The organism is cyanobacterium endosymbiont of Rhopalodia gibberula (assembly GCF_003574135.1).
GTDB lineage: Bacteria > Cyanobacteriota > Cyanobacteriia > Cyanobacteriales > Microcystaceae > Rippkaea.
Map to the genome: position 1 here is coordinate 1 of NZ_AP018341.1, position 461373 is coordinate 461373.

A 461373-nucleotide genomic window follows, 5' to 3' on the forward strand; every position below is an offset into this window, starting at 1 on the left:
AAGTTTGTCTGTACCGTGGTTTTAGCTTGATACACGAGCCATCGCGTTTTGCTTAAGTATAGATTTAAAACATTTAAGAGATAATTTATCATACACTCTAATCTATAAAATTGGTTAACTGAACAATAATTAGCTGATAACATAGAGGTATTTAGGGTAATGTACGCCAAAACTCATTGGGATAGTAAAGTCGCACTTTGTGTTCATCATTAGTGAAAATCCTAGCTGAAGATTATTCAATGTATTATTGAACCTCAAAGAATATTTACTCAATAAATAGTTTAACAACACTGAAAGTAAGTCGTCCAAGGTGTTCTATTAAGTATTCATTAAGTAATAGAATAAAAAAAGTAGCCAAAATACTTGTTCATAAATTGGGTTTAATACTTTATTTATAGTTAATGAAGTTTTATTGACTGACCTAGTTTCATAGCAGTTAGTTTTGCGGTTGAGTATTTTTCGTCCTAGAGGAATTATTAATTTTTTGGTAAATTTTGCTACTTTAATAATTAATAAATTAATATTTATTTACTTTGTAAGATAGTGGTAATAGCACAACAAAAAATACCGTGACAGGGTTTTAAAACAAGGAAATAAATAGTGAAATGGTTGAGTAGTACTGTTAATTATTTTAACAACTCATAGTTTTTAATTGTTATTAAAAAGAAAATAATAAATTAGCAATAAATCAACCCACTATCGGGAATGAAGGGCGATAGTAAAATATCATAAAATTAACAGAGATATGTTTAAAGAGAAAATAGCAGCAGAACAGATTATTCTTTAAAAGGTTTATCGTAAAAAAATAAATTTAATTGACATAAAATTAACTTCAATCACTTATGTATAAATACGTATAAAATACTTGACAGACTTAAAGGTGATTTTACAATCTTGCAAATCTATGGTTACAATCTTGTTGATTTTATCTAATCAATTTAGAGCTTGATAATTGATATATTAAAACTCATTTAATTATCAATTTAGTTATTTATATTCTCATGAATAAACTTTTACTGATTTTGTTTTATGTTTGATTATCTTTGCAATAGATATACGAATTAAATAATTTATTTAGATAAAATTAAAAATATATTTTGGATTATAAACACCTTTATTGAGTAATTTATAGGCTAAATTGTAGCAATTAATTTAAATGGTTTTTGAGAAAAATTTATTAATAAAAAAAGTAATTGATCAAAGAGTAAATTCTATCTCAGCTAAATTTATACTTAAATCAATTTGTCGTCTTATAAGATGTAAAGTTGATTGTTTTTAAAGATAAATTAGGGTGTTTTGGATAACTTATAACTTGGTCTATAAGTCTATACATGAGAACATCATCAGATAGAGGGAAGTTTTAAAGGCTGGAAATCAATTAGGATATTAGAATATTTAAGAGTTGTTTCTTAACTTCAATCTAGAATGATGACTAATAATCTTTATATTTTGGGATTTTTAACTAATGTTATCATGGTTAGTTCTTTAGTGTCCGCTCATCCATTGCTACTGTCTCAACAACCAAGCGATACCCTAACAGCATTAACTCCAAACAGTCCCTCTTCAAGGTCATCTCAAGAGTCAGATGCTATTGAATGGTATAACCAAGGGGTAGATAAAATTAATGAAGGAGACTATCAAGGAGCTATCGTTGATTTCACAGAAGCTATCGAGTTGAATCCCCAAGATCCTGACGCTTATTACAATCGTGGCTATGCACAACACATCTTGGGCAAGCTCGATGATGCTCTCGATGACTATAATCAAGCTATAGAGCTTAATCGTGAATTTGCCTATGCCTATGGTAATCGTTGTTATGCCTTTTTTCAATTAAAGGAATATCAAAAAGCTTTAGCTGATTGTTCCAAAGCGATTAATCTTAATTCTGAATACGCTGATTTTTATATATATAGGGGGAATGCTAAAGATTACCTCGGTAATTATCAAGAAGCTATTGCTGACTATACTGAAGCGATCAACCTTAATGCTAACTATGCTAAAGCTTATTACAATCGTGGTTTAGCTCACAATCGCGCTGGAGAATTAGAAGCAGCGATCACTGATTACACTAAATGTCTAGAATTAAACCCTAATTTAGCTGATGCCTATTACAATCGGGGAGTAACTAAGTTTATGATAGGAAATCAGACAGAGGCTTTCACTGATATACATAAAGCCGCAGAATTATTCAATGTTCAAGGTAATTCGGATTATGCTAAGCAAGCTCGCGATACTATTGAAAAATTGCAAGCCCAAAATGACACTTAAATTTTGAGCTCCAGATCAAGTCAACACTCAAAAGAGTATCGTTCTGTAGTACTTTAAATAAAAATAAACGACAATCATCTTTTCAGTTAAGGATCACGAGTAAAAATTGACCCTTTTTTTGACTCTCAATCACTATTATGTTAACTACTATAAAATTTGATCTTCAAAATTATTTGAGCTTTATTAACTGTCCTTCTTCTTTATCTGAGTCAATATTTAATTCTATAAACTCAGTCCTCTTGTTTTACTATTAGAGGTTAATTCCTTAGTTACTTTTGCTGAAACAGACGATGCTAATAAAAAATTATATTGTTACATGAATTTCGCTGAAGTTGGTTGAGGACACGAAGCTATGTTTTGTGAGTTCTTTCCAAACAAAATATTGAATTTTAAAAGTGATTTTTGTAGCTACTAACTGTATAGAGATATTGAGACAGGAAACTAAAACAGTCGTTGACAAAACAGAACAGTTAGCCACCCTCAAAGGGGACGATGACTATTAAGTTTAGTCTGCAATCCTAATAGTTTTTCGTTAACTTGGCGGTTATAGTATTACATATAACATTGTACCTGAATTAAGGCTATTATTAACCAGTGTAAGCTATAATTGCACTTTTAATATTAAAGCTGCACTATTACTGAGTTTACACGATAGATAAACTCTAATTATTTTATTTCTCATGGTTTGGCTTCGCGGCTTGGGTGTTTTGTTAATAGAGCTAAACAACTAGTTTCTTATGTCTGTTTAGTGACTTTGCTATGATATTCAACGGACTTAAGACGTGTTAGAAATATTTTCTTGAAAAATATATAAGCTTATTGACTTGACAAATTATCTTTTTCGACATTAATTATGTCGTTGATGAACTAGAAACAAGAAATCTGCAAGGATTTTGCATTTGATTTTTTTTAAAATGTAGGATTCATGAGATACGTTTGAAACGCTTATTTGGTATTCATATCGCTTCGGCTAAAAAAATTAATTCCTTGATATTGAAACCTTAGACGAGAATTATAGTCGTGAAAATTGACGGATAAATATCTCTTTATTTTCGAAAATCGGGCATTTAAATAATAAAATTAGGGTTTTTATTTCCAAAATAGATAAGTAAATTAGAAATTATAGCTATGACTGTGATGAAACGTCATAATCAGTACACACTAACAACAGCAAAAAAACTGAAGATATTTTTGTAGATTAATACTAGGGGTGAATATTGAGTCTTAATTGAGAAACAAGCTTAATATTAACTTTTCTAAGTTATATAAAATTGCTAAGACTTCATTTGATTATTTACCTAGCTTGAAACATCTTAAACAAAAACTTGTCAATGATTATATTTCTCAAAGTAACTTTTATCAAAATTTATATGTCTTAATATTTAAACTTTTCATACTTTATTTTTTGAGTGGATTATTTTAATCGCTAAAAGCTACTACTTTTTTGTTAATTTGTTCTTTATTAAAAATTAATAAAAAATATAGTAAGAATTTAAGAATTATTGTACGTAATGCTTTACCAAAAGGGATGGAATCCAAAATTGATAATAAGACTAAGATAAGGAATTTTTAGTTAAAATTAATTGAACAATTAATTTTAACTAAAAAATAGACCTGTATATTTGATATTACCAACCATACAAGTCTCTCTTGAAGAAATAAGTTAAGTAATAACAGTAGGTTTATCTCGTCCCGTAAATTCCTTAATGTTAGCTATTTCATCAGCTAATTGAATTAAAGGTTTCAAAGCTTGTTGAGTTTCAATATTGTGCTGATTAATATCTGGTTCATAACTTTCGATATAAATTCGTAAAGTTGCCCCTTTTGTTCCTGTCCCTGATAAACGGAAAACAATGCGAGAACCATCGGTAAACCCGATGCGAACACCTTGTTTTTGACTGACACTACTATCAACAGGATCAGCATAAGAAAAGTCATCAGCATAGGCAACTTCATAGTCACCATATTTCTTTCCTTTCATATTTTCTACCATTGATCGGAGTTTATCCATCAATTTATTAGCAGATTTTGATTGAACTTCTTCATAGTCATGGCGGGAATAATAATTTCGTCCGTATTCCTTCCAGTGTTCTTGTACAATTGTCTGAACAGATTTATTTTGAACTGCTAGAATGTTGAGCCAGAAAAGTACCGCCCATAGACCATCTTTTTCCCGAATATGATTTGAACCGGTTCCGAAACTTTCTTCTCCACAAAGGGTTGCTTTCCCCGCATCCAATAAGTTACCAAAGAATTTCCAACCGGTTGGGGTTTCATAACAATCAATGCCTAGTCTTTCAGCGACTCGATCTACGGCTGTACTAGTAGGCATAGAACGAGCAACCCCAGCTAAACCATCTTTATATCCAGGAACTAATTTCGCATTAGCAGTTAATATTGCTAAACTATCACTGGGAGTAACAAAAAAGTTACGTCCTAAAATCATGTTTCGATCACCATCTCCATCAGAAGCTGCTCCGAAGTCAGGAGCATTTTCTCCGAAAAGAATTTCTACTAAGTCATGAGCATAGACTAAATTAGGATCAGGATGACAACCCCCGAAGTCCTCTAAAGGAGTTCCATTTTTTACAGTTCCTTCCGGAGCCCCTAAGCACTTCTCAAATAAAGCACGAGCATAAGGTCCAGTTACAGCGTGGAGGGAGTCCATGCACATCCTAAAGCTTCCTGAACTCAACAAAGTTTTTATTTCGTCAAAATCAAATAATGTCTGCATTAATTCGACGTAGGGGACAATAGAGTCTATGACTTCTACTTCCATTGTTCCCAATATAAAAGATCCAGGGCAATCAAGGTTTATATCCGCTGTATCAAGTATCTTATATTCGCTGATGGTTTTAGTATGCTCAAAAATAGTACTGGTAACTTTTTCAGGGGCTGGTCCACCATTGGTTACATTATATTTAACCCCAAAGTCTCCGTTAGGTCCTCCAGGGTTGTGACTAGCTGAAAGGATAATACCTCCTAAAGCCTTAGATTTGCGAATAACAGCCGAAGCCGCTGGGGTAGAAAAAATACCATTACAGCCTACCAGAGTGCGCCTAATACCATTCGCAGCAGCCATTTTAAGGATAACTTGGATAGACTGACGGTTGTAATAACGACCATCTCCTCCTAAAACAAGAGTTTGTCCTTTGATCTCATTAAGAGAGTTAAAAATAGACTGGATAAAGTTTTCAAGATAATTAGGTTGTTGGAAAACAGTAACAGCTTTCCGTAGTCCAGAGGTTCCTGGTTTTTGATCAATAAAGGGAGTAGTCGAAACAGTACGAATGGTCATGTTAACCTAGCTCTAATCTTGATAGTGTAAGCGTTTGAACGATGTAGATGACTTCAGTATAGTAAATCGACCTGACCTTATTTTATAGTCAATAGGCAATGCAACAGTCTTGGAGTTATTTAGATACTTACTTTTTAGATAATCCTATAAGATTTGTTTTACTTGTCTATGCCCAAATAAGAATGGTATTTTCAATGTCTAAATCTTTCTTATCTTCTCTAATTATTCCCAGACTGATTATCGGGCTGGGAAATTGCGAAGCTAAATACGATGAAACTCGCCATAATATCGGGTTTGAAGCTCTTGATGCTTTAGCCAAGACTTGGCAATTGTCTTTTACAGAAAATCGCCGTTTTCAAGGTTTATTCACTGAGGGAATGGTTAAAGAAAACCAGAAAGTTTACTTACTTAAGCCCCTCACTTATATGAACCGTTCAGGTCAATCAGTTCGCGCCGTTAGCGATTGGTATAAACTATCATTGGCTTCCATATTAGTAGTTTATGACGATATGAATTTACCTGTCGGACGAATACGAATCAGATTAGGAGGATCAGCCGGAGGACACAATGGAATGAAGTCGATTATTTCTTACTTAGGTAGCCAGGACTTTCCTCGGTTACGTATTGGAATTGGTGAATCTCATCTTTCTAAAGGAACAATTTCCCATGTTTTAGGAAAGTTTACCCCTGATGAAAAGAAAGTTATGGAGAAGGTCTTACCCTTAGTAGTAAATGCTTTGGATATGAGTCTCAAAGAAGGAGTTGAAAAAGTGATGAGTCTTTATAATAACCGCACAGCTATCAAATGAGGTATAATACAGTGCCGTAGTGTAACTAAAATAGATGAGGTTTATCTGTTGCAGGAGTCATTAGAGTTAGAGTCAAGATTTCTTTTAAAGGTACTTTGGTTAGATGCTAATGTAGCGATTACTGTGGATCAAATAGTAGGAAAAGGAACAAGCCCCTTAACTGACTATTTCTTTTGGCCAAGACACGATGCTTGGCAACAGTTAAAAGATGAATTAGAAGCCAAACATTGGATTTCAGAAACCGAACGGATTGAAATTCTCAATCAAGCCACAGAAGTCATTAATTATTGGCAGGATCTTCGTAACCAAGGTAAACGCATCTCCATGGCTGACGCTCAAGTCAAGTTCCCGCAAGTTGTCTTCGGTGGCAGTAATTAATCTGATGGCGTCGACATATGAGGGCCGAGTCTTTGACCCTTTGCCCTCACCAAATTTTCTCTTTAGAATTGAATCCTTAGACTAGTCCACCAGACGCTTGAAGACGTGCTCTAGCTCGTTTGAAAGCTTGGGACGCTTTAATTTGTTCTGGGCGGTCATTTCCTTTGTTTGCTTGCTCTAAACGGGTTTGAGCTCTACTGAATTCCGTTTGTGCTTTCTCTTTGCTGATATCATCGTCAACCTCGGCTGAACTAACCAAGACTTTGAGAACATCATGGTCAACTTCAGCAAAGCCTCCCATAACTACTAAATTTTTCCAATTCTTACCAGGGCGAATTCGCATAACCCCAATATCGAGAGCAGTTAAGAGAGGAGCATGACCAGATAAGATTCCCAACTGTCCAGACATGCTTGGTAAGATGACTTCTTCTACAGCACCATTCCAAACGGTTTTGTCTGGAGTGATTACACGGATTTGTAATGTCATATCAGTTATTCGCTATTAGTTTTAACTATCAATTATTAGTTGTCAGTCAACAGTAACTCAAAAGGTATTTATTCAAGAAACTGTTGACTGAGGAAGAATTAGCTTTCTTGCAGTTTTTCGGCTTTGGCTTTCGCTTCGTCGATATTTCCGACTAAATAAAATGCCTGTTCAGGTAGATCATCGAGTTCCCCATTGAGAATCATTTGAAATCCCTTAATAGTCTCTTTGAGAGTTACATACTTACCAGGTGAACCAGTAAAAACCTCAGCCACAAAGAAAGGCTGAGATAAGAATCGTTCAATCTTACGAGCACGGTCTACAGTGCGGCGATCATCTTCAGATAATTCATCTAATCCTAGAATAGCGATAATATCTTGTAATTCCTTATAACGCTGTAAAGTTGATTGCACCGCACGGGCTGTATCATAGTGTTCCTGACCAACAATGGAAGGTTGTAACATAGTGCTGCTAGAATCCAGAGGATCAACTGCAGGATAAATCCCTTTAGAAGCTAGTGCACGGGATAACACAGTGGTTCCATCAAGATGAGCAAAGGTGGTTGCAGGAGCAGGGTCAGTTAGGTCATCTGCAGGAACGTAAACTGCTTGAACAGAGGTAATAGAGCCTTCTTTTGTAGAAGTAATCCGTTCTTGTAAATCTCCAACGTCAGTCCCTAAAGTTGGCTGATATCCAACTGCAGAGGGCATCCGTCCTAATAATGCAGACACTTCAGAACCTGCTTGAACAAATCGGAAAATGTTATCAACAAACAACAATACGTCTTGTTTGTTGACGTCACGGAAATATTCCGCCATGGTTAAACCGGATAGACCCACTCTCATCCTAGCCCCTGGTGGTTCATTCATTTGGCCGTAGACAAGAGCAATTTTCGATTCTTCGGGGTTATCAGGGTTAATAACCTTAGACTCAATCATTTCGTTGTAGAGGTCATTTCCTTCACGAGTACGTTCTCCTACACCAGCAAAAACAGAGACACCTCCGTGGTTAATAGCGATGTTGTTGATTAATTCCATCATGATGACGGTTTTACCGACACCTGCACCACCAAATAGACCAATTTTCCCCCCTTGACGATAAGGGGTCAGAAGGTCGATAACCTTAATCCCAGTTTCAAAAACTTTGGGTTCAGTTTCTAATTCAGTTAATTTAGGCGCGGGACGGTGAATGGGAGAAGTATTACTCATATCTACATCACCTTTCTCATCCACAGGCTTTCCTAGGACGTTAAAGATGCGACCAAGAGTAACTTTACCTACAGGAACGCTAATAGGCGCACCCGTATCAACAATTTCCATACCACGAACTAATCCGTCTGTCCCACTCATAGCAACAGCGCGAACTCGGTTGTCTCCTAATAATTGCTGTACTTCACAGGTAACGGAGACATTCACTCCAGCGGAGTTTGTGCCTTCAATTGTGAGTGCATTATAAATTCGAGGTAATTTGCCACTGGGGAATTCGGCATCAACAACCGGACCAATGACTTGAGTGATTTTACCAACGTTGGTTTGTTCTGTTACGGCTACCATACTTACTTCTATCTGTTTAAGGGGTTAGCTTAGAGTTTGGCTAAGATAGAACCTACTCTCATTAATCTTTTTTCACCACCCTATAGAGTACCACTTCTGGGTAACACGGGGAATGTCTCTAAGATTGTTTGGAGAAAAATAATCTTATCAAAACCTGTCATGTAAAAAATTAAAATTTAAAGATAGAGTTTAATCACTAACAACAAGCTTATCAAAAACTGTTATCCTAGTATAAATAGCATCTTATCAGGTTTTGTATCTGAGTTAAATTAGGTAAAATTAAATGTTTTTTTTTAAAAAACCTATGATCTATGGTGTTAAATACCAAAATCAACTCAATATATAAAATTTTAAATTTAGAAGAATTTATAAAATTATCTATTATAAAATATTAAGTAAGATAAAAATAGTTTGATCTATCAAAAAAATATAAAAAAGAAAAAGTATATATTGAAATTTTTAAGATAAAGATTATAGGCATAAGCCTATAAAGTCAAAATTTTTACTAAGACTTAAGAGATAGTAATAGCATATAAAAGTTTAGTGTTTATTGTTTATCCAAAACTAGTAATGGTTCTCTATTAAAAATAGTAAATATAACAGTAAATTACGCAGCGATTACTAACTAATAATAAAAATGTAGTAAAAATAAGCAAAAATTTAAACTACAATAGTTTTTTTATAGAAAATGGTATTATTTGACAATATATAATTATTTATACAAAAAATAAAAATAACAAAAAATATGAATATCAAGAAATAAATAGAATAGGATGAGAAGTCTTAGGCAAAAATGCTAAAAACAGAAAAGTCTATTTAGATGAGGCCGGATTTGATAATAGAGAGAATTCTCCGTATGTTCATGGACTTGAAACGGAAAGACGCTATTTCAATAAATTAATTACTAAATCCTGAGAAACTGTGAGTTTTGGTGATGGTACGCTTGAAGAAGCAGAGTTAAATTGAGTTATAATATGAGTTTTGAGAATTTAAAAATTAATACAATTGCTCACTAAAATATCAATTAGACAGTATTTACTTGCTAGGAGAACAGCAGGTTGAGCTCGTAGCTTGGTGAGAGGGGACAAAGCCACGTACTTACTCCTCTACCAATGTTGAAAAGAGTCGCAAGGGAGATTTATTTAAAGCTTGATTATCTTAAGGTTCTATTCCTAAATGTGAATTGAAAAATATTATTATTATGAATAATGTCACTTTTTATAAAAAAGAAACTATTAGAAATTAAAAGGGACTAGATATAAACTATGGTATCTTTTACCTGATTTTCTAGATTTAAAAAAAATTAAAATTGAGTATTGTGAACAGATAAATATAACAAACTGAAGTAATAATAAATAGATTTTATATAATTAAATAAATTAGTAATCAATTAAATTATTAAATAATTTTAAAAAAATAAACTAGAAAGCTTAAAAGCTTAGTTAAAAACAAAAATAAAATTTAAATTTCAATATATATATTGAAATTTAAATTTTATAGTAAAATCCGGAAGGTTAAATCAGATTAGATTTATGAAACTTTGCTAGTTTTTTTAAAAGTGTATTAATTAAAATCTGAAATTTTTTACTTTAAATCTTACACCAAATTAAATTATCATACTCTCCTGAGAAAAAAAAAAGATCAAACAATAATAGTGAGTTAATTTTTTAGCAAAATCACAATAATTTAGAAAGACTTATTTTAGTTAATAAATTTTTACCTATTCAAGTTAATAAATTTCATACTAGTTATGATTTCGGAAAGTAAACTAGCAAATACTTTCTATTAATTTCTAAAAATTTTTTTTTACTAAAAAACTATCCATCATTATCTTTTATTGATAAATAAGACTTTTTTAATATAACTTTATGTCTTTAGTCAAATATTCATTAATTAAATTCAGTTATTTTGTATTCTTCATTGAAATTTCATTCCATAAAGCCTCTTCCGAGACGTATGAACATTTATAGTCCTGACTTGTCAAGACAGTTAGTAATTTGGAATTTTAAACTATTAGTTTTAATATTTCTCTATGTTCATAGAACATACATATTTACTCTATGATTTGGGATATTTTACACAGTTGTTTTAAAAGAAACTAATTTTTAATCATTTTTTATTTAAAATACTTTCTTATTCTACAATCTTATATATAAGATTATAGAATAAGAAAGTATTAGCTTTTTTGAGTAATTACACCCTCTATAGTTTTCAACTTTATTTGAACATAATTTTTGTTTATATAACAAGATATTCTCTATGCTAATCTATATTTGCTATGTGCTGGTCTTAATTTTAATTTCTAGACTAATTTTATGATTATTTTATTAGTTAATAAACGTCTATATCCTAAATCTTTTTAAAAGAGAATGCTATTTTCTTAACCTTACATAGTTTCTACTTTTTAAAAACTAATTTTTATCATAATTAAACCAAGATGTAAACCTAAAGATATTTTTTATATGTCGTTTTATATAAATTATTTTTTTCTTATTATAAGTAAGTTTTTACAACTGCACCTAGTGTCATCAGTTAGTTCTAAGATGTAACTATTAGAACTTTTCAATAGGAATAATTCAGGGACCATTATCTTAGTAACGGTTACAAGTTAATTGTCTCGAACTTAGTTTTACTAACAAATAGAAATTTGGTTTAATATAGCAACAACTTTAACTCCAAATTCATTCTCAAAAACTAGTTTATTATAGTCTAAATTCCATAGTTCTAAGGCACAGTCATCATTAGAGTCGGTAGGAATTAAATATAAATAAAGCTTTTCATTCTCTTTATCATACTTACATTCAACAGTTTTAATAACTCCTATTTGCCTACTATTGAGAGCAACAGCTAAGCGTAAAATTGTACTTAGTTGTTTAACTATTTTTCGATAAGTATCCGGCAACTTACTATAGGGCTCATGTTTTTTCTTAGGGATACTTTTACGATGATAACGAGCCAAATTTGCAATAGTTTCTAATTCAAGTTCTGTAAACCCTAATAATTCTGCATTACGAATTAAATAATAAGAATGTTTATGATAAGCTGAATGACTAACATATAAACCACATTTGTGTAAAATAGTTGCTGCCCAAAGTAACTCCCATTCTTCTGTTCCCCAATTGTGAAGAATTCCTTTTAATTGCTCAAATAAACTTTGAGCAAATTGTGCTACTCTTTCACTATATTTTATGTTGACTTGATACTTTTGAGCGATTTGATAAACACTACGATGACGTACTTTTCCTTGATAACACAATCGATCTTCAATTAACTTGTGAGTTAACATCCAATCAACAATCATCCCTTCGCGTAATGCCCGTTCACAAACGGTAATATTATCCAATGTCAGCATGGCCATTGCTTCTACCAGAATTACTCCACCTGCCACAATAATTTCGGCACGTTTATCTGACATGCCTGAAATCTTCAACCGTTCTTCATAAGTCATTGAAGCAAACTTTTTTACCAAATCTTTAACCTCTTTACGTCCCATTCGATAACCTTGAAGAGGATTAGGAACTTCTCCTAACTTTTGTAATGCATTAATAGTCATTAGGGTTTCGATAGTTCCGGAAGTTCCCACAAGTTGGGGCTGTTCATTGTCACCTAGTTGACAACGTAATTCATTAATCGGACGTTCAAGCATTCCCCGCACATAAGCTCGTAAATTAGCAAATTCTATTTCACCGACAGGATCAGTAGTGATTAATTCTTCTGTGAGTCGCACCGCTCCAACTTTGGTACTGCTGAGAAAACGGGGTTCATGAACGTCAGCAAGGATAATTTCTGTTGAACCCCCTCCAATGTCAATAATGACATGAGGTCGGTCTTGAAAATCCATACCTGACAAGACTCCTAAATAGATACGACGCGCTTCTTCATAGCCAGAAATTAAGTCAACCTGAATACCAACTTCTAATAAGACTCGTTGAATAAAATCTTGTCCATTAGGAGCTTCTCTAGTAGCACTGGTAGCAATGGCGACAATATGATCCACTTTCAGACTAGTGGCTAAGTCTTTACAGCGTTTTAGAGATGCGATTGCCCGTTCTATAGCTTCTGTGGTTAACTTTCTAGTTTTTGCCTCCCGTTCCCCTAGCCGTACTGTATCTTTTTTTCGGTTTATAATTGTGAAGGTGAGCAAAGTTTTATCAATTTCTACTACCACCATATGGATTGAGTTTGTGCCAATATCAATGGCTGCTAATAAACAAGTATTACAGCGGTCACTATTAGTATGGTTAAAATTAAGGGATGTTGTCATAGACTCAATTTCTCGATTCTATTAATAGAATAAGTCCTTTGGGCAATTTATTAAACTATTTTTTTCAATCAATCAAAATCAAGTAACATAAGCATTGCCTAAATATTTATGTAAACGAGAAAAAATTGATAGTTTATAATTCGCTCATTATTGTAATAATTATATTTTTAAAAAAAGTTAGGAGTATTGATAATTTACAATCAGTAGTAGAGATCAAAAATACAACCGTACATATTAACATGTTATTTTAATTAAATAGATTTGGAATTATGAGATAAATGAAATCTTTTCTAATCTAAAAGTAGAGAACATATTAAATTTTTTAAGAAATAAATTACTCAGCTTAACAATAGAAGTATTAGAGATGTTAAAAACAGGACTTGACATTTTATAAATTTATAAACCTTGATCATGGCAATAAGTAAATCACTTACATCATATCAAATATTCAATAATCATTGAATATTTGATATGGAAAATTTTAGAAAAATTAAGTATGTGTTATGTAACATATACTTAATTTATTTTTTTTAGATAAAGATTCTACTTTTTTTAAAAAATCGATGTTTACTATTTTTAAATAAATCACTAAATAAAGATTATGGTCTAATAGTTAAAAAATTCTTCAAAAGAAGATAAGTTTCCAAAAAAAAAAAATTAAATAGTGAAGCCACAAATATTTTTATTAAAAACAAATAAATGATAATTATAAAAATTAATTTATTTATTAAATACAGATAATCAATTTGTAATTTTAAATTAATGTTAAATATGTAAACATAACTATAAATTTATAATAAATATACCCAAAATATAGTTTGGTAAATCAAAGTAAACTATATAAAAAAAGTATATATATTTATTATTCACTACTTCAGTAGTGAATAATAAATACCATTTGCTTAGATAAATTAATGCTCAATTAAATAATAAAAAAAATAATACGAGATACTAAATAGCTTTTAGATAAAAGTAAAAAAACTGAATCATATAAATAATTGTAAATAATTTTTTTATTGTATTAAATTTATGAAAAATTTAAATCTATACTTTTTTACAAAATACAGAGAAAATTCTGCCTAAATAAATAGAATAATCTAGTAATAGATTGTAGCTTATTAAAACAAAAACTTTAAATTTTAATAAAAAAAGATTAGTCAAAAGGAAATAAAATAAGATATTTATCTAGCTTAAACTCAGAGACATTAAATTAAATATACGAAATTAAGTGTAAATTTTTACTTTTTTTAAAAAAAATTGCTTATATCAAACTAGTAACAAAAATATTTAATGTAATAAAGCGGACAAATAAGAAAGTAAACTTCAAAAAGAGGTATTAAATACTAGCAACAAAAAAAGAGTTAAAGAGAACTATTTTCTTCCTACTTTCGTATTCCTTGGTACTAAGTTTATATTTTAGATCTGAACTGTTAAATAATTTTTTAAAATATCTTTTACTGGTTTTATGGTAGCTTCTGTGATAGAAAAATTATAAATAATTTAGTCTAAATTTATTTTATGGTTACTCCTTCTAAATCAACTTCCGAACCTACTTGGCTAACGATTATTCGACTCCTGCGGTGGAATAAACCTGCTGGAAGGCTTATTTTAATGATTCCTGCGTTATGGGCAGTTACTTTAGCATCTAGTGGGACTCCTCCTTTACCATTAGTGATAATAATTATTTTAGGAACCTTAGCCACCAGTGCGGGAGGTTGTGTTATTAATGATTTGTGGGACAGAAATATTGATTCTCAAGTAAAAAGAACTTCTACCCGTCCTTTGGCGGAAAAGTCTTTATCCGTAAAAGTAGGTATTATTGTTGCTTTTATCGCTTTAGGATGCGCATTGATTTTAGCTTTTTATCTTAATAACTTAAGTTTTTGGCTCTGTGTTGCTGCTTTTCCTGTAATTGTTTGTTATCCTCTAGCTAAGAGGGTTTTTCCTTTTCCTCAATTAGTTTTATCGTTAGCTTGGGGTTTTGCTGTTTTAATCAGTTGGACGGCAGTGACATCTCGGTTAGAACTTTCTACTTGGATATTATGGGGAACAACGGTATTTTGGACATTGGGATTTGATACAGTTTATGCAATGTCGGATCAGGAAGATGATAAAAAAATAGGAGTTAATTCTAGCGCTTTATTTTTTGGTTCTCGTGCTGCTGATGCTGTAGGAATATTCTTTGCAATAAGTGTTGGTTTATTATCCTATTTAGGAATAGTTTTAAAACTTAAAATTGGATTTTGGATCACTGTAGTTATTGTTATGGTAGGTTGGACAATTCAGTATTTTCACCTCCGTTCAACAGATATCCCTAAATCTGTCTATGAAGAGATTTTTCGTCAGAATGTTATATTAGGTTTTTTATTATTGGTAGGGATGGTGTTTGGTTAATCTTTTGTTTTAAATTTGTTACAAACATCGATTTTCTCTAATTCTTTCAGTTTTATAAGATAAAAATATCCTCCTTAATCGTCTTTGTTATTAATCCACTGTAAATATCTGTCAAACGAGCTTCAAAAATTAGTTAATAGTACTGTTAAAATCTTCTTTAGTTTCTTCAATAATTTGTCCTTAACTGTTTATCCTGAAGTCTGTAATACAAATAGCCTAGTGTTCTCCATCCTTTACCACTTTAATAATTGTGATTAACTCTCTTTTTAGGAAAATCTTCTCAATTACTATCTGTTCAAGATATCATTTTCTTAAAAATATATAAATTTATTATATATTCTTCATAATTGTTTTGATGCGGAGTTTATTTCCTATCCCACAATAATCCAGATTCTGTCCTAATAAACTTCTCGGTGGTTTGGAACAACTGGAATAGGGTTTATTGAGTATGAATATCTGTCCTTTTCAATCTAAATCCTCAAGTAATGGCCATTCATAGGAATACATCATGCTACTTAAGCATATAACATCCATAAAATCCAACAGCAAAAAAGCTAACTAATTAGCCATTTTTTCAATCCGTAATCTTTCTTGATAGAGCTAAAGTAAACAACTCAGATATAGCTCAGGTCCTAGGATAATATTAGGAATTATCAAATAAAATGAAAAAGATAAAATCAGTCAAAGCTATAAATTTGATAATCTCAATCGAGATTGCTATCGTAAACCCAACTCAAGAAAAAACTATTAACCAAACTTCAACACAACAAAAACGATAAGTTTTTTTAAAAAAAGGTAATTTTAATTTTCAAATCTTCAATACGATAGGTTTTGGGATTTTATTATTAAGCCCAAAACTTCTAATTTCCAAAGGTCGGCTAGTAATTTTTGAGCTTTCAAACAAATATTTTAGATTTCTCTAAATTCGTAGAATTTATCATATTTATCAGCTTTTTTTAAAAAAAATAGAAAGATTGACTACAATAAAAGCCAAATTTTGGGTAGCTTTTGTTTGTTTAGAAAGTTTAAGACTATATTTCTAAATACTGTTTGAGAGAATAATTTTTGGTGATTAGTCAACAAAAGTGAACCGCTCTTACTTTTTGCTTTAACAAGACCAACAAGAGTTTTGAGAAAGTGACAATATTCTAAACAAATATTAGAAGAAACAATCTGATTTTCAGAGATTTTTAACTAATTGTAAAGACGTTAATCAACGCTATCTTAACTATTAGTTTCTCTAAATCGTCAAAGCCTCTAAAAGCTCTGTCCATTATATTAGCTCTCCACCTGAATTCCCAAACTTTACCAAGCCCAGAAGAATCAGTGGCAGACTTAACCCTAACAATCATTAATCTACACGCAGTCTGACACCATCACCCAATAAGGGTTTGCACTAAACTAACACAGAGTCAACAGGGATTCTTTCTAAATGGCGGGAGGCGGATTTGAACCACCGACCTTCGGGTTATGAGCCCGACGAGCTACCAGACTGCTCTATCCCGCGCCGCTTTTACTAGTATAGCAAAAACTATAAGTTTATTGCAAGTTATTTTACTAAATACTTTCAAATCATAGATAATTCCCCAATGACTTCAAGGCGTTTGTAGTTACTAAGGTTCATAAATTTTTCGGCTAAGGTTTCGGCTACACTAGGAGTTATCCAACCTATATTTCGCAACACATGAAGAGCTGTGGCGTATTTAGCTCGTTTAGAGCCATCCATTACTTTAATTGCTAATCCTATTCCCTCTCCCACACGACCAACACATTGAATGCCTTCAGCCCCAGATTTACTGACGAGTTCTCCTTCAGTTAGACGCATCAATTCTGTATCGAAGGCTCCCACCCCAGCTACCATTGTCGGGTAGTAAGTCATTGCTCGGACAATTCTTTCTAAGTCTAGGTTATTCCCCGATGCTAACTGAGCATATAAATGAGCCATTTGACTAAGCTTCATAGAGTAGGTTGGAGCTCCACAATCATCATGAGCACTAATCAATTCTGCTCCTGGCATGGCTAACAACTCACCAATCTTGTCTAGGATTAAGTGTTGTACAGGGGAAGATTTTTCTAGATAGGTATTAAGAGGCCAGTTGCGTTGTTGACAAATAGCTAACATTGCAGCGTGTTTTCCCGAACAATTATGCTGTAAAGGACTTCTACATCCTACAGGAATCGGGCATTGCAATGCACTAGGGTCAATATCAGCCCGCCAGAGTACATTGAAAACCTGTCGTGCCTGTTCAACCGTCCCTTGATGAGAGCTACAAATAACTGCTAAGTCTTTATCATTAAGCTCATAGCGTTCTAGGGTTCCAGTGGTAACTACAGCTATGGACTGGAAGGGTTTTAGAGCTGAACGGACAAAGGCAGTAGTTTCAGAATTTCCGGCGACTAATAAGAGTCTTCCACGAGCATCACAGACCGTTGCTTCAACTTGATGAGCTGACTCAACAATGCCTTCCCGTAATAAATGAACTTCTAATTTAGGAGTATGGGTGCGTGTTCCTCTGGTCATTCGATTCTAAAGTTTATGATTGTGGGTTGGTATAGGATGTGTTGAAATATTATTGAGACAGCCACATCATGATATCACCAATGACAATACCTCCAACAATCACTTCTGTACGAATTAGACGTTGTAAAATTGGATCCACTTGGTAGGACACAATCAGACGATCACGAGTTAATACTTCTGGAGGTTTAGTCCAAGTTTGTCCGTCATACCACCCTGACTCTTCATAAAAAATTGTCGGTTTTCTCAGGCGATCACCCACATAACACCAACCTAATCCCAATTGTATGATTACGAAAGTAACCACTAACCCTGCTCCTAGGTTATTGCATAGGATAAACAAAAAAGGGGATTTTTGGGGAGGAAAACTGGCTGCAGTAATGGGACTAGTTAATATCCATCCAATTAGTCCTACATAAATAAATTTTCGCCAATAGAGTCTAGTTTCTAGAGTTGCCCATCGAAAAAACCACGATTTTTTTAAGTCTTCGTATTCGTTAACAGGTTGTTGCTCGGTAGGAACGGGGCAGATTTTTATGGGCAATTCCCTCATGATAATTATAGCTGTATAGCTTGTAATTAGGATAATTCAATACGTTCAGCATGACCCCAGAACGCTTCCAAGTTATAAAATTCTCGTTCTTCAGGTAAAAGAATATGAACGATCACGTTCCCATAATCTTGTAGTATCCAAGTTCCTTGTCGTTTTCCTTCAACACGTAAGGGAGATTGTCTACAAGTCTGATTGACTTTTTCCTCGATCGCATCAGCAATTGCTTTGACTTGAGTAGTAGAAAATCCAGTAGTAAGAATAAAGTAGTCACTTAAGTAAGAAATTTCTGTGACTTTCAAAATAACAATATCATCGGCTTTGCGGTCATCAGCTGCCTGGACAATCGCCCAGATAAGAGTTTGGGTTTTTGGTTCAGTTGAATTATCTGTCACCGTTAAGGTCAAGGTATTTTCTGAGGGAGATAGCTCGTAATTTATCATTAAGCGTTAATTTATCTTAGACATCCAATGATTTATGGTTTAAACCAGGTTAAAGCGTTAATTATTCTTGGTAACTGCAGTAAACTCTATTCTAGTTTGAAGCAATGCCCAACTGCGAGTTAAAATAGCTCTTAGATAAAGATCTAACTGATAGCCATCTAAGTTAAGTTTTTAAGGAAAAATTACAGGTTCGCTGCACGCTTCCATAAAATTCACGTTCACTGAATACAATGCATGGTCCTGATCCTAGCGTACTTTTCTGATTGTATTCTAATGCATTAGCTAAATAATAGGATAGGATTCATATCTGAAGACTGCCTAGAGTAGAATTACTTAATAGCTGTCAATATCTTTTTGATATTTTACCCCAAATTGTTCTCTGGCTTTGAAAGTTTAACCTATTTTTGATCAATCCATCCCTGATTCATAGTAAATCTCAAAAAGCATGATCTAAATAATAGATAATCAAGTTGATAGACTATCAACTTGATTATTAAAAATAACAACTTTTATAAAAAAAGTATAAATATTGTCAAAATTTACATTGATTTTAAAACTAAACAGTGTCTAAGTAGATGAACTTAAATCAGTCTAAAGTAGAAACCAAATTAAATGAAAAAGATCACTGAATACCAGCATTACCATCTTTTTAAGACGGAAAAAACAGAAATATTTTGTTTAAATCTATCAAGAATAGAAAATCTTAAAAGAGAATAGAGTTACATTTAATATTTTAGACATTTATTTAGAGTTTTTTGTCTGTCATAGTTTTTATCTTTCTTTTGTAACATCAATTTTTCTAAGCTAATTAACACCATGGTCTATTATAAGAATTTAATTCGCTCTCAATATACTAATATTTCAGGTTAGACTTAAAAAAATAGAAGATTTTACTTTCATTCCACAAGTAAACACAGAACAAATGATCTGGTTAAGTTACAGTTTGAGAGATAAATTTAGAAAAAATTGCCTCTATGTTAATCAATTAACTATGATAATGCTTTAACCATAGATCTTGTTCTTCATTGACCACTCTAAAAAAGAATTTTTATTTATTAAGTCTACCCAGACTTTAGAACTCTCATTAATATAAGTGATAGCAGTAACATAGATTCACAATAGATGAAAAAGAGTATTGCATGGTTGGTAGGGAGTTTAAGTGTCTTGGAAATCATGACCCCCATTAGGGCCCTAGAAAACTCTATAGGCGAAGCAGGAATTAATGCTGAAAAGTTACACAAAGACCCTTACAATCTGACGGGACGTAAAATTGCCATCGGCCAAGTGGAAATTGGCCGACCTGGGCAATTTGGATTTGATAAGATTGCTGCCTGGAATCCAAAAATAAATCTAGCAGGAGTCTATTTTCGTAACAATTTTGTTAAACCTAACAGCAATTTAGACAACCATGCGGCAATGGTGGCAACAATGATGGTAAGTCAAGATAAACGAGTACCTGGAGTTGCTCCAAAGGCTAGACTGTACGCCTCAGCTGTTGGTGAGCTCAAACGAGGAGGACAACCCGAAGAGTGTTTAGCCAGTCAACACGTAGCCCAGCAAAATGGTGATGATGTTCGGGCGATTAATTTTAGTTTTGGGGAATCTTTACAACGAGATCCTAGAGAAAATGCTAGGCTTGATGGCAATGCTTTGTTGACTCAATGTATTGATTGGTCTGCAAGGGTTCATGACGTTCTTTATGTGATTGCTGGCAATCAAGGGGAGGGGGGCATTCCTATTCCGACAGATCATTACAATGGAATTACCACTGCTTATACGACTAAACAAAAAGGAAAGTTTACTAAAGTTGACTTTGCGAATTTAAGCGCGCTTCCGATAGGGATTGGTCGGCGTTTGATTAGGCGCGAAATTAATACAGGATTAAGGCGAGCAGTGAGTTTAGTCGCCCCAGGGAATAAAATTATCCTATATGATCTGTCGGGAAAAATTAATGAGGTCAGTGGGACAAGTTTTGCTGCCCCTCATATTACGGCCTCGGTAGCTTTGCTCCAGGAATTTGGTGATCGCCAACTACGAGAAAAACAAGCTAATTGGAGTTTAGACTCTCGTCGCCATCAAGTTATGAAAGCTGTCTTGCTTAATTCTGCTGATAAAATACAAGACCACGGCGATGGTTTATTACTAGGGATGGTTCGCACAGTTTTAAATAAAAAAAATCAAAACTGGTTAAAATCTGATGCCTATCACGACCCAAAGACCCCTTTAGATATAGAGATGGGAACAGGACATTTGAATACCTTTCGGGCTTATCAACAATTTAGTGCGGGTCAATGGAAACCTAATGGGGCAGTTTCTTCTCTAGGTTGGAATTATGATACAATCACCTATAATAAACATCATGACTATGTAATAGAAACCCCATTAAGCCACGGAAGTTATGTTGCTATTACACTTGTTTGGGACCGCCATGTTGAGTTAAATGATACTAATAGAAATAAGCGATACAATTTAGGCGAAACATTCCGTGATCGCGGCTTAAATAATTTAGATTTATATTTGATGCCGGCAACTGGCAAAAATGTTTCTCAAAGTGTCTGTTCTTCTATTAGTAAAGTAGACAACATTGAACATATTTTCTGTCAAGTTCCTAACACTGGACTATACAAAGTTCGAGTTCAGTATCCTCAACCTCTTAATCAATACAAACAACCTTATGGGTTAGCTTGGTGGACGGCTTCTTTGAGGTCCCTTCCACAGTGACCCTTCTTGAGAAAGTTAAAGCGTAATCGCTAGGTCCTCACAGTAAAAATCTATTTTACTGTTAAGTTGACTCCGAAAATACAGGAGAGTCTGAGACCGTCCTTTTTCCTCAAAACTGTTCGAGTTTATATTCTCTGTCTATCAGGAGATAAATCTTAACTTTAGATTAGTTTAACTATAAAGCTGAGAACTCTATCCCTAAATAATCCACAATTCGATTTCATCAACTTCAATACCATTTAATGGTATGTCATTTCAAATACATAATCATTTTGCTGATTCATTCATACAAGTTGAATACTCAGAGCAAGAGACTCCTCATTCTTAATAATCGATGCTTTTTTACCAAAGAGGTTTATTGGCTAACGTTAGTCGTTTGACCGCTATAATGTCAGGTCCATATTCAGTATCTTCCTTCAAATGTTTTATCTTAATTTTGATCTCTCAATAGTCACCAAACGCCTCAATTCATAGGAGTTTTCCGCACTCTTTGAGTACTAATCCAGAGATTGATCTATTGAAATCAGTGCTTTATCAATCCGTGACAGTTATTAAGCTCATTATCATCGCAGATTCTTGCTTTTGATTTGATTAAGATAAAAATCTGAAATTTCCACACTAAATTTACAGATATACTGATTCTTTGAAAGACTTTAACTCTAAGTAGTTAGACGTAAATAAACAGAATAATCTTATTACATTTTATAAGTTTAAAAGTAATTGCTGATCAAGAAGATTACTCAAAAAAATACTTAAAGTTCTAAGTAGTTAAATTTAATATATTATAGTGATCAGCAATTATAAGAGAAATCTATTTAGAATGTTTAGATAAGTAAAAAAATGAACAAACGTAGTAGAAAAGTAAAAGGTTAAATAAATGTAGTTTATAAAAAAAAAATACAATTTTTTTCCCTTGTTTTAATACAATTTAAACTAGAGTACTTGTACGTATTGAGTAGTTGTCAAGAATGACTGCTGTATATCTTTCTTTAAGATGTTCTACTTTTTTGAGTTTTTTATCTGTGATATATGAACCAATTATTTTCTATTTATAGCCACTTTTTTAAAAGTTTACAAATTATTGTAGGATCTAATTTTACTTTTATTTATGATTTTTAAAATTATAGATGGTTACTAACTATAATAAGTTCTTTATTCAATCTAAGTTTTTTTCTCCTACTCTTTAGAAAAAAACACAAATAATTCTTCTGTTTCCTAAATAATCTATCAAAAAATCATTTTTTTATTAAATCTTCTGATAGGTTCACTAAAAATAAATTTTTTAACTTTCCATTTTTTTGTATTTCAACATAAAATTTTTACTCTTGTTTTCGTTTTGGAGAAAATTTTATATCTTGAGTTAACTTTGATTATTCCTGCCCTTCTACTTATGTAAACTAAATTATTAGATAGGCTGGCATTCAATGATCGCTTTTTTCAACTAATTTTCCATTTTAAATTTATTTATACTTATCTATTTATGCTCATCCATTTATACACTTTCTTAATAGTTCTTTATATAGTGTTGTCTATTTATGTCTGACTTAACTGTAGGATAGATACGCTCTCTCTTTTTACCACTATCATCAACAATTAATTACTCCCTAAAATTTTTCTTGACGATATCTATGTAGGACAAGAAAATATAGACTTGCCATCATATCTCATAACTATATAGCAACTAATAGAAAAAATTTTATGATTTCTTGTTAAAGAGAATGTCAATGAAAATAGTGCTCCTGATGGAGTAATTAGTACTTCAAACACTATTGACTGGTGAAGAAAATAATCTAGCTATTGTCAGTGTCAGTCAGGTATTATCTCTTGACTGACACTGATACTGACACTGACAATTCACAATTTAGGTTGATAGACTTTAACATTTTAATCTGTTGGAGATTCTTAAACCCTAATTATGGATAGTGGTAAAGACTAAGTAAATGTTATTCATACCCTAGAAGATAATTATAGTTCAGACCAATTCAAGGGATGAGTAGGTCCATTTGTGCTGAAACTTTGTATTGATACTAATAATCGTATGGATACAGGGCTGATAATGACCTGATTCTACTAGATCCTGGGGGATAATTTTTTGCATTCCAACGGTAATGTCATTAGGGATTATAACTTATCGGGAGAAGACAAAATTGAATTTATTACCACTAGCTCACAATTTGGTTTTTTCGGAAATGATTAAAATATTTATCTAAACACCTTTAACATATTGATTGAAGTCTTTGGTTTTCTGAACAATTAATACCTTCAGCTTAATTAAAGACAATTATGTATTTAATGGCAAATTTCATTATGTCAAACATAAAAAGGTTATTATCCTGTGAAGTTTTAATTTAAAAAGCGGTAGCAGAAAAACTTACCACCGCTATAAGTTGGGGTTAATAATCCAGATAATTATCCGATAACCCATCATTAATCTGTAGCCTTAGCTAACAGATCCTGCTTTTTTTCGTTTGGTATAACCTTAACTTTGCCATCTTCATCAATGTCTACTAATGCGGTATCTCCCTCACCAACTCGGCCTGAAAGAATCTCCTCAGCTAAGACATCTTCAAGGAGACGCATAATGGCACGACGCAAAGGTCGCGCCCCATAAGCGGGGTTATACCCCTCTTCCACCAAACGTTCTTTGAAATTGTCAGTAACATTCAAAGTAATGCTCTTTTCAGTCAACCGAGCAAAGACTTCTTTAAGGAGAATTTCAGAGATTTCCTTAACCTCATTCTTATCTAACTGACGGAAGACAATAATTTCATCGAGACGGTTGAGGAATTCAGGACGGAAGTAATTCTTCAATTCCTCATTAACCAAAGCTCGAATCCGATTATATTGAGCCTCCGTTTTATTTTCTTCAAACTCAAATCCGAGTCCGCCGCCACCTTTTTCAATCACTTTAGACCCGATATTAGAGGTCATGATCAACAGAGTGTTTTTAAAGTCTACTGTACGACCCTTAGCGTCAGTAAGGCGACCGTCTTCTAGGATTTGCAAAAGCATATTAAAGACATCAGGGTGTGCTTTCTCAATTTCGTCAAAAAGAACCACTGTATAAGGACGACGGCGCACTGCTTCGGTTAACTGGCCCCCTTCGTTATAACCCACATATCCAGGAGGAGATCCAATTAACTTAGATACTGTATGGCGTTCCATATATTCAGACATATCTAGACGGATCATGGCATCTTCTGAACCAAAGAAATAAGCAGCTAATGCCTTAGTCAACTCAGTCTTACCTACTCCAGTAGGTCCAGAAAAGACAAAACTAGCAATGGGACGATTAGGGTTTTTCAGACCAACTCTTGCCCGGCGAATTGCTCGCGACACCGCTTTCACCGCATCTTCTTGACCAATCAAACGTTGGTGTAAGGTATCTTCCATGTGGAGCAACTTTTCGGATTCAGTCTCCGTCAGTTTGTTCACTGGAACTCCAGTCCAAGAGGCGACAATATGGGCGATCTCCTCCGAGTCTACAAAGGGTTCATCACTGTCCCCTTCTGCTTTCTTTGCGGAGGAGATTGATCGAATTTCCTCTTTAATTTCCATTTCACGATCACGCAGTTCTCCAGCTTTATCAAAGTCTTGAGCTCGGACTGCATCGTCTTTTTGTTTAAGGATAGAACGAAGCTCTTTGTCAAGTTCCTTAGCTGCTGGAGGTAGTTGGGAATTAATTAACCTTACCCGCGATCCTGCTTCATCAATGAGATCGATCGCCTTATCAGGAAGGTAGCGGTCTGAAATATAGCGGTCTGAAAGCTTAGCGGCAGCTTCCAGAGCTTCATCAAGGATCTTTAACTTATGGTGTTGTTCATAACGTTCCCGTAACCCATAGAGAATCTCAATGGTTTCGTCAACAGAGGGCTCACCCACCATAACTGGTTGGAAACGACGTTCTAAGGCTGCATCCCGCTCGATGTGTTTTCGGTATTCGTCGAGAGTGGTAGCTCCGACACACTGTAATTCTCCCCGTGCTAAAGCTGGTTTAAGAATATTAGCCGCATCAATTGCCCCTTCAGCCGCTCCTGCACCGATGAGAGTATGCACTTCGTCAATTACTAAAATCACATTTCCAGCCTGACGAATTTCGTCCATGATTTTCTTTAGACGTTCTTCAAATTCCCCACGATACTTAGTTCCGGCCACTAGCAAGCCAATATCGAGGGTAACTACTCGTTTTTCTTCGAGGATATCGGGGACATCTTTGGTGGCAATACGCTGAGCAAGACCTTCGGCAATTGCAGTTTTTCCTACTCCTGGTTCTCCAATTAAAACGGGATTGTTCTTAGTTCTACGACCAAGAATTTGGATCACCCGTTCAATTTCTTTTTGTCGTCCTACTACTGGATCAAGTTTTCCTTCTCCAGCCATATTGGTCAGATTAGAACCAAATTCATCGAGAGTTGGAGTTTTAGTTCGTCCAGATGGACCTCCCCCAGCAGCTACTTCAGCTGTTTCTCCAAGTTGTCGAATCACTTGAGTCCGAACTTTGGACAAATCTACTCCTAAATTTTCAAGAACTCGTGCGGCTACACCTTCTCCTTCACGGATTAACCCTAAAAGAAGATGTTCGGTTCCAATGTAGTTATGTCCGAGTTGTCGAGCTTCTTCTAATGAGAGTTCAAGGACTCTTTTAGCTCTTGGGGTAAAAGGAATTTCGACGGCGACAAACCCTGAACCACGTCCAATAATTTTTTCGACCTCAACGCGGGCGTCTTTGAGGTTGACACCCATGGACTTGAGAACTTTGGCCGCTACCCCAGTTCCTTCACCAATTAGCCCCAGAAGAATCTGTTCCGTCCCGACAAAGTTGTGTCCGAGACGGCGGGCCTCTTCTTGAGCCAGCATTATGACCTTGATAGCTTTTTCTGTAAAGCGTTCAAACATGATTTATCTGTCCATCACCTGCTGCTTTCCCTTGTAAGCTGATTTTAGCATTCAATATCCTAGGGAATAATCTAAAAACTTTCTTAAATTTTTTTGGCTGATTAATTATATTGATTGCCATTTATTGAGTTTACCATTTTTATTCTATCTATTTTTCTACTTGTTCATTACCCGTCTCTAATATTAGCCAATTGTATTTACTGAGACGTCCACTAATATATGACCACCAATGAGACAAATCCTCTCGAAATTGGGGGCGGTCTAAATTCCCTCGCCATAAAATTAAAGCATCTTCCCCTGTTTTTTGATAATAGCTTTTGCGTCTTCCTACCAATTGAAAGCCAATTTTTTTATATACGGCAAGGGCTGATTGATTAGAAACTTGCACTTCCAGGGTAGCACGTTCAAGATTACAGTTAGCAGCTTTTTTTAATAACCTGTAGAGTAATAGTTGTCCTAATCCTTGTCCTTGATAGTCGGGGTGAATCATCAATAATGCAATATGAGCTTCTTCTAAGATTGCCCAAAAACAACTACAACCAATAATAGAACCGAATTCTATCGATAAAACCAGTAAGCTACTATTCGGGTTATCTAATTCTCGCTGGTAACCTCTTTTTGTCCATAATCCTCCTAAACAGATACGATCTAACTCAACTAATTGAGTTAGTTGGTCATAGTGGGGTGTGTTTAGGATAAGACGTGAGGAAAACATTAAATTATTAATTTAGGCTAAATAGTAAATCAAAGTTAAAGGTAGCTGTAATGAAAGAAAAAAAGGTTGAGTTAATGACTATTAAATTATAAAAAAAAGTTTCATCAAAAATCAACAAAAATTTAAGCAAATTAAGAAGAGAGTTATTTAGATTTATCTTTATAAGATTATTGTTAATCTAACAAAGATAAAAAATATCTTATCATTAAATTTCAAAAACATCCATACAAAATGTTTACCAATATTTTTTAGTGAGTTACATGGTGCCTCTTAATAAAAAGACATTAAATATCCATTGTTTAGATATAGACAAAGTAGTTGCTATACATTAAAATACCTCCAAACTATTTAATAAAAATTAAATATATAATACTTGTTTACTAAGTGAAGAATTACTGTAGAAAGAAAAATTTCTTCTTTTTGTTTAGCTCAACTTACTGCCGGAAATTCTTCTATTAGGTTTAATTTTTCTAACATAGCTACGACAGCTGGAAGTAAATTTTACAATTATTCCCAATTTTAGAGTGTATATTAGAATTCTATTAAAAATTCAGCTATCGAATTAATTAGCATGAGATTTCTTATGTTGATTAACGTGTAAAAGCAATTTTATGTAAACGATTACTTCAATGAATTGCAAATTCTTTAAATTATGTATTTTTTTTAATAAATTTTAAATCTGTAGCAAATAATTCTAAATTTTTAAAAATCAAAAAAATAATTGAAGTTAACTTTGATCAAAAACTATATTTTTTAAATATATAATCTATTCATTTTATATCAATTAATTCCTATTAGTTAATCTAATTTGAGAGTAACCTATTAACCATTTCTATCAAAAAAAAATTAAATTAATATAATTCAGGAACCTATGTTCTTAAGTTTTATTAACTTTGTCTATAAAATATTTATAATAATTTATATCGTATTTTTTAGTTTAAAGTATCAAAGCTTAGAAATATATTATCATTAATTTTTAAACAATAAATCTGTTTTTTTTTAAAAAATAATTAGATTAGTATGATTTGCATTTATATCCACAAAATTCTATTGATAATGATTTATTGATTTATGAAGATTGAGTAGTTTTTAAAATAAAATTATTTATGATTGATTACTTTATATCTTTATTTTTTTAAAAAATAAAGATTAACAACCTTTACGTTATTCTAACATTAAACTTGCTTTACAATATCTTTTTTTACATTAGAATCTGCTAATTATAAGATTCTTGCAATTATCTCTCTGCTAATTTTTAAAAGATCCGGGTTAATTATTATCTAATATTTTTAACAGTAAAAATATACTTAATCTTATCTAAGATAAAATAAAAAGTTTATAGGCAAATTTACGGTTGAAGTAATACTTTGAATACTAAGAAGTATATAATTTAAAGTTAATTTAAATAAACTGGTCTGGTTACTAATTTATTAAATATTTTTAATAAAATTACTCCTCCTTAATATTTATCAGTTAACTCATGCTTTAAAACACTTCCTATATTTTATAATATAAAATACTAATTTATAAAATTTAAATAAAATTAAATAAAAATTTTCCGTTATAGAGTTATATTTTTTTATAAAAAAATATAACTCTATTTTTAAAGTATTTTATGTATAAAATTTAGATTTTAACCTACTATATTTATAGTCAAACTCCTTAATAAATACCTAAAATTTACTATAATAATGACCTTAATATTCTCAGTAAAAGTCAATTTTTGATCATATCTTTAATTTTTTAGTTTTTATAAACTATAAAACCTACCAACTTGACTACACTTAATACTGTTTTCCCAGTAAAAGTTATATGATACTTACTTATTATTAGATATTTACGGACATACCAATTTCTAGATTTTAGATAATTGCCTAGATTAAGTACTAATTTTTTTACTTTTAAAGTCCACTTTTTTTATTTTTTAAAAACTAAATATAGAGGTATTTAAATAAAAAACAAATAGCTTTTTTATGACTAAAAGTTGATATCTAGATTAGATACTTATTATTTTATTCAAAAGTTGTTTTAAAGAAAAATAAAAAATAAGTAGTTTAAAGTAAAATCCACTTTTTTATAAGAAATAATCTTTTTCTTACTTATAAGTAATTTTTTGTTTTCTTCTACTATTTGAAAGCTTTTATTCACTTATTTTAGATATAGAATAATGATATTGTTATTTATATCTGAGATGTTTTTCCGTCTTTCCTAAACTTTTATAGCAGTTTTTATAAAAACTGCTAATAGTTGAACATACTCTTCTTGCTAAGACTTGATACATCATCTATTTAAGTTTTTTTTGTTAGAAAACTTGGACAAGTGTAATTTTCTTGACAAATTCAACAGTTATATTGATATAGTATCGGAGGTATTTATTTTGGATGATTTTAACTGTATAAACGGCTTTATCGTATTAAGTAATTATAAATTTTTTTTAAAAAAACTGAAATTTCAAGATAAAAATTCACGTTGAACATCTCAATCCAGACCATCGTGGTACGAAAAATAAAATTGTCATGTCACCTAAGGCTGAGTATTCTAAATTTCACTAACAAAAAACCCTGTGCTGGTAGGACTTGAAGACAAAATTCTGTAAAAGAATATAAACTGAGAGTAGAGATAATTGACTAATTTTAACTGAAAATAAGAAGATCAATTACAAAAAACTAAATTAACGCATGACTATGAAGATTAATCAAGAAGGAACAATAGCCGCGATCGCTACGGCTATTGTTCCCCAACAAGGTAGTATCGGAATTGTGCGTCTATCGGGAAACCAGTCCCTAACCATTGCTAAAACTGTGTTTGATCTCCCTGGAAAGCAACTCTGGGAGACCCATCGTGTTCTCTACGGTTATATTCGCCATCCTCGAACCCAACAGGTGATAGATGAAGCCCTTCTAATATTGATGTTAGCTCCTCGTTCTTATACTCGTGAAGATGTTGTAGAATTTCACTGTCATGGAGGCATGATTCCTGTACAGCAGGTCCTACAATTATGTTTAGAATTAGGAGCAAAACTAGCACAACCTGGAGAATTTACCCTGCGGGCATTTCTTAACGGTAGGATCGACTTAACACAGGCTGAGAGTATAGCAGAATTGGTGGGGGCGCGCTCACCTCAAGCATCTCAAATAGCATTAGCTGGATTGCAAGGAAAACTAGCAACAACCATACATCAACTCCATAATGGTTGTTTAGATATACTAGCGGAAATAGAAGCTAGAATCGATTTTGAAGATGATTTACCCTCTTTAAATGAAAAACTAATTATTGAGGGGTTAGAAAAAATTTTAGCGAAATTACAGAAGGTTTTAATCACAGCCAGTCAAGGAGAATTACTCCGCAGTGGGATTAAAGTAGCTATTGTTGGTCGTCCCAATGTGGGAAAGTCGAGTTTATTCAATGCTTGGAGTCAATGCGATCGCGCAATTGTTACCAACTTACCAGGAACCACTAGAGATTTAATAGAATCACAGTTAGTGGTAGGAGGGATTCCTGTCCAAGTTTGGGATACTGCTGGAATTCGAGATACTGTGAATACAGTTGAAAAAATGGGAGTTGAGAGATCACGTCATGCTGCAAGTCATGCTGACCTTGTTTTACTAACCATTGATGCCCAATCAGGATGGACTGTAGAAGATCAAAAAATTTATCAACAGGTCAACCACCGTCCCTTAATTTTAGTTATTAATAAAATTGACTTAGGAACACCAGAATCAATACGATTTCCCTCGAAAATAAAACAAATTGTTGAAACAATTGCTGCAGAAAACCAAGGAATTGAAGTTTTAGAAAAAGCTATATTAGAATCGGTTAAAACTCAAAAAATAACAGCAGCTGATTTAGATTTAGCCATTAATCGACGGCAAGCAGCAGCCTTAATCCGTGCCAAAAATGCTTTAGAACAAGTACAAGAAACTATAGCTAATCAATTACCTTTAGATTTTTTAACAATTGATTTGCGTATTGCTATTAAAGCATTAGGAGAAATTACTGGAGACGAAGTTACAGAATCAATTTTAGAGAAAATCTTTAGCCGTTTTTGTATTGGAAAGTAGTAAGATCATTGACTCCAATTATAAGACTTAGTAAGTAAGTAACTTTAAATCAATGTAAAAAATAAATAATTTTGTATATTTACACTTAAGCAATTAAAATTAAATCTATAATACTTAAGTTCAGATCTTTAAAAATAACTTTTTTAAGTAAATTGAATTTATCTTGAAATATCTCTTCAGATATTTATTTATTTGAAAACTTTATAATTTTTTATTTAAAACTATTCCTTTTTTATTTTAGAGATAGTTCTGGACCTTAAATCAGTAGATAAATAAATATAATTATTTTTATTTCTATTATTTTAGACTTATTTCAACTAAAGCACTTGTGTACAATAAATAATTATTAAATAAGTAGTTATTAAAATAATTACTATACTTATTTTTTTATTTTTGGGATATTTTTCAGTTTAATCCGACTTTTTATCTAAAACTATGCTGTTTTTTTGAAGACTTTTCCTAGAAAAACAATATAGAATCTAGTACTAACTTTTATTTTTTCTATTCTTAGCTTATTTTCAAACAAAATCATGGATTATTACATAATTTAATTTATTTTATTTATAGTCAATTTCTACAGATTATTAAATCTACCCTGTGCGGGAATAGATTAACCTTTATAGCCTGATCCAGAATCCACCAAAATCTATCTAGAAAACAGACAGTGTTAGAATATTAGGACTCAGGATAAAGTACCTTAAAAATAGATAACAAACAAAATATCTTTTAAGCCCATTAATTTGTTAAGCCGTCATTAAAAAGACATCTTAAACATGCTTTCCCTAAATTCTTACCTGAGACTTTTATTTAATTAAAAAGTATTCATAACGAAAGACAGACGTTTCGGGAAACTTGTACAGACATCTACTGAATCATCAAGCAGTAGTTTCCCAAAAATATATCTATGTCAGTGTTATTCTTGTATTTATTCCCTGACCACCGTAATAGAATGGGGAAAGAGATATGAGCCTTTGACAGTTAATCGTAATAACTTGAGTGAAACAATCCTTAGATCCGTCTCCATTAAACTTAGATAAACTTTTTCCTTTTGAACTAGATGAGTTTCAAAAGGAAGCGATCACAGCCCTGACAGAGAGAAAGTCTGTTGTTGTCTGTGCGCCTACAGGTTCAGGAAAGACCGTTATTGGGGAATATGCAATTTACCACGCCCTCCAAATGGGTAAGCGTGTTTTCTATACCACTCCCCTTAAAGCCCTCTCAAATCAGAAATTCCGTGATTTTCAAGATAGATTTTGTCCAGAGGTAAACCAAGAGAAGCAAAACCTAGTGGGGTTAATAACGGGAGACATAGTGGTTAATGCTAATGCCCCTATCGTCATTATGACCACTGAGATTTTCCGTAATATGCTCTACAAAACCCCTATCGGACAGGTAGGAACGTCTCTAGAAAACGTAGCGACCGTAATTTTAGACGAGTGCCACTACATAAGCAATCGAGATCGCGGAACAGTCTGGGAAGAATCGATTATTTATTGTCCCCCTACCATTCAATTAGTTGCCTTGTCGGCTACCATCGGCAATCCCAAGGATCTTACCAATTGGATCAACCAAGTTCGAAAACCTACCCCTGGTATCGACCTAAGAACTGATGAAATCAGTTTATGTAAGTTGATTAATTCCGATTTTCGTCCTGTTCCCTTGCGATTTTACTTTAGTAGCAAAACGGGACTTTCTCCGCTCCTTAACCAGAAACAAAATGCTCTCAATCCTTGTTTAAAATCTAAAGGACAACCAAGCAAAAAACGGCGACTCAAACGCGAAGACTGTCCTAGCCTAATGACAGTGATTAGGCAACTCTATAAACAGGACTTGCTCCCTGCTATCTATGTTATTTTTAGTCGTCGAGGGTGCGATCAATCAGTACAGAGACTCGACGGTCTAACCTTAGTTTCTCCAGAAGAAGCTCAAGCTCTACAATATAATCTATTAACCTTCTTTCTCTCCAAAAATCTTCCCCTTCAAGAAAGCCTGCTTCAGGTGGTTAAAATTGAAAATCCTCTTCTGTATCAACCATTATTAAACTTTTTATCTAATCCATCCTATAGTGCAGATCTATTTGACCATTTAAGAAAAGATGAAGAAGCTAAAATCCATCTATTTCAATTATTAGCCAAGAATTGTCAATTGGTCAGAAGCGACCAACTCGAACCTCTAACAAGAGGCATTGCCGCCCACCATGCGGGAATTCTTCCTGTCTGGAAAGAATTAGTAGAGCAGTTGTTTGAAGCAGGTTTAGTGAAAGTGGTGTTTGCTACTGCAACCTTATCAGCAGGAATTAACATGCCAGCGCGAACTACAGTGATTTCTGCTCTCTCGAAACGCACCGATATTGGTCATAGCATGTTGACCCCATCCGAATTTTTGCAAATTGCTGGACGGGCAGGACGACGAGGAATGGATGAGATAGGTTATGTAGTAACGGTACAAACTCCCTTTGAAGGCTCAAAAGAAGCCGCTTATCTAGCAACAGCCGACTCGGAACCTTTAAAGAGTTGTTTTACTCCATCCTATGGCATGGTTTTGAACCTCTTGCAAAAACACACTTTAGATGAAGCTAAACATTTACTAGAGAGAAGTTTTGCAGAATACTTAGCCCAATTAAAATTGGAACCTGAACAACGGAATATTGCCAGTTTGACTACTGAATTAACAAAAGTGGATGTTGATTTAGCAGGACTAACAGAAACCGATCTTTTTACTTACGAGAAACTTAAGTCCCGTCTTAAAGAAGAACAGCGATTGTTGAAAGTTCTACAACAGCAAGCAGAGAAGACACATAAGCAAGAAATATCTCCTCAATTGGATAAGTTGAATTTGGGAGCTCTTCTTTATCTCAAAGGAAAACGGCTAAAATTGCGCAGTCCTCACTTAGCCGTATTAGTAGCAATGGCTCCTGGATCAGGCAAGTCTCATGATTATCTATGTTTAGGGGAAGATAACTATTGGTATAGGGTGAGACGTGACGATGTGGTTGATATTAGTGAGACTTCTCTTCCCCTTAATTTAGTTAAGGAGCTAAATTTGCCAGATATTGATACCTTTCCCTTTGGTAAAAGTCATAAGGGCGATGACAATCTGGTGAAGATCCATAGTCAAATAAGCGACCATGCTTTTTCTTTAAAGATCGCCCCAGAGGTGCTCGAGCAACAGCAACGTATTAATAACATTCAAGAGAAACTAGACAGCCATCCCCTCGCCCAACAAAAAAATCCGATCCGTTTACTAAAACTACACCGTCAACGCTTGAGACTCCGAGAACAACTTCATATCAGCCATGTTAAATTTCATAAACTCCAATCTCGTCAATCCTATTATTGGGAAGAATTCCTCAATTTAATCGATATTTTACAAGAGTTTAAAGCATTTCATGGTTATCAACCAACGACTCTAGGTCAAGCTTGTGCTGCTATTCGAGGAGAAAACGAACTTTGGTTAGGACTAGTAATTATGTCTGGATCTCTCGAACGTTTAGAGTCTCACCATTTGGCTGCTGTGGTGAGTGCCTTAATTACTGAAACCTTGCGTCCTGATACCTGGACGAATTACTTACCTTCTCCGGAAGTTTTAGATGTTTTTAACTATTCAAATGAAAACGAAGTAAGTTTGAGGGAAGTTCGTCGTCTTCTTTTTCAATCTCAGTCCCGGTATGATATCACTATTCCTGTGTGGTTAGAGTTAGAATTAACGGGAGTAGTTGAACAGTGGGCTTTAGGGACAGACTGGCAGGAATTATGCAAGAATACAAGTCTTGACGAAGGGGATTTAGTGCGCTTGTTGCGACGAACTATTGATCTTCTTTCGCAAATTCCTCAAATTCCAAACATTTCTAGCTATCTCAGGGAATCAGCTAAAGATGCCGTGACTAAACTTAAAAGGTTTCCAATTTAGTTTTATAAGTTTCAATATATGGGGTGTGTTTGTAAGCGTGTCCTTATGTTGAGCTATCGCTAAAGGGCAAAGCTTCTCGTCGGAGGACTAAGAACTTATTGAATATCATTCAAATATCCAGAATCTATAGTTACTCTAATCCTACATAGGTAAAGAAAAATTGAGAGTTTAAAATAACTTTTTGTAAGTTATTTTCATTTACTTTAAAACAAATTTTTAGATGAGGAACAATCCGTCTGTACTGTTGAGGTATTGACGGAGGAAAAGTCCTCAAACATAACTTATGGTGGTGCAATTTACTTATTTTTTTACTGTATAAAAGAACTTCTATACCTGTTGGGATAGACTAAAAATCAGTAATGTATCGTAGCTCTATATTACTTTTTAGAAGATATCATTAAAAATTGCCAGTAATGAACACGTTGAAACTTCTAGGATAATAATAAACCTGAATACTACCTTATTTTGGCTTATCATTAAAACAAGGTAGTATTCACCATTGGTTGACCATCACTATTGGGGTATATAATACAGTCTCTAACCGGAAAGATTACTTAATGTACCATTAATTGTAAATAGTTAGAAAGATCCATTAAAAATCAACTCCCGAGGAATTTTAGGAGTCATAATCAGGGTTTTACTTCTCCTTTCCATTATATAATTAGGGATGGGAATGCTAACCTCTGGAGAGGTGGCAGAGTGGTTAAATGCGGCGGTCTCGAAAACCGCTTCTGAGGCAACTCAGACGAGGGTTCGAATCCCTCCCTCTCCGTTACAGTTACGAAATTTTCTCAGGTAGCATAGCCCACTCTACAACGGTTTGCTTATCCTAATGTTGCCAAGATATCTTCTGCGTGACTGTCAGTTTTTACCTTTTCGTCTACATGGTTAATTTTGCCTTCAGCATCTATAATATAGGTGACACGCTTAGAATGACCGCCTCCGTCTACATCGTATGATTTAGTGATCTCTCCACCACTATCAACAAGGAGTTGAAAGGGTAGGCTATACTTCTCTTTGAATTTTAGGTGCGAAGCTTGATCGTCCATACTAACTCCAAGAACAACTATTTCTTTACCTTGATATTGATTGTAATTATCACGAAAACTCTGTGCCTCTTTGGTACAACCAGGAGTATCGTCCTTAGGATAAAAATACATAACAATGACTTTGCCTTTAAAATCGGATAAAGAAACAGTTTTGCCCTCATCATCCGTAGTAGTAAAATCTGGTGCAATGGTTCCAACAGATAAAACCATAGTTCTTAATTCCTTAGATTGAAAGTTTATTAATTTCGATCATAAGGTTTTACATGTTCTTTGAACACCTTTAACAATAAAGACATTGGACTTTTTCAAAAAAAATTTTTATGGCTGCTTCTTCAATTCAACTTCTGACTCTCTCAGACCTCAACTATTCTAGCAAGACTATAAAACGAGCTGAACGTGCTTTATGTTGCACTTCGTTTAGGTTATCTTTATTTGTTGCAATGGGAAAGAATAGTGTTCCTCTATCTAAAATTGCTCAATCCACTGGTGTTGAGAAAAAATACACTCAAAAGTTTCTTTCGTATCAAAAAACTGAAAGAGACTTAATGTGGTTAATTACTGTGGGTATCCTACGACGGGAAGTTGATGGACAAGGAATTACAGATAGTTTTCGTTTAACCCCCTTAGGACGGAAAGTTGTCGCTAAGTGGGAAAGCCAAGGAGAACAAGTGTCTCAACCTTCGTGGTGGGATTGTATAGTAAATCGCCTAACCCGTTGGTTTAATTTTCTTTTATTGTAAAAATACAAAAAGTCATGGGCACAGCTGAGCAAAAGTCTTATGTCCTTAATATTAGGTTTAACTGATTTATGAACTCTATCATGGTGGTAGGAACAACGTCCCACGCCGGAAAATCTTTTCTTACTACGGCTATTTGTCGAATTTTAGTTCGTCAAGGGTGGCGTGTTACCCCATTTAAGGGACAAAATATGTCATTAAATGCCTATATTACTCCTGATGGCGGGGAAATTGGGTACGCCCAAGCAGTACAGGCCTGGGCGGCCAAAATAATCCCTACAATCGAAATAAATCCTATTTTACTTAAACCTCAGGGAGATATGATATCCCAAGTCATTATGAAGGGGAGCATGATAGGAACAACCCATGCAGCTGAATATTATGAAAAGTATTTTGATAAAGGATGGAATGCTATTACATCATGTCTTGAGCATCTAAAAACAAGATATGATGTGATCGTTTGTGAAGGTGCCGGGAGTCCTGCTGAAATAAATTTAAAACACCGAGATCTAACGAATATGCGAGTTGCCCGCTATTTAAACGCAGCGACCATTTTGGTGGTTGATATCGATCGCGGAGGAGCATTTGCCCATGTGGTAGGAACCTTACAACTCCTTGAACCTGAAGAAAGGGCATTAATTAAGGGTATTATTATCAATAAATTTCGGGGACAGCGATCGTTATTAGATTCAGGGATTGATTGGTTAGAAAATTACACTAAAATTCCTGTTTTGGGAATTATTCCCTGGCGTAATTTTGTGTTCCCTTCAGAGGATTCTTTGAATTTATTAGATCGGCAATCATCCAATACAAAAGGAGAATTAACCATCAATGTTCTCCGCTTGTCTCATATTGCAAATTTTACAGATTTCGAGCCCCTAGATGCAGAACCAACAGTTAATTTAAAATATCTTGATCTCCAAGACCCTTTAAATTATCCTGACGCTGTAATTATTCCAGGCTCTAAAACTACTATCGTTGATTTAATTGAACTTCATAAAAGTGGAATGGCAAAAAAAATACGAGATTATATCAAGTTGGGAGGTGTTGTCATTGGGATTTGTGGTGGATTTCAAATGCTAGGAAAACAGATATTTGATTCTGAGCAATTAGAAAGTGACAAAAATTTCTGTTTAGGATTAAATTTACTTCCGATGGAAACAGTTATTACCCCTAAAAAAATTTCTCGCCAACGACAAATAATATCTAATTATCCCAAATCTGGTTTAATCGTAATAGGGTATGAAATTCACCAAGGAATTACTTGTTCAATCGAGTCAAAAAAAACAAGAAAAGCTATCACTTTGTACTCTTTATTTGATGATTCTAGTTTAGGAGTTGTTAACGATACTTATTCTGTTTGGGGTTGTTATTTACACGGACTATTTAATAATGGAGTCTGGCGACGGACTTGGTTGAATTTTCTACGTCAACGTAGGGGTTTATCTAGTTTGCCTACATCGATTAGTAATTATTGCGAACAACGGAATACTAACCTTGATATACTAGCTGATTTAGTGGAGGAATTTGTTAATCTAAAACCCATATTAAATTAGTTAATAGATTGTTAATCCTAAGGGTTTTAAAAATCATGACAGTTAAAGTACAGTTTCTACCTGATAAAATTACTATTGAAGCTCAGCCTGGTGAACTTATATTAGAGGTAGCACAAAGGGCAGAAGTGTTTATTCCCACAGGATGTTTAATGGGTTATTGTCATGCTTGTGAAGTGGAATTAGAGGACGGCAATCCTGTTTGTTCTTGTATTAGTATAATTCCAGCTGGAAGTGATTTTTTAAAAATTTATGTCTATTCCGATCCTGTTTGGTAATTAATAGAGTATTTTTTATTACACAAATTGTTGAGCTTTTAATAAGTTATTAGTTAATAACTTATATTTATAATTTAATAACTTATTAATATCCCTAGAAAAGGGAGAGATATAGGGAAAAAGCATCAAGATAAATATACATAATATTTTCTGAGGCTATTGTATAATTTTTCTATTTGCCAAATCTTCGGACTAGATTGGTATTTAGCTGTTTTTCCTTTTTAACAATTTTTTGGGGCTAATTTACTTAATAAATAACTTTTTACTCTTATGAATCGACTCTTGCCTAAAAATCCGGCATCTTCAATTAAATGTTTTGGACCAACTTGGAACAAATTTTCAGACTTTAATTGCCTAATTGTATCGTAGAGAGCTTTTGATTTATAACGTATATAAACCCCATACTCCCATTCTAACTTAATCTGACAGCAGTTGAAGTTTAGAAAACGGCTGAGAACAACTACCGTCCGTACAGCACAATCGTAATTCAGACAGTAATCACAGTTAACTTTTAATTTCTAATTCTGTATACGGAGAGGGAGGGATTCGAACCCTCGTTAAAGTTACCCTCAAACAGCATTTCCAGTGCTGCGCCTTCAACCACTCGGCCACCTCTCCAGGTGGGTCACAACTAAACAATTATAGGATAAAATGTTCTATTAGATCAAGTTTTCTTATAAAAGATTTGGGCAAGAGACAAAGTAAAGGGAATATTTTATTGTCAGGAGGAATATCACTTAGACTTTAACGCTTGCCAATCACTACGGCAAACCCTCAGTAATTGTGTTATTTTCAGCATAAATATCTAGATTTATCTAGAGGTCAACAGGATACATTGGAAATTTTATGACATCCTCACTTGCAGATAAACATAAATAGGCTCGCAAAACATCATTTTTGTTTCTCACACAAGAAGTGTATTTTTTTCATAATGTGTTGAGTAAATAATCTCTAATATACTTTTTTATATTACTGTTAGGTTTTCCCTTCTTCAACAATGACAACCAAGATAAATTGATGCACAGAGAATCGACATATGGACTGATTGATAACAACAACCACTGATGATGCCTAAAATTGAACAGGGGGTAATTCAAAAATAATATCAGCACCCCTTCAATTTCTTCATTAAGGACTAAGATGTGTTAACAACTCCCCGAATGACTGCATTTACCTCTGCTAAGCAGGAGCATGGGTTTGTAGTAGTTTTATATACTAAGTTTGTTCAAAGGCTGTAGAGTCAGGAAAATGAAGTTAGCTGAGACTTTCTTACATTTGTTGGATGGATTCATCCTCGTATTCTCCCATCCAAATTGAATATTCCTTCTTTTGGGGTACTGATATATTCAATGCCATGATGGAGCAAAGCACTTGCCATCTGAGTAATTTTAACCTCAACAATTACTACTTTTAGCAAATCTACCTTGTTATGAATGCCACTAGTCGTCGTTAAGTTTGCATCAATGCGACGATAAAGAATAACAATCCAGAACATGATCAGACACACAGACTAAGGGTGCTAAATAGCATATTAGAGTGGATTTCCAGGTTTTCTAAAATTAGATTTGGTTAATGAGAGCGATTAAACAATACGAGTTTAGCCCCTACTTGGACTGGTCGCCTAGTCATATTAGCCATTCTGCTGAAATGGAGACCAATATAGATATTTAATTCTAAGACATCAGTCCCCGCCTGTTAAATTTATTTGACATAATCTAATTAACTATCAAGGATAAATCTATTAAGAATAGCAATGATTAAGAGTCTTTAGCATTTCTTTCACTTGACGGATGTAATTGAGATATTTTCGAGAACCTATATGAGAAATTTCTAGTTCAGAAAAGTAGGTTAACGCTTTCGGAAAACTTTTCGTTCCATGAGTAAGATAATGATGAAATTTTCGGCGTTATTACTATAATTTTTTCTTAAAAAGAGAGTACAAAATAACCGATAAATCACCACTTTTTCATAATTTTTAAGATATCAATCTCTTTAGTTTATAGGGTTAAAAATCTCTTTCAGTAGTGAGATTAGAGGCTCATATTAATATAATTTATCGTTAAACTTCAAATTTATTCCTAGTATATAAATTTTGGGTTTATCCTGCGTTTTCGTCAAAAAAATTTTTTATAAAAAATGGAGTTATTACGAGTATCTTGTATATATAAATCTTAAAAGACTGTAATTATTATGTTTACCATCTCTGTCATATTTTATCCTTATTTTAAGGTTTGTCCTGACTCTTTTTCTTCAGCTCAATATCTTTTTATAATTTTCTTAAGTTTTTTAGGTTTCGTTCAGAATAAATCTGAGATTGAATAGACCTAATTATTAATCTTAAATAAGCATATTTTTAACAAATTAGTCAATATATAATAAAAATTACTGTGTTTTTAAGTAAGTTATAAAAAGCAACTAAAACTATAATTATTTGTTCTTTAACTTTAATCTATATATTTATTATTTTTATCTCATTATTTAGTATTTTATAATCAAGTGTATTTACAGAATTTTAGTAAAGAAAGTGGTATCTCTATAATCATTATTTACACATATGTAAATACTATTAATAATAAGTAAAACCTAGGAATATTGATAACAAAATCTAATGATGTCTGATAATTGGTATGTTTGTTGAGGATAGCTCACTAAAGGTCGTTTAATAATAATTATTTTTACTCCTAATTCAGTTGCTACTAACCTTTTTATTAACTCTCCTCCCTGTCTTCCCGATGCTTTAGAAACAACCAAAGAAATATTCCATTGCCGCCATAATGCTTGTTCTAATTCTGCACTAACAGGAGGACGTAAGGCAATTAAGCGATCACTGCTAAAGCCTGCTTTTATAGCCACTTCCAATGATTCTATTTTAGGAAGAACACGAGCAAATAAAACAGCGCGACTCTGCCAAATTTTAAATAAAGGTAATGGTTTATAACCAACACTTAATAAAGTTTTTTCTCCTTGAAGATAATTACCTTTAATCAAAGTGTCAAAATTATCGAGAGTAATGATTTCGGGAGAAGGAGGAAGGGATGCTCGTTCATAGCGGAGATAAGGTATATAATTTTCTTGGGAAACAGTGATTGCCTGCCGAGAAATCTGCACTGCATAAGGATGAGAAGCGTCTACAATAGCGATAATTTTTTCTTGTTGACATAAAAGTCGAATTTTGTCTGTATTTAAAGTACCTGTTTTTATAGTTAAATAGGGGCTCCTGGGATAGAGAATTTGGACATTTTCTGTAGCTACAGTGACGAGACAGGCTAGTCGCTCTGAAACGATAGATTCAGCAATTATAACACTATCTCTTGTTCCTCCAATTAGCCAAATTTTTCTCATAATTAATAATACTTATCCTCCTCCTCCTTTTAAAGCTTTTTGAAAATTATGACGGTAAGAAATATTAAAAATAATTAAAACTGGCCATAATAGACTTAAGATTAATTTGTCAGGTAATTGACGACTAAAGTTAGTGTAGCTATAGCCTTTGAGAAATTTCCAGATACCAGCTAAATAAACAACTAGTATAGTAAACAGGATTAGTTTAACCATTTTAATTCTCTTTTGAAAAGGTTAATTAAGGATACGTTTCCTTATAATCTTATCTCACTTATCTCAACTTTTTGTAAATTGAGTTACGCAATAACATTTTTTTACTTTAATCAACTCTGCATAAAACACCTACTATTTATCTAGATAATGGTCCATATCACTGATCGAATAAATAATCAATTTAACTTTATTAAATTTTAATATAAGTAAAAATATAGGCATAAGCTATCTTATCAGAAGATAAGTTTCACTCAAAGTAAATCACTCATTATTCTTTTAGAAAGCTAATATTTCTCGTTATTTACTGTATTAACTACTTTATTTTTTATCTTTTAATTATTCAATTTTTTTTTTATTTAATCATTTTTTTTATTTTAAAAAAATGATTTTTTTGCTGAATATCCAGAGTTTTGTGTTACTTTTTTTCTTAAAAATTTTTCTAAAATAGAGATTTTTCATATTTCTTTATAAAAGATTTTATAAAAATTATTCCTTAACTAATAAAATATTACTCACTACTATTTACTTTGTTTTTTCTATTACCTTGTTTATTTAAGTAATTACTCTAATAGATATTAGATAATTAATCATATTTCTTTTAAAATCAATAAAAATCTATCATTTTTTTTGATTTTACTGTAGACTCCTACTGCTGCTTTATTTTATATTTATAGTTTTTTTATAAAAAACTATTTAAGTTAAGTTAAAACTTTTTTTAATATCTAGATATTAAGCTATAATAAATATCTTTTATAGACAATAATTATATATTGTCTCCAATAAGAATAATTTGGGTATCTAAATCTATAAATTACCTGTAGTTTTTTTCAAATTTTAGTTGATATTAAGTATCTATCAATAATTATTATACTTTGATTGTTTAATTCTAGACAATATTTTTCAAAAATATTAGGTAACTTAGTTTTTTATTTATATTCACAACAGAAATAGTTAAAGTTTAAGATTTTTTTATGAAAATTTTTATATATTTTTATCTATAGAGTCATTAATTATAAATAATAAATTACCTTTTTCTATAAATCTAATAATTGTGTCATAAGTAGTTATTTCTCAGTATGTTAAAAACAATTAGCTGTTTTAGATAAATAACAAAATTTTGATGGAATTCAATTACAGTTTTAATTTTTTATTAATCCTAAAAAATAGCTAATTGGTTCCTTATAAAATAACTTATTAAATAAATTTAAACTAGAATAATTGACAAAAGTTAACAAATTAATTAATAGTTTTTAAAATAATTATTTTAAAAACTATTTAGCTTATAATTAATAATATTTTTCATTTAGAATGAATAGCCTTTTTCTAGTAATTTTACTGTATTTATCTTGATTAATCACTATTAATACTTTTTTTTTTATAACTAAAATAATATCTAAAACAGCTGGTTTATTTCAATAATTTAGATTTTTTCTACAGTGATTCGAAATTACTTTAAATATCAAAGTTAGTCGTTAAAAAATTGATTAATACAAATACTATATCCATATTTTTTAAAGAAAATATAGGAAGCTAACACTAAGGTTACTCCACAAAAATTGGCAAAGAGATCTTACCAAAAAATATATTTTAGCTTCTAATCCAAAAATTGATTTGAGATAGAGATTTAAATTAAAATAAGCTGCATTACTTTTACAATAAAAAGCTTTCTTATATTTATGTCTTAAATTATTTAAAATCTGATAATTAAGACGATAAAATTATCTTCTTTTAAAAAACTTTAAAGGTTATATTTGATCCTAATCCTCATAAAATTCAAGTCTTGATATAACTATTCTCAAAAAAATAAATGAGTATATTCACTACAAAAACTTTGTTAAAGTTATTCTTATATTACTACGCTATATTTACATATTAAATTAACAATTATATCTGATAATTTTCTAATTTATTTTCAATAATCGAGAGACTTTGTCTTCAAAGTATAGCAAATATTAAGATAGTTAAGCTATATATAGTATAATCAAAGTTATTATTAGCTAATAATTTTAATATTTATTACTAATAATCAACCAATAATATTCTTAATTATATCTTTTGTTATTGTTCTATTTTTACTAAAAACTCTACTAAATTAATTATTTAAATATCATAAATAATTTTTTTTATTTTTAATAAAAATTAAATATTTTTTGGCTAAATTTAAAATTTCATCTATTATCAATAACTTCAATAGTAGGCTGGTTAAGTATTAATAGATGTCTAATATTTATAAACAAGAAATAAGGTAAAAATAAGGTAAATATTAGTACATGAGTGTTTGTTAGATTTTGGTTAACTTTAATTTAGCTTATGTAATTTAAAACCTCTTCTGAACTTAATAAAATTTGATTTATACCAAAATAAGTTCAATTCTTATAATTTACTTTAGCTAAATTAAAGCCTCTACTAATAAAATAATTTTAGCAAATACTTTATTAATTAAATAATATTTATTGGTAAATTTATCAAATTCTTATCGACCGTTTTATGAATTGTATTAAGATGTTCTTATCGGTTTTAGAAGAGATACCAACAGTCACATCAGATGAGCTCCAAGTCAATTTTTAAAAAATGATAATTAATTTGAATATAAATGTGTAAGTTTTTATCCCCTGTATCTGTATTAATTATTACGCAAATAGTAGCATAATTACTAGTAAAAAAATATCAATCAAATTAGTCTAAAATAATCTCTTATTGAACTTTGATATATTCGGATTCTAAGTAAATATCTAAGACTCAATTCATGTACTTAAAAAACAAGAACAATTTCAAAATAAAGAAATTATTTATTAATTTTATGTTTTTTCAGAAAAATTAATTTTTTCTAAAAAAAATTTACTATCTAATTCAAAGAATTTTTGTATATCTTCTATATTTTTTAGAAAAACTATAGACTGAGATAAAGTATAGCAAATACTATTGTCAGTATAACTTACAAAGTTAGTGCGAATTCCTCCGTTGAATAAAATATTTTATTCGTTTGATTATTCTTAACCATAAAAATAAGTTATAGAAGTATAATAATCAATAATTAATAATGGTTAACTGCCCAACTTAAAAATTATCTACTATATAATTTAATGATAACTAAATTAATAACGTGATTTATGGCACGTCAACGTTTAAAATCTAATTTGCCGAAGAAAACTTGTAGAGTTTGCGGATTGTCTTTTACCTGGCGCAAAAAATGGGCTAAGTGTTGGGATGATGTAAAGTATTGCTCCGAACGCTGTCGTCGGCATGGTTCTTAGTCCAAATAGTGATCTTGACTTTTAACTTCATTTATGGTCGCAGTTCAACCTAGATTAACTATTCATGGCAGTGCGAGTTTCTTTACAGATAAAGAGGATTTAGAAAATGTCCGTCGACCTCTCTATAGTATTGTTAATGAAGTCTATCAACCACTTAAAAATCAAGAAAGTGTGATAGATAATATGATCTTGGGTCACTAATGTCTCAAAAATAAATCCCGTTTTGATGCTGGAACAAGATTTAGTTTTGCAGTTAGATAAACTAGTTTACATGAGTGCTTAATTAATGAATAGAACTAAACGAAAATTTAGCAGCGCAATTAAGATCTATCGCATCAAAAATCTCATTTGACTAGCTAAATTTTATAAATCTAAGATGATCAAATAATTTCTAATTTAGATTCATCTAAATTGGATGAGGAACTCAAGATTTTCATTTATGATCCCCCACATGGTTTCGCATATTAAAGGATAGCTCAAAAAGTAAAAAAATAACTATCAAGATAAAACGTAGTAATTAATTACTTAACTGTATTTAAAAGTAGGACTGGTTCATTTGAGTGATTGTCCTAGATGGTTATAAAAACATCATTGCAGGTACTTCTACAGAGATTAGGTTAAGAAATTACGGCGGGTGAGTGACTCAAAGATGCTGACTGGGAACTATGCTAACTCCCACAGTAATGTGGGTTATGTAGGAGTGGGAAAAGATATCGTCAATAAAATATCTAGCGGCAAAAATTATCATTCAAATAAATAATAGAGTGAACCTGTCCTATGCCACACAAAAATCTAAAATTAACCGAAGTAAACTAGGTTCAATATTTCTTGAATGAAAATGGGGTTATTGCTTAGGGTAAAACTTATAAAATCATCTTTGTAGCCTATCATGACAGTCTTACCATAAAGAAACCCTGGAATGGAAACTTATAAAACTTATAGGTTATAATAGTGGGGGGACTGTAAGAAATAAAAAGTCGAGAGAGTAGTCCATAGACGATAGGAAGAGTTAGCTATCAGCCGTTCACTATTTGCTAACTTCTAGAAATCGCCACCATAAAATGGTAGCGAAAGCATAACCATGGGACTTAAGGTCATAATCAAGTCTGCAGAAATTAATTATAAATAGATTTTAGATTTAAGGCTGTTAATGATTCCATGTTGTCTTCTTAAAGTTCCTGTTGTAAGTTGATATTGAATTGTAAAAAGCCTAAAAAACCATAGCCCATAATATCTAGAAATGTCTCAGTCTTTTTAAAGAGAAACACAAAAATACATATAATTTTATTATAAACCTAGTATAAGGTTCTTTAAACTATGGTAACTTGGCAATGTGTAACGGAATGTGGAGCTTGTTGTAGTCTTGATCCGGTAGATCGTCCGGACTTAGAAGATTATTTGACCCTAGAAGAAATAACCCACTATTTCAGTTTAGTGGGAAAGAGAGGATGGTGTATCAACTTTGATTGTGACACCCGTAGATGTCGTATTTATCAAAACCGTCCTGATTTTTGTCGAGTAACACCAGAAACATTCAAGAAAATGTATAAGATTGAGAAAGCAGAGTTTAATGATTTTGCTGTCAAATGTTGTCAGCAACAAATCGCAGGAGTTTATGGAGAAAATAGCCTTGAAATGGAGCATTACAACAAAGAAATAATGGTAGATAAGAAGACGGGAGATAAATAAATCGGTGACCTTGGGATGTTCCTTTCGGGCAGATTTTTTATCTATAAGGAGAGATAAGTCAACAATTAATTCAAATGCTTTTATGTAAAATCTACTTACTGAAACCAACTATAATTTGTCTATTTTGTTTTCTAGTGAATGATTAAACAAAGAATAAATTTAACTTAATAGTTGAGCACGAATGGTATTTCTCTCCTGTTTACAGTTCTACTTTTTTATCAATTAAAGCTATTTTTAGCTTAACCTAATTTCAACTTATTGTAGGTTTAATATATTAGTTTACTAGAAATAGATGTTCAGTAATTTCAGGTTAGACAGTAATTAATAAACATGTTTTTCTAACTCATGTCTGTGGAGTAATACTAGATTTTGCCTAGAATTTTCTAGCTTTTAGACAATCGATAGTAGAAGTTTTTATTGTGAAATATATAATATCAATTTAATCATTGAGGACAATACAATTTACTCTCTGAAGTTTTCATCTAGTCCGATCTCACAACTTAGGTTAATTAGATAAACCCAGCTATGGTACCATTTAACTTTACTTTTATTTCATAAATATTAAACAATCATGTTTTAAGGTAAATTAAGATGATTTCATACTATATTTAGGGATATGCAATCTTGTAAGACGCGTTAATATTAAATTTTATTGAAAATTACTTAAAGTAAATCTATTGAGTACTCACGCTATTAACCTTTGGACTATATCAATTTTTTTGTTATATTAGGTAGGCGCTCATGATGGACTATTTCATATCTGTGTTGAACGTAATCAAGACAAAGTTAAGTTTTAGTTTCAGCTAGTCTGTTTTCAGAGTAAACAAGTATTCAAGCAGGTAACTATCAATAAAAGTTAGAAAAGTAAATTATTCTATATCTCTATATTTAGTTCTTAACTCTAAACTCTTAGAAAGAATAGTATAGAATTCTTTTTCTTCTCATTGTTTCAATTTAGGTTAAACTAAACCACTTGTATTTATATATGTAATGAGCTGCTAAAAAGCTAAAATAACTTCTTTGACAATCAAACTACTTAAAAACTTTGCCATCCATTAATTGACTGACACAAATAACGCGCTTAGCGCAGATATATCCTATTGATACTATATCTATAGTATGCTTGCATGGTCTCTTCAACTTTTACATAACTTAATTTAAGACTATAATAATTATCTTTTAATCGACCTTAGCAGAAAAAATACATTAAAATAAGCTATGTAAAGATATTTAATCTGAAAAACTTAAGTTTTGGACAACTTTTGGGAAAAATTCAAAACCATTTGAGTATTGGTTAAATAACCAAATGATGATATGACTAATTGTCGTTATAATGCTATTTACTGTTATAAGTCTTAGATATTTATAGTGCTGAGTGATAGCATCTTTATTGAAGGAAAAATAATCTTAATTTAAGAGGCAACTGCTACTGATTCTGAAGGATCTTGTTTTCGATATAATTCCCTAAGAATTGTTTCTAAATCATTGGTTAGCTTTTCAGAACTGCTTTTTATTCTTTTTGAATTATATCTAGCCACTTCTATGGGCTTTCCAATAGTTACCGTTACATCGGTTCCCCAACTGGGATAGGGTTGGATATATCGAATCCCAACTGGAAGAATTTTAACTTGACATCCTGGGTTTTTGGATTCTACTTCTAGGGCAATACGGGCAACTCCTCGCTTAAGAGGATGAATTTTATTATCCCGGAAAATTCCTCCCTCTGGGAAGATAACTAACATTTCCCCTGCTTTTAGGAGCGCAACACTATGTTCTAAACTGCTTAATCCTGGACGCTTAACATCAATAGGAAATCCTCCCAAATGGTGAATTAGGCAACCTTGAATTCCTGTCATTTCGGTTGATGTCACCATAAACCGTACGTCTCGACTACTGACAAATCTTCCTACAGCTTTAGGGATGATCAAAGCATCCCATCGGGAACGATGGGTTGGGGCAACAATTGTTGGCCCAGTTATTGGAATATTTTCCTGGCCAGTAATTATGATTTGACCAAAAAATGAAGGCAACACTAACCAACACCCTAGATGGTATACCAACTTAACTAACCAGGGATTAATGGACGATTCAATTGAGTTACTAGATAAAGTAGATAAATTCATAAAATTAGGCAAAATACAACTTTTTTAAAAAAAGAATTTTTTATAACTATAGTTATTTTCAGCTTCACTTTAATCGGTCTTATGAATTAATGTCTCAAAAGTAGAGGACAGTTAATCGAGTGTCATTCACCAAGAACCTACATAATCAATAATCATTGAAAATTGACAATAGAAAAGAAGAATTGAAACTTACTATTCCTACAACAACATAGTTAGAAAAAAGTTGAACTATTTTTCCCTTATTGAGATTTTAGTAAATAAAATGCGATCAATCAGAGAAACAGTGAAATTAATTTAAATCATCTCTACAACTTGACTGACTTTCCCAACCTAAATAAATAGGAAACTATGTGTTAATTTTTTTCTATTGTATCTAACTGAGCGGTGGTTTTTTACTATTTTTAGGTAAAAATATTTCAATATGAATAGCAAAATTTTTCTTAATTTATTAAGTTATTCTTTTGTCAATAGCACTAATCCTGCCCCTGTAACTTCTGCTAAGATACTAATTAATCGAAAGATAGTAATAGCACAAAAAACTATTTGAATGGGAAAGTTTTCTGTTTTTAGTAAAAAAATAATTGCAGCTTCAAATACTCCCATACCACCAGGTGCACCAGGAATTAATAATCCTAATAACCAGGCAAAACTAAAAGCATTTAATAATAAAGGAATTTGAAACATTGATAGTGGAATAAATGCTGTCCAAGTTAAAATAAACCCTAGTCCTCTCAATAATATAAATCCCATCTCTCCCAATAAAATAGTCTTTGGATATTGTCTTAAATGAATCTCGCTATGAACATTTTTTTGCTTAATTTCTTTTAAATAAAAAAATATTTTATTAACAAAAAAAGGATGAATCACTAATAATCCAATTAACATGATTATTATCTGTATTACAGAAAACCAAGAGCTATAAGGATTTCTATTAACTCCAAAAGGATTACTTAATAAAGTAATTATTAAGGCTGAAATAGCCATAAATAATGGTTCTAATAAGACGCTAAAACTAGCAATTTTTAAAGAAATTCCTTGTTGAGAAATTGCAATTATACGTCCATAGAAATGTCCTATATTTCCAGGGATATACTTAGATATATTAGTAGTTAAATAAACTTTTAATCCCCATTTTTTTGTCATTGGTTGTTTAAGTATATTTAGGATTTTAACCCAGACTAATGCAGACCAAATATGAGAAAAAAAAGTAACCAAAAAGGCTAATATCAATAGATAACAACTTTGATGATCAAGAGTTACTGTTAGGACAGTACTCCAATTATTGTAAAAAGTATTTAATATAAACAATATAGCTATTCCAAAAATAAACCATCTTAAATAGATTTTTAGGAAAGCGATAGTTCTTTTCATATAGCAATTCTCTTTTAATATTCTTAAAAAGATATCTAAGTAAAAAAATACAAATTAAAAATAACTATTAATATTTTTTATATTCTCTTTGCTTCTCATACCAAATATTCAAAACCATCTGTTGAATAGTTCGTAATGGTTGATTAATTTTTCTAGCTAAAACTACGCAGTCTTCATATTCCGGTTGAACATTAATAATTGTTTTCTGTCCGTTAATTTTTTGACTAGCAACTTTAACTTTAACCATACCATAATCTGTATTTATTTTCTGAATTTCTCGGTTTAGTATAGAGCGATCTTGAACAAGATAACGTATTCCCAATGTAGTAGTTTCTTGAAAGATAATCTTTTTACAATCTATCATTTTATCCAGGGGGCAGATTACGGTTAATAAAATTCCTGGACGAGACTTTTTCATACCAATAGCTTGTGTAAATACATCCACAGCTCCTACTAAAAATAACTTTTCAAAAAGGTAACTAATTACCTGGGGATTAAGATCATCAATCTGAGTTTCTAACACAGCAATTTTTTCTGAGCTATTAATGGTATCTTCTAGCTGAGATACTCCGATCCATAACCTTAAAATATTGGGAATAGATAATTCCTGCGAACCTGCTCCTAAGCCAACTTTTTGTAATTTCATTGAGGGAGGAGAGCCAAACCTTGTTACTAAAGTAGCTGCAATAGCTGCTCCTGTAGGTGTTACTAATTCTTTATTAATACCATTACTATAGATAGGAACTTGATGAGATTCCCATAACTTAATTACTGCTGGAACAGGAACTGGCAAACATCCGTGAGCTGCCCAGACTATCCCCCCACCTGTCGGAATTGGTGAACAATATAAAGCTTCTATCCCTAACCAATCTAATCCTAAACAAGTTCCTACAATGTCCACAATGGCATCGGTAGCTCCCACTTCATGAAAGTGGACTTTTTCAGGCTCTACCCCGTGCACAGCCCCTTCTGCTATAGCTAATTGACGGAATATCTCCAGACTCCATTGAGTTGTCTGAGAGGATAAATTAGCTTGTTTAATCATTAATTCAATTTCGGGTAGATGACGCACACGACAATCATGACTATGATGATTCTCAGTTGACTGATTGTCTCTCAATAAGTCAACATGAATCTTGGTAGCTAATTGTCCTTGACGGTGGACCTGTTCTTTCCACAGACGATATTCTTCTTCAATACCCAATTTTCTAAGTTTTTCTATTAGATATTTTAGAGGAACACCACTGTCAACTAATGCTCCCAAACACATATCCCCAGCAATTCCTGTTGGACAGTCTAAATACCCTACTTTTTTCATGATTTTTGTAGACTTTTTCTCGTTTAGTGAAAAAAGAGTGTCATTATCTTTGGTTCATTTTAATACTTAAAATAAGATTTTATCCTTGACTTTTAACATGGCTAAACTATACGATCTCCATCCTAATAATCCCCAATCTCGTATTATTGAAGTAATTGTGAAAGACCTGAAACAAGGGGCAATTATGTTATACCCTACTGATACAGTTTATGCTATTGGTTGTGATCTCAATCATAAATCAGCTGTACAACGGATTAAGCAATTAAGACAATTGTTTAATAATAAATGTTTGGTCTGCCTCTGTTCTTCTTTGTCTAAGATTGCTGATTATGCTTTTGTCTCTGATAAAGCCTATCGGATAATGAAGCGTGTTATTCCTGGTCCTTATACTTTTTTGCTTCCAGGGACAAAATTAGTCTCTAAATTAATGATTAATCCCAAACAAAAAAACATAGGAATCAGAGTTCCTGATAGTAATATTTGTCAAATGATTTTAGAAGGTTTAGATAATCCTATTGTATCTAGTTCTATCTATTCACTCAATAAAAAAAGAGAATTTCTAAGCATTGCATTAGAAAAGGTAGAACTTTTTAACATCTTAGACAGTCAAGTTGATTTGATTATTGACAATAAATTAGAATCTGGATCTGAAGTATCTACTATTTTAGACATGACTTCTGATAATCCCATAGTTGTTCGACAAGGATTAGGTTGGGATGAGTTACAAAGTTGGATTACCTTAATGGTTTAATTGAATTGCTTAATTATCTAATATTAATTTAAGTAGATTTTAAACATAAAATTTATTACTACAATAATTACTGGTATTATAATTATTTAACCTCATAATTTTTATTGATGTTCGATTTTGTTCAAAATAATAACTCAAAATTTTTTTAAATGTTTTACGAGGTTCACACAATTAAATTCAACAATTTTAAGAAAAATTGGTGCGAACTGTTATAAGAGAAGTATTAGGTGTTGCTATTGATATCCGTAAAAGTTTTCCTCCTTTTGGACAATGGGTAGGCTATATCCTCAGTGTAGAAAATAAACGTATATTTTGGATTCTTAAAGGATTTACTCATAGGTTTATTTTCTTATCAGATAAGGTAGAGTTTCTCTATAAAGCCGCAGATTATCATATCCCACAGCATAAGATAATCATCCTTTAGAATTATCTCTATATTAGTGTCGACCTACAACTGAATGAACAACTAATGCTGTCAAAAAAAGCCAAACATGGGGTTTCTTAAAAAATACGGAAGTCTTTATTTGACTGATCTATGTCTACCCACTTAGATGACCTATAAAGGTGTTGTTTCAAGACTTTTTAAGAGGGCTCTGATCCTAGGAGTAGCTAAAAATATTTTAGTATCTTCTAATAACTTAGTCCCCCAGAGATTATCTTCCAGAAATTGCAATTCACCATATCGACTATCCAATTTTAAGGCGGTTTCCCCCAACTTAAGTCCTTCCTCTATTTTTCCTTGAGCATATAAGGCCACCGCCATGGCTAATTTTGGTTCTGCTTGTTCGGAATCAATGGTTAATGCTGTTTGCCACTCTTCAATCGCGCTCTTGGTATTTCCTTCTTCATACTTAATCAAACCAATATTATTAACCGCGGGCCAAAAATTTTTATCTTGGGCAATTGCCTTTTTATAAACTGCAATTGCATCCGTAATTTTTCTCAATTTTAGATAAGAATTACCTAAGTCAAACAAAGCTGGAGGGGTATCTGGTTTAAGTACAAGTCCCTGTTCCAATTCTCCTACTGCTGCTTGATACTTTCCTTGTTGGAAATAGGCATTTCCTAAGGTAAATTTAATTCCTGCTTCCTCTGGAGCTATGGATAATGCTTTTCGTAATGCCTCAATCGCTTGATCTAATTCTTGTTCTTGAATGTATAAAGTTCCTAAGATAAACCAAGGTTGATATCGAGTTGGAGCAAGTTGGGTGGCTAGTTTAGCCCTTGACAGGGCTAACTCGTATTGTTGAAAGCGAACTAATTGTACCGCGTCCTCGGCTAATTCTAAACCCCGTTGTTCCAATTGTTCTAAGTTTAATTGAGGAGTGTAGGGCAGAAGAGCCTGTCCCATCACGGGGGTTATCAAAGGACAAAAACCTGTCAAAGCAAATAGGAAAAGCAACCAGTTACGTTTAGGCACGGTATTTTTGTTAAAGTCTTTCAGAATAGCTAGTCGGTCATCCCAATCATTGTAGTCTGTCCCGTTCCAATTTGGTTAAACGATAGTGTTGGCAAATTTGGAGACTGTGAGTTGTGTAGGTTGTATCAACGATTACGACTATGTATATATAAATATTCTAACAAAGTTAGATTTATAAATTTAGCATTATCTAAATTAAATATTTTTACTTAATTCATATATTTTTAATAAAAAATTAAACTCAGTTTTATGAATGAGATTCAAAATATTAAAATACTAGTCATTACCCATGATAAAATTACAAATAAAATAAAAATAGTTTTATTTATTAAGAAATAATTTTAATATAAACTTGTTTTTTGTAGTTAAAATACAAAAAAACTTAATCAAAATTACAAGTTAATTATCAAAATTGACCTTAATTTAAAAAGGTTGTTTATCTCAAAATAGATTATCTTTGAATAAGATTTAATAAATACTATAAATAAATTTATAGAAAAGTAAGATTTTTTTGTATAACCATTAAATAGTAATACAGTGAATTTTTTAAAAAATAAGGCGAATAAACAATAAATATAAGTAGTACTAAAAAGTTTAAGTTAAAAATTGTAGATGTGAAAATTTTAGATATTAAGATAGTTAATTTTTAATAAAACTATTTTAATTAAAAGTAAGAAAGTCATTATCTACATGATAGGTTTTAGGTAAAAAAATAAATGCATAAATTATATAAATAATAAATAATTATATTCTATATAATAATTAAATATCTAGAGTCTTGATATAAGAAGTTTTAAGTAAACTTAAAAAAGTTAATTTATATTCTAAAAAAATACAAAGATTTTATAAAAATATTGCAAGTCAATTAATGTAACAAGTTGAAGTAGTAGTAAACATATTTCATGTTTCTTAAGTAGTTAGTATTTAATTAAATAATCAAGAAAAAATATCAAGATGGAAGTTTAGATGAATAAGATACTAATTAATAATCAAAAGTCTCCTTTAACAAACTACTTAGCTTTAAATAAAAAAATGTATTCTATTTATAATAGACAAAATTTTAAAAAACAAAAGATTTATGTTTAAGTCCATAAATATAATAATTATTATTGATAATTTAGTGAAAAATATCAGGAGTATTAGAGTCAATATATTGGACTCCAAGGACTCATTTATTTTTTTTACAAAACTGAAAAATAATTAGGCATTGAGTTAGAAAAAATACCACCTATTTGTATATCGAAAAAAACACTGCAAAATACCAATAACAAATAAAAGTTAATTTTTAAAATTACCTATAGATCCATAAATTATGTTAATATTTAGTTCTCGTGTTTCTTGAGTTAACACTTTACTAGTAAATTCATACATTATGAGTTCAGTATAATCAAAATAGTTTTGGTTATTGTTGGTATTCCCTATATACTCAACACAGTTATAATCTTTTATAAATAGAACAAAGTATAAAATAGGACCTCTATTTTTTATACTTAATTATATTTTCTACATAGGAAAGCTTTACTATGCCTCATAGTCTTACTCTAAAATCGAAATACCAATGTTTTGGAGGAACTGTTGCTTATTACAGTCATCAGTCCCAATGTTGTAATCATCCGATGAATTTCGCTGTTTATATTCCTCCTAAAGCAAAAAATAAACCTATTCCCGTTTTATATTATTTATCGGGATTAACCTGCACAGAAGAAAATTTTATTGTCAAAGCTGGAGCACATCAGTTTGCTGCTAAATACGGCATTATGCTAGTGGTTCCTGATACTAGTCCTCGTGATACAAAGATTGCAGAAGAAGATAAAACCTGGGATTTAGGAAGTGGGGCAGGGTTTTATGTTGATGCTACCATTGAACCATGGAACATTCATTATCAAATGTACAGCTATGTTACAAAAGAATTGTACAGTTTAGTACAGAATAATTTTAATGTAAATAGTGATAAAACTAGTATTTTTGGCCATTCCATGGGAGGTCATGGAGCGTTAGTTTGTGCATTAAAAAACTCTCAACAATACATATCAGTTTCTGCTTTTGCTCCTATTACATCACCAATTCATTGCCCTTGGGGAGAAAAAGCATTTACAGCTTATTTAGGAGATGATAAAAGCAATTGGCACCAATATGATGCAAGTGAATTAGTTAAAAAAACTCAGCTTCAATATCCGCTTTTAATTGATCAGGGCTTAGCTGATCCTTTTTATTGTCAGAAACAATTATTACCAGAAAAATTCAAAGAAATTTGTGAATATGTGGGACAATCTTTGATTTTGAGATTTCATAAAGAATATGATCACAGTTATTTTATGATCTCTAGTTTTATTGAAGATCACATCAGCTATCATGCCATGTATTTAAATAGTTAATCTTACTTAGGTAGAGTAAGTAATTTTTACTGTGTTTTATAGAAATAAAGTCAACTCTTCGAAATTTAACTTAAAATATCAAACTATTTTTTCCAGATATTTTTTATGGGCATGAATTCAGCTCAAAGTTATGAGGAGAAAAAAAGTAGCAGTTCTATACTATAAGCAGCATTCATTAACGTCGCTTATTTTGAACAAGCGACGTTAATGAATACTGTAATTACTTTTCCGTAGTTAGGAAATCTATATACAGATTATTTCTAACTTTAAAAAAGTATTTTTTTATATATTTAGCTATTATCATTTGTTTTTACTTTTGGTAAAAATGTTGATGTATTTTTTTACAGATTTGTACGGTTAATTCTACAGAAATAGGTTAATTAATTCTACTCTTATAAAAGTTTGTTATTACTTTTATAGTAAAGTATGCTGAGTTATTATTTATCTAATTAGATAAGAGTAAAATCCTGCTAAATAGCATTAGAAAGTTAAACTATTTAAAATTATAAACAACCGTTGTAGATATTGGCTTTAAAATTAACTATGAGTAACAGATAAACCTACAAAAAATTTTATTAATTAGCGTAATATTTGACTAATAAATTACTAAAGTTTTTTAGTTTTTTCTAAAAAACTTTAATAATAGCTCTATGAAAAAAGATTTTTAATACTTATTAAAATAGAATAGTTTAACTATAATATATAAAATTTTTAATTTAAAAATTTTATATATTATAGTTAAACTATTTAATTAACTTTTTGCTTGGCTAATATATTATATTTATTGGCTTATTTCTTTATTTCTAGAATAGGAATGTAAACTTAATCTTTTATATTTATACTTTTACGACGAGTTTTATTTAAATAAATTAAAATAAATGGATAAATAAAAAGCCGTCTATAATAGATATTTACATCAAAATCAATTGGTTATTTTAACAATTTAAAAACTATTTTTGAATCATTTATAGTTTTGCTAATTATTTTCTTAGATGTTATAAAATAACAAAAAATATATAATTATTTAATCGCAGCTGAGAAAATAATTTATTAATTTAAGTATAGAGATTTAATTTTATTAAACAATTGCTAAAACAAAATAATAACACTCTTCTATAAGAATTAAATAATCACTTTTATAAAAAATAGATGTCACAGTAGTATTCCTACTATATGTTGTTTAATCTAAAAATTAAACTTAACCAAAAAGACTCTATATCCTAAAAGTTTATATAGATAAGGTCAAAATTATGAGATGAGAATATTAGACTACACTTAGTTTTTATTGATAAAATCAGATTTAGCTAGCCACAAGTCGTTACTATAACAGAGCAATTAAAAAAGAATAAATTTATAAAAAATATCTAAATAATCAAGAAAAACTATTACATTAATTTAGAGTAGTAGCTACTCAATATTGACTTTTTTTATCTATTTAAATAGAGACAAATATTATGTTTTATATGATTAAAAATTATACAACAAGTTTATTATTAAAATAATGCAATATAAAATAATTTTTTATGTAAATTTTAACTACACAACTTTTTTGACTAGAGGTATTTATTTGTTTGTAAATATTTTATAGAGAGTAGCCAAATCTTTTTTTGTTTTTCAAAATTATTTTATATATGAAATAATTTTGAAATTTATTTCAACAGTCTGAAAAAAATTAACACGATTCTTTCTCATCCATATATAAAAATTTTATAGTAAAAATCTATTTTAATTTACTAATTAGCTTAGATTTTATCTTGCACTAACTGTCAAATAAAACGATATGAAGATTTTCTTGTGAAAAACGTAATTTCTCAAAAATTAAGTGCTGTTGAAGGTTATGTCAAATAGTTTATTGTCTATATAAACAAATATAATTAACTCAAAAAACTCTCTTACATTAGCTATTGTAAAACGACAATAGACAAAAGCTATTTTTTACCTTGATAGATTTCTAAAATCTTAGAACTTTAATTTCTATAAAAATTTAGTTAAAATAAAAGTCTTATAAAATATTGCTTAATAATTTATCTAAATAAATATATAAAGAGTTTAATATTTTTTTAATAAAAATAAAGTAACACAAATAAAGTTTAATTTTTAAGATAAAAATATTGTAGTTTCATAGAATAAATAAGGATTTTTGACTTAGCTATTGGACAGAAAGCTCCCACTCTATAAACAAATGAGAAACATCGGACTATAAGGGAGTACTTCGAATGTTTTAAGGTCGGAATAAAAACACACTCAAAGCTTGACAACAAAGCCCCAAAAATTAGACTATAACAAGTCTAATTGACATCTAAAAACGGGCTCAGATAAAGGTATTTTTCTTTATCTGAGCCAAGGAAAATACGTTTACTTAAGTTTTTCTTAAAAGTACAAAACAATACATTAACAACCGATGGGTAATAGCTAGTGTTGATTGTGGAAAAAGTTCGATGGAAATAATAGATAAATAACAATATTTTTTATCCAGATAAAGATTAGTGAAACAACAATGTCTTATTCTTAGGTAGAAAAACTTGCCCCATAAGCTTATGTTACTCGTTGACAGGTTATCCTTAAAATCAGTTATTTTAAAGTTAAAATTGGTTATCTCAGAGTTAAGACACCCTGTTTATTGATACTTTCACACTTTCTATGTTGACTATTATTGGTTGTGGTAATCTAAATCGATCTGATGATGCTGTGGGGGTTGTCATTTCCCAAAACCTTCAGGAATTTCTTCTGGAACACCCTGCTTCTAATGTTCGTATCTATGATTGTGGAACGGCTGGAATAGAAGTTATGTTCCAAGCTAGAGGTAGTCATAAATTAATCATTATTGATGCATGTTCGACCGACTCCCCTCCAGGAACTATTTTTGAAGTCCCCGGAGAAGAGTTAGAAAATTTACCAACACCAAGTTATAACTTACATGATTTTCGGTGGGATCATGCCTTAGCAGCCGGACGCAAAATTTTCAAAAATGATTTCCCTCAAGAAGTAATCGTTTACTTAATTGAGGCAAAAAACTTGGAACTAGGATTGGAATTAACTCCTCCAATACAAGAAGCTGCTACAGTAGTTTTGGAGAAGTTGAAAAAGCAAATCCTAAGCCGGTAAAAACTTAAGTGAAATGTTTTTTGAGTAAATTATCCACTTGTCTGATACTAACCTGATTATATTGAATTTTATCAGGTAGAATTACTACATTCGGTCCTTTTTTGCACTGTTTAAGACATCCCGTTAACCTAATTTCTACCTGATTCTCTAAACCGTTATCAACTAATTTTGTCTTTATTTGTTGACATAAAGTTTTTCCTCCCCGCTCCCAACACTCAGTTTGTTTACAGACTAAAATTCTCTTTTTACTAACTTTTTCCTGCATAATCACCACATAGGGTTCTTGAGGTTGAGTTAAAATTTTAATAGTTTCTGCTTTAAGCTTAAAAATTCCCATCCTACTCTTTGTTTCCCTAGTTCCTTCAACTTCTAGCCAAGCCTTAGGAGAAAGTTTAGTATCCAGGTAAGCTCCTAACTTTTCAGGGATTTCTACCCAAAATTCTCTTGAGGTCACTCTAATACGTAAATACTTAGTTTTCACTCCGTCTTTCATAACAAAGTTTTCTAATTGACCGATAAGGCGGAAGGGAGAAATCGTTAAAAACTTTGACATACTTTTTTATTTATTAATGAAATAATTGGTAATTACATTTATTGTTAACATCAATACTGGTTTAACTAGTAGGTTAATTTTTAACCAGAGGCTAATCATCGATTAACCACAGTCTAAATCTGTACGACGACAATAGAACTAGTTGGACTTGTAAAAGTTGATTAGTACAGTACAGCAATACCAGAGAATTTATAGATTCTGAAGACACATGATATACACTTCAACGATTTCTTCGAGCAGCTTCTATGACTTGGGTTGATTCTGAGGAAAAGTAAGCTTAGTTTATCGACATCAACAAATGAATATAGTTGTTATTGTTACTTTACATAGAAAATTACTATGAACATTTATTATTCTTAAGTATCCCAATAAAACAAATTGGTGTCAAAGACAATTCAGAACTAGATTAAATCTGGGTTTATCCCTTTTTGCCCTAGTCCTGAATTTTCTGGTATATCCTTGGGGGTCTATAAACTGTTGCTAAAATGAGGTATTTTAGATATGTAAAGTTTAATATAAAGAAGGGGACAACAAAAATGACAACTGCTCAAGGCTTGGTACGTGCTTTTGGAGAAGTGGGAGAAAACTCTGTCTTACTAGACAAGAGCGTTACCATTCCTATTTGTGAAGGATTGAACATGTTGATAGCTAGTTTTCAAGGACTATACCTTCAATATGAAAAGCATCATTTTGTTGTAGAAGGTTCGGAATTCTACTCTTTACACGAATTTTTTAACGAAAGTTACGATGATGTTCGTGGTCATGTTCACGACCTCGCTGAACGGTTGAATGGACTTGGAGGAATTCCCGCAGCTAGTTTTAGTAAATTAGCTGAGTTGTGTTGCTTTAAACCTGAAGCAGATGGGTCTTACGGCTGTCGCGAGATGGTAGAACATGATTTAGGAGCAGAACAGGAAGTTATCAAACTACTTCGTAAACAGGCTGCTCAGGCTGAAAGTTTAGGAGATAGAGCAACTCGTTATCTTTATGAGCAAATTCTTCTTAAAACAGAAGAACGAGCTTATCATTTAGATCATTTCTTGGTTAGCGACAGCTTGACTTTAGGTTTTGTTAATAACTGAAACTAGAACCTTCCTAAGATTTCTCTAAAAATAAACAAGCAATAGCTGATTGAACGAACTCCCATTCATTTTTTAATGGGAGTTTTCGTATCTCTAAGTTAGTTCACACTCAATCTCTTCTAGCGTTAATTGACGACCAATAAATACTAATCGAGTTTGACGCAGTTCATCACATTTCCAAGGACGATCATAAAAGGTATCAAAGCGATCACCCACTCCTTGTAAAACTAACCGCATGGGTTTAGATGGAACATTTACAAACCCTTTAATCCTATAAATTTCTTGGTTTTTGACTATTTTTTTAAGTTGATTGACCAAACTTTTAAGCTCAAACTCTTGATTTAAAATTACTTGAATAGAATTAATATCATCATCGTGATTGTGGTCTTCTTCCTGCTCGTGATAATTAGGGCGACTCTTTAAATTGTCTTCAACAGCGGCATTAAACCCTAATAAAACATTAGGATTAATTTCCCCATTATCACAAGCAACCACTTTAACTTCTGGTCTTAATTCTTGTTCTAACCACTTTTTAACTTGATGAAGTTGAAACGGCTCAATTAAGTCAGTTTTAGTTAACAATACTAAATCTGCACAAATTAACTGATTTTTAAATAACTCCTCAATTGAAGTTTCATGTTCTAGGCTGGGATCGGCCTGTCGTTGCGCTTCTAAGGCAGCTGAATTTTTCACTAAAGTCCCTGAAACTAGAGCTTGAGTATCTACCACTGTTACCACCCCATCTACAGTAGCGCTGTTACGGATTTCTGGCCACTGAAAGGCTTGAACTAAAGGCTTTGGTAATGCCAATCCAGAGGTCTCAATTAGCACAAAATCAATTGTCTCACGCCTTTCCAATAATTTTTTCATAGTCGGAAAAAATTCTTCTTGGACGGTACAACACAAACACCCATTGGTTAATTCAACAATATTAGTATTTGAGTTTCCATCCTCATCGCAAATCTGACAATCTCGCAAAAGTTCCCCATCTATTCCTACTTCCCCAAATTCGTTAACCAAAACAGCAATTCGTCTTTGTTGATTATGTTGTAGTAGATGACGAACTAATGTTGTCTTACCTGCTCCGAGAAAGCCAGTAATAACCGTAACAGGGATCTTATGCATAGTAAATTCCAGCACACCGTTAGATGACGTTGTTATCAACAGTTACCTTTGAAAAACTCTAAAAAATATCAAAGAAGTTTATCAATTCTCAGTCACATTTTTTATGGTACCATCTTAGCTCCAAAATAGCGTAACTATATTTCAATTTAATTAAGATTAAACACAAGAGATACTAAAATTAAGACACCAAATCCTAAACGATACCAAACAAAAATCCAAGTATCACGATTTTGTAAATAGCTGGTTAACCAAGCAATAGCTAAATAGGAAAAAATTGCTGAAGAGATAACTCCGATAATAACAGGAAATAAAATTTCTTTAGAAGAGCCTAGAACTAAAACTTCTTTAAATTCTGCAAATCCTGCTATAGTAATGGCTGGAATTCCTAGTAGAAAAGAAAACTTGGCTGCTGTTGCCCGTTCTAAATTCATAAATAATCCGGCCGTCATAGTAGAACCTGAACGAGAAACTCCTGGAATTAAAGCAAGAGTTTGGGCTAATCCAATTAATATCCCATCTTGTAATGTTAGTTCTCTAAAATCTCGTTTATGAGTTCCTAACCTTTCTGATAAAGCTAACAATACAGCCATCACAATTGAAGCAATTGCAATTGCCCCTACACTTCGTAATGGAGAATTATCTAAATCAACAACCAACAATTTCCACAATAATCCAAAAAATACAATTGGTAAAGTTCCTAACGCAATACCCGCTGCCAGTCGAAAATCATAAGATTTATAATCCGAGATACAAATAGCTTTTACCATCCCATCAATAATCTCTGTTAAATCTGACCAAAAATACCATATCACTGCAGTAATACTTCCTAGTTGAATCACTGCTGTAAAAGATACTCCAGGATCACCCCATCCTAAAGCCAAGGGGATAACTTTTAAATGGGCCGTACTACTAATGGGCAAAAATTCTGTCAATCCTTGTACCATTCCTAACACAATAGCCTGAAGCCAGTTAAATTGAAAAATGGGAGTATCAGAAACTTTTAGGGAAGTAGATTGGACAGTTGCTGTAAAACCTAAAAATAGGCTTAATCCACTACTAAAAGCAAAAAAAATAGCTAATTTTAATGGTTTGTGTTTCGGTTTAGTCATAGGAATTGAGAGATTTATATAAAATTAGAGGATAAAAGTTTCAGCAATTTTATCAATAAATACTTGATGTCTAAAACTTTTTTGGGAAAATTTAGAGAACTAGAAATTTATCCCCTAATAATCCATAAATCTAAGCTTAATTATTCATTAAAAAACTAGGTCTTGGAAAAATTTATCAGAGTCATCTAAATTTGTACACGAGAAACTGCTCATTTATGTTAATTCTTTTAAATATTTCAAAATTAAAGATAACCACCGGTATTTTGATAAAATATTCAGAATAATGGCAAAAATCAATCTTAACTTATTTACCTTAAACGTACAGTTTTAGAAAAGAAAGTTTAAATTTTAGAATTTCTCCTGAGTCTCCCGTATCAGTTTCCTATGAACTTAAAGTTGTTTCTGTACTTTCCGAATCCTTCTCTTATCCTTGTTCTAAAAATTTGTTTTCAAAATAATTATCGTTGATAAAACTTGGTAAATGATCTAACTTTGAAGAAAGCTTAATTTTTTATAAATTTTTTTTGTGAATGGACTCAGATTAGACCTAGTAAAAATCCCTGGGCAAGATTTTCTAATGTAATTATCCCTTACTCATCTCAGGAGTTAAGTTTTAGAAAGCCCTCAACCGTAAAGTAATTTACCTAATTAAGTTGCCATTAAGGATTTCTTTTTGTATAAATTTACTACCACTCAAGCTTAATGCTCTATTGTTACTAATCTTACTAAAATTAAACAGGATATTTATTCTTATCCAGGAAATTTTTAAAGTAGCGATCATCCAGTAGAATAAGTTTTCTAGTTTGATGCAGTAGGATTTTACGATTACTTTTTCCAAAAAAGCCAACAACTTTACCGATTTCTAAATGAGTCTTAGTGAGAATGTACCTGTCGCACTGGTACTACTTCTTTATTCAATCTTAGTCCAATTTTAACAGACAATTTAGTAAACTTTATGGCTAAACACATCTTATAGAAATGAGATAGCGATAGAATACCGTAAAGTAATTTACCTAGCTATTTTGAAAATATTCAATTTCTTATCTAAACTTTTCTGTATACTACTCCTGTTAATTTTATACAAAAGTTACTCACCTTCATAAAAAACCACTTGTTATCTAGGTTTATAAAGTATTTGAAATCACTCGTTATTTATCTAAATTATTAATTAGTAAATAATTCAGATAAATAACGAGTTAAATTTAATTTTTAAAAATCAAATCTGAGAATATCTAAGTAGTAAACCTGTAATAATAAAATCTTAATTACAACTTATTTTTTAAAAAAATAAGAATATAAATCAATGGTTAATAACCTCTCTAATGTTTATTGTTACTGTATTTGTACATTACAGCTGAATTAGAAATTCTGTAAGGTTTTTATTGTCGAGTAATAATTTCAAAATTTAAATAAACATAAAATCATTATTTTTTAAAATAAAATTTAAAAAATAATGATTTTATGTTACTATCTGCATTGTTTATCTCTTTATTCCTAAACTAGATTAGAAATATTAATTAATCAGTCAACTTTACCTAAAAATCATTACTAATTTCTGATAATCTAGGCTACTTTACTTTTTTGATTAACACAATAAAACTCTAGTATTAGATTGAGTGATTTGTTTATAAGACAACAAGAAAATACAAAACTAATTTAAATATTGACGTTAATTTTAGTTAATCATATTAGAAATTTTGATGTATCTATCTATTAAATACATCAAAATTTCTAAACAGGCTTTTTTTGACTTAAAAGATTAATTTTTTTGAGATTTAAATTTTTTAGAGAAATACTATGACTATATGAAAAAATATGACTTATATATTAATGTAGTTTAATTGCTACCTTTAATAATTTCTGTATTTTTATATTCATATCTATAAAATATTTTATCATTAAAACAATTTTTTTCATGAATTATGTCTAAATCTAATATTTCTAGAGTAGCTATTATACTATATTGTTCGATAGAGATAAATAATTAAACCTAACGTAAATTCAAAAAAAATTGACAGAGTCTTCTTGATTAAGATAATTTTTGTATGATTTGCTAGTAGTTATTTTAACCTAATTTAATTAGTGAACTTTAAAGTGCAAAACACAAACTTAACAACTTTAATTAAGTTATTAAGTATCAATTAAAGAATAGGTTTAGCTATTCTACATTTTGAATAAAAAATTATACTTTATGAGGTGTATTTACTGTAAACTATATTTTTACTAAAAAATAGTTTACAGTTATCTATTTAATAAAAATTTAAAGTTAATTAAAAAAAATAATTATTTATAACAAGAAAAAATAAGGATTTATATTAAGGTTTATTTTTTAATTCAAGAGAGTTTAAAAAATAATTATATGAGGTTTTTTTAAAGTTTATGCATTGAATATATACGAATATTGCTTATTATTAACAAGTTTTTAGTTATACTAAATCCAAAGAATGGAGTAATTTATTAAAACTTAAAATAGTAAAATATAGTTTTGTTTAATAACAAATATTTTTTGTTAAAAACTTTAAGTAAAATTTAAACCTAATAAAAACGTAAATATTTATATATATAGCACTTACCTTTAACTTATTTAAGTAATACTTAGATTGTCATATTTAGGTTTCATTTAATAAATTTTATTGGCTTGCTTTGTATTATCTAGATAAAAAAAAGAAAATTGGCATAATATTATCTAGTAATAAGAAAATTTATAAAAAGCATTTAAAACTTTTTGCAAATTGTAAATATAGCTATTCTAGACTTTTTGTGGTAATTTTTTGAGAAAAAAGCTCATGTTTTAATTGCACAAAAATTTTAAGAATACAGACTTTTTTTATAAAAAATAAAAAATACAGAATAAAAATCATAGAAATTATCGCTTAATAGCTTAGTTTACTAAAACTATAAAGATCATTGTATATCAATTCAAAAAAATATAAAATATATTATTTATTTGATTTAGACCAAAATAAATTAAATAAAATATTGAGATTTTAAATAACGTAAAAATACGTTAATTTTTTGAAAATATTTTAAAAAAAAAATAAAAATAATTTATCACTTTATTAAAAATATATATGGAGATAATGAGATGATTAATAGTCAGAGTTTCTATAACTAATGATGAGCCAATAATAAACCAAAGTCAGAAAATCAATTAAAGTGTGAGATAGCGCGTTAATCAAAATGGTAGAGAAACATACAGCATGCACATAAGTGAAATCACTCATCCCAACCAGTTACATGGTTTATCACTCCGACAACTAGAAGATATTAGTCGTCAAATTCGAGAAAAGCATTTACAAACGATCGCCGCTAGTGGAGGACATCTAGGTCCTGGGTTAGGAGTAGTAGAACTCACTGTCGCTCTTTATCAAACCCTAGATTTGGATCGGGATAAAGTTACCTGGGATGTAGGACACCAAGCTTACCCCCATAAAATGTTAACTGGTCGTTATAATCGTTTCCACACCCTAAGGCAAAAAGACGGTATTGCCGGATATCTAAAACGTTGCGAAAGTCAATTCGATCATTTTGGAGCCGGACACGCTTCTACAAGTATTTCTGCCGCTTTAGGTATGGCATTAGCCAGAGATGCTCAAGGGGAAAATCATAAAGTTGTAGCAGTGATTGGAGATGGAGCATTAACTGGAGGAATGGCCTTAGAAGCTATCAACCATGCTGGACATTTACCCAACACAAATCTTATGGTTGTACTCAACGACAATGAAATGTCTATTTCTCCAAACGTGGGAGCTATTTCTCGCTACCTCAACAAGGTACGTTTGAGTGATCCCGTTCAATTTCTCTCAGACAACCTCGAAGAACAATTTAAACAATTTCCTTTCTTTGGGGAATCTTTTACCCCCGAAATGGAAAGGGTTAAAGAAGGAATAAAACGTCTAGCAGTTCCTAAAGTGGGTGCAGTAATTGAAGAATTAGGCTTTAAATATTTTGGTCCAATTGACGGACACAATTTAGAAGAGTTAATTGGCACCTTCAAACAGGCCCACAAAGTCTCCGGTCCAGTTCTTGTTCATGTTGCTACTGTCAAAGGAAAAGGTTATGACTTAGCTGAAAAAGACCAGGTAGGCTACCATGCTCAAAGTCCCTTTAACTTAGCTACTGGCAAGGCTCATCCATCCAGTAAACCTAAACCTCCCAGTTATTCTAAAGTTTTTGCTCATACTCTCACTAAACTAGCTGAAAACAATCCTAAAATTATTGGAATTACTGCAGCTATGGCTACGGGAACAGGATTAGCTAAACTTTATGCTAAACTTCCTAAACAATACATTGATGTAGGAATCGCTGAACAACATGCCGTCACCTTAGCTGCTGGTCTTGCTTGTGAAGGAATGCGTCCCGTTGTAGCTATTTACTCAACATTTTTGCAAAGAGCTTACGACCAAGTTCTTCATGATGTTTGTATTCAAAACCTTCCCGTTTTCTTGTGTCTTGATCGCGCTGGAATTGTCGGCGCAGATGGACCTACTCACCAAGGAATGTACGACATCGCCTATCTACGGTGTATTCCTAACTTGACTATCATGGCTCCCAAAGACGAAGCGGAATTACAACGAATGGTAGTGACAGGAGTCTATCACACTGATGGACCGATCGCTATGCGTTATCCTCGTGGTAGCGGTATTGGAGTTCCTTTAATGGAAGAAGGTTGGGAACCCTTATCCATAGGTAAAGGAGAAATTCTCCGTACTGGAGATGATGTTTTACTTTTAGGTTATGGCTCCATGGTAAATACAGCCTTACAAGTAGCAGAAATTCTTGGAGAATATGGCATTGAAGCAACAGTAGTTAATGCCCGTTTTGTTAAACCCTTAGATACGGAATTAATCTTTCCCCTCGCTCGACGCATTGGAAGAATAGCTACCTTAGAAGAAGGTTGTCTCATCGGTGGTTTCGGTTCAGCAGTAGCTGAAGTCTTGTCTGATAATGGCATCCTAATTCCCTTGAAACGATTTGGTGTGAGCGATCATCTAGTTGATCATGCCACCCCTGATCAATCCAAAGCAGATTTAGGGTTAACCAGTCCTCAAATTGTCGAACAAATTCTACAGGTTTTTTTTAAAAGTCCCCAACCTTCCGTAATTAGTTAAGACAATTGAGTAAATGGGTATTATTGAACAATAGGGAAGTTTGTCGTTGAACTCTAGTCCTTAACAACATTCTCAAGTATAACAACCAATTATTTTTAATGTGTTTATGCCGAGCTAATTAAACTAACAACTTATGGAGGCTTAATAGTAAGCCTCCATAAGTTGTTAGTTTTTAACTAAAATTTTAGAGTTATTGAATCTCTATCACAATACTTAACTTTCTTTAAAAGAGATTATTCTGTAGAATATTTTATATTCTTCTAGATTAAATATAATAGGGCAATAAAAAATATCAGCCTGATAGAATCATTTTGCTAAAATAATCAAAGTAAGTTAAATTGTAAGCATATTTTTATGATTAATTTAATCAAGATTAAATTGAACTAATACCTTGAATTGATATTTGAATTGTCAATTCAAGATATTTTATAATTAAATATTAATACTTTTACTTTTTTTTGAGTTGTTTATTGCTCAGAATAGACAATACTTTTTCCAGTATTATATCTAATTCTTTCATGGTCTTTCAGACACAATGATTAGATTTTCTAAGATTAATTAGCTAACTTTAATCAAATGAACTGATGTCTAGTTCTATTTCTATCTTAGAATATCTTAATTTTTTAAAAAATATATTTACTATGATTTAATCATAACGTATTTTTCTTTTTTAAGAAGTAATTTTAAATACTATTTAAAACATCTACTTTAATTATTTAATGGACTATTAACTTATTATATTAAGCAAAATTTATCTGCTATTATTTTGGCTTGTAACGTAAATTTTTTAACAAAATTTTTGTAGTATTTTCTAATATATATGTCCATCTTTTAAATCTTAATCATAATTTTTTTTCCCAAGCTTTTACCTATTTTGCTATTCTTTAAAGTTTTTTTATTTCTATAAGTCTTACTCTCACTTCTTTATCTAAATTGACTGGAGCACTACGGAAAACTATTAGGATAGTTTCTTTCTTAGAAAAGAATTAAATGAATAGTCGAGTCAACGCTATTTTTTCGTTAAAATTAGTGATAGTATTTTAGTTTTTTTATTAAAAAACTAAAATAAATATAAAATAATACCGCAGTCAATCATATACGGAAAAGTATAGCAATATTGAGGGGAAATAAAAAATAAGGTTTTTTAAAATAAAGTAGGCTAAGAATCAAACAAAATAGATCAATCATATAGAAACAATATTACTCAGTTGCAATATACATTGCATGTCCTAAAAAGGAAAAATAACAAAAAAATATATATATTAAAAAATAAATTAATTAGAGTGAGTAAGAGTTTTTAAAAAACAGATAAAAACAGATTTAACAATAAAAAAACTATTTATATAACTATAATTATAGGACAGAAAAATACTAGAATATAAAACTTAATAACAAAAGGGATTTAATTAGTTAAATAGGTATTTTTATATAGACAATAATCTATAGTAATCTAACTATTCATAGTAGTTATTGTAGAGATCTACTTAAATCTTAGTTATATCAAAGTTTAGTTTATTCATAAAGGTATGAATTACCATAGATGATAATGATAATGTTTACCTTTATGAAGAAAAAACTTTTATAAAAAAATTAAAAGAAGCTGAATGCAAACTATGATATCTACTACTTAACTCTCCAAACTTAAACAAGATTGAGAATTAATAGTCTGTTGTAAAAAATGTGTAGACTCTGCATCTAAAAAATATCATAATGCTGTATATTAAGTTATGTAACTGCATAATAGCTTGCTTTTTTATTACTAATAAAAATTGTATTATTTGCCAATATTTGATGTGGTTGCTCTATTTTTTAAATAAATTGTACGGATATGAGTTCATCTCAATCGATAATATTTGATTTTTTGAAAGAAATACTTAGTTATCACTTGATATAAATCTCTAATTATATACGGGCAATTATGATAAACTTCATTGATTATATTATTGAGTTCCTAATATAATTTTTTTTTTGTTAAAACAATAACAATTAGATTTTCCTAAATACTTCTAAATTTGCTCTGCTCTAATATATAAGTTTCTCTTCATTCTATAAACCTGATTTTCTAAAATGTTAAATATTTAAATAAAATCACATTTATCTCTTATAAGACCTTAGCTTAGTAGGGACAGACACAACTACTGTTATGCGAAATATCCCTACCTAAAATATTTAAATTTCTAAAAAAATCCAAACTATACTATTTTCGAAATCATATGATGTCTTAAACTGTTTTATTTAAGAGAGAATCCAATTTATTCGTTGATTCCAAGAAATATAATTCATCACATCCGCCAATAGGCTGATTATTAATAAAAATTTGTGGAAGACTGCTACGACCTTCAGCCCTTTGTTTCATTTTTTCCCTTGTCTCATAATCTCCATCGATACGATATTCAGTGTACTTTACTCCCTTTTTATTGAGTAAGGCTTTAGCCTGAATACAGAAAGGACAAGCACCCCAAGTATAAATTTCAACGTTAGCAGTCATTGTGATCCTGAATCTAAGTTTTGAGTCTAAAATTTATATTGTACTAAAATTTAACCCAACATTAATTAACCATTACCCAAAAACTAAGTCATAAGAATATCTCAATTGAGAATTAAAGACTTAGATAGACTATTCTAAGATTTAGACTGGTACGTGCTGTAACGTTGGTCAAGTTTATGAAAAAGTTATTATTCCTCGGTTTATTTATTATCGGGCTTTGGATAGCCTTACATAACTTCAAAGGACTAGCAAATCAAGGCGAATTTGATTCGATAGTCATTAATTTCCGTGAAGATGTCCCTACCTCAGTTATCAGTAAACAATTAGGAGTGATTACTAAACAATATGGAAAGACTGTTAGTCTCAACAGTATTTTTTCTGCTGATGAACACATCTACACTGTGTCAGGGGATAAAACGTTCCTTAACCTTATAAAACAGTCTTCTATCAAAAAATATATTGAATACTCCGAACCCAATTATATTTATAATGCTTTAGAAGTACCCAACGATCCCGACTATAGCAAGCAATGGAACTTGCATAGTATTCATGTTGAAAAAGCTTGGGAAAATAGCAAAGGGGAAGGAATAACTGTTGCCGTCATTGACACAGGTGTTAGTAGAATCCCTGATTTACGACAGACAGAATTTGTTGAAGGTTACGATTTCGTTAACGATCACACCGATGCTTCTGATGATAATGGTCATGGAACTCATATTGCCGGAACCATCGCCCAATCGACAAACAATAAGTATGGAGTAGCTGGTATTGCCTACCATGCCAAAATTATGCCTCTCAAGGTTCTCGCTGATGAAGGTGGAGGAACTGTTGCCGATATTGCTGAAGCCATTCGTTTTGCTGCTGATCATAATGCCGATGTGATTAATTTAAGTCTTGGGGGAGGTGGTGAAAGTCAAATTATGAAAGATGCTATTGACTATGCTTACTTAAAAGATGTTGTTATTATTGCTGCCGCGGGAAATTCCAATCAAAATGCCGCTTCCTATCCTGCTCGTTATCCTAAAGTGATTAGTGTCTCTGCTTTAAATGCGGCCGGTCAAAAGACAACCTATTCTAATTATGGAGCTGGAATTGATATTTCTGCCCCTGGCGGTAGTGAAGAAGGGAAAATTATTCAAGAAACGATTGACCCTCAGACAGGAGAATCGATTTTTGTCGGGTTCCAGGGGACGAGTATGGCCGCTCCTCACGTCGCGGGCGTAGCGGCTTTAATTAAGGCTTCTGGTATTAAAGAACCATCCAAGGTATTAGCTATCCTTAAACAGTCCTCTCGTAATGTTCAAGAAGATCCTTTTAACCACTATGGGGCAGGACAATTAGATGCAGGGGAAGCAGTTACCTTAGCTTTCAAGGGTCAAATTACCTTCCGTGACTTTTTTCGATGGATGCGCGATAACGGACATCTTGACCCTCGTTTTTGGATTGATGACGGTGTAGTGGTGTTAGTTCCTAAATTATTAATGCTTGTAGGGTCTTATTTGTTGGCTTGGTTCCTAAAGGTCTATTTTCCTTTTACCTGGACTGTCCCTCTGAATTTAGGGTTGATTTTAGGAAGTTCAGGATTGTTTTTCCTCCAAGGAATCTACATTTTTGATTTACCTCAATGGCCATTCCGAGTTATGGGGAGTTCTATTCCAGAATTGGCTAATTCTATTCGGGGAACTTCTTTGCTAAATCCCTTTTTAGCTAGTATTTTAGTTCCTTTTACTTTGATAGTTTTGTTATTAAGTTATGAACCAGGAAAATTATTTGCGTCGGGAATTTCTTTAGGAGTAGCTTCCTGTTTAACAGTTCATGCTTTCATGAATACTGCAGTATTGGGAATGCCTTCAGTGGATATTTCTAGAATTTTTTTAGGAGTTAATGCCATCTTGTGTTTTGGCTTAATTTGGTTAACAATTAAAAAAAATAAAGCTGTATAATTACAGCATAAAAAAGCTAAAAAATGATTGCTAAAATCTATTTTTTTTCTAAAATTTATTTATTTTTTAGATTGTAGCCGGTTAATCATGTAGAACTTACTCTTGTAATGCCAAGTTAAAAAACTTAGGAAGTTGTAATTAACAGAGTTTTTAAATTCATAGATTTTTATTATTAATTAACTTTAATTTATTATTAATCCCTGCTACTATTTTTCTAGTTATTCCTTGATTAAAATTGGCAATTTTTTCCAGAAAAAATACCTAATTATTTCGAAGCTTTCTACTATAATTAATAAATCTTTCTACGCCAATTAGCTAATTTCAATAGTCCTCATGCCCAGCCTGTTTTTTTATCAAAGATTTTCTAAATTCTTCTTTTGAAGAGTGTACCTTTGAAAGAACTGGTAATTTTTAAAAAATTTTAGTTAAATTTCAACTTTTTGTTTCTGTTTAAATCTTCTAAATTCTTAATAAAAATATATTGTTCCTTATTTAACTAAGACGGTTTTTTCTTTTTATAAAAATTTTTAGATCCTTTAACTTCTCATTTAAAAGTTTTACTTTTGAGTGTTAGGTTATTTCAATATATACAATCTATCTGCTACTATTTAAACTTGCGATATTAACTTATTTACAAAATAATTATAGAGTTTTATCAAAATTAATATTTTTTTAATTTTGATAGAAATATTATAATAAACTTATTGTTGTCTAATCACAAAAACTTTAATATATAAGTTTCTTAATCTGTATTTTGCGATGTAAATCTTTGAGCCTTATTTTTATTTATTGTTCATTCATTCCATTCTTTCTAGCTACATTTTTATATATGATTATTTAAGATTTATTCATTAATTTTTATCTTAATTCTTTCAGTCTATACTCTTTTTTGAACTTAATCCTTCTGCAAACTTATTTCCATATTGATTGGATCTCGTTTAACGATAGTCTGTCTTAAAATAGACATTAGCTTTCTCTATCTAAGAGAAATTTTCAACAGTTAATTTACTGTTCTGATTAAGTTTTTTAGTAGCTAAACTATAATAAATATAAGTTACCAAGAAAGAACATAATCAGCCCCTTCGAACAGTAAAATTTTTTTATTTTCTCAACCTAGGAAAAAAACAGAAAATAAATAGATATTTTTTCCTACTTAATTTGGTTGACAAAAAAGTGCAAAAACAGAAGTATAACCATGTAAAAAAGTTTGTCCCCCTACTGGTCCAATTTCTCCGTTACAGAAAAATCCTCCCAAAGGTAATTGGGGCAAATAATGATGGAACAGTCCTGAATCAAAATTCGGCTGATTATAAAGAGCCTCTCCACGCCCTAAACATGAAAACATTAACGCTCCCTGAACCTTTTTATCTAGTTCACCAGCAGTGACATAAGTCCTGAGAAGAAGTTCCAAATCATCTGCCGAAGTTTTAGCGTCGCGCAGATGAAATTGAACCCGTTGACCTGGACGAACGCGATTGCCAATAGCAATCGCCCCTACTCGCGGATCAACTCCAACCAAATTACGAATCAAAAAATCTCCAGGTTGCAAATTGTATTTAAATTCATCGCTGACAACCCCAATAAACAGGGAATGTTCTGCTAATTGACGATCGTCTTTATTCAACGTTTTAATCAACTCTCTAAGAGATTCTAAAGGAGAACTATTAACTATGGGTTGAGTCATATTTTCCAGTTTTCCTAACTGTAAAATAACATTGCGTCCCCCTTGCGTAATTTGGTAGGGCTGGCCAATAGGACGACACCCTTGAGCAACAATAGATTCAACTATAATATTTCCATTCAAGGCTATTCCTACAGTCCCCTGATTACATAGCCTAAGTTCTGAAGGTTCTGAAGTATAGTAAAATAGAGTACTTTGAACATTCATAATCCCTGTACTCGCTAATCCCCCGATTTTTACCGAATCTGGGTAAGCAAAATCAAGTCCAGCTAATAAATCATTAATTCCTGGGAAAAAGGGATCAGACAAAAGAATAAAATGGGGGTGTTGTTGAGGAGGAACACCTACCAGTTGACTCCAAGCATCGGGGGAACTATCGGGATTGGGTAGATTTTCAGGAGTAAGATAGAAGGGTTGAACATCGACTTCTGGTAGGCTAGCAACAGTAAGACTTAGAACAGGTCCACTCTCGACTTCGATAATTTGGGTAGAATTTTCCATGCCAATTGCCCCTCCCCCACTACAGCCAATAAGAATGGGTAAAGATAACTTTTCTAGAATCAGAGGAATTAATCTAGAGTAATCGCTGGCATAGGCTGAAGAAATGAACAAGATACCCAAATCAGGGGACTGAGGTAAAGATTTTTTAACTCCGTCTACAACTTCTATTACTGCCCCTTCTAGTGATGGACGGATAGATAAAGCATTAACCCACTGCATCTGATTGACCATAGAAAATTCACAAAATTACAAAACAACGAGTAATTATAGAACAACAAAAAAAATTATTAGTTAATAAATATAGACGAGATAGAATCACTTCAATAATTATGTCTTAAGAAATCAAGTAGAGACGGAGAGACTTTGCGATTCAGTCAATTCTTAAGATACACTCTTCCTGGGAGAAGATTTGGAACTAATCATAATATGAGTGGGTATGGAGAGAAGTTTTATATATACCATGACACGAGTCATGACACAGATAAATCCGTTAGGATAAACTGGAATCTCGATACCTATAAAATTAAAGTTAAGAAGATCAACGAGGAGTCATGGGTAACATCGAAAATCAAATTGAACGAGAGAAACAAAACGCTAAAATCGTTTGCAGTATTGAAGGAGATAGCTCTGAGGATTGTGCTGCCGCTTGGGATGCCGTCGAAGAGTTGCAAGCAGAGGCCTCTCACCAAAGACAAAAACGACTTACCAAAACCCCTTTTGAGGCCTATTGTGATAATAATCCTGATGCGGTTGAATGTCGAGTTTATGAAGACTAGGGATTAAGACACCGACAAGTACTGTCTGTTACCTATTTATCGATATCATAACCTATCAGCAGTGACAATCTAACTGCAAATTATCACTGCTATTCTGGGTGTAGAAACATTCCTTTAAAAGGATTAAAGCGTTTTTTGAGGAACTTGAAACAAAATGGAAGAACTATGGTTTCGGCCTTTAGTTTGGACTGATTATCGATTAGCGATGTCATTCGCTGTTATAATCCCCACAATTTTGATTATCTGGTCTCTAGTTCGACAAGCAGAAGCCATTAGTCGTCTTCTTATTATTTATTGGCGAGTGGCTAGTTTATTAATGATCACGATCTATTTGTTGGTCCCAGCATGGGGGGTCGAAAATTCCGCTTTTGAAAATCTTTGTGGGCAAATTGGTTTTATCACGGCCTTGATTGCTCGTGTTCTTATTCCCATTGCTCTTTGGTTTTGGGTGGATCTCAACGACGAAATCAAGGATTTACCTCCGAGTTTTCTGAAGTTGATGGTTGTCTCCTGGCGTTGGGCAATGACAGTTTACTGTAGCTTAGGAGTAATCGCTAGTGTTCCTTTTTTGTCCTGTGCGTTTTCCCTAGACTTACTTTCAAGTCCCTTCTGTCAAGTTTGGATTGAAGCTCCTTTGGGATATCGTTCTATTATTCATAGCGATGCTACTCAAGGATTTATCGGATTCTTAGGCTTGTTAGGATTGTCGGTCTATGTTCTTTATTTTGGTTATTTCCTTTTAATTAGACTTGGTAAGCAAGGACGTTTAGCCCTTGAACAGTAAAATAAGGTGAAAGTGGTACAAATTTAGAATAGAAAATTCAGAAACAATAGTCACCTGAACTTTCTATTAAAAATAATAATAAACTTAAACCTTTATTTTTTATTCTAAATAGTATTTTTTTTCTATTTTTAGATAAATGAACTTATACCCTCCAAAGTCAACAAAAAGTCATGCTAGTAGACAATAGAGAATTAAAAAAACTACGATTTTAATGATAATTTTTAGAAATTTTTCTAGCTCTTTGATAAGAACAACATAGTTCGAAGTTGGAGTTACTCTAATTTCAAAATTCGCTATTATTATTGCCATTGATTATTTATTTAATCCTTACATACTAAAACAGTACTCAGTGTTTATAACAAGGATTCACTTAGAAACAAATAGAAAATTTTAGGGGCAATAGCAATTCAATTATTAATAAATTTCGGTGATACTCCCTCAGACAAATTGTGCAAGCTTACAGCACGAGTTTCCCTGTTTCATAATTAAGATATTACCGTATCATCGGTCTTTTCTAAATAGCAAAATTTGCTATTTAGAAAAGACCGATGATATACTCTCGAAGTCAATACCACAAACTATCTATCAGCTAAAATATATCGTTTTTTAACCAAATATTTTTCCAGAAATCTATTAGACTTGTTCTAAAATATAGTTTTTTTAGCTTCGTCGTTTAACCTTGACTTTATTTTTATACCAATACATCTACATCTAACATTGTGAGTACTACTGCAACGTTCAATAACGCACCTAGAATGATTGTTGAAAGACTTTTAGGGACTCTAGATGTTGATTTTTTTGTTGTAATTGGGTGGCGATTGAGTTGCAAACTAAATCACATAAAGAAAAAACTAAAGGGTTGGCGATTGCATAAACTACATTAACCCCCTGTTGGGTTCGCGTTACGATTCCTGCTTGGGTGAGAAGTTTTAGGTGTTTAGATACATTTGCTTGTCCTAAACCCGTAATTTCAATAATCTCAGAGACATTTTTTTCCCCTCTTTTAAGAGTGCAGACGATCTGTAATCGACTGACTTCAGATAAAACTTTAAAAAAATCCGCAATCATACCCAAAACAGCTGGAGATAAGTTGAAGGTCTCAGAGTCTACCGATAATGCTATCTCTATTACTGATCGTGAGTTAGAGCTTTGAACCATATTGCTATAAAGTCTACTAGTTTAATAGTTATATTGATTTTTTGTAGTATAGCTTGATTTACAGCTAATTTGCCATATTACTAAATAGTAGTAGATTAAGGTGAGCGTCAAGATAGGAGGATAAAAACTTAAAGTATTGTGGAGTAAATCTTCTATGGAAATAGTTGGTACAGGAGGATAATAAGAAAGATTATTAGAATTAACAAAACAAACAGAAAATCATTTTAGATAATTCTTTTTAAAAAAACTGTAAAAAATAGATTCAATTAATATTGATTTTATGGGATTCAATTTAAGTAAAGCTACTTTAAAATAATTAGATCTGAATGAAGTAATTTTGTGGAAAAATAATTTAATAAAAAGTAATTTATATTCTGTAAATTTACGGGATTATAATCTTACTGGAGGTTAATTAAAACCGATTAAACCGCGGCTTAATTTATGCAGAGTAAATTTATATAGAGCTGACTTAATCAGTTTAGAATTAACTAATAGTAATTTATTTATACTGATTTATATCTAAATTTTAAATAATAAACTAATTTTATAAAAACAGATTTAGGCTGTGCATATTTATGTTATACAAGCCTTGACTTCTCTTTAGATTATAAAGAATAATTTAGTAGGTTTTAAATTGTGTCGAGTGAAACTAAGTTAAAAAAACTATCGTTGTTATTTTCAAATTTAACTGAAGTTAATCTAAGAAATGCAAATTTAAGCTACGTAACTTTAATTAAAGTTAACAGATTTAACAAGAGCTAATTTACAAGAAACGATTTCATCTAAAATAAATGCGAGTAGACGGTTATGCTGAGCAGAATAGTTTTAAACAAAAATCCATTGATGATCTATATCAATGGATTTTTGTTTAAAAAAATATCCGTTATGGTAGAGTAATGAAACCATCCATGCGAATTTAATAGCAATGACAACCCATTTTATTACTGCTGAAGTAAGCCTTCAAGAAAATCCCTTAAGATTACAAAAAAAGATTGAAGCTGAACTTAAAAAACAAGGAGAACCTCTTCGGTGGGCGATCACAGAAGTAAACACTAAAAAACAAACTGTTTATATAGAGGGAATTATTACAAATAGCAATAAGTAAAATTTACTATAGTGGTTCATCTTCCTTACACCGTCGTTTTAATTGTTCCCACCGGAATTGGAGCTGCTATTGGAGGTTATGCGGGAGATGCCCTTCCTGTTGCCCGTGCCATTTCCCAAGTGTGTGACTGCTTGATCACACACCCCAATGTTCTTAATGGAGCACAACTCTACTGGAATCTTCCCAACACCTTTTACGTTGAAGGATATGGACTTGATCGCTTTGCTCGAGGAGATTGGGGACTGCACCCAGTTCATCAAAATCGAATTGGTTTAATTTTAGACCAAGGCATCGAACCAGAATTACAAACACGTCATTTACAAGTTGTTGATGCTACGAGAACCACTCTAGGACTAGACATAACCGATTATATCCTTACCGATACTCCTCTAAACATTGAACTACGTATCGCTCCCTCTGGAACGAGTTGGGGAACTATTAGCAACCCAGATAGTTTACTCAGAGCAGCAGAGACATTGATCACCCAAGCTAAAGTCCAGGCAATTGCAGTTGTTGTCCGTTTTCCCGATGATATTGACAGTCTAACTCTAGATAACTACCGTCATGGTCGAGGAGTTGATCCCTTAGCGGGAGCAGAAGCAGTTATTTCCCACCTGATTGTCCGTCAATTTGGTATTCCCGCTGCTCATGCTCCCGCTTTAATGCCTTTACCCCTTGAGCCAAATCTTTCCCCCCGTGCCGCAGCTGAAGAACTTGGCTATACTTTTTTACCTTGCGTTTTAGTGGGGTTGAGTCGCGCACCTCAATTTGTTTACATAGGGAAAGTAGATTTTAATTCAACACTTGTAAATCCTGTAATTTGGAAAAATCAAGTCGATGCAGTGATTGTTCCGGAGACTGCTTGTGGAGGGAGTGCTATCCTTAGTTTCAGCCAGTGCAACACCCGTACCCGTATTATTACAGTTGCAGAAAATCAAACCAAATTACAAGTTACCCCAGACTCCCTCGGAATTCAGGCGATTAAGGTAAACTCTTATTTAGAGGCTTTAGGTGTTTTAGTCGCTCATCGTGCTGGAATCAGTGTTAGTGTCTTGCATCCTACTGTCTCATCCCTTAATTGTTTCTCTAAAACTCGTGACTAATCCTAAATCGTCTGACATGGAACCGTTAACTCGTGAGCAAATTTTAGTAGTAATGGGGGTAACAGCAGTTATTCTCTTAATTATTGCTAAAGTTTGGCAGAAAATATGGTCCGTTACCCTAATGGATGTTCAATTAACCTCCAATGCTATTTTAGGTGGTTTAGGGGTGGCAGGGGGGATTATTGTTGCTAGTAGCATTATTTATCATCTCTGTCCAGCCTATCGTCAAAGTGCAGATATTTACTTTAAATTGATAATTAGACCATTAATTTGGTCAGATTTAATCTGGCTAGGATTATTACCAGGTTTAAGTGAAGAACTGTTGTTTCGTGGAATAATGTTGCCCGCATTGGGATTAAATTTACTGGCAGTGATTCTGTCAAGTGTTATCTTTGGAGTGCTTCATTCAAGTGGGGCGCAACAGTGGCCTTATGTAGTTTGGGCAACGATAGTAGGATTTGTCTTAGGTTATAGTGCTTTGGTGACAGGGAATTTAGTGGTCCCTATTATAGCCCACATTATTACTAATTTAGTATCGAGTAGCTTGTGGAAAATTAGTAAGTCGATGGAAATGCATTCTAATTAACAGTTGATAGTTAATATATGAAAATTCAATTTCGAGAATTTAATCCTTTTGATCTATGGATTTGGTTAGAGTTTAAAACTATTCCTTCATCCATGGAAAAGCAATATATAGAGGAAGTATTTGATTCCTGGTTTTATTTAGGAAAGTTGGGGGCATTTAACGCTGAAAACTTACAAGTGCAAGATCAGGGAATTGATATTAGTTATATGGAATATGAGATAGGTACAACTAACAGTGTTATGATGGCTCCCATGCACAATATGACAGAGTTTCAATATCAAGGAATTTGGGGACGCTGTTGGTTTGATTTGGGCACTAGTGATTTAATTGCTTTGGATATTTTGATTAATGCTTTAGATCAGTTAAGTAAAGAGTATGTCGCTATCAACAGGTTGATTATTGGTGGTGAAAATAAAGATTGGAAAGCCGACGATAAAGATCAATCAATGTTTATTGAAAACTAAGTCTTAAAATTTATTTTATTTTTTTGAAATTTAATATTTATTTTTTAAAAAATAGAATTGGCTAAGAAGGGAAGTTGAAAAACTATATAACTATCATTATTTCATTTCAATAAGTTTGGTGACTCTTCCACAGGTTTGATAGGTTGATTTCAATACAGCCAAGTTATGCCGAAAATAATGGAAAATTTTTAAAAAAAAATCTAAATAGGTATTTAAAGACAAGCACATGGCAACGTCACGACTTCGACAACTGGGTAAATATTTATATCCTCACTGGAAACAAGTGTTGTGGGGAACAGGCACATTATTTGTTGTTAACGCTCTAGGGGTTTATATTCCCTTACTAATTCGAGATAGTATCGACGATTTGCGTCAGGCATTTAGTTTTGATCAAGTATTATTATATGTTGTCCTAATGTTAATTCTAGCGACTATTATGTGGATAGTTCGCATGATCTCGCGCCTTATAATTTTTGGAGTGGGTCGTCAGGTAGAATTTGATCTTAAACAAAGGATATTCGAACATTTACTCACCCTAGAACCTGCCTATTTTTCCACTAATACCGGCGGCGATTTAATTAACCGTGCCACCAGTGATGTAGATAATATTCGTCGTTTGGTGGGCTTCGCAGTATTGAGTTTAATTAATATAATTTTTGCTTACGCTCTGACTCTTCCGGCGATGTTGTCTATCCACGTTCCCTTAAGTTTATTGGCTATTGCTGTCTATCCAGTAATTCTGTTTACAGTACAAATATTCAGTAGACATTTACAAAATCAACAATTTAAGGTGCAAGAAGGACTGTCTGAGATTAGTGAGTTAATCCAAGAAGATATCGGTGGCATGGCTTTAATTAAAATTTATGCCCAAGAAGCTAATGAAATTCGTGCTTTTGATCAACTAAACCAAGAACTGCTAAAGGCTAACTTAAAACTCGCCAAAATTCGTAATTTTCTTTTCCCTATCATTGAAGGACTATCATATATCAGCCTATTACTGCTGTTAACTTTTGGAACTCAAGCAATCACTGAAGGAACCATCAGTATCGGAGATTTTGTTGCTCTAATTATTTTAGTAGAACAATTAGTGTTTCCCACGGCCTTGCTGGGATTTACAATGACTGCCTATCAACGGGGAGAAGTGAGTATTGATCGAATAGCAGCCATCTTTCAAGCACAACCGAGAGTTCACGATCAATACCAACTTAAATCTATCTCCCCATCAGAGATTAAAGGTAAATTGGTTGCCCTTAACCTCAGCTATACTTATCCTGGGGCGAAAAAACCAGCTTTGAATAAAGTTAACATGACGATCAATCCTGGAGAAACGGTAGCCATTGTTGGTCCAATTGGTTGCGGAAAATCAACCTTAGCCAATACTTTACCCCGTTTACTTGAAATTGCGCCAGGACAATTATTTTTAGATGATTATGATGTCACCGAGTTACCTTTAGCCCAATTACGGAGGGCAATCGCCTATGTTCCTCAGGATAGCTTCTTGTTTAATACTTCTATTGAAAACAATATTCGTTACGGAGATCATCTTAAGGAACGATATGAAGTAGAATGGGCAGCTAAACAAAGCCAGATTCATCAAGAGATTATGAATCTACCTCAAAAATATGATACTCTCGTTGGAGAAAGGGGTATTATTCTTTCAGGTGGTCAACGACAACGTACTGCTCTAGCTAGAGCTTTATTGATGGATGCTTCAATACTAATCTTAGACGATGCTCTATCAAGTGTTGATAATAAAACTGCTACCCAGATTCTAAATAGTCTTTATAAGGAACAGGGTAAGACTATTATTTTTATTTCTCATCATTTACCAGCTGCAGCGCAAGCAGACCGTATTTTAGTTATGGATAAAGGAAGAATTGTTCAGATGGGAACCCATAAAACCTTGTTGCAACAACCTGGATTGTATCAGTCTCTTTGGAATCAACATCAATTAGAGAAAATGTGCAACTAGAATTTTTTAATTTTTTAAAAGTTAGCTAAAGAAAAGAACTAAGAGAGAAAAATAATAAAATTTGACGCTTACTTACCTCAATATAACTGTAAATTGTTTAGCTATTTAGTCTTATTGCACTGATGTAAGCTTTAAGTATAACTTAAAGATAAAAATCTTTGGACAAATTTAATTATCAGTTTTACTTGATTACATTCTCATGAATATGAGAACTACCCTTAACTATCAATTTTAATTTTGTTATAACTCCAAAGTTCATCACGAATGAACTCCATTAATGTCAATATAAATAAACCTTGATGAATTATGCCATTGAAGAATTAAACTTGCTTCCCAAGCAGCTTAAATTAGAGGAATAACTCATTCTTCTCAGTCTACTCAATAAATAACTCAATAAATAATTTTAGTATAAACTACCGCCGCTTCATAGATTTAGTAATCAGCCGGACAAAACTTACAATGGAAAGCTTAAACATGGAGTTAATTTGTAAATTTATTAACGTAAATAACTTATTTTTAGGCAGAATATAAATTACTATAAACTACTAAAGAAAAATTTTATTTAAATAACTTAAGAGAGGTTTAAAAAATAACTTTATGAGTTTAACACAATTATGATTAAATCAATTATTATATTAACTAGTAAAAAAATAATCTTATTAAGTTAAGATAAATGCTTTTTATGAAAGAAGATATATATAATGTTAACGATAACAGCAAATTAATTCTAATACATTGCAAATACAAAGATTAGAAAAAATTTATAATTTTATAGTAGACTATTATTCGAAATCTTACAGTTTGTAGAAAGTTTATTTATAGTGTTGTAATATTTATTTAACTTTTTTTTTAAAAATCTTTTCTGTAAAAGTAAGCAAAGTGTATCTCTAGCCTATTTTAGTAAAGTTACTTCCACTTTACACTCTAGTATTTTAACTACTCTTGATGTAGACAGTTAGAATAAAAGTAACTTTGCTGCAACTTAAGGACAACTCTCTGTTTGAGAGATTATGAAAAAATACTAAATCTAACCCAAATCAATCTATAGATAATCTCTCAAACTTTGATAATAAAAATTATTTTGCTTATAGCCTAATGTTTTTAGTGAAGTTCAAGTAAAAAAAATTCTAAAAATAACCTCTAAAAATATTATTTTTTAGAGCTAAAATAAAACTAATTTCTAGATAATTAAATGAAAAATATAAAAATTATTTATAGAGTATTTTGTCGATTTTAACACCCCACATTCTTAGGAGTTATATTTATTTTTTTTTATTTATAAAAAACACAATACAGCCCAGTTATGCTAATATTACAATCCAGTTGTGCTAATATTGCAATGTAAAATTACCTAATAAAATGCCAAATATAAAAACTCATTAGTTAAAACTTGCTAATTTTTTAAATAAATTAAGTTCTCCTTTTTATTAACTTCAATTTATTATTAATACCTTCCATTATTACTATATTGAAGTAGGTAATAACTACTCTGACTGAAGGACTATGTTAGGTTACAGTTTTCCAGCTATAGTAAATAATTATTTAATGCTAATTAACTAATTTAAATACTTTTGATACTTGGTCCAATTTTTTAGAAAAAAATTCTAAATTTATATTTTTATTAGTGTTTTTTAAGAAAACTAATTGTGTCTTGTACATCTGTTTTAATTTAGTATTTTTTACCTAAATCTTCTTTTTTTTGATAGAAAACTTTTTTTATCTAAAAAATAGATATCTTACTATGTTCTCTAACATAGACTTATAGTACATAACAATTAACCTCTTTTTTAAGAAAAAGAAACTTTTATCAACTGCCAATCGTTCTAGTGTGTAAAGGTTTTTATATTTATCATGATAATTGTTTTTCAACTATTAAGTAAATATGTTTTACTAAAAGGTTAGTTTGTCAAAAATAAAGTAACTATTTTATAGGTTGTGTTATTTTATAATTTATAAAAATAACACTTTAATTAATTTTTAAATTTCCTATTAGCTATGAATTTAATTTATTGGTATTATTGTTATTTTTTATAATTTAATTATTAATTAATACAGACTATAGCTTAGTTTTTTCACTTAAAATTTACAAAAATTACTACCAGGAAAACCAGATATAATATTTAAATAGACTCTTTAATAAAAGATTTTTAAGTAATTACGGAGTAATTTGAATTAAAGTAAATATTTATAAAATAAGTCTTAAATTTTCAATAAATACAACATAAATATTTCGATATTCAGCCAAGATTTATTTTTATTTAAAATATTTTCTTCGCGTCATTAACTGACAACTTTTATAATTTTTTTATAGTAACTTCTTATTATAAGTCAATTTTTTTTTAAAGAAACCTAAAAAGTATTGTATCTAAACACCTCATTCTAGACTAATTTATGAAATTTAAACTTAAAGGTACAAAAATTTAGATCAACAAAATTTTTTACGTTAATATTTTATTATTTTAGATATGCCTCTATTTATTGTTTTTAACCGTTTTTCACGGCTAGCACTGATTAATATTCTATTCTGATCTGATGGTTCTCTTTGCAGAATTCTTTAATGTTGCCTTTTAGGGCTATCTAGAAGCTATTCATCATTTAGCTGGTGGAACTCTAGCTACAGTTATTTTCAACTATCTTTACCGCGTCTTGGGATTTCTTCGCAGGGGAACAACAGAGTTAACTACCCAAGCTGTCGAATGTAATGCTAAATGATGATGTGCTGCTGGACTTACTAAGAAATGAACCATTAGCCTTAGTTTCAAGATTAGGAATTATTCTTTTACAATATCTCTTAAAGATGTTAGGATTTTCCCTCCTTAATAGAGTTTCAACGATTAAAGCATCTGCCCAAGCTTACTACAATACACAAATTTTAGGTGCACCAGTGGGTTTTCTTGATTTTGTCTTTATTGGTTGGTTTTTAGGACAGAAACAAAGTGAAAAAAATTTATCAAATTATAGGAAATAGGGCTAATATTATCTCAGATAATCTATTTATTTTCTCTATTTACCAATTTAAGTGCAGGGATAGAAACAAATATCTTAACCGAAAATATTCTGTTTTTATAGATATTTCACTTAGGAGTGTGTTTAATTGATGGGTTAGCTTTTACTACCGAATCCCTAGCTGAAAATTTCAAAGAAAAAGTGGCTAAACAAGGCTTATTTCCTCTGTTAGAACTAGCAGAAATAATTGGTTTAAGTGTAGGACTAATATTGGCTATAGCTTTTGTGGGGTTTCCTCAACCTTTATTGACTTTACTAACTAACCATCAGGAAATATTTCCTGATGGTTAGTTCTTGTCTTTATTGGCTTTTACCTGTACTAGGATTCGGTTCTATTGCCTGTATTTTAGATAGCTATTTTCTGGGACTAGTTGAAAAAGCAATCTTACGTTATACAGCTTTGATTTCTATTTTTTTTGTTTATTCTTTTAGCTATTATTGCTTGGCAGTTGAACAATAATGATTTATTGTGGTTTAATTTAAATTACTTCATGGGACTTAGAGCTGTTTTACTCAGTTTAAAAGTTCTCTAAACATTAAAAGACAAAGTTTTTATTTAAAATGGATATTTTACAAGATAAATGGCGAATAGCACCTTCTACATTGATTCCTCAGTGGTTTCTAGCAATTATTAAATCCTATACTCCTAATTCTGACGGAAAACATGTTGCTAAAATCTTATGGCAACGAGGAATTAAAAATAGAGATCAACTGATGGCTTTCATTGATCCTGATATCTATCATCCAACTGATCCTTTTATTTTTGGAAAAGAAATGAAGTGGGCAGTTAAACGTCTTAAAAAGGCTTATAGAAATCAAGAAAAAGTCACTATATGGGGAGACTTCGATGCTGATGGAATTACCTCAACTAGCGTTCTTTGGGAAGGATTAGGACAATTTTTTCTTCCTTATTTACAACTTAATTATTATATTCCTAATCGTATTACAGAATCACATGGATTAAATAGTCAAGGAATCGAAAAATTAGCAGTATCAGGAACTCGGTTAGTTGTGACTTGTGATACAGGAAGTACCAATTTAACTGAAATTGACTATGCTAATGAGCTGGACATTGACATAATTATCACCGATCATCATACTTTACCAAATGATCGTCCTCCTGTTACTGCTATTATCAATCCTCACTATTTTAGCACTGATCATTCCCTATTTAACCTATCAGGTGTAGCAGTAGCCTATAAATTAGTCGAAGCATTTTATCAAGAATTACCTGATGTTCCTCAAAAACCATTAGAACAATTATTAGATTTGGTTGCTATTGGGTTAATTTCTGACTTAGTTGAGTTAAAAGGAGACTGTCGTTATTTAGCACAAAAAGGTATTCAACGGCTACAAAAACAGCGACAATTTGCAACTCGTCCAGGAGTTGCTAAATTATTGGAATTATGTCAGAAAACCGGTGATAGACCTACTGATATTTCCTATGGTATTGGACCAAGGATTAATGCTATTAGTCGTATTTATGGAGATGCTACATTTGGGGTTGAATTATTAACCAGTCGTGACACACAACTTTGTCATAAACTCGCTTTAAAAACTGAATTAGCTAATGCAAGACGCAAAGAAATACAACAAAGAGTTTATAAAGATGTTAAAAAGAAACTATCTCAAATTGACTTATCAACCATGAGAGTTATTGTTTTAGAAGATTCCCAATGGGACAGCGGAGTTTTAGGATTAGTTGCCGGAAAAATTGCTCAAGAATATAGTCGTCCAACAGTTTTATTAACCAGACAAGAAACAGACAGTGAAGACCAAGTTAAAGTCATAAAAATGCTTAGAGGTTCGGCGCGCTCAGTTAATCAAATAGATTTATATAAATTACTGGATTCTCAAAAAAAATTGTTATATCGTTTTGGAGGACATCCTTTTGCTGCAGGGCTAACTTTATATCTAAAAAATTTAACTTTATTCAGAGAAGGTATTAATCAACAATTTAGACAAAAAATAGACGATATTAATTATATCCAAACAACAATTGAAGTAGATTTAGTTGTTACTGTTATTGATCTAGGACAGGATCTATTTCGAGAACTGAAATTATTAGAACCTTGTGGAATAGGTAATTCTACTCCTAAGATCTTAATAAGAAATTGCTGGTTTGATAAGATTTGGAATAAGAATATTAAGGATATAAAAAAAAATAAAATACAATATATAAAGACAAATTTTGAAATTCACGATTTTTCTACTAACAAAGGATTTCCTGGAGTTTGGTGGGAACATTATAAAGATGAACTTCCTTTTGGTAAACCCCAAGATGCTATCGTTGAATTATACTTTAATTCTTATTATAAACGTTATGAAGTTAGATTGATTGCCATTAGAGATTATGTAGCTAATTTTGAAATTAATCAAAATATTAATAATGATAATTATTTGTTAGATTGGCGTAATGAAAAATCTGTAGAAAAAGTAGATACTCAAATTCAAGTATTACAAGAGTGTCCTAATAGTTGGGATCAACTTTTAAAAATATATTATCAAACTCAACAGAGAAAACTTAAACTTGCTCTTGCTTATAATTCACCAAAATATTTAAACTCTACACAAGTTTGGCAACAATTATTAGGTATTGCAAAATATTACAGTCGTACTCATACGATTATCAAAATAGAACAAATAAAAATAAAATTAGAACTAAGTGATTATACTTTAAAACTTGGATTAGAAACTTTATATGAATTAGGATTTGATTGCGATAGAATAGAAGAAAAATTAAAGTTTAGATGGACAAAGAAAATTGCTAATGATGCTCATGAAAAAGTAATTTACTTTTTAGAAGTGGTTGAAGAAGAACAATTTCAGCATAAATATTTTCATGAGATTTCTCTTGATTGCATTCAAGAAAGAATATTTGGAGACAATAAAAAAAAATGAATATGACTTTTTCTTAAAAGTAAAATCCATAAGATAATATAATAGAAATTGTGTATAGATTCATAAAATCATGAAATTTTTAACTTATTTAATAACTATGATAATAGTTGCTTTCTGGTTAGCAATAATCGCTATTTTTTCCATTCAAAATATTACTGAAATTTCTTTAAAGTTTTTAGTTTTTAAATCTATTAAATTTCCTATTGGGGTATTATTATCTTTCTGTTTGGGGGGAGGGATGGTTTCGGGGTCACTAGCTACTCTATTATGGGAATATCCTAAATCTTTACCTCAAAGAGGTTCAAGAAGAAATTCTAAGAAAGTTAATGATTTTTCACTTTGATTAAATCAATATACATGTTAGGCTACTGTTCGATTATAAGTCACATAATTGCGTTAGATAATTAAATCGTTATAATAGCCATATTGAAGTTGGTTGTTGATGCTGTCATTAAAACAAAAATAGAAAAGTTAATTTAAAATAGTCAAAACTTTAATATAAAATTAAAGATAAAGTAGAGAAAAAACTAAATAAGACAACTTTAACACATTTGAATTTGAGTTTAATAAATAAAATTTTTGAAGGGTTTAGAACAAGAAAATATCTCTGTTTTATAAGTTTTTAATCAATTTATTTGCTAAGTGTCGGTATTTCTATAAATTTTTTTGAGGAAAAGTATATCTAAGACAACAATAATAACTCTTTTGGAAGAGAACTAAAAATAACTAATCGCTAATATTAATTTTACTTAAATCAAATTTATATTAGCGATTAGTTGATAATATTTTGACTTAGTAAAACTAAGAAAATTAGTGATATAGAATTTGTTATAGTTCTTAAAAAAAATTTTTAGGGAAAGATTTAGTCTTAATCAAGAGAATAAAGACAAGAAAATGTTTTTTTGATAGCTAGACAATAGCAATATTTCTGTTGCTTTGATTCAAGCAAGCAGAATTTATGTTAAATTTAATAGATTTTTTTTACTTGTTGACTCTCTCATTTCAACTTTATTGAGATACATAAAATGTTATCGCATTATTTCCATAATATTTTTCTTGACGAATTTTCAACTCATTGATCGCCATTGATTGCCATAATTTAGGATTATGTTCTACTGCAATTTCTCCGTCTTTTCTCAAAAGTTTATGAGTTATTATTGCTTCCAAAACAGGTTGATACAATTTACTAGTATAGGGCGGATCAAAATAGATATGATTAAATTGTTGTCCTTCCAGTGTTTTTAGCATTTTAAGAACATCACCTTTAATGACTTTAAAGTTCTGATTTTTCCTGGCAAATTTTTGCCAATTTTGCTTAATAACTTTACACGCTTTCCCGTATGTTTCAATCCCTATTACTTCCTTTGCACCACGACATAAAGCTTCTGCACCCATTGAACCATTTCCTGCACATAAATCTAGCCAACAACATTCGATAATTGAACCTTGCCAAATGTTAAATAATGCTTCTCTAACTTTAGCAGATGTAGGACGGGTTAATTGTCCAGGTAAAGTGGTTAATAATCGATTTCCATAAATCCGCATTCTAGTTAATAGTTAATTATAGAGATATTGATCAGAAACTACCGACAAATCCAAAAAGTTTAGCTAAACTACAACCATATATTATTTTCTCTGATTTTATTTGTCCTAATTATAAAAACGCTAAAATGTAAATTAATCTTATCCATTTTGAATACAATTTCATCTAAAAAACTATTGATTGTCTTTAAGATATCTTTAAGTGAATAAGTGACTGCAATTAAAATCTGATCCATTGCTTTTAATGATCTATTTAGATAATTAATAATTTTATTTATTTATAGAAGTATATTTTTTTAACTGAACTAACAAAATTGGATAGGCTTTTTAAGCCATAATCTGAAGATTTTTCAGGGTGAAATTGTACTGCTGTTAAGTTATCAAAAGCAATTGCTGCTGTTACTGTTTGACTGCCATGAGTAACTGTTGCTGCTGTAACAGTTAAATCAACTGGATCAACATAATAAGAGTGAACAAAATACACATAAGGATTAGGGGGTAAACCTTGCCATAAACTTAAATTAGGTTGAGTAAATTCCAATTGATTCCAACCCATGTGAGGAATGGTAAGATTAGGTTCGGAACGAAAACGACGGACCTTCCCAGGAATAATTCCTAACCCTGGTTCTTTTCCTTCTTCAGAAGCATCAAAAAGAATTTGTAACCCTAAACAAATTCCTAAAAAAGGTTTTTTATCAGCAATCGCCTGGTTAATAGGATTAACTAAATGGCGCGCCCGCAGTTGTTGAACTGCTGGATCAAAAGATCCTACCCCAGGTAGAACAATACCAGCAGCTTTAGCAATTTCATTAGGAGAATCAGTTATTTTTGGGGTTATCCCTGCTTTTTCGATTGCCTTACAAACAGAGTGTAGATTTCCCATGTCATAGTCAATAACTGCAATAAAGTCCATGTTGCAATATTTAATAAAATAGATACTTGAATTCCATTTTAGGGTATAAGAAATCATGATTAGGATTATCTTAACTTTACTTTATTTTAAATTTAGCTATCTAATCAACTTTCTAGTTTATCGAAGGTTATTTGAAGATATATATAAAACTAAGCTATTGAAGGAGTGTTTGTCCAAATACTTTTTCAAGCAGTAGTTTTTAGTATAATGGCTGAATCGCACTAATAATTAATAGTAAAATTGGATATTAGAAGAGAATGGGACAAATTTGAAACCACAATTAACGTAGAAAAGACAGTTCCCTGTAGTTATGAATAAATCAACCATCCTCAATTTCATGAACAACTTTCAATTTACTGTATACAAGCTGATTTATTATTGTTAATTGTCCCTGCTTTTGATCCGTATTTAGAAATAGATGTTAATCTCTCCAATACTGTTAAATCTGAAAAAATATACATACCGATCATAGTGCGCAAGTGTACTGTGATCGGTAATCAATGTAGTTTATCTATCATTAGTTAATTCTTGATTCAGAGACTGTTTCTAAACGAAACTTTAAGTAAAATATATTCGTAAGATACAGTTCTTTAGGTGATTTCTCTCTTTTTTCGCTTTAAACTACTTGAATAGTTTTTTCAGGATGTTAATTAAGTACAAGAACACACCATATAGTCATTTTCAGGTAAATATTATAAATAGTCTTCTCTACAAATTTCTTTAGATAAAGAACAAATTTACTAATTTGCTGATCTTATCATTTTTCTCAAATTCAGAGAAAAATTGATTAAACCTAAAAAATTAGAATTATTAACTTTATTCATTGTTTATCTAAGTAATTGAGGCATTTTCCCAAGTAATCCTGTCATTAATTGCAAAGAAAAACGTTTAACTAAAGGAAAAGTGTTAATCAACCACAATCCTAACCGACGCAGGATCATTAATAACCACCACTGATTAGAAAATAAGCGATTCAAAAAGTCAGTGAACCCTAATATAACCCAATTCTCGTTTCTGCGCCAGCGTTCATAACGTTTTAAAACCTTCAAACTTCCGATATCCTCTCCTTGTTGATGAGCTTTTTGTAAAACCTCTGCCAAAGCCGCTACATCTCGGATTCCTAAGTTTAATCCTTGTCCCCCCAAAGGATGACAGCAGTGTGCAGCATCCCCTACTAGAGCGAGTCTATGGTCTGTATAGCGTTCACTCTGCATTAACTGAACTGGAAATATAAAGCGATCGCTGACTAATTCTAATTCTCCTAAAAGTCCTCCAGTACGTCGCTGTAGCTGACTCAAAAACTCTGTTTCGTCTAATTCTTTAATTGTTTTTGCTTGGTCGTGAGGGGCTGTCCAAACAATTTGACAACGATTTCCAGGAAGAGGTAAAATCCCCATTGGTCCCGAATACCAAAACCGTTCAAACGCCATGTCATTGCTCGGGGCGTTATGTTTAACGGTAAAAGTAACACAAGACTGCCAATATTTCCACCCTTGAGTTTTAATACCCACCCCTAAACGTATTGGTGATCGCGCTCCGTCAGCTCCTATCACTAATTTACTACGAATTTGCTGTAATTGCCCCTCCACTTCAACTTTTATTACGGCCTCCGTATCTTGGTAGTCCACGGCTATCACTTCAGCCGGACATAACCATCGAATTTCAGAGGAGTCGGCAATCGCTGTTTGTAGGGTTTCTAGGAGTACTTGATGTTCTCCCACATAGCCCAAATAATCTTTTCCAATATCGGTCTTTTGGAACTCAACCACCTGTGGATAATCGGCATCAGAAAGGCGAATGGAGTTAAATTTTCCAACTTTAGGAAGTATTTTCTCCCAGATCCCAATTGCATCTAAAATACGCACGGACAGTAGTGAAAGAGCATAAGCTTGAGGTTTGCTGGAGAACTTTACCTGGACCTGAGCCTCAATAATAACGATTTTTAACCCAGATGTTTTGAGAGCTGTAGCTAAAGTAGTACCAACAATTCCTCCCCCCACAATAGTAAGATCGTAGTCTGCAGTGTGGTTAGAAAGTGAAATAGAGGAGCTTAGCTGATCGACAGTCATTTTTAAGTATTTCTTCAGAAAAGTATTAAAAAACATACACTTCTTAATTGTGACGTGAATTTTCTGAGTACGCAAGGTCACTAGTCTGCATTTTTATTGAGAACGAAGTATTTGGGCATTATATCCGTCAGGTTAGAATCTAACTGACCATAGGGGATTAATGTCTGATGTTTGACGCCTGACTTTTACCAAATTAGCTACTCCGATTCTCCAAAATAACCCTACCAAAGTCTCCAAACTAACATTCTGGACCAATTTTGGAACAGTAGAGGCCTTTTCTACTTCAGGGGGAATAATGAGCTGCTAAGAAGCTATTTTTTGTTAATAGACTTTATAGTGTATTTTTTGGAAAGTAGTCAGGAGATGAGTAAGAAGATTATTGTTTATAGTCAATTTTTGCTGTGAGTTATTATAATTGCGGATAAAAATAGATATTTTTTGTATTTAGTGTTAAAAACTTTATATTTCTTTGGTAATAGCCATCTTTTTCTAACGATCAAATCTCAACTTAGTTTGCTATCTCGATAAATTGCTGCGGAAGGGACAAATGTAAGTTACTAGGAGATACCCCAAGATAATCTGGATTAATCCCTTAGTTTACCAATAGAAACTTCGTCAATAAATAGAGGAAATTTTAATTATAGCTCATGAGAATTTTCAACATCTTCTCCCCTAATATTTCCGGTTGTTCTATCATAGACATATGACCACAATTAGCTAGTTCAATAACATTACTCCCCTGAACCTCAAAAAGAGGATGAAAACTAGCTAAATAGCGAACATATTTAGGCTCCATTACTGTGTCTTTGTCCCCAGCCAAAAAATAAACAGGTTGTTGCAGACGAGACACTATTTGGGGGAGTAGGTGAACTCCGATCTCTGTTGTAGAATCAAGTAAAGATCCCAAAGCGGCCTGAGGATCTGCTTTAAGCAAATCTAGAACCCGTTGTCGTCTCCAACGTCTTTCTAAAGGACGGGCTATCATAAGGCGAGAAAAAAGTATATCAATCAGAGGCACATAGGATAGCCAACTTGGTCTACGTTTGATTAACTGTTCTCCAGCTGAGCGAAATCGTTCGAATTCCTCCTTGAGGTAAATTCCACCCCCTGAATTAAGACAAATAACTCCCTGAACAGTTTCAGGACAAACATCAGCCCCCCATAAGGCAATGCTACCCCCCAGAGAATGTCCAATAAGCCAAGCTCTCTCAATAGAAAATTTTTGTAGTAGAACACTTAAGTCTTGAGCATAAGCTCCTAAGCCGTAAGGAGAACTATCATTAGTTAAACTAGAGTTTGCTCGCTGAAATGAAGTTCCCCAATCGATTACTCTATCTCGATTCAAAGCTTTTCGAACTTGCTGAGAGTCACCGAACCCTCGGAGATCATAAATTAGACAAGGATAGTTAGGTGCTAATTGCTCAATTAACGGAAGCCAATATTGACGGCTCAATAACCATCCATGAATAAAAATAAGTACAGGGGTAGATGGTTGAAAAGACGGGGATGTGAACTCATAGGCGTGAGGAACTCCCAAAATGTCGATAGTTGGCATGTTTTTATCCTAACCTGATGAGAAGGCCTTTTGTATCGATATAATGATTTGAGAAAAAATTTACGGTTTGGTGTTTACTTAAAAACTACACAGATAGCCTAAATACAGTATAAATTAAAGAGAACATCAAAGCTTAGCCGTGTCGGCATGGTCTTTTGGAAACGATTGTTTAGTAACTCTTCTGACTCAGTCACCTCTGCTCTAAATTCGAATTTTAAAGGAGAATTCCTAGATATAGAAGGCGAGACAAACAGTCAACGGCGCATTTTCTTAAGTACCGAACGGGACATTAATCTCTACGAACTCGAAGAATTATGTGATGCTGTTGGCTGGGCGCGTCGTCCCCTACGGAAGGTGAAACAGGCCTTAAATCATAGTTTTCTTGTAGTCTCTATGTGGGAAGTTGAGAAAAATCAGAGGCGTTTGGTTGGATTTGCCCGTGCAACTTCCGACCACGCTTTTAACGCCACGGTTTGGGACGTGGTTGTTCACCCAAGTTGCCAAAATAAGGGGCTTGGAAAAGCCCTAATCAAATATATGATTCACCAACTTAGGAATAAGGATATTAGTAATATTACTCTGTTTGCTGATCCTCAGGTAATAGATTTTTATCGTCGTTTGGGATTTGTTTTAGACCCTGAGGGCATCAAAGGGATGTTTTGGTATCCCAATTAGACATCTTCAAAAATTGAGATTTAGCTCTGATAATCTAAGGATCTTAAGTTAATCTCTTGTAGAGATCTATTGATGATTTTTGAGTATCTAGGCTATAATAAATAAGCGCGATACGGGATGTAGCGCAGCTTGGTAGCGCGCCTGCTTTGGGAGCAGGATGTCGCAGGTTCGAATCCTGTCATCCCGACTTTAACCGGATTACCCGCAACTGCACTGCCTTTGATGTTCCATTACCTCTATAAATATAAGTTTGTTATGATGAGATGAAACTGGGTAGGAACTCGGTTTTAGCGAAGTCCGTCCTACTCTGAGTAGAGGTCCGGTTGTGTGTCGAAAAACTTCTAAATCTCAATTACCTCGAGTAGCAAAGCCACTATGAAAACAACAGATTTGTAAGAGATAAATCTTCTAAACCTAAACTTGTGCCAAAAAAGTTAGTTAATTTTTGTCGGTTATTAAGTATACGTATAGTCAATTATAAAATTTGAGGTTAACTTCTATGAAATCATTCATCCGTAGCAGTGTCACTCTAGGATTAGTTGGAAGTTCTGTGATGATTTATTCTTTGTTAAATTCTAGTCTGAGTGTTTTGGCATTAACTCCAGAACAAATTGTACAGAAACTTAATCAAGTTCCTGTATTTACTATTGGTAACAGTAAAGAAATACTATTGTCTACCGACAATAACAAAAAAACATTTGTCACTTATCTGAGTCATCAAGATGCTCAGCAGGTTGTTGAGCAAATCACTAAAGAAAATCCTGGAAGTAAGGCAGAAGTAATTACTATTCCTTTAGGTAAGGTTTATGAATTACTAAAAAGTAAGGAAAAAAGCAAATCCCAAGAACCTCCTGATCTATTTACCTTTATTCCTTTAAAAAAGGAACTTCCCTCAGCTTTATCAATTCTTAAACAAGAAGATCCTAGTGCTAAAAATTTCCCTGGAATCCCTTTGTTTTATGGGATGATAAAAGTTGATGAACAGGAGACTTTTTTGTCTATAAAAGATGGAAAGAAAAGTTTTACTCCTTTTTACTTTGAGAGAGAATCTCTACAAAAATTAATTGACAATATTAAACTACAACAACCCAAATTTGCTTCATCTATAGAGGTTAAAGTCACTCCATTGGGAGGAATTGTTTCGGCTTTTGAAAGTGATGACAAACAACAAGAAGACTTCGTAAAAAGTGTGGTCCTTGTCCCTTCCCAAGAATCAGCAAAGAAACTATTAGAAACATTCAAACAAAATCAGCAAACAGAGTAGAAATAAAAAATCCAGTAATGCCATTAATTTATTAACATAAAGGACGATTTTCCATCAGTTTTTAATAAAAAGTATTAAATTGTTATAAAAATATGAAAACTTTGATTCGTTGGGGTGCCACTCTAGGATTAGTCACTAGTACAGTTTTGTATTTTTGCTTGAATCAGCCGCGTTCTGCTTTTGCCTTGCCTCAAGAAGAAATTTTCAAGTTACTCCGTGGAATTCCCGTATTCATGTTAGTAGACGACAAAAATGTCCCTTTGGGAGGAAAAGTAGATGAAAAAACAGTGTTTACTAACGTTTTTATGAGCAAACAGAATGCTCATGAATTTTTGATTCAACTTGGAAAAGACAAGCCCTCTATTGCTGATCAATATAAAGTAGAACTCATCTCTTTAGGTGCAATCTATGAAGTTTCTCAAAAAAATTCTAATGAATCCCAACGATTAGCACTTCAATATATTCCTACCAAAACTGAAGTTGAGGCTGCTAAACCTATTCTAAGTGAAGATGGGAAGGAATATAGAGGGGGCGTTCCCCTATATATCCTTAAAGGAGGACCTGATCAAAACTATCTAACAATCAAACAAGATGGGGAAACTATTGTTCCTCTATTTTTTGAAAAAAATACACTTCAACAAGTTATTGATAACCTAAAACAACAGGAATCTGATCAAGTTTCTAATATCAAAATAGAAGTAATTTTACTAGGAAATTTAATTGGTACCCTGGAAAAAGAAGATAATGAGTTTTTCAGGAAGATTCGGTTATGGCCATCTGAGGAAATGATGAGAATCATTCAAGAAAATCGCCAGAATTAACGATGGTAATAGAAAACTTGACTGAAGACAGTCAAAAAACTGCCGTATCGGGATTAGACCTAGCAACTTGGCGAGGTTGGGCTAAAACTGAATCAATAGCCGCCAACATCTCTCCTCAAGAAGTAGACTGGTTCCTTCAAGAAGTGGCAGAGTTAGACAGACTTTCATTGAAATTAGAGTCATTTCGGGAGCGATCACAGATTTTCCTGAAATTTCCCTTATCTCACTTGAACCAATTATGGCAGCATCGTCTAAAAGATAGGGTTCCTATTCAATATCTTGTCGGTGTAACTCCTTGGCGTAACTTCTCACTAAAAGTTGCTCGTGGAGTTCTTATTCCTCGTCCTGAGACTGAGTTAATCATCGATTTGGCTGTTCAAGCAGTCCAAAAGAGTTCTGTCCCTAACTTAAACTTAGGACATTGGGTCGATTTGGGGACTGGTAGTGGTGCAATTTCATTTGGATTAAGTATGATGTTTCCAGAAGCAAAAATCCACTCTGTTGACTATAGTAAAGTTGCCTTAGCTATTGCCAAAGAAAATGCTGAAAACTTAGGACTTTCTTCAAAAATCCAATTTTATGAAGGATCATGGTGGACTCCCCTGGAAAAATTGAAAGGTCAAATTAGTGGGTTGGTTTCTAACCCTCCTTATATTCCTACAGGGATACTGTCTCAACTTCAACCCGAAGTGAAGTATCATGAACCCTATTTAGCCTTAGATGGAGGCAAAGACGGTTTAGAGGCAATCCGCTATTTAGTAGATAGATCCCCTAATTATCTTCAGTCTGGGGGAATTTGGTTAGTTGAAATGATGGCAGGACAGGGAGAAAGTGTAGCTAAATTGTTAGAAGATTCTTCTGATTATCGCTCTATTAAAATATTGTCGGATCTAGCAGGAATTCAACGTTTTGCTTTAGCTTATCGTACTTAATTAGACTGTTTAATCAATACTTGTCTATCCAAAATTATTTGTGTTTTTATCCTAATTAATTGATAAGCAATACCTTCCCCAATAACTTGATAATCAGACGGTTTTAAAGCTAACTGTTCAAAATATCTAGGTTTAGCCACTATCAAGATAGTCGATGACATATTTTGATGATTGGCTTGCTCATTAAAATATTCAATTGCTCTACCACTATAAATATCAGTTTCAGTAATGGAATCAATGGTTTGTTGAGCATAATAAGTCATACTCGGACGCATAAAACCAATAAAAACTAATTTTTCTCCTGGTTTTTGTTCTTGTTTTACCAAGGTTCCAAGTTCTCTTAGAGGAAGTTGCCGTTGACTGTCAACAATCGGAGCAATAGGGAGTACAACCCAACTAAAAAAAGCAATAAACCCTAACAAATTTGCTGCCCAAATCCAGTGTCGATGATGTTTCCAAAATAGCAAAATTAAAATACCTAAAGCAGAAAATGACAAGATAATTCCACTATGGATGGGTGCACCTGATTCCTTTAATAACTCTCTAAACTGAGGCATCATTGGATCATAACCAATAAGTCTAGGGCTCATGAAACTTGCAACAGCTAATCCACTTAAAATTCCTACATTAGCTAATCCACTGAGCCAAAATAAAATTGTCCAAAGTCCTGACCATTTTTTTCCTTTTGTTGCCATTTGTTCACTCCAAAACAGTGTAATCATAATGGCTGCAGCTGGTATTAAAGGAAGAACATAACCAGCTAACTTAGTGACTGAACTTGAAAAAAATAAAAATATAATGACAAACCAAACGAAAGCGAATAAACCTAGTTGGTTTGAACGATGGGAGGAAACCCAAAGTCTCCGTTTCCAAAAACGTAAACGAGCAATGGCTAGTGGTAAGAAAATTGACCAGGGAACTAATCCAACTAAAACCACAAAAAAGTAATAATACCATGCCCCAGGATGACGACTAACAACACTAGTAAATCTTTGTATATTGTGCAATCCAAAAAAAGTCTTAATATATTCTTGTCCATGTTTTAAAGTAATAAGAATAAACCAAGGAACAGTAATAGCAATAAAGCTCCCAAGTCCCAATAACCAAGGAGTCTCTTTTACCACTTCAACTAAGCGATCAACAAACAATAGAAATGTAATAACGATAATCCCCGGAAGGACAATTGCTACGGGACCTTTAGCTAAAACACCTAAAGCCATAAATACCCAATATCCTACATACCACCAATTTGTAATGGATAATCCTAATCGCTTAGTAGAATTATTTTTAGGATGAGCATAACCAATAAAAAATGACAGTAATGCTAACCCAATATTGCTAGATAAGAACATATCAGAAACTGCTGTTCTTCCCCACGCAATCCAGAAAGGATTAAAAGCAACAATAGCTGCTCCTAAATTAGCTGAAAACCATAATTGATATGGATCGGACTGTACTTTCTCTTTTGTGGAAGTGTGAAAGGGTTTAAGGCTAAGAAATCCAAAATTGTGTAAACTATAAAAACTCAAACCTACTAAAGCAATCGCAAATAAAGCTGAGGGAAAACGAGCCGCCCATTCACTCACTCCAAATAGTTTAAAAGATAAAGAGATTAGCCAATAAGTTAAAGGCGGTTTATCAAAGCGAGTTTCGCCATTCCAATAGGGAGTTAACCAATCTCCTGTCATATGCATATGACGAGATGCGTCAACAAACATAGGTTCTGTTTTATCAATTAACCCAATAGTTCCTAAATCCCATAAAAAAGCGATCCAGCTGATTAATACCAGCCATAGAATAGAAAATGTCCAGAGTATTTTAGGAGATTTTCTTAAAAGGTTATATTTAGTTATAATCTGTTTATGCGCGTCCATTTTATCCATAAGAACATCCAATATAAATATTTTTAATAACTGAAATGACTAAAAACTACGATATTTTGTATCAACAGTCTTCAAAAGAAAAATAGATAAGGTAAAGGCGAGATAACCAACACAAAAACCAGCAATAACATCTGTTGCCCAATGAACGTGTAAATAAAGACTCGCCCAACCCATAAAAAAAATCAAAATAGTTGATATACTATACAGGTAAATAGTTAGTTTAGGAAACTTGAATGAAATCAAATAAGAAATGTATAAATATAGCATGAAGTTACCAGAAATGTGACCACTAGGGTAACTGTTTCCGTGAACATCAATTAATCCTGGAGCAGGACGAATTCGAGCAAATAAGGGCTTTAGAAACTTGTCAATTAAAATAATAATTCCCAGAGAAGAAACTGCTAAAACTTGGGCTTCTTTTAAGCAACGTTTCCAGAATAAAAAACCTAAACCACCTAAAATAAGAAAAATAACAACTTCAGCTTCTCCCGACAGATAAGAGACTTGCGCAAATTCAAGTAAACCAGGTTGACGAAAGTTGCGAACCCATTGTATAAAAGCTTCATCCCAAGCATCAAGATTTCCCTGAACAACCTCTTGATTCAGCCATAGTAATAGTAATAATACGCTCACAAATGACGCTAAACTCTTATTTATTATTGCTTTGCCAATCTTCTCCATCACACTCTTTCTTAGCTTTAGCTTCATATCTAGTTAGAGGTTAAAATTTGAGTAAGTATCACCATATAATAACACTCGGATTTATAAACGGCTTCGCCACTGACTTAATCTGAGATTACTATGATCCTTTCTAAGGATTAATCATCAATAACCCTATAAGAACAAGTTATCTTAAGATGAATATAGCGAGGTTAAACTTTTTTCATGAAATCTATGAAACTAGCACTTATGCGGTATTTTTGTTGTGTAATATATATGAAAGATTAGAGACCTCTACCAATTTACTATTAAGATCTCCAGGACCTCAAAATTCGGGTGGAACAATTTCTAATAGACAAATTTTTTTGAACCAAGAGAATTTATTAAGTCTTGTTTTAATGGACAAATGAAGTAAATAAGCGAATATCGTCTCAATTAATTTGCACTCTAAGTTTAGATTTTATCATTCAATTAACTATTGAAGTTAGAATTTGAAGAAATGAAGGAACAGTTAGTTATCTGTAAAATTGTTAAGAGGATTAACCTATCGTATTTTGATTCATGCCTTTATTACCGCAACCAAAATACTAGGCAGTATAGTTCGTGACTCCCGTCTTAATTGTGCCGAAGCCGGTGATGTTGTTAATGTTGAATACATTCTCATTAAAGTGATAAAAATCTCGGATAGAATTGCTCAAGATGAGGGAGATATTGAATTTTCTAACGCACTTCCCGGTCCAAAATCAATTGCACCCAAGCTTAAAAATGATCTCCAAGCCTAAAGTTGCGCTCTTGGTTGTTTTTAATAAATCTTAAACTTGTAGCACACCGTCACCTTTAACAAGATCAGATAATACCTCTTCATTAGTTTCTATAAATTTTTCTTCTGTTCCCTAATTATTGTTAATTTACATGAAAAAGTTTGTCGTCGTCCTGATTTAATTTAGGTCCTAGTTTTTTTATTAATCAAACGAGGCAATCTATTCTTTTAAAGAGTCAGTCAAGTAAGCTTAAATCTATTCGATTCTAGGCAACTTGACTTTACCTAGGGAAGCTATTTTATATCTTGATACACTATCAATTTACGCCCAAAAACCCTTATAACTAACTTTTAAAGATTTACTAATTTAGTTAATAACTATTAATGAATAAGCAAAAAAACAAGTAAGTCTAAATAAACTTAAAACAGAAAAAGTAGTTAAACAAAAGTGACCAGGCTAATGTTATTAGTAGTAAGATTTTAAGTTTCTATTACGACGAATAACTGCATAGAAGGTACAAGTATATTTTTGACAAAGATTTAGTTACCAATTTAGCTAAAGAATCAATAAAAACAGGGTAGATATTCAACGTAGGAATTCGATAAAAATTTTCAACTCTTGCTTCTTTAGCAATTTCCCAATATTCGATATCAATTTCTTGAAGAGTTTCAATATGTAATGTTTTTGAGTGCAAGATTTTAAGTTTCTATTAGGACGAATAACCGTATCAAAAGTACAAGGAGGTTCTTGAAGAGATTTAGTCACTAATTTAGCTAAAGAATTAATAAAAATGGGGTGGGTATTCAACGCAGGAACTCGATAAAAATTTTTAATTCCTGCTTCTTTAGCAACTTCCCGATATTCGATATCAATTTCTTGAAGAGTTTCAATATGTTCCGAAACAAAACTGATAGGAACTACTAATAAGTCTTTGACTCCTTTTTTCCCTAACTCTTTTAAAGAATCTTCCGTGTAAGGTTTAAGCCACTCCACCGGACCAACTCGACTTTGATAAGCTAAAGTGAAATCATTTGGTCGATTGAGGGTTTTCATGATTAGGTGAGTACAAGCTTCAATTTCTGCTTGATAGGGATCTCCGGCTTTATCAACATAACTTTGAGGGACTCCATGAGCACTGAAGAAGATATGGATATGACAAGGATTTTCACATTTATCTAATTCTCGAGTAATTAAATCGGCCATTGCTGTTAAATAATCTGGATGATCATACCAAGAGGGAATCAAAGTATAGTTAATCCGTGTGAGATCACTATCAGATTGCCACATTTCCTCAAGCACTCGGAAACTAGAGCCACTTGTGCTAATAGAAAATTGGGGATATAGAGGAAAAATGACTAGACGCTCTATGCTGTCTTGTTTAATGTGATTGATTGCCTCTTCAGTAAAGGGGTGCCAATAACGCATCCCAATATAAATTTGAGCATCTTGACCAATCTCTGCTAATTTTTTCCCTAGAGCTTTCCCCTGAGCTTCAGTAATCCTTCTTAAAGGGGAACCTCCCCCAATTTGTTCATAATTTTTCTTGGATTTTTCGCTTCTCAACCGAGAAATTAACCAAGCTAAGGGCTTTTGTAACCAAGGGAAAGGTAATCGAATGATTTCTGGGTCAGAAAATAGATTAAACAAAAAGGGGCGAACATCTTGTAATTGTTCCGGTCCCCCTAAATTTAGTAGTAAAACCCCGACACGATCCATAATTTTATGTAGATAAATAACATTTTCAGATTCTTTGTTAAGTTTAACAATATATAGGCTCACTATTGAGATTTCAGTGACAGAATACTCAATAATCTAGTGAGTTACATAAGTCAGGAGGTGACGAGTTGATCACAATTTTAAGAACCTGGAGTTATCAATATCCTTGATTACATAGCACTCTTTCTCGTTTAGCATCTCTGAATGTTGAAGGTGAAAGAGAGTTTTGTCATTTTACCATTGAAAATGTTCCTCTGAAGTCTGATACTAGGATTTGATATTTCTGCTATGGCAGAAGTCAAACCACTCACTTTCTACTGAAACAACTTGACTCAACGTCTTATTGACTTCCCTTTGTCGGACAGTTAAAGCTGTTTTTGAAGCCAATCATGTTAACGAGTGAGCTAAACAAATGCTTTTTGCTCAATCAAAATTTGCTTGAGTTCATACCAGGTTTGTTCTTGTTGCTCTCCACAAAATGGAAACTAAGCAACTTGAGGAAATTTTTAAAAAGTTTATCAGGTTCCTAATTCTGGAGAAGTTTTTGTTGTAATTGATTTATACAAGCCGATTAACCGTTTATTTTGTCAACCTTTAACTATTTTCGTGTGAACATTTGAAGTGAAGATAGCTTAGAAGTTACTAAACACTGACTTAGTGACAAAGTTAACTTCAGTAGGTTTTTGAGATTGTCAACAACGACTTTATGGAGAAGGAAATTTGCAAGTAATTCAAGTGAAGAAATAAGATTAAAAATGACCCCTCCATCATATTGAGGTAAATAAACGAATGTCCAAGACCAAATTATTACAACCTGATTTAGTTTTGGGAGATACTATTCTCGGTTTAACACCAGAAATTCTCACCCATTATCACATTAAAGGATTAGTCTTGGATGTAGACGAAACCTTGGTTCCCCTCCAACAAAGTCAAGTCTCCCAAGAACTTGAGCAGTGGATAGAAACTATTAGACAAATAGCTCCTATTTGGCTAGTCAGTAATAACTTAAGTGAAGGTCGCATTAGGAGAATTGCCAACACCTTAGCTTTACCCTACCTATTAGGGGCTATAAAACCTTCTCGACGCAAATTACGGCAGGCTGTCCAGGCAATGGAACTCCCGGTTGATGGTGTGGCTATGGTGGGTGATCGTTTATTTACCGATGTTCTGGCTGGTAATCGTTTGGGAATGTTCACCATCCTCGTAAAACCCATAACAGATGATACTACTGTAGCTGAGCGTTACCACCCAATTCACAATTTCGAAATCTGGCTATCTCGAATCTTAGGAGTATCTTTGATAGTTTCACAACATGAATTTACTAAAAATGATCGATCTTTAAAAGGTTAATTCTGAAAAACTTGATTTCCTACTTTAGGTCAGTCTTCTCGAGAAGAATTTAACTAAACTATCTTCAAATACTAACCCTTACTTTAAATGGTCTTAATACCATTTTATGATAATGTTGAATGTGATATAAGCACTATAAAATTCTCTCGTTTGAAAAAGTGCTTTTTTCCGATAAATATAGTATGCGAGATACAATGTCTATATCCATTTTGTAGTACAAACAGATTTCATTTACAATAAAAGTAGGCAAGTTAATGTCTATTGCTAACGCGTCACGTATTTTTGGTCAAACCAATAAGTGTCTTAGTTTTGTCAAAGTCTTAGTTCTGTCAAATTTTTTTCAAAAGTTTCTTTTTAGATTTTCTAAATTTTTATGGGGCAATTCTCATGCTTCTAAAATGTTAAGTATAATTTAAATATTTATCAAAATTCTTATGAACAAATTCAAAGATTTTTTCGCTTTCGCAAGTATGTATTCTTTTCCGAAAATAAAACGCGATTCATCAATAGATAATACTTTTCAGTAGATCATTTTTATATCTCCTAAAAGCCTTCTAATTAAGACTTTCAAGTCGCTGTCGTTACAATGTTTTTCAATTTTGTTGACTATAAGAACCTGTTATTATCCATCTCAACGATTGAAGATAATTAATTGCTATTCTCTAACAAATGTGTGTATTGTAATCCCTTTAATGGAAATATGACCACAAGTTTCCGTCCTCGTTACGGTTGTGATATTCCTAGTATCACATTAAGTTAATTTTAGCTGTTAGTATCTCTTTTTGAATGTTTTGACAATGGCATAGGGTAAATAAAGGGCAAAAATTCATTCCCAGGATAAACTTAAAAATGTTTATTTATGAATGATTATTGGACTGTATATATATTTCATATGGACACAGACAGTTGATGTTGGTTATCTATAAAATATCTCTGTGGTTAGAAATATTTTAAAAAGTGTAGAGATATTTAATCAAATGTCTCTACACTAAATTGTTAGTAAAAAAATCTTTTAACTTGTTAGTAAAGATTTTAACTTCTCAGTAGTTAAACGAGGTCCATAACTAGTAACAATACGAGAAGAAGCCCGTGAAGCGAGATCACCAGCTTGTCTATAGGTCATCCCGTGGGTGATCCCATAAAGAAATGCTCCTGCATACATATCTCCTGCGCCAACAGTATCAACAGCCTGGACGGGATAAGGAGCAATTTCAATTAATCCCTGACCATCAAAAACTAATGATCCCTTCGATCCACGTGTGATAGCAAACCCCTGAGCTATACTTTTTAAGTAGGCGATCATCTCAGAAAAATCTTCCGTATTAGATATTTTTGCGGCTTCTACTTCATTAGCAAAAATGAAATCTAATTTAGAGCCAATTATCTTTAATAACCCATTCTTAAAAAACTCCACTATGTTTGGATCAGATAAGGACAAGGTGGTTTTTACCCCTGAGCTTTCTGCAATTTCTCTAGCTTTAATAGCTGCTGCTTGAGAAGTTGGTGAAGTGACTAAATATCCTTCCAAGTAAAGATATTCAGAGTCAGAAATTGCTTCGAAGACTAATTCTTGTTCGGACAAATTGCCCGAAATACCTAAAAATGTGTTCATGGTGCGATCAGCATCAGGAGTCACCATAACTAGGCATTTTCCGGTGGTTCCCTCTTCGCCATCACTATTGTGTTCATTGGTGTCTAACCCACACTGGCGTAGATCTTCCAAATAAAATTTTCCTGCCTCATCTGCCGCCACTTTACAAGAATAAAACCCGTTACCACCAAACTGACTAATAGCTATCATGGTATTAGCAGCAGAGCCTCCACTACTTTGTTTACATGGTTGTCCATTCAGCTTTTTTATTAACTCCTCTTGACGGACTTCATCCACGAGAGTCATAACACCTTTATCAATGTTTAATACTTGAAGTAATTCTGGTGAAACTTTAAATTCTATATCTACTAAAGCGTTACCAGCACCATAAACATGATACTTTTTCTCCATGAATGCTTTCTTGTCTGACGACAAACCTCTAAAATGTTCAATCATATTCTAGGCTAACATAGAGTATTTTCATTACAATTTTGGTTATTTTAGCAATAAACAAAATTTTAGATGAGTTAATGATTAATCTTAATAAGATTTATTTTTACAATGTAAATTGATATGAATCATCGAAAAAATCGAAGTTATTTAACTATTTATCTTTAATTAATTTTTTAACCCTAGCTTTATCAATATGAAGAGTTACTAGAATCAAAAAATAATAATAACTAAATCTTAAATAACCAAAAAAAACTATAATTTTAAATGTAACTAGATTTTATTATTATTTTTTTACTGTAAAAATAATCTAAGATAGTTTCGATTTCAAGACTAGCTTAATTGATGATATAAATCACCATATTAGGGGTATATGGCTAAACAATAAATTTTTTAAAAGTTTAACTACGGACATAAAGTTAATATATCCTAATTAATTATAATAGATTTTTTAAAAAAATAAGAAAATCTATTATAATTATGCTTGTTGTTTCAATAAGCAATCTTAATTGTGTATGTATAGTAATTTTTTTTATAAATACTGATTTAATCATGATAATTATTTTATCTTAAATTCGTTGCGTAATTGGTTAATAAGTCTTAAAAAATACATAAAAGAAATAATAATTGAACTATTACAAGAACTAATTTAAATCACTTTTTACCTAAAAATACTTAATATATTAAATACTTTAAGCTGTTTTTTATAACAAATAAAAACTTAATTTAAAATTAAAAAAATACTTAAATCAATAAAAGTATTTATACTAAAAAGTTTTAAAAAATCTTCAAATCAAAAGATAATAACAATCTAACTGGGAAGTCTTTATTCTATAGACCAAATGTGATCTTAGAAAGGTGATAATACTCGCCAATAAAAATTCTGACATGCGAGATAAAATATAGATACTTTTACTAAAAAATAGATATCAATACTAACTACAAAGTAAGTTAAAGTATAACAATAGCAGCTAAGTAGGACTAATGTGGTTTTGATAGTACTGTCAATAAACTAAGTTAAACTTTCTATTACTGTTGACAAGGCTATTTTGATTAAAGATAATGATAATCTCATTATTTCTAGTTTATAAGAGCTAAAACCATCAAAAGATTGTCACTGTTTTTAGGTATGAAGATTGCTCGTTCTTTGATTCAAGGTTTATTCCTCACGGAAACTACGGTTATTTAATAGACTTAATAATAGCTGCTCCTGTTTATCTATAATTCAAAAACAAAGGAGAAAAAACAGATATTATAATCTTTGTTTTTTCTCCCCATTTAAGTCTTAAGTGACCTAAGGCTACTAAATAATATTAATTTTTACTACCAGATGCTTAAACAATGTTATTGACCTATGGCCTGGACATTGGTTTCTTTAGAGTTCGTTATTTGCTGCTTAAGTACTTCAAACGCTTTATCGAACTGGGGATCACCAAAACTCCCAATTCGCTCGCGATCTTGTTGGAGAGCTTTGCGTTCGTCATCGCTCAATTCAAATATGACATCAGGATCAATACCTTGTTTATTAATATCTCGGCCATTGGGAGTGAGATACTTAGCAATGGTAACAGCTAACCCAGAGCCGTCCCCTAATCCTCGCACCGACTGCACTAGACCTTTACCAAAGGTCTGTGTTCCTACAATCATAGCACGTCTATGATCTTGTAAGGCCCCTGATAAAATTTCACTAGCACTCGCTGAGCCGCCATCAACTAATACCACTAGGGGTTTATCTGTTAAGGCACGGTTACTGGCCCGTTGTTGTTCTTCTTGTCCACCACGATTAACTGTTGAGACAATTTTTCCTTCATCGAGCCACATACGAGCGATTTCGATGCTTGAATATAGCAGACCTCCAGGGTTAGAACGAAGGTCTAAAATATAGCCGTTAACCTGTTCGGCCTCTAAATTTTTAATAGCTTCTCGCATTTCTTGACCAGCTTGACTACTAAATTGAGTTAGACGAATATAGCCAATCAACCCGATAGGAGTTTTTTGAGAACGAGAGCGAACAGGGTTTAATTCTATGCGCGCCCTAATAAGAGAATAATCAGTTTCTTCAGCACTACGGCGAATTGTTAAAGTCACTTCACTACCTGGTTTACCCCGAATTAACTTAACGGCATCTCCAACGTCCATACCCTTAGTAATTTTGCCATTAATTTTTGTGATGATATCTTTAGACAAAATCCCGGCTTTAAACGCTGGGGTATTTTCAATGGGAGCAACCACCATCAATTCGTTAGTTTCTTCATCCTTGGTAATTTGAATACCTACTCCAGTTAATTCTCCTGAAGTATCAATTTGCATATTTTTGAATTCTTCAGGATCCATAAATCGGGTATATGGATCTTCAAGCCTTTCGAGCATTTCCCGAATCGCCTTATAAGCGTCCTTCTTGTCAATATAAGGACGTTTTAAATATTCTTGACGAATAGCTCGCCAATCTACCTGATTAAACGTTGCGTCAACATAGGTTCGGTTAATGATCTGCCAGACTTCATCAACCAATTCTTTTGGATTATCTTGAAAAAAAGCTTGACTCTGGGAGAAGCGGAGTCCTCCGCCTGTGACTGCAACCGCAGTCAAGACAGCCGCAGTCGCGCCGAGAATTAGTCCGCGTTTTTGATTAACCATAAGCCTAAATTTATGCAAAGATAAATGGGTAAAGAGATTTTTTGCTAACTACGTGTCAACTGTGACACTTGGACCTGATAGTGCAACTCGGTATATCTTCTACTATTGAGTTGTTTACTTCATAGAGACAGACAATCAGTTATTTTCTGATTAGAGTACTTTCCTCTAGTTATAACATCTTTTGAAAGTAGGTACAGTCATCCTATGATGAATAACATACCAGTTGATACTGATTCGTTAAAAAGTAGACGACAAACTTTACGTTTTCAGCGAAGATTAAAGGCATGGCAAGGGGTCTGGCGCTTTTTCGCCCTCTCGGGAATGGTGGGGGGATTAGTCTGGATAGTTAGTTGGCCTCATTGGGTGATCAGAGATAAATCACAAATTAAGATTGTAGGAAATCGACTATTGTCTTCAGAGAAAATTCGACAGCTTCTTCAGATATCTTATCCTCAGTCTATCTGGCAACTACCCCTTCATCAATTGACCCAACAATTGAAGGCAGAACCCCCATTGAAAGATATTCATCTTACTCGTCAACTTTTTCCAACTCAGATAATTATTACTGTTAAGGAACGACAACCTATTGCTATGGGTACTTCTTCTCAAGGGGACGGCTATCTTGATGCTACTGGAGTTTGGATTCCTAAGAAATTCTATCAAAAGGATACAAAAGTTGAGACAGAACAGAACCTCACGGTACTCGGTTTTGAGCCTCAATATCGTTCCCATTGGCTTGAAATATATCACCTAATTCTTCAGTCTTCCATAAACGTTATGACAGTGGATTGGCGAGACCCAAGTAATCTTATTTTAAAAACTGAATTGGGAACCGTTTATTGTGGTCCTTATGGTGATCGCTTTCGGGAACAATTGCAAGTTTTAGCTAAAATGAGAAAACTTTCGTCCCGTGTTCCTCCAAACCGTATTTTTTACTTAGATGTGACCAATCCTCGGTCTCCTTCCGTTCGTCTAGCTCCTTAGTCTAATTTTCTAATTAATGCGCCAATTTTCAACTATTTATTTACGATTTCTAACTTTACTTTTAATAAAAATAATTATGCTCATAACGTAAAAAGATTGACAAAGTCTCATTAGATTTTTAGTGTATAAGTTGAGACAGGTACGTATAAATAGTAAGCTCTTATATATAAGTGGATATTCAATCCATTACATAAGTGTACTAAGTCCAAAATTAATTAGCTATGTTTTAGACTAATCAAACGGACTGTGATCTAATTGTTTTTTAACTGTTCTTAATCAATCGTCAATCAAAATGACCTCTAGTGAAAAATTGATTTCTAGTAATTCGAGTCTTAGTAACACTCAATCTTCCGAAATGTCAAATACAATGGACGATTGTCATGTTCACAATAACAGTCTATTCTTACCTCAATTGAACGATCCTTCAGAATCTCTTATAGAAGACACCAGGAGCAACAGGATAGTGCCAAATAACGTTGCTAAAATAAAGGTCATTGGCGTTGGTGGCGGTGGATGTAATGCGGTTAACCGTATGATTGAAAGTTCCTTAACCGGAATTGAGTTTTGGGCCATCAACACTGATGCTCAAGCCCTTGCTCAATCAGCAGCTCCTCAACGTTTACAAATTGGACAAAAATTGACTAGAGGTCTAGGAGCCGGTGGAAATCCATCTATTGGGACTCAAGCTGCTGAGGAGTCTCGGGATGAAATTGCTCACGCTTTAGAAAATACTGACCTTGTCTTTATTACAGCTGGTATGGGCGGGGGAACTGGGACAGGAGCAGCTCCTATCGTTGCTGAGGTAGCAAAGGAAATGGGTTGTCTAACGGTGGGTGTTGTTACCCGTCCTTTTACCTTTGAGGGACGACGGCGTACTACTCAGGCGGCAGAAGGAGTTAATAATCTACAAAACAACGTTGATACTCTGATTGTTATTCCTAATAACCAGTTACTACAAGTCATTCCTCCGGATACTCCTTTGCAAGAAGCATTTTTGACAGCTGATAATATTCTACGACAGGGGGTACAAGGAATTTCAGATATTATTACAATTCCTGGTTTAGTTAATGTAGATTTTGCGGATGTTAGAGCAGTGATGGCTGACGCAGGATCAGCATTAATGGGACTAGGAACAGGTTCAGGGAAGTCCCGTGCTAATGATGCGGCAGTACAGGCGATTTCTTCTCCTCTATTAGAACATTCGATTAAGGGGGCTAAAGGGGTTGTTTTTAACATTACTGGAGGTAGTGATCTCACCCTTCATGAAGTAACAACAGCCGCTGAAACCATTTTTGAGGTGGTTGATCCCGAGGCCAATATTATTTTTGGAGCAGTTATCGATTCAGTTTTACAAGGAGAAGTAATAATCACGGTAATTGCGACAGGCTTTAGTGGAGAATCTGACAATGCAGTTTCAAAAACAGTAAAGAGTACTTCTACACGAAAAGTAAACAACACCTCGACTACCAAAGCTCCTGAGTCAGAATCTCCTAAACCCACAGGGTTAGATATTCCAGACTTTCTTCAACAACGTCGTTTTCCAAAACGTTAGTTGCTCTATAAGTGTACTTTGAATGACTTTTATCAAAAGCAATATAATAGCTCCTTTGAAGTCAATCTTAGAAATATAAAAATTTTAGAAATTTTGGGTCACGTCATAAGTTCACTCTTGCAAAAGATTAACCTAATTAACTTTGTTAAGAAAATTTTATTTTTTGCTGCAAAGTCTTCGTGGCTTTACAGATTATTCAGGACTAATTATCTCAACCTTGAGTCGAAAAGGAATAGTAAGAAAGATTAATAATCAATCAAAGTTGATTAAAAGAAGAATTTATAGATTTGTAAATTTTCAACTACAGGTTTTTTAAACTTGGTATTCTATTGGTTGATTTCATATTATAAGTTCGGTATGATCGAAGATTTTTTTGATAGAGAAGATATGTAAAATATCTAATTTTATTAATCTAGAACAGATGATAATATTAGACCGTCTTAGATTTTGAAGATAGAGTCTTTAAAACTTGACAGTTGTTTTCCTTGAAGAAAAAATAAAGCTGATGTTTAAATGTTGATCAATGTTGTTAAATTTTAGTAATTACTGAGAATAGTTAGCTTTCTTAAAGCTAAAGTAGGAGTTGCTGACTTTATTTTGAAAATAGCAAATAAATCTAGAAGTATCTAGAAGTCCAGAAACATAAAAAAATTTACTCGTAATACTTTGTAAGTGATCATTGTCCTCTTGCAAGATTATAGTCAAGATCTCTTTGAGTTTAGTATACAATTTGACATTTGCCAAAAAGTTGGAAATAGTTTAAACCTTTTAAGGAGTCAAGACTACCAAATTGTTCAAAAAATATACTAATTGTAATAGTTGGCGAAAAGAAGAGAAATGGCAAAGAGATAACTAGGATAATTAGGATTATAGTTTGTCTATAACTGTGGGGTATTTGTTTGTTGCTCGATTAGTATTTCTATTACTGAGACTGTTGTCATAGAACGTTTAGATCGTCGTATTATTTTTATAATAAGTAATTACGAATAGAACAAAAAATTTAAAGACTACAATAACAAACTAAAACAAAACTAGAATACTTTTCCTAATTATTAACGATACTATCAGTTATTTTTTAATTTTTCTTTAAGTTAATTAATAAAAATATAATAGTTTAGCAAAAAATACTTAACTTGATCAATTAGTATGAGATGTTTATTAATTTAAAGTTCATATATTATATATAGACATATATTAACACTTAAAATTTTTATTCTGACTCTAATTATGGAAAAAAATATTTTTATTTTTTACTATTATTTTATTTATCACTATCTATTTTTAATAAATTTTTTAGAGATTTCTAAAGATATAGCTTAATATTCATCAAATAAATCAAGTTATTTTGTGTTTACCATTAAACTTTAATGTAATTAAAGTTTAATCATTAGTAGTTTAACATATCTGTAGATATGTAGCCATTAATAGCCCTAACTTTTTATAGCAGTTTATCTTCTTTTGATATAATTCTATTTTTTTCTAATTAGCTTCAATTTAACTATTTTTTAGTGAAAAACTATATATCTGTCTCGATTTTTAAAAATCTTTTCTCTAACTTTTTTAATTTTTAACATAAATAGAAAATAATAAGCTCTTATTTTCTAGATTTTATCTTTAACTCTAATAAGAGTATCTAAACTTTTTTAACACATTTTTATTTCTCTGTCCAATAAGCAACTTTCAATTCTATATATATTCGCTCATATACTGATATTTATTTTAATTTATGATCTAATTTCTTAAATATCTTATCAGTTAATAAATTTTCTCTTTACTTTAAATTATGATTATTGAGATTTTTATCTATATTCTCTTATGATTTACTAGATTTTTTGATAATTTCTATAGTATAGATGTAATGTATTATTACACTAAGTTAACTCTTTTTAAGACTCCATCCCTGATTTTATTTAAAAAATAACATTTTAACTTCTTATGTATTCACTTTTTGTTTTAAACAAATTAAGTTATTCAACTAAATAAAGTTTTATAGATATAGTTTTGATATAGATCATTTCTTTTTTGTTAAGAATTAGTACTTTTATAACTAGATTGAGTCTAATTTATTATTGCTAGTTTTTAAACAATTTTATCATAATTAATATAGATAATATAAATCAGACTCTTCCTATCTTATTTAAGATATAAAAATAAGGAATAGTTGGTTATTATAAATCCAAATTTTCATTTTTTATTTATTAAATTAAATTTAGTATTTTATATTACAATCACAAATTAAATCAAAATACTAAATATAGAATAACTTAATTAAAATATAAGATTTAAAATAAAAATACCTATATAAAAACTATAAATTTTAACAATTAAACAACATTATCAACGATAAAATCTGTGTTTATATTGTTCTTGTCTACATAAGTATCAAGTATAGTTAGATAAATTAATTTTTTTCATATTTAAAATATTTTATTATAAATATATATGCTTTATTACATAAATAATATAAATTTAGTCGAATAAACAAACTCATAGTTATGAAATGGTGATTTAATTTTGTCATATATTTATTGGTTTGTATCAGGTTAAAGTCAACAAAGACTAAAAATTTTATCTCTAATTGAGATAGAATACAGATGTGATTATCTCTTGACTCCAATTATCGTTCTATATTAGAGCATTCAAGTTAAAATTTAGGATCTTTTTTATCTAAAAAATATATTCATTCATTATTGATATAATTTTAGTTGGTATAGTATATATCGATAATTTTATTTATTCTAAATAATTCATGTGTAAAATAATTTTTATTTATTAAATTTCTTCTAAGAAAAAAGCGTATATATAAGGAAATAATTAACAATACAAAAGATGTAGTAAGTTTTAACTGCGTTTTGTTGACAATTATCAAGAAGTTATAATAATAATATTTTTCTTTAAAACCTTTTACTTACTATAGTTTAGATAGTCAAATAAGACTAGGATATAAACTACTTAATTAAATTTTAAAGTAGCATTTGATAGCTACAGTGTGCCTGTCAATGGAGATAATTTTATCGATGTAGTGCAACAGGGTGTTTATAACAGTTTATTTTTTCTGGACTCTGCAGATAATTGTTTAGAACCTTAATAAGATCCATATTTAATTGAATCTATTTATATTAAAAACACGTAATTTTAATTAAAAATTAAAAAAATAAAGTAAGTTAGCAATTCTATGCTAGAAGCAGCATCTCTTAAGGTTTGATGCTATGAATATAAAATAGTGTTTTAATACTTACCAAATTATTTTATACCATAAATTATTTTCATTAAAGATTTAAAAAATATTGTTATCGAACTTAAAAATTTAAAATACTAATTATAAAATACTATACGAGTCCTCTTTTAAAGATGGTAAAGATAATTAATATTATTACTTTTACTACTCAAATAACAAGTAGAAGTATTATATATAATACTTCTACTTGTTTTGTTGTCATCCCTAAAAACTGCTTTGTAAATTCTTTCATACTAAAGTCTTAGATATATTTTGTCAGTTAATTAATTGTTAACTAGTAAATATTGAGTCAGTTTATGTTAGCTTAGATAGTCTACTAAATAAAAAAATATTTTTGTAAAAACTATGAAAATTTCATCTGAAGGGAGCACAAATTGTCGTCAATTAGCCCTATTAATTCTAAAGGAAATTGAACAACGAGGAGCTTATACTGATATTGTCCTTGACCACGCTTTTAACCAAACTAATTTCAATCCAAGTGATCGCGCCTTGATCACAGAATTGGTTTACGGCATTGTCCGACGACGGCGCACCTTAGATGCTTTAATAGATCAGCTAGGCAAAAAATTTGCTCATCAACAACCTCCAAATCTTCGTTTAATACTACATCTTGGCCTCTATCAATTGCGCTATCTTAGTCATATTCCCTTATCAGCAGCTGTTAATACCAGTGTTGATCTGGCTAAAGAAAATCAATTACGACCCCTTTCAGGGGTCGTTAATGGTATTTTGCGTAACTATATCCGTCTGAGTGAGACTAAAATTGATCCTTTGACCTTACCTAATCACCCTGTTGAAAAATTAGGTGTTCTCTATAGTTTTCCTAATGAGATCATCGAACCTTGGTTGCAGCAATTCGGGGAAGATACTACCGCACAACTGTGTGAATGGTTTAATCAACCTCCTCATCTTGATCTGCGGATCAATCCTTTGACAACCACTTTAGAAACTGTTGAAGTGCATTTGAAACAAGCTGACATTAAAGTGATGAATCTAAAAGATATTTGTCAAGGATTAAGATTAACTGGTAAAATTGGAGCTATTAAAGAATTACCAGGGTTTAAAGAAGGATGGTGGACTGTACAAGACAGCAGTGCGCAATTAGTAACCCATTTACTTGATCCTCAACCCTCAGAAGTAATTATTGATGCCTGTGCTGCCCCTGGAGGAAAAACTACCCATATCGCTGAATTAATGCAAGATCAAGGGATAATTTTTGCTTGTGATCGTACTCCATCAAGATTGAATAAACTACAAGCTAATGCCCAACGATTACACCTAAAGTCTATTAGGATCGTTGCAGGGGATAGTCGTCAATTCGATCAATTCACTGCAATGGCTGATCGGGTTTTGTTAGATGCTCCCTGTTCAGGACTAGGAACCTTGCATAGACATCCTGACATTCGTTGGCGACATAATCCCGAAAAAGTCAAAAAACTATCGAAATTACAGCAAGAGTTATTAGAAAAAACGGCAACTTGGGTAAAACCCCGGGGAGTTTTAGTTTATGCTACTTGTACCCTTAATTGTTTAGAAAATGAATTGATTATCAAACAGTTTCTTGATACTCATACGACTTGGTATATTGAACCACCATTACCCCATTCGCCTTTGTGTAATTGGGTAACCTCATTAGGATGGATAAAAATTTTGCCTCATCAGCATCAAATGGATGGCTTTTTTCTGGTGAAGTTAAAGAAAGGTTGAAGAACCTGCATGTACTTGCAAAGTCCTTCATTATAGGAATAGAAAAAACTGAAAACAATTGTAATTGACCATGAAAAGTGTTCAGAAAAAGAAACAACTCCTCAAGATTTTGATTGGTGCTGCTTGGATTGACGGATTAATCCAAAAAGAAGAACGTGATTATTTAAACAAAATGATAGCTGCTCAGGGTCTTGCTGATGATCAAGAAATTGCTGCTCTTTTATCTGAACTTAAGCCAGTTCAACCAAGTCAATGTTACCAATGGTTAGAAGAATATTTAGGAGGTAATCCTACTACTAAAGATTATCAAAAATTACTTGAATCTATTAGTGGTTTAATTTACAGCGATGGTGATGTACAGATACAAGAAGCTCAATTGTTAACTAAATTACAATTGCTGGATCCGTCCCAAGATTCTTATAAATCTTCTTTTGAGAAGATACTAAAAACTATTCAAAAATTATATAAAAAGGCTATTAGTTAAAAATTAATTAAGAGTGAAAACTATCGATTAACAATCTTATTACCGATTATGAAATAAATTTCTTGACTAGAAAAACAACAACTACAGTCTATTAATTTTAATAAAGCTCCATTTTAAACATAATGAAGTTAACAATTCTCCCAAGTGGTAACCGTTAATATTTAAGACTATAATTGTTGTTTAAAACATCAGGAAATAAAGCCAATTTATTCTTTTAACTCTCTTTTAATTTTAGGTTAAAAGAGAGACTTCTATTGGCAATCAGTTGAGAAAATTGTTAGTAGATACAGTTCCAAATATTTCGATTTATCAAATGTTCAGTTTAATAAATATTTTTGAGTTGATCGTTAATTGTTTTCATCCAAAAACACTTATAGAAGTTAAATCCTGTTAATCAGTTTCACTAACTTTTACTTTATTTTCTGTTGACAATAAGTAATTATCTATATTTTCCGAAAATTGAAAATTTATTACTTAAATTTTTGCATAAGCTTAGAAACAATTTTACGGTTGAATGTATTCTCTGAGGTTAATTTAAAAACCAATAATTTACTGCAATTGTTTATAATTAGATTTGACTCAAATTATTAACACTATTACACAAGATTTTGGACTTATCCAATCTAAGTCTTTAAAAACTCGGTAGGCTTTACTACAAGACTGATAAAAAATCTCTATCGAAGTAGAAATTATAAAAATAATTCGTCCTAATTCATGTAATTTTTTCTTGCCAAAAATATAAACTTCACAAAATGATTGTCATTGACTAGATTAGGAAATTCTTTTATATATGTAACATGTTAAATCTTTTAAAGATCCGATATTATCGCCAATAAAAATTAATTATAATTGACATATATTCACTCATTTTTAAACAAAAATTGTAACTTTTTTTAAAAATTTTTATTGGAAATAAAATAACATAATGACAACGCTATTGTAATTTTTGATATAAGTACTCTAACGTATCAAACACTTTGGTAATTTTAAGATAAAACTTTATATCTAAAATATTAAATATAAACAAAAACTGTTTTTAGTATATAGCTTTTAGAGCCATTTTACCATCTTTTAGATAGTTTAATTATCGAGATAATTTGCAATATTGATAATTTATCTATCTATTAGATGACGACTTTGGGGAAAGAATTAATAAGTAATTTCTGTCTATTCTAGAGATTTATAGACAAAATAATTACTTATTGTTTGAGAATTAAAAATATCTTTTACCTTCTTTTTTATCTGATATATCTTTTCGAAGACTAGGAATACTTTTACAACTTTCTTTATCTTAACTTTTTCTTTTAGAAAATATCTTTACCGTGGCTTATATCGGCTAGGTTTTTATCTATTGTTCCTTTATGTTTAAGTTTTCTGTTGCTCTTTTTTTCCCTTTATAGTCTAACTTCTTATTAATCTGTTTCATGACATAAGATATGTACGCTACTATTTAAGTATTAAGAAGTATTTTCTTTATAAGATATTTATACAGCATCTGCAAATTTATACTGATTTATTTAAATCCAAGCTAGAAGATCTACTATTACTTCTTCATTTTTTTAAAAAACTATAGATTCTTGACTTCAAATATCCATAGCACAACGCGAGAATATCAGTACAGTTTTACAATTAAATAAGAAGTAGTAATATATTTAAGTAAGTGCTATCTTCTTACATTAAGACTTTATACTTATAACTTATGTTAAAAAGTCATGAGCATAACATAAAAAAAGATACAAAAATATGAGATTGCATGTATCTAAGCTAACAACAATCTACACTCAACGCTAATAGAATGAGGATTAGCCACTTTTACATCGTAAATATTAATCACTTGAGTGATAAAATAAAGTGATGAACTAAGTAAAATTTATTAAAAATTTTTAATCGCCATTATTATATGTTCTCTGTAGTAAAATAATTTTTAGTTTTTTCTAAAAAAAATATTTTATATTGTAATTTTATGAGAGATAATCTGGACTTAGATTAATTAAATTTTTATTGTTTTTTTAGATAAAATCTAAGAGAACTATTATTATTTATAATAAAAATTTACTATTTCACTATCCTTGTCATTCTTAAGTGAAAAAAATCTAGAAAGTTAATCTAAACTAAATTATATATGACTAAATTTCATCCCTCTGATCCTAAACTACTGCACAAACTTAATTTAGAAGAGGAAGATTATTTTGACTACTTCTATGATAAACCGGGTAGTGAACCAGGTACCCTTAACATTGAACCAAATGCCAAACCATCGCGTATTGTTTTAATAGACTATGACAAAATCCATGCTGTTCACAAGGTAGATGTCATTCCCAAAGCTCTAATTCCTTATTTAGGTAGTAATACAGTTTCTTGGATGGATGTTCAAGGATTAGGCAGCGAAATAATTCTTAAACAAGTCGGAAAAATTTTTAAACTTCATCCTCTGCTACTTGAAGATGTAGTAAATGTTCCCCAACGCCCCAAAGTAGAAGACTATAATGGGCAATTAATGATTATCGCTCAAATGGTATTTTCTAAACCTAGTGAAGAAGGATTTGCAAGTGAACAAGTGGGATTTGTTTTAGGACAAGGCTATCTTTTAACTTTTCAAGAAACACAAATTGAAGATTGTTTTGATATAGTTCGTAATCGTATTTATACCAATCAAGGAAAAGTTCGTCAGACCGGACCTGATTATTTGACTTATTTGTTATTAGATTCGATTATAGATAGTTATTTTCCTGTCTTAGAAAAATATGGTGATCGCATAGAAGCTTTAGAAGATCAACTGGTTGTAAGACCTCAAAGTAGTTATTTAGAAGAAATATATGCTGTGCGACGGGAATTATTAGCCTTGCGGCGAGCTATTTGGCCTTTACGTAATGTTACAGATTTATTAGTAAGAGGAGAGAGTTCTTTAATTCAACCAGAGATAAAAATCTATTTCCGCGATTGTTACGATCACGTTATTCAACTACTCGATATTGTAGAGACTTATCGGGAACTTGCCTCAAGTTTAATGGATGTTTATTTATCCTCGATGAGCAATAGAATGAACGAAATAATGCAAGTTTTAACAGTTATTTCTACGATTTTTATTCCTCTAACTTTTATTGCAGGAGTTTATGGTATGAACTTTGAATATATGCCAGAACTTAATTGGCGTTGGAGTTATATTACTTGTCTAGGTTTGATGGTAACTGTTGCGACAAGTTTAGTCTTTTTCTTTTGGCGGCGGGGATGGTTTGACTCATTTTATAATTTTAAAAAAGATTAAATCAATTGATATAAATAAACAATAAAGTCTATTTAATCATTACAGCTATATTTTTTTAGCTAAATATTGGTGACTCCTTAATGCTTCTAGACAATACTAAGTTATATAAATTTAAATAAATTTAAAATATAAAAGTGTTTGCCAAAGGGTAATCGCTAGATGATGGTATTTTATCTAAAAATTTATAAAACAGAATTAGAAGAGAGAAAAATATTGAAGTTAACTAACAATCCATAATTTTTTTCACGACAAAAATAAAAGTAACAACACTATATTACAAGTTCAAAAGAATGAAAAGTTGATAAAATTGCATATCTGGTATTATTTTTATAATGAAATCATTTTATAAAAAAAATACCAGATAAATAATCTAGAAAAGAAAAAGATTGTAGTAGTTGTCTAGTTGTCTAGTTGTCTAAAAGTTGAATAAAAATAACTTGGAAAACAACAATAAAGAACTTTAAAAATTTTTCAAAACAAGGTTTAATAAACATTAACTATCTAAAAATTTTTAAAGTGTGCTATAAATAAAATGCTGAAAATAGAAAAAGATAAAAGTTAACACAATAATCATCCATATACTAAAAAGAATAAATTAATACTTTAATTCTTTTTTAAAAAAATCTGTTCATACTAAGTATGTTAGTTAAAGCTATATCAAAACAGTGAGAAAAAAAGATTATCTCTGTAGAAAATGGTGTAGAACAGAAGTTTGTGAAATCGCCGGAAAAATATTTGAAGATAAAAATGATTTAGCCAAGGCAGTCAAACAAAATCCTACTCGAAAAAGTTATCCTAAAAAATCTAAATTAGAGCAATACAAATTTAGCTCTGCTTTTAAAAAGATAGAGCTATAAAATAATTAACGTTTATTCAAAGTCACTTAACTATTTATTCACAACGAAAACTTTATAACTAAAAAATAGTACACTAAACATAGGAAAGAGTTAGCGAGGGAGTTGCGGATTCGTTCTTGAGGCGAATTCGAGGAAAGTCCGGGCTTCCTAAAGACCAAACTTGCTGGGTAATTCCCAGTACGCGTGAGCGTGAGGATAGTGCCACAGAAAAATACCGCATTTTTTGGGTTTCATCTAAAAAATGTAAGGGTGCAAAGGTGCGGTAAGAGCGCACCAGCAGCATCGTGAGATGCTGGCTCGGTAAACCCCGGTAGGAAGCAAGGTCGGAGGAACTAAGGTTGGTCTTTTCCCCGTTCCGTTATTGGAGAACCGCTTGAGGCGTTTGGTAACAAGTGTCCCAGATAGATAACTCCCCCTATAGGACCAATATTCTATAGGAACAGAACCCGGCTTATGTCTAACTCTTTCCTCTTTCCTTCATCCCTATTTAGGGTCCATTATGAATAGGTGGCGCAGTAAAGAATTACCGCCTTTAAAAGGTTTACCTGAGGACATCAATTAGCAATTTCTATTCCCTCTCGGGCTAACGCTCCTTTCATCTTTCCCAACCACTCAATCAAACTCTCTAATTGTTTTTGGGGTTTTGATAGTCCTAAGCCCCTAACAGTTACTTTTTTAGGACTATAAACAAACCGCGATTGCAGATAATGAGGTAAGTTTTCTTGTAATAATTTCCAAGCAGGTTCTTCCATTGGAGTCTCTAAAATGATATGTTGTTTGCCATCAGTCTTAATGCGAGAAAAACCTAAAGATTTGCCAATTTGTTTTAATTCTATTACCTGAAGTAGTTGTCTCACAGGGGCGGGTATTTCTCCATAGCGGTCTGTCCAAACTATCATAATTTGCTCTAAATCTTCTTTAGAATTTGCCGTTGCTACTGCTCGATAAGCATCCATTTTTTGTTGGGTATCAGCAATATAACTAGTAGGAATAAAAGCAGTTAACTGTAAATCAACTTGGGTTTCATCAACTTGAGGTATTTCCTGTCCTTGAATCTCTTTAATTGCTTCTTGTAACATTTCCATGTACAGTTCAAATCCAATAGCCGTCATTTGACCTGACTGTTCAGCTCCTAATAGGTTTCCTACTCCCCGGATTTCCATGTCACGAGTTGCTAATTGATACCCTGAGCCCAGTTGGCTGAATTCTTGCAAGGACCTCAATCTTTTTCGGGCCGTTTCTGTTAATTCTCCTTTACTGGGATATAATAACCAAGCATGAGCTTGTATTCCAGATCGTCCGACTCTTCCTCTCAACTGATAGAGTTGAGATAGTCCAAATTTTTGGGAATCTTCAACAATAATCGTATTAACTCTTGGGATGTCCAATCCTGATTCAATAATCGTTGTACAAACCAAAATATCTCCCATCCCACCGTTGAATTCTAACATAGTTATTTCTAACTCATTAACATTCATTTGTCCATGAGCAACCATAATTCTTGCACTGGAAATCATTCGTTTCAATTTTTCCGCTACTTCTTCAATTCCTTCAACTCTAGGAACAACATAGAAGATTTGTCCTCCCCGATCTAATTCGTTACGAATAGCAGTTCTAATAACATCGGGATTATACTTAGATAAGTGGGTTTTGATGGGACGACGAGAGGGTGGAGGGGTAGTTATTAAACTCATTTCTCGAATACCCGACAAGGACATATATAAGGTTCGAGGAATAGGAGTAGCACTTAAGGCAAGAACATCAACTTGAGTTTTTAACTCTTTAATTTTTTCTTTTTGATTAACCCCAAATCGTTGTTCTTCGTCAATAACTAACAATCCTAAGTTTTTGAACTTAACAGTTTTTCCTAAGATTTGATGAGTTCCTACAACGATATCTAACTCTCCTGTGGCTAACCGTTGTACGATATCCTTTTTCTCTGAAGTGGTACGGAAACGATTCAGTAGTCCAATATTAATTGGATAGGGTGCAAATCTTTCTTTAAGAGTATGATAATGTTGTTGCGTTAAAATCGTAGTTGGTGCAAGCAATGCAACCTGTTTATTTCCACCGGTAACGGCTTTAAAAATTGCTCTGACAGCAACTTCTGTTTTACCAAACCCTACATCTCCACAAACTAATCTATCCATAGGGCGATCACTTTCTAAATCAACTTTTACATCTTGAACTGCTTTCAGTTGATCGGGTGTCGGTTGATAGGGAAAAGAACCCTCTAATTCTTCTTGCCAAGGGGTATCAGGAGGGTAGATAAACCCTGATTGTTTAGAGCGTTTAGCATAGAGATTCAATAAATCAACTGCTAATTTTCTAATTGTTTTACGAACTCTCTGTTTAGTTTTTGCCCAGGTTTTTCCTGTCATTTTGTGTAGTTCTGGGGGACTATTTTCGGTTTGACAGTAGCGGGATAAACTATCCACAGAATCTGCTGGTATTCTTAACAAACCATCATAATATTGAATAACTAAATACTCACGAGTTGCTAAGCTTTCTAGCTTTAGAAATCTGCCAACTCCATGACTTTTATGAACAACATAATCTCCTGGAAGTAGTCGCTCCAAGTTTATTTGTTTAGAGGCAGATCGATGACGTTTTCGAACATATCCTGTTGGAGCTAAAATATGCTGTCCAAAAAACTCCTTATCGGTAATAACGACAACCCGAAAAGTAGGTAGAATAAACCCTTTTAATTCTGCTAAACCTGAATACTTTAAAGCTACTGCTACCCCTTGAGTATGATACTTTTCAACTCCTGGGTAATCACGAGGATTTGGAATAAACTGAGCTGGACAGTCATGTTCTTCTAGTAAAGAAACTGTTCTAGAAGGTTGAGCAGAAACCAACCAAGTTGAATATTTATTCAGAGAAATACCACTGTAAATCTCTCGTTTTCCTCGTAATATTTCTGCTAGTTTAGAAAACTGATGAGGAACACTAGGAATCGGACGACTTGATAAATCTAACGCAGTTTTATCCGTGCTTTCTGATAACTCTGAGAGATAAATAATAGGAAGTTTTTTGGCTAAATTTACAGAGGTTTTGAAAGAACGATGAATCTTCGGTAAAAGTGATCCTAATTCCTGCCAGTTATCTTCTATATATTCTAACCAGCGATTGCTATGGGACTCACATTGTTCTAATTCATCAAAAATACAAATGGTGTTGTCGTCTAAATAATCTATTAATGAAGCGGGCTTTTCAAAAGCTATTCCTAAAAAACGTCCTATTCCCTCGGGATAATTATTGTCCTCTAATGCCTCTATTTCTTCGATAGATAAATAAGTCTTTAAAGATTGATGTCGTTCATTAAGAGTGTGAGCAATGATAGGATCAAAACTTGTAGGAGTTAGAAAAACTTGATCAAGTTTCTCTAAAGAACGTTGAGTTGATGGATCTAATTCTCGAATTTTCTCTAATTTATCTCCAAACCATTCTAATCGAATAGGTAATTCTAAGGAAACTGGAAAAATATCAACAATATTTCCTCTTCTACTCCACTGACCCTCATTTTCTACTAAAGAAACTCTTTCATAACCTAATTTAGTTAATAATTGATTAATTTCTTGAGATGATTGAGTTATTCCTGTTTGTAAATTTAAACAATAAGACCAAAAAATATCAGGAGGTGGTAAGTGGGGTTGTAAAACTTTTTCTGTAGTAACGATGGCTAATTTATTGTCTATTGACAATAAATTATTTATACTTGATAAAACCTGCATTTGTCCCCAAATCATTTCTGATTCAGCGTTAAATGACTCATAAGGAGACGCTTCTGAAGTTGGATAAAAATCAACAGTTTTCCAGCCCATAATCTCTAATTGAGCTGCCCATCTTCCTGCCTCTTCTAGGGTTGCACAAACCACTAATAAACTCCGATTCTCCGCTTGTGCTAATGCTGATACGATTAAGCCTTTAGGAAGTCGAGGAATTCCTTTCAATCCCAAATGACCTATTTTTTTTAGTTTCTCTAATAATTCTTTAGTTAGAGGTGATTTTTGTAGGGTACGAATTAGAGAAGAAAAAGTCATAGTTATATTGACAAATCTATTTTATTTTTTAGTGTTATAAAATAAATCAAGATAATTTTGATTATATCAAAATCTTTTCAGACAGCTATTGTATCACACTTTGTCATTGGCTGTTTTTTCTAAAAAACGGCTTTTTCGAACTTAACATGTAGCCTTAAATAAACGTTAAAAACGTAAATCATTTTATACCTCTATATTTAATGACTTTGGCTAAGTTATATTTATCTTTAAAAATTTTTTAGGAGTTTCATGATTTCTTATAGATATTATTTTCTCTACATTATATTTAATTTTATACTCTAAGTATATAAAAAATATAGATATACTTTTTCATATTAATTACTTCAACTTTACTTTGACAAAACTATTTGCATATACTGAGTTGGTGTCAATAATAATTACCTTATTTATCTCTTTATTTTTACATCGCTTTTTAATTTGATATATATATTAATTAATCTAATTTTTTTAGTTCCTATTTTCTTTAAAAGAATATTTCATTAAATTTAATTTTGTTACTTCTAATTTTAGACTATTTTAAAAAATACCAATTTTTCTAGATATTAATTTTTAAACCATTGTATAGTTCTTAGCTATTAGAAGTGTTTTTATTATTTTTTTAATAGCTATTTAATGTATTTTGAATATTTTTTATTTCATATTTTTAATATCTATAAAATTTCTATGCTTCTTAAATAATTTTTTAGACAAATTATTTTTTTATTGTATTTATGATAGCTTATTTAAGCTTTAATCTATTTAAATTTCTATTTTCTTGTATCTAGATAGTACATAAGTACTTCTATTTCTATTCTGTAAAAATTCCTGAAATCCTAAGTCAATTTCAATAGTTTTTGCTATTCTAATTTTATTAGTTTTCTTTTTAATAAAGTTAATAAAATTAGAATGTTAAAATAATCAATTTTCTATTTTAATCTAAATTCATTAAAGTTTATTTTTTGTAGAAGTTAAAATTAAGAGAAAACTTTTATTTAAAAAGTAATGTAACAACTTTTTTTTATATATTTCTGTTAATTAGAAGTCCAATTTAATTCTTCGTAATTCCTAATTTTTAAAAACCTAATAACTCTATTGAGTGCATCAAAGTGATTTGTCTACCCTGTAATTAAAAATATTTTTAATCTATAAAAGGCACCAAAAGTTAGCTGATACAATTAGTTTTACTCCTTTATTCAATCAATTATTGATTTTCTATTCTCCAAATTTATTAGTCACCTCTAACTATAACATATTATAAACTATTCTACTGCAACAAAACAAAGCTATATTAATAAGTTTTTCTAAATTATTTTTGATGTTTGTTTTAGTAATTATCGTAGTTGCACACTAATTTGTTAATCATGTAATGAATGACAAATTAGTGTGCAACTATAAAGGAGTTAAATTAACAGCTAACCACACTTCAAATAGAAATTTTTGAATATACCTGGATTTTTTTAAAACTTCTAGATTACCTGCTAAAATACGACTGTTTCTTTGAAGAAGAAACATATCCTGCAGCACTGACAATAATATGGTTAACATCATTCTCTTTAGAACTATCGATCATCTGTTTAACTAATGCTTATGTTCATTTTTTAACCTCTGATTTTCGGGTGATCTTACATAATATCTCTGGTTTAAAAAAAAATACTTTATATTTATTCGTTATTAAAACTTTTATTGTCATTTAATGAATAAAAAAAAGATAGCCTCTGCAAAGACCATACAACCATCCCTACTCGATATCGTCATTTTTTTCAATCACAGTAACTTGCAAAATTTGCTTTCCTACATTTTCAATGATAGGTTGAAAACAAACTATTAGACTCCATCTCTTCTTCTATATCCAATTTTGGGGCAATAGAAATCGGAACGATCTCTGCCGCGACGATTTGTAGTCTTAAAAGGTTTGGTTTATCTTAGCGATCATGATTTTATCTCCAGTTATTCTTAGAGTTCTCAATGTATAAGAGTAAGAATAAGTTCTAAATATAACTTCATTAAGTTACATACTGTGACTTTTTTAAAAATTACTCTCCCTGAACGGAAAAAAAATAGTCCCAGGATTAAATCTCTGATTCTTTCGCAACTTTATCTCCTACTTTTTGTGTCTACTATGGCCATAATATTATTAATGGTGACATCATTGGGGCAAATGGAGTCTATCGGGAAAAATTGATTAGTCTGTCTGAGAGTTTGTCGTAAACAATTAGCTAACTCAAACTTTGCTTTTACAGTTGCCATAAAATCTCTTGCCGCATGATCTAACAATGCAGTTCAGACTTTGGATATTCATAACTAGTTTTGGGGATGATACTAAGCTGCTCTAATTTAAGTTTGGCCCTATTGTTGCATGAAAGTATAGATAATTAATCTTCTTTGGCATAATCAAATGCTCTTGGAAATAGTTTTTAGATCAGAGAAAATCAGATTATTAAAATAAAGATTAAAACCTAATGGAAGTCAACAAAAGTCCGGATTGCGTAGCAATCATATAAACCATTAAGGGAACAAATAGTCCCTGCTGTGCTTTAGTATACTCAACTTTTTTGAATAAATTTTAATTGTAACGTGGCACAATGCTAGTGTTCACTTACAGTCTAAGCTTTTTTAAGCTAAAGGTAACTCACTCCATTCTGCACAGAAGTTGTCCCAACACAATATCTTTTCTTTTCCCGGAAACCAGTTTACTTGGTCTATTTTGAACCATTGTTGCGTCAGATGACTCCAAAGTTCAATGCCTTCTCCATTGTTTCGATAATAATATCTTTGACCGCTACGAGCTACTATTTCCCAGGCTATACCATTTTCTGGGTGATTAAATTCTATAGTTACAATACAATCTTCGGGAGAAAATAATTTATCTCCTTGACGTTGATAACAAATAGTTTGATAATTTTGTAGGTCAGATTCTCCTAAATTAACCATAAACACAATACTCAGTAATCATTTGGGAAGTGTTAGGAGGGTTTTTAATTCTCCCAAACTTTTCTTACTGTTCCCAATGAGATCTTACAGAAAGTTTTGGCAGAGGAGGTCGATGAATCCTGGTTTTTTTACGCATAAATTTACGTTCTGGTCTGTAACTCGTTCGATAATTAGAACGAGAATTTTCTCCTGGAATATCATAAATATCAAGGTATAAAGATTGTCCAGCAGCAGTAGCAGCTACTTGTAGGACCATACGAATAGCCTGAATATTACGTCCACTTCTTCCAAAAATTCGTCCTTTATCATTATCTTCAAAGGCCAAACGAATCCAAACCCGTTGATTCTTATTAACCTGTTCACAATCTACACTTAGGGAATCAGGCGATTCTAACAACGGTTCCACCAAAAACTCTACCAAACCCAAATAATCTGGGCTGATAAGATTTGATGAATTTGACCAAGAATTAGGTTTGAGCATTGACTTGTTCAAATACTTGCGCTTTCTGAAGAATACTACGAACGGTATCAGTAGGTTGGGCTCCTTCTTGAAGTCTTTTAACAATCCCTGGAACATTTAAGTGAGTTTCGTCAGTTCTAGGGTTGTAGAATCCTAATTCTTCTAGGGGACGACCATCACGACGACTGTTGTTATTCATAGCGACAATTCTATAACTGACTTCACGTTTCTTGCCGTACCGTTTTAAGCGTAGTTTGATCATACTAGTTACTGAGACTCCTTAACTTATTGATAGTTTTTAATCACCGTCCGGTAGAAGATTGACTTTTACCTTAAATCGACTAAGTCGTTTCTGAACTTAACCATTGTACCATTTTATTATCAACTTCAGTAAATTGTTAGAATCGTTATTGTATTTAGACCCAATTGATATATGCGCAGAGTAGTTAAATGTGAATATTACCTATTTATCCAGTATTTTTTCCAATCTTTTAGTCTTATGATAAAAGCTTAGAGTTAGTCAATCACAAAGTTTCATTGCCACCATTGAGTTTAATTACCATTGCTAGCATTTTGTCCTAAACCTAAGAATTTAAGCGTTGTGAACGTAAGATTTAAAACATAACTAAAGAAAAATGGGATTAAGCAAAACTTATCTTTTTCTCAGCGATACTTGTGCAATAAATAGATTTACTTGAACAAATTTAAGAAGTTAGACGACAGGATAAAGCTGTTGCTGTAGAAGATTCTTGTCCAACATCAGTTCCTTTATAGGCTCAAAAAGCGGATGCAAACTTCTCGGTTTTAGAGAAAGAAAAATTATCTTTTCTTCTACTTTTCGAAATTTTCGAATACGGGGAGACTGGGGGAGTAATTTCCGTGACTGAAAAACCTAATGTTACTACGATCTCCATTTTCCGCTACGATGTACTAGAGTTGGGTGTCTATAACATCAGTCCAGTTTTCATAAGAATTCTCTTTTCATTGCAATTTTGTAATTTTTTATACACGCAAATCTCGTATTAAGACCCCTAGCCAAATTTTGGGATAATCAGACTAACTTCATTAACAAAAAAAATACAGCATCACATTTTTACTTAAAAAATTAATAATTTAACAAAAAGAATACTAACATTTTCTTAGGTCTGACACAGAAGTGTCTATTGATTGGGACCAGGATAATAATTGAATAGAATTAATAGTACAGTTCAATTTTGATATTGTTTTCTTAAGTTTCGAAATTACCGATAAGGAAGACTTAAAACTAATAAAAAGTTCAAAATATCCATAGTTTTGTAATTAATACTGCGATACTTTAATTAAGATTAATTTACGTTTAATAGCTAGCTTGATATGTAAGCTTAATAACAAATAGACAGCTCTACGTATTATTTGGCTTGTGGAAGACAGGGCAATTCCTATCTACCATGTTTTGTACGTAACAAGTTTTTCTTTATACTGCTGTGTGGCATTCTTTAGAAAAAAAAAATAACTGTAGGTTTGCAAAACAAAGATATTAATTAGAATACCTTAATGAACTTTGTTCCTGCCTATTTTTTTGAAAAAGTTCTTCAAGAATATATTTAAGCTTTATAACTTTTGCTCAAATGAAGAAATTTTCTTGAAACGTGTCTATAGTTATTTTCTGAAACTAGAGGTTTCTCAATGTCGTCTCTTCTTCGAGTTATCCAGTTTGCTTAATTTATCACGTTTCAGTAATTGTTGTTTGGTGATAAAAAATTAAACTAAAAGCTTGTTGATTCGTTGGTAGTGTTGGTTTTTTTAAAAAAATTTAAAATTCAATTAAATAATAAGTATAAAAATCTAAGACTAGAAAAATATGAGAATTGTTGATAACAATATATTACCTTACGCTAATGATTGATAGTAAGGCGGGCACTACCCACCTTACCTAAGGTTACTTAATTGCAGGAGCTTTCAAAGACATTTGTTGAGTTAAAGATATCTGCACTTCTTTAACTCCTTTTCCTAAAGTTGGCACTGAATCACGTAATACTGCAGTGAGTTGATTAATACTAGAATCGTAAATCTGGGTGACAATTTTTGGATATAAACCAATACCAATGATAGGAATTAATAAACACCCAATAATAAACACTTCTCTCGGTTCAGCATCAATTAATTTGGTGTGGGAGATTAATTCTTCATTTTCAGGTCCATAAAGCATTTCCCGCAACATTGACAAAAGATAAATGGGGGTTAAAATCACCCCAATAGCAGCTAGAAAGACTACAATTACTTTGAATGTTGAATTGTAGGCATCACTAGTTGCAAATCCTACAAAGACCATTAATTCTGCGACAAAACCACTCATTCCAGGCAATGCTAAAGAAGCCATTGAACAAGTAGTCCACATGGCAAAGACCTTCTTCATCTTTTGTCCTACCCCTCCCATTTCATCTAACATCAGGGTATGGGTACGATCATAAGTGCAACCTACCATAAAGAAAAGACTCGCTCCAATTAACCCGTGGGAAATCATTTGTAACATTGCCCCACTGGTTCCTAATGAAGTAAACGAAGCTATCCCAATTAAGACAAACCCCATGTGAGAAATTGAAGAGTAGGCAATCTTTCTTTTTAGGTTTCGTTGAGCAAAAGAGGTCAGAGCAGCGTAAACAATATTTACAACTCCTAAAATTACTAACATGGGAGCAAAAAAAGCATGGGCATCCGGTAACATCCCTGCATTCATCCGCAGCAGTGCATATCCTCCCATTTTCAAGAGAATACCCGCTAGTAACATGTGGGCAGGTGCAGTGGCTTCTCCGTGAGCATCCGGTAGCCAAGTATGAAGAGGAAAAATGGGTAATTTAACACCGTAAGCAATGAGTAAACCTCCATAAAGCAGTAATTGCAGCTTTAAAGGAAAATCTTTACTCGCAATCGTCATCATGTCAAAGGTAGTATTGCCACCATAGAAGGCCATGGTTAAAGCGGCTACTAAGATAAATAATGATCCCGCCGCAGTGTAGAGGATGAACTTAGTCGCTGCATAAAGACGGCGTTTTCCTCCCCAAATAGATAGGATGAGATAAACGGGCACTAATTCTAATTCCCAGACGAGAAAGAAAAGTAACATGTCTTGTACTGCAAAAACAGCGATCTGTCCCCCATACATCAATAACATCAGGAAATAGAACAACTTTGGCTTAAATGTCACCGGCCAAGCAGCCATAGTAGCTAAAGTGGTTATAAACCCCGTCAGCAGAATCAGGGGCATGGATAGCCCATCAGCCCCCACCGACCAATTTAAGTCCAGTTGAGGAACCCAGGAATAGCTTTCAAACAATTGAAGGTCGGGATTGCTCAAATCATATCCAGTACAGAAAGCATAAACAATCACCGAAAAATTGATGAGTCCAATAGTCAAAGCATACCATTTGACTGTTTTACCGTCCTTATCAGGAATTATCGGAATAAACAAGGCGGCAATAATTGGAAAGAGAATTATGGTAGTTAACCAGGGAAAATTGGCAATATCCATTGCGATTATCTAATGTACTCAGTGATACTTGGAGTTTGGTTAAACAGTTATTCAGTTCTTTGTTATCAGTGTTCTCACTGTTTACTGTTTACTGTTAACTAGTTCAATGTCTCCAAAAAATACCCGCTGTATTTTAACGACTTTCTCTTTAGAATTCTAAAAATAGATCTCATATCTTAATCTTTGGACAAGTTTAGTAGAACGATTTCGATAATCAGGAATTAATCATAACTGTAATTTGAAGAGTCTCTAATCTAAAACCAACCTAAATCTTACAAATTTTTGACTCTTTTGACTTTTTTGGAATGACTGTAACAAAACAACGACAGGGAAACCCCAAAAGTCTTGAATTTATCAGGTCCCAAATAGATAGTCTATAGTAAAAATATAAAAAAAACAAAGAACTTGTTTTAAGACAGCTTTGGCTATCAATAAAAATAATTAGAATACTGATAAAAATTTTAGCAGATTAATGGAGTATAGGTAACAATTTATTCAGAATTAACAAAGATAGCTTACTTAGACCATTGCCGTTTTCCCGAAAAAAACTCTAGATAAACTCTTTCTACCGTAGTTCTTAGTCGTGCTAATTATAGAGTTTCTATTGAAATTATTTTCAATTAAAGTACAGGCGATGTTTTTAGAGATTGAGATACTGGAAATGTAATTATTTAGGGTATTATTATCAGCTTTTAATCTAAAATATTAGTTTTAATAAAAAAAATAGTTATTAAATATTAAGATTATAGGACATTTATTTTAACCCTAATAAAAGTAGAAGTTCTGTTCAACATCAGATTTATTCAAATAAATGGCATAAAATTAGTAATTGAGAACTATTTATAGTAATAAGTTTGTAGGAAAAAGTTATAAACAAGCTATTTTTGTGGCAAATATATAAAATTAATAAATCTACTTGTAGTTATTCAAAAATCACTCCTTATAATAATTAAATATTTAATCTATTAATAAATATATTGCTATAGATTTTTATTATTCATAATAATTAGCTAATCTCTAAAGCAGGAATTAAGTTTTTTAAATGTAAAAAGTAATAATAATTCTAATATTTTTTTGTTAAATTTTTCTTAAAACCAGTATCTTGTAGAGTACAATAAACAAGTAAGAAATTTAGACTAAACATTAAATAAATTAAATAATTTATTCTAAATATTTTCTAAAAATTAAATCAATTGTTTTTTGTTTAAGCTACCGAGTATTTTTATATGTAATTTTTGAGCTAAATCTTTGAAGATTATTTCTATTTCTTGTTCACTACATTACTTCTGGCTACATTATCAATGTCACTATCGACGATATATTCAATAATCTTTATCTTGGATATTTGAGTGTATTTTCTTTTTTTAAAATTAGCCTAATTCCCCTGTGAATTTACTTCTACATTAATTAGATTTCACTCTATAATGATTAATCTTAAGTGTAGACCTCTTTTCTATATAAGAAGAATCTCTAATTGTTAATTTATTATTTTTATAGAGTTTATTGTTGAATGCCTCAACAACTCAATATTATTTGAATCTATTGTATTATCTTAAGATAATGTCTCGTGAAACTACTTTTATTGATTACGCAGTTTTTACATTTTAGAGATTAAGCAATGTAGTAAGCTTAAATACAGAGAAAATATATATAAAAATTATTGCTTACATGACAGTTTTTATAATCAATAGCTTAACTTTTATTAAAGTAATAAGAAAATAAGTAAGCGACTAAGAGTAGATTAACCAAGCAAATTTACCTACACCAAATTTAGAGTAGCAAGCTAGTACAAGGATTAATAAAAAAACTAACAAAACAATTGTTATATAATCTGCCATAGTAAGTAATGATTTATGTAAATAAGTGCGATTAGAACTACCAGAAAATGCTTTAGACTGGAGAATAATTTCTAATTTTTGGGATTTAGCCATTGTGTTAAGAATTAGGGTAACTGCGACAGTTGAATACACTTTTAATTTCGAGATTAATCCCATTCTTTCTATAGCTAATCCTCGCAATTTTTGGGCTTCAATAATAGTCTCAATTTCTCCCAGTAGAAGAGGAAAAAAACGCAATGTAGATGAAAAAACAAAAATAACTTTATAAGGTATTTTTGCTCGTGCCATGCTTACTACCATTTGATTAATATCAGTGGTGAAAATAGCCAATGGAATAACTAAAATCATGGTTAAAGTTTTGAAGATAACATTTAGAGCATAGATAATTCCTTCTTGACTCATAGAAGCTCCTCCAATCCACCAATAAGTTTGAGGAATACTGAAAATAGGTGTCAAAGTGTTTTTATTAATTAAAGTTTTGACCTGGTCAACATTAAAAAAACCCATAGTTATTAACATAAAAATATAAAAAGGAAGCATTATTTTTAGAACCAATCTAAAATACTCTAATTTAATTCCTACTAATAAACAAGCAGAACCTACAGATACAGCAAGAATGCCCTCAGTAATAGGACTGTCCCAAATAAAAGCAATTAGAGTAATTATCACAATCATTACTAGTTTAGTCCGAAAATCTAAGCGATTAAAAAAGGTATTGTGTTCAATATATTCAAATTTAAACATAGGATTATCGTTGCTAATTAATAGTTAGTTAAAAACAGTTAGTTAATTCAAGAGGAGTTAATACAGGATAATTTTGTCCAGAAAATTGACTGAGATTTTTTCCCAAGAAAACCACTTGGGGAGGAGTAAGATAAGTAGATTTTAATAAATCAATTTCATAATAAGCTTCACGAATAGGGGCATCGAGTAAAATAATTCCTTGACCCATTATAATTACGCGTTGAGCATAGTCTGGCATCAGATATAAATGATGGGTAATAACAATGACAGTTTTTCCCATTTTATGTAGCTGACGACTCATTTCTAAAATAGCGATAGAACCATAATAGTCTTGTCCAGTTGTGGGTTCATCAAAAATGATGATATCAGGTTCCATGGCCAAAATAGCAGCAATTATGATTCGAGCACGATCACCCTTTGGCAGGGATAAAGGATGGAGGTGAAGATATCTTAATAACCCCATTGTTTCCAAACTTTTCCTAACTTTTTCATCAATTTTTTGAGAAGGATAATTTAGATTTTCTAAGGCAAATGAGACTTCTTTTTCCACTGTCATATTAAAGATTTGGTTGTCTGGATTTTGCCCTACATAACCAATAAAACAAGATAATTCACTCACAGAAAAAGTTCTGATGTCTCGCTGACGAATTTTAACAATTCCTTGAGAAGGAGATAATAAATTTAGAAAGTGTTTAACTAAAGTACTTTTTCCAGCTCCATTTTGACCTGCAATTAATACATATTCTCCCTGATAAATATCTAACGAAACTTGGTGTAAAGCTTTTGTTCCATTCTTATAAATATAAGTTAAATCCTCAGTTGAGAGAACTAATTTTTCTCTATCTTGAGCGTAAGTCTTAGGCATAGTGAAAGATGGCACAATAGACACATTGCTTTGTATACGCTTGAGAGCGGATAGTCCTTCATCAAGTGTTATAGGGATTCGAGGAACTGTAATTTCTTTTTGACTAATGTGGTAGAAAGTTTGAGCAACTTCAGGGGGACGTAAATTTTGAGCCTGGAGGAGTTCAATTTCTGAGTAAATTTTATGAGGAGAACCGGTGATTAACAAATTTCCCTCTGATAATATGGCAATGCGATCACTGAATTCGGCCATTTCTTCTGCAGCGTGGGACACCATAATGATGGTGACTCCTAATTCCCGGTTTAATTCCTTGACAGTAGCAAACACTTCTTGAGAACCAATGGGATCTAATTGAGAGGTAGGTTCATCGAGAATCAATAACCTGGGTTGTAAGGCTAAAGCTGCAGCGATTGCTAACCTCTGTTTTTGCCCCCCTGACAATTCTTGAGGATGTTTCTTTTGGGTTCCTTCAAGTCGAACCGCTGCCAACACTTGGGAAATACGAGTAATAATCTCATCAGGTTCAACAAGGAGATTTTCTAGAGCAAAAGCGATTTCATTTTCTACTGAAGTTGACAGTAATTGAGTTTCAGGATCCTCAAAAACTGTTCCCACATACTGCGCTAAGGTACTGACTGTTTCTTCTATGGTATCAAGTCCCCCGACGGTGACATAACCAAAAAAACGACCCCCATAAAATTGAGGAACAATCCCATTGAGGGTTAAACAAAGAGTAGTTTTTCCGGCACCAGTTGGACCAATAATGCCCAGAAATTCCCCTTGAGCAATGTCTAATGAAATATTTTCGAGGACTGGTTTGGAGGAATTGGGATAAAGATAAGAGACATTTTTTAAACTAGCAATCGTATCCATAATTATTTGATGAAATGGACAAACAAAAGAAAATATATTAACTCCTACTTTTTACCTTTAATTAATAAATAGCTTGTTTGGGTTTCATTAAACCAATAGCCCGTAAACCATAAATAACTCTAATACCGATAAATGTTCCTATTAAAGAACGGACTAAGTTTTCTAACGGTATAATAGGAATTAAAAATAACCAGGTTTCTTCAGGCCAGTTGAATATATAGTAGGTAATAAAAACTTGATTTAGATGAGATAGTCCCATGATCATCCAAGTCCCAAAAAATACCCCAACAGTTACGAAGAAAGGTTTCTTACTACTAATACATTGTGCAATCAAAGAACAGGTGGGCAAGGTAAACAATAAAATACCTGACCAGTCAATCAAAGAACCGGCAATAATTGTTGAAAAAGAAACCCCATTAGAAAGAGCATGGCGAGTATATAAAATTAACTCAATTATAAAAACAAAGGTTAACCCAAAACGCCAATATATATTTCCCTTCCTTGAAGACATTACACCGGCCGTAAAACTAGCTATCACTGCTCCCCAAATAGAAATCAGAGGAATTCCCGCAGTATGAGGCGCGAGAAATACACCAATAAGAGTCCCCATTCCACTGGTTATCGCTCCAGCTAATGGACCTAGTAACCACCCAACTAAGGGAAAAATCCCCTGACTCATAGGAAACAACCCCCCTGAACCAATGGTTATGGAAAAAGGAATAAGTGCGAGAACTGTAACTACAGTGGACAAGACTACAATGTAATCGAGGGGAGTGCCATCGACGGAGGACCCTCCCGAAGTTTTAACCTCTCTTTCTTCGCCTTTGAGAAGTGTTAGGGATGACATAACCAGTTAATGTTAGAACTTTCTTATTCTAAGCTTTCTTTGAGCAGTTCTGACGAATTCATCGGTTGAGGAGAAAAGCACGCCATCAAACAGAAGGGCAATATATATCTTAGGAATAGTTACCAAATCTGTTTAAAAAAGAGTCCAAAAGTATTACCATGATGATGGTAGTTAATTAACTATACAATATTCCTAGATTATCTGAATGATCCATTCTAATTATAGACTTTGCAGACTTGATCAATTGCACATATTGTGGCTATATAATAATCTTTATGATTTCTGATGATGGGTGAAATGAGCTTTTCCAAAGATGGCACACATAAGATAACATTTTGCCAAACTACTAATCATGATTATATCAATTACTTTAAGTAGAAAAATAGAAAAATAATTGATTTTATAGATAATTGTCACTATATTTTTATTTTTTCAATTTCAGACTAACCCGAATAACTCCTTAGAATTATAATGAGGAAACTCTAGACAATTGCTTTAGATCAAGTAGAAAAAATCATAATTATGAATGACCGACGAGTTCCTAGTGGCAATAAAGTTTTAATCTAAGACCGGACTCAATATCATCTTCAAGAAGAAACTAGAACCAATATTAAAAAATAAAACTAGTTTAGAACTTAAGAAATTAAGGACTTGTTTAAAGCTAAATCTCCTAGAGTTTATTTATTTGGACTTGATAAATTATCCTAAATAATACTCTATTTACGATGGAAAAAATAAATATACAGAATTATGTCTTAATATCAATCTTCCTGATAACTACTCAAGATATCTGCTCACAATTAAAAATCTGACTGATTTGAAGACAATTATTCATAAAAAACTTCTTATTACTCAATTGTTGCATTACTGAGAAGCTCATTCCTAATTTTCTAGGATACCTTTAATTAAGATTAACTCCAGAGGTAAAATTTAGTTCAAGATGCCTAGAACATGTATGACATTACGCTAGTGGTGCTAACTCTAAAGAGATGTTAAGTTGCTTATTGATTAATGTTAGCGATGTTACTGTCACTAGTTTTTCTAAATCAAAACTAACCTATGTTTATATGGAATCTGGGAACAAACTAGGTTAAATCGCAATGTTTTCAGTAGCACCATTGTCTTTAGTCTTAAGTAAGATGAGTGATGTAGAATGTAAGGAGAAGATTGTCTGTATTGACAGTGATTTATTAAGAATTTTGTAGACTGAAATGAATTCGTAAAACTTATCTCAAATCTTTATCAGTAATAGTGCCCTTGTACAGGATAGTTCTTCTGTTACAGTAGACTCTGGTCTGATTTTAAGAAAAAGAACCAGAGAATACAATTTTTGGTGCCTTTTTATGAATATGTATTTCTAAAATTACTACAGAACTTTTGAACTACTTCAATCTAAAGAGTTACTTGTCTCATACAGATATTAATTATATGGTAAATAATACATTGTCACTTTGGGTTGAACAATATGTCTGCCGATAATAAATTGGATAATAATTATGAAATTTGTTTTCATTTTCCAACTAATATCAACCAAATAAAAACTTATACAAAAAATATATTTGACTTTAGTATTTTATATTTTATACTAGGTTTAGTATTTTCAATATTTCAATTAAAAATACAAATGATATATCTAATTTTTTTAAAAAAATACTTAATTTAATCAATAATTTTTTTTATATAAAAAAATCTTATTTTTTCTTGCTTTTGAGGGCCAAAAACTTTTAATATAAGTGCTGGTTTGTATAGTATTTTTTATTACTACTTTTTTTAAAAAAAGTAGTAATAAAAAATAGTTATTTAGAAGAATATAAAGTAAAATATAAAAATTTGTTAAAATAACTATGCCAATTAATTGTATTTAAAAATTTTTAAAAAATAATTAAAGCTAATTAAATAAAGTTTATTTTAGCTATATCAATCTAATTAATAACACAAAAATTAGCTAATTTAACTAATGTTTATTTTATAAAAAACAGTCCTTACGGCTTTGTTTTAGCAGAATTTAATTATCTTTTTTATAAATTAAAAAAGATAATATTTAAAACACTTACCCTTTTATACTAATTGCAATAATATAACAATTCATAACTTTTTTGATTTTCATTTTAAATATTTTATGTTAACTCTAAGAACTTAATTTCTATAAAAATTAAGTTCTTGTAATCTTGAAAACTTTACAAAACAAAACTTTTAGCTTTTTACCGAGAAGTAAACTCTGTATTGAGATAATTTAGACAGAGAATATCCTTCGAACATTAAATTTACTTTTCCATCACTCCCAAGGGAGTTAATCGAGGAAATTATCGATATGGAGAAGATGTTTCAAACAAAATCATAGTACTACTCCTGTTGGTCATTTAGTCATTTATCTTTTAACCTTGGAGATGTATAAGATAAAATCGACTTTGATCTCGTTAATATGGAACAGAACCAAAGAAACCACGTCAATTTCCCTGAGAGGAGGATAGCTTCATGACCACCCTATTGCGTGATTTTTGGTATGTAGCTTTACCTGGTAAACAATTGAAACCAGGTGAAATGGTTCATAAGAAAATGCTTGGCGAACCCATTTTAGTTGGACGGCGTAAAGATGGGGAAGTCTTTGCTATGCGTGATATTTGCCCTCATCGAGGAATCCCCTTGCAATATGGATGGATGGATGGAGACAATGTATGTTGTCGTTATCATGGCTGGAAGTTTAGCACTCATAATGGTAGTTGTAGGGAAATTCCTTCTTTAACTGAACATGATGATTTAGATATTAGTCGTATTCGGGTTCCTACCTATGCTTGCCGAGAAGTTCAAGGGAATATCTGGGTCTATTGTGCGATGGATACTGACAAAGAGACTGATTTGACTACTATTCCCCCTGTGCCTGCTATTCCAGATTTTGGTAGAATCGAACCTGGAATTTCCGAAGTCATTCGTTTTGCCTGCAATATTGACCACGCTATTATTGGGTTAATGGATCCTGCCCACGGTCCCCACATTCATAGTTCTTGGTGGTGGCGTAGTGGTCCACAGAAATTCCGAATCAAAGAAAAGCAATATGAACCTGTCACTCAAGGATTTCGTCTTGTCCCCTATGATATGCCAGTAAGTGCACGCCCTTATAAACTCTTAGGAGATAGGGTTTCTATTGAAATTATCTTTCAATTACCTGGTGTGCGAACAGAAATTTTAAGAGGTGATCGCTATTCTGCTTGTTTATTAACCACTATTACCCCTATTGATGAAAACGAATGTGAAGCCTTTCAGAGTATTTATTGGACTATTCCTTGGATGGGAGTCTTTAAACCTTTATTAGGATTTCTCACCCGTCAGTTTTTGGCACAAGATCGTGATGCGGTAATTCAACAACGAGAAGGACTAAGCCACAATCCTTCATTAATGTTGATTGATGATGCAGACACTCAGGCAAAATGGTATTTTCGTCTAAAACAAGAATATCAAAGGTCTAAAGCGGAAAATCGACTCTTTAAGAATCCAGTAGAACCGAGAATATTACGTTGGCGCAGTTAGAAAAAACAGATGAGGTTTCTAAGATTATAAAATTGACTAAACATAATAGATTAGTCACTAATAACTTCTAAGATTCTATGATGAGAATCCTAATAGTTACAAGAGCTGGATTTTTATAAAATCTAGCTCTTGTAATCTCGAAGTTCCTGTAAATCCAAACTTTCAGCCTTTTTACATTTAGATTTCGTTACAGTCGGTATGGAAGAACTATAAAAAAATATATATCTGAAAAATTTATTTTTAATTTAAATGGCATTGAAAACTTTCGATTTACTTCTTATAAAAAATCGCTACATAGTCTGTATATCTATGGCGATCTAAGTGTAAATTTAAGTAAATTTGTTGCCTTAAACCTAAGTAGGGGAGATTTTACTTCTAGATTGACAACTTCTAACCATTTTCATTTTTAAAATACTTCTAGACAGTGAATATTTAGCAAATTTAGCAATCAATAACTGCTGGATTTGAACGTGAAACTACCGAAAAATTTATTTCTTATTTTACAGGAAGTTAGAGCAGTAATTACCTCCTATTACTTTGAGTTTTTGGTACTTAAGTCTCTGTTTTATTTTATAATTGATACTATCATTATTGGTTTACTTTAGTACATAGCTTATACTCTGGATTCTTGGCTTTTTTAGATAGCATATATTAAGTATTATTTAGATCTCTATGTGTTATTTGTAAGATGGTTAGCTTTAGGTACCAAATAATATCATAATGCTTCTGATATTACTTGGTATCAAGAAAAGAATTTGTCTTTTATTAAAGAAACCCTTTCCACTACTGATTATAATTACGTATTGATTAATGTCATTTATTACAATATCGTAACTCATGTGCTTTGTCATATATTTCTGAATATTTTATATTTTTATATCAAAACTACTATTGAAGTAGTTAAACTAATTTGACAGGATTATTGTCGGAAATTTAATTATTAAATTGTTAATTTCTTTTTACTTTTTATAAAGTTTTTTTGTTGTTATTAATAGTAGAAATAACGTTTATTATCTTATATTTAATATGATCTGTTATATCAAACACAAGATTTTTGTTCATTTCAAAGCAAAGGTTAGTAGACATTAACCTCTACCTTGAAATATTTAGACTTTAGTTGTTCTATGTTAACACTTCAATTGTTAATTTTTCTAAAAAATTACTTATTTTTTATACTTATTTTATCTATTTTACTTGAAAAAATAGATAAAATAAGTATAAACACTTACTGAGTTAAGCCTTCAGCAACTTAAGTTAATTTAGTTTAATTCTAAAGCAAGATAGTTAATAATATTATTATTCTTTATTTTATATAAATTTTAAACATCTTAATCAATCTATTTAATATTTGTTCCAATACTTTTATTTTTGATTTTTACTTATTCTACTATATTTTATTATTTTTTTGATTTCTGTACTTACTCATTTATTTATTTTAGTGCCTGAGTTTTTTAAATATGTAGTTTTGAACTTAAATCTTAAATATTGTTTTTGTTTATTATTTACGTGTCCAATTTTTTTTAGCCACATTATTTATGTAGTTATCTAAGATTTTTTAAAAAATTTTATTGTTAAAAATTTTAGTATGTACTTTTTTTAAAAAAAAGAGTTTAACTATTCTATAAATTTACTTCCGTACTGACTATATATCACGTTAAAATAACTAATTCTAGGATGAATATATTTCTCTACTCTAAATAAATTTTTAATGGTTAACTTTTATTTAAATCAAGTTTTTTAGTAGTTTTGTTATTATAAATATTTTTTTATTTAGTCTATTTATAGAGCAATTATTGCTTAAATCATATTATTTCTTACTAAAAAAATATTTATTTATGATCTTATTATGTCTATTGTGCTTATGAGTAATTTATTCATAAATTTTTGTTTTTTGTTTTTGTTTAAGCATAAATTAAAAGTATTTTGAGCTTAAAAAACAATAGATTTATATATTTTTTATACTGCTACAATTACTTTTTAGCGTAGATCTTAGCTATAAGATGCCAACCTAACTAATAGTGCTTACTCAACCATTTAATTATTTATTCTATAGTTAGAGAATTATTATAATATTTTTGCGCCGTACTACGATCCACCCATAGATTAATAAACTTTTTTAAAAAAAATTTAACAATTGAAAAGAGAGTGAACTTAATTTTTTGAATATTCAGTATCTAAAAAAAGCATTAATTCATCTAGTAAACAATCTAAAAATATGTTTTTTTAAATACAAGTGATGAAGTATAAATCCAAACTTATCTTAAGGTCTCTTTTTGAAAGTGGGAATTACCGAAATTATTTTAATACAAAATATTATCAGTAGCTATCAAGCTGATTCTTTACTTTAGATAAAAAAATGTTAACATCTATCTCAATGATTTTAGTACGAAATATTTTTCGTTAAATCATTTACATTATTTGGCTGGTTTTTATGAAAATTGATTAATTATTTATCACGCACATACATACTAATAACAAAAACTCTAAACTTTTGTGTACTGTGAATAAATTTATCCCATATTTATAATAATAAGAATTATGGCTAGAAACGTAAAAGCATAATTACAATTAGACTAGGCAACATAGCTAAGCTGTAAAAATTGTTATGGTTATTTATTTATAAAACCATTATCAACAAATTATGTAGGCACTTTATTAAAAAAATTTTTACATTGATATTTATCAAAGTGAGTTTTTTCTAACGAGTAAGGTGGGCATTGCCCACCTTACTCGTTATTCTATTTTTTGGACATTTCCCGCTTTAACCCAACCTTCTTGTCCATTTCTGGAAAGACGAACATTTTGCCAGTCTCCATCGAGATTTGTCTTCAAAATAATCAGTTCAGCCTTGTAATCAACGCCTCCGATCCTTTGGGCATCTTGGTCAGGTTCAGCCCGTAAACTTAACCCACCAGGCCAAATAACAGAAGCTTTGTAAGCCCCGGAAGGCAAATCCTCTTCCTTTTCTTCTTTTTCTTCTTTTTCTTCTTTTCCTTTTTCCATTTCGGGAGAAGGTTGAGATTGTCGAGTAGCTATTTCTTCTTGAGATTTTTCTTCAGATTTTTCTTCAGATTTTTTAGCTCTTTGTTGGGCGTTAGACTCAAGGTTAGATGCCTCCGTAGTTTTTTCTTGTTTTTCTTCGACAAAAATAGGTTTTGGAGGCGAGGTATTTAAACGATAAAACACTACATAAGCTAAGGCTGTAGTCCCACTAACGAGTAGAAGAATTCCGACAAAGAATCCTAAAATAAATTGTAAAAAGACAGAGAAATATTTCATGATTGCTTCAAAATAAAACTTCAAAACTTGACATAAGACAGTAACTCCAAATCCCTAACTAAGTTGATCGTAAATGATATTACAGTAAACGACTTATGCGGAAAGCTGGACTAGCTTTCTCCGCAGCAGCCCAGTCTTGCACAAACTCGACTTGTTTTTGGGCAGTTCTTGTCAAAAAAATAATTTGACTGGCAAGCCTCTAAGATACTCTCAGAGATAAAACCCTGATTTTGATTAAGCTAATGCATATTGGCTTAATCAAAATTTGTTTGATTTCTACCTTAGGAAAATTAGGTGTTTCATGGGCTAACTGCTTGATATTGCAATTTTTCAAGTTGTGAGGTCGGAGTCTAGATGGAGAGACGTTAAAAATAGCTTCACGTTCCTCTTATGTAGGCAAACTCACAAAGAAAATTTCATCAAAGGAGCTTTTGCACAACATTTAAGAGAGTAAAGTTGAACATTATTAGCTGTCGTTACTACAGACATTGGAGACTATTTTTCCACTAACCAGATGATAATGGTTTCAAAAAAACGACTGTTAGTTCTTTTATCTCCTTTACTATCGATTCCTTAAACACTTTATTAATTTCATACATTTACAATACGCATAGACTAGAATTTCTACAAAACTAATTATCTGACAAACACCAGAAGTCCTAATTCTTCTGTTAATTAATCATCCGAATAACCGCTCTACATTCAGACATAATAGAGATAAATACAAATGTATAGAATACAGCTCTCGCACTAAGATATTTTCAATTTCTTGTATTCTGACCAGAAGTAAGTTAGAAAAATAAGGTAAGCTACAACTTCGATGAGATATAAAGTCTAAAATCTGGATCTGACGAATTAATTTCTGACAGATTAATTAAAACTTCTCTTCGAAAATAAATTTTAGGTTTTCTGCTTCAAGTCTATCGCGACTAACGACATAATGGGTTAAGACACTGCGAATAAGTTTTAACGAGAGTTCTTAGGAAGAACGAACTCATTTAAAAGCCTATCATATAAGGATTGTCCAGTAGAAGCTGGTAAACATCTTTCCTCATTTTCGATGTCGCTGGTTGTGGGAAGGAGAAAACTAACTAATTCTGAAATAATTTGGATTGCAGGGATAATAATAACAATGTTTTTGAGTTGGGATTTTAGGCTATGCGAAAGATTACAAAGTCTATAGAATATAAAGATATTTACAGAAAAACAGGTAAAGTCTTTGAAAATAAAAATTCTGCTCTTATTTAAAAGTAATTTTTTGAAAAATTCTAAGACTTACAAAAGGTTATACTGACCAGATCTTTAATTATTGGGGTTATTTTGAATAGTAGTCCATGAAGTCCAAAATCAAAATATATACGGAATAATGCTCCAAGGTTTGAGAATATTGGATTTGTTTGATATAACCCTCAAGTAGAAAATATATAAGACTAAACAATTGTGACTAGACATAAAAAAGTAAATGTCATCTATCAAAGAATAGAATAAAATACCATTACAATTTTTTTGAGTATATTACTTTCCTTAAAATGGATAGATGGGAACACAAATAATATCTAAAGTCAATATCGTTGTGTATAAAGTTAAAGATTAAGAAGTGGTCCCATAGTCAACTAACATAGATTTATCTTGGATCAAGATATTATTGTTACTTTAATGATTAAAATATTATAAACATTTTTTAATCGTCGTTCAAGAAATAATTTTAGATAAATCTAGGATCTTTGATTAAAATATAAATATCAACTTAACTTGATTAACTAAATTAGTCTTAGTAAAGAAAAGTAAATCTTGTACCTTAATTTAATTAATATATTTCTTTTTTTATAAAAAAAGAAATATGGGTTAAAGTTTTTTCTAGTTGAAGTACAACTACAATTGAAATATAATCGTAATTAATAAATATTTCTTCGTAAGATATATTTTATTTTTAAATAAATTTACTTTTTATATGTTCATTATATAATAATTTTATTTTTATTTTTCAAAATGTTTAACAATATTTCTTTTCGCTTACTTACATCTTGTTTTAGCTTAGTACTTTTTGTTTTGTCTTTTTGGACAATATATAAAAATTTCTACTACTACAATACTCAAAATATTTGGAATACTTTATCTGCAGTTCCCCTATCTAATGTTCTGAGAGCGATTGTTTTAATGAGCCTAAACTATATAATTATGACAGGATATGATTGTTTAGCAGTAAATTATGTTCGTCATACTCTTTCTTATTCTAAAAAGGCTTTAGTAAGTGTTATTTGTTCGGGAATTAGTAATAGTGTTGGTTTTGCTCTAGTCAGTAGTTGTATGATTCGCTATCGTTTATATTCCAATTGGGGATTATCTGCAATTTCTATAGCTCAAATTTCTGCTTTCTGTAATTTAACTTTTGTTTTAGGATTATTTGTTATGGGAGCAATTATTTTTACCATAAATCCTTTAAAAATTCCTCAGTTATTAAATTTACCGTTTGTCTCAGTACAGCCATTAGGAGTAATTTTTCTTATACTTATTTTAGTTTACTTATCGCTAACAGTTATCTCTAAAGAGCCAGTGAAGATTGGTCAATGGACTTTGCCTAATCTTTCAATTAAAATGGCTTTAGGTCAGCTAATTGTATCCGCATTAGATTGGTCATTAGCTGCAGCAGTTTTTTACTCTATTTTGAGTGACTCTGTTTCTTTTTCTTATCAAACTTTTTTAGGAATATATATGTTGGCACAGATAGCTGGATTAGCAAGTAATGTTCCAGGTGGCTTAGGAATTTTTGAAACAGTTATACTTGTATTTTTATCTCCATTTGTTTCTACAGAAAAAATATTTGGTTTTCTCTTAATCTATCGAGTAGTTTATTATTTTATTCCTTTAACTATATCTGTCTTATTACTTGGAAAGTATGAATTAAGACAGTTTTTTTTAAAACCTAACTCTATTTCTTTTAAAGAGCATTTATAAGTTTATTTTTACTTCACACTCCAAATCTATTTTCTTAAATATCGCAATAAGAAAATCCAAATGATCTTATGTTTTTAGTATATGAATATATATCTATAGTTTATTTAAATAAACTATAGTTTTTATCAAAAATATTTTTAAAAAAAGTTTTTTGTATTAAAAATAAGCAAATATTTGCTAATAAAAATATCTATTATATCTTATATAAATGTGTCTATTTAATGGTATCTATCTTATTCGAGATAGAAGATTTTAAAAATTTTCCTAAGGGAGGTATTTTCAAATAAAGTCAATAAAAATTCTTGTATTATTTTGAAGCTTTATAGTCAAAGAAAAACTAATAACTTCTCTGATGATTACCCGAGAAGTTATTAGAGTCGAAAACTAAGCTATGTGACTACTGTCACCCACTAACTAAGGTTTACTTTGACAACCTTGCTTTTTTCATCTTCAGCCTTAGGAATAGTTAAGTGAAGAATGCCGTCTTTATATTCAGCAGTAACATTAGTATTATCAACTAAAGAGGAAAGTGCAACTGCCCGTTCAAATTTGCCATAACGGAACTCACTTTGAGTTATTCCTTTATCTTCAGAAACGAATTCCTGCTTACGCTCACCCTTAATATAAACGGCTTCTTTAGTCACCTGAACATCAAGATCTTCTTTTCTCATTCCAGGGACTTCCAATTTAAGTAGAATCGCATCATCAGTTTCTGAAAGTTCAGCTGCAGGTACAGAAGCAGCCCCCTTCATATTCCGCTCAAAAGTAGTGGAAAAAACATCATCAAACAAACGGTTCATTTGGCGTTGTAGAGTGTCCAATTCGCGATTGTTACTGTAACGAATAAGTGCCATAAGAAAACTCCATTAACTCTAGTTAAGTGCCTCTATTTATTTATTTCATTGATTACATTCTAAACGTAGTTATTTATTGATACAATACGGTTTATACAACAAAAAAAAGTGTAGTTTCCCTAAAAAACCTAAATAGAAAAGTGTTTATAAGATTAGATTTTGAGGTTGGAATCTTCATATTTACAACTTCTAACTCCAAACTCTTTGAGATTTTTAATTGATAATTCGGAATTTAGACAAAAAGACTGACGTACACTAAAGAATAGATTTGTAGAATATGGTTGAACATGAATTAACTCTAACTTCTCGTCAACTCGCCATAGTCATCAGTCCATGTTCTAATTGTCTTGTAACCCCTAGTGTTTAGAAAATTACATGAGTGAACCTCTTTATGAATATGCCTGGCTAATACCCGTCCTACCCTTAGTTGGGGCGATGTTAGTCGGGTTAGGACTTATTTCCTTTAATCAAGGAACTAACCGCCTGCGACAGATAAATGCAGTCTTCATCATCTCCTTATTAGGTGCATCGATGGTGATGTCCTTCACTCTTTTATGGAGTCAAATTCAAGGCCACGCTGACTATACTCGTATGATTGAATGGGCTGCAGCTGGCAATTTTCATCTTAATATGGGTTATACCATTGATCACCTTAGTGCCTTAATGAATGTTATCGTTACCACTGTTGCCTTTCTGGTGATGGTATACACTGATGGTTATATGGCACATGACCCTGGATATGTACGATTCTACGCTTATTTGAGCATTTTTAGTGCATCAATGCTGGGATTAGTCATTAGTCCTAACCTAGTTCAAGTTTATATTTTCTGGGAATTAGTGGGAATGTGTTCCTATCTTTTGATCGGCTTTTGGTTTGACCGTAAAGCTGCCGCAGATGCTTGTCAAAAAGCCTTTGTAACCAACCGTGTCGGAGATTTTGGGCTACTGTTGGGAATGTTAGGGTTATACTGGGCAACTGGAAGCTTTGATTTCCACATCATGGGTGAACGTCTCGAAGAATTAATTTCTATAGGAACCATAGCCCCAGCTTTAGCCGCTGTATTTGCCGTTTTAGTGTTTCTGGGTCCTGTGGCTAAATCAGCCCAATTTCCCCTCCATGTTTGGCTACCAGATGCAATGGAAGGTCCTACTCCTATTTCGGCTTTAATTCACGCTGCAACGATGGTAGCAGCTGGGGTTTTTCTCATAGCGCGGATGTACCCTGTCTTTGAACAAATTCCGGTAGCAATGTCTACTATTGCCTGGGTTGGAGCGTTAACTTCCTTTTTAGGCGCGACTATCGCCTTGACTCAAAACGACATCAAGAAAGGGTTAGCCTATTCCACTATTTCCCAATTGGGTTACATGGTAATGGCTATGGGAATCGGGGCGTATAGCGCTGGATTATTTCATCTGATGACCCATGCTTATTTCAAAGCTATGTTGTTCCTTTGTTCTGGGTCTGTTATCCATGGAATGGAAGGAGTTGTAGGTCATGAACCTATTTTGGCTCAAGATATGCGATTAATGGGTGGGTTACGTAAGTATATGCCTCTGACTTCTTTAGCCTTTTTGGTAGGAACTTTAGCTATTTGTGGAATTCCTCCTTTTGCAGGTTTTTGGTCAAAAGATGAAATTCTTGGTCTTGCGTTTGAGGCTAACCCTGCATTGTGGTTAGTTGGTTGGTTAACTGCGGGACTCACTGCATTTTATATGTTCCGTATGTATTTCATGACCTTTGAAGGAGAATTTCGCGGTAACGATCAAGCTATCAAAAATCAATTGTTAGCTTCTTTGGATGCATCTTCTCCCCTTCCTCAAGGAAGTCCAGGGGTAATGGACATTAGTAAATCAGACCATAATAATCATGCCCACGATCATAGCTGTTCTCCCCATGAGTCTCCTTTTACTATGACTTTACCCTTATTAATGTTAGCGGTTCCTTCAGCTTTGATCGGTTTATTGGGAAAACCTTGGGATAATAGGTTTGAAGGGTTCATTTTTGCGCCAGGAGAAGTCATTGAAAAAACTGCTCATTTTGATTGGACAGAGTTTTTAATTATGGCCGGGAATTCTGTCGGTATTGCCGTAATCGGAATTACAGTTGCTTCTTTGATGTATTTGCAACATAAAATTGATCCCGCAACAATTGCTGAAAGATATCCAGCCTTGTATCAATTCTCCCTCAATAAATGGTATTTTGACGATGTTTATCATAATGTTTTTGTTATGAAGTGTCGTCGATTAGCTCGTCAAATTATGGAAGTAGATTATCGTGTCATTGATGGGGTAGTTAATCTAACCGGTTTGGCTACTATTGTAAGTGGGGAAGGATTGAAATATCTGGAAAATGGTCGCGTTCAATTCTATGCTTTAATTATCTTTGGAGCAGTTTTAGGATTCGTGATTGTTTTTAGTGTAGTTTAACGTTAATTTAAACCTAATTCGTTGACCACAATGAGAGGGCAAAAGCCCTCTTTTTTTTTAAAATTAATTTATAAAAACAAGAATAATCAAAATTAATTTTATTGAAAAAGCATCAACTGATTTTAAATATTGAATTGATAATTGTAAATGAATAAGGTAAAATAAATATAATTTTTTAAAAAAGAATAGAAACAAAAATAATTTAAAATAGTCTTTTAATTATTCAATTAGTAATTAAACGCTTAAATACAAATCATCAGTTATACTAGTACTTTATAGTTACCATTTGTACTAAAAAGTTATTTAAACAATTAACGTAAAACAAATATCAGAAAATATTATTTATTCAACATTGGTAATAATGTTATGTACTTATGTATTTGTATTTAAATACAGTAACATTAAAATTGTGTATATTTTTGATATTCTAATTAGGTAAAATAATGATATAAATCAAGCAAAGTAAATTCAATTATATGTGAATAATTTTACAAAAAAACATAAGTTATACGTACTAAAGATTAATAATAACCAGCAAAAACTACGGATAATAATAAATCAATGAATCAAAACAAGAAGTTTTCTAGAAAAAATAGAATAGATTACTAAAAATATAAAAATTAATTTACATAAACTTGATAAAGTTGAGTTTGATAACAAACAAAATCACCAATGTATTTGTAGTACAAAAAAAAGATTATTTAAATTAGTCTCTTGAAATAAAAAAATCTTTAATTATTTAATTCTTTAGAAAAAATAGAGATTTATTGTAAGTTTAATTATTTTAATATTCAATTTATACTTAGGAACTAGGGATATTTTTATTTTAAACAATGCTCTTTCTTATAAAGAAGAAAGTTTTAAGAACATAGCAGAAGAGACTGAACGTAAGCCATTGTATATCCCACATCCTTTTATACCTTTAGATAAGATTGAGGATTAGTGATTTACTGTCAGAACTTTACTTAAATAAATATTATTTAAATTTAAAATAGTCAGGGAAGATATAAATGTTGTTTTCATATTCTATTTTGCTTATCATTATTTTACACTAGAAGAAAAATTTCCTAAAATAAAAGCTCGTATAATTACAGAAAAGATGTTTAAAGACGAAGATGAAAGGTAGTCAAATTAAATATTACTCAAGGAAGTTACTCTAAAAGATATCAATCGAAACAATTATAGATGTCACTCTAATTATTTAAGTATGGAGATAAAAAATTTTTTTTACACGTAATTTAACAGTATCCAAAGAAGTTCACTTGTTCAAGATTCTTTTGAGGCATCAAAACCAGCAATAATGCATAAGAGATTAGTTTTTTTACAACCAGACGCCTTAATAGTTCCAAAATGTCTCCTTGAGCTTAAGTTTATACTGATATGAATAAACACTAATACTTTATGGAAAGCCAACTTTTTAACGACCTGATTTCAATAAAAAATAATAAAAATAGGTCATAGATATTCATTTTTAGCAAAATAACTTAAATGAGAATAATAGCTAAAAAGTAATTACATATACGTTAAATTAAACTTTTATGGTATTTTTAGATATTAAAATAGTGAGAAACTATCTTTATGCCATGATCATTTCCTAATCAGCTTTTTTGGAATTGGTATAGTTTCTCAAAAGATAAAATAAAAACGTTTTTAAACAAAACATAGGTTATCAATAAATGTCTTCATCCTTACGTAACATTCCTATCACAAACTATATCGATACGATTCTAGTTCCCCGAGGGGCTGAGTATAAAGTCGTTTGTGAAGGATTCAGAGAAGTAAAGCAATTTTGCTCTAAAATCAAAATAATTCAGATTCCTGTGGGACTTTTACCTTTTAAACATTATCTTAAACAATGGCAGCAAATCCATGAGTTCATTAATCATCCTCCTAAAGGAATCTTGTTAATGGGATTATGTGGAAGTTTATCTCCAAACTATCAGGTAGGTGATAAAATTATTTACCAAAAATGTTGTTTAATTTCAAACAATATTCTTCCTCCACCATGGCAAACTTGCGATGTGAATTTAAATAAATTAATATATCATTATTTTAACAAAAGGATTATACAGGGCAAAGCGGTGACAAGTGATCACATCATTACTTCAGCTGAGGAAAAATGGCAATTAGGCCGAAGTTATCAAGCTGATGTAGTGGATATGGAAGGAATTCCTCTTTTAGAATTTTGTAACTATTTAAAAATTCCTGTTGCCATGATTAGAGTTATTAGTGACAATTGTGAACAGGATTTACCTAATTTAACCCCTGCATTAGAAGAGAATGGAAGCCTAAATCCTTGGAGATTAACATTTCAGATGTCCAAAAATCCTTTAAGTTCAATTCATTTAATTAGAAGTTCCCTAAAGGGGTTAAAAACACTAAAGAAAGTTTCAAAAGATCTTGCAACGGCAATCACCGCATCGGTTGTGGGACACCCATTTTAGTCAAAAGAAACAAGGGACAGAAATTTCTTATGAATTATTTCTGATTGCTATATATCTATTTAGAATATTGATAATACTTATAGGCGGCATAGGACAGAGTGATAACCCCTGTCAGGATGGCGGACTCATCCACCTCGAATTGAGGATGATGTAGCGGATGGTTGAACTTTTCTGAACATCCTACTCCCAAACGAAACATACTTCCCGGAGCGTGTTCAAGATAAAGGGAAAAATCCTCTGCACCTAAAGATGGTTCAGCCAAAATATGTAAACGATCATTTCCCCAGGCTTCTCGACAAGTAGATTCAAGAATCCGAGTCAATTCTGTGTTATTTTGCACCGAAGGAACTCCTTGGCGATAATCAATCTCATATTTTGCCCGATAAGAATTACAGATATTAGCTACTATTTTTTCAATCCACTGAGGTAAATTAGCGCGGGTATCAGGATGAAAAGAGCGTACCGTGCCGGACATTCTTACCTGATCTGCAATGATATTAGGCGCACAGCCACCGTTAATTTGTCCAATAGTTAATACTACGGGATGCAAAGGATTCTGAGTTCGACTAATAGCTTGTTGAAGAGTCGTAATGACCTGAGAAGCAATCCAGATAGCGTCAATAGCGTTATGGGGACGAGCTCCGTGACCTGACTCTCCTTGAATAAAAATTTCTATGTCATCAGCCGCAGCGGTCAAAGTTCCGTAGCAAATTCCCACAGAACCGGCTTCAAGAGAAGGAAAGACGTGTAGTCCAAAAATTGCATTTACATTGCGCATTGCTCCGTCCTGAAGCATCCAGCTTGCTCCTTGAGCAATTTCTTCCGCAGGTTGAAATAAAAATCTTACGTTTCCTGACAATTGTTCGGCTAACTGAGAAAGAACCATAGCGGTTCCTAGCCCTACCGTTGTATGAACATCGTGGCCACAAGCGTGCATAATACCAGGTTTGCACGAAGCAAATTCTAGGTTGGTTTGCTCATCTATCGGTAGAGCATCCATATCGGTACGAATAGCTAAGAGGCGCGGATCTGTACCATTTCCGTTTAAGTTTCCTACTACTCCCGTTTTTCCGATATTTTCTTGAACGTGAATACCGCACGAGGAAAGAACACCCGCCACATATGCAGCAGTTTGGTATTCTTGTCCACTCAGTTCAGGGTGAGCGTGAAAGTGACGGCGAATTTCAAGAAGTCTGGGGAACAGGGACTCGGTGAGATCTTTAATTTCAGAAAACATGAGACTTTATCAATTAGGAAGCTCATAACGTTTTTTATATACTGAACTCAAAATTACGATACAGGTTTTCTGACTTAATGAGAGCTTCACTATGTTTGTATATATATTTTCTTCAATTATACACCTAAATTATAAATAAACTTAAATAACTACAAAATTAGTCAATTTTCACGATGTAAATTATACATCTATTAAGTTCTTTCTAGAAAAGAATGATATTTATTATAAAATCTTCTTTGTTTAATTGTAATTGTTTAGTACAATTAAACTTCGTAATTTGTTAATTGAGGTTGAATTAACAATTGTGGATGCGATTGAAACTCAAACAGCAGTTGATTATTTTAATAATCTAAAGTAAAAATAAACAGTTGGTAAAGCCCAAGGTAATTAACAAGTCATGTATTAGTTATAAGATATAATATATACTTTTTGCTTGTTCGTTACAAAGGTTTTTAGATAAAATTTTTAGGGATATACGTCGTCATTTTTCTAATTATCGTAGCGAGATTTCCGAAGTATTAAGATAAAAATTATATGATGATTTATGCTAGGGATAACAAATAAAATAAAAGTCAAACACTAGTGTGTCACTCTACCAATGAAGAAAGTAAAATAATAGCTAGTATTGATTAGATCTATCAGTTTACTGATTTTAATTTTAATCTCTCATACATTTATTTTGTAGTAGAAGTTAATGGACAAAAGATAACAGGGAAAAAAAGAAACCTACGGAACAGACAACGTAGATTTTGTTGTTGTTTAAAAGTTAATAATGGAATGAAAAGGCATAAAAATATCGTGATTTTTTAGGGAAAATGTTGACTATTCAATCATTAAATAATTTAAGAAAATTAAAAAATTACGTGAGAGATTCGATGGAACTAAAAATAGTGATTAATATATCTAGGACTGTGATTAGGATATTGTGATTGGCAATTGTAACATCTTTATTAAAGAGGATAAGATTATTCTCTTTGGTAATTCCTTGAGCAAAATAGATTTTTATATTCTGCTTAGTTGCTATGCCATTGCAATTTAAGACAGACTATTTCAATGGTACCTTGTCCGCGCAACTATTTTCACAGCCTCTGGCAGTTAAAATAGCTTAATTTAAAGGAGTGTTGGAGGGGACTTCTATAATCCCAAGCGAGCGCACCTCTCCTACTATATTAACCCTGAATACGTTCAGAGAAAACTAGCGGCTCCAATGGTCTTAGACTCTTCTGGAGAAATATTTTCGGCTTTAGGAATCATAATGGTGTTCCTATCTTATGGTGCAATATCATTTTGGATATCACCTGTTTGTAGTAAATTCCACAAATTTGTTTGAATGTTCTGTTGGGAACCATCATAGTTGAGACGACTGATTTCTACTTTACAAATGTAGGCTAGGGTTTTAACTCCATCGGCTAATTCAATAACAACGATAAACCTCAGGGATTGTTGTCAACTGGTAGATTCTCCACTTCCTCCAAAAGTCCTGTTGGGAACAACTCGATAATATCCTAGCTTATACACTTCTTCTACCATAGCTACATTAATTTATCGATTAGCCAATAATCCCAAACCTGCATTATACATATAGTTGAGTTTGGGTAATATCAATATTGTTTTGAGTAGGAATAATTACTATATCCTCATCGCGTAGGGTAAGATCTTGCTAAATACTTCCTTCTTTGAGCAATTTACACAAATTTAGGTTTAATATTGGAATTTTTCTTGGAAACTAACGGTAAATTTGAACTTAATTAAGATTAGTAACCATGGTTAGCCCCTGCTTGTTGAATCAGTTGAGTAACTGTAGGAGATTTTCGTCCTTCAAAAATGGGGAGGAGATAAGAGCCTGGATTATTGATGTCTCCGGTGATCGCTACTTATAGAGATTGACAAACTAATAAAATAATGGTATTAATAGGGTTTTTAACGTATTAAACGTATTTTTCGGTTAATAACTTCGTCAATTAGAATATTATGAGTCCTTAAACAGGAATACTTGCTAAATATAGACATTGATATTGTTCCATTTACTAGAATTTGATATTCCCCAGTAAATCCTTCAACAGGAAAAACATTCACGGAAATACAATCATTAGCTCCGAGACTATATTCAGTTTCAGCGGGGCTACATGCTCTACGAATAAAGATAATATTTGAGCTAACAGAGGTGGAGATTTCCTGTAATAAATTAGTTCTAAAATAGTAGACATTAAAGAACTTAAAAAAACTTCAATTTAGGAACCCATTATTAAATATCAAATAAAATAGCATAATTTTAAGAAAAAATTATTAATGGTAAAGTAATTTAAAATCATTGTTAATTATTAACATCATAACTTCCATATCTCGATTTTTTTAAAAAAAATATGACAATGGTATCATCAACAATGATTTCATAATTTTTCTTATTAATTTGAGTTATAATTTGTTCTTTTACTATTATTATTCCTGACATGATAGGATCAATATTTTTTAAATAAAGAACAGGATTTATATTTAAAAAAATCATTATAATGATATATTTTTACAACTTTTTAACTTATAAAAATATATTTAAGTGATCATATTACAGAGGTTTTTGCAGCTGCTATAGTTAGATTCTTTATACCATACCTAATTAATACCTATTACTGTCTTAGTAATTAAGTCTTTGATAAGCAAAAATTCATTTTAGCTTTTAAGTAAAAAATGTATTTGAACAGCGTATTTTGATTCTAAAAACTATCGAGGACTAATATTTTTAATCCTCGAAAATAGCACTAAAAATTAAGCAGTTTGAGGTTGTCCTTGAGGTTGAAATTGAAACAATGAATATACTACATTTCGACGAATATCAATCATCATTTCTAAGAACATTTCATACCCCTCTTGCTTATATTCAATTAAGGGATCTTTTTGCCCATAACCTCGTAAACCAACAGACTCTCGTAATGCATCCATCGCCTGGAGATGTTCACGCCATAGAGTATCAATTTGTTGCAAAATAAAGAACCGTTCGGCTTCGCGCATCAAACCAGGGCGAATTTTATCTACTTCATCTTCTTTTATATCGTAAGCTTTACGTACCTCTTCATGGAGAAATACCTTCATTTCACTAACGGTCATATCTTCCATATCTTTAGCGGTAATGTCCTGCAAGAGGTAGACGAATTCCTTAACCTTACTTACCAAGTTGTCTACATCCCATTCTTCGGGAGGTAATTCTGGATTCACATAGGCATCTACAATTTCATCCATGGTTTTCTCCGCGTATTGAAGAACCTGTTCCTTAAGATCTAACCCTTCAAGAACTCGGCGACGTTCAGCGTAGATAGCGCGGCGTTGGTTATTCATTACCTCATCATATTCAAACACTTGTTTACGGGTATCGTAATAAAAGGTTTCCACCTTTTTCTGCGCACCCTCCAGAGAACGGGTAAGCATTTTGGACTCGATGGGCATATCTTCTTCAACACGAAAAGCATTCATCAAACCGGCTACCCGATCACCCCCAAAAATTCTTAATAGATTATCTTCTAAACTTAAGAAAAATTTTGTTGATCCTGGGTCACCTTGTCGTCCTGCTCGTCCCCGTAATTGGTTATCGATGCGCCGGGACTCGTGGCGTTCAGTCCCCATCACGTTGAGTCCTCCTAATTCCACCACTTCGTTTTGTTCCTTATCAGTGACAGTTTCGTAAGATTTACGAATAGCTTTGTAAACCTCCCGCAATTTTTTAATCACAGGATCGTCAGTGGGAGCTTTTTCTGAGGCAACTGCGATTTTTTCTTCAGCTTCAAGTTCCGATAAACTTTGTTGTCCATAATGGTCAACGGCTATTTTGAGCATATCTTTTAACATCTCTTCGATTTCAGGAGTGAGCTGAGTGGGGAAGATGTCTGAATCGGAAGGACTCCAGTTTTTTGCTTTCTTCTTGTCTTTTCCGAATCCTTGAGACCGACGACCTCCGCCATTTCCCGCCATCATAGCCATGATACTATCGTCTTCAGGCATCACAATTTGGGGCATCAGGAATTCCCGAATTTTTAGCCGCGCCATATAGTCGGCATTACCCCCTAAAATAATATCAGTTCCTCGTCCTGCCATATTGGTAGCGATAGTAACTGAACCTTTTCGTCCGGCTTGGGCGACAATTTCTGATTCCCGTTCCACGTTTTCAGGACGGGCATTGAGAAGGTTATGAGGAATTTTTTTTGTCTGCAAGAGTTGGGAAAGAACTTCTGATTTTTCAACACTAGTAGTTCCTACGAGGATAGGTCGTCCTTGATGGTGCAACTTCTCCACTTCAGCAGCCACAGCTTGCCATTTTGCGGGTTCAGTTTTATAAACAACATCAGGAAAATCGTAGCGTTGAGAAGGTCGGTTAGTAGGAATGATAGTAACTTGAAGATTATAGACTTTTTCAAGTTCTGTTTCTTCAGTTTTTGCGGTTCCTGTCATCCCTGAGAGTTTAGGATAGAGAAGAAAGAAATTTTGATAGGTAATGGTGGCTAGAGTCTGGGTTTCTTTTTGAATATCCACCCCTTCTTTCGCTTCAATGGCTTGGTGTAATCCGTCACTCCACCGCCGTCCAGGTAGCACCCGCCCGGTAAATTCATCGACAATTACAACTTCTTTGTTGCGGATCATATAGTTAACGTCTTTAACAAATAATTCCTTAGCTTTAATAGCGTTGAAAATATAGTGCGCCCAAGGATTTTCTTGATCGTAGAGATCTTTAACCCCCAATAACTCTTCTGCTTTCTCGAATCCTTGATCCGTCATCAAAACGTTTCGAGCTTTTTCGTCTACTTCGTAATCTCCTGGTTCTTCTTCACTTTTTTGCGTGATGAGTTGCGCGGCAATGGAAGCTGCTTTGAGATATTTTTCCGTAGGACGTTCTATCTGTCCTGAAATAATCAGAGGGGTTCGAGCTTCATCAATTAAGATAGAATCTACTTCGTCAATGATGCAATAGTTAAAGGGCAGTTGAACTACTTCAGCCATAGCGGTGGCCATATTATCCCGTAGATAATCAAACCCTAATTCGCTGTTGGTAGTATATGTGATATCACAAGCATAGTTTTTCTTTCGTTCATCAGGACTCATTCCTGCTTGAATTAGCCCGACACTGAGTCCTAAGAAACGATGAACCTGTCCCATCCATTCAGCATCCCGACGGGCTAGGTAGTCGTTTACGGTAACAACATGGACTCCTCTTCCAGTTAATCCATTAAGATAGGCAGGAAGGGTTGCTACTAAGGTTTTCCCTTCCCCCGTTTTCATTTCTGCAATTTGCCCTTTATGTAGAACAATTCCACCGAGAATCTGAACATCAAAGTGACGCATCCCTAAGACCCGAATTCCAGCTTCTCGTACTACAGCAAAGGCTTCGGGTAAGATCTCGTCTAAGATATCTTCCAACTCTTCATTATCTTTTGCTTTGTCGATCAATTCTCTAAATTCAACTGTTTTCTGCTTGAGTTCCTCATCGGATAATTTTTGAATGTTTTCTTCGAGCACATTCACTTCTGTGACTAAAGACTGAAATTTTTTGAGTTTGCGGGTGTTCGGGTCACCAAATAGGGTTTTAAGCATAGGTTTCTTTTAGAACTTATTCTAACTTTTTGAGGACTGAGGACTTAAGATGCCTGAAATGACAATTTTTGTCTTAAACTATAAAGATTGAGGACTGATAAAGAAGTTATAAACTATTGTATCATCTAGGTTTTAGTACCGATTTTTTTCCCTTGATCTTGAGGAGATGAGGAGAGGAAGGAAGAACTTGTCATAATAACCTATTGTCAATAACAATAAAATTAGACTCGTCTGTTGTAGGTATAACAAAACTTTATAAAAATTGATTTTTTGAAGTTACAGAACACGGTCACCATAAATCATTAGTAGTTAATAACTACCAATAATTTATAGTTTTTGAACTAAAAAAACGCAAATTGAAACAACTAAATATAGTTGTTTCAATTTGCGTTTATATATTCTATTATACTAACAATTTAAAAAAAATATAAAAAAATAAATAACAATTTTCCTGGACTTATGTATAGTAATTTTACAGTTAAAAATTTATTTTTTAAAATAAAAGACATTCGAAAAATATTAAATATAAGTGATTTTTAATACCTAGAAATTTAGTAAAAAAATATGAATATTACTGAAAGTACTATTTCTTTATTTAAACTTTTCTCAAAAATTAAATATCCAGTACTACTGTACACTATTATTATGGTACGGTTTCGACAAAGCAGAAAAAGTATTGCCTAGATTCAATACAATGAATAATAAATATATAGAATATAATCTAAAGAAAATAGATTATATGTTCAAACACAGCATAAAGTTTAGTTAGTAAAAAACAGAACTCATCTAAATATTCTCTAAACAAGGATCAAGTTTTTACTTAAGAACAGGGAAGTATAATTATCATTAATAATCTAAAAAAGTAAAAAGTTAAAATATTTTCTTTGAAAATTTTAATTTTTGAAAAACTTTATAGCAAAATAGTTTCTAAACAAAATCAATAGCGGTTAGACTTCTGTAAATAATATTTTACTCAATACAATTACTTCTGATAGCATGACTTTTGATAATTTGAGGGCTAAAATCCAAATGGTTCAATATGAAAGTATAGTTATCCGTTGAAAGAGTGGTCAATGCTAACTTCGATATACTAGCTATCATTGGAATAACTTTCGGATTACAAACTTTTGTTGCAACACAATGCGGACGAATCACAAACTCTGTTATTGTTATTATAGTCCATTTAGGTATATTTATCAGTAGAACTAAAATCATTAACAGATAAGACCTAGGGATTTATAGAATTTAACTTAATAATTTCTTTGGTAAACAAATCTTGAAGCTTATATTTAATTTTTATATATCTATAGTTTAACGGTTTAATCTCTGATATCTATGGCATATTCATCCTAATTTTTGGGGTAGTGATATTCCACTAATTTAGTTAGAATTAACTGTAAACTATAATAGTTTCAGTAAAATTAACTATAAATACCCTTCAGGAGTGACATTCTACTGTGTTTACAAATATACGACCTCACCCATCTTCACAATCTAATCAAATTCCTAGTGATTTATTTACAGCTATAAGCCAACTCAAAAAGGAATTAAATGCTGTTATTTTAGCTCATTATTATCAAGATCCTGATATCCAGGATATTGCAGATTTTCTAGGTGATTCTTTGAGTCTTTCTCAACAAGCAGCTAATACAAATGCAGATGTCATTGTCTTTGCTGGGGTTCATTTTATGGCGGAAACAGCTAAAATTTTGAATCCTAATAAATTAGTTTTACTACCTGATTTGGAGGCAGGTTGTTCTTTAGCTGATAGCTGTCTTCCTGATACTTTTGCTCAATTTAAAGCTCAATATCCTAATTGTATTGTAGTGTCCTACATCAATTGTAGTGCTGCTATTAAGGCGATGAGTGATATTATTTGCACGAGCTCTAATGCGGTTAAAATTGTTGAGCAACTGCCAAAAGATCGCTCTATTATTTTTGTTCCTGATCGCAACTTAGGAAAATATGTAATGAAACAAACAAAACGAAATTTGATTCTTTGGCAGGGAAGTTGTGTAGTCCATGAAACTTTCTCGGAAAAAAAAATGGTTCAGCTAAAGACAGAACATCCCCTCGCAGAAATAATTGCTCATCCTGAATGTGAAACTCCTGTTTTACGTCATGCTGATTATGTTGGTTCAACTACTGCTTTGTTAAAATATTGTCAGCAAAGTTCAAGTAATGAGTTTATTGTAGCAACGGAGCCAGGAATTATTCATCAGATGAAAAAAGTTGCACCTACAAAACACTTTATTCCTGCACCAGCAATAAATAATTGTGCTTGTAATGAATGTCCTTATATGCGGTTGAATACACTAGAAAAATTGTATCTTGCTATGAAGTTTAAACGTCCAGAAATTACGATAAATGAGTCTATTAGAATTGCTGCTTTACGTCCTATTCAAAAAATGTTGAAATTGTCTAGTTAGTTAATAGTGTACAGTTAATGACTGACTTAATTAAGTATCCCTTACAATAAGAGACTTTTGATAAAAAAAAATTTAAGATAATTGTGCAGTGTATCATCATATATTTAATATACTAGTTTTTGTTGATAAAAATTCATCACAGCACAATAAAAATTGTGGTTTATGTTTAACAATAAAAGTGACATAATGCGCCCTGCTTTGTGTTTAATTTGTGAACAGTCTCTAAAATAGATACGGGGCTTGTTGTTACGGTCATAAGGTTTAACAATCTACTTTTTTGCACGTAATAAAATTTTATTAGAAGCTAAAAAAAATTATGTTCATTAATCTTCAGTTAATTTCAAATATTGATCACCTTCAAAAAAGGAAGTAAGCTCTTAGTTTTCTCATTAGAAGAATATCTAGAATATAAAGTTTCTTATTTTCAGAAAGTAATTACTTTAGTATCATTAAGAAAAAATCATATAAAAATTTTCTAGACTATTAATATTTTAGTCTGTGTATCTTATAGAAAATTTAATTTACCTTATTTTTTCATAGATTCTACTCAATTAGAAAATAAATTAATCGAAAGAAAAGAACCTAATTTTAGTTTTATTTTAAATACTGATAAAGATACTAACAATGAAAATTTTTTTAGAAAAAGCATTGATAATTTTAATTTAAATTAAACTATAACATTGAAGATAGTTTAGTTATAGAAAAGTAAAAGAATTACTTATGAATAAGTAGCAAATTTAAGAATATATCAAGAATACTCTTAATCAACTTTTATCTAATTTAACAGATAACATACTCAAAAAATTTATCAATTTATGAATTATAGAAACAAGAAAATTAGAGGTAATAGTGAAATAGTTAGACATTTTGGATAAAAAAATTAACTAAAATTAAAATTGATTTAATATCTTGAGAAGTTTTACAATAGGTTTTCCAATTAATTAACGCCACCAACTAAAATAGTGGCAGATATATTTTATATACTAAAATTAGTTAATATTTAAATTTATCATTAGTCTCCTCAAAGAGATACTAATTCTTTTAAAGAAATTTAGAAAATTTTTTATAGAGATCTGGATTGGGTCTCAGAATTATTAAAATCAGCCAGTTGGTGTCAGACAGTTTACCCGTCATACCAAAAGCTATAAAACAGCTAGACTAGGCATTAGATTAGAAAAATTATTTTTTATTTTGAACCAGGAATAACTTAAAGAACAGTTAAAAATATTAACAAGAAATTAAAATCAACTAACTAAAAAACTTATGGATTTATGTTATAAATTTTATCAGTTCTTAACTTTAGAATTTATTGACTTAATATATTCCTAATTAATTCTATATTGTCAATTTGGTATAATTCTCATTTGTTGCTATGTCAAATTATTTTCTATATCATGAAATATATATAAAAGGAAATTGTTAGATTTTCTAGAATAGAATCTATTTTATATCAAGTATTTTAACCTTATACTTCTATTTTTTTCTGAATGATACAGGATTTCCTAATCTGCTTTTTTAGATTTTTTCTTGGGGACATAGATGAATTCTCGTACTTACTTTTGTTCTTTTTTATTTATAGCTCTGTGTTCAAAATAATTACAATTTTTCCAGTAATTAATTAAAATTTTCTCTTTTTTTAGTCAATCATTGGCTATTACTAGGGTAATACCGTCTTTTTTTAAAATTTATTAAATATATTTTATATTTTCTGCGATATAAGTTCTTTGCTTCCACTTCTTAGAAAATACCACAGTCGTCTTTCTTATGTGAAGAATTTATCTAAAAAAATTTATATTATTTATTTTCTGATAGATTTACTAAATCTACAGTTTATTTAACCTGTTATTCTCTTTTCTTTTAAACTTATACCTTCGTTTTATTACTAGCAAAAACTTTTAGATTGGAGATCAACTTTTATAGTTTTTGCTCTTCTAAATCATGTTAGTCTAATTTTTAGGTAAACTGGTATCTAGTTCTTTTTCCTTTCTACCTTTTTAACTCCTCTTTACTTTACACTTATTTATGCTCATTTACTCAATATAATTTACTATATGTGACCAATAAATTATATAATTCCCAAAATGATTGTTAACTGATAATACTTAACCGACTTGTTATACTAAACAATACTAAAATACTTAATTCTTGGACTAAAGATGAAACGGCGACAGTTACTCTACTATGCTAGTGCAGGTGCAATTACAGCTACTGGAATTCCCTTGATTTCCCACTTTCAGCCGGCCTCAGCTGAGGGTAACGGTTCGTTGATGATACAATATTTAGGTCATACTTCTTTTTTATACATAGGAGGAGGACTACGAATTTTAGCTAATCCTTTTCGGACAATTGGCTGTACTGCCGGATATAGACCCCCTAAAATAGAGGCAGATTTAGTAATTATTAGCAGCCAACTCTGGGACGAAGGAGCGGCTGAGAATCTACCTGGAAATCCCAAAATTTTGTATGAACCTGGAGTTTATGAAATTAAAGGGCTAAGAATTCAAGGAGTCGGTATTGACCATGATCGTAAGGGAGGCAAACAATTTGGAACTAATGTCGCTTGGCGTTGGATTCAAGGAGGACTAAGGATTGTCCATTTAGGAGGAGCAGCTGCCCCTATCGGCATTGAACAGAAAATTCTTCTAGGAACTCCTGATATTGCCATGATTCCTGTGGGAGGAGGACCAAAAGCCTATGAACCTAATGAGGGAAAACAGGCGATGGAGATTCTAAAACCCAAAGTAATGATCCCTACTCATTATTTAACAGAAGCCGCAGATACGACAGCTTGTGACCTATCTCCTGTAGATAAATTTTTAGAGTTAGTCAAAGATATGAATATTCGTCGGATTAATGACAACAAATTGCTGATCAAATTTCAAGATTTACCAAAAAAAGGAACGGTTATTCGAGTCTTAAGTGAAAAACCAGTCCTAAAATAATTTTTACTCAAACTAAACTGATATGAGCATAGCTTGTGAAAGACAATGCCTAACGACTCTAGCAATCAAGTCTAGACTATGTAAGAAATTGACAGTTGCTTCAATGGAAAATTCTGACTGAAGTATCATAAACTAGTTTTCCAGGGTGGTAATGACCTTCAATGATTAAGCTATAAATTCAAGCTGTAACCACGATTTTTACTACAGATTCAATTAGTTCTGTTCTTCTAGAAAAATGGAAAAGGTTAATGATAATAGGTAAAGAGATGAGTTATTTTAGGGCAATCACTGTTTTTAGGTTTAGAACATTGTTTAAGTATAGATGGGTATCAAAACCACAAATTTCTCGCTTACATAACCGTTATCCGGAAATTTATTTGACTTAAGATATATTTTGCCTAAAAATAAACTCTTTAAGAATTGCGGCTAAACCTCATTTGGAGAGGATAAGTTTATCGACTTTTATTAGGACTTTGAGCAACTTAAACTTTTGTGTATTACAGCCATCAACTTTCAATCTATATAGGTTGCTACTATCTTTTAACATGATTTATTTAGTTGACATTACTTCAGCAACATCATTTTACTTCACCGAAAATCCTCAGCCCTTCTATTCGTTTCAAGTCTAATTTCGCTGCTTGTGACTCTTGAACAGATAGATTTCTTAGTTAACAGGTAATAGTCTCCATTTGTCCTAAGTTTTCAATAATACAAGGATTACTAATAATTACAATTTTTTTACTACCAAAAATTACGATATCCATTGAAGTTACAATATCTACTGTTTGGAAATAAAATTTTAAGCTAAATTTTGTATTTAATTTGGTCATAATTTTCTTTAACGAGGAATAAATATAAAAGAAATTAAATCTTGTATCAGTGTTCAGGAAATGATATGAACTAAAAAGAACGAGACAGCCTAATCTCTCAAAAATTTTTATAGTTTTCAAATAAAATGAAAACTATAAAACTCAGGATCGGGATGTAATTATGTTGTTTGTCTAAAAAAGATAAAGACAATACTTTTAATTTCTCTCAACTTCCTACTAACATGAGAAAACTTAATTAACTTATTTCTAGCTTGGCTTAAGTCTATGAATATTAGACTTAAATTTTAGAATATTGCGTTAGAGCTATTTTTTAAATATAAACAAGAAATAATCAATAGATATTCAGTCTCTATAGATTCTAATAATTGAGAAAAAATTTTTAAAGAATGTTAATATTGCATATCCTAAAAAGACTATAAGGTTAATTGTCTCAGAGTAGAATACAAAAACAAACATTTCAGTGCGTTACGACATAAAAAAAGTAAACAAACTACCTAAAAAACTATAGTTTACATGGCATACCTTTCTTGCTGTTCCTGAACAAAACAATTTTCTAAAGTTTGATAATGACCACTTTATAAAGAAGTTGATCGGTTCAAATTCTTAAAAAAGTTCACTTTTTATGTCCCACAACGCTATAATATCTTTTTATAATTATAAATTATCATCGACTCGGAGGAGGGAGCTATTCCTGAGCAACTTACCCTAACCGTGAGTTTACGAGGAACTCGCGATGTTCAAAACACATACCAAATTTTTCGGCTGACTGGTCTGCTAGATGCCTTCTCTGAACCTACCTTCCGTAAGGTGATTGGGAATTGCATAGATGAGGGACCAGCCAATGTTATTTTGGTCTTGTCTCAAATTGACTTTATTGATAGTTCTGGACTGGGCGCTTTAGTTCAGCTTGTCAAAAAAGCACAAACCAATAAGGGCAGCTTACAAATTGTTACTAATCCTAGGGTGACTCAAACTGTTAAGCTAGTTCGTTTAGAAAAGTTTTTGTCTTTGCAAACTTCAGTTGAAGATGCTATCAATAATCTCCCAAAGTAGTTGACTCATGACGAGGGCGCTACTACTTTTATTTTTTTGGGATACTTAAACCGAGTTAAGGCTGTGAACCTACCTAATTCTGACCAAACTCAGTCTCCGATTCTCTATGAAATTGGTCCAGGCTATGATAGCCTCTCTTTTGAGGACATTGGTGTTAATCTGGCGTCAGTTGGTATGATACAGAAGTTGTCCCCTGGCTTTCTGGCTTATTTGGGGGATGCAGTTTATGAACTTTATGTTCGGAGCCATTATATCTTCCCCCCTCGGCGGCTAGCTGACTATCATAATCAAGTGGTATCGTTAGTTCGTGCCGAAAGCCAAGCGGCTTTTCTGTCAAGTCTCCACCCTTATTTGACGGAATTTGAGAAGGAAATTGTTCGTCGAGGCCGTAATGCAGCGACGGGAGGGCGTCGACGTGTATCACCAGAACTTTATCAACAAGCCACCAGTTTTGAAACTTTGATTGGCTATCTCTATCTACAAAATCCACAACGTTTAAATCAATTACTCGGAAAACTAAATTTAAATTCGACTTAAGTGATAAAGTCTTAAGGGAGACTGATGTTAATTTAAGGAGACGTAGTTTATAACCATTTTTTTATTTTCCGTTGTTGATGGATTGAAAACATTTATTTATAAAAATCTTTATAAGAAAAAGTGCCGTTCTCAAATGGCGACATGATGATGTCATATTATTGATATAATAACCTTTTAAAGGTTCGTAATCTCAAAACTTTTGATGGATTTTGTTCACTATAGGTTATTCTTCAGTCATTGACCTCGTAGTGCTTTGACTTAGGTATTGAGAATAAGAAAAGTGTTTTTAAAAATCGTGGGACACACATTTATGCAAACTATTATACCCTAATTAATGAAGTTTTGTGGATTGAATATTGTTTGATAATTCTCAACAGATTGTCTAATTATTAGAATGGATGAGCATTACTATCTCCACTCTCAAGTAGAGTCTCAGGAAAATAGCTACAAAATCAAAGTACTAAGCCTTAGAAAAAAATTATGTTAAACCTTTGTGAAAGTACTGAATCTTTGGGAGAAACTATGTTGTGTGGTACGTAGCATTAGCGATAGCAAGAGATGGGATGTGGCGTGACCGAACTTTTCTTTAAGATTGTAATTCAATCCATAGAAGGGAATAACTGAATAGAATCTTACATCACTCAGCCGGGGGGCTTTTTCTGGTTGAGCGCTTTAGCTGATTAATGCTTATAGTTCAATAAACTACATTATCTGAAGTTGTAAAAAGTATTTTAATTCTTCCAAGTTAACACGCAATGCTAAAACGAAAGTTATGACTAATATCTACTCACTCGATTAGCCTATTAATAGTGATTGTCAGGCTGAAGTAGTGGTAAAAACGGTGCATTCGATACGGGGAACTCGCCCGGTTCTTGAGCTGGTTCAAAAGCGTAAAATTGTAGTCTTGATCCTAGATAAGTTACCTTTAGACTAAGCTCAGCGAGTGGCAGATTTGGTTGTGGTGGGAGCCTGCGCCACTGATGGACGAACTTTTTGGGTCGGAAAAAGGACCTTAATGTTTGTTCCCAACCAGGTTAGTGTTAAGTCTAATCGTCCCTCGATCTCTCCTTTCGCTCCTAACCTCAAAACCTGTACAGAACAGTTGACTAGTATTCCTTAAGGAAAGTTCCTTCATAGTTTTGCCAATTAACCTTCCTAGTATGAAAGAGACTAATCTCCTCTGAGAAAGGTTCCCGTGGAATTTAACCAGATCTGTCATGCAAAGATATATAACAGATTGTCTATGATAGACTTATCAAAAACTGCAGGTTTTGTGTAGTCAGTATTCTAGCAGGTTCTGTATTTGACATGAAATTACGCCGAACTCAATGTTTTCAGTGATTTTATACTTATGGCATTAAATACTCAACTCAGTTCCCTGAATCAGATTCTAAGTTTAGAAGAACTTACGATTTTCGTTATCAGATTTTAAACAAAATATGAAGAGTTAAATTTATCGGAAAGATGGACTCAGCAATTTATATTTACTGTGGTTTAGCTAAGAAATTTTATTTATTACAGGTTATTCTTTAATCATTGACCTCATCGTACTTTGGCTTAGATATTAAGAATAATAAAAGTATTTTTAAAAATCGTAAAACTCGTATTTTTACAAACTGTACTATCCCAATCAATAAAAGTTCGGGGGATTGAATTTTGTTTGATAATTATGAACAGACTGTCTGAATTATTGGAATAGATGAACAATCTATCTCCACTCTAGGGTGGACTTTCAGGAAAAGAGCTGCAAAGTCAAAGTACTGAGCTTTCGAGAAAAACTATGTTAAACCATTGTGAAGGTACTGAACCTTTAGAATAAACTATGTTAGATCATATATAGCAGTAGCAATAATGAGAGATAAGATATGGCGTGAGCAAACTTTTTTTAAGATATAGTTCAAGCCATAAGAGAGAATAACTGAATAAAATCTTACATCGCTCGGTCGGGGGCTTTTTCTGGTTGGGCACTTTAGCTGATTAATGTTTATAGTTCAATAAACTACATTATCTGAGGTTGTAAAAAGTATTTGAATTCTTCTCAAGTCAACACGCAATGCTAAAACGAAAATTATGACTAATATCTATCCATTCGATTGGCCTATTAATAGTGATTGTCAGGCTGAAGTAGTGGTAAAAACAGTGTATTCGATGCAGGAAACTCGCCAGGCTCTTGAGTTGGTTCAGGAGCGTAAGACTGTAGTCTTGATTCTAGACAAGTTACCCTTAGACCAAGCTCAGCGAGTGGCAGATTGGGTTGCGGGGGGAGCCTGCGCCACTGATGGACGAACTTTTTGGGTCGGAAAAAGGACCTTAATGTTTGTTCCCAACCAGGTTAGTGTTAAGTCTAATCGCCCCTCGATCTCTCCTTTCGCTCCTAACCTCAAAACCTGCACAGAACAGTTGACTAGTATTACCTAAGGAAAGTTCCTTCATAGTTTTGCTAACTAACCTCCTTAGTAGAGAGAAAACTAATATTTTCCTCTTTGACTAAGATCCTCTGAGGAAAGTTCCTATAGAGTTTAACTAAACCTGTCATGTCAAGTGAAGATACAAAATATATCGCCAATGATAGGCTTGTCATTTGGGCTTATCAGGGTCCGTGATTTTTTTATGGCTAGTATCCTAGCAGGTTCAGTCCTTAACATTGAAAAGATTAAAGTAAAGAACCAAAAGTTAAATTAAACCTGGTATATAAGGTGTTTATATTGAACTTCACCAGCTCTCCCTGAAATATACCGACTAAGGGAGGAGTTTAAAAAATGTTTGAGAAGAATTAGATTGGGTGTCAAGATTTATAGAAACCAACTGATCAGTTTCAAGAAACTTACCCATTGTTTTCAAAAAAACTGTGGAACAATTAGGCGTTGAATTTGAGTAATTATTGTCCATTTTGACCGACTAACAACTTAAGTAAGAGTAGAAGGTATTTAATGATTAATCAAAAATTGAAGTTGGCTGAAAAGAGAGCTGATAGATTCAGAAATTTTGTAGATTATCAACTCTAAAATCCTTTAACTTGACATATAACTAGTCGATTTCACATCATCAGTTTGGTCTAACCTTAAAGACCAACCCAACGAGTTTAGCATAGAGAGAATGATTACCGGCAAAAGAGTTATTGAAATTCTCTACCAGTTTCTTAATTTTTTAGCCAAGGACCAAGTACAATTTCCAGCGTCAGCTGTCAAAATCTGGAGTTGATTACGGATTGGGAAGATTTTCTTTGTGAGTTAACCTCTTATACACAGTCATTTTCGAGAGCATCGGGTTTATCATGAACTGCTAAACGTTCTATTAAGGTAGCACTCGCTTCGTTGAGTCCAATTAGGTCAACTTTGATGTTATGTTTGCGGAACCGTAAGACAACTTTATCTACAGCATCGACGGCAGAATGATCCCACAAATGAGCATGAGTTAAATCAATAGTTACTTTTTTTAGGTTTTCCCGGAAATCGAAAGCACTAATGAAGTTATCAACAGAAACAAAAAATATCTGTCCATTAACACTATAAACTCGTTCATTTCCATCTCCTTTGAGTAGGGAATCTACAAAAATAAGAGAGGCAATTTTACGACTGAAGAAGATAGCACTCATAGCGACTCCAATAAGCACTCCAATAGCTAAATTGTGGGTTAACACAGTAATTAGCACTGTGGTAATCATTACTGCAGTTTCGTTTTTCGGAACCTTAGTGATGTTGCGGACAGAATTCCAGTTAAAGGTACTAATAGATACCATAATCATGATTGTTACTAAAGCTGCCATAGGAATTCGTGCTATCCAATCGCCAAAAACTAGAATAAAAGTTAAAAGAAAAATTCCAGCACTGAGGGTCGAAAGTCTTGCTCGTCCTCCAGAACGAATATTGATCACTGATTGACCAATCATGGCACATCCAGCCATTCCACCAAAAAATCCTGTCACAATATTTGCTAGTCCTTGGGCAATCGCCTCCTGATTTTTATTACTAGATGTATCGGTTAAATCATCAATTACATTAGCAGTCAAGAAAGATTCCAACAATCCCACCAGAGATAAAGTAAAAGCGTAGGGCAGAATAATTTGTAACGTCTCAAAGTTCCAAGGAACTTCTGGTATAAGAAACATGGGGAGGGTACGAGGAAGATTTCCCATATCCCCAACAGTAGGCACTTGAATTCCTGTCACCAAAGAGATAGTAGTTAAGCTAAGAATAGCTACTAATGGAGAAGGGACAACAGTTGTGAGGCGAGGTAAACCGTAAATAATTGCCAGCCCCATAACAACCATCCCGTAAACTAACCAGGAAGCTTCCTCAAATTGGGGCAGTTGGGCGTCAAAAATTAGAATAGCCAGAGCATTAACAAACCCAATCATAACCGCTCTTGGAACAAAGCGCATTTGATGACCGAGTTTGATCCAACCCAAAATAATCTGGAGAATCCCTGTTAGAATTGTTGTAGCTAACAAGTATTGTAGTCCATAGTCTTTAACTAAAGTAGTCATTAACAAGGCCATTGCTCCTGTCGTTGCCGAAATCATCCCAGGCCTACCACCAATGAAGGCAGTAATAGTGGCGATGCAAAAAGAGGAATATAGTCCCACTTGAGGCTCAACTCCTGCGACAATAGAAAAAGCGATAGCTTCAGGAATTAGAGCTAAAGCTATCACAGCCCCCGCTAGGAGGTCATTTTTAACATTAGAAAACCAGACTTTTTTAGTAAAAATTTCACTCATACTTGTTTAACAAATAAAGATAGTCTTAAATTAGAGTGTACGGGATTAATGTTATTTTCCTACTAAGTGGGTAACTTCGGTTATACTAGCCGATTAATTGACTATTCACTGCATCACTTCATACAGCAACAAGCAACCTAATACGATACATCGTTTTCTAGCTATCATCTCTTTAACTGTCATTTTTTTAGTTACTTATACAGGTAATACGAGTAGATTTTCAGGAAATTACATCCAAATATACACATAACAGTACTTGATACTCTAAGCACGACTATTAATTTAGCTGAAGATGTAAACAATACAATTTGATTAAATAATCTAGTATAAGAGGAGATTAACAACCATATTTTTCTCAATTATCGTAATATAAAATTTAGAAAATTGTGATTATTTACGACTATGCAAACGCTTTAAATTTCTTGTAGAAAAATTATATATACTTCCTGATGAAAGTAGTTAGTCTATAAAAAGTCTAAAAAATATCTACTTTTAAAGTTTAAATAAGCTAAATTAGCTGTTTACAAAAAAACGTTTAGAATAACAGGTTAATTGTTGTTTATCTCTAAAGAAGAAGTAGAAAAAGTTAAACAAGTTAGGACATCTAAGACAGTACAAAATATATATTTTGCTACAATTAGTACAATTTTTTCAAAAAGAATTATTTTTCTGAATGATGGTTAGTTTATTCTGATATATTGAGCGCTAGATTTTAAATTTATCTGGGTCGTAAAGAAATGAGAAAGCAGTTGAAGTATGAATTAGACGAGTTGGAATTATAGCGAATATATTCTTAAAATTGGCAATAAAAAAGGTTATGCAATAAATATACAGCCTTAGCAAAAGAAACGTTAACTTATATACTAATGCCGAGCATGCCTTTTGTAAGTTAATTAAATGGTAGTATACTACTTAATAGTGCACCAGGTTGTAGCCACTAAACAGGAAGACAAAAAATAGATGAACAAAAAACAACCACAATTCAGCAGAAATATGATAATTCTTTTAAAGATTTTCTGAGTGTTTCTAACAACTATCTTTTAAAGTTTAACAACATTTATTTTTTATAAAAAGTTAGATAGTAAAAATATCTATAAATTTTTAACCATTCTGGGTATCTAGCAGAGTTGATTTTAAATTCGGTAAAGCTAATCAAAAATATTTTTAATTATTTTTTTATGTTATAGAGATCTATCTCTGGTTTTTATTTTTAATTCATTACCTAATATAGTAATATTTTTTAATATTGACTCGATTTATAAATTAATTTAATAGATTATTTTTTCATTAAAAATTTTTATTTATTAAATAAAATTACATGCCGAATATATGGAGTAATAACTTGGATTTGATTTTAATAAAAATACTTAAAAGATTAACTAATATCGGTATTTTCTAGTTTTAAAATCTATATTTATATCTAATAAAAATTGAATAATATCGGATCACTTAACAATTTTTATCTTTTATAAATTATTTAGTTATAACCGGAATCTCATTTCAATTTTAAATTTTAACAAATGTCAATTTACACAATATAAGCCTAACTCTAATTATCTAAATTTTATAGATATAAAATAATTAATTTTTTTTAAGGTTTATTTATAAATTTCTAATTATTTGTTCTTAATTAAGCTTTTTATAAAAAAAATTTAATATATTTAAAATATCTTTTAGTAAAGGTGAAGTCATAGATTATTCCACTTTACAATTGCGGAGCAATCCGTTCCCGGTTATAAAAGATAATTTTGAAAAATTAATCTACTTAAATTGCTTTAGAAAATGATTGTTCTTTACGTCCTTTAAGATAAATATCAAATACAGAAGCAACATTACGGATTAATAATCTTCCAGAAGGTGTAATTCCAATATTATCGCTGAATAATTTTACTAAGCCATCAGCTTCTAGAGATTTTAAGTCGACTAATTCATGAGCAAAATATTTGTCAAAATCAAGATTATACTTTTCTTCTAAACGGGACTTATTGAGTTTAAATTGACACATAAGTTCCATGATAATTGCTCGTCGAATCACATCATCTTGGTGGAGACTAACACCTTTATCAAGGGGTAGTTTTCCAGAATATAGAGCTTTATAATAACTTTTTAATCCCTTATAATTCTGGACATAAACATTATTTAACATGCTAATAGATGTTACCCCAAACGCAAAGAGATCAGATTCTGGTTTGGTGGTATATCCTTGAAAGTTACGATGTAATTTACCTTCTTGTTGAGCAATCGCTAATTCATCATTAGGTTTAGCAAAGTGATCCATACCAATATATATATAACCACTATGGTTTAATTTTTCAATAGTCATTTGGAAAATAGCTAGTTTTTCTGCTGCTTTAGGTAGATCTGTTTCAGAGATATTTTTCTGTGCTGCTTTCAACCAAGGCATATAGGCAAAGTTAAATAAGGCAATGCGATCAGGATTGAGTTTAATGGTCTTTTCAATGGTCTCTTTAAAAGTTTCTAAAGTTTGAAAAGGTAGCCCATAAATCAAGTCAACATTAGCTCCTTCAAACTCTGCTTCTCGAATCCAACCCATAACATTGAATAGCATAGACTCAGGTTGAATGCGATTGATTGCTTCTTGAACTGTTGAATTAAAATCTTGAATACCAAAGCTAATCCGATTAAAACCTAATCTTTTTAAGAAAAAAATATAGTTCCTGTCAATATATCGGGGGTTAATTTCAATAGAAACTTCTGCTTTTTGATCAATATTGAAATTCTTAACTAAGCTACTAAATAACTTATCCAGTTGTTGTTGATTCAAATAATTAGGAGTTCCACCTCCCCAATGGATTTGATTAACTTGACGAGCAGAGGAGATTAAAGCAGCAGTTTGATGAATATCCTGAATTAAATAATTTAAATAAGTAGGAGCAATTCTTTTATTTTTAGTAATGATTGTATTGCAGCCACAAAAATAGCAAGCAGTCTCACAAAAGGGAATATGACAGTAAAGAGAGATAGGTTTTTTTTTATGATTTCCTTCTACTATTCCTGCCCGGAAATTTATTTCTTTTACCGTTGTTTTGAATTCAGTAGCAGGAGGATAACTAGTATAACGAGGTACTGATTTATTATATTTATTCAGTAAATTGGTATCAAATTGTAAAGTTTGTGAGTTATTTTTCATAGAGGTTAACAATATTTAAACAGCTTTTAAGAGATTTTTTTAGGACATATAGAGTTGATAAATAGTTTATATTTTTTATCTTTGACTATTAAGTGGTTAGTTTCGACTGTCATGAACTAGCCGTTACAACTTCTACATCATGGACATGACCACTATAATGCTCCGTACCACCCATCTGCCTTGACAAGTAATCAACTCAAAAAAATAGTCGTTAGCAGTAGCTTTGACATCATCCTCTGATTTAGAGACTACATCAAAATTAGATATAAAGTTGGTATTAATTTTATCAATATTTTTTTGAAATAACTCATTATTAATAATTAGAAAAGTAAAAGTATCTCAATATTTTTTAAGTCTAAATCAGTTTATGGGGTGTAAATCTCATTGAATTTATAAAATTGGGCTCCTTTAACCAAAGTTAATTATAAAGTTGAACAAATAACGTTTCCTCAACTTTCTCACCCTGATAAATCCCCCACATACCACACATAGGAATAAGAAACCAATAAGATAGGTCTAGCATTAGAGATTTTACGGATACGGTAAACATAAACCTGACTAGCCGAAGAATTAACAATTTCTTTTCGCTAAATTTCTCCCTAACAAAATACTAAGTCAATTTCCCAAAATTTTTGGCAGTTCAGTTTTAAAAAATAAATCTGACTAATTACTAGACGATCTTGATAACTTTACAATTCTTTCTCTAGGGTACTGTATAAAGAATAAAAATTAGCTAATAGTTTTCTTAAGGTTTTCTTCTTAATTTTTTTAAAAAAAATATTCGGTAAACACTATATTTAAGCCATAGTGTAAGAATGACTAGTTCTTTCGCTTAGTTTTGTAGCTAAATTATTACTCATAATTCCTTACTCGTAGAGGGGACAGGCTTTTTCTACAAAAGTAGACTAAATAATTAATTGCCTACTTAGCTCACTACTGTACGATTATATTCTGATATACAGAATGATTCTAGCAAAACTTAACAAATTCTTTATAAAAACGAAAAAATTAAGTAAGAGCCCCAAAAAAGAGGAATATTTGCTCCTTCTTTTTTTTTGGGGCTCTTACTATGAAGGTACCCAATTACTTAACGAGTTAGACTGAAGTTTTAGAAACTTTACTTAAATAAGCTGGTTTCCTCTAAAGTTGAATAACGAACGTAGGAAAAATACTTAAAGATTAAGATTAAATGAGGATCGGCAAATGATTGAAATGAACGTTGCTGGAATCGCTTTAGATGCCGTCACCCGAAGTCCCATTGTGTTACTCCAAGATAGCTCTGAGCGTCGTGCCCTTCCCATTTTTATCGGGCAAGATCAGGCAAAATCAATTATTGAGGCTTTGGAAAACCAGACCCCTATTCGTCCCTTAACCCATGATTTAATTGTCAATCTACTGCAAGCGTGGGGAATAGAGTTAGATCGTATCATTATCCATTCTCTTCAAGATAAGACGTTTTATTCTGTGCTATGTTTACATCAAGGGAAAACTAAAAAAGAAATCGATTGTCGTCCCTCTGATGCTATTTCCATTGCCTTGCGCACGGGAAGTCCTATCTGGGTTATGGAAGAGGTAATTGCTAATGCGTCGATTCCTATAAATCGGGATGCGGATGAAGAAGAACGCCGTGCCTTTCGTGAATTTATAGAAAATCTGTGCCCAGAAGATTTGATTCGACGACGGGGAGAGGTTCCGGAAGATAATAACGAGCATTAGTAACATTAGACATAATTTACCCTTAACCTTTTACTTAGTACTAAGGTAGTGGTATGCGCTATAGACGTTTCGGTAAAACAAATTTACTCTTGTCCGTTTTTTCTCTAGGAACTATGCGCTGTTTATCTTCTGAGGCTATTTTCAGACAAACTATCGAACGGGCGATTACCCTAGGAATCAATCATTTTGAAACGGCAAAAGGGTACGGAAATAGTGAACAGTACTTAGGGCAGTTCTTCGCTCAGCAACCTTCGTCTTGCCGAGAGAGACTTTATATTACAACGAAGTTACCACCTACTCCTAACCCCGATCAAATGAGTCAGTGGATCGATGAGTCTTTACAACTTCTTCAAGTGGACCATCTCAACTGTTTGGCAATTCATGGGATTAACACATGGGATCATTTTCGTTGGCTCACTCAGCCTAACGGATGTTGGATAGCATTGCAAAAAGCATTAGATGACGGAAGAATTCACCATATTGGATTTTCAACTCACGGCGATTTAGACTTGATTTTAGAAACAATCAAAACAAATTTATTTGAATTTATCAATCTTCATTATTATTATTTTTTCCAACGCAATGCGCCAGCAATCGTCCTCGCATCCCAAAAAGATCTGGGAATATTTATAATCTCTCCCGGGGATAAAGGAGGTTGTCTTTATACTCCACCAAACCGTCTACAAAGTTTGTGTAAGCCGTTTTCTCCTTTGGAATTAACCTATCGGTTTTTGTTGAGCGATCACCGTATAACCACTTTGAGTGTAGGGGCAGCAAATCCCGAAGAATTAGCCTGTACTTTAGAGTTAGACGTGGGTCCTCTTACCTTGAGCGAAATAGATATCTTTCAACGTTTAGAAACTCATATAGAAACAACTTTGGGAAGTGATCGTTGTCGTCAATGTTATCAATGCCTTCCCTGTCCCGAAACCATAAACATCCCCGAAGTATTAAGATTACGTAATCTTGCCGTTGCTTATGACATGATTGATTTTGCCCAATATCGTTATAGGATGTTTGAGAATGCTGCTCATTGGTTCCCAGGAAATAAAGGCAACCATTGTACTGAGTGTGGTGATTGTCTTCCCCGTTGTCCTGAAAAATTAAATATTCCTCAATTGTTACAAAATACCCATCAACAACTGAATGGTTCACCTCGTCGGCGTCTGTGGGAGTAATTTATTTCTGAATAATCATTGTTATTGTTTTGCTTGTTACTATGGACCTTCTAGCTAAGAAAATCTATAATTTTCCTTTATTCATTCTGTACTTTTCCAAAATCACTAAATCTTCGGGACGGTCTATATTTCAGACAAAATAGGTAGAACGAATGTATTTATTTTAAGTTGTCGAGCGATAATTTTGGTTTTAGATAGACTTTATTTGTTCCCTAAGGAATATTTTTAAATAACTTAGGGATAATTTTTTTTAGTCATATTAAATAGTAACCACCATCAGATGTTTCTCCTAAGACTAAATCATTCTTATCTAACGACTCGAAAGCATTCATAATAATTTCTATATTCAGATCAGGACAATCAATTCCAATAATGACTACTCTAGAAAATTCTAATTTAAAAGAATCCTCAAAAGCTAATTTCATTTGATTTCCTAAATTTTATTCATGCTGAGAACAATAATTTAAATCATTTCCTCGCCAACTCTCCATAACTTCCTGACTACCTCCTCTATAGTAGACGGTGGTAGAAATTTCTTTCATTAAACTTTCTTACTTCTGTTATCGTGTTCTCTGTCAGTTGAAGCTGTAACTCTGCTGCACCCTCTGCACCTAAGGCAGGAATTAAGCGCGTTTTGGTTTTTTGGGTTTCAGAATAACGAGTAACAAGAATTAATCGGTAGCAATTTTTGTTAGTTATCTTACTGACTTATCATCGACAAATTAAATATCAATACAGTAAAGGATTTAAGATTATGATAAGCCCTAAATCTTCTACTGTATAAGGGACTAATTAAGCTATTAATACAGATAATATTTACTTAATCAGTGTTAACAATAATTCAAAGTTTGGGTTTTAAAAAAAATTACTTGAGACTTATTAGACATTTTTAAAAATATAAAAAGGTAGATTTAATCCTTTTATAATCAAAATAGCGAGCTCATTATGACACAAAATTATACTGACTAAAAAATAAAATTAAAAACTTAAGTAAATGGGAGCGTAAGAAATTCCATGTAAAGACGGTTAATATTCGAGGATTATTTTTGCGTTGAAAAAGATAGACAAAATACTATATATGTAAACCTACACTAACATGATTTTATCATTGGCTTGAGGGATATAAATTATAAAATTTATCCCCAAATTAGTTTGATCTTTTGCGTCAAAATTTAGCTAACTAGTTTCAATTTTTTTATTCTTAACTTTGTACGATTTTACTCTTAAGCTTGATATTAACAAATCTTTCTACAAAAAATTACAAAAAAAATACACAAAAATAATGTTCTGTGCATTATCCAAATATATAGCAACCAGGAGTTGGTTGTGAGCAGATATCCTAGTAAAAGACAACAGGGAAAAAAATTCCTATGAATTATTTCTGATTGCCATAGTCAATTGATAAACCTTAGAAATAGCCTAGAGACCTCGTATACAACGTCTCTAGGAAAGTTAGGTTATATAATTTGGATTTATCTGAAGAGGTGTCAAGCCACAAAAAGACCACACCGCTTTAAGGTGTGGCAAATAACGTCAGGCAGTTTAGAAGCGGTTCCGTCCGCGTCCGCCACCATAGCCTCCGCCACCTCGCTGTTCACGTTCTCTGGCTTTGTTGACCTTAAGAGTACGTCCCATCCACTCAGCTCCATCTAGAGTCTCGATGGCTTTATCTTCTTCAGTAACTGAGTTCATTTCAACAAATGCAAAGCCACGCATCCGACCCGTTTCCCGGTCAGTCGGGACATATACTCTTTTGACTGAACCATATTCGGCGAAAACCGAATTAAGATCATCTTCCGTAACATCGTAAGAAAGGTTGCCTACATAAATGGACATAGATTGTCTCCATTGACGACTGATGTGTGTAGAGATATTAGATTTCGGAGAGCATCTTGCCAAGACAAAACGGGAAAAACCTGTCAATGCTAATAACAAACTCAAAACCGATACTCAAACTCTCATTGGTTCAATAATAGCACTTTCAGAACAAGAAAGAAACATTCCAGCCAACTCGGTACGTCTTTCTCAAAAGAATCACCACTTTAAAAAAATTTGTTAGGATCCATTATGTTAATTTTTTCTTCATATTCTTTCTTTGTTCCCTATATCCCCTATTAATCTAAAACCTAATGTATCAGTCGGATTCCTTCTTACCTGACTTAGCTCAAGAATCTCTACTACAAGAATTTCTTGAAACTTTACCGCTCCCATATAAAACCATGGTAGCAATCGCCTATTTTACCTCGTCAAGAATTAATGACATTTTATCCTTAAAAACTAGTGATATTTACCCTAATCAAATTAAAATTGCCAAATCAGAACCCAGTTTTAATAAGTTAGTTCCTATCACTCCTTTGTTAAGACCCTATTTAACTATCTACCTTAATGGACTTAAGCCTCAAAAGTCAGCTTTTCTTTTTGTCAATTCCCAGGGAGAACCTTTAAAAAGTTGGGTAGTTTTTCGGGTATTGAACATGACAGCACGTCAAATTAATCTTCCGGAAATATATTTTTTTATTCTTCGTTAATTTTTATAGATAGTTTGTTATGTAATCTTAATTAAGATTAGAATGACTAAGAGTTAAAACTAGTATTGAATTATAAAAAATATTGAGTTCAACAAAAATTAAAAACTCTTTCCATCTTCGGTAACTCCCCAGATCTTGTAATCGAATCTTAACTCGATCTAAAAAAAGGTGCTTGAGGACAACTAAATACGTGATAATGGGCAATGCGTCTTTTTATTTGGCCGGGCTAAATCAGAAAACGTAACTTTTTGTATGACGACAAAACTAAAATTAATTCCGATGCGAACTCATTATTGTGGCGACCTACAAGCAACTGATATTAATAAAACCGTTACTCTATTTGGTTGGGTTGATCGCCGAAGGGATCATGGAGGTGTTATCTTCATTGATCTACGTGATCGCACAGGAATTGTTCAAATTGTTAGTGACCCCCAACGAACCCCTGATTCTTATCCCAATGCAGAAAACCTGCGTAATGAGTATGTGGTCAAAATAGTAGGTTGTGTGAGCCAACGTCCTCCGGAATCTCTCAACCTGAAATTATCGACTGGAGAAGTAGAAATATATGCTGATCGTATAGAATTACTCAACGGAGTGGACAAGCAACTTCCCTTTGTGATATCGAGTTTAGAAACAGAATTAGTTAGGGAGGATGTTCGTCTCAAGTATCGCTACTTGGACTTAAGACGTGATCGCATGGCCAGAAACTTGCAATTACGTCATAGAGTGATTAAAGCAATACGTCGCTATCTCGAGGATGAACAAGAGTTTATGGAGATAGAAACTCCTATTCTTACTCGTTCTACCCCTGAAGGAGCACGGGATTATTTAGTTCCTTCTCGGGCTAATCCTGGTCAATGGTATGCTTTACCACAGTCGCCTCAATTATTTAAACAGTTATTGATGATATCAGGATATGATCGTTACTATCAGATTGCCCGTTGTTTCCGCGATGAGGATTTACGGGCTGATAGACAACCAGAATTTACTCAACTAGACATGGAAATGAGTTTCATGTCCGAAGAGGAAATTTTAGACTTGAATGAGAAGTTAGTTTGCTATATCTTCAAAACTGTTAAAAATCTTGAAATTGCCCATCCTTTTCCTCGTCTGACCTATGCAGAAACCATGGAAAAATATGGAACAGATCGTCCTGACACCCGATTTAATTTAACCTTAGTTGATGTTTCAAATATTTTTCAAGATAGCGGATTTAAAGTTTTTTCTGAGGCAATTAAAAATGGTGGAAAAGTAAAAGTTTTGCCCATTCCTGGAGGTAATGAAGCAATTTCTAATGTAAGAATTAAACCTGGGGGAGATTTATTCAGAAATGCCACCGATGCAGGAGCTAAAGGAATTGCTTTTATTCGAGTCAAAGATGATAATAAACTTGATACTATTGGAGCAATTAAAGATAATTTAAATCAGCAACAAAAAGATGAACTATTAGTTAGAACACGAGCTAAACCAGGGGATTTGTTGCTGTTTGGAGCAGGAAATACGGATACAGTTAATAGATCTTTATCTCGATTGCGATTAGTAATTGGAGATCAATTAGGATTAATCGATCATGATCAGGTTAATTTAGTTTGGATCACTGAATTCCCCATGTTTGAATGGAATGCCGATGAAAAGCGATTAGAAGCATTGCATCATCCCTTTACTGCACCTAATCCAGAAGATTTAGATGATCTCAAAACTGCTAGAGCGCAAGCTTATGACTTAGTCTACAATGGAGTAGAAATTGGAGGTGGAAGTCTAAGAATTTATAAGAAAGAAATCCAGGAAAAAGTACTTGCAACTATTGGCTTATCTAGGTCGGAAGTACATAATAAGTTTGGGTTTTTGTTAGAGGCTTTTGAATATGGAACTCCTCCTCATGGTGGTATTGCCTACGGGTTAGATCGCTTAGTAATGTTGTTAGCTCAAGAAGATTCCATAAGAGACGTTATTGCCTTTCCGAAAACTCAACAAGCAAGTTGTTTACTTACACAAGCACCAGCTACTGTTGACGAAAAACAATTAAAGGAATTGCAGGTTAAATCTATTAATAAACCCAAGTTTAAAATCGAATAATTAAAATAAACTAGTAATGAGTCCGTCTTATTAGTATCGTTTCATAAAAACGATACTAGAATCATTAAGTAGTAGTTTTTATCTGGCCTAAGTTCTAGAGGTAAAGTGATTTGCTGTACAGCAAATCACAATTACAATTTTAGACTCCTGATTGTTTAGTTTAAAAAGTCATAAGTGCTAAACTACATCCTCTCTATTGAGAGAGTCTAAAATTTGATTTTTTGTCACTCTTTAGTGAATCAAAAAGGATAAGTATTAATTTTTAGCTCTTTTTAACAGAAAGGATGCAAAGAATGAATAAAATAATTTATTTATAAAATGAAATCAGTAGACAAGAAATTAGACTTATGTTCCCTGACAATTTCAGAAATTAATTGTTTATTAAGATCAATTTCTTTAGCTGCTACTAAAGTCCGGATGGAAAAAGCTCTTAAAGCATCATTAACTGATAAAGTTCCTTCTGCAGAATCTTTTCGTCCAGTGAACGGGAAGGTATCAGGTCCCCGTTGACATTGACTATTTAAATTAACCCGACAAACTTGATTAACTAGGGGGTCAACTAATTGGGCGATCTCTTCTGTGTTCTGTCCAAAAATACTTACCTGTTGTCCGTAGTCTGACTGCACTAAGTAGTCAATAGGGGTTTCGATATCATCAAAAGGAACGATAGGAATAACTGGTCCAAATTGTTCTACAGAATAGATCTTCATTTGCTCGTTGACAGGATAAAGAACCGCTGGATAAAAGAAGGTTTCGTTAATGACTCCTCCTGCTTCATTAATCACATCAGCCCCATGTTTTTTGGCATCTTCTACTAGGTCTTGAAGATACTGAGGTTTTCCTCGTTCTGCAATGGGAGTTAAGAAGACTCCTTCTTCCCACGGCATCCCAAATTTAAGGTTACCTATCTCTTCAATAAACTTATCCAAAAATTTATCAACAATAGCAGTATGCACAAAAAGAATCTTAATGGCAGTACATCTTTGTCCATTGTAGGATAAAGTTCCCAAAATACATTCTTTAACGGCCAAATCTAAATCAGCGTGGGGTAAAATAATTCCTGGATTTTTAGCTTCTAATCCCAAAACTGATCTGAGACGGTAAGATTTTGGGTGCTGTTTTTTGAGGTTGTTAGCTGCTTTACTACTTCCAATAAAAGCTAAAGCATCAATTTTTCCTGACTCCATTAATGCAGGTGAAATTGTTCGACCTTTACCATAAACAGTATTAACAACTCCAGGTGGGAAAGCTTCTTTAAACGCTTCTAGTAAAGGATAATTTAACAATACCCCTGGACGGGGAGCTTTGACAACAACAGTATTCCCCATAATTAAGGCAGGAATTAGAGTCGTGAATGTTTCGTTGAGGGGATAATTAGCTGGTCCCATACTCAAGACAATCCCCAACGGTGCGCGGCGAATTTGTCCTATGACTCCTTGGGTAATCTCAAAGCGCGAAGAAACTCGATCTAGATTTTTAAGAGCATCAATAGTGTCTTCAATATAGTTAACGGTTCGGTCAAATTCTTTACAAGAATCTGTATAAGATTTCCCAATTTCCCACATTAAAAGATTGACAACTTCTGCCCGTTTTTCCTTCATTCGATAGGCAAAGTCTTGGAGACATTCGATTCGTTGACCAACGGGCATAGTTGGCCATTTCCCGCGTCCATTATCATAGGCTTTTGCTGCTGCATCTAAGGCAGACAAAGCTGCCTCTTGTCCTAAACAGGGAAAGTCCCCAATTTTTTTACGAGTTAATCCTTGAGGTGTTTTTAGATAAATAGGAGATAAGGATTCTTCCATTTCTCCATTCCAAATCTCTAGATTTCCATTGATTAGATATTCTCGTTGTTCGATAGGACTTTTCAGTTGAAATTCCGGAGGAATATTTTCAAGAGAAGGAAAAATATTGTTAATTTTTGCAATAATACTCATGATGTTTTGTTATGTTGTTTAACAACTTTAAAGATAGATCAAATATCAAGTTGTTTAAAGATATTTGATAAAATTTTAGCTGAGTTTAATAATTGCTTGTTTTCTATCTCATTGAAAAATAAGTTGACACATTTTAATGCTCCTCGTTCATCAATAACGAAAGATAAACTAAAACAAGCACATTGATGCTATATTATCATCTTTAAACTGAAGGACTAATGGTTAAAATCAGTTTCTGGTACCGTAAGGTTGCTTTAATTTATCCCTGTCACTACTAAGTCGATAGCATTGATACTATAGCCTTCTAGTTCAAACATTTTATATGCAGCATTTTTTTTTAGTTAAAAACATTATTCTATTTTTTTATTGTGAATTAGATCTGCTTTAATGCTTCCATTAGATAATTTTAGTTTCCTCAATGTATATGCTACTCCATAAATAGAATTGGCCATTCCCATTCCCTATAACTTTAGGTATAAAAACTACATAAATTTAAATTTCAGGCTAATAAAGTGAAGAAAAGGATTGTATCTAAAATTATTCCCGAGATAAACGCTCTAGCGTTAGAAAATTCTATATATTTCAAGATAACGTTAGATTAAAATATCAACATGGTTACTAACAATAAATAAGATGGTATTAGAACAGTGTTTTACCAGATTACTAAAGATTATTTTAAATAAATTAACACTGTGTTCCCTAATTCTAAACTACTTTTTCCTGGTTTTTGAGTCTCCTTTACTGTAATACTTGTTATATCAGCATCTTTTCCCTTAAAGTATATCTAAATAATAGTCTATCGGAGATAAAAAAAGTATTCTGTACACTAAGTAAATGACTTCTTCTTAGACTTTTTCTTCATCAATATCTCTTAAAATCAATTCATCAAAGTAGTTTTGACTAAAAGGTAGAATTCAGTATATACTATTTCCATCTGTCTACGGAGAAAAATTTCTTTCCAAAGGCGCACGAGAACGAAGTTTCTCTCACTAAGGACAGAAATAAAAAACTGATTAAACATAATTCTTTCTGTAGAGAATTTAATATTAAAATTTAATATCAATTTTAAAGATTAAACTAACATAGTTTAACAGTCTATGATCTAATGGGCTACGACTAAAATCCAGTCAGCATTGACCCACCACTAAGTCTATCTTAAAAATTTACTGCATCTCATTATTTTATAAAGATCAAAGAATTAAGTTGAAGTTCTCTTTCAAGACATTAAGTATGGTTTGTTAGATAAACTTTCGTTCTCAAACACAAACTAGAATTTTTCTCATACTATGTCTTCTAATCAAGAATCTCTCAACTACACTATGCTAATCTACTCTGTAACTGTTTTAGGATAAACTTTATGAGGAATCTCTAAAATTAAATGGATAAAAGATTATAGTTATGGTTGATTAGACAAATAGCTTAAAATCAAGTAAATTGATGTTAAGCTATTCGACTCGTTTTATATACAACAAAAAAATTCTTAAAAGAGATTATACTCAGAAAATTTCTTATATATAGACAAAGAAGATGATTTTGCAGTTTAAAGACCGTAATTTTGAGATTTTTTGTGTTGAGGAGTTAAATGAATTAGGACAAATAGCTATTTGAAATAGTCGAAGTAAAAAAGTCATGAAAGTTATTCAAAATTGCTTAAGGGACTGAATATCTTAACTTTTGTATATTTACCTTTGAGACGTTATTGTGATGAGGAGTTTTTTGAAAATCTACGAAAGAGTTCAGGGTACAATAAAAAACAGGCACATGAATAAAATAGTAGAAGTTCTCTATGACGCGGCAATATACAATTACCCTTCTTCCTGGTGATGGCATTGGGTCCGAAATCTTGACGGTTGCTGTAAAGATTCTACATGTCATTGGAAAACAGTTTAATATCAAATTTAACTTTAAAGAAGCCCTCATTGGAGGATCAGCAATCGATGCAACGGGGAAGCCCCTTCCTGAGGAAACCTTAACATGCTGTCGCAACAGTGATGCTGTTTTATTAGCTGCCATTGGGGGGTATAAATGGGATAATCTCCCTCGTTATCAACGTCCTGAAACAGGATTATTAGCTATTCGTGCCGGACTTGACCTTTTTGCCAACTTGCGTCCTGCAACCATTTTTCCCCAACTAATTGACGCTTCCTCTCTTAAACGAGAAGTGATAAGAGGAGTTGATATCATGGTAGTTCGAGAACTGACAGGGGGCATTTATTTTGGACAGCCTAAAGGCATTTTTAAGACGGAAATAGGAGAAAAACGAGGAGTTAACACGATGGCTTATATAGAGTCAGAAATTGACCGTATTGCCAAAGTTGCTTTTGAAATAGCCCAAAAACGAAGCGGTAAGTTATGTTCCGTTGACAAAGCTAACGTCTTGGATGTTTCTCAATTGTGGCGTGACCGTGTCAATTATATAGCATCCCAATATTCTGACGTGGAAGTTTCTCACCTTTATGTTGACAACGCAGTTATGCAGTTAGTTCGCGCTCCTAAACAGTTTGATACTATCTTAACAGGTAACTTATTCGGGGACATTCTCTCCGATGCGGCGGCAATGTTAACGGGTAGTATTGGGATGTTACCCTCAGCTAGTCTAGGTTTAGAAAAACCAGGGTTATTTGAACCTGTTCACGGTTCAGCCCCTGATATTGCCGGACAAGATAAGGCTAACCCTCTCGCCCAGGTACTGAGTGCAGCCATGATGTTACGGTATGGGTTAGATGAGCCTGACGCAGCAAGTAAAATTGAACAAGGGGTATTAGAAGTGTTAGCTCAGGGCTATCGGACAAGAGATATCATGTCCCCGCAGATGAAAGCGGTGGGGTGTCAGGAAATGGGAGATGTATTACTTAAAGTATTAGAATCTTAACATCTAAGATATCCGTCTTCATAGTAGGTATTGACTAGGATGAGACATAACAAAAGTTAAGTTAAATTATAGGGGATAAAACAGTGAGATATGCACGTCAAACACCAGATACCAGACAACACGAGGTACAATTGCCTATTACTATTGATTGCGCTGTTTTAAGGGCGGCACAGCGTATTTACAGAACTTATTGTGTTTTACAGCCAAAACACAATAGGCGACCTTCTGGTATTGCCATTAATCGCAAAAGTAAACGAGGACAACTAATTTTTCGAGAAAACCCTGTTCTCTTACCTGGAGAAAGCTTTGTCTCAACCAATCAACTTGAAGTTGAAATTCATTAACTTTACAATTTTACACAAACTGAAATTTATGGAGTCCATAAATCAGTTACTTGAGTATTTAAATCGTAAATTGCTAAGAATTCATAACAGCCTTGTGATGATAATCGAAACTATGACTTTATGAGAATTTTTGATTTAAAGTAGTTTAGTATTTTTTCTAGTTAGAAGGATAGTTTTCTCTAAATAGAGAATACCAAATAAACATTGAGAGCGTAAATCATTTTGTATTTCTAATGTTTAGACAATCACAGTTTGATTTAAATTACCTCAGTTGATTTTTTTTAAGCAACATTTTGTTTAATTGTCTTATTTAAACCATATTTATTTTCGGACATTATTCTTGTAATTTGATCAGCTTTTATATCGGATTAAATTTTCCTTCTCTTATCTTCAGTTCTGGAATATAAGTCAGTAAACAGAATGAATATAATGCTTTTTATTTCTATCACTTAAATTTCCCTTTTAAATTTTTATATCTTTTTAAGATTTGCTTATTAATAAATCGTAATTAAAACTTTTATTTTGTTGGTATATCATTATTATATTTAATAATATTTTTTTATCTTGTAGAACTATTTTTTATTTCCTGACTTGTATATAAGTCTAATTTACTAATTTTTATAGACTAAAATCTGGTTTATCTCAGTAAGATAGCCATATATATACTCTCACTTTTAAAAAAATACAGTATTCACCGCTCTGCTTGCTTAGATTATCCTCCTTTAGGATATAGATTAATTTTTATACTCACTATTTTTTATTTTTAATTATTTTTTCAGCAAATAATTGTTATAGAATTTGCTCTATTTTTTCTTATTTTAAGAGCTTAAATAGTTATCGACTACTGTAAGTTATTTTATTCTCTTTTGACAACTATTTACGATATTTTATGTTTTCTTTTTTTAAGTTACTTTATTAAAAGTACTAGAAATTTTATTTTTAATTATTTTTTTTAAAAAATTATTTAATTTGACTTTATGTCCTCATTTTTGTTATCGTTTTGAAGTTTAATTTCAATTAATAGTAATCTTTAATAGTTTTTTTATTATAATTGTGTTAGTCTGATCTTTGGGTGAGCTGGTGTCTAGTAATTGCTCTTTTTAAAAAGCTTTTCTATTTCAGACTTATTTTTAATTTACCTATTTATTAGGTATAGAATAATCGTAGTAACTTTTTAGGAGATATTATCGGTTAATATTGGTGATATAATCGGGTGCCGTGTGTCCATTAAATAGCTGTTGATGACAACGACATAACGAACAATAGGCCTCTAATTGACAGTTATTTGTTTTTGAGCAGTTGGTGTAAGCCAAAACTCTCATCATCAAAGGTCTTCCAATTTGCCCCTCGATTTCAACTCTGTTTTTTTTAACCTTCGTTTTTTGAGGTGACTACTCTGATGTCTAGTTTCCAATCAAAATATCCATGGTGGTATGGATGCGTAATTTATGAAATTTATATCCGTAGCTTTTACGATAGCAATGGTGATGGTGTAGGAGATTTACAAGGAATCATCAAAAAGCTCGATTATTTAGCATCTCTTCCCATTGATGCTCTTTGGATCACGCCTTTTTACCAATCCCCTATGAAGGATTATGGATATGATATTTCAGATTATTATGCGGTTGATCCTCTATTTGGAACCTTAGAAGATTTTGAGGAATTAATTGAGAAAGCCCACGCCCGCAATCTTAAAATTGTAGTTGATCAGGTATGGAGTCATACTTCTGATGTTCATCCTTGGTTTATTGAAAGTTGTTCTAATCGCTATAATTCCAAAGCAGATTGGTATATTTGGGCTGATTCTAACCATGGAGATGTTCCAAATAATTGGTTGTCAATTTTCGGGGGAACTGCTTGGAAATGGTGCGAATCTCGCCAACAATATTACCTCCATAATTTTATTGATGGCCAACCTGATCTCAACTGGCATAACCCTGATGTCGTTAGAGAAATTATGAAAGTGGTAGAATTTTGGCTAGAAAAAGGGGTTGATGGGGTACGTCTCGATGCTTGTAATTATTACATGCATGATCAAAATCTACTAGATAATCCGACTCGTACCAAAGGAATGCCAAATCAAGATGGAGTTTCTCCTCTTAATCCGTACTCTAACTTTATTAACCTCCACAATATGAATGAGGTTAAAAACATCAAATCTTTAAGACGCATCCGCAAAACTCTGAATAAATACCCCGGAACCTTTGCTATTGGAGAAATTGTGGCGGCTGATGATCCCATGCGACAAACGGTTGAGTATATTCGGGGAGCAAATCGATTACACTCAGCGTACAATAGTGCTTTGTTAGTTAATGACAAACTAACACCCAAATTGATTGCCGAGGCGATCGAAGATTTATCTCTTTATCTCGAAGCGGATGAGGAAGAAATGATCTGTATCACTATGAGTACTCATGACTTTCCTCGTGCTAGGTCGAGGTGGCAACCGGACGATGTTCGCCTAATACCAGCTTTTGAGAAAATGCTCATTTCTTTGTTACCTACTCTACGGGGTATCATTTGTTTTTATCAAGGGGAAGAATTAGGACTAACAGAAACCAATGTCTCTAAAGAGAAGATGAAAGATCCTTTTGGGATTTTCTTCTATCCTTATTTTGCAGGACGCGATGGCTGTCGAACTCCTATGCCTTGGGAATCAGACGCAAACAATTTTGGGTTTACAGATAATGAGGAACCCTGGCTTCCTGTCGATGAACGATACCGGTCTCTTGCAGTTTCGGCTCAAGAAGAACGGGAAGATTCTATGCTTAACTATTTTCGATTTTTCCTAAAATGGCGTAATCGTCAGCCGGCTTTAAAATATGGGTCAGTGGAATTGATTGAAGCCGGAGATAGTGTCTTATCCTTCTTACGAAAAACCCCTGATCAAGAACTTCTTTGTGTCTTTAACATTAGTGAACAAACCAATTCCTATCTTATTTCTTTTCGATATGGAAAGGAACTTGTCGGGTCTAATATTATAAGTTTCCCCGCAACTAATTTGGGCAATGGACAAAGAACCGTCGAAATGGAACCTTTTGGCTTTGGTATCTTTGAACGAGAGTCGTAATTAGGCATTATCATTTGATGCTTCTTCTACGATTGCTAGCAGGAGCGTCAAAAAAGGGAATCATATTGACTTTTAGGTTTGTCAAAAAGATAATATGATAGCCAGCCTATTTATTCAAGAATTCCCAGTAAATCAAAATGACTTAGCTAGTTTTCCAAAAATAAACACGATCAGAACAACTAAATAAGTCGCAACAATGCGTTTCTGATCCAATGTATCTGTTTAAAAATTTTCTAGTTTTCGGTTGATTTCCGTTTGATTCCTATCCATTCTATCCTCAATAGATTTATTCGTCGGGTAGACTGCTAATTAGCGGATTTATTACCATTAAATTGGCAATTGTTGAATATCCCTATTGGAACCAATAATGACCATAACTAAGTTTTTATCAAGTTTTTCTTGGGGACTAGGGTTTATTTTAAATTTATCTTCTTTTCCAGTAGCCAAAACGTTGATTTTATAACGATTTCGAAGATTTAATTCCTCGATTGTTTTTCCGTGAAACTCCTCAGGAACCCAAATTTCTACAATACTGTGATCAGGATCAAGATCAAACCGTTCAAGAATAGCTGGTTTTGTTAGAGTATAAGCTAATTCACATCCTGCATGATATTCAGGAAAGACCACTAAATCTGCTCCTACTCGTTCCAATAACTTTCCATGAACCTTAGAAGATGCTTTAGCAACAACCCATTCAACACCACCTTCTTTTACGTTGAGGGCCGTAACAATACTTTCTTCTAGATAGTTTCCAATAGCCACGATTACTGTATCAAATTCAAAAATTCCAGCCTCTTTTAAAGCATTAGGTTGAGTTGAGTCTAATTGAATAGCACTAGAAGCAATTTTCTCATTTAAAACTTGTGCTACTAGGGATTCTTTAATGTCAGTTCCTAACACTTCATAGCCCAGTTTATACAGTGTTCCAGAGACAGCTCGTCCAAAACGACCTAAACCAATAACCGCAAATTGACGAGTTTCTCTACGAAGATTATTCAAAAAGTTTAAGGATTTCAATGTTCTCCCCCTATTCTTTTGTTATTCAAAAGGTGCAGTTCTTCACTCCTTATCTTACCTTTTCGGATTGAAAATCATGAGATAACTTAACCCATTCCTTATCCAACTAACAAACGTTCTTCAGGGTATTGAACAACCCTAGGATTGATTTCACCGACAATAGCTGCCATAAATACAAGAATACCTACTCTTCCAGTATACATAGCTAGAATTATTAAAAGTTGTGACAGGGGAGAAAGGCTGGCGGTAATTCCGGTGGAAAGTCCTACCGTAGTAAAGGCTGAAATTACCTCAAATAAAACTTGAAATGAACTGACCTCAGTATCAAAGAAAGCCGGGTGAAAACTAATCTCAATAAAGGAAATAAGAAAAGTAATAGAAATTACCATAATGGTTGAACCAAAAACAACAGCTACTGCTTTTAAAATTAGAGAAACTGGAATCTCACGCTTATACATCACCACTTGATCGTTACCCCGTAGAACTGAACGGGTGCAGTTAGTTAAGATACGAAGCGTTGTGGTTTTAATTCCCCCTCCTGTTCCACTTGGACTCGCCCCAACAAACATAAAACCCATCGTTAAGAATAGTCCAGAGATTGTCATTCCTCCAATATCAATACTGTTAAATCCTGCAGTTCTAGTTGTTACAGATTGAAACCATGCCCCTAATAATTTACTTCTAAAATCTAGTGATGCTAAGGTGTTCTGATTCTTATATTCAACTAATAGAAACATGATTGTTCCCAGTATCAGTAAAAAGGCTGTGGTACTAATAACCACTTTGAAGTTAAGAGATAAAAAAACCCTTTCTCTACGCTTTTTAATTTTGTGTAAAATCCACAGATAAAGTTCAATAATAACTGAATAACCAATACCTCCAAAAATGATTAAAAAAGCGATAACAAAATTAATTATAAGAGAATCTTGAAAACCAACTAAACTATCTAGAAAAAGACTAAATCCCGCATTATTCCAGGCACTGATACTATGAAAGATAGATATCCATAGTGCACCGATTTCCCCGTATTTTTCTTTAAAAAAATTAAATAATAGTAAAGCTCCTACAATCTCAAAAAGAAGGGTCATTCCAATGATAGAACGAATAATTGTTTTGCTATTTTCTTGGCGAAGAGGACGATCTAAAGATTCTTGAATAGCTAATTTTTGTCGAAGATCAAATCGCCGACCAGTTAATAATATTAAAAAAGTTGTTGTTGTCATATATCCTAATCCTCCTATTTGAATTAATAGCAAGATAATTAATTGTCCCCAAAAAGAAAAATAGCTCCCTGTATCAACTACGATCAAGCCAGTTACACAAACAGCAGAAGTTGCCGTAAATAAGGCGATGATTGGGTTATTCCAGTGATAATCATAAGTAGAAAATGGTAAAATTAACAGGAAAGTCCCCACTGAAATGACAGCCAAAAACCCTAAACAAATAGTACGAGCAATAGTCATAAAAAAAGATAGCAAGTAACGGGGAAAACCAAGAAAATATAACTTTTTAGACTGTCTTTGACAACTTTATAATAAAAAAATCTGAAAGTTTTGCGTTGCAAGACTCTCAAGCCCCCAAGACTTGATCTTTATCGAGATTCAATTTTCGGAGTGACATAATACAGTCAGGACTTTTGTTCTGACTGTATTATGTCACTAATTTATCATACTAAGTCTAGAAGAGCCAAGAATATTACTGATGAGTCTGAGAACTAATTTTACTATTAAGTAAGGGCACGACATACTGTCCCTTCACTCCCGGCTGAAAGCCCAGTATTGATTCGGTAACTTCGTCAATAAAAAAAGTTCAATTTGGAATTTATCTACCTTTGATTTAAGTAGTCTTGATTATTTATTCTTGTGATCGCCAAAAAACAATTGATTCATTAAGGGGCTCAATTGTTGCTCCTGGATAATAAAAAGAAAGGATTTTTTCGGCATTCCAACCTAATTTAGCTAAATTGTAAGATCCGTATTGACTCATCCCTACACCATGGCCAAATCCCCCTCCAACAAAGGCGAACCCTCTTAATTGTTTCTGATTATTGTAGATAGGTTTTAGATAAAATAATGTACTGCGAGGTGGATGAAAAGCACTACGAACCTCATTCTTATGTAACTCTAAAGAACCTTTATCTGTTTCTACTTTCATGGTCAAAATGCGCCCAGATTCCGATCTTTCAATAACTTCCATCCATTGAATCATTTTTAAGTCTGCTAATGGATGTTTGCGTTTTTCAAGATACTTTTTCAAATCCTGACTCAAACTTTCAAGAGTTGCTTGTCGATTCCAACGGAAAACATTTCTTCCTGTTTCATTAAAGCCATTTTCTAAACTAATAAAATCACGGAAGTTTTGTTCTTTAGCTAAGGATATTTTTGATAAGTCCCAAAGTTTTTTAGGAGAGTCAATAACCGCCTTAAGATAAGGTCTTTCTTCTCCATTCCAAACATCACTAAACTTAGCCGTAACTCCTCCTGTAGTGGAGGAATAGAGAGCATCTACTAACTCATTTTCATAAGTTAATACTAAGCCTTTAGTCGCTGCGATCGCCTGATCAGCTTTAGGACTAGTTCCACTTAGTCCATAATAAACTTGACAGTGAATCGTAGCACATAATTGATAGTTATCCGCTTGAAACCGTCGTACATTCCGTAAGGCATAAGTACGGGCGATAATTGTTTGAGCTTTCGTTGCATTGAGGGGGGCAGATGATCCGATTTCGTGAGGGACAACTCCCCTGAGATAAGTTTCAAGGGGAATATTGTTAACTAAAGTATAAGTTCCATAGGCGTTAGGTTGTAGCCGCAAACTCCCCCCATAATAACGGGCTTTCCCTTGACTCAGACTAACTTGAACAGGATTTTTTCCTGGGATTATCTCTAAATAATCAGGACTATAGATTTTACCAGCTACGGTAAAAGTTGCTCGGGGGGTTGCCGCTAAAATTTCTAATTCAAGATGGACATCTCTAAATCCTTTAGTTTTGAGATTTTCTAGTAACCAACGACGTAATAAAGGGGTTTCATAAACATCACGCTTTGCCCAAACTTGCCACTGTTCAGGTTGAGTAACCTCTACTTTAATTCCTCTTTCTTTCCATTTGTTTGCACTGTCTTCCGCGGTTTCAAAAGTAGCATGATTACTCAAAATCACTTTCTCTCGTAGCACAGGTGTCGATAAAGGTTGTTTAACTACTTCAATAGTAAATTGGTTGGTTTGGATGATTTGTTGTTGACTATCATCGTCGTTAAATTTTAGAGTTAGGATATCCTCACTAGTAGCCGCAATGACCAATTTTTCTTTCTCTTCTTTCCCAAACCGTTGAACTACTCCTACATCTAGCTCAACATCTGTTGCTGTTACAGGAGAAGTACAAACCCCTCCAAGTAAAATAGGGAGGAAAAATAAACTGATACATAGACGTTTGCCCCTGACTGGGTGATGAGTCTTGGTAATTTCCATATTGAGCTAGATTTATAGTTTTTCTATTTTATGCTTTGTCTTTTTTTATATCAAAATTATGGGAAATTCACATTTCTTCATCAGTAAACACGAGCCAACTCATTGCCTAGACGGAATCTTATTAAAAATTGTTGCTAGCCGTATTGAAGAAAATTTTGCTACTCTCTAACACTTAAATTCATAAGTTTTGTAGTATCACATCAATTATGGTAAAATATTACAAATGATCGACTTAATACTCTACAAAGTAGAATTATACAAAGTATTACAATAGCAACTATAAAGAATTCACGACACCACTTGGAAGGCTCAAACTAGCTATTTATTGAAACTGATAAGCACAATAAGTTGGAAAGGTAAACTTAATTAATATTGACTATCTAAAAGTATTTATGATCTTTGAAAACATTTATATTTCAACTTAAAAAAGTTGTACATCAGTCATCAATTTTGAAATGGATTGCCAATCAATGATATCTCTTAACAAAGATTTATAACCGACAACATTAGGATGGAGTCCATCGGAGGTTAACCTTGATTGCAACCAATCTTCTCCGCGTCCTAACCATAAATCAAAAATATCTAGATAAGGAATATTGAAATTATTACAGGCTTTTTTAGTAGTTTCTTTATAGCGATACTGATCAAAATGATTAAAGTAAAAACAACCTAGAAATGGCATTTTTTCTTCACAAACTGGAACCATTCCTATAAAAATAGCCGGACACAATTGTTGCGCTTGGTGTAATAAATGGTTAATTTGCTGCTCAAATACTGTAAAGTCCGTAAATGAGCGCCCATTAGGTTGCCCTAGCCTAGGAGAATCATTAACTCCCACCGAAAGGATAATTAAATCAGGGACTTGGTTACGCAACTCCCCACGATATCGAAATTCTCCTTCTAACCGCTCAGTCACCTGAGACACGCAATTGCCCCTAATTCCTAAGTTATACAAGACATGACCAGTTTGTAAATCCCTCATCCACTGACGACGCAGTCTTTCTGTCCAACCTCCACCAACTGGATCACCATATCCATAAACCAAACTATCTCCCAAAGCGACTATTTTTAAAGGTCGAGACCTAACAGGCGATTTTAAAAGTCTAGCGGGTTTCTTAACAGTTTGCATTACAAGGATATCTCCTCAAGCGAATCTCTGAACAGCTTTATGTTTCTGTACGAAGGTTGATTGTAACTTAACATAGTAATCATTTTTAGTGTTGGACTATACAGTCGTTCTAACGACTGTTAAACTAGATAAACCTTGGTTAGCCTGTTACCCGGACTACATAACATTCATGCAAAAAAGACTTGCTTTTGATTCATCTGAGGTTATATATCACGCTCAAGAACTCCTCGATGCTGCGACTAACCGCTATCGAATTACGGTACAAGTAGCTAACCGTGCTAAACGTCGTCGTTATGAAGAATTTGATAGCATTGACGATCCTTTAATGAAACCGGCTATTCGTGCCATCATTGAAATGTCGGATGAACTCACCCAACCTGAAATTATTAGTGATAATTGAACATTAAAATCTATGGTAGGCTTACCAAGCCTATCTATATAGACCATAGAAATGGGAAAGAAAATATATATAAACCATATTCAATATTGTCAGTTATGATTTGGAAACCCCTTCAGCCTCGAAATTCTAGCTCATATCTCCAGCGAAACATGAGACTACTGATCATTTTTTTTCTGAGCGCTAGTCTAGTTATAGGGGGGGGAATGTTTAAATTCTCTCGAGATGATAGTTTTAGAATTCAATCTGTTAGCGCTCAAACCCTGCGACCTGAAGAAGCTGCCGCTATGGTTTATGAAAAATTATCCTATCTTCCCAGAGAAAATCGATATATCCGTAAAGATACAGGAGCAATTGATCCTCTTCAAACTTTAATCAGTCGTTTTATACGCTATCATCGGGATTTAAAACGTCGGGAACCTAGTGTTCCTCTTGATTGGAAAATTACCCTGGCTGACTATTTAGGAGTGAATGAATCAATGAAAGAGAGTCGCTATCCAGGAAGTTCCACTTTGCAAAGTAACCCACTAACTTCTGATGTTGAGGCAATTCAAGGTTTAAACCGCCATCAACGTCAGGAGTTAGTGGATTTATTGGTTAGTATTTATGCTCCTAGACAGAAAAAACTAAAACTTCCTACAATTCAGACAGAATCCACACCTGAACTTTCCCAACCAACTCCTACTATAGGTCCTGGACTTTCTAAGCCGGGGGATGCTGACTTATTAAAGTTATGAAGGACCGTATACTTAAAAAAGGAGCAGGATGGCGTATTGGCTGGAATCCTAACGCTGTTTCTTATCAAGGGTTAATTGGTGGCAAAGATTGGGCAATAGAATTGACCGAAACTGAATTCAAGGATTTTTGCCGTTTGTTTAAACAGTTAGCCGAGACAATGGAAATGATGTCTCAGGAGTTAATGGACGCTGAAAAAATTGCCTGTGAAGCAGAAAGCGACTTATTGTGGTTAGAAGTAGAAGGATATCCCCATGCTTATTCCTTACGTCTTATTCTCAACCAGGGTCGTTGTTGCGAAGGAAACTGGTCTGAAGAGATGGTAAGAGAATTATTTCAGGTAGTAAAAATATTCGAAGTATCTTGATTTTTTTAGAAAAAACAATAATAAAAATAATTTTTAGGTAAATTACTTAATAAAAATAAGAATTGTAAGATTCTCCGATAAATGACGAAAGAGAATTCTAGAAAAAAGAAAAAACTCATAATAGCTAATAACTTTTTACAGGTTTTAAAAAATAGAAAAATTAGATTAACTTACAGCATAATTTATAAAATCTTGAGAGAAAAGACTAGAAATAAGGACAAAAAAGCGAGAATAAGAGATTATCTATGTCTCAAAAAAAGAACTAAAAAAAGTAGAAAAATTTTAGACGAATAAGTATATAAAGTAGAGCCAGAAAGTACTTAAAAAAGGATTCTACTTATTCTTTCTATCAACTTATAAGCCAGAAATAAATTTAATAGAACGGGAATTATGTAAAAAAACTAATAAAATTGATATAAATACGTTTGAGCATAAATATTATTTATATAAGGTAGTTAAACAAAGTTTTCATCAAATGATTTCTAATCTAATCAATTGAAGCTTGATATTATCCACCTATATAAAGACAAAACAGCAAACAGAATAAACACTGTTCACTGTTTTTGATTTACGAATATCTAGATTTAACCCCCAGCAACCGCCGGAACAATACTAACTTCATCCCCATCACTGAGAATAGTGTTTGTATTATCTAAAAAGCGAATATCTTCACTATTCACATAAAAATTTAGAAAACGACGGGGAGCTCCAGTTTCATCACATAAACGTGCTTTAATTCCAGGAAAAGTCTCTTCAAGGGAGTCAAGGAGTTCGTTAAAGTTACTCGCTGTACATTCACAGTCTTTTCGATTGTTCGTAAACTTTTGTAAAGGTGTAGGAATTAATACTTTAACAGCCATAGTTGTTTAGCAATAACTAATAATTACCAATTATCTAGTGTAGTAAGAAAGTGTAGCCATCAGGTATAAGAAGTGAGGAAATCCTGACGACTACGCAGAGACTAAACTAAAACTTGTTGCCATTCAAGACGTTCCAAGGTCCGAGAACGTTCCAGAGCACGTTCAAAACTATCAAGTTTTGGTTCAATAGTCAGAGGTTCACCGATATATCCTTGAACCGCTTCTTGAGTTTTTAGTCCATTTCCAGTGATGTAGACCACGGTAGTTTCTTCAGGCTCAATTTTTCGAGCTTCTACCAGTTTCTTTAAGACGGCAATGGTGGTTCCCCCTGCAGTTTCGGTAAAGATACCTTCGGTTTCCGCTAGAAGTTTAATTCCTTCAACAATTTCTGCATCGGTGACACTTTCAATATTTCCATTAGTTTTACGGGCAATATCGAGAGAATAGCACCCATCAGCTGGATTTCCAATCGCTATAGATTTGGCAATAGTATTCGGTTTAACGGGAGTTATAAAGTCCCGTCCTTCTTTAAAGGCGGTGGCGATAGGAGAACAGCCTTTTGCCTGTGCGCCACTAAAGCGGACAAGTTTATCTTCCACTAGTCCTGTTTTTATGAATTCTTGGAACCCTTTGTAAATTTTAGTATAGAGGGAACCAGAAGCTAAAGGAGCGACTACATGATCGGGCAGTTTCCAGCCAAGCTGTTCAGCTACTTCAAACCCTAGAGTTTTGGAACCTTCAGAATAGTAGGGACGTAAATTAATATTAACAAATCCCCATTCGTAGCTATTACTTACTTCGCAACAAAGACGATTAACCTGATCATAGTTTCCTTTAACCGCCATTACTGTGGGGTTGTAGATAAGAGTTCCGAGAACTTTACCTGCTTCTAAATCGGCTGGGATGAAGACACAACAATCTAACCCAGCATGAGCAGCTATAGCTGCGGTAGAGTTGGCTAAATTTCCTGTACTGGCACAAGAAACCGTTGTAAAGCCCAATTCTCTAGCACGAGTCATAGCCACGGAAACCACTCTATCCTTAAAACTGAGAGTCGGCATATTCACCGCATCGTTTTTAATGTAGAGATCTTTCAGACCCAAGCGACGAGCTAAGCGCTTTGATTTCACCAAAGGAGTCATCCCAGTGCCAACATCAATAGGACTTTCGCTTTCCACGGGTAAAAATACTTTATAACGCCAAATGGAATTGGGTCCTGCTTCGATGATTTCACGACTAACTTGAGCGCGAATAGCATCGTAATCATAAGCTACTTCTAGAGGAGAAAATGTTTCTTCACACACATGAAGAGCTTTTAGGGGATATTTCACACCACCTTCCTTGGAAACAAGATGGGTGAAAGTGGCGGTTTTGGTTTGTGCTGCCTGGGTCATGGGTTTCGATCCTGATTTCTCGTGAATCTTTTACTGAAAAATTTTGTAATCTTCCGTAAATTTCTTACTCGCTTTTGAGCATACTATCATGGTCAACTTATTTCGTCAAACATACCCGACTGTTTTTGTCGGCATTAATGGTTAGATGGTTTTGTATGTTCTTTTTATGCGAAAACAGATCTTCTCAAAGTCCTTAAAAAAAGACTATAGAAAATAAAAAAATATTAATGCATTATCAGGTCAATTATTGAAATGCAGTCAACTCAGTGTAATAAGACTCACAATCTTAATTTTGATCGATTACAATCAGATAAGACTTTCTATGGTTATTTATACTCAATTATGACAATATCGTAGTATATCTATATTTATATAGAATATTAGTCAACAGATTCTAAAGCAATTATTGATCAGGTAATTTGGACAATGTGCTTAAATCGACTTAAATACATTGTCCATAATTGAATGTCATCGAAAACAAAGTGTAAAAATTAAATTTTGTGCCAATGATAAGATTCTTTATTGATTAAAATAATTAAACTAAATTAAAGCAAAGATATTGGCAGTTTTCTTTTAAATTTAAAATAAATTTAAAAGAAAACTACCAGGCTTTAACAAAATTTTATTTAACATCATTAAATAATTAAGTCCAGTATAATCTTTCTTTGTCATCCTTATTTTTAAAAGATAAAGTATTAAATCATAAATATTATTTTTTGATACTGCTAGCCCATTTACTCTTCATCGAGAGAAAGTCTGGAAACCAATTCCACTCCCAGAATAACTAAAGGTAGATTACCTTCAAGACATTCTTAAGTTTCTTAAAATGGTTTCATAAGAAAAAAATTTAATTTTGGCAGACTATCTGCTTATTCTAATATTTTACTTAAACTTTCCCGCATTCATGGATAATATATGGAGATAATTTTATTATACTTAATCTTAGAGTTTTATTTTCTAAATACTCCAAGTTATAATAGACGATTTCTCAAATAAACTATCATGCTCAAAAAGCAGGTATTATTCATTAGCAATGGAACAGGAGAAGACCTTAATGCAAGTCTAATTCTCCAATCATTAGTTAGAATTGCTCCCCAAATGAACATTGTGGCAATGGCGTTAGTAGGGTCAGGAAACGCTTACCAGCGTTTGGGAATTCCTCTCGTTGGACCAAGACAAATGCTACCATCTGGGGGGATTTTTTACACCCATTTATTTAATTTAGTCAAAGATTTAGCATCAGGGCTAGTGGGATTGACATTACGTCAAATTCAATTTCTGTTTAATTATCGTCATAATTGTGATTTTTGTATCGCTGTAGGTGATATTTTTCCTGTTACCATGGCCTATCTCACTAAACGTCCCTTCGTAGCTTTTCTTGTATCTACTTCTAGCTATTATGAGGGCAAATTGCGGCTACCTGGGTTAACTCAATGGTGTTTACAATCAAATAGATGTCTAGCAGTATTTACCCGCGATGCGTTCACCGCCGAAGATTTACAACAGCAGGGTATGACTAAAGCTGTGTTTGCGGGTTATCCTATTTTAGATGTCTTATCCCCTACAGGTAACGATTTAAACCTAGATCCCAAGATACCAACAATTGCTTTACTACCAGGAAGTCGTCTCCCTGAAGCTCTTCATAACCTAACATTACAATTGAAGGTATGTGAGGCAATTAGTGAACTGGAAATAGTACAATTCCGAGTTCCTTTAGTGTCTAGTTTTAGAGAAAAAGATCTACAAACTACTGCAAAAAAACAGGGATGGCAATATAAATCACCAGGAATATTCAGTAAAACTAAACATAATAAAACAATCGTTGTACAGTGTTACTGGAATGCTTTCGCCGATATCCTACAACATTGCGATTTAGTTGTGGGGATGGCAGGAACAGCAGTAGAGCAGGCAGTCGGTTTAGGGAAACCTATTGTACAGCTTCCAGGCTATGGCCCCCAATTCACTTATGGTTTTGCTGATGCACAAATGCGATTATTAGGGATTTCTGTACAAACTATCGGGAAAACTCCAAATAATCCCACTCTATTCACGGATGCGGCTCACACTATTCAAACTATTCTTAAAGATTCCCAATATCTAGAGAAATGTCTAGAAAATGGACGGCAACGGGTAGGACAAAAAGGAGGCTCTGATAGCCTAGCAAATGCGATTGCTCAATTATTGTGACCTCAACACTTGACCTTAGCTAACAAAATATAGCCTATATGTATTGCCATCTGTCCTTATTCAGGTTATTCTTCTCAGGATTGTATATAAATTACGACATCTTAGTTAGGATTATGATGCCACTATGGAAAAACGGGGCGTAACTATCTGGTTTACTGGATTAAGTGGTGCTGGAAAAAGTACCATCACTCAGGTTTTAGGAAAAAAATTGAGTGATGAAGGCTATTCTGTAGAGGTTCTTGATGGAGATATTGTTAGAACAAATTTGACAAAAGGGTTAGGTTTTTCTAAGAAGGATCGTGATACAAACATTCGTCGTATTGGTTTTGTAGCAAGTTTATTAACACGTCATGGAGTAATCGTTCTTGTCTCCGCTATTTCTCCCTATCGTGACATCCGAAATGAAGTTAGAGCTAAAGTTGGAAACTTTGTAGAAGTTTTTGTAAATGCTCCCTTAGATGTGTGTGAAAATCGTGATGTCAAAGGATTGTACAAACGCGCTCGCTCGGGAGAGATCAAGTCTTTTACAGGAATTGATGACCCGTATGAATGTCCATTAAACCCTGAAATAGAATGTCGTACTGATTTAGAATCACTCGAAGAAAGTGTCAGTAAAATTTGGCAAAAACTTAAAGAGATGGGATACCTGACTGAATCTATTTAAAATATTTGATTATTATCAAAAAATCTTGAATTAGTATAGATACCATAGTGGTCGATTTGTCTATTTCGGGAGACACGTATTTGACACAATCTGTTAATGTCTAATTCCTATAGACGACTGTAAAATTTGATCACAAAGGAAATTGTAGGACTATCTCTTCCCATCGTTACGGAAGAGTGGGATGATAAAGACAAACCTTGGGGCAGCCTAAAGCTAGCAGTTATCAAACTCAGTACCCATTGTTGTCTTATCGTCGTAAGTTTATTCCAGGAAAAGTTATGGTCGTTGCCACCCAGTCACTCGAAGAACTGTGCATTAATTCTATTCGTTTTTTGGCTATTGATGCTGTTGAAAAAGCTAACTCTGGACACCCAGGATTGCCGATGGGGGCGGCTCCAATGGCGTTTGTCCTTTGGGATAAGTTCATGCGGCACAACCCTAAAAATCCTAGATGGTTGAACCGTGATCGTTTTGTCCTCTCAGCTGGACATGGCTGTATGCTTCACTATGCCCTGTTGTGTCTAACCGGATATGACAGTGTTTCCATCGATGACATTAAGCAATTCCGTCAATGGGGTTCACAGACCCCCGGACACCCTGAAAACCACGTTACTGAAGGAATTGAAGTTACCACCGGACCTTTGGGACAAGGGATTGCTAACGGAGTTGGTTTAGCCTTAGCTGAAGCTCATTTAGCCGCCAGATTCAATAAACCAGATTGTAAGCTCATCGATCAATATACCTATGTAATTTTAGGTGATGGCTGCAATATGGAGGGAATTTCCGGAGAAGCTTGTTCTTTAGCTGGACATTGGGGCTTAGGTAAGTTGATCGCCTTATATGACGATAACCATATCTCCATTGATGGATCCACAGATATTGCCTTTACTGAAGATGTCTCTAAACGGTTTGAGGCTTATGGTTGGCACGTTCAGCACGTCGAAGATGGCAATACAGACTTAGATAGTATTGCTAGAGCTATTGAGATAGCCAAAGCAGTTACCGACAAGCCCTCTTTAATCAAAGTTACCACTACTATTGGTTATGGTTCTCCTAACAAGGCTAACAGTCATGACGTCCACGGGGCAGCTTTAGGGGCTGATGAGGTTAAAGCCACCCGTGAGCACTTAGGATGGAAATATGCTCCATTTGATCTCCCGTCTGATGCTTTAGACCACTTTCGCAAAGCTGTTGATCGCGGCGCTAGCTACGAAGCAGAATGGAATAAGTTATTTGCTCAGTACAAAACTAAATATCCTAAAGATGCTGTTCTCCTAGAACGGATGGTCAGTGGTGATTTACCTGATGGATGGGATAAAGCTCTTCCTGTTTATACACCCGAGAGTAAAAAGGACGCTACCCGTAACCAATCGGGCGTAACCTTGAATGCGATTGCAGGCGTACTACCCGAACTAATTGGTGGATCAGCTGATTTAGCCCCCTCTAATAAAACCTTGCTTAAAGGTCTTGGAGATTTCCAAAAAGGGCAATACCAAAATCGTAACATCCGTTTTGGAGTACGCGAACACGGCATGGGAGCTATTTGTAATGGAATAGCGGCACATGGATCCGGGTTAATTCCTTACGGTGCAACTTTCCTCGTTTTTACAGACTACATGCGTAATGCTATTCGTCTCTCTGCTTTAGCTGAAGCAGGAGTGATTTGGGTAATGACTCATGACTCTGTGGCTTTAGGAGAGGATGGACCTACTCACCAACCCGTTGAGCATATTGCCTCTTTACGGTTAATTCCTAACTTGGTCGTGATTCGTCCTGCGGATGGTAATGAAACTTCTGGTGCTTACAAAGTTGCAATAGAAAATCGTCATCGCCCCACTTTGTTAGCGTTATCTCGCCAAGGATTACCCAACTTAGCTGGAAGTTCTATCGATGCAGTAGCGAAAGGTGCTTACATCGTTAGCGACTGTGATGGAACTCCTGATATCATCCTCATCGGAACTGGCAGTGAAGTAGAACTCTGTCTTAATGCAGCAGGAGTGTTAACCGATGAAGGTAAAAAGGTTCGAGTTATTTCTATGCCTACCTGGGAATTATTTGAAGAACAAGATGCAGCTTATAAAGAGTCTGTTCTTCCTAAGGCAATTAAGAAACGCCTCGCTGTTGAAGCAGGAGTCAGCTTTGGATGGCATCGTTATGTCGGGGATGAAGGCGCAAGTGTCAGCATTGATACTTTTGGTGCTTCTGCCCCTGGTGATGTCGTCCTTAAGAAATTTGGCTATACTGTTGAGAACGTCGTTGCTAAGGCAAAAGAAATCTTAAGTTAATTCACATTTCTGTCATTAACTCAACTAATAGCCTTCTAAAATTTTAGAGGGCTATTATGTTTATCGGCATTCATAAAATTTCGTTATAAATTATCACAAATAACTATATCATGCTCATTAATATACAGTAAGAAATACTCTTAAATGAGAAGATGATATTAGTTAATCAGAGTTCTTATAACTAACTCTGATAACCTACTTTTAGGTTTGTTTATAGCTCTAACTTTTAACTACATAACATACATTTAGATGGTGTTTTTTATTGATGTTCAACCACTTAATTTACTCTCCTTCTTCTGCTTAAGCTTGGCACACTATTTAATATAAGTTTTTTCATAAAAAATCTTGTCACAGAATACATAAATAGGCATAAATTAGTTTGTAGTTGATTTAACAAATACTTTATTAAAGTAAAATGTGCTTATCACAGCTAAACGGAATTATCTTATTTCTTACTTTTGTTAAGTAATATTTATTTTTTTGCTATATAAATTAATATATCAAGATAAAAAGATATATCAAAACTAGTAAATTTTAAATCTAAAATATAGCAATTTTAAATTACGTTAAAACAACGATCAAGTAACCAAATAAATGAAAAGTAACTTTGGCAAAGTAACAATACCTCAAACTGAGAATCATACATTGTCTAAATAAGAAAACAAATCAGCTCAAGACAACACTAATGTCTCCCTAGCGGTCGATAAGAAGATTAACTAAATATGATTATTTTCTTCTAAAAGTAGGTGCATTCAATAACGCAGCAGTTACTCCAACGAAATAAGTATGATAATCCCGAGAATATCCCTAACCCGACAGCTAACTTATCACTTAAGACTATAATATTAGGTAATCGCCCCAATAAACAAGTCCCAATTTAAGACTAGTACAATATAGGTATTAGTGGTATTAACTTCTGTCCATCTTTGTCTGTTGAAATTGCTAACAATCTAATTTAAAGTTTCTTGCATTACCTTGAGACAAGATTCTAGATACTCCTAATGTTTCTCCCACAACTAAAACAGCAAAAATACGGGGAAGGTGTAATTGTCAAAACATGGTTTCACTAATAAGGTTGCTCTGGTTAAGTAATTTTTGCCAGAACTAAGTAAAACTCAGAGAATATTTATAAAAACAGAATACGAAGCACATTTTATAAGTAAATACTCATTTATTAATGTAATTGCCAAAACAATCCGATAATTTTTGAGTATCAATCTCGTATCGACCTAAGTTATAAATTTCTAAATTTAGGATATAGTGTCCGTCCCATCTGAACCCATCTTAACCCATCTTAACCACAATCCACATTCTAATCATAAATATTTGGGCGTGGTTTCTCCATCCAGATTATAAACTACGGATATAGTGTTTTAAATGAAAAGCATCGTCTAGTTCACCTTCATGATGATCCAACCAGTAACAACCCAAGCTATAAATTTCTTTTTCCAAAAAACGACTATAGAAAAATTATTTTCTCCCCTATGGGGTATAAAAATGAAACGGAATGAGAAACTTCTAGCCACATCAATCGTTTAGCTGTTTCTATTATCGTAGATAAACCCAACTCAACAGTGTCTGGTCAATCTATAAGTGAAAGAGTAGACGATTTCTCTAGTAAAACGTAACAGAAGTTTCAAATACAGGAAAAATAAGTAAATCGGTTAAGATTAAAGCCAAAAAGATAAGATAGCGGTTATGAGTAAGCATAAAAGACGAGGGTTGAAATTAGGTATGTTTCTACGATAAAGTCCTAAGATCACAATCTACAACGTCCTAGACAGCGGAGATTATCATGAAATATTCATTGAGGGGTTGCTAAATTTACAGATTTTTTGTTAGAATCTGCAATGGCAAGGAGCAATCCTCAGTAGCTCAGCGGTAGAGCGGTCGACTGTTAATCGATTGGTCGTAGGTTCGAATCCTACCTGGGGAGTTTATGTAAGGTTATGTACGACTTTTTCATTGGTGATGTGTTGATTTGATTGGTTATTGAGTTTTGAACTTAGGATGAGCAGTAATATTATCAAAATCTGCTTCACTTAAAAATGAACAACTCATTTTCCTAAAACTTTCACAAGTTGTTTTTTTGCATTCTGATATTCAAATTTGATACCGATTATAAATTTCGCTTCACTGGTCTGGTTTTAAGTCACCATAGAAAATAAAGAATCATAATCTAATGCAAGATGTTACAACACGATGTTGTTATTGTTGGCGGCGGGTTAGCTGGATGTCGTGCCGCCCTAGAAATTAAAAACCTCATCCCCACAGTTGATGTAGCTGTTGTGTCCAAAACTCATCCTATTCGATCACACTCCATAGCGGCTCAAGGAGGGATTGCTGCCAGTTTAAAAAATGTTGATCCTAAAGACAGTTGGCAGTCTCATGCCTTTGATACCGTCAAAGGTTCAGACTACCTAGCCTATCAAGACGCAGTTATCTTATTGACCAAAGAAGCTCCTGATGTAATTATCGATTTAGAACATTTGGGAGTACTATTTTCTCGTTTAGAAAATGGCAAAATTTCTCAACGAGCTTTTGGTGGTCATACCTACAATCGCACTTGTTACGCTGCCGATAATGGCTATGCCATTCTCCACGAATTAGTTAATAACCTCCATCGTAATGATGTTACTATTTATGATGAATGGTATGTGATGCAATTGATTCTTGAAGAAGGGGATGCGAAAGGGATCATCATGTATCGCATCGAAGATGGCAAACTTTAAATTGTCCAAAGTAAAGTAATCATGTTTGCTACAGGGGGTTATGGACGAGTATTCAATACAACCTCTAATGATTATGCGTCTACGGGGGACAGGTTAGCTATGTCTGCGATGGCGGGTATCCCCTTAGAAGATATGGAATTTGTTCAGTTTCACCCTACCGGATTGTATCCCGTTGGGGTTTTGATTTCCGAGGCGGTAAAAGGAGAGGGAGGCTATCTCATCAACAGCGAAGGAAGGCGGTTTATGGAAGATTATGCCCGCTCTGATCTGGAATTGGCTCCCCGTGATATTACTTCTCGTGCTATTAACTGTGAAATTCTGGCAGGACGAGGAGTCTATCCTGATGGCAATCCGGGTGGACCTTGTATTTATTTGGACTTGCGTCATATGGGAAAGGAAATGATCATGAGTCGAGTTCCATTTTGTTGGGAAGAAGCATACCGACTTGTGGGAGTAGACGCAGTCCATGAACCCATACCGGTCCGTCCCACTGCTCATTATTGCATGGGAGGAATCCCCGTAAATACTCAAGGCCGTGTACGCCTGAGTGAAACCAAATTAACAGAAGGGCTCTTTGCGGCTGGAGAATGTGCTTGTGTCTCAGTTCATGGGGCAAACCGTTTAGGTAGTAATTCCTTATTAGAATCTGTTGTTTATGGACGCATCACAGGTAGAAATATTGCTGAATATGTCCAAGGTCGCAAGTTTTCTGAGATTAAGTCCCACGCTTATTTAGACACAGTAGAAAACCGAATCCAGACTCTTTTAAATAAAAAAGGAACTATTAGGTTAGGAGTATTACAGAAGCAATTTTAAGATTGTATGAGTGAATATTGTGGAGTGTTTCGTAACGAAAAGAAAATGAAAGAGGGATTAACAAAAATTCAGCAATTTAAACAACAGTATAAGCAAGTTTATCTTGATAACAAGGATTATTTTTGGAATACGGAATTAATTGAGGCGATGGAGTTACAAAATATCATGACGGTAGGAGAAATTATTCTCACTTCTGCTTTAAGTCGTCAAGAAAGTCGAGGTGCGTATTCACGAGAGGACTATACTCAAAGAGATGATGTCAATTTCTTCAAACATACTTTAGCCTATTATTCTTCTGCAAAAATTGATATTCAACATATTCTTGTGGTCATTAATATGTTCGAATTTAAGGAAAGAAAGTATTGACTCTTAGGGTGGGCATCTCCCATCTATTGTAAACTAATTAAATTGATCAACCTGATTGTGATTTCTAAGATTGATAAAGAAAGACAGCTTTTTATAAGTTCACCAAGATTTGACAAGGTTACTCTTAGTCAATCTCTGTAACTCGCCAACTTAATTTAAGATTAAACCAAAAATTCCAAAGAGTCACCAGGATAATCGCTAGTAAGTTTGCTATATATTTATTATAGTTAAAAATCCTAACAAACATATTCAAAAAAAATACATTGAGAACTAATCCTGCTAAACAAATTAAATTAAATTTAATTAAGCGTTTTAATCTTTGTCTTTTTTCTGGTTGTCGGCGGGAAATATCTCCAAATGTCCAACAATCATTCCAGAGAAAATTATTAATAACAGCCAACTCAGCCGCAATAATTTTACTGCGTGTTAAAGGCAATTCTGGTCCGATTTTATCACTTAATAAGTAAAGAAATCCCATATCAACAACAACACCAGTCAATCCGACTAAACTAAACTTAATAAATCGGGCTGAAATTGATAAGCGTAATCCCAATAAATGCTGAATATATTCTATATATTGTTTCCAAGTGACCTTACTCTCTCCATCCTGACGTTCTCGAAACACATAACCTACCTCAGCAATCCAACTAATACAACCTCTTGCAGCCACTTCAATAAGAATTTTGTATCCTACTGGACTCAAAGTCTTACAGGCTATAGCATTACGGCGCACCATAAAATAGCCGCTCATGGGGTCAGAAAGGCGACTAATAACTTCTGGGAGAATTATCAATCCTAATATTTGCGCCCCACGGGAGAGAACGCGACGTAAAATACTCCATTCACTAACACCTCCTCCTTCAACATGACGACTAGCAACAGCTAAATCAGCCCCTCTTTCCATTTCTTCCAATAGTTTTTCTAACACTTCTGGGGGATGCTGTAAGTCTGCATCAATGACACCTAAAATTTCTCCTTGCGCCACTTGCCACCCCCGGATAACCGCTGTTGATAAACCCTTTTCCTCAACACGGCGCATCACGTGCAGTTGGGGATAGTTAGAGGTTAATTCTAGAGCTAATTTCCAAGTATAATCAGGACTGTTATCATCAACAATGATTATTTCATAACGTTCTGGAATATATTGATCTAGCAACTGACTTAAAATTTCAATGATATCCTTAATATTCCCAGCTTCGTTATAAGTTGGGAGAATGAGAGATAATTTAGGAAGACAATCGCAAGCAATTTCTCTAGTTGTACAAAAGTAAGGGATTTTCAAAGTCCCAGAGGGAGTAGAGAGAAGGGATTGATTCATTAGTTGTTAAACTTTAATAAAAGTTGTTTAAGAATAGCTTGACAATATTACTAATTGTCGATTGGGTTGTAGAACAAGTAACAGAAATTAGTTAAATATAGCGATCTTTAGTCAAAGATATGCTTATTTTACTTGACTTGTTTCAATTTAATTTTACTAACTCAATAAATTGGCACAGGTACTTAAAATAAAAAGGATTATGGAAGAAAACTATAAACAAAATAGTTTCAGGTTCATATCATACATCCTAATTTATGTAAAAACTCTGAATTTATATTCCAACTCTATAGAGAAATAATTCAGTTATTTTTCTAAAAAAAACCTGATTTCCATCGTCTATGTCATCTGAATAAAAAACTCGCGGTTTAGAGTGCGATTTTGACAATAGCGGGCTACGGGGGAAGTTAAGCCTTACGTCTTGATGGCAATATCATCCTGACTTGTCTACTGGTTCCAGAGTTATTTGGTTTGATGGCATTGATTAATACCTTTGTTTAAAGTATTAACCTATTCTAGGATTTAGGTATTAAAACTAGTATTATTTGCGGTTTAAGGGTAAAAAAAAATCTAGTTTTTCTTAGCACAGCTTGTACTGTACAAGTCGTTCATAGTTTTGTCTTATAATTAAGTCATTGCTTAATAGACTAGCCTATCGTCCAATTTTATGATAGTTTTCAAGTCTTATGGCTAATGCGGATCGTTGGTTGAACTACCATTATTAATGGAGCTAACTTTATTTCTTTAGCTACTCTTCTCAATCGTAAGATGGAATTATGTATCTTAAACAGATTTGAGTTTGTGGTTCAGTTTTCAGCAATAGCTACGAGAGTTACCTGTGCTTATTTTCAAGGAACGATTTGGGCTTTAGTTGGTGAAGGTTTATTTAGTAAAATATTCAAATTAACCGGAAGTTATCTCTTAAAACTAAATTTACTCAGGCATTTTGTTTTTTTAAAAAAGTCGATTAAAGAATTAGTTTTTTTTGTCGTTGGATCTTCATTTATGCGGCAATATTTTTGTTGGATAGCCAAGTTGATAAACTCCTTTTATGAAAATTATTGTCTTTAGAGATTTTAAATATTTATATAGTTGCTTTTTTACTTGCTAACTTACCTAAGTAAGTAGTAGAAAGAATAAGTCATTAGGTAATTTTCTCCTTGATGGTTCATAACAATGAAATTTCCAAGCACCGGCAGCAGTTTTATCGGTTGTGCTTGCCCTCTATTAGATTAGATAATAAGCTAAGTGCTATATTTAACCCGGTTTTTACAGCAATTTATGGAGAGATTATCGATCTAATTATACAAGCGCCACGAACAAAACTACAACAAAAATTAATCTCAGTTCTACCAAACTCATTATGTAAAACCGAGACTTTAAGAGGAGGAAATAAGTAACAGAAAATAGAGAACAAGTTTCAATTTTTTATTTTTTTGATTAAACTACCAACTAGTCTACTTTCTTTTTACAATAAAGTAAAAATTATTTACACTTTTTTTTGAGTATAGTCTTACTCTTTCAGATAAAACTGGACAAGTTTTGTTTTTTATTCACCGAGTCTTACATCATATTCAAAAATTTGATACATTCTTTTCTACATCGTATTTAGCATTTTTTTACTATGAGAGCTCAAATTAAGGCAGTACTTTTTTTAATCTGTTGAACCATACTATATGGTAGTATATCTATACTTAGAGTAAATAGCTAAAAAATGGCACTTTTGGGTAAAAAATATATTTTTAGCTAAATTATTAAGCTCATAAAATGATTAATATCTGATATTTTTTTGTTTTCTTTTCTTAACTGTTTCCCGTTCCCTGATTTCTTATTCCTTATTTTTGACTATTAATTTACTTTCCAAAATTTTATGAAACCCAAATTTTAGATAAATACACAAGTAAACAAATAAGCTTATCTAAAATTAAATTTAAAAAATTTTATAATTTCTGAGATTGAACATAGTATGGCTGCTATACTTAAATCTAATACAATGTTTCTATTTTTTAAAATTATATATTATACAAACTGTAAGTTATCTTTCTGCAAGCATTGGAAATTATAGTGTTTAGATGCATTAAAACTTGAATTACTAAGTACTAATTAGATCTTAACTTTGTATGTAGAAGTCGCAAAAGAGTACTAGTGATCAAAATATAGTTAGTTTAACTTTTATAACAAAAATTACTGTAAGCTAAGTAAATCGGACTTTTGTATTTGTTTTAATAATTCTTCTAGAGTTTTGGCTGGTTCTAAACAAACTAATCCTTGACAAAGTAGCCCGATAGAATTAATAGGAAGATTATTGTCAACGCGATAAACTGTAGTAGGAAAATATTGGGAACTTAATTGTTTTACAACTCCTGGGTTAGTTCTTACTAAACGGCTAAAGCGGTACCAATCTAAGGCTAAAAATAAACTTGGACAAGCTTTAGGTGATTGACTCAGAACACAACTAAACGCCTGTAGTCCTTGTTCGGCGCGATTAAGATATTCTAAATTGTCTGTAAGTCGGGCTAAGCGCACTAAATTACTTAAAGCAATACCATTAGCGGAAGGAGTAGCATTGTCAATATAATTCCGTTCTCGGACTAATAAATCTCCACTATTATCAGAAGCGTTATTAAAGTAACCTCCCATTTCTATACTCCAGAAAAACTTGTCGAATTCTTGTTGAACAATGATAGCTTTTTCTAGCCATTTAGTTTGGCAAGGATTTACCGTTTGCAAGTCCAATAATGCTTTGATGAACAAAGCATAATCTTCTGACTGAGCTAATACAGAGGAGTCACCACTATAATTGAGACGATTTAATCGTTTTTCTTTCCATTGTTCATTGAGAATAAACTCAGTAGCCTTGATAGCTAATTCTAAATACAAAAGTTCTCCAAAAACCCCATAAGCCCTAGCTAACCCTGAAATCATTAAACTATTCCAGGCAACAATCATTTTAGTATCTGTTACAGGAGGAATACGTCCTGTCCAAGATTTTATTTTGACTTCTTCGTTATTTTTTGCTGGAGGAAAAATAGTTAAATCTTTTCTAGAATTTCCATAACGTAATGCGAATAATTTATCTAAAATTGTTTCTAAATCTTTTGATAATACCCCTTTCTGACAACATTGTAAAACATTTTTTCCCTCAAAATTTCCTTGAGGAGTGATGGAAAATACTTTTGCTAACGCTTCTAATTCACCTGAAGTTAAACTGTCCTGTAACTGTTGATAACTCCAGACATAGAATGCTCCTTCTTCTGGTTTTTGGTCTTGGGGGGTAATGAAATTGTCTGCATCTTGAGATGCATAGAAATAGCCTTGGGGAGCAGTCATTTCTCGTTGTAACCATTCCACCGTGCGTGTAATTGCTCGTTTAAACGCTGGTTCGGTTTGGCCTTGACTCCAAAGATTAGCTAAATATTCGATAATTTGCCCATTGTCATAGAGCATTTTTTCAAAATGGGGAACTGTCCAAGTTGGATCTACGGTATAACGATGGAAGCCACCTCCTACATGGTCAAAAATTCCTCCTAGGGCTAAATCTTCTCCCCTTTGATTAGCAAGGGCTTTACTCTCTGCTTGAGAATCCAAAGCAAACCGACTCCCTTGTAAAGCAATATTTGCATAAGGAATCATTGGAAAACAGGGATGGTTAACATTTTGGGAACTAACTTTAATAATTTCCGTATTTATAATAATTCCCTTACAAAAAAGCTCATTGTTTAGTAATTCGGTTTCGGTTGACGGAAGAAGAGCTGATTTTTGTAAGGTAGTTAGAACTTCCTGTTTGAAATTATTCAGTTTTTCGGTTTCTGTATCATAAAAACGGCGAATTGACTGTAAAACCTGCAAAAAACCGGGGCGGCCGTAACGAGGCTCCAGCGGAAAATAAGTCCCTCCATAGAAAGGAATCATATCTCCCGGAGTTAAAAAAATATTGAGCGGCCATCCTCCTTGTAACCCCATCATCTGAACTGCTTGCATGTAAATATTGTCGAGATCAGGACGTTCTTCTCGATCTACTTTGATAGGCAGAAAGTTGATGTTAAGGTAATCTGCGATCACTTGATCATCAAAGGCTTCCCCTTCCATCACCGTACACCAGTGACAGCTAGAATAGCCTATTGAAAGAAAAATAGGTTTGTCCTGTTTTTTTGCTGTTGAGAGGGCTTCCTCACACCAATACCACCAGTCTATAGGGTTATCAGCATGTTTACGTAAGTAAAGACTTTGAGCTGTGGACAGACGATTAGACATAAAAATTAAATAACCGCGAGTTTTTCCCTCAACAGTTTAACCGAAATTTTAGGAGAGATCCTTGCCTGAAATATAGTCAGCTTGAAATATGTTCAATCTAGTTTAGATAAAGGGATTTCAAAAAGTCAATTTATCAAAATTCATTTCGATAATCTCTATTCATGCTAACTTTGTGGTACTCCTATAAGAAACGGAACTTGATACTCCTTAATAAGGTCAACGAATTATGTTGAGTGTTATCGCCCGATCTAAATTGTTCAAACAGCCATATTAACAATAGGTTATTTTAAAAAGCCATGAAAAAACTGAACTTACTCCTAGGACTTGCAACTCTAGCAAGCGTTACTTTTCCCAGTCTGATACCTTTTAATATCTCCGTTCAAGCTTCAACATTTGAAGAACAAGCTGTTCGACAAAATAACGTTGTTGCGATTGCTAGACCTTATGGACAGGGAAAATACGATTTATTAATTATCGAACAAATCCCAGACAAACAGGCTTGTTGGACTGAAAGTGGCTCTAATCCTGTTCTAGTAGAACCTCTCTTGTTGACTTTTGACTTTACAGGGATTTGTCGTCGCGCTACCGATAGTAACGGCTACTCCATTCGTGTCGACGGAAACGACTTAGGATTGGATTACCTCTTGCGTTTAGTTCCTCGTGATGGCGAGTTAGTACTAGTAGGAACCCCAAGAGGTGGTAATTACCAAGAAATAGTTGTCGGTAGCACGAAAGGACTTGCTTCTGGGTTTATGAAAGTGCTTCTGAATCCCGGATGGCAATTTTCCAAACGGGCTTATCAAGGGAAAGTATTAGGTCATTTTTATTTAAGCGGATCTCAAGCAGCGATAAATGGAGAAACAAAAGAAACTGAAACTGCAATTAATCCTGGACAAAGAACGACTTCAGCAGCAAATACCAACTTGGAAAGTATCTTCACAGATATTAACGATAATGTCTATAAGCCTGAGGTTGAACAAGCAGCAGCAATGAGAATTGTGACTGGTTTTGAAGACAATACCTTCCGTCCTCGAGAGGCTATTACCCGTGAACAACTGATTGTAATGGCTGTTGACGCTCTTGGGAAAGTGTCTAATGTAGATTTGGAGACACAACCTCAACGGGACATTATCACTTTTAAAGACGTATCAGGTGATCGCTGGAGTGCGAGGAAAATCAAATGGGCGCAGGGAAATTTCCTAAATGTTGGTAATTCTAATAATTCTCTTCGACCAACCGAGTCCGTCACGCGCGCTGAGTTAATTGATACTATGCGTCGTGTAACCATTTACCTAAAAAAACAACTTAATTTATCCTTAGATATCCAACAAAAGCAAAAACCAGTTAAATTTTCTGATATTTCTGGTAATTGGGCAGAAAGTGTGATTAGCCAAATGTCGGGTTATTGTGGTGTTGCTAGTCCTCTCAACGAAGAGGGAATCGAGTTTGCTCCTGATCGTAAAGCCACCCGTGATTATACGGCGGCGGTTCTAGTGCGGGTACTTGAGTGTATCCAGTCCGAATCAAAACAAGCTAATAACACCACTAAAAAATAAAAATTCTTGTTTTAATTTAATGTTAAAGAGGAAAAGATTCTCTTTTTCTTTTCCTCCGATAGTTTATCTCTAAATTAAAAAAGGGACTGGGTTTAATATTGTGTGTTTTAGTTTTCACCTTTAAAGGGTAAGAAATCTCTTACTCTTTAAAGGTGAAAGCCTATTAACTATTAGATAACTTTTCCGTCGGGAATAGTAGCATTTTTAAGAATAACTACAATACCATTACGAATATAGAAACCCTCGTCTTCACAATTAGATTCTTCAACTTGTTCTTTATTGACAATAGTGACATTGCGGCCAATCCGCGCATTTTTATCCACAATTGCCCGTCTGATGGTACTATATTCTCCAACACCTATAGGAATTTCGCCTTGCTGTTTTTGAGTTTGTCTAATTTCTGGAGACTCATAATAATCTGCTCCCATAACCATCGTATCTTCTACCGTACAATTGGATTCGATTCTTGAACGAATTCCTAAGATGGAATTATGAATACGACAGTTTTTGATAATACAGCCTTCACTAATCATTGATTCAGTTATGTTAGAATCAAGAATTTTTGTTGGTGGTAAAGAACGTCCGCGGGTATAAACTGGAGATTTTTCATGATAAAAGCTAAAAGATGGGTTTGGTTGGCGGTTAAGAGACAAATTAGCCTCATAAAATGCTTCAATAGTTCCAATATCTTCCCAATATCCCTTAAATAAATAAGCCTGTAAATTATAATCTTTAGCAGAGAAGGGAATAATTTCCTTTCCGAAATCCGTTTGTTCTGGATTTTCCTGTAAAAGTGTAGCTAAGACCTCTTTTTTAAAGACATAAATTCCCATGGAGGCAATATATGGACTTTCTTCGGCTTGTTTTGCGTCCAAACCAAGAACGGTTGTATTGACTGCCATCTGTTTTAGTTTTTCCCCTTTGGGTTTCTCACTGAAATCAACCACGCGGCCGTAATCATCGATTTTCATCAACCCAAAACTGGAAGCCCGTTTCTTGTCAATGGGAACTACCGAAAGGGTAATATCAGCGTTAGTATCCCGATGTCGTTGGATAAAATCACTGTAATCCATCCGATAAAGATGGTCTCCAGATAGAATTAAATACTCATCAACATCCCATTCTTGAAATGCCCAAATATACTGACGTACCGCATCAGCGGTTCCTTGGAACCATTTAGGGTTTTTTGGAGTTTGTTGTGCAGCTAATACTTCCACAAATCCATTACTAAATCCTGAAAAACTGTAAGTTCGGGTGATATGACGGTTGAGAGAAGCAGAGTTAAATTGGGTTAAAACATAGATTTTAAGAATTTCCGAGTTAATACAATTGCTCACTGGAATATCAATTAGACGGTATTTACCTGCTAAGGGAACAGCAGGTTTAGCTCGTAGCTTAGTGAGGGGATAAAGCCGTGTACCTGCTCCGCCACCAAGTATAATTGCTAAAACTTTTTTCACAACAAAACCTCGCTATTGCCTGTGACACTTCTTTTAGTAAAGTGTAGGACTGTAGGGGACATCTGGGAAGCGAACTTTAGATATCCATTCACAATGGGTAATCTACCCGCTCTCATTACTAGGATTAAGAGCTAACTAAAACCTTAAAATATAAGCTTTCGCCATATTTTTAGTAGACAGTATATGAGTTTTATCAAGTAATAGAAATTACGGCTAGCCACTATAACCCAACATCAAACACCATAAATTTGTCTATCTACTCACAAGGTTGAGTAATACTAAGTTGAAGAACAATTCTATCAATAGCATGAACTAAAGAATAACCAGAAACCTGAGGATTGTTGACAAGAATGCTAAAAACTACCTTTCCAAAATCGGGGTGGTTCATATAACCTGACAAAGCCCTAACCCCTCGTAAAGTCCCTGTTTTGGCATAAACTTTGCCTTGGGCGGGGGTTCCTTTCATACGATTTTTTAAGGTTCCACTTATTCCAGCAATAGGTAAAGAGGAATAAAAAACATCCTTATCTGGAGTATAATACATTGCTCGCAGAGTCATTATTAATGATCTAGGGGTGGCAACATTGCGTCGAGATAATCCTGACCCATCAGCTTGACGGAAACTATTAGGATTAACCCCCATTTGCGCCAAGGCTGATTTCGCAGCGGCTGCCCCTCCAATGTGACTCAAAAGTGTATCAGCATAATAATTATTACTTCTGACGTTGGTAACCTTAATCCAATCTTGTAGAGATTTAGACTGAATTTTAGATTGAGGATTTAATTTTTGCAGGGCAGCAGCAGTGGTAAACAATTTAATATTAGAGGCAGGAATAAAAAATTTATCAGCGTTATGACTGTATAAAGTAGTTCCTTCTTCGAGTTTTTCCACTAGAATCCCCCAGTTAGCCTGATAGCTACCCATAATACTAGTGATGGCTGGTTCAATTAAAGTTGCACAGGTCCACGAGGTTCTTGGTTCAGGTTGGGGAACATGAATTTCAATAGACTGTTGCCCCTGAAAATAATCGGTTGTGGTGATGGGGTTAGTTTCGTCAGCAACAGATGAAGTTCCCCAAGCAAGGGAAATCGTCGCCAAAGTAGCGAGATACTGAGAGTAAAAACCAATTCGTTTCATGAGTTTATCGTTGTTTGTTAACTACCTGTTACACCAATATCGATGTTGATTGATCGTTTAACCAATCAATTTAAGTTAATAGTTAATCAAAATATGATCAAGATAAGATATTTTTTGATCAAAATAAGATACTTTTCATTTAGTCGGTATTACCAAAACTAGGTAAACCACAGCACTTTTTACCCCAATAAATATATATATAGGGTTACTCCACTTAACGCAGAAAATGTCGGCGAAAGTCTGAATAATTTTAGCCCGATTAGTTAGGGTTAAGCTTCAAAAAACTTGCATCATTGGACTTTCTTTCTATTCATATATTTTGGAAGTACTGAACTCAAGTCAGCCTAAAAGAGGTCGAAACCCGTGTTTCACAGAAGCTTGTCCAATTTGTTCCATTTTACTAACAGTGATTTGATTACGACCCCAAGAAAAATTAGTATGCCAGCCTTCAAACTCCAGTAAAATACCCTCAGCAAAACAGGCAAACATTTGACGAGAAGGAATATCCATGTTGACAATTTCCATTATTTTCCAGTTGATATCAAGAGAATGTTCAACAATTCCTCCCTTAAGGATATGAACATCAGGATGTTTAATTTTAGTCCCCAAATTTTTGGGATAGCCACCATCTATGACAATAGCGGGCTTTTTCAAGATTTCTGGGTCTATTTCCACCCCTTTAGGCATACTGGCTACCCAAACAATGATGTCAGCTTGGGGCAATGCTTCTTCTAGCCCCACAATTTTACCTCGTCCCAATTCTTCTCGTAGTGTTTGTAATCGTTTTTGATTTCGAGCAATTAACAATAATTCGGCTACATCAGTTTTTCTATCTAACCAACGACAGACTGCACTTCCAATGTCACCTGTTGCCCCACACACAGCAACTGTTGCCCGAGATAAGTCAATGCCAAGTTGGGCTGATGCTTGTTCAAGCTGGCGACAAACAATATAGGCGGTGTGAGTATTGCCTGTGGTAAAGCGTTCGAATTCTAACTCTACATTGCGGACTTGCTTGTTATCTTTAAGGTTGAATTCTTCAAAAATAATCGAAGAAAATCCTCCCAATGCAGTGATATTAATATCTGACTTTTGGGCTAGGGCCATGGCATTTAGAATTTTACGAATAGCGGCTTTAATCCGTCTATTCATCAGCATTTCTGGCAGAAAACAAGATTCTATATATTTTCCCTCGATGGTTTGTCGCGTAAGACTAGTGACATGAAAATTATCAACAATTTGTGGTGGAGCTGAACACCAAAAATCAAGACTTTGATTGGCGTATTCAGAGTAGCCGAGAGCATGGGCAACGGCTTGGGCGTGTTCTAAACTGGTAAGATGACCGATCAGACCAAACATTGATTGTTTTTAGGTTAAACTATGCTTACGAGAAGCAGAAAATAAAGAGGACAGGATTTAGATAATATTAAGACTGTTAACAATATTACATAAAAATACCCCTCTTGGAGAGGAACGACTTATTGAAATCTTTTGTGAGAAAGGAAATTTAAGATCGCAAAGTGTTGTGTGTAGTGTCTAAATTCCCGTAGTTTTCCGTTTAATCAGCTATCTAACAAAAGTTTTAGTGCTGGTATGTCTGTAAATAATTCTTGGTTGTGTCCACAAAAGCAGCGGAATAATCTAATTTATTCTCTGAATATTCAATAAAATGACTCAACTTATGAAATAAGTATTAAGGAGTTAATGAGTCTCGTTATTCGATAAATTTTGATATCCATCTTTTAACCGAATCAAAGCGACTCCCAATAAAATCAAGTTGATTGCCGATTTTATATCTCATTATTATTGAGTTCTTTCAAGTACAGATCATCTAAATTATGTTAAATATTAATAATAAAATTAAGCTCTAGGCGAATTAAAGTATAAACATAGACTGATGGTACCACTCGTATTAATGATTTACCACTATATTTTCCTAAATACACGACAAAAACCTCAATACTATTAATCTAAAAAAAGTCCACTAATTTCAGTTACTGATTTTAACTCTAAATCCAAAGTTTAGTTTTTATCTAAATTTGGAATAATTCAGATTGAAAAGTTCAGAAATAAAACTTTTTCTTAACTTTGTTGTATAAGGTACTCGCTCCTAACATACTATCAGTTCGATTAACATTTTAATGTAGTAAAACAGCTTAATAGTCTTGGGATTTATAATTAAATAGCTAACTCAACAGTGCGATAGCCAATTTACTAAATCATATCCTTATTAGTTTCTTCTGTAAGATGATAGATTGTATCCTCAAATACTACTATATTCTTCCATTCCCTAGAACGAAAAAATAAAGAGTTTTTAGTACTTTAATAGTTAAATTATTGATTGATACTCACTAACTAATTTATGTATGGGTAATTCATCAATATTAAATTTCTATAGTCGAGTCCATCAATCACTTTTTATAAAGAATAGATCACAAAACAACACTTTTATTTGTAAATAATTAACTACTAAAATTGCTATCGCACTATTTCTTTATTTAACTATAAGATAAATATTAATTTTTTAGAAACTCTGCTTAAATTTAATAATAGTACTGGGATTATTCAGAATATCTAAAATCACTGTCACTGCTATTTCTTTACTATCTTTCTTGGATTTTGTCTCAGCAAAGTCTTTTTTATTTTTGGTATGTATCCTCTAGTAACTGTTATCAGTAAAAAAAAATTGATTTAAGTTTCTTCTACTGATAGATTTAGGTACAATAGCACTTACCTTCCATTAACTACCTTCTTAATTATGCTATATCAAATCTTAGGAGAGCTTGAGTAGTAGAAGTCGTTAGAAAGAGAAACGTGGAGATTAATAAAATAACGATTTTTTTACAAAATTGTAGAAATATTTTATCTTTCTTTTTTTAGCCCTAAAAATATTCTCTTTATTATTTTTTATTTAAAGGTATTTTTTCATTAAAACTTGAGTTAAAAAGAAGGTAGAATAAATATTTATAAAAAAGACTAAATATTTATTTTACTTATAGATAAGCTATTAAAATAATTGATAATTTAAGATTATTAGAATTCTAAATAGAATTTTAAATTCTATTTTTATTCATAGTTATTTTTTTAAAAAAAAGTCAATGCTTTAGTAAAGTATGTTTATATATTAGTCCAAATTCAAAATTTATACAATAAATAATTTTGATTATAAATAGCAAAATACATTAATTAGTTTAATTAGTTACATATTCAACTCTAAAAAATAATATGTTTGATAATTATATTTTTATAAGCTATAAACACTATAATTTAATAGTAAATTATAGTGTTTTATTTCTTGATAAGAAGAATAAAATAAATTGCTATCCTCAACTCAAGTATCTTTTTTTTAAAAAATTGATAAAAGAATAAATAAAACCTGTTATCGTATGAGTTCTTTGTGGATAAGACGACTAAATTCAGTCTATCTTGGTTCAAGAAAAATATTTTTTTATTTCAATAAGGAAAAGTATCGAAGAATATGTACGGATGTTAGTATAATTTTAGCAAGAAACAGTGAGTACTAATATAACGTAACGATAGTTGAAGATAATTCACTCTTGATCTCTGCAAAATCTCGATTGGAAATAATCCATATTTAATGATCATACGATCTTCTCTCATTCAATTATTCTCTAACTTAATATTTTTATCTATTGTAATACAAAAAGCAATCAAACATACTAAAATTTATTTTTTTTAGTAAAAAATATTATTATAACCACATTGATGGCTTCACCACAGCTTAAATATTGATATGTATGAACACAATTACTGATATTTTTTATATGCACACTACAAGTGTAACTTTTCGTTTTCTAGTCCTTAATTTATATTTCTTTTTTAGCTAAAAATAATAATTTTAAAAGATAAAAAAAAAGTAGTATATAAAAATTAAAATCTTTCTTTTACTACTCTTTAAAAAAGAATTATAAAGTAATAATAGCGTATAACTAAAACTTTTTAAAAAGAAAAAATAATATTTTATATGCTATCAAATTTCTCCAATGAAGTTCCTCTTTCAAAGAAATTAATCTCTTGAGCTGTTCCTATCTAATCCAACACCCTTATCATTCCTTGTTTAAAGTTTATGGAAGTAGCTAGAGACTTTAGCCTGATGAATAGGTTCTTTGCTGCTTAACTATCTTCTGTTAATCCTAAGGATAGGATAGCCTGTTGATAAACTTCTTTATTTATATTCTGGAACAAGGGCTTAATTTAATTAACTAGGTCAAATTTATTCTCAAATTGAAATTGTATTTATATCGTAATTATGGCTTATTTACGGACAGTTGAGACAGTTTTTTTAAAAGCTCTTACAAAGAAGTAAGTTAAATGTTTTTCCTTAAAGTTATCAAAAATTTTTGTTATTATTTTGTTATAATTACGTGAACTCCAGAAAGATGATCATTAATCCCATAAATTACCTTTAAAGTGAGTATAGTTGTCAAAAAAAGCAGATTTTTCTCATGAGTAAACTATCGGCAGTCATAATTTAATTAATAACTCAGTTAAAGCTGTAATATACATATAGTTTCTTATTAGTTAAATTTGCGAGCTTTTCTAGAAATAAAGTTCTTCTTCTCTGATAGTTTGGAGTACCTCGGATAAGTTCTAGACATTAACAAATTTCAAGATCAGTATTTTTACCTTCAAAAGGATTAAGTAGAAAGACAATTGCTCTTTTGTCTAGTTTTGAGAAAAGTTAAGTTATTTCTTTTTTTTGTTCAAGTCTCTTTTTTAGAAAAACTTATGCGATTAAATTTAATTTTTTGTTGTTAATCTCTCTTAATACCTGCTGCTAGAGACTCTAGCTCTTAAAAAGAATCTACTGTAAATATTAATTAATCCAAGTTGTTTTCATCGCATTAAAAATAACAAATTGAGTTCTTAATTGATTCATTAGAATACATATAAGAGTCAATAATAAAAATATTTTTTTAGGAAAAATTTTAGTAAGGAGATAGTACTTTTCAGTAATGTTCATATTTTTTCACAAAATTATGTATATTTAAATATATTTAAATATTAACTATATCAAGAGAAACTTTGATTTTTTAAAAAATCAAAGTTTCTCTTGATAACTTTTACTGCGATATTTTTATATCCATAAAATAAATATAAAAATCATTAATCATAAATAATGATTAATAAACAATGAATTTTCCTATATATTTTATTCAAAGTTAGTTATAAATTTATTAAATTAAAGATAGATAGGTTTCTTGTCTATCTTCTCGAAATCACTGATAATTAATAATCAGTCTTTCATTAAAAGTCCCGTGTCTAACCAGAAAAAAGTCTCTCGTTCCATATTCGGCATTGCAAGTATTGTTGCCCTAGCCACCCTCATTAGTAAAGTCTTTGGTTTAGTCCGAGAACAAGTGATCGCCGCAGCCTTTGGAGTAAGTTCGGTAGTTAATGCCTATGCCTATGCCTACGTTATTCCAGGTTTTCTCTTAATTCTTTTAGGAGGGATCAATGGACCGTTTCATAGTGCCTTAGTTAGTGTTCTTGCTAAACGAAATAAGTCTGAAGCCGCGTCTCTTGTAGAGACGGTAACTACCTTAGTAAGCATTATTTTGCTAGTGACTACCATCATCTTGATTATTTTTGCGGGGACATTTATTGACATCCTAGCCCCAGGGTTAGAAGAACAAACTAGGGCGATTGCAGTTCAACAATTACAGATTATGGCTCCTTTAGCCCTCTTAGCCGGACTTATCGGTATTGGGTTTGGCACCCTTAATGCGGCCAATCACTATTGGCTACCCAGTATTAGTCCTCTGTTTTCTAGTTTAGCAATTGTGATTAGTGTAGAGATTTTTGCTTGGTCAGTGGGGACCCAAATCAACTCCCCCCAATATATTCAGTTAGGGGGGATGATTTTAGCTGGAGGAACTCTCGTCGGCGGGACTTTACAGTGGGTTGTTCAATCAATCACCCAAAGTCGTGCCGGAATGGGAAAGCTGCGCTTGCGTTTTGATTGGCGTACTCCAGGGGTGATGGATGTGATACGGGTTATAGGACCTGCTACCCTCTCATCAGGAATGTTGCATGTTAATGTTTATACTGATCTCTTTTTTGCGTCGTTTATTCACAATGCAGCAGCTGCCATGCGGTATGCTAACTTTGTTGCCTTAACGCCGTTGGGAATTATTTCTAACATGATTTTAGTTCCCTTTTTACCTGTTTTTTCTCGTTTAACAACTCCGGAAAATTGGACAGAATTAAAGTTAAGAATCCGTCAAGGACTATTACTAGCTGCTATAACGATGCTTCCTTTGACAGCTATTTTTATTGCTCTTGCTCCTTTAATTATTAAAGTTATTTATCAACGGGGAGCTTTCAAATCAACTGATGTAGATATTGTTGTTCCTGTTTTGATGTCCTATGGATTGGGAATGTTCTTTTACTTAGGTAGAGACATTTTAGTTAGGGTATTTTATGCTCTAGGAGATGGGGAAACTCCTTTTAAGGTGAGTACTTTTAATATTTTCCTCAACGGATTACTTGATTTCTTATTATATAAACCGCTTTCTACTTCAGGGTTAGTGTTAGCTACGATGGGAGTGAATGTTATATCGATGATGATATTTTTATGGATTTTAAATCGCCGTCTTCATGGTTTACCATTAAAAGAATGGGGATTTTTATTATTGGGATTAACGGCAATTAGTTGTATAGCCGGCGCAGGAAGTTGGGTAATTAGTTCAGCTTGGGAACAATTATTGGGAAGTAATAATCTATTGCTGCAATTGTTACAATTAACTCTATCGTTGGGAGTCGCTCTTGGTCTTTTTGTTGTTCTGTCTATGCAATTAAAACTACCTGAAGTTGACATCTTGCTCTCTCGCATTCGTCATAAGTTTAATAAAGCTTAAGGGTAGACTAAAAAATACCTAATACACTCAGTTTTTTTAAAAGGTTAAAAAAATTTCTTCAATTTTGGAAAGATTTTAAGAGCTTAAGCCAATACGCCTCAAAAAATCTTTGATAACCTGGGTGGGCTATGTTAACTTTTGTAATCAACTAAATAATTACTAGTTTCAAAAAATATCAGCCCACCTAAATATTTGCTAAACCAAAAGAAAACTTAGTGTTCTATTCATAAGTTTACTCATCTTTATCTTGACTCTCGTTACTATTGCTGTTCTGATTACCAGCATGGTTTCTACCTCGAGACGAAAATCTAGAAGATTTCTGACGAAATTGACGAGCATAAGCTTGATTTCGTTCAGCTTTCTCTTTTTTTAGATTACGACGCTTAGCCACTATGATTTCCTCAGTAAGTTAGATAGGATGGCCATAAAAAAGCAGCTCTAAAGATTAACTCTAGTTGACTTCGACCAAGTGTTGATGGATTAAAGATAGAAAATTTAGATCTGAATAATTTCTGCGACCTCTCCCGCCATATAAGCTTTTGCTGTTTTCATTAGGTCCAGTTTTATTCACCTTAAGTTGTTGCCCCACCCACTCAGCCCCATCAAGCCGAGTGCTCATAGCATCTTCTTTTCCTTAACAATTAGCTATTTTAAAAAGCTGACCCCCTGCATTCTTTGAGTTCCACAGTCTGTGAGAAGATAAGTTCGATTCACGGTTTCACACTCAGTGAAGAACTCCCCTAAGTTTTCCTAAGTAATCTCGAAGAAGAGATTACTTAGGAAAACTGACATTAGGATAATCTCTTTAATCAGATATTATGCATAAATATCAAGACAAGACTCCGGGGAACAGTTTGCCAACGATTAATCTAGAAGAAACCTAACCAATAATAACAACAAACTTAATCACCGATCTTTATTTCCATTACTAGGCTATATCCTAGCACTTTCTGCTGACTTAAAGCAAGTTTTTAATGTCTCCTTATATATCCCTCGAGTTCTTATTATTCGGTGTTATGATTGTTTCTAACACTATAACAAATTTTTAAAAAAAATCATTAAAATTATCTTATATAAATGAAATTTATTTCTATTTTAGAGATATCTAATAAATATAGAAATAAGGTAATTAATTAGATTTTTAAATTCTGAAAAATAGCTTATTTCTTAATTAAGAAATAAGTACAATAGGTGGTTAAAAAAAGTGAAGAAAACAATAAAGTTAAAAACTGTTAATTGAGTATTTCTACACTTTTTACCCTTAGAAAGTTTGGTTTTACCATCAAGGTAGTGTTTATGATACAATAAGACTGGCTGAGTATATTCAAGTAATATAACTTGAGACTAACAAAAATACAATACAAATGCCAAATGCCAGAAAATGAATTATCCAAAGAACAGTTGATTTTTTTATTAGAAACAACTGCTCAACAACTAAATAAAGTTGTAGAAATACTCAAGAGAGTATCCCCTGACAAATTTCCGACAACAAACACTGTAGAAATTCTAGTAAAGACAACTCAGACCATTATGGAAGATATTGACCCTTCCTCTATTTCTGGAGTTGTACTTCCAACCTCAAATAAAGAAACTACCCCAAAATGGGACAAATTGGCTGGGTCTGAGTTCTCAAAACCATCATCGATTCCTGCCGCTGATTTTGGAGATTTTGCTGGATTTAGAACTTGGTGGGATAGCTTCTTAAGAGCATTTCGCTTAGTTTTGCCCTCTAGTTGGAATAATAACCTATCCAATTGGGCAATTATTACAATAATAGCTGGTATACTAGGTTTAATTTTATTCACCTCAATTCTACTATTTCCTCGACTCTTAACCTCTTTAGCTGAAAGTCATCCCGTAACCTCTGAACCAAAAATTGTGACCATCTCCCCCTCATTAAAATCGCCCGAAACATCTCGATCTATAGAAGTGTTGTCACCTACTGAACCTGGATTTACTCCAGAACAGAATTTAATCGAAGCAATTCGACATGACATCGTTGATTTAACGAATCAATATCCAGAAGAGTTAATAGGTCTAATTGAAGCTAATTTTGAAGTAAGTCGTTTAATGGTAACATTAAAGGAACAATGGTATCAATTAACACCAAAAAGACAAGATACATTAGCCAATAATATTTTTAGAAATTCTCAACATTTAAATTTTCGTAAGTTAGAGATGATTGATTCTCAAGGAAATTTAATTGCCCGTAGTCCAGTGGTAGGAGATAAAATCGTTGTTTTTCGTCGATAAATTGGACTAATTAATTTAAATCTTACGATTCAGCTTAATTGAGGAACTTAAACACTGATGGTAGACTCAATCTTATATCAAGATGATAATTTTATTGTTCTTGAAGCAGATCAATCAGAACAAATTTTTACTACCCAAGAACTTTTAGAAAAACTAAAGAAAATTTTGTTAACTCGCCAAGATAATTTACCTAAAGAATTGAGAACATTACCATTGATTAATGAACAAGCAGAGTATCTAAAAAATAACTTTTGTGAGCTTGATATAGGACCTAACACCTATTTACAATGGTATGCGATTCGCTTAGAAAAATAATTATGCTGATTATTCCCTCGAGCAAATTTATGATCAGGAAACAAAAATTCATCAGATTCAGTCCCAAGATTTTAGTCATTGTTAATCAATAACGAATCAATGCATGTTTCGGATAAGTTTTTACTATTTACAGTCTTTTTCACGAGTTCTTTTGTCATTCCTCCTGTAATCATTCATGATGGATGTTATGACATAGTTTGGTCCGCTGATGTTAAGTCCTTTGGTGAAGATGGACAAAATGGTCAATCTGGAGAAGCCGGTCAAAACAATAAAAATAGTGATGACCTCACTCTATTTGCTGATGGGTCCCCTCTCACTTTAGACTTGGCTGGTCTTGACGGGGAAAAGGGAAAGGATGGTCAAGATGGAGAAGCTGCTAATTGTGAGTCCCAACCAGTTGATGTCTCCTATAATCTTCGAGCACCTAGTGGCGGTAATGGTGGTAATGGTGGTAACGGAGGGGATGGCGGTAACGGAGGGTCTTTAACCATCTACACTACGGATATTAATAATCTTGAGCAAATTTATGTCAATGCGGCAGGAGGTAAAGGAGGAGAATCCGGACTTGGTGGTAGAGGTGGTAAAGCTTGTCAGTGCAACAATTCCTATTGGAGTCTAGAAACTTGTACAGGAACCCCTGGTGATTCTGATTATCGTTGTACAACCCGTGAGTTTCGCTGTCAAGATGGAAGACAAGGGTCCAATGGTATAAGTGGGCTTAAAGGACGCGATGGAATTGTTGGAAAGTTAACTTTAATTAATTTTGACAAGCCTTTAGAACCAGATGAATCTGCTGCAACTGTAACAATGGCTACACTAAAGAAAAAGGGTTATCTTCTCTCAAAAAATAAATGGGAAACTCGTAACGGCGCAATGGCTTTATTTTCTCCTGGTTCAATTATTGATAACCAATATTTAGCTCTTACTGAGCGTATAGAACGGTCATTCCTGTTGGTATGGAATGCTCCCCAACGGTTTTCTAAGTTTGCTAACCAAAAAATAACTTTAGGATTAGAAGAAGATCAAAAAATCAAGGTTGATATTCCTGATGATCTTTGGATTGAAGCAACAACTCAACAACGGAATAACCTGACTCAATTTATTATTTATAATGCAATTCGTGCTGAAGATACGACACAATTAGGGAACGCAAAATTATCCGGTAGTAAGAGCAATCTTCAGCTAACTTTAATCGATAAAGGACAACAATCTGATTTGATTGCCACTAAGTTTAAAATCATTTACAGAACAACTCGCTCCGATGCTCGTTTTCGCTCTGTTTCTGATTATATCACTCGATATGAAGGAGAAATTCCTGAAGAATTGGTAACACTCGATGGAAATAAATTTATTATCCAAATTGGACAGCTACCTATTAAACCTAATGATTTTCAATCGGGGTTAGGAGTAGAAATTAAAGTCTTAGCTTTTCGTTCTTTTGCAGGTTATTCTGCCAAACAAGTCATTACAGTCAAGGATATACTTAAACCGTTTTAATACACAGAACTTAAAAAGAACTATTACCTAATCGTAATCAAGAATATTATTGTTAAATTTAAAGAAAAAAAGAGAGAAAATAGTAACTACTGAATATTTTAATTTCAATAATATTCGTTGCTATAAACACGTTACAGACGTACAATAGAAACGGTAACTAGCAAAAGGTTTTAGATTAGTATTGAGAGTCTCTGCCCAGTTTAAATTGCTTTAATCACTCAAAATTTATTTCTTAATTTGATGAAAGTAACCAAAGAAAATCATTAATAACTAGAAAAATAGATTTAAAGTCAACTAGACTTTTTAGTATCTTACTTAGATAATTTAAAAAATATTTATGCCTACTCTACATGGAAGTTGGATTAACAAACTAGATGAAAGTTTTTTGTTTATTTGGGGAGAAACTTGGCGAAGTAATTATCCTGATAGAGCTCTAAATAAATCAGTTAATTTACATCTTTTTCTTCTAAATAAATTAGAGTTAATTGATTTATTAAAATCTAAAAACTTAGAATTTTCTCCTAAAATAGAAGAAACATGGACTAGTCAAATTATTAATCTACCTAGTACTACAATTCAAAGTAAAAATATCGATGTTCCTTATCTATCTTCTCAATTGGAGTCGAGTGATTTTAACATTTCTAAAAATTCTCTTTTTCTAAAAAATTGGAAAATACAAGGTTTTTGTTTGAAGGATATAGAAATTATCAACTTTTTTAGACAATTGCCCTTAGGGTTTTCAGATAATCATGAAAATTATTTAGGTGAAGATTTAAAATTTTGGTCTCATATTTATCGATGGAGTCTCGATTTATTAACCAGGGGAAAGTTTTTGCCAGGACTTACTTCTCTAAAAGAGAAAAATCCTCAAAGTCAGTGGTATTTAATCCTAGATAGTACTATCGATCAAACTCGACTTTCTAAATTTAGTAAACTAATGCCAATTGGATGCTTAGCTTATCTTAAAGGGACTGAATCTGAGGTAGATATCAAAACAAATTTCTTAGAATCACAACAATTAATTTTAGATTTTCTCAGAAATATCATTAATATTTATATACGTTCATTTTCTCAGTCTAGTTCTCTGCTTAATCAAGATTTATTAATTCAACGATGGTTAAAATCTTTAACGGAAATAGATCCTAGTTTTACCGCTTATCAAAATACTCTTAAAAGGCTAGAAAATGCTTTATATAACTGGAGTTTATCTATTCAAGAATACTTAGTTACTTCAACCAATATAACCTTAGGAGTTAATCAATTTAGAGTATGTTTTTATCTAGAATCTCCTAACTCAAAAGCTATCAATTTGGCCGATACTTACTGGAATCTAAAGTATTATTTACAAGCCCTAGATGATAAAGAAATTTTAGTTGATTCTCAGACTATTTGGGAAAATCCTGTTGAACAATTATCATGGGGAGAGAGAACTATTGAAAAGCCCCAAGAAACTTTATTAAAAGGATTAGGATTAGCCTCCCGCCTTTATTCCCCTATCGCAGAAAGTTTACAAGAAAGTCAACCTTTATGTTGTAAACTTAATCCCATTCAAGTCTATGAATTTATTAAATCGAGTGCGACAATCTTAGAAGATAATGGATTGGGTGTTATCTTACCTTCTAGTTTAGCCAGAGAAAAAGAAGAAACCCGATTAGGAATTAGTATTGAAGCTGAAGTTAAATCGAAAAAAGATGAACGTTTAAGCCTGCAAAGTTTACTAAATTACAAACTACAACTAGTAATTGGTCGACAGATAATTTCCCAAAAGGAGTTTGAAAGATTGTTGTATCAAAAATCTCCTTTAGTAGAAATTAATGGGGAATGGATAACCTTACAACCGTCTGACATTCAGGCAGTAAAGACAGTTTTTAATGACTCCTGCAATCAACTAAAATTCTCAGTTGAAGATGCTTTGCGCCTCAGTATAGGGGATAACAAAATGATTGCTAAACTTCCTGTTATTAATTTCAAAACATCTGGAGTTTTACAAAAATTAATCAATAATTTTACAAATAATCAATCAATTGAAATAATCAATAATCCTCCAGGATTTGAAGGAGAATTGCGTCCTTATCAAAAAAGAGGTGTTAGTTGGTTAGTTTTTCTTGAACAATGGGGATTAGGAGCTTGTTTAGCGGATGATATGGGACTAGGAAAAACTCCTCAATTGCTTGCATTTTTACTCCATTTAAAAGCACAAGAGATGTTAAGAGAACCAGTATTATTAGTTTGTCCCACCTCCGTATTAAATAACTGGGAGCGAGAAGTTAAGAAATTTTCTCCTACCTTATCAACTTTAATTCATCATGGAGAAAAACGAAAGAAAGGAAAGTCCTTTACTAAAATAGTAAAGAGTAAACATTTAGTGATTACAAGTTATCCTCTCGTTTATCGAGACACTGAAATCTTAGAACAAGTTGAGTGGAAAGGACTAGTTTTAGACGAAGCTCAAAATATTAAAAATCCCCAAGCTAAACAGTCTCAGGCAGTTCGTAGATTAAAAACAGAATTTCGAGTTGCTTTGACAGGAACACCTGTGGAGAATCGCTTGTCAGAATTATGGTCAATTTTGGATTTTTTAAACCCAGGATTTTTAGGAAACCAGCGATTTTTTCAGCGTCGTTTTGCTGAACCTATTGAAAAATATGGAGATCGGGAGTCTGTACAAATCTTACGGTCACTAGTGCGTCCTTTTATTTTAAGACGCTTAAAAAGCGACCAAAATATTATACAAGATTTGCCTGAAAAACAAGAAATAAATGTATTTTGTGGGTTATCCCCTGAACAAGGTAGACTCTATCAAGAATTAGTAGATAATTCTCTTTATGAACTTGAGAGTAAAACCGGAATTCAACGTCAAGGAATAATTTTTTCATTATTAATAAAACTTAAGCAAATTTGTAATCATCCAGCACAATTCTTAAAAGAGAAACAACTGAGAATACCTGAGCGTTCTGGTAAACTGATGAGGTTAGAAGCGATGTTAGAGGAATTGATCGAAGAAGATGATCGCGCTTTAATTTTTACCCAATTTTCTGAGTGGGGAAAACTATTACAATCTTATTTGCAAAAAAGATTTTCTCAAGATGTTCTATTTTTATATGGTGCAACTCGTCGAGAGAAACGACAAGAAATGATTGATCGCTTTCAAAATGATCCTAATGGGCCTGCCATTTTTATTCTTTCCTTAAAAGCAGGGGGAACCGGATTAAATTTAACTCGTGCTAATCATGTCTTTCATGTTGATCGTTGGTGGAATCCTGCAGTAGAAAATCAAGCAACAGATAGAGCATTTCGTATCGGACAAAAACGAAATGTTCAAATTCATAAATTTATTTGTACAGGAACGTTAGAAGAAAAAATTAATGATTTACTAGAAAATAAAAAACAATTAGCGGAACAAACTGTTGACGCAGGAGAAAATTGGCTAACTAAGTTAGACACTGAACAATTAAGAACTTTATTATTGCTTGATCGTAAAGCAATTATTGATGAAGAGTAGATAGCAAATAATTCCATGCATATTTCCGTATCTATAAAATGTAGATTTTATTTAATTAAAGCTAAGATTTTTTTTGATAAACTAATTATGTAAAAGCTAAAAGTATTTTTTAGTAAAGGTTACTTTTTTCAGCAATTTAATTTTTTAAAAAACCAAATTTCTAGATTTATAGAATACAGTCAAAATAGAAGTTTTAAAAATTATCTTAAGTCCGATAAACATACTCTCTCTCAAAAAAATCATAAAAAATTTACTATTTTTAGTTGAATTTTATTTTTTATGGTTTCTTTTTTATCTTATTTTTTTAAATAATCATTTGAGTTAGTAAACATTTTATGGTAATTATTTTAAGATTCTTTTTAAGATGAAACTATCTACCATAATCTTCTATCAACCAAACTTATTTTAAATAACCTTACTTTTTAGCTAAGTATTCACTAATTAAATTTAGCTGCTTTGTACTTATTTTTGAGTTTAATCCCATAAGGTTTCTTTTATCAAGAGTTTTATAAATCCATAGATGTATTGCTATTCATAACTCTAGATTATTAGAGCAATTAATTTTTTTTCTAAAGAAACTTAAATTTTAAGTGTAATAGATAAGCTTTTAAAAATTAAATAGTATGATTTAAATACATCCATTTTTGGTATACGGGGTTTCCATTTTTCAGGACTTATATTCTCTGAAAATAAAATTTCAATAAAATTATATTTTTGTTTTTAGCTAAGAAATACTTACCTTTATTTAAGGTAAACTTTATCACAGGAGAGATTCTGTAAAATTATATTTTTTAAACTCTTTAGTTTCTTAATTACTAGTTTGTTAAATTAATTTAATTGAGTATTAACCCATTCGGGTATATAAAATATATCTGCTATTTCTTAAGCTTAAAATATTAATCAATCGATAGTATTATAATAGAGGGTTTCAAAACTTATACTAGCCTCTTCGATATTGATTATAATCTACTTTTTCTGAGTTATTAACTATTTTACTATTGATTTATATTTTTTTATTTCTCTAACTTATAAAGTTACTTCTTAATATAAATTTATTAACATTAGATAATATTTTTTTGTTATTATTTTAGAAATAAAAGGAGTTTTATAAATTATTAGTTATTTTAATTTATCTGTGATTTTATACGTAAATTTTACCGCATATATTTTTATATTCTATATAGATCTATTTTAATATTTATTACATGTTCTTTAACAGTACATTTATCTTTGACATATAATCTTATCTACTCAAAGTAAATTTCTAATAATTAACTTATTTTCTATAAATTTTGCTAGTAATTGAATGACAATAAATTACAGAAAATATCAATTTTTATTGAGTATTTTCTAAAATGATTAAAATTACTATTTTAGCTACTTAAGATACTTTTTAAAGTAAGCCAACTAAAAATTTATTCATGAGTTAGAGTACTTGTATTGTCTTATTTTTTCAGATAAAATAAAAAATTTTTTACTTTAAATAAAATTTAAAAATACGTCTTAGGTTACACTAAAAAATTAACAATAATACTAAACAACTCCCTTTAGTTTAATTTTTCTAAATGATAATTTACATCTTTAGAAGTGTCTTTAACAAACTAAAGTTCCTAAACTAGAGTAGAATTATCTATCTAAGTGATTGTTTGAACACAATAATCTTACCAGTTGACATTATAAAAATAAATAGTCAGGAATATGAGTATAGTTAAAGCTAGTATATAGTTGATAATTTACTTGAAAACAGCAGATTTTCGTAAATCATAATTCACTCAAAAACCTATTGTCTCCGACTAGTAGAATAACTATTGAACTTGGACTTAATAACACAAGTTAGATAATTAAGTACTACATAAGTAACACTAATAACTTGGGGTAAAATTTTGGTTTATTTTTACCTAAAATTTAGATTTTATCAAAAAATCTTTTATTCATTATTTTTTAATAGAACCAATTTTTTTACTAATTTAAAGTTATGCTACATAATTGACTAATCCCTCAACAACCTTAATTAGGGAAAGTTCGAGCTAACCTATGAAAACTTGGATTAAAAACAAAATTCCTCGAGTTTCACCAGAAGCTTTATATAAATTGCGCCAGGAACTTCTAGAAGAAGCCAAACTCGAGACTAATTTTCTAGTTTTGACCTTCAGTTCTTGTATTATTGCTAGTTTGGGACTATTGATGGATAGTGCTGCCGTAATTATAGGAGCGATGTTGATTGCACCACTAATGTTACCACTAAGAGCATTGGCACTCGGTGCACTGGATACAAACGGGAAACTTTTAGAGACTAGCTTATTAACCCTAAGTGTAGGCACTCTGATGTCGATCCTCATATCAGGACTAGTGGGGGGATTGTTCGGGGTTCCTGCGGCTTCTTTTGGAGGAGAAATCTTAGCACGGACCCAACCCAACCTAGCGGATTTAGGAGTAGCAGTGATGGCGGGAGGGATTAGTGGGTTTGCTAAAATTCAACGTAAAATCAGCGACGCGTTGGCGGGAACTGCGATTTCAGTAGCCTTAATGCCTCCATTATGTGTTGTAGGTATTGCTTTATCTCAACAAGACTGGCAACTCAGTAGTGGCTCCTTTCTTCTCTATTTAACCAATTTATTAGGGATTACCCTTTCTTCTCTATTTATTTTTACTTTGGGGGGATATTACCTCAATTATAGCCGTACAGGGAAAGCGTTGGGAGGATTTTTCGTCATGACAGGACTTTTAATTTTTCCTTTGTTTATAAGTTTTTGGAATCTTATTCAAGAAGAACGATTTGAAGCTGATATTAAAAAAATTCTTCAGAATAAAACAATTACCGTCGGTCAACAAACGGAACTAATTAAATTTGAGGTTCAATGGCCTCGAGCTCCTTGGAGTAAGAAAAGGCCTACTGTATTTTTAACCGTTCAAGAAAATGCGGACAACCCCGTTACACCGAATCAAGTCCGCTTAGTAGAAACTTTACTTGAACGCTCCTTGGGAAAAAAATTTAAGCTAGTTTTTCTGGCGAGTGAATTACGAGAAGTTCGTGCTGATCAAGAAGAGGAACTCTCTCCCTATTTTCTTTTTAATCCCCTTCCTCCTCCATTAATGCCTCGAAATGAACGTAATTCATCATCCTCTTCTTTGACTCCTTCGTTTCAAGTTGAAGAGAATCTCAAAACGCCGCTATTTCCTTCGGATTAGCGAACTAGTCAAGGCGTAAAGTGTCACAGAACCTTAATCTATTAGTTGAAGTCAGTAGAGTAAATAAAACAGAATTTAAATCTTAACTATCCCGATTGCAGTTTTTTTATGTTAGAAAAGTTCTGAGAAAGTGTTAACTTGAGTTATTAGATTAGCAAGTTAACATTTTATTTCGTCGAGGAAACAAAAGATATGGTAGCTACTCCAGTCCAACAAAAATATGATATTAAAGATATCTCCTTAGCTTCTAAAGGACTGCAGCGCATTGAGTGGGCTGCAAGAGAAATGCCTGTAGTTAGGCAAATCCAACAACGTTTTGTTAAAGAAAAGCCCTTTGCAGGAATTCGTTTAGTCGCTTGCTGTCACGTTACTACCGAAACTGCTAGTTTGGCACTCGCCCTAAAGTCTGGGGGAGCAGATGCTGTACTTATTGCCAGTAACCCTCTTTCTACCCAAGATGATGTAGCAGCTTGTTTAGTAGCTAACTACGATATTCCTGTCTATGCGATTAAAGGGGAAGATAATGAAACTTATAACCGTCATGTTCAAACTGCCCTTGACCATAAGCCCAATATTATTATCGATGATGGTAGTGATGTGGTTGCTACCTTGATTAAGGAACGACAACACCAAATGAACGATATCATCGGAACCACAGAAGAAACCACTACCGGCATTGTGCGTTTGATTGCAATGTTGAATGATGGAGTTCTTACTTTTCCTGCGATGAACGTTAACGATGCTGATACCAAACATCTCTTTGATAACCGCTACGGAACTGGACAATCCACACTTGATGGTATTATTCGCGCTACTAATGTGCTTTTAGCGGGTAAAGTCCTAGTTGTAGCCGGCTATGGTTGGTGTGGTAAAGGCGTTGCTATGCGCGCTCGTGGATTAGGTGCTAACGTTATTGTCACTGAAATTAATCCCGTTAAAGCGATTGAAGCTGCTATGGATGGTTTCCGTGTCATGCCCATGACAGAAGCTGCTACTCACGGCGATGTGTTTGTAACCGTAACTGGAAATAAGCATGTTATCCGTGCTGAACATTTCGAGGTGATGAAAGATGGCGCAATAGTTTGTAATTCAGGTCACTTTGATATTGAAATTGACCTACAATCTTTAGGGGCAAAAGCGGGTGAGGTTAAAGAGGTTCGTAACTTTACCCAAAAATATACACTACCCAGTGGTAAGTCTATCATTGTCTTAGGGGAGGGTCGTTTAATCAATTTGGCTGCAGCAGAAGGTCATCCTAGTGCGGTGATGGATATGAGTTTTGCTAACCAAGCCTTGGCTTGTGAATATCTAGTGAAAAATCAGGGAAAGTTAAAACCAGGAATTTATAAAATCCCTAAAGAACTTGATCAAGATATTGCTGCGTTGAAATTAAAAGCAATGGGCATTACTATTGATACTTTAACTGCAGAACAAACCCAGTACATTAATTCTTGGACTGTTGGAACTTAATCAGCTGAAGATGGGTGGGTTATTCCCGCCCGTAGTGATTTACGGTAAATAATCAATAGTTACCTTCCAAGAGGATCAATGTGATATAGCATGACAAAACTTTCAGTAGAATTAGAACGCTATTTTTTTGAAGAAGAAAGAGCTTCAGATGTTAAACTTGCCGATATTTTATCTTTAGCTGGAGAGCGAATATTTGGATTTTTATTTATTATTTTAGCTTTACCTTCTGCTTTACCGGTTCCTGCTCCAGGTTACTCTGTTCCGTTTGGGATTTTAATGTTTATCTTGGCCATTCAACTGGCTGCAGGGTATAAAGTTCTCTGGTTTCCTGAAAGGATAATGAAGGGGTCAATTAAACTAGAGACAGTGCAGAAGTTTCTAGAAAAAGGACTTCCTTGGTTAAAAAAAATTGAGACATTGACTCGCCCTCGTATGACTTATATTTGTACGAGTTTACCAGGAAGAGTTGTGATCGGTGTGGCGATTGCTTTAATGTCTATTTTTATGATGATTCCTATTCCCGGAACTAATACTCTACCTGCAATTGGAATTTTTGTAACTGCTTTTGGGTTACAAGAAGATGATGGATTTATTAGTCTAGGAGGACTAGTTATTTGTCTGATTGCTGGTACTATGTCAACCTTAATTATCTTTTTAGGAAAAGAAGTTATTGGAGAGATTTTTAGGTTTATAAAATGGTTTTTAGGCAGTTGAAATTTATACGATTACCTATTAACTTAGATACTTAGATCATGACTCACTCTTCAATTCGCCCCGCTAAAATTAGCTTTGTTATCCCCGATTCTATCGCTGAGGAAGTTGGTTTTGAAGTGGGGGACTCTTTGATTGCCATTAATGATTTTCCCCTGCGGGATTTAATAGACTATCAGTTTTTATGTGCTGATGAATATCTAGAATTAGATGTAATTGATAATAAGGGACAAACTCATCGTGTAGAAATTAAAAAAAACTATGATGATGATTTAGGATTAGAGTTTGAAAATGCTTTATTTGATGGGTTAATTCAATGTAATAATCATTGTCCTTTCTGTTTTATTGATCAACAGCCTCCAGGAAAACGAGATAGTCTTTACTTAAAAGATGATGATTATCGTTTGAGTTTCCTTTATGGCAGTTATTTGACTTTGACTAATTTATCTAAGAAGGAATGGGAACGTATTGAAAGAATGCGTCTTTCTCCTTTGTATGTTTCAGTTCACTCAACAGAAGCTAATATACGAATTCGCTTACTGAAAAATCCCCGTGCTGGACAAATCATAGAACAGTTTAAATGGTTTCAGGAACGACAGTTACAAATTCATGCTCAAGTGGTTGTTTGCCCAGGAATTAATGATAGTTTTCATTTGGAAAAAACCTTAACTGATTTAGCTTTATTTCATCAAGGAGACATCCCGACAATTATTTCTGCTGCGGTGGTTCCAGTAGGATTAACTCGCTTTCGTCCTTTAGAAGATGAATTAATTCCGGTCACTAAAACTAAAGCCAAAGAAGTTATTAAACAAGTTCGATCTTTACAAGAAAAATTTTATCACAGATTTAACAGTAATTTTGCTTGGTTAGCTGATGAATGGTTCTTAATTGGACAAGAAGAATTGCCTCCAGAATCTCACTATGAAGATTATCCACAAAGTGATAATGGAGTCGGTTCAATTCGTCAATTTTGCCAGGAATTTAAAACGACAGCAAAACGGTTGTTACCAGCTAAAGTTGATAAGTCGGTTAAGCTAACTTGGGTCGTCGGAAATGCAGTGAAAAAGGCTTTTCAACCCCTGGTTCAAGAATTAAATAAAGTAGATGGATTGACAATTAATTTGGAAGCATTGCAGAGTCATTATTGGGGGCAAGAAACAACAGTAACAGGATTATTGACAGGAGAAGATTTATTGACCCAATTACAAGGAAAAGATTTAGGTGATGGGATTTTATTACCTTCAATTATGCTTAAACACAATGATATTTGTTTTTTAGACGATATGACAGTTAAAGAATTAGCTAAACAATTAAATGTTAAAATTTTTCCTGTTACTGGAATTGAAGAACTTATCGGAATTTGTTTACATAGTTCCACTTCGTCTACTATGTCAAACCGATAGAGAAATGAAGTATTTTTATACAAAAAAAGCCCACCCTTGCGGATTTACTTGATAAGTAACTACACTTTTTTTGTTTCTTTATTTAGAATTTAAATCTATTTTTTAGACTCAACTAGTATTGAAAAATATAGCAAAATGGACAGGTTAATGTCCTGTCCATCTAGATTTATGAAACTTTTGAAAAAGTTGCAAAAAAGCTTAGAACTTCATTTCAGCTGCTTGAACTCTTTCGACTTGTTTCTTCTTAAGAACTAACAGGATTTGAGCTAACATAATCCCTGCTAAGAAAATCAATAACCACTTAACTCGTGTGGGACTTTGTAAAACAATTTCCGTGTCTTTTTGCCCAAAACCACCAATATTAGGATTATTAGTAAGGGCTTCTCCTGCTGCAACTTGTTGTCCTTTAGAAACAATCAGCTGAGGACCTGCAGGAATTGTATTTACTACGTCACCATCAGTCGTCTCTAATGTCACAGTATAACCGCCAGTCTCATTTTGATTAATGGCGGAAACTTTTCCAGCTTGGGATGCTTTAAAAACGTTATTATTGCTAGATTGTCCGTTGGGATATATTTGTCCTCGACCGCGGTTAGCCCCTAAGTGAACAGGATATTTACCAAAGTTCACGGTTTTGTCCGTGGAAGGATCAGGAGATAAAACAGGAAAAATAATCTCTTGATATTGGTCTCCAGGTAAAGGTCCAACAAGAACTACGTTTTCTTGGTCTTCACGGTAGGGTTGAAAGTAGATTTCTCCGATCTTTTCTTGCATTTCTTCAGGAATACGATCAGATGGAGCAATCTTAAAGCCCTCGGGTAACATGAGGACAGCCCCCACATTTAGACCCCCTTTGGATCCATCTCCTAACACTTGTTGGGAATTAGGATCGTATGGAATTTTTACCACTGCCTCGAAAACCGTATCGGGTAGAACCGACTGAGGAATTTCTACTTCAGCAGCCTTTTCTGCTAAATGACAGTTGGCACAAACAATACGTCCAGTTGCTTCTCTGGGGGTTTCTGGAGCTGTTTCTTGCGCCCAGAAAGGATAGGCAGCAGCCCCTTGGGGAAAAGCAACATCGTTAAAAATATAGAGGGCAAAAGTAGCACAAGCAATCAAGATGATCTGCATTGTAACCTGCTTACTTACTTGCCAAATTGCCGAGAAATCGGGTGTTCTCATTGCTAAGTCAAACCACTCAAATCTTAAATGTTAACATTACCAAGGATCGAGACAATTGACCGAATTATACCCACCAGGGGTTTTCATCAGTTCGAAAATCCGTTTCTGTCCAAGTGCTAAAAACTACTTTGTCGTTGTCATCAACATTGACATGAGCCAACATTAATGATTGAGGAGCAGGTCCGCGCGTGACCTTTCCCTGGGCATCATATTGGGAGCCATGACATGGACAGATAAATTTTTCTTCGCTAGTGTTCCAAGGAACAACACAACCTAAATGGGTGCAAACAGCATTAATTCCATAATCACTTAGAGTTTTATCTCCCTCAACTACGATATAAGTAGGATCGCCCTTTAACCCTTGGGTTAGAACGTGATCACCTGGATTGTGAGTCGCTAAAAATTCGCTGGCAATAACATCATTACCAAGAGCATCTTTAGCCGTTACACCACCACTAGCCCCACCACTAGAAGAAGGAATGAAATATTTAACCACCGGATATAATGCCCCAGCTGCTATGCCGGTAATCGTTCCGAAGGTCAATAAATTCATGAATTGGCGACGTCCCATATCGGGGACATCGGACGAACCAGATACTTGAGTCATAACCAATTGTTATTTGTCTACGTTTGCTGATACTTCTGATCACTAAGAATCAGGAGTTACTCGTCTGTGCTGCTTAGAAAGGGTATAATAACAACCTTGAGTCAAATTGAGGACACTTTCACAAAAAACTCAAGTTGCATCATCAAGCCATGCAGTTGTATTCTTGCTCTGAAAACAGATTACAGGTCCGTTTTAAATTATGGCAGAAATTTGCTCAGAAAAATTAGTAAGTTTGGCCGTCAAGTAATTAAGACCAATACAATGAATTCTCTTGATTTAGCTTTTACCCCTGCTTTAGAATTAGCAAAATTAATTCGTGATCGTCAAATTTCTCCTTTAGAATTAACCCAAGTTTACCTTAATCGGATTCAACAATATGATTCCCAATTAGGCAGTTTTTTCGCTATAGCAGGGGACATGGCTATGTCCGATGCTAAAGCTAAAACGGAACAATTGGCCCAGACTTCAGATATTAATGCTCTTCCTCCTTTTTTTGGAGTTCCTACAGCGATTAAAGATCTTAACGCCGTTGCACAAATGCCTTTAAGCTATGGAATTTCCGTCTTTAGAGATAACGTCGCAAATTATGATGATACAGTAGTAACGCGAATCAAAAAGGCAGGATTTATTGTCCTAGGTAAAACAGCGACTTCTCAATTAGGTTCTTTTCCCTATACAGAACCTCCAGGGTTTCCTCCAACTCGTAACCCTTGGCATAGAGATTATGTAGCAGGAGGATCGAGTGGTGGAGCGGCTGCTGCTGTAGCAGCAGGATTATGCCCCATTGCACAAGGATCGGATGGAGGAGGATCGATTCGTATCCCAGCTGCTTGTTGTGGGTTGGTAGGGATTAAGCCTTCTAGAGGTCGGATATCTAATGCTCCCGTAGGAGACTTTCAAAGTGGGATCTCAACCCACGGACCATTAGGGCGAACAGTGGCTGATGCAGCAGCGTTATTGGACGTGATGGCCGGCTATGTTACAGGAGATCCTTATTGGTTAGTATCCCCTGAAATTTCTTTTTTAGAGGCTACTCGTCAATCTTCAATTCCTCTTAAAATTGCCTTTTCCACTCAAATCTACCCGTTTCCTGAACCTGAAATAGTTATCAAAGAAGCAGTTTATAAGACAGCTAAATTATTAGCAGAAATGGGACATGAGGTGGAACCTGACTGTCCTGATTTTCAGGAACTAATCAATCCTTTTAAGCAAATTTGGCAAGCAGGAATTTTAGCGGCTGGGGTTCCTTTAAAAGTATTAAGTCCTATTAACCAGTGGTTAGGAGAACAGGCAAAAATGACAGGTAAATATTTACAGGCAGTTCATCAAATGCAAATTATTTCACGGCAAATTGTTGCTTTTTTTGATCGCTTTGATTTGTTGGTTCTACCTGTTTATCTACAACAACCGATTAAAGTAGGAGAATGGGCTAATTTATCTCCAGAAGAAGTCGTAGAGAATATTATTAAATGGATTGCTCCTTGTCCTCCTTGTAATGCGAGTGGTTTACCGGGGATTACTTTATCGATGGGACAAGATGAAAAAGGGTTACCAGTGGGGGTTCAATTAATTGGAAAACCTGCTGACGAATTAACATTAATTCGGGTGGCAGCACAGTTAGAACAAATGACTGATCGTCTTTCATTTAAAATGAACCAATTATAATCTTAACGATCCATCCAATTTGCCTACTAACTAGCAACTTGGTTCACCAAGGTAAACGTTCTTTTTGTATGAGTTTTTGTATAAAAGGGATTGAGTTTTTAAAAAATTAACTATAACTTTTCATAACGCGCCCACAACTCCAGAAATTATTATAATATGCTTGGCTGATTTCATCACCTTGTTCTGAAAAAGAATCTATCGCAATACCATTTCTGCCTGTTTCTTTACCAGAACTGTGAATATAGTTTCCATCTCCTAGATAAAGAGCAACATGGTTGACTTGCCTTTGCCCAAAAAAAATTAAATCTCCAGCTAAAAGGTCTTCTTTCTCAATTCTTTGGGTAAAAACTTCTTGTTCATGAGAATCTCTTGGTAGCCAGATTCCTGATACCGCAAAAGCTCTTTGTATTAATCCTGAACAATCATAATTTGGCCCAATAGTTCCCCCCCATAAATAATAATTAGGTTGTTCCATAGCCGCCTTTGTAAAGGCAATAACTTTTCCTAAACGAGGTGAAATGTCATTACGGTTAAAAATGATAGGATTATAAGGTTTACTCACAGGTTTTAATGCTGATAGTTGAGTGAGAGGTAGCCATGCTAAATAGTCGTCTTCCTTTAGACAAACTTGGACAGCTTTCTCAGTGGCAGTATTCAATAAAACGGTAAAATTTCTTCCAGTAGCTGCTTGAGTCGCTAATTCTTGGCATTGAGAAGAATTAAATAAATTTAAAGGAATATGATTACAATATTCACCGCAAACTGAAGGAAGTAGAGAGTTAAGAAAAGTCATAATTTTAGACCAATAACAAAGGGCAATTTATTTAAAAAATAAATTAGACATCATTCAAGTTGAAGGTAAAGCAAAGCAACGGGCAATGGTAAAAATTTTAGTTTTTTAAATAAGACTTTTTAACACAAAGCCATGTATTTATCCACAGACTACTTATGTCAAGAGATGAAAACAATAAATAGCTTATTTTTTAAAAAAATTCGCTACGATTTATTGTGTGTATCAAAAAAGAGTTAAGTACATTCTAAGCATGTCTATGACTTTTTACTTCAAATTAATCTCCAAATACCTGTTAGGAATTATTCAAGATGGATTGTCGCCACATTAAGTTTTCTGTCGACAAAGCTGAAGTTGATCTTATACAACTTCAAGCATTATTCAATGAGGTAGCATTTTGGGCAAGAGAAAGAACTCTTGAAGACTTAAGGATTGCACTTGCAAACAGTAATCCAATCGTTACTGTTTGGGATACAACCAGAATGATTGGTTTTTGTCGGGGGATATCTGATGGAATTTATCGAGGAACTATCTGGGATGTTCTCGTTTGCCCAGAATACCAAGGATTAGGTTTAGGACGCAAGTTAGTAGAAACAGCCTTAAGTCACCCATTAATGTGTCGGGTTGAACGAGTTTATTTAATGACGACTTACCAACGAAAGTTTTATGAACGCATTGGCTTTCAAGAAAATCAGTCAACTACTATGGTATTACAAAACACCTATGAAATTAATTCTCTGCCTCTGAGTGGAGAATCTTTTGAATATATGCTGAAGGAATCGGAACAGGTATTTGGGTAATTTTTTCCAAAACCTTTAAGACAGGGGTTTCTTACTTTTAGTATTCCTCATTTTACAACAAAAATTCACATATTGACTATGATAACAAGTGCTTGTAATAAATATTGTTCATTAACTACTGAGTAGGTAATATTAAATGAATATAGAGTAGGAAAGCAGTTAAGAAATCGCAATTACTAAATAGCAAATTGCCTACAAATTTAGTTAACAGAATTGGATGAGCAAGCACTACCAAGGTTAGCTTGCAATCAAAAAATTTTCTTTAGAATAAGAATAAAAACATAAGTTTTATGTTCAAACCCAAAAATGGCAAGTTAAAGATATTGCCAATTAAATGGAACTGTAACAGAATATAATTAGAAAAAATCTAGATAAATTTTGTTATAAAGAAAGGTACTGTAGTTTTACATGATGAGTAAAAGATAAATAAATTGGAGTATAAAAAAATTTTAAATATTTAAAATTATTCTTATAAAAAGAAAAAGAAATTATTATAGTAGATTATTATCTAATAACTTAAAAAGAGAAAAATAAAATTAATTTCCGAAAAATATTTGATTATATTTAAAAGAATAGACACAGCAATCATCGAAAATAATCGCAGTTATGACAATAATGTAAAATTTACCACTAAAATACCAAGTAAATATTTTATATCTAAAAAATTAGATATTTTGTAAGTTTATAAATTATCCTTCTAGTTAACTTATTTTTATTTTTAACACTCCTGCTATTTTCTCTAAAAGTAGGCTGTTAAATCGAAATTATTACCTGAATTAAAATTTTTTTGTATAAAAAATAATCTTTTTGATATACATTAGCTGATTTTAATAGTCTTAATACTCAGTCTTAGGTTTTTTAAAAAATTATTAAAAATTTCTTTTTTAATAAAACTGGGTATATAAAATATAAACATTTTATATACCCAGTTTTATTTTTTACAAATTATTTATCTTCTAATTTAAAGTTTTTAATTAAGTATCAATTTATTGTTTTAAACTTTTCAATTCTGATTAAAAATTCTTGTCCTTATTCTATAATTATTTTACTATTATTTTTAGAATTGTTATCTTTATAATGCTTATGATCACTTCTCTATCTAAATAGACTTACATTAGAAAATAACTTTTTTATATTTCAATAATAGCAATTTTATTGATTATAAATTATTTCAATTTCTAAAATTTTTTAGTATAAATTTTTAACTTATTATTTGAATATTGTTTTTATTTCTTGTTCACTTACTCCATTTATTATGGACATAATTTAAATTTAACTATTAAAGATATCTTTAATAATTTTTATTTTAAATTTTCCCTAAAAAGTTATTTTTTAATAGTAATTTAATTTTAAATTTGCTTTCATATTAATTAAATCTATGATAACAAACTCTCTTGAGATAGATGGTTTCTTCTACTCAAGGCAAATCTCTTATAGTTAATTCATCATTCAGGCAAAATTTTCCAGTGCTTGATCAATTACAAATATAAGTTAATGTTTAGTATATTTTTAAGAACAATCAAGCTATTAATCAATAACAATAAATTTTTTAAATTAAATTAAACCAAACTTAATTTAAAAAATTTACTTGCTATACATAGTAATTATAGCTTTTAACAAGCCCATTAATAATATTAATGTGTCTTTATATATTAAATTATTACATAATTAGTTTATCAAAACTAAGATCTGTTTAAGCTATTTGAAAATTTATTTGTCTTTAATAAAGACATTTCCTTGACGTAAGATAATCCACCCTTTTTTTGTCCATTTTGCAACAGTTGAGGGAATTCCACTTACATATTTTTCTTCAGAAGTTAAGTCACTATCATCTAGGGTATAAACATCAAGAAAAGTTGCCGCAATCGCTCTCATAGTTTCTAATGGAGGATGTCCTGATAAATTAGAACTAGTAGTAGCTAAACATCCTGTTTTTGCTAAGATTGCTTGGGCAATTTTATGGTTGGGAATACGAAGACCAATAGTACCTGAATTAGTAGGATTTATTGTTGTTGGAACCAGGGGCGAAGCAGGTAAAACTAACGTTAATGCTCCAGGCCAATAACGTTGAGCTGTTTGTTGCCAAATATCCAATTCTTGAAGAGTTCCTTTAACGTATTGCCAAAGATCTTCAGGATATGCTCCCATTAAAATTAAGGGTTTGTCGGGAGAGCGTTTTTTAAGAGAAAATATCAGGAAAGCACTTTTAGGTAAGACCCCCAGAGCAGGAACAGTATCTGTAGGAAAACTTACCACTTGACCAGTTTTTGCGACTTTAATTAATTGAGATTGACAAACTTTAGGCATTTTTTTTAAAAGTAATTACTATAAATTTGTTTAAATTCTTTTAAAGAACTCCCCTATTAAGTAGAATTGCTCTATGTAAAATAGTCCTTGTTAACTTTACCATAACGTAATTTTTTATTTCTGCTTTTAAACCTAGTAAATTTACTCCTAATAAATCTATCCTAATTAAATTAACTTGTTTTAAATTTACTTTACGTAAAAAAATATCATTTAAGTCTACGTAGTTTAAATTGGCATGGATTAATTTATGTCTTAATAAATCCTTTTTTTTTATATCAACACCTTGTAAATTAACCATTATTAAGTCACGATAATAGAAGTATTGAAAGAACTAAAGTAAAGTACAATAATGTGCTGCTGTAATTTTCATGACTATGAACATAGGAGTTTTGTGGATAATAATTATGGGGATGAGTATAAGGTTTTTTTTACTTTACGATAGTAAAATTAGCATGTTTAGAAAAATGTCTATCAAATTGACGAGACTTATGCTGCTTAAAAGCGTAATTAGATTCTCGGAGTCCAGCTACTGTTCTAGCCATTAACTGTTTATTATTTTTCCGAAGGAAAATACCAAATAAATGCTAAATCTTGATAAAACTGGTTAATCCTGTTAAAGGATACACTTCTTTGTAATCTCAACACTCTGTAAGAGTATTCTACTCATTTCATTAATACATAAAGAAACTAATTAAATAATAACACCAGTTTACAGAACTATCATAGTGGATTAGGTATTGACTTAAAATAATCAATGAACTAGCTGCATCAATTAGGATAAATCCTAATTGATAGGAAATGAGAATTAAAATACGAAAAAAAAATTAAGTCTGTATTCAGACAGTGAGGAAATGGGGATTAAAGATGAATAAATTAGTTTCTCTATGAATAACTAATCAGAAAAACTAACTTAATTTGTTGATAATTTATCTTTGATTTCTTTTTGTTTGAAAGTTAACGTCCAATTGTTAGTGATTATAAAGAATAAAAATACCAATCGAAAGCCAGATATTAACTAAACAACCTTGATATTAAAATAGTTTATAGATAAAAAATGTAGAAGACAATATAGTATATGACCTATCGAACTATTGATAATATAACAAAGTTAATTTAGTAAGAAATAAAACTCATATGAGTATATCTAAAAAGTGGAACTATACTCAAAAAAACTGATATAAATAATTCTTACTTTATTAAAAGAGGAAAGTAGACTGACTATTAATATTGTCAAAAAAACTGAAAGTTAAAATATATTCTTTATTTCCTTCTCTTTAAAGATTCGTTTTACATGAAATATCTAAAGAGAACTATCTTTTCCTCATGACAACCTCACCTAGTTTATATTCGTAAAAACTACAAAACCGTGTACATCACCAGGTATTATCTATAACTGAATGACAGAACAATTCAGCTAGGATGTCAAGATGATTAACTGGACCGATCAAAATCTAGGAAAAGATTGGGTAAAAAAATTATTTTGGGTAGGAGTCGTCATTACTCTAGTAATTTTCTTATTTAATTTCACTTTAATAGGGTTTGGGGTATACGGAGACGGGATAGGGTATTATACACCTCTACGTTCCTTGATTTTTGACGGTGATCTTCAAATTTATGATGAATATGAGTATTTATCTTATTCTAAGTCTAATTTTAGTGGGGTTGCTCGCGTAGATAAAGCTATCCCACAATATAGTAAATATACCTTGGGTTTAGGATTGATGCTATCACCCTTTTTTGCCCTCGGACATCTTGCAACCTTAATTGCAAATACTTTGGGGTTAGAAATTGAACCGAATGGACTGACTTGGAGTTATGAATTATTCTATTGTTTGGGCAGTATTACATTAGGCATTTTGGGATTAATTGCTTGCTATAAAGCCGCTCGATTATTTTTTAGTCAGACCGCTTCTGTCTTAGGTGTAGCAGGAATTTGGTTTGCCTCTCCTTTGAGTTTTTACCTTACTCTAGAAGTTTCTATGTCTCATGCTGTTTCTCAATTTTTAATTTCTGTCTTTCTCTATATTTGTATTTCTACAGCTTGGGTAAAACAACGCCGTCAACAAATTTTACTAGGACTAGTTTTGGGATTAGGGACATTTGTTCGTCTTCAAAATATTTTGTTTGCTATTGTTCCTATCACTATGATTATCTGGAATATAATTAATAGAGTCATTAAAGCTAACCAAATTAGTAGAAATTTTCCCTGGAAAGGGATGATTAAATTCCCAGATATTACTTCATTAGTTGTCATAGGATTGGTAACATGTTTAATGCAGCTTCCCCAAATGTTTATCTATCAATGGCAGTATAGTAGTTTTTTTAAAATCCCTTATCTAGAAGAGGGGGGAGCAGAAGGATATGAGTCCAGTTTTAACTGGATTAAACCCCAAATCAGTAATGTTTTATTTTCGGGACATCGCGGGTTATTTTTTTGGCATCCTGTATTATTGTTAAGTATCATTGGCTTGATTTTAGTTTATAAAAAATTACCAATATTAGTAACAAGTTTTTTACTAGCTTTTGGATTACAAGTTTATTTAGTTTCTTCTTGGTGGTGTTGGTGGCAAGGCTCAAGTTTTGGAGGAAGAATGTTTATAAATTGTAGTTTAATTTTTGTTTGGGGATTAGCAGCTTTTTGGGATAATTTATCCTATAAGAGATCACGACTAATTGGAGTAGGGGTGACTTTATTTTTAATCGGATGGAATGTCTTATTAATTTTACAATATGAATCAGGGATGATTCCTTCAGAAGACGCTGTTACCATTGGAGAAGTTTTAGGTAATCAATTGTTTGCTATTCCTCATTTTATAAATCATGTTTTTAATCGCTAGTCGTTAATTAACGATTTTCTAACTTAAAAATATTCGATTATTTACTTTAAATTGTTAATTATAAAGGTAATTTTTAACCCTAGTGAATTAATGATCAGTTATCATATAGGGTGAAGTTTTAGTAACTTTTAATTGCAGATGTCTCCAGTTATTCCTTCTGAAAGCTTAGCTTGGTTGTATCGAGGAACTCATGAAATCTTCCCCCATCAACCCAATTCAGATAACTTTGAAGAAAACCTTGAAAATTATCTAAGAAAATGCAATCATCCCCTCAGGGTCAAGTTAGGAATTGACCCCACAGATTCGAACATTCACCTAGGACATAGTATTCCTTTTCGAAAGTTAAGAGCGTTTCAGGATGCAGGCCATACTGCCGTAGTCATCATAGGAGATTTCACTGCACAAATTGGTGACCCGACAGGAAGATCAGAAGTTAGAAAACAATTAACGCCCGAACAGGTTCAGGAAAATGCGAAAAACTATTTAGAACAATTGTCTCCTATCCTTGATTTCGAGACTCCAGGACGATTAGAGATTCGCTATAATTCTGAATGGTTAAAAGAATTAAATTTAGATAAAGTTCAAGAATTATTAGCCACAATGACCGTTGGACAAATGTTAGCTAAAGAAGGATTTGCAGAAAGATTTAAACAAGAAAATCCTATTTTTCTTCATGAATTTCTGTACCCCTTAATGCAGGGTTATGATTCAGTGATGATAGATGCAGATATAGAATTGGGGGGGACGGATCAAAAATTCAATATTGCTGTAGGAAGAGACTTACAAAGACACTTTGGAAAAACTCCTCAGTTTGGTTTATTATTACCTATCTTGATTGGGACAGATGGCTATCGGAAAATGTCTAAATCCCTCAATAATTATGTTGGGTTAAAAGAAAATGCATTGTCGATGTATTCAAAGTTAGAAAAGACTCCAGATACTTTGATTAGAAGTTATTTTGAGTTATTAACTAAATTACCCTTAGATGATTTATCGGAAAATCCGAGAGACTGTCAAAAACAATTAGGGATTGAAATTGTTTCTCAATTCCATGGAAGAGAAGCTGCTTTAACTGCAAAAAAAACCGCTGAAGAGTTAGTAAAAAAAAGGAGTGGAACCTCGAGAGATATAGTAGCCGAATATGACCTCTCTGGAATAGAATTTCCTGCCAAACTATTTTATATTTTAAATGCCAGTGGATTATGTAGCAGTAGTGGAGAAGGAAGACGACAACTTCAAGGGGGCGCAGTGCGTTTAGATGGTGAGCGTGTTACTGATGTTAACTTAAGTTTTGAAACTGTAAAAGAACTCCAAGGAAAAGTATTACAAGTGGGGAAGAAAAAATTCGTTAGGTTAGTTTGAACGATTGACGTAAGTTCTGTCTTCATAGCTCCTTCATCCTTCTTTATTCTCAAACTCTCTCCTCTTTTACTTGTTTTTATTGTTTCTTGATACAAATAAGTTCCCACAAATAAGTTTAGAGATCATTGAGTATTTTTTTAAAAAAAGTTAGGATATAGCCTATAAATCAAGTATACTAATAAATAGTCATACAGAAACAACATCCTAACTAAAATAACTAAGACCTTTCATATAATTTTCTATCTATTGATACTCTACTTTAACTAGAGATAAGAGATCTTAATAGTTAATTAATAAAAAGTGAACTGAACTATACAGGTTAAGTTGCTCTTGGGCTACAGTATTTTCTACTTTAATATTTCTAGTTTAGTACCTAAAGTGGCGTCATTCAGTAAAGATTCTGTGGCAGAAGAAGTATTTAATCAAAAATTGAAAAAATATGTAAATTTAGATGATGGCAAATGAAAATCTTTTAATTGTTTCAATTCTATAAATCAATCTGTACTAATTAATATAAAATTTGATTTTATATTTACTCACACTTATCTACTTAACATACACTTTCTGCCTACAAAATTAACAATTTTGTAGTTCGCTAAAATAAGAACTTACATAAATTGTTCGAGATGTATAACAATTTAGAAAATAACATAAATTTTGGGTAAAATTTTAGATATTCATTCTTTCTTCTAAATTTCCGTTAAGTTAATTAATAACGGCTTGTTCCAAAGAAATTGGAGAAACTCCTGCTAAATTTAAAATCTTAGGAATCAAATCTTCGCGTTTAACAGCCATAACATGAACTCCTTGACATAATTCCCTGGCCAGTTGCACTTGTTCGGCAGCAATTTTAACTCCTTCTTGCAAAGCGTCATCCGCATTAGCCAACCTTTGGATAGTTGTTTCAGGAATTTTTACTCCAGGAACATTACGATTAATAAAATTAGCATTTTTAGCTGATTTCAAAAGAAAAATTCCCGCCAAAATTGGTTTACCCGTCCCTGCAGCTATTTGTTGCATAAACTTATCTAATTGCTCAAAGTCTGTAATTAATTGACTCTGAAAAAATTGCGCCCCTGCTGCTAATTTTCGTTCGAATCTTCGTTGTAAACCAGACCAACTGGGGCATTGAGGATCAACTGCTGCTCCAGCAAATAAATCTAGAGGATCATCGGGAAGAGATTGATAATTAAAATCAACCCCACGATTAAGATTATCAATCATTTTGAGTAGCCGAACAGATTCTAATTCAAATACTGCTTTTGCTTTTTTGTGATCGCCTGCATTAACTGGATCACCAGTTAATGCCAGAACATTGCGCAATCCTAGAGCATAAGCTCCCATTAAATCAGCTTGTAGTCCAATTACATTACGATCACGGCAAGCCATCTGACAAATAGGTTCCACCCCATATTGTAACAACAAGGCTGAAGCTGCAATGGAAGACATTCGCAAGACAGCTCTACTCCCATCAGTTACATTAACGCCATGAACTCTCCCTTTAAGTTTTTGGGCCATCTCCACCATACGGACAGGATTTCCTCCTTTGGGAGGAGTCACTTCTGCAGTAATTAGAAATTCTTTATTTTGAACAGCTTGTCGAAAACGACTGATCATGAGAATAATGACGGATAGAATAAAGATTTTTAGGTAGTTTTTAAAAGGAGGTTAAATATCCCAAAACTACTTTAACTCGTTCTAAAGTTTGGTTTGCAACGGCTTCAGCTTTTTCTTTTCCCTTTTTTAAAACCGATTCTAAATAGTCTTTATTATCCATGATTTCTTTATATTTTACCTGAATAGGTTTGAGAGCTTCTACCGTTGTTTCACTTAGTAGAGGTTTAAAATTTCCCCACCCCATCCCTTGACATTCAAAAATTACTTGTTCTTTCGTTTTTCCTGATAATAAACCGTATAATTTTAATAAGTTATTACATTCAGGACGTTCTAGATTATCAAATTCTAAACCTCGAATAGGGTCAGTTTTACAGCGTTTAATCTTTTTATTGATTAATTCAGGAGAATCTAATAGATTTATTCTACTCATATCCGAGATATCAGATTTAGACATTTTGCGTGTACCATCGGTTAGACTCATAATCCTCGCACCTTCAGTTCTTATTAAAGGTTCAGGGACTTTAACCACAGGGTTTTCAGGAGTTGCAAATTGATCATTTAAACGGATAGCGATATCGCGGGTTAATTCTAAATGCTGTTTTTGATCTTCCCCTACAGGAACACAATCAGCATCGTACAGAAGAATGTCGGCAGCCATCAATACGGGATAGCCCAGTAAGCCAACACTAACGTTCTCTCCTTGTTTAAGCGCTTTTTCCTTGAACTGTACCATCCGTTCTAGCCAATTTAGAGGAGTAATACAGTTTAGTAGCCAAGCCAGTTCACTATGAGCTGTTACATGGGACTGAACAAAGATAGTCGCGTGCTCCAAATCAATACCACAGGCTAGGTAAAGAGCGGCAATCGTATAGGTATTCTGAGCTAAAGTTTGAGGGTCGTGGGGAATCGTAATGGCGTGTAGGTCTACTACACAGAAGAAATTATCGTAATTTTGCTGAATCTGTACCCAATTGCTAATTGCTCCTAAATAGTTACCTAAATGTAGATTTCCTGTGGGTTGAACCCCTGATAATACTCGTTGTTTGCCCATTCTTAATTGCACTGTTAACGATTATGGCTTATCTTTTATCATAGTAATTATCGACAACTCGAAGGCATGCCTACATTCTTAAATAGAAAATCTATCCCTATCATTTAAATGCCTTAATTGTCAAAGATAAAAGGTATACAAACCAAAGAAGATTACTTTTTGGTTAGAAGATTAGGGGAAAAAATTCTCGTTCCCCTAATTTAGCGATCTATCACCCTGTTTTTTATCTCGGTCTCGACGGTGGCGATTATGCAACTCTACGTTAGTTAGGTAGTAGGATCGCCACTTGACTAGGATCAGCAACCCTAGGACGGACAAAAAGGTATATTAAGGGTAGGCTCTACACTGTTTAGAACCCATTGCGACCCCATACAACCATTGCTAGAGACCAAGTAAATAAGGCTAAAGTACCAACCCAACCGAGAGCTAAAATATCCATAGTTGTTTATGTCTGTGACTAATGTACTTGTTCAAAATTATAGACTCCATAATACTTCTATTAGGTTAAGTTATGGAAGACCATGGAGTAACAAGTATCGGACTTAGAATGTCTTAAATAGCTCAAGACAGGTAGTTTAAAGTTCATCACTTTTACGGAAATTATCCGACAGCCAGGACGATTAATTACTCTTCGATCAAATTAGACCCTTAAAATTTTTAACAGTGGGATTTAGAATCGGCAATCACTTTATTAAGTGTATTTTCGTCTGTTATTACTTACTATTACATTATTTGCCTCGATAACAATTGTTATCAAGACGATTAGGAAGTTATGGCTTTTGGGTTAACTTGAAGACTGGTTATTGTAGAAATGTCTGTAAATTTAATTGATAACTCAGTCTAATTAAGTTTGTTAGCTGTCAAGAGTATTCTTTTTTTAAGATCACTTATTTTTACCTTAATTTAGCTTTTTTTTATTTATTAATTACACTTTTAACTAAATTTTTAGCACTAATTAAATTAAAAATTATGAGCATTTTATAATTTCTATAGCCAAGAAATAAAACAGTTTAAAATTTCTGATAAATTAACTGAACTATGTTAATAGAGTATAACGAAATCCTGGTATTTTTACTCTAATGAAGATTGATTGTCCCTACTTATATAGAAAAAAACAGTGATTATTTTTATAAAAATAATCACTGTTTTTTTCTATATTTTCTCATAAGTTTATTCAATTTTTAATGACTCTAAATTTAGATTCCCTTTAATTTAAATATGATATCTTTACTTTTTTTCTTGTCCTGGAAAAAATTTTGGGGTTACAAGTTAAATCCTACAGTTCTTGCTCTTCTAATTATGTTAGCTAAACTTTCAGATAAGCTAATATCTAAAAATTGCTTTTTTTGAGTATATTTCTATTTTAGCCTTATTTAAGCTTATCTAGTTAATAGTTAAAGAACTAATTTTTTCAGGTATTCGCCGTACACAAATGAGGTGCACTCATCAATTTCTCCTAAATACACGAAAAATATTGTTAACTCAGCAAGATTTAATTACCCACCATCTGCTGTACTTTTTTTTGTAACTTACGATCTTGGGATATGATGGTCTCAATCTGCCGAAAACGCTTTATTTCTAATCCTTGAGACTGGATCACACGCTCTTTTTTTTGTTCCGTATTGACGACAATCTCTTCTACTTCACTTATGGTCTTCTGGAATTTCTCTAGTTCCTCTGATGAAGCCTGAAGTCCAGTTGCATAGTTATAGTTATTTTGACTTTGTCCAATTTCCATAAATCGTTCGTAACTTAGTCCACCTTTTTTGATTGTCATTGCCATTTTTCGTTGGGTTCTATAGTCAATTTCTTGAAATTGTTGTAGAATCTGAGCAAATTGTCTCAGTTCTAAGGGGCTAATTTCTGAATGATCGGCTTCAAAAAACTGGGTAGTTCTAGCTTCAATTTGACTATGGACAGGTAAGGATATAGATAAGCACAAAACTCCTGTAATTCCTCCGGCTAGAATTAGTTTAAGCATTAGATAAATTCACTTTATGGATTGTTGATAAATGTATAAAAATCTCAGTTTTTCTAAAACGTTAACACAGTCATCCTAAAAATTGCAAGTCATTAGCTTGTGATTAATTGTATTGTCGACCTATAATAACTAGGTATCCAACTTTTTCGAGGTTGTGATCTCCAATAGTATAGTTGATTTCTAGATTTAGGTCTTAATGAAACTGTATCGCTAAGATTTCTTTAATATGTCTCTAGTTCGTATTTTAGTCTATTTTAAGACACCGTTGTTTGAAAGCAATTGATAAAGATATCAGCTATATTTTCTCTGCGGCTCCTTCTTAAATTTCTATATTATTACCATCCAAAATCCCAATGGTTAACGCACCATTAAAAAAAATTTCACATTACTTCTTCCTGATACGTCTTGCTCGGCGACAGTAGAAATTTGTCCGAATAAATTAGCTGCTGGGTAGACCCACTATACTAGGGTGACCTTATAGTTAGGAAAGAACACAACTTTTAGATAATCACTAACATTAAGAGCGTTATTCACCAAGCTGATACTGATATAATTAATTTAATAATCCGCTTAGCTATGAAATATTCTGAAGTAGGTTTATCACCAAAAATAAAAATATAAGAAGCAATATTTAAATTGAAATCATGCTTTTGCTTTAGACAGTTATAAAAGGTAATGATGTGTAAGATATTTAAATGTTGGCGTTTGTATTTATAAATGCGCTTAACGACTCGCTTGAATGCACGCCATTGAAGACGAAAAGACGGATCATCTATAAACTTTTCTGATTTTTATACTTTATCGAGATATTTGATTCAAATCTTCCAATTTTTTAAACTAACTGTGGTAGTCTAGGGTGACTTTGAACTATCTAACTATAAAGAGTGACCCCGTTAGTAACGTTGATAAATTTTTCGGTATTACCTAAAAATCCAATGTGGACATGCTCGAAAAATTGTTGATTAATTTCGCAGATAATTTCTATAAGTCCAGGAAATAACCGACTAAAAATACTTAAGGAATATTTTTCTAAGGCTTCAGGTAATAGAAAATGGTTGGCTATAACCAAAAATATTTTGGATGATCTCCTTCCTGCTTTCTATTACCGTAGGGTGTTGGCAGTGTTAACTTTGTATCCCAAAACAGGGAGTAGTAAGGAATTCCTTTAACTATATAGTCAGGAACCCGATGAACTTGGTAAGCTCCACACTTCTTAGTATAAGGTTTCGTATAACTTCTAAAATTAACGGTGACTGAAGTTTCAAGATAGACTACTTTCCAGAGATTACCATTTTGTAGTCATTTATTCAGTAATTTTAACTTCTCAACTATTATGAATTTCTTGGCTAAAAATTTCAAATTTGGAGCTAATTATATAACTAATAGCTAAAATTTATAAACTCGATAAAGAGTCTATATAACAGGCAGCTAATCTTCCCAATTTTCCATTTCCCGATCCGAGTTTTTTCTCGGAATCCATTAACTATTGAATATTTAGTCCTGATTCTTCTGCTACTTAGTAGATTTTCAATATCTAGGTTAATTAAATTGTTACTTAAATTTGGAATAATTAAGAATTATACTGATAAGTAGCAGGCAACTTTAATATCTATTTAGATTAGTTTGTATCGTATATAAGCTAACGTTGAGAAAAATAATCACCGAAAGTATAAGCTAATGCAATTTAGACATAATCTGTTGTAGCAATAGTCGAAAACTTTTCCTAAATGTAGAAAATATTATCGAAGATCGCTCGTCGAAGAGTTTCTATTTTTAATCCAAAAAAATTATCTTCCGTGGCAAATTCTCTCAATGAAGATATATTCATCAGTCTTTTGTTACCTTTTTTATTAGACGATATATGATTCTAAGTTTAAAGTGAGTCGTCCCTAAAATAGTCTTGAAGAAATCTTAAAATCTTTATTGAAGTTAAAAAGAGAGAAATTTAGGTTAGGTTATTGAATAATTTCTTCTGAATTAATAATTGAAAATCTGCGTTATTGATAAATATACTGACATACTTTCCAGTCAAATAAAAAATAATAATGGTATAGTATGCCAATAAAATATCGGTAAACTCAAATCAGACTTAATTTTTTATCAGTTTGAGAACTTCTCGTTGTAGGGAAGGATTGTTTTGAACTTTAGTGGCAATCTCATTAAACTCCCGGATGGTAAATCCTTGAGATTTGACTAATTCCCTTTGTTTGAGTAGATCTTCTTGGGCAATTTTTTTTACTTCAGGAAAAACATTCTCAAATTTTTCAAGATCTTCATTTGAGAAGTTCTCTATAGGCACTCCTGTGTTGCTCTTTCCTTGAGCAATTTCTCGAAAACGTTGTCTGCTTAATCCTTCACTTTCAAGTACTTTAAGCATTTTTTGTGTAGTTTCTTGGGCTAAACTCCGTTGTTTTTTGATAGTTAGAGCAAATTTTTCTAAGTCTTTTACCGTGAGATTTTTAGAAATCTGAGCTATGGTATGTCCCTGAGTTATCTGTTTAAATGCACTTCCTAATACATAGTCCCCTGTTTGACTCCAAGTTGGCAGTCCTCTCACTCCCAATAATAAAGGTAACACTCCGATAAACTTTCCTAAAAGCAGTTTTTGAAACATTGTATGATTTCCTTAGACATATAAATCTGTGGCTATCTGTAAATTTTAGATAGTCCTTTTGTCCTCTATTCATTGGTAATGTAAAGAGTTCTATCAATTTTAACAACTCTTGGTTCAAAAAAAAATATATGTAGGAATGTCAAAAAAAATTTATCTTTTTTTAGCTTTATCTGAATGAATAAATCCTCTCTTACGTAAATAACTACCCCTGTTATAAATCAAATAAATTATTTATCATAACTTAGTTAAATATATGTTACCTAGATTGCATTAGTACCATACTAGAATAGTTTCATACTAAATTCATTCAAGCTAATTTAATGAATATTTTATATTTTAATATGAGACAATGTTAGACTAATTAAACTTAATTAATATCTGTAATCCACTTATTATATAAATTTATGGTTTAGCCGTCAATTTACTTTTTCTGAAAAAGATTCTTGATTGTCTACACGAAATCAAGCATTGAGTTTAATACCTATTAAAGGTATTCTTATCGAAATAATCTCAAGTTTCTCTTAGTTTCTACAGTAACATTTTGACTAAATATTAAAAAGTATAGATTAATCTTCTATCATTTAATTAATAATATGAAATTACTTTTTTTATAAAAAAATTTATTAATGGATATATAGAAAATTTAAGAATCTTTTAAGCTCCAATTCTAAAAAATAACTTTATTTTTTAGAATTGGAGCTTAAAAGACCTTGGTTGACAGTAATAAATATATTTCTTATCAAACTTAAAAGTTTTGCATAACTAATAGAATTTAATTATTCTACTACCTTTTAAATAAAAGGGTAGTACTATCTATCTGAGAAAAGGATTATAAAGAACTAAAATTAGTTAATACTCCATAAATTCCCCAAATAGCCATTGCCCGTAGATAATGACATACACGAAAAGTTCCAACAGCCGTTATCGCTTCAGGAGTACGAAATTGTAAGCCATTTTCATATATTTGTTTAATCACTACTTCAGTTAACTTCAACGCCTCGTCTCTGCGTCCCATTTGTACGAGAAATGCCGCCAAACCAAAGTTAATTCCTATCCAAACTTCTTGAGGATGGGTCGAATTAGGATCTTCGGGAATTCCATCAGGCTTCATACCATTTGCTGCCCCATATTTCCCTTCTTGAAACTTCAAAAAACAAGCATCATAAATTTTGTTTAAGGTTGACTGGATATATTGCTCTTCAACTATATCAGGCAACCCTAATAAACGGGCATAAAATTGACCACACAATTGATCTGCCATCACCACATTAGAACCACTTTTACTATCGAGTTGATAGTATTCTCCATTCCATAAAGTCTTGTGATAAATCAACCGAGATTGTTTTAACCAGTGATTGTAACTTTTTATATGATCACTGACTAGTTTTAGTTCGAATTCTAAATTGATTGGAGGATTGTTTAGGATAATTTCGCCGATTTTAATAGCTGCTTCCAGGGCTGCTATCCATAATCCGCCACAATAGGCACTTATTCCTTGTAATTGCCAATCATCAAAAGTTTGATCAGGTGCACCGGAATTTTCGGGTATACCATCATTATCTAAATCAAAGGTTTTCAAATAAGTTAAAGTTTCTGCAATCGCCGGCCAACATTTTCCTAAAAACTCTTTATCTTTACCTGGTGTTAATAAGTAATCTCGATACACTTGCAGAACAAAATCACTGCCTAAATCTTTCCATAAATTACAATCTTGATAGCTAGTATAATTAGTTTTTTCCCAGGGATGTTCATTGGGGGCGCCTAAGTCATGAGGGGTTGCCCCTTTGGCTTTTCTAATTGCTTTTACTTGGTTATATCCAATAGTTCTAATGGTTTCATCATAGGTTGAAATTGCTCTAGCAAATGCTTCTAAAACTGACTTTTCTATTCTTGGCCAAAGCATCATTAACCCAAAGGAACCATATAGTCGAACATCTAGACTTTCATACCAACGATAGTCTAGACATTCGAGCACGCCAAATTGTCCAATAGGATCATTTTCTGAGGCGGCTGTCCATAAAGTTCCTCCATCAGTGAGTAAATACAATTCATTCAATAAAGCCATTTTAAACCAGTCAGGTAAATCGTCTCTTTCAATGATAGAAGACTGCCATTCTTCTATCCTTTTATGCCAAACACCAAAATTTTTTAAAGCTGTTTTAACTATTGCCCAACCGTTCTTACCATTACGATTAAAAAAGTCAGTGTAGCGACGATAATATTCTACTCCTTGAGCAAATTCTGTGACAGGAAAATCCCAGGCTAAAACGAAGGGAATTTTCTTAGTCTTCCCAGGACGAATAGTAAACCGAATGGTCATGGCTGCAGCAAGTTGTTCTCCAGGTTCGGCTGGAGTTTCATCTTCGGTATTTGGTAACGATCCATTTATAGCGAAATTATCCCAAACTTCTGAACCATCTCCTTTGGGATTCCATTTTCCCAGATAAAAAACTTCGATACTGGGATTAGTCATACTAGCAATGCAAATTTGTCCTTCCCCTTCTTGTACTTGAGTCTGGAGTTGAATGTGGTTGAGAATAAACCCAACACCAAAGTTATCTCGCACCCATTGATTAAAATTTCCCGTACTCTGTCCCCATCGGGGTTGATATTTATATTCAGGGCTACCATCGTCTCTAACGGTAATTTCAGGAGATTTAATGGCATTGGTAAACCATCCCACAATATTTTGCCACGTTACCATAATACTGAGAGTAATAGGCTTATTCGTGGGATTGTGGGCAGTCCATTCAAAGATAGCTAAGGGATAGCTTGTTTCCTGATAATTATTTGGAATAATTGGGGAAAATTGCTCACAGACTAGTTTACTTTGAAATACACCTTGGTATTCATACCAACTGCGAGGATAAAGAGCGTGATAAGTTCCTTTTTCCGTAGGATACCAATTCCAAGTTGATAAAGTTCCATTTTCAGGCGGTTGGGTACACAGAGCATAAGCTTGAGAATTTTCCCCTTCAGATTGTTCAAAGACGCTAAACTGACAGGCAGGAATACTGCCGAATGTATGTTCACCCCCATCAAAATGCCAAAGGTTGAAGTCACCGTGGGGAGAACGTCCAATGCAACCAGCTCCGAACCCACCGAGAGGCATCCCATGATTTGGTCCATCGTCTAAATTACTAGCTCTTCGTGCCGTATAGGGATTATCCCATCCTTTACCGATGGGACGTTTCCAAGTGCAAAGAGGAATCGTGGGAAAAGAAAATGGTGTTTTCATGAAGTTTATCTTAACCTGTTACAGTTATGTTATTAATACTATTAGTCGGCTATAAATTTCAACATCTATAGTCAAAGACAAACTAGACAATAAATCCAAAGATGCTTGTTAATTAACAGGAAAAATGTGAGATAAAGGTTAGATCCTTTTGTCCAAAGTTCTAAAGGTTCCTCCTCCTAAAGCAGTTTCAACTAGTCATATAATATGACAAACAGCTTATAGTGACTATTGTAACGTATAGATTGCTAAACTTTTATACATTATACAAAATGACTAAACTTGTCTTTAATTTTCTTATAATAAACAATATTTTTCTAATTGCGGAAAATACTCTAATAATCAAAGATATTTTTTCTTAATAAATGGAATATTCACCAAGAGTGCGCCCATTTTGCTTTCTATTCCTTAAATATTTAGAATGATCTAAAAGCAATTCGAGCAATCAACAACGATTGAACAACTTATCTGACTATAGCAAAATGATATCAGAGGGGTAATTTTTGTAAATCCTACGTGTGGAAAATCTGGATAAAAATAATGATTTATACATCAATAATGAGATTTTTTACTATTAAATAATTTTGTAAAAAATATAATTTTATTGTTTTTTTATAAAAAAGCGAAGTATTTAAATTCTTAAAATAAATAGAAAGATACTTTGTTATTTTTGATATGAAAATTAAATCAGTTAGTCTTATCAATTTAATAAATAGGCAATATAAAATATACAAGCAAAGATTTGGCAGTATATAAATCTATAGTTAATTCAGATTTATATAATATTTTTTGAGTTTAATAATTTATTAGGAGTAGATTACAATTACCACTCAAATATGCTGGTTATCTTATTTGAACAAAAAAATACTAAATTTTATGATTTCAATCCTTTTACTTTCTTTACAAGAACCAATAAATAAGTAAATAATATTTTTTGTTATAGAAATAAAACTATTATAATCACAATATTTACTCAATATGAAAAATATTAAAATTTCTAAAAATCTGCAAATACAAGAATATATTTAGCATGAATATTCTATTTTTTGTAAAAAAATAGATAACCTATTAACTTTTTTAGTATAAAAGAAGTACATGATAATATATAAGTAACTAAATAATCTTAACGAAGATATCTGTCGAGAACTAAATTTTTAATATCAGCGCAAAAAACGTATAAATAAAAATAAATAGCAACTTGAATTTTTTATTTTTTATTAACTTAATAAAGTCTAAAATCAAATCTATATTACTTAATGACCTAATCATTTATTAAAGTTTGACACATTGTCTTTTGACGAATATTAGAGATTATTTGTAAGATAAATCTCGCTAATACATTTAACTATCTAACGTTACCTATGGATTCAACAGTCGAAGAAAAAAAGCTCGTTTCTGTTCAACCCACAGGCTTTTGTAATCAACAAAAAACAGCCCTAATCTCCATTGGTATTACCCCGACGGGCTATATTTCGATTGGCATCGCTCCCATGGGTATTATTGCTATTGGGATTGTCCCCATGGGGGTAATTTCATTTGGGGCAGTGGCTATGGGAACCGTTGCCGCTGGAGCAGTTTCTATGGGAATAGCAGCTTTTGGAGTCGAAACGATGTCCCTCTTAAATTTAGGACGGTCACAATTGGGGTCTGTGGAAATTAAGTTCAAACCTCACAATCACGATAATTACAAAAACCATAATCATTCGAGTCCTTAAAGTTCAATACCAGAATATATTTGAGATGAACTATTAATTTTCTGAAAACTTTACAAGCCAAGGATTAACCAAGTGAATTAAGGAAACCAAATCTGACTCTAGACCATCTATCTATATATTCAGAGCCAGCTCATATTGTCGTTCCTATGAATAACTTTAATCCTCCTCAGATACCCTTAGATAATAATTTAGATCTAAAGCATACTTCGGACTCCCTGAATCAGACCGATACTATTAACCCCAAAGTTTGCCCGATTACAACCCCAATCGTGGTCAATGAACCTCCTCCCTCTACATCTGCGGAAATTTCAGTCACTTCTGATAACGACCAAGCTACCAGTCGGGATTGGTTCAACCTAGCCCGAAAACTACGGGAGCAAAATCGGGAACTACTTGAGAGCATCGTAAAATTAGAACAATCTCTAGCTGAATCTCAACAACAGTCACAAGAAAAAGGGCAACAAGCGCATCGAAACGATTTCCTTATTACCCAGAAAACTGCCCAAGTCGATGCTATAAAAGCACAATTTGAAACTGCTCAAAAACAGTTGCAACAACAACAACAGGAGTTAAACATCCTTCAAGAAAAGTTGGTAACAACTCAATCTCAATTGACTCATGTAGAACATCAATGCACCCTACTTAAACAACGTTATCGAGAAAAAGCTGATCGACTAGAGCATAGTCAAAAACAGATTGAAGAATTACAAACTAGGTTGCAACGACAACAACGATATACCCTACAGTATAAGGCGGCTTTAGATGAATGCTTGAGTAAGTCTACTAAAAAACAAGTTCAGCCCTCGATAAACTCTTTCAGTTCAACTAACACTTTTAATCCTAAGATAAATTCCATTAAAACCTGGTCAGAACAACTCACAGCACAAAAAGCGTCAGGGTCGATTTTAGCTAACGTACAATCGAGGGCTCCTCTTAAGCCAACTGATACCTCTAAACTCCTAGAAAAGTCTGAACCCTTATCGTCTTTGGGACATTCGGATCTACCTCTTCAAGATTCGTTCTCCTTAGCCCCAAAAATACCTGAAGCCGTGAAACATATAAAAACTGACACGGAGGAAATACTCAATCAAAAAAGTACGGAGTTGATATCAGCTAATTTTGATCCCAAAACTGTTGCTAAGCATGATGTGCACTCTCACAAAATGGTTACTCCAACATCTCAAGAATTAGCAGTACAGCCTCCTGTTACTTTTAGTTTTGACATCGATTGTAATAAACCTCATGATAAAGCTAAGATTGACTTACCCTCTTTTTTGTCTAAACGAAATTAGTAGTAATTGTCAACTTCAACGTTGAAACCATTAATCTTTGGTTAGGAACTGTTCTGAAAATTAACTAATCAGGTGATTAACGCTATAATTGGACCCAATAGTCCCGATAGACCAACTGAAATTATGGATAGACGCTCTTTTCTCAAATCAATTCCCGTGGGATTAGCAGGTACAAGCTTTAGCTTGAGTTTTCCTTCATTATTAGCAGCTATTGGCAAAGAAAATCATAGTGAATGGGATTATCAGAATCCTGAACAATGGGGAGATATTTCCGAAGAATACCGAGTTTGTAAAACTGGAAAACAACAATCACCTATTGACTTACAATCCCCTATTAAATCTCATATTGGACATGTAGAAATTTTTTATAAAGAAATTCCCCTGCGCATTATCAACAATGGTCATACCATTCAGGTTAATAGTGTACCAGGGAATTTCATTATTGTTGATGATCAAAAATTTGAGCTTTTACAATTTCATTTCCATCATCCTAGTGAACATACTGTCAATGGAAAAAACTACCCGATGGAAATCCATCTGGTTCATCGAAATCAACAGGGTTCCCTTGCTGTTTTAGGAGTTTCTCTTAAACAAGGACAAGAACATCAAACTCTTCAGTTAATTTGGGATAATATTCCATCCAGAAAAAGTGCTGAAAAATTAATTTCTGATCGTTATATTTCCTTAAATAAACTGTTACCGACTAGCTTTGATAGCTACCGATATTTCGGTTCTCTGACTACTCCTCCTTGTTCTGAGATTGTTTATTGGATAGTATTTCGAGAACCGTTGGAAGTTTCTCTTAGACAAATTCAACGATTTAAACAAATTTTTTCCTCAAATGCTCGCCCAGTTCAACCGATTAATCGTCGTTTTATTCTGACCTCTCTCTAAAACCGATTAAACAAATTCTCCAAAGTCCCCAGACGAATTATGATTGAGACTGGTAAGTTTTAGACCTAAATCATGGGTGAAGCTAAACATTGTAAGAATGGCATTAGAAGAAAATATAGTCAGGATACAATTATTTTTTCTCAACTTCCTATTCCTATTATTAAACGTCGAACTGACGTTTTCTATCAATGAACAATTCAGGGGGCTTGGATCGACGTTGGCATTGTAATCAGCATTTTATAAAAAACATTGTATCGGTCCTGCCATAGGTTGCTGGTAAATTCAATACAGTCAGCCTATAAATTAGTGAGAAACTGTCTTAAACAAAATAGTAATCAGCCTCTACATGCTTCATGAGTTCTAGAAAAAAACTAGAAGGTCTGATCCCAATTCCCCACAATGACGTTCCAGTTTTTTATTGCTCGTGTCTGAGTTTTTACTTCTTGTGATCTGCTTCGCTATGTGTCTACAAGTAGTTTGAATTACTTAGTGGATTATCATGATAATGCGGCAACTCATTTATTATCGAAGCGAATTCCTAAAAAGATATCATATAAAAAACTCCAGAAATTTTTTCCTTTCAACAGACCTAGAGATTGATCACATCCCTTGGCGTCTAAAAGAAGTTTGGTGGCATTATATGCTGGCTTATACCTGTACCAGGGAATAGATGGCCATAAGTGATGAACCAAGTGATAATTCTGTCCAAAAATTATCAGGTTTAAAATTGAATTAGGGTAAACTCTTGCATTCTTCCAGCGATCACGTTCTTTGAAAGGACGATGGGGAAGGTAGTCAAAAAATAACCCCAAAGCAATTCCCACTACCAAAGCAGGAACAAACCAAAAGTGCATTAAATAATCGATAAATCCGTAATGAATACCCAAGAAAACTCCTGTAAATAGAAATAGTCGGCTCACAAACCATTCCAATAACTCATACTTGCGCCACAAGCGACGTTTGAAGAAAAAAACTTCGTGATAGAAAAAACGAGCAGCAATCATCCACAGAGGTCCTCCGGTAGAGACAAAATGATCAGGATCATTGTCAGGATCGTTAACATGAGCATGATGTTGTAGATGTACCCGTGTAAACACGGGAAAGGCAAACCCCAACATTAGCGCACTACCATGTCCTAAAATGGCATTGAAAATCCGATTATTATGAGCAGCATTATGAGAGGCGTCGTGAATAACTGTTCCTGATAAATGAAGGGCGAGAACATTAGAAAAAAAACAAATCCAATTAGACCATCCCCATAACCAATAACCGCAGGTTGAAAGACTAATCAGTGAGAGTGCACTAAAAAACATCGAGACATTAGGGTTGAACCCACCTGGTGTTCTGAGATACTTTTCGGGGACTGTCAGCGGGATCTGGTCCGACTGCATTTTGTTGCTTACTCCTTTGTTTAAAGTAACATCTGTTCTTAGATAATCCGCAAGACTACCTCATTTTAATCAAGATTTGTAATATTAGGGCATCTTTATAGAATAAGGGACGAATAACCATCGATCATAAAACATAATTTTTGAAGGAGTACCATTTCATCATGTTTTGCTCAGATTTTTTCTCTATCGATAGAAAAAATATTTTAGATAGTTTAACTTTCACCCTTGGAATAGACTGAGTTTTAAGTAAGTTCCGATTGAAAATCTTTCTGTATCGATGCTTCATTCATAAAAATTAAACAATAATAAATAAAAGTTATTTTCTAAAGTTGTTTAAATAAGCAGCAACTTAATTAGGTTTAAAAATTGAGCTTATACTTCGTAAGATTGTTATGATCTCTTTAAGAGACTGATAGCATAGTAGAAGTAGTGATTTAATTGTTGATCGACAATGTCTCTAAATTTTCGTTCTAGTTACTCCCCTGAGTCGATGTTGACAGAAGAAGACAAGTCTCCGAACTGTACAGACTTTAATTTATTACCTTGTCGCTTAGGAAGGCATTGCCGTTACCTCTATTTACGGTTCCGTCGGTTACGGGGAACTCCACATTCCATAGCGCGGGGATTAGCTTGTGGAGTGTTTGCTGGGTGTTTTCCTTTATTTGGGCTTCAAACTATTATAGGGGTTTTGCTGGCAGTTATTTGTCGGGGTAATAAGTTTGCTGCAGCTATCGGAACTTGGATTAGTAATCCTCTGACTTATGTGCCTGTTTTTGCTTTTAATTATAAAGTAGGTAAATTTTTATTACTGGGATTTCAAAATACAATTTTACAAATAGATTTACAGCAAAATTGGCAATCCTGGTCAACGTTCATGGAATCAGGCTTTGATTTTATTTATACACTATTTTTGGGATGTTTGATTGTTGGTACTTTTTGTTCTTTTATCGGTTATTTTTTAAGCTTAAAGTTGTTTTTTTTTGGCAGAAATCACGTAGATTTGCCAATCGAAAATAATAATCAGCAAATCTGAAATGGATAACCATAGATTAAGTTGACTCTAAATTGCATCTCTTAACTGAAATTACAAAGTATTTCTAAACTAACTTTTTAATGTAAAAATTAGCCTTGTCCAGGAGAAACCCAAAACAAGGCTAATTCTATTTTGTTGGAAATATTTTTCCAACAAAAAGTAAAGATATGATAGCCCCGTCGGAAGATTGAGTCAGAAATTGCCTACAATAAGGTAAAGTTAATCGTCAACTAACCAATAATCTCCCAGATAAAGGTATGACAAAGACTGTTGCAGAAGTAATGACCCCCAATCCTATAACGGTGACCCCACAAACACCGTTACAAGAAGCAATCAAATTGTTGGCTGAAAAACATATCAGTGGACTACCTGTCGTTAACGATTCGGGTCAACTCGTTGGAGTCATTTCTGAAACCGATTTGATGTGGCGGGAATCCGGCGTTGAAGCATCTCCTTACATCATGATTTTAGACAGTATTATTTATTTGCAAAATCCCGCTCGCTATGAAAAAGAGATCCACAAAGTATTAGGGCAAACAGTAGGAGAAGTAATGACTAGTAAACCAATATCAGTCAAATCTTATCAATCTTTGCGTGAAGCTGCTCACATTATGCACAACAAGAAAATTGGACGTTTACCAGTAGTTGATAACGAAGGAGATAAGGTTATTGGTCTGTTAACTCAAGGGGATATTATTCGTTCAATGGTTCAACATTAATTGAATAGATTAATCCAGCTCAAAATGAGTATTTCAAATTTGTATAAAAAATACTCAGTCGACATCGAAAGCCATTACCTATAGGTTTAACTTTTAACCTGGTGTCGGGTGACTCGATTAAACTAAAACTCTACAGAGAAAAACTTCAAATGAAGACTACTTTTTCTAGAAATATTTCCAGTAGTGTTATTGAAAACTACATTCAACGAGTTACTGAATTAAGTCAATCGAGTCAGCGTATTCCCACGATGGGAGAAGTGGAAAAAATTGCGACAGAATTGGGGATTGAACCTGATGAAATTGAAGCCGCACAAAAACAATCCCACGACCACTATGTTCGTGCTCAAGGTTATATGCGCCTGAAGCATTGGGATGATGCCATATTAGAACTTCAAGAAGCAGTAGCTTTTAACCCCTCCAATTTAGAGATGTTAATTAGTCTTGCTAGTTCTCATATGGGGCGTTGGCAAGAAAAACACTATCATAAAGACGAAAATAATATTCGTTTTAGAATTCGTCAATGTCTTGTCATTAAACCCGATTGTGAAGAAGCGTTAAATTTATTAGAACGATTTTCTAAGGCTTTTAAATGGCGTAAACAGACATCAATTGGTATTATTGTTGGATTAGGAGGATTAGTACTAGGAGTTAGTAGTTTTTTCTGGTTAAGTGATACATTACCTAATCTGCGGGAAAAAACATCAAAACTTCAACAGTTAGAAAGGGTTGTTTTCCGGGATCTGAATGAGTTGCAAAAAGAACAAGCAGTCTTTAAAGCGGAAATTTTTACCCTACGGAAACGTAATGATCGGCGTTATCAAGCTGATGTTAGTAAGCTCCACAGTCGTATGAATCAATTGGAACGACAATTGGCCACTATGCAACGAAAAATACTTGAGATGGAAAACCCTCAACCAAGTAAAATAACTCCTAAATCCTTTCCTTATATTACAATTCCTTAGGTCTAATATTTCTTTAGCCTCTGCGTAAGAAGCCCAACGCCATAAACGAAAAGAAGGCATCGAACTGTAGGGAAGTAACTGTTACAATATTTTGGCGTTGGAAAGCTAAAATAAAACAAGTCTAGTTAACACCTGGAAACAGGCTACAAAATTAAAGAGCAAATTCCATTGCTCTAGTTAGGGACACGTGCCCATGAGTTTGACTGGATAATCAGCCATGCTAAGAAGTTCGAAACAAGTAGAAATATTTTTCTGGTGGTTAAAAACCAATACATTCATAGTCAATAAATGGTTGGTAGTGCTGACTTTAGAAGTATCTAGAAGGAGGTATATAAATGGGAACATTTTCTAAGCAGATGAGCTTGAATAAGTATGACATAGAAAAAGATTTTAATAAGTTCTCCTTTTGACAAACTTCAGTTAATTGTTAATTTCTTTGACTGTTTCTTCGCCAAAATAGACGGTTATTTTTAGATATTAAAGTACATCACTTTTTTTATCTACAACTATGGACATATCAATAATTCCTTCTATTGTCAAGTCTTAGTTTATCTGGATACAAGTTTTTATATTTAACGATTTTTTCAGTTTTTTTCTAAATACTTTTTATCTTAGATTACTTCTTTATTAGGATTTGTAAGTTTTTTTCTAGTCATTTCTAATTTGTGACGAGTATAACTTATATTCTGTTGAATTATCTTGCTTGCCTGCAATTAATCAATCTTTATTGTAGTTTTTACATTATTTTGCTAAAAAAACTTAAATATTTTCATTATATGATTTTACTCTGTTTATTATAAATTGATGTATAGTCTTCCATTTCTTATTTTTTAAAATAAAAATTAAAAGTATTTCAACCAATATTGAATAAACAATATACTTAAATATTATGACATCTTTACACTATTTTAATTATTTTTTAGCGTAAATCATACGTATAAAATGCTGGAATAACTAATAGCGTTTACTTTACTATTTGATTACTGATTTTTTAACCACAAAATTGTCATAACATTCTTATGTTGTATAATAGCTGTCATAAAATTATAAAAACAAGTTACATTCTCTAAATCCTTTAAATATTATCTTTGTGTGTGTTGTTTAAAAAATTGCTAAGATTTATATATCTCGCTCTGCTAATTCTAGCCATCTTCCAGTCGCCGTATCAATAGATTCAATCAATTGAGCTAATTCCTCTGTTAACTCTTGCATTTTAATAAAGTCACTAGGAGGATTGTTATACAGTATTTGTTCAAGTTTTTCTTTTTTAACCTCTAATTCTGGAATTCTTTCTTCGAGTTTCTTATATTCGTGTTTCTCACTAAAAGACAGCTTACAAGATTGAGTAAACTTTGATTTTTTTAAAAAAACTTCTTTTTCCCTAGTTTTAACTTCTTGTTTTTTATTTTCTTTACCTTTTTCTTCCTGAGCTCTTTTATAATCTAGATAAGTAGAATAATTCCCCGGATACTGACGAATATTTCCACCAGGTTCTAAAGAAAAAATAGTCTCAATGGTACGGTCAAGAAAATAGCGATCATGAGACACCACAATCACACAACCATTAAATTCCTCTAAATATTCTTCTAAAACTGCTAACGTTTGTACATCAAGATCATTTGTGGGTTCGTCTAAAATTAGAACATTAGGCGAACTCATCAAAATTCGTAGTAAAAATAATCGTCGTCTCTCTCCCCCAGAAAGTTTATAAATGGGTGCATATTGTTGATCTGGTGGAAATAAAAATCGTTCCAACATTTGAGAAACAGTAATCACATTTCCGTCAGCAGTTCTAACTAGCTCAGCTACACCTTTAAGATAATCAATTACTCGTTGATTGTTGTTAACGATCAAATCTTCAGAGTGTTGATCAAAGTAACCAAGATGAACGGTTGATCCAATATCTACTGTACCTGAATCAGGAATAACCTGACCCATGATAATATTCATCAGAGTAGACTTTCCGGATCCATTAGGTCCAATAATTCCTACCCGATCCTCTGGACTAAAAATATAAGTAAAATTTTTAATTAAAGTGCGCTCACCGTAAGACTTACTAACTTCTTTTAATTCAACAACTTTTTTGCCAATTCGACGACTAATTGTGGAAATATCTACCTTATTTTGAATTTGTTTATATTCTTTCTCCTGCATCTCTCTAATGCGATCAATTCTAGCTTTTTGTTTAGTGCTTCTAGCTTTTGGTCCTCGTTTAAGCCATTCTAATTCCCTTTGTAAGATTCCTACTTGTTTACGCTGACTACTTAATTCGGATACTTGGGACTCAATCTTTTTTTGTAGATAATAATTGTAATTTCCAGAGTAACTATAAAGATCTCCCTGATCAATTTCTAAGATACGATTGGTTACCTGATCGAGAAAGTAACGATCATGGGTAATCAGCAATAGAGCTCCTTGATAGTGACTCAAATAACTCTGCAACCATTCTACCGAAAGAGCATCAAGGTGGTTAGTCGGTTCATCCATCAGTAGAACATCAGGGTTGGATAACAAGGCTGATGCTAGAGTGATACGCTTGCGATAACCCCCTGATAAATTAGCAATTCTGTCCTCAAAATTTTCAATTCCCAATTGACTTAAGATGATTTTAGCATTGGTTTCTATTTCCCAAGCCTTCAATGCATCAATGCGTTGACTGACCCTTGATAACTGGGCCATTAAAGTTTCTATTTCTTCTGGTTGGTATGCTAGTTGATGTGAGAGTTGCTCATACTCTCGAACTAATTTCATTTGCTCTCCACAGTCAGTAAAGACTTGCTCTAAGACTGTGAGATTTTCATCTAGGCTAGGCTGTTGAGGCAAATAGACAATTTTGGCTCCAGCATTAATCCAAATATCTCCTCCATCAACTGACTCTAACTGAGCAATTATTTTAAGTAAAGTGGACTTGCCGGAACCATTTGTCCCAATTAACCCAACCTTATCCCCTTCATTAAGGCTAAAGCTGATATTCTTAAGTATTTCTTTAATACCAAAGTTTTTTCTAAGTGCTTGCAGGGTAAAAATAGTCATGGAAATAATATTTTGGAGGGGGCAAAATACCCCCACTTATGATCATTCTTCATCCCACGCCTCTACGTTTAGGACTTCGCTGACAGGGTCTTTCATGGTAAATTCAAACTCTAAAAGTTCTCCTTTCCAATAACCCCATTGATCGCCATACAGAAGGGCGAGTTTCCACAAACTATCGTTTGGCTTAAGCACTTTGGACTCTACGAGTGAAGCGACTTTACGCTGAAACTTCACCATTGGATGGGCCACTTGTTGCGTCATAGACTCAATTAACTTGCATTTACTAAATTTTACGAATACTCGTCGGGTTATGCTTCTTGTATGTGGTTATAAATTAGTGTTACTGTATAGACTTAGATAAACAGACAGATCAATAGAGAAGCAATCCTCATGTTCTAGTTTTAGCCTATCTGTTTAATTTTTGCAAGGACTTTCGGGCTAATGTACGGGAATTACTACCACTATCAAAACTTACTAACTCAAAACCAACCTGATTCTAGAGTTTTATGCAACCAACATTGAGCCAATACCCTTATCAGTAAATATTTCTAATAATAAGGCGTGGGGGAATCGCCCGTCAATAATATGAGCAGCCCTTACCCCTTGAGCAAGCGACCGTACACAACAATTGACCTTAGGAATCATCCCACCTGCTACAACACCTTGACTAATTAATTCTCTAGCCTGTTGAATATCCAATTTAGTCAATAAGGTGGAAGAATCCTTATAATCTTGAAGAATTCCTCGAGTATCGGTGAGTAAAATTAATTTTTCTGCTCCTAAAGATGCGGCTATCTCTCCAGCCACCGTATCGGCATTGATATTATGTACTTGTCCTTTCTGATCAGCGGCTACACTCGAAATCACTGGAATGTAACCACTATTGATCAAGGCATTAATAATTCTCGTATCGACTTGATTGACCTCGCCAACAAAACCAACACCTTCTGTGCCAACGTGACGAGCCTTAATTAAGTTGCCATCTTTGCCACATAGTCCAACCGCTTGACCACCAGCCTGGTTAATTAAGGCAACTAATTCTTTATTGACTCGGCCAACCAACACCATTTCTACCACATCCATGGTAGCTGCATCTGTCACTCGCAGTCCGTCTTTAAATTGGGGTTCAATGCCCAGTTTTCCTAGCCAAGTATTAATTTCTGGACCGCCACCATGGACAACAACAGGATGAACACCAACACAGGCTAAAAATACAATATCACGAATAATTTTATCTTTAAGGTAACTGTCCTTCATAGCAGCACCACCATACTTGACAACGACCGTCCGTCCAGTAAATTGTTGGATGTAGGGAAGGGCTTCAATAAGAACTCGGACGCGGGTAGCTTCTACTTCTCCGATATACTCATTTTCAATACTCATAATCGATTACTCATTTTTTAACGTAGCCAGACTAACAGTTTAGGGAAAAAAGCAGCTCACCCCAAGTGTTTTAACAGTGAATTGTAAACTTCTTCACTTAATAACAAGGTTGAATAAGGTTGATGTTTAGTGTTAGAGATTTCAGGAAAAAACTTCACCTAGCCATTCCCTAAAAAATTAAATTTTTTTAGGGAACATTATTGTCTATTTTATTCGTCTTTACCTAGTGTTTTTCTGAATAAGAACATCTTGGATAACAGATTTATTTTGAGTCTAAAATGATACATAGTGGACTTAAAAAGTTTTACTACGATATTATTACTGGAAAAATACGGGACACAACATAAATTGTCACAAAAATCTATAGTCTTAAACTAAACTTTTGACATGAGCCTTTATAATGAGAATATCTTGGTCTATTGTCTCGTAATAAGTTCAACTGGTATTCTAGAGTATCCTCTTTTAGACAATTAAGGACAAGAACGTAAAACCAAGTGTCTTTTCGATTGATTTTAGGTGGTGTGAGATGTTAGAGCGTTTGCTATTAGCTAGCACAGTAACGTGTCTGTTGTACTTTTCCGTTCAAGTAAGTCGATCTTCGGTGAATCCAACACAGACTAATCAGCCCTTTGGGCATGTAAAGTTTGAGAGCTCTTCCTTGCCGACCTCTCCTAGAGCGTGGGCTGATCTTGCCGTTTCCAAGCCAGATTATGTCTTTTGTTAAGTCATTAATCAGGTTATTGTTTGATTCATAATAATAGCTAGTGGGAGGAGAACTTCACCAATCCAGTCTAGGTTTTATAGTTGGTTTTTGAGAAGCATCTCCCTTCCCCAAAATGTCAGTTTTGATTACAGAGATACCTTTAAAGAGTCAAAATTAGGAAGACAATTGTTGTCTATGTAATCAATGTATCTCTCTTTTTCTCGACTACATTTATCTTCGTCCCAACCACAATATCGACTCAGAGTCTCCGTAAGACTTGGTATTAAATTGATTCCATAATTAGAGTGAATGGCAAGAGTGGTACGACGACGCATAATGTCTATCAAAGTGTAGGCTAGTTCATGACGAATTGCATAAACAATTTGAGCTTTGATATCAGGAAGTTCAGGAACAATAGCTGTAGCTAAATCTGGTTCTGAGTCTGTTAACGCCAAAATATCTAATGTTTTTAACCCATACATGGAGAATAAATGATCAATGGTTTGATTAGAAACGCGATCACGATATTCCGTTAAAACTTGTTGCACACGGGGATCACCGGGTAGAATCGAACCTGGAAGAGATTTATTTCCTGTAGGACAAGGAGGAACAGGTTTCCCTTGTCGCTTGAAGACTATGTCGACTATTTCTTCGCCCACTTGGCGATAAGTAGTTAATTTCCCTCCAATTAAAGAAATTAGATTAGTTACTCCTTCTTTGGTGTGATCAAAAAGAATGTGTTTGCGGGTAATACTTCCTGTTTTTTTACCTTCCTCATTAGGGAGAGGGCGCACTCCTGAATAAGTAAACCTGATGTCTTTACGCGAAAGTTGAGCGTTGGGAATAATGTTGTTAGTTTCCCTCAATAAATAGTCAATTTCATCATCGTCGGCCTTAAGTTGATCGAGATTCCCTTTAAATTGTTGATCGGTAGTTCCAATCAAATACATTCCATCCCAAGGCACAATAAAGAAGGGACGACCATCAGATTTAGCCTCTACATAAATAGAGGTATTAGGTGCTCCAACAAAAGGTTCAACTACGATATGACTACCTTTTGTCCCACCAATTTTATTGGTTTTACCGATGGGAGCTTCTTTACTATCTTTCATTCCCAACCGACAGACATTATCAACCCAAGGACCTGTTGTGTTAATCACTATCGACTTGTCATGGACATTAATAATGAATTCTTGGTCTGTCCAATAGTCTTTACAGGTTAGAGATGTAATTCTATTGCCTTGACGGTGTAAGTGAATCACCTTAACGTAACTAAGAACTGTCGCTCCGGCTGATTTAGCTGAGAGAATGTTTTCTAAACACAATCTTTCCGCATAAGTTACTTGACCATCATAATATTGAGCTCCTCCAGTTAACCCATTTGAATCGATAGAAGGAAAAAGTTGTTTAAATTGGGCAGGAGGTAACATTCGATGAGGAGGAAGTGTTTTGTCCGCACTGAAAATATCATAAAGTATCATTCCCGCCCAAATTTTCCAATAGGGACGAGAGCGATCACGGTAGATGGGAATGGTTAATAGTAAAGGTTTGACTAGATGAGGGGCAGTATGAAGGAGAATTTCTCGTTCTTTTAAGGATTCCCGCACTAGAGGGAATTCAAAATATTCTAAATAGCGTAACCCTCCGTGAATCAAACGGGTTGACCAGCTAGAGGTTCCAGAAGCAAAATCCCCTTTCTCAATGAGAATCGTTTTTAATCCTCGTAAGGCAGCATCTCGAGCTACGCCTGCACCATTTACACCCCCGCCGATGACGATCAGGTCGTAGGTCGTTTGTTGAATTTCATTAAAATCTCGCATGATCATCATTCCTTGTTTCTAAATTTCTCAAGAACAATTCTTAGTCAAAATAGCAACTAACAACTCTTTCTTTGTCTCCTTTAAGAAAGAGAAGAGAACTAAAAACGGACAAAAAACTTCCCATATAAAACCAGGTTACTTGTTATAGGGAATCTTCAACTCAATAGATGTTATCTATTAAGTTAAGGAAGTTTCGTGTTTTATGTCTTTAAATAACTTAAACAGACGATTTGCCCAATAGTCAACATCGTAGGTTGTCACAGTTTCATACATTTTAGTCATCCGTTCCTTTTGTTCTTCAGGGGACATGGCTAAAGCTTCTTCTATTGCTTGATCCATACGATCAATTGAGTATGGATTGGTCAAAATCGCTTGAGGAAGTTCAATAGCAGCTCCAACGAACTCGGAGAGAATTAAAATCCCATCTTTACCTTCATGAGCGACAATGTATTCCTTAGCTACTAGGTTCAAGCCATCTCGTAGAGGAGCTGTCCAGCAAATATCGGCGACGCGATAGTAGCAGAATAGATCTTCTAAAGGCAGAGGTTGAGTAAACAGTCGAATGGGAGTCCAATCGAACTTGGCATATTGTCCATTGATGTTCCCTACTAGCTGCTCAATCTGTTTTTGAGCCGTTTCATAAACTCGCATTCCGGTGGCAGGTTGTACACAAGTCATGACAAGGCTGATTTTACCGTGTAAGTCAGGACGACGTTCCAACAAACGACCAAAGGCTTCTAATTTCTCACTATTTCCTTTAACATAGTCCACCCGACCAGCAGCCACTAATAGTTTGCGTCCTTGGAGTTCTTCTCTGATTTGCTCAAGTCTAGTTTTAACTTCCGGTTTATTCAGGACTTCAAGAATATTTTTGGGGTTAGTCCCTACTGGAAAAGCATCAATATTAATAATTTTTCCTTTATGGGAGAGCTTTGTAGTTTGTTCAGGTTCAGCTAGAGCAATTCCCACCGAAGTCATGTGTCCAGCCACTTTTTCTTTCTGGACAATTTCCACTGCTCGCAAACTGCGAACTACATTCACAAAATTCTCTGAATACCGAGGAATATGAAATCCAACCACATCACAGCATAGTAAACTATCCACAATAGCTTCGCGCCAAGGCAGAATATTAAATATATCTACTGGTGGAAAAGGTGTATGGTGAAAGAAGGCGATGCGAACATTCGGCATTTTCTGACGAATATAATGCGGGACTAACCAAAGATTATAGTCATGAACCCAAATTAAGGCATCATCGGCTGCTTCTTTACAAGCAGCATCTGCGAAGAGACGGTTAATTTCTTTAAAATTCTCCCAATCTGATGATTCACTTGTGAAATGCGAAGGAAAAGAATGGAGAATTGGCCAGAATGCTTCTTTCGAGGTAATGTGGTAAAAATGCTTGACTTGATTGGCATCTAGGGGAATACGATAAACAGTATAACTTGCATCTTCTTCTACGGTAACCTGTTCTATAAACGTAGCTTTTTGTTCGGTACTAACCTGCTTCCATGCAATCCAAGTTCCTTGACGGACATTAGTGAAAAAGCTTTTTAGGGTTGGGACAATTCCATTAGGACTTTTCTTTGGTCGGTAGTGAATCTTTCCATTTTCCTCTACCTCATCATAGGGTTCGCGGTGGTATAAAATAACGAGAGATGATTTCATAATCTATACTTTGTCTTTGCTGGTTAGTGTTTGTCGCGAGCTGTTAACTGTCTAGACTCCCAGCTAAATACTCTGTGAACTTTTTTTATTTATTTCTCTTGTTTAGGAGAACATGCGACCTTAGCATGAGTTCACCTGAGCGAGCATTTTGGGAGTTTATTGGTTGCTTGCATATTCGCATACATTTAGGTTAAAGCTCATCGCTTGGGCTTACTTTCGTCACCATGAAGTCCCGACGAAGAGTGTAGCTTTGATTGACTCAATTCACTTGTTTAGTTCAGGATTATTTTTGACTTTATCCTCATAATGAATCAGAAGAAGAAGCCCTCTTGACTTAACTTGTTTATTTGTTTTGTATGGATTATATGTTGATTACTTTAACATAAATTCACAGTGTTGAGTATGAAATATTTAGGTATAAATTGGGGCGTTCTTTATTCTGAGACAAAGACTAATAGTTAATAAACTCTAAAGAATTAATAAAATAATGAAAAATACTCCTATTATCTGGGGAAATAAACCAGACTAAAACTTTTAAACAAAGTCATCTTGACGTCACTCATTATAAGGTGGGACATTATGGTAATTAAAAAGCAATTTTCTAGTTTTAAAAATCTGCTAGCTACTTCCAAAGTTCCTGTGTTGGTCGATTTTTACGCAACTTGGTGCGGTCCATGTCAAATGATGAGTCCTATCTTAGAACAGGTCGGAACTCATCTGAGAGGTCGTTTACAGATTGTCAAAATTGATAGTGATAAATATCCGGGAATATCCTCTCAATATGGAATTCAAGCTTTACCTACCTTAGTTTTATTCAAAAAAGGAGAACCAGTCGAGCGCATTGAGGGAGTGGTTCAAGCGTCTCAACTAATTCAACACTTACAAATTCTCATCTAGATTGTCTATGGTGAGTTATGACCACATAATCGCTGTTAACTTCTAATTTTGATTAAGTTATGGACTCACTTGAAAAACTGAGTTTGCTGCGTTCAGCCTCACTTAATTCAGGAGACTTCCCCATGACTGACTTATATATTTTAATGTACTCGGCAGCAGATTTATCCCAGCTAAAGTTTTGAGACATACATCGTTGCTGAAGTCTTTTCCAATCTTGTTTAAAGCGAAACCCCTCCCAAGCTCGTATCATACAAGTTAAAAAATCTAAAGGTTCATAGCGGTCGAAACAGTATCCGGTTCCTGTATTATTAGCGGGGTCATAAAATGATACTGTATCCACTAGTCCACCAGTACGGCGGACAATGGGAACACAGCCATAACGCATGGCTAACAATTGACTAATGCCACAAGGTTCGAAACGAGAGGGCATTAAGAAAACATCTGAACCAGCATAAATTCGTCGAGAAAGAGCATCATTGTAGAGAAGTTGCACCGACATTCTACCTCGAAAACGAGAGGCTATTTGCCACAATTGAGTTTCATAATAGCGGTCTCCAGTCCCAACAATGACTAATTGAGCATCAGTGTAAGCCATGAACCGATCCAGGATTTGCATCATGAGATCAATACCTTTTTGTTCAACTAGACGAGTCACCATTCCCATCAGTAAAACATTTTTATTTACCTCTAGACCTGTCTCTTCTTGTAACCCAATCTTATTAGCTTCTCGTATTTCTAAAGTATCTTTTGTGAAGGTTTGATATAGAAATTTATCAGTAGTTGGATTATAGTCTTCAGTATCAATGCCATTGAGAATTCCTACTATATTCTCATGAATATGAGAAAGCAAACTTTCTAACTTTTCTCCATATTCCGCTGTTTGAATTTGCTGAGCATAAGTGGGAGAAACGGTAGTGACTCGTCCAGCAAATTGCAAGGCTGAAGCCATAACATTATCCCCCTGCATATACCAAGGACACCATGTTACTTGTTCTAAATAGCCACGCCATGGTCCTTGATAAGCCAAATTATGAATAGTAAAAACTGTATTAATATCGGGAGATTGGTTCATCCAAACAGGGATCATTCCTGTATGCCAGTCATGACAGTGAATGATGTTTGGTTTCCAGAAATTCCAAGCAAACTCAGCTGCCCCATTTGCAAAAAGAGTAAATCGCCAAAATTCATCTTCCCCACGATAAATACGACGGGGAGTAAATGCTGGGTGGCCAAATAGATAGAGTGGAATATCACTATTGGGTAAGGTTGTCTCATAGATAACAAAACTTTGAAACATGGCAAACCCTTGCCAAATAGGAATCGGAGGAACTTCTAACTTATCAGCCAAAAAGCCATAATAGGGTATAAAAATTCGTACATCATATCCTAATCTATGTAAGATTTTTGGTAAGGCACCAACTACATCCCCCATACCTCCAGCTTTTGCGAGGGGTGCGGCTTCTGCCGCAACAAATAAAATCCGCATCTTTGCTCCGTGTATCTTGGCGTTAGTTTTCTGATCGATTATACGAGAGTTGATCCCTATTGAGTTAGTTAAATTTTGAATGGAAGAAATCAACTATTGACTTTTTATTCTTGAAAAGATATGAAGTTTGACTTTTAAATTGTTTTTCCCTACATTTATGAATATTTTCTGTCCATCAAATTTACTAAATAAATTAGTTAATTTTGACTTTTATTAGGTTAGTTATGTTAAATTTTTTTACTTTATAAATTAAAATAACTAATTTTTATTTCTAATAAATTATTGTACTAATTTACACTACTAAATAACTATATTTACATCAAAAATACTAAATTAATTAGATTGTTCTTAATTTTATTCAGTATAATTAATACTATGTCAACTAATTCGGTATTAAAAAATATCATTTCTCTTAGAATAGTGTTGTTCAGGTCATTTGTTCTGAATTTTATAGTCTTGATAAACAATCAAATCAAAGATACCTCTATTTTGTATTCATGAATATTTTATTGTTTATGGTAATCTTAATCAAGATTAATTTTTTTAAAAAAATATAAAAATATAAAAGATAAAAATCTTCTATCTTTAAATTCTAGTAATTAAATTAGCAGTTACTTAACCTAGTTTTTTTCAAAAAAAATACTTAAAAGATCAATTATTGATTTAATAATCAACTTCGTTAAAAATATAACTAGTAAATATAACCTACTTAAATTTTATATAAGTTATGTTTTTTTATAAAAAAAGTAATAGCTTAAGATTATTTAAATATTTAAGACTAATTTTTTTATATAATTGCTAATACAAGTATTTAGTTATAAGTTTTTTGTTTACGTTATTATTAATATTTATTAATGTTTTATTTTCATTATTTTCTTTATACTATTTTTTCAAATTCTTCTCTAAATGACTATTATTTTTATTTAGTTATTTTAGATTTTTTATCATAAATTTGCTTTCAGAAATACCAAATTTAATAGATAAATATTTGTTGCTTTAAACATTTTTAATTTTTTTAAAAAAAAATTAATTTTAAATGAGGTCAAACAATATTTTTAATTTTTACTTATCATATTCTTTTTTTATTTAATTTTTATATAACTAAATTATTTAGTTTAAAATCTATACTATTTTAATTGCCAGAGTTGATTTTTTATAAACTTTAATGGCTTATATTTTATGTTAAAAAACAAGTAAATTATGAATATAAATAAACTTATTTTTTATAAATTAATTAAATAGATATAAAGTTGTATAGGTTTTAAAAAATTACGTTAATAACTCTATAAATTAATATTTTTGTTCGTATTAAAATTACATTTATTATTTTCTTAAAATTTATTTTGATAATAATTAACATTTGGTTTTAACAAGTAAAAATAATTCAAGCCTATACTTCTTATATATTAATAATATAAAGATATTACAAGAAGTCATTAAATTCAATATTTTTTATATTTTTATTTTAAAATAAATATTTTATAAAGTAAGACTTACATTAGGTTTCTTAAAAGATAATTGAGGATAAGATAATACTTCTATATTTTTTTTTAGTCAAATAGTTTATGGACCAATCCGAGCTAGATTGTATCATATGTTCTAAATTAGCCTCAAAAAATTAAGCTTTTTATTTTCTGTGAATTTAATAGTTTTATTTGCTTACTTTCCATGAATAATTTTTATTTATATAGATAAGTTATTAGTATTTTTTTAAGCATCTCAAAACAGAACATAGATCTTATTTATATAGAAGATTTAATTACATAAAATTTCTTAAGAATTAATAATTACATTCCTTATTAATTTAGTTTTTAGGTAAAGTAAGCACTTTAACTACAAAATATAGTACAATGAGACCTTTGGTCCGACGAGATCTAATTTTCTCTTGGTATGGTTCAAATTTCGAGAGTATCAGAATTACAATACTTCGAGATTGACATTATAATGTTATGTACTTATGATATGCTATGTAATATTACATGTTAGGATCAAAATCATATTTTTGAAATGGACACTTATTATAGTGAACTAGTAAGCGACTTTTTCTCTTCATGACTATTTCAACTTCAAACTGTTTTAATCTCAAACTATTTTAATCTCAAATTATTAAGGGTCAAATCCGTAATGAAAAACAATACACTTAACCCTGATTATTCGCACTCCAATAAATCTCAACGTCCTATTCTAAGAATCTCTTTAACCTATGTTTCTCTAGTCTTGTTAGGGATCGGAATAGGAGCTGGAGGAGCTTATACTATTGGTCAGTCTAAATTTTCTGCAAAAACCAGTAACTCTTCAGAAAAATCCCAGATTACTCAATCTTCAGAGCGATTTCTTCCTTCTCAAAATAACGGAAGTTTTGTAACTGATGTTGTTAAAAAGGTAGGGCCTGCTGTTGTTCGTATTGATGCTTCTAGAACAGTTATAAATAGGGTTCCTCCGATTTTTGACGATCCATTTTTACGCCGCTTTTTCAGTTCTGAGATTCCTGGAGTTCCTCAGGAACAAATTGAACGGGGAACAGGGTCAGGATTTATATTAAGTAAAGATGGGAAAATTCTTACTAATGCCCACGTTGTCGCCGGAACAAAAGAGGTAACTGTTACTTTAAAAGATGGCCGTACGTTTGAAGGAAAGGTGTTAGGAACTGATCCTTTAACAGATGTGGCTGTTATTAAAATTGAAGCTAATGATTTACCCAAGGTACAACAGGGGAACTCTGATGATCTTCTGGTAGGAGAATGGGCGATTGCTATTGGTAATCCTCTAGGATTAGATAACACAGTTACAACAGGAATTATTAGTGCAACAAAGAGGTTAAGTTCCCAAGTTGGAGTCGGTGATAAACGAATTGAATTTATCCAAACTGATGCAGCAATTAATCCTGGCAATTCGGGGGGTCCTTTACTCAATTCTGATGGACAAGTTATTGGAATGAACACTGCTATCATTCAAAATGCTCAAGGGATTGGGTTTGCGATTCCTATTAATAAAGCCGAAAGAATTGCTAATAAATTAATTAAAGATGGGAAGGTAGAACATCCATTTTTAGGAATTCAAATGGTGGAAATTACTCCTGAAATTAAAAAGAAACTACAGGAAAGCCAGGAATTAGATTTAACAACAGATCAAGGGGTGTTAATTGCCAAAGTTATGCCAGATTCTCCTGCTGAACAAGCTGGATTAAAAACAGGAGATATTCTTCAAGGAATTGGTGAGAAACGCTTAAATAATCCGGGGGAAGTACAAAAAGCTGTGGAAGAAACTCAAGTTGGTGAGATATTAAATTTACAGATTGAGAGAGATGGAAGCCCTATTAATTTGAGTGTTAAAGTGGGAGTGTTACCTACTAATTAGTTAATTATAAGTAGTAAATTATTTTAAGATTGACTAATCTTTTATATTCTTCTGAAGTCAGAAAATATCATCAATTACTTAGTACTTTTAAAAAAACTCGCCTAGTTTTTGACATGAAAAAGAGCATTAATGGACTTAGCTTTTTTTGGGGAGCGACTTATCCTTTTCGCATCTTAAAAATTCTTAGGACTCATCCTGATCTTTTATCTTATATCATTGTTCCTGTTCTAATTAATGTTATTTTAGGAATTGTTCTTTACTCAATATTATTATTTTTGGGTTGGCAAGTTAGTCAAACAGTAATGGTAAATTTAACAACTTATCTAGATGCAGTTTTGACTAACATTCCTAATTGGTTAAAAACCTTAGAGTATTTTATACTTGGATTAATGTTTTTAGTTAAACTTTTTTTAGGAATTATTTTATTAATTTTAACAGGATTTATTTTAGCTCAATTTGGAGTAATTTTAGGTGCTCCTTGGTATGGAAAGCTTTCAGAAAAATTAGAAAAATTAAGAACAGGAAAAGTAGATATAATAGAAGTTGGAATAATTTTAGATATTTGGCGAGCGATTCTGTTTGAACTCAAAAAATTAGTATTAGTAATTTTTATAGCATTACCGTTATTCTTGTTTAATTTTATTCCCATTGTAGGAACTTTACTATCTACTATAGTAGGAATTGCTGTAAGCATGGTGATTATTTGTCTTGATTTTTTTGATTCAATTCTAGAAAGACGGCGGCTACAGTTTCGTCAAAAATTACAAATTATTTGGAAAAATTTACCAGGAAGTGCAGGGTTTGCTTTAGTTTGTTTTTTGTTAATTAGTATTCCTTTAGTGAATTTATTAACTATTCCTTTTTGTATTGGTGGAGGTACTTTATTTATCTGTGATAGCGTTTTACTAACTGGAACATTACCAGATAAAAATTAACTTAATAATATCCTCTATAAGTCTTGTAATATATGAATTATTATGTTTGTAAATTATGTGCTCACTGGTATCTATATTTAGATTTTAAGCTAATCATAAACCGTAATTATATAGATAGTCATATTCAGAAGATTTATATGTAAATTACATTTTACCAATTTGTTTATATCCGTAATTTTAAATGTTTAAACTAGTTTAATGAATGATATTTCAAAGTTTAAAAAAATTACCATTGCCCATCATATAGAATTTAGGGATAATGACAGTTTGTATTTATTGTGGATCAACTAATAAAAAATTTTATCACAACAATAGATTGACTATTAGAAGTTTTTATTAGTCATAAAAAGCTATATATTTTTTATTAAAAATAAATAATGAATACTTAAATATTCAGATTTAAAATATCTCAAAATGTTTTAAATAGTGACATGAATAATGTAGCTTAAAAAATAGAAATAACGCTCAAAAATTTAGGTAAATAATTATGAAATAATTGAACCATAAAAAGGTTTTTAATTCATATAATTGTTATTATTAAATAATAACAATTTTAATATTTAAATTTAGTTAATTTTTAATATATAACTATTAATTTTTTTAGAAAAAATATAGCTATCTACTTTTTAAAAAATTTGTTTTATCGTGTCAGTTTTTTACTTTTTATTTGGACGACTACTTTATATCTTTCAAGAAATTATATCTAAGCTCACGGGTAAATACCTAACTTCTAATATTAGATTTTTATAAAGAAGCTAATTTTAATAAATAGAAAAGATTGGTTTTTTAATTTGTTGGTAAAAAGAATCAATAAAATTATACTAAATAATATTTAAATAAGTTACCTAGTTGTAGAAAATTTGCATGTCAATTCTCTACAACTGGTCAAAAGTTTTAACCAGTTTTTTTAGATACAATTTTTTTAAAATTGATTACAACGACTAATCAATATCATGTCACTACCCTGTAACTTTACAATAAAGGAATATTAAAAATAACTATCAATAAAGCAATGAATAAGACTGAAAGAGCCCCAAGTAATTTGCTAAGTAGCTTTTACCTCTATTTATTTGATAAAGGAAATCATCATTAGATATTTAAAAAACTAAGAATTCACCTCATTGAATTTCACTACATAGCGGAAGTATCTTTTACCTGATGGACTTTTAACACCTATCGTGGAGGACTTAAATCGATAGAATAACTACAGCCATTTAATAAAAAGCAATGAAATGGTAATCGGGGAACTCTTTATTGAAAAGATTAGCGTCAGGAAAAAATACAAATTTGTTGTTAAAAATACTGCAATTAAAAAATTAACTTCTACAGTTATCAACTATAATCACATCCTAGAGTATAGCTTCTAGAGTTACTGGTTTATCTTAATATCTAGAACGACCAAACATTGATTAGATGAAAGGGCTAAGACCGATTCTTATGATATTCTTGTTCCTGTCTATGAGATCTATTTAGGGTCATGGTTGCACACCAGTTATGATCTTACTCCTAACGTCGGTTTTACAGCACTCGTTTCCCACAAGCCCGGAGGGCGTTTTCTAACCTACCGTGAATTAGCAAATAAATTAATTCCTTATGTTAAAGAAATGGGCTGTATCTATATTGAACTTCTTCTCGTGACCGAACATCTTTTCAATAGATTTTGGGGATATCAAATGGTGTGCCATGATGCTCCTATTTCCCGTCGATATAGTCGACGGGAAATAGGAGCATCATGGACTAGATTCCAAGGCATTTTTCTAAAGACCTCAATGAGTTAGCCATGTTTGACGGAACTCCCTTGTACAAATTATTATGACTCTCGCAAAGGAAAACATTAAGGACGTGAACCTTAGTTTTTAACGGACGCAATGAAGTTCACAATTTATTGATTGCTAACGCCTTATATTTAAGGTTATAATTGTCAAATTAATGATGTTCAAATGGACGCAGAAAACTCAATGTTATATTTTGATTATAGTTGAGAACTCAATCAATAGATTTCTAATCAATACTAAGAAACAACAATATCAAGACCACGTTTTATTAATTAATAAAACGTGGTCTTGATATTCTCTAGGAATTTTGTTCATTGCTGAAAAATCTACTGCTTGGGATGATGTTGCACCTCACCCCACTAGCATTGACGGACTAGAAATCAATTTTGGATAGAATATAAATTAGAACAATGATAAGATATGGCATTTCCAAAATATATTCCCAAGATAGCTCGAATTATCATAAACAAATTCTCTTTAGTCTTCGGTATGCTTTCAATAAGAATTTTATGATTGCATTCTCACATGACGGAATAGTTCATAAAAAAAGCTATTTTTTAAAAAAAGTCTGGCAATTAGTGAACAGGAGTTAGCTAACTTACGCTTGTTATTCACCTATCTATTTACTCATACAGGAAAGAAAACTTTGTTTATGGAGATGGAATCTAATGAAATCTATAAATAGAAGGTAACTGTTTGTAACTTTGACCCAACATATTATCGAAATCTGTCAATGACATTTACATATTTGGCCTTTTACTCTAAAAGTAGAGGACTACCGCTTTAGACACCGTAGTATTTAAAATTAAACCAACAAAAAAATTAAGGTTATGATGTCGAGAATGGGTAACTAGCTCACCCTCAATAGAATATAGACAGTGTTGAACTAAACAGCAAAAATAAGACTTTCAAACTTTTGTAATGCTTGGTTTAGATCCTTATTAATAATAGTGTGGTTAAACTCTTCAATAGCCGTTAGCTCTTCTTTGGCCCGTTCTAGACGGCAAGCGATAGCTTCTTGTGAATCTTTGCCTCGTCTTCTCAGACGACGTTCCAGTTCTTCTAGAGATGGAGGTAGAACAAAAATTCTTAGGGCATCAGGAAAAGTCTGCTTAATATTCCTTGCTCCTACTACATCAATTTCTAATAATACTTTTGTCCCCGAGTTAATTTTTTCTTCTACATCAAAACGAGGAGTTCCATAGCAATTATTGGCATATTCTGCCCATTCTAATAATTCTCCCTGGTAAATCATCTCCTCAAATTTTGAGCGTGTGACAAAATAGTAATCTTTTCCATCCACTTCGCCCCGACGAGGGGGACGAGTAGTAGCAGAGATAGACAAATAAAGTTCATTATGGCGTGCTAGTAAGGAACGAACGAGCGTCCCTTTACCAACGCCACTAGGCCCCGTCAGTACGATGAGCTGTCCTGATGACATGGGGGGATTTTACCTTTAATTACCGTTAGTATGAGTATCTTTGCTAACGACAAATCGATGGGCGACGGTTTCTGGCTGAATAGCTGAAAGTACCACATGACTCGAATCTGTCATAATTACTGCGCGGGTTCGACGTCCATAGGTGGCATCGATAAGTTGCCCACGATCACGGGCATCAGTGATAATACGTTTAATAGGTGCTGATTCAGGGCTAACAATTGCAATCACCCGATTAGCAGAAACGATGTTTCCAAACCCAATGTTGATCAGTTGTATGTTTTCCATAGTTGTAACGGCTTTGCCGTGTGAGAAGTAATTGATAAACCACCATTACTAATGGTATCGATAAAAATTAAGACTTACAACGTAAAAATCTATCTAACCATTTATTTTTCAGTTTTTTTCACCTTTTTCTCATACTTTTTTCCATAATTGCCCTGGTTAGTCTCTGCACTTACAACAAATATGATGGTCATGATTACTAAAAAATACCATAATTCTTTGAAAATACCTATATATCGACAAATTTTTAGAATTATATGGGTTATCGTTTCGACATCAATGTTTTATGACTTTGTTTGAGGAGATTTAAATCAATATCAGCAAGGCAATTACGATTGAAGAGATTATCAATGGGGACTAATTCAGCTAGGACAATTATCTTTGTGGTCAATGAATAGACATTCTACTTTAGGATAAAACCATAAAACTTTCGGTAGAGCCACGAGATATAACCTCAGCTTTTTATAAATATTCTTTGAATATAACATTACCTGATTCATCACAATGTACGATTACTGAGATTATTTTTTGTAGCAAGTTAAAAGCTGAAAGAAGGATACGATACACTTGAAGAGTGTAATTTTCACAATTCGTGGCTGTTTACCAATGATTTCAACCGAAGGAACCCTTTTAGGTAAATCTTTAGAGGAATTGACCTATTGGGTACAACAACAAGGACAACCAGCCTATCGAGGCAAACAACTCCATCAGTGGCTATATCAAAAAGGGGCACGATCACTGGAGGAGATTCATGTTTTCCCAAAAGTTTGGCGCAAAAAACTTAGTAATTATCCTGTTGGTCGTTCTACAATTAATTATCGCATTATTTCCCCTGATGCCACTCGAAAATATTTGTTATCTCTTGATGATGGCTTAATTATTGAAGCTGTTGGCATTCCCACTACCAAACGTTTGACTGTTTGTGTTTCTTCTCAGGTAGGGTGTCCTATAGCCTGTGACTTTTGTGCCACAGGAAAAGGAGGCTATGACCGTAATCTTAAAGCTCATGAAATTGTAGATCAAGTTTTAACAGTTCAAGAAGATTTTCAAAGACGGGTCAGTCATGTTGTTTTTATGGGAATGGGAGAACCTTTACTTAACTTTGAGGCAGTAATCTCTGCTGTGAGAATTCTTAATCAAGATATGCGAATTGGTCAGCGATCACTGACTATTTCTACGGTGGGACTTCCTCAAAAAATTATTCGATTTGCTAACTATAATCTACAAGTTACTTTTGCCGTCAGTCTTCATGCTTCTAACCAAACATTGCGAGAAAAATTAATTCCTAGTGCGATTCATTATCCTATAAAACAATTGTTAGAAGACTGTCAAAAATATGTTGAAATTACTAAACGGCGAGTAACTTTTGAATATATTTTATTAGAGGGAGTCAATGATTTACCTGAGCATGCCATTGAATTATCTAATCACTTACGGGGATTTCAAAGTCATGTTAATTTGATCCCTTATAATCCTATTAAAGAAGCGAATTACCAACGTCCTAATCAGCGAAATACTCAAACTTTTATGAAAATTCTTCAACAACATAAAGTTACTGTTAGTGTTCGCTATTCACGAGGATTAAAAGCCAATGCAGCTTGTGGACAGTTACAGTCTTCTCGTTTATTTTTAAACTAATTTTTGTTAATTTTAAAAGTATGTGTGTTTCATGAAAATAAGTTGTTTCCGAAAGAAGTGACTTGAGCCTGAGATATTATCAACTTTTCGGTTTGAGAACAATCGACCATTAAATAAATACAAACTGGAAAGTTAATCCCAATAACTGTAGTATGATTGCATTGACATCGTTTATCAAGATATACAAAATTAAGACAGCAGATTTTTGGTTTTTATTCATGATTTTTTTAAATAAAGAGAAAATACTTTTTTTCTAGAATTAGTAATGATAAACTAAGTCAATTTAGTGAAAAATATATAAACCCCAGTTTTGCTAAAAAAATAAGACTTCAAATACTGTTTATCAATATTCAGTAATATTGTTTTTCTCTGTTTAGAGTACGATAAAATGTGAACTGAATTTTACAGCTACTATCTTAAAATTAGTGCAATAATATTGCAACTTTTATTTCTGCAATTTGTCGTCATTATTCAGTATTTTAAGTCTTTAAAACATAAATTTTTAATAAAATAAAAATAAGGATATTGTTATAGAAACTATGCTTTATTTTACCAAAATTTCATAGTAAATGACTGTTCTTGAGGTCACAATAAAAAGTTAAGTAATAAATGATAAAGATGTTACCCTAGCAGTGTAATTACGAATACAAATTATTATACTACTTTTGTAGTTAAAAAAACTAAAAAATTACTTTTCTTCGAAAGAAGAAATTCACTTTATTTGAAAATTATTAATCCTGAAGAAGAGGAAACTAAGTTAAACTTAGAAAATGAATAGAAGATAGAGTCATAAAAAATTGCCTAATAAAATGTAGAGTTTTATTCAAAAATTAATAAATAATAGCTATTTTGTTCTACAAATAGACAACAGAAAAAGTCTTATTTTGCGTCTTCATAAAAAGAGAAAATTAATTATTTTAAAAATCTAAGAAGTTCTTATAACTATTTGCAATGCAATACTATTGCACCGATAAATTACATGCTTATAAACGATATTTATCTGAAGATAGACGCGAACAAAATTAGATATAAGAAAACTAAAGAGCTCGAACATAAATATATTCAACTGAATACTAGAATAAAAAAATAGAAGGAAAGACTATTTGTTTTTCTAATACTAAAAACGTACAGGGTATTGTTTTTAGTATATTTATCAATAAGTACAAATCGGGTTTAAGCCAAACAACATAGATTAACAATATAATCGATAAGGTAGATTAAGAATCTATGTTGTTTGATTGTTAACAATCATCAGGAAAATTTGTTACTAATATAAAATAGTCGAGAAAAAACTAGATGCCGTATATTAACTATCAACAATTGACTCTTAATTCATTTATTTCATAAGAACTACTCGTTGTAAACATAACTGGATAACCTTATCAACAAGCAATAGTTTATTATCTAGTTGCTAATCAAAAGATTATTTTAGAAGTTTCCAATAGACTAAAATGTGTAGGTTATCATCCAGAATATAAGTGCTAGGTTTAATTATATAAGACAGAAGCAAAAAAAATAAGATTCGAAATTTTATACAACAAAAATTGTAATAAAAAACATCCCATAGTTATAAGTTCTTTGGTTTTTTATACTAATCGAGAAATATTATTAATATTAAGCCCTTTTTAAGGAAGAATTGAAATTATTAATTTTTTTAAAAAGAATTAACTAGCAGATGAACAAACTAGCTCAAATGTAAATTGTTAATAAATTATTTACTTTTCTTAAAAAACTCAACTTTCTATCTTCAATTTTGATAGTTTTTTTTGAATGAGATAATGTTCTTATTCGTACTGCTGCAGTTTTAAAAAAAGAGATAATGAAGGTTGAAAGTCAATATGATAATCTCGAAGAGCAAAGTGTAGCAGTAGGCAACAGATTTATTTTTCAAAAAAGAGTTAGATAACTTTTAGATTCCCCACAATTATTCCGTTTATTCCTCCTTGGGCTAATAAGATTTTGCCTTTAATAGAAGTACTACAGTTATTAATCCTGCTTTGAGAATAAAGTATATTGAAACTTTGTAATCCTGGAATGGAAATAAATACTTTGCTATACAAAATTAAATTTAGAGGATGTTAGAAGATATTTATGATGATGAATTTAAAGAACAAGAATCAGAGGACAGTTAGTTAGATTCATATTTGAAGTGGTAAAGTACTCGAGCATTTAATTCTGAATATTTAAACTTATTAATTTACTCATCCTTAAATACTAAAACGTAATAACACTCCTAATAGACTTACCTTGGTTCATTAACTCAAACGCATTGTTAATCTTCTCTAAGGGCATAATATGGGTAATTAAATCATCAATATTAATCTTGCCATCCATATACCAGTCAACAATTTTAGGAACATCTGTACGCCCCCTTGCACCACCAAACGCGCTTCCTTTCCAAACCCTTCCGGTGACTAACTGAAACGGACGGGTACTGATTTCTTCTCCTGCACCAGCCACTCCAACAACAGTAGAAACTCCCCAACCTTTATGGGAGCATTCTAAAGCTTGTCGCATAACGTTAACATCACCAATACATTCAAAACTATAATCTGCCCCCCCTTTGGTTAATTCTACTAAGTACCCTACCAAATCACCATCAATTTCTGTAGGGTTGACGAAATGAGTCATGCCAAACTTTTCGGCTAATGGACGTTTGGATGGATTAATGTCGACTCCTACAATCATATCAGCCCCCACCATTTTCGCCCCTTGAATCACATTTAAACCAACACCTCCTAACCCGAACACCACTACATTAGAACCCGGTTCGACCTTAGCTGTATTTACCACCGCCCCAATTCCTGTTGTTACCCCACAACCAATGTAACAAATCTTATCGAAGGGGGCATCTTCGCGAATTTTTGCTAGCGAAATTTCTGGAACTATGGTACAGTTAGAGAAGGTGGAGGTGCCCATGTAGTGGTATAGTGGCTTTCCGTTTATGGAAAAACGGCTAGTACCGTCTGGCATGACCCCTAGTCCTTGGGTTGAACGAACTGCCTGACAAAGATTGGTTTTAAAACTTAAACAGTACTTACACTGGCGACATTCAGGAATGTACAGCGGAATGACGTGGTCGCCAGGTTTAAGACTTGTTACCCCCTTCCCCAATTCAAGCACAACTCCTGCCCCCTCGTGTCCGAGAATAGCTGGAAATAGTCCTTCTGGATCTTTTCCCGATAAGGTGTATGCGTCAGTATGACAAACCCCAGTAGCTTTAATTTCTACTAAGACTTCCCCTGCTCTCGGTCCCTCTACCTGTACTGTTTCGATGCTAAGGGGCTTCCCAGCCTCGAATGCAACAGCTGCTTTGACATCCATTGTATTGTGATTGTCAGTTTCTAGTTAGTGTGATGGCACCGCCAAGTTAACAATCCCCAACTTTTTCTGCGGAGTTATGGCTTTTGAGTATTGTTTATATAAAACACCAGCACATTTATATAATAGCAAATTATGCACTTGAATGCTATACCTAGGAGACTGTTTATGAACATAGAATCCAATGTTACCAGTTAGAGAACTTTCGTTGTTTTTTACCAATTGAATCAATTTGTTATACCGTAATGTTTTCTTTGTCGGCATGTTTTGATATGTTAGATTGCACAAATACGCTTTAAAATTAAAGTAATACTTACTTTATAAAAAGTTTCTAGCGATTATTAACTAGAGAAAAGTATCCTGTAAATTACAAGAGACTTCCGATAAACCAAACAACGTCCTACAAGATATGTCCTGTCCTTCTGCCATTTGTCCGTAAGAAAATACCCAAGGTAAATTATCTTTCAACAGATTAGTTTCACTAAGAAACCAATCTCTAACATAAGGACTCCCGTAAATGATTAATCCTTTAACCATCTTATGCTTTATCAATTTCTTATAAATCTTCTGTGCCCTATCGGTTAATCCTGCATTTCCTCGAAATGGATTTCCTCTAACAAATATTTGTAATAGAGTATTGCGATTTTTCTTCAAAACAAGACTGAGAGTATTTTCATCTACCAACTGTAAATTGTACCCTAGTTGTTTAGGAATAGTGATAGCAGGAGTCTGGCGATCTAAAAAGTCACAATTAAGGAGATCATCTACCACAATTAAATTACGTCGTTTGTATTTCTTCTTTAGGGGTAAACTTCCTCCCTTCTCGCTCGAGTATTGAAGAATATGAACAACCGTTTGTTTTGCTCTAGGTTGAGATAATTGATTTAGAGAAGATAAAAGCTGATTTTCAGGGGAACAAATGGTAGTCGATACTTTTTGTTTAGCATGCCAAATTCGTGACAGAGAAGATTCAATTCTCTCACGAGTAATGCGTCCTGACTCAACCGCTTGGTAAACTGCCTCAATGGTTTTTTTGGGATCATGAGGCATCAATAAAATATCAGCCCCTGCTTCTACCGCCATCACTGCCACTTCTTCAGGTGTGGCATAATTAGTTACTCCTCCCATTACCAAAGCATCGGTAACAATTAATCCTTCAAAACCTAGCTTTTCTCGTAATTGACCTGTTAATATCTTGTTGGAAAGGGTTGCAGGTTTTTGCTCATCCCAAGCCTGAATCAATAAGTGGGCAGTCATCACACTATCGACACCAGCCTCTATTGCTTTTTTAAACGGGACCAATTCTACTTCAGCTAGTCGACGTGTTTTATGAGGGATAACCGGTAAATCTAAGTGAGAATCAATGCTAGTATCTCCGTGTCCTGGAAAATGCTTAGTAGTAGTTAGGACATTATAGGTCTTAGCCCCGTTTATAAACGCCGTTGCTAAGTGACTAACAATCTCAGGATCATTACTAAAAGATCGGATATTGATTACCGGGTTTTCCGGGTTATTATTAACATCAACTATGGGGGCTAATATCCAATTAATCCCGATAGCGAGAGCTTCTTGGGCAGTAACTGCCCCCATTTGGGTTGCATATTCAATCGCTTGATCTAAATTTTGTTTAGCAATAGCTCCTAAGGCCATCGGAGGAGGAAACCAGGTCGCCCCAGAAAATCGCTGTCCCACCCCCTCTTCAGTGTCTGCAGCCACTAACAGAGGAGTCTTTGACCACTGTTGTAGCTGTTGGGTTCTTAGGGCTAATTCAGCCCCAGTTCCTCCCAATAAGATAATACCCCCCAAATTTAAGGTTTGTAGCCAATGGCGTAATTGAACATTAGGAGCCTCCCAAGTAGGGAAACGAATTTGCTGATCAAACAAATGGCCAGAGGCACGAACTACTACCATTTGTCCAATTTGTTGTTTGAGGGTTTCGTTAGTCCAATGGAATAATGAGTTGGTCACAATGGTTAATTATTCTCTTTTTAGTTGAGATCATTTTCGTCGGGGAGAGTTTCTTTAATTTGATTGAGTAGATGAACCATCTTATCCCCTCTTTCTAGGGAAATATCTTGGAGAAAGACCACTTCCGGGGTACGTCGTAATCGCATTCGCTGTCCCAATTCTCGACGAACAAATCCTGCAGACGATTGGAGTCCAGCCATGGTTTCTAATTGAGCTTGTTCACTTCCATAAATACTGACAAAGATTTTGGCATGTTGTAAGTCTCCTGATACGTCAACTGATGTAACACTAACTATTCCCGCCCCCACGCGGTCATCTTTGATATCGTGGAGTAACATTTGACTGACTTCGCGTTTTATCAATGAGGAAACACGAGAAACTCGACGACTAGTAGCCATTTTTGCCCCCTATTGTTCCAGAATTGTGGTCTAAAATTGAGACAGAATATCTTAAGTTGACGATTCTGTTATCCATAACGATATCAATAATATTACTGTTATAAATTCAGACAAGATAATCATTATTAACTCTACTCAATTGAGTTATTACCCTAAGACCGAAGATCCTAAGTCAGGGGGAATATCTTGCCAACGTCCAGGACCAACAGCCCGAAGAGCTTCTACTAGGTTTAGATCCCCTGTGTATAGAGCTTTTCCTATAATTACCCCTGTTACCCCTACAGCTTCTAAAGAAAGTAACCCTAATAAATCAGTTAAAGAACTGACTCCCCCTGATGCAATGATCGGAATATTAACATGACTTGCTAATTCTCGTAGGGCTTTCTGGTTAGGCCCGCTTAAAGTTCCATCTCGATGAATATCGGTATAAATAATGGCGGCTACTCCGGATTGTACCATTTGTTGGGCGAGGTTTGTTGCTAAGACTTCTGAGGTTTCTAACCATCCTCGTGTAGCTACTTTACCATTACGGGCATCAATGCCTACGGCAATTTTTCCAGGAAATTCTTGGCATAATTTCTGAACTAAAGCAGGATCTTCTACAGCAACTGTTCCCACAATGGCACGATCAACTCCCAGGTTGAGGAGTTGGGCAATACTAAAACTATTGCGTAACCCTCCTCCTACTTGGACAGGAATAGCAATAGATTTCACAATGGCTTCAATGGTGGTTAAATTGATAGGTTTTCCTTGTTTAGCCCCATCGAGATCTACTAAATGAAGGTATGTTGCCCCAAGGTCTGCCCATTGACGGGCTATTTCAACTGGATTTTCGCCGTAGACTTGGGATTGTTGGTAATCACCTTGATAGAGACGGACACAACGTCCATCAAGAAGATCGATTGCAGGGATAATATCCATTTTCGATTTATATTTTAGGATTAATTTGCCTTAATTCTCATTATCTCTTAAAAATTCCACAATTAGAGATTCATAGATAAAAAAATCTAATCATAAAACTCGTTTGATAATTTTTAGCTCTTTATTATTCTATTTCTAGAGAAGTTGTGTACAACGTTATCTAGGGGAAATTAAGCCTATTGGAATGGAAAATCAATTAACTGTTCCTCGTAGGGCTTCTGCATCGATTGGTTTTAGAAAATAAATTCGTAATAAATCTCCGATAATTCCGACAATCAACGGCAATTTACTTAGGTTTTTTATGATTTTAGGGGTGTCACTCTCTCCGATTTCTTTCATCTTTAAATTACGCTTAGAACATCGTTGTAAACGAGAATAAAATTCAGGATTATCTACATCAAGAATACTGGGAAATGCTCGTGCCGATGTTTGATTTGTTTTACGGATTACTTCTTGATCAAATTCTGTAGCATTTAACCCTAAAGACTCGTAAAAACTAGCTCTTTCATGAACAGTTAAAGTGTGGGTAGCAAAGACAGATAAGAGAAAGAAGCGGCTCCATAATCTAGATTGCCAAGTGTTCCAGAGTTTAGGCTGAGAACGTAATAAGGCAGTGAAAATATCTCCATGACGATTTTCGTCTTGACACCAGTTTTCAAATTTTTTGAAAATAGGATAGAATTGTTTCTCGGGGTGTTTTTCTAAATGATGAAAAATAATGATGTAACGCCAATACCCGATTTTTTCAGAAAGATAGACGGCATAAATTACCCATTCCAATGGGAAGAATGTATAGGTACGGTTTTTGGTAATTTTTCCCAGATCTAAGGATAAGTTAAAGTCCGCCATTGCCTTATTTAAAAACCCTGCATGACGAGCTTCATCCCGCGCCATCAAGTAGAACATTTCTGACAGAATCGGGTTGCGGCCTTTTAGTTTTCGGGAAAGTTCTTTGAATAAAAGAAACCCAGAAAATTCTGAAATACAAGACCGTTCAAGATATTCAACAAATCCTTCTTTCACAGTTTTATCTAAATTATCCCAAGAGCCTGTATTGAATTCTTCATCACGGATAAAATGGTGGCGATTGTAGTCTTTTCTCATCTCTGTCAACATCGCGTTTAATTCTATTTCTTGTTCTGTCAGAGACAGCTTAGCGGCAGCTTCAAAATCTGTCGTGTAAAAACGTGGGGTGAGAAGAGTTTCTCGGATATGGGCTTTAGTTGTTGGTTTGACTTGTGTAGAAGTGACTTCATCTAGTGTGTTGACCATATATTTTTATATAACTATTCGGTTATATAAAAATATATGGCTAAAGATACTTCCTTGGCTAGGGGGTATTGTCAAAATGTTACGTAATGCTGATATTTAAATCTATCTTCAATCCGGTAGGCAAATAGAATTGATTTATATTGAATTTCAACTAAAAGTCAATGACTAGTTGAATCATAAAATCATTTATATTTTTTATTAAATCTGAAAGTATTGATATATCTATGTCGGTAGATCTTAAATAAATTTAAGAATTAGGTGTGATAAAAGTTGCAAAAATCAATTTAACGTATTGGTTGATATCATCCGTTTAGGTGAGGTAGACATTCTGTCGTTTATTTTATCATTTTAGGGGTGGAAATGAATTATTTTTAGTGTGAAATGAGGAGAAAATAACCCCATACACCCCTTAAGTCATTATGAAAGTTGTTTTATTGTTCATTGGTCTAAGTTTTTCTCTAACAGTAACCGTAATCGCTTCTGAAACGGAGCCTTCAGCTGAAGACCTAGCTGGAGTTGAACCAAAAACTTTTGACGACTGGAATTGGGCAGTCGGGGGTAAATATAAAAACAATATACAACCAGAATCTTACAACTCTAATGGACTAGGTTTGGATGCTTATAAAACTAGAGTCGAGAAACTAAACAATACTTTGGAAATTAATGATCGCCAACTAGGAGATGTTCAAAGGCCGACCCGTCGTCTCCCTTTTACCGAATTTTAACCTAAATGAATTCGAACCTAAATAAATAGGATATTGTCTTTTAACTCTTTCTTAAATGGGAATCTGCCGATCCGGTTGAGTTGCCTTGATCAAGTAAGCCTAAATAATCAAAAGTGGTTTATGAAGTCTTGTTACCTTAAAGTTAACGTACAGTGGTTTGCAGCAATTGGGGGTTGTCAAGTAACTTCTAGGTTTAATAGCTAAAAAAGAACTAACCGTCATTACTTAGTAGTGAAGAGACCGAAGTGTTGAAAATTTGGGTCAAATAAAGACTGAACTTTTGTCGGAATTAATGGCTATAATCTCTTGAGGTACAGGCTCGCTGAATCTTGCCCTTTTACAGCTAGGGGTGGTTGTTTGTCCTGAAATGAACTTTTGTTTTCTAAAGCCTTGCACTGATAACTACCTTGAGTTAGATTCCAATATAAATAAGAAAAAATTTGTGGAGATGAAATGGATTTTATGTTTAAGCTAAATTAAAGAAGTATTAGTGAGCCATTAGAAGTTCTACAAAACTTTTAGTCACGGACCTCACATCAAGTTGTCTCTTAAGCTTAAGAAGGTTTGTTAATTATATAAGTTTATTTTTTTTAAAATATTTAGATTAATGTGTGTTGGCTATTTTGATTATATTTTCAAATAATTTATAGTATATTTAATCACTGATCTAATTTGAAGTAATTATATTTTATATTATTTTTTTATCTTATCATTACAACTGTAATAATTTCTATCTTAATAGTAATTTGATAAGTTGATGAGCATTATATGATCTATCAAAGTTACTAAAAACCAAAGATAATCAAACTTCTTACAATTATGCTAAATAATAAATACTCCTAATAAGGACTCGGTTAGTTTTTAATCTTTAATCTTACTTAGTTTGCAGATTTACTTTAACCAAAATTGATCAGCTGCTTAGATAAACTATAATAATATCAGGAGAAAAGACAAACAAAACTCAAAGTTATTTTTAAAAAACTGTGTTCACTGGATTAATTCAAGGCCTTGGCACAATACGTCCACAGGGATCTGACCGCTTTATTATTTCCTTAAAAGATGGCAAGACAACCGATATTTGGACAGATCTTGCTCTGGGAGATAGTGTAGCCATTAATGGGATTTGTTTAACTGTTGAGGAAATAACCTCTGATGGGTTTATAGCTACTGCTTCCCCAGAAACCTTACAAAGAACAACTCTAGGTCAACAAGTCCAAACCACTGGTTATGCCAACGTGGAACTTTCTTTACGGGTTGGTGGCAAACTAGGCGGACATTTTGTTACTGGGCATGTTGATGGAGTAGGTTATTTTGTGGAGGCGATTTCTACTGAGAAAGCTTGGGATATGTTCTTTTCGGCACCGCCTTCTCTTCTAGAACAGTGGCAGGAGAACATTGAACGGTATCTTTTTCCTAAAGGCAGTGTAGCGGTTAATGGCATTAGTTTGACCATCGCTGAATATGATCCTAGGGAGCATTGGTTTAAAGTAGCAGTCATTCCCCATACTTATCATCAAACCAATCTCTCTTATCTCACAATCGGGGACTGGGTAAATATTGAAGGGGATATACTAGGCAAACACGTTGCTAAGTTGTTAGGACAATCTTCAAATTTATATCAAGCTTCTCAAGACGTTAGTTTAGGTTTCCTTTCGGAACATGGATATATCTAGTTATCTGAACAATATTTTAAGTGTGGAGATAAAGATAGTGAGATTATAGTTAAGATTTGATAATCAGTGTGTTAGTTATGAGGCATTTATTTAATTTAAAAATATGACAATATAGGGCTTTTGCTGTAAAAAATCGGAGCAAATCTTTCAGTTTTTATGTTGACGAACAAATAATTTACTCTAAAAAGAGAATATTTGGAAAAACAATAACCTTGAGCTATTGTTGACTGGTAATAACCATCGCTTCACAAACTTAGTTAAAGCTTATCAGTAGTGGACTAAAAACTACAAAAAAATGTTATTATACAGACAATAATTTACTGTAAAATAAAATTCTTAGAAAACAAAAAATTGATAACTATCCAGTACCTAATATTTTAACACTGATACCAGTCGTCAGTAAAAACTGTATAACTAGATACTCAATTTCATAAGCCTTTAAAAATCTATACTTACATCTTCTCAAAATTAATTCACAAAAAGTCCACACAAGACAACCATTTGAGCAGCCTACTGTAAACAAAAATTCATCAGAGAATCTAGACTTTTGACAAAAGCTAGACTAAAGTTGTCTTATAAATCGGATTTAAAACAATAGTTTAAAAATTTTCGTTAAGTTCCAGTATAAAAAGATTCAGTGACAGTTGGATTATCAGTAATAGCTTCGCCTATACAAAACTTCTCTATCCTATCAGCTGTTCAGCAGCATTTCTTCGATATATCCACCTTTGTATTCAAAATTTAAGCTACACTTTCTTTTTTTAGTTTTCTATTAATAAAGTATGATTAAAACTTTTATTCAGCTTATATTTAGTTATCTTCTCTTTTCTTGACTCTTTAGAATTACTCTTCTCATTTTTCTATTGCTTAAGAACCACCACAATACTCCTTTATTCCTAGAAATTATTTTCTTATAAAGTTCTCTAATAATTCTACCCAATTTATAATTTCTTTAAGTTTTAATACTCTTATATTTAAACATAATATTTTCATTACCTTAATTCTTTATATTGGCTTGATTTTTAGAAAATTCATAATTTGAAATATCACTCTCTATCTAAACTATATTTCTACTTGAGTTTTTTATACTTATTTAAAGTTTATTTACTTAGCAAAAAATAGATTCTAATGGTGTGTCCTTAAAAAAATCCGCTTTCAGCCTAGCTCTTTTGATTATTTTTCTCAATAAAAATTTTACTAAACTGCGAAAAAAAAATAACAAATTTTAACTGAGAGTTGACATTTATGTTAAAAGTTATGTAGCTTAATAAGGGGTGAGATTCGGCACAATATCGTTCATCTCGACATAGCTAACAGAAAGGGTTGTGAAGGGACGGAAGTAAGTAAGGATAACTGAAGGAACGCAAGACAACCATAGACTATTAATGAGGTAGAAACACGTAGATGCTTATGTTTTCTTTAATTACTTTAACAATTGCTTCAGTGTCTGTTTTTCTCAGCTTTAATGCTAAAGAGGATGTGTTTAAGGCAGCTATGGGATGTACCGCTACTTTGTCTACTTTCTTAACTTTAATTGTTGCACCTTGGATTCTTAAGCTCGCTATTTTAGCAATTCCTATTTTGATTATCGACAGACTCAACAACAAAACTACCGAAGAATCAACTCACGGCTAAAAGTATTAGCTGCAATGTTGTCTTAATTCAAGTAGGGACTAGGAATGAAATATCTGAAGGTTTATATCTCTTCTAGACTGAGTATAGTAAGTTAGTAGTTAATAACTCCCGATAGTTTCGCTCTGTCTACGTTTTATGACTCTGAAAGAATAATTTTTATGACAATTAAGCTTTCAGATTGCAAAGGGTTAGCAAGATAGAACTATCGGCTTTTGTTTATTATGATTCCGTTATATCTAGTATAAAAAAACTGAATTTATTTAACTAGATTACTGTTTCTTTATTAGAGATCTATTACTTAAATCTAAGTTATTTTTATTACCTAGCTTTTTTCTCAAAAATTACCTAAATATCACTCAAATATCGATATACAGCTGTATTTTAGAGATTTTCTAATAACTAAAATAACCTAATTTATGAAAAACTATGATTGGATTGTTGTTGGTTGTGGAATTGCCTGGTCAGCATTAAGTTATGAATCAGTCAAAAAAGACTTAGAAGTTTGACTTATAGACAAGGAAATTAGTCAACTAAGTACTATCCACTATAGTTATAAGAGCTTAGTTTATTGATCGGTTCCCGATCAATAAACACGTTAACTTTGTTATGAAGAAATTGAAACCAGTCGTAATTTATCAGAATAATTAGGTACAAATATACGTTTTAAAAACTTGATTGATTGTTAGCAATTCGGGCAGAAGATAATTTCAAAGCGGTGACTCAAAATCATAATGAATTTGCGATTTGTCCTCAACGTTTAAATTTTCAAAAAGTGTGCGAATTGAAACTCCTTTTAAATTCAAGTTCTATTTCTGGGGAACTGAATCTACCTCATAGATATATTCATCTTCAGAAAACCAATCAAGTATATTTCCAAGCTTTTGTTCAACTCGAAGAAGGGAGCCAACTTGAGTTGGTTGAACAACTATCAACACCAAAAAATTATACCGTAGGAGTGATCACAGCTACTAGAACATATCGTAGTCAACACACTATCGTTTGTGCAAATGGACTGAGCCGTTATTTACTCAATAAAACTGGTGTAAAAGTTGATGTCTATTGCACTCATATACAGTTAATTATGACTCTTTGTGTATATATTAAATTGCGAACCTTCGTAATGCCAGCTATCTTAAAAAGACTAACAGCAAATTCGGAAATTAATAATTATCAGTGGTATCGTTTCAGGTCAGATATTATTACTGAGGAATACAATTTCTTAAAATTAATTTTTATTTAGGATAAATTAGCTAGATTTGCATCAACCCGACGGTTAAAATTGATCAGATTTTAAGTTAAAAAACCTTTAAAAAAATTGGTCAAATTTTATCTGCTTTAGAGAATCTGCCAGAAATTTTATAAAATTGCTTAGTTACATTTATGCCTTATTCTAGTGCTAGAGCAGGGAAATTTGAAGTGTTTACCGAACTTTATTTATTTTCTTGATTTAGATACTTTAGTCTTTACTCTTCCTTGAGCTAGATAGTTTGCGAACTAAATAACAGAAGACAGTGAACAAATACCAATTATTAATTAATTAGCTTTTATCTATTGAAAGTTAGTATCATTAATATTATCTATTAGCTAACCTTTTCCCTCCTCATTAATTATCTTGGGTTTACTGTTCAACGTGCTCAAAGCTCAATTGTATCTAGAGTCAAGACAGATCAGAAAAGAATTAAATAACTTAGAATATTAATTAGCTGGCTTATATTAATAAATAAAGCAATTTATGAAGAAAAAACAGATAACGTTAAATCAATATTAATTGTATCTAATTGGTATTCTAATCTATGAGTTGAAAAGGAATAGTTCTTATTAGATCACAGAAGTTTTTAAAGGCATTGAAGAAAAGTTATACAATCAATCAAAATAAATATAATAATCAAAATAGAGGTAAAACTAGCTTAATTAAAGTGAATAAATAAACAGCTTGATTTTCAATATTTTATTAACTGTTCTTTAGCTATTGGAGCAATAGTAGCCATAATTAGTAGCGTAGCTAATTTATTTTTTCCTAAATTTAGATACATTATATAGTGATAATTCATACTAAGGTTATCAATACCTCATAGTATCTATGGTTAAGATATAGCGACGGATAAAAAGCTAAATCTGCATATTCCCTCAGCTAATTTTATGAGCACCTCTAGCTAAATAACTAGGACTTCAATAAGTTTTTAAAAAATTGTTTTTTATATTATCTAAAAGCTAAAGTTAATACTTCATTTTTTTAAACTCTAGATATTTAGAATAATAAGTATATTTTTTGATCTCGTTTAAATTACCTTAAATTAAGGTTAAAATTTTATTTAGCTCAACTCTTAAAGGTTTTCTTTTTGAGAAGAAAAACCTTTAGCAACTATTATCTAGTGTCTAGTTTTTATATAAAAAGATTATAGTGCAAGACCTAAATTTTTGTCTAATTAATTATTTTTTGAGATTTTCTTTAATTATGAGTGTTTATCTAATTTGAGAAACAAGTAGCATGCTCAATAACAACAATAATAAAAAAAGGAATAAATAAGGAATTAGTCGAGAATATTCCTTAAAATTAAGTACGTATATTAACAAAACAAAATAAAGATAATCCGATAAGACTAGACAATACTTTACTCGTTAAATAGTCTGTATTTCTTGGCAATTACAGTTATAGTGTTAACTTTACGTATAACAAATTTAAGGTAATTTAGCTAAAGCAGCACCCGCTCTTCTTCTTAGTAAAGAAGTTTCCCTATTAGAATTCTATTTTAGAAAAAATAACTTGTCTTTTCCTAATAACAATATAGACTTATCTTTATTTTGTTGTACAGTAAAGTCACTCATTAGTTTAATTCCTATATTCCTTAGCAAAAATAGAATTAACATTATTGTTTCTAAATTTGATTACTATATTTGCTGTAAAACAGTTAATAGCAGTTATTTATATACTACAAAAAATACTTAAAATAGTTACTTTTTTATACTTATTACGGTTAGTTGTTATAAAATAACATAACATTAATTTTCTTTTTATAAACTTAAATATTTCTTATACTACCACCAATAACACTATTATTTTCTCTTATTTTAATAACTTGTACTGTAACATAATACATTTATGTTTATTTTTTCTAAATTTACTGTAACACTTTTGTTTTTTTCTCTCAAAGTCCATAATGCCAATATGAATTTCAAGTTTTTTTATTATAATTACTTATCTTTTTAAGATAAAATTATATTTTTTATTATTAATGATTTATCTTTCATTTTTTAGCAATATCTTGAGTCTAACTACGATACCAATTTGTTACACCTCCAGGTTGATCAACTAAAATAATACCTTGATCTTTTAACTGATCTCGAATACGGTCACCTTCAACATAATTTTGACTTTTACGGGCCCTTTTTCGTTGTTCTATCAAATCTTCAATTTCTCCATCACCTAACTTATTACTTAATTTTTTTTCGCTCCCATGTTTATCAACTTCTAGTCCTAAAACTTGTGCTAATTCCAATAAAGTTTTCCATTGTTTTTCTAAGACTTTAGGTGAAGTGTCTGTATTTCCTTGGTGTACTAAAATATTGCCTGCCCTACGTAATTCTTTAGCAATTTGAAATAATATCGCTAAACCACCTGCGAAGTTAAAGTCATCATCAACTACTTCTTGAAATCTTTTTTTTAAAGTAGAGGAAGACTTAGAAACAGAAAAACCTAATTGAGATCCGTATTGATACCCAAAAAGTAACCCTTCTTGAAGAGTGTGCCAACTATTGGTTGCTGCTTTCAATGCATCATCAGTGAAGTCTACCGGCTTACGATAATGTGTCTGAAGAATAAACAGTCGCATTGCCATTGGATGAATTTTATTTAATAAATCCCGAATAGTGATAAAATTTCCTAAGGATTTAGACATTTTTTCGCCTTCTACTTTTACCATACCATTGTGCATCCAATAACGAGCTAAAGGTTTTCCTGTCGCTGCTTCTGACTGGGCAATTTCATTTTCATGATGAGGAAAAATTAAGTCACTTCCCCCGACATGAAGATCGATAGTTTCCCCTAGGTGTTCTAAAACCATCGCAGAGCATTCAATGTGCCACCCTGGGCGACCTTTTCCCCACGGAGATTCCCAAGACGGTTCTTCTGGTTTTGCACTTTTCCAAACGGCAAAATCACAGGGATCTTTTTTTTTGGCTGTTTCAAGTTCTTCTAAATCTATTCTTCCACTAGCTCCTACCTGTAAATCCTCTAATTTTCGACCTGAGAGTTTCCCATAGTCTTGAAAGTGCCGTACTGAATAATAAACATCTCCACCAGATTCATAAACATAACCTTTTCGTTCGAGTTGAGATACTAAGTTTTGAATACCATTGAGAGTATGAGTCGCACGAGGGTAAACATCTGCCTGTTTAATATGAAGACGTTCCATGTCCTCAAAATAAGCTTCAATAAACTGTTTAGAAATTAATTCCATTGATAACCCCTCTTTACGTGCCCGACTAATAATTTTATCGTCAATATCTGTAAAATTTTGAATGTAAGTTACGTCATAACCACACCATTGTAAGTAATGCCGCACTACATCCCACACCATACAGGTTCTAGCATGACCCAAATGGCAATAGTCATAAACAGTAATACCACAACAATACATACGGACTTTATTATCCTCAATGGTTTCAAAAGGTTCTTTTTTACGGGTTAGAGTGTTATAAATGGTTAGTGTCATTGGTGGGTTTATACTTGACAGTTAATAGTTACAGTTAAGGATGTCTAACTATTTATAATGCTATCATCGGACTGAGGATCTTTAAGAAGGTTAAGAGAATAATCCATTTCATAGTTATCGTAACAAAGTTTTAACAATCGATGTTTTGAAAATCGATGAAATAAAGAACATGTACTTAATTTTGTGACTTAGCGAAAGTTTAACTTATAAGTTCTAGAGATAGAATAATATAACTCTATAAAGCAACAAAAATGATCAATTTCTATGAAACTAACTTTATAGTGACAACTTGATAAGCTGATACCTTTAATTTAAAATAAAAAATCTTGACTTAAATAACTTAAAACAAAGGTAATTATTTAGTGAGATATTCTTATGAATTAAGAATGGCTATAATGTAAGTTATTTTAACTAGGTTAAAAATTAGTATAAAATTTACGTTAACTGACATATCTATTGATTTTAAGTTTTACTAGAGCTTCTCAGACTAAAAAATTTTCTGATTCTCTAAGTAAATTCGGTGTTAGTTAAAAGTTCATTTACTTTTTTAAAAGTTTCTAACATAGTGTTATTTTTTAAAATAAAACTATTTATTTCTAAAATAAAGTTCTACGTAAAAATATTAGACTGTGTTACTACTCAAAAAAGAAGTCGTAACACAGTCTAATGAGTACTATTAGTTATACTGATCATATTGCAAGTATAATCTATAATAGAAAGTTATTAAAACAGTACAAAGAAGACACGAAAAATTAAAGTCTATCGTTTATTTGGAGTTATTAGCAGCCTTTTATATTTACAGTTTAAGATAGTAGAAAATAAGAAATTATACTATATTTACTAATAAATAAAGACTTAGTACATTGTACAATCGAGAATGTATAAAAATTTAATCTTAAAAAGATAGCTCAATTATAAGAGAACAATATAAGTCAATAAAGTATGATTCATATACATCAAAAATTAGGAACATTTTTGAAAAAAATAATTTGACTAGACAAAGTCCTAAACAAGAAAGATTTTACTTCAATATTTTTGTATAGTGCTATAGCTATGGCTCTTTATATACTTATGATTGATAATCAAATTTTATCTTTACATTTTTTATATTCAAAATAATATCTTTATAACATCTTTTATAGACTAAATTATCTTTAAAATTAATTAATAATCTAGTCAATTTAGGGTGAGCAATACCCACCCACAAGTTTAGAAATTAGTATGATTAGTGATAGCTTCAGTTAACCTTTCTATCACTTCATAAACTTCTATTTGCCCTAATTCACCTGATGTACGAGTACGAATGCTTAAACTGTTAGACTCAACTTCTTTTGAACCAATAATTGCCATTATAGGTATTTTTTGTTTTTCCCCATTGCGAATCATTTTACCCAGTCTTTCTCCAGAGGTATCTGCTTCTGCGCGAATGCCTAATTTTTTCATCTTGTTTGCTATCTCTTTAGTGTAATTTAACTGAACATCACTGACAGGTAAAATACGCACTTGAATAGGAGATAACCACAAAGGAAAATCTCCAGCATACTCTTCTATTAGAATACCAATTAATCTCTCTAAAGAGCCAAAAGGTGCGCGGTGAATCATTACTGGACGTTGACGAGTTCCATTTTCTGCTATATACTCTAATTCGAATCGTTGGGGTAAATTATAATCAACTTGAACTGTTCCCAATTGCCATTCTCTTTCCAAAACGTCTTGAAAAATAAAGTCTAATTTAGGACCATAAAAAGCCGCTTCTCCCGGAGCTTCAAAATAGTCCATTTCCAGAGTTTGTACAGCACGACGAATAGCATTTTGAGATTTTTTCCAAGCTTCGTCAGACCCAATATATTTGCCTGAATCCTCATCTCTGAAACTTAATCTAGCCTTAAAATTATTTAACTGCAAACTCTTAAAGACGGTAAGAATTAAATCAACCACATTGAGGAATTCTGCGTCTAGTTGATCAGGAGTAACGAATAAATGAGAATCATCAACAGTAAACCCACGAACACGGGTTAATCCTCCTAATTCTCCTGATTGTTCATATCGGTAAACTGTACCAAATTCTGCTAACCGAACCGGTAAGTCGCGGTAGGAACGCAACTCACTTTTATAAATTTGGATATGAAAAGGACAGTTCATTGGTTTAAGAACAAATCCCATTTCTTGCGCTGTTTCCTCAGCATTTTCTGCCATCATAGGAAACATGTCTTTTTTATAATTTTGCCAATGGCCCGAAATTTTGAAGAGATCGGTTCGACCAATATGAGGGGTTACTACCCCAAGATAACCACGTTTGATTTGTTCGTTCTTCAGAAAATCTTCCAGGGCAAGCCGAATAATAGTTCCTTTAGGAGTCCACAAAGGTAACCCTGGTCCAACAAGGTCAGAAAAAATAAATAACCCTAGTTCTTTACCTAATTTACGGTGATCTCGTCTTAATGATTCTTCCTTTCGTCGTTTATATTCGGCCAGTTGTTCAGGAGTTTCCCAGGCAGTCCCATAAATACGTTGCAGTTGCGCTTTTGTTTCATCCCCTCTCCAATAAGCTCCAGCCACACTTTCGAGATCAAATGCCTGGGGGTGAATATCTCCGGTAGTTTCCATATGGGGACCCGCACAAAGATCCCACCATTGATCTCCTAAATGATAAAGAGTAATAGGAGGTTTTAGTCCTTCAAGTATTTCGAGTTTATAGGGTTCTTTGAGGTCGGTAATACGTTTTTTCGCTTCCTCTGGAGTCACCTCTTCGCGGATAATGGGGAGTTTACGTTTAATAATTTTAACCATTTCTTTTTTAATGGCCTTGAGGTTCTGTTCGGTAAATGGTTCAGGAATATCAAAGTCATAGTAAAACCCTGTTTCGGTCCAAGGTCCAATGGTTACTTGCGCTTTAGGGAAAAGTTTCTGAACCGCCATAGCCATAATGTGAGAGGTTGTATGGCGAATACGCTTCACATTATCAGACTCACTGGTACGGGGAAGTTTTATGGGAGTTACTTCTTGGGATACTTTAAGGTTAGCAGTCGACTGGTTAACCATTTACTTCATACTCTTTATATAATTCTTTATCTAGTTTATTGTGTGTTAGGGAATAGAGAACGTAGGAACGGCTTTAAGTTCATTATTTTGATAGAATTATGATGATGTGAATTCAGCCGGTTAAATATCAAATTGATAAGCTTCTAAGCTAAAGATCGACAAAAGTTCTTAATCCATAAATCCTCCCTTTGATTAATTTCGATTTTATTGTTAATACTTTCTGCTGTTACTTGAGTTGTTATCTGGTCAAAGTAGACACTTATTTTTCAGTTCGATACCTAATTTTTACATCGTCCCAATTATTACACAGTTTTTGGGCATAGTGAGTAAGCTTTTAGATACTAGTAAGTAAGTTTTAATAATACTGATATCATGTTTTAATTGTCCTTAAAGTATGATAAAGTTTTATGATAGCCGAACTGTAACAAACACAAGTTATTATAGAATCTGCCCTTTTGAATAAATCGAACTATTCCTAGAGTAGGTATAATTGAAAAATCATAAATAATAAGTTTTTATATATTTGTAATCTCATCTCTTAAATTAGACTGAGCATTTGGTGCTGTAGGTGTAAATTACATAAAATATTTAATTTAGCAAAATTTAATTCGAACAAAACCATGCTAAAATACATTTTTACATAAAGAAATATCTTTTGGTAAATCTATGATGAGTGATCAAATCTTTGTTTTTAAATTTATAATTTTGTATACTTAACACAACAGGTCCTGTAGAATCATTGTTATTTAACATAATTTAGATCAATTATTTGAAATTCAATGAGCTGAAATATAGATTTGAAAAGATAGGATAAGACAAGCTAAAAACGTTGTTAATATTTACATTTGTGTATATTATAATTCCCTGTAGTATTGTGATGTAAATATATTACATCAGTATTTAAATTGAAGGGAACTCTCTTGTTAAATAAATTGATAGGACAAAGTCTAAAAAATATGTCAACCTAACCCTAGTATCTTCTCTTAATTGAAAAGAGAATATGGGTCCATCATTGAATAATGATCCAATTGATTATGAGATAAAAACAATACTATCAAAAATCATAAAATCTGAGATAAAAACTGTTGAGATCTTTCTTCTTGAGGGTTATTAAAAAATTCTTCAGGGGTCGCTACTTCAACAATTTTTCCTCTATCCATAAATACTACACGATCAGCTACTTCTTTTGCAAATCCTACTTCATGGGTGACACATACCATGGTCATTCCGGAATCAGCTAAACTCCGCATGGTGTCTAACACTTCTTTGATCATCTCCGGATCTAAAGCAGAAGTAGGTTCATCAAATAACATAATCTTGGGTTGCATGGCTAATGCGCGGGCAATCGCCACCCGCTGCTGTTGTCCTCCTGATAATTGACCTGGATATTTATGAGCCTGTTCAAGAATACCCACCTTTTCGAGTAATTGCAGGGCTGTCACTTCCGCCTTCTCTTTCTTTTGGTGGCGAACCCAGACGGGAGCTAGAGTAACGTTATTAAGAACTGTTAGATGGGGAAATAGATTAAATTGCTGGAACACCATTCCCACTTCTCTACGAATAGTTTCAATATTTCTAAGGTCATGGGAAAGTTCCACCCCATCAACAATGATATTACCCTTTTGATAAGATTCTAGAGCGTTAAAAGTGCGAATGAAAGTAGATTTCCCTGACCCTGACGGTCCCATAATGACCACCACTTCTTGGGGGTTGACTTGAAGACTGACCCCTCGCAACACATGAAAGTCATTGTCATACCATTTCTCTACATCTTGAGCAATGATGATAGGTTTTTTTTCAGAACGAAAATATAAATTGTTATTTTTGACAGATTGAGTCATCGATTTTAAGCAGCGATTATTTGTCCTTTTACCACTGTATTGCAAAACTCTCATATTGCAAAATTCTCAAACTTTCACTGTAAACTCGTTTGAGGACAAAGAACAATACAAAGTGCCAGAACCAAAAAGAGGAATATAAATTGTAGATTAAAATAAAAGCCGACGATCTACCTCTCGTTGTTTCATCTCATCTCCTAAGAGTGTAGAGAACAAAATAGTCAATAGATGAATTCTAACTCATCACATAGGATAAAACTTTTTATTTATTTTTGTAAAATTCTGATCAATTCCATTCCCCAAAATCATAGAACGGCAAGAGCACAATCGCAATTAAGACTTCAACTTTGATTGAACAAGACTCTAAAATTTATAATTATTTACTTTTAAGTGCAGGAATATCAATTTTTTTAAAGTTTAAGTCAAGTTATGTTATATCTGCAATGGGATATCGGAAAACAAGATAGTGAGAGGAACACAAACGTATCTAATGTAAAAGACATTATAGTGAATATAAAAAATATTATAGTGAAAAGCTAAGCTAAAATTTTATATTTTTACCTACCACTAAATAATAATACACTGTAGACAGCTAGTCAAATTTTTACGATTTTAAACAAAATAACAATCAAGGTATTAATATCATTCTATTTAGAGATAGATAAGAACTTGGTTGAATCTAAAATATACAGTTAATTAGAATGAAAAAACAAAATTATAAAGGATAAGTTAAAGCAAAAAATATAAATTTAATATTTTATATATTATCTATTTGACCATTACCTACTACTTTTTATTGATTTTTTTATTCAAGAATAAGAATAAAATTGTCACATTACATTTAGAAAAATATATTGAATAATAATAACTTTCTTTATAAGTAGCCGCCAACATTAGATAATAGAGAAGATAACCGATATCTAACTCATACTTCTCATGAATACTCCCTTCCTTTCCCCCGAAGACTTACCTCTGCAAAGTACGACGGACTTCGGACTGCGACGGAAACTTGATGAAATCATCGGTCAATATTTCTACGAATCTTGTGATCGTTCACTCCAGACCTTATTGTCTCAATGTGGCTGGTATCTTACCAGTTCCTCTAATGTCTTAACTTTGGTGATCACCTGTCCTGATCATTCGACCAATTTACGCATTCTTAAACATATTGCAGCCCTGGGATTCTATTTAAAAAATTTTACTGAGAACGGAAAAATTCAGATCTATCCCCCTGCTGGCGAAGGAACTTCCTTAAAAATTCCCGTTAAAAAAGGACGAATTTATCAAGACTCTCTTTGAAAGAAAACTCAGTAAGGTGGGCATTGTCCATCTTACATTTAATTCAATTGCTTTTGAGAGTTTACTAAAAACAATTTGGACGAGTGGTAAAGAGAATTTCACTAAAATTATTAATACCAAGACTTTGGCGGATAGTTTATGATGATTCGGTTAAACCAGACTATAAAGTAAAAGTTAAATTTCAGCTATGTTCAATAGACGATTAAACTAATAATTTTCTCTTCTGGTAACATTCATTTTGATTAATGTACCAAAGGCTTTTCCTCTAATACTGGTAAAACATCAATGTAGTGCTTATTTCTAGTTCTTACAATCATTGTATACTTCTCACCTCAGCAAAAGTTTTTGTCATAAAATTACTAATACTTGCCCTTTGATTGACAGTTTTTGTTGTAGAGATAACGTTTGAAGTTGTACTAAAAAACAATCATTTACTATGATCAATGGTAATTTCTATGGACACTAACTGGGAATCCTGATCTATTGGTCGAACTTAGTCAACAATTCTTATTCCAGCTGAAATTAATAAATTTTTATTGTGGTTGCGTATAGCTATCATATTAAATTCTAGAGATAAATGTCTATTTTTATTTGCCGGAATCTTTTCTAAAAAGCTATAGCAAGTGAGAATAATAGTTCCTGAATAAATAACCACAGAGTTAGAATTAATAAAATATTCTTAGTCGAAGTAGTAGCAATGAGCAAAAACTAGAGCAACACCTAATAAAAAAATCTCTTATTTAATTAAAATCAAAACCACTATTTAACTAAATATTATAGACTCAAAAAACTTTAAGTTTGACATAATCTTGCACTAATTATACCTAAATTTTTAGCAAAAAAATGAGATATAATTAGTTCTAAAATAAATCTAATAATAGAAAATAGTATTCAAAAATTATAAATTTTTCTGACATTTATTATTTTTAATTTATCTTTAAAAGTAAAAAAAAGATAATTGTTATAAAACAGCAAACAGTAAGAAATATTTATGTTAGTTAAGTGAAGACAAAGACAATTGTCCCAGTGGAATACTTTCTCTTTTCTTTGATAAAAACTAATGTGACATGACAAATAAAGTGGGTGAAGATTATTTAGGATTCAGAATCAGCTAGATCATAATTACTATAGTAGACTCGTAATGTTCTGGCTTTTCTCTCTTTAACACTAAGCTTTAAAAGATTTTCTTCTGGTTTTAGACACTGTATTCCATATTCGGTACATTTCCACTCCGTAGCTTGCTACTTGCTTAATTGTGTATGCAATGGGTTTCTAAATTTTGGGGCTCATTAAGATGAAATACCCATTAAACTAGACTAAAACAAAGAATATTATCAATTAATTTTTCCCTACCTTCTACATCTTCTATACCTTCTATACCTCTGATACTTCTACAATATGGCACAATGGAAGACGTTGGCTACATGATAGTCATGTAAAACTGAATTAACCAAAATTTTAGATAATTTTGATGACTGCAACTCTTGAGGCATCTACGAAAATTCGTCGCGTTGTTTTTCCCTTCACTGCTATTGTTGGCCAAGAAGAGATGAAATTGGCCTTGCTGCTCAACGTCATTGACCCTAAAATCGGTGGTGTAATGATTATGGGTGATCGTGGAACTGGAAAATCCACTACTGTTCGTGCATTAGCAGACTTGCTTCCTAAAATTGACGTGGTAGCTGATGATCCCTTCAACTCTGACCCCAATGATCCTGACTTGATGAGTGATTGCGTTCGTCAACAACTTAGAGAAAATATTCCTCTCCAAGTCGCTAGCAAAAAAGTTACGATAGTAGATCTTCCTTTGGGAGCCACTGAAGATAGAGTCTGTGGTTCAATCGATATTGAAAAGGCTCTCTCAGAAGGAGTAAAAGCTTTTGAACCTGGACTCTTGGCTAAAGCAAACCGTGGCATCATCTACGTGGATGAGGTTAACTTGCTCGATGACCATCTTGTAGATGTCCTCCTTGATTCGGCAGCGAGTGGTTGGAATACAGTGGAGCGGGAGGGTGTTTCTATTCGTCATCCCGCGCGGTTTGTTCTAGTTGGCTCAGGAAACCCAGAAGAAGGGGAATTACGACCTCAATTGCTTGATCGTTTTGGAATGCACGCAGAAATTCATACTATAAAGGAACCAGCCTTGAGAGTAAAAATTGTAGAACAACGTTCAGAATTTGATAAAGATCCCCAGAAATTTCATAAAGAATATCAACCCCAACAAGAAAAACTGCGAAATCACTTAGTTGAAGCTCAAAAACTCCTAAAACAGGTTAATATCGACTATGAATTGCGGGTTAAAGTTTCTGAAGTTTGTTCGGAACTCAATGTGGATGGACTTAGAGGAGACATTGTTACCAACCGTGCTTCTAAAGCATTAGCTGCCTTTGAAGGGCGGACAGATGTTACTGTAAATGATGTCGGTCGTACTATCGTCTTGTGTTTACGTCACCGACTTCGCAAAGATCCTCTTGAAGCTATTGATTCTGGCTATAAAGTTAATCAAACCTTTAATCGAGTGTTTGGTTTAGAAATGGAAGAACATTAAGACGGGATAAAGTATAAATTGAGTGAACTATAAGAAGTTTGGATCTTTTTTAAGTATGTTCTCCACTACAATAGAATTAGGGAGGTTAGAGGTTTGCAAGTTTTTTATTCTCGTCATGAATTATATGTACCACTTCTCATAGTTCCTCCATAATCTTAGTTTAGCTAAATCGAGAAAAATCCGTTAAGATCAAGGTGAATTAGGGAATTGCTTGAACATTGACCTGCTCAAAGTCCTATGACTTCTGTAATCGCTGTAGAAAAAGAAAAGTTAGAAAATCCTCCGTTAGATATTCACTATTTGGGTGACCGTATTTTACGTAAACCGGCTAAACGTGTTGCGAGAGTCGATGACTCCGTGCGCAAATTAGTCAAAGAAATGCTGCAAACTATGTATAGTTCTCATGGAATTGGTTTGGCTGCAACTCAAGTAGGAATTCATAAACAATTAATTGTTATAGACTGTGTTCCTGATGACCCTACCAATAAACCCGTGGTCTTAATTAATCCTAAGATTACCAGTGTTTCTGAAGAATTATCCCTATTTGAAGAAGGTTGTTTAAGTATTCCAGGGGTTTATTTAGATGTGACTCGTCCTAAAGTGGTTGAAGTATCTTTTAAAGATGAACAAGGAAAACCTTGCAAGCGACAAGCAACTGATTTATTAGCACGGGTTATTCAGCATGAAATAGATCACCTTAATGGGGTAATGTTTGTTGATCGAGTTGATAATGGTTTAGCACTAACAGAAGCTTTACAAAAAAATGGATTTTCTCCACAAGCTATAGAACCGGTAAAATAACCAATAACTAATTGATTAATACTGTCACTAACAGAGAGTAATTTTTGTGCCTTTAATATGAAAGTAGATCATTGTTATTGGGGTTGTTTATTACTGTAATTGTAGGCGTCAGTCCTATCTTTGAACTGTCGTTACAAGTCTTTAATTGGACCAAATGATCACAAGTAATATTCTGGTTACTAGCACTTCCTCAACGGTTCTTTTTTGTTCGTTGTGCGGAACAGTCAAAATAAAATAATCGACACTCTCATCGTTAAGTTAAGTTTAACGATGAGAGTGTCGATTTATAATAACTCCTGTTTTGCTTTGTAGGTAGTGATTAGAAATTAATTTTTAAAATCTTTTCATAAAAAAAATAGAAAAAAAAGTTGCAGCAATACCCCAAAATAAACTAGCTAATATATAGCTCAATCCTAGTAAATATTCGTTGTTTCTTAACAAAAGATGGTTTTCATAAGAAAAAGTAGAAAAAGTAGTAAATCCCCCGCAAAATCCCGTCGCTAACAATAATATCCAACCCGAGTGGAATTGAAATCTTTCAGTTAGTCCGATAGAAATCCCAAGAATGAAACATCCCACAATGTTGACTGTGAATGTTGCCACAGGAAAGGTATGTTTGATGCCTAATCCACTATTAATAATTTGGCTTATAAAATATCGAGAACAACTACCTAAGCCACCCCCTAAGAATACTATTAAAAACTGTAGGAATCTCATTTTTTTCGTCGTTAACCTCTAAAACCATCTTTTATTTAAGTACTTTTATCAAAGTTCTACACTATTGACACGGTGAACATTTACGATATCACTCAAATTCCGAATTTGGGTGATCACACATTCTAATTGTTGACGATCACGAATATCAATTCGCAAATTAATCATTGCAGGCCGACTACGACTGGTTTTTACCCCAGCATTACGAACATTGATGTTATTGTCACTAAGACGGGATAAAATATCTTTAAGGATTCCTACACGATCAAGAGCTTCAATAAAAATATCCACGGGATAAGTTTGGTTATATCCATTATCTTTTGTTGGATTCCAGCGAACTGGAATCAAGCGATCACCAAGTATATCGTCTATGTTAGAGCACCCTTGACAGTGGATTGAAATACCTCTAGCCCCACTTGTTACTATACCGATAATGGGTTCTCCAGGCAGGGGGTGACAGCAGCCAGCAATATTGTAAATCAACCCTTCAACGCCCATAATCGGGGATTTATTTTGTTTAACTGAACATAAAGCAAGAGGAAAAGAGTTGGAAGCTCGAGTTTTATCATCGAAAATTTCTTCTTCTTGAGTATTAACGGTAATTTCTCTAAGTCGGTTAGCGACTTGGTTGAGGGTAATTTCTCCATACCCCAAAGCTGCTAGTAAGTCCTCAACAGACTGATAATTACAGCGTTCAGCAACACTTTGCATGGGATCAGATTTAAGCAAAGCATCTAAGCCACTTTTACCTAATTCCTTTTCTAACATCTCGCGTCCTCGGGCAAAATTTTCGTCTCGGTGTGATCTCTTATACCATTGACGAATACGATTTCGCGCACTGGGAGTCACTACGAAATTAAGCCAGTCTAAACTAGGATGGGCATTTTTATGGGTAATAATTTCTACAATATCTCCATTATTGAGAGGAATATCTAAAACTGACCACTTTTCATTGACTCTTGCTCCTTTCATGTGGTTTCCTACTTCTGTATGAATACTATAAGCAAAATCAACGGGCGTAGCCCCTCGTGCTAAAGCAACCACATCTCCTTGAGGGGTAAAGACATAAACATCATCATCAAAGAGATTATCTTTAAGAGTATCCACATATTCCTGAGCATCTTGGAGATCTTTTTGCCATTCAAGAAGTTGACGTAACCAGGTAAATTTTTCATCTTCTTCAGAAAGGGTAGTGTAATGCGACCCTCCTGTCTCCTTATATTTCCAGTGAGCAGCAATTCCATATTCAGCTATATGGTGCATCTCCAGGGTACGAATTTGTACTTCTAGGGGACGACCCGTTAACCCTACTACCGTTGTATGAAGAGATTGATAACGGTTGGGTTTGGGCAGTCCAATATAATCCTTAAAACGCCCAGGAATTGGTTTAAACGCATCATGAACTACTGCTAAGGAACGATAGCATTCCTCGTTATTTTGGACAATAATCCTCAAGGCAGCAATATCGTAAATTTGATGAAATCCTTTTTGCTGTCGCTGCATCTTATGGTAAATCCCGTAGAGATGTTTGGGGCGAGCTTGTAAGTCCAACACTCGAATGCCAACACTTTCTAAGCGTTGACGTAGGGTTTCTTTTAGTTTTTCTAAACGGGTTTCGCGATCACTACGTTTTTCAGCTACTAGGGACTGAATTTCTCGATAGGCTCCTGGTTCTAAATATTTAAATGATAGATCTTCTAAGTCCCACTTCAACCGCCAAATTCCTAAACGATTTGCTAAGGGAGCAAAAATTTCTCTAGTTTCCAAAGCTATACGTTTTTGCTTTTCTGGTTTAAGGTGTTCTAGGGTTCGCATATTGTGTAAGCGATCAGCTAATTTCACCACAATCACCCGAATATCTTTAGCCATTGCTAAGAACATCCGACGGAAATTTTCAGCCTGGTGTTCTGTTTTACTCGAAAAATTAAATTTAGATAGCTTAGTAACCCCTTCCACTAAGTTTCGTATCTCTTTCCCAAATTGTTCCTCAATTTGTTCTAAGGTAACATCCGTGTCTTCTACTACGTCATGGAGAAATCCAGCCGCAATCATGGCTTTATCTCCACCCAAATCCCGTAATAGCCCTGCTACAGCGATAGGATGGGCAATATACGGCTCTCCCGATTTACGGTATTGGCCTTCATGTAGTTGATAGGCAAAATTGAACGCCCGACAGATTAGACCAATATCTTCACTATCTTGATCAGATTGACAGGCAATGAGACATTGATTCAGCCAGTCAGGGAGAGGTAGTTTAACATGTTTGGGTTCAAGATAAGTGACTAGGTTCATAGAATGGTTAACAGGGCGATAAGATACAGAATCAAGATAAATATAGTAGCCGAAAACAAAATTACTGTAGAAATTAAGGATTAACTACTATTCAACAAAAAAGGTAATCAAAAAGGTGCCCAAAATACCAAATGCATATTTTTTTTGTATCTTCTGCAGAAGGACTAACTTAGAAAAATCAATACTTGCTCAAACAGTTTCAGTCTAAAAAAAGATTTAGTACCAATGCAATTGACCTCTATGGTTTAATACTATTTAATACATTCTAGCCAGATCCTGTTGTCCATGTTACCGAAACCTCATCAAAAATTCTATCAAGAATTCTTAGATTCCTTGATCGTGCTCAGAGATCAGGTCATGATGAAAGACATAGACTCGGGACGATTATCCCAGAATTTTCAGGTGGCACAAGAAATTTTCCAAAATAAAATTTTAGAATTGACTACTGAGAACTTAGAGAATTCTGCGGTCTCTTCTCGGCAATCTATCCAGACTGAAATCCATCGGATGTTGCGCTTGTTGAGAACTGATTTTCTATTTTTACAGTCTTCCCACAAACGAAGGACAACAGAACAACGATTAGAGATTGTACTTAATCACATTGAAAAACTGATAGGTTATTGTCAAGTTATTTTAAGCAAATAACTTTTTTAAAAAATTATCGGGGAAAAAATACCATTTTTATTCCCCATAATGGACATTATTTCACTTTAGATAAAATACGACCAATAGTTCGATTTTCAGGAACAAACGTTTTTTTAGCTACCCGTTTAATATCTGCTGAACTCACTGCTTCAATAGCTGTTAATTGATCAAAAAGATTGCGCCAACTTCCAGTTTTTACCTCATATTCAATCAATGATCGAGCCATACCTAAGTTAGAGTCAAGCGATCGCACTAAGGCTGCCCTAAGTTGAGTTTTTACCCTTTGTAATTCTTGATTGGTGACAAATTCTTTCTTTAATCGTTCAATTTCTTGTTCCAAGGCTTCACCTACCTGGTTAACTGTACCATTAGGGGCAGTCTGAGCATAAAACAACATTAAATTAGGATATTTATCCCCTGGAAACCCATTAAAACCTTGGGCAACTAAAGCCACTTTTTTCTCTTCAACCAGGGACTTATAAAGACGAGAGGTTCGTCCCGAACTTAATAAAGTTGCCATCACTTCATAGACAGCATGATCAGGGTGAGTAATCGCTGGACGATGATATCCTTCAAGATACCAGGGTTGGGACGATAATTCCAGGTTAACTTCTTTGGTTTCAGTTTGTTGAGGTTCTACTTCAGTCACTCTTGGTGGTTTAGCTTTAGCCGAATAACGACCAAAATAAACTTGGGCTAATTGTTTAACTCGTTTGGGATTTACATCTCCTACAATGGCGAAAGTTAAATTGTTAGCTCCATAGTAAGTTTCGAAAAATTGCTGTACATCTTCACGAGTAAGGCAAAGAATGTCTTGGTTATAACCAATAACAGGACGTTTATAAGGATGTTTAGTAAAGGCAATATCTAGAAATGCCTCTACCATTTCACCAATAGGACTATTATCAGTTCTGAGCCGACGTTCTTCCAAAATAACGTCCTGTTCTTTATAAAATTCTCGGAAAACAGGTTCTAAAAATCGTTCTGATTCTAACGACATCCAAAGTTCCAGTTTATTCGAAGGAAAACTATAAAAATAGGTTGTCCAATCACTCGAAGTCGCTGCATTCATCCCAACTCCTCCAGCCGTTTCCACAATTTGACCAAAGGCATTTTGTTGAACGTATTGATTAGCTTCTGTTTGAACTTTTTGAAATTCTTGAGCTAATCGTTCAGCTTCTTTTATTTTTCCCGCAGCTTGAGCGGCTTTCATTTGAGAAAATAGAGTATCCAGTCGATCCAAAAGAGGCTTTTCTGCTATGTAGTTAGTAGTTCCAATGTCTTTCGTCCCTTTAAAGGCTAAATGTTCTAAAAAATGGGCTACCCCTGTCTTACCATCAGGTTCATCTACTGCTCCTACATCAGCATAGGTGACGAAAGACACCACAGGTGCGTCATGATTTTCCATGACGATGAACCTCATGCCATTATCGAGTTTAAATTCCGTTATTTGTTCAATCGCTCTATTAAGATAAGGTGTAATTGATTGGCTAGCTATTAAAGTGGAAGAAGTATCAGGAAGTGGTTGAGCAATAACTGGAACACTACTCCACAGAAAAAATAGCAAGCTGAGCGTTGCAAAAGAATAGCGCATAGGAAGTGATCGAGTTGAAGAGTTTATTACCATTGATACCATCAAAGAAAACGACGTTTAGAATCCCCTTTCTAGGATATCGGGATTTAAAAATGATAGCAGGGAGTCATAGTGTGATTAAGTCGTCTTTATAAAAAAGGATTATTTTTTACGATGTAAGTCTCTAACAGAGAGCATATACATCACAAAATACTTCTGCAAAATCAATACAAAATTTTAATTTTATATCTACCCTATCAGACTTGAATGAGATGTTGCTTTTAGAATCAATCTACTACTTACCCTTATCTCAAACTTCTGTTGAACTCACATTTTTAAAAAGTCTCCTCTGTCGCTACCTAGGACACTTGTTTTATATGCTGTGTAAAGGTCAAACCTGAATTTTTCTCCTCTTCTTTATCTTTCTCTATCATTCTCCAAACCCAAACTAATTTTTGAGTTTACTAGGTAAGTCTTAAAGAAGCAAGATATAATTTGTTACAAAACAGATTAGAGAAGATTTTGTAATGAGCAACCCCGTCCTTCATGCCTTTTTCTTAGGCCGAGCTTTTGCTGAAGTCCTTAGCGAAAAAATAGAAGAGAACTTTACTAATGCCCTCAGCGAATTGGGCAGATTTGACGCAGAACAACGCGAACAACTGCGGCAATTTATTGAGGAAGTACAAACAAGGGCTCAAGTTGATGTTGCATCAGGAGATACTGTTAACACTACCCCCAGTGAAGATTTTTCGGTCGATTTACAAGAAAGAATAGACAATTTAAGGGCTGAAATTGCTCGTGTTAAAGCGGAATTAAAAATTTATCGTGCCCAAAAAACATAATTATTTCTTTATTTATCTAAATTTCTCCCCCTATTGGTCTAAGTTACTCTCAACCCCAAAAATCGAGTGTCTCCCCTGTCCTTCAATGTCAACAGTTCCTATTCCACAAAAACTACTTTAGTCTCTAATGACGTGACCAAGCTAGAAAATACCCATAAATTCCCTTGGAATCAGGAAAAATACTCTATTAATCGCCGCCGACTAGATATTTGGTGGTTTGTGTTGACCTTAATTACCCAATTTTGGCTCAATGGTAAAAAATGGAGCTATCGAGGGGGCTATAGTGAAGAAAAAGAGACCGCCCGACGTCAAAAACAAGCGGTGTGGATTAGAGAAAGTTTACTCGACCTCGGACCAACTTTTATTAAAATAGGTCAATTATTCTCTACTCGTGCCGATTTATTTTCCGCTGAATATGTTGCGGAACTGTCAAAACTTCAAGATAAAGTTCCGGCTTTCACCTACGAACAAGTTATAACTACTATTGAAAGGGATTTTAGGAAACCCCTTCCCAAACTGTTCCATAATTTTGCTCCAATCCCTATAGCAGCAGCTAGTTTAGGTCAAGTCCATAAAGCTCAACTTCATTCAGGAGAAGAGGTAGTCGTCAAAATTCAACGGCCAGGATTAAAACAACTCTTTACTATTGACCTAGCGATTCTAAAACGCATTACCCACTATCTTCAAAACCATCCTCGTTGGAGCAAAGGACGAGACTGGACCGGGATCTATGAAGAATGCTGTCGTATTCTTTGGTTAGAAATTGATTACCTTAACGAAGGACAAAATGCCGATACCTTTCGTCGTAATTTTCGTGACGAAGATTGGGTTAAAGTCCCCAGAATCTACTGGCGTTACACTTCCCCCCGTGTTTTAACTCTTGAATATATGCCAGGGATTAAAATTAGCCATTATGAAAAACTTGAAGCAGCCGGATTAAATCGTAAAATCTTAGCAAGACTAGGAGCAAAAGCTTATTTATACCAATTGCTTAACAGTGGATTTTTCCATGCAGATCCCCATCCGGGAAATATTGCTGTAAGTACTGATGGGTCCTTAATTTTTTATGATTTTGGCATGATGGGACGTATTAGCGCCAACGTCCGTGAGAAGTTAATGGATGCTTTGTTTGGCATTGTTCAAAAAGATGCTGCTCAAGTGGTCTCGTCTTTAGTAGCTCTCGATACCTTAAGTCCTGCAGACGACATGGGTCCAGTGCGTCGTTCTATTCAATTCATGCTCGATAATTTCATGGAAAAACCCTTTGAGGAACAGTCAATTAGTCAAATTAGTGATGATTTGTATGAACTTGTCCATAATCAACCCTTCCGCTTACCCGCAACTTTCACCTTTGTTATCCGCGCATTTTTGACTATAGAAGGGATAGGAAAAGGGTTAGATCCAGACTTCAATTTCATGGAGGTGGCACAACCGTTTGCCATGAAGCTTATGACTAATATCAATGGAAATAGCGGGATTAGTGTTTTAAATGAATTAGGACGACACGCGGTTCAAGTTAGCAATACAGCTTTAGGATTACCACGACAAATTGACGATACAATAAAAAAGCTGGATCGTGGTGATATCCGCGTAAGAGTACGCTCAGTTGAATCTGATCGTCTATTGCGTCGCTTAGGTATGATACAGATGGGGACTAACTATATTATTATAACCAGTGCTTTAGTCATATCTGCAGCCCTTTTATTTGTTAACGGTTCGCTTCTTTTGGCAATAGCCACTGTCATAATAGCATTAGTTCCAGCATGGGCTTTATTTCGCTTGCTGCGTCGTCTTGATAGCCTAGATATAACGTTCTAGTTTTTGCTTATCACTATTGTAAATTGTTAGTAGCTAACTCACCAATGATAAATCGTAGCTTTACGGGTTTGACTGATACGGGTATCGTGCGATCAGTTAACCAAGATAATTTCTACATCGACCCTGGAGGGCGGTTTTTTGTTGTGGCTGACGGCATGGGAGGCCATGCTGGAGGAGAAGAGGCAAGCCTAATTGCTACCCGAGAGATTCAAGCCTATCTTGAGACTCACTGGGAATCTGATATTCCTTCTCGTATTCTTCTTGAAGAAGCTTTTTTACAAGCTAATAAAGCAATTCTTACTGATCAACAAGATCATCCTGAACGGGGAGATATGGGGACAACAGCTTTGGTAGTCATTTTCCGAGATAATCAGCCCTGGCGAGCTCATATTGGAGATTCTCGCCTTTATCGCTTCCGTGACGTTGATCTTGAGCAAATCACAGAGGACCATACTTGGGTAGCAAGGGCATTGAAAATGGGTGATATTACCCAAGAACAGGCTACAACTCATCCTTGGCGACACGTTCTTTTTCAATGTTTAGGGCGTAAGGACGTTAATACTATTGAAATTGCTCATCTGGATGTTCAATCTGGTGATCGCTTATTGTTATGCAGTGATGGATTAACCGAAGAAATCCCTGACGAAACCATTCAGCAGCTTTTTAAAAAAGAAAGATCTTGTGAAAGAGTAGCTCAAAATCTAGTAGAAACGGCTAAAGAAGCTGGAGGATCGGATAATATAACAGTGGTTATTGTTGTTGAAGAGGGAGAAACTAAAAGAGTTAAAGAAGATAATTTTGATCTCAGAGTTGATAGAATAGGTAATTAAAATCGACTATAAATTAGTGTAAATTACTGTTTTCTAATTTCTTTTAAACAAGATCAGGGCAATAATTGTCAATTATTTATGCTGTTAGTTGTTGGACTTGTTTTCCCAAGTCGATGAATTTTTTGTTTTAAGTCTTTAAAATGTTTATGACCTTTGTATGGATATTATTTACAAATTTCAGTGGATGGATAACTCTACATAAGCATTGGCATTTTGTATCCCTATATTTAAGCGCAATCAAAGTTCGAGCCTACACTGCTTCTATTGGTACTTTCTGAAGTAACTTCTTTGATCAAGACTTTGTTTGCATTAGCTAAATCATATTCAAATACCATTCCGAAATTTCATGAGCTTTGACTTAATGATATTTTCCTCTATATTTTTTCTTCGACTTTTCGGAAAATTTCGCAATTCTTCTCTTTTTTAAATAATCTATCTAGAAACTGTTTTTCTTATTGTAGTTTCTAAGTAATCTCAACTATTACCAAATCTACAATCTTGATAGTTTTCGCTCTTTTAATTCTGTTGGATGAGTTTTTAGGCAAGCTGGTATCTCATGATTACTACTTTCCTAATCTTAGATTTATTTAAGCTCACCTACTGAATTTTCAAACAGAGAATCACAAATTGCTATCGTTATTAGTCAATCTTAATGGTCTTTTTTTATTGACTGTGATGTTGATCATCATTAACCAACTTAGATAAAGTTTTCTCAGTCACTCGACCTATACGCCAATCAGGTAATATATCAGCCCCCATTTTTTTGTAAAATCCAATAGCGAGACTATTCCAATCCAAAACACTCCACTCTAATCGTCCTGCTCCTCGTTTGACAGCTAATTGAGCTAAATAAATTAATAAAGATTTTCCAACTCCTTTACGATGATAATCAGGTAAGACAAATAAATCCTCGACATAAATTCCTGGTTTAGTTAAAAAGGTAGAATAGTTGGAAAAAAAGACAGAAAATCCTACACACTGAGTTCCCCATTGTGCCACAATGGCTTCTACATAGGGTCTTTCTCCAAATAAATGTTCCCGCAACATCTCTGCATTTCCTGTTACTTGATGAGAGAGCCTTTCATACTCAGCCAAGGCTTGAATCAACGAAAATAAATCTACAACATCTGATGGTTGAGCAGGACGTATTTTGAGATCTTTGTTCATAAATTTTATTTCGGGCAAAAGTGAACAGTAGCATTTCGAGACTTTTTTTATGTTAGCCTTGACTGCTACTTTGTCCACGATAATCTACTAATTCACTGTCAACTATTTAATAACTAATATTTAATAACTAATGTAACCATCCTTTCAAACGACGAGCAACTTGGGGACGACGCAATTTCCGCATGGCTTTACTTTGAATTTGACGTACTCGTTCGCGTGAGAGATTAAACATTCCCCCTACCTCTTCCAAGGTGTGGGGTTGACTCGTGGATAGTCCATAGCGTAGAGAAATTACATCTTTTTCCCGTTCGGTAAGAACATCACTTAACACCGCCGATATTTCATAGCGTAACATTCCTTCACTCATTTGTTCTTCAGGAAGTTGTAACTCCTGATCTTCAAGTAAGTCCACCAGTTCTGTATCTTCCCCTTTCCCGACGCGATGATTTAATGAAAGAGATTGTCTGCGCAATTGGAGTAACTGGCGCAGTTGAGGCGGTGTTATTTCTAACTCCATAGCTAGTTCTTTTTCATTAGGGTTTCGCTGCAAGTTCTGTTTCAAAACGCGCTGTGCTTTTTTGAGTTTGTTAAGCTTCTCAACAATGTGAATCGGTAAGCGAATTGTCCGTGCATCGTTGGCAATAGTACGAGTGATGGCTTGACGAATCCACCAATAGGCATAGGTAGAAAACTTGTAGCCTTTATTTGGATCAAATTTTTCAGCTGCCCGATTTAAGCCAATAGCTCCTTCTTGAATCAGATCTAGAAAAGGAACCCCCCGATTAAGGTAACGTTTTGCAATAGAAACTACTAACCTTAAATTCGAGCGAATCATTTTTCGTTTAGCAGTACGTCCTCGATAAAAACGACTTTCAAATTGCCGTTGGACATCAAATCCCATCGCTTCGGCTAATTCCCCTTTGGTCGGAAAACGCTGCAGTTCTTCTTTAAGCTGTTGACGTTTTTCTTCTGTTTTAACTAAAAATTGAACATTTTTTGCTAATTCAACTTCTTCTTCAGGTTCTAGTAGTGGATAACGTGACATTTCTTTAAAAAATGCTCCAACAGTGTCATCTGAAACAGCTTTGCGGTATTCATCAGGGTGATGATTGCCCAATTCATTAGATAAGGACGAGAACTCTACTTCAATCGCTTGAAAATCGGGATCAACTTGATCAATACTATTCGGCTCAAAAGCTTCTTGAGCTAATGGAGTAGTTAAAGAATGGTCTTGGATCATTTTAGTCATGTTCATAATTCATAAACAGATGAGAATAGGGTGTAAAAAGATCAATAAATTTGGGAACAATAGAGCTATGTACAATGTCAAATGTTGTGTGAGGCTAATCGTGTCCTTTAATGAAATTTGGAGAAAATATTTAAGGTTGTCTTAAGTAATTACCCCAGATAAACAGCTGTCAAAATAAAAGAAAGTTATGACACCTTAATGAGAAAGAGGAAGAACTGAGTCTTTATATTTCTCAGTGTGCCCCTATCTTAACTTTGTCAAGATTATTCCTTGGCGAAGGATCATGTCTACTAAGCTACCAGAATTATTTGAGGTTTCTGTTTGTCTAATTACAAAATGACAAACAGGCAGGTGGAGTCCTGTTATTGTTTTCTGGATACAAAACTTATAACTAGAGAGACCTTAACATCTTTAACCCCAGTAATAATCGGGGATATCAGGAAAATTGATAATGATTAACTGGCGTGATTTTTTAGATGTTTATTTTTTTTAGGTTGTAATGAAGTTTTGTTACAAAACAATCTAGATTATTTGTAGTTAAATTTTAAAAAAAAATAACAATGGTATATTTTTATACCTTAAATACATCAAGAAAATTTTGGCATCAGTGGAGATAAGTTTTCGATAGAACTCTGAATCTTTGAAAGAAAAGAGGAAAAGGCAAAGATTAAAGAGGTATATCCAAGTTTACTCACTAGTTTCATTAGCAGGTTCAGCTTTGCTTGCATGTATAGAATTGTATGAAAAAATAGGTTAATTTTTTCATACAATTCTATTAGGATCGCTATAGTTTACTTTTAAAAATACTCAATAACTATGGCTGATAACACGCGCACTTTTATTGCAGCTGAATCGAGATCGCCTTATGAAGTGAGACACTATTCCAAAAAATGGATTGAGGTGTTGGTCGACTGTCCAGGGGTACAAGGATTATATACTTACCATATTCCTCCAGAATTAAGCCTAAAACCAGGAGATATCCTAAATGTTCCTTTTGGTTCTCAAATGGTGGGAGGAATTGCTATCCGTTGGGTGACTTCTCTTCCTCGTGATCTTGATCTGCAACGAGTTCGCAATGTAGAAGATGTAATTACAGCAGGGTTCTTTCCCTCTGGATATTGGGAATTACTTAATCGAGTTGCCCAATATTATTGTACGGATTTGATAAAGGTAATTCGAGGAGCGTTACCACCAGGGTTATTGGAGCGATCGCAACGTCGTATTCGTCTAAAATCTGGAATCATACCTCCTAAGGCTGAAACTTTTTGTAGTTCAGTGGCTGGACAAATTTTAAACTTATTGCGATCGCAAAAAAACGGAGACTACAGTAGTCAATATTTACATCGAGAAGTCAGAGAAGCAGGTCGGGGAATACGAGAATTAATTAAACAGGGTTGGATTGAAAGTTATCTCGAACCCCCTAAAACAAATCAACCCAAACGACAAAAGGCTGTTACCTTAATGGTTGATCGCTTCCCCACAAACTTGACTAAGCAACAGTTAGAAGTGTTACAGGTATTGCATCAGCAAGGTGGAGAATGTTGGCTGACCGAATTAGTCAAACTTTGTAACAGAAGTTCTCAAGTGGTGAAAAAGTTAGAAGAAAAAGGGTGTGTTGTCATTCAATATCAAGAAAAATTAAGGCTATTAGAACAACCTCAAGTGAATAGCGATCACCCGAAACCACTAACTACTTTTCAAACAAAAGCCTTGGACGTTATTAAAAGTCTAGAAAGCTATGCAGAAATTTTGTTACATGGTGTAACAGGTTCAGGAAAAACAGAAGTCTATTTACAAGCGATTGCTCCCTTATTAAAACAAGGTAAATCTGCCTTAGTTTTAGTTCCCGAAATTGGTTTAACTCCCCAATTAACTGATCGGTTTCGATCTCGTTTTGGAAATAAAATTTGTGTTTACCACAGTAATTTATCAAAGGGAGAAAGATATGATACTTGGCGACAAATGTTAACAGGAGAACCTCAAGTTGTTATTGGAACCAGATCAGCAATTTTTTCACCCTTACCCAATTTAGGATTAATTATTCTTGACGAAGAACATGATTCTAGTTTCAAACAAACCCAAATTCCACCCACCTATCACGCACGTAATGTTGCCTTATGGCGAGGAGAAATAGATAATTGTCCAATAGTTTTAGGATCAGCAACTCCTTCATTGGAAACTTGGATAAAAATAGCTAATACGGATCAAGATATATCTGTCTCTTCCTCTCCTAATTCTTACTATTTATCTTTACCAGAAAGGATTGAATCTCGTCCGTTACCTCCGGTAGAAATTATAGACATGAGACAAGAATTAAAATTAGGAAATCGTTCTATTTTCAGTTTTTCTTTACAAAACGCTTTAGCTGAGCTAGAAAGCTCAAAAAAACAGGGTATTCTGTTTATCAACCGTCGGGGACATAGCACTTTTGTTTCCTGTCGGAGTTGCGGTTATGTTTTAGAATGTCCCCATTGTGATGTGTCTTTGTCTTACCATTATGCTCATGAAGGAGCAACGAAACTACTAAGATGTCATTATTGTAATTATAGTCAAAGTCAACCAAGTCAATGTCCTCAATGTAGTTCTCCTTATTTAAAATTTTTTGGTAGTGGAACCCAAAAAGTAACCCAAGAATTAACTAAACTGTTTCCTTCTCTACGTCCTTTACGTTTTGATAGTGATACAACAAGAACTAAAGGATCTCATCGTAGTTTATTAACTAAATTTTCTCAAGGAAAAGCAGATTTATTAGTAGGAACTCAAATGCTAACAAAAGGGTTAGATCTAGCCCAAATAACTTTAGTAGGAGTCGTAACGGCAGATGAATTATTACACTTATCTGATTACAGAGCAGCAGAACGGACTTTTCAAACTTTAACTCAAGTGGCAGGAAGGGCAGGAAGAGGAAATGATCCAGGCCGAGTAATTATCCAAACTTATTCACCTGAACATCCTATTATTCAATCAGTAAGTTCCCATAATTATCAGGACTTTATTAAAACTGAATTACCCCAAAGAGAGGCATTAAGTTATCCTCCCTATGGACGATTAATTTTAATTAGATTGAGTGGAACTAATAAAATAGAAGTTCAGCAAACTTCTCAAGTATTAGGGGATATTTGTCGTGATAAAGTTAGAGAAGATTGTGAGATTTTAGGTCCTACACCAGCAAGTATTATGCGAATAGCTAAACGTTATCGCTGGCATATTTTATTAAAGTTTAGTCCTAACGCTCAAGTAATTATTCCAGATATTAATGATTTAAAAAAGGTTTGTCCTAAATCAGTTAACTTAACCTTTGATATTGATCCATTAAGAATTGATTGAAAAATGAAATATATAAATAATTTTAAAGATTAAAAATAAAATTAATTATGGTAACTTTAAGGTTTAATAAAACTCACTCTATTTAACCCAACTTATTGTCAATAATTTTATTTATTATATGCCACCGTTTCAGATAAATTTTTCTCATACAAAAAATTAATGCAATTATCTTTGATAAAATTTTTAAAAGTTATTTAAAAAAACTGATAAACTTGTCTATTTTATGGGTTGTCTAGTTTTATTTATCGTCTAATAGTGAACACCTTGAATTATTGATAACCAACAAACAATAACCACTATTAGTGTTATGACCATGACACGTTTAGTTGAATCGTAGAATATAGTCTCAATATTGATAAAAAAACTTATTGTAAAGAACAACTATGAAATAGTCATATCAATACTATTTGACTTTCCTCGTTATTACCTTACCTAATTTTTATGAAGTTTAATCTTGATGTTTCTGGATATTATTTAAGTAACAATGCACGACGCATCTCACAAAAAAAATAATTTTAGACAGTTTGTTTATGAAAAAATTACGTACTACTAGTACTTATAGAAATATTTTATTATTACATATTCTATTTAAATTTTAAAAATACCATTTTGGTAATTTGTTTAACTTTAAAAGTGCAACTTATAACGTGAAAAATATTTCACCATAAAATACCCCAGAAACTTCGGATAATATTAAATTTATAAAACTTAATATATAAATATACCAAATGTAATTTTTTCATTTACTGCCTAGTCAATATGGCTCCTCTAGATTTTTTACAACATTTTAATATATAAAGACTAAAAGTTTTATATTGTGAGCTTTATAAGCAAAAAAATTGATTGGTATTCAAAATACTTTTTATGCTTATAAAGCTTATTTAAAATTAGTTTTTTTTAAAAAAACTAGATTAATAATCTTCTTATATAAGAGCTAAAAACACGAATTATCTTGAAACTACATTTAATAAGTTGTCTTCTGTTAATAAATATACTAACCGATAGTTTTTATGAAAGAAAGTAATTATAAAACTAGCTGAATGATCGTTAAGTACTCCAATATATAGAACAAGAAATAAATTAAGTATTGCCAATAACAATTACATAAAATTTATGCTATTACTTAGTAAATCTACTTTGAAAACTAGTATTACTAAAAGTTAATCTAAAATATCTAATGAATTAATTAACTACTATCCTCTAATCTGTAGATTGGATTATTATAATAATGATCTTGAGTAATTATCTATTACCAAAAGCTTACATACACTACAAAATGATAAAAAAGTTAATCGAGAGCTAGTTAATATTACTTCAGTTTTTTTTATAAAAAAAAGTATCATTACTAATAATATAAAATAGTAAATTTGGTGTAGACAAATATTTTACTTAAATTTTTTGCACGAACCTAACTCAATTAAGTTGTCAACTTTTATTTAAAATAATTAAGAATTATTTGCTCTGTTAAGGATTCTTGTTAAGCAATTATAACTAGAATAACAAGATCATACGAAAGAGCTGTCAAAACTTTTAAGTTTAGAAGTAATGGCTAATTGTAAAACAAAAACAAAATAAATAAACCTAGAAATAGTTAAGAAAAAAACTACTAATAATTAAATTTTTTACGATTGCTGACTTAAAATTCAATAAATTTTTTTCAATTTTACTTAATAACTATTAATATAAGAGAGTAGACTAAAGACTTAATGACTAAATCTTAGATCAGGACTAAGAATTGATTAAGTCTCCTAAGCTCTTAATTAATTTAGTTTAATTGTCAGGCAGGTCTGTCGACAAGAAAACCTAGTTGACTATTTGATTTAACCAAAATCTGTTAAAAAATGGAAATAGAGTTAACCGTAGTAGAAAAAAGTGATCGTCTTGATCGTTGGTTATCCCAACATTTAAAAGATATCTCCCGATCACATCTCCAAAAACTCATTAAACAAGGTAATGTCCAAATTAACTGTCAAATTTGTACCAATAAGAAAACTAAAGTAAATTCAGGCGATCATCTCCTTATCTCTTTTCCTCCTCCTCAACCATTGAATCTTGAACCCGAACCCATTCCACTCGATATTCTTTATGAAGATGACTCCCTCATTATTATTAACAAACCTGCAGGGTTAGTTGTTCATCCAGCGCCTGGCCATACCACTAGAACATTAGTCCATGGCTTATTGTATCATTTCCCTAAATTAGCAGGAATTTCAGGAGTACAACGACCAGGGATTGTACATCGTCTTGATAAAGATACAACAGGAGCGTTAATGGTAGCAAAGACTGATCATGCCCACCAGCACCTACAAAATCAACTGAAAACAAAAACAGCACAACGAGAGTATTTAGGGGTGGTTTACGGTGTTCCTCATTGTCATTCACAGGGGAACGTTTCTACTCACGATCACAAGGAGAATGGAACAATTAATTTACCTATTGGTCGTCATCGAGTTGATCGCAAAAAAATGGCAGTAGTTCCTGTGGAAAAAGGAGGACGCGAAGCGGTCACTCATTGGGAAATGTTAGAAAGGTTAGGAAACTTTACTCTAGTAAAATTTCGCCTAGAAACCGGACGCACCCATCAAATACGGGTTCATAGTAGTTATATTGGTCATCCTATTGTGGGTGATCCACTGTATTCCTCTCAAGGATCGGTTGGAGTCAATTTACCAGGTCAGGCTTTACACGCTCATAAGTTGAGTTTAGAACATCCAGTAACAGCAAAGCGAATTGAGGTGGTCGCTCCTCTTCAAAAAGCTTTTACCAAACTGTTAACCACATTGCGTAAACGATGTTAAAACACTCTCTGAAAAAGGCAAAAAGTTAGTTTTTTTAAAAACCCTTAAATATAAACAAAATATATTGTCAACCAAAAATTTTGTTAACTACAACTATCAAAATACTTTTCTTACGTTCTAATTTTCCATATTAATTTCGTCACTTAGCAAAAACTTTATTCCAAAACAAAAAATCAAGTTATTTTTGAACCTAAAAGTCAACAAAGAACAATATTCTAGGCTTTTTATAGATTTTAGAAAAAATCTATAAAGGCAAAATCAAGGTATAAATCTAGTATTTATCAGAAACAGATAAATTTATTACTTATGTATCGAGAGAAATGAAGCCCTATTGAGTGGTTCCTCAGTTTATAGAAACTATTACCATTTTATAAAAATAAAAACCCAATTCTCATGTGATTTTTATACAACAAAATCTAGTTGCTTATCGGCGAGTACTCTCAGGTTAAAAGACCTATAAATAATTAATTTTAGAAATTCCTTCTTTAGACTTATCACGCCTTTATTTTACGAGAATACTACCCTATTCTTACTATTCAAAAGTATTCCAAGTATCCTTTGTTCATATCTATTTAGCATTTTCTTATGTTCTGTCTTAGTCAATGTTATAGGCTATGTTTACTGGATGTCTAATTATAGGATAATATACTGCCCCTATTAAAAAAATAATTAAGAATGATGTTAATGAATTATTGGCTAATTTCTTTTTACCTGAAACCATTACTAATGGTATAAAAAAATATTAGACAATCCTAATATAATGGCGTTTATAGGAGTTAAAGCTAGGTAAATTATTTTAGAAAAAAAATATTTAACAAAACTACCTACCAAACATATTAAGTAACCAAAAATAATTAAATACTTTGCGGTCAGTTCCTGAAATTCATCTGTAACGATGCTAAAGTTTCGAATGTCAATCTTGAATAAAGTAATGTTCGTAATGTATCTAAATATTAAAAATTTAGACCATAAGGCTAGACACAGAAAGTTTTTTAAGAGCATAGAGTTTAAAAATTCACAAAGAATATCGTTTGAGTCAACAGATAAACAGCACACTGAAGCAAGGACATAAAGTTAAAGTCACTCCAGTCAATAGGGATGGAGAAAATATTATGAGTATCGCCACAATCAACCCAACAACAAGAAAAACCTTAAAAACTTTTGAACCACTGACAGACTCAGAAATTGAAGCCAAACTTGCCCTAGCAGACAAAACTTTTAAGGAGTATCGTAAAACGACAATGGCACAACGAAGTCGATGGTTGAACAACGCTGCTGACATTCTAGAAAAGGACTATCGCGAATTTGCCAAACTAATAACTATAGAAATGGGCAAACCTATCAAAGAGGCAATTGCTGAAACTCAAAAATGTGCCCTTGTTTGCCGTTTTTATGCTGAAAAAGCCTCTGAATTTCTCAAAGATGTTCCGGTAGCTACCAATGCTAGTCGTAGCTTTGTTCGCTATCAACCTCTGGGTATAATTTTAGCAGTTATGCCCTGGAATTTTCCTTTTTGGCAAGTCTTTCGCTTTGCGGCACCCGCCTTAATGGCAGGTAATGTAGGTATCCTTAAACATGCTTCCAACGTCCCTCAATGCGCCTTAGCCATTGAAGTGATTTTGAAAGCCGCTAAATTTCCGGCAGGAGTATTTCAAACCTTCCTAATAGAAGCTTCCCAGGTCGAAGCTGTTATGGCTGATGAGCGCGTCAAAGCTGGAACTTTAACTGGAAGTGAACCGGCCGGGGCTAGTTTTGTATCTACAGCCGGTAAAAATATAAAAAAAACCGTATTGGAATTGGGGGGGAGTGATCCATTCATTGTTTTAGACAGTGCCGATATTGAAGCCGCTGCCACTGCTGCGGTTACCGCCCGGATGATTAACAATGGACAATCGTGTATTGCCGCAAAACGCTTTATCCTAGTCGAGTCAGTAGCTGATCGTTTTGAACAACTTTTGGTAGAAAAGTTTCAAGCCCTGAAAATGGGTGATCCCATGTCAGAAGAAATAGACGTTGGTCCCTTAGCCACTCCTAGAATTCTTCAAGATATTGATCAACAAGTTAAAGAAACTGTAACAAAAGGAGCTAAGATTTTAGTTGGTGGCCAACCCGATCACGATTGTCCTGGAAACTTCTATCCTCCAACTATTTTAAAAAATATTCCTATAGATTCTCCGGGTTATAGCGATGAATTCTTTGGTCCTGTTGCATTGCTTTTTCATGTTGAAGATATAAACGAAGCTATTGAATTAGCTAACAGTACCGTCTTTGGGTTAGGAGCTAGTGGTTGGACTAACAATCCTGCAGAACAAGAAAGATTAGTCGAAGAGATCGAAGCTGGATGCGTCTTTATCAATGGACTTGTCAAATCTGACCCTCGATTGCCGTTTGGGGGCATCAAGCGATCAGGTTACGGGCGAGAATTAAGTATCCAAGGTATTCGAGAATTTGTTAACGTAAAAACTATTTGGATTAAGTGATTAATGTGGTCACACTGAGCAGTTTACACCAAGTATCTTTAGCTAGTTTGAATAAACATTCCACTGTTATAAAGTCCGAAGGAAGTTCTCAAAAAATATCTTCCCTTCGGAAAAGATTATTCAGAGATCACTCATACTAAAATGATTCATCAATCTTGGGGATAGAAATTATGGGGGAACCAACAACAGCTGAATTACTGGTTGAATGTCTAGAAAATGAGGGAGTAGAATACATCTTCGGACTTCCTGGGGAAGAAAATCTTCATGTTCTCGAAGCATTGAAGCATTCTTCGATCAAATTTATCACTACTCGTCATGAACAAGGAGCAGCTTTCATGGCTGACGTATATGGACGATTGACGGGAAATCCAGGAGTATGTTTATCGACTCTTGGCCCAGGAGCAACCAATTTGATGACAGGAGTAGCTGATGCTAATCTCGATGGCGCGCCATTAGTGGCTATCACAGGACAGGTGGGAACTGATCGTATGCACATTGAGTCCCATCAGTATCTAGATTTAGTAGCTATGTTTGCTCCAGTAACCAAATGGAACAAACAGATTGTTCGTCCTAGTATTACACCTGAAATTACTAGAAAAGCATTTAAAATCGCTAAAAGTGAAAAGCCGGGGGCAGTTCACATTGATTTACCGGAAAATATCGCCGCGATGCCTGCTGTTGGGCATCCTCTTAAGCGGGATAGTCAGGAAAAAACCTACGCTTCTTATCGTAGTTTAAATTCAGCGGCCATGGCTATTTCTAAAGCCAAAAACCCCTTAATTTTGGTGGGAAATGGAACCATTCGGGCCCAGGCCAGTGAAGCGTTAACAGAATTCGCCACTACCTTAAATATTCCAGTGGTTAATACCTTCATGGGCAAAGGGGTAGTTCCTTATACTCATCCCTTAGCCTTATGGACTTTAGGGTTACAGCAACGGGATTTAATTAGCTATGCCTTTGAAAAGTGCAGCTTAGTGATAGCCGTGGGGTACGACCTAATTGAATATTCTCCTAAGAAATGGAACCCTGAGGGGACAACCCCTATTATCCACATTGGCATGGAAGCGGCTGAGATTGATAGCAGTTATATTCCTTTAGTAGAAGTAGTCGGTGACATTTCTGATTCCTTGATGGATATCCTAAAACGGGCTGATCGCCAAGGAAAATCAACAGAGGTTGTGACAGGTTTACGAAAGGAAATTGTCGCTGATTATAAACAGTATGCTTATGATGAGGGGTATCCCATCAAACCACAAAAGATTATTTATGATTTGCGTCAGGTGATGGGTCCGAAAGATATTGTGATTTCTGATGTGGGAGCGCATAAAATGTGGATTGCCCGTCATTATCACTGTGATACTCCAAATACCTGTTTGATTTCTAACGGATTTGCTGCCATGGGGATTGCTATCCCGGGGGCGATAGCCGCTAAATTGGTTCACCCTGATAAGAAAGTAGTAGCCGTTACAGGAGACGGCGGATTTATGATGAATTGTCAGGAATTGGAAACTGCTTTACGAGTCGGAACCTCTTTTGTTACCTTGATTTTTAATGACAATGGTTATGGATTGATAGAATGGAAACAACTTAACCAGTTTGGAGAATCAGCCTTTATTAGATTTAGCAATCCTGACTTTGTTAAATTTGCTGAAAGTATGGGATTAAAAGGATATCGGGTTGAGTCGGCAGCCGACTTGATTCCTATTTTAAAGACTGCTTTAGAACAAGATGTTCCTGCAGTTATTGATTGTCCCGTTGATTATGGTGAAAATATTCGTTTCTCCCAAAAGTCAGGAGATTTAAAATCTAAGATGGGCATAGCCAACTCAAGAAGAGATTAAAAACCGCTATTTTTCTAGTAAAGTACACTGAGCTTTTATTGTAAAATCACTTTATGAATCCACCTATCATGACAAACGGTATTTTTCGTCTGGAAATTTTATGGTCTTGTCACTTCAGTAATACTTGGTGAGAAATGGTAGCCCTAGTAGGGGAAATTAGTTTTCTTTTAACTGTACTATCAAGCTATTCTAGGATTAGTCTCTTCGTCGTTAGCAACATTAATATACTTCAATCTATTCCTCAAGAAATAACTTTTCTATTCTATGGGATTGCAGGTTCGGTTTATGAAATCTGTCTCTGGTTTACTATCATTTTAAACATTGGAGGAGGCTATAACGAATTCAATAAGGAAATAGAGCAATTAACCATATTTCGCCAGGGTTTTTCTAGCAAAAATCATTGTATCAAATTTAAAGATATCCAAGCTATACGAACTGATGTTTAATAAGGGTTAAATGTCAAACAAAAACTCTATGTACGGCTGAAGCAATGTAGAAAAATTCCTCGACTCGCACAGAATAATCCATCTCTCTTTCAAAACTAGAAAACCAGGAAGCTGAATTAGCTTGTTTTTTGGGGTTTCCCCTCCAGGGCTTATAATAATTGCCAACCCTAATATTAGAAAATTGAAATGAAAAACTTACTACAGCGTTGGTCAACTATTTTAGCTTGTTTAGTTTTAGTTAGTGGTTTACTTTTAACGGGATGTTCTAATCCGTCGGCGACTTCTTCTGATGCCAATACTAGCGAAGACTCAACTCGATCAATGCTGACTGGTCAAGGGAATCAATTAGATATGGACAATTATGTTCCTAGACTTGAAGGCAAAGCAATAGTAGAAATGATTATCAAGGGCTCTTCCGTTACGATTGAAGTCAATGGAAAAGATGCCCCCGTCACCGCCGGAAACTTCGTTGATTTGGTTAACCGCGGCTTTTACAATGGATTAACTTTCCATCGGGTAGTTAAAGAACCCCAACCTTTCGTTGCCCAAGGAGGAGATCCCCAAGGAACTGGAACCGGTAGTTTTATTGATCCTGATACAAAGAAAACTCGTTACATTCCCCTTGAGATTAAGTTCGAAGGAGATAAAAAACCTATCTATGGTAGGGTTCTAGGTCGACAAGGAGCTTCTCTTAAAAAACCTGTAGTACTGCCCCACACCCGTGGGGCAGTAGCCATGGCTCGCTCTCAAATGCCTGATACTGCCTCTTCCCAATTCTATTTTGCTCTGTCAGACTTAACTTTTCTTGATGGAGACTATGCTGTATTTGCTTATGTCACTGAAGGAATGAATACTGTAGATGGACTTAAACAGGGCGATCATATTGATTCAGCTAAAGTAATTTTTGGATTAGAAAACCTAAAACAATAATTCCTAAAATTTTAATACTCAAATGCTGATTTGAATGACTCGTTGATGATAGCTTTAGTAAGACCGAGTGTAAAATAGTCCTGGAGTTTGAGTCCGTTGGCTTATTTAACAGACCGTAGTTCCTGAAAGCCCGCGACTACGCTATTGCTAATTTGCAGGATCCTTATGTTTTAAAGTGACAGAAAATTATGGGCAGAAAGAGTAGACAGTAGAGCTATGGTAAAAACGGCATTTGTTCAAGTCTGGTGCTATGTAGATAAAATCCCGCCCTAATCCTACCGGAGTATTTTGTGATTCGGATAACTTCCATTGAAAATTTGGACGGAATTATCATTACTGTTTCTCAATTAACAATATTAATTAGAGAGGAAAGATAGCGTTCTTGTTCTAGAAAAGATGAATTAACGTCCATTGAAATCATTTTTCCTAAGTTAGGATATTGAACTGTTTAAACATTTTATACATCACGGTTTATTTCTTATTGCAAGAAAGCATTTCTTAATTTGATTAGCTACGATTGTATTGTGGACTTATATCTTAGACAATGACATCGCCGTGCTGTTTTCATAGATTTGTAAAATCTAAACTACGCAAATCAGTTTTATCGATTCTACTTCGACAGAAATCTTTCATCTAGTCTCTCAAGAATAGGGTATACCCTATTCTTGAGAGACTAGATGGTTCTGTATTATACATCATTGTTCAAAAGTCCTTTAGAAAGCTATATTAAAAAGGACTTCAAGCAACTACTTGTCATATACAAAAGATGAAGAGAAAGCTTAGTTAAACTGATTTATAAAATTCTATTACATAGATATTTTTAAATTAAAATGGTTGACGACAAACCTTAAATTATCTCTTGGACTGAACATTTAGCACACCGAAGTATTCAAGATAATTTTGTTGACTTTTTTGCTTAACTGATTGCTTATATTTTTTTGCAAAAAAACCTTTTCTTGATTTATGAGAATAAAATAGACTAGTTTTTTCTACCATTATTTTAAAATAACTATTGGTGGTTTTTATTGTTAAGGGTTATTATTTCAGATAATCATTAACTTTGTTGTTTCTTAATTTAAGTTACACTTAAGCGCTCCTGATTATAGATATGACGTTGAGAGAACAAGTTTAATATAAAATCAAAGGCAATAACTCCTATACCAAAATTAGTTTGTGTGTCTTCTGTGTACTTTAGAAAATTATGTCCCAAGCCAATGTAGTCAACAATATCTTTAACCTTAAAGATCCTCAATACTATTTTAATCGAGAACTAAGCTGGCTAGAATTCAATTATCGAGTTTTACACGAGGCATTAGACGAACGAACTCCACTTCTAGAACGCCTAAAATTTACCGCAATTTTTAGCTCTAACCTTGATGAATTCTTTATGGTTCGTGTAGCAGGGTTAAAACAACAAGTAGCTGCTGGTGTAAGTAAATTAACTCCTGATGGTCGTACTCCTTCTCAACAGTTAATTGATATTGGTGATCGTCTTCGTCCCCTAGTTAGACAGCAGGATCATCTATTTGAATATACCCTCAAAAATCTTTTAATTGCTCAAGGAATTTACTTAATCAACTATGTCGATCTCGATCAAGAACAACGTACTTATCTCCATCAATATTTTGATGATTATATATTTCCAGTACTAACACCATTAGCAGTTGATCCGAGTCATCCTTTTCCTTATATCTCCAACTTAAGTCTAAATTTAGCAGTTGTAGTTCGTGAACCTAACACGGCAAAAGAACACTTTGCAAGAGTTAAAGTTCCTCAAGTGCTTCCCCGTTTTGTCGCATTGCCTAAGGAACTACGCCATCAAGAAGATGAGCAGACTGCTATCTGGACAGGAGTTCCTCTTGAACAAGTGATCGCCCATAACTTGGAGGCTTTGTTTCCAGGAATGATTGTACAAGAATGTCATCCCTTTCGTTTAACTCGCAATGCGGATTTATCGGTGGAAGAGGATGAAGCTGATGATCTCTTATTAGCCATAGAACAGGAACTTCGCAAACGTCATGTAGGTAAATCTGCAGTTCGTTTAGAAATCCATGCTTCTACTCCCAGTAACATTCGGGAACGACTGATAAAAGATTTAGTTTTAGATGAAATTGATGTCTACCATATCGACGGATTACTAGGACTCAAAGACTTATTTTATTTTATGTTCATTCCTCGTCCTGATCTTAAAGAGAAACCTTGGAGTGCAGTTATTCCTGATCCTTTACAACGAATCAAACAAGTTGTTAATGACAGTGAGGATGGCATAATCCAACAGGAAGGAGAGAATATTTTTTCCCTAATTCGCAATTCTGATTTGTTAGTTCATCACCCCTATTATTCTTTTAGTGCTTCTGTTGAAGAATTTATTACCCAAGCTGCTTATGACCCTAATGTTTTAACAATTAAGATAACTCTGTATCGTACTTCTGGCGATTCTCCTATTGTCAATGCTTTAATTGCGGCAGCAGAAAATGGTAAACAAGTAGCAGCTTTAGTAGAATTAAAAGCTAGATTTGATGAAGAAAATAATATTCTTTGGGCGCGACGCTTAGAACAATCCGGAGTCCATGTTGTTTATGGATTAGCGGGACTCAAAATCCATACTAAAGTAGTCTTAGTAGTGCGACAGGAAAATAATAAAATTCGGCGTTATGTCCATATTGGAACAGGAAATTACAATTATAAAACTGCTAAACTATACACCGATTTAGGTTTATTAAGTTGTCGAGAAGAACTGGGGGCTGATTTAACAGATTTATTTAATTTTCTCACAGGATATTCTCGTCAGAAATCCTACCGAAAATTGTTAGTTGCTCCCGTCAATATGCGTGATCGCATGATAGAAATGATTTATCGTGAAGCAGAAAATTGTAAAAATGGAGAAAGTAGCCGCATTGTAGCTAAAATGAACGCCTTAGTTGATCCCCAGATGATTAGAACTCTCTACGAAGCTTCCCAAGCAGGAGTAAAAATTGACTTGATTGTCCGGGGAATTTGTTGTCTACGTCCAGGAGTTAAAGGTATTAGTGACAATATTAACGTTATTAGCATTATAGGTCGCTTTTTAGAACATTCACGAATTTTTTATTTTCATAATGGTGGAGAAGAAAAAATATATATCGGGAGTGCAGACTGGATGACTCGTAATCTTTCTCGTCGGGTTGAAGCCATAACTCCTATTGAGGATCCATCAATTATGCAAGAATTACAAGAAATCTTGGGAATTATGCTAGCCGATAATCGTCACGCTTGGGAATTACAGTCTGATGGTAGTTATATTCAAAGACATCCTGGGGAAAATTGTCGAGAACAGGGTGCGCACGAAATTTTCATGAAAATGGCATTAAACAGTCAACATAAAGAAATAACTGAACATAGAGGTTAACAGTTATTGTCCTTTGTTATGAAGCGCAACAAAGCCAATAGACAGTCTATGATTTAACCATTAACTGTTCCCGAAACTTTTCTACCACTAGGTTTAATCCGACAGAATTAGAGGCTTTAAAAAGTAAGCGATCACCCGGTTCGACAATTTCTTTTAATCGTTCAATGAGTTCCTGATGGGTAGAGATGCAATCAGTGATAACACCTAGTGCGCCTTGGATAATTTCCTCTGCTTCAGGATCATTGACCAACACTAACAAATGATCAACCTCCACCTCCTTCACCATTTTTCCAATTTCACGGTGGAATTGTGTTGATTGTTCTCCTAATTCCTTCATAGTTCCTAGAATCGCTAGATGTCGTTTGCCAGGAATTTCTTTCAACAAATTTAGAGCCGCTTTCATAGACTCTAATCCAGCATTATAGGTCTCATCAAGAATGATAATGTCACCTGACAATTGATATTGTCGAGAACGTCCTTCAGGTAAATAAACCTCAACTCCTTGAGTTAAAGGAGTACAATCGAAACCCAGACATTTGGCTACAACCAAAGCCCCTAAATAATTTAAAGCATTATGACGACCTGGTAACGGTAGAGGGAAATTCATTCCTTCTACCTGTAAAGTTTGGGAATCAATTAATTTTCCCATTATATCTCCTCCTTCAAGCCCATAAGTAATGGTTTTTCCTGACCAAACTTTCTTTGCCGTTTGAATTAAAAGAGTATTATCGTGATTGAGAATAGCAAGTCCATCTTTAGACATTTGAGCTAGTAATTCACACTTGGCTTGGGCGATTGCCTCTTTTGAGCCTAGTCGCCCAATATGAGCTGTTCCCACATTTGTAATCAGTCCAATGGTAGGACGGGCTACTTGAGTCAGTAAAGCAATCTCCCCTAAAGCTCGCATGCCCATTTCAATCACCACATAATTCTGATCAGTTGTTATATCTAATAAAGTCTTAGGAACACCAATTTCATTATTGTAATTACTTTGAGTTTTGTGTACCTTCCCCTGTGTTCTCAAGACAGCAGCAATTAATTCTTTTGTAGTTGTTTTGCCAACTGAACCTGTGACAGCTATCACAGGAATATCAACTTGATTACGCCACCAATGAGCAATTTGTTGATAAGCAACTAAAGTATCTTTGACTTTAAACTGTGGTATTTTCTTGCTTAAATTTACTGGTAAATAGTGATCCACAATCAGAGCTACTGCTCCTTTTGCTATTGCATCTTCTGCGAATTTATGCCCATCAAAATTGCTTCCTCTTAATGCTAAAAATACTTCTCCTTTTTCAATTAAGCGGCTATCTGTATTGATTCCTTTAGCTTTTTCATCAAAAATAAAGTCAAAAACTTTGTCTAAATTACTTTCAAATAAATCAAAAAAGTTACTGAGATAAATTTGGAATGACATAATATTTAACTTAAACTCTTTTATCACAAAAATGAACTAAAATTTGGTTATGTTACAGTACCATAAATCACTTTAGTATATATCTTGCTTTAGCTATAGTTAGGATACTGTGATAGTAAATTTAATAAATCTAATTGGTATCTAAATCATGTTAGAAAGCTTAATGTTATCACAATAACTATCTAATTTCAAATGTTCTGAATCAGTAATAGAGATAATTTAACAAGCAGGTTATTTACAAATTAATTCTCCTGAGCGGCTGTTCGGCTATTTCCTGAATTGTTACTATTATATAGTAATCAACCGTTGGTAGATAAAGCATCAACCATAAGATTATATTCTTAACCTAATCAGTCTGTTTGAAAATTTAGCGGAATTTTGTAGTGGTTTTTGCTATGCCACCAATTAAATTTACTTTCTAGTTAAAAACTTTAGTAAATTTATTATATTTACTAAATTTCAACAGTTAGTGAACATGATTAATCCTAAAAGCACCAACAACTAACTAATCCGTCAGCAATCTCGTCCATTGTTATTCATTATTTCTAAAATTATTTTTTATCGACAGACGATGTACGTATCAAGCACGATACAGAATTTTACTTATAAGGTTGGGATGGCTCAACTAATACCACTTCCTAGAATTTGGTTAACGACACTAAAATATTTATTTGTCAAATCCAAAATTCTACGCTTTCAATAGAGCTAAGTTCTGCTTTGAAACAATTTGAGTTAGAAAAGTCATGAGACAGACTTTCATAACTCAAATTATTTTTAACCAAATTCTTAAACAATTTCAATGGGATATATATGAGTATTTGATTATCCGTTTATAACTTTCAATATACAAAAGATTGATTCAAAAAACTTTCCATAACCTCTTCCAAAATGCTCTAACTGAATACAACTATCAAAAGCCCAATGAATAACCCAATGAATTTTTAATGATACAAATATCGAGTCAATTATTAAATCTTCTTGTCGTTAAAAGCAGCCGGTGGCTGGAAGACTATGTTTTTACTGATATGGTGTCTGGTTTAGGAGTTACTAGAAACATTGATACTTTGATTAAAGGCAGTAGTATTTTTCCTTTTGGAAAAGTGGATTTAACTGCTCTAATCTAAATAAAATTGCATTCAAATGAAATCGAGTTAGGTTATAACAACATTAGAGAACATAATTGACTTTGACGATATTTTTAATCCCTTCTTCTGTTCAGAATAAGGAAAAGTTTGCTATGATTTTAAAGTTTTCTATCTGGGAAAGTCTAACTGATTATCAACCCTACACAGTCGACAATGAGGTTACTTTATCCAAAATCCTCAACATCACCAGAAATTCCTTTATTTATCTATTTACCAGGAATGGATGGAACAGGGAAGTTGCTACATCGACAAGTTAAAAAATTGAGTCAATTTTTTAAGGTTTGTTGTTTATCAATTCCCCGAGATGATTGTAGCAACTGGAATACTTTAGTTTCTCAAACCATTAGCTTAATTGAAAAAGAACTCAAGCATCATTCTCAATTTTCCTCTGTTTATTTATGTGGAGAATCTTTTGGAGGATGTTTAGCGATAAAACTTGCTCTGAAGTCTCCTGAGTTAATCAAAAAAATGATTTTAATCAATCCTGCTTCATCTTTTACACAACGTCCTTTATTAAGTTGGGGAAGTGAATTAATTAAATGGGTGCCAGACATTCTACATCAAACTTCAACCCTAGGATTTTTACCCTTTTTAGCAGCTTTAGGCAGAATGGAAACAAAGGATTATAATGCTTTACTAAAAGCGATGCAGTCAGTTCCTCCATTAGTAGTTAGTTATCGACTGAGGTTGTTACGAGATTTCAACGTTGATGAAGCACAATTAAAACAGTTAACTCAACCTATTCTAACCGTCGCTAGTGATAGCGATTATCTATTACCGTCTGTCGCTGAAGGGAAACGATTAGTCAGCTGTTTACCTAATAGTAACTTAGTAGTTCTGCCTGATAGTGGACATGCTTGTTTATTGGAAACTGAAGTTGATTTAACTAAACTACTTCAAAAGTATAATTTTTTACCACTCAAAACAACAGCCCATGAACAATAAGGCTGATAGGACTTATTAGTTCCTAGTCATTATTGGATATCTTAATATCAAGAAAACATTAGGGAGGAGAAATATCCAAAGGTTCGATAAGAATTTGAGCACTTTTAGGTTTATGAGATAGTCTTGTAAGGTATGCAACTGCTGCGACCACTATTAACTCTGAAACCATGACCGACAGTAACAGGATAATAAGCTGTGATACCAACTCAGATTTTTACATTAAAATCTAATTGTTCAAAAGTGAAAGTTCTCTGTACCAGGCATTTCTTTTATTTTAAAAGGGTTTATTTTGATATATTCGTGTCAAAGTGGACTAGATATAGACTTTTTAATTACAACTACCGAAAGAGAAGTTGTTTGATTATCAAGGATAAATTACACTCTAACTAAAACAACAGCAATAGTGGTATTATCATCATGTTTATTCCGCTTAGTTACCACTGTCAATACAATCACTCCTCTTTTATCATTAAATATCGGATTCTCCTCGCACAATAGGAAAAATTTTGCTATTTTAGCACTGCTCAACGTGAACATAATTACTTAATCCATCAAAAGACAATAAAAAAATATAATCTTCATCAAGAATTAACCTATTCAAACTAGGATACGAAAATCTAGAATCACTCATCCCTGATACTTGTCTTAAAGCTCCCATGTCTAGATAGTCAATAGCTTCTCAGCAAAATTATAGATAAGCTAACTTTGCGCGAGACTAGGTCATCATTGAATGGCTACTTGATAATAACTAGTGGGGGCAATATGGTAAATTTACAAAAGTCTGCCATATCAGCCGAATACATTTTATAACCTGAAACAAGGCTTATCATTATAGTAATTTTCATGTGTTGGTATCATTTAAAATCTTTGTTTTGACCTATGTAAATCAACAAAGTTAATAACTTGTGTGAGTGTCTCAAGGAACTTTTTCTTTCCTTTTATTAGTTTTTTAAGGAAAGCATAACAACCATCTTTATTTTGATAACGCTTTGTCCCAATAACAGTACTAGTAAGGGTGTGATATCTAATATTTGTACCATTGTTCATATTAACAGCTATAATTCATAAGATATTTTCGTAAAAAATTTCATATTTTTGTGGTAGATTACAGACTTCTCATGAAAGATTTACTATTTAAACAAGGGCTGTTTATGATAAAAATAGTCAATAGTTTCTTAGGTATGTAATTGTGTAATAGTAGTACGAATCTTTGTTGAGTCCTATAATTTATACGCTCTCCTAATTGACCGTGAGTAAATTGAGATTGAGCAAACTTGATACCATTTCTTTAATGTTTCAAGGTTGCCACAAGTTAACGGTTGACTGATACCAATTCAATTGTTTGGGGAGACTGCTATTAAGTCACACTCTTTCAAGTTTCGGAAGAAGAGTTATATCAACTGATTTGTCATTACTATCGAGATAAACATCACTTTATTAAAATAAAGTGATGTTTATCTCTTTTAAGTCCTACAATTTCTGATTCTTTATTATCTAGTTCATTGTTATCTAGCTTTAAGATTTCTAGGTCTTTATTATAGATTTATAGAGTTTAAATTTTCTCTCTCTATATTTTTTATAGAATTAAAATAGCTATAAATTCGAAAGAGATAAAGACAATATAAAAATAACTTTAAGTAATTACGGACACAATTTTTAATTTTTTTGTTTTTTTGATAAGTGATGGTTCTCAGTTAACTATGTAACTGTATAGAATTTATTCTAGTTTCCTAATGCTGCTGAGTAATACTCAGCTATATAAGTACCGTAAACGTGACTGTAATAAACTATTTTTCCTCAAAATCGTGCTTTATAGTTAGCATTGGAATATTAGAGCCGTAAAATTTTGCACGATAGCAATATTTTTTCTGGATAACTAAGAATAAAAAATACCTTTTTATAGAAAACCTTTATCATGATACTGACGTAAATTTTAAGTAGGATAAGGACTTTCAAAATAAAAAAAAGGCTAAAAAAATAAAAAAATATAATCTATTTAACTTTATCTTCATTAAGATTAACCAATAAATTTGAAACAACTAAGCTATAATAAAATATCTAAACAGCTATTTTAGCACAATCATTAGCATGAGTTTAGAATTCTATAAACATGAATTTTAAGCCTTTCTACAGTAATATAGAGTCGCTGAGAAATGGCGGCATCAATATGACCATTGATAAAACTGTAGAACTTGTAATTCTGTTTTAGTCAAAGGATATTATCAAAATAATTTTTAATATGATTCTTCCTGACGGAAATTGCTCAAAAAAGCTAAACAAAAAGAACTTCTACTTGGTATTGTATGTTATTTTTATTACAAATAACATACAATACCAAGTAAACTAATCTGATGAGTTGTTTTGAAAGCTTCAAGCTGCCAACACTTTTAACTTTATTCTTATGAAGAGTTAGGATAAGGATTTTCATCTTTGATTGCTCTTTTTGAGCAATTTTATAGAATATGGAAAACTTAATGCAATCTAATCCTTTTAACCATAAATCAATAATAGCAGTATTAATACTGTGTTTCATACAACAACACAAGTTATTCTCTATTATTAGACAATTATTATACCAGAATGATTTCTTCATACTATGTTTAGTATCTATTCTTAGTAGAGTCAGTAAATTTGTAAAGGTTAATTTATTCTTCTCAAAAAAAATAATATAAATTTAATTTGCTATTTAATTTAAGCTTTTTTTATAAAAAAACTTATGTGAATAAATCTTTAATACTATCTACTGCCGATACTTTTCTATTGTTGACATCTTAACCTATATACCGAAACTTATAGCCTCAAATAGTAATATATATATTTACAAATCTTACAGGTATTAGAAATTACTATTTACAAGCAAAAAATAGCAATGTTAAGTTAATTTTTTCTATAAAATTCAAGAGCTTTATCTAATATCTGATTTCCCTGCTCAATAGTTTCAATACGAGAGACGCGGTCGCGCAACTCGGATGCTCTTGGAAATCCCTTACAATACCAAGCTAGATGCTTTCGTGATTGATAAATTCCTCGTTGTCCCTTATATTCCCATAAATTATTAAGATGTTCTTTTGCACATTCTAGCCGTTGTTTTGGAGTTGGAGAAAGTTTTTGAATTCCTGTTTGTAAAAAATAATCAATTTCTCCGACTAGAAATGGATAACCTAATGTTCCTCGTGAACACATAACTCCATCTGCTCCCGTAATTTCTAAACACTTAATAGCTGATTCCACTGAAAAAATATCTCCATTAGCAATAATAGGAATACTTAATACCTCTTTAACTTTAGTGATCCATTCCCATTTTGCTTTTCCATTATATCCTTGAGCACGAGTCCTACCATGAATTGTGATCATTGCTGCTCCAGAATCTTCCATTCTTTTTGCAAAATCAAGGATGTTAATTTCTTGATCACTCCAGCCAATACGAGTTTTAACGGTAACAGGGACTTTAACAGATTTCACCACCTTTTTGACAATTGCTTGAGCAATATCTGGTTGACGAAGTAGAGAAGATCCGCCTCCTTTTTTAGTTATTTTATTCACGGGACACCCCATATTTATATCAATAGTTTGTGCTCCTTCTTTCACAGATTCTTGAGCAGCTTCTGCTAGAAAATCGGGACGAGAGTCGAATAGTTGAATACTAATTGGCTGTTCATCCTTATCAATTCCCATAAGTTTTGGTATTTGTTTTAAATAATGAATTTCTGTAGCATTGATCATCTCAGTATATATCATAGATTGAGGCGCATATCGCCTAACTAAACGACGAAATACTAAATCTGTAACTCCAGACAAGGGAGACTGAAACACGCGACTTTTTACTTCCAATGATCCAATTTTTAAAGGGGATGATAATTTTTGTTTTAGATAATTAGATAACATTTTATTTTAAGGTAAGTTTAAAGAATAAAGCTTTTCTATACTGAGTGTCATAAATGAGTATCTCATGACTTCTAAAAGTCTTATCCTAACTTTACTCCTTGAAAGGTAATACTTTTAAATTTTGCCTATTATAACTTGTTATAGTTAGTATAAGGGATCTATATATAATTATTATGGATATATTCCACAGCTTACTTTATTAAAAATATCTTGATTTTAAATCCTAAAGTAGAAAAAAATCGCAGCTAAACATTTTAAAAATTATTAAAGCTAATCAAATTTTTTAAAAAAAAGTAGAAAATACTCTTGATGAAGTAGTTGCTACTGTCTTAGCTTCATGCTTAGTAGAGTCTAACCTAATCTCTAAGTAAAAAGTTTTTTATTAGTCTATATCGAAGATTATCAAAATATTTTATCTTATGTTTTGTCAAACACCTTATTGGAAACTTAATATCGATGTTCTTTATTTCTATATCGTTGAGATTAACTTTAGTAAAGAAATTTAAAAATTTAATATTAACTTAGGTTTGATTGCTGTGCCAGGAACATTAGTTGCAACTTTTGAGGTACACTAACAGCCAGAAAATACTTCTTTTATAGAGTAGTTAAACTTGAGATTAACCATGCTGTAAATGTTTATCAAGTAATCTTTGGCAAAATTTATTGTCCTAATCTAGGTTTTAACAACAAAATTAAACAAAATATGCCAAAAAATTTGCAAATACTATCAAAAGTATTGCTTAAACTAGGAAGTTAAAGTTTTTATCCAAGAAAATTTGCTCATTAGTTGCTTAAATATTTTTCTAGTAGATATTATGTGATTTAAGAAAATATTAGTAATTATAAAGTAAGTTAAAAAACTTAATAAATAAACCATTGGAGTTGCAAATTATTAATAAACTCTATTTTTATCTTAATCTTAGTGATTTTAAGTATAAAACTAAACAAGATAGCTATATAAAAGACTATAATAGTTATGTTTATATCATCTCTATAGAAATGATATTTTTTTTAAAAAAAAACTAAATTAATTATCAATTTTAACTAAAAGAGACGATAAATAAATTGGATATTAATCGTACTATTACTAATAGTGATGGACATGCTTTTAACAGCACTACTATTACATTTAGAAGTAATCTTACGTCATTTTTAAATATAGGAGTTATATTAAATAATATGCTTTGGGAAGCAGACTTAAATCTTTTGTGGTTTCACCTATTATCTTTCAATCACCGTACTTCCTTAATCAGGTCTCACACAATTATCCTTAGAGAAGGAAACCCTAACAATATCTTAGAATCATAGTAAAATCATGTTAAAACTGCTATTTTACAAGTAAGTTCCGATTTACTCGACTTCGGATGTTTCTTTGATGAAGCCATAATCCATCCATGGTTTAACCCGAGAACTTAGAACAATTAGTCCTACTAAAGGCGACACAAATTATCTAATCAACATAACCAAATATGCTGTTTTGAAAAGTTCGTGTGTTTCAATATACTGCTTATGACACAATGGCTACCATTGTTGATCCTCAGCGGTCCGGACTTATGTTTGATTGAAATAACTGCCTATTAAACCAATAATAAATTGTGATACCTAACTTAGGTCGAAAGCTTCTGCCGACATTTCTGTTAGACTACTCTGGAACAGTAATAGGAGATTTTCTTTATCTTCGGACGATTTTCTCTTTTATAGAAAATAATGTAACTTATATAGCTAAAGAGTCAAGATCAAAAAAACATTATGATTCCTTCAGTTTAATTTAGCTGACGAGGTCATCATCGGTTCTACTCAAATTTTTGATAAATACTATGTTTGTTTTACGTTTGTGTGTGAGTATAAGTGCAGGTATTTTTCTGTCCTTAGTCTGGAGAGTATCGGTGGCGACACAAGTACCGTCATCTTCTGTCAAAACTCACGATGGAACTTCGGTGACCTCTCAGGGAACTTCTTTGTTATCCACCAATAGGCGAATGCTGGTGAAGAAGGCGAACCCTCATGTGGCCGACATCCAGCAGATAAAACAATCCATTTCAAAACAAACATCATCAACCATCAAGGAATTTTCTACTCAGGTTAGTGTTGATTTAATAGATTTATTAAATATCCCCAACTCTGTTGATCACTCTTCGTCCATATCAAAAAACTTGTTATCAAACAAACTTAACCCAGGTGGCAATCCCTTATTGTTTCCTACCAAACCCTCAGAGGTAGAGACCGCCATTAGTCAACCAATTACCTTAGACCAAGCTATTTCCCTGGCATTACATAATAATAGGGAACTCCAAGCCTCTCGTATTGAACTAGAAGAGCGTCGGGCCCGTTTAAAGGTCGAACAAGCAGATTTGTTTCCTACAATAGATATTGGGGCTAGTGCCGTACGGTTTAGAAATGATCGAGTATTCGGTGGTGGTACAAATCAACTCGGAAATTTAATTCCTGAAGAAACAAGTGCTGAAACTTTTACGGATCTTCGAGCTTTAGCAACCCTTAATTATATTATTTACAGTGGGGGTGAACGGTCAGCTCAAATTACACGGGCTCAACGAGAAGTCCGTAACCAAGAGCTAGAAGTAGAGCGGATTTCTGAACAAACCCGCTTTGAATCTACTGATCGTTATTATCGGTTACAAAACGCCGATGCTCAGGTTGCCATTGCCCAAGCGGCGGTAGAAGATGCCAATCAAAGTTTACGGGACGCTCGATTATTAGAACAAGCTGGGTTAGGAACAAGATTTGATGTTTTGCGGGCTGAAGGGGACTTAGCTACAGCTAATCAAGGGTTAACCCGTGCAATCGCAGAACAGCGAACTGCAAGACGCAGTCTGGCCGAATTTCTAAGTGTAGGACAGCACATTCAATTAACAGCAGTAGATGAGATCTCCGAAGCAGGGACTTGGACAATGACCCTTGATGAAACCATTGTCCGTGCCTATAAAAATCGCGCTGAGTTAGAACAACAATTAGTACGACGAGAAATTAGTCAACAAGATCGTGACATTGCTCTGTCAGAAATTAGACCCCAGGTTAGTTTTCTTGCAGAATATGATGCACGTGACAACTTAGATGATGGCGTTCCTGTTCTTATGGACTGGACATTTGAGGCACGGGTTCGCTGGCGGATTTTTGATGGAGGGAAAGCCTTCGCACGAGCCAGACGAGCTGAACGGAATATAGACTTAGCCAATACCAATTTTGCTAAACAACGTAATGCTATTCGTCTTGAGGTAGAAGAAGCTTATTATAACCTTATTGCAAATCGAGAAAATATCACCAGTACCCGCAAGAACGTTGAAATTTTTACAGAGGCCCTCAGACTAGCTCGGTTACGATTTCAAGCGGGGGTTGGAACCCAAACTGATGTCATTGATGCTCAACGAGATCTCACAGATGCACGGGGGCGTTTTTTACAGGCAGTTATTGGCTATAATCAATCTCTCAATGCTTTACAACGTTCAGTTAGTAACTTACCTGATAATGGACTGTTTGAGGCACGTTGATTCCAGACAATTCTCTGTTTTCTGGCCCTTGAAATATTGTAGGGACAATTTATATGTTTCTACATTTAATTTATCTCTACATATTAAGTTAGGATCTTTCACAGAAAAATTAATTTTTGAAATTGTGAATCGTTTTTTTATCAAATTGATTCAGCTCTTTTCTCGTTTTGTACATAATTATTGAACAGATACTTTTCTTTGAAATTAGAGGAGTTTCCTTAGTTATTCTCTGAGTATTAGTTGGGGTAATTTTTTGTACTCTACGAACGGAATTTATTGATATTCAGAGGTTTAAAGACGCTGTCGACATTGCCCTAGATCGATAGGACTATATCCAAGAGAACTCAAAGGGAGAATTAACTTCTTTCTTTCAGGCTTTAGCAACTACTTTATATGCCAGTGTAGAACTAGGAAATATTACTGGGATGGCTATTGCGATCCAACCCAGAGAGCCAGAGGCAGTGTTTTGGATGACCTATAAAGGCAATTTTGGAAATATAAACTAAATTTATCAAATGTACCTTAGGGCTGAAATATTACATTGTTTATTCTGATGGCACGGTAGTTGGTGGACCGATATACTATTGCATGACAGGTTAAATACATTAGGTCAAGCTCAATTGGATAAGATTTTAGCAATTATTTATGGAGTTGCTGGAATTGGGTCAGTTATAGAGGCGGGGAATATGTTCCAGTCTAATCAATCATTTGCTGTATTAGCCACAATCATTACACAGTTATAAGTATATAATTAGGCTTATAGTCTGAGTTTGGCGGCATTAGCTATATTAGCATCGTCACCAGTAAATTAGTCCGAGCAATGGTTGGAGTTTACATTTTACATTTTCAGCTGTGGGTGTTAGAAGTGAATTTTTCAGCGATTCCCAGTCCATTTTTATGGTTCATGAGGTTTTTTCTCCTCAGTCTATTGAGGGAAACTGATAAGGGCTTTGGGTCAAGGAGTCCTGCAGTGCCTTTTTTAATGGAGCCGGGTTTGGGATCAGCGGCGATTGCCCATTCAGTGGACAAGACTTAAAGACCTATTCGAGAGAGAATTATTTCCATCTCAGAGCCGTTTGTTGATACGGTGATTATCTGTAATTTAACGGTATTAGTTATCATAATGACAGGAATCTATAGTGACGTAGTGGGAGTAACTATTTATTAGTGGTTCAGTTCTAGCCGTGCTAGCTTTTGGTTAAGTCATTAATTGAGTTCCTTTTGTTTTAGCTAGGTTATGGGTCTGTTTGCCTTTTCAAGGATGATCACTTGGTGTTATTACGGCGAAAGATGTTGGGCTTATGTTTTCGGAGAATCGAATCGTCGTACCTTTAAAATTATGTTCCTGATTTTTATCTTTATGGGATCTATTATTAATTTAGAAGTCGTAGTAAATATTAGTAACATAATGTTATTAACCTTAGTTATTGCTAATATCCTGGATTGTATTTCTTTTTAAGAAAAGTATCTAAAAACTTACAAAAATATTGGCAAAATTTTAAGTTTAAAGAGATTAAAGTTAAATGATTCTCGCAAAGAAAAGATATTTACGCTATTTTAGTCGCTGCATCCAGTAACAATGTTTTAATTGTTTGATTAAAAGATTCTGATCTCACCAAAATGAACCAATAATTTCCTGGGACTTCTTTGATATGTAAGTTATTTAAATAAGTTTTATAAGGTTTAATTTGCTAAGAGGTTCTGTTAAGCCCTTTTTTAGAATAAACAATGTAGGAATCTCAATAGACTCAGTCAATCCTGCCCATTTCATCACATCTTCAAAAATTCAGTTGCAGGACTGTACTACAAGTTGACTGCGCCATTTACCTTCGTCTTTTTCTATTCCTAATTGTAATTTTGTTGCGCATGTCACAGTAAAAGTGTTTTTTTTCCTCAGTTCCATTCTAAATAATATATATGAATATCTAATAAATTTACAGTTTTACGAACAAATATTTTTCACTATAAACAGATTTATTAGATAATAATTTAGGATACAATACCCTGTACTAAGGGCTTAAAAAAGGGAACTAATTCAGGTTGACTAGCTACTAAACAAGGAAAAGGTTTTTCTCCATAATCATGACCGATCTTAAGCGGAAAAATGGGGTCATCATTCAAAGAGACAAAAACTCCACCTGCACCTCTAAGAATAACCCAAACCGCTGCAATATCCCAAATTTTGGGAGTTGCTTCTACTCCTCCTAATGCTGCTCCACAGGCTACTAATGAAATGTTATAACTAGCGACTCCAATCATACGAATTTTACACGGAAAAGGTTGTCTAAGAATTTCAATACTACGGGTACACAGATTGAAAAGATGACTTTTGCTAGGCCGGTCTGAACCAGTATGAATTTTTACTCCATTTGAATAAGATCCTTCAGGTCCATTTATTCCGGTTTCCCCATACCAATATCCATGAAAAGATTGCTGAAGTTGAGGAAAATGAACAAAGCCAAAAACAGGAGTTCCTTGATACAATAATCCCAGAGAAATACCCCAAATTGGGATACCTCGCGTGAAATTAGTGGTTCCATCAATCGGGTCAATGATCCAACACCAGTCTGTTCCAGGAAAGATATGAGTGGTTTCTTCAGTAAGAACCCCATGTTTAGGAAATTTAGCAGTGATCGCCGCCCGAATGGTTTGATCAGTCCAATGATCAGCTTGGGTAACTAAAGAACCATCGTCCTTCTGTGTCGGGGACACTTGACCGACATAAGCCACTAAATGATGTCCAAGTTTTTGGGTTATCGTCCGACAAAACGTTAAGATCTCGTGCCAAAATTGTTCCATATTCAACTGAAGGATAAGAGGGTAACAATAGAATCTCACCCTTAAAAGATATAGGAATATAACTCGATAAAGCAAGTTTTTTGATTCCGAGTTCCCAAGATCAAAGGCAGATAAGTTTAATAAGTTGTCCTCAGATAGAATTTTGACAAAAGTGTTATGCTAGTGGGCGATCAGATCTTTATTAGAAATTTTTTCTATATAAGACAAGATAAGGCAGGGAATTTAAATCCATCTGAACCCAAAATTATCAAGACTTAACTTTTGGGATCGATACTACCCGTAAAATTTTTTTTTGTAGATGAAACTTTAAGATATTAATGAGATAAGAAAATGTTATCAACCTCAACTAGCAAAGCTGCCATTATCCGTAATTATATTCTTCTTTCTCTAGTTGTTATGATTTTGGGGGTGGGATTAACGGATATTTTCAAAAATCCTGGTAGAGTTGGACAAAAAGATCGGATTGATAATTATGTCCGTTACATCAATGCCGGGTTTGTTGCTCAAACGCAAAAATTAGGACGTTGATACTTCGTCGTTAAGCTCGCATTAGCAATATTTTTTGGCTAAATGTGTCTAGGAAACCGATATCGATAAGTTCTTCCACTGAGCTTTTTCTCGTCAGTGTGAGAACCACGACTAGGACACTCTTGAATGGAATTACCTTCTGCTTTTTAACCTGTATGTAAGTGCGACTTACCAAACTCTACGGATGACAACCTACTTTATATAGGCAAATAAACATTTCACTTCTATCATTTTAGGAGTAATTTTTTAAAAAAATCTGCTTTTTACTTTTTTTTTGTTAAAGTGAAAACTAATTATTGTACTTACTTTTATTTTTTACATCTATATTTTTTCTGAAGTAATAATTTTTATAGTTTAAATTAAACTATTATTCTTTATAGATTTATACATATATTAGCTACCAATAAATAACCAAGTTATTCTTTAAGAGCTTTTAAATATATTTAATTTTTGTATCAAGTTATTTTTATTAAGCTATTTTGATAATTTCAATATCTTTTTTTTTATGATCTATCTAGAAATTTATAAAATATTGTATTTTCTGATGTCTTCATAATAAGCTAGGATAAACATTATCTATACAATTAGATAGATAATGTTTCTGTCTTTTTTCGTTATAAAGTTGATTTTTAGTTTCGAGTCAACTTTGATAATATTTTTCCTTCTAATTACGGTAGCTGAATTTTTAAGCAATTCATCATCTAATGATTGTTTTTTAAAAACTACTTTTCTACTCAATAGCAATTTTTAATTGTGTTGTTTTTAATCAAAGTCATGGAAAAACTGACTAACTATATCTTAATTAACAACTCAATCAATAACTATATTGAGATCTATGAAATTCTAAAAATATTAACTCCACAAATATTATTTAATTTTCAATCGATAGTTTTAATTTAGTTTCAACCATCTTAATAAGAAGAGGATACTACTTATACTCGGATATATTTTATTAATTTTCAAATTTTTATTAGTTTATTTATTAACCAATAAATTATCCATATCTACACAATTACTTGTCTAGATCTATGATTTTATTGTCTTAATTTTACAAATAAAAAAACGATGTAACAAGCATTCCAATTAATATAATATTCTTTTCTTAATTATTATAATATCCCCCATGAGATCGTTTCTCTTTAGTTGCTCTGGTATACCGGCAAGTTATAGCTAGATCAACTCCAGTTTCACCAACAAAAATTAAATATGAAAGTTTGAGTTGTCTAAATATCTTTAAACACTCCCATTAATTTCTATTAGGTTTCTAAAAAAATCAGTGATGGGTCTCCCTTTTTAATTTTTTTAAAAAAATTAAAATTTTATGGAAAGCAATTACTCGAGAAGATTTAGACTAGCATTATAAAGTCTATTGAGAAATATTTTATAGCTTAAAAAAGTCAGAAAATATTTAACGAAAGCGCCATCATTCCACCGTTAAATTCTTCAAATCTCAAAGAAATCTAGAGAATTGTTAGCTAAAACCCTAATAATAATCTATGATTAATACGTTTAGCCCCAATCTGGTGAAGCATGCAGCCTCATTTGTATCCCAAACGCCTCTACCAGTGGCTCGCTTCGAGTAACTTTGGGCTCAGTACCACCGATCCTCGTTATGCTTTATTAGAAGCCTGTTTGATCGGATTTCTTTCAGCCTTAGCCGCTCTTATTCTTAAAGTAGGGGTCGGTTGGTTAGGAGGGTTGCGAGTAAGTCTAGCCAATCAATTTGGGGCTATCTGGGTACTTCCCTTTGGAGGCCTAATTTTAGGATTGGTATCGGGATGGTTGATAGAACAAGTTTCTATTACTGCTGCAGGAGGTGGTATTGCCCAAGTCAAAGCTTCGTTAGCCCGCTATCCTGTCCCATTATCTCTACGGGTTGTTCTAGTTAAATTAATTGGTACGATTATGGTCTTGGGGGCGGGGTTGACCCTAGGTCGTCGTGCCCCCACAGTCCATATTGGAGCGGCTTTAGCGGCACAATTGAGCAGTTGGGTTCCCACTTCTCCTGAACATCGACGACAAATGATTGCTGCCGGGGCTGCTGCGGGACTAGCTGCTGGATTTAGTACTCCGATTGCTGGAGTTTTATTTGTAGTTGAAGAGTTGATGCGCGATGTTTCTGGTCTAACTCTACAAACCGCCATTGTTGCTTCATTTGTGGGGGCTGTTGTCTCTTTAATTCTTCAGTCAGCATCTCTATCATTTTCGTCTTCCCTTTTAAATCTGCCTGATATTAGTTTTTCAGCTTCTGAAATTCCTTTTTACCTATTATTGGGGATTCTAGCCGGAATATTGGGCTCACTTTTTAAACGGGGACTTCTGTTTAGTTTGACCGTACAGAATCGTCTTAATTTACCTTTACCTTGGCGAATCGGATTAGTTGGGATGATCTCTGGGGGGATCGTTGCTATCTTACCTCCTTTTTTTCAAGATAATGCAGGATTAAGAACTTTTTTAGTTACGGGTGAATTGAGTGGCGACAAAATTCTTTTAGCCTTTGTTGCTCATTTTTTCTTAACTATACTAGCCTATAGTTCCAATGCTCCGGGGGGACTTTTTGCCCCTGCTTTAGTCTTGGGATCCGCCCTAGGCTATTTAGTAGGAGATTTTGAGGAATTTCTGACAGGAACGGGGGCCGAATCTACTTATGCTTTGGCAGGAATGGGAGGCTTTTTTACTGCAGTAGTCCGGGTTCCAGTAACGGCTATTGTTATTGTTTTTGAATTAAATACAGATTTTAATATCGTTCTTCCTTTAATGGTGACTTGTGCGGTTTCTTACGTGGTAGCCGAGAGTGTATCACGAGGATCTTTATACGAAGACATGCTTAAGACTAAGGGAATTTACATTAATGAAGTAGCAACGGCGCAAGATTTTTTGTCTCAATGGACTGCAGCCGATGTTATGCAGCCCAAGGTAGAAAGTTTACTTAGTCATTTAACCCTCGAAGAAGTTTTTCAAGCGATGTCTATATCAAGTCATCGCGGCTTTCCAGTGATGGAGAACGGCAAATTAGTAGGAATTATTACTCAAACTGATTTGGCCAACTCAGCTCAATATTCACCGGACACATGTCTTAGAGATTTCATGACCCCACGCCCGATTACAGTTTCGGCCGATGCTTTTCTAAGTGATGTTCTTTATATACTTAATAGACATCGATTATCGCGTCTTCCGGTAACAGAAGGGACAAAATTAGTAGGAATTATTACCCGTACTGATATTATTCGTGTAGAGGCTAATAAACTTGAAGGTCATGATTCTCAAGGAAATGAATCCTTGCGAGAACCGTCTTATATTGTCTATCAAACCCGCGCTCCAGCAATTGGAGAGGGACGTATCTTATTACCTTTGGCTAACCTAGATAGTGCGACGGCTTTGTTTCAAATTGGAGCAGCGATCGCAACTCAGAAACAATCGGAATTAGAATGTTTACAGATAATTAAAGTTCCAAAACACAGTAATCCCGCCCAAACCTCTCTGAAAAACCAACCTTATCGCCAATTACTCCAACACCTGGAAAGATTAGGCAGGCATCAACATCTTCCGGTTCACACTCAAATTCGGGTTGCGCATAATATTGCCCAAGCTATTTTAGAAACAATCCGTGACCGCCATATTAACTTGATGATTTTGGAATGGACTGAAGATACCCGGACTCCTGGAGCGGTTTTTGGACATGTAGTAGATTTTTTGATTCGTAAAGCCCCTTGTGAGTTAGTTTTAGTCAAACTGGGTGATTACAATGATGTCTATCCTTATAATCTAGATAAAGATGCTACCTGGTTAATTCCTATCGCCGGAGGACCCAATGCTCAACGGGCTATGGAGTTACTCCCTGGACTGACTAGGTTATATAATCGTTCACGATCGCCAATTATTTGGTTGTGTAAGGTATTCTCCCCCGATGGCAATTTTCCTGACTACCAAGCTTTAGAACAAACTGCTCAAGAGTTAAAACGAACTCTTAATCGCCTTGTCATTCCTTTACCCATTCGTTCCCAGTCAGTAGCTGATGCGGTGGTTCATTTAGCAACCGCCGAGACCTGCGACGTAGTTATGTTAGGGGTCAGTCGTGAGGGTCTGTTAGAACAGGTGATACATGGTAATCTTCCCAAAACAATCGCTCGGCAAGTCCACAGTACCGTTATCTTAGTTCGAGATGCATTGTAGGATCAGTCCGCTGCAAAAAAATTTAAAGATATATGGAAAATCTACCTTAAATTCATGTAAATTAAATCTTTTTTGGTATAGAAATGACTTAGTGGACAACCTATACTGAGAAAAATAATCCCATGAAAAGGTAATATTGGATTTTAAATCATGCCAATAATCACTTAACCTTATCAACCCACTATTTATTTTCCTTTTACCACCTGGTTAATTTCTATTGCTAGAATACCTAATTTTCAACGGGATATGAAGTTACTCCCTTGTTAGGACTATTTGGCTTGAGAGAGAAAATAGACTCCCAGATCTCTCTAAAAACAATGAAAAGTTTGATTTTGAAGAACTCCAGAGCAAATACACCCTAGTACTAGTGTATTATTGGTCAATAAAGTATTAAGTAAGGTGCATTATGCTAATTTTTATGATGACAATCATAAACTAAAATCAAATCAAAGTGAGTAAGTTCTCGGTGCATTATACCACGCTAACAGCAGGTCTGCTCTTCAAGAGTAAACTGATCTCCTCTTCACCCTCGATGGTTGTTGTCATAGTGGATTCTCGTTCCAGCCCATTGGAGTTTTTCCCGTAAGGTTTGATAGAAAGAATAATTCTTTTGAAGAATAATAAATTTAGCTACACATTCAGCCATATGAACCCTCACCCATTGTCCCGGCCAAATGGACGTAGCTAGAGCTCCATCAGTCCACAACTTAGTATTTAATTCAAAGTCCCCCAAAGACCAAATATCTACTACAGACCGAGGGGGAATAATAATGGGACGACTAGCCAAACTTAGGGGACAAATGGGGGTAACAGCGATCGCATCCATACCTGGATGAACAATAGGTCCATTAGCTGAAGCAGTATAACACGTTGATCCCGTAGGAGTTGCGACCAATAGACCATCCCCTTGATATTGATCCACCACTTCTCCATCGAGTTCCATTTCTAAAACTGCTGTGGGCATCCGATCAATACTTGCGGGTTTGACACACATTTCATTCAGACAATAAAATTGTTCACTACTGGGGATTGGGTTGGTCTTATCTCCTTCGAATAAACAGGCTTCTAACATCATGCGTTGTTGTACCGCATAGCGATCTCCTAACAAACGAGCCCAAACGTTTTCTATATCCTGAAATAACTCAAAGGGTTCAGTGAGAAAGCCTAAATGTCCCCCCACATTTACCGCCAAGATAGGGATATTTTCTGGTGCCAACTGTCGTGCTGCGGTCAATATGGTTCCATCTCCTCCTAAAATGATGGCTAAATCAATTTTTTCGGTAACAGAAGATAAAAACACAGGGTATGGATTGTCTTTAATGCCACTAGGACCCATCAAGACTTTACAGTTGCGGGCTTCGAGTTGTCGGGCACAGGTTTGAGCCCATGATTTACTTTGGGCATCTGCAGCTTTATGAGCAATAATTACTTGTTTAAGTTCCACGTTAGTTGAGTTTAACCGCTACTTTTTCCCTCAACTTACCGAGGGATTCCTAAACCTTACTTTCCCTATCATTGTATCTAATCAAGTTATCTATGAGATCACTCAGTGTATTAGACTTGACCAATAGCCAATTTAATTGAGTAGCTTATGATAATAATAGTAGATAAAAAGCTGATTATATTCTCATCAGTTGTTACTCAATCGGTATATTGATTTAGCTCTCTATAATTCTGTTATTCTCGAGTTTACAAGCATTTTTGATTTTTAATTAAAAGTTTTCAATAGAGTTAAAATCAGGGGTGAGGAGATAAAAATACGACCTTTACTCCTATAAATTCCATCGTTCTCTAATCTTCTATTGTTCTATAAGCCGGTAAATTATCCATAAGCACATGAGCCTCACTCTGAAATGTGTCTGTACTCCTGTTTCAAAATTCAGAAAAGCTTCTTTATTTTATTCATCATTCAAAAGCAAAAGTTGCTAAAAAGACTGATTTAGCAAACGCTCTAATTAACGTAATATCTACTTCTGGACTATGAGTATATTTTAGATAAGCTCATTTTCTTTCAGTTATTCTGACAAAGTGATGAGTCATGGCCAGTTCGTACTCCGGGTTTGTAAATAAAAACTAGATCTGAAAGTTTTAGTTATTCAAGTGTCGTCAAACATTTTTACTCCAAAGTTCAAACTCTATCTATGTTAAGTCCTAAGGCATGAAGTGTTTTTGGGGCCAAGCTAAGTTTTTGAATAAAATAAAGCATGACAAAGATATTGACTTTAACATCTATTGTCTCATTTAAATAAGTACCGATCTCTTGGAGAGTTGTATAGTTGTTTTACAACTTAGCAATTGTTCTACATCAATTAGAGAAAATTTTTCTCGGTAATAAGAGAATAGTTCTATGCTTTTTATCGCTTTATAATGTTTAAGCAGACAATCGATAGAATTATAACCGACTTGAAAAAGCTCTGATAATCTTAGTGTTGATTGATTGACTCTGTTAATTTTAGCGCTGATTGGTTGATATTATTGTTGATTTCTATGATCTTAGCGAGAATATCTATAGATTTCAGTTTTATTCTTTGGCATAACTCACATTTTCGTATTTTTCACGTTCATCTATACAGATGAAAACAACTACAACGCTAAAGTATTCATTGAGAACGACTTTTGACAAGAGGGGCAACCTCATTATCGACCTCTCCTAATACTATAGAATCAAGAAGCCAACACTATCTCTTAATAATTTCAGTGCCTTACTCTATTTGTATTACCCTAGGAACTCGTCCTGAAGCAATTAAACTTGCTCCTGTGATCAAAAAATTTCGTCAATCGCCGGCGTTTAAGACTCATGTTGTCCTTACTGGACAACATAGGGAAATGGTGGAACAGGTGATGAAATTGTTTGAATTTGAATTGGAAGGTGATCACAATCTCAAAATTATGCAGCCGCGTCAAACCCTCACTGATATTACTTACCGCAGTTTACAAGGGTTAGAAGCTATTTTTAAAAAAATCCAACCACAATTAGTCATGGTTCAAGGAGACACCACCACTGCTTTTGCCGCTACATTAGCAGCGTTTTATCAGCAAATCCCTATTGGACATGTTGAAGCGGGATTACGCACTGATAATATTTATAATCCTTTTCCTGAAGAAGCTAACCGCCGTCTAATTTCCCAACTTGCTCAATTACATTTTGCCCCCACTCAATTAGCTGTAGAAAATCTTAAGCGTTCAGGAGTCACAGGCGAAATCCATCTCACAGGTAATACAGTAATTGATGCTTTATTAACAGTTGCCAAGAAACAGCAAACTTTTAACATTGAAGGGTTAGATACTAATAATTATCGATTGTTAATTACAACAGTTCACCGACGAGAAAATTGGGGTCAACCTTTACAAGATATTCTCGCTAGTCTTCGTCTTATTTTAGATAAGTATCCTGATACGATTTTATTATTGCCAATGCACCGCAACCCAGTAGTTAGAGAACCAATTCAAAAAGCATTAAATAAGCATCCAAGAGTTTTCTTAACTGAACCTTTAGGCTATGGAGAATTAGTTGTTGCGATTCAGAATTGTTATCTATTATTGACAGACTCAGGTGGATTACAAGAAGAAGCCCCTAGTTTAGGTAAACCTGTTTTAGTCTTAAGAGAGACTACTGAACGTCCTGAAGCTATCGAAGCAGGAACTGCTAAGTTAGTGGGTACTAATTCTCAGAATATCCTAACAGAAGTGAGTAAATTATTGAGTAGTAAAAATGCTTATAAAAAAATGGCTAATGCGATTAATCCTTTTGGCGATGGGAAAGCAAGTGATCGTATTTTAGAGATCGTACAACGTTATTTAGAAGAAAAGTATTAACGATTTTTACTAAGCATTGGCTAAATAATAATCATTAACATTAATAATTATTATTTTGTCATAATTAAATAATGAGGGTACTATAGACTGTAATTGTTAGTATTTATTAAAAAAAATAACAATTTTTTAAAAAAAGTAAAAAAACAAATCACTTAATCATTAGTTAATTTGTACAGCATCTAATCAATATTCTTCTTCTAAGAAGAAATTAATGAAGAAATCGCAGTATAAAAAACCGCTTATAAAAAATGTCCAAATAACATTCTAAGTTAAAATTAATTTTTAAAAATATCGTTGTTACTCAGCAGAAGATATAAAAAATAGAGATCATATTTACTGTAGTACAATATAAATTTGTTAGATTATCTTTATTTCTTAGAAAAGAAGTAAGGATAATTAATTAAATCAGTATAAGGAAAACATAAAAAAGTCCATAAATTTCTATTTAAATAAAATTGGTTTCAATACTTTAGATTTTTATCTAAAAAAGCAAAAAAATAAAAAATAACTCATAAAATATAGTAAAGTCAAGGATACACAAAAGTTTTTATTCTTTATCAAGAAAAATAATATCCTTATTAGGAATAAATGGCTCAATTATGAAAGAACTAACGTTTATAAGCAAAATAATGAGTTATACGCGTTAATAGTGATGAATGACTAGAGAGAACTTTAGGGATATCAAGCAAGAAAGAAATAAACTAAAATAAACATCTAAAAATAGAAAGTTTTATCTAGATAAATCTAATAATAGAGACAATGATCCATACGGATATTATCCTAAATAAGGGAAATACTATCCATATAATTTATGAAAATTTGTAAAAATAAAAGAGTAGAAACTATTTATATTAGTGCTTTAAGAAAGTGAAAAATCTTCACTTTTTTAACTGTTGATAAGAAGAAATAAAGATTGATCTGAAGCTTAGTTATTTAAAAGTTTAATTACTCCGTCAGAATTAGGATAGATCCCTAAATAATACGACTTCTCATAAGAAAGAAACCATCAGGAAAATAGTAGAAGAAGCTAGAGGTGAACTATAGTAACTCCTATCCTACTCTCTAGATTTGAACGAAATATAGATTCGGTGGTCTATTGTAAAAACTTTGAGTAAACAAATATTAACTAAATTTTAAATAGCTAGATAAGAAGTAGAAAAAAGAACATAGGAGAAGAATTTTATCAAATTAAATTTGATAAAATATCAGAAATATACTTTTTTTTTAATTTTATCTATAATTACTAACTTAGAACGTACTAATAATTGAGTAGTTAAAAATCTAAAATTATTCTCTATCTTTATAGACAAGTTGGAGATAAATCTCTAAAATATATGCTTATTTTACCCCTATTTAAGGATCAGATAAATTAACAGTATTTTGTTAACAACTTTATGTTAACCATCTTAATTGATAAAGCAAGAGGGAGAAACTATGGAAAATCATTAAAGGTGATAATAATTCAATAGTCTTAATCAAGAAGTTTATTTTTTAGAAAAAATAAAACCATTATTGTCTAATTTTAAAGCTGACTATAGAGAATGGTAAGTTATTTTAAATTTAAAAATCATTTATTGAACTAAGCTTATCATTGAATACCAAAAGTATAAATTTAGCTTGTTTATCAAACCTAACACAATTTAATTAATATTAAGAATTTTTGTAAGATCAGCTATGTAACTGTAGTTATTTTTTAAAAAATTAGCGGTCTATAAAAATAGTTAAAATTTCCAACAGAAAAATTGAAGAAAATATGTCTTTAGACTCAAGATTTTAAAAAATATTTTTATTATAAAAAATAAAAAAGATAAAGAATTTACACTCCATAAAATCTCCAAAATCCCTAAATCTTATTTTTATAGAAATAAGATTTAATTCATTCAATGAATAACAATTTCACTCATTTGAACATTGCTTCCTAACTTATAAACAGTGATCACTATTTTGACACCTAGTATAGACATGCAGCTATTAGATGTTTTCCTTCTAAAAGGGGTGCTCAAAACAAAGGACTTTAAATAAAATAGGGCACGACGGGATACCCAATAATTAAAGTCTGCCTAATGTTTTTGCAACTTTCGAACCAACTCGTTGTTTTTATCCCTATAATCGAATCAATAATCTTGAACCACTAGACTAGAAGAGCAATGTTATCCGTTCCGGTATTAACGCCCAAATATTCCTTAAAAGTTTTAGAGAGTGTTCTCGCCCTAATGATAGGAATCTTGAGCATTAAAGGGACATCCCTAAACGCAGTTGCCCAAACCCCATCCTCCAACAGTCCCCTAACCGTTCGTGCTGATATTCAAGAAGCCAACTCGGAAACGGGCGTTGTCACCGCTAGGGGTAATGTGCAAATTTTTTATCCTGCCCGCCAAATTCAAGGAACTGCCGCCCAAGCACAATATTTTAGTCGAGAACGTCGTCTGGTTTTAACAGGCAACGTTTACGTCTTACAAGAAGGCAATAGTATGCGAGCAGAAATCATGACTTATCTCATTGATGAAGGAAGATTTATTGCCACGCCAGAATCTAGCGAGCAAGTTGAATCTATCTATCTTGTCACTGAAAACGAAGAAGGTCCCCCTGCCCCTGCATCCGTAACTCCTGCCCCTCCTTTAAACCCAACCCCTTGACCCCCACTCTTAAATCCCCGATCGGCAATTGATATAGTTGTGATTTTTGATAAGGTATCTTTCTGAAATTTCTAAATTAGCGACTTCTGAATTTAATATAATGACACTCGTTTTAGATAACATTCATAAATCTTACGGAAAACGCTTCGTCGTTAATCGAGTTAACTTACAAGTAGCCCCTGGGGAAATTGTTGGACTCCTTGGTCCTAATGGAGCGGGCAAAACTACTACCTTTTATATTGCGACAGGGTTAATTAGACCTAATACGGGTAGAGTGTGGCTTTATCAACAAGATATTACTACTTTGTCTCTCAATAAAAGAGCGCGGTTAGGAATCGGTTACATGACTCAACAGGCTAGTATTTTCCGCCATTTGAGTGTTCGCGAAAACATTCACTTAGCTTTAGAACAAACTGAAGTTCCTTTTCGCCAACGGGCGAACCGTCTGCATCAACTTATGGAAGAATTTCGTCTAGAGAAAATTGCTAATACTCAAGGATCTCAAGTCTCCGGGGGAGAACGACGGCGCACAGAACTCGCTAGAGCCTTAGCCGTAGGACTCAATGGCCCCGAATTTCTGTTATTAGATGAGCCTTTTGCTGGAGTTGATCCAATCGCGGTTTCGGAAATCCAGACTTTGATCGCTCAATTACGTGATCGCAATATAGGTATCCTGATTACCGACCATAATGTCCGAGAAACTCTTGCTATCACTAATCGTGCATATATCATGCGTGACGGTCAGATTCTAGCTGCTGGTAGTGCTGAAGAACTTTATACCAATAATTTAGTACGACAGTATTATCTAGGAGAAAACTTCCAATTATAACGAAAATAACTTAAAATCACCATGAATATGGGGCAATTTAAATTAAAAAAGGTTAATTTGGGACTTCCTGGTTTATCCATTATGGATCGCTATCTTTTTATGGAGATTTTATTACCTTTTCTTTTTGGAATGGGGATTTTCACCTCATTAGGTATTGCGATCGGAACTTTATTTGATCTGGTGCGCCGTGTCACAGAATCGGGTTTATTGCTTACCGTAGCCCTAAAGATTCTGGCGCTGAAAATGCCTGGTTTCGTTGTTCTGGCTTTTCCAATGGCCATGTTATTGGCAGCTTTAATGGCTTATAGTCGTCTATCTAGCGATAGTGAATTAATTGCCATGAGGAGTTTAGGAGTCAGTATTTACCGCTTAGTAATTCCTTCAGTGTTCTTTAGCTTAATAGTGACAGGATGTGCCTTTGTAGTGAACGATTGGATCGCCCCAGTAGCTACCCACGAAGCGGCTGTAACTCTAGAAAAGGCTATTAACCAAGAACGCCCTAATTTTACAGAACGAAATATTGTTTATCCCGAATACCGTACCATTCAACAGGAAAACGGAAAAGAAGCGACTATTTTAAGCCGTCTATTCTATGCGGAGGAGTTTAATGGGAAACAAATGCGAGGACTGACGATCCTTGATCGCACCCAGGAAGGTGTAAACCAAATTGTCACGTCTCAGTCGGCAACATGGAATATTTTGACTAATACCTGGGATTTTTTCAACGGAACAATTTATTTAATTGCCCCTGATGGTTCATATCGTAATATTGTCCGGTTTCAACATCAACAATTAGCTTTACCCCGTGCCCCTTTAGATTTAGCAAATCGTCGTCAAAACTTTACGGAAATGAGTATTCGTGAGACTAAAGAATATTTAGAAGTTATGAAACTCAGTGGTAATGAAAAACGGGTTCGTAAGGTACAAGTTCGCATCCAAGAAAAGTATGCTCTTCCCTTTGTTTGTGTAGTGTTTGGGTTAGTGGGAGCAGCGATAGGGGTTAGACCGCAAAATACTAATCGAGCCACCAGTTTTGGAATTTGTGTTGGGTTAATTTTTGGCTATTATCTTCTTTCTTTCGTCACTAGTTCTTTAGGAATTTGGGGAATTTTTACTCCATTTTTAGCAGCTTGGACTCCTAATATTTTAGGACTGAGTGTTGGAGGACTATTACTAGTGCAATCAGCCCATATAAGATAGTTAGAATAAAAAAAAATGATATTCAAGATTTTTATTAAAGAAAAAGTTGGCAAAATCTCAATAATTCCTTTTATTTCAGAAGAAGAAACTTTAGATGTTGCAATGTTTAACAGTCAAAACTTGAGTTTAAATTAGTAAGAGTTACTTATTAATACAGTTAACGTAAAAATAAGAAGTAATTATTAACAATAAATGGTAAAAAACTAAGATATAGGGCTATATAAAAAAGTATAATTTATAGAAAATAATTGCGAATGACATCATAAAAGAAAAAGAAAAGTTCTTTATGAAAGAACTAGAGAATGTTGGCTTATTCATTCTTTAGAATTAGAATTAACACAAAAATTATGGATATTGACATTAGTAGACGAACCTTTATGTAATAAGTTGTTATTAATAAATTTAAAATTTAACTTATTATCGTCTGTCAAACTTTCTTGAAATTTTTAGGAGGGTGTGATAATTGTATTTAACTTGAATATAGCTATTTACTTAAATAGGTTTAAATCAATAGCTAAAAGGTAAAAATTTTATTTTCAATTAAATACTACTAGTTTGAAAAAGATGACCAATGACTTCTTCTATAGGAGGGTCAGTTATATTAAGGTCAATGACCTCCAATGTATCTAGAATATGAGTAATCATAGTGATTAAATTTTCTCGTTCAACTAAAAACCTAACCACTTGTCCATCAACGGTTTCAATATTCCCATAGCTAGCTAATTGATCAGTTGAAATAGAGTCGGCTAATTCTACATTTACCTGTCGATAAGGGGTAAATTTAGCGAAAATTTTATCTAAATCTCCATCGTAAATTAATTGTCCTTGATGAATCAATAAGACCCGTTTACATAAAGCCGTAATATCAGCCATATAATGACTGGTTAACAGAATTGTTGCTTGATACCGTTGATTATAATCCAGTAAAAATTTCCTGATCGCAGCTTGAGCATTGACATCTAATCCTAAAGTCGGTTCATCTAAAAATAATACTTGGGGATAATGTAAAAGAGCAGCTAATAATTCAGCTTTCATCCGTTCTCCTAAAGATAGTTTACGAACAGGCTGGGTTAGTTTTTCTTCAATTGATAGCATTTGGGACAATTCTTGTAGTCGTTGTTTAAAGATTTTGTCGGGAATTTTATAGACTGCTCCGTTAATCCTTAACGAATCTAGTGTAGGTAAATCCCATAATAATTGCTGTTTTTGTCCCATCACTAAACTAGTTTTTTGTAGAAACTGGGGTTGGCGACGAAAGGGAATATACCCCGCAATTCTTACCTTTCCTTCTGAAGGATGAATTAGTCCAGTAAGCATCTTTAGAGTGGTGGTTTTTCCTGCACCATTAGCTCCAAGAAACCCAACTATTTCCCCCGGTTCAATAGTGAATGAGATATCTTTAACAGCTTCTACTTGTCGGTAAGTTCGATTAAAAAAATGGGATAATGTCCCTTTAATTCCAGGTTTTTTAACAGGGATAGAGTAGGTTTTACCCAGATTTTCTACAATAATTGACATTATAATTAGAATTGATAATTGTTGAACTTCTAGGAATATCCATGGTTAACAAACCAGGTAACAGCATCTTGTAAGGCTTGTTTAACCGATGATTGAGGTAATCCTAATTCCTTGACCGCTTTGGTTCCATCGTAATACATTGGAAACTGAGACATTTGTACTCCATCTAGGGCTAGAGATGGAGATCTTCCCAGGGGAGCCAACAGAGATTCTTCGATCCAAGCGATAGTTAAAGGTAGCCAAAGAGGAACAGTTTGCTGGGGAGCATTGAATCGAGTAATCGTGGCTAATTCTTCTAATAGACCTTTGAAGCTTAAATTTTTGTGTCCCAAGATGTAACGTTCCCCCGATTTCCCTTTTTCTAAGGCTAATAAATGACCCCAGGCCACATCTCGCACGTCAATTAAATTCAACCCTGTATCTACATAAGCGGGCATTTGACGGCGTAAAAATCTCAAGATGATACTTCCCGTTGGGGTAGGTTTAATGTCCCATGGTCCGATAGGGGTACTGGGATTGACAATGACTATATCTTGACCATTTTGGACAGCTTTATAAGCCTCTTGTTCAGCCCAATATTTTGATTTTTTGTAGTGACCAACTAATTTCTCTACTGGACTTTGATAAGTTTCATTAATGATTTGACCGAACTTTCCTACACCAATGGCGGCGACGGAACTTGTATAAACCGTGCGTTCAATTCTAGCTTGACGGGCGGCTTCTAGAATTGAACGAGTTCCCAAAACATTACTTTGATAGAGTTGGCGGCGATCTTTTTGATAAAGAGAATAGTGAGCTGCAACGTGAAAAAGTATGTGAGTTCCTCGCATTTTTGCAGCCAAGTCGGAGTCATTTAGATCGCCTTCCACCTGTTCAACATCTAGCTCTTTAAGGTTATCTAAACAACTTTGGGGACGTACTAATGCTCGTACTTGATGACCTTGTTGTAATAACAACCGAACTAGGTTTGCGCCGATAAATCCCGTTCCTCCTGTAATAAATGCCTTAATTGTCATTTTCGAAGTAAATTTTTTGTAATTAAATGTACTTTGACTTTTAATTGCTTAGATAAGTATAATCAGCGAGAGACTTTTTGTAAACAAAACATTAAGCTAGAATGTGTTAAGCAAACTCTGTCTTGTTGGATAAAAACTAAAGTTTTTATCATGCAGAAAATAATGCTGAATAATCCTTATCCGTAATTTCTAAATATACTACTTATTGAATAATTTTACGAACTACCTTTAAGCTTTCAGTATTTAACCAGTTCTTGGATGTCTAACTTGCAAATAAATTCATATTTTTAAAGAGACACTTGCTCAGAAAATTAGGATTATCAAAGTTGCGCTGTTTCATTTTTTCTATTTTGTTATTGAAGGTAGAAGTATATAAAGTACTTCCTAGTAAAATCATTATAAATCTATCAGTACTGACTCTTTGATGTTCAATAACACTAAACCTACAACTATTTATAGACCGATAATTAACTAATTTTACACCTATTTTAGAGTTTACTTTGGACTAGACTCCCCAATACAATGTAGATCTTAAAATATTGTAATATCCATAATTATTGTTTAAATTAAATTTTTTTTGCTCAAATTATCATTAATAACGTTCTAATCCTGGCTTAAGAAATACTATCTGAAACTGAAATTTTTAGGTAGGTAATTTGCTCCTAGAACCAATACTCATTGTTAAATGACTCTGCTTTCATTTGAGAAAATTGTTTCTCTTTTATTCAATCATAGTACAATGTTAAGATGAGGGTATCTACCATTTGAATTGATTATAAAGGCTAATTTTATATAAATGCCCTTAGAAACAATTGAAAGCAATCTAACAACTTTACTAAATATTAGATTATAATCAATAGTATAAAGATTTGCTTGCAAAAGCATGAAAATAATAGATTTTTCCATAAATTTAGTTTATAATGCTTTGATTTTTATTACTATAAAAATAGTTTCTCAAAGATTAAAGTTTCGAGTTTATTAAAGTGATATTATCCTCAATTAATATCTCATAAATTCAAGATTTGTAGTCACATTATGTACATCTTCAATGGCTTCTAATGTATTAATTAATTTAAAAATTGATCTGTATTGATCTGGATCATTGACTTCTACAAGAGTATTAGGAATCCATCGTAATTCCACTTCAAAAAAATTAATTTTTTTCTCTTTTAAGGTTTGAGTTAGAGTATCTAAATTAGTAACTTCACTGAAGATTTCAACTCTCATTTTTTCGTCAGATAATTTGTAGGTATCCGCTCCTCCTTCGACAGAAGCTTCAAGAAGAAAATCTTCATTGACTTCTCCTTCAAGGATTATGACTCCTTTTTGCTCAAACATCCAACTTACACAACCTATTTCTCCTAAATTTCCTCCGTTTTTACTAAAAGCTTCCCTCAGATCAGCAGCTGTGCGGTTACGATTGTCGGTTATAGCTTCAACGAGGATGGCCACGCCCCCTAATCCGTAACCTTCATAGCGGATTTCTTCATACATAGTATTGTTATTTTCATAGGTTCCTGCCCCTTTAGCTATCGCCCGTTCGATATTTTCATTAGGAATCCCAGCGGCTTTAGCTTTTTCAATTGCAGTCCTAAGTTGGAAATTAGCGGCTGGATCAGGGAGCCCATATTTTGCTGCCATGATAATTGCACGGGATAATTGGGTAAAAGTTTTGCCTTTTTTTTCATCAACTCTTTCTTTTTGACGTTTGATATTTGCCCACTTACTATGACCTGCCATAACTTTTTAAAAAAATTCTATATACTGTTTTATTTTACTATATTTTAACTAAATTAAAAACAGTTAATTTTTTGTGCGAGAAGAGATTAACTGTTTTTAATTATAATTAGATTTATTTAATTAAATTAGTAGATAAAGTTGATTTATATTACGAACGCTGAGTAGTGTTTCTTATTTTTTAGTATTAATTACTAAAATAGTAAATTCAATAAATATTTTAATATTTGCATATTAAATTTGATGTAATTCTCTATGTTTCTCGATTTAATTTAGTGGTATATTTATTTTAATAAATAAAAACTTTATTTATTTCCTAGATATAATTATACAATTTATCCTCGACATTGAATAAATTGATAAAGATTTTAGATACTTGTTAATACAACAGTTTGTTGAATTGTAGGAATACCAATCCATTTTTTAAAAAACAGATAAATACTAATTTTTTAGCTTTTTTTATTTAAAAAATCAATATTTTTTTATTTTTGCTCCAAATAAATTTTGGTAATATAAATATCTATTAAATAGTCCAATTCAAAATCTAAAATCTAGAAAATAGCTCCTAATCGTTATCTACAATAATAGTAAATATTTTCAATTATTTTACTTCTAAATAAGATTAGATATAAAAATTATTTATATAAATAAAAAGATATATGTTAAGTTATTTTTAACTTGAAATATTAGCGCAATTACTCTTTGAATAAATGAGCTATTTTTTATTTAAATTCTATTTATTAGAAATTGCAATACCTAGCCAATTTATTAATTTTAAAGCTAAAAAACACCACAAATATAAGTTGTTATCAATAACAACTTATATTTAAATACCAGTCCATTAAATTGATTTTGATAATCTCAAAAAAGAACTTATGTTTAGAAAACATACTATGAAGTCATTTGAATAAATGAGTTTAGTTTTTCATATTACTTTACCGATTGGAAAACTAAATTATAGTAGGAAAAGATAATTAACAAAACTTTTACTACATTCTCTTATCTAATTCTAGAGTAAACGCTGAAATAATAATAGTCTTCTTACTTAAGCGTTTAAAATACCAAATACAATGGCTGCTACCAATACCTTTAAAAAATTATCAACTTCTATTCCAATCGATAATCGAACGATAATCAATAAATTAATAGCAGTTAATAATCAGATAATTAAGATATCCATAACTTATTTTTTTTAGTCTACATAAGATTACAAGAAAAAAAGTTAAGTTTATTTTTATTTTAAATGTCAATCTCAATTGATTTAAAATCATGAAAATAGTTCAATTCTTTTAATTAAATATCATTTATCAAAATTAATTTTGTATTCACCTACTCTAAGTCCTTAAATTTTTTTTAGAAAAAGTCTCTTACATATCTCGATAGTTAAAAGACTTAGCATTATCTCCTGAATAAGTTGATACAATGTGAGCGTCTCCAGTCACTTGATATTTATAGGTGACTAATCCTTCTAATCCTACCGGGCCTCTAGGAGGTATTTTTTGAGTACTAATACCGATTTCAGCCCCAAAACCGTAGCGAAACCCATCGGAAAAGCGAGTTGAACAATTATGAAATACGCCGGCTGCATCTACTTGATTTAAAAATTTTGTAGCGGAAATATTATTTTCTGTGATAATTGCATCAGTATGTTTTGAACCATAAGTATTAATGTGGGCAATCGCGTCTTCTAAGGAAGCTTCAATTTTAATTGAAAGAATAAGATCACTATATTCTGTTTTCCAATCTTCTTCTGTTGCAGGCATTATATCGATTAATTTTTGACAGATTTTATCTCCCCTTAATTCGACATTATTTTCTTTTAAAACTTGAGCTATCTTAGGTAAGAACTGAGGAGCAATATCTTGGTGAACTAATAAGGTTTCAATGGCATTGCAAGCTGCAGGATATTGAGTTTTAGAATCTACTGTTATGGCAATTGCCTTATTCAAGTCTGCCTGTCTATCAACATAAAGGTGACAAATTCCATCAGCATGACCTAAGACAGGAATATTAGTATTTTGTTGAACATAACGAACAAAACTATTAGATCCTCTAGGGATAATTAAATCGACATAGTTTTCTAACGCTAATAATTCTTTAATTTCTTCACGGGTAGTCAGTAAATTAATACTGTTGTGATTGACGCTAGTCTTTAAAAGTGCGTCTTGGATGACTTTAAATAAAGTTTGACAGGAATTAATTGCTTCTTTTCCTCCTTTAAGAATTACTCCATTGCCAGATTTTATGGCTAAGCTAGTAATTTGAATTAAGGCTTCAGGTCTGGATTCAAAGATAACTCCTAATACCCCCAACGGACAGGTTTTTCTTTTCAAGATTAACCCCTGATCCAACTCTCTATGGACTTGAATTATCCCTACAGGATCGGGCAATATTCCAACATTTCTTACACCCTTAATTGTAGCTTTTAATTTAGTTTCGTTAAGTTTTAAACGGTTATACAAAGGTTGAGAAATTCCTTCTTTTTTAGCAATTTTACAGTCAGCTTGGTTCGACGTAATAATTTCAGGAATTGTGTTTTCTAAGGCTTGCGCTATGGCTTCAATTGCATTATTGCGCTCGTCTATAGATAGTAATTCTAACTGACGTGCAGCTTCACGGGTTTTCTGAGCAATTTCTGCCAAAGATAAAGCTTTGATTGAAGTTGAAACCATAGAATTTATAAAAAATTAAAAATTAAAGTTCATTTTGATATACTATCATATCTAAAAAAAACAAAACATTACTATTTTTTACTTATATCTTTAATATTTTTTTATATTTTTATAAGTAAAGAAGAAAACAGAGTAGATAATAAAATTGTTGAATAGTAGAGACGCAGATCAGAAACATTAATTTTGTTTAAATAAACATAAAATTTTATGGTTAACTTAGGAATTAAGTCACCTCAATCCAATATTTTGATTTTCAGTTATTGCGGTTATTCTAGCCTAGCTGTGACAAAACCATAATTTTAAAAAGCTCCAAATCTTGCTTTATAAAATCTGCAAGATTTCAAAAAAAATTTTTGGAATTACAGTATGTAGCATCACCACCAAATTTAAATCATCAATCTTAGATATTTAAATACTATAAAGTTAGTAATTAGATATCAATTAGTGTGATATATAAAAATAATTTTAAATATCACACTATATAGAATCTGTGATAGATTTATCTCTATAAAGATAACTATTAGGCTAATTGTTTAGATTCTCTTTTAATAGAAATTAAGCATATTTTGCTAGACAGTTATTTAAACAAGATAAAAACTGATTGTAATAGATATTCTTCCCATTATATTGATATATAGTGTATTAGTAAGCCTCCTGGTCAATCAAATAATTTTTTCTTTTTTAATAAAAATTGTATATATCAACAAATTAAAAAGATATTTATTCTAAATAAGAGCTAATAAAATTATAAAAATAGAACCAATATAATTACGAATTGCTTGTCTTATATCAAGATATAAAATACTATATATTAACAATAGATAGAAATTATTCAACCATACAAAAGAAGGAAAATATTTTAAACTAAATTAGTAATTTAATAAATATGCATCCAATCTATTACTTTATTTCATCACTTAGGCTATTAATATTGAAAGCGTAAAAAGAGCTAATTGTGATTTTATATTGACTAATAAGCCCTTGATATATCTTAAAAGTTTGTTTTTTTGTCAAAAACAAACTTTACTAAAAACAACAATTTAATATAATTTCTCTTATTAAGAAAATAATACACATCAGTTTTAGTGGATATAGAAACTAAAAAATCGATGGTTTTTAAAAAAAAGTAATAAAAAAATATTGGCATAATATTCATACAGTTTTATTTAGTATTGATTTTCTTAAGTAGAAGAGGTTATCATGTACTACTATACAATAGTTTTATGTAGGACAATTGATATATACGTATTAAAAACCTAACGTAAAATCTAATTGTTATTGATATTATTGCCAAAGTTAGTTCTCTTAAGGATAGAATCTAAAAAGTTTTTACTATCATCCTAAGTGCAATAAAACTATATAGATTTGTGGATGCTTCATAAAAGTGACATCAAAAAAAATTTTTTGATGTCATGAAATAGATTAATAAAGAGTGAGACCACCAGACCAAGTGTTAAAACAGTAAAAAAGTATTTTTTTTTAATTACTGTTAACTTAGTATATCTAATCTTAGAAGATCTAAAAAATTTCAAAAGAAAATTAAAAATCGACTTATAGCTTAAATCTAGCTCGTTAAGAATTAAAGACTTCCTATATGAAATTAATTAAGAGCGATTACTTTTGTTAAATCTTACAAGAAAACCGCCCGAATAAATAATTTTTCAACACTACAGAACAATTTTGTGCTTTGATTAATAGCTAGACCATCTTTTAAATGAAAGGAATATTATGAATACTAGTAAAACTAAGGCAGATCTGTGGATTAATGAAAATATTACCCCTTGGGATATTTATAGTCATGGGATTAAAGAGATTTTAGTTTATAAAAAAACTCCATATCAGGAGATGTATATTGTTGACAGTGAGTCCTATGGTAAAGCATTAGTCTTAGATGGAAAATGGCAATCCTGTGTAGGAGATGAGTTTATTTATCATGAAAGTTTAGTACAACCAGCAATGATTACCCATCAATTTGTAAAAAAAGTCCTCATTTTAGGTGGTGGGGAAGGGGCAACTATTCGGGAAATTTTACGGTGGAAATCTATTGAGAAGGTGACAATGATTGACATTGATGGAGAAGTAGTAGCTGCTTGTCAAAAACATCTCCCTGAAATGCACCAGAACTGTTTTGATGATCCACGAGTAGAATTAATTATCGATGATGCCTTAGAAGTCTTAGATAAAATCTCCAGAGGATGGGACGTCATTATATCAGATTTATCTGATCCCATTGAAGAAGGTCCGTCATTCCCATTATTTACCAAGGAATATTTTGCTAGGCTGCAGAAAGTTTTATCTCCTCAGGGTTTAGTAATTATTCAGAGTGGTCAAGTTTCTCCTCCATTTATTAAATATCACGCCCGTTTAGTAAATACTCTAAAAGCTGTTTTTTCTCAGGTTAATTCTTATTGCGCTCCTACCCCTACTTATGGTTCTCCCTGGGGTTTTGCTATCTGTGGAAATCAAGTTTTAAATACTTTCCCTGATCCAGTTTTTGTTGATAACTTATTAGCAACAAAAACGACAGGGGGATTACGTCTAATTGATGGACAAACTTTATTAGGAATGTTACAAACTCCTCTTTATATTCGAGACGCAATTGCAAAATACACGGATATTTATACTTTTGATAAACCACCTAAGTTCTTTAGTTAGTCATTTTGAAGTCAGCCTTTGATACTAGTATATTTTTGAGCTGAAATCACATTATTATCTGGATCTAATAAAATTAGACTTAGAGCAAAATTAGATTATTATATTCTTAATTTAGCTTTTTAAACAATTGTATTTTACGTCTACTTATTGCCTTTAGTTTAATCAGATATGAGTCTAACAATAAATATCTATGTTAGTTATCGACTTTAATCATATCCCCTGGGTGTAATCATCCAACCCTTATGGTTATAAGTACTAGAATTACCAATAATAACTGTGGTTAACATATCAATGGTAAAATTTAGCATCTCTCCAAGAGAAGTTAAGGTTATCTTCTCATCTGGACGATAAGCAGAACGAACTAAAGCTACAGGAGTTTGAGAATTACGGTATTTCAAAAAAACTTCTTGTACATAAATAATTTGTTTAGTTCTTGTTGGTGATCGTGGGTTATAAATAGCCGTAACAAAGTCCGCCTTTGCTGCTGCTACTAGCCGTTTTTTAATTACTTTCCAAGGAGTTAACAAGTCACTTAGACTAATAGCACAAAAATCGTGCATCAAGGGTGCACCTACCCTTGACGCTGATGCTTGCAAAGAAGTAATTCCTGGAAATACTTCTACTTGAGGTATGTTACCATCCCAATTTATTTTTCGTAGTTCTTCTAACACTAATCCTGCCATCCCGTAAATACCACAATCTCCTGAAGATACTACCGCTACTGTTAACCCCCATTCTGCTAATTCTATCGCCCTAGTAGCTCGTTGTTTTTCTTGAGTAATCGGTAATGCTTCGATAACTTGTCCAGGACGTTGTAAAGGTTTAATCAAGTCTAAATATAAAGAATAACCAATAATTACATCCGCTTGAGTAATAGCTATTTTTGCCGCTGGAGTAATTTGTGCTAAACTTCCTGGACCAGTTCCGATTAAATACAGTTTTCCGATTCTTCCAGTATATTCTATGCTGGATTGAGCAACTGCTATCGTTACTGCACCTTCATTCTCTGACTGAATAATTTGTTTAGAGACTAAAAGAGAATTAAGAGAAGAATCAGCTGCAGCAATAGCAGATGCTTCAGCAACACTAGGAGTTCCTACCTCTTGTTTAACAATAGTTGAAGGATTAGGAACTTCTATTTTTATCAAAATGTCAGCAGGAAAAGTTTTTAAAGGCAATTGTCTTTTTTGACAGTATTGTACTAATCCAATTTCATCATCTTTTACGTCAATTGTTGCTATTCCCGCTATAGCATCAATCGCTAAATTATACTGTTTAAATACTTCATGAATTGCTTTCTCAATTAAACTTTCAGAAGTTCCCCTAACACAACCAATTCCGGCCCATAAAATCCGAGGATGCCATTGTACTTTAGAAGAATTTAAGTCAGATGAAAATTGTCTTTTAGTGGCACTGATCCAAATCTGTCCAGGAAATTTAATAGCTTTATTAGATTCAGAAAATCCAAAATAAAAAGGATGATTAGGAGGTAAATGAGCTTGCCAAAGAGTTGAACCAACTTCTTGAATAACTTGTACTGTTTCTCCACGAGCAATAAGGCTACTAACTGCTGTCCAATTTCCCTCTCCTTTGCGCCAGCCAAAAGGTGATCCTAAAACATCAATTCCTGGTAAATATAAATTGTTAGTTGCTCCTGTAATAATAGGAATTGTATTGAGTTGATGAGCAATTAATTGAGTTAAGTGATCTGCTCTTCCTTGATGTCCACTGCATAAGCTAATTACAAACTTCCCTGTTGGATCAATCACAAGAATAGCTGGGTCACTAGATTTATCATTTAGTAAATGAGAAATTAACCGAATTACTGCTCCTGTTGCTAATCCAAAAATAAAAACTTTGTTCTGGCTCCAAATAGAAGTTAAATAGTCTTTAAGGGAACCTTGATAAACTTGAGAATTCTTTAGTCCAGTTTGGTGACCTGGAACATGAAGAGTCGCTCCAATTTGTTGACATAATGGGTGTAAAGTTTTGATAGATTGAGGAGTCGTTGCGATGACGGCAATGGGACAAAAAGGTTTAAATGGAGATATCATATGTGAATTAATAATTAATAGTTATTGCTTATTAAGCGATTACTTTTTTAGTTTTATTGAAGTTTTGTATATACTATATACTGACTTAAATTATATATAATCCGGATGGAATCGCCGTTGTGACCTATAAGGAATTGTGTCTGTTGTTATTCTCGGTACTAACGAGTACCATGGGACAGTTATTGTTAAAGCTAGGGGCAACTAAGCTAGGTAAAGTCAACGCAGATAATGCGGTTAGTCATATTCTGAATATAGTCATGACCCCAGAATTATTGGCTGGATTATCCTGTTATGGGTTGGGATCTATAGCTTATATTCTTTTATTAACCCGTGTTCAACTGAGTATAGCTGGTCCTTCTGCGGCGTTAATCTATATTTTTTCGGTTTTAATTGGCTATTTTTTCTTTCAAGAGTCAATCCCTGTATATCGTGCTTGTGGGTTAGGATTTATTATTTGTGGGGTTATTTTAGTGGTTTGGAAAGCTTAAAATTAATCTCTATAGCACTTTAGACTGTTAAGTGAGGTATCTACGGGACTTAACTGCTTTTGTTTCCTTTGGACTTGCAACTTTTAAAATTGTTCTCTTGTGCAATCGATAGAGGTTATGCTACTATAAATAACTGTTGAGAAAACCGCGGGACTGTAGCTTAGTGGATTAGAGCGCGTGGCTACGAACCACGAGGTCGGGGGTTCGAGTCCCTCCAGTCCCGTATTTATTAAAAATTGACAAAGTTAAGATTAATTATTCTTCCAGACTAATATTTTTTTAACTGCTGACTTTGTCTTATTATTTTCTAGTATAGAAAAGTTGAGTTAGCAGATCTAGTCAATTCTTCTGAACAAATTAATGGTGTAGGTAGAGTCCGAGCATTTACGGGATTAGTCGAAATTTGTCGCAAATAGGGACTGTGAACAATGAAACAAACCCCTCCAGGTTCTGGTTGAAATAACTGGTTTATGTTTGTGGCTCCCTCAAACTTGTTGTTAGTTAAGATTGAATCCCTAGAAACTTGTTTATCTGTTATTAAATAGGGTAAAAAGAGTTATAGTCTAGTCTACCTGACCGATCTAAAATCATGAGGAATTATCCTCCTAGAAACTAGTAAAGGCAACCAACCCTCAAAGTTAACTTATCCATGAAAGTTGATTATTTAACGCCACAAACCGCTCAAACTCAATTCTTGGAAGTGCCAACTCTTCCCCCTACAACCTGCCAACCCTGGCTGGGGTTAATCGAAACCTATCGCCCCTATCTCCCCGTAAGCAAAACAACCCCAGTTATAACCCTTCTAGAAGGAAACACTCCCCTTATTCAGGTTCCTCATATTTCCCAACAAATTGGGCGCGGAGTTAAGGTGTTGGTTAAATATGACGGGTTAAACCCTACAGGAAGTTTCAAAGATCGGGGCATGACTATGGCGATTTCCAAGGCTGCTGAAAATGGAGCCAAAGCGGTAGTTTGTGCTAGTACCGGGAACACTTCAGCAGCAGCGGCTGCCTATGCTAGACGAGGTAATATGCAAGCATTTGTCATCATTCCTGATGGTTATGTTGCCCTGGGAAAGTTGGCGCAAGCTTTGCTTTATGGGGCAGAGGTGATCGCTATTGAAGGGAATTTTGACAATGCTTTAACCATCGTCCAAGAAATAGCCGAAAATTATCCCATTACCCTGGTTAATTCTATTAACCCCTATCGTTTAGAAGGGCAAAAAACCGCGGCTTTCGAAGTCGTAGATTGTTTAGGAAATGCTCCCGACTGGTTATGTATTCCTGTGGGTAATGCAGGGAATATTAGTGCTTATTGGATGGGATTTTGTCAATATCATAGTTTAGGGAAATGCGATCACCTACCAAAAATGATGGGGTTTCAAGCTGCAGGATCCGCACCATTCATCAGTGGTCAACCGATTGAAGCACCTGAAACTCTAGCAACAGCTATTCGTATTGGAAACCCTGCTAATTGGGATAAAGCTTGGGCAGTTAAAGAAGCTAGTCTTGGCGAATTCAACGCTGTCACTGACCAGGAAATTCTAGAAGCTTATCGCTTATTAGCCTCTCAAGAAGGAATTTTCTGTGAACCGGCTAGTGCCGCCTCTGTAGCCGGATTATTAAAAGTCAAAGATAAAGTTCCTAGCGAAGCAACAGTGGTTTGTGTGTTAACAGGCAATGGACTGAAAGATCCTGACTGTGCAATTAACTATAGCAATAATCAGGTTAAATCGGGAATTAAGCCCCAATTGCCTCTTGTTGCCGAGGCGATGGGATTTTAATCCTCAGTGTCGAGCTTAATTCTCTATGCTTTTTATAAAAAGCTAAGAAAAATCTTAGACATTTAATACCAATTTTCTAAATTTTAGCTAACTATTTTATAGGGATCAATAGCTATTGAACTCTATAAGATATGGTTTTAATGAGATTTAAAAATATCGGTTGTTATCCTCAATATTTAAGTAACAATACGATAAGGTTGATGATTGTCTAAAATAATAACTGTCAACAATCAAGACTACAATAGTTTTTTAAAAAAAAGTAGAAGACAAAGCTAACTTATCTTTTTGTCTTAAATAAAAATAATGGTTTTCGGATAGGTAAATATAAGCAACCAGTCAAGCAAAAAAGTTAAAAAAATAGTTCTAAATAATTAAATTTCTCAAATCTTTAATCTAAGAGATGTTTTTAAGTTGATCCTTTTTTTTAGGGTTACCAGCTAAATGTTCTAGTAATATCCCCAATGATTTTTTTGAAGGACCACTTTAGCCGGGGAGCTAGAAGACTTGTATCATGAAATTTATCAACATATAGAATGGAGTTATAACGAAGAAAAATTATAGTTATAATAAAGTCTTTTATAATTAGAAAAAATTTAATATCAAAATAATTTACTATCAGAAGCTGCTGATATTTTTTTCTTTATTGTAATTATAATTACAATAAAGAAAAAAACAAAGACATACAAAATATATTTAAGACTTAATATTATTAAAGTTCTTATGTTTGGGAATAAAACAGCAATTACATAACATTGATGCCAGTGTTGTAAACATTAAATAACAAATTAAAATTTTTAAAAATTCGCATTTTTTTACCATCATTGGATTCAACACAATTATGGCTGTTCTCTATATTAATTTGGGATAGAATTCTTTACTTACCCGTACTGATGGTATCATTTTAGGAGTAGAAATAACTTTGTATCAAAGTACAATTGTAACAAGGGAATATAGCATTCCTGCAGTTTATAGATATCTCCAATACTACTTAAGTTTCAAAAGATGGACAATGAGGTATTCCAGAAATTTTAGATGATTAGAGTTTCTTTAACGAAGATCATATTAAAAAGGTTTTATGTCTAGCCTGTACTTATAATAATCTTTATCAACATTATGACAAATTCATCAAAAAAAACTCAATCTTTACTCAAAGAACTAAAATTGTTTGATTGGATTGCCCTAGGGTGTATTGTCATTCTTAGTTTGACACTAGGGGTAGTATTAGTGAGAGGAGAACAAATTCCCTTGCGGGTCAGTTATTTTAGTTGGAGCGGAAAAAAAATTGGGTTACAAGATAAAGCCTTTAGAATAACTTTCAACCGTCCTGTAGATAAGGATAGTGTTGAAAAATATCTATCTATTGAGCCTCCCCTTTCTGGGAAAATGAGCTGGCAAGGACGCCAATTAACTTATACCTTAGATAATCCTCCAATTTACGGGACAAATTATCAAATTAAGTTACAAAATGCTCACAGAATTTACGATCAGGAACCGATTGAACCATTTGTGAGTTTATTTAGCACTCGTGATCGTACCTTTGCCTATATTGGCATCACTGAAGAAGAACGGGGGCGACTGATTCTCTATAACATTACTGATGCTAATCAACCTAAAAAAACAATCTTAACCCCTCTGGATCTAATCATCACGAATTTTAGAATTTATCCCAATGGTAATAAAATTCTGTTTAGTGCCTATGAACCTAGTCTCAGGGGTAAAACATTGGTAAACCAGCAATTATACACGGTCACTACGGGTTTACAAGTTTCTCCTAATGGTGTTGAAATGCCACAAGCTGGAAGACTCAAACGCATCCTTGGCACAAAAGACTATCAAAATTTGAGTTTCGACCTATCGCGTAATGGTCAAAGTATTGTCATTTGGCGAATTAATCATAAAAATCCAGCTGATTCAGGATTATGGGTTATTTCTGACGGGCAAAAACCCAGACCATTAGGAGTTCCTGGAGGAGATTTTGTTATTTCTCCCGATGGTAAGCGTGTGGTTATCTCTCAACGAGGTGGAGTGGGAATAGTTCCTTTAACTTCTGATGGGGGATCGTCAGAGTTCTTAACAGGGTATGAAAAAAGTCTAGGATTTTCTGCCAATGGGAAGCAAATGCTTCTGGTTAGAGATAATCGGGATTATACGCGATCGCTAATACTTATCAATCGAAACAAAAAAAAGCAAGAATTATTCCGTACCCTTTATCCAATTATTGACTGTGAGTTTGAACCTAGGGAAGAAAAATTGCTTTACTGTCTTAAAACTGACTTAGTTGAGGATAAAAAAGGTAAATATCGTGAAGAACCTTTTCTTTCAGTAATTGATATGGAAAAGACAGTAGATTTCCCCCTACTTGCTTTACCTAACTATCGGGATGTTCAACTAAGTATGTCTCCTGATGGAGTCGCTTTATTATTCGATCAAGTAGCGACAACGGTTCCAAAGTCAACCAATGATTTAATTACCTCAGAACAGCAGGCAATCGCTGATGGACAAGTGTGGTTACTCCCTCTACCTGAGTTAAAAGAATCAGACAAAACTCTCAAAATTAAACCGGAAGAACTAGAAATTGGGTTCAAACCACAATGGTTGCCTTAACGTTTTGTTCATGGGTTATCCGTTAATTTTATTAATGTTTGTAACAAGATATTTCAAGAAATACCTTAAGTTTCCTAGTTTCTTCTCCAGAGATGGTAGTCTTAGTCCAGAACTGGATAATAATACACTAAAGTGAGTGAACAGTAGTTAACAGGAAGTTTATTTCCCGTATTCATATCGAAGCTCCGGGTTGTTGTTGCTTTAATAATTGCTTTGGTTCTTAGATTTCTAGCTTTTCATTTATTTACGGAACTTTATAAGTAGAATGTTCGTTTTATAAAATAGTCAGCTGCTCATTTTGATAGTTAAATTCAAGAACAATTCTTCTTTATTCTTATCCTTTGAAAAACCGTGTGAGCAGTCTACAAAGTTAATTGTCAGCATGTTTGTTGACTGATTACTGTCCAGAGTTTTTTATTGATGATTTTTCATAACACAGTTTAATGCTTATGGCTGCACCCCAGATTTTAGAAACTCATCGAAGTTCCAATTTCTCTTCTGTCCACCGACGTCGTCACAAACCGAATCGGAAAGAAATTCATCTTCAGGCTCAATGGATGACTGCTGAGGTTAAAGTTAAACTGGTCGTTAATGGAATTTTGTCAGTTCTTGCAGCTTTTACCTTGTTAAGGTTGCTTCCTTATCAGTTTTTACAACAGGAAAAACTGAAGGAAGTTCGAACTCAGGTCCAAGAAACAGAAAGACGGGTAGGGAAGTTGAGAAAAGATTTTAGCCGTAGTTTCGATCCACATCAAGTTAAACAAGTGATGCAAGAAAATAGCCCCTTAATTGACCCCAATCAACGGCAGATTTATTGGAAATAATTTTTTTATTATTATTTAGACAATAATCGAGATGTTACGCAGAAAAGGCTAATCGAGTCTAGTTTTTTTAGGCAACTGGATTTTTCTAATAATTTTTTCCATTGGTTATCTTGAATTTTTCAAAATTTTTTCTAAGAAATAATTACTAGATGAGGATTAATAAATTTACCCTCATCCCTCTCAAACAATATTTAACTTTAGTGATTTTTTTGTTAGATCAAGTCAAGTTTAACTATACTTCGCATGGTGTAAATTTGTGGAAGATTTTAAGAATAAAAGATTTATATAAAGAATTATTGGAACTAATCTTAAAAGGAGATATTATCCCACAAATGTTATTGTATATACTGAGTAACCCATACTTCACTCTTAAGAATTTATCTCAATAAATCTTTAAAAAATTTTATCAAAAAATATCAGGCTGTGAATTAATTCATGTTAGAGTCATCAATGAATATCTCAAGTTAAACAATCGTCTTGAATTTCGTTATTTAATCCAAACTATAAATACAAAATAATTAATACTTAGATAATAGTCCAGGTACTATGAGCAGATCCTGGGATTAATTTCATGACTCAATCGAAGCGGGTGAGGGGAATCGAACCCCTATCATTAGCTTGGAAGGCTAAGGTTTTACCACTAAACTACACCCGCAAACTAGCTGTAGGCTCACCTAGCTCATTTGGGTAAGAATAACATGAATCTTAAATACTTGTCAAGGTCTTGGTGAGAACTTTCCAGACCTTGAAGAACAAGTACTTGACTAAGTCGCTTTAATTGCATCTGATAAGGTCTTCCAACGAAAATAGCGTTCTCCCCCCATTTCCACAATGACCTTAATCCGAGGTTCAATAGAGGGTAAATTAGCGAGATATTCCAATTCAGTTTTGGATAGAATATATCCCTCTAAAATCCATAATATTAATCCCTTAGACTTAGCTGGTAAGTTTTCTAGTTGATACGCAGCAATGGGAGGAACAAAATATATAGGGCCAACAGCCGCATCTTGTCCAATATTCTTTTTACCCAAATGGGGAGGACGAACTCCATGAATGCCCATCAAATAGGCACTAACATCACCAAGTCCCTTAGCCGTTAAAGAAAAGCTATTATAGCCATTGGCTCGTAAACGTCGTTGATAACGCCCTTCAAAGCCCCCTTCTAGGGGGGCATATACTGCTAATGCGCCTGATCTTTCCAAAGCATGAACTAATCCTTTTCCAGTCTCTAAAGCGCGCAGCAATCCTTTTCCGATGGTTAGCAGTGCCATTGCAGTCCTAAAAAAATTCCTTTATTGATTATAAGGGAATCCTTCCCGTTAAGAGGAAGATTTAAACCTTAACTTTAAAGTTAAAGGAGTTTGACTGAATATACTCATAGCCACTCGTCCCAATAGATTCTAATGTTTTAGGCAATTTTACCACGCTTGTTGTCCCAATTACTCTCGTTGCTAATGACTATAGAAGTTAATTTTCCCTAGGAACAAAGAAATAAAACGCACAGGACCTACGTTAGAATCGACTATGTAAAATGGTTCTTGGAGGAGTAACACTCGGCTCACTTCAGCAGATACTGCTTGAGAGTTGAAATAGCAAAGAAAGCTAATGGTATTAAATACCACACCAAACTGATCGTCAGCCAACTGAAGAAATTCCGTATTCCCTAACAGTAGATTAAACGAGGATAATATCGATTATTTTGGCGGACTTATTCTGACAAGAGAACATGAGAGATAAGTCCAAGCTGAATCGCTTTAGATCAGAAAATTATTCTGTAAGATGACCCAAAACTAGACCTATTCCATAACCAAAATCAAGAATTTGGAAAAGATGGAAGAGGCTTACATAAAAAATAACTGTTGATGGATTGTCTAATAAAAAATTCTTCTTAGTAAGAAATTAAAACTGGGTACTTAACAATCAAAAAAGCTTTTTTTAGTCAATACGTTTGTCTTCATGTAGTTGTTAAGAACATTAACAACTAATTATTGACCTCAGTCATTTCAATTACTCTTTCTTCAATATCTTTAACCAAAAAATTGAGAGGTTGATTACGACGAATTTTGTATTTTAAGCGTCTTGATTGGACTCGCATTAAAATGTCTTCTAAACATTCATGGTCAAAACAAACATGGCGTTGACGGTTTTTGTGTCCATAACTAGCCCCAGCAATAATATGCAACTGAGCATTTCTTTTTAATTGATACCAAAGTCCATCAGAATTTCTGAAAGCTGCTGCTGTTGTTGGACTAGGGGTAGTGATATACAAAGAATCAAGTGCCTCTGTCCCTAAAGTCCGTTCGTAATTGTAATAGTAATGCAAGGGAACTTCCGCGACGGGTAATTCTAGCAAGCCCTGATAAAATTGTCGGGCTATTTCCAAATCACAAACCATAATAGTGTAAACTTTGGGTGCGCTGGTGAGAAACATCCACATTGCTAAACCATAGGATGCTAGTAGCATTACCATAATGCCTTGGGTTGAAAAAAGACTATCAATGGGCAAAAACATCCCTAAATAATAGTGGTGTAGAAAAAAATTGGTCTCAAAATCCATAGAATATAATTGATATAAATATATCAGATTTTTGTCTTGATTAAGCAACTGAAAAAAGAGCTAAATGTCAAGAATGACAACTTAATGTTATCTATTCAACTATAACAATAGTCTTCATTTATTGAGTTAAGCTTTGTGTGTGAGTAATAGCTAGCAGATATATTTCTTATCTTCCTCATGAGATTTAAAAAATCTTAGAAAGTAGGCAAGAACAAATTTAAAAGGTATGACATCAAGAAAAGTAGGATAAATTTTATCAACTTGTATTTTGATTAGACGAGATAAATTATACTAAGTTGTTGGTTATTTGTTACTATTTTTGTTGTTATAGGGAGTTCAGTTGGTTTAAGCTCCTCTTCTTTGCTGATTGCGTAGAATAGTTTTTCCGCGGGTTAATAACTCCATATTCTTTGTAAAATCGGTAGTTTGAGTTCAGAAGATCGTCTCTCGTTTCAAATTACCCCCCAATAAGATTATTTGCTTTAGAAAAACTTCCAATAGTTAGCAATTTATCATTTTCAAATATAGAAATATGTCTTTTTAGATTTCTTCAAACATCCTCGTTCAAGAAAACGTTGTATCAAAGACAAATCTCAGTTCAGTGAATTTTTGTTACCTGACTTCCCAAAATGGTGATTGCTATTGTACTACAATGGTTTTTTTTATTCCATTACCTGAGAACAAAGCAAAAAGCCACCAGTATTTTTCCAGGCGATCCAAGATAAAGTCGTTCCCAAAGAAAAATTTAAACTCACTAATGAACGTTCCATTAAGATAAATATCTATACCTGGTCAAGAATTAATTTGTGACATCGAAACTGAAATAATTACAGTTAGAGTCTGTCTATTTAGTGAATAAGCGAGTCTATGCACTGGGAGTTAGCCATTCTAAATCTGATTCTGATTCTAGATCAACGAGAGCCTTTCCTAATGTTCTTAAATTAATTGATCGGTGATATTTTGCCAGTCTTGAGAATTTTCGAGCAGTTTGAGGAAAACCAAACCCTTAGGATAATCGAGCTTATGTTGAAAGATTATAGTTACAAAATCGATCAACTCCTGGTGCTGTAACTGTCGATAGCAATCACAATATTTGATCATTATTACTTAATAAAGGAAACCTACCGTATCCCCTAAAAACTGGGGTACCTTTTCCAATCTTTACTATAGAGTTCCTCATAGAGGCGTCAGGATAGCGAGGATTAGAATAGGAGGCAATTATAAACAGATACAGAGACTGAGATACTTGAGGTGCAATAATTTTTATTTCATTGGATTTCATCATAAGTTGTCATTAACTACTCAATTAAGTCTTGTAGACTGGGGTCGGTAAAATTCATAGTGGTTTGGGCAGTTCATTGCAGAATGGGACTACTGACTTGGGCGATCTTTAAAGAAATATAAGTTTTTATAATTGATGATGACTTCCTTGGGTTTAAAATTTTTTTGTTTACGAAGAAAAAAAGAATTTTCCTTATTTTAAGTTTTCTAATTTGATACGAGGATCAACTGCTTTTAGTAATAAATCTGCTAATAAATTCCCCACAATCAACATAGTTGCTCCCATGGTTAGACTTCCCATAACTAGGTAAAGATCTTGTGCTTGAACTGCCCCTAAAATTAAAGTACCTAATCCTGGCCAATTAAAGAAAAATTCTGCAATAAATGATCCCCCTAACAAACTAGCAAACTCGAATCCCAGTAAAGTAATTAAGGGGTTAATGGCATTGCGCAATCCATGAACATAAATAACTTTATCTTCAGATAATCCTTTTGCTCGTGCAGTTTGAATATAATCTTGTCGCATTACATCCAACATTTGCCCACGCGTCAAGCGCATTAACCCGGCAAAACTCGTAATACTTAAGGCGATAGTTGGTAAGATCATATGCCATCCAATATCAAATATCTTCCCAATGGGAGATAATTCTCGATGATTTAAACTTATCATATCCCCCACAGGTAAAATAGGAGAAACATTCTGAGCCAAAATTAATAATAATAATGCCGTAATAAAACTGGGAAATCCCTGTCCTAAATAACTAATCACTCGCAGAATTTTATCAATCAAACTGTTCTTTTTGACTGCACTCAATATACCAAGAGGTAAGGCGATTAGCCAAGTTAAAATAATCGAAGCTATACTCAATAATAATGTTGCTACAATTCGTTCATTTAACAAGGAAATAACTGCACGATTAAAGACAAAACTTTCTCCAAAATCAAAATGAGTAATAACTTGAAATAACCATTTACTATACTGCTCATACCAAGGTCTATCTAAGCCAAAACGTTCGGTTAAACTAGCCAGGGTTTCGGCAGAAATATTAGGATTTTGTTTGAGGGTATCAAGATAATTTCCAGGGGCGATTTGAATAATAAGAAAACTAAGAAAAGAAGCTAGCAGTAAAGTAAAAAGTCCTTGTAAAATTCGTTTTATAACATAAAGATTAGTCTCACTGGTTAAATATTTTTTTAGTTTTATTAAAAGTCGATCAGACTGAAAGAATGAGAAAGAATTCATAGGTCAGTAAATTTATACACTGTGAATTTCGAATTTCTGTTAATTATAAACATATTAGACTAGTAGTAAATAACTAAATTTTAAAAGGACTTCTGTGGAGAAGATATAAGATTAATCTAAATTAAATAGGAGATATAGCTAAAGGTTATTGTCCTAATAATCCACTAAGGTAATAATTGGCACATCAGGAAGTTTTTGACGACCTTCTAAGGCTTTTAACTCGATGATAAAGGCAAATCCCAACACCTCACAACCAATTTTATCTAACAAATCTACTGTTGCTTTAGCGGTTCCTCCCGTAGCAATTAAATCGTCAACAATAAGCACCCTATGATGATCAGCTAAGGCATCTTGATGAATTTCAAGTTTATCGGTTCCATACTCCAAATCGTACTCAACTTGATGAACTGCCGCTGGAAGTTTACCCGGTTTACGGACAGGGACAAAGCCCGCCTCAAGTTGGTAAGCCAAAGGAACTCCAAATAGAAAGCCGCGAGATTCCATTCCCACCACATGATCAGGCAACAAACTCTGATATTGACATTTTTGGCATAAGGTATCTATGGTATAGCGTAATCCTTCTCGGTTACTTAGCAGAGTGGTAATATCTCGAAACATAATCCCGGGTTTAGGAAAGTCGGGAATATCCCTAATCAACGCTTTAAGATCCATAAGTTATGTTCTAAATTTGTTTGCAATAAGTCAAAAATTACTTTATACAGACTGTCAACATAAGTTTCTACTTAAAATTTACGATTTTATCATTAATTAATTTTAGCAATGTATAGAGGATTTTTAGTGCTGAATAACTAAGTTAAACAATATCCATTTGATAAAAATTAATCTTGCCTCACTAAGCAACAGTTATTTCTAGTTAACTATCTGACGAGCTTTTTCGTTGTTTTTCATAATTTGTCTAAGTAATTAGTGATGTTCCACATAATCCAGTGTTTTTGCGTCTCAAAAATCTACCGTCTCAATAAATAAAAAATCCAAATACTCTCAAATATAACTCACCTAATTCTTAAAAGATGGCTTTATTTTTTTGTCTTAATATAAGTTGTTTAACCTATAATGTATGACCTTTATTGGAATCGAGTATCATTCTTCTTTCCTTTGAAATTGGTAATCGGTGCAGTTCTAACAATTAGGTTAATAGTCAGCTAATTGTCTCTTTTGCCAGATATAGTTAAAGCAGACAATAAACCAATGATCAAAACACTAAGCTATTCTGTAAGATGAATTCCACTGTTAGTATAATGTCCGATTCGAGTTCTTCTACTAAGTTTAAACCTGTGATTTTAGATGTCCTGCCGGATTTTCCTATCTCTGGCCAACGATGTGCTGTGCGACTTCAACAACGGATTGATTTATTATTATTGGCGATCGAAGCCTTGGAAAGGGGAGCATCAGAACGGATGCTCAAAACAATTCAACAACTACAATTTCAGGAGATCATTAGAAATAGGATTGTTTTATGGCGTTTACGATGTACTAATCCTTTGCGGCGTTCCTATACCCGTGAAACCCTAACTCTTATTCAAGCTAAAGCATTAGTAATTATTGCAAGTCATCAAGCAAAACCTTTAACCGTTCAGATTCGACAACTTTTATTAGCTGAACAACAGATGAGACAAAAAGGACTACCAGTCAATTGTCATTTTCTGTTAGCGGAATATTTAGACCAATTTCGTGCTCATTTTCAGAGTCGGATGAATCCTCGTCGTGCTAAAGTTTCAGTCTATCTAACTTCCAATGATGAATTAAATAAATTAGCTTTGTTTTTATTAAAACAACTTTTGTTTTGTACTGGAACCACCGGAATACAAAGATTTTGGATTAGTTTATTCGATGGAGAGGTCGCATGAATATCAAACGACAATATAGCTTACCGAATTGTACCTTAATATTAGAAGGGTTGAGTGATAATTTTACTGGAAATGATTCCCAAGATAATCGCCCTCTTTTATCAATCTTAGTCAATGTTGAATGTCGTTTTGTGGGGACGTCCCAAACACTCCAGGGGGGAAGGACGTTTCTGGAAAATTTAGCCAACGCAGTCAGTGCTTATGCCCAAGAATATCTTAGTGGTATTCCTCACCCTCAAGATACCCAAGGGAACGAAGATTTTATTAGCCTTGAAAAAATTGAAGACACCGATCTTCATCGCTTAAAATGGCAACCTAGTACACAGATGAATCAATTTTGTGTAGAGTTAGAATTAAACACTGTTCAGTTATTTGATTTGGTTGAAAGTCTTGATCAGTTTTTCGCTGATAGTCGAACACTCCCTGATTTTAGTTTGCAGTTACACCCAATATCTCGACGATATCGTCCCCCTGATGAACCCTTACGACAACGGGCAGTTCCGGCTACATTGGGAATAGGGAGTGTTGCCTTGATGTCTTTAATTTTATTTTTCTTTCCCATTCCCGAAATCCGTGAACCAGAACCAAAACCACCTGAAACATCCACTAAAACTATCCCTAAGAATAACTTTTGACCTTATTTCAATGCTAAATTTGACGAGATTTAAAAAGATGGTTGTTATTTTCAACGTCTAAGTTAGAATACAACAAAGTTGACGATTATTTAAAACAATAACCGCTAACAATAGGAGGCAAGGACAACTCACCTTTTAACGCTAAATCAAGGTACAGTTTTTTCAGTAAATAGATCTGAGAAATTAGTAAAGTAGGAAGGTTAACAAAACAGCTCAAAACACTTAAATTTTTCAAATGTTCTATCCGAGATGTACTTCTAAATTGGTTATCTTCAATCAAAGAACGCTGATGAAATGAAATTCCATCAATCAGTTTCACTAACTTTTGCTTCATCTGCTGTCGATGGGGAGAAATTACTTAAATTTCTTGCTGATAAAACTTTATTAAAGAGTCCTTACGCAATGCTCTTAAATTTCTGACGCTATACGATACTATTTTAGTCCAATTCAACTAAATCTTCACAAACTTAGTGTGCTTTCTTTGCTATGAGACCGATTGCAGGATCATATCAGAGTAGAATAGTACAGTAAAATCATTGCCCTAGGCATAAGTTCCATAAAGCGATTTTATTTCACTAGATATAGGACATACTTCTTTGCAATGGGGAAAACCCTGTAATATATAAAATTCTTTAAAGATTAAATGTTCTGAGCAAGAACAAGCAATTACAATGATGACAATTTCGCCTGTTCTCGTTTGACAACAGCATTTTTCTTCAACACTCAAGGAATAGAATAACAATACTGTTCAAACTTTTGATGAAAGTGCTCTGGATCATAAAATATTTCCGTAGGATCAAGACGAGATTGTAGAGCCATAGCACCAGACCAAAATTGATAAATACTACTTCTGGTATAGAGCTGTTGTTACTTTTTCTTTCCTTGAATTTTCGTCGAACTCACATTCTCCCGATAGCCTAAAATTCTTTTCAGAAAAGTAGAAATCAACAAATATTAACTCAACTCCTACTTGATGATTAGTAATGTAAAAGAAAACTAAATATAGAATAAGCTAGATAAATAACCATCATCCTCTAGTAAAATATCTTCATTAAAAATTTGGTTGTTAAATTCTCTGGATTGCTCAGACTACCATTTAGTAATTTTTTTGTAGGAATAAATAGTTGTCCTGATAGCTTCATTTATTTGTCTAGATAGTCTTCGATTTACTAAATTTCTCTCTGTCATAGTTTTGATTTTTTCAAGTTCTATATTAAAACCATCTTAAAATATCTGTTTTATACTAGACTATTTTTAACTTCCATTAGATTAGATATTAATCTTAATTGTCAGTAAACTTGTGAAAATATTTCCATTAATGGTTGAGATTATCAGCTAAATTGTGCTATATCTAGATATCTTGAAAGGGTAAATCATTAGGGATAAATTCAAGAATGACAAAATTGGGAACTCATTTGATTGTCGACGCTTGGCAAGCACCATCAGATCTCCTCAACGATCCCGAACGAATTCGCCATGCACTCTTAGAAGGAATTACTGCAGGGGAGGCAACCCTGATTGATTTATGTGTTCATCATTTTAGTCCTCACGGTGTTACTGCTACAGCAACTTTAGCTGAGTCCCATATTGCTATTCATACTTGGCCTGAATACGGTTATTTTGCAGCCGATTTGTTTTTCTGTGGACAAGGTGATCCGGAACAGGCGTTAGCTATTTTAAAAACTGCTTTGCAAGCTCAACAAGTTCAAGTGAAAATCATCGAACGAGGGTTTCCTAACCTACTTGATCACGATCCCTCTCTTACTACTATCTGTCAAAGTGTTGCTTAGAGGTTACTAGATAAACCTTAAAAAGGATAAAAGTATTCTGACTCGTGATATACGGCAAATTCTCCTGCCAATAACTATGCTATGTAACTTAGTTATCGCCTAACTCACCCTACTCAAAGATTAAATGTTCTGTTTATAAATAGATTTTTAATCCTTATACTTAATTATTAATTTTATCTAGAGACTTTTGTAGATAAGATTTCTGTTTTTTATTTTAGGTTAGATTATTGACTAATTTATTAATTTTATTATGTTAGTTATAAAGTATTTTTCCAAAAAGTATTTATTTCTAAAAGACAAATTACTTTTTGAAAAAAAAGATTTAAAAGTTGTTTTAGTTGTCGCTAATTACTGGCTTTTTAAGGTTACGAAAAAATGTGGTCTAATAAGCTGTTGACCTTGATAAACATAATATTTTTAGAGTTACCACTACAGATGGCTATTGTCCTACTCTTGAAAAACGTTCGGGGACCAAAGCCATTAAAATAGTTTACGATAAAAGTTGCATAAAACTTACTAAAAATGAAGTTAAAGAAACTTGTTTAGATAAACTATCCTAAATATTTACCAAAATTTTTATAAATATTGGCATCCATAAAAAGCATTATTTTTAGCATAAATTCTCGCGTAATATATAGATTTAAAACCTTTAAATCTGTAACCATACAGTGTATTATAACCTTTTTTTTATTTTTTTAAAAAAAAGATAGAGATATCATTTCTCTTTTATTAGATTAAATTTCTAATTATAGGTTAGTAGAAAAAGATAAATATAGTCTTTTTTTTTTATTATTTCAGTGGTTTAGATGATTTTTTATGTGTATAGAAACTTATCAATAAGTGTAAAAACAAGTAGTTAACTTAGCATTTAGTTTGATTAGAGCCGCAACAGCAGTTATTTTTGTTCTTCGATTAGATAGAATGGATCTAATCCAAAATAAAGATAACTAATATGGAACACGGTCTTTTGTGGCTACCTTTACTAATTATTTTCTTCTGGTTAGCTTGGAGTGGTAAAAATGAATACCAAAAACTTGAAGCATATCGTCAATGGGCAGAAAATTTTGATCAAGCAAAATATGATATTTTAGCAATCATTGGGGTTAAACAAAAACAAATAACCTGGGGAAAACCAACGCACCCGCTTCCACAAAATTTACCTTCATTTTCTCTAGAAGATGTCACCGGCATTCGTCTATTAGTCAATAATTGCCCAGTAGACATTAGTTCTTTGCCCACAAAAGGAAATCCAACAATAGAATTTAGTTTTGCAGGTAATAAAGCCTCTATAAAAATCCCTTTTACCCAAATTGACTTGGCAGCAAGATGGCTACTTTTTTTAGAAAATCTTAGAAAAGAATTAACATAATATTGAAATATTAATCAACAAAATATTAAGTAAACGTTGGACTAAAAAACTAACTAAATTTATAAATTTATAAGCTATATTTTTTGGCAATTAACTTCAATTTATTGTTAATATGTTTTGCGATATCTTAAGTTATTCACTAGTAAAAATATACCATAATTTCTCTAATACAATATCTAACCTAATTATCCTATAGTTTTTGATATAAATCAGTTAATCTCAATGATTATGATACCTAATTTTAGTTTTTCTTAAAAACTTTTCTAAATTTATATCTAAATTGAAAATATCTTAAGATAACTAGTGAAATTTGATAGATTCTGTTAAATTTAACTTTTAATTATTAACTTTTATTTTCTTCATTATTTAGGTAAAATACATACTCTTTTATTTAAAATTTTTTAAACTAGTAAACTAGTATTTTAAGCTTTTATCTTCCAGTAAAATGAGATCTTAAAAATTATCTAATTTAGTATTAATTTGTTTTCTAATCTAAAATTTTAACAAATAAATTTTAGATTGTAACACTGTTTAATTAATAATCCTTTTAAGGGAATATTCTTATATCTATACTCACCTTTTAAATTTTGGTTACAACTTCTTTTCTACAAGTTTAAACCCGTATTGCTATTTCTTTTAACTTTATTTTTTTTATAATTTATACTTCATTTTTTTATTTAAAAATACTAAGATTAGATGACAGTATTTCTATATTTCAATAGCTAAAATTCTTCTATTTATAAGTATTAACTTAAATATTTAAACGTTATTTATATTTCTTGTCTATTTATTCGATTACCATTAGCTATATTCTTAATATTATTATTTAATGTCTCTTGAATAATTTTTGTCTTTGAATTTTTAATATATATATTTATTGTTAAGACTATTTAACTATTGTGTAAATGTATTTTTACATCGATTATATATCATGTGTTAAACTTCAAAAAAAATAAGTTACTAGTAAGTCTACTTTTATTTGATTCAGAGTTTGATAATTAGTGATTATAAATTATTCTGAAATTAAAATATAAATTATTGATAATTTAAGTAAAAATACTGAGTTTAACGTTAAAATTGATTTTTCTTAAAAAGAAAATATATTATTCAAGTCAAATATGTTTATATTCTTTATACGAACATAATAAGTCTAGTGAAAATCTCAAACTATAATCAAATTCAAAAATTTTGTCAATAAAATAAATGAGTGTCAAAATAATAGCCTATATAAAATATAGGCTATTATTTTGAGTTATTGTTAAGTGTTCCTACAAGTATATTATTTTTAGTTTTGGCACACTTAATGCTATAAAATTTTTGAAATTTTTTAAAACCATAACTGAGAAAATACTACTAAAAAAATAGAACAACTTCTTCAAAGACTGACAGTTTATTTAAAGAGCTAGAAACATATTAATTCATAGCAAAAATTTAAAGAATAAAAAAGTTATAATTTTAACTAATCACTTTTCTTAAAAAAGAAAAAAATTATGTGTAAGTATTATTATATATAGAAAGTTAGAAGCCAATAGCTTTATCAAAAAAATATTTTACTAAGTCTTTTAGATAGAAATTAAGAATATAAAGACAAAGCTTGATTATAAACAATATGTTTTATTTTTTAATTCAATAACTTGGTATTTTCATTTTCCATATATCTATGGCATTAAATATTTAACTCTGTGTAATGAATAAGACCCTTATAGGGATTTTCAATTAGGTAGCTTAGATTAACAGTAGTAAGCAAACTAGCCGATTCTATCTCTATCTGTTACTACATCAATCATTTTATTGAGACCATATAGAATATAGGAATTTTTGAGATAGAGATAGTAAATATTTTTTGATTTTTGACTAACAGTCTTAAATAAGATTAAAACTAGAAAAATAAGGGAATAAAAATACGACTTATGCTTTTTATAGATTCCATCAGTTTTCTAACTTTTGTTACTTTATAAACTGGTAAATTATCCATTATTACATCAGCCTCTAGCCATATTTATAATTATAGCTAAAAACTAAGTATAGCAAACAATTAAATTAACATAATATTTTTATATTTATTATTTAATATATATCTAATAAACTAGTTTTCTTGCAGTTACTCTCAAAAAATAGAAATTTATAGCTAGCTTAACTATGATTTTTTTAGTTAAAACTAGGTATAAGAATCCTAACCTTATCTATATAAGTCATAAAAATATAAATTTATTCAACAAAAAATATTAACTTTGAATATCAATTTTTATTTAAATTAATATTTATTTGTATAAATTATTTAATAATATTGAGTTATTTGTCCTTATTTAAAGAAATTTATCTTATATAGTTTAAATAAAAAAATGACAATACTATAGTTTATTTAAAATATTTTGTTGGTTATAGAAACAAAAATATACAAAGAAATAGTGAAATAGTTATAAGTTTAAATAAAGAGGTTAATATAGATGTTTTTTAGATCTTAAAAAGATTATAAATATGTTACTAACAATCCCATACTGTAGAGATTTTATTATAAATATCTCGTGTAATAAAACAAGTCAATTACTAATCAGCTTAGAAACTAAAGACATTAAAATTATTAGTTGTTAAAAAATATTTTTTAGGATCAAAAAAAATAATAATTTAATTAAAAAATAAAGCTCAAAATAAGTTTATAAAGATTTATTTATAATAAATCTTTATAAGAGATATCTAAGTTTTCATAGAATATCTCTAATTAATAGAGATAACATTCTCGTCAAAAAACTTAGAAAAAGTAGTATTTATTGATTATAAAAATATTTTTAAATTTGATTTAATTAGTTGGTTTTAGTTAATTTATTACCCAATATTTTTTTTTAAACTATTTTTATTTCCTACAGTTACTTTAACTAATTTAGCTAAGTAATAATAATTTATTTTATTTCTTTCTTTTAAAAAATTAGGTAGAGTTTGGAAGTATACCTCTGATTTTTTTACTTTATGATAGCAGGAAGTCTTATAATTTTAAATCAAATTTTTGACGATAAACTTTTAATAAAACTCTCTTTATTTTCATTTTATGTGACTCTGAAAAAAATTTATATAAACCTTTAAAAAATAATGTCTGATATGGGAGGTTAAGCTCGAATAAAAGTTATTAGTTTCTTATTAAGATATATTCTATCTTCAACCAACTCTACAAAATAAATTTTTATTATTACTATCTACTATTCCTGTGTACCCATAAAAGGGCTAAGACTTGCTAAACTAGGGTGGACTAGCATCTTTGTAACTATCAGGCTGACGCTCTGTGCCCCATGGTTCACATCAAGCACATCGAACTCTCTCACTTTAAATCCTTTGGTGGGACTACCTCTATTCCTTTTATGACAGGGTTTACCGTAGTTTCTGGTCCTAATGGGTCAGGCAAATCAAATATCCTCGATGCATTACTATTTTGTTTAGGACTAGCCACTTCAAAAGGAATGCGGGCTGAACGTCTACCTGACTTAGTCAACCATAATCATACTAATAATCGTAGGACTCAAGAAGCGAGTGTTTCTGTTACCTTTGATATCTCTGATTGCTCAGACTTACACGAGTTTAGTCGAGACAGCTCTTCTGTTAGTCAAGTTACGGTAGCTGATAATAATGGAAATAGGGATAGAAATACTCTCTCAAATGAGTGCAAAAAGATTAACAATAAACACCTGGTCAGTAGTAGTGAATGGACAGTAACCCGACGGTTACGGGTAACAAAAGGTGGAAAATATTCCTCAAATTACTATGTTAACGGAGAACCTTGTAATGTTAGTGAACTCCACGAACAATTGAGCCGTCTGCGGATCTATCCTGAAGGGTACAATGTTGTGTTACAAGGAGATGTTACAAGGATCATCTCCATGAATTCTAAGGAAAGACGACAAATCATTGATGAGTTAGCAGGGGTGGCCGAATTTGATCGCAAAATAGAAAAAACAAAAGAAACCCTTGAAGAGGTTAGGAAAAGAGAAGAACGCTGTCGCATTATTGAAACGGAATTGAGGCGATCAGTAGAAAAATTAGCAGCAGATTGTATTAAAGCCGAAAAATATCAGAAATTAAAAGCTAAAGTTCACGAGAAAGAACAATGGGAAATTGTTTTGTTTTGGCAGTCTTTACAACAAAAAGTGATTTGTCTTACTTCTCAAATTACCATAGGCGAACAAGAAGTTAATAAACTTAAAGAAACTCTAATTAACCTCACCCAACAAATTGAAAAAACTAGCAATGAACTAGAACAGCTGAACTGTCAGGTTAAAACGTTGGGGGAAGATGAACAATTAACTATTGCTTCCAAATTAGCGACTCAAAAGGCTCAACAAACTCAACTTCAACAACGACAACAGGAATTAATCACCCAGGTTCAAGAAAAGCAAAAATCTCTTGAACAAACTCAGATTATGGTTACCCAATTTGAACAAACATTCATCCAAGTGACTCAAGATTGTTTGGAACTCGAAACCAATACTATTCCCTTTCTTGAACAAAAACGCAATCGTATTTATCAAACCTTAGAAATGGGACGAGAACAAGCTAACGCGATCGCAGAAGCTTCTGATGCTTGGGTTCAAGAACAAGTGTCTCTCAGCCGCAGAATTTCTGCCTTTCAAAACACTCTTAACCCTCAAAAAAATCAACAGGCACGACTAACAGAACGTCGTCATCAATTAGAAAGTACAGTTATAGATGAAAATAAACGATTAGAAATAACTGAAGAAGAACTTCATAATCAACAACAAGAATTAAAAACTTTATCTAACCAAATCACAACATCAATAGAACAAATACAAACTATTGCCCAACAATTAACAGCAACAGAAACTGCTCAAAACATCTTACAAGAAACTCAAGATCGTCTCATCAAAGAACATCGGGAAAAACAACGCCAACTTGATCGTCTTGAAGCATCTCAACAGGCACAACAAGAAGTTCAAGGAACCTATGCTACTCAATTAATATTAACCTCTGATCTTCCTGGGGTTTATGGACTGGTTGCTCAACTTGGACAAGTAGACCCTCGTTATCAACTGGCCCTAGAAATTTCTGCTGGAGCAAGATTAGGCTATGTAGTGGTGGAAGATGATACCATTGCGGCAGCAGGAATTGACTTATTGAAACAAGCAAAAGCAGGACGGGCAACTTTTTTACCTCTGAGTAAAATTCGTCCTTCAAGAGTGCAAAATAATCCTTTGTTACGTCAGTCTTCAGGGTTTATTGATATGGCGATTAATTTAGTCATTTGTAAACTAGAATTTTCTAAAATATTTGCATATATTTTTGGCAATACAGTTGTCTTTGAAACTCTTAAGGATGCTCGTGCTCATATAGGAAAACAACGTATTGTTACTCTAGAAGGAGAGCTTATGGAAACTAGTGGAGCGATGACAGGGGGAAGTAAGCCAAAACAATCAAATATTCGTTTTGGAACTCAAATAAGAAAAGAATCAAAAGAAATAAAATCTATTAGAAATAGATTAGAAGATTTAGATAGTTTATTATCTATAAATGAAAGTAGAATAACGCACAAAGTAACTCAAACAAAAGAACTATCTAGGACTTTAACAGAAGCTCGACAAAACGAAAGAGAGCAACAATTAAAATGGAAACAAATCAACAAAGAAATTCAAAAGTTAACCGATCAAAAAAGTCAATTAAACTTACAATTAGTTACCCACAAAGAGGAACTAGAAGTTGTCGATAGTAAACTAGTTATTTTAGAAGCAGAAATTTCTACTGTTGAAAGTAAGTTAAATGCCGAACAAAAACAGCTAGCTGAGTTAGAAAAGTCCCAAATAAATAACGAGTGGCAAAAAATTCAAGTGTTGATTAAAACTCAAGAAAATCAGTTACATGAACGAGAAAAAAAACTCAGACAAGAAGAAGAAAAACTTAAAGATAGTCAGAGTAAAGCTCAACGACTTTTAGAAAAAATCAATGAAGGAAAGCAGCTTATAGAATGGAATAAAAATCAAAACCTAGCTATTACTAATGAGCATAAAAACCTCACTAAAAAAATAGATAATATTTCGAATGAAACTCAAAAATTAGAAAGTTTATCAAAACAACTTGATCTTAAACTAGGGAAAACTAAAAAAGAACGCGATCTTTACGAAAGCACTTTACATTCCTTGCAAAATAATCATCAACAAAAAATATGGCAATTAGAAAAGTTAGAAATTACTCAACAAGAGAAAAAAGAAACCTTAATAAGTTTGAAAGAACAGTTAAAACTTCAAAAAACTGAACTTCCTGATCCCTTACCCAAGATTCATTTACTCAATAAAATCAACCTAGACAGTACGGATTTGGCACCTCATATTAAACAAATACAAAAGGAAATTCGTAGTGAAAAAAAACGTCTTGAAGAAATGGAACCTGTCAATATGTTGTCTTTAGAAGAGCACGAAAAAACTCAGAGTAGATTAACTGAATTAACCGAAAAGTTATCAACTATAGAAGGAGAAAGAACAGAATTATTATTAAGAATAGAAAATTTTACGACCTTAAGATATCGTTCCTTTAAAGAAGCATTTGATGCAGTTAATGAAAACTTTAAAACTACTTTTGCTACCCTTTCCGATGGAGATGGCTATTTGCAATTAGACGATGAAGATAAACCCTTTGAAGGCGGGTTAAACCTAGTTGCCCATCCTAAGGGAAAACCGGTTCAGAGGTTAAGTTCCATGTCGGGAGGAGAAAAATCTTTAACAGCTTTAAGCTTTATTTTTTCTTTGCAAAGATACCGTCCTTCTCCTTTCTACGCCTTCGATGAAGTAGATATGTTTTTAGACGGAGCGAATGTGGAAAGATTATCAAAAATGATCAGAAAACAGGCACAACAAGCCCAGTTTATTGTAGTTAGTTTACGTCGTCCTATGATTGAAGCGTCGGAAAGGACTATCGGAGTAACTCAAGCAAGGGGTGCCTATACTCAAGTATTAGGTATTAAACTATAAATAATAATTTAATACTTTCTTCAATGACACTCTCTTAATCTATATGACATATGTACATTATCTTTACTTGTTTTATTATTAAAAAATAATTTTATCTAATAAAGTAATCTCTACTTTTTAGCTTAAGTAAAATTATAGCAAATATCGATTTTGTCTATTTTCTACTATAGAAGATAGCCTGTAAAGACTAAAATAATCCGTAAATTCTTCTTTTAATTAACTTTAATTTACTATTAATATTTTCTATTGTTTCTTGGGTCATTACCTAATCAAAATTGGCAGTAGTCTCTTAAATCTAACTTTTAATTTTTTTTATGCCTTTTTAACCTCAATTAGTTAATCAAAATAATCTTAATACGTAATCTTAATTTTTTATCGTAAATGTTCTCAATTGTTTTTATTATTAACAATATTTCTGAGGAAATTTGCAAAGTTATATATACCTATATTAGTTTATTTTTTTGTTATTTAATTTTTAATTAAATATGTTTAAAACACATATTTGCTCTTATTGAACTCTAACAGAATTTTATATTTAACTAGTATCTTTAAGCTTTTTAGTTTCTGGTTAAAGGAGTTTTACTTAATTATTTAATTGAAGATTAATTTATTTCACTAAAAAAAATTTATCTGCTACTATTTCTACTAATTCAATTTGTGACATTAACTGATTAACAATATTCTTGCCAGGTTTTTCAAGCAAGCTTTATATTAACCTCTTTGGTTTCTATCAAAATCTTTTCCATAAAAGCTTTTTTTTAAAAGTATTTAGCTACGTTACTATTTTTGGAAATTTTCTTATTGCTATAATTTCTAAACTCACTTTTTTATTTTTAAAAATTAATATTACATAGTATTCTTTGTATTTTACAATTTAATTAATAGAATTTATTATCTATAATTTTAAACTTTAATTATTGGGTATTATTTTTACTTTTTATTCATTTAATCAATCTGTTTCACTAAACTTTTAATGTAAATATTTAAAACCTTAATAATAACTATAATTGTATTATTTCTGCTTTTTCTATGTTTTTTATGTCTAAGGCAAACATCTAATAGTTTATCCATTATTTTGATAATTTTTTTAGTAGTTTACTTATACTAAATACAAAATAATATCCAGTTTTTTTATTTCTCTTATGAAGAAAGGTAATAATTACTCCTTGTTAATTTAAGATTTTACTCATTAAATAAAATATTATATTTCATCCTGTCAGTATAAATTAAGTAACAGTGTGGAGTTTAATATAATTGTATTTAAACACAAACTATGTATGAAATTAAGCTGTATAGTAATTGTCACTTTTAATAGGTTGATTGTTGATAATCAAATTTTATATTTATATTCTTCTCACACGACGTATTTAGTTTTATTTAAACTCCTGTAAGGATCTTCGAAGATAAATATAGTTTATATTAAGTGGTTAAATTAACTTTTTTCTAAAAAAAAATAAATTATAAAATATAAAGTTTATTGAATTTTTTTTTAAAAGAACTCTCAATTTTATACAAAATTCCTTTTAATTAGCTTAAACAAAAATGATAATAAAGTCTGAAATTTGCTCTGATAAAGTGGTTGAACTGAATATTTGAATATATCGTTGAGTCTGTTGGCATTATTATTTTTGTCTACACTTTAGACGTCTACCACCGCTACTTCAAAAAAAACTTCTACTTAATTTAACTTCTTCGGTAGAAAACAAATATCTACTATCAGCAACAACAACTATAACTGTATTATTTTTGCTGCTCCTTTGTCACAGGACAGTTGTTTTGTTCTGGACTTTATAGGTGACAGTTGCGAAACTGTCCTACTTTTCTTACCTATTAAAAATAAAAATAGTATGTTATTATTATATTCGGTATCAATTTCAATGAATCGTGGTGTGAGAAAAAATAAGTAGAAGAGCATTTGGGGTCGAAACATGGCGAGACTCCCGAATGCTCTTCTCATCAGGGTAAGAAGTACTATTTTTACAGTCTCAGTCGTACTGAGTTTCTATAAGTGATTAACTCGAGTTCGTTTTCCGGCATTGAAACGAGTTTTGGATGTTAAGTTACTCGTCAAACAGTATCATGGTGGGTATTTTGGCTGATTCTAGATAGAAGGTCTCAATACAGAATAAAAGACGATCTATAGACATAGTCTCTGGTCTCGGTAGTTCAAGATCGCTCATCATGATGATCCAACGCATATCTTAGTGAAAGTGCTTCGGGCAAACTATATACGAATGATAGCCAATGACAATAATGAAACACGACAAATATATCCTGGCGATAGACCTAGGGACTACGGGGAACCGTGCCATTCTTTTTGATAGAGAAGGCGCGATTGCTGGTCAAGCATATAAAGAATTATCCCAACACTATCCTCATCCAGGTTGGTTAGAACACGATGCAACAGAAATTTTGCAAGACACCCTTAACGTTATTTCTCAGGTTTTAGAAAAAAGCCGAATAGAGATTACGGAGATCGCAGCCATCGGTTTGACCGTACAACGGGAAACTTGTCTCTTATGGGATAGGACTACGGGAAAGCCTCTACATAAAGCCATCGTATGGCAAGATCGTCGTACTTCCGATCTATGTCATGAACTACACGAACAAGGAAGAGCCCAAGAAATTATTCAAAAAACTGGTCTGATCCTCGATCCCTACTTTTCCGCCACTAAACTCGCCTGGTTGATTAATTGGGTTAAAGAAAACAAGCCTCTAGTCAACTTTGAGAACGTCATCGCTGGAACCATTGATACTTGGATGCTATGGAACCTAACAAGGGGTAAAGTTCACGCTACTGACCATAGCAATGCCTCTCGTACTATGCTAATGAACCTCGAAAGCCTAACTTGGGATCCAGATTTATTAGAATTGTTTGGCATTCCATCAAGTCTCATGCCAAAAATTCAAGAGAGTATGAGCTATTTTGGTCAGACCGATGTCGATGTATTAGGAGCGGAAATTCCTATAACTGCTATTTTTGGTGATCAACAAGCCTCCCTATTTGCCCACGGTTGTGACCGTGAAGGATTGCTTAAATGCACTTATGGGACGGGCTCTTTCCTAATTCTCCAGGCTGGCAAAGAAGTCATACGCTCTAAAAATCGACTTCTTTCTACTGTAGCTTGGACAACAAATAAGTCTGCTAACTATGCCATAGAAGGAGCGATCTTTACCTCTGGAGCGGCAGTTCAATGGTTGCGTGACGGCGTAAAATTAATTAATAATGCGAACGAAACTGAAAACTTAGCCTATCAGGTTTCCGATACTAACGGAGTTTATTTTGTCCCTGCGTTGAGTGGATTAGGAGCGCCTCACTGGGATATGTCAGCTAGAGGAGCATTTTTGGGCATAACTGGAGGAGTCCAGCGAGAACACATGATAAGGGCAGTATTAGAGGCGATCGCTTACCAAGTCAAAGAAGTAGTTGAAGCTATCAATAAAGGGTCAGACACGGGAGTGGCCCGTCTCAAAGTTGATGGAGGTGCTTCCCAAAATAATTTCTTAATGCAGTTTCAAGCCGATGCTTTGGGAATTCCTGTTGAACGTCCTGTAATACTAGATACCACTGCCCAAGGTGCCGCTTTTGGAGCTGGGTTGACCGTTGGTTTTTGGGACAGTTATGAAACCCTAATTGCTAACCGTAAAATTGATCGAGTCTTCAACCCTGGAGACAATGCCCCTAAGGTTCAAGCTAACTTCATTTCTTGGCAACGGGCAGTAGAACGGGCTAAAAACTGGATTCAATAGTACATCTTTAAGACTGAAGTCCTCCTTTGATGGATCAATCAGGGAAGTGGGCGGAGATAGTCAGAAAGTAAACTGTCCCTCATCGTAATAAATAAATATCGAGTGAAATTCTCATCTATAAAGCTAAAGCTATTTAAGTTCATTTTTTTTACATTTGTCTTTGTGTGACGCTGTGGCTTAGCTGTTTCTCATGTTTCATCAGAGCGATACAATTAATGAAAATAATTTAACAAATTTAGGTCATAAATTGAAAATAGTACAATTCAAGTGAAGTTGCCTACTTCCTATTCAATATTAAACCTCTTTAGAATTATTAATCTCATGACGACTACTATCGCTCAGATTAAACACTCCCCAAAGAGGAGTGTGGTAAGTTATAAACCTTGCTATTCCAAAGATGGATATGGAATTCTCTGCTATCATGTGATTTCTTTACATGATCAAGGTGATCTAGGTCGTATTGAGGGGAGTGATAAAATTCCTTTTGTGGCAATGTAATTGTCTTTAAGCCTCCCTCTTCATTAGCCTGTTGTTGAATTAGATTTAATCGGTAATGAGGACTCTATCTATGAAATCACTATTTTTGACTCAGAGTTTATAAATTTTCTCATTGAGACGATTAATACTTCTACAGAAGTTTGGTTTATCTATTTTTCTCGAGTATTCTATCGCAGATTACTGCATTTCAAAAAATCTCCCTCCTCATCCTTTTACAGCGGTTTTCAACTGTGGAAACAGTATCAGAGCATTAAGTGGGAGAGAAAAGGGTTAAGAGCAATGTTTGATAGATGCTACATCTATACCGTTTCCTGAAAAACTGCCGTTGAATGACATATTTAAGGAGTAACCTCGTGGCACTGTCAACAAGATATTTACTAGTTGGATCAATTGAAGCGTGCAGTGGCAAGTCCGGGACAATTATCGGACTTGCTCATCATTTAAAGCAAAAGGGATTTTCTGTGGCTTATGGTAAACCCGTCGGAACCTATTTGGAAGATAGCTCGACTCTAGGGAAGGAAGCTGATGTACAGTTTATCACTGATGTTTTGGGCTTAAAGCCAACTCAGATGCGATCACCTTTGTTATTCCTAGAAACAAAAACTGTTGAGAAACGCCTTAAAGGAGAAGATACTAAAGACTATACCCAATTGTTAAACCAGTCTTATAGTGACATAGAAGCTGATGTGGTAATTCTCGAAGGAGCAGGAACACTATGGCAAGGAAGTTTATTTAACTTATCGGTAATAGATGTTGCCCATACGCTCGGCGCGTCGATTATGTTAGTCGCCCGTTATCATTCCCCTTTAGTGGTTGATAGCTTTGTTAAAGCTAAACAGCAGTTAGGCGATCATCTGACAGGAGTGATTATTAATCATATTCCTGTCAACGAATTAGAATCCACTCAAACTCTAATTAGACCCTATCTCGAAGGACAAGGAATTAAGGTTTTGGGAATGTTGCCGTCAAGTAGTTTACTCCATAGCGTTAGTGTTCGTGAAATTGCTCACCAGTTAAAAGCAGATGTGTTGTGTCGTGGTGATCGCTTAGATTTAATGGTGGAAAGTCTCACTATCGGGGCGATGAATGTTAACTCGGCGTTGGAATATTTCCGCCAAGGACGACATAAAGCTGTGGTTACAGGAGGTGATCGCACAGACTTACAACTAGCTGCCTTGGAAACCTCCACTAGTTGTTTAATTTTAACTGGACACATTACTCCTCAACCTTTAATCATCAACCGGGCTGAGGATTTAGAAGTTCCCATTCTTTCAGTCAATCTTGATACCTTACAAACGGTAGAAATTGTTGATAGTACTTTTGGAACTGTTAGACTTCAAGAACAAATTAAAATAGATTGCATTGAACAATTAATGACTGAGTATTTTGATTTTAATGGATCGTTCCAAGCCTTAGAATTTAGTTAAATTGATGCGGGTGTATAAGTTAACTGGTATTAGACTTTACATTCGGTGATCAAGGATTTTAGATTTAAAAATTTTTTGGCTAATATGATAGAAAACCCAGATAATCCCTTTTTTAAGCTCAATTATAAGCCCGTTATCGAAAATCTGGGTGATGATTATTATGATCAAGTTGTTGCTGCTGAATTTCCCCAACAGATTCTTCGTTTCCGCAATAATGAGTTATTACCTTTGTTCGGTTTATCTTCTCAAGCTGTATCCGATAATCATTTCATTGAAGCCTTTGGTAAATTCCAAGGAGTTCGTCCTTTTTTAGCCTTACGCTACCATGGTTACCAATTTGGGCAGTATAATCCTCTTCTAGGAGATGGACGGGGTTTTCTTTACGGACAAATACAGGGGACAGACAATCAATTGTATGATTTTGGAACTAAAGGATCAGGTCAAACTCCTTATTCTCGTGGTGGCGATGGTAGATTAACTTTGAAAGGGGGGGTTAGGGAAGTATTAGCTGCCGAAGCGTTACATTCTTTGGGAGTAAGAACATCACGTTGTTTAAGTTTAATTGAAACTGGAGAGAAGCTATGGCGTGGCGATGAACCGTCCCCCGCTCGTTCATCAGTGATGATTCGTGTTAATCGTTCCCATATTCGTTTCGGTACTTTCGAACGGTTATATTACCTGAAACGTCCCGATTTAATTCAGAAATTATTAGACCATGTTATTGATATTTACTATCCTGAAATCGGTCAATCTTCAGACCGTTACTCCCTCTTCTATAGAGAATTAGTCAAACGAGTTGCCAAATTAGCAGCACAGTGGATGGCAGCAGGATTTTGTCATGGAGTATTAAATACAGATAATATGTCAATTACGGGAGAAAGTTTTGATTACGGTCCCTATGCTTTTATTCCTACCTATGATCCAAAATTTGTTGCTGCTTATTTCGATGATGGCGGACGCTACAGTTATGGAAATCAATCGTTTATTTGTCGTTCGAATTTAGAGATGTTACATCTCCCTTTGATGACAGTCATTCCTTTATCTCAGTTAGAAGAAGCTTTATCAAAATTTGATTATTATTACCACCAGTTTTATCAAAAATTAATCCTGAGAAGATTAGGATTCGATAATTTAATGATTGCTGAAGGACGAGATTTAGTGGAAAAAACATTAGAAGTTTTACAAGAAACCCAAATAAGTTATTTTGGATTTTTTGAAACTTTATCTCAACAGTTCAATTATGGATGGCGTGAAGACAGTCTAACTATTTTAGAAAACAAAACATTATTCCTTGCTGATTGGCGAGGTTGGTGTAGGATTTATCATCGAATTCTAAATCAGTTACCTATAGAAATGATGAAAAAAGTAGAAGATTGTTTACGAGTTTATAATCCAAAGAGCAGTTTAGACAAAGAAACTATTGAAGCAGTTTGGGACGCGATTACTTATAGAGATGATTGGCAACCTTTTTATAACCTAATTAAAAAATTCCAATTGAAAGGGTGATTGATATACTCTAAAGTCGTCTTTGATAATATTTTTCTATTTTATATACAGCTTTTAAGAGAAAAGAGCCTAACAGTTCAATCAGCTACATCGGTTGATAATCCTAAGGTTATCAGCCTAAAAATATTTTTCTTAACTAAAAAGACCCAGCCATGACCACGAGTTAGCTGAGCCTTTCTGAAGTTAATGTTATTTATGGAGCCGAGCAGAGTTGAACTGCTGTCCAGACTGGGTATTGACTGTCCGCTCATTCACAGGTTTAGTTCTTTTGATCCGCAGAACGGGAACCATTCTTTATCCCGAATGGTGGGATACTCTAGTAAGGTCTTTACACAATAGCCAACTAGAGATAGCTAGTGAGTGCATCCGTTGGGTTTAGGCTTCTAGAACTTAACGGAGTCACCCTAGAAGCGAGCGGACTCTTTAAAGAGTTCAGTTATGCAGCTACTGCTGCACGCTCAAATTTAACGATTTTATTCGCAGTTACTTTTTTGTTTGAGCCTTGGATTTACGAGAGAAGACTCACTCTCGACCTGAATCACGGAGAAGATTTCGCCAACCTGTCGAAACCGTTGCGGCCCCCCGTATAGGCCTATCCATAATTATAGGTTCTAATCTAAGATATTGGCAACTTAACAAAGGATGATTATCTAATTTACTTAACTAATTATCGTCTAGGACCGATGGCGTAAAGAACTTTTATGGAGTTGTCACTAAACTTCTAGTTATTGTGATTGCATTTTTGCTTATGGGAACATTGCATATAAGTAGCTTTAAATAAACGCTAAAAAAACCAAATTATTTCGTGTCTTTATATACTAAGTTATTTTAGTTAAATTTATTTAACCATGACTAATACTTTTTAAAAGTAATTTTTTTTATAAAAACTTTATTTTACTGCCTTAGCTAAATTATATTTATCTTTGGATACACTTCCGGTAATTCTATGAGTTTTATTTTAAATAATTACCTTTCTATTACATTTAGTCTTGTACTTTGAAACTAAATAATCCTGTTTTATCTACCTCTTTATATAGGAATTTTTTTTCTATACTTCTTTATTTTTAGGACATAGGTTAATTATCATATTCAGTTTTGTTCGTTTTTATTGCGAGTCCTTATTTTGCAAGATCATGTATTATTCCAGTAGTTCATTTTACTTTTTACTTTTTTCTCTTTTTTGAAAGAAAATAATTATTTACTATTAGCAACTTATCCCATACTATTTATAGTAGTTGTTTAATATGTTTTCTATTTTCTTCAATTTAAGTTATTTTTCTTATATTTATCAATAGATATCGCAATCTTTCTTTCATCATTATTTTGAATAAAATCTTGAAGTTGTGAGTTAACTTTTATAGTTATTATTTTTCTAAGTCTATCAGCTAAATTTTTAAGCAGACTGAGATCTAAAATAATCGCTATTTTTTAAATGTTTTTCCATTCTGCGTTTAGAGAAGCTTATCGACTGAGAGGATAGTCTGCTTATTTAGAAGAATAATTCAACGGGTTTAAAAATATATCCCTTCTAGATTAAGCTTAACCGCTGTTTCATAGCAAATTACTTCAACATAAGTAAACCAATTACCAGAGTAATTTAAACATTTTCTAGATTCTACTATTTGTCATCTTTTAGTTCCCTACACATCATCTTTATTAGTAGAGATACCAGCTATCAAGAAAATTTAATTTATGCTATTGCAAATTTTTTTGTAGTTGTTTTTTAAGAAAATAAAGTGATTTTACTAACAACTATACTTATCATTATCACAACCATCAAGAAACCCTTATTTTCTATTTAGTTTGCTTCTAACACACCAGCAAAATTTATAGATCAAAGACACTATATTAAGAAATACAAAGAACAAGTAATTTGTCAACTTATAGCAGTTTCTAACTATAGATTTAATTACTATTAAAAGCAGCAAATTAACTAATTAATTGTATTTTTATAATTTATTAGTTAAAGCTATAAATTACCGAGTTTTTGAATGATAACTTTACTAAAAACAAAGCTTTTAGTAAAGTTCTTTTTAGAAAAATCTAAAAATAGAAACGTGACTTATTTTTAGATTTATTTTAAACAAGTGGATAATGATCAAGGTATATAAACACTGGTCGCTATCTTTTAGATTATTCTTTTGTAGGGTGACTAACATGGATATGTTTCTAATTTTCAACCGTTAGTGTTACTTAAGTTATTTAATAAAAATTATTTAATCTCTTTTTAACCTTGTTAACTTGCTAGTCAGTTAACTTAAATATAAGGGTTTTAACTCTAGTCTAGATTCCTCCTATTTCCATCTTTTTATGTGTCTATTCAATTATTAAACCCCTTTTTTAGTCCAGTTATTAGTTACGGTTAACCAATAATTTAAACCTAATAAATTTAGATTTTTTAAACAATTTTTTTATATAGTTTTTCGAAGTATATCGTATTCGCATCAACTCAAGTTTTTACATCGATAAATTGTTACGCAAACTATCGAGAAACCAATTTAAAATAAATGGTAATTATCTTCACCTTCCACACAATTGCTGACAATCTAATTGCACTAGCCCTATACTTTTGTTTTTTGATAAATTTTTCTAGCTTTACCTAACTTAAATAAAGAACCTTCTTATTCAAATCTTGGAAAGTTTCTTAAACGAGGATATGAAATTAGTGAACCAAAGTCCTTATAGCTAACCCTGTTAATACACTTACAGTCAATTTCATAACTTGATATAGTGAAGCTACTAATGTGAACAGATACTAAGGTGTCAGACCTGATGGACTTATATTACCCTCTGGGATTTTTACTGATCTTACTAGCGATAGGGATTACACTCTATCTAATAACCCCTCGTCGTTATCAGTCCTCTAACACAGTGGCTAAATCCTATGATGAATGGACTCAAGACGGTATTTTAGAATTTTACTGGGGAAAACATATACACTTAGGTCATTACGGTTCGCCACCTCGAAAGAAAGATTTCTTGACAGCTAAGTCTGACTTTGTGGATGAAATGGCCAAATGGGGAGGGTTAGACCAATTGCCTCATGGCACTACTATTTTAGATGTAGGTTGTGGCATTGGTGGAAGCAGTTGTATTTTAGCCAAAGATTATGGGTTTGATGTAACAGGAATTACTATTAGTTCCCAGCAAGTTAAACGCGCCCAGGAATTAACCCCTAAAGGCATTAATGCTAAATTTAAGGTAGACGATGCCCTAGCTCTTTCTTTTCCAGATAATAGTTTTGATGTGGTGTGGTCCATTGAAGCAGGTCCCCACATGGTAGATAAAGCCAAATATGCTCAAGAAATGATGCGAGTACTGAAACCTGGTGGCTTGTTGATCGTAGCTGACTGGAACCAAAGAGATGATCGCCAAAAGTCTTTTAATTTCTGGGAAAGACTTGTAATGCGTCAACTTTTAGATCAATGGTCTCATCCAGCATTTTCTAGTATTGAAGAGTTTTCTGAACTATTAGCAGAAACGAGATTAGTAGAAGGACAAGTGACAACAGCCGATTGGACACGAGAAACTCTTCCTTCTTGGTTTGATTCTATTTGGCAAGGAGTTGTTCGTCCTGAAGGATTATTCCGTTTTGGTCTGTCGGGATTTATCAAATCTTTGCGTGAAGTCCCCACTTTATTATTGATGCGTCTTGCTTTTGGTCGTGGTCTTTGTCGATTTGGGATGTTCCGCGCAGTTAAAGTTAATTCTTGTCCAGAATTAACCGAAGCCAATACGGAGAAAATAATTCAAACTTAAGGAATTCATTGCCATCAATAAAAAGGTAAAAGTTAATTGTAAGTAGGTGGACTAAAATACCACTAAGCTTGTGGCAAGTAGAAGTACGCATTGACAAGTTATGTTGAATATTGATTGTCTGAAATAGATAAAACAATCATTATTTAATCGAATAAACTTAAAATTGCTCAATTATCTCTAGGTTTTCAACTAACTGATGCTCCTCTTTTTGATTTAGACTCATAAATTTTAGCTGTTACCATAATTAAATCTAACTCTTAGTCATGAGATAAATTTCTAAAACATCTTGGACAAAAGATTACTTCTTATAATGTTAAAGTTCAGCAATTAAATATCAAGTATAGGAGTCTAAATGACACTTAGCTATTAGCCTCTTTCTAATAATTCTAAAAGCCTTCCTTTATTCTAGACGACACCCACCATACCATTTTTCTACTCTTTATTTTTAGTGCTCATTTTGTGTTCTAGAAAACACCATGCCTAAGTTCATCTGTCAATATATCACTTCTACTTAAGATAAATTTTCTAGGATCTCTCCAGGTTCGAGCAGCTTATATCAATCTGCTCAAACACTATCGAGTTCGGGACTACAGTGAGCGAAATATTACAGCTTTAGCATGGGACTTTGGAGTAACTTATGTGCAGCACTATTCTATTAGTTATCATTAAGAGATACAAAGGTTAAAGCTGACCCCGAACCTAGACGTTGATGTATTGTTTTATAGTTGCCTTAACCATCGACGACAGAAAATTTTACAAGCTCTCAAATACTTAAGACTGGGAGTAGAGAAATTACTTAGTGTTTACGATAAAGACCGCGAGCATTGGATTAAGAGATAAAAGTTTATCATTAACATTCACTATTACGAAGCTAAGGTGATGGAGATTGTACGCTTATTGTACCTATCAATTGATCAAGTTTGTGTTGTACCAAAACCAAAATAAATACCTCCCTCAAAACTTCCTTATAAAAGGGAATCGCCTGCGTCGACTACGATAATTTAGTACAAATCTATGTTAGCCTGATTCAGGTAAATGCTTCTAACTTAATAAACCTAATCCAATGTGGCTATAAGCTGTTTTGTAGCTAGAATCAAGCAGTAATAGTAAAACGAATTTTCAAGGGAAGAGTCATCAGACTACGCGTAGTCTGATGGAAATTTCGGTCTTTCTAGACCCAGTTACGATAAATCAGTGATTAGTCTAGAAGAGCACTTATTTTTGGGAAAAAAATAAGTTTTACTAAATTAAAATAGCTATACTTATAATATTGTACCTCGTTAAAAATTAACTAGTAAACATAGGAAATAGGGGACATTTCGATAAACTTAATGTCAACTCAATCTTTTAGAGAGTAACCTTAAAAACAATTATTTCTTATTTTTAAAATAAGCTTCCATGACCTGACGCACCATAAGAGCAGCGACTGACCCTCCACCCCCGCCGGAATGTTCAGCAAAAGCTACCACTACAATTTCTGGCTTATTATAAGGAGCATATCCCCCAAACCAGGCATGGACTTTCCCTGGAGGGGCCTCTGCAGTACCAGTTTTCCCTGCCACAGGTGGTAAATTTGGCGAATTTAAGGCTTTTCCAGTTCCACTTGACACAACTGCCCGTAGTCCTTGTGTTAGGGTTGTAATAGTACTAGGTTTAAGATTCATAGACGTTCGCCATTTACTCACATCCTCGTCTCCTTTCAAGAAATGGGGTTTAACTCGATAACCACCATTAGCAGGAACAGCAAACATAATGGCTACTTGTAGAGGAGTTGCTTGAGTAAACCCTTGTCCAATAGACATATTCACAGTATCTCCATCAGTCCATCCCCAACTGTAATTTTTTCGTTTCCAAGTATCATCGGCAATTAACCCTCGCGCCTCTTCTTCTAACTCAATGCCAGTTTTGTCTCCAAAACCATAGTTGCGAGCCCATTTAATTAAGGTTGGACCTCCTACCCCGCGGCCGATTTGTCCATGAAAGGTATTACTACTCCATGCCATCGCCCGAACATATCCCATCGGTCCAAATCCAGCCCGATTCCACTCCCCGAAAGCCGTCCCCCCCACATTAAGATAGGCGAATGTATTCAAAACTGTATTGGGGGGATATTTCTCTGTTTCCATTCCAGCAGTCGCCGTAACTATTTTGAAAATCGAAGCAGGAGGAAATCCCCGTAAAGCGCGATTAACAAAAGGGTCTCCTTGACTACGCCATTTCTCCCAGGTTTCAGTATTAATTTGGCTAGAGAATACATTGGGGTTGAAGCGTGGATAACTAACCATGGCCAAGACTCCTCCGTCTCTTGGATCTATTGCAACGATCGCCCCTTTACGTTGACCTAGAGCGGCTTCCGCTGATTTCTGTACGTCTAAATCTAAGGTGAGAGTAACGTCTTTTCCCGCCTTTCCAATTTTTTGCCCCAAGACTTTCACTACTTTTCCTACGCCGTCTACTTCTAGCTGTAAGCCCCCCCATTCCCCTCGTAATTGTTGTTCATAAGCCGCTTCTACCCCCATTTTACCTACAGTATCTCCTAGACGGTATCCTTCAGAACGACGTTTAGATAATTGTTCAGCATTAAGTTCTCCAGTGTATCCTAAGACATGAGCTGCTAGGTCTTGGTTAGGATAGTTTCGTACACTTTCGATATCGACTTCAAGTCCGTTAAGTTCACTTTTAAACTCTTCTAGAGCAGTAATTTGAGCGGGGTTAAGACTCCGGGCGACACGGATCAGAGTGGAGGGATTATAGCCTGCTTGTTTAATTTTTCGTTCAATATTATCTTCTGGAATAGATAAAAGTTGGGATAGATAGCGTAAATTTTCTTCCCAGTTAGATTCTTTGATGACAACAGGCCAAAGATAAGCAGCATGGGTTAAGCGAGTTGAGGCTAAGACTCTACCTTTGCGATCAAAAATATTACCTCTTACAGGAGGTTTAGGAATTATGCGAATACGATTATTTTCGGCTTTTTCCCGATAAACTTCCCCTTCCAACAGTTGTAGATAGACAAGACGTGACCCAATTCCCCCTAATAAAATTAAACTAATTAAGGACATAATTAGCCAAGGCTGACGTTTTTGTCCGATAGTACGATTGGTCTTCTTTTGTCTTGTGTTGTAAAAACCATGACTATAACCAAACATTGGTATTTGCCATTTGGACTGGGAATGGGAAGAATCGGTAAGCCGCATATCGTCTATTCAAGAATTATTAACGTACTAGGATAGCTTTTTTAACACTATTATTTTTAGTATAGAAGTGTTGAAGTTAATTAAAAACCCCTAAACTATAATCTATGACCGATACTAATTCTCTACTTTCTTATTTACCAGAAGGCTTTTATAAAAAATTAAAAGTTTCTGATAATCACTGACAAAACTTACGCCAACGTGGTTAAACTTTTTCTATATTTATCATTTAAACTCATAAGAAAATCAGAGTTCTAAAAAAAGATACGTTAACTTATAGAGAGATCTTAATTATTGCATATCTACAACAGTTAAGATAAGATATTATGTTAATTGAACAGGTAATTTTAGTAAAAAGTTCACAATTGTAGAATATTTTCTATATAGAAACTAAATATATTTAAATATTAAATTCGCTCTCAAAAACAGAATTAAAAGAGGTAATTACGACGGAGTATAATTATACTTATATTCGATTTTATCAAGGCTATGAACTTTTTAGTAAAAACATCTTTAATATTAGACTAATCCTATTTTTTTTTAAAAAAAATCAAAGATAAGTTTCTCAAAACCGGAAGATATCTACCATTAGATTAAGTTTACTTCAGCTAATATTAGTCATCATAAGGTCACTATTCAAGCCAATAAATATATTTAAAAACTTGCTTACTAATTGATGTAATTGACTATCTTCTCTATTTATTTAACGTATAAGATAAGAAAAAACAACAGAGTTAATTTAGTAATTGCAAGTTGTCTTCAAGGTTATTTCTACAATACAACAGAGGATTTGATACTCTTTTTATCTATTCATTTATCTAAATAAAAATCCTTAATATTTTAGTTTTCTTACTTTTCATAAGGAAGTATTTATAATTACTATCTGAGCATCGAAATACTCAATTGTATCAATTAGATTGGGGATAATTTCTATTTTTTCTTTACTATCGTTAAACTTCTTTAAAAGGTTTCGAGAATGTATTTTACCTATTGAAGGCAGTCTAGGAGTAAACCTCCTATCAGTCTTGGTAAAATGATGCAATAATTAGACATTGATACACCTTACTTTTGATATTGATAAAACGTTAAACAATAATTTTTTTTTAGGAAAATATTTATATTTATCTCAGTCCTATTTGCTAAATATATAAGTAACTTAACTTTTTTAAAAAACCTATTAATCTTAAAATTAATTAACAAAATATAATTCAGTTTTCTGTTTTGATGACAACCTCACTTATAGCAAAGTATAAATTTATTTTATCCGTTCTTCTTTAGGTAAGAATAAATGCTTTATTGAATTAGATGATTTATTGTTTTAATTTAGCTTTACATAGTTAATTACATACTTTAGGGAAATTGAATGAACTATTAGTTCAACAATAAACTCCTAATAACAATATTATTATCATCATCGTTTAAATAATTGGAAATATAGAGTGGAAGAAATCATCAAAAATAAAAAGAGACGAAAGTTCGTGTTTAAAGCTTTAACTTTGATGAAATGAAAACTTTTAATATATAAAGGATTTGCTACAAATTAAGCTGTATTTTGTGCACATCTACTTATCTTAATTTAAAGAAAATAAAGGTAAAGTTCACAACAATATAAAATATAGGTAAAAATTAACCAACCTTTTTTTATTAGGACACAAATTATATAATCTTATACTCTTAATTTGATTAATATCATTGCCGACTTTAAGTCTTTTTTTTAGAAAAAAATTAAAAGTTATAACTATAATTTTAAATATTTTTTAGATCTAGAAAGATAGTTTTTATATTTATTTTTAAGTTTTTTAAAAGTTGTTGTTAAACTTTAATAGTTGACATCAACTTTTGTAGAAAGAGATTATTGTTATTACTTTTTAGATAGACTTTTTCCAGTTACTATTGTATCTCTAAAAGGTTAGAACTCAAAAATAATACACTTATCATATTTTGATTTTTGTGGCTACTTTTCTTAAAACTTAAGTTAGTAACTATCAATAAATTAGAATATTTTTTGACTAGGTTTTCTAACAAGAAAATAAGACAAAATTAAAAGTATACTGTGATTAATAAATTTTGAATTATCTAATCTTTCTCCTCAATTTTCTACTTTTATATTAAGAGTATTAACGTCCTCTAATAGGTTTATTTTTTTTATAAAAAAAGGATTTATTGAAAGTTAAATATTAATAATAATATTTTTATCTTTAAAATTAGAAGAAGAAAAAAAACAGAAATTAAGTTTGTAAATTTTAATAGTACTGATAGTAAATATCTTATTATAAGTATTTTTACTAACGGTTATTTCCACTGCTGTCTGAAAGTTGAATAAATAAATATTTCAACCTTGGTAAATTTCTAAAAATAATTAGTGTATTTTTGATACAAAGTACTACTATGATTTTTTATGACTATTTTTTCTTGACCTTGACTTCTTATTAAAGATTTTTTGAAAAACATTACAACTTAAAATACAACTAATTTATGATGATATTTTATGTATTTAACTACAATTTTAAGACCATAGAGTAATACAATATCATTTACAATGATAATTATACATTTTATAAAAAAAATATTTTTTATAAAATCAATATGAATTGCCTACTTATTTTTAACTGTCCAAATAACTTACCATATTAGAGCTAATTTAGATCAGATAGTAATTTTTTATAGATAAAAATATCAGAATATTTATTGAAAAACTATGAGTATATGTTGAATCAAGTTTATTTTTTTTCTCACAGTGGATACCTATAAATTAATAAAAAAATTTAAAAAATAGTAAAGGTTTTATATCTAAAAAATAAAAGTATTGAGTATCACAAATAAATATCTACACAATTAAATATTTTATCTAAAAAAATTTAAATAACGATAAAGTTAGTATCTACAAAGGTTTTTTCTATTTCTAATTTAGAGAAAGTAAATATTTAGATTAATTTTCAAAAACTAAAAAATATAAAGTATTGTATATTATATTTTTTTATAGTGTACTTTTGTTAATCAATAAAAAGCTAAAACTAATAAATATAAATTTTAAAAAATAAAGTAATCAAGATAGTATTTTATTGCTAAATAAGTACAACATAATTAACCTAAATCAACTTAACTCTCAAACTTCAAATATTGAAAACAATATCTAAATCTTAATCAAAAATTGATTTGTATATTAGTTGCTTTAGTCTTGCTATCTCCTCTAGAAGTAGAACTTAGAAACAATTTAAGAGACTTTTAATCATGAGCTCTATATTATAACCCCATTAACTTCCTGATCAGGTTTACTTATTTTATAATATAGTTAGCAATATTTATTTATACAAAAAATTGAATAAAAACAATTATAATATTTCTTATATATACTATTTATTATCGTAATTTTAATAAAATCAGAAGGTATTTATTACGGTCCGATTTATAATGGAGGGTAACCTAGAAAATTCAATGTGTTGTTACTTAAGTATTGCATAAAGCTAATATACTATAATTCATTCAGAAATCCCTAAATAGATTAGGATTTCTAGATAAAAAGTTAAAACACTAGGATATAATCTTAATTTTTTATGACTTCAAAGATATAGTTCAACCAAAACTTTGTTTTACATAAACTGTTAATTATTTAAAGTTTTGTTAATGATTGAACTGAATCTTACTGCTATTTTTCAATAGTCCTATAAAATTAAGCGCTCGTGATTTGCCCTATTGTTAATCTAATTATTAATTTAAACGATGGCAATAAGCTGTTGATAATTTATGATCGTAGATAACTATGCTATGCTACAGTCCGAGTCCAGAGTGCTGAACAAATTGGGCAACTTTCGGGTAAAGTTCGTTAGACTATTAACTACACCCTATTCCCCGAAAAAAAGCTGTGTTTTTTAGCGTTGTTATTCCCACCTACAATCGAAAACCTATCCTAGAAAAGTGCCTAAGAGCCTTAGAAAATCAGCAATTAACTGATGATAAAGTGAGTAACTATGAAGTTATCTTAGTTGACGATGGCTCGACAGATAATACCCTAGAATGGCTAGCAGAAAATACCACAGAATTCCCTCATGTGCGTCTCTTTATTCAAAATCATCTAGGTCCTGCTGCAGCAAGAAATTTAGGGATAGAAAAAGCCCAAGGTGATACAATTATCTTCATCGATAGTGATCTAGTTGTAACTGAGACATTTATCCAGTCCCATGCTAATGCTTTAATTAAAGGAGAAAAAGAATTAGGAAATAAAAAATTATTTACTTACGGTGCGGTGATTAATACTTGTAACTTTGATAATCCTACCTCAGAACATTATAAAATCACTGATTTTTCTGCAGCATATTTTGCTACTGGTAATGTAGCAATTGCCCGTGAATGGTTGGAAAAAGTGGGAGTTTTCGATACAAGATTTCAACTTTATGGATGGGAAGATTTGGAATTAGGAGTACGACTCAAACAACTAGGACTAAAATTAGTTAAGTGTCCCAAAGCAGTCGGTTACCATTGGCATCCGTCTTTTGATTTGGATCAAATACCTAGCTTAATCGACAAAGAAATTCAACGGGGTAAGATGGGAATTCTTTTCTATCAGAAACACCCTACTTGGGAGGTTAGATTAATGATCCAAATGACTTGGTTACACCGTTTATTATGGGGATTTTTATCTTTAGAAGGCAGTCTTAATGAACGTACGCTTGCACCTGTTTTACAATGGTTAATTAATCAAGGAAAACCGCAACTTGCCCTAGAGATCGCTCGAATATTTCTAAATTGGTATAATGTTCGCGGAGTTTATACTGCTTATAAAGAATTGAAAACTTAAGTGGTATATAAAACTTATGAATTTTAAACATATTCCTTATCTAAATATAGATATCGAGGTAAAAGTTAGGACAGAATTAATTCTTTAAATTCAGTAGTAAACTAGTTTTCTTTTATGTTTTCTGCCTTCTATCTTCTCCATTTTGGATAAATAGTTTTAAGGAAAATATGAAAACTTTCGTTACAAATAGGCTGATGGAAAGGCCTATGTCCAAGATTATGGAAATAATAGCAGCCATTGTCAAAGTTCGTTGAAAACTAAGTTGTTCCATAAGTGATAACTTATTGATTTAAGTGAAACTTCTGGGCATATTGGAAATTAATTACCCCTACTTTGGAGACAATAATGAAATGAGTATTGCGATTGGCATTGTTGTAGGTTTAATTATCGGAGGAGTTATCGGTATTTTTCTATCAACCTCCTCCAAGGAGCGCAAACTCGAAGCTCAATTAGAAAGAAGTACAAAAGCCCTAAAAGAAGCTGAAGTACTTCAGCAACAACAAGCACAAGAAATCAAACAACTACGGCAATCTCCATCGCAGATGCAAGAGATTGAACAATCTTATCAAATTCAAGTACGAGCACTCGAGCAATCCTATCAGGAACAGTCAGAAGAACTGTCACAAGCTAAAACTAGACTAACTGAATTAGAACAGAACGAACGACAAATCCAAGAAATCGAGCAAACTTATCAAACTCAACTTGAGGTACTCGAACAAACTTATCAAGCTCGACTTCAAGAAACGCTGCAACAAGTGCAAAGGTTTACTCCAGTATCAGAAACCAACCAGGCACAAATCCAAGAAATCGAGCAAACTTATCAAACTCAACTGCAAGAACAGCAACAAGCTCATCAGCAAGCTATTAATGAGTTAGAAAAAGCCTATGACGAAGAAGACTTGACCTTAGATGAGTGGAAGAACCAAGAGACTTATGAACCACTAAACTCAGAAAGTTTATTAGAAAAAGTCGTATCAGCCTCTGATACTGAGGAATTCCAACCTATGGAAGAACTTCCAGACTTTCCTAAAAAAAATCCTGATAACTTATCAGAAGACTTCGTTCATGACACCACTGAAGCTCTATCATTAGAACAGAGTGGAGAAGGAACCCAAAAAAGGGTTTCTAACTTGTTTCAAGCAAAAAAATCTGATGATCTAGACTTTTTTGAGATGTTGTCTACTGATGAAGAAACGACCGAAGACTTATCGGAGGCTTTCACAAAAACGAAAAAAGATTCTTATGTCGATTTTTTTGAATCAGAAACAAAAGAGACAACCCGCGACTCTGATGAAATTTTTTCCAGTTTTCTAGATATAGAAGAGTCTGAGGAAAATTTGACGAACCTGTTAACAGATGACAAAAACAAGTCTTAACAAAATAATCTGTTTGAGCAGGTTAATGACAACAATCAGAATGACATAATCCAATAACAATAACCTGACAAGTGATTTCAGAATCTCTTTAAGATTATAATCTTGAAGAGATTCTGAAGTCTTCGACAACAGACTCCCGTTCCTAGATATTTGTTATAGATATTCAATTCCCAGGAGAAAGTTTATGGGATTTTTTACTTGTTAGGAAACTTGCAATAAAACTTTTTATAAGATATTTATTGGCAATCTAACGAATTAACGTTATGATTAACCAGTCATAATTACGGTTAAAGTTAACCTCAACTAAAAAAACTAACATTTCAAGCCTAGTGCGTTTAAGATAGACTGCCTCACTAGACAATTACTCTTCCTCAACGCTGAGGGTCTAAGATCAAAACACTTGATACCTTTACCGTCTGATGTCATTACTGCTGTGCCTATTCACCGCCAGCCTCCTTTTGCCCAAAACACACCAACTTGTGGTCTCAAAACCGACGCCACTCCTGTTTTTGCGCTGAAAGAACTTGTTGCTAATCTTTATCGAGAACAAAACAAAATTCAAAACTTATTAAGTTCGTTAGGGTTTGCCCTACGAAGTTTTAATAATCTCAATCAGTTTTTAGAACTAACCCCTTTGATGACAGCAAGGGTGACTGATGCTGATGGAAGTGCCTTGATTCTCTATAAAGCAAATGGTCAAGTCTCCTTAGAACAGTTACATTGTCAAAATCATCAAATCGAGCTGGAGATTCAAGAGGTCCTGACTAGTGTCATTAATCAGGCTAACAGCAACGCCTCAGTTACTCGCAGCCTGGCGGTTTCCCTAGACGAACAAATTCGCCATGAAATGGGGACAAAAATTCGTCTGTATAATACGCCAATTTTAGTCAAAAATATAGAACGAGGGCGGCTTTACGTTTTTAGTGCTGATCCTCAATACATTTGGACTCAAACCCGACGGAGATTACTCCAATTGGTGGCTGATCAAACAGCTGTTGCTATTGCTAATAATGAATTAACGGTAGAATTACGATCCAAAGAACGACAGGATCGCGAGTTGGAAATTGCTTCTGAAATTCAGTTACGTTTACTACCACGCAAATACCCAAATATTCATGGTGTAGAGTTAGCAGCACATTGTCAAACTGCTAACCGGGTTGGAGGTGACTACTATGATTTTATCCCGACTAACTATGATCAACTCCGTCAGGATCAAGACAGCAAAGGACAAGTATCAGCTCATTGTGTTCCTTGGAGTATTGTCATTGGAGACGTGATGGGAAAAGGAGTTCCTGCCGGGTTGATCATGACTATGACGAGAGGAATGCTTCGGGCAGAGGTATTAAACCGTAACTCTCCTGGACAAATCCTCCAACACCTCAACCGAGTTATGTACGCTGATTTAGAGAACTCCAATCGATTTGTAACACTTTTTTATTCGGAGTATGATCCCAAAACTCGTATTCTCTCTTTTAGCAATGCAGCCCACAACCCTCCTCTGCGATGGCAGTACGCTACACAAGAGATTGAAAGACTCGATACCGAAGGAATGTTAATTGGATTAGATCCTAATTCTGAGTATGGGGATGGAAGGGTTCAGTTAACTCCAGGAGATATTGTCCTTTATTACACCGACGGACTAACTGATGCGGTTAACCTAAAAGGTGATCGCTTTTACGAAGATAATTTGATTACTGCTTTTCAAACGGCTTGTCGCGAATGTGATAGTCCTCAGACTATTCTCAATTACTTATTTAAAACAGTTGAACAGTTCATTGGGACAGGAAATAATAACGGTGATGATATGACTTTAATCGTCATGCAGGTGAAATTATCGGAGTAAGTCTCATTTATGGGGGATTTTTCGACGGTACTGTTTGATCCCACTATAAGTCTGGGAATTATAGCTCTATTTACTTGGCATAACAGTTTGTCTCTGGCTGTACACCAACTAGTTGAACAAGTGTAAGTTCGACAAAAATTAACGAAGAAATGACTAGGCAATAACTTTATACTGGAGAATATAATTTATTAAGCTTTGATATTTTGGACATAATATTTCATCTTGATACTTGCTGGAGTATTTTGTAACTTGGATCGCTTTTATTAAAAAGCGATCCAAGTTGTTGTCCTTCAAGTTAACTCTAGACGACACAGATAACTATAAATTAATACCTGAGTTGAAACAATATTCAATTGGCAATTTTTTTTAGAGACCAAGGACATATTATTCCAGAATTCTTTTAAGAACTAAATACTTAAAAGAATTAAATCAAGCAAAAGTTAGTGAACCTGATTGATAAAATTTTGCTTTGTAAGTATTCTTTGATTGAAACAATTAAAGATCCACTCAAAAATGTCTCTGTGATTGAACATTAGAAAGATTAAAGTGTTTGGGACTGTTTTTTTAGCCCTTTTACTCGACTGACAGCTTAATCCCCACTTATCAGAAAAACTTTCTTTCTATTTATAGTCAAAAGGTAAGTCAGCTTTCACCCCTCGCCGTTTTTGTTGCACTACCATTGCAGTCTTAATTATTGGTAGTTACTGTTCTGGATGATCGTCAACCTCGTCGTGTTTCGATTTAGATATTGAGAATAACAACCGTGTTTTTAAATCTAGTTGAACTTACATTGAGTTGGACTGTATCGTATCTCAAAATATTGAAAATACTTACATTATTAGAAAGTTTTAAGCATTAAAGTAAGTATGAAAGATTTTATAAAGTCCGGTCAAGTTTAGACTTTGGATATTGAATTTGTTCTAGGATATATATTTAGAATCTTTACTGATGGTTAAACTCTTTATTTTTAGTCAAAAGCCGATAGTAAACCAATGGTTGACTAATGATAACGGATAATCATATAAAGAGTATTTCTCTTAGATCAATGAATTACAACACATCAGATTTAAAATTTATGACTCATTAGAGTTTAACTTAATTAACTTCTGACAACAATTTTTTATTTTTGCCACCTAGGGGGTTACTGTGACCAAACAAAACAAATGGAGTGAGCGCTTTGAAGGCAATCTTCATCCTTCCATTGTTCGATTTAACGCCAGTATTGGCTTTGATATCGAACTACTTGAATATGATTTAACAGGTTCTATTGCCCATGCCAAAATGTTAGCTCATACAGGAATTATTGCTGAGAATGAAGCACAACAATTAGTGCAAGGACTAGAAAAAATTCGTCAAGAATATTACAACGGAGAATTTACCCCTGGAATTGACCAAGAGGATGTTCATTTTGCGGTGGAAAGGCGTTTAACGGACATTGTGGGGGATGTCGGCAAAAAACTTCACACAGCGAGATCACGTAATGATCAAGTAGGGACTGATATTCGTCTTTATCTACGAGATCAAATTAATCAAATTCGGAGTCAATTACGGGATTTTCAACAGGTCTTACTCAATCATGCTCAAAATCATGTAGAAACCCTTATTCCAGGTTATACCCATCTACAACGAGCACAACCGATCAGTTTAGCTCACCATTTATTAGCTTATTTCGAGATGGCACAACGAGACTGGGAACGGTTAGGAGAAATTTACGCTAGGACAAATATTTCCCCCTTAGGATGTGGTGCATTGGCAGGAACAAAATTTCCCATTGATCGTAGTTACAGTGCCGAACTATTAGAATTTGAAGGGATCTATGGCAATAGTTTGGACGGAGTGAGTGACCGTGATTTTGCCATCGAGTTTCTCAATGCTGCTAGTTTGATTATGGTTCATCTTAGCCGTCTAAGTGAAGAAGTAATTCTTTGGGCTTCCCATGAATTTAAGTTCATCAGCCTTACTGATAGCTGTGCCACGGGGTCAAGTATTATGCCCCAAAAGAAAAATCCTGATGTCCCTGAATTAGTCCGAGGAAAAACTGGACGAGTCTTTGGCCATTTACAAGGAATGCTAGTTGTAATGAAAGGACTGCCTTTAGCTTACAATAAGGATCTCCAAGAAGACAAAGAAGGAATTTTTGACGGGGTAGCAACAGTTAAAAGTTGTTTAGAAGCCATGACGATTTTTTTAGAAGAAGGCATTGAGTTTCGTCAAGAACGTTTAGCCCAAGCAGTAGCCGAGGACTTTTCCAATGCAACGGACGTAGCCGACTATTTGGCTGTCCGCGGAATTCCTTTTCGGGAGGCTTATAATTTAGTAGGGAAGGTAGTCAAAACTAGTCTAGCATCGGGTAAGCTACTCAAAGACTTATCTCTAGAAGAATGGCAAGCCTTACATCCTTTATTTGAAGCTGATATTTACGAGGTAATCGCCCCTAAACAAGTAGTAGCAGTTCGTAATAGCTATGGTGGAACTGGTTTTAACCAAATTTGCCAAGCTATTGCAAGGGCGAAAGCACAAATAAAGTCTTCCCAACGACATTAAGATCTCAGTCTTAATCTTTTGTTCCTATAAATTTAGTTACGGCGATATATTGAAATCATAATGGGAGTTATTTCTCATTTTCTTACCTCGTAACCTAAGCAACCATTATTCTCCTTCTTCCTTATGAACGTATTGTATTTATGCGACTAAGAGGGACAAGACGGTGGAGAGTTTCTAGAAGATTTGTGGACTAAGGAGAAGGTATCTTAACAAAAATAAACAGGAATTCTTAAGATACATCAGACTGGAATTGTTGCAAATTTGCAGTTTAGTCGGGATTTATTCTTCTCTTCATCAAAATCATAAAGTTCGTTTCCATATATCGAAGCAGATGTGGTCAAAACTTTAGCGATAAAAGATAATTTACGAGGATTGGTGATTATGGTTTAAAATTTAGAGGAAATACGATCCACGGAAATTCGTGCCATTATATCCCTTCAAGAGGACGAATGAATATAATGGCAACAGTGGAAATTTGAGTTAGAATTAGAGTCTGTTGGAACTGTTACTTTTTCTGTCTTAATAAGTCAGTTTAATATCTCTGACTTTTTACGATAAGTAGTATCAACAGTGGGTTCAATCCCTTGTCACACATCTTCCGGTATTTCCTGTTACCCGTTACCTCAATAGAGGATTTTAATTTAACTAGGGAGCTCATAATGACGGCAGTGAGTAAATCAGCAAATTATTTCTTTGTCGGTATACTAAATCAATTGTTTCATTGAAACCTTTAAAGTTTTCAGATTTTTGAATTGGCAAATATTCTGTAATTTTTACTCAACGGTTTTCAATGAAGTTGAAATTAGGGGAATATATATAGATGAAAGGACGATTTATTCTCCTATAGATTCCATCATTTCTCTAACTTTTACTACTTTATGAGCTGATAAATTAGCCATAATTACACAAATCTTTGTCTACTATTGTAGTATCAATACTTCTGTTTTAAAAATAAAGAAAATTTCCTTATTTCTCCATAATAAAAACTAGGTATAAAAGTTTTATTTGTTTAAGTATCGTTTAATATTTCGTCTCAAAGTTTACACTCTATATGTGTAAGCTTTAAAGATGTAAAGTATTTTTTGTGGTTAAGTTAAGTTTTTGGATTAAACGACATATAACGAAAATACTAACACTAACACTCATTTTTTCTGCAAGTAAGTACTCAATTTTTGTCAAGCAGTATCATTATTTTATTACAGCAATTGTTCTACAATATTGAGTTATTCTATTCTAATTAAAGGTAATTCTCTTCAATTATAGGTAAATAATTCTATAATCTTTGTTATTTTCTAAGGTCTAAAGAGACAATAAATGATATGGTATTTTTAAATCAGTTATTGAGTTTATTTATTGATCTTGTTGTTAGGTTTTCTCATTCTGTTAGAAATATATATTGTACAATTTCATTCTTTAGTCAAACTATTTTTTATGTTTTTTAAACTTTAATTTATCTAGATAACACCTTCTATAAATTTGTTTTTGATGTCTATTTACCTTGACTTAAAACTTAATTAGAGATCGTATTTGTCGTCTCTATCTCTATGAAAGCTCGATAACTATAATTTTTATATGAGTCAACAGTTCTTTCAAAAGAACTAACTGTTCTTATTAAATTTTATTTCAATTAATAATAATTTTTTTAATCCCTTTAATAAAAATTATTATTAATCCTTTGTTCCTAATCTGGGGTAATAAATAAGTTTTATAAACTTTTATCTTATTAGAATCACTTGAATGAGTATGGTAAGCATCCGTCTCAACTATTCTCTTTTAAGACTTTACTACCTAAAACTCTCTACTAACATCTGTTTCCCAAACATCTTTATTCGCTTCCTGACATTGTCAAAGTAAATTATATTCTGTTAATGTTATTGTAACAATCTTCTTCTTTTCAAATGGAAAGTTTGTACATAGGTTAGATATATCCAACTATGGATTCTAGATTTAGGGTGTAAAGCGAATAGAATATCGATTCCAACTTAGGATAATTCTTCAAGTCTTTAACAAATCCAGGATATTGTGTTGCTTATCAAACAATCTTATAGTAAGCGTTTGAGCTGATATTGGAATCGTACTAAATTTTTTTTTGAAAAGTAAGTACCCACTAAAATTTAGCATAGACTACGATGTTTTGCTTCTGATGTGGTTTAACTGCAGTTAAATATTCTTAATTCTAAATCAAAGATAGTAAATGTCTAATAACTCTAATCGTTTATATAATTTTGTTTCAATCAAATCTTATTTTTATAAAAAATTAAACAAATAATCAGGTTCTGTGGCTCTAATTTATGAATTTAATTTTTTCCCATATGGAGAACAAAAAAGATAGATTAAAATCATATTTTTTATATGATCATTGGTTAACTTGCTCAAAATACTATAATTCTTCTTGGGGAATCAGTGTTAATTTTTACATGAATAAAAGATTAGACGGATGGCAATATATCAAGTTTAAGGTTACTACTACAGCTTTTTATGCATACAAGTAATCGCTAATTTAGATACTATCTAAATTAGCGATTACTTGTTCAATACTATTAACTATGAACCTTTAATTCTCCTTGTAAAAAATGGATAAATTGTTTAGCGGTTCTTCCTGAACGTCCATTTTGCTTAATTGCCCATTGTTTTGCTCTAAATTCTAATGCTTCTTGAGGCAAGTTAAGTTTTATTTGTTGGGCTAAATGATTAACAATTGTGAGGTACTTTTCTTGATTTGCCGGTTCAAAAGTTAAAGTTAAACCAAAGCGATCACTAAAAGATAATTTTTCTTGTACAGTATCCCAAGCATGGACTTCATCAGACTCACTAAGTTGGGGACGATCACCAAAAAGTTCTCTAATTAAATGTCTCCTATTAGAAGTAGCATAAACCACAACATTGTCAGCTCTAGCAGTCACACTTCCTTCTAAAACAACCTTTAATGATTTAAAAGTATCATCGTCGTCCTCAAAAGATAAATCATCAACAAAAACAATAAATTTTTGAGGATAATCCCTCAATTTATCGACTATCCAAGGCAAGTGACTCAATTGAGATTTACTTACTTCGATCAATCTCAATCCTTGACTACTATATTTATTTGATAACGCCTTAACTAAAGAAGACTTACCCGAGCCCCGACTTCCATATAGTAAAACATTAAGAGCAGCATAACCAGCCAATAGAATTTCTGTATTTTTAATTAATGTTTCCTTTTGTGGCTCATAACCAACAATCTCAGTTAATCTAACTGGATCTGGATTATTAATTCCTATTAATTGTTCTTTTTCCCATTTCAACACCTTATATGTAGCGAGAATACCTGTTCCTTGTCGATTATAATGGTCAGCTAATTGTTCTATTGTATCTTGCCAATTATTAGATCGGTGTAAAAAAGTATTATCAATATTCTCTACTTCCCAAGCCACAGGAACATAGTCTATCAATGTGGATTTTTTTACCCATTCAGCAATTTGTTGAATTGGACAATTATAAATAATCTGTAGAATGTTTAGATCATGTTTAACTGCATCAATCAAGGGTTTAGATAATTCCTGATAAGGAATTAATTGGACCTGTTGACTAAAAGGATTTTCATTGATCAAAATCTCACTAATTAAATAATCTTGCCAACTTTTTCCTATTTTTGCTAAAGCTTTAAAAAAAAATCCATAATTTTTTAAAGACTCTAAACTTAAGGTATTTTTATCTCTAAAGTAGAGGGAATATAACAAGGAAATAAAAGTTTGACCAACTTCACTTTTTAAAAGTGATTGATAAAGGAGTAAGGATGATATTTGAGGGTATAGAAAATACTTAAACTGGTTTAACTTATGCATTGAGTTGACTATAGGACTTATTTCTGTAAATTTAAAAGTAAATATCTGTGAATAAGTACTCCCAACAAATAGGAGCTTTTTAATTTCTTTCTGTTCTAATCGACTTAGATTATGGTAGTATAAACTCCAAATATAGAGGAATTTTCTACAGCAGATATAACGGGATTGTTGATAATGTTAAAGCGTAAATATCTTTACGTCCAAATCTAACCAAACCACTGAAAATGTCTACTGTTAACAAAATGCCGGCTATAGTCAATATTATTAACGTTAGCCAGGAAATACCTATAAATCCGGCGATTAACATTATCATTATACTCCCTGTCCATAAAACTACTAATAATGACAACGAGAGAACACTAAGTTCTAAAGCTAGGACAAGTAAATGAAAATGTCCTTAGACTATTGCGACTTTAGTTAATCGAGGAACTTGAGTTAAAAGGGTTTGAAGATAACCCTGTCATCGACGAGTTATTTAAATTTTTGCAGTGTGACTTTATTCGGGAAGAATACCTATTACTTGAACATTAGGACAGAACAGAAGATCCTGCTAGAGCTAAATCAATTCCTAATTGCATATTTTTCACTAGCCAAAGATGTTTTTTGAATAAAAGACCAAGGAACAGCCATTCCTATTTCTCCTAATAAGTAGGGAAGTTCTAAAAAAAGTAAACCAGTACAACGAACTTTATTTTTTCTCAAAAAACTAATTTAGCACTAGTATTATCAGGTATTATTAATAAATAAAGAGCTTGTATAGACTTCCCTGTTAGTGATACTTTTTGGTTCTAAATAACGATCTGTACTCAGAACCTTACCAACATATAATTCTCAAGAGAATCGAGTAATAAGCACTCTGAAAGCTTAACAAGCTAAAACTCTCGTTGAAGAAAATGATGGTTAATAGCCGGATATTGATTTAATAAATAAGCAATTTTCATACTGGAAGATATTTAAACTAACCTGATTTTTAGTTTTTATCTGATCGTCCTTACTCTAGAATACAATAATTTTTACTAAAATTTTGGTTTATTTAAAATAAAAAGATAGTCATAAAGTCACAATAAATCTCTATTTATTTAAATTAAACATGGATACATAATAGACAATTAACAGTTACTTTTATCCATGAATAAAAATATAAAAATATGTCAAATAGCCTTTGGAGTCAAGTAAGTTATTTAGTGTTTCTAATGAAACAATATGTAATTTTCTCTAAAAAATATATCCTACAGCTTTTGAAACAAAAATGTAGGATATATTTTGCATAATAGTTAATCCTTATTAATTTTTTTACAGAAGTTGGAGCTGTGATCGGAGCCTGCTGGGGTCGGCAATTAGCTGGGGAAAGTTTAAAGTGTTAATTACTTGTGATGATTGGAGAGTTCTTTGGGAAGCGATTTTACTTATTTATCGAGTTAATCATGATGAGTTTACTCATTAGAGTCCAGGTTTCTTAGGAAAAGTAAATAAAAATTTCTATACTAATCAATCAGTAGAATATTTATGTTTATGGCGATCACCTCGAACGGTTATGAGTTGAAGAATTCAAACAATAGTTAACTAAAGAAAGTTTCAATATTATTGTTCGTTAAACGATTTTATTGCTTATTTATTAATATAGCAAAATTAGAAGATATTTGATTTTCTTTAAACCTGTGACAAAGATCACAACATCAATTAAACTTTTAATATTCTCTGCATTCATCAATTGGACTATAATTCCAGTCGTTAAGATGAGTCAAATCTTAGTATTCTCATAGTAAAAGTATCTAACTAAACCCACAGTATCACTTGTTTGTTAACCTTTGGAAATCTAAAATAGGATTTTGGATTATCATTCAATATTATTTTGTTACTTTTAATCATTATTCTCATCGAAATTATCTATAAACTGTGAAGTTTTAAAGTATTTTAATGAAGCTAGTTTACATATTTTTTCTATTAATGACGTTTCTTATTGTTGTTATGGACACTATTAAACTATCAATTTTTTCTAAAATTAAAGAGAATTTAACTTAATTATTCTGTTAATTTCTATCTATTTTAGATTTTCCGATTTAATGCTTCCATTACTGCATATTGACTTATATTTTTATAAACTTGTTGTAGATACTGTTGAGCGATTCGTGCTTCTTCATAAGTTAAAGTAATCCTTCCTAAAATATTTAATACTGTTTGATCATCAGATGGAGGAACAATCACGATTAGTGAAGAATCTAATCCTCCCTTATACTGCCAAAATTTAGTAAGATCTAAAGTCTTAAATTCTTCTGCTTGGTGATTTGACGTTTCTGTTATTTCTGTTAAGCTATTCTTATTTTTCGTTAATTTTAGGACTTTCTGTTGATTAAGTTTCTGAAGGCGTAGCTGACGTAAAGCGTCAAGAATTTGCTCCTTTGTCCGTCCTCTTAATTTAAAAATTGTAAAAGGATCTTCACTAAAATACTCGGCTAATTGATAATAAACTGCTCCAATATGTTTACAAGGGTTGGCTTTGTCAGGACAACTACAACAAGCATTAATATCTGACAAGGTAAAAGGAAAGACACTAAGTCCATTTTTAATAAAAACTTCTTCAATATTTTCTGGCATTTTTCCAGCCAATAATTCGGCTGAAAAAATTGCTTTTTCTGCCAAACTTTCAATAATATAATGCCAATCTTCATCAGTAAAAGGAACTAATGAAAGTGATACTTGATAGGGATTAATGTCACTACCTTGGACTTTTGCAAATACTTTTGCTTTTTTAAATTCAATACTTAAAATTTTTCCTTCTCTTGCATAAATTCTCGCCCGTTCTAATCGCTTTTTAAATCTATAAGAATCCAGCAATTCTAACCAACGTTCTACCCACCATTCTTTGTGAGAGAAAGTTGCGTTACCGTTTGATAAATTAGGATTAGTCATAATCTTATTGTCTTTTAGTCAGAAAGGGGTTGCTGTAAATTCCTAGCTCTATAAAAAGTCTCTAAACTTTCTTGATCCCCCACATATCGCCAGTGCCAGGGTTCATAACTAATGCCTTGGTCGTTATCAGGCGGAAAAGACAGCTCAAAACTGTATTTAGCAGCATTATTTTTTAGCCAGCTAAAAGCAGCTGTTTTCTCAAAATCAAGGCTTAAATGGGTAGCAGGGATTTTAGCATCGCCAATATCTACCGCATATCCGGTATGGTGTTCACTGTAGTTAGGGGGTGCACTCACTTCAGCACGTTCACTAGGATTTTGGTTCCGTTGCCGTTGGATTTCAAAAAATAAGTAGTTTTGTTCAGAAACCGTTCTAAATCCTGAAATAGGAGTCAGAACAACTCCTTGATATCGAGCTGCTTTTTGCATTTCTATAAATTGCTCAGCCGCATTATGGCGTAACCGGACGCGTCCGTCAGAAGTAATTGCTTTTAACTCTGATATGGGAGCTTGTTTATATTCTAAATGTCCAAGAACATTTTCTAACTGCTCAGGAGAAGGATTAACCACTGGAATTGATTTGGGGGCAGGAGAAAGTCTAACAGAAGTTGTAGAAGATGAGGAGGTGGTTGATGGTGAGGACATTAGACGCAGGAAGAAGGCCCCCCCTAAAATTAGAATAGTCCCTATTCCTAGGATGCTTCGCACTAACAATCTTCGTTTTGATTGTATCTTAGCTTGACTGATAGAAGTTTCCCTTAAAGCCTCTGGAATATCATTCATGTCATGATCGTATAATTAATAGTTCATTGAACATTGTTGATGTATTATCGTTTTTTGTCTACTCTTGTATTTGCCAATTTTATAAAAACTTTCAATTTAGTGTGGCAGATTGACAGCAATGAGTAAATTTGTCAATCGTGTCTCATTCAGTCCTTCAATGAATGACAGATAGCTTTATTGAACATTTAATTGAGTTTTTTCTATTACTTAGTTCAGATTTTTTAATCTCTACATTAAGAAATATAACTTTGGAAAATATCACTGTTTCTTTGTTTCTATAGTTAACCTTCAATTGTACTGACTATTTATAATGAATTTATTGATTAAAATTTAGCAAGATGTTGAATAAACATTAAATGATAATCAATTCGCCTGTTTTTCTGGATTATTTGTCAGGTGGAGTTGACAATCTAAGTAAAATTTCTAGAAATAATTAAATCTATCCCCATTTCTCAACCATGAATATTCTTGATTATGAAGCTGTTTTTCTGGCTAACTCTATTAAATATAGCAATCTTTGTCTTAAATGAAACATATCGGTTATCAAATGTATCAGAGACGGAATTAAGAAATTTTAGCAGTAGTTGCTTATGCTGTTTAAAAATCATTTGATATTACTGGAGTTTTTAACCTCAGCTGGATAAAAGATTAATGTAAAAAATACATCAACAACTAAAGACACAACCATCATTACTAACTTTAAAAAAGTATAGATAATTTTAATTGTGGTGTCAAATATCGATGAATATACCTATAGTTTCGTTACCAAAGCTATTATATAGTTCTCCATAACTCTCATAAATTTAACCTGTACTGCTGGAAAATCTCTAAGGAAATTAGCCCATCAATTACCATTGAATAAATTTATATCACTCTGGGTTTAGATACAATGGAACAGTCAATTTCCTGCGGTTATATGTGAGGTTTCGGTGTTAAAAACAACTTGTATAAGATTATTAAGAGCAGAAACAATTTGAAGTTTTTGCTGATTCTGTTTAAGACACTACAATTGTATTCTCTAGTTTATAAGAAAATATTTAAGAGATATACAGTTTGTACTAATTTCACATCATCGTTACTTTTTTTAAAGTTGAGAGAGCTAAAGCAACCGCTGATTTCTTATTTTTTGGGAAAACTCTAACCTACATTTAGATAAATTGCGATCTTGTCCTCAAGATTTCGATCACGCTGCGTGCGATTAATGTTTAGCAGAAGCGTTTATTTTGGCTTTTTGTTCTTGATATCAAGTATGGGTATTGTTTAAGGATGTTAACGTGATTATTGCACTCACAAACTTTATTTTTTTTAAAACTAGAATAATAAAAAATGATAATTTATAGGAAATAAGTTTGGATTAATTACAATTCTAAAGCAATTTAATCAGTCTCTATTTTTTATTGACTTACTAGTGTTAGTATTATATGTTTTATAGGCTTAATAATTAGTTCTTATAGTTCAATTTATTGCTGCATCTTATCAAGAGTATTTTATTTTATAAATTTCTTAATTTCTGCAATAAAATCTGTTAAAATAGAATGAAATAATTTTAGTAAATTTTCGAACTATAAATTTTAAAATAAAGCTGATATTCATTGATAAAAAACTCAGTTAATCAAGATGAATACAAGTAATTTTAAAAAATAAAATATTGCTATTTAAATAAATGGAGCATATGCTCTAGACAATAGTTTTAAGATTCTGTTCTATTAGAGGCTTATAAAGGAGAAATTACAGTAATTAATTTAATCCATTTTTCTTAGATAGAAATCTATCATGAGACTAGTGTGGAGCACATGGAGCTTTTAAATGTCTAGTTGGATAAGACCAAAATCTTTTAGTCTAGTATCAGAAATTTAAACTGCATTTAATTGTAAACAATCACAGTTAATTACTGGTTTTGAAGTATTTCTAAGTTAACTCCAAGCGACACAGACAATCATCAATCCGTTTCTAAATTAAGGAACAATTTAATTTGCAAATTATTCGAAAATCAAGTATGTATTGCTCAATAATTTTTTTTAAAACTTTATCAATAACGACTTTAATTAATTACTTATCTTCAACATAAGATAAAAAAAATGAGTAAAATTGACTGGTATTATTTTACCTTATAAGCGCTCTTTAATTGAAACAGTTAACGATCAACTTTATTATATATATAAAATTGAATCTAATAGAAATGGAAGTGTTTATAACTGTTTATCTTCAAAATATAAGTTTACATTGTATCCTACTGAGTTCAAATAATCATTTTCGCATTGATTGTTAGTAGTTACTGTTTTAGATAATTATCAATCTTATCTTTTTTGAATTAAGATTTTGATAAACTGTGTTTTTAAGTCTCGTTTAACTCATGTATAAATAGTCTCTTATAGGAGAAGATAAGAGACTATTTATACCTAAAATAATAGATATTTACTAATATAATTAATTATAAATATTTTTGTTGTATCTAATAACTATAATTAGAAATATATTTAATGATTATATCTATAACAGGTTACTCGGTTCTGTAAGTAAGGTTTTCTATAAAGTGATATTATTCTCTTCCAAAATTATTAAGGAGAAGATGTCTGATTTTTCCCAAAAAGTTCCTTGATTCAATCCTTACCTAAAGACATTTCTATAATGATTAATTACTGCAGTAGATGCATCTGTTTAAGAGGTAGTTTATTTATATATTTATATGTCTATTGTAAAGAATAAAAATTCATAAATTGCCATCTAAAATAAATACTTGATTGATCACAGAAAAATATACTGACTTTTTGTTAACTGTTTAAAAACTAATAATTATTAAAAATATTGTATAAAATTAAAGTAATCAATTTTGCCAGTTTTATTGACTTCTTATAAGTAAAGAAAAACTACTCAATGATTTTTTAAAAGACTGTTATTTGATGCTGTCAAGCATACCAAAATTCAGATAATCTCTACAACTAGACAACATTAATATCAAATTTTTCTCTCCTTGAATAACCAGAGTTGAATACCGTTAGTTTTAATGTAGTTGTGATGCCACTTAGATTTAAAAAATAAAAATATAAATTCCTCTATTTATTGATAATTGAGGTATCAACTTATTGGGTATTAAATATTTTATATATATTTATTTTAACGACAAGAACACTTACGGACAAACTTAAAATTTTTACAATAAATAATTGTCGAACTTTAGTTAAGGTAAATATATATGTATGTATTTCTCAAAAAGTTATTCATCGTTCTCAGTGTAACAACTTCCAAGAAATCTAGTAGTACTAGTAGTACGAAAAAGAATAACTAAGAATAATACAGTTTATTTTTTTGCCTCTCTTTATAGATTAATATTTGATTATAGAGATTTTGATTTCCTACTTTTATATATTTATTTGTCAAACAATAAGATCTTTGTTATTCAAGTCTATCAATATATTTTGTTCCAAATTTTTTATAAAAACTTGCATATTTTTTGAAAAAATTACATAGAATTTGTAGATATTTTTAGAATATTTAATTTCCATTGCCTTCTTGACTTATAAATTCTGACTAAGCTGTTTGGTAATTCTATAACCATAACAACCAAAATCAAGAAAGACCATCCTGAGTTATAGAGGAAATAAAATATTTCAATCGTCCCCTACATTTTTAGATAATTATTCAGAAGCCACCCCATCTTGACGTGCTGCACGACAAACTGCTTCTGCAACTGCTTTATAAACTCTTTTATCAAACACCGAAGGGATAATATATTCTGGATCAAGTTGACTAATATTCACCAAAGATGCGATAGCTTTAGCTGCTTCTAAATACATATGCTCAGTGATAGTTTTAGCGTGACAATCTAAGGCTCCACGAAAGATTCCGGGAAAGGCTAAGACATTATTAATTTGATTAGGATAATCACTACGTCCAGTAGCTACAACTGCTACATCATCACTCATTAATTCCGGTTGAATTTCTGGGATGGGGTTTGCCATGGCGAACACAATTGGTTTACTAGCCATGGATTTTACCATTTCTAGTGTCACTACCCCTGGTGCACTCACGCCCAAGAACACATCAGCCCCCTGCATTGCATCTACTAAAGAACCACTGACATCAACTGCAAATTCTTTTTTCTGAGAGTTTAAATCAGTGCGGGAATGGGAGACAAGTCCTTTAGAATCACATAACCAAATAGTAGTAGCTCCGGCAGTGCGTAACAAAGCCGCGATTGCTATCCCTGCAGCTCCTGCCCCATTAATCACAATTCGTACCGTTTCTAGGGATTTCTGGACTAGTTTTAGGGCATTAATTAATGCTGCTAGACTGACAATGGCCGTTCCATGTTGATCATCATGGAAGACTGGAATATCTAATTCCTGTCGCAGTCGCCGTTCAATTTCAAAACAACGAGGGGCAGCAATATCTTCTAAGTTTATCCCTCCAAACACTGGAGTAATGCGTTTGACAGTTTCAATAATTTCTTCAGTGTCCTGGGTAGCTAAACAGATGGGAAAGGCATCAATATCAGCAAATTCTTTAAATAACAGGGCTTTTCCTTCCATAACGGGGAGGGCAGCTTCTGGACCTAAATTTCCTAATCCTAGGACTGCACTCCCATCAGTAACAACTGCCACGGTATTTTGCTTAATAGTCAGGTTAAACACTTGAGAGTGATCGCGGTAAATAGCGTTACAGATACGTCCAACCCCTGGAGTATAAGCCATGGACAACTCAGCTTTAGATTTTATAGAAATACGACTGGTGACCATAATTTTCCCCTTGCTGTGGAGATCAAAGGTGCGATCAGAGATTTTGAGAATTTTAACGTTAGGAATTTCTCGAACTGCTGCTACAATCTTCTCGGCATGTCCTTCACTCGAAGCATCCACCGTAATTTCCCTTTGGGTAATTGCACGAGTATGTTCAATTAAAGAAATCTGTCCAAAACTTCCTCCTGCTCCGGCTATTGCCTGGGTAACGTTAGAAAGAGTTCCCACTATGTTGGGAAGTTCAATAGTTAAGGAGAGACTATAACTTGAATTGGGATTGAGATTTGCCATGTTTAGAAGAGGTTAGAGGTTACGAGTTATGAGGAAAGAGCTAAAGAGTTCAGTATACTAAATATGATTTGGGGCAAAATTATGCCATTCTTTTATGTCAAGACAACGATCATAGATTTTAAGTCGATAAGACGATCTCTTCTTTCAAGAAGAATATAGTTAGCTGGTAATTTGGAGAAACATAGAAAATTATTTACGTTACACCTAATTGAATTGCTGCTGAAGATTTATCCTCAACTTATTCATCGTTCTCTATTAGCTATTTCTTTTTTTATGAAATACAGTGAACAGTCCCAATCTTAAAAAGAAACAACTGTTCACCGATAAACAAAAACAGTTTAGAGTTGCTTAACCTGAGAAACTAACTGGGATAGCATATCTTGCGCGTTGCCAAAAAGCATCATGGTTTTATCTTCGTAGAAAAGTTGATTATCTACCCCAGCAAACCCAGTGCTAAGACCCCGCTTAATGACGATAGTATGATGAGCTTTGTCTACTTCGAGGATAGGCATTCCAAAAATGGGGCTATCCTGATCGCTTTTTGCAGCAGGATTAACAACATCATTGGCCCCAATCACCAAGGCAACATCAGTAGTATTAAATTCAGGGTTGATGTCTTCCATATCATAAAGTTGATTGTAAGGGACATTTGCTTCAGCTAACAGCACGTTCATATGACCAGGCATTCTTCCAGCAACAGGATGAATAGCATATTTGACTTCTACACCCATTTTTTCAAGTTGATTAGCTAATTCGCGCACAGTATGTTGTGCTTGCGCTACTGCCATTCCATAACCAGGAACAATTACTACGGAACGGGCGTATCCTAACATCATTGCTCCTTCCTCAGGATCAATGGAGTGAATAGTCTTATCAGCTATTTCCCCAGAACTTCCATCAGTAGCGGTGGTTGAACCACCAAATGCGCCAAATAAAACGCTTAAAAGGGAACGGTTCATAGCTTTACACATGATTTCCGTTAAAATAATTCCTGATGCTCCTACTAACGCCCCTGCAATGATGAGCATATTGTTCATTAAAATAAACCCCGCAGCACTAGCAGCTAACCCAGAGAAGGAGTTCAAAAGGGAGATAACCACGGGCATATCACCACCTCCAATGGGAAGGACAAATAATACCCCAAAGATGAGTGAAACAAAGACCAATCCCAAGAAAATAAAGATGTTGGTCGGATCTAAAAAGAGATAAAAACTACCGACAATAAAGCTAAGAAATAGCAGAACATTAAATGCCTGTTGTAAGGGAAAAGTAATAGGAGAACCCCTGACTAACCCTTGTAATTTCCCAAAAGCTAGTAAACTTCCGGTTAGGGTAATACCGCCAATAAAAACCCCTAAAATTGCCACGATAGTCGCATCAACGGGGATAGTATCTCCAACTTCTAATAACCGCCAAAATTCTCCAACCGCAATTAAGGCACTGGCTGCTCCACCCAACCCGTTGAAAATACCTACCATTTGGGGCATAGCTGTCATAGCAACTTTTTGGGCAGTAATCCCCCCGATAAGGGAACCAATTACCGCACTAATTAAAATCATTTGATAGTTAACTACTGACTGATTAATCATGGTGGCAACAATAGCTAGCAACATTCCGAATGAAGCAATAATGTTACCCTGACGGGCAGTTGCGGGAGAGCCTAATTGTTTTAACCCCATAATAAAAAGGGCCGCGGCGGTTAAATAGGTCAATTCAATGCCAGTAGTTAATCCTGATAGGATATCCTTACATAAGGTGGTATCGTTCACAGCTATCTATGCTCCCTTCTTTTTAAACATCTGCAACATACGGTCAGTCACTAAAAAACCACCCACAACGTTAATGATAGCGAGGCAAACGGCGATTAAACCCAAAATAACGGTAAAACTCCACTCTTTAGGTCCAGCAATTAATAAAGCCCCAACAACTGCAATACCTGAAATTGCATTAGCCCCTGACATTAGAGGAGTATGCAGAGTGGGGGGAACTTTATTAATTACCTCAAACCCCACAAATGAGGCTAAAACAAATACCACTAAACCAACCAACAGTCCAGTTGTCATAAATAATTTCACTCCTAAGCAGAATTCAGGATTACGATATTGAGATAAAGAACTCTAAACTTTATCTGTTAAAACTGTTGCCTTTTTCTTTCCCGATAGGCTAGCCTTAGGCTTTCACCAAACGGAGTAGAGCCTCTTTAACTTTGGGATGGCGTAATTGTCCTTCGTGGGTAACACAAGCTCCATCGATTATGTCATCGTCGAAATTAAGCTGCATTACTCCATCTTTAACCAGGTATTTCACCAATGTTAAGAGGTTTTTTGCATAAACTTGACTTGCATTAACGGGAAGACTGGATGGTAAGTTCAAAGGGCCAATCACATGAACCCCGTTGTAACAAATATTTTTTCCAGGTTCAGTACAGGCGCAGTTACCTCCACGATCAGCTGCAATATCGACAATCACCGAGCCGACTTTCATTTCTGCGACCATTTCCTCCGAAACGATAACAGGAGCTCGTTTTCCTTGAACTTGAGCAGTTGTGATCACTACATCGGACTTTTTAACATGCTCAGTTAATACCTGACGAATAAGTTCTTGGGTATTCTGGGTAACTTCTTTGGCATAACCCCCTGTGGTGGTAGTATTTTCCTGTATAGGAATTTCCACAAATTTAGCCCCAACACTCTGTACTTCCTCTTTGACGGTGGGACGAATATCGAACGCTTCTACTACAGCTCCTAAACGACGCGCAGTGGCGATTGCTTGTAATCCGGCAACTCCTGCCCCAATTACTAAAACTTTGGCAGGAGGAATAGTTCCAGCCGCTGTTGTCATCATGGGAAACAGTCGGGGAAGAGAAGCTGAAGCGATTAGAACAGATTTATAACCGGCAATATTGGCTTGAGATGAAAGAGCATCCATACTTTGAGCGCGACTAGTACGAGGGATTAACTCCATGCTAAAAGCAGTGATTTGACGCTGTGCCAATTCCTGAATTTTTTCTGGGTTTCCCAGGGGGTCAAGGAAACTGATTATCTTAGCTCCTGATTTAAGCCAATCCATTTCCATTTTTCCATGCTGTTCCCCTGGAGGAGCAACTTTGAGGAGGATATCGGCTTCTCCCCACAGTTGTTCTGGAGAACTGATGACCTGTGCTCCAGCTGCCGTGTATTCAGCATCGGTAAAATGACCTCCGAGTCCTGCTCCTGATTGAACCAACACCTCAAATCCTAATCTGATGAAACGGGCGACGGTATCGGGAACTAGAGCTACTCGCAATTCTCCTATTTCACTTTCCTTTGGAACAGCAATTTTGATCATGCTTAACCTTCCTTCTATACTGTTATCGGTTAAAAAGGGCATTGCTAGTATTTTGAGGGTTATTTCTTGGTTAAGAGCAAACCTTAAACCCTTCTTCGTTTTTGAAAATGTTTGCTTAATAAAGCTTAGCAAAACTTTATTAGTGTTTTCCCGTTAATGTAATTAACCATACTTTGATTGAGTTTTAAATAAACTTTGATCCTAGTCTTGTACCATATATTTTAGTCTATGTAAATGTATATAACTATAAATTATAAATTTAAGTCGATAAAATTTTTCTTATTGTCTTACTAAGAAAAGAAATCTGTCATTAAATTTAATATCCACAAACTCCTCAATTTAATTTCTTTCAATAAAAGCTAAAGTTTTTGTTATTCAATCGTAATAAAATAAGTATAAATTAATGATTTAAAAGTTATTCTTTTGAGTAAAACATGTTATCATCAAGTCTGGCGACAAGGTTACTTAATTATTCATAAAAAGTAAAATTGCGTGTCTGCGTAGTCAAAAGTTGCTTGACTAGATAATTTTCAGGAATAAATATTAATTAATAAGTTCATTTATTCTGCAATAAATAACTTTTCAAGCTAATTATCTTAGGAGTTTATAAAATAAATTATGATTATAAATAGGAGAAGATTTATAGCTTTTAACTTAGCAATTTTGACGACGGCTTGTACAAATTATAACTTATCTAAAAAACAACAAAAAATCAATTTAACTATCTCAGTTGCATCTAGTGTTCAAGATGTAATGAAGGATATTCAAGTACTTTATCGAAAGGAAAACCCAAATGTTTATGTTAACTATAATTTTGGTTCTTCTGGTTCGTTGCAGCAACAAATTGAACAGGGGGCGCCAACTGATATTTTTCTTTCTGCAGCTCCTAAACAAATGAATGCCTTGCAAAGAAAAAAGCTGCTGTTAACAGAAACTAGACGGAATTTACTAAAAAATAGAGTTGTTTTAATTGTTCTTAAAGAGATAGACAATAATGTAACTTTCGAAAGCTTAAATAGAGCTGAGTTTAAAAAAATTGCTTTAGGAGACCCCGCAAGTGTTCCTGCTGGACAGTATGGAAAAGAAGTTTTAAGTTTTTTGGAACTATACAAAAAAATTGATTCTAAGTTAGTTTTTGGGAAAAATACCCGTCAGATTTTATTTTATGTGGAAACAGGTAATGTTGATGCAGGATTAGTCTATAAAACTGATGTCAGAGTTTCTGACAAAGTTAAAATAGTAGATATAGCTCCTGAAAATTATCATTCTCCAATTATTTATCCTATTTCTGTTATGAAACAAAGTAAACATCCAGAAGAAGCTAAAAAGTTTACAGAATTTCTTTTTAGTGAGAGAGCAAAAGATCTTTTTAAAAATTATGGATTTAGCTTAGTGAAAAATTAGGGCAAGTATAAATCGATAAACCTTCTCCTATTCTAAGGTTTGCCAAACAATTTGGAGAAGTTCCTCTAATCTTGTTCGCGTTACTGCAGAAATAGTGATAATTGGGGATGAATTAAGATTTTTCAATTCTGTTTTAACGGTTTGAATAGTTTCTTCATCTACTGCATCTATTTTGTTAAGAGCAATAATCTGGGGACGATTGCTTAACCCTCTACCATAAGCGTTTAATTCCTCTTGAATAATCTTATAATCAGCGATCGGATTGGTAGAAGTTACATCTACTAAATGCAATAACAGACGAGTTCGTTCAATATGACGCAGAAATTCATGTCCCAACCCGATTCCTTCATGAGCACCTTCAATTAACCCTGGAATATCTGCAAATACTGTCCCATCTCCTGTGGGTTTACGCACCACTCCTAAATTGGGAACCAAAGTAGTAAAAGGATAGTCTGCAATTTTAGGACGGGCTGCCGACAATGCAGCCATTAAGGTAGATTTCCCTGCGTTAGGTAAGCCGATAATCCCCACTTCGGCTAGTAATTTTAGTTCAAGACGTAACCAGCGATGTTCCCCTGGCAGTCCATCTAGGGCATAGTCGGGGGCGCGATTTTGGTTACTGAGAAAGTGTTTATTTCCTAATCCACCCTTACCTCCAGCCACTACGCAGAGGCTTTGTCTCTTTTCTACTAAGTCTCCCAAAATTTCTTCAGTTTCTCTATCGTAGATGACAGTGCCACAAGGAACTTCTATGATACAGTCTTTGCCATTGGCTCCTGTCCGGTTGCTGGGACCGCCTCGTTTCCCATCATCAGCCTTAAAACGACGTGCATAAGAGAAGTCCAGTAAAGTTTGTAGGTTTTGATTAGCTACGAGAATAACTGAACCTCCCCATCCCCCATTACCCCCTGCAGGTCCTCCAGCCGGAACATATTTTTCCCGTCGGAAGGCAACTATACCATCTCCTCCTTTGCCTGCTTCAACTTCAATCTCAGCGCGATCAATAAATTGCATAGAAAATTATCGTTTTAAGTCCCGAAATGTGTATTTCTTGAGGGTCAACACCCGTCGACCCCTACCTGAGTTTATTGTTTACTTATTCTAAACGTACTCTGAAATATCTTCTTTACAATTATCAGACAAATAGCATAAAGCACGAAAACGCAACCCGACTAGTTGTTCATAGAGAGGGTTAAGCTTACATAAAGCAGGAATGTGAACGATTTTATGTCCAAAAAGCTTAACGTCTCGTTCAAAGGGACATTGAGAAGGGACCATCTTACAAATAAATCTAGCAAGGCGAGGGTCACTAATATCCATTCCATCAAGCCAATCCTTGAGGGGATGTAAGAGATCAGGATGGGGATGAGGAGGACTTGATAAAGAGACAGCTGCCCCGTCAGCTTGTGCTTGTGGGTGTTCTTTGAGAGCTTGGCACAAGGTATGTTCTAGGGATTTGAGGGCTTCTATCTTGAGTCCTAAAGCATCGCTAAATTGATGTAATAACTTTGCCTCGGAGGGGGAGTAAATCCCATCAGCAATTGCCACTAAAACGGCGGTTCTTAAGAAATTTTCAGCAGTATTTTCGTCAGGACCTAATGCTTTGGCCAATTTTTGGGGGGTGATCGCTCTAAAAGTTACATCCGTTGTATCTTCTAAGGCTAGATCTTGAGTAAGTTGAGAAATTAAATCTTGTTCTTCAGGATCATAATGCCCGTCGGCCCAGGCAATAGTTAGTAAACCTTGTAACCAAGCAGAAATTTGAGTTTCAGTGTAAGAAGATTGAGCAACGCCAGCCATAATAATATTCTAACTAAACACATTAAGTAAGGGACGGAGACAGTCGATTGCACGATAAACAATTAGTTTTTTCTATCTCCCTCCCTTACGAGTTTAACTTTGCACGTCACCTTATGGTTGAACAATCACTGGAATTCCTTTATTTACCAATTTAAATAAAGCTTTTACATCAGCATTCCTCATACGAACACAACCGTGAGAAACTGCTTGACCAATCAAATGTTCTCCAGGGGTTCCATGAAACCCAATATAATTCTTTCCGTTTGTCCAGAAGCCGATCCAACGTTCTCCGAGGGGACTGTTTGGCCCCGGCGCACTTATTTTTCCATTCCAAGGATTTTCCCATTTTGGGTTTTCTATCATTTGAATGACTTCAAATTCCCCTTGTGGAGTTTCCCACCCTTTTTTACCGATCGCTACTCGATAACTGGCCAATAATTGCTCATCTTGGTATGCGTAAACCTTACGCTCCTTTAATTTCAGTACTAAGTGCGTCGCTAATACTTTAGTTTCTGCCGGAGTTGTTTTGTCCGTTGGACTAACTTCTTCTAAAATAGCTGGCGCGATGGGAGAGGTAGGAGTTTTTGTAGTTTCTGCCTTTGATGGTACAGCCGCTTCCTCTGCACCGACCTGCTCATTGATCAGGGAGATAGGTAAAAAAAGACTCCCACTAGCCAAGATCAACGGTATTAAAAGTTGTTTAAACTTCATTGTTTTATAAATTCTATGTAAACTTCCAATGTTTCTAAATAAAAATCGCACCTAATCACCAATATTTTAAAATATATCTCAGACAATGAAATCTAAATTTAATATTATTTTTTCCATAGTTCCTTTTTTATCTTCCCAGCTTCACCTCATCTGTCCATTATGCAGTTTAGCAACTACGGTAATTCCTGCCGTCTTAATTTCTTCATTCTGTAGACTTTTGAGAGAACTAGCAACGGAGAAATGGTGTCAATGATTAGTTAGTAACTTTGTCTGTTCACTTTAAGGCGACGATCATAATTTTAATTAAAGCTGTTGCTTTTCTAGTCGCTGATTCAAGCATATCCAAAACATTGGCGGTACCGAGCTAGCAAAAACAGTCTCTAATTTTCGTAAAACGAAAGGCTTTTCATTGGTTTTACTTTAGCTAAATCGAGTTCCTTTTAATATTTTCTGGTCAGAATAAACGACGAAACTATAAAGTTTATCCGACTGAACAGACATAAAGCATAGACTTTTTTTGATAAGACATAGTACAATGACAGCCATTACTAAAAATTTCGGTGTGAGAGTTGATTTCAATAATGTTAAAGATTCAAAACATAATCCAATTTCCCCTAATTCTCCTAGGAATAATGATGATAACTTCATCTAATTCCCAGGCTTCTCCTTTACCTGAGCCATCTAATCCCCAGGTTTTTTCTTTACCTAAGTTGCCTAAAAATAACTTAAGGCTGCAACAATTAAGTGATGGTTTCTTAGATAACACTGGTCGCCGTGAGCAGTTACAAGTAACCAGTGTTTCAGAGTTACAAGATGTTACTCCCACCCAATGGGCTTATGAAGCATTAAGGAAGTTAGTAGAACGCTATGGTTGCGTTAGTGGATATCCTGATCGCATTTTCAAAGGAAACAGAACCCTATCCCGTGATGAATTTGCTAGTGGGATAAATGCCTGTTTCGAGGATATGAAAGTCTTTTTAGAGAACAATACAGCGGTCTTGCGAGAAGATATAGAAAAATTAAAGCGTCTAGCGTACGAGTTTGAGGCAGAAACAGGCTCTTTGGGGTCACGAGTGAGAAATTTAGAGTCACGAATAGCATATGCTGAAAATCATCAGTCTTCCGTTACTACTCTTCTCACTGGTGAGGTAATCGTAGGGTTAACGGGGATCACTAGTGGAGAGAAAAACCAAGGTACTGAAGACATCTTTAAGGTAACTAACCTAGGGTATCGGGGACGACTGAAATTAAATACCACTTTTGACGGGGATGACTCACTTTATATCCGTTTTACAACAGGGACTGCACCGTCTTATCCTGACATCACAGAAACATTTGAAGGGAAATTAAGCTTTTCACAACCTGATGAGAGTGATTTAGCTATACAACTGATAATCTATGATTTTGCACTCGCAGAAAATGTGCGAATGTTTGTTGAACCAGTTGGAGGCGCTTTTGATGACTTTGTTCCCACAGTGAACTTCCTTGATGGGGATGCGGCTTCTGGGGCATTATCTTCATTTGGCACTCGTAATCCCCTCTATTATATGCCCGGAGGGCCCGGTGTTGGTTTCCGAGGGCAGATTTTTGAAGTGTTTGAATGGAGTGGAGGTTATTTAGCCGACTTGGGTGCTAGTCCTGACTTGGGTGCAGGGATGTTTAATGGTCCCTATGGTGTGATGGGACAATTGGCTTATGAACCCAATGATAATTTTAAAGTGGCGTTTACCTATCTGCATGGATATAACAATCTTGATTCAGGAACTGGTAGTCGTCGTTCTAATTTCCAAAGCTTTATTGAAGAAGAGTTCAAGGATTTTGGAGCCTCTGTTGATACAATTAATAATTCCTATAGAATGGAATTTAGTTGGCATATGTTTGATCAATTTGTCCTAGGTGCTTGGGGAGGCTTTACGACAACCAGAACCTTAGGGGCAATTGATTTAGGGAAAGATTTAGACCCCATAGGCAGAGGGAATCTAGATATTTGGAACTGGTCGATGAGTTTAGCTTTTCCTGATGCTTTTTTTGAAGGAGATACTGCGGCAATTATTATTGGTATGGAACCTTGGGTTTCTAAGTCTAATCTCGTTTTACCTAACGGGTTAAGAAATAATGACCGCGATAGTTCTTTTCATGTGGAGGCAATCTATGAATATGCGATTAATGATAACATTTCAATTACCCCTGGCATAATTATCATTACTTCCCCTGATTATGACAACAGTAATGATTCTTTAGTTATTGGAACGATTCGCACAACTTTCACTTTCTAATTACTGTGGATAATTGACCCATACAGATTCTTTTTATAAAGAAAGGACTCTGAACAAAAATCAAAACTGAACTGGATTATCATTCAATAACAGTAATTATACTGAACCTATCTTATATAATTATTGTTATTGACATTTTGAAAATCTTATCATTAAGATAATTCGAGTTCCTGACGGTTAACTGGTTATTAACATTATTGTTATTACCAAATTAAGCTTTCTTAAGACATGAAAAACTTTTGTTGTCCTAAGTTTGGTAAAGCCGGGATAGTTGCCGTTTTTATTCTTTCCTCTGGTTCCAGTTTTATCCATCTCTTTATTTAAAATTATTCTACTTTTTGAGGTTCTTCTTCCTTAGAAGATGGATAAATCTTTGTACTCATTTTTATTCCTTATAATTTACAGCCTTTCTTTTTACCTACAGATTTTATCGGAAGCTCATTTCGAACGTGATATTTTTATTCTTGTCTTTGCTCTTGTGCTGAAGAAGTTTTTGGTGCATGTCAACTTTGATAGTTCTTGCTCTTCTAATTCCGTTTGCTAGATACCAGCCTGCTTGGTATCTAGCAAACACTATTTCTTAATTATTTTTCTGTGTTTTTTTCTTTTAAAGTTCAATTATTTGGGACTCAAAAAAAGATAGCACAAAAATAGCTCTTCTAGACTTAATATGATAAATTAGCAGCCAACAAATTCTAAAACTCTTATTCTGAATATATTCTGTGAATACAGAGCTATTATTTCTATAAAGATCAGACTTTTTGATTCTTAGAGACCTTGCAGAGTAACACTTTTTTGTTTTCTATTTTTAAAAAATTTGGTTTATTTTGACTATAAAAATAAACTTATGTAAGTACTACAGTATTTTATCAGTTTTGCTATATTCTCGATAGTCAACCATAAAAATGAAAAAATCCATATTTTAAAAATGTTGTGCCAAATTAAGATTATAACTAATTTTTTCAGCATTAATGTACAAATATAATGAAACACAATAACTGTTTAAATCAGCAGATATACACCATCCATAAATATGTTCCCTTTCACTATCTATGATCAACATATTCACCCAAAAATATTAATAATCTCAACTTAATTTTTAAAAAGTATAATTTACATGAGAGGAGGTAACAAAAATTGATTGCTCTTGTTAAATTACTAACCCTAAATAAAGGGCAAGATAGGCAATTTTTATTTTTAATGTTTACAAAATACCGACTATCTATTGTCGAGCAAAATAAATAATCATGCCTCAAAAGTACTCTCTAAATAATTATTCGAGAATGAATGGGTTTATATTAACAATACATATTTTATAAGGTATAAAAGACTAAATTATTCACTACTTTAACGTTGGTTTTTGATTATGCCAATCAGTGGCTTGTTCATAAGCGTAGCCGACTTGAAATAGTTTACCCTCTTCTAAAACGTTTCCAATCAACTGTAAGCCAATAGGTAAGCCATTTTCGTCGAAACCGCAAGGAATACTCATTCCTGGAAGTCCGGCTAGATTAACGGGAATTGTCATTAAATCAGACATATACATACTCAGAGGATTATCTATTTTTTCGCCTGCTTTAAATGCTGTAGTAGGAGACGTAGGACAAACTAAAACATCAACGGTTTCAAAGGCTTCATCAAAATCCTGTTTAATTAAAGTGCGAACTTTTTGCGCTTTTAAATAAAAAGCATCATAGTAACCTGCAGACAACGCATAAGTTCCAATCATAATGCGTCTTTTAACTTCAGGACCAAAGCCTTTAGCACGGGTTTTAGTGTACATTTCCAAAAGGTTTTCTGCTTCTTCTCGAATACCGTATTTAACCGCATCGTAACGAGCTAAATTAGCTGATGCTTCCGAGGGCGCAATGATATAATAGGCAGGTAAACCGTAGCGGAAGTGAGGACAAGAAACCTTCTTAACTTTTGCCCCCAATGTTTTTAATTGATCAATAGCGTTATTAACGGTTTTAGCCACTATGAGATCTAAACCTTCTTCAAAGGTTTCTTCAATAATGCCAACTGTTAACCCTTTTAAACTCCTTTTAAGAAAAGTAGTGTAATCCGGAATGGGAACATTAAGACTGGTGGAATCTTTAATGTCATAACCCGCAACCGCTCCCAATAAAATCGCTGCATCTTCAACACTTCTCGACAACGGACCGATTTGATCTAAAGATGATCCATAAGCGATTAACCCAAACCGTGAGACTAGTCCATAAGTCGGTTTTAGTCCAACAACACCGCACAAAGAGGCCGGTTGGCGGATAGATCCTCCTGTATCCGAGCCTAAGGCAACGACGCACTCATCAGCTGCTACTGCCGCCGCGGACCCGCCAGAGGAACCACCTGGAATCCGTTCGAGATCCCAAGGGTTAGCAGTGACTTGATAGCTAGAATTTTCCGTAGAACTTCCCATAGCAAATTCATCTAAATTCGTTTTTCCTACCATAACTGCCCCCATTTCCTGTAATTTCTGAGTAACAGTAGATTCGTAGGGAGGAATAAAATTTCCTAATATTCTCGAGGCACAAGTAGTAGGAATACCTGCAGTGCAAAGATTATCTTTTATACCGATGGGAATGCCCGCTAACAGTCCAATTTCTTCTTTGGCTGCAATTCTTTTATCTACTGCCTTAGCAGTTTCTAAAGCGCGATTGGCGGTGACACAGAGAAAACTCTTGACCTTGGGTTCTATTACTTTGATGCGTTCTAACACTTCTATAGTAGTTTCGACAGCAGAACGTTCTTTGGTGATTAATTGTTTATGTAGTTTGCGGATAGATGTCATAAATATAACCTACTATGCTTTGGATGGGATAACTTATATACTCCAATGGTTTAGATAATACTAGCACTTAATGCTATCATTTTTTTAGAGAATTAGTCACTAATAATTGATAATCAAAAGAATGACTTAATTAAACTTAATTGACAACCAGTCTAGATTGATAATTAAATCTTAATTTTCTAGCTTAATCAAATTCATTTAATAATAAACAATGGAGTTAAATATTTTAATTTAAATTACTATATAAAAAACAATATTTTTAGTATGAGTTTACCTACAAAAATTAATTTTTTATTTTTAGTAGTATTACTACGTTCCCTTTTTATAAAATTATTTAGGATAAATAATCAAGATATTTTTAGAATAGGAGTAGCTAACCTGTGTCTTTTTTTATTCTTGTTTTCTCTGAGTTAAATTTTGTGTAAATCTTCATCAAGATGGCTACTACTATTAATAGTCCCTTGGTAAAATTTTATATTTTTATTTTTTTATTAGAAATTGCCGTAGTAAATACTAACCAAATAAAAAATCATACTGAACTGATAATCTAGAATTGACTATTAAAATACCAAGTCAAGAGACTTCAGAGTTAAAAATAATTATCAATCTATAGGTTATCCTTTTCACTCACTTCGATTTATTATTAATATTTCTTACTCTTAACTTAATGTTTTTTTAGAAAAATAATTATTTTATGATGTTTTTAACACCAATTATTTAATTTTTATAGTTATAATATTCAGGTTATTTCCTCTCATAACTATTCCAATTTTTGGGAAAACTATTATATTTTTATATATCCGATTAGTTTAGCTTTTATTTCTTTACTTAAATATTTTTTATCTTTATGTAAAACATATTTACTTCCGTTTAATTATGACTAGCTCTTTAAACTCTCCAGTTTTTTATTTAAGATTTTTTAAAAAAATATTTATATAGAATCTCTAAAAATATAGAGCAACCTATTTAATTTTTATAACAATATTTTTTATTATACTTATAACTATATAAGTATTTTTTAATAAATTTTTGTTTATATAATTTCTATACTTACTTGTTTATTTAAATAAAATAACACTGTATAATAACTTCTTTATCTTTTAATAAAAGCGATTTAATTAATTTTCTAATTGTCAACTATTTAACTCTTAAATAATGATATTTAAGAGTTTTTTTTAAAGACTTTAGTATATATTTTTCTATTTTCAAGTTAAATTAACTATTCTTTAGGTTTGACTTCATGTTGATTAAATCTTATTTAATGACGACTTATATTGAAATATAAAGCTTTTTTTACTCAAGGCAAATTTATCATAGTTAATTTATAATTTTGATGATTTTTTATAGTTTTACTAGTATAAATAAAGATTTATATTGTTCGATAAATTAAACTATTACTATCTTAGTTTTATTTAAAATTTAAATAATAGGTAATATTGAGTCTTTCTAAATTTTAAATATTATTTATTAAACTGATTTCAAAAATTGATACAGTTAGTATCAATTTTTGAAAAATCTTGAGTTTAGTATAATTCAATTTAAATATCAAATCTTATAAAAGATTATCTATATAATAATCGTAGGGTTTAAAAAACATATAAATAACAATCAAACTTTATCTTTTAGTTTGCATATAAATAAATAGAAAATCTAAAATTTGCTATTACTAATTATCTATTTATTACTGTTATAATTATTATATTTTTTGAGTTTATACAAATAATCTTATAGAGAAGATAACTGATTTCTTTTAAGAAAAAGAATTGCTATTATAGCTTTAAAATAAACAAATATTAAAAATAGATTATTTATCTAGATAAATATTTTCCATATAACAATTAAAGTAGAGTAAAATTGGTGGACTATGTTCAACTAAAATTTGAAATTCTGTAAAAGAGATCTTAAGGGTTATATTCAATATTTTCTTACTCAGATTAGTTTTGAAAACTTTACAGAAACTAAAAATTTATTTCCCTAAGTTACTATAATTTTTATTAAGTCATTGCTGAAGATAAGAATACTTTAATTTATCAAATAATTTGATACAGTACCCGTGGCATTTTTAGACTTGATTATCACAATGTAAAAATATTTTTTTAAGAAAATTAAACAACAACTAAAAATCTGTAATAAATAATTTAACTTTAAATAAACTTATAAATAAGTTTTTAGATATTATTAATACACATAACTTAATAAGTACAATAGTATAAAATTATTTTTTCTAGCTTAGAAAACTATTAATCTAGTTTAGAATCTATTTAAATTTTTTTTGATGATTAGCGATCATAATTTATGATAAATTTTAGTTATTTAAATAAATATTAATCTAGGTTTTTAAAACCATATCACTTCTAATAAAAAAATAGAATCATTGAAATGACAAGTACATTGAGCTTATCTTCTTATTTAGAAAAATATACTTTTATTTAGTTTATTTAAATTATTTCTCTTACTTGATTAACTTTTAAGATCTCTCGGAAAATTGTTTTTATCTATAGAGTTGATCTGGCACAAAAATTAAATCTATAAATTTATTTATTACTATCTTTACTAATTTAATAAAACTAATATTAGTACTAGTTTTATTACCATTACTGCTTTTTTTCAAAGTCAGAATGTTAACCTAGTATGAGCATTAACCAGCTTTTAAATTAGAGGTTTGACAGTTGTCTTTACGGTGCAATAAACCCTTGAACAACTATTTGTTCATTCGTTTCCTTAAATTAGTTCTGTGACCTAAGTTCTAGATATTGAAATCCTAGATTAATTAATCTTATTAAGTATCAAGCTGCTTCTCCTCCTACCATAACCTCTTTAATCCGTAGACTTGGTCCTCCACAACCAACAGCTAAACCACTTTGTCCTCCTTTACCACAGCCTCCTGATTCATCCCAATAAAAATCATTCCCGATTGCCTCAATATTACCTAGAGTTTTAAATACATTCCCTGATAAAGTCACATCTCTGACAGGTTCAGCCAGCTTTCCATGCCGAATCATCCAAGCTTCTCCTGCACTAAAAGTAAACATCTCCCCATTTGTCATTCCCCCTAACCAATTTTTTGCATAAATCCCTTCTTGAATATCTGTCAATAAATCTTCTACTGGAGTTTCTCCGCGTTCGATCCAGGTGTTTGTCATTCGTACTAAAGGAGGATAATGATAGTTTAAACAACGGGCATTTCCAGTAGGACGTTCGTTTAATTTTCCGGCGGTTTCCCGTGAATGTAATCGTCCGACCAAGACCCCATTATGAATTAATTGGCTCTTGGTTGCAGGAACCCCTTCATCATCATAAAAATAACTCCCTCTGTGGCCTTGGGGAGCAGCCCCATCAAAAATTTGCAGAATCTCAGGTCCAAATTGTCTCCCCATACTCATTAACTCTAAAAGCTCGGGATTGTCGCATAACATGTCCGCTTCAGAAAGATGGCCAAATGCCTCGTGAACAAACAAACCTGTAAGAATAGGGTCTATCACAACTGTATAGTTATTCCCCTTCACAGGGGGTAAAACTAAAGCATTCAGCGCGCGTTGGGCTGCTCCTTGTATTTGTTGTTCTAAACCTATCAAATCTTCATATCCCCGACGAGACCCTATAGTTTCCCGTCCTGTTTGTAGGGTTTCACCACTTCTAGCCGTCGCTGAAAACCGCATTTCCAAATCTGCCCAAGACTGTTTAATCAATGTACCTTCGGAGGTAGCCAAAAGGATGTTTTGGGTACTGTCCCTATAGCGGACTGAGGTAGTCGCAATTTTTTCACTCAAACTGCGGAGAATTACGTTGTAATGGTCACACAGGGCTTTTTTTTGTGATAAGGGAACATGGCGAGGATCAGTCCCGGTTAAAGGCAACTGACAGTCAATCTGGACTGGTTCAATGGGAGCTAATCGAGTTTCCTCATCCCCCACCAAACGTGCTGCTGCGATTACCTCTTCTACTCGCTGGTTTAGAGTTGATAATTCATTAAAGGTGGCAAAACCCCATCCACCTCTGTAACAGGCTCTGACTTGACCTCCACTGGCAATACCTTCACTCAGAGTGTCTATTTGATTCCCCCGCAATATAATATTTGTCTCTTCAGAGTATTCGACTCGAATTGCTAAAAAATCCACGTGATTGCGGTAACGGGAGATGATTTCTGTTAGTTGATTTTTGTAGGTGGTAATCTTAGTCATAGAGGCAGCCGTAGTTAATTTTGATTTACGTGTCTTTTAGTTTAAAGGACAGATGGAAAGTGGAGTACGCGAGTATAAATAACCTTTTCTAGAAAAAGGAAAATTTGCGATTTTGGTGTTAATTATACTCTTTATTATGGAAATAATATGGCAAGTCGTTAAATTTATTAATTGCTATCTTAGCTTCTAGTGTAAGATTTTATCTATAAAATAGACACAGTTGTTAGCTACTATTATTATAACCCTATTTTTATAAAAAAAAAACTTCTAATATGTCCCTTTTTATAGTTAGTGCCTGAAGATAAATAATAGGTTTTAAAAAACTTTATTTTTCTGTATTATTAATGAGTTTACATATTATTTACCTAATAAAATTAGGTAAATAATATGTAAAGACTAAAAATTCAATATATAAATCTTTACTACTTGTTGTAGTAAAAGTTTATTTTGTGTTAGTAAATAAGAAGTTTTAGTTACTTCTATTTTATTAATATGATTTATGGGACTTTCCTCAAAAATTTGTTGTGTGCTTTCTATTGTCATAGATTAATTCTTACTGAAGTTTTTTTTATTTCATCCTGTAAGGATGCTAATTAAGCTATCATTTCCAGTCTTAGTGAATATTAAGACTGGAAATGATGACTTAATTAGCTACAATTTTCTTATAATCAGAAGAAAATAAATTATATTTTTTTTACTAATAGTTAAAAAGAAAGTTCAGTTAGTATATTGCTGTAGTTTTTTAGTTAGTTATCTATAACAAGCTTATACTAGCTTAGTAATAAAAACAGTTAATTTCAAGATTATTCTAATAACTATAAGACTAAAGTTATTAGAATAATCCGTGGTTGATCATCTCTTATTTTAACTTAGCCTACAAAGAGAATAAAGTTAACACTAATTAGGTTATTAAAAGTTATGCATTGAGGCAGAATAGCCTAATATATTAGAACAATTTCTAGAAGAAGATAATAATGCCATTCTACAAAAACTAAATACTAGCTTGTACCGATAAAATGTTCACTACATTAGTATTTTTATTATTTCTACTTTTTAAAGATGGACAAATAAAAAAGTTTTTCTTGCTTATATAACAGAAGTGTTAATATTATAATTTTGTACGGTAGCTTATGTAGTAATCGATAATTTATCGGTTAGTAAAACAATAAAAGTTAAATAATTTATAAAATCTATAGAGACAAAATTTTTACTTTTACCTTCTTGTTCTTCCGATTTAAACCTTATTAAAAATTTTAAGTCAAAAATTGAAGACTATTTGTGAAGCCAAAAATTCCAGAATTCTAGAGTACTCAATTAAGCTATAGATTTAGCAACTATCGACTAGTGTACCTATTATTGTTATTACGAGCTATCCAATGGAAAACCACTTCTTAAGAAAGTAAA

At 33.1% G+C, this 461373-nt stretch carries 278 protein-coding genes, 7 tRNA genes, 2 other RNA genes, 5 pseudogenes and 1 riboswitch; of the genes and pseudogenes, 154 read left to right on the plus strand and 138 right to left on the minus strand.

The genetic code is table 11. The features are described from left to right. Positions 1 to 1425 precede the first annotated feature (1425 nt). Positions 1426 to 2268: a tetratricopeptide repeat protein gene (locus RGRSB_RS00005; protein ID WP_232014529.1), complete on the plus strand. Its 843-nt coding sequence runs from the start codon at positions 1426 to 1428 to the stop codon at positions 2266 to 2268. A gap of 1663 nt (positions 2269 to 3931) precedes the next feature. Here RGRSB_RS00005 and RGRSB_RS00010 read toward each other — a convergent pair. Next, positions 3932 to 5566 (minus strand): alpha-D-glucose phosphate-specific phosphoglucomutase, encoded by a 1635-nt coding sequence (locus tag RGRSB_RS00010; protein WP_119259273.1) that lies wholly within the window; start codon positions 5564 to 5566, stop codon positions 3932 to 3934. 194 nt (positions 5567 to 5760) lie between these two features. Between RGRSB_RS00010 and pth the strand changes: the two genes are divergently transcribed. Next, positions 5761 to 6375, plus strand: a complete 615-nt coding sequence (gene pth / locus RGRSB_RS00015) for an aminoacyl-tRNA hydrolase (RefSeq protein ID WP_119260887.1) — start codon at positions 5761 to 5763, stop codon at positions 6373 to 6375. Positions 6376 to 6420: 45 nt separating this feature from the next. Next, the gene (locus tag RGRSB_RS00020; RefSeq protein ID WP_172582105.1) at positions 6421 to 6753 is read left to right on the plus strand and encodes a 30S ribosomal protein PSRP-3; all 333 of its coding nucleotides are present in this window, start codon (positions 6421 to 6423) and stop codon (positions 6751 to 6753) included. Positions 6754 to 6829: 76 nt separating this feature from the next. On the opposite strand, the gene atpC is transcribed toward RGRSB_RS00020, so the two are convergent. The 4 genes and pseudogenes from atpC to RGRSB_RS00035 all read right to left on the minus strand — a co-directional run bounded on the left by atpC (position 6830) and on the right by RGRSB_RS00035 (position 13054). Next, entirely contained in the window at positions 6830 to 7240 is a 411-nt protein-coding gene (atpC, locus tag RGRSB_RS00025; RefSeq protein ID WP_119259275.1) for an ATP synthase F1 subunit epsilon, read from the minus strand. A 98-nt stretch (positions 7241 to 7338) separates the two neighbouring features. After that, complete coding sequence (gene atpD / locus RGRSB_RS00030) at positions 7339 to 8790, minus strand: F0F1 ATP synthase subunit beta (protein ID WP_119259276.1); 1452 nt, start codon at positions 8788 to 8790, stop codon at positions 7339 to 7341. A 903-nt stretch (positions 8791 to 9693) separates the two neighbouring features. Continuing rightward, positions 9694 to 9884 (minus strand): annotated as a pseudogene (locus RGRSB_RS10310) (sugar phosphate nucleotidyltransferase); the annotation flags it as partial. A gap of 1538 nt (positions 9885 to 11422) precedes the next feature. Next, on the minus strand, positions 11423 to 13054 hold the full coding sequence (locus RGRSB_RS00035; protein WP_119259277.1) for a Ppx/GppA phosphatase family protein: 1632 nt from the start codon (positions 13052 to 13054) through the stop codon (positions 11423 to 11425). Between the two features lie 1518 nt (positions 13055 to 14572). Between RGRSB_RS00035 and RGRSB_RS00040 the strand changes: the two genes are divergently transcribed. Next, positions 14573 to 15448, plus strand: coding sequence for a 4-hydroxybenzoate solanesyltransferase (locus RGRSB_RS00040; RefSeq protein ID WP_119259278.1), 876 nt, complete (start codon positions 14573 to 14575; stop codon positions 15446 to 15448). Between the two features lie 1433 nt (positions 15449 to 16881). Here the strand turns inward: RGRSB_RS00040 and RGRSB_RS00045 are convergent. From RGRSB_RS00045 to rsfS, 4 genes are all read right to left on the minus strand, one after another. Beyond that, positions 16882 to 16955: transfer RNA gene (locus RGRSB_RS00045), tRNA-Met, on the minus strand. 60 nt (positions 16956 to 17015) lie between these two features. Continuing rightward, positions 17016 to 17969, minus strand: coding sequence for an asparaginase (locus RGRSB_RS00050; RefSeq protein WP_119259279.1), 954 nt, complete (start codon positions 17967 to 17969; stop codon positions 17016 to 17018). Positions 17970 to 18018: 49 nt separating this feature from the next. Then, positions 18019 to 18519 carry a CGLD27 family protein gene (locus RGRSB_RS00055; protein WP_119259280.1) on the minus strand — a complete coding sequence of 167 codons (501 nt, stop codon included), beginning with the start codon at positions 18517 to 18519 and terminating at the stop codon, positions 18019 to 18021. A 26-nt stretch (positions 18520 to 18545) separates the two neighbouring features. Beyond that, positions 18546 to 18959: a ribosome silencing factor gene (rsfS, locus tag RGRSB_RS00060; RefSeq protein WP_119259281.1), complete on the minus strand. Its 414-nt coding sequence runs from the start codon at positions 18957 to 18959 to the stop codon at positions 18546 to 18548. Positions 18960 to 20081: 1122 nt separating this feature from the next. Between rsfS and RGRSB_RS00065 the strand changes: the two genes are divergently transcribed. Continuing rightward, on the plus strand, positions 20082 to 21680 hold the full coding sequence (locus tag RGRSB_RS00065) for a S8 family serine peptidase (protein WP_119259282.1): 1599 nt from the start codon (positions 20082 to 20084) through the stop codon (positions 21678 to 21680). 2427 nt (positions 21681 to 24107) lie between these two features. Here the strand turns inward: RGRSB_RS00065 and RGRSB_RS00070 are convergent. Both RGRSB_RS00070 and rimI read right to left on the minus strand, forming a co-directional pair. Beyond that, positions 24108 to 26576 carry an ATP-dependent Clp protease ATP-binding subunit gene (locus RGRSB_RS00070; RefSeq protein WP_119259283.1) on the minus strand — a complete coding sequence of 823 codons (2469 nt, stop codon included), beginning with the start codon at positions 26574 to 26576 and terminating at the stop codon, positions 24108 to 24110. Between the two features lie 148 nt (positions 26577 to 26724). After that, entirely contained in the window at positions 26725 to 27291 is a 567-nt protein-coding gene (gene rimI, locus RGRSB_RS00075) for a ribosomal protein S18-alanine N-acetyltransferase (protein ID WP_119259284.1), read from the minus strand. Between the two features lie 2678 nt (positions 27292 to 29969). Between rimI and mnmE the strand changes: the two genes are divergently transcribed. From mnmE to RGRSB_RS00090, 3 genes are all read left to right on the plus strand, one after another. Further along, a complete protein-coding gene (mnmE, locus tag RGRSB_RS00080; protein WP_119259285.1) occupies positions 29970 to 31352 on the plus strand; it encodes a tRNA uridine-5-carboxymethylaminomethyl(34) synthesis GTPase MnmE in 1383 nt (460 codons plus the stop codon). Positions 31353 to 32348: 996 nt separating this feature from the next. After that, complete coding sequence (locus RGRSB_RS00085; RefSeq protein ID WP_119259286.1) at positions 32349 to 35261, plus strand: DEAD/DEAH box helicase; 2913 nt, start codon at positions 32349 to 32351, stop codon at positions 35259 to 35261. Between the two features lie 685 nt (positions 35262 to 35946). Next, positions 35947 to 36033: transfer RNA gene (locus RGRSB_RS00090), tRNA-Ser, on the plus strand. A 52-nt stretch (positions 36034 to 36085) separates the two neighbouring features. Here RGRSB_RS00090 and RGRSB_RS00095 read toward each other — a convergent pair. Further along, complete coding sequence (locus RGRSB_RS00095) at positions 36086 to 36520, minus strand: peroxiredoxin (protein ID WP_119259287.1); 435 nt, start codon at positions 36518 to 36520, stop codon at positions 36086 to 36088. Positions 36521 to 36630: 110 nt separating this feature from the next. Here RGRSB_RS00095 and RGRSB_RS00100 point away from each other — a divergent pair, with 110 nt between their 5' ends. From RGRSB_RS00100 to RGRSB_RS00110, 3 genes are all read left to right on the plus strand, one after another. Further along, the gene (locus RGRSB_RS00100) at positions 36631 to 37050 is read left to right on the plus strand and encodes an Npun_F0494 family protein (RefSeq protein WP_119259288.1); all 420 of its coding nucleotides are present in this window, start codon (positions 36631 to 36633) and stop codon (positions 37048 to 37050) included. A gap of 68 nt (positions 37051 to 37118) precedes the next feature. Next, complete coding sequence (cobQ, locus tag RGRSB_RS00105; protein WP_119259289.1) at positions 37119 to 38603, plus strand: cobyric acid synthase CobQ; 1485 nt, start codon at positions 37119 to 37121, stop codon at positions 38601 to 38603. Positions 38604 to 38638: 35 nt separating this feature from the next. Continuing rightward, complete coding sequence (locus tag RGRSB_RS00110; protein WP_119259290.1) at positions 38639 to 38878, plus strand: 2Fe-2S iron-sulfur cluster-binding protein; 240 nt, start codon at positions 38639 to 38641, stop codon at positions 38876 to 38878. Positions 38879 to 39409: 531 nt separating this feature from the next. Here RGRSB_RS00110 and RGRSB_RS00115 read toward each other — a convergent pair. The 4 genes from RGRSB_RS00115 to RGRSB_RS00130 form a co-directional block, all read right to left on the minus strand. Next, positions 39410 to 39496 (minus strand) — tRNA-Ser (locus tag RGRSB_RS00115). A 670-nt stretch (positions 39497 to 40166) separates the two neighbouring features. Beyond that, positions 40167 to 40373 (minus strand): hypothetical protein, encoded by a 207-nt coding sequence (locus RGRSB_RS00120; protein WP_119259291.1) that lies wholly within the window; start codon positions 40371 to 40373, stop codon positions 40167 to 40169. Positions 40374 to 41461: 1088 nt separating this feature from the next. Next, a complete protein-coding gene (locus RGRSB_RS00125) occupies positions 41462 to 42220 on the minus strand; it encodes a cobalt-precorrin-6A reductase (protein WP_119259292.1) in 759 nt (252 codons plus the stop codon). A 12-nt stretch (positions 42221 to 42232) separates the two neighbouring features. Then, positions 42233 to 42433 carry a hypothetical protein gene (locus RGRSB_RS00130; RefSeq protein ID WP_119259293.1) on the minus strand — a complete coding sequence of 67 codons (201 nt, stop codon included), beginning with the start codon at positions 42431 to 42433 and terminating at the stop codon, positions 42233 to 42235. 3110 nt (positions 42434 to 45543) lie between these two features. Here RGRSB_RS00130 and RGRSB_RS00135 point away from each other — a divergent pair. The 3 genes from RGRSB_RS00135 to RGRSB_RS00140 all read left to right on the plus strand — a co-directional run bounded on the left by RGRSB_RS00135 (position 45544) and on the right by RGRSB_RS00140 (position 47376). Beyond that, a complete protein-coding gene (locus RGRSB_RS00135) occupies positions 45544 to 45687 on the plus strand; it encodes a DUF2256 domain-containing protein (RefSeq protein WP_119259294.1) in 144 nt (47 codons plus the stop codon). A gap of 33 nt (positions 45688 to 45720) precedes the next feature. Beyond that, the gene (locus tag RGRSB_RS09845) at positions 45721 to 45888 is read left to right on the plus strand and encodes an isoaspartyl peptidase/L-asparaginase (protein ID WP_145961872.1); all 168 of its coding nucleotides are present in this window, start codon (positions 45721 to 45723) and stop codon (positions 45886 to 45888) included. A 1116-nt stretch (positions 45889 to 47004) separates the two neighbouring features. Beyond that, positions 47005 to 47376, plus strand: a complete 372-nt coding sequence (locus RGRSB_RS00140; protein WP_119259295.1) for a YkgJ family cysteine cluster protein — start codon at positions 47005 to 47007, stop codon at positions 47374 to 47376. 1412 nt (positions 47377 to 48788) lie between these two features. Here the strand turns inward: RGRSB_RS00140 and RGRSB_RS00145 are convergent. The 3 genes from RGRSB_RS00145 to larC form a co-directional block, all read right to left on the minus strand. Continuing rightward, a complete protein-coding gene (locus RGRSB_RS00145; protein WP_119259296.1) occupies positions 48789 to 49499 on the minus strand; it encodes a lysophospholipid acyltransferase family protein in 711 nt (236 codons plus the stop codon). A gap of 453 nt (positions 49500 to 49952) precedes the next feature. Continuing rightward, a complete protein-coding gene (locus tag RGRSB_RS00150) occupies positions 49953 to 50870 on the minus strand; it encodes a lysylphosphatidylglycerol synthase transmembrane domain-containing protein (RefSeq protein WP_119259297.1) in 918 nt (305 codons plus the stop codon). A 67-nt stretch (positions 50871 to 50937) separates the two neighbouring features. Further along, on the minus strand, positions 50938 to 52188 hold the full coding sequence (larC, locus tag RGRSB_RS00155) for a nickel pincer cofactor biosynthesis protein LarC (protein WP_119259298.1): 1251 nt from the start codon (positions 52186 to 52188) through the stop codon (positions 50938 to 50940). A 97-nt stretch (positions 52189 to 52285) separates the two neighbouring features. Between larC and RGRSB_RS00160 the strand changes: the two genes are divergently transcribed. Both RGRSB_RS00160 and RGRSB_RS00165 read left to right on the plus strand, forming a co-directional pair. Next, positions 52286 to 52939 carry an L-threonylcarbamoyladenylate synthase gene (locus RGRSB_RS00160; protein ID WP_119259299.1) on the plus strand — a complete coding sequence of 218 codons (654 nt, stop codon included), beginning with the start codon at positions 52286 to 52288 and terminating at the stop codon, positions 52937 to 52939. Positions 52940 to 53138: 199 nt separating this feature from the next. After that, positions 53139 to 53363: a dTDP-4-dehydrorhamnose 3,5-epimerase family protein gene (locus tag RGRSB_RS00165; RefSeq protein WP_172581997.1), complete on the plus strand. Its 225-nt coding sequence runs from the start codon at positions 53139 to 53141 to the stop codon at positions 53361 to 53363. A gap of 132 nt (positions 53364 to 53495) precedes the next feature. On the opposite strand, the gene RGRSB_RS00170 is transcribed toward RGRSB_RS00165, so the two are convergent. Beyond that, on the minus strand, positions 53496 to 54359 hold the full coding sequence (locus tag RGRSB_RS00170; protein WP_420822996.1) for a tetratricopeptide repeat protein: 864 nt from the start codon (positions 54357 to 54359) through the stop codon (positions 53496 to 53498). A 1523-nt stretch (positions 54360 to 55882) separates the two neighbouring features. Between RGRSB_RS00170 and fghA the strand changes: the two genes are divergently transcribed. After that, positions 55883 to 56734, plus strand: coding sequence for an S-formylglutathione hydrolase (fghA, locus tag RGRSB_RS00175; RefSeq protein ID WP_119259301.1), 852 nt, complete (start codon positions 55883 to 55885; stop codon positions 56732 to 56734). 2640 nt (positions 56735 to 59374) lie between these two features. After that, complete coding sequence (locus RGRSB_RS00180) at positions 59375 to 59839, plus strand: hydrogenase maturation protease (RefSeq protein ID WP_119259302.1); 465 nt, start codon at positions 59375 to 59377, stop codon at positions 59837 to 59839. Between the two features lie 4 nt (positions 59840 to 59843). Here the strand turns inward: RGRSB_RS00180 and RGRSB_RS00185 are convergent, their stop codons facing one another. After that, positions 59844 to 60392, minus strand: a complete 549-nt coding sequence (locus RGRSB_RS00185) for a (2Fe-2S) ferredoxin domain-containing protein (RefSeq protein WP_119259303.1) — start codon at positions 60390 to 60392, stop codon at positions 59844 to 59846. 536 nt (positions 60393 to 60928) lie between these two features. Between RGRSB_RS00185 and dpsA the strand changes: the two genes are divergently transcribed. Then, the gene (gene dpsA / locus RGRSB_RS00190; RefSeq protein WP_119259304.1) at positions 60929 to 61474 is read left to right on the plus strand and encodes a DNA starvation/stress protection protein DpsA; all 546 of its coding nucleotides are present in this window, start codon (positions 60929 to 60931) and stop codon (positions 61472 to 61474) included. Between the two features lie 93 nt (positions 61475 to 61567). Here the strand turns inward: dpsA and cobW are convergent, their stop codons facing one another. Then, positions 61568 to 62599 carry a cobalamin biosynthesis protein CobW gene (cobW, locus tag RGRSB_RS00195; protein ID WP_119260889.1) on the minus strand — a complete coding sequence of 344 codons (1032 nt, stop codon included), beginning with the start codon at positions 62597 to 62599 and terminating at the stop codon, positions 61568 to 61570. A 146-nt stretch (positions 62600 to 62745) separates the two neighbouring features. Further along, positions 62746 to 63708, minus strand: a complete 963-nt coding sequence (locus tag RGRSB_RS00200) for an undecaprenyl-diphosphate phosphatase (protein ID WP_119259305.1) — start codon at positions 63706 to 63708, stop codon at positions 62746 to 62748. A 3200-nt stretch (positions 63709 to 66908) separates the two neighbouring features. Between RGRSB_RS00200 and dxs the strand changes: the two genes are divergently transcribed. Beyond that, positions 66909 to 68819, plus strand: a complete 1911-nt coding sequence (dxs, locus tag RGRSB_RS00205) for a 1-deoxy-D-xylulose-5-phosphate synthase (protein ID WP_119259306.1) — start codon at positions 66909 to 66911, stop codon at positions 68817 to 68819. A gap of 2221 nt (positions 68820 to 71040) precedes the next feature. On the opposite strand, the gene grxC is transcribed toward dxs, so the two are convergent. After that, positions 71041 to 71307: a glutaredoxin 3 gene (gene grxC, locus RGRSB_RS00210; protein WP_119259307.1), complete on the minus strand. Its 267-nt coding sequence runs from the start codon at positions 71305 to 71307 to the stop codon at positions 71041 to 71043. Positions 71308 to 71483: 176 nt separating this feature from the next. On the opposite strand from grxC, the gene RGRSB_RS00215 reads away from it, so the two are divergent. Further along, complete coding sequence (locus RGRSB_RS00215) at positions 71484 to 73250, plus strand: S8 family peptidase (RefSeq protein ID WP_119259308.1); 1767 nt, start codon at positions 71484 to 71486, stop codon at positions 73248 to 73250. Between the two features lie 1153 nt (positions 73251 to 74403). Here the strand turns inward: RGRSB_RS00215 and RGRSB_RS00220 are convergent. Then, the gene (locus tag RGRSB_RS00220; RefSeq protein WP_119259309.1) at positions 74404 to 75663 is read right to left on the minus strand and encodes an FIST signal transduction protein; all 1260 of its coding nucleotides are present in this window, start codon (positions 75661 to 75663) and stop codon (positions 74404 to 74406) included. Positions 75664 to 75983: 320 nt separating this feature from the next. Between RGRSB_RS00220 and RGRSB_RS00225 the strand changes: the two genes are divergently transcribed. Together RGRSB_RS00225 and RGRSB_RS00230 are read left to right on the plus strand one after the other, a co-directional pair. Further along, positions 75984 to 76208 carry a Calvin cycle protein CP12 gene (locus RGRSB_RS00225; protein WP_119259310.1) on the plus strand — a complete coding sequence of 75 codons (225 nt, stop codon included), beginning with the start codon at positions 75984 to 75986 and terminating at the stop codon, positions 76206 to 76208. A gap of 154 nt (positions 76209 to 76362) precedes the next feature. Further along, complete coding sequence (locus tag RGRSB_RS00230) at positions 76363 to 76992, plus strand: DUF3177 family protein (RefSeq protein ID WP_119259311.1); 630 nt, start codon at positions 76363 to 76365, stop codon at positions 76990 to 76992. A 750-nt stretch (positions 76993 to 77742) separates the two neighbouring features. Here RGRSB_RS00230 and RGRSB_RS00235 read toward each other — a convergent pair. Next, complete coding sequence (locus RGRSB_RS00235) at positions 77743 to 78150, minus strand: ArsR/SmtB family transcription factor (protein WP_119259312.1); 408 nt, start codon at positions 78148 to 78150, stop codon at positions 77743 to 77745. Between the two features lie 636 nt (positions 78151 to 78786). Here RGRSB_RS00235 and RGRSB_RS10995 point away from each other — a divergent pair. The 11 genes from RGRSB_RS10995 (at position 78787) to RGRSB_RS00280 (ending at position 89630) form a co-directional block, all read left to right on the plus strand. Beyond that, on the plus strand, positions 78787 to 78912 hold the full coding sequence (locus RGRSB_RS10995) for a pentapeptide repeat-containing protein (protein WP_172581998.1): 126 nt from the start codon (positions 78787 to 78789) through the stop codon (positions 78910 to 78912). Between the two features lie 163 nt (positions 78913 to 79075). Further along, positions 79076 to 79255 carry a hypothetical protein gene (locus RGRSB_RS00245; RefSeq protein ID WP_119259314.1) on the plus strand — a complete coding sequence of 60 codons (180 nt, stop codon included), beginning with the start codon at positions 79076 to 79078 and terminating at the stop codon, positions 79253 to 79255. Positions 79256 to 79266: 11 nt separating this feature from the next. Next, on the plus strand, positions 79267 to 80358 hold the full coding sequence (locus RGRSB_RS00250; RefSeq protein ID WP_119259315.1) for a DUF3326 domain-containing protein: 1092 nt from the start codon (positions 79267 to 79269) through the stop codon (positions 80356 to 80358). Further along, on the plus strand, positions 80351 to 80944 hold the full coding sequence (locus tag RGRSB_RS00255; RefSeq protein ID WP_119259316.1) for a CPBP family intramembrane glutamic endopeptidase: 594 nt from the start codon (positions 80351 to 80353) through the stop codon (positions 80942 to 80944). The genes RGRSB_RS00250 and RGRSB_RS00255 overlap by 8 nt, the downstream gene beginning before the upstream one ends. A gap of 17 nt (positions 80945 to 80961) precedes the next feature. After that, the gene (locus RGRSB_RS00260; RefSeq protein ID WP_119259317.1) at positions 80962 to 81408 is read left to right on the plus strand and encodes a DUF3531 family protein; all 447 of its coding nucleotides are present in this window, start codon (positions 80962 to 80964) and stop codon (positions 81406 to 81408) included. Positions 81409 to 81634: 226 nt separating this feature from the next. Continuing rightward, positions 81635 to 83380: an ABC transporter ATP-binding protein gene (locus RGRSB_RS00265; protein WP_119259318.1), complete on the plus strand. Its 1746-nt coding sequence runs from the start codon at positions 81635 to 81637 to the stop codon at positions 83378 to 83380. A 2701-nt stretch (positions 83381 to 86081) separates the two neighbouring features. Next, complete coding sequence (locus RGRSB_RS10315; RefSeq protein WP_232014530.1) at positions 86082 to 86348, plus strand: hypothetical protein; 267 nt, start codon at positions 86082 to 86084, stop codon at positions 86346 to 86348. A gap of 116 nt (positions 86349 to 86464) precedes the next feature. Beyond that, positions 86465 to 86677: a hypothetical protein gene (locus tag RGRSB_RS10320; RefSeq protein ID WP_232014531.1), complete on the plus strand. Its 213-nt coding sequence runs from the start codon at positions 86465 to 86467 to the stop codon at positions 86675 to 86677. After that, positions 86670 to 86846 carry a hypothetical protein gene (locus RGRSB_RS10325; RefSeq protein ID WP_232014532.1) on the plus strand — a complete coding sequence of 59 codons (177 nt, stop codon included), beginning with the start codon at positions 86670 to 86672 and terminating at the stop codon, positions 86844 to 86846. The genes RGRSB_RS10320 and RGRSB_RS10325 overlap by 8 nt, the downstream gene beginning before the upstream one ends. Before the next feature lie 101 nt (positions 86847 to 86947). Beyond that, positions 86948 to 89287 (plus strand): single-stranded-DNA-specific exonuclease RecJ, encoded by a 2340-nt coding sequence (recJ, locus tag RGRSB_RS00275; RefSeq protein WP_119259319.1) that lies wholly within the window; start codon positions 86948 to 86950, stop codon positions 89285 to 89287. Positions 89288 to 89357: 70 nt separating this feature from the next. Continuing rightward, positions 89358 to 89630: a LapA family protein gene (locus RGRSB_RS00280; protein ID WP_172581999.1), complete on the plus strand. Its 273-nt coding sequence runs from the start codon at positions 89358 to 89360 to the stop codon at positions 89628 to 89630. A 665-nt stretch (positions 89631 to 90295) separates the two neighbouring features. Here the strand turns inward: RGRSB_RS00280 and rsmD are convergent. The 4 genes from rsmD to RGRSB_RS00300 all read right to left on the minus strand — a co-directional run bounded on the left by rsmD (position 90296) and on the right by RGRSB_RS00300 (position 95366). Further along, positions 90296 to 90832, minus strand: a complete 537-nt coding sequence (rsmD, locus tag RGRSB_RS00285) for a 16S rRNA (guanine(966)-N(2))-methyltransferase RsmD (protein WP_119259321.1) — start codon at positions 90830 to 90832, stop codon at positions 90296 to 90298. A 271-nt stretch (positions 90833 to 91103) separates the two neighbouring features. Further along, entirely contained in the window at positions 91104 to 91742 is a 639-nt protein-coding gene (gene hisH, locus RGRSB_RS00290) for an imidazole glycerol phosphate synthase subunit HisH (protein WP_119259322.1), read from the minus strand. An 827-nt stretch (positions 91743 to 92569) separates the two neighbouring features. Continuing rightward, entirely contained in the window at positions 92570 to 93811 is a 1242-nt protein-coding gene (locus RGRSB_RS00295) for an FAD-dependent hydroxylase (protein WP_119259323.1), read from the minus strand. Positions 93812 to 94445: 634 nt separating this feature from the next. Beyond that, positions 94446 to 95366 carry an alpha/beta fold hydrolase gene (locus tag RGRSB_RS00300; protein ID WP_119259324.1) on the minus strand — a complete coding sequence of 307 codons (921 nt, stop codon included), beginning with the start codon at positions 95364 to 95366 and terminating at the stop codon, positions 94446 to 94448. Between the two features lie 147 nt (positions 95367 to 95513). On the opposite strand from RGRSB_RS00300, the gene RGRSB_RS00305 reads away from it, so the two are divergent. The 5 genes from RGRSB_RS00305 to prmC all read left to right on the plus strand — a co-directional run bounded on the left by RGRSB_RS00305 (position 95514) and on the right by prmC (position 99058). Further along, a complete protein-coding gene (locus RGRSB_RS00305) occupies positions 95514 to 96041 on the plus strand; it encodes a GNAT family N-acetyltransferase (RefSeq protein WP_119259325.1) in 528 nt (175 codons plus the stop codon). Between the two features lie 113 nt (positions 96042 to 96154). Further along, positions 96155 to 96228: transfer RNA gene (locus RGRSB_RS00310), tRNA-Pro, on the plus strand. Positions 96229 to 96540: 312 nt separating this feature from the next. After that, complete coding sequence (locus RGRSB_RS00315; RefSeq protein WP_119259326.1) at positions 96541 to 97305, plus strand: Tic22 family protein; 765 nt, start codon at positions 96541 to 96543, stop codon at positions 97303 to 97305. Positions 97306 to 97397: 92 nt separating this feature from the next. Next, entirely contained in the window at positions 97398 to 98126 is a 729-nt protein-coding gene (locus RGRSB_RS00320; RefSeq protein ID WP_119259327.1) for a Tic22 family protein, read from the plus strand. Positions 98127 to 98128: 2 nt separating this feature from the next. Beyond that, a complete protein-coding gene (gene prmC / locus RGRSB_RS00325; RefSeq protein WP_119259328.1) occupies positions 98129 to 99058 on the plus strand; it encodes a peptide chain release factor N(5)-glutamine methyltransferase in 930 nt (309 codons plus the stop codon). Here prmC and RGRSB_RS00330 read toward each other — a convergent pair. Next, entirely contained in the window at positions 99055 to 100941 is a 1887-nt protein-coding gene (locus RGRSB_RS00330; protein WP_119259329.1) for an ArnT family glycosyltransferase, read from the minus strand. The two genes, prmC and RGRSB_RS00330, sit on opposite strands and share 4 nt — an antisense overlap. A 39-nt stretch (positions 100942 to 100980) precedes the next feature. Continuing rightward, complete coding sequence (locus RGRSB_RS00335) at positions 100981 to 101574, minus strand: phosphatase PAP2 family protein (RefSeq protein ID WP_232014533.1); 594 nt, start codon at positions 101572 to 101574, stop codon at positions 100981 to 100983. 554 nt (positions 101575 to 102128) lie between these two features. Between RGRSB_RS00335 and RGRSB_RS00340 the strand changes: the two genes are divergently transcribed. Next, a complete protein-coding gene (locus tag RGRSB_RS00340) occupies positions 102129 to 102383 on the plus strand; it encodes a hypothetical protein (protein WP_119259331.1) in 255 nt (84 codons plus the stop codon). Positions 102384 to 102852: 469 nt separating this feature from the next. Here RGRSB_RS00340 and RGRSB_RS10330 read toward each other — a convergent pair whose 3' ends face one another. Both RGRSB_RS10330 and hemH read right to left on the minus strand, forming a co-directional pair. Further along, positions 102853 to 103056, minus strand: coding sequence for a ferrochelatase (locus RGRSB_RS10330; protein WP_420822997.1), 204 nt, complete (start codon positions 103054 to 103056; stop codon positions 102853 to 102855). Then, a pseudogene (gene hemH, locus RGRSB_RS00350) lies at positions 103044 to 104078 on the minus strand (ferrochelatase); the annotation flags it as partial. The pseudogene hemH and the gene RGRSB_RS10330, both read right to left, overlap by 13 nt. A 789-nt stretch (positions 104079 to 104867) precedes the next feature. On the opposite strand from hemH, the gene RGRSB_RS00355 reads away from it, so the two are divergent. Further along, positions 104868 to 105428, plus strand: a complete 561-nt coding sequence (locus RGRSB_RS00355; protein ID WP_119259334.1) for a YqeG family HAD IIIA-type phosphatase — start codon at positions 104868 to 104870, stop codon at positions 105426 to 105428. Positions 105429 to 106440: 1012 nt separating this feature from the next. Here RGRSB_RS00355 and RGRSB_RS00360 read toward each other — a convergent pair. Together RGRSB_RS00360 and ctpC are read right to left on the minus strand one after the other, a co-directional pair. Beyond that, the gene (locus tag RGRSB_RS00360) at positions 106441 to 107430 is read right to left on the minus strand and encodes an adenosine kinase (RefSeq protein ID WP_119259335.1); all 990 of its coding nucleotides are present in this window, start codon (positions 107428 to 107430) and stop codon (positions 106441 to 106443) included. Positions 107431 to 108813: 1383 nt separating this feature from the next. Further along, complete coding sequence (gene ctpC / locus RGRSB_RS00365; RefSeq protein WP_119259336.1) at positions 108814 to 110106, minus strand: carboxyl-terminal processing protease CtpC; 1293 nt, start codon at positions 110104 to 110106, stop codon at positions 108814 to 108816. A gap of 204 nt (positions 110107 to 110310) precedes the next feature. On the opposite strand from ctpC, the gene RGRSB_RS00370 reads away from it, so the two are divergent. The 7 genes from RGRSB_RS00370 (at position 110311) to rnpB (ending at position 122662) form a co-directional block, all read left to right on the plus strand. Next, positions 110311 to 111090, plus strand: a complete 780-nt coding sequence (locus tag RGRSB_RS00370) for a cell division protein FtsQ/DivIB (RefSeq protein ID WP_119259337.1) — start codon at positions 110311 to 110313, stop codon at positions 111088 to 111090. Between the two features lie 292 nt (positions 111091 to 111382). After that, a complete protein-coding gene (gene ftsZ / locus RGRSB_RS00375; RefSeq protein ID WP_119259338.1) occupies positions 111383 to 112642 on the plus strand; it encodes a cell division protein FtsZ in 1260 nt (419 codons plus the stop codon). Positions 112643 to 116225: 3583 nt separating this feature from the next. Next, a complete protein-coding gene (locus RGRSB_RS00380; protein WP_119259339.1) occupies positions 116226 to 117587 on the plus strand; it encodes a 16S rRNA (cytosine(967)-C(5))-methyltransferase in 1362 nt (453 codons plus the stop codon). Between the two features lie 70 nt (positions 117588 to 117657). After that, positions 117658 to 118071 carry a tellurite resistance TerB family protein gene (locus RGRSB_RS00385; protein WP_119259340.1) on the plus strand — a complete coding sequence of 138 codons (414 nt, stop codon included), beginning with the start codon at positions 117658 to 117660 and terminating at the stop codon, positions 118069 to 118071. A gap of 2122 nt (positions 118072 to 120193) precedes the next feature. Continuing rightward, on the plus strand, positions 120194 to 121336 hold the full coding sequence (gene corA / locus RGRSB_RS00390) for a magnesium/cobalt transporter CorA (RefSeq protein ID WP_119259341.1): 1143 nt from the start codon (positions 120194 to 120196) through the stop codon (positions 121334 to 121336). A gap of 665 nt (positions 121337 to 122001) precedes the next feature. After that, the gene (locus RGRSB_RS00395) at positions 122002 to 122193 is read left to right on the plus strand and encodes a hypothetical protein (RefSeq protein WP_119259342.1); all 192 of its coding nucleotides are present in this window, start codon (positions 122002 to 122004) and stop codon (positions 122191 to 122193) included. 86 nt (positions 122194 to 122279) lie between these two features. After that, an RNA gene (gene rnpB, locus RGRSB_RS00400) (RNase P RNA component class A) lies at positions 122280 to 122662 on the plus strand. A gap of 85 nt (positions 122663 to 122747) precedes the next feature. Here rnpB and mfd read toward each other — a convergent pair. From mfd to RGRSB_RS00440, 9 genes are all read right to left on the minus strand, one after another. Beyond that, the gene (mfd, locus tag RGRSB_RS00405) at positions 122748 to 126239 is read right to left on the minus strand and encodes a transcription-repair coupling factor (protein ID WP_119259343.1); all 3492 of its coding nucleotides are present in this window, start codon (positions 126237 to 126239) and stop codon (positions 122748 to 122750) included. A 2094-nt stretch (positions 126240 to 128333) separates the two neighbouring features. Further along, a complete protein-coding gene (locus tag RGRSB_RS09915; protein WP_172582000.1) occupies positions 128334 to 128486 on the minus strand; it encodes a hypothetical protein in 153 nt (50 codons plus the stop codon). 366 nt (positions 128487 to 128852) lie between these two features. Next, on the minus strand, positions 128853 to 129170 hold the full coding sequence (locus tag RGRSB_RS00410; protein ID WP_119259344.1) for a hypothetical protein: 318 nt from the start codon (positions 129168 to 129170) through the stop codon (positions 128853 to 128855). Between the two features lie 64 nt (positions 129171 to 129234). Next, complete coding sequence (locus tag RGRSB_RS00415; protein WP_119259345.1) at positions 129235 to 129651, minus strand: KH domain-containing protein; 417 nt, start codon at positions 129649 to 129651, stop codon at positions 129235 to 129237. After that, the gene (gene rpsP, locus RGRSB_RS00420) at positions 129638 to 129892 is read right to left on the minus strand and encodes a 30S ribosomal protein S16 (protein WP_119259346.1); all 255 of its coding nucleotides are present in this window, start codon (positions 129890 to 129892) and stop codon (positions 129638 to 129640) included. Before rpsP ends, RGRSB_RS00415 begins: the two co-directional genes overlap by 14 nt. A 1656-nt stretch (positions 129893 to 131548) precedes the next feature. Beyond that, complete coding sequence (locus tag RGRSB_RS00425) at positions 131549 to 133132, minus strand: NAD(P)H-quinone oxidoreductase subunit 4 (protein ID WP_172582107.1); 1584 nt, start codon at positions 133130 to 133132, stop codon at positions 131549 to 131551. Between the two features lie 1736 nt (positions 133133 to 134868). Beyond that, the gene (locus RGRSB_RS00430) at positions 134869 to 135720 is read right to left on the minus strand and encodes an energy-coupling factor transporter transmembrane component T family protein (protein WP_119259348.1); all 852 of its coding nucleotides are present in this window, start codon (positions 135718 to 135720) and stop codon (positions 134869 to 134871) included. 28 nt (positions 135721 to 135748) lie between these two features. Continuing rightward, a complete protein-coding gene (locus RGRSB_RS00435; RefSeq protein WP_119259349.1) occupies positions 135749 to 137458 on the minus strand; it encodes an ABC transporter ATP-binding protein in 1710 nt (569 codons plus the stop codon). 61 nt (positions 137459 to 137519) lie between these two features. Continuing rightward, positions 137520 to 138305: a hypothetical protein gene (locus tag RGRSB_RS00440; protein ID WP_119259350.1), complete on the minus strand. Its 786-nt coding sequence runs from the start codon at positions 138303 to 138305 to the stop codon at positions 137520 to 137522. A gap of 2475 nt (positions 138306 to 140780) precedes the next feature. On the opposite strand from RGRSB_RS00440, the gene RGRSB_RS00445 reads away from it, so the two are divergent. After that, positions 140781 to 141830, plus strand: coding sequence for a Rieske 2Fe-2S domain-containing protein (locus RGRSB_RS00445; RefSeq protein WP_119259351.1), 1050 nt, complete (start codon positions 140781 to 140783; stop codon positions 141828 to 141830). Positions 141831 to 144563: 2733 nt separating this feature from the next. Here the strand turns inward: RGRSB_RS00445 and RGRSB_RS00450 are convergent. Further along, positions 144564 to 145109, minus strand: a complete 546-nt coding sequence (locus tag RGRSB_RS00450; protein WP_119259352.1) for an SH3 domain-containing protein — start codon at positions 145107 to 145109, stop codon at positions 144564 to 144566. Positions 145110 to 147098: 1989 nt separating this feature from the next. Between RGRSB_RS00450 and RGRSB_RS00455 the strand changes: the two genes are divergently transcribed. Continuing rightward, positions 147099 to 148064: a lysylphosphatidylglycerol synthase domain-containing protein gene (locus RGRSB_RS00455; protein WP_119259353.1), complete on the plus strand. Its 966-nt coding sequence runs from the start codon at positions 147099 to 147101 to the stop codon at positions 148062 to 148064. A 410-nt stretch (positions 148065 to 148474) separates the two neighbouring features. Here RGRSB_RS00455 and RGRSB_RS00460 read toward each other — a convergent pair whose 3' ends face one another. Next, positions 148475 to 148918 carry an Hsp20/alpha crystallin family protein gene (locus tag RGRSB_RS00460; RefSeq protein ID WP_119259354.1) on the minus strand — a complete coding sequence of 148 codons (444 nt, stop codon included), beginning with the start codon at positions 148916 to 148918 and terminating at the stop codon, positions 148475 to 148477. 375 nt (positions 148919 to 149293) lie between these two features. On the opposite strand from RGRSB_RS00460, the gene RGRSB_RS00465 reads away from it, so the two are divergent. Next, the gene (locus tag RGRSB_RS00465) at positions 149294 to 151345 is read left to right on the plus strand and encodes an NAD(P)H-quinone oxidoreductase subunit 5 (protein WP_119259355.1); all 2052 of its coding nucleotides are present in this window, start codon (positions 149294 to 149296) and stop codon (positions 151343 to 151345) included. Positions 151346 to 153021: 1676 nt separating this feature from the next. Beyond that, complete coding sequence (locus RGRSB_RS00470) at positions 153022 to 153789, plus strand: 5'-methylthioadenosine/S-adenosylhomocysteine nucleosidase family protein (RefSeq protein WP_119259356.1); 768 nt, start codon at positions 153022 to 153024, stop codon at positions 153787 to 153789. Positions 153790 to 153844: 55 nt separating this feature from the next. On the opposite strand, the gene RGRSB_RS00475 is transcribed toward RGRSB_RS00470, so the two are convergent. Both RGRSB_RS00475 and secA read right to left on the minus strand, forming a co-directional pair. Then, positions 153845 to 155026 carry a M20 family metallopeptidase gene (locus RGRSB_RS00475; protein ID WP_119259357.1) on the minus strand — a complete coding sequence of 394 codons (1182 nt, stop codon included), beginning with the start codon at positions 155024 to 155026 and terminating at the stop codon, positions 153845 to 153847. A gap of 2763 nt (positions 155027 to 157789) precedes the next feature. Continuing rightward, positions 157790 to 160600: a preprotein translocase subunit SecA gene (secA, locus tag RGRSB_RS00485; protein ID WP_119259359.1), complete on the minus strand. Its 2811-nt coding sequence runs from the start codon at positions 160598 to 160600 to the stop codon at positions 157790 to 157792. 1457 nt (positions 160601 to 162057) lie between these two features. Here secA and nadA point away from each other — a divergent pair. The 6 genes from nadA (at position 162058) to RGRSB_RS00515 (ending at position 170809) form a co-directional block, all read left to right on the plus strand. Continuing rightward, positions 162058 to 163029, plus strand: a complete 972-nt coding sequence (gene nadA, locus RGRSB_RS00490; RefSeq protein ID WP_119259360.1) for a quinolinate synthase NadA — start codon at positions 162058 to 162060, stop codon at positions 163027 to 163029. A 2156-nt stretch (positions 163030 to 165185) separates the two neighbouring features. Next, positions 165186 to 165971 (plus strand): MBL fold metallo-hydrolase, encoded by a 786-nt coding sequence (locus RGRSB_RS00495; RefSeq protein ID WP_119259361.1) that lies wholly within the window; start codon positions 165186 to 165188, stop codon positions 165969 to 165971. Between the two features lie 1541 nt (positions 165972 to 167512). After that, on the plus strand, positions 167513 to 167854 hold the full coding sequence (locus tag RGRSB_RS00500) for an STAS domain-containing protein (protein ID WP_232014534.1): 342 nt from the start codon (positions 167513 to 167515) through the stop codon (positions 167852 to 167854). A 174-nt stretch (positions 167855 to 168028) separates the two neighbouring features. After that, positions 168029 to 168391, plus strand: a complete 363-nt coding sequence (locus RGRSB_RS00505; RefSeq protein WP_119260890.1) for a Mini-ribonuclease 3 — start codon at positions 168029 to 168031, stop codon at positions 168389 to 168391. 943 nt (positions 168392 to 169334) lie between these two features. Beyond that, positions 169335 to 169511 carry a hypothetical protein gene (locus RGRSB_RS10335; RefSeq protein ID WP_232014535.1) on the plus strand — a complete coding sequence of 59 codons (177 nt, stop codon included), beginning with the start codon at positions 169335 to 169337 and terminating at the stop codon, positions 169509 to 169511. A gap of 950 nt (positions 169512 to 170461) precedes the next feature. Then, on the plus strand, positions 170462 to 170809 hold the full coding sequence (locus RGRSB_RS00515; RefSeq protein WP_119259363.1) for a cell division protein SepF: 348 nt from the start codon (positions 170462 to 170464) through the stop codon (positions 170807 to 170809). A gap of 820 nt (positions 170810 to 171629) precedes the next feature. Here RGRSB_RS00515 and RGRSB_RS00520 read toward each other — a convergent pair. The 3 genes from RGRSB_RS00520 to RGRSB_RS10850 form a co-directional block, all read right to left on the minus strand. Continuing rightward, entirely contained in the window at positions 171630 to 173108 is a 1479-nt protein-coding gene (locus tag RGRSB_RS00520; RefSeq protein WP_119259364.1) for a SulP family inorganic anion transporter, read from the minus strand. Positions 173109 to 174873: 1765 nt separating this feature from the next. Then, positions 174874 to 176259, minus strand: a complete 1386-nt coding sequence (gene hemN / locus RGRSB_RS00525) for an oxygen-independent coproporphyrinogen III oxidase (RefSeq protein WP_119259365.1) — start codon at positions 176257 to 176259, stop codon at positions 174874 to 174876. Between the two features lie 458 nt (positions 176260 to 176717). Continuing rightward, positions 176718 to 176837 carry a biliverdin-producing heme oxygenase gene (locus RGRSB_RS10850; protein ID WP_119260891.1) on the minus strand — a complete coding sequence of 40 codons (120 nt, stop codon included), beginning with the start codon at positions 176835 to 176837 and terminating at the stop codon, positions 176718 to 176720. Between the two features lie 625 nt (positions 176838 to 177462). Between RGRSB_RS10850 and RGRSB_RS00535 the strand changes: the two genes are divergently transcribed. Then, on the plus strand, positions 177463 to 177975 hold the full coding sequence (locus tag RGRSB_RS00535; protein WP_119259366.1) for a bifunctional nuclease family protein: 513 nt from the start codon (positions 177463 to 177465) through the stop codon (positions 177973 to 177975). A gap of 53 nt (positions 177976 to 178028) precedes the next feature. After that, on the plus strand, positions 178029 to 179153 hold the full coding sequence (locus RGRSB_RS00540; protein ID WP_119259367.1) for an aldo/keto reductase: 1125 nt from the start codon (positions 178029 to 178031) through the stop codon (positions 179151 to 179153). A gap of 254 nt (positions 179154 to 179407) precedes the next feature. Here the strand turns inward: RGRSB_RS00540 and RGRSB_RS10345 are convergent, their stop codons facing one another. Together RGRSB_RS10345 and RGRSB_RS00550 are read right to left on the minus strand one after the other, a co-directional pair. Then, entirely contained in the window at positions 179408 to 179578 is a 171-nt protein-coding gene (locus tag RGRSB_RS10345) for a DUF2064 domain-containing protein (protein WP_232014536.1), read from the minus strand. Between the two features lie 1117 nt (positions 179579 to 180695). After that, on the minus strand, positions 180696 to 180989 hold the full coding sequence (locus RGRSB_RS00550) for an RNA recognition motif domain-containing protein (protein ID WP_119259368.1): 294 nt from the start codon (positions 180987 to 180989) through the stop codon (positions 180696 to 180698). Positions 180990 to 181011: 22 nt separating this feature from the next. Between RGRSB_RS00550 and RGRSB_RS00555 the strand changes: the two genes are divergently transcribed. From RGRSB_RS00555 to aspS, 3 genes are all read left to right on the plus strand, one after another. Continuing rightward, on the plus strand, positions 181012 to 181212 hold the full coding sequence (locus RGRSB_RS00555) for a hypothetical protein (RefSeq protein WP_119259369.1): 201 nt from the start codon (positions 181012 to 181014) through the stop codon (positions 181210 to 181212). A 70-nt stretch (positions 181213 to 181282) separates the two neighbouring features. After that, positions 181283 to 181681 carry a tyrosine-type recombinase/integrase gene (locus RGRSB_RS00560; RefSeq protein ID WP_119259370.1) on the plus strand — a complete coding sequence of 133 codons (399 nt, stop codon included), beginning with the start codon at positions 181283 to 181285 and terminating at the stop codon, positions 181679 to 181681. Positions 181682 to 181960: 279 nt separating this feature from the next. Then, positions 181961 to 183757, plus strand: a complete 1797-nt coding sequence (gene aspS / locus RGRSB_RS00565; protein ID WP_119260892.1) for an aspartate--tRNA ligase — start codon at positions 181961 to 181963, stop codon at positions 183755 to 183757. A 311-nt stretch (positions 183758 to 184068) separates the two neighbouring features. Here aspS and RGRSB_RS00570 read toward each other — a convergent pair whose 3' ends face one another. After that, complete coding sequence (locus tag RGRSB_RS00570) at positions 184069 to 185694, minus strand: NADP-dependent glyceraldehyde-3-phosphate dehydrogenase (RefSeq protein WP_119259371.1); 1626 nt, start codon at positions 185692 to 185694, stop codon at positions 184069 to 184071. Between the two features lie 1786 nt (positions 185695 to 187480). Between RGRSB_RS00570 and leuB the strand changes: the two genes are divergently transcribed. The 3 genes from leuB to RGRSB_RS00585 all read left to right on the plus strand — a co-directional run bounded on the left by leuB (position 187481) and on the right by RGRSB_RS00585 (position 191980). After that, entirely contained in the window at positions 187481 to 188566 is a 1086-nt protein-coding gene (gene leuB, locus RGRSB_RS00575; protein ID WP_119259372.1) for a 3-isopropylmalate dehydrogenase, read from the plus strand. An 83-nt stretch (positions 188567 to 188649) separates the two neighbouring features. Then, a complete protein-coding gene (locus tag RGRSB_RS00580) occupies positions 188650 to 188910 on the plus strand; it encodes a hypothetical protein (RefSeq protein ID WP_119259373.1) in 261 nt (86 codons plus the stop codon). 1399 nt (positions 188911 to 190309) lie between these two features. Beyond that, complete coding sequence (locus RGRSB_RS00585; protein WP_119259374.1) at positions 190310 to 191980, plus strand: alpha-glucosidase family protein; 1671 nt, start codon at positions 190310 to 190312, stop codon at positions 191978 to 191980. Between the two features lie 327 nt (positions 191981 to 192307). Here RGRSB_RS00585 and RGRSB_RS00590 read toward each other — a convergent pair whose 3' ends face one another. From RGRSB_RS00590 to RGRSB_RS00605, 4 genes are all read right to left on the minus strand, one after another. Next, on the minus strand, positions 192308 to 192997 hold the full coding sequence (locus RGRSB_RS00590; protein ID WP_119259375.1) for a potassium channel family protein: 690 nt from the start codon (positions 192995 to 192997) through the stop codon (positions 192308 to 192310). Between the two features lie 98 nt (positions 192998 to 193095). Then, on the minus strand, positions 193096 to 194460 hold the full coding sequence (locus RGRSB_RS00595; protein ID WP_119259376.1) for a TrkH family potassium uptake protein: 1365 nt from the start codon (positions 194458 to 194460) through the stop codon (positions 193096 to 193098). 391 nt (positions 194461 to 194851) lie between these two features. Then, positions 194852 to 196465 carry a SpoIID/LytB domain-containing protein gene (locus RGRSB_RS00600; RefSeq protein ID WP_119259377.1) on the minus strand — a complete coding sequence of 538 codons (1614 nt, stop codon included), beginning with the start codon at positions 196463 to 196465 and terminating at the stop codon, positions 194852 to 194854. 421 nt (positions 196466 to 196886) lie between these two features. Further along, positions 196887 to 197594, minus strand: coding sequence for a GDSL-type esterase/lipase family protein (locus RGRSB_RS00605; RefSeq protein WP_119259378.1), 708 nt, complete (start codon positions 197592 to 197594; stop codon positions 196887 to 196889). 169 nt (positions 197595 to 197763) lie between these two features. On the opposite strand from RGRSB_RS00605, the gene RGRSB_RS00610 reads away from it, so the two are divergent. The 3 genes from RGRSB_RS00610 (at position 197764) to RGRSB_RS00620 (ending at position 199093) form a co-directional block, all read left to right on the plus strand. Then, entirely contained in the window at positions 197764 to 197994 is a 231-nt protein-coding gene (locus RGRSB_RS00610; protein ID WP_119260893.1) for a DNA-directed RNA polymerase subunit omega, read from the plus strand. Between the two features lie 203 nt (positions 197995 to 198197). After that, on the plus strand, positions 198198 to 198728 hold the full coding sequence (locus RGRSB_RS00615) for a hypothetical protein (protein ID WP_420822998.1): 531 nt from the start codon (positions 198198 to 198200) through the stop codon (positions 198726 to 198728). Then, positions 198725 to 199093: a DUF1818 family protein gene (locus tag RGRSB_RS00620; protein ID WP_119259380.1), complete on the plus strand. Its 369-nt coding sequence runs from the start codon at positions 198725 to 198727 to the stop codon at positions 199091 to 199093. The genes RGRSB_RS00615 and RGRSB_RS00620 overlap by 4 nt, the downstream gene beginning before the upstream one ends. Before the next feature lie 584 nt (positions 199094 to 199677). On the opposite strand, the gene RGRSB_RS00630 is transcribed toward RGRSB_RS00620, so the two are convergent. Beyond that, entirely contained in the window at positions 199678 to 199953 is a 276-nt protein-coding gene (locus tag RGRSB_RS00630) for a MoaD/ThiS family protein (protein WP_119259382.1), read from the minus strand. Positions 199954 to 200054: 101 nt separating this feature from the next. Beyond that, positions 200055 to 201347 carry a threonine synthase gene (gene thrC, locus RGRSB_RS00635; protein WP_119259383.1) on the minus strand — a complete coding sequence of 431 codons (1293 nt, stop codon included), beginning with the start codon at positions 201345 to 201347 and terminating at the stop codon, positions 200055 to 200057. A gap of 1002 nt (positions 201348 to 202349) precedes the next feature. Here thrC (RGRSB_RS00635) and RGRSB_RS00640 point away from each other — a divergent pair. From RGRSB_RS00640 to RGRSB_RS00660, 5 genes and pseudogenes are all read left to right on the plus strand, one after another. Next, positions 202350 to 203534, plus strand: coding sequence for a lipid-A-disaccharide synthase-related protein (locus RGRSB_RS00640; protein ID WP_119259384.1), 1185 nt, complete (start codon positions 202350 to 202352; stop codon positions 203532 to 203534). Positions 203535 to 203658: 124 nt separating this feature from the next. Continuing rightward, positions 203659 to 204198 carry an adenylyl-sulfate kinase gene (gene cysC / locus RGRSB_RS00645; protein WP_119259385.1) on the plus strand — a complete coding sequence of 180 codons (540 nt, stop codon included), beginning with the start codon at positions 203659 to 203661 and terminating at the stop codon, positions 204196 to 204198. Between the two features lie 278 nt (positions 204199 to 204476). Continuing rightward, positions 204477 to 206483, plus strand: a complete 2007-nt coding sequence (gene tkt / locus RGRSB_RS00650) for a transketolase (RefSeq protein ID WP_119260894.1) — start codon at positions 204477 to 204479, stop codon at positions 206481 to 206483. Positions 206484 to 208347: 1864 nt separating this feature from the next. Continuing rightward, positions 208348 to 208419, plus strand: a tRNA-Asn gene (locus RGRSB_RS00655). A 253-nt stretch (positions 208420 to 208672) separates the two neighbouring features. After that, positions 208673 to 210397 (plus strand): annotated as a pseudogene (locus RGRSB_RS00660) (succinate dehydrogenase/fumarate reductase flavoprotein subunit). A gap of 124 nt (positions 210398 to 210521) precedes the next feature. Here the strand turns inward: RGRSB_RS00660 and RGRSB_RS00665 are convergent. Further along, a complete protein-coding gene (locus tag RGRSB_RS00665) occupies positions 210522 to 211715 on the minus strand; it encodes a glycosyltransferase (RefSeq protein ID WP_119259386.1) in 1194 nt (397 codons plus the stop codon). A gap of 717 nt (positions 211716 to 212432) precedes the next feature. Between RGRSB_RS00665 and RGRSB_RS11000 the strand changes: the two genes are divergently transcribed. Next, the gene (locus RGRSB_RS11000; protein WP_420823003.1) at positions 212433 to 212783 is read left to right on the plus strand and encodes an oligosaccharide flippase family protein; all 351 of its coding nucleotides are present in this window, start codon (positions 212433 to 212435) and stop codon (positions 212781 to 212783) included. Positions 212784 to 213896: 1113 nt separating this feature from the next. Here the strand turns inward: RGRSB_RS11000 and RGRSB_RS00680 are convergent. Next, positions 213897 to 215966: a thioredoxin domain-containing protein gene (locus tag RGRSB_RS00680; RefSeq protein WP_119259389.1), complete on the minus strand. Its 2070-nt coding sequence runs from the start codon at positions 215964 to 215966 to the stop codon at positions 213897 to 213899. A 296-nt stretch (positions 215967 to 216262) separates the two neighbouring features. On the opposite strand from RGRSB_RS00680, the gene RGRSB_RS00685 reads away from it, so the two are divergent. After that, entirely contained in the window at positions 216263 to 217522 is a 1260-nt protein-coding gene (locus RGRSB_RS00685; RefSeq protein WP_119259390.1) for a DUF3747 domain-containing protein, read from the plus strand. A 170-nt stretch (positions 217523 to 217692) separates the two neighbouring features. Here the strand turns inward: RGRSB_RS00685 and RGRSB_RS00690 are convergent, their stop codons facing one another. The 3 genes from RGRSB_RS00690 to RGRSB_RS00700 form a co-directional block, all read right to left on the minus strand. Continuing rightward, positions 217693 to 218982, minus strand: a complete 1290-nt coding sequence (locus RGRSB_RS00690; RefSeq protein WP_119259391.1) for a glucose-1-phosphate adenylyltransferase — start codon at positions 218980 to 218982, stop codon at positions 217693 to 217695. A 256-nt stretch (positions 218983 to 219238) separates the two neighbouring features. Continuing rightward, on the minus strand, positions 219239 to 220120 hold the full coding sequence (gene dacB, locus RGRSB_RS00695) for a D-alanyl-D-alanine carboxypeptidase/D-alanyl-D-alanine endopeptidase (RefSeq protein ID WP_119259392.1): 882 nt from the start codon (positions 220118 to 220120) through the stop codon (positions 219239 to 219241). 339 nt (positions 220121 to 220459) lie between these two features. Continuing rightward, entirely contained in the window at positions 220460 to 221479 is a 1020-nt protein-coding gene (locus RGRSB_RS00700; RefSeq protein ID WP_119259393.1) for a long-chain acyl-[acyl-carrier-protein] reductase, read from the minus strand. Positions 221480 to 225399: 3920 nt separating this feature from the next. Here RGRSB_RS00700 and murJ point away from each other — a divergent pair. Next, the gene (gene murJ / locus RGRSB_RS00710) at positions 225400 to 227001 is read left to right on the plus strand and encodes a murein biosynthesis integral membrane protein MurJ (RefSeq protein WP_172582001.1); all 1602 of its coding nucleotides are present in this window, start codon (positions 225400 to 225402) and stop codon (positions 226999 to 227001) included. Positions 227002 to 227233: 232 nt separating this feature from the next. On the opposite strand, the gene RGRSB_RS09920 is transcribed toward murJ, so the two are convergent. Next, the gene (locus RGRSB_RS09920) at positions 227234 to 227392 is read right to left on the minus strand and encodes a hypothetical protein (protein WP_172582002.1); all 159 of its coding nucleotides are present in this window, start codon (positions 227390 to 227392) and stop codon (positions 227234 to 227236) included. Between the two features lie 60 nt (positions 227393 to 227452). Next, complete coding sequence (locus RGRSB_RS09925; RefSeq protein ID WP_172582003.1) at positions 227453 to 227620, minus strand: hypothetical protein; 168 nt, start codon at positions 227618 to 227620, stop codon at positions 227453 to 227455. A 752-nt stretch (positions 227621 to 228372) separates the two neighbouring features. Here RGRSB_RS09925 and RGRSB_RS00715 point away from each other — a divergent pair. The 8 genes from RGRSB_RS00715 (at position 228373) to RGRSB_RS00750 (ending at position 241341) form a co-directional block, all read left to right on the plus strand. Beyond that, positions 228373 to 229254, plus strand: coding sequence for a hypothetical protein (locus tag RGRSB_RS00715; RefSeq protein WP_119259394.1), 882 nt, complete (start codon positions 228373 to 228375; stop codon positions 229252 to 229254). 57 nt (positions 229255 to 229311) lie between these two features. Further along, on the plus strand, positions 229312 to 229569 hold the full coding sequence (locus tag RGRSB_RS00720; RefSeq protein ID WP_119259395.1) for a CRR7 family NDH-1 assembly protein: 258 nt from the start codon (positions 229312 to 229314) through the stop codon (positions 229567 to 229569). A 99-nt stretch (positions 229570 to 229668) separates the two neighbouring features. Next, positions 229669 to 231066 carry a collagen-like protein gene (locus tag RGRSB_RS00725; protein WP_119259396.1) on the plus strand — a complete coding sequence of 466 codons (1398 nt, stop codon included), beginning with the start codon at positions 229669 to 229671 and terminating at the stop codon, positions 231064 to 231066. A 337-nt stretch (positions 231067 to 231403) separates the two neighbouring features. Beyond that, complete coding sequence (locus tag RGRSB_RS00730; RefSeq protein ID WP_119259397.1) at positions 231404 to 234568, plus strand: DEAD/DEAH box helicase; 3165 nt, start codon at positions 231404 to 231406, stop codon at positions 234566 to 234568. 2034 nt (positions 234569 to 236602) lie between these two features. Then, positions 236603 to 237757: a TIGR00341 family protein gene (locus RGRSB_RS00735; protein WP_119259398.1), complete on the plus strand. Its 1155-nt coding sequence runs from the start codon at positions 236603 to 236605 to the stop codon at positions 237755 to 237757. A gap of 192 nt (positions 237758 to 237949) precedes the next feature. Beyond that, the gene (gene ahcY, locus RGRSB_RS00740) at positions 237950 to 239227 is read left to right on the plus strand and encodes an adenosylhomocysteinase (RefSeq protein ID WP_119259399.1); all 1278 of its coding nucleotides are present in this window, start codon (positions 237950 to 237952) and stop codon (positions 239225 to 239227) included. 90 nt (positions 239228 to 239317) lie between these two features. After that, on the plus strand, positions 239318 to 239941 hold the full coding sequence (locus RGRSB_RS00745) for an exopolysaccharide biosynthesis protein (RefSeq protein ID WP_119259400.1): 624 nt from the start codon (positions 239318 to 239320) through the stop codon (positions 239939 to 239941). Between the two features lie 38 nt (positions 239942 to 239979). Then, the gene (locus RGRSB_RS00750; RefSeq protein WP_119259401.1) at positions 239980 to 241341 is read left to right on the plus strand and encodes a TIGR03279 family radical SAM protein; all 1362 of its coding nucleotides are present in this window, start codon (positions 239980 to 239982) and stop codon (positions 241339 to 241341) included. 198 nt (positions 241342 to 241539) lie between these two features. On the opposite strand, the gene petA is transcribed toward RGRSB_RS00750, so the two are convergent. Next, positions 241540 to 242526 carry a cytochrome f gene (gene petA / locus RGRSB_RS00755; RefSeq protein WP_119259402.1) on the minus strand — a complete coding sequence of 329 codons (987 nt, stop codon included), beginning with the start codon at positions 242524 to 242526 and terminating at the stop codon, positions 241540 to 241542. Positions 242527 to 242590: 64 nt separating this feature from the next. After that, entirely contained in the window at positions 242591 to 243133 is a 543-nt protein-coding gene (petC, locus tag RGRSB_RS00760; protein ID WP_119259403.1) for a cytochrome b6-f complex iron-sulfur subunit, read from the minus strand. Between the two features lie 261 nt (positions 243134 to 243394). On the opposite strand from petC, the gene RGRSB_RS00765 reads away from it, so the two are divergent. Continuing rightward, entirely contained in the window at positions 243395 to 244798 is a 1404-nt protein-coding gene (locus RGRSB_RS00765) for an amidase (protein WP_119259404.1), read from the plus strand. A 106-nt stretch (positions 244799 to 244904) separates the two neighbouring features. Here RGRSB_RS00765 and RGRSB_RS00770 read toward each other — a convergent pair whose 3' ends face one another. Further along, a complete protein-coding gene (locus RGRSB_RS00770; protein WP_119259405.1) occupies positions 244905 to 245591 on the minus strand; it encodes a C40 family peptidase in 687 nt (228 codons plus the stop codon). Between the two features lie 308 nt (positions 245592 to 245899). Here RGRSB_RS00770 and RGRSB_RS00775 point away from each other — a divergent pair, with 308 nt between their 5' ends. After that, the gene (locus RGRSB_RS00775; RefSeq protein WP_119259406.1) at positions 245900 to 246388 is read left to right on the plus strand and encodes a GNAT family N-acetyltransferase; all 489 of its coding nucleotides are present in this window, start codon (positions 245900 to 245902) and stop codon (positions 246386 to 246388) included. Positions 246389 to 248098: 1710 nt separating this feature from the next. Here the strand turns inward: RGRSB_RS00775 and RGRSB_RS00780 are convergent. Together RGRSB_RS00780 and RGRSB_RS00785 are read right to left on the minus strand one after the other, a co-directional pair. Further along, the gene (locus RGRSB_RS00780) at positions 248099 to 248695 is read right to left on the minus strand and encodes an L-threonylcarbamoyladenylate synthase (protein ID WP_119259407.1); all 597 of its coding nucleotides are present in this window, start codon (positions 248693 to 248695) and stop codon (positions 248099 to 248101) included. A gap of 40 nt (positions 248696 to 248735) precedes the next feature. Continuing rightward, positions 248736 to 248993 (minus strand): pentapeptide repeat-containing protein, encoded by a 258-nt coding sequence (locus tag RGRSB_RS00785; protein WP_119259408.1) that lies wholly within the window; start codon positions 248991 to 248993, stop codon positions 248736 to 248738. Between the two features lie 1129 nt (positions 248994 to 250122). Here RGRSB_RS00785 and RGRSB_RS00790 point away from each other — a divergent pair. Both RGRSB_RS00790 and tyrS read left to right on the plus strand, forming a co-directional pair. Beyond that, positions 250123 to 251532: a hypothetical protein gene (locus tag RGRSB_RS00790; RefSeq protein WP_119259409.1), complete on the plus strand. Its 1410-nt coding sequence runs from the start codon at positions 250123 to 250125 to the stop codon at positions 251530 to 251532. A 138-nt stretch (positions 251533 to 251670) separates the two neighbouring features. After that, positions 251671 to 252894 (plus strand): tyrosine--tRNA ligase, encoded by a 1224-nt coding sequence (gene tyrS / locus RGRSB_RS00795; protein ID WP_119259410.1) that lies wholly within the window; start codon positions 251671 to 251673, stop codon positions 252892 to 252894. A 705-nt stretch (positions 252895 to 253599) separates the two neighbouring features. Here tyrS and RGRSB_RS00800 read toward each other — a convergent pair. From RGRSB_RS00800 to RGRSB_RS00840, 9 genes are all read right to left on the minus strand, one after another. Next, positions 253600 to 254511 (minus strand): methylenetetrahydrofolate reductase, encoded by a 912-nt coding sequence (locus RGRSB_RS00800; RefSeq protein WP_119259411.1) that lies wholly within the window; start codon positions 254509 to 254511, stop codon positions 253600 to 253602. 40 nt (positions 254512 to 254551) lie between these two features. Next, entirely contained in the window at positions 254552 to 255562 is a 1011-nt protein-coding gene (gene trpS / locus RGRSB_RS00805) for a tryptophan--tRNA ligase (protein ID WP_119259412.1), read from the minus strand. A 349-nt stretch (positions 255563 to 255911) separates the two neighbouring features. Beyond that, positions 255912 to 256001, minus strand: coding sequence for a cytochrome b6-f complex subunit PetN (gene petN, locus RGRSB_RS00810; RefSeq protein WP_119259413.1), 90 nt, complete (start codon positions 255999 to 256001; stop codon positions 255912 to 255914). Between the two features lie 1053 nt (positions 256002 to 257054). Continuing rightward, positions 257055 to 257543, minus strand: coding sequence for a DUF4168 domain-containing protein (locus RGRSB_RS00815; protein ID WP_119259414.1), 489 nt, complete (start codon positions 257541 to 257543; stop codon positions 257055 to 257057). A 530-nt stretch (positions 257544 to 258073) separates the two neighbouring features. Further along, positions 258074 to 258319, minus strand: a complete 246-nt coding sequence (locus tag RGRSB_RS11005; protein WP_119260896.1) for a glycogen/starch/alpha-glucan phosphorylase — start codon at positions 258317 to 258319, stop codon at positions 258074 to 258076. A gap of 95 nt (positions 258320 to 258414) precedes the next feature. After that, positions 258415 to 258612, minus strand: coding sequence for a glycogen/starch/alpha-glucan phosphorylase (locus RGRSB_RS00825; RefSeq protein WP_172582004.1), 198 nt, complete (start codon positions 258610 to 258612; stop codon positions 258415 to 258417). 324 nt (positions 258613 to 258936) lie between these two features. Next, positions 258937 to 259023 carry a glycogen/starch/alpha-glucan phosphorylase gene (locus RGRSB_RS11010; RefSeq protein ID WP_119259416.1) on the minus strand — a complete coding sequence of 29 codons (87 nt, stop codon included), beginning with the start codon at positions 259021 to 259023 and terminating at the stop codon, positions 258937 to 258939. A gap of 609 nt (positions 259024 to 259632) precedes the next feature. Further along, positions 259633 to 260157: a DUF4168 domain-containing protein gene (locus tag RGRSB_RS00835; protein WP_119259417.1), complete on the minus strand. Its 525-nt coding sequence runs from the start codon at positions 260155 to 260157 to the stop codon at positions 259633 to 259635. A gap of 829 nt (positions 260158 to 260986) precedes the next feature. Next, positions 260987 to 263395 carry a GH116 family glycosyl hydrolase gene (locus RGRSB_RS00840; RefSeq protein WP_119259418.1) on the minus strand — a complete coding sequence of 803 codons (2409 nt, stop codon included), beginning with the start codon at positions 263393 to 263395 and terminating at the stop codon, positions 260987 to 260989. A gap of 1358 nt (positions 263396 to 264753) precedes the next feature. On the opposite strand from RGRSB_RS00840, the gene RGRSB_RS00845 reads away from it, so the two are divergent. From RGRSB_RS00845 to RGRSB_RS00855, 3 genes are all read left to right on the plus strand, one after another. Then, positions 264754 to 265107 (plus strand): hypothetical protein, encoded by a 354-nt coding sequence (locus tag RGRSB_RS00845; protein WP_119259419.1) that lies wholly within the window; start codon positions 264754 to 264756, stop codon positions 265105 to 265107. Between the two features lie 146 nt (positions 265108 to 265253). After that, entirely contained in the window at positions 265254 to 266399 is a 1146-nt protein-coding gene (locus tag RGRSB_RS00850) for a hypothetical protein (protein WP_119259420.1), read from the plus strand. A 123-nt stretch (positions 266400 to 266522) separates the two neighbouring features. Next, positions 266523 to 267293 (plus strand): carbonic anhydrase, encoded by a 771-nt coding sequence (locus tag RGRSB_RS00855; RefSeq protein ID WP_232014538.1) that lies wholly within the window; start codon positions 266523 to 266525, stop codon positions 267291 to 267293. Between the two features lie 515 nt (positions 267294 to 267808). Here RGRSB_RS00855 and crtR read toward each other — a convergent pair. Next, positions 267809 to 268684: a beta-carotene hydroxylase gene (gene crtR, locus RGRSB_RS00860; RefSeq protein WP_119259421.1), complete on the minus strand. Its 876-nt coding sequence runs from the start codon at positions 268682 to 268684 to the stop codon at positions 267809 to 267811. A 451-nt stretch (positions 268685 to 269135) separates the two neighbouring features. On the opposite strand from crtR, the gene RGRSB_RS00865 reads away from it, so the two are divergent. From RGRSB_RS00865 to RGRSB_RS00875, 3 genes are all read left to right on the plus strand, one after another. Further along, positions 269136 to 269717, plus strand: a complete 582-nt coding sequence (locus RGRSB_RS00865) for a DUF2062 domain-containing protein (protein WP_232014539.1) — start codon at positions 269136 to 269138, stop codon at positions 269715 to 269717. A 257-nt stretch (positions 269718 to 269974) separates the two neighbouring features. Continuing rightward, on the plus strand, positions 269975 to 270436 hold the full coding sequence (locus RGRSB_RS00870) for a CBS domain-containing protein (protein ID WP_119259422.1): 462 nt from the start codon (positions 269975 to 269977) through the stop codon (positions 270434 to 270436). 149 nt (positions 270437 to 270585) lie between these two features. Further along, positions 270586 to 271398, plus strand: a complete 813-nt coding sequence (locus tag RGRSB_RS00875; RefSeq protein ID WP_119259423.1) for a tetratricopeptide repeat protein — start codon at positions 270586 to 270588, stop codon at positions 271396 to 271398. 1119 nt (positions 271399 to 272517) lie between these two features. Here RGRSB_RS00875 and RGRSB_RS00880 read toward each other — a convergent pair. The 5 genes from RGRSB_RS00880 to ggpS form a co-directional block, all read right to left on the minus strand. Then, positions 272518 to 274431, minus strand: coding sequence for an ABC-F family ATP-binding cassette domain-containing protein (locus RGRSB_RS00880; protein WP_119260899.1), 1914 nt, complete (start codon positions 274429 to 274431; stop codon positions 272518 to 272520). A 42-nt stretch (positions 274432 to 274473) separates the two neighbouring features. Beyond that, the gene (locus RGRSB_RS00885) at positions 274474 to 274692 is read right to left on the minus strand and encodes a DUF4327 family protein (RefSeq protein ID WP_044105787.1); all 219 of its coding nucleotides are present in this window, start codon (positions 274690 to 274692) and stop codon (positions 274474 to 274476) included. Positions 274693 to 274935: 243 nt separating this feature from the next. Continuing rightward, a complete protein-coding gene (gene argB, locus RGRSB_RS00890; RefSeq protein ID WP_119259424.1) occupies positions 274936 to 275814 on the minus strand; it encodes an acetylglutamate kinase in 879 nt (292 codons plus the stop codon). A gap of 849 nt (positions 275815 to 276663) precedes the next feature. Beyond that, on the minus strand, positions 276664 to 278337 hold the full coding sequence (gene glpD / locus RGRSB_RS00900) for a glycerol-3-phosphate dehydrogenase (protein ID WP_119259426.1): 1674 nt from the start codon (positions 278335 to 278337) through the stop codon (positions 276664 to 276666). Between the two features lie 177 nt (positions 278338 to 278514). Further along, entirely contained in the window at positions 278515 to 280005 is a 1491-nt protein-coding gene (ggpS, locus tag RGRSB_RS00905; protein WP_119259427.1) for a glucosylglycerol-phosphate synthase, read from the minus strand. A 579-nt stretch (positions 280006 to 280584) separates the two neighbouring features. Here ggpS and trxA point away from each other — a divergent pair. After that, the gene (trxA, locus tag RGRSB_RS00910; protein WP_119259428.1) at positions 280585 to 280902 is read left to right on the plus strand and encodes a thioredoxin; all 318 of its coding nucleotides are present in this window, start codon (positions 280585 to 280587) and stop codon (positions 280900 to 280902) included. A 52-nt stretch (positions 280903 to 280954) separates the two neighbouring features. Here trxA and glgA read toward each other — a convergent pair whose 3' ends face one another. Then, entirely contained in the window at positions 280955 to 282388 is a 1434-nt protein-coding gene (gene glgA / locus RGRSB_RS00915) for a glycogen synthase GlgA (RefSeq protein WP_119259429.1), read from the minus strand. A 2124-nt stretch (positions 282389 to 284512) separates the two neighbouring features. Here glgA and RGRSB_RS00920 point away from each other — a divergent pair. The 3 genes from RGRSB_RS00920 to RGRSB_RS00930 all read left to right on the plus strand — a co-directional run bounded on the left by RGRSB_RS00920 (position 284513) and on the right by RGRSB_RS00930 (position 288458). Next, the gene (locus RGRSB_RS00920) at positions 284513 to 285745 is read left to right on the plus strand and encodes an HhoA/HhoB/HtrA family serine endopeptidase (protein WP_119259430.1); all 1233 of its coding nucleotides are present in this window, start codon (positions 284513 to 284515) and stop codon (positions 285743 to 285745) included. Positions 285746 to 285858: 113 nt separating this feature from the next. Then, positions 285859 to 286680, plus strand: a complete 822-nt coding sequence (locus RGRSB_RS00925; protein WP_119260900.1) for an EI24 domain-containing protein — start codon at positions 285859 to 285861, stop codon at positions 286678 to 286680. Positions 286681 to 288161: 1481 nt separating this feature from the next. Next, positions 288162 to 288458, plus strand: a complete 297-nt coding sequence (locus RGRSB_RS00930; RefSeq protein WP_119259431.1) for a hypothetical protein — start codon at positions 288162 to 288164, stop codon at positions 288456 to 288458. A gap of 883 nt (positions 288459 to 289341) precedes the next feature. On the opposite strand, the gene gmk is transcribed toward RGRSB_RS00930, so the two are convergent. The 3 genes from gmk to RGRSB_RS10665 all read right to left on the minus strand — a co-directional run bounded on the left by gmk (position 289342) and on the right by RGRSB_RS10665 (position 290569). Beyond that, positions 289342 to 289896, minus strand: a complete 555-nt coding sequence (gene gmk / locus RGRSB_RS00935) for a guanylate kinase (RefSeq protein WP_119259432.1) — start codon at positions 289894 to 289896, stop codon at positions 289342 to 289344. 15 nt (positions 289897 to 289911) lie between these two features. Continuing rightward, positions 289912 to 290181 (minus strand): extracellular matrix/biofilm regulator RemA, encoded by a 270-nt coding sequence (gene remA / locus RGRSB_RS00940; RefSeq protein ID WP_119259433.1) that lies wholly within the window; start codon positions 290179 to 290181, stop codon positions 289912 to 289914. 259 nt (positions 290182 to 290440) lie between these two features. Next, entirely contained in the window at positions 290441 to 290569 is a 129-nt protein-coding gene (locus tag RGRSB_RS10665; RefSeq protein WP_269460790.1) for a hypothetical protein, read from the minus strand. A gap of 215 nt (positions 290570 to 290784) precedes the next feature. Between RGRSB_RS10665 and rlmN the strand changes: the two genes are divergently transcribed. Further along, on the plus strand, positions 290785 to 291816 hold the full coding sequence (rlmN, locus tag RGRSB_RS00945; RefSeq protein ID WP_119259434.1) for a dual-specificity RNA methyltransferase RlmN: 1032 nt from the start codon (positions 290785 to 290787) through the stop codon (positions 291814 to 291816). Between the two features lie 2214 nt (positions 291817 to 294030). Here the strand turns inward: rlmN and RGRSB_RS00950 are convergent. From RGRSB_RS00950 to acsF, 5 genes are all read right to left on the minus strand, one after another. Further along, on the minus strand, positions 294031 to 295140 hold the full coding sequence (locus RGRSB_RS00950) for an S-(hydroxymethyl)glutathione dehydrogenase/class III alcohol dehydrogenase (protein WP_119259435.1): 1110 nt from the start codon (positions 295138 to 295140) through the stop codon (positions 294031 to 294033). 342 nt (positions 295141 to 295482) lie between these two features. Next, a complete protein-coding gene (locus RGRSB_RS00955; protein ID WP_119259436.1) occupies positions 295483 to 297105 on the minus strand; it encodes a glycoside hydrolase family 3 protein in 1623 nt (540 codons plus the stop codon). A 20-nt stretch (positions 297106 to 297125) separates the two neighbouring features. Continuing rightward, positions 297126 to 297503, minus strand: coding sequence for a 30S ribosome-binding factor RbfA (gene rbfA / locus RGRSB_RS00960; RefSeq protein WP_119259437.1), 378 nt, complete (start codon positions 297501 to 297503; stop codon positions 297126 to 297128). Positions 297504 to 297650: 147 nt separating this feature from the next. Beyond that, positions 297651 to 298424 carry a 1-(5-phosphoribosyl)-5-[(5-phosphoribosylamino)methylideneamino]imidazole-4-carboxamide isomerase gene (hisA, locus tag RGRSB_RS00965; RefSeq protein WP_119259438.1) on the minus strand — a complete coding sequence of 258 codons (774 nt, stop codon included), beginning with the start codon at positions 298422 to 298424 and terminating at the stop codon, positions 297651 to 297653. 192 nt (positions 298425 to 298616) lie between these two features. Next, entirely contained in the window at positions 298617 to 299696 is a 1080-nt protein-coding gene (gene acsF, locus RGRSB_RS00970) for a magnesium-protoporphyrin IX monomethyl ester (oxidative) cyclase (RefSeq protein WP_119259439.1), read from the minus strand. A gap of 419 nt (positions 299697 to 300115) precedes the next feature. Here acsF and RGRSB_RS00975 point away from each other — a divergent pair, with 419 nt between their 5' ends. From RGRSB_RS00975 to RGRSB_RS00990, 4 genes are all read left to right on the plus strand, one after another. Then, positions 300116 to 300421: a hypothetical protein gene (locus RGRSB_RS00975; protein ID WP_119259440.1), complete on the plus strand. Its 306-nt coding sequence runs from the start codon at positions 300116 to 300118 to the stop codon at positions 300419 to 300421. A gap of 983 nt (positions 300422 to 301404) precedes the next feature. Continuing rightward, positions 301405 to 302094, plus strand: a complete 690-nt coding sequence (ribE, locus tag RGRSB_RS00980) for a riboflavin synthase (protein WP_119259441.1) — start codon at positions 301405 to 301407, stop codon at positions 302092 to 302094. A gap of 1291 nt (positions 302095 to 303385) precedes the next feature. Then, a riboswitch (Glutamine riboswitch) is annotated at positions 303386 to 303462 on the plus strand. 42 nt (positions 303463 to 303504) lie between these two features. Continuing rightward, positions 303505 to 303729: a riboflavin synthase subunit alpha gene (locus RGRSB_RS00985; RefSeq protein ID WP_420822999.1), complete on the plus strand. Its 225-nt coding sequence runs from the start codon at positions 303505 to 303507 to the stop codon at positions 303727 to 303729. A 679-nt stretch (positions 303730 to 304408) separates the two neighbouring features. Then, positions 304409 to 304969: a hypothetical protein gene (locus RGRSB_RS00990; protein ID WP_119259443.1), complete on the plus strand. Its 561-nt coding sequence runs from the start codon at positions 304409 to 304411 to the stop codon at positions 304967 to 304969. Between the two features lie 2029 nt (positions 304970 to 306998). Here the strand turns inward: RGRSB_RS00990 and cysS are convergent. The 3 genes from cysS to RGRSB_RS01005 all read right to left on the minus strand — a co-directional run bounded on the left by cysS (position 306999) and on the right by RGRSB_RS01005 (position 313324). Continuing rightward, positions 306999 to 308441, minus strand: a complete 1443-nt coding sequence (cysS, locus tag RGRSB_RS00995) for a cysteine--tRNA ligase (RefSeq protein WP_119259444.1) — start codon at positions 308439 to 308441, stop codon at positions 306999 to 307001. 1209 nt (positions 308442 to 309650) lie between these two features. Continuing rightward, positions 309651 to 311483, minus strand: coding sequence for a threonine--tRNA ligase (thrS, locus tag RGRSB_RS01000; protein WP_119259445.1), 1833 nt, complete (start codon positions 311481 to 311483; stop codon positions 309651 to 309653). A 1061-nt stretch (positions 311484 to 312544) separates the two neighbouring features. Further along, the gene (locus RGRSB_RS01005; protein WP_119259446.1) at positions 312545 to 313324 is read right to left on the minus strand and encodes an amino acid ABC transporter ATP-binding protein; all 780 of its coding nucleotides are present in this window, start codon (positions 313322 to 313324) and stop codon (positions 312545 to 312547) included. Positions 313325 to 314257: 933 nt separating this feature from the next. On the opposite strand from RGRSB_RS01005, the gene RGRSB_RS01010 reads away from it, so the two are divergent. The 3 genes from RGRSB_RS01010 (at position 314258) to def (ending at position 317969) form a co-directional block, all read left to right on the plus strand. Next, complete coding sequence (locus RGRSB_RS01010; protein ID WP_119259447.1) at positions 314258 to 314620, plus strand: hypothetical protein; 363 nt, start codon at positions 314258 to 314260, stop codon at positions 314618 to 314620. Positions 314621 to 316091: 1471 nt separating this feature from the next. Next, on the plus strand, positions 316092 to 317168 hold the full coding sequence (gene bchI, locus RGRSB_RS01015) for a magnesium chelatase ATPase subunit I (RefSeq protein ID WP_119259448.1): 1077 nt from the start codon (positions 316092 to 316094) through the stop codon (positions 317166 to 317168). A 237-nt stretch (positions 317169 to 317405) separates the two neighbouring features. Beyond that, the gene (gene def, locus RGRSB_RS01020; protein WP_119259449.1) at positions 317406 to 317969 is read left to right on the plus strand and encodes a peptide deformylase; all 564 of its coding nucleotides are present in this window, start codon (positions 317406 to 317408) and stop codon (positions 317967 to 317969) included. Positions 317970 to 318302: 333 nt separating this feature from the next. On the opposite strand, the gene crcB is transcribed toward def, so the two are convergent. Next, positions 318303 to 318686 carry a fluoride efflux transporter CrcB gene (gene crcB / locus RGRSB_RS01025; RefSeq protein WP_119259450.1) on the minus strand — a complete coding sequence of 128 codons (384 nt, stop codon included), beginning with the start codon at positions 318684 to 318686 and terminating at the stop codon, positions 318303 to 318305. Between the two features lie 48 nt (positions 318687 to 318734). After that, positions 318735 to 320975 (minus strand): RelA/SpoT family protein, encoded by a 2241-nt coding sequence (locus RGRSB_RS01030; RefSeq protein WP_119259451.1) that lies wholly within the window; start codon positions 320973 to 320975, stop codon positions 318735 to 318737. A 285-nt stretch (positions 320976 to 321260) separates the two neighbouring features. Here RGRSB_RS01030 and patD point away from each other — a divergent pair, with 285 nt between their 5' ends. Then, positions 321261 to 321620 (plus strand): heterocyst frequency control protein PatD, encoded by a 360-nt coding sequence (gene patD, locus RGRSB_RS01035; protein ID WP_119259452.1) that lies wholly within the window; start codon positions 321261 to 321263, stop codon positions 321618 to 321620. Between the two features lie 55 nt (positions 321621 to 321675). Here patD and RGRSB_RS01040 read toward each other — a convergent pair whose 3' ends face one another. Further along, positions 321676 to 323247, minus strand: a complete 1572-nt coding sequence (locus RGRSB_RS01040) for a M16 family metallopeptidase (RefSeq protein WP_119259453.1) — start codon at positions 323245 to 323247, stop codon at positions 321676 to 321678. Between the two features lie 473 nt (positions 323248 to 323720). Here RGRSB_RS01040 and RGRSB_RS01045 point away from each other — a divergent pair, with 473 nt between their 5' ends. The 3 genes from RGRSB_RS01045 to RGRSB_RS01055 all read left to right on the plus strand — a co-directional run bounded on the left by RGRSB_RS01045 (position 323721) and on the right by RGRSB_RS01055 (position 326683). Beyond that, complete coding sequence (locus RGRSB_RS01045) at positions 323721 to 324035, plus strand: DUF6825 family protein (protein WP_119259454.1); 315 nt, start codon at positions 323721 to 323723, stop codon at positions 324033 to 324035. A gap of 66 nt (positions 324036 to 324101) precedes the next feature. Further along, a complete protein-coding gene (locus RGRSB_RS01050; RefSeq protein ID WP_119259455.1) occupies positions 324102 to 325853 on the plus strand; it encodes an ABC1 kinase family protein in 1752 nt (583 codons plus the stop codon). Between the two features lie 44 nt (positions 325854 to 325897). Then, a complete protein-coding gene (locus RGRSB_RS01055; protein WP_119259456.1) occupies positions 325898 to 326683 on the plus strand; it encodes a Stp1/IreP family PP2C-type Ser/Thr phosphatase in 786 nt (261 codons plus the stop codon). A gap of 663 nt (positions 326684 to 327346) precedes the next feature. On the opposite strand, the gene RGRSB_RS01060 is transcribed toward RGRSB_RS01055, so the two are convergent. Then, positions 327347 to 327850 carry a GNAT family N-acetyltransferase gene (locus RGRSB_RS01060; RefSeq protein ID WP_119259457.1) on the minus strand — a complete coding sequence of 168 codons (504 nt, stop codon included), beginning with the start codon at positions 327848 to 327850 and terminating at the stop codon, positions 327347 to 327349. A 127-nt stretch (positions 327851 to 327977) separates the two neighbouring features. Continuing rightward, a complete protein-coding gene (locus RGRSB_RS01065; RefSeq protein ID WP_119259458.1) occupies positions 327978 to 329105 on the minus strand; it encodes an RNA polymerase sigma factor, RpoD/SigA family in 1128 nt (375 codons plus the stop codon). A gap of 810 nt (positions 329106 to 329915) precedes the next feature. On the opposite strand from RGRSB_RS01065, the gene priA reads away from it, so the two are divergent. The 7 genes and pseudogenes from priA to ppk1 all read left to right on the plus strand — a co-directional run bounded on the left by priA (position 329916) and on the right by ppk1 (position 344309). Continuing rightward, complete coding sequence (gene priA / locus RGRSB_RS01070; RefSeq protein WP_119259459.1) at positions 329916 to 332426, plus strand: primosomal protein N'; 2511 nt, start codon at positions 329916 to 329918, stop codon at positions 332424 to 332426. Positions 332427 to 334267: 1841 nt separating this feature from the next. After that, a complete protein-coding gene (locus RGRSB_RS01075) occupies positions 334268 to 335224 on the plus strand; it encodes an RluA family pseudouridine synthase (RefSeq protein ID WP_119259460.1) in 957 nt (318 codons plus the stop codon). A 1112-nt stretch (positions 335225 to 336336) separates the two neighbouring features. After that, complete coding sequence (locus tag RGRSB_RS01080; RefSeq protein WP_119259461.1) at positions 336337 to 337704, plus strand: NAD-dependent succinate-semialdehyde dehydrogenase; 1368 nt, start codon at positions 336337 to 336339, stop codon at positions 337702 to 337704. 170 nt (positions 337705 to 337874) lie between these two features. Next, positions 337875 to 339545, plus strand: coding sequence for an acetolactate synthase large subunit (locus tag RGRSB_RS01085; protein WP_119259462.1), 1671 nt, complete (start codon positions 337875 to 337877; stop codon positions 339543 to 339545). Between the two features lie 53 nt (positions 339546 to 339598). Next, positions 339599 to 340146 (plus strand): annotated as a pseudogene (locus RGRSB_RS01090) (photosystem I assembly protein Ycf4). Between the two features lie 31 nt (positions 340147 to 340177). Beyond that, on the plus strand, positions 340178 to 340921 hold the full coding sequence (locus RGRSB_RS01095; RefSeq protein ID WP_119259463.1) for a peptidylprolyl isomerase: 744 nt from the start codon (positions 340178 to 340180) through the stop codon (positions 340919 to 340921). Positions 340922 to 342122: 1201 nt separating this feature from the next. After that, positions 342123 to 344309, plus strand: coding sequence for a polyphosphate kinase 1 (gene ppk1 / locus RGRSB_RS01100; RefSeq protein ID WP_119259464.1), 2187 nt, complete (start codon positions 342123 to 342125; stop codon positions 344307 to 344309). Positions 344310 to 344355: 46 nt separating this feature from the next. Here the strand turns inward: ppk1 and RGRSB_RS01105 are convergent, their stop codons facing one another. Continuing rightward, the gene (locus RGRSB_RS01105) at positions 344356 to 345726 is read right to left on the minus strand and encodes a UDP-N-acetylmuramoyl-tripeptide--D-alanyl-D-alanine ligase (protein WP_119259465.1); all 1371 of its coding nucleotides are present in this window, start codon (positions 345724 to 345726) and stop codon (positions 344356 to 344358) included. A 944-nt stretch (positions 345727 to 346670) separates the two neighbouring features. Here RGRSB_RS01105 and RGRSB_RS01110 point away from each other — a divergent pair. Further along, on the plus strand, positions 346671 to 346850 hold the full coding sequence (locus tag RGRSB_RS01110; protein ID WP_119259466.1) for a hypothetical protein: 180 nt from the start codon (positions 346671 to 346673) through the stop codon (positions 346848 to 346850). A 174-nt stretch (positions 346851 to 347024) separates the two neighbouring features. Next, entirely contained in the window at positions 347025 to 347816 is a 792-nt protein-coding gene (locus RGRSB_RS01115) for an alpha/beta fold hydrolase (RefSeq protein ID WP_119259467.1), read from the plus strand. A 2877-nt stretch (positions 347817 to 350693) separates the two neighbouring features. Here the strand turns inward: RGRSB_RS01115 and dusB are convergent. Beyond that, positions 350694 to 351701 carry a tRNA dihydrouridine synthase DusB gene (gene dusB, locus RGRSB_RS01130; RefSeq protein ID WP_119259470.1) on the minus strand — a complete coding sequence of 336 codons (1008 nt, stop codon included), beginning with the start codon at positions 351699 to 351701 and terminating at the stop codon, positions 350694 to 350696. Between the two features lie 1817 nt (positions 351702 to 353518). Here dusB and RGRSB_RS01135 point away from each other — a divergent pair. The 3 genes from RGRSB_RS01135 (at position 353519) to RGRSB_RS10355 (ending at position 355950) form a co-directional block, all read left to right on the plus strand. Next, positions 353519 to 355207 carry a TolC family protein gene (locus tag RGRSB_RS01135; RefSeq protein ID WP_119259471.1) on the plus strand — a complete coding sequence of 563 codons (1689 nt, stop codon included), beginning with the start codon at positions 353519 to 353521 and terminating at the stop codon, positions 355205 to 355207. Positions 355208 to 355539: 332 nt separating this feature from the next. After that, positions 355540 to 355713, plus strand: a complete 174-nt coding sequence (locus RGRSB_RS10350) for an alanine:cation symporter family protein (protein ID WP_232014591.1) — start codon at positions 355540 to 355542, stop codon at positions 355711 to 355713. 78 nt (positions 355714 to 355791) lie between these two features. After that, the gene (locus tag RGRSB_RS10355) at positions 355792 to 355950 is read left to right on the plus strand and encodes a hypothetical protein (RefSeq protein ID WP_232014541.1); all 159 of its coding nucleotides are present in this window, start codon (positions 355792 to 355794) and stop codon (positions 355948 to 355950) included. 103 nt (positions 355951 to 356053) lie between these two features. Here RGRSB_RS10355 and RGRSB_RS10360 read toward each other — a convergent pair whose 3' ends face one another. Further along, positions 356054 to 356236: a hypothetical protein gene (locus tag RGRSB_RS10360; RefSeq protein ID WP_232014542.1), complete on the minus strand. Its 183-nt coding sequence runs from the start codon at positions 356234 to 356236 to the stop codon at positions 356054 to 356056. Between the two features lie 232 nt (positions 356237 to 356468). Here RGRSB_RS10360 and RGRSB_RS10365 point away from each other — a divergent pair, with 232 nt between their 5' ends. Beyond that, a complete protein-coding gene (locus tag RGRSB_RS10365; RefSeq protein WP_232014592.1) occupies positions 356469 to 356666 on the plus strand; it encodes an alanine:cation symporter family protein in 198 nt (65 codons plus the stop codon). Positions 356667 to 357196: 530 nt separating this feature from the next. On the opposite strand, the gene RGRSB_RS01145 is transcribed toward RGRSB_RS10365, so the two are convergent. Then, positions 357197 to 358006, minus strand: a complete 810-nt coding sequence (locus RGRSB_RS01145; protein ID WP_119259472.1) for an inositol monophosphatase family protein — start codon at positions 358004 to 358006, stop codon at positions 357197 to 357199. A 330-nt stretch (positions 358007 to 358336) separates the two neighbouring features. On the opposite strand from RGRSB_RS01145, the gene RGRSB_RS01150 reads away from it, so the two are divergent. Further along, positions 358337 to 358534, plus strand: coding sequence for a hypothetical protein (locus RGRSB_RS01150; RefSeq protein ID WP_119259473.1), 198 nt, complete (start codon positions 358337 to 358339; stop codon positions 358532 to 358534). A 1530-nt stretch (positions 358535 to 360064) separates the two neighbouring features. After that, positions 360065 to 362707 (plus strand): chloride channel protein, encoded by a 2643-nt coding sequence (locus RGRSB_RS01155; RefSeq protein WP_119259474.1) that lies wholly within the window; start codon positions 360065 to 360067, stop codon positions 362705 to 362707. Positions 362708 to 363230: 523 nt separating this feature from the next. On the opposite strand, the gene RGRSB_RS01160 is transcribed toward RGRSB_RS01155, so the two are convergent. Beyond that, positions 363231 to 364151, minus strand: coding sequence for an NAD(+) kinase (locus RGRSB_RS01160; protein ID WP_119259475.1), 921 nt, complete (start codon positions 364149 to 364151; stop codon positions 363231 to 363233). A 1244-nt stretch (positions 364152 to 365395) separates the two neighbouring features. On the opposite strand from RGRSB_RS01160, the gene wecB reads away from it, so the two are divergent. The 4 genes from wecB to RGRSB_RS01180 all read left to right on the plus strand — a co-directional run bounded on the left by wecB (position 365396) and on the right by RGRSB_RS01180 (position 371188). Continuing rightward, on the plus strand, positions 365396 to 366523 hold the full coding sequence (wecB, locus tag RGRSB_RS01165; RefSeq protein ID WP_119260901.1) for a non-hydrolyzing UDP-N-acetylglucosamine 2-epimerase: 1128 nt from the start codon (positions 365396 to 365398) through the stop codon (positions 366521 to 366523). Positions 366524 to 368670: 2147 nt separating this feature from the next. Next, positions 368671 to 369159, plus strand: coding sequence for an LptA/OstA family protein (locus RGRSB_RS01170; protein WP_119259476.1), 489 nt, complete (start codon positions 368671 to 368673; stop codon positions 369157 to 369159). A gap of 100 nt (positions 369160 to 369259) precedes the next feature. Beyond that, complete coding sequence (gene lptB / locus RGRSB_RS01175; RefSeq protein ID WP_119259477.1) at positions 369260 to 369988, plus strand: LPS export ABC transporter ATP-binding protein; 729 nt, start codon at positions 369260 to 369262, stop codon at positions 369986 to 369988. Between the two features lie 21 nt (positions 369989 to 370009). Further along, positions 370010 to 371188, plus strand: a complete 1179-nt coding sequence (locus tag RGRSB_RS01180; RefSeq protein ID WP_119259478.1) for an LptF/LptG family permease — start codon at positions 370010 to 370012, stop codon at positions 371186 to 371188. Between the two features lie 540 nt (positions 371189 to 371728). Here the strand turns inward: RGRSB_RS01180 and RGRSB_RS01185 are convergent. From RGRSB_RS01185 to proA, 4 genes are all read right to left on the minus strand, one after another. Continuing rightward, positions 371729 to 372706 carry an ABC transporter ATP-binding protein gene (locus RGRSB_RS01185; RefSeq protein ID WP_119259479.1) on the minus strand — a complete coding sequence of 326 codons (978 nt, stop codon included), beginning with the start codon at positions 372704 to 372706 and terminating at the stop codon, positions 371729 to 371731. A gap of 29 nt (positions 372707 to 372735) precedes the next feature. After that, positions 372736 to 373722 (minus strand): hopanoid-associated sugar epimerase, encoded by a 987-nt coding sequence (gene hpnA, locus RGRSB_RS01190; protein WP_119259480.1) that lies wholly within the window; start codon positions 373720 to 373722, stop codon positions 372736 to 372738. Positions 373723 to 374721: 999 nt separating this feature from the next. Beyond that, positions 374722 to 375462 carry a YebC/PmpR family DNA-binding transcriptional regulator gene (locus RGRSB_RS01195; RefSeq protein WP_119259481.1) on the minus strand — a complete coding sequence of 247 codons (741 nt, stop codon included), beginning with the start codon at positions 375460 to 375462 and terminating at the stop codon, positions 374722 to 374724. 1364 nt (positions 375463 to 376826) lie between these two features. Continuing rightward, the gene (gene proA, locus RGRSB_RS01205) at positions 376827 to 378131 is read right to left on the minus strand and encodes a glutamate-5-semialdehyde dehydrogenase (RefSeq protein WP_119259482.1); all 1305 of its coding nucleotides are present in this window, start codon (positions 378129 to 378131) and stop codon (positions 376827 to 376829) included. 1728 nt (positions 378132 to 379859) lie between these two features. On the opposite strand from proA, the gene RGRSB_RS01210 reads away from it, so the two are divergent. Further along, positions 379860 to 380786, plus strand: coding sequence for a spermine/spermidine synthase domain-containing protein (locus RGRSB_RS01210; protein ID WP_119259483.1), 927 nt, complete (start codon positions 379860 to 379862; stop codon positions 380784 to 380786). Positions 380787 to 380992: 206 nt separating this feature from the next. Here RGRSB_RS01210 and cobJ read toward each other — a convergent pair whose 3' ends face one another. Continuing rightward, positions 380993 to 382840, minus strand: a complete 1848-nt coding sequence (gene cobJ / locus RGRSB_RS01215; protein ID WP_119259484.1) for a precorrin-3B C(17)-methyltransferase — start codon at positions 382838 to 382840, stop codon at positions 380993 to 380995. A 119-nt stretch (positions 382841 to 382959) separates the two neighbouring features. Between cobJ and RGRSB_RS01220 the strand changes: the two genes are divergently transcribed. The 6 genes from RGRSB_RS01220 (at position 382960) to RGRSB_RS01245 (ending at position 388539) form a co-directional block, all read left to right on the plus strand. Then, positions 382960 to 383328, plus strand: a complete 369-nt coding sequence (locus tag RGRSB_RS01220) for an EamA family transporter (RefSeq protein ID WP_119259485.1) — start codon at positions 382960 to 382962, stop codon at positions 383326 to 383328. A 149-nt stretch (positions 383329 to 383477) separates the two neighbouring features. Further along, a tRNA-Arg gene (locus tag RGRSB_RS01225) sits at positions 383478 to 383551 on the plus strand. Positions 383552 to 383977: 426 nt separating this feature from the next. Then, positions 383978 to 385111, plus strand: coding sequence for a threonine synthase (gene thrC, locus RGRSB_RS01230; RefSeq protein WP_119259486.1), 1134 nt, complete (start codon positions 383978 to 383980; stop codon positions 385109 to 385111). A 1113-nt stretch (positions 385112 to 386224) separates the two neighbouring features. After that, positions 386225 to 387715, plus strand: coding sequence for an Ig-like domain-containing domain (locus RGRSB_RS01235; RefSeq protein WP_119259487.1), 1491 nt, complete (start codon positions 386225 to 386227; stop codon positions 387713 to 387715). Positions 387716 to 387889: 174 nt separating this feature from the next. Next, positions 387890 to 387979 (plus strand): photosystem I reaction center subunit XII, encoded by a 90-nt coding sequence (locus RGRSB_RS10670; protein WP_119260902.1) that lies wholly within the window; start codon positions 387890 to 387892, stop codon positions 387977 to 387979. Positions 387980 to 388164: 185 nt separating this feature from the next. Next, positions 388165 to 388539, plus strand: coding sequence for a slr1601 family putative cell division protein (locus RGRSB_RS01245; protein ID WP_119260903.1), 375 nt, complete (start codon positions 388165 to 388167; stop codon positions 388537 to 388539). Positions 388540 to 389123: 584 nt separating this feature from the next. Here RGRSB_RS01245 and RGRSB_RS01255 read toward each other — a convergent pair. The 7 genes from RGRSB_RS01255 to RGRSB_RS01280 form a co-directional block, all read right to left on the minus strand. Continuing rightward, positions 389124 to 389194 (minus strand) — tRNA-Gly (locus RGRSB_RS01255). Between the two features lie 109 nt (positions 389195 to 389303). Further along, positions 389304 to 389780, minus strand: a complete 477-nt coding sequence (gene ndhN / locus RGRSB_RS01260; RefSeq protein WP_119260904.1) for an NAD(P)H-quinone oxidoreductase subunit N — start codon at positions 389778 to 389780, stop codon at positions 389304 to 389306. A 210-nt stretch (positions 389781 to 389990) separates the two neighbouring features. Further along, positions 389991 to 390182 carry a hypothetical protein gene (locus RGRSB_RS10380; protein WP_232014544.1) on the minus strand — a complete coding sequence of 64 codons (192 nt, stop codon included), beginning with the start codon at positions 390180 to 390182 and terminating at the stop codon, positions 389991 to 389993. A 338-nt stretch (positions 390183 to 390520) separates the two neighbouring features. Further along, positions 390521 to 391096 (minus strand): glyoxalase-like domain protein, encoded by a 576-nt coding sequence (locus RGRSB_RS01270; RefSeq protein ID WP_119259489.1) that lies wholly within the window; start codon positions 391094 to 391096, stop codon positions 390521 to 390523. Between the two features lie 936 nt (positions 391097 to 392032). After that, complete coding sequence (locus RGRSB_RS09930) at positions 392033 to 392197, minus strand: hypothetical protein (RefSeq protein WP_172582006.1); 165 nt, start codon at positions 392195 to 392197, stop codon at positions 392033 to 392035. A gap of 373 nt (positions 392198 to 392570) precedes the next feature. Continuing rightward, on the minus strand, positions 392571 to 393620 hold the full coding sequence (locus RGRSB_RS01275) for an ABC transporter permease (RefSeq protein WP_119259490.1): 1050 nt from the start codon (positions 393618 to 393620) through the stop codon (positions 392571 to 392573). 153 nt (positions 393621 to 393773) lie between these two features. Beyond that, positions 393774 to 394292: an adenine phosphoribosyltransferase gene (locus tag RGRSB_RS01280; RefSeq protein WP_119259491.1), complete on the minus strand. Its 519-nt coding sequence runs from the start codon at positions 394290 to 394292 to the stop codon at positions 393774 to 393776. A gap of 566 nt (positions 394293 to 394858) precedes the next feature. Here RGRSB_RS01280 and RGRSB_RS01285 point away from each other — a divergent pair. Further along, complete coding sequence (locus RGRSB_RS01285) at positions 394859 to 395488, plus strand: DUF3038 domain-containing protein (RefSeq protein WP_119259492.1); 630 nt, start codon at positions 394859 to 394861, stop codon at positions 395486 to 395488. Then, positions 395485 to 396123, plus strand: a complete 639-nt coding sequence (locus RGRSB_RS01290) for a DUF4335 domain-containing protein (protein ID WP_119259493.1) — start codon at positions 395485 to 395487, stop codon at positions 396121 to 396123. Before RGRSB_RS01285 ends, RGRSB_RS01290 begins: the two co-directional genes overlap by 4 nt. 85 nt (positions 396124 to 396208) lie before the next feature. Here the strand turns inward: RGRSB_RS01290 and RGRSB_RS01295 are convergent, their stop codons facing one another. Beyond that, the gene (locus tag RGRSB_RS01295) at positions 396209 to 396457 is read right to left on the minus strand and encodes a hypothetical protein (RefSeq protein ID WP_119259494.1); all 249 of its coding nucleotides are present in this window, start codon (positions 396455 to 396457) and stop codon (positions 396209 to 396211) included. 1060 nt (positions 396458 to 397517) lie between these two features. Here RGRSB_RS01295 and speD point away from each other — a divergent pair. From speD to RGRSB_RS01325, 7 genes are all read left to right on the plus strand, one after another. Further along, the gene (speD, locus tag RGRSB_RS01300) at positions 397518 to 397913 is read left to right on the plus strand and encodes an adenosylmethionine decarboxylase (protein WP_119259495.1); all 396 of its coding nucleotides are present in this window, start codon (positions 397518 to 397520) and stop codon (positions 397911 to 397913) included. Between the two features lie 952 nt (positions 397914 to 398865). Further along, a complete protein-coding gene (locus tag RGRSB_RS01305; protein WP_119259496.1) occupies positions 398866 to 399282 on the plus strand; it encodes a hypothetical protein in 417 nt (138 codons plus the stop codon). Positions 399283 to 402563: 3281 nt separating this feature from the next. After that, positions 402564 to 406244 carry a chromosome segregation protein SMC gene (gene smc / locus RGRSB_RS01310; RefSeq protein ID WP_119259497.1) on the plus strand — a complete coding sequence of 1227 codons (3681 nt, stop codon included), beginning with the start codon at positions 402564 to 402566 and terminating at the stop codon, positions 406242 to 406244. A 2253-nt stretch (positions 406245 to 408497) separates the two neighbouring features. Next, on the plus strand, positions 408498 to 409994 hold the full coding sequence (glpK, locus tag RGRSB_RS01315) for a glycerol kinase GlpK (protein WP_119259498.1): 1497 nt from the start codon (positions 408498 to 408500) through the stop codon (positions 409992 to 409994). A gap of 321 nt (positions 409995 to 410315) precedes the next feature. Next, positions 410316 to 410492, plus strand: coding sequence for a hypothetical protein (locus RGRSB_RS09935; RefSeq protein WP_172582007.1), 177 nt, complete (start codon positions 410316 to 410318; stop codon positions 410490 to 410492). 353 nt (positions 410493 to 410845) lie between these two features. Then, positions 410846 to 411919 (plus strand): phosphotransacetylase family protein, encoded by a 1074-nt coding sequence (locus RGRSB_RS01320; RefSeq protein WP_119259499.1) that lies wholly within the window; start codon positions 410846 to 410848, stop codon positions 411917 to 411919. A gap of 84 nt (positions 411920 to 412003) precedes the next feature. Continuing rightward, entirely contained in the window at positions 412004 to 413425 is a 1422-nt protein-coding gene (locus RGRSB_RS01325; RefSeq protein ID WP_119259500.1) for a protein adenylyltransferase SelO, read from the plus strand. Positions 413426 to 413618: 193 nt separating this feature from the next. Here RGRSB_RS01325 and ssrA read toward each other — a convergent pair. Further along, positions 413619 to 414007, minus strand: a transfer-messenger RNA (tmRNA) gene (gene ssrA / locus RGRSB_RS01330). Between the two features lie 2190 nt (positions 414008 to 416197). On the opposite strand from ssrA, the gene RGRSB_RS01335 reads away from it, so the two are divergent. Beyond that, on the plus strand, positions 416198 to 417184 hold the full coding sequence (locus RGRSB_RS01335) for a methyltransferase domain-containing protein (protein WP_119259501.1): 987 nt from the start codon (positions 416198 to 416200) through the stop codon (positions 417182 to 417184). A gap of 1370 nt (positions 417185 to 418554) precedes the next feature. On the opposite strand, the gene mrdA is transcribed toward RGRSB_RS01335, so the two are convergent. After that, positions 418555 to 420333 carry a penicillin-binding protein 2 gene (mrdA, locus tag RGRSB_RS01340; protein ID WP_232014594.1) on the minus strand — a complete coding sequence of 593 codons (1779 nt, stop codon included), beginning with the start codon at positions 420331 to 420333 and terminating at the stop codon, positions 418555 to 418557. A 3907-nt stretch (positions 420334 to 424240) separates the two neighbouring features. Here mrdA and RGRSB_RS01345 point away from each other — a divergent pair. From RGRSB_RS01345 to argH, 5 genes and pseudogenes are all read left to right on the plus strand, one after another. Beyond that, on the plus strand, positions 424241 to 425173 hold the full coding sequence (locus RGRSB_RS01345) for a glycosyltransferase family 2 protein (RefSeq protein ID WP_119259503.1): 933 nt from the start codon (positions 424241 to 424243) through the stop codon (positions 425171 to 425173). Between the two features lie 350 nt (positions 425174 to 425523). Continuing rightward, entirely contained in the window at positions 425524 to 426549 is a 1026-nt protein-coding gene (locus RGRSB_RS01350; RefSeq protein WP_145961876.1) for a hypothetical protein, read from the plus strand. A 424-nt stretch (positions 426550 to 426973) separates the two neighbouring features. Next, positions 426974 to 428392 carry a PP2C family protein-serine/threonine phosphatase gene (locus RGRSB_RS01355; protein ID WP_119260905.1) on the plus strand — a complete coding sequence of 473 codons (1419 nt, stop codon included), beginning with the start codon at positions 426974 to 426976 and terminating at the stop codon, positions 428390 to 428392. Positions 428393 to 428820: 428 nt separating this feature from the next. Next, positions 428821 to 428925 (plus strand): annotated as a pseudogene (locus RGRSB_RS11015) (transposase); the annotation flags it as partial. A gap of 613 nt (positions 428926 to 429538) precedes the next feature. Further along, positions 429539 to 430936 carry an argininosuccinate lyase gene (gene argH / locus RGRSB_RS01365; RefSeq protein ID WP_119259506.1) on the plus strand — a complete coding sequence of 466 codons (1398 nt, stop codon included), beginning with the start codon at positions 429539 to 429541 and terminating at the stop codon, positions 430934 to 430936. A 2540-nt stretch (positions 430937 to 433476) separates the two neighbouring features. Here the strand turns inward: argH and RGRSB_RS01370 are convergent. From RGRSB_RS01370 to RGRSB_RS01400, 8 genes are all read right to left on the minus strand, one after another. Continuing rightward, positions 433477 to 434760, minus strand: a complete 1284-nt coding sequence (locus RGRSB_RS01370) for an ATP-binding protein (protein ID WP_119259507.1) — start codon at positions 434758 to 434760, stop codon at positions 433477 to 433479. A gap of 561 nt (positions 434761 to 435321) precedes the next feature. Next, on the minus strand, positions 435322 to 435462 hold the full coding sequence (locus RGRSB_RS09940) for a hypothetical protein (RefSeq protein WP_172582009.1): 141 nt from the start codon (positions 435460 to 435462) through the stop codon (positions 435322 to 435324). A gap of 1344 nt (positions 435463 to 436806) precedes the next feature. Continuing rightward, complete coding sequence (locus tag RGRSB_RS01375; protein ID WP_119259508.1) at positions 436807 to 437670, minus strand: SWIM zinc finger family protein; 864 nt, start codon at positions 437668 to 437670, stop codon at positions 436807 to 436809. 14 nt (positions 437671 to 437684) lie between these two features. Beyond that, the gene (locus RGRSB_RS01380; RefSeq protein WP_119259509.1) at positions 437685 to 438452 is read right to left on the minus strand and encodes a M15 family metallopeptidase; all 768 of its coding nucleotides are present in this window, start codon (positions 438450 to 438452) and stop codon (positions 437685 to 437687) included. Between the two features lie 3635 nt (positions 438453 to 442087). Further along, positions 442088 to 443479 carry a malic enzyme-like NAD(P)-binding protein gene (locus tag RGRSB_RS01385; RefSeq protein WP_119259510.1) on the minus strand — a complete coding sequence of 464 codons (1392 nt, stop codon included), beginning with the start codon at positions 443477 to 443479 and terminating at the stop codon, positions 442088 to 442090. Positions 443480 to 443817: 338 nt separating this feature from the next. Further along, entirely contained in the window at positions 443818 to 445248 is a 1431-nt protein-coding gene (locus RGRSB_RS01390; RefSeq protein ID WP_119259511.1) for an NAD(P)(+) transhydrogenase (Re/Si-specific) subunit beta, read from the minus strand. Positions 445249 to 445254: 6 nt separating this feature from the next. Then, positions 445255 to 445542 carry an NAD(P) transhydrogenase subunit alpha part 2 gene (locus tag RGRSB_RS01395; RefSeq protein ID WP_119259512.1) on the minus strand — a complete coding sequence of 96 codons (288 nt, stop codon included), beginning with the start codon at positions 445540 to 445542 and terminating at the stop codon, positions 445255 to 445257. A gap of 106 nt (positions 445543 to 445648) precedes the next feature. Then, positions 445649 to 446806 carry a Re/Si-specific NAD(P)(+) transhydrogenase subunit alpha gene (locus RGRSB_RS01400; RefSeq protein ID WP_119260906.1) on the minus strand — a complete coding sequence of 386 codons (1158 nt, stop codon included), beginning with the start codon at positions 446804 to 446806 and terminating at the stop codon, positions 445649 to 445651. A gap of 624 nt (positions 446807 to 447430) precedes the next feature. Between RGRSB_RS01400 and modA the strand changes: the two genes are divergently transcribed. Then, positions 447431 to 448210 carry a molybdate ABC transporter substrate-binding protein gene (gene modA / locus RGRSB_RS01405; protein ID WP_119260907.1) on the plus strand — a complete coding sequence of 260 codons (780 nt, stop codon included), beginning with the start codon at positions 447431 to 447433 and terminating at the stop codon, positions 448208 to 448210. A gap of 27 nt (positions 448211 to 448237) precedes the next feature. On the opposite strand, the gene obgE is transcribed toward modA, so the two are convergent. The 3 genes from obgE to RGRSB_RS01420 all read right to left on the minus strand — a co-directional run bounded on the left by obgE (position 448238) and on the right by RGRSB_RS01420 (position 450721). Further along, the gene (obgE, locus tag RGRSB_RS01410; protein ID WP_119259513.1) at positions 448238 to 449224 is read right to left on the minus strand and encodes a GTPase ObgE; all 987 of its coding nucleotides are present in this window, start codon (positions 449222 to 449224) and stop codon (positions 448238 to 448240) included. Positions 449225 to 449311: 87 nt separating this feature from the next. Continuing rightward, positions 449312 to 450010: a DUF533 domain-containing protein gene (locus RGRSB_RS01415; protein ID WP_119259514.1), complete on the minus strand. Its 699-nt coding sequence runs from the start codon at positions 450008 to 450010 to the stop codon at positions 449312 to 449314. A 111-nt stretch (positions 450011 to 450121) separates the two neighbouring features. Further along, a complete protein-coding gene (locus RGRSB_RS01420) occupies positions 450122 to 450721 on the minus strand; it encodes a L,D-transpeptidase (protein WP_119259515.1) in 600 nt (199 codons plus the stop codon). A 632-nt stretch (positions 450722 to 451353) separates the two neighbouring features. Here RGRSB_RS01420 and RGRSB_RS01425 point away from each other — a divergent pair. Continuing rightward, on the plus strand, positions 451354 to 452997 hold the full coding sequence (locus tag RGRSB_RS01425) for an iron uptake porin (protein ID WP_232014546.1): 1644 nt from the start codon (positions 451354 to 451356) through the stop codon (positions 452995 to 452997). 1342 nt (positions 452998 to 454339) lie between these two features. Here the strand turns inward: RGRSB_RS01425 and gatA are convergent. Together gatA and RGRSB_RS01435 are read right to left on the minus strand one after the other, a co-directional pair. Beyond that, positions 454340 to 455788 carry an Asp-tRNA(Asn)/Glu-tRNA(Gln) amidotransferase subunit GatA gene (gene gatA / locus RGRSB_RS01430; protein WP_119259517.1) on the minus strand — a complete coding sequence of 483 codons (1449 nt, stop codon included), beginning with the start codon at positions 455786 to 455788 and terminating at the stop codon, positions 454340 to 454342. Between the two features lie 2786 nt (positions 455789 to 458574). Then, positions 458575 to 459969: a TldD/PmbA family protein gene (locus RGRSB_RS01435; protein WP_119259518.1), complete on the minus strand. Its 1395-nt coding sequence runs from the start codon at positions 459967 to 459969 to the stop codon at positions 458575 to 458577. Positions 459970 to 461373 lie beyond the last annotated feature (1404 nt).

Bases quoted from the DNA above. Each gene is read 5' to 3' on its own strand.
- ggpS (WP_119259427.1), bottom strand. From the start codon at position 280,005: ATGAAATCATCTCTCGTTATTTTATACCACCGCGAACCCTATGATGAG.
- RGRSB_RS01370 (WP_119259507.1), bottom strand. From the start codon at position 434,760: ATGCATAAGTTAAACCAGTTTAAGTATTTTCTATACCCTCAAATATCA.
- RGRSB_RS00235 (WP_119259312.1), bottom strand. From the start codon at position 78,150: ATGGTTCAAAGCTCTAACTCACGATCAGTAATAGAGATAGCATTATCG.
- RGRSB_RS01290 (WP_119259493.1), top strand. From the start codon at position 395,485: ATGAATATCAAACGACAATATAGCTTACCGAATTGTACCTTAATATTA.
- secA (WP_119259359.1), bottom strand. From the start codon at position 160,600: ATGCTTAAAACCCTATTTGGTGACCCGAACACCCGCAAACTCAAAAAA.
- RGRSB_RS00770 (WP_119259405.1), bottom strand. From the start codon at position 245,591: ATGACTTTTCTTAACTCTCTACTTCCTTCAGTTTGCGGTGAATATTGT.
- RGRSB_RS00135 (WP_119259294.1), top strand. From the start codon at position 45,544: ATGGCACGTCAACGTTTAAAATCTAATTTGCCGAAGAAAACTTGTAGA.
- hpnA (WP_119259480.1), bottom strand. From the start codon at position 373,722: ATGACAATTAAGGCATTTATTACAGGAGGAACGGGATTTATCGGCGCA.
- fghA (WP_119259301.1), top strand. From the start codon at position 55,883: ATGCCTCATAGTCTTACTCTAAAATCGAAATACCAATGTTTTGGAGGA.
- RGRSB_RS00780 (WP_119259407.1), bottom strand. From the start codon at position 248,695: ATGCCTAAAGTTTGTCAATCTCAATTAATTAAAGTCGCAAAAACTGGT.
- RGRSB_RS00775 (WP_119259406.1), top strand. From the start codon at position 245,900: ATGGATTGTCGCCACATTAAGTTTTCTGTCGACAAAGCTGAAGTTGAT.
- prmC (WP_119259328.1), top strand. From the start codon at position 98,129: ATGGTAATAGAAAACTTGACTGAAGACAGTCAAAAAACTGCCGTATCG.
- RGRSB_RS00055 (WP_119259280.1), bottom strand. From the start codon at position 18,519: ATGAGGGAATTGCCCATAAAAATCTGCCCCGTTCCTACCGAGCAACAA.
- RGRSB_RS00475 (WP_119259357.1), bottom strand. From the start codon at position 155,026: ATGTTTTCTGAAATTAAAGATCTCACCGAGTCCCTGTTCCCCAGACTT.
- RGRSB_RS00295 (WP_119259323.1), bottom strand. From the start codon at position 93,811: ATGACTGTCGATCAGCTAAGCTCCTCTATTTCACTTTCTAACCACACT.
- dxs (WP_119259306.1), top strand. From the start codon at position 66,909: ATGCACATAAGTGAAATCACTCATCCCAACCAGTTACATGGTTTATCA.
- trpS (WP_119259412.1), bottom strand. From the start codon at position 255,562: ATGGGCAAACAACGAGTATTATCAGGGGTTCAACCCACAGGAAATCTA.
- petA (WP_119259402.1), bottom strand. From the start codon at position 242,526: ATGAGAACACCCGATTTCTCGGCAATTTGGCAAGTAAGTAAGCAGGTT.
- RGRSB_RS00815 (WP_119259414.1), bottom strand. From the start codon at position 257,543: ATGCTTAAACTAATTCTAGCCGGAGGAATTACAGGAGTTTTGTGCTTA.
- lptB (WP_119259477.1), top strand. From the start codon at position 369,260: ATGACACTCGTTTTAGATAACATTCATAAATCTTACGGAAAACGCTTC.
- RGRSB_RS01110 (WP_119259466.1), top strand. From the start codon at position 346,671: ATGATACAAATATCGAGTCAATTATTAAATCTTCTTGTCGTTAAAAGC.
- rsfS (WP_119259281.1), bottom strand. From the start codon at position 18,959: ATGATAAATTACGAGCTATCTCCCTCAGAAAATACCTTGACCTTAACG.
- RGRSB_RS00100 (WP_119259288.1), top strand. From the start codon at position 36,631: ATGGCTGCTTCTTCAATTCAACTTCTGACTCTCTCAGACCTCAACTAT.
- glgA (WP_119259429.1), bottom strand. From the start codon at position 282,388: ATGCGGATTTTATTTGTTGCGGCAGAAGCCGCACCCCTCGCAAAAGCT.
- RGRSB_RS00320 (WP_119259327.1), top strand. From the start codon at position 97,398: ATGAAAACTTTGATTCGTTGGGGTGCCACTCTAGGATTAGTCACTAGT.
- RGRSB_RS00875 (WP_119259423.1), top strand. From the start codon at position 270,586: ATGAAGACTACTTTTTCTAGAAATATTTCCAGTAGTGTTATTGAAAAC.
- cysS (WP_119259444.1), bottom strand. From the start codon at position 308,441: ATGACACTAACCATTTATAACACTCTAACCCGTAAAAAAGAACCTTTT.
- rimI (WP_119259284.1), bottom strand. From the start codon at position 27,291: ATGTTTTCCTCACGTCTTATCCTAAACACACCCCACTATGACCAACTA.
- RGRSB_RS00185 (WP_119259303.1), bottom strand. From the start codon at position 60,392: ATGTCAAAGTTTTTAACGATTTCTCCCTTCCGCCTTATCGGTCAATTA.
- mfd (WP_119259343.1), bottom strand. From the start codon at position 126,239: ATGACTTTTTCTTCTCTAATTCGTACCCTACAAAAATCACCTCTAACT.
- RGRSB_RS00435 (WP_119259349.1), bottom strand. From the start codon at position 137,458: ATGGATACGATTGCTAGTTTAAAAAATGTCTCTTATCTTTATCCCAAT.
- RGRSB_RS00870 (WP_119259422.1), top strand. From the start codon at position 269,975: ATGACAAAGACTGTTGCAGAAGTAATGACCCCCAATCCTATAACGGTG.
- petC (WP_119259403.1), bottom strand. From the start codon at position 243,133: ATGACTCAAGTATCTGGTTCGTCCGATGTCCCCGATATGGGACGTCGC.
- RGRSB_RS01005 (WP_119259446.1), bottom strand. From the start codon at position 313,324: ATGACTCAATCTGTCAAAAATAACAATTTATATTTTCGTTCTGAAAAA.
- RGRSB_RS01150 (WP_119259473.1), top strand. From the start codon at position 358,337: ATGTTATCAACCTCAACTAGCAAAGCTGCCATTATCCGTAATTATATT.
- RGRSB_RS00665 (WP_119259386.1), bottom strand. From the start codon at position 211,715: ATGAATCAATCCCTTCTCTCTACTCCCTCTGGGACTTTGAAAATCCCT.
- RGRSB_RS00005 (WP_232014529.1), top strand. From the start codon at position 1,426: ATGATGACTAATAATCTTTATATTTTGGGATTTTTAACTAATGTTATC.
- pth (WP_119260887.1), top strand. From the start codon at position 5,761: ATGTCTAAATCTTTCTTATCTTCTCTAATTATTCCCAGACTGATTATC.
- ftsZ (WP_119259338.1), top strand. From the start codon at position 111,383: ATGACCTCTAGTGAAAAATTGATTTCTAGTAATTCGAGTCTTAGTAAC.
- RGRSB_RS00215 (WP_119259308.1), top strand. From the start codon at position 71,484: ATGAAAAAGTTATTATTCCTCGGTTTATTTATTATCGGGCTTTGGATA.
- thrC (WP_119259383.1), bottom strand. From the start codon at position 201,347: ATGACCCAGGCAGCACAAACCAAAACCGCCACTTTCACCCATCTTGTT.
- RGRSB_RS00355 (WP_119259334.1), top strand. From the start codon at position 104,868: ATGTCCAAGACCAAATTATTACAACCTGATTTAGTTTTGGGAGATACT.
- RGRSB_RS00260 (WP_119259317.1), top strand. From the start codon at position 80,962: ATGAAAATTCAATTTCGAGAATTTAATCCTTTTGATCTATGGATTTGG.
- RGRSB_RS01425 (WP_232014546.1), top strand. From the start codon at position 451,354: ATGATGATAACTTCATCTAATTCCCAGGCTTCTCCTTTACCTGAGCCA.
- RGRSB_RS00620 (WP_119259380.1), top strand. From the start codon at position 198,725: ATGAAGGACCGTATACTTAAAAAAGGAGCAGGATGGCGTATTGGCTGG.
- RGRSB_RS00685 (WP_119259390.1), top strand. From the start codon at position 216,263: ATGAAAAAACTGAACTTACTCCTAGGACTTGCAACTCTAGCAAGCGTT.
- RGRSB_RS00700 (WP_119259393.1), bottom strand. From the start codon at position 221,479: ATGTTTGGTCTGATCGGTCATCTTACCAGTTTAGAACACGCCCAAGCC.
- RGRSB_RS01105 (WP_119259465.1), bottom strand. From the start codon at position 345,726: ATGTCATTCCAAATTTATCTCAGTAACTTTTTTGATTTATTTGAAAGT.
- RGRSB_RS00605 (WP_119259378.1), bottom strand. From the start codon at position 197,594: ATGCAAACTGTTAAGAAACCCGCTAGACTTTTAAAATCGCCTGTTAGG.
- RGRSB_RS00455 (WP_119259353.1), top strand. From the start codon at position 147,099: ATGTTTAACAATATTTCTTTTCGCTTACTTACATCTTGTTTTAGCTTA.
- RGRSB_RS00925 (WP_119260900.1), top strand. From the start codon at position 285,859: ATGAAAAAGAGCATTAATGGACTTAGCTTTTTTTGGGGAGCGACTTAT.
- gmk (WP_119259432.1), bottom strand. From the start codon at position 289,896: ATGTCATCAGGACAGCTCATCGTACTGACGGGGCCTAGTGGCGTTGGT.
- RGRSB_RS00140 (WP_119259295.1), top strand. From the start codon at position 47,005: ATGGTAACTTGGCAATGTGTAACGGAATGTGGAGCTTGTTGTAGTCTT.
- RGRSB_RS00180 (WP_119259302.1), top strand. From the start codon at position 59,375: ATGTTGACTATTATTGGTTGTGGTAATCTAAATCGATCTGATGATGCT.
- RGRSB_RS01420 (WP_119259515.1), bottom strand. From the start codon at position 450,721: ATGAAGTTTAAACAACTTTTAATACCGTTGATCTTGGCTAGTGGGAGT.
- hisA (WP_119259438.1), bottom strand. From the start codon at position 298,424: ATGGATATTATCCCTGCAATCGATCTTCTTGATGGACGTTGTGTCCGT.
- RGRSB_RS09915 (WP_172582000.1), bottom strand. From the start codon at position 128,486: ATGGCAACTGTAAAAGCAAAGTTTGAGTTAGCTAATTGTTTACGACAA.
- RGRSB_RS01075 (WP_119259460.1), top strand. From the start codon at position 334,268: ATGGAAATAGAGTTAACCGTAGTAGAAAAAAGTGATCGTCTTGATCGT.
- glpK (WP_119259498.1), top strand. From the start codon at position 408,498: ATGAAACACGACAAATATATCCTGGCGATAGACCTAGGGACTACGGGG.
- atpD (WP_119259276.1), bottom strand. From the start codon at position 8,790: ATGGTAGCCGTAACAGAACAAACCAACGTTGGTAAAATCACTCAAGTC.
- RGRSB_RS00720 (WP_119259395.1), top strand. From the start codon at position 229,312: ATGGTAGACTCAATCTTATATCAAGATGATAATTTTATTGTTCTTGAA.
- RGRSB_RS01350 (WP_145961876.1), top strand. From the start codon at position 425,524: ATGAGTATTGCGATTGGCATTGTTGTAGGTTTAATTATCGGAGGAGTT.
- RGRSB_RS01170 (WP_119259476.1), top strand. From the start codon at position 368,671: ATGTTATCCGTTCCGGTATTAACGCCCAAATATTCCTTAAAAGTTTTA.
- RGRSB_RS00360 (WP_119259335.1), bottom strand. From the start codon at position 107,430: ATGGAGAAAAAGTATCATGTTTATGGTGCTGGTAACGCTTTAGTAGAT.
- RGRSB_RS00680 (WP_119259389.1), bottom strand. From the start codon at position 215,966: ATGTCTAATCGTCTGTCCACAGCTCAAAGTCTTTACTTACGTAAACAT.
- RGRSB_RS00110 (WP_119259290.1), top strand. From the start codon at position 38,639: ATGACAGTTAAAGTACAGTTTCTACCTGATAAAATTACTATTGAAGCT.
- RGRSB_RS00570 (WP_119259371.1), bottom strand. From the start codon at position 185,694: ATGAGTATTATTGCAAAAATTAACAATATTTTTCCTTCTCTTGAAAAT.
- RGRSB_RS00885 (WP_044105787.1), bottom strand. From the start codon at position 274,692: ATGACGCAACAAGTGGCCCATCCAATGGTGAAGTTTCAGCGTAAAGTC.
- remA (WP_119259433.1), bottom strand. From the start codon at position 290,181: ATGGAAAACATACAACTGATCAACATTGGGTTTGGAAACATCGTTTCT.
- mnmE (WP_119259285.1), top strand. From the start codon at position 29,970: ATGACTATGAAGATTAATCAAGAAGGAACAATAGCCGCGATCGCTACG.
- RGRSB_RS00845 (WP_119259419.1), top strand. From the start codon at position 264,754: ATGGATTCAACAGTCGAAGAAAAAAAGCTCGTTTCTGTTCAACCCACA.
- def (WP_119259449.1), top strand. From the start codon at position 317,406: ATGACTTCTGTAATCGCTGTAGAAAAAGAAAAGTTAGAAAATCCTCCG.
- RGRSB_RS01435 (WP_119259518.1), bottom strand. From the start codon at position 459,969: ATGACTAAGATTACCACCTACAAAAATCAACTAACAGAAATCATCTCC.
- RGRSB_RS00745 (WP_119259400.1), top strand. From the start codon at position 239,318: ATGACAAAACTTTCAGTAGAATTAGAACGCTATTTTTTTGAAGAAGAA.
- grxC (WP_119259307.1), bottom strand. From the start codon at position 71,307: ATGACTGCTAACGTTGAAATTTATACTTGGGGTGCTTGTCCTTTCTGT.
- RGRSB_RS00095 (WP_119259287.1), bottom strand. From the start codon at position 36,520: ATGGTTTTATCTGTTGGAACCATTGCACCAGATTTTACTACTACGGAT.
- RGRSB_RS00130 (WP_119259293.1), bottom strand. From the start codon at position 42,433: ATGGTTAAACTAATCCTGTTTACTATACTAGTTGTTTATTTAGCTGGT.
- RGRSB_RS01245 (WP_119260903.1), top strand. From the start codon at position 388,165: ATGGCTGCACCCCAGATTTTAGAAACTCATCGAAGTTCCAATTTCTCT.
- RGRSB_RS00515 (WP_119259363.1), top strand. From the start codon at position 170,462: ATGACTAATATCTATCCATTCGATTGGCCTATTAATAGTGATTGTCAG.
- RGRSB_RS00835 (WP_119259417.1), bottom strand. From the start codon at position 260,157: ATGTTTCAAAAACTGCTTTTAGGAAAGTTTATCGGAGTGTTACCTTTA.
- acsF (WP_119259439.1), bottom strand. From the start codon at position 299,696: ATGGTCAACACACTAGATGAAGTCACTTCTACACAAGTCAAACCAACA.
- RGRSB_RS00230 (WP_119259311.1), top strand. From the start codon at position 76,363: ATGGAAGAACTATGGTTTCGGCCTTTAGTTTGGACTGATTATCGATTA.
- RGRSB_RS00855 (WP_232014538.1), top strand. From the start codon at position 266,523: ATGGATAGACGCTCTTTTCTCAAATCAATTCCCGTGGGATTAGCAGGT.
- RGRSB_RS00505 (WP_119260890.1), top strand. From the start codon at position 168,029: ATGATACAGAAGTTGTCCCCTGGCTTTCTGGCTTATTTGGGGGATGCA.
- RGRSB_RS01335 (WP_119259501.1), top strand. From the start codon at position 416,198: ATGGACTTATATTACCCTCTGGGATTTTTACTGATCTTACTAGCGATA.
- RGRSB_RS01055 (WP_119259456.1), top strand. From the start codon at position 325,898: ATGATAAATCGTAGCTTTACGGGTTTGACTGATACGGGTATCGTGCGA.
- RGRSB_RS00765 (WP_119259404.1), top strand. From the start codon at position 243,395: ATGAATTCTCTTGATTTAGCTTTTACCCCTGCTTTAGAATTAGCAAAA.
- RGRSB_RS01155 (WP_119259474.1), top strand. From the start codon at position 360,065: ATGCAGCCTCATTTGTATCCCAAACGCCTCTACCAGTGGCTCGCTTCG.
- RGRSB_RS00150 (WP_119259297.1), bottom strand. From the start codon at position 50,870: ATGAAAAGAACTATCGCTTTCCTAAAAATCTATTTAAGATGGTTTATT.
- RGRSB_RS00050 (WP_119259279.1), bottom strand. From the start codon at position 17,969: ATGACCAGAGGAACACGCACCCATACTCCTAAATTAGAAGTTCATTTA.
- hemN (WP_119259365.1), bottom strand. From the start codon at position 176,259: ATGAAAAATAACTCACAAACTTTACAATTTGATACCAATTTACTGAAT.
- RGRSB_RS09925 (WP_172582003.1), bottom strand. From the start codon at position 227,620: ATGAGCACTCGGCTTGATGGGGCTGAGTGGGTGGGGCAACAACTTAAG.
- RGRSB_RS01085 (WP_119259462.1), top strand. From the start codon at position 337,875: ATGGGGGAACCAACAACAGCTGAATTACTGGTTGAATGTCTAGAAAAT.
- RGRSB_RS00600 (WP_119259377.1), bottom strand. From the start codon at position 196,465: ATGGAAATTACCAAGACTCATCACCCAGTCAGGGGCAAACGTCTATGT.
- RGRSB_RS00550 (WP_119259368.1), bottom strand. From the start codon at position 180,989: ATGTCCATTTATGTAGGCAACCTTTCTTACGATGTTACGGAAGATGAT.
- RGRSB_RS00785 (WP_119259408.1), bottom strand. From the start codon at position 248,993: ATGGTTAATTTACAAGGTGTTGATATAAAAAAAAAGGATTTATTAAGA.
- RGRSB_RS11010 (WP_119259416.1), bottom strand. From the start codon at position 259,023: ATGGATTCCGAGAAAAAACTCGGATCGGGAAATGGAAAATTGGGAAGA.
- RGRSB_RS00865 (WP_232014539.1), top strand. From the start codon at position 269,136: ATGTCTCTAAATTTTCGTTCTAGTTACTCCCCTGAGTCGATGTTGACA.
- RGRSB_RS09845 (WP_145961872.1), top strand. From the start codon at position 45,721: ATGGTCGCAGTTCAACCTAGATTAACTATTCATGGCAGTGCGAGTTTC.
- RGRSB_RS01395 (WP_119259512.1), bottom strand. From the start codon at position 445,542: ATGACAACTGGACTGTTGGTTGGTTTAGTGGTATTTGTTTTAGCCTCA.
- mrdA (WP_232014594.1), bottom strand. From the start codon at position 420,333: ATGTTTGGTTATAGTCATGGTTTTTACAACACAAGACAAAAGAAGACC.
- RGRSB_RS01385 (WP_119259510.1), bottom strand. From the start codon at position 443,479: ATGGCAAATCTCAATCCCAATTCAAGTTATAGTCTCTCCTTAACTATT.
- atpC (WP_119259275.1), bottom strand. From the start codon at position 7,240: ATGACATTACAAATCCGTGTAATCACTCCAGACAAAACCGTTTGGAAT.
- RGRSB_RS00415 (WP_119259345.1), bottom strand. From the start codon at position 129,651: ATGCTCAAACCTAATTCTTGGTCAAATTCATCAAATCTTATCAGCCCA.
- thrS (WP_119259445.1), bottom strand. From the start codon at position 311,483: ATGGTTAACCAGTCGACTGCTAACCTTAAAGTATCCCAAGAAGTAACT.
- tyrS (WP_119259410.1), top strand. From the start codon at position 251,671: ATGTCTCCAGTTATTCCTTCTGAAAGCTTAGCTTGGTTGTATCGAGGA.
- RGRSB_RS00585 (WP_119259374.1), top strand. From the start codon at position 190,310: ATGTCTAGTTTCCAATCAAAATATCCATGGTGGTATGGATGCGTAATT.
- RGRSB_RS00245 (WP_119259314.1), top strand. From the start codon at position 79,076: ATGACAACCCATTTTATTACTGCTGAAGTAAGCCTTCAAGAAAATCCC.
- bchI (WP_119259448.1), top strand. From the start codon at position 316,092: ATGACTGCAACTCTTGAGGCATCTACGAAAATTCGTCGCGTTGTTTTT.
- RGRSB_RS00445 (WP_119259351.1), top strand. From the start codon at position 140,781: ATGACCACCCTATTGCGTGATTTTTGGTATGTAGCTTTACCTGGTAAA.
- RGRSB_RS00840 (WP_119259418.1), bottom strand. From the start codon at position 263,395: ATGAAAACACCATTTTCTTTTCCCACGATTCCTCTTTGCACTTGGAAA.
- RGRSB_RS00280 (WP_172581999.1), top strand. From the start codon at position 89,358: ATGAAATTTTTAACTTATTTAATAACTATGATAATAGTTGCTTTCTGG.
- RGRSB_RS01045 (WP_119259454.1), top strand. From the start codon at position 323,721: ATGAGCAACCCCGTCCTTCATGCCTTTTTCTTAGGCCGAGCTTTTGCT.
- RGRSB_RS00410 (WP_119259344.1), bottom strand. From the start codon at position 129,170: ATGGTTAATTTAGGAGAATCTGACCTACAAAATTATCAAACTATTTGT.
- RGRSB_RS00160 (WP_119259299.1), top strand. From the start codon at position 52,286: ATGGCTAAACTATACGATCTCCATCCTAATAATCCCCAATCTCGTATT.
- RGRSB_RS00470 (WP_119259356.1), top strand. From the start codon at position 153,022: ATGTCTTCATCCTTACGTAACATTCCTATCACAAACTATATCGATACG.
- proA (WP_119259482.1), bottom strand. From the start codon at position 378,131: ATGGTTTCAACTTCAATCAAAGCTTTATCTTTGGCAGAAATTGCTCAG.
- RGRSB_RS00450 (WP_119259352.1), bottom strand. From the start codon at position 145,109: ATGAAATATTTCTCTGTCTTTTTACAATTTATTTTAGGATTCTTTGTC.
- gatA (WP_119259517.1), bottom strand. From the start codon at position 455,788: ATGACATCTATCCGCAAACTACATAAACAATTAATCACCAAAGAACGT.
- ahcY (WP_119259399.1), top strand. From the start codon at position 237,950: ATGGTAGCTACTCCAGTCCAACAAAAATATGATATTAAAGATATCTCC.
- RGRSB_RS00555 (WP_119259369.1), top strand. From the start codon at position 181,012: ATGTGTGTAGAGATATTAGATTTCGGAGAGCATCTTGCCAAGACAAAA.
- RGRSB_RS01285 (WP_119259492.1), top strand. From the start codon at position 394,859: ATGAATTCCACTGTTAGTATAATGTCCGATTCGAGTTCTTCTACTAAG.
- obgE (WP_119259513.1), bottom strand. From the start codon at position 449,224: ATGCAATTTATTGATCGCGCTGAGATTGAAGTTGAAGCAGGCAAAGGA.
- RGRSB_RS00920 (WP_119259430.1), top strand. From the start codon at position 284,513: ATGAAAAACAATACACTTAACCCTGATTATTCGCACTCCAATAAATCT.
- RGRSB_RS10315 (WP_232014530.1), top strand. From the start codon at position 86,082: ATGCTAAATGATGATGTGCTGCTGGACTTACTAAGAAATGAACCATTA.
- RGRSB_RS01185 (WP_119259479.1), bottom strand. From the start codon at position 372,706: ATGTCAATTATTGTAGAAAATCTGGGTAAAACCTACTCTATCCCTGTT.
- RGRSB_RS00750 (WP_119259401.1), top strand. From the start codon at position 239,980: ATGACTCACTCTTCAATTCGCCCCGCTAAAATTAGCTTTGTTATCCCC.
- RGRSB_RS09935 (WP_172582007.1), top strand. From the start codon at position 410,316: ATGACGACTACTATCGCTCAGATTAAACACTCCCCAAAGAGGAGTGTG.
- glpD (WP_119259426.1), bottom strand. From the start codon at position 278,337: ATGCGAGATTTTAATGAAATTCAACAAACGACCTACGACCTGATCGTC.
- RGRSB_RS01040 (WP_119259453.1), bottom strand. From the start codon at position 323,247: ATGGTAATAAACTCTTCAACTCGATCACTTCCTATGCGCTATTCTTTT.
- RGRSB_RS00265 (WP_119259318.1), top strand. From the start codon at position 81,635: ATGGCAACGTCACGACTTCGACAACTGGGTAAATATTTATATCCTCAC.
- RGRSB_RS00520 (WP_119259364.1), bottom strand. From the start codon at position 173,108: ATGAGTGAAATTTTTACTAAAAAAGTCTGGTTTTCTAATGTTAAAAAT.
- RGRSB_RS00430 (WP_119259348.1), bottom strand. From the start codon at position 135,720: ATGTTTAAATTTGAATATATTGAACACAATACCTTTTTTAATCGCTTA.
- RGRSB_RS00305 (WP_119259325.1), top strand. From the start codon at position 95,514: ATGGTCTTTTGGAAACGATTGTTTAGTAACTCTTCTGACTCAGTCACC.
- RGRSB_RS00610 (WP_119260893.1), top strand. From the start codon at position 197,764: ATGCAAAAAAGACTTGCTTTTGATTCATCTGAGGTTATATATCACGCT.
- ppk1 (WP_119259464.1), top strand. From the start codon at position 342,123: ATGTCCCAAGCCAATGTAGTCAACAATATCTTTAACCTTAAAGATCCT.
- RGRSB_RS01305 (WP_119259496.1), top strand. From the start codon at position 398,866: ATGGAACACGGTCTTTTGTGGCTACCTTTACTAATTATTTTCTTCTGG.
- petN (WP_119259413.1), bottom strand. From the start codon at position 256,001: ATGGATATTTTAGCTCTCGGTTGGGTTGGTACTTTAGCCTTATTTACT.
- RGRSB_RS00330 (WP_119259329.1), bottom strand. From the start codon at position 100,941: ATGGATAAAATGGACGCGCATAAACAGATTATAACTAAATATAACCTT.
- RGRSB_RS09930 (WP_172582006.1), bottom strand. From the start codon at position 392,197: ATGATCAAATATTGTGATTGCTATCGACAGTTACAGCACCAGGAGTTG.
- RGRSB_RS00220 (WP_119259309.1), bottom strand. From the start codon at position 75,663: ATGGTCAATCAGATGCAGTGGGTTAATGCTTTATCTATCCGTCCATCA.
- crcB (WP_119259450.1), bottom strand. From the start codon at position 318,686: ATGAGATTCCTACAGTTTTTAATAGTATTCTTAGGGGGTGGCTTAGGT.
- RGRSB_RS01065 (WP_119259458.1), bottom strand. From the start codon at position 329,105: ATGAACATGACTAAAATGATCCAAGACCATTCTTTAACTACTCCATTA.
- RGRSB_RS00440 (WP_119259350.1), bottom strand. From the start codon at position 138,305: ATGTCATCCCTAACACTTCTCAAAGGCGAAGAAAGAGAGGTTAAAACT.
- RGRSB_RS00380 (WP_119259339.1), top strand. From the start codon at position 116,226: ATGAAAATTTCATCTGAAGGGAGCACAAATTGTCGTCAATTAGCCCTA.
- RGRSB_RS00880 (WP_119260899.1), bottom strand. From the start codon at position 274,431: ATGACTATTTTTACCCTGCAAGCACTTAGAAAAAACTTTGGTATTAAA.
- dacB (WP_119259392.1), bottom strand. From the start codon at position 220,120: ATGAAACGAATTGGTTTTTACTCTCAGTATCTCGCTACTTTGGCGACG.
- cobW (WP_119260889.1), bottom strand. From the start codon at position 62,599: ATGCATAAGATCCCTGTTACGGTTATTACTGGCTTTCTCGGAGCAGGT.
- RGRSB_RS10365 (WP_232014592.1), top strand. From the start codon at position 356,469: ATGATCACTTGGTGTTATTACGGCGAAAGATGTTGGGCTTATGTTTTC.
- RGRSB_RS00120 (WP_119259291.1), bottom strand. From the start codon at position 40,373: ATGTTCTGGATTGTTATTCTTTATCGTCGCATTGATGCAAACTTAACG.
- RGRSB_RS10325 (WP_232014532.1), top strand. From the start codon at position 86,670: ATGGTTAGTTCTTGTCTTTATTGGCTTTTACCTGTACTAGGATTCGGT.
- cobJ (WP_119259484.1), bottom strand. From the start codon at position 382,840: ATGATATCTCCATTTAAACCTTTTTGTCCCATTGCCGTCATCGCAACG.
- RGRSB_RS00985 (WP_420822999.1), top strand. From the start codon at position 303,505: ATGTTTTCTTTAATTACTTTAACAATTGCTTCAGTGTCTGTTTTTCTC.
- RGRSB_RS00800 (WP_119259411.1), bottom strand. From the start codon at position 254,511: ATGATCAGTCGTTTTCGACAAGCTGTTCAAAATAAAGAATTTCTAATT.
- crtR (WP_119259421.1), bottom strand. From the start codon at position 268,684: ATGCAGTCGGACCAGATCCCGCTGACAGTCCCCGAAAAGTATCTCAGA.
- thrC (WP_119259486.1), top strand. From the start codon at position 383,978: ATGAAAGTTGATTATTTAACGCCACAAACCGCTCAAACTCAATTCTTG.
- RGRSB_RS01030 (WP_119259451.1), bottom strand. From the start codon at position 320,975: ATGAACCTAGTCACTTATCTTGAACCCAAACATGTTAAACTACCTCTC.
- RGRSB_RS01080 (WP_119259461.1), top strand. From the start codon at position 336,337: ATGAGTATCGCCACAATCAACCCAACAACAAGAAAAACCTTAAAAACT.
- priA (WP_119259459.1), top strand. From the start codon at position 329,916: ATGGCTGATAACACGCGCACTTTTATTGCAGCTGAATCGAGATCGCCT.
- RGRSB_RS01235 (WP_119259487.1), top strand. From the start codon at position 386,225: ATGACAAATTCATCAAAAAAAACTCAATCTTTACTCAAAGAACTAAAA.
- RGRSB_RS01115 (WP_119259467.1), top strand. From the start codon at position 347,025: ATGAGGTTACTTTATCCAAAATCCTCAACATCACCAGAAATTCCTTTA.
- dusB (WP_119259470.1), bottom strand. From the start codon at position 351,701: ATGTTATCTAATTATCTAAAACAAAAATTATCATCCCCTTTAAAAATT.
- RGRSB_RS00035 (WP_119259277.1), bottom strand. From the start codon at position 13,054: ATGACAACATCCCTTAATTTTAACCATACTAATAGTGACCGCTGTAAT.
- RGRSB_RS00595 (WP_119259376.1), bottom strand. From the start codon at position 194,460: ATGACTATTGCTCGTACTATTTGTTTAGGGTTTTTGGCTGTCATTTCA.
- RGRSB_RS01380 (WP_119259509.1), bottom strand. From the start codon at position 438,452: ATGAATGATATTCCAGAGGCTTTAAGGGAAACTTCTATCAGTCAAGCT.
- RGRSB_RS00070 (WP_119259283.1), bottom strand. From the start codon at position 26,576: ATGTTTGAACGCTTTACAGAAAAAGCTATCAAGGTCATAATGCTGGCT.
- RGRSB_RS00950 (WP_119259435.1), bottom strand. From the start codon at position 295,140: ATGGATGTCAAAGCAGCTGTTGCATTCGAGGCTGGGAAGCCCCTTAGC.
- RGRSB_RS00200 (WP_119259305.1), bottom strand. From the start codon at position 63,708: ATGACTAAACCGAAACACAAACCATTAAAATTAGCTATTTTTTTTGCT.
- RGRSB_RS00640 (WP_119259384.1), top strand. From the start codon at position 202,350: ATGCTCAAAAAGCAGGTATTATTCATTAGCAATGGAACAGGAGAAGAC.
- RGRSB_RS01180 (WP_119259478.1), top strand. From the start codon at position 370,010: ATGAATATGGGGCAATTTAAATTAAAAAAGGTTAATTTGGGACTTCCT.
- smc (WP_119259497.1), top strand. From the start codon at position 402,564: ATGGTTCACATCAAGCACATCGAACTCTCTCACTTTAAATCCTTTGGT.
- RGRSB_RS01280 (WP_119259491.1), bottom strand. From the start codon at position 394,292: ATGGATCTTAAAGCGTTGATTAGGGATATTCCCGACTTTCCTAAACCC.
- patD (WP_119259452.1), top strand. From the start codon at position 321,261: ATGTTACCGAAACCTCATCAAAAATTCTATCAAGAATTCTTAGATTCC.
- RGRSB_RS01325 (WP_119259500.1), top strand. From the start codon at position 412,004: ATGATAGAAAACCCAGATAATCCCTTTTTTAAGCTCAATTATAAGCCC.
- speD (WP_119259495.1), top strand. From the start codon at position 397,518: ATGACAAAATTGGGAACTCATTTGATTGTCGACGCTTGGCAAGCACCA.
- RGRSB_RS00385 (WP_119259340.1), top strand. From the start codon at position 117,658: ATGAAAAGTGTTCAGAAAAAGAAACAACTCCTCAAGATTTTGATTGGT.
- aspS (WP_119260892.1), top strand. From the start codon at position 181,961: ATGCGAACTCATTATTGTGGCGACCTACAAGCAACTGATATTAATAAA.
- rlmN (WP_119259434.1), top strand. From the start codon at position 290,785: ATGATTTCAACCGAAGGAACCCTTTTAGGTAAATCTTTAGAGGAATTG.
- RGRSB_RS00125 (WP_119259292.1), bottom strand. From the start codon at position 42,220: ATGAGAAAAATTTGGCTAATTGGAGGAACAAGAGATAGTGTTATAATT.
- cobQ (WP_119259289.1), top strand. From the start codon at position 37,119: ATGAACTCTATCATGGTGGTAGGAACAACGTCCCACGCCGGAAAATCT.
- RGRSB_RS00465 (WP_119259355.1), top strand. From the start codon at position 149,294: ATGAGTGAACCTCTTTATGAATATGCCTGGCTAATACCCGTCCTACCC.
- RGRSB_RS01270 (WP_119259489.1), bottom strand. From the start codon at position 391,096: ATGGATTTTGAGACCAATTTTTTTCTACACCACTATTATTTAGGGATG.
- trxA (WP_119259428.1), top strand. From the start codon at position 280,585: ATGGTAATTAAAAAGCAATTTTCTAGTTTTAAAAATCTGCTAGCTACT.
- RGRSB_RS01415 (WP_119259514.1), bottom strand. From the start codon at position 450,010: ATGGCTGGCGTTGCTCAATCTTCTTACACTGAAACTCAAATTTCTGCT.
- RGRSB_RS00065 (WP_119259282.1), top strand. From the start codon at position 20,082: ATGAAAAAGAGTATTGCATGGTTGGTAGGGAGTTTAAGTGTCTTGGAA.
- RGRSB_RS01145 (WP_119259472.1), bottom strand. From the start codon at position 358,006: ATGGAACAATTTTGGCACGAGATCTTAACGTTTTGTCGGACGATAACC.
- RGRSB_RS01135 (WP_119259471.1), top strand. From the start codon at position 353,519: ATGTTTGTTTTACGTTTGTGTGTGAGTATAAGTGCAGGTATTTTTCTG.
- RGRSB_RS00725 (WP_119259396.1), top strand. From the start codon at position 229,669: ATGCATGTTTCGGATAAGTTTTTACTATTTACAGTCTTTTTCACGAGT.
- RGRSB_RS00715 (WP_119259394.1), top strand. From the start codon at position 228,373: ATGCCAGAAAATGAATTATCCAAAGAACAGTTGATTTTTTTATTAGAA.
- RGRSB_RS00850 (WP_119259420.1), top strand. From the start codon at position 265,254: ATGAATAACTTTAATCCTCCTCAGATACCCTTAGATAATAATTTAGAT.
- RGRSB_RS00560 (WP_119259370.1), top strand. From the start codon at position 181,283: ATGTATCAGTCGGATTCCTTCTTACCTGACTTAGCTCAAGAATCTCTA.
- RGRSB_RS01095 (WP_119259463.1), top strand. From the start codon at position 340,178: ATGAAAAACTTACTACAGCGTTGGTCAACTATTTTAGCTTGTTTAGTT.
- rbfA (WP_119259437.1), bottom strand. From the start codon at position 297,503: ATGGCTACTAGTCGTCGAGTTTCTCGTGTTTCCTCATTGATAAAACGC.
- rpsP (WP_119259346.1), bottom strand. From the start codon at position 129,892: ATGATCAAACTACGCTTAAAACGGTACGGCAAGAAACGTGAAGTCAGT.
- rsmD (WP_119259321.1), bottom strand. From the start codon at position 90,832: ATGCGGATTTATGGAAATCGATTATTAACCACTTTACCTGGACAATTA.
- RGRSB_RS00730 (WP_119259397.1), top strand. From the start codon at position 231,404: ATGCCTACTCTACATGGAAGTTGGATTAACAAACTAGATGAAAGTTTT.
- corA (WP_119259341.1), top strand. From the start codon at position 120,194: ATGACTAAATTTCATCCCTCTGATCCTAAACTACTGCACAAACTTAAT.
- RGRSB_RS00460 (WP_119259354.1), bottom strand. From the start codon at position 148,918: ATGGCACTTATTCGTTACAGTAACAATCGCGAATTGGACACTCTACAA.
- larC (WP_119259298.1), bottom strand. From the start codon at position 52,188: ATGAAAAAAGTAGGGTATTTAGACTGTCCAACAGGAATTGCTGGGGAT.
- RGRSB_RS01295 (WP_119259494.1), bottom strand. From the start codon at position 396,457: ATGAAGCAAAAGTTAGTGAAACTGATTGATGGAATTTCATTTCATCAG.
- RGRSB_RS00535 (WP_119259366.1), top strand. From the start codon at position 177,463: ATGATTGAAATGAACGTTGCTGGAATCGCTTTAGATGCCGTCACCCGA.
- RGRSB_RS00735 (WP_119259398.1), top strand. From the start codon at position 236,603: ATGAAAACTTGGATTAAAAACAAAATTCCTCGAGTTTCACCAGAAGCT.
- RGRSB_RS00790 (WP_119259409.1), top strand. From the start codon at position 250,123: ATGATTAACTGGACCGATCAAAATCTAGGAAAAGATTGGGTAAAAAAA.
- RGRSB_RS00145 (WP_119259296.1), bottom strand. From the start codon at position 49,499: ATGAATTTATCTACTTTATCTAGTAACTCAATTGAATCGTCCATTAAT.
- RGRSB_RS01210 (WP_119259483.1), top strand. From the start codon at position 379,860: ATGAATACTAGTAAAACTAAGGCAGATCTGTGGATTAATGAAAATATT.
- hisH (WP_119259322.1), bottom strand. From the start codon at position 91,742: ATGGACTTTATTGCAGTTATTGACTATGACATGGGAAATCTACACTCT.
- RGRSB_RS00315 (WP_119259326.1), top strand. From the start codon at position 96,541: ATGAAATCATTCATCCGTAGCAGTGTCACTCTAGGATTAGTTGGAAGT.
- RGRSB_RS00540 (WP_119259367.1), top strand. From the start codon at position 178,029: ATGCGCTATAGACGTTTCGGTAAAACAAATTTACTCTTGTCCGTTTTT.
- RGRSB_RS01010 (WP_119259447.1), top strand. From the start codon at position 314,258: ATGAATACTCCCTTCCTTTCCCCCGAAGACTTACCTCTGCAAAGTACG.
- RGRSB_RS01275 (WP_119259490.1), bottom strand. From the start codon at position 393,620: ATGAATTCTTTCTCATTCTTTCAGTCTGATCGACTTTTAATAAAACTA.
- RGRSB_RS00300 (WP_119259324.1), bottom strand. From the start codon at position 95,366: ATGCCAACTATCGACATTTTGGGAGTTCCTCACGCCTATGAGTTCACA.
- leuB (WP_119259372.1), top strand. From the start codon at position 187,481: ATGACGCGGCAATATACAATTACCCTTCTTCCTGGTGATGGCATTGGG.
- RGRSB_RS00630 (WP_119259382.1), bottom strand. From the start codon at position 199,953: ATGGCTGTTAAAGTATTAATTCCTACACCTTTACAAAAGTTTACGAAC.
- cysC (WP_119259385.1), top strand. From the start codon at position 203,659: ATGGAAAAACGGGGCGTAACTATCTGGTTTACTGGATTAAGTGGTGCT.
- RGRSB_RS01195 (WP_119259481.1), bottom strand. From the start codon at position 375,462: ATGGCAGGTCATAGTAAGTGGGCAAATATCAAACGTCAAAAAGAAAGA.
- RGRSB_RS10345 (WP_232014536.1), bottom strand. From the start codon at position 179,578: ATGAAATTAGCTTTTGAGGATTCTTTTAAATTAGAATTTTCTAGAGTA.
- RGRSB_RS00495 (WP_119259361.1), top strand. From the start codon at position 165,186: ATGAAACGGCGACAGTTACTCTACTATGCTAGTGCAGGTGCAATTACA.
- RGRSB_RS00225 (WP_119259310.1), top strand. From the start codon at position 75,984: ATGGGTAACATCGAAAATCAAATTGAACGAGAGAAACAAAACGCTAAA.
- RGRSB_RS00040 (WP_119259278.1), top strand. From the start codon at position 14,573: ATGGTTACTCCTTCTAAATCAACTTCCGAACCTACTTGGCTAACGATT.
- RGRSB_RS01060 (WP_119259457.1), bottom strand. From the start codon at position 327,850: ATGAACAAAGATCTCAAAATACGTCCTGCTCAACCATCAGATGTTGTA.
- recJ (WP_119259319.1), top strand. From the start codon at position 86,948: ATGGATATTTTACAAGATAAATGGCGAATAGCACCTTCTACATTGATT.
- RGRSB_RS01400 (WP_119260906.1), bottom strand. From the start codon at position 446,806: ATGATCAAAATTGCTGTTCCAAAGGAAAGTGAAATAGGAGAATTGCGA.
- ctpC (WP_119259336.1), bottom strand. From the start codon at position 110,106: ATGGTTAATCAAAAACGCGGACTAATTCTCGGCGCGACTGCGGCTGTC.
- RGRSB_RS01375 (WP_119259508.1), bottom strand. From the start codon at position 437,670: ATGACTAATCCTAATTTATCAAACGGTAACGCAACTTTCTCTCACAAA.
- RGRSB_RS00010 (WP_119259273.1), bottom strand. From the start codon at position 5,566: ATGACCATTCGTACTGTTTCGACTACTCCCTTTATTGATCAAAAACCA.
- dpsA (WP_119259304.1), top strand. From the start codon at position 60,929: ATGACAACTGCTCAAGGCTTGGTACGTGCTTTTGGAGAAGTGGGAGAA.
- argB (WP_119259424.1), bottom strand. From the start codon at position 275,814: ATGAGTATTGAAAATGAGTATATCGGAGAAGTAGAAGCTACCCGCGTC.
- RGRSB_RS00975 (WP_119259440.1), top strand. From the start codon at position 300,116: ATGAAAGTTGTTTTATTGTTCATTGGTCTAAGTTTTTCTCTAACAGTA.
- RGRSB_RS00615 (WP_420822998.1), top strand. From the start codon at position 198,198: ATGTTTAAATTCTCTCGAGATGATAGTTTTAGAATTCAATCTGTTAGC.
- RGRSB_RS00370 (WP_119259337.1), top strand. From the start codon at position 110,311: ATGATGAATAACATACCAGTTGATACTGATTCGTTAAAAAGTAGACGA.
- tkt (WP_119260894.1), top strand. From the start codon at position 204,477: ATGGTCGTTGCCACCCAGTCACTCGAAGAACTGTGCATTAATTCTATT.